Origin of the sequence: Helicobacter pylori oki112 (assembly GCF_000600085.1) — a bacterium.
GTDB lineage: Bacteria > Campylobacterota > Campylobacteria > Campylobacterales > Helicobacteraceae > Helicobacter > Helicobacter pylori_CY.
This window is the reverse complement of sequence record NZ_CP006821.1, coordinates 288,358-749,730: the sequence shown is the minus strand read 5'-3', so window position 1 is coordinate 749,730 and position 461,373 is coordinate 288,358. Positions and strand designations below refer to the sequence as shown.

Annotated in this window: 428 protein-coding genes, 6 tRNA genes, 1 other RNA gene and 14 pseudogenes (2 of these 449 cut by a window edge); 200 read left to right on the top strand and 249 right to left on the bottom strand. The window is 38.9% G+C overall.

All coding sequences use genetic code 11. The annotated features are described in order from the left end of the window. From gatB to xerH, 16 genes and pseudogenes are all read left to right on the top strand, one after another. On the top strand, positions 1-1,196 hold the 3' portion of the coding sequence (gene gatB, locus HPOKI112_RS03610) for an Asp-tRNA(Asn)/Glu-tRNA(Gln) amidotransferase subunit GatB (protein WP_025276878.1). It extends 229 nt beyond the left edge of the window; 1,196 of the gene's 1,425 nt are visible here — the last part of the coding sequence; its start codon lies off the left edge, out of view; it ends in the stop codon at positions 1,194-1,196. After that, positions 1,196-2,443 carry a SurA N-terminal domain-containing protein gene (locus HPOKI112_RS03605; protein WP_025276877.1) on the top strand — a complete coding sequence of 416 codons (1,248 nt, stop codon included), beginning with the start codon at positions 1,196-1,198 and terminating at the stop codon, positions 2,441-2,443. Before gatB ends, HPOKI112_RS03605 begins: the two co-directional genes overlap by 1 nt. Before the next feature lie 10 nt (positions 2,444-2,453). Then, positions 2,454-3,473, top strand: coding sequence for a tetratricopeptide repeat protein (locus tag HPOKI112_RS03600; protein ID WP_025309782.1), 1,020 nt, complete (start codon positions 2,454-2,456; stop codon positions 3,471-3,473). Then, positions 3,460-3,946: pseudogene (gene rnhA, locus HPOKI112_RS03595) on the top strand (ribonuclease HI). Before HPOKI112_RS03600 ends, rnhA begins: the two are co-directional and overlap by 14 nt. Next, a complete protein-coding gene (gene rnc / locus HPOKI112_RS03590) occupies positions 3,903-4,622 on the top strand; it encodes a ribonuclease III (RefSeq protein WP_025309781.1) in 720 nt (239 codons plus the stop codon). Before rnhA ends, rnc begins: the two are co-directional and overlap by 44 nt. After that, complete coding sequence (gene aroC / locus HPOKI112_RS03585; RefSeq protein WP_015427805.1) at positions 4,619-5,716, top strand: chorismate synthase; 1,098 nt, start codon at positions 4,619-4,621, stop codon at positions 5,714-5,716. Before rnc ends, aroC begins: the two co-directional genes overlap by 4 nt. Positions 5,717-5,752: 36 nt before the next feature. Continuing rightward, positions 5,753-6,268 carry a DUF2603 domain-containing protein gene (locus HPOKI112_RS03580; protein WP_000413482.1) on the top strand — a complete coding sequence of 172 codons (516 nt, stop codon included), beginning with the start codon at positions 5,753-5,755 and terminating at the stop codon, positions 6,266-6,268. After that, on the top strand, positions 6,268-7,641 hold the full coding sequence (gene hemN / locus HPOKI112_RS03575; RefSeq protein WP_025276873.1) for an oxygen-independent coproporphyrinogen III oxidase: 1,374 nt from the start codon (positions 6,268-6,270) through the stop codon (positions 7,639-7,641). The genes HPOKI112_RS03580 and hemN overlap by 1 nt, the downstream gene beginning before the upstream one ends. Beyond that, positions 7,638-8,928, top strand: a pseudogene (locus tag HPOKI112_RS03570) ((Fe-S)-binding protein). The gene hemN and the pseudogene HPOKI112_RS03570 overlap by 4 nt, the downstream one beginning before the upstream one ends. A 75-nt stretch (positions 8,929-9,003) precedes the next feature. Next, positions 9,004-13,769: pseudogene (locus HPOKI112_RS03560) on the top strand (type ISP restriction/modification enzyme). Continuing rightward, complete coding sequence (locus HPOKI112_RS03555) at positions 13,766-15,223, top strand: P-loop NTPase fold protein (RefSeq protein WP_025309780.1); 1,458 nt, start codon at positions 13,766-13,768, stop codon at positions 15,221-15,223. Before HPOKI112_RS03560 ends, HPOKI112_RS03555 begins: the two are co-directional and overlap by 4 nt. Before the next feature lie 226 nt (positions 15,224-15,449). Continuing rightward, the gene (locus HPOKI112_RS03550) at positions 15,450-16,262 is read left to right on the top strand and encodes an outer membrane protein (protein ID WP_025276871.1); all 813 of its coding nucleotides are present in this window, start codon (positions 15,450-15,452) and stop codon (positions 16,260-16,262) included. A gap of 158 nt (positions 16,263-16,420) precedes the next feature. Continuing rightward, positions 16,421-17,593, top strand: coding sequence for a pyridoxal phosphate-dependent aminotransferase (locus HPOKI112_RS03545; protein WP_025309779.1), 1,173 nt, complete (start codon positions 16,421-16,423; stop codon positions 17,591-17,593). A 178-nt stretch (positions 17,594-17,771) separates the two neighbouring features. After that, positions 17,772-18,863 (top strand): hypothetical protein, encoded by a 1,092-nt coding sequence (locus HPOKI112_RS03540; RefSeq protein ID WP_412127276.1) that lies wholly within the window; start codon positions 17,772-17,774, stop codon positions 18,861-18,863. Positions 18,864-19,036: 173 nt separating this feature from the next. Beyond that, on the top strand, positions 19,037-19,378 hold the full coding sequence (locus HPOKI112_RS08440; RefSeq protein WP_235169407.1) for a hypothetical protein: 342 nt from the start codon (positions 19,037-19,039) through the stop codon (positions 19,376-19,378). Positions 19,379-19,391: 13 nt separating this feature from the next. Further along, complete coding sequence (gene xerH, locus HPOKI112_RS03535; RefSeq protein WP_025309778.1) at positions 19,392-20,459, top strand: tyrosine recombinase XerH; 1,068 nt, start codon at positions 19,392-19,394, stop codon at positions 20,457-20,459. 62 nt (positions 20,460-20,521) lie between these two features. Here the strand turns inward: xerH and HPOKI112_RS03530 are convergent, their stop codons facing one another. The 9 genes from HPOKI112_RS03530 to glmU form a co-directional block, all read right to left on the bottom strand. Beyond that, positions 20,522-21,028 (bottom strand): methylated-DNA--[protein]-cysteine S-methyltransferase, encoded by a 507-nt coding sequence (locus HPOKI112_RS03530; protein ID WP_025309777.1) that lies wholly within the window; start codon positions 21,026-21,028, stop codon positions 20,522-20,524. Between the two features lie 3 nt (positions 21,029-21,031). Continuing rightward, positions 21,032-21,799 (bottom strand): sulfite exporter TauE/SafE family protein, encoded by a 768-nt coding sequence (locus HPOKI112_RS03525; protein ID WP_025276868.1) that lies wholly within the window; start codon positions 21,797-21,799, stop codon positions 21,032-21,034. 113 nt (positions 21,800-21,912) lie between these two features. Beyond that, on the bottom strand, positions 21,913-22,860 hold the full coding sequence (locus tag HPOKI112_RS03520; RefSeq protein ID WP_025309776.1) for a Gfo/Idh/MocA family protein: 948 nt from the start codon (positions 22,858-22,860) through the stop codon (positions 21,913-21,915). A gap of 60 nt (positions 22,861-22,920) precedes the next feature. After that, positions 22,921-25,287, bottom strand: coding sequence for a ribonucleoside-diphosphate reductase subunit alpha (locus tag HPOKI112_RS03515; protein WP_025309775.1), 2,367 nt, complete (start codon positions 25,285-25,287; stop codon positions 22,921-22,923). Between the two features lie 171 nt (positions 25,288-25,458). Then, entirely contained in the window at positions 25,459-25,968 is a 510-nt protein-coding gene (locus HPOKI112_RS03510) for a hypothetical protein (RefSeq protein WP_038418638.1), read from the bottom strand. Positions 25,969-26,006: 38 nt separating this feature from the next. Further along, on the bottom strand, positions 26,007-26,327 hold the full coding sequence (locus HPOKI112_RS03505; protein WP_000015761.1) for a hypothetical protein: 321 nt from the start codon (positions 26,325-26,327) through the stop codon (positions 26,007-26,009). A gap of 307 nt (positions 26,328-26,634) precedes the next feature. Continuing rightward, positions 26,635-27,132: a hypothetical protein gene (locus HPOKI112_RS03500; RefSeq protein ID WP_025309773.1), complete on the bottom strand. Its 498-nt coding sequence runs from the start codon at positions 27,130-27,132 to the stop codon at positions 26,635-26,637. 38 nt (positions 27,133-27,170) lie between these two features. After that, a complete protein-coding gene (locus tag HPOKI112_RS03495; RefSeq protein WP_000015761.1) occupies positions 27,171-27,491 on the bottom strand; it encodes a hypothetical protein in 321 nt (106 codons plus the stop codon). Positions 27,492-27,692: 201 nt separating this feature from the next. Next, positions 27,693-28,994, bottom strand: coding sequence for a bifunctional UDP-N-acetylglucosamine diphosphorylase/glucosamine-1-phosphate N-acetyltransferase GlmU (glmU, locus tag HPOKI112_RS03490; RefSeq protein WP_025309772.1), 1,302 nt, complete (start codon positions 28,992-28,994; stop codon positions 27,693-27,695). Between the two features lie 88 nt (positions 28,995-29,082). On the opposite strand from glmU, the gene fliP reads away from it, so the two are divergent. Continuing rightward, a complete protein-coding gene (fliP, locus tag HPOKI112_RS03485) occupies positions 29,083-29,829 on the top strand; it encodes a flagellar type III secretion system pore protein FliP (protein ID WP_025309771.1) in 747 nt (248 codons plus the stop codon). A gap of 38 nt (positions 29,830-29,867) precedes the next feature. Here fliP and HPOKI112_RS03480 read toward each other — a convergent pair whose 3' ends face one another. After that, complete coding sequence (locus HPOKI112_RS03480; protein ID WP_025309770.1) at positions 29,868-32,171, bottom strand: TonB-dependent receptor family protein; 2,304 nt, start codon at positions 32,169-32,171, stop codon at positions 29,868-29,870. Positions 32,172-32,429: 258 nt separating this feature from the next. Next, positions 32,430-34,358: a ferrous iron transport protein B gene (feoB, locus tag HPOKI112_RS03475; RefSeq protein ID WP_025309769.1), complete on the bottom strand. Its 1,929-nt coding sequence runs from the start codon at positions 34,356-34,358 to the stop codon at positions 32,430-32,432. Positions 34,359-34,479: 121 nt separating this feature from the next. On the opposite strand from feoB, the pseudogene HPOKI112_RS03470 reads away from it, so the two are divergent. The 19 genes and pseudogenes from HPOKI112_RS03470 to HPOKI112_RS03380 all read left to right on the top strand — a co-directional run. Further along, positions 34,480-35,307, top strand: a pseudogene (locus HPOKI112_RS03470) (3'-5' exonuclease); the annotation flags it as partial. Between the two features lie 53 nt (positions 35,308-35,360). Further along, positions 35,361-36,575 carry a DNA-methyltransferase gene (locus tag HPOKI112_RS03465; RefSeq protein WP_025222809.1) on the top strand — a complete coding sequence of 405 codons (1,215 nt, stop codon included), beginning with the start codon at positions 35,361-35,363 and terminating at the stop codon, positions 36,573-36,575. A gap of 2 nt (positions 36,576-36,577) precedes the next feature. Further along, positions 36,578-37,450, top strand: coding sequence for a CfrBI family restriction endonuclease (locus tag HPOKI112_RS03460; protein ID WP_025288140.1), 873 nt, complete (start codon positions 36,578-36,580; stop codon positions 37,448-37,450). A gap of 93 nt (positions 37,451-37,543) precedes the next feature. Next, positions 37,544-37,942 (top strand): annotated as a pseudogene (locus HPOKI112_RS03455) (3'-5' exonuclease); the annotation flags it as partial. A 274-nt stretch (positions 37,943-38,216) separates the two neighbouring features. Further along, complete coding sequence (locus tag HPOKI112_RS03450; RefSeq protein ID WP_025309767.1) at positions 38,217-39,392, top strand: acetyl-CoA C-acetyltransferase; 1,176 nt, start codon at positions 38,217-38,219, stop codon at positions 39,390-39,392. A gap of 10 nt (positions 39,393-39,402) precedes the next feature. Continuing rightward, positions 39,403-40,101, top strand: coding sequence for a CoA transferase subunit A (locus tag HPOKI112_RS03445; RefSeq protein ID WP_001045174.1), 699 nt, complete (start codon positions 39,403-39,405; stop codon positions 40,099-40,101). After that, the gene (locus HPOKI112_RS03440; protein WP_021177114.1) at positions 40,098-40,721 is read left to right on the top strand and encodes a 3-oxoacid CoA-transferase subunit B; all 624 of its coding nucleotides are present in this window, start codon (positions 40,098-40,100) and stop codon (positions 40,719-40,721) included. The genes HPOKI112_RS03445 and HPOKI112_RS03440 overlap by 4 nt, the downstream gene beginning before the upstream one ends. A gap of 18 nt (positions 40,722-40,739) precedes the next feature. After that, positions 40,740-42,104, top strand: coding sequence for a TIGR00366 family protein (locus HPOKI112_RS03435; RefSeq protein WP_025309766.1), 1,365 nt, complete (start codon positions 40,740-40,742; stop codon positions 42,102-42,104). A 124-nt stretch (positions 42,105-42,228) separates the two neighbouring features. Then, positions 42,229-43,230 (top strand): lipid A deacylase LpxR family protein, encoded by a 1,002-nt coding sequence (locus HPOKI112_RS03430; RefSeq protein ID WP_025309765.1) that lies wholly within the window; start codon positions 42,229-42,231, stop codon positions 43,228-43,230. A gap of 208 nt (positions 43,231-43,438) precedes the next feature. Then, entirely contained in the window at positions 43,439-45,580 is a 2,142-nt protein-coding gene (locus HPOKI112_RS03425) for a hydantoinase/oxoprolinase family protein (protein ID WP_025309764.1), read from the top strand. 11 nt (positions 45,581-45,591) lie between these two features. Next, a complete protein-coding gene (locus tag HPOKI112_RS03420) occupies positions 45,592-47,889 on the top strand; it encodes a hydantoinase B/oxoprolinase family protein (protein ID WP_025275922.1) in 2,298 nt (765 codons plus the stop codon). Between the two features lie 16 nt (positions 47,890-47,905). Then, complete coding sequence (locus HPOKI112_RS03415; RefSeq protein ID WP_025275921.1) at positions 47,906-48,406, top strand: acetone carboxylase subunit gamma; 501 nt, start codon at positions 47,906-47,908, stop codon at positions 48,404-48,406. A 198-nt stretch (positions 48,407-48,604) separates the two neighbouring features. Further along, a complete protein-coding gene (locus tag HPOKI112_RS03410; RefSeq protein WP_025275920.1) occupies positions 48,605-48,796 on the top strand; it encodes a hypothetical protein in 192 nt (63 codons plus the stop codon). A gap of 9 nt (positions 48,797-48,805) precedes the next feature. Beyond that, positions 48,806-49,834 carry a hypothetical protein gene (locus tag HPOKI112_RS03405; RefSeq protein ID WP_025309763.1) on the top strand — a complete coding sequence of 343 codons (1,029 nt, stop codon included), beginning with the start codon at positions 48,806-48,808 and terminating at the stop codon, positions 49,832-49,834. After that, the gene (locus HPOKI112_RS03400) at positions 49,827-50,213 is read left to right on the top strand and encodes a diacylglycerol kinase (RefSeq protein ID WP_025275918.1); all 387 of its coding nucleotides are present in this window, start codon (positions 49,827-49,829) and stop codon (positions 50,211-50,213) included. Before HPOKI112_RS03405 ends, HPOKI112_RS03400 begins: the two co-directional genes overlap by 8 nt. A 15-nt stretch (positions 50,214-50,228) precedes the next feature. Beyond that, positions 50,229-52,724, top strand: coding sequence for a DNA topoisomerase (ATP-hydrolyzing) subunit A (gene gyrA, locus HPOKI112_RS03395; protein WP_025275917.1), 2,496 nt, complete (start codon positions 50,229-50,231; stop codon positions 52,722-52,724). Further along, entirely contained in the window at positions 52,724-53,197 is a 474-nt protein-coding gene (locus HPOKI112_RS03390) for a hypothetical protein (RefSeq protein WP_025275916.1), read from the top strand. Before gyrA ends, HPOKI112_RS03390 begins: the two co-directional genes overlap by 1 nt. After that, positions 53,194-54,339: a transcriptional activator FlgR gene (flgR, locus tag HPOKI112_RS03385; protein WP_025309762.1), complete on the top strand. Its 1,146-nt coding sequence runs from the start codon at positions 53,194-53,196 to the stop codon at positions 54,337-54,339. The genes HPOKI112_RS03390 and flgR overlap by 4 nt, the downstream gene beginning before the upstream one ends. Before the next feature lie 171 nt (positions 54,340-54,510). After that, positions 54,511-55,333, top strand: a pseudogene (locus HPOKI112_RS03380) (hypothetical protein). 329 nt (positions 55,334-55,662) lie between these two features. Here HPOKI112_RS03380 and uvrA read toward each other — a convergent pair. Next, positions 55,663-58,488 carry an excinuclease ABC subunit UvrA gene (gene uvrA / locus HPOKI112_RS03375; RefSeq protein WP_025276857.1) on the bottom strand — a complete coding sequence of 942 codons (2,826 nt, stop codon included), beginning with the start codon at positions 58,486-58,488 and terminating at the stop codon, positions 55,663-55,665. A gap of 164 nt (positions 58,489-58,652) precedes the next feature. Here uvrA and hopE point away from each other — a divergent pair, with 164 nt between their 5' ends. From hopE to HPOKI112_RS03345, 6 genes and pseudogenes are all read left to right on the top strand, one after another. Continuing rightward, positions 58,653-59,474, top strand: a complete 822-nt coding sequence (gene hopE / locus HPOKI112_RS03370; protein WP_000395397.1) for a Hop family outer membrane protein HopE — start codon at positions 58,653-58,655, stop codon at positions 59,472-59,474. 178 nt (positions 59,475-59,652) lie between these two features. After that, positions 59,653-60,579 carry a 16S rRNA (cytosine(1402)-N(4))-methyltransferase RsmH gene (gene rsmH, locus HPOKI112_RS03365; protein WP_025275912.1) on the top strand — a complete coding sequence of 309 codons (927 nt, stop codon included), beginning with the start codon at positions 59,653-59,655 and terminating at the stop codon, positions 60,577-60,579. A gap of 20 nt (positions 60,580-60,599) precedes the next feature. Continuing rightward, positions 60,600-60,945 (top strand): annotated as a pseudogene (locus HPOKI112_RS03360) (hypothetical protein). 147 nt (positions 60,946-61,092) lie between these two features. Beyond that, entirely contained in the window at positions 61,093-61,995 is a 903-nt protein-coding gene (locus HPOKI112_RS03355) for an SAM hydrolase/SAM-dependent halogenase family protein (protein ID WP_025275911.1), read from the top strand. A 224-nt stretch (positions 61,996-62,219) separates the two neighbouring features. Continuing rightward, positions 62,220-64,181 carry a porin family protein gene (locus HPOKI112_RS03350; protein ID WP_025275910.1) on the top strand — a complete coding sequence of 654 codons (1,962 nt, stop codon included), beginning with the start codon at positions 62,220-62,222 and terminating at the stop codon, positions 64,179-64,181. Between the two features lie 206 nt (positions 64,182-64,387). Then, positions 64,388-65,608, top strand: a complete 1,221-nt coding sequence (locus tag HPOKI112_RS03345; RefSeq protein ID WP_025275909.1) for an HD domain-containing protein — start codon at positions 64,388-64,390, stop codon at positions 65,606-65,608. Between the two features lie 112 nt (positions 65,609-65,720). On the opposite strand, the gene HPOKI112_RS03340 is transcribed toward HPOKI112_RS03345, so the two are convergent. From HPOKI112_RS03340 to HPOKI112_RS03320, 5 genes are all read right to left on the bottom strand, one after another. Continuing rightward, the gene (locus HPOKI112_RS03340) at positions 65,721-66,965 is read right to left on the bottom strand and encodes an RNA polymerase factor sigma-54 (RefSeq protein WP_025309761.1); all 1,245 of its coding nucleotides are present in this window, start codon (positions 66,963-66,965) and stop codon (positions 65,721-65,723) included. Between the two features lie 2 nt (positions 66,966-66,967). Then, positions 66,968-67,690, bottom strand: a complete 723-nt coding sequence (lptB, locus tag HPOKI112_RS03335; protein ID WP_000353236.1) for an LPS export ABC transporter ATP-binding protein — start codon at positions 67,688-67,690, stop codon at positions 66,968-66,970. A gap of 12 nt (positions 67,691-67,702) precedes the next feature. Next, positions 67,703-68,104, bottom strand: a complete 402-nt coding sequence (tsaE, locus tag HPOKI112_RS03330) for a tRNA (adenosine(37)-N6)-threonylcarbamoyltransferase complex ATPase subunit type 1 TsaE (RefSeq protein WP_025275906.1) — start codon at positions 68,102-68,104, stop codon at positions 67,703-67,705. Then, positions 68,101-69,837: a DNA polymerase III subunit gamma/tau gene (locus HPOKI112_RS03325; RefSeq protein ID WP_025309760.1), complete on the bottom strand. Its 1,737-nt coding sequence runs from the start codon at positions 69,835-69,837 to the stop codon at positions 68,101-68,103. The genes tsaE and HPOKI112_RS03325 overlap by 4 nt, the downstream gene beginning before the upstream one ends. Before the next feature lie 68 nt (positions 69,838-69,905). After that, entirely contained in the window at positions 69,906-70,538 is a 633-nt protein-coding gene (locus HPOKI112_RS03320; RefSeq protein WP_025275904.1) for a LysE family transporter, read from the bottom strand. 269 nt (positions 70,539-70,807) lie between these two features. On the opposite strand from HPOKI112_RS03320, the gene HPOKI112_RS03315 reads away from it, so the two are divergent. The 3 genes from HPOKI112_RS03315 (at position 70,808) to hopQ (ending at position 73,964) form a co-directional block, all read left to right on the top strand. After that, complete coding sequence (locus HPOKI112_RS03315) at positions 70,808-71,230, top strand: DUF1104 domain-containing protein (RefSeq protein ID WP_001254635.1); 423 nt, start codon at positions 70,808-70,810, stop codon at positions 71,228-71,230. Positions 71,231-71,258: 28 nt separating this feature from the next. Next, complete coding sequence (locus tag HPOKI112_RS03310) at positions 71,259-71,711, top strand: sialic acid-binding protein (protein ID WP_025276850.1); 453 nt, start codon at positions 71,259-71,261, stop codon at positions 71,709-71,711. Between the two features lie 327 nt (positions 71,712-72,038). After that, positions 72,039-73,964: a Hop family adhesin HopQ gene (gene hopQ / locus HPOKI112_RS03305; protein ID WP_025309759.1), complete on the top strand. Its 1,926-nt coding sequence runs from the start codon at positions 72,039-72,041 to the stop codon at positions 73,962-73,964. Positions 73,965-74,103: 139 nt separating this feature from the next. On the opposite strand, the gene HPOKI112_RS03300 is transcribed toward hopQ, so the two are convergent. Next, positions 74,104-75,126 (bottom strand): type II asparaginase, encoded by a 1,023-nt coding sequence (locus HPOKI112_RS03300; protein WP_268744287.1) that lies wholly within the window; start codon positions 75,124-75,126, stop codon positions 74,104-74,106. 53 nt (positions 75,127-75,179) lie between these two features. Between HPOKI112_RS03300 and HPOKI112_RS03295 the strand changes: the two genes are divergently transcribed. After that, positions 75,180-76,511 (top strand): anaerobic C4-dicarboxylate transporter, encoded by a 1,332-nt coding sequence (locus HPOKI112_RS03295; RefSeq protein WP_025309758.1) that lies wholly within the window; start codon positions 75,180-75,182, stop codon positions 76,509-76,511. Between the two features lie 74 nt (positions 76,512-76,585). On the opposite strand, the gene sabA is transcribed toward HPOKI112_RS03295, so the two are convergent. The 12 genes from sabA to HPOKI112_RS03240 form a co-directional block, all read right to left on the bottom strand. Beyond that, positions 76,586-78,529, bottom strand: a complete 1,944-nt coding sequence (sabA, locus tag HPOKI112_RS03290; protein ID WP_025309757.1) for a Hop family adhesin SabA/HopD — start codon at positions 78,527-78,529, stop codon at positions 76,586-76,588. Positions 78,530-78,750: 221 nt separating this feature from the next. After that, complete coding sequence (locus HPOKI112_RS03285; RefSeq protein ID WP_025309756.1) at positions 78,751-79,668, bottom strand: outer membrane beta-barrel protein; 918 nt, start codon at positions 79,666-79,668, stop codon at positions 78,751-78,753. Next, positions 79,638-80,624: a tRNA dihydrouridine synthase gene (locus HPOKI112_RS03280; RefSeq protein ID WP_025275898.1), complete on the bottom strand. Its 987-nt coding sequence runs from the start codon at positions 80,622-80,624 to the stop codon at positions 79,638-79,640. Before HPOKI112_RS03280 ends, HPOKI112_RS03285 begins: the two co-directional genes overlap by 31 nt. A 92-nt stretch (positions 80,625-80,716) precedes the next feature. After that, positions 80,717-81,733 (bottom strand): tRNA lysidine(34) synthetase TilS, encoded by a 1,017-nt coding sequence (gene tilS, locus HPOKI112_RS03275; RefSeq protein ID WP_025276844.1) that lies wholly within the window; start codon positions 81,731-81,733, stop codon positions 80,717-80,719. 35 nt (positions 81,734-81,768) lie between these two features. Next, positions 81,769-82,836 (bottom strand): HP0729 family protein, encoded by a 1,068-nt coding sequence (locus HPOKI112_RS03270; protein WP_025275896.1) that lies wholly within the window; start codon positions 82,834-82,836, stop codon positions 81,769-81,771. 8 nt (positions 82,837-82,844) lie between these two features. Beyond that, complete coding sequence (locus HPOKI112_RS03265; RefSeq protein WP_025275895.1) at positions 82,845-83,150, bottom strand: hypothetical protein; 306 nt, start codon at positions 83,148-83,150, stop codon at positions 82,845-82,847. Positions 83,151-83,248: 98 nt separating this feature from the next. Continuing rightward, the gene (locus tag HPOKI112_RS03260; protein WP_025275894.1) at positions 83,249-84,964 is read right to left on the bottom strand and encodes a LeoA/HP0731 family dynamin-like GTPase; all 1,716 of its coding nucleotides are present in this window, start codon (positions 84,962-84,964) and stop codon (positions 83,249-83,251) included. Next, positions 84,961-85,656 carry an AAA family ATPase gene (locus HPOKI112_RS08435; protein ID WP_235180718.1) on the bottom strand — a complete coding sequence of 232 codons (696 nt, stop codon included), beginning with the start codon at positions 85,654-85,656 and terminating at the stop codon, positions 84,961-84,963. The genes HPOKI112_RS03260 and HPOKI112_RS08435 overlap by 4 nt, the downstream gene beginning before the upstream one ends. Before the next feature lie 9 nt (positions 85,657-85,665). Continuing rightward, entirely contained in the window at positions 85,666-86,793 is a 1,128-nt protein-coding gene (locus tag HPOKI112_RS08430; RefSeq protein ID WP_235181154.1) for a GTPase, read from the bottom strand. 110 nt (positions 86,794-86,903) lie between these two features. Beyond that, positions 86,904-88,223 (bottom strand): 30S ribosomal protein S12 methylthiotransferase RimO, encoded by a 1,320-nt coding sequence (rimO, locus tag HPOKI112_RS03250; protein ID WP_025276843.1) that lies wholly within the window; start codon positions 88,221-88,223, stop codon positions 86,904-86,906. Position 88,224: 1 nt separating this feature from the next. Continuing rightward, on the bottom strand, positions 88,225-88,686 hold the full coding sequence (locus tag HPOKI112_RS03245) for a phosphoribosyltransferase (RefSeq protein WP_015427860.1): 462 nt from the start codon (positions 88,684-88,686) through the stop codon (positions 88,225-88,227). 8 nt (positions 88,687-88,694) lie between these two features. Further along, positions 88,695-89,804 carry a pyridoxal-phosphate-dependent aminotransferase family protein gene (locus HPOKI112_RS03240; RefSeq protein WP_025276842.1) on the bottom strand — a complete coding sequence of 370 codons (1,110 nt, stop codon included), beginning with the start codon at positions 89,802-89,804 and terminating at the stop codon, positions 88,695-88,697. A 147-nt stretch (positions 89,805-89,951) separates the two neighbouring features. Between HPOKI112_RS03240 and HPOKI112_RS03235 the strand changes: the two genes are divergently transcribed. The 6 genes from HPOKI112_RS03235 (at position 89,952) to HPOKI112_RS03210 (ending at position 95,257) form a co-directional block, all read left to right on the top strand. Then, a complete protein-coding gene (locus HPOKI112_RS03235) occupies positions 89,952-90,428 on the top strand; it encodes a phosphatidylglycerophosphatase A family protein (protein WP_025309755.1) in 477 nt (158 codons plus the stop codon). Positions 90,429-90,504: 76 nt separating this feature from the next. Beyond that, positions 90,505-91,548 carry a D-alanine--D-alanine ligase gene (locus tag HPOKI112_RS03230; RefSeq protein ID WP_025309754.1) on the top strand — a complete coding sequence of 348 codons (1,044 nt, stop codon included), beginning with the start codon at positions 90,505-90,507 and terminating at the stop codon, positions 91,546-91,548. Next, positions 91,548-92,273 (top strand): lipase EstV, encoded by a 726-nt coding sequence (gene estV / locus HPOKI112_RS03225; RefSeq protein WP_025309753.1) that lies wholly within the window; start codon positions 91,548-91,550, stop codon positions 92,271-92,273. The genes HPOKI112_RS03230 and estV overlap by 1 nt, the downstream gene beginning before the upstream one ends. Next, a complete protein-coding gene (locus tag HPOKI112_RS03220) occupies positions 92,260-93,741 on the top strand; it encodes a Mur ligase family protein (protein ID WP_025309752.1) in 1,482 nt (493 codons plus the stop codon). The genes estV and HPOKI112_RS03220 overlap by 14 nt, the downstream gene beginning before the upstream one ends. 9 nt (positions 93,742-93,750) lie before the next feature. Further along, complete coding sequence (locus tag HPOKI112_RS03215) at positions 93,751-94,236, top strand: HIT family protein (protein ID WP_025275887.1); 486 nt, start codon at positions 93,751-93,753, stop codon at positions 94,234-94,236. A gap of 64 nt (positions 94,237-94,300) precedes the next feature. After that, a complete protein-coding gene (locus HPOKI112_RS03210; RefSeq protein WP_080275978.1) occupies positions 94,301-95,257 on the top strand; it encodes a ribose-phosphate pyrophosphokinase in 957 nt (318 codons plus the stop codon). A gap of 26 nt (positions 95,258-95,283) precedes the next feature. Here the strand turns inward: HPOKI112_RS03210 and HPOKI112_RS03205 are convergent. The 4 genes from HPOKI112_RS03205 to HPOKI112_RS03195 form a co-directional block, all read right to left on the bottom strand. After that, a tRNA-Ile gene (locus HPOKI112_RS03205) sits at positions 95,284-95,360 on the bottom strand. Then, positions 95,322-96,467: an FtsW/RodA/SpoVE family cell cycle protein gene (locus tag HPOKI112_RS08015; RefSeq protein WP_080276288.1), complete on the bottom strand. Its 1,146-nt coding sequence runs from the start codon at positions 96,465-96,467 to the stop codon at positions 95,322-95,324. The genes HPOKI112_RS03205 and HPOKI112_RS08015 overlap by 39 nt, the downstream gene beginning before the upstream one ends. A gap of 22 nt (positions 96,468-96,489) precedes the next feature. Beyond that, positions 96,490-97,317 (bottom strand): YcjF family protein, encoded by an 828-nt coding sequence (locus tag HPOKI112_RS03200; protein WP_025309751.1) that lies wholly within the window; start codon positions 97,315-97,317, stop codon positions 96,490-96,492. Next, positions 97,244-97,708, bottom strand: a complete 465-nt coding sequence (locus HPOKI112_RS03195) for a GTPase (RefSeq protein ID WP_025309750.1) — start codon at positions 97,706-97,708, stop codon at positions 97,244-97,246. The genes HPOKI112_RS03200 and HPOKI112_RS03195 overlap by 74 nt, the downstream gene beginning before the upstream one ends. Positions 97,709-97,842: 134 nt before the next feature. Between HPOKI112_RS03195 and HPOKI112_RS03190 the strand changes: the two genes are divergently transcribed. From HPOKI112_RS03190 to HPOKI112_RS03120, 15 genes and pseudogenes are all read left to right on the top strand, one after another. Then, positions 97,843-98,826, top strand: a complete 984-nt coding sequence (locus HPOKI112_RS03190) for an RluA family pseudouridine synthase (RefSeq protein WP_025276837.1) — start codon at positions 97,843-97,845, stop codon at positions 98,824-98,826. Further along, positions 98,789-100,036: a fibronectin type III domain-containing protein gene (locus tag HPOKI112_RS03185; RefSeq protein WP_025276836.1), complete on the top strand. Its 1,248-nt coding sequence runs from the start codon at positions 98,789-98,791 to the stop codon at positions 100,034-100,036. Before HPOKI112_RS03190 ends, HPOKI112_RS03185 begins: the two co-directional genes overlap by 38 nt. Positions 100,037-100,046: 10 nt before the next feature. Then, a complete protein-coding gene (gene trmB / locus HPOKI112_RS03180; protein ID WP_025275882.1) occupies positions 100,047-101,276 on the top strand; it encodes a tRNA (guanosine(46)-N7)-methyltransferase TrmB in 1,230 nt (409 codons plus the stop codon). Then, positions 101,224-101,895: an ABC transporter ATP-binding protein gene (locus tag HPOKI112_RS03175; RefSeq protein ID WP_000111063.1), complete on the top strand. Its 672-nt coding sequence runs from the start codon at positions 101,224-101,226 to the stop codon at positions 101,893-101,895. Before trmB ends, HPOKI112_RS03175 begins: the two co-directional genes overlap by 53 nt. Next, entirely contained in the window at positions 101,882-102,688 is an 807-nt protein-coding gene (locus HPOKI112_RS03170) for an FtsX-like permease family protein (protein WP_025275881.1), read from the top strand. The genes HPOKI112_RS03175 and HPOKI112_RS03170 overlap by 14 nt, the downstream gene beginning before the upstream one ends. Then, positions 102,681-103,883, top strand: a complete 1,203-nt coding sequence (locus tag HPOKI112_RS03165) for a murein hydrolase activator EnvC family protein (RefSeq protein WP_025275880.1) — start codon at positions 102,681-102,683, stop codon at positions 103,881-103,883. Before HPOKI112_RS03170 ends, HPOKI112_RS03165 begins: the two co-directional genes overlap by 8 nt. 98 nt (positions 103,884-103,981) lie before the next feature. Next, positions 103,982-104,341, top strand: a complete 360-nt coding sequence (locus tag HPOKI112_RS03160; RefSeq protein ID WP_000245951.1) for a FlaG family protein — start codon at positions 103,982-103,984, stop codon at positions 104,339-104,341. A 16-nt stretch (positions 104,342-104,357) separates the two neighbouring features. Next, on the top strand, positions 104,358-106,415 hold the full coding sequence (fliD, locus tag HPOKI112_RS03155) for a flagellar filament capping protein FliD (RefSeq protein WP_025309749.1): 2,058 nt from the start codon (positions 104,358-104,360) through the stop codon (positions 106,413-106,415). A gap of 41 nt (positions 106,416-106,456) precedes the next feature. After that, complete coding sequence (fliS, locus tag HPOKI112_RS03150; RefSeq protein ID WP_001199081.1) at positions 106,457-106,837, top strand: flagellar export chaperone FliS; 381 nt, start codon at positions 106,457-106,459, stop codon at positions 106,835-106,837. Then, entirely contained in the window at positions 106,824-107,063 is a 240-nt protein-coding gene (locus HPOKI112_RS03145) for a hypothetical protein (protein ID WP_025275877.1), read from the top strand. The genes fliS and HPOKI112_RS03145 overlap by 14 nt, the downstream gene beginning before the upstream one ends. 52 nt (positions 107,064-107,115) lie before the next feature. Continuing rightward, the gene (locus tag HPOKI112_RS03140; protein WP_162471554.1) at positions 107,116-107,775 is read left to right on the top strand and encodes a tRNA threonylcarbamoyladenosine dehydratase; all 660 of its coding nucleotides are present in this window, start codon (positions 107,116-107,118) and stop codon (positions 107,773-107,775) included. Between the two features lie 28 nt (positions 107,776-107,803). Further along, complete coding sequence (locus HPOKI112_RS08335) at positions 107,804-107,950, top strand: hypothetical protein (protein WP_000656201.1); 147 nt, start codon at positions 107,804-107,806, stop codon at positions 107,948-107,950. 3 nt (positions 107,951-107,953) lie between these two features. Further along, positions 107,954-108,833, top strand: a pseudogene (locus tag HPOKI112_RS03130) (carbon-nitrogen hydrolase). A 126-nt stretch (positions 108,834-108,959) separates the two neighbouring features. Continuing rightward, on the top strand, positions 108,960-110,273 hold the full coding sequence (locus tag HPOKI112_RS03125; RefSeq protein WP_025275874.1) for a Na+/H+ antiporter family protein: 1,314 nt from the start codon (positions 108,960-108,962) through the stop codon (positions 110,271-110,273). Next, positions 110,273-111,589, top strand: a complete 1,317-nt coding sequence (locus HPOKI112_RS03120; RefSeq protein WP_240444033.1) for an MATE family efflux transporter — start codon at positions 110,273-110,275, stop codon at positions 111,587-111,589. Before HPOKI112_RS03125 ends, HPOKI112_RS03120 begins: the two co-directional genes overlap by 1 nt. Positions 111,590-111,595: 6 nt before the next feature. On the opposite strand, the gene rny is transcribed toward HPOKI112_RS03120, so the two are convergent. Together rny and HPOKI112_RS03110 are read right to left on the bottom strand one after the other, a co-directional pair. Beyond that, the gene (gene rny / locus HPOKI112_RS03115; protein WP_025309747.1) at positions 111,596-113,107 is read right to left on the bottom strand and encodes a ribonuclease Y; all 1,512 of its coding nucleotides are present in this window, start codon (positions 113,105-113,107) and stop codon (positions 111,596-111,598) included. Then, entirely contained in the window at positions 113,085-113,759 is a 675-nt protein-coding gene (locus HPOKI112_RS03110) for a 5-formyltetrahydrofolate cyclo-ligase (RefSeq protein WP_080276194.1), read from the bottom strand. Before HPOKI112_RS03110 ends, rny begins: the two co-directional genes overlap by 23 nt. Positions 113,760-113,856: 97 nt before the next feature. Here HPOKI112_RS03110 and HPOKI112_RS03105 point away from each other — a divergent pair, with 97 nt between their 5' ends. Both HPOKI112_RS03105 and ftsY read left to right on the top strand, forming a co-directional pair. Beyond that, entirely contained in the window at positions 113,857-114,414 is a 558-nt protein-coding gene (locus HPOKI112_RS03105; protein ID WP_025309746.1) for a hypothetical protein, read from the top strand. Between the two features lie 6 nt (positions 114,415-114,420). Continuing rightward, positions 114,421-115,314, top strand: coding sequence for a signal recognition particle-docking protein FtsY (gene ftsY, locus HPOKI112_RS03100; RefSeq protein ID WP_025309745.1), 894 nt, complete (start codon positions 114,421-114,423; stop codon positions 115,312-115,314). An 8-nt stretch (positions 115,315-115,322) separates the two neighbouring features. Here the strand turns inward: ftsY and HPOKI112_RS03095 are convergent, their stop codons facing one another. The 6 genes and pseudogenes from HPOKI112_RS03095 to moaA form a co-directional block, all read right to left on the bottom strand. Beyond that, complete coding sequence (locus HPOKI112_RS03095) at positions 115,323-115,643, bottom strand: YkgJ family cysteine cluster protein (RefSeq protein ID WP_025276830.1); 321 nt, start codon at positions 115,641-115,643, stop codon at positions 115,323-115,325. A gap of 59 nt (positions 115,644-115,702) precedes the next feature. Next, positions 115,703-116,759 (bottom strand): annotated as a pseudogene (locus HPOKI112_RS03090) (glycine zipper family protein). Between the two features lie 10 nt (positions 116,760-116,769). After that, positions 116,770-117,078: a hypothetical protein gene (locus HPOKI112_RS03085; protein WP_025275867.1), complete on the bottom strand. Its 309-nt coding sequence runs from the start codon at positions 117,076-117,078 to the stop codon at positions 116,770-116,772. Between the two features lie 10 nt (positions 117,079-117,088). After that, on the bottom strand, positions 117,089-117,811 hold the full coding sequence (locus HPOKI112_RS03080; protein ID WP_229763328.1) for a hypothetical protein: 723 nt from the start codon (positions 117,809-117,811) through the stop codon (positions 117,089-117,091). Further along, positions 117,798-117,932 (bottom strand): hypothetical protein, encoded by a 135-nt coding sequence (locus tag HPOKI112_RS08560; RefSeq protein WP_267864687.1) that lies wholly within the window; start codon positions 117,930-117,932, stop codon positions 117,798-117,800. Before HPOKI112_RS08560 ends, HPOKI112_RS03080 begins: the two co-directional genes overlap by 14 nt. A 262-nt stretch (positions 117,933-118,194) precedes the next feature. Then, positions 118,195-119,160: a GTP 3',8-cyclase MoaA gene (moaA, locus tag HPOKI112_RS03075; RefSeq protein ID WP_038416811.1), complete on the bottom strand. Its 966-nt coding sequence runs from the start codon at positions 119,158-119,160 to the stop codon at positions 118,195-118,197. Positions 119,161-119,245: 85 nt separating this feature from the next. Here moaA and mobA point away from each other — a divergent pair, with 85 nt between their 5' ends. Continuing rightward, entirely contained in the window at positions 119,246-119,851 is a 606-nt protein-coding gene (mobA, locus tag HPOKI112_RS03070) for a molybdenum cofactor guanylyltransferase MobA (protein WP_025309744.1), read from the top strand. After that, a complete protein-coding gene (gene flhB, locus HPOKI112_RS03065) occupies positions 119,844-120,920 on the top strand; it encodes a flagellar biosynthesis protein FlhB (protein ID WP_025309743.1) in 1,077 nt (358 codons plus the stop codon). Before mobA ends, flhB begins: the two co-directional genes overlap by 8 nt. An 86-nt stretch (positions 120,921-121,006) precedes the next feature. On the opposite strand, the gene HPOKI112_RS03060 is transcribed toward flhB, so the two are convergent. The 8 genes from HPOKI112_RS03060 to HPOKI112_RS03025 form a co-directional block, all read right to left on the bottom strand. Then, entirely contained in the window at positions 121,007-121,744 is a 738-nt protein-coding gene (locus HPOKI112_RS03060) for a hypothetical protein (protein ID WP_025309742.1), read from the bottom strand. An 18-nt stretch (positions 121,745-121,762) separates the two neighbouring features. After that, positions 121,763-123,115 carry an N-acetylmuramoyl-L-alanine amidase family protein gene (locus HPOKI112_RS03055; protein WP_025309741.1) on the bottom strand — a complete coding sequence of 451 codons (1,353 nt, stop codon included), beginning with the start codon at positions 123,113-123,115 and terminating at the stop codon, positions 121,763-121,765. A 6-nt stretch (positions 123,116-123,121) separates the two neighbouring features. Next, complete coding sequence (gene fabX / locus HPOKI112_RS03050; protein ID WP_000255245.1) at positions 123,122-124,213, bottom strand: decanoate oxidase/trans-2-decenoyl-[acyl-carrier protein] isomerase FabX; 1,092 nt, start codon at positions 124,211-124,213, stop codon at positions 123,122-123,124. Positions 124,214-124,229: 16 nt separating this feature from the next. Beyond that, positions 124,230-125,438 carry a tyrosine--tRNA ligase gene (gene tyrS / locus HPOKI112_RS03045; RefSeq protein ID WP_025275861.1) on the bottom strand — a complete coding sequence of 403 codons (1,209 nt, stop codon included), beginning with the start codon at positions 125,436-125,438 and terminating at the stop codon, positions 124,230-124,232. Positions 125,439-125,461: 23 nt separating this feature from the next. Next, positions 125,462-127,789 carry a RelA/SpoT family protein gene (locus HPOKI112_RS03040; protein ID WP_025309740.1) on the bottom strand — a complete coding sequence of 776 codons (2,328 nt, stop codon included), beginning with the start codon at positions 127,787-127,789 and terminating at the stop codon, positions 125,462-125,464. Beyond that, positions 127,776-128,000 (bottom strand): DNA-directed RNA polymerase subunit omega, encoded by a 225-nt coding sequence (locus HPOKI112_RS03035; protein WP_000712202.1) that lies wholly within the window; start codon positions 127,998-128,000, stop codon positions 127,776-127,778. The genes HPOKI112_RS03040 and HPOKI112_RS03035 overlap by 14 nt, the downstream gene beginning before the upstream one ends. A gap of 41 nt (positions 128,001-128,041) precedes the next feature. Beyond that, on the bottom strand, positions 128,042-128,764 hold the full coding sequence (pyrH, locus tag HPOKI112_RS03030; RefSeq protein ID WP_025309739.1) for a UMP kinase: 723 nt from the start codon (positions 128,762-128,764) through the stop codon (positions 128,042-128,044). Between the two features lie 104 nt (positions 128,765-128,868). Beyond that, entirely contained in the window at positions 128,869-129,552 is a 684-nt protein-coding gene (locus HPOKI112_RS03025) for a menaquinone biosynthetic enzyme MqnA/MqnD family protein (RefSeq protein ID WP_025275859.1), read from the bottom strand. Between the two features lie 130 nt (positions 129,553-129,682). On the opposite strand from HPOKI112_RS03025, the gene acnB reads away from it, so the two are divergent. The 4 genes and pseudogenes from acnB to hofE all read left to right on the top strand — a co-directional run bounded on the left by acnB (position 129,683) and on the right by hofE (position 135,612). Next, the gene (acnB, locus tag HPOKI112_RS03020; RefSeq protein WP_025309738.1) at positions 129,683-132,241 is read left to right on the top strand and encodes a bifunctional aconitate hydratase 2/2-methylisocitrate dehydratase; all 2,559 of its coding nucleotides are present in this window, start codon (positions 129,683-129,685) and stop codon (positions 132,239-132,241) included. Between the two features lie 80 nt (positions 132,242-132,321). Continuing rightward, positions 132,322-132,588 (top strand): hypothetical protein, encoded by a 267-nt coding sequence (locus HPOKI112_RS03015; protein WP_025309737.1) that lies wholly within the window; start codon positions 132,322-132,324, stop codon positions 132,586-132,588. Positions 132,589-132,861: 273 nt separating this feature from the next. Then, positions 132,862-134,151 carry a DDE transposase gene (locus HPOKI112_RS03010; RefSeq protein ID WP_025309736.1) on the top strand — a complete coding sequence of 430 codons (1,290 nt, stop codon included), beginning with the start codon at positions 132,862-132,864 and terminating at the stop codon, positions 134,149-134,151. Between the two features lie 92 nt (positions 134,152-134,243). Then, positions 134,244-135,612: pseudogene (gene hofE / locus HPOKI112_RS03005) on the top strand (outer membrane beta-barrel protein HofE). 6 nt (positions 135,613-135,618) lie between these two features. On the opposite strand, the gene HPOKI112_RS03000 reads toward hofE, so the two are convergent. From HPOKI112_RS03000 to lolA, 3 genes are all read right to left on the bottom strand, one after another. Continuing rightward, positions 135,619-136,146 (bottom strand): hypothetical protein, encoded by a 528-nt coding sequence (locus HPOKI112_RS03000; protein WP_025309735.1) that lies wholly within the window; start codon positions 136,144-136,146, stop codon positions 135,619-135,621. Positions 136,147-136,188: 42 nt separating this feature from the next. After that, positions 136,189-136,574, bottom strand: a transfer-messenger RNA (tmRNA) gene (gene ssrA / locus HPOKI112_RS08000). Between the two features lie 65 nt (positions 136,575-136,639). Continuing rightward, a complete protein-coding gene (lolA, locus tag HPOKI112_RS02990; protein ID WP_025275853.1) occupies positions 136,640-137,194 on the bottom strand; it encodes a LolA-like outer membrane lipoprotein chaperone in 555 nt (184 codons plus the stop codon). A 145-nt stretch (positions 137,195-137,339) separates the two neighbouring features. Between lolA and secA the strand changes: the two genes are divergently transcribed. The 3 genes from secA to hofF all read left to right on the top strand — a co-directional run bounded on the left by secA (position 137,340) and on the right by hofF (position 142,936). Then, positions 137,340-139,937 carry a preprotein translocase subunit SecA gene (gene secA / locus HPOKI112_RS02985; RefSeq protein WP_025309734.1) on the top strand — a complete coding sequence of 866 codons (2,598 nt, stop codon included), beginning with the start codon at positions 137,340-137,342 and terminating at the stop codon, positions 139,935-139,937. Further along, the gene (locus HPOKI112_RS02980) at positions 139,927-141,159 is read left to right on the top strand and encodes an ABC transporter permease (RefSeq protein WP_025309733.1); all 1,233 of its coding nucleotides are present in this window, start codon (positions 139,927-139,929) and stop codon (positions 141,157-141,159) included. Before secA ends, HPOKI112_RS02980 begins: the two co-directional genes overlap by 11 nt. Positions 141,160-141,436: 277 nt before the next feature. Next, positions 141,437-142,936 (top strand): outer membrane beta-barrel protein HofF, encoded by a 1,500-nt coding sequence (gene hofF / locus HPOKI112_RS02975; RefSeq protein WP_025309732.1) that lies wholly within the window; start codon positions 141,437-141,439, stop codon positions 142,934-142,936. Between the two features lie 237 nt (positions 142,937-143,173). On the opposite strand, the gene HPOKI112_RS02970 is transcribed toward hofF, so the two are convergent. The 16 genes from HPOKI112_RS02970 to HPOKI112_RS02895 form a co-directional block, all read right to left on the bottom strand. Beyond that, entirely contained in the window at positions 143,174-144,490 is a 1,317-nt protein-coding gene (locus HPOKI112_RS02970) for a restriction endonuclease subunit S (protein WP_025309731.1), read from the bottom strand. 35 nt (positions 144,491-144,525) lie between these two features. Further along, complete coding sequence (locus HPOKI112_RS02965; protein ID WP_025309730.1) at positions 144,526-146,586, bottom strand: heavy metal translocating P-type ATPase; 2,061 nt, start codon at positions 146,584-146,586, stop codon at positions 144,526-144,528. Positions 146,587-146,610: 24 nt separating this feature from the next. Beyond that, positions 146,611-148,131, bottom strand: coding sequence for a YifB family Mg chelatase-like AAA ATPase (locus HPOKI112_RS02960; protein ID WP_025309729.1), 1,521 nt, complete (start codon positions 148,129-148,131; stop codon positions 146,611-146,613). Between the two features lie 5 nt (positions 148,132-148,136). After that, entirely contained in the window at positions 148,137-148,661 is a 525-nt protein-coding gene (def, locus tag HPOKI112_RS02955) for a peptide deformylase (RefSeq protein ID WP_015427911.1), read from the bottom strand. A gap of 4 nt (positions 148,662-148,665) precedes the next feature. Continuing rightward, a complete protein-coding gene (gene clpP, locus HPOKI112_RS02950) occupies positions 148,666-149,253 on the bottom strand; it encodes an ATP-dependent Clp endopeptidase proteolytic subunit ClpP (protein ID WP_000540573.1) in 588 nt (195 codons plus the stop codon). A gap of 20 nt (positions 149,254-149,273) precedes the next feature. Next, on the bottom strand, positions 149,274-150,629 hold the full coding sequence (gene tig, locus HPOKI112_RS02945) for a trigger factor (protein ID WP_025275846.1): 1,356 nt from the start codon (positions 150,627-150,629) through the stop codon (positions 149,274-149,276). A 111-nt stretch (positions 150,630-150,740) separates the two neighbouring features. Further along, positions 150,741-151,577: an outer membrane protein gene (locus tag HPOKI112_RS02940; RefSeq protein ID WP_025275845.1), complete on the bottom strand. Its 837-nt coding sequence runs from the start codon at positions 151,575-151,577 to the stop codon at positions 150,741-150,743. A 28-nt stretch (positions 151,578-151,605) separates the two neighbouring features. Beyond that, positions 151,606-152,388, bottom strand: coding sequence for a flagellar sheath lipoprotein HpaA (gene hpaA, locus HPOKI112_RS02935; protein ID WP_025276811.1), 783 nt, complete (start codon positions 152,386-152,388; stop codon positions 151,606-151,608). A gap of 118 nt (positions 152,389-152,506) precedes the next feature. Next, the gene (gene moaC / locus HPOKI112_RS02930) at positions 152,507-152,983 is read right to left on the bottom strand and encodes a cyclic pyranopterin monophosphate synthase MoaC (protein ID WP_025275843.1); all 477 of its coding nucleotides are present in this window, start codon (positions 152,981-152,983) and stop codon (positions 152,507-152,509) included. Between the two features lie 8 nt (positions 152,984-152,991). After that, positions 152,992-153,522, bottom strand: a complete 531-nt coding sequence (mog, locus tag HPOKI112_RS02925) for a molybdopterin adenylyltransferase (protein WP_001193314.1) — start codon at positions 153,520-153,522, stop codon at positions 152,992-152,994. Between the two features lie 12 nt (positions 153,523-153,534). Continuing rightward, positions 153,535-153,972, bottom strand: a complete 438-nt coding sequence (locus HPOKI112_RS02920; RefSeq protein ID WP_025275842.1) for a molybdopterin synthase catalytic subunit — start codon at positions 153,970-153,972, stop codon at positions 153,535-153,537. Beyond that, positions 153,973-154,194: a MoaD/ThiS family protein gene (locus HPOKI112_RS02915; protein WP_000230624.1), complete on the bottom strand. Its 222-nt coding sequence runs from the start codon at positions 154,192-154,194 to the stop codon at positions 153,973-153,975. Between the two features lie 48 nt (positions 154,195-154,242). Further along, positions 154,243-154,821, bottom strand: coding sequence for a GTP cyclohydrolase II (ribA, locus tag HPOKI112_RS02910; protein ID WP_025309728.1), 579 nt, complete (start codon positions 154,819-154,821; stop codon positions 154,243-154,245). A gap of 261 nt (positions 154,822-155,082) precedes the next feature. Beyond that, entirely contained in the window at positions 155,083-155,829 is a 747-nt protein-coding gene (locus tag HPOKI112_RS02905) for a DUF3943 domain-containing protein (RefSeq protein ID WP_235170056.1), read from the bottom strand. Between the two features lie 179 nt (positions 155,830-156,008). After that, positions 156,009-157,043, bottom strand: coding sequence for a bifunctional 3,4-dihydroxy-2-butanone 4-phosphate synthase/GTP cyclohydrolase II (locus tag HPOKI112_RS02900; RefSeq protein ID WP_003015215.1), 1,035 nt, complete (start codon positions 157,041-157,043; stop codon positions 156,009-156,011). Between the two features lie 203 nt (positions 157,044-157,246). Then, on the bottom strand, positions 157,247-158,098 hold the full coding sequence (locus HPOKI112_RS02895; protein ID WP_025309727.1) for a glycosyltransferase family 25 protein: 852 nt from the start codon (positions 158,096-158,098) through the stop codon (positions 157,247-157,249). Between the two features lie 81 nt (positions 158,099-158,179). Between HPOKI112_RS02895 and HPOKI112_RS02890 the strand changes: the two genes are divergently transcribed. Continuing rightward, the gene (locus tag HPOKI112_RS02890; protein WP_025275839.1) at positions 158,180-158,800 is read left to right on the top strand and encodes a M48 family metallopeptidase; all 621 of its coding nucleotides are present in this window, start codon (positions 158,180-158,182) and stop codon (positions 158,798-158,800) included. 10 nt (positions 158,801-158,810) lie between these two features. On the opposite strand, the gene HPOKI112_RS02885 is transcribed toward HPOKI112_RS02890, so the two are convergent. From HPOKI112_RS02885 to HPOKI112_RS02860, 6 genes are all read right to left on the bottom strand, one after another. Next, positions 158,811-161,189: a TonB-dependent receptor family protein gene (locus HPOKI112_RS02885; RefSeq protein WP_025276808.1), complete on the bottom strand. Its 2,379-nt coding sequence runs from the start codon at positions 161,187-161,189 to the stop codon at positions 158,811-158,813. A gap of 198 nt (positions 161,190-161,387) precedes the next feature. Continuing rightward, positions 161,388-161,744: a holo-ACP synthase gene (acpS, locus tag HPOKI112_RS02880; protein ID WP_025275837.1), complete on the bottom strand. Its 357-nt coding sequence runs from the start codon at positions 161,742-161,744 to the stop codon at positions 161,388-161,390. Between the two features lie 6 nt (positions 161,745-161,750). Then, positions 161,751-162,302, bottom strand: a complete 552-nt coding sequence (gene fliL / locus HPOKI112_RS02875) for a flagellar basal body-associated protein FliL (protein ID WP_000797032.1) — start codon at positions 162,300-162,302, stop codon at positions 161,751-161,753. 8 nt (positions 162,303-162,310) lie between these two features. Beyond that, positions 162,311-162,913, bottom strand: coding sequence for a 16S rRNA (guanine(966)-N(2))-methyltransferase RsmD (gene rsmD, locus HPOKI112_RS02870; RefSeq protein WP_025309726.1), 603 nt, complete (start codon positions 162,911-162,913; stop codon positions 162,311-162,313). Beyond that, positions 162,892-163,218, bottom strand: coding sequence for a hypothetical protein (locus HPOKI112_RS02865; RefSeq protein ID WP_025309725.1), 327 nt, complete (start codon positions 163,216-163,218; stop codon positions 162,892-162,894). Before HPOKI112_RS02865 ends, rsmD begins: the two co-directional genes overlap by 22 nt. A gap of 344 nt (positions 163,219-163,562) precedes the next feature. Next, on the bottom strand, positions 163,563-164,570 hold the full coding sequence (locus HPOKI112_RS02860; RefSeq protein WP_025309724.1) for a class I SAM-dependent methyltransferase: 1,008 nt from the start codon (positions 164,568-164,570) through the stop codon (positions 163,563-163,565). Positions 164,571-164,702: 132 nt separating this feature from the next. Between HPOKI112_RS02860 and HPOKI112_RS02855 the strand changes: the two genes are divergently transcribed. The 7 genes from HPOKI112_RS02855 to egtV all read left to right on the top strand — a co-directional run bounded on the left by HPOKI112_RS02855 (position 164,703) and on the right by egtV (position 170,471). Then, a complete protein-coding gene (locus tag HPOKI112_RS02855; RefSeq protein ID WP_025309723.1) occupies positions 164,703-165,320 on the top strand; it encodes an MBL fold metallo-hydrolase in 618 nt (205 codons plus the stop codon). Then, positions 165,321-166,088 (top strand): HesA/MoeB/ThiF family protein, encoded by a 768-nt coding sequence (locus HPOKI112_RS02850; RefSeq protein WP_025309722.1) that lies wholly within the window; start codon positions 165,321-165,323, stop codon positions 166,086-166,088. Between the two features lie 15 nt (positions 166,089-166,103). Continuing rightward, positions 166,104-166,877, top strand: coding sequence for a flagellar motor stator protein MotA (gene motA, locus HPOKI112_RS02845; protein WP_000366184.1), 774 nt, complete (start codon positions 166,104-166,106; stop codon positions 166,875-166,877). Positions 166,878-166,879: 2 nt separating this feature from the next. Further along, positions 166,880-167,653: a flagellar motor protein MotB gene (gene motB, locus HPOKI112_RS02840; RefSeq protein WP_025275831.1), complete on the top strand. Its 774-nt coding sequence runs from the start codon at positions 166,880-166,882 to the stop codon at positions 167,651-167,653. Continuing rightward, positions 167,650-168,096: a hypothetical protein gene (locus tag HPOKI112_RS02835; RefSeq protein ID WP_001081241.1), complete on the top strand. Its 447-nt coding sequence runs from the start codon at positions 167,650-167,652 to the stop codon at positions 168,094-168,096. The genes motB and HPOKI112_RS02835 overlap by 4 nt, the downstream gene beginning before the upstream one ends. 68 nt (positions 168,097-168,164) lie before the next feature. Further along, positions 168,165-169,826, top strand: a complete 1,662-nt coding sequence (gene egtU / locus HPOKI112_RS02830; protein ID WP_025309721.1) for an ergothioneine transport permease/ergothioneine binding protein EgtU — start codon at positions 168,165-168,167, stop codon at positions 169,824-169,826. A gap of 3 nt (positions 169,827-169,829) precedes the next feature. Then, positions 169,830-170,471 carry an ergothioneine transport ATP-binding protein EgtV gene (gene egtV, locus HPOKI112_RS02825; RefSeq protein WP_025276802.1) on the top strand — a complete coding sequence of 214 codons (642 nt, stop codon included), beginning with the start codon at positions 169,830-169,832 and terminating at the stop codon, positions 170,469-170,471. 11 nt (positions 170,472-170,482) lie between these two features. Here egtV and HPOKI112_RS02820 read toward each other — a convergent pair whose 3' ends face one another. Next, on the bottom strand, positions 170,483-170,662 hold the full coding sequence (locus HPOKI112_RS02820) for a hypothetical protein (RefSeq protein ID WP_000468792.1): 180 nt from the start codon (positions 170,660-170,662) through the stop codon (positions 170,483-170,485). Here HPOKI112_RS02820 and HPOKI112_RS02815 point away from each other — a divergent pair. The 7 genes from HPOKI112_RS02815 to HPOKI112_RS02785 all read left to right on the top strand — a co-directional run bounded on the left by HPOKI112_RS02815 (position 170,654) and on the right by HPOKI112_RS02785 (position 177,049). Further along, positions 170,654-171,115, top strand: coding sequence for a hypothetical protein (locus HPOKI112_RS02815; RefSeq protein WP_025275828.1), 462 nt, complete (start codon positions 170,654-170,656; stop codon positions 171,113-171,115). The genes HPOKI112_RS02820 and HPOKI112_RS02815 overlap by 9 nt on opposite strands. Next, on the top strand, positions 171,116-172,900 hold the full coding sequence (gene uvrC, locus HPOKI112_RS02810) for an excinuclease ABC subunit UvrC (RefSeq protein ID WP_025309720.1): 1,785 nt from the start codon (positions 171,116-171,118) through the stop codon (positions 172,898-172,900). Between the two features lie 10 nt (positions 172,901-172,910). Further along, complete coding sequence (locus tag HPOKI112_RS02805; protein WP_025275826.1) at positions 172,911-174,176, top strand: homoserine dehydrogenase; 1,266 nt, start codon at positions 172,911-172,913, stop codon at positions 174,174-174,176. After that, positions 174,177-174,521, top strand: coding sequence for a YraN family protein (locus tag HPOKI112_RS02800; protein WP_001211718.1), 345 nt, complete (start codon positions 174,177-174,179; stop codon positions 174,519-174,521). It begins immediately after the preceding gene. 88 nt (positions 174,522-174,609) lie between these two features. Next, on the top strand, positions 174,610-174,930 hold the full coding sequence (trxA, locus tag HPOKI112_RS02795) for a thioredoxin (RefSeq protein WP_000020201.1): 321 nt from the start codon (positions 174,610-174,612) through the stop codon (positions 174,928-174,930). 5 nt (positions 174,931-174,935) lie between these two features. Then, positions 174,936-175,871, top strand: coding sequence for a thioredoxin-disulfide reductase (gene trxB, locus HPOKI112_RS02790; RefSeq protein WP_000564419.1), 936 nt, complete (start codon positions 174,936-174,938; stop codon positions 175,869-175,871). A 356-nt stretch (positions 175,872-176,227) separates the two neighbouring features. Beyond that, positions 176,228-177,049 carry a glycosyltransferase family 25 protein gene (locus tag HPOKI112_RS02785; protein WP_025275825.1) on the top strand — a complete coding sequence of 274 codons (822 nt, stop codon included), beginning with the start codon at positions 176,228-176,230 and terminating at the stop codon, positions 177,047-177,049. A 196-nt stretch (positions 177,050-177,245) separates the two neighbouring features. Here the strand turns inward: HPOKI112_RS02785 and HPOKI112_RS02780 are convergent, their stop codons facing one another. The 7 genes from HPOKI112_RS02780 to HPOKI112_RS02750 all read right to left on the bottom strand — a co-directional run bounded on the left by HPOKI112_RS02780 (position 177,246) and on the right by HPOKI112_RS02750 (position 183,866). After that, a complete protein-coding gene (locus HPOKI112_RS02780; protein WP_000790557.1) occupies positions 177,246-177,494 on the bottom strand; it encodes an RNA-binding protein in 249 nt (82 codons plus the stop codon). Between the two features lie 321 nt (positions 177,495-177,815). Further along, a complete protein-coding gene (locus tag HPOKI112_RS02775; protein ID WP_000401204.1) occupies positions 177,816-178,496 on the bottom strand; it encodes a F0F1 ATP synthase subunit A in 681 nt (226 codons plus the stop codon). Positions 178,497-178,617: 121 nt separating this feature from the next. After that, positions 178,618-180,063 carry an IMP dehydrogenase gene (gene guaB / locus HPOKI112_RS02770; protein ID WP_025275823.1) on the bottom strand — a complete coding sequence of 482 codons (1,446 nt, stop codon included), beginning with the start codon at positions 180,061-180,063 and terminating at the stop codon, positions 178,618-178,620. Positions 180,064-180,072: 9 nt separating this feature from the next. Continuing rightward, the gene (gatA, locus tag HPOKI112_RS02765; RefSeq protein ID WP_025275822.1) at positions 180,073-181,434 is read right to left on the bottom strand and encodes an Asp-tRNA(Asn)/Glu-tRNA(Gln) amidotransferase subunit GatA; all 1,362 of its coding nucleotides are present in this window, start codon (positions 181,432-181,434) and stop codon (positions 180,073-180,075) included. Between the two features lie 59 nt (positions 181,435-181,493). Beyond that, positions 181,494-182,084 carry a dephospho-CoA kinase gene (gene coaE, locus HPOKI112_RS02760; RefSeq protein WP_025276797.1) on the bottom strand — a complete coding sequence of 197 codons (591 nt, stop codon included), beginning with the start codon at positions 182,082-182,084 and terminating at the stop codon, positions 181,494-181,496. A 1-nt stretch (position 182,085) separates the two neighbouring features. Further along, the gene (locus HPOKI112_RS02755; RefSeq protein ID WP_025276796.1) at positions 182,086-182,874 is read right to left on the bottom strand and encodes a spermidine synthase; all 789 of its coding nucleotides are present in this window, start codon (positions 182,872-182,874) and stop codon (positions 182,086-182,088) included. Positions 182,875-182,960: 86 nt separating this feature from the next. Further along, a complete protein-coding gene (locus tag HPOKI112_RS02750; protein ID WP_025276795.1) occupies positions 182,961-183,866 on the bottom strand; it encodes a hypothetical protein in 906 nt (301 codons plus the stop codon). Positions 183,867-183,942: 76 nt separating this feature from the next. Here HPOKI112_RS02750 and der point away from each other — a divergent pair, with 76 nt between their 5' ends. From der to HPOKI112_RS02705, 9 genes are all read left to right on the top strand, one after another. Continuing rightward, positions 183,943-185,328: a ribosome biogenesis GTPase Der gene (gene der, locus HPOKI112_RS02745; RefSeq protein ID WP_025276794.1), complete on the top strand. Its 1,386-nt coding sequence runs from the start codon at positions 183,943-183,945 to the stop codon at positions 185,326-185,328. A gap of 141 nt (positions 185,329-185,469) precedes the next feature. Further along, positions 185,470-185,754, top strand: coding sequence for an HU family DNA-binding protein (locus HPOKI112_RS02740; protein ID WP_001916395.1), 285 nt, complete (start codon positions 185,470-185,472; stop codon positions 185,752-185,754). Between the two features lie 57 nt (positions 185,755-185,811). Then, a tRNA-Arg gene (locus tag HPOKI112_RS02735) sits at positions 185,812-185,888 on the top strand. 451 nt (positions 185,889-186,339) lie between these two features. Then, positions 186,340-186,945, top strand: coding sequence for an LPP20 family lipoprotein (locus HPOKI112_RS02730; protein WP_001236594.1), 606 nt, complete (start codon positions 186,340-186,342; stop codon positions 186,943-186,945). A gap of 18 nt (positions 186,946-186,963) precedes the next feature. Next, the gene (locus HPOKI112_RS02725) at positions 186,964-187,581 is read left to right on the top strand and encodes an HP0838 family lipoprotein (RefSeq protein ID WP_025309719.1); all 618 of its coding nucleotides are present in this window, start codon (positions 186,964-186,966) and stop codon (positions 187,579-187,581) included. After that, entirely contained in the window at positions 187,578-189,341 is a 1,764-nt protein-coding gene (locus tag HPOKI112_RS02720) for an OmpP1/FadL family transporter (protein WP_015427947.1), read from the top strand. The genes HPOKI112_RS02725 and HPOKI112_RS02720 overlap by 4 nt, the downstream gene beginning before the upstream one ends. A 21-nt stretch (positions 189,342-189,362) precedes the next feature. Beyond that, positions 189,363-190,346 (top strand): UDP-N-acetylglucosamine 4,6-dehydratase (inverting), encoded by a 984-nt coding sequence (pseB, locus tag HPOKI112_RS02715; RefSeq protein ID WP_025275817.1) that lies wholly within the window; start codon positions 189,363-189,365, stop codon positions 190,344-190,346. Further along, positions 190,343-191,620 (top strand): bifunctional phosphopantothenoylcysteine decarboxylase/phosphopantothenate--cysteine ligase CoaBC, encoded by a 1,278-nt coding sequence (gene coaBC / locus HPOKI112_RS02710; RefSeq protein ID WP_015427949.1) that lies wholly within the window; start codon positions 190,343-190,345, stop codon positions 191,618-191,620. The genes pseB and coaBC overlap by 4 nt, the downstream gene beginning before the upstream one ends. After that, entirely contained in the window at positions 191,620-192,357 is a 738-nt protein-coding gene (locus tag HPOKI112_RS02705) for a hypothetical protein (RefSeq protein ID WP_025275816.1), read from the top strand. Before coaBC ends, HPOKI112_RS02705 begins: the two co-directional genes overlap by 1 nt. A 31-nt stretch (positions 192,358-192,388) precedes the next feature. Here the strand turns inward: HPOKI112_RS02705 and thiE are convergent, their stop codons facing one another. The 7 genes from thiE to HPOKI112_RS08605 all read right to left on the bottom strand — a co-directional run bounded on the left by thiE (position 192,389) and on the right by HPOKI112_RS08605 (position 200,146). After that, entirely contained in the window at positions 192,389-193,051 is a 663-nt protein-coding gene (thiE, locus tag HPOKI112_RS02700) for a thiamine phosphate synthase (protein ID WP_025275815.1), read from the bottom strand. Continuing rightward, entirely contained in the window at positions 193,044-193,853 is an 810-nt protein-coding gene (gene thiD / locus HPOKI112_RS02695; protein WP_025309718.1) for a bifunctional hydroxymethylpyrimidine kinase/phosphomethylpyrimidine kinase, read from the bottom strand. The genes thiE and thiD overlap by 8 nt, the downstream gene beginning before the upstream one ends. Next, positions 193,850-194,629 carry a hydroxyethylthiazole kinase gene (gene thiM / locus HPOKI112_RS02690; RefSeq protein WP_025309717.1) on the bottom strand — a complete coding sequence of 260 codons (780 nt, stop codon included), beginning with the start codon at positions 194,627-194,629 and terminating at the stop codon, positions 193,850-193,852. The genes thiD and thiM overlap by 4 nt, the downstream gene beginning before the upstream one ends. 92 nt (positions 194,630-194,721) lie before the next feature. Further along, on the bottom strand, positions 194,722-197,736 hold the full coding sequence (locus tag HPOKI112_RS02685; protein WP_025309716.1) for an HsdR family type I site-specific deoxyribonuclease: 3,015 nt from the start codon (positions 197,734-197,736) through the stop codon (positions 194,722-194,724). Positions 197,737-197,740: 4 nt separating this feature from the next. Beyond that, the gene (locus HPOKI112_RS02680; RefSeq protein WP_025309715.1) at positions 197,741-198,391 is read right to left on the bottom strand and encodes a restriction endonuclease subunit S; all 651 of its coding nucleotides are present in this window, start codon (positions 198,389-198,391) and stop codon (positions 197,741-197,743) included. After that, positions 198,384-199,991, bottom strand: a complete 1,608-nt coding sequence (locus HPOKI112_RS02675; RefSeq protein ID WP_025309714.1) for a type I restriction-modification system subunit M — start codon at positions 199,989-199,991, stop codon at positions 198,384-198,386. Before HPOKI112_RS02675 ends, HPOKI112_RS02680 begins: the two co-directional genes overlap by 8 nt. Then, complete coding sequence (locus HPOKI112_RS08605) at positions 199,931-200,146, bottom strand: type I restriction endonuclease (protein WP_080276191.1); 216 nt, start codon at positions 200,144-200,146, stop codon at positions 199,931-199,933. Before HPOKI112_RS08605 ends, HPOKI112_RS02675 begins: the two co-directional genes overlap by 61 nt. A 24-nt stretch (positions 200,147-200,170) precedes the next feature. Here HPOKI112_RS08605 and HPOKI112_RS02670 point away from each other — a divergent pair, with 24 nt between their 5' ends. Further along, positions 200,171-200,857: a phosphatase PAP2 family protein gene (locus HPOKI112_RS02670; protein ID WP_025309713.1), complete on the top strand. Its 687-nt coding sequence runs from the start codon at positions 200,171-200,173 to the stop codon at positions 200,855-200,857. 23 nt (positions 200,858-200,880) lie between these two features. Here the strand turns inward: HPOKI112_RS02670 and HPOKI112_RS02665 are convergent, their stop codons facing one another. Together HPOKI112_RS02665 and HPOKI112_RS02660 are read right to left on the bottom strand one after the other, a co-directional pair. Beyond that, positions 200,881-201,822, bottom strand: a complete 942-nt coding sequence (locus HPOKI112_RS02665; RefSeq protein ID WP_025309712.1) for a COG2958 family protein — start codon at positions 201,820-201,822, stop codon at positions 200,881-200,883. Continuing rightward, positions 201,819-203,420 carry an ABC-F family ATP-binding cassette domain-containing protein gene (locus HPOKI112_RS02660; protein ID WP_025275807.1) on the bottom strand — a complete coding sequence of 534 codons (1,602 nt, stop codon included), beginning with the start codon at positions 203,418-203,420 and terminating at the stop codon, positions 201,819-201,821. The genes HPOKI112_RS02665 and HPOKI112_RS02660 overlap by 4 nt, the downstream gene beginning before the upstream one ends. A 197-nt stretch (positions 203,421-203,617) precedes the next feature. Here HPOKI112_RS02660 and HPOKI112_RS02655 point away from each other — a divergent pair, with 197 nt between their 5' ends. Further along, on the top strand, positions 203,618-204,595 hold the full coding sequence (locus tag HPOKI112_RS02655) for a GMP reductase (RefSeq protein ID WP_025275806.1): 978 nt from the start codon (positions 203,618-203,620) through the stop codon (positions 204,593-204,595). A 161-nt stretch (positions 204,596-204,756) separates the two neighbouring features. On the opposite strand, the gene gmhA is transcribed toward HPOKI112_RS02655, so the two are convergent. From gmhA to cdh, 15 genes and pseudogenes are all read right to left on the bottom strand, one after another. Further along, entirely contained in the window at positions 204,757-205,335 is a 579-nt protein-coding gene (gene gmhA / locus HPOKI112_RS02645; protein WP_025275804.1) for a D-sedoheptulose 7-phosphate isomerase, read from the bottom strand. After that, positions 205,328-206,713 (bottom strand): D-glycero-beta-D-manno-heptose-7-phosphate kinase, encoded by a 1,386-nt coding sequence (rfaE1, locus tag HPOKI112_RS02640; protein WP_025275803.1) that lies wholly within the window; start codon positions 206,711-206,713, stop codon positions 205,328-205,330. The genes gmhA and rfaE1 overlap by 8 nt, the downstream gene beginning before the upstream one ends. After that, positions 206,710-207,702 carry an ADP-glyceromanno-heptose 6-epimerase gene (gene rfaD / locus HPOKI112_RS02635; protein ID WP_025275802.1) on the bottom strand — a complete coding sequence of 331 codons (993 nt, stop codon included), beginning with the start codon at positions 207,700-207,702 and terminating at the stop codon, positions 206,710-206,712. The genes rfaE1 and rfaD overlap by 4 nt, the downstream gene beginning before the upstream one ends. Positions 207,703-207,710: 8 nt before the next feature. Next, a complete protein-coding gene (gene gmhB / locus HPOKI112_RS02630; protein ID WP_025275801.1) occupies positions 207,711-208,232 on the bottom strand; it encodes a D-glycero-beta-D-manno-heptose 1,7-bisphosphate 7-phosphatase in 522 nt (173 codons plus the stop codon). Beyond that, positions 208,222-208,962 (bottom strand): sulfite exporter TauE/SafE family protein, encoded by a 741-nt coding sequence (locus HPOKI112_RS02625; RefSeq protein ID WP_025276782.1) that lies wholly within the window; start codon positions 208,960-208,962, stop codon positions 208,222-208,224. Before HPOKI112_RS02625 ends, gmhB begins: the two co-directional genes overlap by 11 nt. Continuing rightward, positions 208,953-209,624, bottom strand: coding sequence for a type III pantothenate kinase (locus HPOKI112_RS02620; RefSeq protein ID WP_025275799.1), 672 nt, complete (start codon positions 209,622-209,624; stop codon positions 208,953-208,955). The genes HPOKI112_RS02625 and HPOKI112_RS02620 overlap by 10 nt, the downstream gene beginning before the upstream one ends. Positions 209,625-209,628: 4 nt before the next feature. Continuing rightward, on the bottom strand, positions 209,629-211,242 hold the full coding sequence (gene pgbB, locus HPOKI112_RS02615) for a plasminogen-binding protein PgbB (protein WP_025275798.1): 1,614 nt from the start codon (positions 211,240-211,242) through the stop codon (positions 209,629-209,631). Positions 211,243-211,246: 4 nt separating this feature from the next. Then, the gene (locus HPOKI112_RS02610; RefSeq protein WP_025275797.1) at positions 211,247-211,903 is read right to left on the bottom strand and encodes a hypothetical protein; all 657 of its coding nucleotides are present in this window, start codon (positions 211,901-211,903) and stop codon (positions 211,247-211,249) included. Then, entirely contained in the window at positions 211,900-212,337 is a 438-nt protein-coding gene (gene dut / locus HPOKI112_RS02605) for a dUTP diphosphatase (RefSeq protein WP_025275796.1), read from the bottom strand. Before dut ends, HPOKI112_RS02610 begins: the two co-directional genes overlap by 4 nt. Further along, entirely contained in the window at positions 212,327-212,821 is a 495-nt protein-coding gene (gene greA, locus HPOKI112_RS02600) for a transcription elongation factor GreA (RefSeq protein ID WP_001031343.1), read from the bottom strand. Before greA ends, dut begins: the two co-directional genes overlap by 11 nt. 40 nt (positions 212,822-212,861) lie before the next feature. Next, positions 212,862-213,944 (bottom strand): lipid-A-disaccharide synthase, encoded by a 1,083-nt coding sequence (gene lpxB / locus HPOKI112_RS02595; protein ID WP_025275795.1) that lies wholly within the window; start codon positions 213,942-213,944, stop codon positions 212,862-212,864. Continuing rightward, positions 213,944-214,405, bottom strand: a complete 462-nt coding sequence (mua, locus tag HPOKI112_RS02590; RefSeq protein WP_025275794.1) for a nickel-binding protein Mua — start codon at positions 214,403-214,405, stop codon at positions 213,944-213,946. The genes lpxB and mua overlap by 1 nt, the downstream gene beginning before the upstream one ends. Positions 214,406-214,411: 6 nt before the next feature. Then, on the bottom strand, positions 214,412-214,765 hold the full coding sequence (gene hypA / locus HPOKI112_RS02585; RefSeq protein WP_000545282.1) for a hydrogenase/urease nickel incorporation protein HypA: 354 nt from the start codon (positions 214,763-214,765) through the stop codon (positions 214,412-214,414). A gap of 58 nt (positions 214,766-214,823) precedes the next feature. Further along, positions 214,824-216,980, bottom strand: a complete 2,157-nt coding sequence (flgE, locus tag HPOKI112_RS02580) for a flagellar hook protein FlgE (RefSeq protein ID WP_000946397.1) — start codon at positions 216,978-216,980, stop codon at positions 214,824-214,826. Positions 216,981-217,188: 208 nt separating this feature from the next. Further along, positions 217,189-218,054: pseudogene (gene cdh / locus HPOKI112_RS02575) on the bottom strand (CDP-diacylglycerol diphosphatase); the annotation flags it as partial. Between the two features lie 188 nt (positions 218,055-218,242). Between cdh and HPOKI112_RS02570 the strand changes: the two are divergent. Continuing rightward, positions 218,243-218,572, top strand: a complete 330-nt coding sequence (locus tag HPOKI112_RS02570) for a zinc ribbon domain-containing protein YjdM (protein WP_025309710.1) — start codon at positions 218,243-218,245, stop codon at positions 218,570-218,572. Between the two features lie 38 nt (positions 218,573-218,610). Here HPOKI112_RS02570 and HPOKI112_RS02565 read toward each other — a convergent pair whose 3' ends face one another. From HPOKI112_RS02565 to HPOKI112_RS02555, 3 genes are all read right to left on the bottom strand, one after another. Beyond that, positions 218,611-218,826, bottom strand: a complete 216-nt coding sequence (locus HPOKI112_RS02565; RefSeq protein WP_001206520.1) for a hypothetical protein — start codon at positions 218,824-218,826, stop codon at positions 218,611-218,613. Positions 218,827-218,910: 84 nt separating this feature from the next. Continuing rightward, positions 218,911-219,786: a twin-arginine translocation signal domain-containing protein gene (locus tag HPOKI112_RS02560; protein ID WP_025309709.1), complete on the bottom strand. Its 876-nt coding sequence runs from the start codon at positions 219,784-219,786 to the stop codon at positions 218,911-218,913. Between the two features lie 149 nt (positions 219,787-219,935). Then, the gene (locus HPOKI112_RS02555; protein WP_025309708.1) at positions 219,936-221,462 is read right to left on the bottom strand and encodes a catalase; all 1,527 of its coding nucleotides are present in this window, start codon (positions 221,460-221,462) and stop codon (positions 219,936-219,938) included. A 323-nt stretch (positions 221,463-221,785) separates the two neighbouring features. Here HPOKI112_RS02555 and HPOKI112_RS02550 point away from each other — a divergent pair, with 323 nt between their 5' ends. Continuing rightward, entirely contained in the window at positions 221,786-224,161 is a 2,376-nt protein-coding gene (locus tag HPOKI112_RS02550; RefSeq protein ID WP_025309707.1) for a TonB-dependent receptor, read from the top strand. Positions 224,162-224,172: 11 nt separating this feature from the next. On the opposite strand, the gene ruvC is transcribed toward HPOKI112_RS02550, so the two are convergent. Beyond that, positions 224,173-224,655: a crossover junction endodeoxyribonuclease RuvC gene (gene ruvC, locus HPOKI112_RS02545; protein WP_025309706.1), complete on the bottom strand. Its 483-nt coding sequence runs from the start codon at positions 224,653-224,655 to the stop codon at positions 224,173-224,175. 133 nt (positions 224,656-224,788) lie between these two features. On the opposite strand from ruvC, the gene HPOKI112_RS02540 reads away from it, so the two are divergent. Continuing rightward, positions 224,789-225,520 (top strand): NYN domain-containing protein, encoded by a 732-nt coding sequence (locus HPOKI112_RS02540; protein WP_000646752.1) that lies wholly within the window; start codon positions 224,789-224,791, stop codon positions 225,518-225,520. A gap of 147 nt (positions 225,521-225,667) precedes the next feature. Here the strand turns inward: HPOKI112_RS02540 and HPOKI112_RS02535 are convergent, their stop codons facing one another. The 4 genes from HPOKI112_RS02535 to hofC form a co-directional block, all read right to left on the bottom strand. Next, on the bottom strand, positions 225,668-225,856 hold the full coding sequence (locus HPOKI112_RS02535) for a hypothetical protein (protein WP_001885564.1): 189 nt from the start codon (positions 225,854-225,856) through the stop codon (positions 225,668-225,670). A gap of 123 nt (positions 225,857-225,979) precedes the next feature. Beyond that, the gene (locus HPOKI112_RS02530; RefSeq protein ID WP_229763330.1) at positions 225,980-226,378 is read right to left on the bottom strand and encodes a hypothetical protein; all 399 of its coding nucleotides are present in this window, start codon (positions 226,376-226,378) and stop codon (positions 225,980-225,982) included. 652 nt (positions 226,379-227,030) lie between these two features. Continuing rightward, complete coding sequence (gene hofD / locus HPOKI112_RS02520; protein WP_025276776.1) at positions 227,031-228,428, bottom strand: outer membrane beta-barrel protein HofD; 1,398 nt, start codon at positions 228,426-228,428, stop codon at positions 227,031-227,033. A 72-nt stretch (positions 228,429-228,500) separates the two neighbouring features. Then, positions 228,501-230,087: an outer membrane beta-barrel protein HofC gene (gene hofC, locus HPOKI112_RS02515; protein ID WP_025275786.1), complete on the bottom strand. Its 1,587-nt coding sequence runs from the start codon at positions 230,085-230,087 to the stop codon at positions 228,501-228,503. Between the two features lie 285 nt (positions 230,088-230,372). On the opposite strand from hofC, the gene HPOKI112_RS02510 reads away from it, so the two are divergent. Further along, positions 230,373-231,317: a catalase family peroxidase gene (locus HPOKI112_RS02510; RefSeq protein ID WP_025309705.1), complete on the top strand. Its 945-nt coding sequence runs from the start codon at positions 230,373-230,375 to the stop codon at positions 231,315-231,317. Between the two features lie 239 nt (positions 231,318-231,556). On the opposite strand, the gene HPOKI112_RS02505 is transcribed toward HPOKI112_RS02510, so the two are convergent. The 8 genes from HPOKI112_RS02505 to hopJ form a co-directional block, all read right to left on the bottom strand. After that, positions 231,557-232,309, bottom strand: coding sequence for a hypothetical protein (locus HPOKI112_RS02505; protein ID WP_025309704.1), 753 nt, complete (start codon positions 232,307-232,309; stop codon positions 231,557-231,559). Further along, positions 232,302-233,357: a DNA cytosine methyltransferase gene (locus HPOKI112_RS02500; protein WP_025309703.1), complete on the bottom strand. Its 1,056-nt coding sequence runs from the start codon at positions 233,355-233,357 to the stop codon at positions 232,302-232,304. The genes HPOKI112_RS02505 and HPOKI112_RS02500 overlap by 8 nt, the downstream gene beginning before the upstream one ends. Positions 233,358-233,451: 94 nt before the next feature. Then, positions 233,452-234,075 carry a GIY-YIG nuclease family protein gene (locus HPOKI112_RS02495; protein WP_025275781.1) on the bottom strand — a complete coding sequence of 208 codons (624 nt, stop codon included), beginning with the start codon at positions 234,073-234,075 and terminating at the stop codon, positions 233,452-233,454. Positions 234,076-234,077: 2 nt separating this feature from the next. Further along, complete coding sequence (locus HPOKI112_RS02490; RefSeq protein WP_025309702.1) at positions 234,078-235,007, bottom strand: DNA adenine methylase; 930 nt, start codon at positions 235,005-235,007, stop codon at positions 234,078-234,080. A gap of 15 nt (positions 235,008-235,022) precedes the next feature. Continuing rightward, positions 235,023-236,822 carry a translational GTPase TypA gene (gene typA / locus HPOKI112_RS02485; protein ID WP_025275779.1) on the bottom strand — a complete coding sequence of 600 codons (1,800 nt, stop codon included), beginning with the start codon at positions 236,820-236,822 and terminating at the stop codon, positions 235,023-235,025. A 45-nt stretch (positions 236,823-236,867) separates the two neighbouring features. Further along, entirely contained in the window at positions 236,868-237,713 is an 846-nt protein-coding gene (locus tag HPOKI112_RS02480; protein WP_025309701.1) for a glycosyltransferase family 9 protein, read from the bottom strand. After that, entirely contained in the window at positions 237,679-239,316 is a 1,638-nt protein-coding gene (locus HPOKI112_RS02475; protein ID WP_025309700.1) for a class I SAM-dependent methyltransferase, read from the bottom strand. Before HPOKI112_RS02475 ends, HPOKI112_RS02480 begins: the two co-directional genes overlap by 35 nt. An 8-nt stretch (positions 239,317-239,324) precedes the next feature. Beyond that, positions 239,325-240,428, bottom strand: a complete 1,104-nt coding sequence (gene hopJ, locus HPOKI112_RS02470; RefSeq protein WP_025309699.1) for a Hop family outer membrane protein HopJ/HopK — start codon at positions 240,426-240,428, stop codon at positions 239,325-239,327. Between the two features lie 118 nt (positions 240,429-240,546). Here hopJ and gltX point away from each other — a divergent pair, with 118 nt between their 5' ends. Beyond that, positions 240,547-241,938 carry a glutamate--tRNA ligase gene (gene gltX, locus HPOKI112_RS02465; RefSeq protein WP_025276768.1) on the top strand — a complete coding sequence of 464 codons (1,392 nt, stop codon included), beginning with the start codon at positions 240,547-240,549 and terminating at the stop codon, positions 241,936-241,938. Between the two features lie 162 nt (positions 241,939-242,100). Here gltX and HPOKI112_RS02460 read toward each other — a convergent pair whose 3' ends face one another. Genes HPOKI112_RS02460 through modA form a run of 3 tightly spaced genes read right to left on the bottom strand, consistent with a single transcriptional unit; the run spans position 242,101 to position 244,325 of the window. Continuing rightward, entirely contained in the window at positions 242,101-242,898 is a 798-nt protein-coding gene (locus tag HPOKI112_RS02460) for an ATP-binding cassette domain-containing protein (RefSeq protein ID WP_025275774.1), read from the bottom strand. Then, on the bottom strand, positions 242,895-243,563 hold the full coding sequence (gene modB, locus HPOKI112_RS02455) for a molybdate ABC transporter permease subunit (RefSeq protein ID WP_025309698.1): 669 nt from the start codon (positions 243,561-243,563) through the stop codon (positions 242,895-242,897). Before modB ends, HPOKI112_RS02460 begins: the two co-directional genes overlap by 4 nt. Before the next feature lie 21 nt (positions 243,564-243,584). Continuing rightward, the gene (gene modA, locus HPOKI112_RS02450) at positions 243,585-244,325 is read right to left on the bottom strand and encodes a molybdate ABC transporter substrate-binding protein (RefSeq protein WP_025309697.1); all 741 of its coding nucleotides are present in this window, start codon (positions 244,323-244,325) and stop codon (positions 243,585-243,587) included. Between the two features lie 219 nt (positions 244,326-244,544). On the opposite strand from modA, the gene HPOKI112_RS02445 reads away from it, so the two are divergent. From HPOKI112_RS02445 to HPOKI112_RS08315, 10 genes are all read left to right on the top strand, one after another. After that, entirely contained in the window at positions 244,545-245,105 is a 561-nt protein-coding gene (locus HPOKI112_RS02445) for an outer membrane beta-barrel protein (RefSeq protein ID WP_025309696.1), read from the top strand. Beyond that, positions 245,089-245,271 (top strand): hypothetical protein, encoded by a 183-nt coding sequence (locus HPOKI112_RS08425; RefSeq protein WP_080276259.1) that lies wholly within the window; start codon positions 245,089-245,091, stop codon positions 245,269-245,271. Before HPOKI112_RS02445 ends, HPOKI112_RS08425 begins: the two co-directional genes overlap by 17 nt. A gap of 152 nt (positions 245,272-245,423) precedes the next feature. Next, positions 245,424-246,674: a cation:proton antiporter gene (locus tag HPOKI112_RS02440; protein WP_025309695.1), complete on the top strand. Its 1,251-nt coding sequence runs from the start codon at positions 245,424-245,426 to the stop codon at positions 246,672-246,674. Positions 246,675-246,771: 97 nt separating this feature from the next. Then, positions 246,772-248,508: a M3 family oligoendopeptidase gene (locus HPOKI112_RS02435; protein ID WP_025276764.1), complete on the top strand. Its 1,737-nt coding sequence runs from the start codon at positions 246,772-246,774 to the stop codon at positions 248,506-248,508. Beyond that, a complete protein-coding gene (locus tag HPOKI112_RS02430) occupies positions 248,493-248,981 on the top strand; it encodes a hypothetical protein (protein ID WP_025276763.1) in 489 nt (162 codons plus the stop codon). Before HPOKI112_RS02435 ends, HPOKI112_RS02430 begins: the two co-directional genes overlap by 16 nt. A gap of 11 nt (positions 248,982-248,992) precedes the next feature. After that, positions 248,993-250,480, top strand: a complete 1,488-nt coding sequence (locus HPOKI112_RS02425) for a DUF5644 domain-containing protein (RefSeq protein WP_025309694.1) — start codon at positions 248,993-248,995, stop codon at positions 250,478-250,480. Position 250,481: 1 nt separating this feature from the next. Then, a complete protein-coding gene (locus HPOKI112_RS02420) occupies positions 250,482-250,796 on the top strand; it encodes a hypothetical protein (RefSeq protein ID WP_024117443.1) in 315 nt (104 codons plus the stop codon). Between the two features lie 9 nt (positions 250,797-250,805). Next, positions 250,806-251,573, top strand: a complete 768-nt coding sequence (locus HPOKI112_RS02415; protein WP_025275768.1) for a TerB family tellurite resistance protein — start codon at positions 250,806-250,808, stop codon at positions 251,571-251,573. Between the two features lie 24 nt (positions 251,574-251,597). Beyond that, on the top strand, positions 251,598-253,493 hold the full coding sequence (locus HPOKI112_RS02410; protein WP_025309693.1) for a motility associated factor glycosyltransferase family protein: 1,896 nt from the start codon (positions 251,598-251,600) through the stop codon (positions 253,491-253,493). Between the two features lie 47 nt (positions 253,494-253,540). Next, on the top strand, positions 253,541-254,170 hold the full coding sequence (locus HPOKI112_RS08315; protein ID WP_025309692.1) for a restriction endonuclease subunit R: 630 nt from the start codon (positions 253,541-253,543) through the stop codon (positions 254,168-254,170). Between the two features lie 45 nt (positions 254,171-254,215). On the opposite strand, the gene HPOKI112_RS08555 is transcribed toward HPOKI112_RS08315, so the two are convergent. Further along, positions 254,216-254,350, bottom strand: coding sequence for a hypothetical protein (locus HPOKI112_RS08555; protein WP_268744241.1), 135 nt, complete (start codon positions 254,348-254,350; stop codon positions 254,216-254,218). A gap of 55 nt (positions 254,351-254,405) precedes the next feature. Here HPOKI112_RS08555 and HPOKI112_RS02405 point away from each other — a divergent pair, with 55 nt between their 5' ends. From HPOKI112_RS02405 to HPOKI112_RS02330, 16 genes are all read left to right on the top strand, one after another. Further along, positions 254,406-256,697, top strand: a complete 2,292-nt coding sequence (locus tag HPOKI112_RS02405) for a DEAD/DEAH box helicase family protein (protein ID WP_025309691.1) — start codon at positions 254,406-254,408, stop codon at positions 256,695-256,697. Next, positions 256,690-258,321, top strand: coding sequence for an N-6 DNA methylase (locus tag HPOKI112_RS02400; RefSeq protein ID WP_025309690.1), 1,632 nt, complete (start codon positions 256,690-256,692; stop codon positions 258,319-258,321). The genes HPOKI112_RS02405 and HPOKI112_RS02400 overlap by 8 nt, the downstream gene beginning before the upstream one ends. Further along, positions 258,314-259,543, top strand: a complete 1,230-nt coding sequence (locus tag HPOKI112_RS02395) for a restriction endonuclease subunit S (RefSeq protein ID WP_025309689.1) — start codon at positions 258,314-258,316, stop codon at positions 259,541-259,543. Before HPOKI112_RS02400 ends, HPOKI112_RS02395 begins: the two co-directional genes overlap by 8 nt. A 492-nt stretch (positions 259,544-260,035) precedes the next feature. After that, positions 260,036-260,113, top strand: a tRNA-Pro gene (locus tag HPOKI112_RS02390). 93 nt (positions 260,114-260,206) lie between these two features. Further along, entirely contained in the window at positions 260,207-262,234 is a 2,028-nt protein-coding gene (locus HPOKI112_RS02385) for an RNA degradosome polyphosphate kinase (RefSeq protein WP_025309688.1), read from the top strand. A gap of 37 nt (positions 262,235-262,271) precedes the next feature. Then, positions 262,272-263,327, top strand: coding sequence for a quinone-dependent dihydroorotate dehydrogenase (locus HPOKI112_RS02380; protein WP_025275761.1), 1,056 nt, complete (start codon positions 262,272-262,274; stop codon positions 263,325-263,327). Next, complete coding sequence (pqqE, locus tag HPOKI112_RS02375; protein ID WP_025275760.1) at positions 263,324-264,658, top strand: zinc protease PqqE; 1,335 nt, start codon at positions 263,324-263,326, stop codon at positions 264,656-264,658. Before HPOKI112_RS02380 ends, pqqE begins: the two co-directional genes overlap by 4 nt. A gap of 14 nt (positions 264,659-264,672) precedes the next feature. Then, positions 264,673-265,575: a 4-hydroxy-tetrahydrodipicolinate synthase gene (gene dapA, locus HPOKI112_RS02370; RefSeq protein WP_025275759.1), complete on the top strand. Its 903-nt coding sequence runs from the start codon at positions 264,673-264,675 to the stop codon at positions 265,573-265,575. After that, positions 265,572-266,360, top strand: coding sequence for an enoyl-ACP reductase (locus tag HPOKI112_RS02365; protein ID WP_025275758.1), 789 nt, complete (start codon positions 265,572-265,574; stop codon positions 266,358-266,360). The genes dapA and HPOKI112_RS02365 overlap by 4 nt, the downstream gene beginning before the upstream one ends. 9 nt (positions 266,361-266,369) lie before the next feature. Further along, positions 266,370-266,978 (top strand): hypothetical protein, encoded by a 609-nt coding sequence (locus HPOKI112_RS02360; protein WP_025309687.1) that lies wholly within the window; start codon positions 266,370-266,372, stop codon positions 266,976-266,978. Then, the gene (pgsA, locus tag HPOKI112_RS02355) at positions 266,975-267,514 is read left to right on the top strand and encodes a CDP-diacylglycerol--glycerol-3-phosphate 3-phosphatidyltransferase (RefSeq protein WP_001875725.1); all 540 of its coding nucleotides are present in this window, start codon (positions 266,975-266,977) and stop codon (positions 267,512-267,514) included. The genes HPOKI112_RS02360 and pgsA overlap by 4 nt, the downstream gene beginning before the upstream one ends. A gap of 214 nt (positions 267,515-267,728) precedes the next feature. Next, positions 267,729-269,171, top strand: a complete 1,443-nt coding sequence (locus tag HPOKI112_RS02350) for an amino acid permease (RefSeq protein ID WP_025276756.1) — start codon at positions 267,729-267,731, stop codon at positions 269,169-269,171. A 44-nt stretch (positions 269,172-269,215) separates the two neighbouring features. Beyond that, the gene (locus HPOKI112_RS02345; protein WP_000976635.1) at positions 269,216-270,646 is read left to right on the top strand and encodes a Do family serine endopeptidase; all 1,431 of its coding nucleotides are present in this window, start codon (positions 269,216-269,218) and stop codon (positions 270,644-270,646) included. A gap of 21 nt (positions 270,647-270,667) precedes the next feature. After that, a complete protein-coding gene (locus tag HPOKI112_RS02340) occupies positions 270,668-271,888 on the top strand; it encodes a bifunctional 2-C-methyl-D-erythritol 4-phosphate cytidylyltransferase/2-C-methyl-D-erythritol 2,4-cyclodiphosphate synthase (RefSeq protein WP_025275755.1) in 1,221 nt (406 codons plus the stop codon). Between the two features lie 31 nt (positions 271,889-271,919). Continuing rightward, complete coding sequence (locus HPOKI112_RS02335; protein ID WP_025275754.1) at positions 271,920-272,816, top strand: OriC activity response regulator; 897 nt, start codon at positions 271,920-271,922, stop codon at positions 272,814-272,816. Between the two features lie 255 nt (positions 272,817-273,071). Beyond that, a complete protein-coding gene (locus tag HPOKI112_RS02330) occupies positions 273,072-273,908 on the top strand; it encodes a 5'-3' exonuclease (protein ID WP_080276258.1) in 837 nt (278 codons plus the stop codon). Positions 273,909-274,002: 94 nt separating this feature from the next. Here HPOKI112_RS02330 and HPOKI112_RS02325 read toward each other — a convergent pair whose 3' ends face one another. Continuing rightward, positions 274,003-275,253, bottom strand: a complete 1,251-nt coding sequence (locus HPOKI112_RS02325) for a hypothetical protein (RefSeq protein WP_025309685.1) — start codon at positions 275,251-275,253, stop codon at positions 274,003-274,005. Between the two features lie 167 nt (positions 275,254-275,420). Here HPOKI112_RS02325 and HPOKI112_RS02320 point away from each other — a divergent pair, with 167 nt between their 5' ends. From HPOKI112_RS02320 to fur, 4 genes are all read left to right on the top strand, one after another. After that, a complete protein-coding gene (locus tag HPOKI112_RS02320; RefSeq protein ID WP_025276753.1) occupies positions 275,421-276,287 on the top strand; it encodes a DnaJ family protein in 867 nt (288 codons plus the stop codon). 9 nt (positions 276,288-276,296) lie between these two features. Beyond that, on the top strand, positions 276,297-276,668 hold the full coding sequence (locus tag HPOKI112_RS02315; protein WP_025276752.1) for a heat shock protein transcriptional repressor HspR: 372 nt from the start codon (positions 276,297-276,299) through the stop codon (positions 276,666-276,668). Beyond that, on the top strand, positions 276,665-277,840 hold the full coding sequence (locus HPOKI112_RS02310) for a replication-associated recombination protein A (protein ID WP_025309684.1): 1,176 nt from the start codon (positions 276,665-276,667) through the stop codon (positions 277,838-277,840). Before HPOKI112_RS02315 ends, HPOKI112_RS02310 begins: the two co-directional genes overlap by 4 nt. 159 nt (positions 277,841-277,999) lie before the next feature. Next, positions 278,000-278,452 (top strand): ferric iron uptake transcriptional regulator, encoded by a 453-nt coding sequence (gene fur / locus HPOKI112_RS02305; protein WP_000825001.1) that lies wholly within the window; start codon positions 278,000-278,002, stop codon positions 278,450-278,452. A 19-nt stretch (positions 278,453-278,471) separates the two neighbouring features. Here fur and HPOKI112_RS02300 read toward each other — a convergent pair whose 3' ends face one another. The 13 genes from HPOKI112_RS02300 to rpsO form a co-directional block, all read right to left on the bottom strand. Beyond that, the gene (locus HPOKI112_RS02300; RefSeq protein WP_023526732.1) at positions 278,472-278,969 is read right to left on the bottom strand and encodes a DUF2147 domain-containing protein; all 498 of its coding nucleotides are present in this window, start codon (positions 278,967-278,969) and stop codon (positions 278,472-278,474) included. Further along, entirely contained in the window at positions 278,966-279,502 is a 537-nt protein-coding gene (locus HPOKI112_RS02295) for a YhcH/YjgK/YiaL family protein (RefSeq protein ID WP_025275748.1), read from the bottom strand. The genes HPOKI112_RS02300 and HPOKI112_RS02295 overlap by 4 nt, the downstream gene beginning before the upstream one ends. Positions 279,503-279,530: 28 nt before the next feature. Further along, positions 279,531-280,394, bottom strand: a complete 864-nt coding sequence (gene fliY, locus HPOKI112_RS02290; protein ID WP_025276749.1) for a flagellar motor switch protein FliY — start codon at positions 280,392-280,394, stop codon at positions 279,531-279,533. Positions 280,395-280,397: 3 nt separating this feature from the next. After that, the gene (gene fliM / locus HPOKI112_RS02285; RefSeq protein WP_025309683.1) at positions 280,398-281,462 is read right to left on the bottom strand and encodes a flagellar motor switch protein FliM; all 1,065 of its coding nucleotides are present in this window, start codon (positions 281,460-281,462) and stop codon (positions 280,398-280,400) included. Beyond that, positions 281,455-282,231 (bottom strand): RNA polymerase sigma factor FliA, encoded by a 777-nt coding sequence (locus HPOKI112_RS02280; protein ID WP_025309682.1) that lies wholly within the window; start codon positions 282,229-282,231, stop codon positions 281,455-281,457. The genes fliM and HPOKI112_RS02280 overlap by 8 nt, the downstream gene beginning before the upstream one ends. Then, positions 282,209-282,523 carry a hypothetical protein gene (locus HPOKI112_RS02275; protein WP_000867999.1) on the bottom strand — a complete coding sequence of 105 codons (315 nt, stop codon included), beginning with the start codon at positions 282,521-282,523 and terminating at the stop codon, positions 282,209-282,211. The genes HPOKI112_RS02280 and HPOKI112_RS02275 overlap by 23 nt, the downstream gene beginning before the upstream one ends. 6 nt (positions 282,524-282,529) lie before the next feature. Next, positions 282,530-283,414, bottom strand: coding sequence for a flagellum site-determining protein YlxH (ylxH, locus tag HPOKI112_RS02270; protein ID WP_024115935.1), 885 nt, complete (start codon positions 283,412-283,414; stop codon positions 282,530-282,532). Next, on the bottom strand, positions 283,411-284,787 hold the full coding sequence (flhF, locus tag HPOKI112_RS02265) for a flagellar biosynthesis protein FlhF (protein WP_025309681.1): 1,377 nt from the start codon (positions 284,785-284,787) through the stop codon (positions 283,411-283,413). Before flhF ends, ylxH begins: the two co-directional genes overlap by 4 nt. Continuing rightward, positions 284,784-285,272 (bottom strand): 2-amino-4-hydroxy-6-hydroxymethyldihydropteridine diphosphokinase, encoded by a 489-nt coding sequence (gene folK / locus HPOKI112_RS02260; protein WP_025309680.1) that lies wholly within the window; start codon positions 285,270-285,272, stop codon positions 284,784-284,786. The genes flhF and folK overlap by 4 nt, the downstream gene beginning before the upstream one ends. After that, the gene (locus tag HPOKI112_RS02255) at positions 285,272-286,345 is read right to left on the bottom strand and encodes an aminopeptidase (protein WP_025276744.1); all 1,074 of its coding nucleotides are present in this window, start codon (positions 286,343-286,345) and stop codon (positions 285,272-285,274) included. The genes folK and HPOKI112_RS02255 overlap by 1 nt, the downstream gene beginning before the upstream one ends. A gap of 13 nt (positions 286,346-286,358) precedes the next feature. After that, on the bottom strand, positions 286,359-286,862 hold the full coding sequence (gene aroQ, locus HPOKI112_RS02250) for a type II 3-dehydroquinate dehydratase (RefSeq protein WP_000699284.1): 504 nt from the start codon (positions 286,860-286,862) through the stop codon (positions 286,359-286,361). Positions 286,863-286,990: 128 nt separating this feature from the next. Then, on the bottom strand, positions 286,991-288,280 hold the full coding sequence (locus HPOKI112_RS02245; RefSeq protein ID WP_025309679.1) for an O-antigen ligase family protein: 1,290 nt from the start codon (positions 288,278-288,280) through the stop codon (positions 286,991-286,993). 30 nt (positions 288,281-288,310) lie between these two features. Continuing rightward, positions 288,311-288,583: a 30S ribosomal protein S15 gene (gene rpsO, locus HPOKI112_RS02240; protein ID WP_025276742.1), complete on the bottom strand. Its 273-nt coding sequence runs from the start codon at positions 288,581-288,583 to the stop codon at positions 288,311-288,313. Between the two features lie 134 nt (positions 288,584-288,717). On the opposite strand from rpsO, the gene flhA reads away from it, so the two are divergent. Together flhA and HPOKI112_RS02230 are read left to right on the top strand one after the other, a co-directional pair. Next, positions 288,718-290,919: a flagellar biosynthesis protein FlhA gene (gene flhA / locus HPOKI112_RS02235; RefSeq protein WP_025275741.1), complete on the top strand. Its 2,202-nt coding sequence runs from the start codon at positions 288,718-288,720 to the stop codon at positions 290,917-290,919. 30 nt (positions 290,920-290,949) lie between these two features. Next, entirely contained in the window at positions 290,950-291,993 is a 1,044-nt protein-coding gene (locus tag HPOKI112_RS02230; protein ID WP_025275740.1) for a 3',5'-cyclic-nucleotide phosphodiesterase, read from the top strand. Positions 291,994-292,786: 793 nt separating this feature from the next. On the opposite strand, the gene hsrA is transcribed toward HPOKI112_RS02230, so the two are convergent. Both hsrA and HPOKI112_RS02220 read right to left on the bottom strand, forming a co-directional pair. Next, on the bottom strand, positions 292,787-293,458 hold the full coding sequence (gene hsrA, locus HPOKI112_RS02225) for a response regulator-like transcription factor HsrA (RefSeq protein WP_001264984.1): 672 nt from the start codon (positions 293,456-293,458) through the stop codon (positions 292,787-292,789). 340 nt (positions 293,459-293,798) lie between these two features. Beyond that, positions 293,799-294,911 (bottom strand): metallophosphoesterase, encoded by a 1,113-nt coding sequence (locus tag HPOKI112_RS02220; protein ID WP_015427588.1) that lies wholly within the window; start codon positions 294,909-294,911, stop codon positions 293,799-293,801. A gap of 197 nt (positions 294,912-295,108) precedes the next feature. Between HPOKI112_RS02220 and acs the strand changes: the two genes are divergently transcribed. After that, positions 295,109-297,097, top strand: a complete 1,989-nt coding sequence (gene acs / locus HPOKI112_RS02215) for an acetate--CoA ligase (protein ID WP_015427587.1) — start codon at positions 295,109-295,111, stop codon at positions 297,095-297,097. A gap of 107 nt (positions 297,098-297,204) precedes the next feature. On the opposite strand, the gene HPOKI112_RS02210 is transcribed toward acs, so the two are convergent. Genes HPOKI112_RS02210 through HPOKI112_RS02155 form a run of 12 tightly spaced genes read right to left on the bottom strand, consistent with a single transcriptional unit; the run spans position 297,205 to position 307,833 of the window. Next, on the bottom strand, positions 297,205-297,645 hold the full coding sequence (locus tag HPOKI112_RS02210; RefSeq protein WP_015427586.1) for a ribosome maturation factor RimP: 441 nt from the start codon (positions 297,643-297,645) through the stop codon (positions 297,205-297,207). Next, complete coding sequence (rbfA, locus tag HPOKI112_RS02205) at positions 297,638-297,973, bottom strand: 30S ribosome-binding factor RbfA (RefSeq protein ID WP_015427585.1); 336 nt, start codon at positions 297,971-297,973, stop codon at positions 297,638-297,640. The genes HPOKI112_RS02210 and rbfA overlap by 8 nt, the downstream gene beginning before the upstream one ends. Then, entirely contained in the window at positions 297,973-300,843 is a 2,871-nt protein-coding gene (gene infB / locus HPOKI112_RS02200; protein WP_025309678.1) for a translation initiation factor IF-2, read from the bottom strand. Before infB ends, rbfA begins: the two co-directional genes overlap by 1 nt. Continuing rightward, positions 300,840-301,094: a DUF448 domain-containing protein gene (locus HPOKI112_RS02195; protein ID WP_001232499.1), complete on the bottom strand. Its 255-nt coding sequence runs from the start codon at positions 301,092-301,094 to the stop codon at positions 300,840-300,842. The genes infB and HPOKI112_RS02195 overlap by 4 nt, the downstream gene beginning before the upstream one ends. Then, entirely contained in the window at positions 301,081-301,962 is an 882-nt protein-coding gene (gene thrB, locus HPOKI112_RS02190) for a homoserine kinase (protein ID WP_025276740.1), read from the bottom strand. The genes HPOKI112_RS02195 and thrB overlap by 14 nt, the downstream gene beginning before the upstream one ends. Before the next feature lie 53 nt (positions 301,963-302,015). Then, positions 302,016-302,489, bottom strand: coding sequence for a tRNA threonylcarbamoyladenosine biosynthesis protein TsaB (locus HPOKI112_RS02185; RefSeq protein WP_025275736.1), 474 nt, complete (start codon positions 302,487-302,489; stop codon positions 302,016-302,018). Positions 302,490-302,510: 21 nt separating this feature from the next. Further along, positions 302,511-303,398 (bottom strand): UDP-3-O-acyl-N-acetylglucosamine deacetylase, encoded by an 888-nt coding sequence (lpxC, locus tag HPOKI112_RS02180; RefSeq protein ID WP_025275735.1) that lies wholly within the window; start codon positions 303,396-303,398, stop codon positions 302,511-302,513. Beyond that, positions 303,395-303,982: a septum site-determining protein MinC gene (gene minC, locus HPOKI112_RS02175; protein ID WP_025275734.1), complete on the bottom strand. Its 588-nt coding sequence runs from the start codon at positions 303,980-303,982 to the stop codon at positions 303,395-303,397. Before minC ends, lpxC begins: the two co-directional genes overlap by 4 nt. A 2-nt stretch (positions 303,983-303,984) precedes the next feature. Next, the gene (locus tag HPOKI112_RS02170) at positions 303,985-305,307 is read right to left on the bottom strand and encodes a M23 family metallopeptidase (protein ID WP_025275733.1); all 1,323 of its coding nucleotides are present in this window, start codon (positions 305,305-305,307) and stop codon (positions 303,985-303,987) included. Positions 305,308-305,316: 9 nt separating this feature from the next. Beyond that, on the bottom strand, positions 305,317-306,255 hold the full coding sequence (locus HPOKI112_RS02165) for an outer membrane beta-barrel protein (protein WP_038418622.1): 939 nt from the start codon (positions 306,253-306,255) through the stop codon (positions 305,317-305,319). 8 nt (positions 306,256-306,263) lie between these two features. Further along, complete coding sequence (locus tag HPOKI112_RS02160) at positions 306,264-307,121, bottom strand: outer membrane beta-barrel protein (RefSeq protein WP_025309676.1); 858 nt, start codon at positions 307,119-307,121, stop codon at positions 306,264-306,266. Further along, positions 307,111-307,833: a hypothetical protein gene (locus HPOKI112_RS02155; protein ID WP_000523306.1), complete on the bottom strand. Its 723-nt coding sequence runs from the start codon at positions 307,831-307,833 to the stop codon at positions 307,111-307,113. The genes HPOKI112_RS02160 and HPOKI112_RS02155 overlap by 11 nt, the downstream gene beginning before the upstream one ends. Before the next feature lie 148 nt (positions 307,834-307,981). Here HPOKI112_RS02155 and panB point away from each other — a divergent pair, with 148 nt between their 5' ends. The 9 genes from panB (at position 307,982) to HPOKI112_RS02110 (ending at position 313,443) form a co-directional block, all read left to right on the top strand. After that, complete coding sequence (panB, locus tag HPOKI112_RS08210) at positions 307,982-308,794, top strand: 3-methyl-2-oxobutanoate hydroxymethyltransferase (protein WP_025309675.1); 813 nt, start codon at positions 307,982-307,984, stop codon at positions 308,792-308,794. Further along, positions 308,795-309,805, top strand: coding sequence for a Holliday junction branch migration DNA helicase RuvB (gene ruvB / locus HPOKI112_RS08205; protein ID WP_000664528.1), 1,011 nt, complete (start codon positions 308,795-308,797; stop codon positions 309,803-309,805). A 66-nt stretch (positions 309,806-309,871) separates the two neighbouring features. Next, positions 309,872-310,354 carry a Sec-independent protein translocase protein TatB gene (gene tatB, locus HPOKI112_RS02140; RefSeq protein ID WP_025275728.1) on the top strand — a complete coding sequence of 161 codons (483 nt, stop codon included), beginning with the start codon at positions 309,872-309,874 and terminating at the stop codon, positions 310,352-310,354. Next, positions 310,347-311,096, top strand: coding sequence for a twin-arginine translocase subunit TatC (gene tatC, locus HPOKI112_RS02135; protein WP_025275727.1), 750 nt, complete (start codon positions 310,347-310,349; stop codon positions 311,094-311,096). The genes tatB and tatC overlap by 8 nt, the downstream gene beginning before the upstream one ends. Then, positions 311,097-312,134, top strand: a complete 1,038-nt coding sequence (queA, locus tag HPOKI112_RS02130) for a tRNA preQ1(34) S-adenosylmethionine ribosyltransferase-isomerase QueA (protein WP_025275726.1) — start codon at positions 311,097-311,099, stop codon at positions 312,132-312,134. After that, positions 312,131-312,667, top strand: a complete 537-nt coding sequence (gene rsmG, locus HPOKI112_RS02125; RefSeq protein WP_025309674.1) for a 16S rRNA (guanine(527)-N(7))-methyltransferase RsmG — start codon at positions 312,131-312,133, stop codon at positions 312,665-312,667. The genes queA and rsmG overlap by 4 nt, the downstream gene beginning before the upstream one ends. Beyond that, positions 312,661-312,903 carry a PP0621 family protein gene (locus HPOKI112_RS02120; protein WP_000944405.1) on the top strand — a complete coding sequence of 81 codons (243 nt, stop codon included), beginning with the start codon at positions 312,661-312,663 and terminating at the stop codon, positions 312,901-312,903. The genes rsmG and HPOKI112_RS02120 overlap by 7 nt, the downstream gene beginning before the upstream one ends. A 2-nt stretch (positions 312,904-312,905) precedes the next feature. Then, positions 312,906-313,313 (top strand): hypothetical protein, encoded by a 408-nt coding sequence (locus HPOKI112_RS02115; protein WP_025309673.1) that lies wholly within the window; start codon positions 312,906-312,908, stop codon positions 313,311-313,313. 42 nt (positions 313,314-313,355) lie between these two features. Continuing rightward, positions 313,356-313,443 (top strand) — tRNA-Ser (locus HPOKI112_RS02110). 1 nt (position 313,444) lies between these two features. Here HPOKI112_RS02110 and HPOKI112_RS02105 read toward each other — a convergent pair. Further along, on the bottom strand, positions 313,445-314,047 hold the full coding sequence (locus tag HPOKI112_RS02105) for an outer membrane protein (RefSeq protein ID WP_000291620.1): 603 nt from the start codon (positions 314,045-314,047) through the stop codon (positions 313,445-313,447). A 289-nt stretch (positions 314,048-314,336) separates the two neighbouring features. On the opposite strand from HPOKI112_RS02105, the gene HPOKI112_RS02100 reads away from it, so the two are divergent. From HPOKI112_RS02100 to copP, 7 genes are read left to right on the top strand one after another with little or no spacing between them, the layout of a single operon-like run. Next, positions 314,337-314,711, top strand: a complete 375-nt coding sequence (locus tag HPOKI112_RS02100; RefSeq protein ID WP_000772151.1) for a chemotaxis response regulator CheY — start codon at positions 314,337-314,339, stop codon at positions 314,709-314,711. A gap of 12 nt (positions 314,712-314,723) precedes the next feature. Beyond that, positions 314,724-315,701, top strand: a complete 978-nt coding sequence (gene prmA, locus HPOKI112_RS02095; RefSeq protein ID WP_025222594.1) for a 50S ribosomal protein L11 methyltransferase — start codon at positions 314,724-314,726, stop codon at positions 315,699-315,701. Between the two features lie 8 nt (positions 315,702-315,709). Further along, positions 315,710-317,608 (top strand): ATP-dependent zinc metalloprotease FtsH, encoded by a 1,899-nt coding sequence (ftsH, locus tag HPOKI112_RS02090; protein WP_000805279.1) that lies wholly within the window; start codon positions 315,710-315,712, stop codon positions 317,606-317,608. A gap of 2 nt (positions 317,609-317,610) precedes the next feature. Then, positions 317,611-317,865: a hypothetical protein gene (locus HPOKI112_RS02085; protein ID WP_025275724.1), complete on the top strand. Its 255-nt coding sequence runs from the start codon at positions 317,611-317,613 to the stop codon at positions 317,863-317,865. After that, positions 317,855-318,568 carry a CDP-diacylglycerol--serine O-phosphatidyltransferase gene (gene pssA / locus HPOKI112_RS02080; protein ID WP_001122183.1) on the top strand — a complete coding sequence of 238 codons (714 nt, stop codon included), beginning with the start codon at positions 317,855-317,857 and terminating at the stop codon, positions 318,566-318,568. Before HPOKI112_RS02085 ends, pssA begins: the two co-directional genes overlap by 11 nt. After that, the gene (gene copA / locus HPOKI112_RS02075) at positions 318,565-320,790 is read left to right on the top strand and encodes a copper-translocating P-type ATPase CopA (protein ID WP_025275723.1); all 2,226 of its coding nucleotides are present in this window, start codon (positions 318,565-318,567) and stop codon (positions 320,788-320,790) included. The genes pssA and copA overlap by 4 nt, the downstream gene beginning before the upstream one ends. After that, positions 320,791-320,991 (top strand): copper-binding metallochaperone CopP, encoded by a 201-nt coding sequence (gene copP, locus HPOKI112_RS02070; RefSeq protein WP_025275722.1) that lies wholly within the window; start codon positions 320,791-320,793, stop codon positions 320,989-320,991. It abuts the gene before it with no gap. Positions 320,992-321,127: 136 nt separating this feature from the next. Here the strand turns inward: copP and HPOKI112_RS02065 are convergent, their stop codons facing one another. Beyond that, the gene (locus HPOKI112_RS02065; RefSeq protein ID WP_025275721.1) at positions 321,128-321,409 is read right to left on the bottom strand and encodes a hypothetical protein; all 282 of its coding nucleotides are present in this window, start codon (positions 321,407-321,409) and stop codon (positions 321,128-321,130) included. Between the two features lie 216 nt (positions 321,410-321,625). After that, complete coding sequence (csd4, locus tag HPOKI112_RS02060; protein ID WP_025275720.1) at positions 321,626-322,942, bottom strand: DL-carboxypeptidase Csd4; 1,317 nt, start codon at positions 322,940-322,942, stop codon at positions 321,626-321,628. 135 nt (positions 322,943-323,077) lie between these two features. Here csd4 and HPOKI112_RS02055 point away from each other — a divergent pair, with 135 nt between their 5' ends. Continuing rightward, the gene (locus tag HPOKI112_RS02055; RefSeq protein WP_025275719.1) at positions 323,078-323,593 is read left to right on the top strand and encodes a flagellar FLiS export co-chaperone; all 516 of its coding nucleotides are present in this window, start codon (positions 323,078-323,080) and stop codon (positions 323,591-323,593) included. A 3-nt stretch (positions 323,594-323,596) separates the two neighbouring features. On the opposite strand, the gene HPOKI112_RS02050 is transcribed toward HPOKI112_RS02055, so the two are convergent. The 8 genes and pseudogenes from HPOKI112_RS02050 to pyrB form a co-directional block, all read right to left on the bottom strand. Next, the gene (locus HPOKI112_RS02050) at positions 323,597-324,592 is read right to left on the bottom strand and encodes a HoxN/HupN/NixA family nickel/cobalt transporter (RefSeq protein ID WP_025276732.1); all 996 of its coding nucleotides are present in this window, start codon (positions 324,590-324,592) and stop codon (positions 323,597-323,599) included. A 57-nt stretch (positions 324,593-324,649) separates the two neighbouring features. Beyond that, positions 324,650-325,355 (bottom strand): annotated as a pseudogene (locus HPOKI112_RS02045) (DUF3226 domain-containing protein). Further along, complete coding sequence (locus tag HPOKI112_RS02040; RefSeq protein WP_025309672.1) at positions 325,348-326,493, bottom strand: AAA family ATPase; 1,146 nt, start codon at positions 326,491-326,493, stop codon at positions 325,348-325,350. The pseudogene HPOKI112_RS02045 and the gene HPOKI112_RS02040 overlap by 8 nt, the downstream one beginning before the upstream one ends. 132 nt (positions 326,494-326,625) lie before the next feature. Continuing rightward, positions 326,626-327,195: a restriction endonuclease gene (locus HPOKI112_RS02035; protein WP_025275716.1), complete on the bottom strand. Its 570-nt coding sequence runs from the start codon at positions 327,193-327,195 to the stop codon at positions 326,626-326,628. 3 nt (positions 327,196-327,198) lie between these two features. Further along, positions 327,199-327,822, bottom strand: coding sequence for a neuraminyllactose-binding hemagglutinin family protein (locus HPOKI112_RS02030; RefSeq protein WP_025275715.1), 624 nt, complete (start codon positions 327,820-327,822; stop codon positions 327,199-327,201). Beyond that, positions 327,816-329,471 (bottom strand): ABC transporter ATP-binding protein, encoded by a 1,656-nt coding sequence (locus tag HPOKI112_RS02025; RefSeq protein WP_025275714.1) that lies wholly within the window; start codon positions 329,469-329,471, stop codon positions 327,816-327,818. Before HPOKI112_RS02025 ends, HPOKI112_RS02030 begins: the two co-directional genes overlap by 7 nt. Positions 329,472-329,562: 91 nt before the next feature. Next, positions 329,563-331,002, bottom strand: a complete 1,440-nt coding sequence (hofB, locus tag HPOKI112_RS02020) for an outer membrane beta-barrel protein HofB (protein WP_025309671.1) — start codon at positions 331,000-331,002, stop codon at positions 329,563-329,565. Between the two features lie 252 nt (positions 331,003-331,254). Beyond that, positions 331,255-332,178, bottom strand: a complete 924-nt coding sequence (pyrB, locus tag HPOKI112_RS02015; RefSeq protein WP_025309670.1) for an aspartate carbamoyltransferase — start codon at positions 332,176-332,178, stop codon at positions 331,255-331,257. A gap of 66 nt (positions 332,179-332,244) precedes the next feature. On the opposite strand from pyrB, the gene HPOKI112_RS02010 reads away from it, so the two are divergent. The 10 genes and pseudogenes from HPOKI112_RS02010 (at position 332,245) to HPOKI112_RS01970 (ending at position 344,949) form a co-directional block, all read left to right on the top strand. After that, the gene (locus HPOKI112_RS02010; RefSeq protein ID WP_000523527.1) at positions 332,245-332,760 is read left to right on the top strand and encodes a hypothetical protein; all 516 of its coding nucleotides are present in this window, start codon (positions 332,245-332,247) and stop codon (positions 332,758-332,760) included. Next, positions 332,760-333,467 carry a 23S rRNA (cytidine-2'-O)-methyltransferase TlyA gene (gene tlyA, locus HPOKI112_RS02005; RefSeq protein WP_025309669.1) on the top strand — a complete coding sequence of 236 codons (708 nt, stop codon included), beginning with the start codon at positions 332,760-332,762 and terminating at the stop codon, positions 333,465-333,467. The genes HPOKI112_RS02010 and tlyA overlap by 1 nt, the downstream gene beginning before the upstream one ends. Further along, on the top strand, positions 333,433-334,275 hold the full coding sequence (locus tag HPOKI112_RS02000; RefSeq protein ID WP_025275710.1) for a bifunctional riboflavin kinase/FAD synthetase: 843 nt from the start codon (positions 333,433-333,435) through the stop codon (positions 334,273-334,275). Before tlyA ends, HPOKI112_RS02000 begins: the two co-directional genes overlap by 35 nt. A gap of 46 nt (positions 334,276-334,321) precedes the next feature. After that, a complete protein-coding gene (tkt, locus tag HPOKI112_RS01995) occupies positions 334,322-336,247 on the top strand; it encodes a transketolase (protein ID WP_025275709.1) in 1,926 nt (641 codons plus the stop codon). Then, positions 336,244-338,580, top strand: a complete 2,337-nt coding sequence (addB, locus tag HPOKI112_RS01990; RefSeq protein ID WP_025275708.1) for an ATP-dependent deoxyribonuclease AddB — start codon at positions 336,244-336,246, stop codon at positions 338,578-338,580. The genes tkt and addB overlap by 4 nt, the downstream gene beginning before the upstream one ends. After that, complete coding sequence (locus HPOKI112_RS01985) at positions 338,577-341,171, top strand: DNA translocase FtsK (RefSeq protein ID WP_025275707.1); 2,595 nt, start codon at positions 338,577-338,579, stop codon at positions 341,169-341,171. The genes addB and HPOKI112_RS01985 overlap by 4 nt, the downstream gene beginning before the upstream one ends. Positions 341,172-341,300: 129 nt before the next feature. After that, positions 341,301-341,381: pseudogene (locus tag HPOKI112_RS08655) on the top strand (IS200/IS605 family transposase); the annotation flags it as partial. Further along, the gene (locus tag HPOKI112_RS01980) at positions 341,350-342,498 is read left to right on the top strand and encodes an RNA-guided endonuclease InsQ/TnpB family protein (protein WP_025275706.1); all 1,149 of its coding nucleotides are present in this window, start codon (positions 341,350-341,352) and stop codon (positions 342,496-342,498) included. The pseudogene HPOKI112_RS08655 and the gene HPOKI112_RS01980, both read left to right, overlap by 32 nt. Positions 342,499-342,804: 306 nt before the next feature. After that, positions 342,805-344,085, top strand: a complete 1,281-nt coding sequence (locus tag HPOKI112_RS01975) for an MFS transporter (RefSeq protein ID WP_025275705.1) — start codon at positions 342,805-342,807, stop codon at positions 344,083-344,085. A 54-nt stretch (positions 344,086-344,139) separates the two neighbouring features. Then, positions 344,140-344,949 carry a flagellar hook-basal body protein gene (locus tag HPOKI112_RS01970; RefSeq protein WP_025276723.1) on the top strand — a complete coding sequence of 270 codons (810 nt, stop codon included), beginning with the start codon at positions 344,140-344,142 and terminating at the stop codon, positions 344,947-344,949. A gap of 212 nt (positions 344,950-345,161) precedes the next feature. On the opposite strand, the pseudogene HPOKI112_RS08595 reads toward HPOKI112_RS01970, so the two are convergent. From HPOKI112_RS08595 to HPOKI112_RS01920, 9 genes and pseudogenes are all read right to left on the bottom strand, one after another. Then, positions 345,162-345,392, bottom strand: a pseudogene (locus HPOKI112_RS08595) (hypothetical protein). A 164-nt stretch (positions 345,393-345,556) separates the two neighbouring features. Continuing rightward, entirely contained in the window at positions 345,557-345,958 is a 402-nt protein-coding gene (locus HPOKI112_RS08305) for a group I intron-associated PD-(D/E)XK endonuclease (RefSeq protein WP_157819905.1), read from the bottom strand. 61 nt (positions 345,959-346,019) lie between these two features. After that, positions 346,020-346,949, bottom strand: coding sequence for a DNA cytosine methyltransferase (gene dcm / locus HPOKI112_RS01950; protein ID WP_025276721.1), 930 nt, complete (start codon positions 346,947-346,949; stop codon positions 346,020-346,022). 8 nt (positions 346,950-346,957) lie between these two features. Beyond that, positions 346,958-348,748 carry a translation elongation factor 4 gene (gene lepA / locus HPOKI112_RS01945; RefSeq protein ID WP_025309668.1) on the bottom strand — a complete coding sequence of 597 codons (1,791 nt, stop codon included), beginning with the start codon at positions 348,746-348,748 and terminating at the stop codon, positions 346,958-346,960. Positions 348,749-348,771: 23 nt separating this feature from the next. Continuing rightward, positions 348,772-350,613, bottom strand: a complete 1,842-nt coding sequence (dxs, locus tag HPOKI112_RS01940) for a 1-deoxy-D-xylulose-5-phosphate synthase (RefSeq protein WP_025275701.1) — start codon at positions 350,611-350,613, stop codon at positions 348,772-348,774. Positions 350,614-350,615: 2 nt separating this feature from the next. Continuing rightward, the gene (fliH, locus tag HPOKI112_RS01935; RefSeq protein ID WP_025275700.1) at positions 350,616-351,392 is read right to left on the bottom strand and encodes a flagellar assembly protein FliH; all 777 of its coding nucleotides are present in this window, start codon (positions 351,390-351,392) and stop codon (positions 350,616-350,618) included. Beyond that, a complete protein-coding gene (fliG, locus tag HPOKI112_RS01930; protein WP_000201859.1) occupies positions 351,379-352,410 on the bottom strand; it encodes a flagellar motor switch protein FliG in 1,032 nt (343 codons plus the stop codon). Before fliG ends, fliH begins: the two co-directional genes overlap by 14 nt. A gap of 12 nt (positions 352,411-352,422) precedes the next feature. Further along, a complete protein-coding gene (gene fliF, locus HPOKI112_RS01925; protein WP_025275699.1) occupies positions 352,423-354,126 on the bottom strand; it encodes a flagellar basal-body MS-ring/collar protein FliF in 1,704 nt (567 codons plus the stop codon). A gap of 43 nt (positions 354,127-354,169) precedes the next feature. Beyond that, positions 354,170-354,832: a phosphatase PAP2 family protein gene (locus HPOKI112_RS01920; RefSeq protein ID WP_025275698.1), complete on the bottom strand. Its 663-nt coding sequence runs from the start codon at positions 354,830-354,832 to the stop codon at positions 354,170-354,172. 255 nt (positions 354,833-355,087) lie between these two features. Between HPOKI112_RS01920 and pyrG the strand changes: the two genes are divergently transcribed. Genes pyrG through HPOKI112_RS01905 form a run of 3 tightly spaced genes read left to right on the top strand, consistent with a single transcriptional unit; the run spans position 355,088 to position 359,144 of the window. Further along, positions 355,088-356,704 (top strand): glutamine hydrolyzing CTP synthase, encoded by a 1,617-nt coding sequence (pyrG, locus tag HPOKI112_RS01915; RefSeq protein ID WP_025309667.1) that lies wholly within the window; start codon positions 355,088-355,090, stop codon positions 356,702-356,704. Between the two features lie 8 nt (positions 356,705-356,712). Further along, positions 356,713-358,263 carry a single-stranded-DNA-specific exonuclease RecJ gene (gene recJ, locus HPOKI112_RS01910; protein WP_025309666.1) on the top strand — a complete coding sequence of 517 codons (1,551 nt, stop codon included), beginning with the start codon at positions 356,713-356,715 and terminating at the stop codon, positions 358,261-358,263. Beyond that, complete coding sequence (locus HPOKI112_RS01905; RefSeq protein WP_025275695.1) at positions 358,263-359,144, top strand: RluA family pseudouridine synthase; 882 nt, start codon at positions 358,263-358,265, stop codon at positions 359,142-359,144. Before recJ ends, HPOKI112_RS01905 begins: the two co-directional genes overlap by 1 nt. A 101-nt stretch (positions 359,145-359,245) precedes the next feature. On the opposite strand, the gene HPOKI112_RS01900 is transcribed toward HPOKI112_RS01905, so the two are convergent. The 9 genes from HPOKI112_RS01900 to HPOKI112_RS01860 form a co-directional block, all read right to left on the bottom strand. Continuing rightward, a complete protein-coding gene (locus HPOKI112_RS01900; RefSeq protein ID WP_025275694.1) occupies positions 359,246-359,806 on the bottom strand; it encodes a hypothetical protein in 561 nt (186 codons plus the stop codon). Continuing rightward, positions 359,790-360,128 carry a hypothetical protein gene (locus HPOKI112_RS01895; RefSeq protein ID WP_025275693.1) on the bottom strand — a complete coding sequence of 113 codons (339 nt, stop codon included), beginning with the start codon at positions 360,126-360,128 and terminating at the stop codon, positions 359,790-359,792. Before HPOKI112_RS01895 ends, HPOKI112_RS01900 begins: the two co-directional genes overlap by 17 nt. Before the next feature lie 184 nt (positions 360,129-360,312). After that, positions 360,313-361,203, bottom strand: a complete 891-nt coding sequence (locus HPOKI112_RS01890; RefSeq protein WP_025309665.1) for an SEL1-like repeat protein — start codon at positions 361,201-361,203, stop codon at positions 360,313-360,315. A 130-nt stretch (positions 361,204-361,333) separates the two neighbouring features. Further along, positions 361,334-361,738 (bottom strand): Holliday junction resolvase RuvX, encoded by a 405-nt coding sequence (gene ruvX, locus HPOKI112_RS01885; RefSeq protein WP_025309664.1) that lies wholly within the window; start codon positions 361,736-361,738, stop codon positions 361,334-361,336. After that, positions 361,735-362,535 carry a DNA-processing protein DprA gene (dprA, locus tag HPOKI112_RS01880; RefSeq protein ID WP_025309663.1) on the bottom strand — a complete coding sequence of 267 codons (801 nt, stop codon included), beginning with the start codon at positions 362,533-362,535 and terminating at the stop codon, positions 361,735-361,737. Before dprA ends, ruvX begins: the two co-directional genes overlap by 4 nt. A 6-nt stretch (positions 362,536-362,541) precedes the next feature. Beyond that, on the bottom strand, positions 362,542-362,775 hold the full coding sequence (minE, locus tag HPOKI112_RS01875) for a cell division topological specificity factor MinE (RefSeq protein WP_000051414.1): 234 nt from the start codon (positions 362,773-362,775) through the stop codon (positions 362,542-362,544). Beyond that, positions 362,772-363,578, bottom strand: coding sequence for a septum site-determining protein MinD (gene minD, locus HPOKI112_RS01870; RefSeq protein WP_025309662.1), 807 nt, complete (start codon positions 363,576-363,578; stop codon positions 362,772-362,774). The genes minE and minD overlap by 4 nt, the downstream gene beginning before the upstream one ends. Positions 363,579-363,596: 18 nt before the next feature. After that, positions 363,597-364,589: a ketol-acid reductoisomerase gene (gene ilvC, locus HPOKI112_RS01865; RefSeq protein ID WP_025309661.1), complete on the bottom strand. Its 993-nt coding sequence runs from the start codon at positions 364,587-364,589 to the stop codon at positions 363,597-363,599. An 87-nt stretch (positions 364,590-364,676) separates the two neighbouring features. Beyond that, positions 364,677-364,753, bottom strand: a tRNA-Arg gene (locus HPOKI112_RS01860). Positions 364,754-364,837: 84 nt separating this feature from the next. Here HPOKI112_RS01860 and HPOKI112_RS01855 point away from each other — a divergent pair. Together HPOKI112_RS01855 and HPOKI112_RS01850 are read left to right on the top strand one after the other, a co-directional pair. Then, complete coding sequence (locus HPOKI112_RS01855) at positions 364,838-365,620, top strand: NAD+ synthase (RefSeq protein WP_025309660.1); 783 nt, start codon at positions 364,838-364,840, stop codon at positions 365,618-365,620. Next, complete coding sequence (locus HPOKI112_RS01850) at positions 365,617-366,555, top strand: tetraacyldisaccharide 4'-kinase (RefSeq protein WP_025309659.1); 939 nt, start codon at positions 365,617-365,619, stop codon at positions 366,553-366,555. The genes HPOKI112_RS01855 and HPOKI112_RS01850 overlap by 4 nt, the downstream gene beginning before the upstream one ends. On the opposite strand, the gene pseH is transcribed toward HPOKI112_RS01850, so the two are convergent. Genes pseH through flgH form a run of 4 tightly spaced genes read right to left on the bottom strand, consistent with a single transcriptional unit; the run spans position 366,488 to position 369,304 of the window. Continuing rightward, complete coding sequence (gene pseH, locus HPOKI112_RS01845) at positions 366,488-367,030, bottom strand: UDP-4-amino-4,6-dideoxy-N-acetyl-beta-L-altrosamine N-acetyltransferase (protein WP_025309658.1); 543 nt, start codon at positions 367,028-367,030, stop codon at positions 366,488-366,490. The two genes, HPOKI112_RS01850 and pseH, sit on opposite strands and share 68 nt — an antisense overlap. Then, complete coding sequence (locus tag HPOKI112_RS08550) at positions 367,027-367,899, bottom strand: hypothetical protein (protein ID WP_025309657.1); 873 nt, start codon at positions 367,897-367,899, stop codon at positions 367,027-367,029. Before HPOKI112_RS08550 ends, pseH begins: the two co-directional genes overlap by 4 nt. Further along, positions 367,890-368,573 (bottom strand): pseudaminic acid cytidylyltransferase, encoded by a 684-nt coding sequence (pseF, locus tag HPOKI112_RS08545; RefSeq protein WP_025309656.1) that lies wholly within the window; start codon positions 368,571-368,573, stop codon positions 367,890-367,892. The genes HPOKI112_RS08550 and pseF overlap by 10 nt, the downstream gene beginning before the upstream one ends. A gap of 17 nt (positions 368,574-368,590) precedes the next feature. After that, positions 368,591-369,304: a flagellar basal body L-ring protein FlgH gene (gene flgH, locus HPOKI112_RS01830; RefSeq protein WP_025309655.1), complete on the bottom strand. Its 714-nt coding sequence runs from the start codon at positions 369,302-369,304 to the stop codon at positions 368,591-368,593. A 140-nt stretch (positions 369,305-369,444) separates the two neighbouring features. Here flgH and HPOKI112_RS01825 point away from each other — a divergent pair, with 140 nt between their 5' ends. Further along, complete coding sequence (locus HPOKI112_RS01825; protein WP_001878238.1) at positions 369,445-370,182, top strand: outer membrane protein; 738 nt, start codon at positions 369,445-369,447, stop codon at positions 370,180-370,182. Between the two features lie 7 nt (positions 370,183-370,189). Here HPOKI112_RS01825 and HPOKI112_RS01820 read toward each other — a convergent pair whose 3' ends face one another. Continuing rightward, entirely contained in the window at positions 370,190-370,732 is a 543-nt protein-coding gene (locus HPOKI112_RS01820) for a phospholipase D-like domain-containing protein (RefSeq protein ID WP_025309654.1), read from the bottom strand. Positions 370,733-370,874: 142 nt separating this feature from the next. On the opposite strand from HPOKI112_RS01820, the gene HPOKI112_RS01815 reads away from it, so the two are divergent. From HPOKI112_RS01815 to HPOKI112_RS01795, 5 genes are all read left to right on the top strand, one after another. Further along, on the top strand, positions 370,875-372,332 hold the full coding sequence (locus tag HPOKI112_RS01815; RefSeq protein ID WP_025309653.1) for a hypothetical protein: 1,458 nt from the start codon (positions 370,875-370,877) through the stop codon (positions 372,330-372,332). Next, complete coding sequence (gene gmk, locus HPOKI112_RS01810) at positions 372,325-372,945, top strand: guanylate kinase (RefSeq protein WP_000551229.1); 621 nt, start codon at positions 372,325-372,327, stop codon at positions 372,943-372,945. Before HPOKI112_RS01815 ends, gmk begins: the two co-directional genes overlap by 8 nt. 70 nt (positions 372,946-373,015) lie before the next feature. After that, positions 373,016-373,255: a twin-arginine translocase TatA/TatE family subunit gene (tatA, locus tag HPOKI112_RS01805; protein WP_000508577.1), complete on the top strand. Its 240-nt coding sequence runs from the start codon at positions 373,016-373,018 to the stop codon at positions 373,253-373,255. Positions 373,256-373,257: 2 nt separating this feature from the next. After that, entirely contained in the window at positions 373,258-374,883 is a 1,626-nt protein-coding gene (gene argS / locus HPOKI112_RS01800; RefSeq protein WP_025222552.1) for an arginine--tRNA ligase, read from the top strand. A 59-nt stretch (positions 374,884-374,942) separates the two neighbouring features. After that, entirely contained in the window at positions 374,943-375,698 is a 756-nt protein-coding gene (locus HPOKI112_RS01795; RefSeq protein ID WP_025309652.1) for a HugZ family heme oxygenase, read from the top strand. A gap of 134 nt (positions 375,699-375,832) precedes the next feature. Here HPOKI112_RS01795 and HPOKI112_RS08200 read toward each other — a convergent pair whose 3' ends face one another. Next, on the bottom strand, positions 375,833-376,048 hold the full coding sequence (locus HPOKI112_RS08200; RefSeq protein ID WP_049800972.1) for a hypothetical protein: 216 nt from the start codon (positions 376,046-376,048) through the stop codon (positions 375,833-375,835). A gap of 145 nt (positions 376,049-376,193) precedes the next feature. Here HPOKI112_RS08200 and HPOKI112_RS01785 point away from each other — a divergent pair, with 145 nt between their 5' ends. Next, entirely contained in the window at positions 376,194-377,339 is a 1,146-nt protein-coding gene (locus HPOKI112_RS01785) for a YbfB/YjiJ family MFS transporter (protein WP_015427522.1), read from the top strand. A gap of 5 nt (positions 377,340-377,344) precedes the next feature. On the opposite strand, the gene HPOKI112_RS01780 is transcribed toward HPOKI112_RS01785, so the two are convergent. Both HPOKI112_RS01780 and HPOKI112_RS01775 read right to left on the bottom strand, forming a co-directional pair. Beyond that, the gene (locus tag HPOKI112_RS01780; RefSeq protein ID WP_025309651.1) at positions 377,345-378,307 is read right to left on the bottom strand and encodes a CobW family GTP-binding protein; all 963 of its coding nucleotides are present in this window, start codon (positions 378,305-378,307) and stop codon (positions 377,345-377,347) included. After that, the gene (locus HPOKI112_RS01775; RefSeq protein ID WP_025275679.1) at positions 378,307-378,675 is read right to left on the bottom strand and encodes a hypothetical protein; all 369 of its coding nucleotides are present in this window, start codon (positions 378,673-378,675) and stop codon (positions 378,307-378,309) included. Before HPOKI112_RS01775 ends, HPOKI112_RS01780 begins: the two co-directional genes overlap by 1 nt. Before the next feature lie 103 nt (positions 378,676-378,778). Here HPOKI112_RS01775 and HPOKI112_RS01770 point away from each other — a divergent pair, with 103 nt between their 5' ends. Further along, positions 378,779-379,888, top strand: a complete 1,110-nt coding sequence (locus HPOKI112_RS01770; protein WP_015427519.1) for a DNA-methyltransferase — start codon at positions 378,779-378,781, stop codon at positions 379,886-379,888. Positions 379,889-379,898: 10 nt separating this feature from the next. Further along, positions 379,899-380,591, top strand: a complete 693-nt coding sequence (locus tag HPOKI112_RS01765) for a hypothetical protein (RefSeq protein WP_025276711.1) — start codon at positions 379,899-379,901, stop codon at positions 380,589-380,591. 53 nt (positions 380,592-380,644) lie between these two features. Here the strand turns inward: HPOKI112_RS01765 and HPOKI112_RS01760 are convergent, their stop codons facing one another. The 15 genes from HPOKI112_RS01760 to rplU form a co-directional block, all read right to left on the bottom strand. Continuing rightward, positions 380,645-381,526 (bottom strand): polysaccharide deacetylase family protein, encoded by an 882-nt coding sequence (locus HPOKI112_RS01760; RefSeq protein WP_025276710.1) that lies wholly within the window; start codon positions 381,524-381,526, stop codon positions 380,645-380,647. A 12-nt stretch (positions 381,527-381,538) separates the two neighbouring features. Beyond that, on the bottom strand, positions 381,539-382,417 hold the full coding sequence (locus tag HPOKI112_RS01755) for a carbon-nitrogen hydrolase family protein (protein WP_025276709.1): 879 nt from the start codon (positions 382,415-382,417) through the stop codon (positions 381,539-381,541). An 83-nt stretch (positions 382,418-382,500) separates the two neighbouring features. Then, positions 382,501-382,902 (bottom strand): hypothetical protein, encoded by a 402-nt coding sequence (locus tag HPOKI112_RS01750; protein WP_025276708.1) that lies wholly within the window; start codon positions 382,900-382,902, stop codon positions 382,501-382,503. A 15-nt stretch (positions 382,903-382,917) separates the two neighbouring features. Continuing rightward, positions 382,918-383,181, bottom strand: a complete 264-nt coding sequence (locus tag HPOKI112_RS01745; protein WP_001885479.1) for an AtpZ/AtpI family protein — start codon at positions 383,179-383,181, stop codon at positions 382,918-382,920. A gap of 5 nt (positions 383,182-383,186) precedes the next feature. After that, on the bottom strand, positions 383,187-384,479 hold the full coding sequence (hemL, locus tag HPOKI112_RS01740; RefSeq protein ID WP_025276707.1) for a glutamate-1-semialdehyde 2,1-aminomutase: 1,293 nt from the start codon (positions 384,477-384,479) through the stop codon (positions 383,187-383,189). Between the two features lie 9 nt (positions 384,480-384,488). Beyond that, on the bottom strand, positions 384,489-385,043 hold the full coding sequence (locus tag HPOKI112_RS01735) for a YceI family protein (RefSeq protein ID WP_025276706.1): 555 nt from the start codon (positions 385,041-385,043) through the stop codon (positions 384,489-384,491). A gap of 239 nt (positions 385,044-385,282) precedes the next feature. Next, on the bottom strand, positions 385,283-386,278 hold the full coding sequence (locus tag HPOKI112_RS01730; RefSeq protein ID WP_025309650.1) for an alginate lyase family protein: 996 nt from the start codon (positions 386,276-386,278) through the stop codon (positions 385,283-385,285). Positions 386,279-386,319: 41 nt separating this feature from the next. Beyond that, positions 386,320-387,402: a GTPase ObgE gene (obgE, locus tag HPOKI112_RS01725; protein WP_025276704.1), complete on the bottom strand. Its 1,083-nt coding sequence runs from the start codon at positions 387,400-387,402 to the stop codon at positions 386,320-386,322. 19 nt (positions 387,403-387,421) lie between these two features. Further along, positions 387,422-388,228, bottom strand: a complete 807-nt coding sequence (locus tag HPOKI112_RS01720) for an ABC transporter ATP-binding protein (protein ID WP_025276703.1) — start codon at positions 388,226-388,228, stop codon at positions 387,422-387,424. Continuing rightward, positions 388,225-389,088, bottom strand: coding sequence for an ABC transporter ATP-binding protein (locus HPOKI112_RS01715; RefSeq protein WP_025275669.1), 864 nt, complete (start codon positions 389,086-389,088; stop codon positions 388,225-388,227). Before HPOKI112_RS01715 ends, HPOKI112_RS01720 begins: the two co-directional genes overlap by 4 nt. Positions 389,089-389,099: 11 nt before the next feature. Then, positions 389,100-389,957: an ABC transporter permease gene (locus HPOKI112_RS01710; protein WP_025276702.1), complete on the bottom strand. Its 858-nt coding sequence runs from the start codon at positions 389,955-389,957 to the stop codon at positions 389,100-389,102. Further along, positions 389,957-390,961, bottom strand: coding sequence for an ABC transporter permease (locus HPOKI112_RS01705; RefSeq protein WP_025275667.1), 1,005 nt, complete (start codon positions 390,959-390,961; stop codon positions 389,957-389,959). The genes HPOKI112_RS01710 and HPOKI112_RS01705 overlap by 1 nt, the downstream gene beginning before the upstream one ends. Before the next feature lie 10 nt (positions 390,962-390,971). Beyond that, positions 390,972-392,621, bottom strand: a complete 1,650-nt coding sequence (locus HPOKI112_RS01700; RefSeq protein ID WP_025309649.1) for an ABC transporter substrate-binding protein — start codon at positions 392,619-392,621, stop codon at positions 390,972-390,974. A gap of 116 nt (positions 392,622-392,737) precedes the next feature. Beyond that, positions 392,738-393,004 (bottom strand): 50S ribosomal protein L27, encoded by a 267-nt coding sequence (gene rpmA / locus HPOKI112_RS01695; protein ID WP_000940618.1) that lies wholly within the window; start codon positions 393,002-393,004, stop codon positions 392,738-392,740. 14 nt (positions 393,005-393,018) lie between these two features. Beyond that, positions 393,019-393,333 carry a 50S ribosomal protein L21 gene (rplU, locus tag HPOKI112_RS01690; protein ID WP_000119318.1) on the bottom strand — a complete coding sequence of 105 codons (315 nt, stop codon included), beginning with the start codon at positions 393,331-393,333 and terminating at the stop codon, positions 393,019-393,021. Between the two features lie 242 nt (positions 393,334-393,575). On the opposite strand from rplU, the gene flgL reads away from it, so the two are divergent. Continuing rightward, on the top strand, positions 393,576-396,062 hold the full coding sequence (flgL, locus tag HPOKI112_RS01685; protein ID WP_025275665.1) for a flagellar hook-associated protein FlgL: 2,487 nt from the start codon (positions 393,576-393,578) through the stop codon (positions 396,060-396,062). Between the two features lie 82 nt (positions 396,063-396,144). Here flgL and HPOKI112_RS01680 read toward each other — a convergent pair whose 3' ends face one another. The 13 genes from HPOKI112_RS01680 to HPOKI112_RS01620 form a co-directional block, all read right to left on the bottom strand. Next, a complete protein-coding gene (locus HPOKI112_RS01680; RefSeq protein WP_025309648.1) occupies positions 396,145-397,164 on the bottom strand; it encodes an aliphatic amidase in 1,020 nt (339 codons plus the stop codon). A 193-nt stretch (positions 397,165-397,357) separates the two neighbouring features. Continuing rightward, entirely contained in the window at positions 397,358-399,037 is a 1,680-nt protein-coding gene (locus HPOKI112_RS01675) for a bifunctional chorismate-binding protein/class IV aminotransferase (protein ID WP_025275664.1), read from the bottom strand. Further along, complete coding sequence (locus HPOKI112_RS01670; protein WP_025275663.1) at positions 399,038-399,910, bottom strand: DUF2156 domain-containing protein; 873 nt, start codon at positions 399,908-399,910, stop codon at positions 399,038-399,040. Between the two features lie 12 nt (positions 399,911-399,922). After that, on the bottom strand, positions 399,923-400,213 hold the full coding sequence (locus HPOKI112_RS01665) for a chorismate mutase (RefSeq protein WP_001171389.1): 291 nt from the start codon (positions 400,211-400,213) through the stop codon (positions 399,923-399,925). Positions 400,214-400,217: 4 nt separating this feature from the next. Next, on the bottom strand, positions 400,218-401,435 hold the full coding sequence (lysA, locus tag HPOKI112_RS01660) for a diaminopimelate decarboxylase (RefSeq protein WP_025309647.1): 1,218 nt from the start codon (positions 401,433-401,435) through the stop codon (positions 400,218-400,220). A gap of 47 nt (positions 401,436-401,482) precedes the next feature. Continuing rightward, positions 401,483-410,191: an immunomodulatory autotransporter protein ImaA gene (gene imaA, locus HPOKI112_RS01655; protein WP_025309646.1), complete on the bottom strand. Its 8,709-nt coding sequence runs from the start codon at positions 410,189-410,191 to the stop codon at positions 401,483-401,485. Positions 410,192-410,238: 47 nt separating this feature from the next. Next, positions 410,239-410,712, bottom strand: a complete 474-nt coding sequence (locus HPOKI112_RS01650) for a DUF4149 domain-containing protein (RefSeq protein ID WP_025309645.1) — start codon at positions 410,710-410,712, stop codon at positions 410,239-410,241. Between the two features lie 12 nt (positions 410,713-410,724). Further along, the gene (bioV, locus tag HPOKI112_RS01645) at positions 410,725-411,243 is read right to left on the bottom strand and encodes a pimelyl-ACP methyl ester esterase BioV (RefSeq protein ID WP_025309644.1); all 519 of its coding nucleotides are present in this window, start codon (positions 411,241-411,243) and stop codon (positions 410,725-410,727) included. A gap of 2 nt (positions 411,244-411,245) precedes the next feature. After that, entirely contained in the window at positions 411,246-412,898 is a 1,653-nt protein-coding gene (locus HPOKI112_RS01640) for an AAA family ATPase (RefSeq protein WP_025309643.1), read from the bottom strand. Further along, the gene (gene mtaB, locus HPOKI112_RS01635; protein ID WP_025309642.1) at positions 412,885-414,141 is read right to left on the bottom strand and encodes a tRNA (N(6)-L-threonylcarbamoyladenosine(37)-C(2))-methylthiotransferase MtaB; all 1,257 of its coding nucleotides are present in this window, start codon (positions 414,139-414,141) and stop codon (positions 412,885-412,887) included. The genes HPOKI112_RS01640 and mtaB overlap by 14 nt, the downstream gene beginning before the upstream one ends. Before the next feature lie 2 nt (positions 414,142-414,143). Beyond that, the gene (locus tag HPOKI112_RS01630; RefSeq protein ID WP_015427498.1) at positions 414,144-415,709 is read right to left on the bottom strand and encodes a mechanosensitive ion channel family protein; all 1,566 of its coding nucleotides are present in this window, start codon (positions 415,707-415,709) and stop codon (positions 414,144-414,146) included. Then, a complete protein-coding gene (gene aroB / locus HPOKI112_RS01625) occupies positions 415,700-416,731 on the bottom strand; it encodes a 3-dehydroquinate synthase (protein WP_025275656.1) in 1,032 nt (343 codons plus the stop codon). Before aroB ends, HPOKI112_RS01630 begins: the two co-directional genes overlap by 10 nt. 4 nt (positions 416,732-416,735) lie before the next feature. Then, a complete protein-coding gene (locus HPOKI112_RS01620) occupies positions 416,736-418,172 on the bottom strand; it encodes a COG3400 family protein (RefSeq protein WP_025275655.1) in 1,437 nt (478 codons plus the stop codon). A 56-nt stretch (positions 418,173-418,228) separates the two neighbouring features. Here HPOKI112_RS01620 and tgt point away from each other — a divergent pair, with 56 nt between their 5' ends. After that, the gene (tgt, locus tag HPOKI112_RS01615) at positions 418,229-419,344 is read left to right on the top strand and encodes a tRNA guanosine(34) transglycosylase Tgt (protein ID WP_025309641.1); all 1,116 of its coding nucleotides are present in this window, start codon (positions 418,229-418,231) and stop codon (positions 419,342-419,344) included. Between the two features lie 99 nt (positions 419,345-419,443). On the opposite strand, the gene HPOKI112_RS01610 is transcribed toward tgt, so the two are convergent. The 26 genes from HPOKI112_RS01610 to hopF all read right to left on the bottom strand — a co-directional run bounded on the left by HPOKI112_RS01610 (position 419,444) and on the right by hopF (position 444,960). Next, positions 419,444-420,430, bottom strand: a complete 987-nt coding sequence (locus HPOKI112_RS01610; protein ID WP_025275653.1) for a lipid A biosynthesis lauroyl acyltransferase — start codon at positions 420,428-420,430, stop codon at positions 419,444-419,446. Then, on the bottom strand, positions 420,420-421,436 hold the full coding sequence (gene waaC, locus HPOKI112_RS01605) for a lipopolysaccharide heptosyltransferase I (RefSeq protein WP_025275652.1): 1,017 nt from the start codon (positions 421,434-421,436) through the stop codon (positions 420,420-420,422). Before waaC ends, HPOKI112_RS01610 begins: the two co-directional genes overlap by 11 nt. After that, complete coding sequence (locus HPOKI112_RS01600) at positions 421,433-422,887, bottom strand: Ppx/GppA family phosphatase (RefSeq protein WP_025309640.1); 1,455 nt, start codon at positions 422,885-422,887, stop codon at positions 421,433-421,435. The genes waaC and HPOKI112_RS01600 overlap by 4 nt, the downstream gene beginning before the upstream one ends. Positions 422,888-422,896: 9 nt before the next feature. Next, positions 422,897-423,151 (bottom strand): YfhL family 4Fe-4S dicluster ferredoxin, encoded by a 255-nt coding sequence (locus HPOKI112_RS01595; protein ID WP_000055463.1) that lies wholly within the window; start codon positions 423,149-423,151, stop codon positions 422,897-422,899. A 56-nt stretch (positions 423,152-423,207) separates the two neighbouring features. After that, positions 423,208-423,765, bottom strand: a complete 558-nt coding sequence (locus tag HPOKI112_RS01590) for a beta/alpha barrel domain-containing protein (RefSeq protein WP_025309639.1) — start codon at positions 423,763-423,765, stop codon at positions 423,208-423,210. Beyond that, positions 423,753-425,045: a tetratricopeptide repeat protein gene (locus tag HPOKI112_RS01585; RefSeq protein ID WP_025309638.1), complete on the bottom strand. Its 1,293-nt coding sequence runs from the start codon at positions 425,043-425,045 to the stop codon at positions 423,753-423,755. The genes HPOKI112_RS01590 and HPOKI112_RS01585 overlap by 13 nt, the downstream gene beginning before the upstream one ends. A gap of 36 nt (positions 425,046-425,081) precedes the next feature. Continuing rightward, complete coding sequence (locus HPOKI112_RS01580; protein WP_001150533.1) at positions 425,082-425,480, bottom strand: YkgJ family cysteine cluster protein; 399 nt, start codon at positions 425,478-425,480, stop codon at positions 425,082-425,084. Between the two features lie 16 nt (positions 425,481-425,496). Beyond that, on the bottom strand, positions 425,497-426,036 hold the full coding sequence (locus HPOKI112_RS01575) for a hypothetical protein (protein WP_000803099.1): 540 nt from the start codon (positions 426,034-426,036) through the stop codon (positions 425,497-425,499). Next, a complete protein-coding gene (locus tag HPOKI112_RS01570) occupies positions 426,033-426,566 on the bottom strand; it encodes a hypothetical protein (protein ID WP_001883589.1) in 534 nt (177 codons plus the stop codon). The genes HPOKI112_RS01575 and HPOKI112_RS01570 overlap by 4 nt, the downstream gene beginning before the upstream one ends. Next, complete coding sequence (locus HPOKI112_RS01565; RefSeq protein WP_025309637.1) at positions 426,556-427,539, bottom strand: hypothetical protein; 984 nt, start codon at positions 427,537-427,539, stop codon at positions 426,556-426,558. The genes HPOKI112_RS01570 and HPOKI112_RS01565 overlap by 11 nt, the downstream gene beginning before the upstream one ends. Then, positions 427,532-428,185 carry a lysophospholipid acyltransferase family protein gene (locus HPOKI112_RS01560; RefSeq protein WP_025309636.1) on the bottom strand — a complete coding sequence of 218 codons (654 nt, stop codon included), beginning with the start codon at positions 428,183-428,185 and terminating at the stop codon, positions 427,532-427,534. The genes HPOKI112_RS01565 and HPOKI112_RS01560 overlap by 8 nt, the downstream gene beginning before the upstream one ends. A 38-nt stretch (positions 428,186-428,223) precedes the next feature. After that, positions 428,224-429,537 (bottom strand): tRNA (N6-isopentenyl adenosine(37)-C2)-methylthiotransferase MiaB, encoded by a 1,314-nt coding sequence (gene miaB / locus HPOKI112_RS01555; protein WP_025309635.1) that lies wholly within the window; start codon positions 429,535-429,537, stop codon positions 428,224-428,226. Positions 429,538-429,546: 9 nt separating this feature from the next. Next, positions 429,547-429,789 (bottom strand): nuclease, encoded by a 243-nt coding sequence (locus HPOKI112_RS01550; RefSeq protein WP_000780044.1) that lies wholly within the window; start codon positions 429,787-429,789, stop codon positions 429,547-429,549. A 60-nt stretch (positions 429,790-429,849) separates the two neighbouring features. Continuing rightward, positions 429,850-431,079 (bottom strand): aminofutalosine deaminase family hydrolase, encoded by a 1,230-nt coding sequence (mqnF, locus tag HPOKI112_RS01545; RefSeq protein ID WP_025276685.1) that lies wholly within the window; start codon positions 431,077-431,079, stop codon positions 429,850-429,852. Next, the gene (locus HPOKI112_RS01540) at positions 431,064-432,200 is read right to left on the bottom strand and encodes an amidohydrolase family protein (RefSeq protein WP_025276684.1); all 1,137 of its coding nucleotides are present in this window, start codon (positions 432,198-432,200) and stop codon (positions 431,064-431,066) included. Before HPOKI112_RS01540 ends, mqnF begins: the two co-directional genes overlap by 16 nt. A 9-nt stretch (positions 432,201-432,209) precedes the next feature. Beyond that, complete coding sequence (locus tag HPOKI112_RS01535) at positions 432,210-432,929, bottom strand: cytochrome c biogenesis protein CcdA (RefSeq protein WP_025276683.1); 720 nt, start codon at positions 432,927-432,929, stop codon at positions 432,210-432,212. 55 nt (positions 432,930-432,984) lie between these two features. Continuing rightward, a complete protein-coding gene (locus HPOKI112_RS01530) occupies positions 432,985-435,555 on the bottom strand; it encodes an ATP-dependent Clp protease ATP-binding subunit (protein ID WP_025309634.1) in 2,571 nt (856 codons plus the stop codon). Between the two features lie 72 nt (positions 435,556-435,627). Next, a complete protein-coding gene (locus HPOKI112_RS01525) occupies positions 435,628-436,386 on the bottom strand; it encodes a DNA-methyltransferase (protein WP_025309633.1) in 759 nt (252 codons plus the stop codon). Next, positions 436,383-437,078, bottom strand: a complete 696-nt coding sequence (locus HPOKI112_RS01520) for a BsaWI family type II restriction enzyme (RefSeq protein WP_025276680.1) — start codon at positions 437,076-437,078, stop codon at positions 436,383-436,385. The genes HPOKI112_RS01525 and HPOKI112_RS01520 overlap by 4 nt, the downstream gene beginning before the upstream one ends. Before the next feature lie 273 nt (positions 437,079-437,351). Next, the gene (gene xseA / locus HPOKI112_RS01515) at positions 437,352-438,614 is read right to left on the bottom strand and encodes an exodeoxyribonuclease VII large subunit (protein WP_025309632.1); all 1,263 of its coding nucleotides are present in this window, start codon (positions 438,612-438,614) and stop codon (positions 437,352-437,354) included. Positions 438,615-438,626: 12 nt separating this feature from the next. After that, positions 438,627-439,673, bottom strand: a complete 1,047-nt coding sequence (gene rseP / locus HPOKI112_RS01510; RefSeq protein WP_120916319.1) for an RIP metalloprotease RseP — start codon at positions 439,671-439,673, stop codon at positions 438,627-438,629. Further along, entirely contained in the window at positions 439,673-440,332 is a 660-nt protein-coding gene (locus tag HPOKI112_RS01505) for a MotE family protein (protein WP_025276677.1), read from the bottom strand. The genes rseP and HPOKI112_RS01505 overlap by 1 nt, the downstream gene beginning before the upstream one ends. Continuing rightward, positions 440,325-440,753 carry a flagellar FliJ family protein gene (locus HPOKI112_RS01500; RefSeq protein ID WP_025276676.1) on the bottom strand — a complete coding sequence of 143 codons (429 nt, stop codon included), beginning with the start codon at positions 440,751-440,753 and terminating at the stop codon, positions 440,325-440,327. The genes HPOKI112_RS01505 and HPOKI112_RS01500 overlap by 8 nt, the downstream gene beginning before the upstream one ends. Further along, on the bottom strand, positions 440,750-441,985 hold the full coding sequence (gene purA, locus HPOKI112_RS01495; RefSeq protein ID WP_025309631.1) for an adenylosuccinate synthase: 1,236 nt from the start codon (positions 441,983-441,985) through the stop codon (positions 440,750-440,752). The genes HPOKI112_RS01500 and purA overlap by 4 nt, the downstream gene beginning before the upstream one ends. A gap of 98 nt (positions 441,986-442,083) precedes the next feature. Further along, complete coding sequence (gene hopG / locus HPOKI112_RS01490; RefSeq protein ID WP_025309630.1) at positions 442,084-443,502, bottom strand: Hop family outer membrane protein HopG; 1,419 nt, start codon at positions 443,500-443,502, stop codon at positions 442,084-442,086. A gap of 12 nt (positions 443,503-443,514) precedes the next feature. Next, on the bottom strand, positions 443,515-444,960 hold the full coding sequence (hopF, locus tag HPOKI112_RS01485; protein ID WP_025309629.1) for a Hop family outer membrane protein HopF: 1,446 nt from the start codon (positions 444,958-444,960) through the stop codon (positions 443,515-443,517). 164 nt (positions 444,961-445,124) lie between these two features. Between hopF and HPOKI112_RS01480 the strand changes: the two genes are divergently transcribed. The 3 genes from HPOKI112_RS01480 to nikE all read left to right on the top strand — a co-directional run bounded on the left by HPOKI112_RS01480 (position 445,125) and on the right by nikE (position 447,887). Continuing rightward, positions 445,125-445,200: transfer RNA gene (locus tag HPOKI112_RS01480), tRNA-Ala, on the top strand. Between the two features lie 104 nt (positions 445,201-445,304). Beyond that, a complete protein-coding gene (locus HPOKI112_RS01475) occupies positions 445,305-446,327 on the top strand; it encodes an ABC transporter permease (protein WP_025309628.1) in 1,023 nt (340 codons plus the stop codon). A gap of 9 nt (positions 446,328-446,336) precedes the next feature. Beyond that, positions 446,337-447,887 carry a nickel ABC transporter ATP-binding protein NikE gene (gene nikE, locus HPOKI112_RS01470; RefSeq protein ID WP_025309627.1) on the top strand — a complete coding sequence of 517 codons (1,551 nt, stop codon included), beginning with the start codon at positions 446,337-446,339 and terminating at the stop codon, positions 447,885-447,887. A 48-nt stretch (positions 447,888-447,935) separates the two neighbouring features. Here the strand turns inward: nikE and HPOKI112_RS01465 are convergent, their stop codons facing one another. The 3 genes from HPOKI112_RS01465 to HPOKI112_RS01455 are packed head-to-tail and all read right to left on the bottom strand — an operon-like array spanning position 447,936 to position 451,069. Then, positions 447,936-448,475 carry a DUF2393 domain-containing protein gene (locus HPOKI112_RS01465; RefSeq protein WP_025276670.1) on the bottom strand — a complete coding sequence of 180 codons (540 nt, stop codon included), beginning with the start codon at positions 448,473-448,475 and terminating at the stop codon, positions 447,936-447,938. Positions 448,476-448,481: 6 nt separating this feature from the next. Then, a complete protein-coding gene (locus tag HPOKI112_RS01460) occupies positions 448,482-449,570 on the bottom strand; it encodes a prohibitin family protein (protein WP_025309626.1) in 1,089 nt (362 codons plus the stop codon). A 20-nt stretch (positions 449,571-449,590) separates the two neighbouring features. Then, positions 449,591-451,069 carry a DEAD/DEAH box helicase gene (locus HPOKI112_RS01455; RefSeq protein WP_025309625.1) on the bottom strand — a complete coding sequence of 493 codons (1,479 nt, stop codon included), beginning with the start codon at positions 451,067-451,069 and terminating at the stop codon, positions 449,591-449,593. 188 nt (positions 451,070-451,257) lie between these two features. Here HPOKI112_RS01455 and HPOKI112_RS01450 point away from each other — a divergent pair, with 188 nt between their 5' ends. The 12 genes from HPOKI112_RS01450 to hcpE form a co-directional block, all read left to right on the top strand. Further along, entirely contained in the window at positions 451,258-452,286 is a 1,029-nt protein-coding gene (locus HPOKI112_RS01450) for a flagellar basal body P-ring protein FlgI (protein WP_025275627.1), read from the top strand. Continuing rightward, entirely contained in the window at positions 452,283-452,600 is a 318-nt protein-coding gene (locus tag HPOKI112_RS01445; protein ID WP_000609406.1) for a hypothetical protein, read from the top strand. Before HPOKI112_RS01450 ends, HPOKI112_RS01445 begins: the two co-directional genes overlap by 4 nt. Next, on the top strand, positions 452,597-453,742 hold the full coding sequence (flgS, locus tag HPOKI112_RS01440; protein ID WP_000748796.1) for an acid survival sensor histidine kinase: 1,146 nt from the start codon (positions 452,597-452,599) through the stop codon (positions 453,740-453,742). The genes HPOKI112_RS01445 and flgS overlap by 4 nt, the downstream gene beginning before the upstream one ends. Before the next feature lie 206 nt (positions 453,743-453,948). Beyond that, the gene (gene dps, locus HPOKI112_RS01435) at positions 453,949-454,383 is read left to right on the top strand and encodes a DNA starvation/stationary phase protection protein (protein ID WP_000846455.1); all 435 of its coding nucleotides are present in this window, start codon (positions 453,949-453,951) and stop codon (positions 454,381-454,383) included. Between the two features lie 20 nt (positions 454,384-454,403). Next, positions 454,404-454,688: a DUF2018 family protein gene (locus tag HPOKI112_RS01430; protein WP_001206051.1), complete on the top strand. Its 285-nt coding sequence runs from the start codon at positions 454,404-454,406 to the stop codon at positions 454,686-454,688. Then, a complete protein-coding gene (locus tag HPOKI112_RS01425; protein ID WP_025309624.1) occupies positions 454,681-455,076 on the top strand; it encodes a hypothetical protein in 396 nt (131 codons plus the stop codon). Before HPOKI112_RS01430 ends, HPOKI112_RS01425 begins: the two co-directional genes overlap by 8 nt. Before the next feature lie 9 nt (positions 455,077-455,085). Then, positions 455,086-456,009: a polyprenyl synthetase family protein gene (locus tag HPOKI112_RS01420; RefSeq protein WP_025275625.1), complete on the top strand. Its 924-nt coding sequence runs from the start codon at positions 455,086-455,088 to the stop codon at positions 456,007-456,009. Further along, positions 456,009-457,358 carry a glutamyl-tRNA reductase gene (gene hemA, locus HPOKI112_RS01415; protein WP_025309623.1) on the top strand — a complete coding sequence of 450 codons (1,350 nt, stop codon included), beginning with the start codon at positions 456,009-456,011 and terminating at the stop codon, positions 457,356-457,358. Before HPOKI112_RS01420 ends, hemA begins: the two co-directional genes overlap by 1 nt. Before the next feature lie 3 nt (positions 457,359-457,361). Then, positions 457,362-459,095 carry a proline--tRNA ligase gene (gene proS, locus HPOKI112_RS01410; protein ID WP_025309622.1) on the top strand — a complete coding sequence of 578 codons (1,734 nt, stop codon included), beginning with the start codon at positions 457,362-457,364 and terminating at the stop codon, positions 459,093-459,095. 10 nt (positions 459,096-459,105) lie between these two features. Continuing rightward, entirely contained in the window at positions 459,106-460,026 is a 921-nt protein-coding gene (hemC, locus tag HPOKI112_RS01405) for a hydroxymethylbilane synthase (protein ID WP_025309621.1), read from the top strand. Next, positions 460,026-460,397 (top strand): c-type cytochrome, encoded by a 372-nt coding sequence (locus tag HPOKI112_RS01400; protein WP_025309620.1) that lies wholly within the window; start codon positions 460,026-460,028, stop codon positions 460,395-460,397. Before hemC ends, HPOKI112_RS01400 begins: the two co-directional genes overlap by 1 nt. A gap of 93 nt (positions 460,398-460,490) precedes the next feature. Beyond that, positions 460,491-461,373, top strand: partial view of a Sel1-like repeat protein HcpE gene (gene hcpE / locus HPOKI112_RS01395; protein ID WP_025309619.1) — the 5' portion only. The gene runs 185 nt beyond the window's last position; only the first 883 of its 1,068 coding nucleotides appear in the window; its start codon is at positions 460,491-460,493; the stop codon falls past the right edge of the window.

Sequence of the window (461,373 nt, the reverse complement as noted above, 5' to 3'; positions counted from 1 at the left end):
CGAGAAAAAATTATTTTTACCCTGATTTGCCTAAGGCTTATCAAATTTCGCAGTTTGAAGTCCCCATTGTGAGCGATGGGAAATTAGAGATTGACACCAAAGAGGGCGTAAAAATCGTGCGTATTGAAAGGGCCCACATGGAAGAAGACGCCGGTAAAAATATCCATGAGGGCAGCTATTCTTTGGTGGATTTGAACCGCGCTTGCACCCCTTTATTAGAAATTGTCAGCAAGCCGGACATGAAAAATAGTGAAGAAGCCATAGCGTATTTGAAAAAGCTCCATGCTATCGTGCGTTTTATAGGGATTTCTGATGCGAACATGCAAGAGGGGAATTTCAGGTGCGATGCGAATGTGTCCATCAGGCCCAAAGGCGATGAAAAGCTTTACACGAGGGTGGAGATTAAAAACCTAAACAGCTTTAGATTCATCGCTAAAGCGATTGAATACGAAATAGAGCGCCAAAGCGCAGCGTGGGAGAACGGGCGCTATAATGAAGAGGTGGTTCAAGAAACGCGCCTTTTTGACACCGCCAAAGGGATCACCCTTTCTATGCGCAATAAAGAAGAATCAGCGGATTACCGCTATTTTAAAGATCCGGATTTGTATCCTGTTTTTATTGATGAAAAACTTTTAAAAGAAGCTCAAAAGATCAATGAATTGCCTAGCGCGAAAAAAATCCGCTACATGAAAGATTTTAACCTTAAAGAAGACGATGCGAATTTATTGGTGAGCGATCCTTTATTGGCGGAGTATTTTGAAAGCATGCTCCATCTTGGGGTTAAGGCTAAAACGAGCGTGACATGGCTTTGCGTGGAATTATTAGGGCGTTTGAAAGCCGAAACCACTTTAGAAAATTGCGGAGTTAGCGCTCACATGTTAGGCGCTTTAGCCAAACGCATTGATGAGGGCAAGATTTCAGGCAAGAGCGCTAAAGATGTGTTAGACAGGCTTTTAGAAGAGCATGGGGGCGATGTGGATGCACTCATTGAGCAAATGGGCTTGTCTCAAGTCAATGACACGGAAGCGATTATTAAAGTCATAGAAGAAGTGCTTAAAAACAACGCTGATAAGGTGCTTGAATACAAAAGCGGTAAGGACAAGCTTTTTGGGTTTTTTGTAGGCCAAGCGATGAAAAATTTAAAAGGCGCTAATCCTAGCGTGGTGAATGCTATTTTGAAAGAGAAATTGGGTTGATGAGGAAAATTTTTTCTTATGTTTTGAGGGCTTTGTTGTTTATTGGGATCGTTTATGCAGAGCCGGAATCTAAAATGGAAGCCTTAGAAGGGAGGAAGCAAGAGTCTTCTTTGGATAAAAAAATCCGCCAAGAATTGAAGAATAAGGATTTGAAAAATAAAAAAGAAGAAAAGAAAAACACCGAAGAAAAGAAAGAAGTAAAAGCCAAAAGAAAGCCCAGAGCAGAAGTCCATCATGGGGATGCCAAAAATCCCACTCAAAAAATAACGCCTCCTAAAATCAAAGAGGGCGCTAAAGGGGTTCAAAATCAAGGCACGCAAAATCAAGGCGTTCAAAATAACGCGCCAAAACTTGAAGAAAAAGAGACAACCTCTCAAATTCTTGAAAAAAATAAGGGAACAAGCCCTAGCTCTCAATTCAATTCCATTTTTGGTAATCCTAATAACGCTACCAACAACACCCTTGAAGATAAGGTCGTAGGGGGCATTTCATTGCTTGTTAATGGCTCGCCTATCACGCTGTATCAAATCCAAGAAGAGCAAAAAAAATCTAAAGTGAGCAAAGCTCAAGCCAGGGATCGTTTGATCGCTGAGCGCATTAAAAACCAAGAAATTGAGCGCTTAAAAATCCATGTAGATGACGACAAATTAGACCAAGAAATGGCGATGATGGCGCAACAACAAGGCATGGATTTAGACCATTTCAAACAAATGCTTATGGCTGAGGGGCATTATAAACTCTATAGAGATCAGCTTAAGGAGCATTTAGAAATGCAAGAATTGTTGCGTAATATCTTACTCACGAATGTGGATACCAGCTCTGAAACCAAAATGCGCGAATATTACAACAAACACAAGGAGCAATTCAGTATCCCCACTGAAATAGAAACCGTGCGCTACACTTCCACCAATCAAGAAGATTTAGAAAGGGCTATGGCAGACCCTAATTTGGAAATTCCAGGGGTGAGTAAGGCTAATGAAAAAATAGAGATGAAAACCCTAAACCCTCAAATCGCTCAAGTCTTTATTTCGCATGAGCAAGGCTCTTTCACGCCCGTTATGAATGGGGGTGGGGGGCAGTTCATCACTTTTTATATCAAAGAAAAAAAGGGTAAAAACGAAGTGAGTTTCAGCCAGGCCAAGCAATTCATCGCTCAAAAATTAGTGGAAGAATCTAAAGATAAGATTTTAGAAGAGCATTTTGAAAAATTGCGCGTTAAGTCTAGGATTGTGATGATTAGAGAGTGATTTTTAGATTGTGCAACACTTCAATTTCCTCTATAAAGATTCTTTATTTTCTATCGCTTTATTCACTTTCATTATCGCTCTTGTCATTTTATTAGAACAGGCCAGGGTGTATTTCACCCGAAAGAGAAACAAAAAATTTTTGCAAAAATTCGCCCAAAATCAAAACGCTTATGCAGGCAGTGAGAATTTAGATGAGCTTTTAAAGCATGCCAAAATTTCTAGTTTGATGTTTTTAGCCAGGGCGTATTCTAAAATCGCTGACATAGAAATGAGTATTGAAATCTTAAAAGGGCTTTTGAATCGCTCCCTAAAAGATGAAGAAAAAATCGCTGTTTTAGATTTATTAGCTGAAAATTATTTTAGTGTGGGGTATTTGCAAAAAACAAAAGACACCGTGAAAGAAATTTTGCGCTTTTCCCCAAGGAATGTGGAAGCGTTGTTAAAACTTTTGCATGCATATGAATTAGAAAAAGACTATTCAAAGGCTTTAGAGACTTTGGAATGTTTGGAAGAATTAGAAGTGCCTGAAATTGAAACGATTAAAAATTACCTTTATCTCATGCATTTAATAGAGAATAAGGAAGATGCGGCTAAAATCTTGCATGTTTCAAAAGCGTCGTTAGATTTGAAAAAAATCGCTTTAAATCACTTAAAATCTTATGATGAAAATCTTTTTTGGCAAGAGATTGATACAACCGAACGGCTAGAAAATGTGATCGATCTTTTATGGGATATGAATATCCCTGCTTTTATTTTAGAAAAACACGCCCTTTTGCAAGACATTGCGCGATCTCAAGGGTTGCTTTTGGATAACAAACCTTGCCAAATTTTTGAATTAGAGGTTTTACGCGCTCTATTGAATAGCCCTATGAAAGCGAGTCTGACTTTTGAATACCGCTGCAAGCATTGCAAACAAATCTTTCCTTTTGAAAGCCATAGGTGTCCTGTGTGTTATCAGTTAGCGTTTATGGATATGGTGCTTAAAATCTCTAAAGAAAGCTATGGGAGTGGATTGAATGCAAGAAATTGAAATTTTTTGCGATGGCTCTTCTTTAGGTAATCCCGGGCCAGGTGGGTATGCGGCGATTTTACGCTATAAAGATAAAGAAAAAATCATCAGTGGAGGCGAATCATTCACCACGAATAACCGCATGGAATTAAGAGCGCTCAATGAAGCGTTAAAAATTTTGAAACGCCCATGCCATATCACGCTTTATAGCGATTCTCAATACGTGTGCCAAGCGATCAATGTGTGGCTAGCTAACTGGCAAAAAAAGAATTTTGCTAAAGTTAAAAATGTGGATTTATGGAAAGAATTTGTAAAAGTCTCTAAAGGGCATTTGATTGTGGCTGTTTGGATCAAGGGGCATAATGGGCATGCCGAGAATGAACGATGCGATAGCCTCGCTAAATTAGAGGCGCAAAAACGGGTCAAAACTACCACTTAAAGGGAAAAATGATGAAAAACAAACGCTCTCAAAACAGCCCTTATGTAACGCCTAATAACCCTTACACAACGCTAGAAAAAGCTTTAGGGTATTCTTTTAAAGACAAGCGTTTATTGGAGCAAGCCTTAACGCACAAATCATGCAAGCTCGCTTTAAACAATGAGCGCTTGGAATTTTTAGGCGATGCGGTGTTGGGTTTGGTGATAGGGGAGTTGCTATACCATAAATTCTATCAATATGATGAGGGGAAACTCTCTAAATTAAGGGCTTCTATTGTGAGCACGCATGGTTTTACTAAATTAGCGAAAGCGATTGCTTTGCAAGATTATTTGCGCGTTTCTTCTTCTGAAGAAATTTCTAATGGGAGGGAAAAACCCTCTATTCTGTCAAGCGCTTTTGAGGCTTTAATGGCCGGGGTGTATTTAGAAGCGGGGTTAGCTAAGGTGCGCAAAATCATGCAAAATTTACTCAATCGCGCTTACAAGCGTTTGGATTTGGAGCATTTGTTTATGGACTATAAAACCGCTTTACAGGAATTGACCCAAGCGCAATTTTGCGTGATCCCCACTTACCAATTGCTCCAAGAAAAAGGGCCAGACCATCATAAAGAATTTGAAATGGCTCTATACATTCAAGATAAAATGTATGCGACCGCTAAAGGCAAAAGTAAAAAAGAAGCCGAACAGCAATGCGCTTATTATGCGCTTCAAAAACTTAAGGAAGCCAAATGAACACTTTGGGGCGTTTTTTAAGACTCACGACTTTTGGGGAATCGCATGGGGATATGATAGGGGGGGTATTAGACGGCATGCCTAGTGGGATTAAAATAGACTATGAATTATTAGAAAAGGAAATGAAGCGCCGCCAAGGGGGGAGGAATGTTTTCATTACGCCACGAAAAGAAGACGATAAAGTGGAAATAACAAGCGGGGTTTTTGAAGGTTTTAGCACAGGGACGCCCATAGGGTTTTTAATCCACAACCAAAGGGCTAGGAGCAAGGATTACGATAACATTAAAAACCTTTTTAGGCCTAGCCATGCGGATTTCACTTATTTTCATAAATACGGCATCAGAGATTTTAGAGGTGGGGGGAGGAGTTCAGCCAGAGAGAGCGCTATAAGAGTGGCTGCTGGGGCGTTTGCTAAAATGCTTTTAAGAGAAATCGGTATTGTTTGTGAAAGCGGGATTATTAAAATTGGGGGCATTGAAGCCAAAAATTATGATTTTAATCACGCTTTAAAAAGCGAGATTTTTGCCCTGGATGAAGAACAAGAAGAAGCGCAAAAAACAGCCATTCAAAACGCTATCAAAAACCACGATAGCATTGGAGGCGTGGCTTTGATTAGAGCAAGGAGCGCAAAAACTAATCAAAAGCTCCCCATTGGATTAGGTCAAGGGCTATACGCTAAATTAGACGCTAAAATCGCTGAAGCGATGATGGGGCTTAACGGGGTGAAAGCGGTTGAAATAGGCAAGGGGGTAGAAAGCTCTTTATTAAAAGGCTCAGAGTATAATGATTTAATGGATCAGAAGGGGTTTTTGAGCAATCGTAGCGGAGGGATTTTAGGGGGCATGAGCAATGGGGAAGAAATTATTGTTAAAGTGCATTTCAAACCCACGCCAAGCATTTTCCAACCTCAACAAACCATAGACATTAACAATCATGAATGCGAATGCTTGTTAAAGGGCAGGCATGATCCTTGCATTGCGATTAGAGGGAGTGTGGTGTGCGAGAGTTTGCTTTCATTGGTGTTAGCCGATATGGTATTACTCAATTTGACTTCAAAAATAGAGTATTTAAAAACGATTTATAATGAGAATTAAACGAAATTGGATACAATCAGCTTAAAAAGGATACAAATGGAAAAATTACCTAAAAAACGAGTTTCTAAAACCAAATCGCAAAAACTTATCAATAGCCTAACCACCCAAAAAAACAGAGCCTTCCTCAAAAAAATCAGCGCTAGTGAAATGCTTTTAGAGTTAGAAAAAGGGGCGTTTAAAAAAAATGAAGCTTATTTTATTTCTGATGAAGAAGATAAAAATTATGTTTTAGTGCCAGATAATGTGATCTCTCTTTTAGCAGAAAACGCCAGAAAGGCTTTTGAAGCCAGGCTTAGGGCGGAATTAGAAAGGGATATTATCACCCAAGCACCGATTGATTTTGAAGATGTGCGTGAAGTTTCCTTGCAATTGTTAGAAAATTTACGCCAAAAAGACGGGAATTTGCCTAATATCAACACCTTAAACTTTGTCAAGCAAATCAAAAAAGAACACCCTAATTTATTTTTTAATTTTGACAACATGTTCAAACAACCCCCTTTTAATGAGAATAATTTTGAAAATTTTGACAATAGCGATGAGGAAAATTTTTAATGCAAACTATTGATTTTGAAAAATTTTCACAATACTCCAAGCCCGGCCCACGATACACCAGCTACCCCACAGCGGTGGAGTTTAAAGAAAATTTTAATGAAGAGAGCTTGAAAGCAGCGTTTTTTAACCATGACAACCTCAAAAACCCCATGCCTTTATCGCTTTATACGCATTTGCCCTTTTGCAGGAGCGCGTGTTATTTTTGCGCTTGTTCAGTCATTTACACCAGCTTAGAAGAGAAAAAAACCCGCTATATCAGCTACCTTAAAAAAGAACTCGCCCTTTTAAAAAACGCCATGGATACCAACAGAGAAGTGGCGCAATTCCACTATGGAGGTGGCACGCCGACCTTTTTTTCGCCCCATCAATTAGATGAGATCACGCAAAGCATTCAAGAAGTTTTCCCCAATTTCAGCCAAGATATTGAAATGAGTTGCGAGATTGATCCTAGGCATTTCACTAAAGAACACATGCAAACCTTGTTTGATAGGGGGTTTAACCGCTTGAGTTTTGGGGTGCAAGATTTTGATTTGGAAGTCCAAAAAGCCATTCATAGGATCCAACCTTTTGAAATGGTTCAAGAATCCGTGAAGCTCGCTAGAGATTACGGCATCAAATCTATTAATTTTGATTTGATTTATGGCTTACCCAACCAGACTAAAGAGGGTTTTTTAAAAACTTTGGAATGGGTTTTGAAATTAGATCCGGATCGATTAGCGGTGTTTAATTATGCGCATGTGCCTTGGGTGAAAAAAACGATGCGTAAAATTGATGAAACCCTATTGCCAAGCCCTAGAGACAAACTAGAGATTTTAGAAGCTCTTATCAGTTTTTTAGAAAAAGCCAATTACCAAATGATAGGCATGGATCATTTCGCTAAAAGCGATAATGAATTGTATCTGGCCCTTCAAAAAGCGCAATTGCGTCGTAATTTTCAAGGCTATACCACGAAAAAATTCACTCAAACCATTGGCATTGGCGTTACGAGCATTGGCGAAGGGAGCGATTATTACACGCAAAATTATAAAGACTTGCACCAGTATGAAAAAGCCCTTGATTTGGGGCATTTACCGGTAGAAAGGGGTGTAGTGCTCAGTCAAGAAGATGTTTTAAGAAAAGAAGTGATCATGCAGATGATGAGTAATTTAAAATTGGATTACTCTAAGATTGAAGAAAAATTTTCTATTGATTTTAAAGCACATTTTAAAAAAGAATTAGAAAAATTAAAGCCTTATGAAGAAGCGGGCTTGCTTTCTTTTAACCCTAAAGGCTTTGAGATGACTAGAACAGGGGGCATGCTCGTAAGAAACATGGCGATGGAGTTTGACGCGTATTTGCGTGGGGGCGAAAAACATTTCAGTAAAACACTATGAATGAAAATATTTTTGAAGAAGTAGGGGACGCTTGCGTTAAATGCGCTAAATGCGTGCCAGGTTGCACCATATACCGCATTCATAAAGACGAGGCGACTTCGCCTAGAGGCTTTTTAGATTTGATGTGCCTAAACGCTCAAAACAAGCTCCAATTAGACACGAATTTAAAACACCTTTTAGAAACTTGCTTTTTATGCACCGCTTGCGTGGAGATTTGCCCCTTTCATTTGCCCATAGACACTTTAATAGAAAAAGCCAGAGAAAAAATCGCTCAAAAGCATGGCATCGCTTGGTATAAAAAATCCTATTTTTCCCTTTTAAAAAACCGCAAAAAAATGGATAGAGTGTTTTCGGTGGCGCATTTTTTAGCCCCTTGTATCTTCAAGCAAGTAGGGGATAGCTTAGAGCCTAGAGTGGCGTTTAAAGGCTTATTCAAACGCTTTAAAAAAAGCACGCTGCCTCCCTTAAATCAAAAAAGTTTTTTACAAAAGCATGCAGAGGTTAAGCCTTTAGAAAACCCCATTCAAAAAGTGGCCATTTTTATAGGATGCTTGAGCAATTACCATTACCAGCAAGTGGGGGAAAGCTTGTTGTATATTTTAGAAAAACTCAACATTCAAGCGATCATCCCTAAGCAAGAATGCTGCTCAGCGCCGGCGTATTTTACCGGCGATAAAGACACCACGCTTTTTTTAGTGAAAAAAAACATAGAATGGTTTGAAAGCTATTTAGATGAAGTGGATGCGATCATTGTGCCTGAAGCCACATGTGCTAGCATGCTCATCAACGATTATTACAAGGTGTTTTTAGGCGAAAAAGATAGGGATTTGTATGTGAAGCGCTTGGAAAAAATCACGCCTAAAATCTATCTGGCGAGCGTGTTTTTAGAGAAACACACCCCTTTAAAACATCTTTTAGAAAAAATCCCTAAGGGAAAAAAAGAGACTATCACCTATCATAACCCTTGCCATGCCAAAAAAAACCCTAAACACTCATAAGGAAGTGCGTAACTTGCTCAATTTGCATTATGAAATTAAAGAAATGCCGGATAATTGTTGCGGTTTTGGGGGGATTACGATGCAAACACAAAAGGCGGGATTTTCTTTAAAAGTAGGGCTTCTTAGGGCTAAAGAAATCATAGACACCAAAGCTGAAATTGTAAGCGCAGAATGTGGGGCATGCCACATGCAATTAAACAACGCTTTAAAGTCTTTAGATAACCCTAACACCCCGCCATTTTCGCACCCTTTAGAACTCATCGCTAAAGCTTTAAAAAGCGCTGAATAAAAAGCCTTTTTAACCCCACTTTCTAACATCTTTTTATATAATACAGAACTTTAACGCCACTATAAGGAATGAAAAATGCAAGAAATCAGCACCTTTACACTCATCAAAGAAAAATTGCAAGCCATACCCGACAAACGCCTTAAAGGGAGCTGGTTTGAAAAAGTTTCTAGGCGTTTTTTAATAGAGCATGACAGCGCTGATGAATACGAGTCTATTGATCTTTGGAGCGATTGGGAATTAAGGGGGAATGAGGGCGATCATGGGATTGATATAGTGATCACAACGGCTTCAAAAGAATACATCGCCGTGCAATGCAAATTCCATCAAAATAGCATCTCATATCCCGACATTGCGACTTTTTTAGCTAAATTACAAGCTGGGGTAGGGGAGGTTAGGTTTAAAAAAGGGATCATCATCTCCACTTCTAATTTAACCCATGCCGCCCTTGAAGAAATTGAACAAATCAGAAAAAGCAAAGGGATTGATATTGTTGAAATCAGTGAAGAGGATTTTATCTATTCTCAGATTGATTGGGAAAAGTTCGATCCCACGAAAACTCAAGGCGAAATCCCCTTATGCGATAAGAAAAAGCCGCGCACCCACCAAACAGAAGCCATAAACGCCACCAAAGAGTATTTTTCTGACCCTAAAAACGCTAGAGGCAAGCTCATTATGGCATGCGGGACAGGCAAAACCTACACTTCTTTAAAAATCATGGAAGCTTTAGATCCCAAAATCACGCTTTTTCTAGCGCCAAGCATCGCCTTGCTTTCTCAAACTTTTAGAGAATACGCGCAAGAAAAAAGCGAGCCTTTTTACGCTTCTATCGTGTGCAGCGATGATAAAGTCGGGCAAAGTAAAGACGAAGACAATGATGATATTAAATTTTCTGAGCTCCCTTTAAAGCCCTCCACTCGCCTTGAAGACATTTTAAGCGTTCACAAAAAAGCGCAAAAAGAAAACAAGCGCTTCATTATTTTTTCAACCTATCAAAGCGCGTTGCGTATTAAAGAAGCGTAAGAAGCGGGTTTGGGTGAAATCGATTTAATGATTTGCGATGAAGCCCACAGAACGGTAGGGGCTATGTATTCTAGTAATGAAAGGGACGATAAAAACGCTTTCACGCTGTGCCATAGCGATAAAAATATCAAAGCGAAAAAACGCCTGTATATGACCGCCACGCCTAAAGTGTATAGCGAAAGTTCTAAAGCTAAAGCCAAAGAAAGCGATAATGTTATCTATTCTATGGACGATGAAGAGGTTTTTGGTGAAGAAATCTATACGCTCAATTTTTCAAAAGCGATCGCTTTGGATCTCTTAACCGATTATAAAGTCATCATTTTAGCGGTGCGAAAAGAAAATTTAAGCGGCGTTACTAACAGCGTGAATAAAAAAATCAGCCAGCTCAAAGCCGAAGGCACTAAACTGGATAAAAAGCTCATCAATAACGAATTTGTTTGTAAGATTGTCGGCACTCATAAAGGGTTGGCCAAGCAGGATCTAATCGTTTTAGATGAGAAAAACAAAGAAGATCACAACTTGCAAAACAAAACCGACACCGCTCCCTCTCAAAGAGCCATAAGCTTTTGCAAAAGCATTAACACGAGCAAGAACATTAAAGACTCCTTTGAAACGATTATGGAATGCTATGATGAAGAATTGAAGAAAAAGAGTTTTAAAAACCTAAAAATCAGCATCGATCACATTGATGGCACCATGAATTGTAAGGATAGGCTTGAAAAATTAGAAGAACTCAATGAATTCCAACCCAACACTTGCAAGGTTTTAAGTAATGCCAGGTGTTTGAGCGAAGGGGTGGATGTCCCGGCACTAGATAGCATTGTCTTTTTTGATGGCAAAAGCGCTATGGTGGATATTATCCAAGCGGTGGGTAGGGTGATGCGAAAAGCCAAACGCAAGCAAAGAGGCTATATCATTTTGCCTATCGCTTTAGAAGAGAGTGAAATCCAAAACCTGGATGAAGCCGTCAATAACACCAATTTCAAAAACATTTGGAAAGTGATAAAAGCCTTAAGAAGCCATGACCCAAGCCTGGTTGATGAAGCCACTTTTAAAGAAAAAATCAAAATCTTTGGAAGCGATGATGAAAAAAAGCAAAACGATGAAAAAACCCTTTTTGACGCTATCTTATTGCAAGATCTAGCGGATGCTGTGTATAATGTCATGCCCACTAAATTAGGGGACAGGAATTATTGGGAAAATTTCACTAAAAAAACGGGCAACATCGCAAGGACCTTGAACAACCGCTTGAAAATGATTTTTGAAAAAAACCCTGAATTTTTCCACGACTTTTTAGATTCCTTAAGGGAAAATATCCATCAAAACATCAAAGAAGATGAAGCCTTGGATATGATCACCTCTCACATCATCACTAAGCCCATTTTTGATGCGATTTTTGGGGACAATATTCAAAACCCTATCGCAAAAGCCTTGGATAAAATGGTAGAAAAACTCTCCACTCTGGGATTAGAGGGGGAAACTAAAGATCTTAAAAACCTCTATGAAAGCGTGAAAACAGAAGCCTTGCACGCCAAAAGCCAAAAAAGCCAACAAGAACTCATTAAAAACCTCTACAACACTTTCTTTAAAGTAGCCTTTAGAAAGCAAAGCGAAAAACTAGGGATCGTTTATACGCCCATAGAGGTGGTGGATTTCATTTTAAGAGCCACTAACGGCATTTTGAAAAAGCATTTCAACACGGATTTTAACGATAAAAACATCACGATTTTTGACCCATTCACTGGCACCGGGAGTTTTATCGCTCGTTTACTTTCTAAAGACAATAATCTCATTAGCGATGAAGCCTTAAAAGAGAAGTTTCAAAAAAATTTGTTCGCTTTTGACATCGTGCTTTTATCTTATTACATCGCTTTAATCAATATCACCCAAGCCGCGCAAAATAGGGACAGCTCGTTAAAAAATTTCAAAAACATCGCACTCACGGACAGCCTGGATTTTTATGAAGAAAAAAATGATAAGGGGGTGTTCGATTTCTTTAAGGATTTGGAAGAAAACAAAGAAATCAAAGACACTCTAGCCGACCAAAATATTAGAGTCATCATAGGCAACCCGCCTTATTCAGCCGGCGCAAAATCTCAAAACGATAATAACCAAAACCTTTCACACCCAAAGCTTGAAAAAAGGGTTTATGAAAAATACGGCAAAAATTCCACATCTATAAATGTGGGGGCAACCACACGAGACACGCTCATTCAAAGCATCTACATGGCAAGCGAACTTCTTAAAGATAGGGGGGTGCTAGGCTTTGTGGTGAACGGGGGTTTTATTGACTCTAAAAGCGTGGACGGGTTCAGAAAAAGCGTGGCACAAGAATTTGCGCATCTTTATGTGTTGAATTTAAGGGGGAATACCAGAACTTCGGGGGAAACTTGTAAAAAAGAGGGAGGGAAAATCTTTGATAGCGGATCCAGGGCGACGATAGCGATCGTCTTTTTTGTGAAAGATAAGAGTGTTCCCAATAATACGATTTTTTACTATGAAGTGGAAGACTATTTGAAAAGAGAAGCCAAACTCAACTTGCTTGCGGGTTTTGAAAATTTGGATTTGGTGCCTTTTAAGGAAATCACCCCCAATGATAAAGGCGATTGGATCAACCAGAGGGACGACGCTTTTGAAAAGCTCATCCCTTTAAAAAGAGACAAAAAACTCCAAAACAACAGCATTTTTGACATCAATTCTCTTGGCGTGATAACTGGGCGTGATCCTTGGGTGTATAACTTTTCTCCAAACATTTTAACCCAATCGGTACAAAACTGCATTGACACTTATAACGCTGATTTGAAGCGCTTCAATGCGCGTTTCAGGGAAGCTTTCAAACAACGCACCAAAGGCGTTAAATCAGCCGAACTTTACAAGCAGCTCAACGACAAAGAAATCACCACCGATAAAACGAAAATCGCTTGGACTGATGGTTTGAAAAACAAACTCATTAAAAATGAAAATCTGCAAGAAAGCAGTGAGAAGCGTGTAAGGTTGTCCTTGTATCGCCCTTTTAACAAACAATGGCTTTATTGGGATAAGGATTGGATAAACAGACAAAGACGATTTTCAAAAATTTTCCCGAATAAAAGCGCTCAGAATGTGGTGATTAATACCGGTGTGGGAAATGGTAAGGATTTTAGTGCTCTTGTAAGCGATTTTATTTCTGATAATAGTTTGATCTCGCCCAATCAAGCTTACCCCTTGTATTATTACGACGATTTGGGGAACCGCTATAACGCTATCAGCGGCTATGCGCTCAACCTCTTTAGGAGGCATTACCAAGATAATGCTATCGTTGAAGAAGAGATTTTTTACTACATTTATGCGATTTTCCACCATAAAGGCTATTTGGAAAAATACAAAAATTCCCTCGCCAAAGAAGCGCCGCGCATTGGTTTGAGCGAAGATTTTAAAGAACTTTCTATTCTTGGCAAAGAATTAGGAGAGTTGCATTTGAACTATGAGAATGGGAAATGCATGAGAGCGTTAAATACACCACACTAATGAACGCCGAAGTGGGAGGCTATTATGATGTGGTTAAAATGACCAAAAAAGGGGATCGCATCCATTATAACCACCATATCGCTATCACTAAAATCCCCAAAAAAGCCTTTGACTATGTAATTAATGGCAAGAGCGCGATTGACTGGGTGATCGAACGCTATCAAAAGACTACCGATAAAGACAGCTTGATTGAAAACAACCCGAACGATTACGCCGGCGGCCAATACGTTTTTGAACTCCTTTGTAGGGTCATCAAACTCTCTGAAAAAAGCGTGGATTTGATAGAAAAAATCAGCATGAAGAGGTTTGAGTGAGCGAAAATAGTATCATAGAAATTAAAGAGCGAGAGATCTTAAAAGAAAAGATTATTGAGCTTCTAAAAAAGAGCAAGGATCAAAATAAGCCTGTCGCTATTGCCATTAATGGGGAGTGGGGGATAGGAAAAACCTATTTATGGAAAAATGGATTAGCTCCACTCATTAGAGAAGAACTTAAAAAAAATCCCATTTACACCTCTGTTTTTGGGAAGAAAGATGAGCAAGCAATCATTGAAGATCTAGTCGCTCAATTTTTAAGCGCTGAAAAACAAAAAACTAATTCAATAAGAAACATCATTAATGGGATACTTTCATTTCTTAGTGTGCATTTTGGAGTAAAAATAAATGTTAATGTTGATTTTTTATTCAAAATGCTTAAAAAAGAGCATATGGAAAATACCATTGTGTGTATTGATGAGTTTGAAAGACTATCTGATAAGATCCCAGTGCAAGATATTTTGGGGTTGATTTCTGAACTCAAGGAACATAAGGGGTGTTGTGTTATTGTGATTTGCAATTACTTTAAGCTCTTTACTGATGAGACACAGAAAATATTTGATGCTTATTGTGAAAAAGTTTTTGACAGAATGTTTAACTTTTCTCCTTGTGCAAAAGAACAAATTGAAGTAATGGGCGGTCATCCAATTAAAACGGATTTTGAAGCTTATCCCTATATGAAAGATACTTTCAATATTGATGATAACACAACCAATCTTAGAACATTTCAAAAATTAAATAATATATATGATGAATTGCAACTAAAAAAGTATCCAGATGATGATGAGTTTAAAAAAATATACCAATACTTACTATATTCAATAGTTTATGCATGTTATTTTGATTTATATGATAAATATTATACTTCATTTAATTCATTTCCCATAAAACTTCCTATAGAATTAAAAGGAAATACAATAGATCTTCTCTCTCCAAACTCTACAATCTTTAAAGAAGTGATGGAGCAACAAGCACCAACAATAAAAAATGGTATAGAGAGTATAAAAACAAACGCTTCTTATAATCCAAAAGAACTCCAAAATTGCCTTAAAAACATGATAAATAAAATCATTCAAGATACAAAATACCACAATGATTTTTTAAAAAAGTGTCAAACAAGCAAAGACTTTGAAGAGGCATCAATTGAGTTTTTTCTTGAAAATAAAGACAATCTCAAAGCTTTCCCTTATATTTTTGGTTTTAGAATTCTTAATTATAACTCTAATTTTTCATTAAGGGCAGTTATGGAAAACCATAGAGATGAATGTTTGGAATTAATAGAAAAATGGCATAAAAGCACATCCCAATACCGCAATGAAAATCAGCAAGATTTGGGGGAATATTTTTGGATCAACGATTACACTTTTAGTTTGCCACTCAGCCACACATTTAAACAACTAAAAATTGATCTCCCAAAAGATTTTCTCTTGTATTCATGCAACCACCCACTTTAATTGATTTTCTCAAATTAAAAAACGCAATTTTCCAACTATCCTAAACGACTTAATATCCCAAAATCCCCCCAAAAACAGAAAAAATCACCGAGCCAAACCGCTAAAACCCCCTAGAAAATTTAAAATTTTAAGTTTTTAGGGGTGTTTTTCTTAAGAATTTAGGTTTTTTATAGATTATTATGTTATTATTATACGAAATGTAGACTTTTAGAAGGAAAAATGTTGTATGAAAAAGTTTGTAGTGTTTAAAACGCTCTGTTTATCGGTAGTGTTAGGTAATAGTCTTTTGGCAGCAGAAGGTAGCACAGAAGTGCAAAAGCAATTGGAAAAACCAAAAGATTATAAAGCAGTGAAAGGCGAGCAAAACGCTTGGTATTTGGGAATTAGCTATCAAGTCGGTCAGGCTTCACAAAGCGTTAAAAACCCCCCCAAAAGCAGTGAATTTAACTACCCTAAGTTCCCTGTGGGTAAAACCGACTATCTAGCCGTTATGCAAGGTTTGGGGCTTACTGTGGGTTATAAGCAGTTTTTTGGGGAGAAGAGATGGTTTGGTGCACGCTATTACGGCTTCATGGATTATGGGCATGCCGTGTTTGGAGCGAACGCTTTGACATCAGATAACGGTGGGGTGTGCGAGCTTCACCAACCATGTGCGACCAAAGTAGGGACAATGGGCAATCTGTCTGACATGTTCACTTATGGTGTGGGTATTGACACTTTATACAATGTCATCAATAAAGAAGATGCGAGTTTTGGTTTCTTTTTTGGGGCTCAAATCGCGGGCAACTCTTGGGGTAATACGACAGGGGCCTTTTTGGAAACTAAAAGCCCTTATAAGCACACCTCCTATAGCCTTGATCCGGCGATTTTCCAGTTCCTTTTTAATTTAGGGATCCGCACCCATATTGGCCAGCATCAAGAATTTGACTTTGGCGTGAAGATTCCTACTATCAATGTTTATTATTTTAACCATGGGAATTTGAGCTTCACTTACCGCCGTCAATACAGCCTTTATGTAGGGTATCGTTACAATTTCTGATTTAAAACGCTTGTTTTTCTCTAATTGGATTTTCAATTAGAGTTTTCTTGCATAAGCCACCGCTTTCTTTTGAAACATTTTTTAAAGTTTTTTGAAAATTAGAATTAAAATCTTTTTGATCATGTTATGATAGTTCAAAAATTTAACAAGGATTAAGCATGTTATATTCCTCTAAAATCCAATCCCTTTCAGAATCCAAAACGATCGCTATCAGCACACTCGCTAAAGAATTGAAATCGCAAGGAAAAGATATTTTAAGTTTTTCAGCGGGCGAGCCTGATTTTGACACCCCGCAAGCGATTAAAGATGCGGCTATAAAAGCCCTAAATGACGGCTTTACAAAATACACTCCAGTGGCTGGGATCCCTGAATTGTTAAAAGCGATCGCTTTTAAATTAAAAAAAGAAAACAACTTGGATTATGAGCCGAGTGAAATTCTGGTGAGTAATGGCGCTAAGCAAAGCCTGTTCAATGCGATTCAAGCCTTAATAGGGGAGGGCGATGAGGTGGTTATCCCTGTGCCTTTTTGGGTAACTTACCCTGAGCTTGTGAAATACAGCGGAGGGGTGAGTCAATTCATTCAAACCGATGAAAAAAGCCATTTTAAAATCACTCCCAAGCAACTTAAAGACGCCTTAAGCCCCAAAACGAAAGTGCTCATTCTCACCACCCCATCAAACCCTACCGGCATGCTTTATAGCAAGGCGGAATTAGAGGCTTTGGGCGAAGTTTTAAAAGACACTCCAATTTGGGTGCTTAGCGATGAAATTTATGAAAAGCTTGTTTATAAGGGGGAGTTTGTTTCTTGTGCGGCGGTGAGTGAAGAGATGAAAAAACGCACCGTTACCATTAATGGCTTGAGTAAGTCAGTGGCGATGACGGGTTGGCGTATGGGCTATGCGGCGAGCAAGGATAAAAAATTAGTCAAATTGATGAACAACTTGCAAAGCCAATGCACTTCCAATATCAATTCTATCACGCAAATGGCTTCTATTGTGGCGCTTGAGGGGTTGGTGGATAAAGAAATTGAAACGATGCGTCAGGCTTTTGAGAAGCGCTGTAATTTAGCCCATGTAAAAATCAATGCGATTGAAGGACTGAGTGCTTTAAAACCTGATGGGGCGTTTTATCTGTTTATCCATATTGGTAGCCTTTGTGGGGGGGATTCGATGCGATTTTGCCATGAGTTGTTAGAAAAGGAAGGCGTAGCGTTAGTGCCTGGAAAGGCTTTTGGATTGGAAGGTTATGTTCGTTTGTCTTTTGCATGTTCAGAAGAACAGATTGAAAAGGGGATTGAACGCATTGCTCGCTTTGTCAAATCAAAGGGGTAAAAGAATTTTTAAAGGGGGATTTTAATCTTGTTTGGAATTTGATATTGTAGTTAGTGGCATAGCATAGTATAATGGTTTGACTTAAAAGTTTGAAAAGTGCAGTTTTCATAACTAAAATAGATTTTAAGGAATAATTATAGCAATAAGATTTGATCACAACAACAATAACTCTGAATGGATGGAAGAAAAAATCAATAATCGCTCGCCTTTTGGGGTTATCGCTTTCATTGGACTAATTCTATCGCATTTTAAAAATGTGATGAGGAGTGGCTACCTTTCTTCTGAACCAACAAAGCAAGATCAGATAAGATCTTTCTTAATAAATAAGTGTGAATTTATAGGGTTTGTTGAGATTATTATTGGACCTAGCGAAAGCTTGTTTTTTGTATATGAAAACGAGCCAAGCACGACATTCAATTTAAAAAACTACTTGTTGGTGTTAGCCACAACACATTGTAATCCAACAGCGATTTGTTATTGCGAAAACAAGCAAGACACGCAAAACACCGACACAAAAGAGATAAAATTCCTAAGAACAAGAACGCATTTTTTTGGGAAAGAATTCGGATCTACAAAAGTTAAAATTGGAATTTCAAACCCCAAGACTTTTTGGGATTCTCTTTTGGAGTTGAGGAATGAGTTTTATTCTTTTGTATTAGATGAGAATCCAATTGAAGATTATAAAGATTTTTTAATAAAAAATAAAAAAATAATAAATGATCGTATCTCCATAACATTGTATCCTCATAATGATTGTTTTGTAGACAATAAATATTCAGGTAGTGATTTTCGCATAAACTCAACTTTTGAAAAACACATGGAAGATATTAAGTCGCACTATAAGCGGTTTCGTGAGACATTTTTGCTTGACTATTCTGAAACCCTACCAAGTGAAACAATAAATAAACTAAAGGCACGAGTGATTGAAGAAAGAGATCAGCAAAAAGAAAAGAATGAGACATATAAGCAAAGCTCTGCACAAAACTTTAAGATCAATGAAATCGCTGAGAATTTAAAAAGTGGTAAGATAGTCGGTGAAAAAATTATCAGCAATGCTTTATCTTATGCAAGCAAGGAATATACAGGTTCTAGCTGTTGTTTCATAGATCCTAAGGATTTAGAGACACAATTAGTGCAATATAAACAAGATCTATTAAACGATATTATCATTGAAATAAATCAAATTAAAATTGAATATAATTTGCTTGATGATGCATTCTATTTTATCTTCGATATTGAATCTTCGATATTGATAATTCTCATCAATTAATTGTCAATGTGCCTAGAAAAGAGTTGAGAGATATGAGATTACCTAAGATGAGAACAAGAGAATCACACTCATATTTGAAAATTCAATCCATACTGAAATCTTGTGTCCGCAAAGGTTTTTATATTATACAAAATAAAACCATTGTTAATATTTTAACTCCCAAGAGTCTAGAGATGCAATTGTTACAAAAATTATCACAAAATAAAGCAGATCTATCGAATCATATTATTGAGGTTTTAAATTATCAATTATCGTTTCAACCATATCAACCGCCAATTATCACCTATGCGTTAATAAGAAAAATTCGATATAATTTCAACTATAATATATTCCATTTTATCTTTGATATTGTTAACTTTTTAGATGAAAAATTAGAATTTATTATTGAAGTGCCTAGAGAAGCGTTGGATCTAGAGAATATTGATCGGCTTGTTGAAAAAAATCATAGCCACGGTTCTTTAGCGCGTCATGTTAGAGAAGGCTATTTTATTCTTGACACACACTTGAAAGAATAAAGTTAAACCCTAAATGAAGCACCCCCTAGAAGAATTAAAAGACCCTATAGAAAATCTTTTGCTATGGATTGGACGCTTTTTACGCTACAAATGCACAAGCCTGTCTAATTCCCAAGTGAAAGACCAAAACAAGGTTTTTGAATGCTTGAACGAACTAAATCAAGCGTGCAGTGCAAGCCACTTAGAAAAGATCTGCAAAAAAGCGCGTAACGCCGGATTACTCGGGATCAACACCTACGCATTGCCCCTACTCAAATTCCACGAATACACAAAAAAGATTTCTTTAAAATCGCTCAAAAGCATTGATGAAGTACTGCTCGCTGAATTTTTGAGCGTCTATACTGGGGGTTTGAGTTTAGCCACTAAGAAAAATTATAGAATCGCCCTGCTCGGGCTTTTTAGCTACATAGACAAGCAAAATCAAGATGAAAATGAAAAATCTTATATTTATAATATCACGCTTAAAAATATCAGCGGAGTCAATCAAAGCGCGGGTAGTAAGCTCCCTACTCATTTAAATAATGAAGAATTAGAAAAATTTTTAGAGGGCATTGATAAAATAGAAATGTCCGCTAAAGTGCGTGCCAGAAACCGCCTGCTCATTAAAATCATCGTTTTTACAGGCATGCGCTCTAACGAAGCCTTACAACTTAAAATAAAGGATTTTACTTTAGAAAATGGCTGTTACACGATTTTGATTAAAGGTAAGGGCGACAAATACAGAGCGGTGATGCTCAAAGCTTTCCACATTGAGAGCCTTTTAAAAGAATGGCTCATGGAAAGGGAATTATATCCCGTTAAAAATGATTTATTGTTTTGCAATCAAAAAGGCAATGCTTTAACGCAAGCGTATTTGTATAAGCAAGTGGAGCGCATCATCAATTTTGCAGGACTCAGGCGAGAAAAAAATGGGGCACACATGTTAAGGCATTCTTTTGCGACCTTGCTTTATCAAAAACGCCATGATTTGATTTTAGTTCAAGAAGCTCTAGGGCATGCGAGCTTGAATACCAGTAGGATTTACACGCATTTTGACAAGCAGCGTTTAGAAGAAGCGGCGAGTATTTGGGAAGAAGATTAAAAACACCCCCCTACCCCCTTAAAAAAATGATTTTTACCATAAAATAACCAAAACCCCATTTTTTAAGAAATTAAAGAGTTTTTAGCTTGCTGGTTTAAAATTTTGCTTTCAAATTCTAACAGCCACTTTTTGACTTCTATGCCCCCATTATACCCCCCTAAAGCGCCATTTTTACGCACCACTCTATGACAAGGCACGATCAAAGAAATAGGGTTATTGCGATTAGCATTGCCAATAGCTCTGCAAGATCTAGGGTTATTGATGAGTTTTGCGATTTCATCATAACTTTTTGTCTTGCCATAAGGGATAGTCATTAACGCAGACCAAACTTGTTTTTGAAAAGGAGTTCCTATCAAATCTAAAGGCACATCAAATTCAAAAAGTTGTCCCAAGAAATAACGCTCCAAGGCTTGAACGCTGAGTTTTAATGGGGTATTCATAGGGGTGTTATGAGAAAAATTAGCCGCATCAAAGTCCAACCTTAATAAATGACTCTCATTAGTGCACAAATGCAAATACTCTAAAGGGAAGCTCTTAGGGGTCTTAAAATAGTAGTGGTATAAAACCATCAATTAAAAAAAGAGTTTGTATAAAACAATCAATAGCGACAAACCATACACCCCCAAAATCAAAGCTTTATGCATTTTTTCATTCAAAAGCCCCATGATCCATTTAATCCCAATGCTCACGCCCATAACAGAGCCTAATCCCACAATCGCCCCTGCTAAGAGCACTTCTTTATTGATGATGTGATGATACATTAAAGAAAAAGCTCCTGAAATAGAAGAAAACAAGATGAAAAATAACCCTAACGCCACGCATTTTTTAGAATCATACCCTAAAAAATAATGCATCAAAGGCACCATGAGCATTCCCCCACCAATCCCTAAAGTGATGGCAAAAAACCCTGTGAGCGCGCCAATTAAAAATAATTTTAAACCTTGCAAATGGTAGCGTTTAGTATCCGCTATAAAATCTTTTTTTTTGGGTTTCAAAACAAATTGGATCATAGAATACACGACTAAAAGCGCGAAAATAACCATTAAAATTTTACTGGAAACGATTTTTAAAACAAATCCGCTAAAACTCGCCCCTATCAGCCCCCCTGCCCCTATCAACAAGCCTAAAGAAAAATCAAGCGATTTTTTTTTGAAATTCAAAACAGATCCCACGAACGATGAAAGAACCATTTGCAAAATGGAAATCCCAATGGATTCTTCAAAAGAATGCCCGGTTGCGAGCATGATAGGGACAATGATCAACCCTCCACCAATGCCAAAAATCCCTGATAGAATGCCAGTAAAAAGCCCTATCGCTATGTATAACGCATAAATATCCATAAAAACCCTTAAAAAAGTAAAACCCCCTCTTAAAAGAAAATTAAAAATAACCCTATTCTAATCAAATGCAAATAACCAAACCCCCCTAAACAACGCTTTTAAAAGTGGTGCTTTTATTGGTCTGTTTTGTTTTTGCAACACAAAACATGCGAATCTTCATTGGGTTCGCTGACTGAAAGATTTCTTAATTCATAAGCCAGTTTGATAGACGCCATAGCGTCATCTAAACCAAACCCCCCTTGAGCTAAAATCTGTTTGTAGCTTTCTATATACAGATTATCAAAGCCCTGCGTGAGATTGACTTCTTCGCCCTCTAGGATCATTTTATGATAAACTTTCTCTTTAGCCACTCCCATGTGTTCTGGATTGATGGAAAAAAACCACCTTATTTTGGCATGCTCTAAAAAGAGTGTCCCCCCTATGCAATCAGGCTCTTCTTTATTGATAACCTTATCTTTAACGCCTCCAAACAAATACAATAAAGTGTCAAAAATATTCACTCCCATTTGAGTGGCTAACCCCCCACTCCTATTCACATCCGCTCGCCATGAAGAAAAATACCATTTCCCTTGAACGCTGATATAAGTGAGCGTGATGTCAAACACCTTTTCAGGGTTTTTGTCTAATTCGCTCTTAATTTTTTCTTTCAAAGCCAGCGTGTCGCAATGCAAGCGTAAGGGCAAAAGACTAAACACCCTTTTTTGGTGTTTCACCTCTAAATCTTTCAATTCTTGTATTTCGCCAGGGTCTAAAACTAAGGGTTTTTCACAAATCACATGCATGCCGTTTCTTAACCCGAAACGGATGTGATCAAAATGCGTGTGCGTGGGCGTGCAAACACTCAAATAATTGATTTCTTTACCCATAGCCTTAGATTGCTCTAAATGATTTTCAAAATCTTCAATATTGGTAAAAAACTCTGATTGCGGGAAATACTCATCTAAAACCCCCACGCTATCATGAACATCAAAAGAGCAATCCAAAAAATGCCCTGTATCTCTAATCGCTTGCAAGTGCTTGGGAGCGATAAACCCCCCTGAACCAATCATAGCAAAAAGCATTCATCTTCCTTCAAGAATTTTAATCTTATGTTAGCAAAGATTAGCTTATTTAAGCTTATATTATTGGCAATTAAAACATTCCACCGATCGATCCAACACGCTTTTTTCATCTATGCTAGGGCTTTCGCTGCGCAAATAATAAGTGGATTTGAGTCCTAATTTCCAAGCGAGCGTGTAAATTTCATGCAAGGTTTTACCGCTAGCGTTTTCTATGCGTAAAAACACATTAATGCTTTGGCCTTGATCGATCCATTTTTGGCGCACGGCTGCTGCTTTAATCAAATCTTTAGCGTCAATATCATAGGCTGATGTGTAAAAATTCCAAGTTTCTACATTCAAATTAGGCACTACAACAGGAATTAGCCCGCTCAAATTTTCTTCAAACCATTTTTTCTTATAAATGGGTTCAATCGTTTGGGTTGTGCCTACTAAAATAGAAATAGAGCTTGTGGGAGCGATCGCCATCAAATAGCCATTACGCATGCCGTTGGCTTTGACTTTTTCCCTCAAACCTTGCCAATCGCAAGCGTGATTAAAAAGCCCTTTTTCGGTGAGTTTTAAGGCTTCATTATTGGCTTTATCAATGGGGAAAATCCCCTTACTCCATTCTGAATTTTCAAAATCCTTATAAACCCCTTTTTCTTTCGCTAGATTCGCGCTCGTGTCAATCGCATGGTAGCTGATTTGCTCCATTAAAGCGTCAATTTTTTCTAAATGCTCTTTAGACCCCCAAGCGATCTGATGTTCTGCGAGCATTTGCGCTTCACCCATAACCCCTAACCCTATGGCTCTATTTTTTAAATTAGTGGCTTTGACTTTGCGGTTGGGGTAGAAATTCAAATCAATCACATTGTCTAAAAGCCTAACCATGATCGGCACAACCCTTTTAATGTCTTCTTCGGTGTTGATCTTACTTAAATTAATGCTCGCTAGATTACACACCGCCGTTTGCCCGTCTTTAGCGACTTTAGTAGCGATATAGATTTGCTTGTCCTTAAGAATGTCGGTGCTAGTGAGCTTGTTGGCGCATTTAGTGATATGATTATCTGTCGTTACCAACTGCTTTTCTTCAAAAAACTCTATGGCACCATCGGTGTATTCTATTTGCATGTAATAGTGGTTAGGTGCGGTATTTTGAAAAATCTCCGTGCACAGATTGCTGGATCGAATAATGCCTGCATGAGCGTTTGGATTGCACCGATTGGCGTTATCTTTAAAGGCTAAGAAAGGCAAGCCGGCTTCAAAATAATTCATTAAGATTTTTTTCCATAAATCTTTAGCGTTAATGTATTCTTTAATGATTTTAGGATCTTTTTCATACTCTAAGTAGCGTTTTTCAAAATCCTGCCCATAAAGCTCAGTCAAATCCTTACACTCATAAGGGTCAAACAAAGTCCACATCGCATCTTCTAAAACCCTTTTCATAAACAGATCGCACACCCAAATAGCCGGGAATAAATCATGCGCTCTTCGCCTTTCATCGCCGCTATTTTTCCTTAAATCAATGAACTCCATCACATCAATGTGCCAAATTTCCAAATACACCGCAATCGCGCCCTTTCGTGTGCCTAATTGATCCACCGCAATCGCCACATCATTAGCGATTTTTAAAAAAGGGATCGTGCCAGCGCTTGCATTTTTATGCCCATCAATATAACTCCCAATAGAGCGCACCAAAGAAAAATCCCAGCCGATCCCTCCGCCGTATTTGGACAACAGCGCCATTTCCTTATAGCTGTCAAAAATCCCCTCAATATTATCCGGCGTGCTGCCAATATAGCATGAGCTTAGCTGGTGTTTGGTGGTGCGAGCGTTCGCTAGAGTGGGGGTCGCGCACATCGCTTCAAACTTGCTTAAAACTTCATAAAATTCTAAAGCGATTTTGTTGGGTTCTTGTTCGTTTTGCGCTAAAAACATCGCAATGCTCATAAACATGTGTTGGGGCAATTCAATAGGGTTGTTGTTAGAGTCTTTTAACAAATAGCGATCATACAAGGTTTTAATCCCTAAATAATTGAATTGGAAATCCCTTTCAGGCTTGATCTGGCCATTTAAAAACTCTAAATCAAATTTTTCCTTAAAGCCCTTAAGGATACGGCCCTTTTCTTCAGCGTTTTCAAAATACTCTTTCAAATGCCTATACCCTGTAAAACCACTTACTTTATGGTATAAATCATACAAAAAAAGCCTTGAGGCGACAAAGCTCCAATTAGGCGTGTCAATATCTATCTTATCCACAGCGGTTTTAATCAAAGTTTGTTGGATTTCTTCAGTAGTGATCTTGTCCCTAAATTGCAACCTCGCATCCACTTCCAGCTCACTTTGGCTCACGCCCTCTAAATTGTCCGTAGCGTCCTTAGTGTATTTTTGGATTTTTGTAATGTCCAAAGGCTCAATGCGCCCGTTTCGTTTAACCACCGTAATCAAAATTTTTCCTTAAATTTGAATTAAATCGTTTGTTTTTTAAATTTGGAATTGTATCAATAAAAAACTTAAGAAAAAGAAAAGTTCAAGTTGGATCTGTTCTATTAATGAGAATGAGTTTTAAAGTTTTTTAATTTTTTATACCCCCCTCCATTTAATGGCATTTGGGTTAAATCACCACCCTAATTTAGCACAAAGCCTAACACAAATCCCAAAAACACACACAAGGCCAAGAATGACCAAACCCTCTACAAGGAAGTTGCTAGGATGCCCGCAATACGCCGAAACCTCATGGATAGCGGCAATAAAGGGCATCGTTAAAAGCATCACATAAAAATCCCTTAGCCTTGATCCTAACACAGCGTTATAAAACGCGCCAAAAAACCTAGCCTTAAAAATGGCTTTGAGAAACCTAGGGTATCTTACTTGGAAAGATTTATAACAATCCCTACCTCGTGGGTCAAATAAAAGGTTAGACAACAAAGCCGCTATTAGACCCACTAGCCACATATAATAGCTGTATTTAGGGTCAAAAAGCGGATCGCTAGCTGAACCATTTATGTCATAAAAAATCCTAGCGTTTATGGAGATACATATCGTATAGACTAGAGCCACTGCCCATTGATATTCCCAGTCGCTCAAACGCTCTTTTGAACCATTCAAGTTCTCTTTTGTAGTATCCATGTTATTTCCTTCCCCCCATCACCTTGACTCATTTAAGATTACCAAGCATGCCCAAAACTATAGCCGTAATCATAAAAATCACGGATAGGTTCTCTTGGGGCTTGCGGTTCTCTAGTCTGAGGCTCTCTATCAACGCCACGGATATAATCTTCTACCCTATCGCCTACTTCAGACCCAATATATCCTCCTATTGCACCACCAACAAATCCGCCCATTTTATCACCAACAAAACCCCCAACACCACCCCCTATAAATTTGCCTAATTCACCCCTTGCCTCTATTTTAGGACCAGCTATAGCCGCATTAACCATTGCACCGCATAAAACCACTACACAACTAAATGCTTTTAATCCACTCATAACAAATCCTTTCATAAAATGGAGATTCAAGGCATGTTGGACACACCTTGATAAGAATATTTATACCACAACCCTATTAAAAGCATTGTTACAGATCAGCGAAATATCACAAAAATCTCAATAAGCGTTTTGTTTCTACTCAAATTACAGGATTAAAGTAAATGATTATAATATTTTAGGATTTTTCATTATTGAAGCAAATTAAGGTTTCTTAAAAAACTTAAAATACCCGTTTTCAATAATAAGAATGGGTTTTAAAGTTTTTTAATTTTTTATACCCCCTCCATTTAATGGCATTTGGGTTAAATCACCACCCTAATTTAGCACAAAGCTTAAGAAAACCTTGAAACCCCAAAATGACCAAACCCTCTACAAGGAGATTGCTAGGATGCCCGCAATACGCCGAAATTTCATGCATAGCGATAATAAAGGGTATCGTTAAAAGCATCACATAAAAATCCCTTAGCCTTGCTCCTAACACAGCGTTATAAAACGCGCCAAAAAACCTAGCCTTAAAAATGGCTTTGAGAAACCTAGGGTATCTTACTTGGAAAGATTTATAACAATCCCTACCTCGTGGGTCAAATAAAAGGTTAGACAACAAAGCCGCTATTAGACCCACTAGCCACATATAATAGCTGTATTTAGGGTCAAAAAGCGGATCGCTAGCTGAACCATTTATGTCATAAAAAATCCTAGCGTTTATGGAGATACATATCGTATAGACTAGAGCCACTGCCCATTGATATTCCCAGTCGCTCAAACGCTCTTTTGAACCATTCAAGTTCTCTTTTGTAGTATCCATGTTATTTCCTTCCCCCCATCACCTTGACTCATTTAAGATTACCAAGCATGCCCAAAACTATAGCCGTAATCATAAAAATCACGGATAGGTTCTCTTGGGGCTTGCGGTTCTCTAGTCTGAGGCTCTCTATCAACGCCACGGATATAATCTTCTACCCTATCGCCTACTTCAGACCCAATATATCCTCCTATTGCACCACCAACAAATCCGCCCATTTTATCACCAACAAAACCCCCAACACCACCCCCTATAAATTTGCCTAATTCACCCCTTGCCTCTATTTTAGGACCAGCTATAGCCGCATTAACCATTGCACCGCATAAAACCACTACACAACTAAATGCTTTTAATCCACTCATAACAAATCCTTTCATAAAATGGAGATTCAAGGCATGTTGGACACACCTTGATAAGAATATTTATACCACAACCCTATTAAAAGCATTGTTACAGATCAGCGAAATATCACAAAAATCTCAATAAGCGTTTTGTTTCTACTCAAATTACAGGATTAAAGTAAATGATTATAATATTTTAGGATTTTTCATTATTGAAGCAAATTAAGGTTTCTTAAAAAACTTAAAATACCCGTTTTCAATGTTGGTTTGAGGGGCGCGCGAAAGGCTCAACGAACCGCTAGGAATGTCTTTAGTGATGGTGGTGCCACTACCGATTAAGACATTAGAGCCGATATTTATGGGGGCGACTAGCTGGCTATCGCTCCCTATAAAGACATTTTCACCGATGATCGTTTGGTGTTTGTTTTTACCATCGTAATTGCAAGTGATCACGCCAGCCCCTACATTTGTGTTTTTCCCTATCTCACAATCCCCTAAATAGCTCAAATGCCCTGCTTTAGCACCTTGAAGTTTGGCGTTTTTAGTTTCTACAAAATTCCCCACACGGCTGTTACAAATCACGCTTTTAGGGCGTGCATGGGCAAACGGCCCCACACTGCTATTAACAATTTGGCTCTCTTCTATCACGCTATAGGCCTTAATATGCGCATTTTCTATCAAGCAATTCCCGCTCAAACGCACCCCTTGCTCTAAAACGCACTCCCCCTTAAAATTCACGCCTTTTTCTAAATAAATACTACCAGGCAATTGCATCACTACCCCCAAATCCATGGCGTTTTTCCGCAGTCTTTCTAGCATGATTTCTTCAGCCTTCGCCCTTTCTGTTTGGCTATTCACCCCTAAAAAGCACTCTTCTTCTAAAAAAATAGCGTCAATTGTTTCGTTTTCGTTGATTCCTAGGGCGATTAAATCCGTGAGGTAATATTCTTTTTGGGCGTTTTGGTCATGGAGCTTGGGTAAGTATTTTTCTAAAAACTCCCTTTCAAACCCATACACGCCAGCATTCACGCTTTTAATGGTTTTTTCTTTGGTATTAGCGTCCTTTTCTTCTACAATCTTTTTAACCTGATAATCTTCTAAAATAACGCGCCCATAACCTTTAGGGTCAGCCAAATGGAGTAAGCCTATAGCGTTATTATGGCTTTCTAATAAGGGGGCGAGAGCGTCTTTAGTGATTAAGGGCATGTCCGCATTCAAAATCAAAACCCGCTCATGTTTCGTGGGGATAGGCGTTTTATCTTCTTGCATGATGGCCCCACCTGTTCCTGAATATTTTTCCACGATTTGAGTGTGGAAAATTACGCCCTTAAAACGCTTCAATACCGCTTCTTTAATGCGTTCTTGTTGGTGGTGCAAGATAAGATGCACATCATCGCTGATTGAAAAAGCCGTTTCTAAAATGTAAAACAACATAGGCTCCCCGCAAATCGTGTGTAAAGTTTTAGGCAGGCTAGAATGCATGCGAGTGCCTTTACCAGCGGCCAGTATGATGACAGAAAGCATTAAAATCCTTAAACTTATTTTAGGGAATTTTAACATGCCTTATCTTATAATTTGGCTTCGTTTTTATCAAAGATTTAAGGCTAGAATTTTGCGTTTTTTCATTTTTTTAATCCTCATTTGCCCTTTAATATGCCCTTTAATGAGCGCTGATAGCGCATTGCCCAGCGTCAATCTCTCTTTAAACGCTCCTAATGATCCTAAACAGCTTGTAACCACCCTTAATGTCATCGCCCTGCTCACGCTGTTAGTTTTAGCCCCATCATTGATTTTAGTGATGACGAGTTTCACCCGTTTGATCGTGGTGTTTTCTTTTTTAAGGACCGCTTTAGGCACGCAACAAACCCCACCCACTCAAATTTTAGTCTCGCTCTCTTTGATATTGACTTTTTTCATCATGGAACCTAGCTTGAAAAAGGCTTATGATACAGGGATTAAGCCTTATATGGATAAAAAGATTTCTTACACCGAAGCGTTTGAAAAAAGCACTCTGCCTTTCAAAGAATTCATGCTTAAAAACACACGAGAAAAGGATCTAGCGCTTTTTTTTAGGATTAGAAACCTCCCCAACCCTAAAACCCCTAATGAGGTGAGTTTGAGCGTTTTAATCCCAGCATTTATGATAAGCGAGTTGAAAACAGCGTTTCAAATCGGCTTTTTACTCTACTTGCCTTTTTTGGTGATTGATATGGTGATCAGCTCTATTTTAATGGCGATGGGCATGATGATGCTCCCGCCTGTAATGATTTCTCTGCCTTTTAAAATTTTAGTGTTTATTCTGGTAGATGGGTTTAATTTATTGACCGAAAATTTAGTGGCGAGTTTTAAAATGGTTTAATATTAAAAGCATTCAAGCGATAAAAGCTTGAAGCTAGTTTAAAACTCATAATTCAAATACGCTGTAATGGATCTCCCTGGTGCTGGCTCTCTTCCTGTAGGGCTTGTGCCAATTCCCCTAAAGTAATACTTCATGTTGAAAAGGTTATTGATTTGCAAGCTCCCTGTAATTTTATGCCTACCGCTTTGCCATAAAACTGAGCTTACTTGAACATTCAACACAAAATACAAGGGCAATAACCCCACTGAATTACAACCATACTCTAGTCCCCCTGTGTATTCTGGGTTTAAAGGCAGGCACACGGTTTGGCTTTTGGCTTGATTGAGCATGGAACTATAGGCGCGACTATAGAAATAGCTACTAATACCAAAAGTCGTGTGCTTGTAAGTATACATCATGTCAAATATGAATTGGTTAGGACTCACATAAGGCAAACGCTTCCCTTTAATGTCAAAGGGTTTATTGACAATACCTGTAAAATAATAAGCAATATCATCAGCGTTAGAAGTGATGCGCGCATCAATGTAAGTGTAAGCCACATGAAATTGCAAACCCCTAATTGGCGCGTAATACAATTCCAATTCCACCCCTTGACTCCTAGCGTTGATAGGCTGTGGGCTATAGCCTCCCGCATAGTAACGATTGGCAAAAATCACAAAATAATTGGTATTAAAGCTCAATAGATTTTTATAACTATAGCGTTGCCCTACTTCAATTTCATTAAAAATTTGGTTGTAATTAGTCCTACTAATGCCTAGCATTGTATGTTGCGGGGGGATAAAACTGCGGCGGTAGTTCGCATACCATATCCAATTTTCCATAGGTTTATAGCCAATGTTAAGGCCGGGACTCCATTCGTTTTGACGCTTTTTGGTAATATTCCATACAGAAAAATCATGCTTTTCTGGCTCTTTGTTGGTATAGTTCAAAAAAGTGTATCTAATGCCTGGAGTTATCACCAATTTAGAATCAAAAAGCTCTATTTTATCGCTCAACCATACCGCTGTATAGTTGTTAAACAAGTCTTGATTGTTGCTGGGTGTTTTAGAAAGAACAAAAGGAGGCATGCGGCACACCCCATTAAAAATATCGGTTTTTTCGCATGTGCTTTGATCCAATCTAAAATACATATCCATTGTCATAAAACGCATGCCCACATTAAAGGTTTGCTTAACTTTATTGGTATTGACAACTAAATTCAAATTAGGCTCAAATGCGTTCATTATATAACGCCTTAAATGATCAAAGATAAAAAATCCTGCATAGTTTTGATCGGTATAAACAGGGCCTAATTTAGGATTGGTATTGACATTCAAAAAATTAGAATCAAATTGAAAATCCCTTGACATGTCATGCCCATAGTAGCTAAAAGTGAAATCCCCACCTATTTTATCCGTATCCCCAAAAAAGTTTTGATACACAGCTCCCCATCGCTTCGCTCTCCCGCTTTTATTGTTATTAGGGCGGTTGTTTTGAAAACGATTTTGATTATAAGCGGCTATGCCTAAAGTTCCGGGGTCTGCCATAAAGTAATTATAGTATTGGAAAAAAGCAGTGATCTTATTATTATCATTGATTTGATACAAGGAATCTAGCATGTAGTTTTGAATGTTCGTAGGGCTGTTGTATCTAAACCCTTGCCCTTTAAGCCAGTTGGCTTGAGCTTGGATTCCAAAATGCTTATTCATCATGCCTCCTGTTCTTAAATAAGTGTCAAAAAGCATGTTATTAGCTAAGCTCTTGTCAAGGTTTTTAGAATTTTGATTGAAAAAGCCCCCATTTTCAGATTTGCCCCAAAAAGTGGCCCTCTCGCTCACCTGACTCTCCCACTTGGTAGGAATGCCCTTAGTGATCACATTAATCACACCGCCAAAAACATTAGGGCCATAACGCACGCTCTCCCCACCCTTGGTTACGCTGATTCTATCAACAGATTGAAAGGTTACAGGGAAAATAGGAATGCTGATATCAACATAGGGCGCAACATAAATAGGGATCCCATTGACTAAAACCATAGCCGTATTGGAATGCCCTGAACTCCCCCCACCAAACCCCCTAACAGAAAAGCTAGGCACAGCTCCAATACCCGTAGCGTTTCTAATATGCACGCCTGGCACATTTTGCAAAGCTTCTTCAATGCTTTGATTCGCACTTTTAGTGAGTTGCTTGTTAGAAATCACCGTGCGAGAACCCATATAGTTTCTCACTTCCTTGCTCCTCCAGCTTAAAGGCGCTTCTTTATCGTTAGCCACCCCTGAAGCTTCTACCCTTTCCAAATTATGAGTTTTCATGCCATGCACACTATAACTCAAAACAACCAAAGAGACTAAAATTCTTTTCATTTACCACCTTTTATGAAAAATGTTCCTTTTTTTACAATAAGGCGAAATTTATAATAATTATTATTAGTTTTAGCTTAAATTTTGAGACAATTATTATTTAAATTAAATTTAATTGGCTTTTTTGTCAAAAATGCCGATTGATGCGAATGTTTATAGAAAAGATTGGGAGAAAAATAAAAATAAAATTTTTTTAATATTTCTAATGGGGTGAATTTTGAACAAATAAAGGGTTTTTAAACCCTTTTTTACGGCTAGCCATTAAATCAAAATTTGAGTCGCATAAAAAGCTATCAAGGAAAACGCATACGCTACAACGGTTGTGAAGATGAACAAATACGCTACAAACTTGATCCCCCCAGCTTCCCTACCAAAAGTAATGGTCGCTGCAAAACAAGGGATATAAAACATCACAAACACGATAAAAGCGATCCCGCTAGGCACGCTGACTTCTTTTCTTAAAATCTCTCTAAAAGCGTCAGATTTTTCATTTTGATCCCCTAAAGAAAACAACACCCCCAAAGTAGAAACCACCACCTCTTTAGCCATAAATCCGGTTACAAGCGAGACGCTCAAACGCCAATCAAAATCCATAGGGCTAAAGACTTTTTCTAAATACGCCCCACCTCTTCCTACAACGCTGTTTTTTAAATTCTTTTGATCCAATTTGGTTTTTAATTCTTTTAATTTTTCTTCTTTAGCTTCGCTTGAAAGAGTGGTGTCTTTATCCACTAATAAGCTTTCTTGTTTATAAGTTTTCATAGCCGCATCGCTTTTAGGGTATTGAGACATAAACCAGATTAAAATCGCTCCCACTAAAATATAAGTCCCAGCCTTTTTAAGGTAAGAAAGCGATTTGGTATAGATACTGAAATAGACCATTCTCCAACTGGGAAAGCGGTATTTGGGCATTTCCATAATAAAGGATTCGGTCTGTCCTTTAAACACGCTTAATTTGAGCAATTTGGCCATCACTAACGCCACAACCGCTCCCAAAATATAAATACAAAACAGCACAAACCCCGCGCTTGAAGAAGGGAAAAACGAGCCTACAAACAGCACATAAATAGGGAGTCTTGCCGAGCAGCTCATAAAACCGATCACAAAAAGCGTGATCAATCGTTCGTTATAGTTTTGTAAGGTTCTTGTCGCCATGTAAGCGGGCACAGAGCAGCCAAAACCGGTGATTAAAGGGATAAAACTCTTCCCATGCAAGCCAAATTTATGCAAGATCCCATCTAACAAAAACGCTACCCTACTCATATAGCCTGTCGTTTCTAGTAAAGAAATCCCAAAATACAACACCACAATTAAAGGCAAGAATGAAACCGTCGCTCCCACTCCCCCAATAATGCCATCGCCCACCAAAGACGCTAAATCTTCATTAGCCACATTTTCTTTAACGCTATCGCTCAAAAATTTAAACCCCTCTTCAAGCGCTTTTTGCACTCCCCCCCCTATTAAAAAGCTCAAGGAAAAAATGATAAACATAAACCCTAAAAAAATGAAAATCCCATAACGAGGGTGCATTAAGATCTTATCAATCTTATAAGTGTGTTCAAAGCTCGCATTTTGTTTGTCTTCACTGATCACTAATTGAGCGATTCTTTGAGCGCTCTGGCTGTATTTTAAAGACTCCTTAAAACTTTGAGATGGGACTTTTATACTTTCATTGTTTGTGGTGTTTTGAGAATAAAGCCTGACAATTTCATCTAATAAAAGCTCTGTATTCAAGCGATCTTCTTTGGATCTTGTGCTTGTAGGCACGCACACAACCCCTAATTCTTGAGAAAGCTTTTCTGTATTGATTTTAATGCCTTCTTTTTGCGCCTCATCCCACATGTTGAGCGCAAGAAGCATTTTTTTATTCGTGTCTAACAGCTGCACGCTTAAAGCTAAATTGCGTTCTAAATTGGTGGAATCCACCACATTAAGAATGAGATCGTATTGCCCTTTTTCTAAAAAATCTTTAGTAACCTTTTCTTCAGTGGTGAAGTCATTGAGTGCGTAAGTGCCAGGTAAATCAATGATAGTGATTTGACGCTCTTTATGAATCAAACTCACTTCCATTTTATCCACGGTAACCCCGGCAAAATTCCCCACTTTCAAATGGGCGTTGCTCAAAGCGTTGATAAGGGAGGATTTCCCCACATTAGGTTGGCCCACAAGAGCGACAATGATTTCTTCCACTTCCAATTCTCCAAATAAGTTTTTTAATTTTTGGTTATATAGTTTTGATATTAAAAATTGGCACTATAGCGCTATAAGACTAATTGTTATATAATAAAAGCGAAACAAGAATGTTAAAAGGCGAAAGGAGCGTGTAATGTTGTGCGTGTTTGATATAGAAACCATTCCTAGCGTGAGCTTGTGTAAAGAGCATTTTCAATTAGAAGAAAATGATGCGTTAAAAATCTGTGAACGGAGTTTTGAAAAGCAAAAAGAAAAAAGCGGGAGCGAGTTTTTGCCTCTTTATTTGCATGAAATTATCTCTATTGCAGCGGTCATAGGCGATGATTATGGGAAGTTTCTCAAAGTGGGGAATTTTGGTCAAAAACACGAAAACAGAGAAGATTTTGCGAGCGAAAAAGAGCTTTTAGAGGACTTTTTCAAATACTTTAATGAAAAGCAACCGCGCTTGATAAGCTTCAATGGCAGAGGTTTTGATATTCCCCTACTCACGCTCAAAGCCCTTAAATACAATTTAACTTTAGACGCTTTTTACAACCAAGAAAACAAATGGGAAAATTACCGCGCGCGCTATAGCGAGCAGTTTCATTTGGATTTAATGGATAGCTTGAGCCATTATGGATCCGTTAGGGGGTTGAATTTAAATGGCGTTTGCTCTATGATGAATATTCCTGGTAAATTTGATGTGAGCGGGGATTTGGTGCATGCGATTTATTACAACCCACAATTAAGCCAAAAGGAGAAAAAAGGCATTATTGATAGCTATTGCCAAAGCGATGCGCTTAACACTTACTGGCTTTTTTTAAAATACGAAGTGTTAAAAGGCGCTTTAAATAAGGAGCAATACCTTGGATTATTGAGCGATTTTTTAGAAAAATTCCCTAAAGAAAAATCCTATTCAAGCGTTTTTATTAACGCTTTAGAGAAAGAGATTAGGGAGTTTGCTTAAAACTCTATGATTATAGAAACAATCTATCTAATATTTTTAATAAAGAGTCTTTTATGCCTACAATATCAAAAAATAAACCATATAGTTTTATTAAAAACCTTGAGTTTTACACAATTAAACATATTAAGGATATGGGTTCTAACCCTAGCGAAGACCATTTAAATAAATTGCTAGAATTGTTTAAACAAGATTTAAGTATTGATCTAAAAAGAGAGATAGTAAGCTCTATTGGTAGGCAACTTGATGATGATATTATTTATAATTTTTTAAAGCAAGAAGCTTTTAAAGAACATTACATGGAAGTTGTTTATCAATTTTTACGCACTGCTTTATATAAATCTAAGGATATGCGATTCGCAAAATTATGCGATGACTTGTTGCAATACTATCAAAATGAAAACATGCAAAAAATGAAACAATACTATGACTATCGCCACACCAAAAAACCACCTTTAAAAATTATAGAAAATATTATTAAAAAACCTTCTTTATTAATTGGGGATAATGCACAAACGCTCAATAAAATCGCCCCTAATTCTATCAATCTTATTTTTACTTCACCACCTTACTATAATGCTAGAATTTATAGTGATTATAAAAATTACAAAGATTATCTAAATGCCATGTCTCAAAGTTTAAAGGCTTGTTTTAGAGTGTTAGAAGAGGGGCGTTTTATTATCATTAATGTTTCACCTGTGATCACCAAGAGAGCTGGGCGTGAGTTTGAAAGCGTGCGTTATCCTATTCATTTTGATTTCCATCAAATTTTAATTGACAATGGATTTTACTTTGTAGATGAAATCCTATGGATTAAACCTGATTTTAGTGTGCCTAATCGTATTGGAGGATATTTACAAAATAAAAAACCTTTAGGATACAAGCCTAATTGTGTGAGTGAAAGTTTGTTAGTTTATCGTAAAAAAGCCCCTTTTCTACTAGATAAAAATATTAAAATAGCTGAAAAACGATTAAAACCAAGCAAACAAAATAATACTTTATTTGGAAAAAAAGAATTGCCTATAGAAACTACCAATTGTTGGTATATTACTCCCAAGTCTAGTAAAGACCATCCGGCTGTATTCCCTGAAAGTCTTTGTGAAAGAGTGCTAAATTACTACTCTTTTGAAAATGAAGTTGTATGTGACCCTTTTGCCGGTAGTGGCACTTTTGGAATGGTTGCAAAATCTATGGGGCGTATTCCTTTATTATGTGAACAACATCCAAAATATGCTCAAAATCTAATCAAACTTGGTTTTAAGGAAATCTAAAAATGAATTTTAATGAATTAGCTTTAAATCATACGATTAATTTACTCTTAAAAGGAAAAGATTATAGAGAAGTAGTTCTAAACACTATTAACACAGAGTTTTTAGATTTTGCTATATCTTTTTTTAAAGATATTATTTACACAAAAATGCATGATAAATCTATAGATTTTAGTTGGTATCAGCAATATGTTATGAATAATAAAGATCCAAAAGATATAGCCATTCTGTGCGGAACCAATATCAAAACCATTTTTAATACTTATGGGACTTCTACTAAAGAAGTTGTTTTAGATATTGCACAAAATAATTTAAAATATCTATATGAAATATTGCAGAACTTAGAAAATAACAATATGGCAGATTTAGGTATCAATATTAAAATTACCTATAAGGATATTAGTGTTAATTTAGATTTAAAAGAAAGCTTGCTTGTTATTAATGCTTTAGCAACCAAGAAAATTGCTTTGAGAGGAAGTGCATATTCTATGATAGGTAAAAGAATTGAAAAGCCTTTAATGTTAGAATTGTGTAAGCGTTGCGGTATTTCAGAAAGTCATATTGATGCAACTAATTTTAAGAAAGACAAAAAATTGGAGTATGATAGAGAAGTAGATTTTAAACTTTATAATAAGGATAGGAGTAAAGTTTATAGGGTAGAAGTTAAATTAATGAGTAAAGGCAATCCCGAAAGTGCTGATGCGGTCATTGCAAGAGATACAGATATTTTTATAGCTTATACCCTAAGCGAACAGAATAAACAACAGCTTGAAAATTTAAATATTGTTTATTTAGAACTAAAAAATAATTCCAATATTCTATTAGATTTTAAAAAACTCTGTAAGCGTTTAGATATACCATTAATAAATCATGCATGAAACTTATATTCTATTTATTTAAGATGTTGTGAATTTTAGAGAAACTATCTATTGAAATTTTTCAAAAACCCCTAAAAATATTTTTTATGATTGTGGGAAAATTACCGCGCACGCTATAGCGAGCAGTTTCATTTGGATTTAATGGATAGCTTGAGCCATTATGGATCCGTTAGGGGGTTGAATTTAAATGGCGTTTGCTCTATGATGAATATTCCTGGTAAATTTGATGTGAGCGGGGATTTGGTGCATGCGATTTATTACAACCCACAATTAAGCCAAAAGGAGAAAAAAGGCATTATTGATAGCTATTGCCAAAGCGATGCGCTTAACACTTACTGGCTTTTTTTAAAATACGAAGTGTTAAAAGGCGCTTTAAATAAGGAGCAATACCTTGGATTATTGAGCGATTTTTTAGAAAAATTCCCTAAAGAAAAATCCTATTCAAGCGTTTTTATTAACGCTTTAGAGAAAGAGATTAGGGAGTTTGCTTAAAACTCTATAACTCCCTATTAAACTCCTATTGAAACCTTATTGGATAATCAAAACTAAAATATAGGTATTTATACCAACAAGATAGACTATAGCTTAAAATCTAATAATGATAGTTTTAAACCAATTTGTATTGAATGTAAATAATATTTTTGTGAAAAAAATAAACGGATCGCACTCAATCTAAAACAAAACCTAAAACAAAATCAAACCTGTTAGGGTGTCAATCACCTAAAAGTGATACTATGGATTAACAAATCAACTTAAAGGTAAAGACATGAATGAAGTGGTTGTAGTGGCGGCAAAACGAAGCGCAGTGGGGAGTTTTTTAGGCTCTCTAAAGAGCGTGGGTGCTAGAGAAATGGGCGCTGTCGTGCTTAAAGACGCTTTGAAGGCGAGCGGTCTTAAGCCTAGCGATGTGGATTCTGTCATTTTAGGCAATGTTTTATCCGCTGGTTTGGGTCAAAATATCGCCAGACAGATCCAACTGGACGCTGGCATACCGAATGATAGGAACGCTTTTAGCGTCAATATGGTTTGTGGATCGTCTATGAAAGCCATTCAATTAGCGCATGACAGCATCATGCTTGGGCGCGATGAGGTGGTGGTGTGCGGTGGCGTGGAGAATATGAGTGCAGCCCCCTATTTGTCGTTTGACATGCGAGATGGGAAAAGAATGGGGAATGCGAACATGATAGATTCCATGATCCATGACGGATTATGGGATGCGTTCAATGATTACCACATGGGGATCACCGCTGATAATGTCGCTCAAGCATACCACATCAGCCGAGAAGAGCAAGATGCTTTCGCGCTCCAATCGCAACGCAAAGCAAGAGTCGCCATTAATGCAGGGAAATTCCAAGAAGAGATCACGCCCATTGAAATAGCGAATAAAAAAGGCGTGGTTGTTTTTAAAGAAGACGAATACCCTAGAGAAACGACGCTAGAATCCCTTGCAAAGCTCAAACCCGCTTTCAAAAAAGACGGATCGGTAACGGCAGGAAATTCATCAGGGATCAATGATGGCGCGAGTATTATCATTTTATGCAGTGCTCAAAAAGCGCAAAAATTGGGCTTAAGAACAATGGCGGCTATCAAGGGGTTTGGTTTGGGTGGTTGCAGTCCGGATATAATGGGGATATGCCCTAGCATCGCTATTAAAAACAATCTTAAAAATGTCAAAATGAATCTCAATGACATCAATCTTTTTGAACTCAATGAAGCTTTCGCCGCGCAAAGCATAGCCGTATTAAAAGAGCTTGAATTAAACCCTAATATCGTGAATGTGAATGGAGGCGCGATAGCTATTGGCCACCCTATTGGTGCAAGCGGCGCTAGGATTTTAGTAACTTTATTGCATGAAATGAAAAGAAGCGCTCATAGCGTGGGTTGCGCGTCATTGTGTGTGGGTGGCGGACAAGGGCTATCAGTAGTAGTGGAACAAAAATAAGGAGAATGAGATGAACAAGGTTATAACCGATTTAGACAAAGCATTGAGCGGGTTAAAAGACGGGGACACTATTTTAGTGGGCGGTTTTGGGCTGTGCGGGATACCCGAATACGCCATTGATTACATTTATAAGAAAGGCATCAAGGATTTGATTGTCGTGAGCAATAATTGCGGCGTTGATGATTTTGGGCTTGGCATTCTTTTAGAAAAAAAGCAGATTAAAAAGATTATCGCTTCCTATGTGGGGGAGAATAAGATTTTTGAATCGCAAATGCTGAACGGAGAAATTGAAGTCGTTTTGACACCACAAGGCACGCTGGCTGAAAACTTGCGCGCTGGAGGGGCTGGGATACCCGCTTACTACACCCCAACCGGAGTTGGGACTCTGATCGCTCAAGGCAAGGAATCAAGGGAGTTTAACGGCAAGGAGTATATTTTAGAAAGAGCGATAACGGGCGATTACGGGCTTATCAAAGCCTATAAAAGCGACACTCTTGGGAACTTGGTGTTTAGAAAAACGGCTAGAAACTTTAATCCCTTGTGCGCGATGGCGGCAAAAATATGCGTCGCTGAAGTGGAAGAAATTGTCCCGGCCGGGGAATTAGACCCAGATGAAATACACTTGCCAGGAATCTATGTGCAACACATCTATAAGGGCGAGAAATTTGAAAAACGGATAGAAAAAATCACAACAAGGAGCGCGAAATGAGAGAGGCTATCATTAAAAGAGCGGCAAAGGAATTGAAAGAGGGCATGTATGTGAATTTAGGGATAGGCTTGCCCACGCTTGTGGCTAATGAAGTGAGCGGGATGAATATTGTTTTCCAAAGCGAGAACGGGCTATTAGGGATTGGCGCTTACCCTTTAGAGGGGGGCGTTGATGCGGATCTCATTAATGCAGGCAAGGAAACCGTGACCGTGGTGCCGGGCGCTTCGTTTTTCAACAGCGCGGATTCGTTTGCGATGATTCGTGGGGGGCATATTGATTTAGCGATTTTAGGAGGGATGGAAGTCTCACAAAATGGGGATTTGGCTAATTGGATGATCCCTAAAAAGCTCATAAAAGGCATGGGAGGGGCTATGGATCTGGTGCATGGCGCTAAAAAAGTGATTGTCATCATGGAGCATTGCAACAAATACGGGGAGTCTAAAGTGAAAAAAGAATGCTCATTGCCCTTAACAGGAAAAGGCGTGGTGCATCAATTGATAACGGATTTAGCGGTGTTTGAGTTTTCCAATAATGCCATGAAGTTAGTGGAATTGCAAGAAGGTGTCAGCCTTGATCAAGTGAAAGAAAAAACAGAAGCTGAATTTGAAGTGCGCTTATAGCTTATAAAAGGGGTGTTGATGTTTTTATTAAGGCATTTGACTTCAGCATGCGTGTTTTTGGCGTCTAAATGTTTGCCGGACTCTTTTGTCTTGGTCGCTCTTTTATCGTTTATCGTGTTTGTTCTTGTTTATGGTTTGACAGGGCAAGACGCTTTTTCTGTCATTTCTAGTTGGGGGAATGGCACTTGGACGCTTTTAGGTTTTTCTATGCAAATGGCTCTTATTTTGGTGTTGGGTCAGGCTCTGGCTAGCGCTAAATTAGTCCAAAAACTTTTAAAATATCTAGCGTCTTTACCTAAAGGGTATTATACGGCTTTATGGTTGGTTACCTTTTTGTCATTAATCGCTAATTGGATCAACTGGGGTTTTGGCTTAGTGATCAGTGCGATTTTTGCAAAAGAGATCGCCAAAAATGTTAAAGGGGTGGATTACAGGCTGCTTATTGCTAGCGCTTATTCGGGTTTTGTCATCTGGCATGGGGGCTTATCAGGCTCTATCCCTTTAAGCGTTGCCACCCAAAATGAAAATCTATCCAAAATAAGCGCTGGGGTGATTGAAAAAGCTATTCCCATCAGTCAGACGATTTTTTCTGCATATAATTTAATCATCATAGGGATCATTCTTGTAGGGTTACCCTTTTTAATGGCAATAATCCACCCTAAAAAGGAAGAAATCATTGGGATTGATGCAAAGCTTTTAAAAGACGAATACAAGGAAACAGAACTCATTGATCACCAACAAGACAAAACGATCGCGCATTTTTTGGAAAACAGCGCTTTGCTTTCTTATCTTTTGGTTTTTTTGGGTTTTGGGTATCTTGGTATTTATTTTTTTAAAGGAGGAGGGCTTAGTTTAAATATTGTCAATACGATTTTCCTTTTTTTAGGGATTTTGCTCCATAAAACCCCTTTAGCTTATGTGAAAGCGATCAATTATTCCGCTAGGAGCGTGGCTGGGATTTTATTGCAATTCCCTTTTTATGCTGGGATTATGGGAATGATGGCAAGCCATAGCGTGGGGGGTCATTCTTTAGCGCAAATGCTTTCTTTAGCCTTCACGCACATCGCTAATGAAAAAACTTTCGCGCTCATGACTTTTTTGAGCGCAGGGATTGTCAATATTTTCATCCCCTCTGGCGGAGGGCAATGGGCGATTCAAGCTCCTATCATGCTCCCTGCAGGGCAAAGCTTGGGGGTGGATCCGGGCGTGGTTTCTATGGCTATCGCTTGGGGAGACGCTTGGACGAATATGATACAGCCTTTTTGGGCTTTGCCCGCTTTAGCCATTGCAGGTTTGGGCGCTAAAGATATTATGGGCTATTGCGTTTTGACTTTAATTTTTGTAGGCTTAGTCGTGTGTGGGGTGTTTTATTTTTTAGTGTGAGTTTTTTATGCCTAAAACCACGCTCTTTTCAATGGGGTAGAATTTCTCTTTTACCCTTTAAACGCTCTTGCAATTAAGCCTTATTTCGTTACAATAACCCCATAATAACCTAAGAGGAAGTGTTTTGTTTTTCAAATTCATTTTATGTTTATTATTAGGAACGTTTGCATGGGCAAAAGAGGATATTCTTACCCCATTAACGCCCTCTAAACGCTATTCTATCAATTTGATGACTGAAAATGATGGTTATATCAACCCTTACATTGATGAGTATTATACCGCAGGCAACCAAATAGGCTTTTCTACTAAAGAGTTTGATTTTTCTAAAAATAAAGCGATGAAATGGACTTCGTATTTAGGGTTTTTCAATAAAAGCCCTAGGGTTACTCGTTTTGGCATTTCTCTCGCCCAAGACATGTATACCCCTTCACTTGAAAACAGAAAACTGGTGCATTTGCATGACAACCACCCTTATGGAGGGTATTTGAGGGTGAATTTGAATGTGTATAACCGCCATCAAACTTTTATGGAGTTATTCACGCTTTCTTTAGGCGCAACAGGGCAAGATTCTTTGGCCGCTCAAACGCAGCGTCTCATTCATAAATGGGGTCATGACCCCCAATTTTATGGCTGGAACACGCAGCTCAAAAACGAATTTATCTTTGAATTGCACTACCAATTGCTCAAAAAAGTCCCCCTTTTAAAGACTCGTTTTTTTTCTATGGAGTTAATGCCTGGGTTTAATGTGGAATTGGGTAATGCGAGGGATTATTTCCAACTCGGCTCGCTCTTTAGGGCTGGGTATAACCTAGACGCTGATTATGGGGTCAATAAGGTCAATACCGCTTTTGATGGAGGCATGCCTTATAGCGATAAATTTTCCGTCTATTTTTTTGTAGGGGCTTTTGGGCGCTTCCAACCCCTTAACATCTTCATTCAAGGCAATAGCCCTGAAACTAGGGGCATTGCTAATTTGGAATACTTTGTTTATGCCAGTGAAATAGGAGCGGCTATGATGTGGCGCAGCTTTAGGGTGGCTTTTACGATTACCGATATTAGTAAAACCTTTCAATCCCAGCCTAAACACCACCAAATCGGCACTTTAGAATTGAATTTTGCCTTTTGATTTAATAATAGGTTTAATATTTTTTATCCCTATATGATATTTTTTTGAATGAACTTATTACTATTATTCACTTCACACACTAAATTTTCACTGATTGGCTTAAAAAAAAAAAAAAAACGATTTCCATTTTAAAATCTGTCCTATAATTCAAACAGGTTACCTTGATAGGTTACCTTGAACAACACTTTAATACTAAGGAGTCTAAAAAATGAAAGACGCAAGAGTTCAGGTGATGGGTATTGATGCCGGCGGCACCATGACGGACACATTTTTTGTGAAAGAAAATGGCAGTTTCGTAGTTGGTAAAGCCCAAAGCAACCCAGAAGATGAGAGCTTAGCTATTTACAATAGCTCACAAGACGCTTTATCGCACTGGAAATCAGATGTGAATAAGGTTTATCCAGAGTTGGTCACTTGCGTGTACTCAGGCACGGCGATGCTCAATCGGGTTGTCCAAAGGCGTGGGATGGAAGTGGGCCTAATTTGCAATAAGGGTTTTGAACAAATGCATTCTATGGGCAGGGCGTTGCAATCCTACTTGGGGTATGCACTAGAAGAAAGATTGCACATCAACACGCACAAGTATGATGATCCGCTGATTCCTTTAAAAAGGATTAGAGGCGTTACAGAAAGAACCGATGTCAAGGGGCAAGTGGTTATCCCAGTGCGCCAAGAAGAGGTTAAAGTTGCTGTTAAGGAGCTTTTAGAAGCAGGTGCAAAGGCCATTGTGATTTGCTTGTTGCAATCTCATAAAAACGCTGAAAGCGAGCGGATCGTTAGAGATATAGCGTTAAAAGAGATTGAAAAGTTGGGTAAAAATATTCCCGTATTCGCTTCGGTGGATTACTACCCTCAAAGAAAAGAAAGCCACAGAATGAACACCACTATCTTAGAAGCTTATGCGGCTGAGCCAAGCAGACAAACTCTCTCTAAAGTCAGCAACCGCTTCAAAGAGCATGGCGCTAAATTCGATCTTCGTGTGATGGCAACGCATGGAGGCACCATTAGCTGGAAAGCTAAGGAGCTCGCTAGGACTATTGTGAGCGGCCCTATTGGAGGCGTGATCGGATCTAAATTGCTAGGCGAAACGCTTGGTTATGACAATATTGCATGCAGCGATATTGGTGGCACGAGCTTTGATATGGCGCTTATCGTTAAGAGCAATTTCAACATCGCTTCTGACCCTGATATGGCGCGCCTTGTTTTATCTCTACCGCTTGTGGCTATGGATTCCGTTGGTGCAGGTGCTGGGAGTTTTGTGCGCATTGATCCGCACAGCCGATCTGTCAAACTAGGGCCTGACAGTGCGGGGTATAGAGTTGGCACTTGTTGGAAAGACAGCGGATTAGACACGGTTTCAGTAACCGATTGCCATATTGTTTTAGGCTATTTGAACCCGGATAATTTCTTAGGCGGTTTGATTAAATTAGATGTGGATAGGGCTAAAAAACACATTAAAGAGCAAATCGCTGATCCGCTAGGCATTAGCGTAGAAGATGCAGCTGCTGGCGTGATTGAGCTACTTGATTTGGAGCTTAAAGAATACTTGCGATCCAACATTAGCGCTAAAGGGTATAGCCCATCTGATTTTGTGTGCTTTTCGTATGGTGGCGCGGGGCCTGTGCATACCTATGGCTATACAGAAGGTTTAGGGTTTAAGGATGTGGTAGTGCCTGCATGGGCGGCTGGATTTAGTGCTTTTGGTTGCGCTTGCGCTGATTTTGAATACAGATACGACAAGAGCGTGGATATTGCCATTCCGCAGTATTCTTCAGACAAGTCAAAAGTAGAAGCATGCAAAATCATTCAAGACGCATGGGATGAATTGACTCTCAAAGTGATTGAAGAGTTCAAGATCAATGGCTTTTCTCAAAAAGATGTGATCTTAAGACCTGGATACAGGATGCAGTATATGGGGCAATTGAATGACTTAGAGATCACTTCTCCTGTGTTAAAAGCTACAAGCGTGGCTGATTGGGAAGAGATTGTCAAAGAATATGAAAAAACCTACGCTCGTGTTTATTCTGAATCAGCGTGTTCTCCAGAGCTTGGTTTTAGCGTGACCGGTGTGATCATGCGTGGTGTTGTGGCTACGCAAAAACCTGTGATTCCGGTTGAAAAAGAGCATGGCGCTACGCCCCCAAAAGAAGCCAAAATAGGCGTTAGAAAATTCTATCGGCATAAAAAATGGGTGGATGCAGATGTGTGGCAAATGGAAAAATTATTGCCTGGAAATGAAGTCATAGGGCCTGCGATCGTGGAATCAGATGCGACCACTTTCGTGATACCCAAAGGCTTTGCGACAAAACTAGACAAACACCGATTGTTCCACTTGAAAGAAATTAAATAAAGGAGTTCAAAATGGCAAATTTATTGAAAAACGGCAAAACTTTAAAACAAGCTAGAGATGAAATTCTAGCCAGGACAGAAAAAACAGGGCATTATAATGGTCTCAAAAAACTAGAGTTTAAAGAAAGAGATCCGATCGGTTATGAGAAGATGTTCTCTAAACTAAGGGGCGGTATCGTGCATGCTAGAGAAACAGCTAAAAGGATTGCGGCTAGCCCTATTGTTGAGCAAGAGGGTGAGTTGTGCTTCACGCTTTATAACGCTGTGGGCGATAGCGTGCTGACTTCTACGGGTATCATTATCCATGTAGGCACTATGGGATCAGCTATCAAATACATGGTAGAGAATAATTGGGAAGATAACCCCGGTATCAATGACAAGGATATTTTCACCAATAACGACTGCGCGATTGGGAATGTGCACCCATGCGATATTATGACTCTTGTGCCTATTTTTCACGATGAAAAATTGATTGGGTGGGTAGGTGGCGTTACGCATGTGATTGATACCGGTTCGGTTACTCCAGGATCGATGAGCACTGGACAGGTTCAAAGATTTGGGGATGGATACATGATCACTTGCCGTAAAACAGGAGCGAACGATGAAAGCTTTAAAGATTGGTTGCATGAATCTCAAAGATCGGTTCGCACGCCTAAATATTGGATTTTGGATGAAAGGACTAGGATTGCAGGGTGCCATATGATTAGGGATTTAGTGATGGAAGTCATTAAAGAAGACGGCATTGATTCTTACATGCGATTTATTGATGAGGTGATTGAAGAAGGGAGGAGAGGCCTTATCTCTAGGATCAAATCCATGACCATACCAGGCAAGTATAGAAAGGTAGCGTTTGTGGATGTGCCTTATGCACATAAAGATATTGGCGTGTGCTCTGAATTTGCTAAGCTAGACACGATCATGCACTCTCCTGTGGAAATCACTATCAATAAAGACGCTACATGGAAATTGGATTTTGATGGTGCGTCTAGGTGGGGATGGCACTCTTTCAATTGCAACCAAGTGTCTTTCACTAGCGGTATTTGGGTGATGATGACTCAAACGCTGATACCCACTTCTCGCATCAACGATGGTGCTTATTTTGCGACTCAATTCAGACTCAAAAAAGGGACTTGGATGAATCCAGATGACAGGCGCACCGGGCATGCTTATGCGTGGCATTTCTTGGTATCAGGCTGGAGCGCTTTGTGGAGAGGCTTGTCTCAAGCGTATTACAGCCGAGGGTATTTAGAAGAGGTCAATTCTGGGAACGCTAACACTTCCAATTGGTTGCAAGGCGGTGGTATCAACCAGGATGGAGAAATCCATGCGGTGAATAGCTTTGAGACGAGTTCTTGTGGGACTGGGGCTTGTGCGATAAAGGACGGCTTGAATCACGCAGCAGCTATTTGGAACCCAGAAGGCGATATGGGCGATGTTGAAATTTGGGAAATGGCAGAGCCTCTTCTTTATCTAGGCAGGAATGTCAAAGCCAATACCGGTGGGTATGGGAAATATCGAGGCGGTAACGGGTTTGAAACCTTAAGAATGGTGTGGGGTGCGCATGATTGGACCATGTTCTTTATGGGTAATGGTTACATGAATAGCGATTGGGGTATGATGGGGGGCTATCCAGCGGCTAGTGGTTATAGGTTTGAAGCGCACAACACCGATTTAAAAAACAGGATTAAAAATAACGCCAGCTTGCCTTTGGGGGGCGATTTTAACCCAACGGATAGAGATTATGAAAAGCACATTTCTCATGCGTCTCAAGTCAAAAGGGATAAGCAATGCATCACCACCGAGAACTGCTTTGACAATTATGACTTGTATTTGAATTACATCAAAGGCGGTCCTGGATTTGGCGATCCGATTGAAAGGGATTTGAACGCGATTTTAGAAGACTTAAACAGCAAACAGCTATTGCCAGAATACGCTTACAAGGTTTATGGTGCGATTGTGAGCCAGAATAAAGACGGCATTTGGGTAGGAGATGAAGCCAAAACGAAAGCCAGAAGAAAAGAAATTCTTGAAAACAGAAAGGCTAGATCCATACCGGTAAAACAATGGATGGAGCAAGAAAGGAACGCTATTCTTGAAAAAGAGGCTTCCAAACAGGTTAAGCACATGTATGCGACTAGCTTTGATCTCTCGCCCAAGTTTTTAAACGATTTTAAAACATTTTGGAACTTGCCAAAGAGCTGGAGCGTGAAAGAAGATGAGCTTGGCGTATTCACCTATGGATCTAAATACAGGATGGATTTGAGCAAATTGCCTGATGTGCGCACAGTTCTGTTGGTTGATGAGAAATAAAGAAAGGAGAATGGTCATGTCAAAATACACACAAGAACAAATTAAAAATTTGGTAGAGGGGAACTTGGATTGGAACACTGTCTTAAAAATGCTGAGCATGCCTAAAGATCATGAAAGGTTCCAAATGTATCTGAAGGTGTTGCAAGATAAGGTAGATTTTGATGACAAAATCGTCTTACCCTTGGGACCGCATTTATTTGTGGTGCAAGATGCTCAAAAGAAGTGGGTGATTAAGTGTTCATGCGGTCATGCGTTTTGCGCTCCAGAGGAGAACTGGAAATTGCATGCAAACATCTATGTGCGCGATACAGCAGAAAAAATGGAAGAGGTGTATCCTAAACTCTTAGCCAGTGATACTCACTGGCAAGTGTATCGGGAGTATATTTGCCCGGATTGCGGCATCCTTTTAGATGTTGAAGCCCCAACTCCTTGGTATCCTGTGATCCATGATTTTGAGCCTGATATAGAGGCGTTTTATAAAGATTGGCTAGGCATACAGCCCCCAGAAAGACGCTAAGATTGCTCAATCCTTTTTATGAAGAGGCTTTATGCCTCTTGGTGCTAAAAGCTTTGGTTAATTCAACTCAAGCGAATTTTTCTTCAATCCTAACAAATTCAGCCACAAATTAGGACTTTTTCAAAATTTTAAGCTCTTTTTCTTTTTTTTTGATTTAATACTAGGTATAATTTTAATTCCACCTAACAAGGAAAAGCTATGAAAGTAACACAAGGCATTGCTAACGACTTTTTTGCCCTAACAAACACGATATTTTCTGTCCTTGTACACCAGCGAAACCACACTTGGGAAGAAGAAAATTGTGGAAAATTACTGCAAGATATTGTCAATATCTCTAAAAATAAGAAAATGTATTTTATGAGTTCTATCACTATGCTTTCAATAAAATAAAGGGTGTTTTTGACTAAAAAATTCATGTCTTGGATGGTGGTTATTGGGGCTTTAATTTGCGTGCTTTTAGGGGTGTTTATCTTCTTTACTAGCATGTCGGTTAAAAAATCTTTAACCGCTTATCTTAACGCTTATTTGGATCAACGCCCCCATATTAAGGGCATGGAGATTGTAGGTGCTCCTTTTGAATGCGAAGGGTTTTTTAAAATTGCATGCGTTTCTAAAGAGCTGAGTTTTTTAGACTCTCAAAACTCCCCTATTGTAGATTTTAAAAATTTGAGTATTAAGCTCCATTCTTTAGATAAAAGCTCTCTCACTCTTTCTGTCCATTCTCAAATCAAATCCCCTATTTTAGAACAAGATATTCAGCAAAAAATCAGCCAAATCCCCCTAAAAGATTTGAATACCTTATTAGAAAAAATGAAACCCACGCGCTTGAATTGCTCTTTAAAATTCAACGCTTTAGATGAAAAAACCTTAAACGACAATTTAAAATGCGATTTGACTAATGCAGAGAATATTCTTGCTTACACTTTTTTTCAAGAGGGTTTAATGGAGGCGCAAGAAAATCTCTCCCTTAAAAATATTTTTAAAACCTTGAGTTCTAAAGACGCTAAAGCCATAGAAGAGCTGCAAGACAAACTGCGTTTTTCAACGCCAAAGTTGGGCGTTTCTATCCAAGCGCGCCATCTTAAAAATGTTTTAGAATCCTTTTACCACCAACATAAAGAGAGTTTGGGCTTTTTTTTCCCTTATTTTAGCTTGCGTTCTCAAACCCCTAGCGTCTCTTATGAAAGCGCGTTAGCTTCTTTAGAAAACTATTTTATAGCCTTGTTCCAATCCCGTTTTAAAGACAATACAGTGCTCCAACAAGATTTTAAAGGATTGTTGCAAGCTTTTGTTTCTATGGCTAAAGACAAACGATCCCAGATCACTCTTAACGCCCAAGCTAAAGACAACGCCAAGCTGACTTTTAACGCCTTGTTGGATAGCCTTAGCGTGAATTTCTTTCAATCTTACCAAATAAGCCATGAGTGATTTCAAAGTCCCGCCCAAAGCTAAAGGGTTTAAACGCCTTTTTAAAGCCCTTTTTTATTCTAAAGACGGGCTTAAATGTGCATGGGCTGAAGAGAGTGCGTTCAGGCAAATTATTATCTTGGCTCTTTTTTGTATCGCTCTAGCGAGCTATCTAGCTAAAGATTTTTTAGAATGGGGGCTATTGATTGCGCCTTGTTTTTTATCGGTGGTGGTTGAACTAATTAATAGCTCTATTGAAAAGGCTGTGGATTTTACCAGCACAGAGTTCCACCCTTTAGCCAAAAAGGCTAAAGACATGGCCAGTGCAGCCCAACTGATAGGGCTTATTTTTTGGGCTTTTGTTTGGGGGCGTTATCTTTTAACGCTTTATTTTAATTAAATTTTAGGGAGACACATGCAAGATAATTCAGTCCAAGATAATTCAGTCAATGAAACAAAAAATATTGTAGAAGTGGGGATTGATTCTTCTATTGAAGAGAGCTATTTAGCCTATTCCATGAGCGTGATCATAGGGCGTGCTTTACCGGACGCTAGAGATGGCTTAAAGCCTGTGCATAGGCGTATTTTGTATGCGATGCATGAATTAGGCCTTACTTCCAAAGTCGCTTATAAAAAAAGCGCTAGGATCGTGGGTGATGTGATCGGTAAATACCACCCCCATGGCGATAACGCGGTTTATGATGCGCTAGTGAGAATGGCGCAAGATTTTTCTATGCGTTTGGAATTAGTGGATGGGCAGGGCAACTTTGGCTCTATTGATGGCGATAACGCTGCAGCGATGCGTTACACTGAAGCCAGAATGACTAAGGCGAGTGAAGAAATTTTAAGGGATATTGATAAAGACACCATTGATTTTGTGCCTAATTACGATGACACCTTAAAAGAACCAGATATTTTACCAAGCCGTCTGCCTAACCTTTTAGTCAATGGGGCTAATGGGATCGCTGTAGGGATGGCGACTTCTATCCCCCCTCACAGAATTGATGAAATCATAGACGCTTTAGCGCATGTCTTAGAAAACCCTAACGCTGAATTAGATGAAATTTTGGAATTTGTCAAAGGGCCTGACTTTCCCACTGGTGGGATCATTTATGGCAAGGCGGGCATTATTGAAGCCTATAAAACGGGGCGAGGGCGCGTGAAAGTGCGGGCCAAAGTGCATGTGGAAAAGACGAAAAATAAAGAAATCATCGTTTTAGATGAAATGCCTTTTCAAACCAATAAAGCCAAATTAGTGGAACAAATCAGCGATTTAGCGCGAGAAAAACAAATTGAAGGCATTAGCGAAGTGCGCGATGAAAGCGATAGAGAGGGCATTAGAGTGGTGATTGAATTAAAAAGAGATGCGATGAGTGAAATTGTCTTAAACCACCTTTACAAACTCACCACCATGGAGACCACTTTTAGCATCATTTTACTCGCTATTTACAATAAAGAGCCTAAGATTTTCACGCTTTTAGAGTTGTTGCGCCTTTTCTTAAACCACAGAAAAACCATTATTATAAGACGCACGATTTTTGAATTGGAAAAGGCTAAGGCTAGAGCGCATATTTTAGAGGGCTATTTGATCGCATTAGACAATATTGATGAAATCGTGCAGCTCATTAAAACAAGCCAAAGCCCAGAAACGGCTAAAAACGCCTTAATGGAGCGTTTCACTTTGAGCGAAATCCAAAGCAAAGCCATTTTAGAAATGCGTTTGCAACGCTTAACAGGCCTTGAAAGAGATAAAATCAAAGAAGAATACCAAAACTTGTTAGAGCTTATTGATGATCTCAATGGCATTTTAAAGAGCGAAGAACGCTTGAATGGAGTCGTCAAAACAGAGCTTTTAGAAGTCAAAGAGCAATTTTCTTCTCCAAGGCGCACTGAAATTCAAGAATCTTATGAAAATATTGACATAGAAGATTTGATCGCTAATGAGCCTATGGTGGTGAGCATGAGCTATAAAGGCTATGTGAAAAGAGTGGATTTAAAAGCTTATGAAAAGCAAAATCGTGGCGGTAAGGGCAAGCTTTCAGGCAGCACTTATGAAGACGACTTCATTGAAAACTTTTTTGTGGCTAACACGCATGATATTTTGCTCTTTATCACCAATAAGGGGCAATTGTATCATCTAAAAGTCTATAAAATCCCAGAAGCGAGCCGGATCGCTATGGGTAAAGCTATTGTGAATTTAATCTCGCTCGCTCCTGATGAAAAGATCATGGCAACCTTAAGCACCAAAGACTTTAGCGATGAACGCTCTTTAGCCTTCTTCACGAAAAATGGTGTGGTGAAGCGCACCAATTTGAGCGAATTTGGGAGCAACAGGAGTTGTGGTGTCAGAGCGATTGTTTTAGATGAAGGCGATGAATTAGTGAGTGCAAAAGTTGTGGATAAAAACGCTAAGCATTTGCTCATCGCATCGCATTTGGGTATTTTCATTAAATTCCCTTTAGAAGATGTGCGCGAGATGGGAAGAAATGCTCGTGGGGTTATAGGGATTAGGCTGAATGAAAACGATTTTGTTGTCGGTGCGGTCGTTATTAGCGATGATGGCAACAAGCTTTTGAGCGTGAGCGAAAACGGGCTTGGCAAGCAAACTTTAGCCGAAGCGTATAGAGAGCAATCTCGTGGAGGTAAGGGGATCATTGGCATGAAGCTCACTCAAAAAACCGGCAATCTAGTGGGCGTTATCAGCGTAGATGATGAGAACCTAGATTTGATGATCCTTACTGCAAGCGCAAAAATGATCAGAGTTTCTATTAAAGATATTAGAGAAACCGGAAGAAACGCTAGTGGGGTAAAGCTCATAAACACCGCCGATAAAGTCATGTATGTCAATTCTTGCCCTAAAGAAGAAGAGCCAGAAAATTTAGAAAACCCTCCTGCACAATTATTTGAGTGATGCGTTTCTTTTCATTCTTTTATTTTTTATTGTATTTTTTAGGGGTTTCTTTGCATGCTCTAAACCCCCTAGAAAATCAAGAATTTTTAATTTCGTATCGCTTGAAAATCGTTGATTCCAGAGTGATGGGCGAAGAGTATTCTGTTTCTAAACCTATCGTTAGCCGCATCAAAACAGCCCCCTATGTTTTAGACTATCGTTGCTCCATCATCACTCGTAACTTACCCAATTTGAAAGACCCCTTGCTCCAAATAAAGTTAGAACGCTTCCTTTTAGAAATAGCGTTAAAAAAAGAAAAAGAGCGAGTCATAGACTGCATTTTAAAAAGCCAAGTCGCTATCACGCATTATGATCATAGCTATAAAAACGGCACCACTACCACAAGCATTCTTGACCTCAAAGCCTTAAGCGTTAGAGCGAGTTTAGTGGGAGATGCGCTGTTTTTAGATATTTTTAGAAAGGAAGAAGAATGAAAATCGCCATTGTAGAAGATGATATTAACATGCGTAAAAGTCTGGAGCTTTTTTTTGAGCTTCAAGACGATTTAGAGATTGTGAGTTTTAAAAACCCTAAAGACGCTTTAGCCAAACTTGATGAAAGCTTTGATTTAGTCATCACGGATATTAACATGCCCCATATGGACGGCTTAGAATTTTTACGCCTTTTAGAGGGCAAGTATGAATCCATTGTGATTACCGGTAATGCGACCTTGAATAAAGCCATTGATTCCATTCGTTTGGGCGTGAAAGACTTTTTCCAAAAGCCTTTTAAACCAGAATTGCTTTTAGAGTCTATCTATCGCACCAAAAAAGTTTTAGAATTTCAAAAAAAACACCCTTTAGAAAAACCTTTAAAAAAACCACACAAACACAGCTTTTTAGCCACTTCAAAAGCTTTAGAAGAGAGCAAACGGCAGGCCTTAAAAGTCGCAAGCACGGACGCTAATGTCATGCTATTAGGCGAAAGCGGGGTGGGTAAGGAAGTTTTTGCTCATTTCATCCACCAGCATTCGCAACGCTCCAAGCACCCTTTTATCGCAATCAACATGTCCGCTATCCCAGAGCATTTATTAGAAAGCGAGCTTTTTGGGTATCAAAAAGGGGCGTTCACGGACGCCACAGCGCCTAAAATGGGGCTTTTTGAAAGCGCTAATAAAGGCACGATCTTTTTAGATGAAATCGCTGAAATGCCCTTTCAATTGCAAAGCAAACTTTTAAGAGTGGTTCAAGAAAAAGAAATCACGCGTCTTGGGGATAATAAGAGCGTTAAAATTGATGTTCGTTTTATTTCCGCTACCAACGCTAACATGAAAGAAAAAATCGCTGCGAAAGAATTTAGAGAAGATTTATTTTTCCGCTTGCAAATCGTGCCTATAACTATCGCGCCTTTAAGAGAGAGGGTTGAAGAGATTTTACCCATTGCTGAAATCAAGCTTAAAGAAGTGTGCGATGCGTATCATTTGGGGTCAAAATCTTTTTCAAAAAACGCCGCAAAACACCTTTTAGAATACTCTTGGCATGGGAATGTGCGAGAGCTTTTAGGCGTCGTGGAAAGAGCGGCGATTTTAAGCGAAGGAGCAGAAATCCAAGAAAAAGATTTGTTTTTGGAAAGGTAGTTTGTAAAACTTCTTTATAATTTATCCGCAACCAGATAAGTTTAATAGGTTTTAGTGATCACGCTATAATTTCATGGAGTTATTAAAAAAAGCATTTATCAGAAACGCTTAATTTGGGATTTTTGCTTAAAAGGGATTTAAAGATTGGGGTTCAATTAATGGGGAGTTTTTATGTTAGCGAATGATTTTATGGTTAAAAAATTAAAAAACAAGGAGTTGCATGGTTTGTTGTGTAACAAATTGAGTAAAAGAGTGGATAGATTTGGCTATAGAGCGATTGGTGTTGGAGTGGATAAAGAAACTAACGGAGTTATTGTTCAGTTGAATAAGGAAACGATTGTTAGATTGAATGGCAAAACCGCTTTAGCAAATGATGATGATTTCATGGCGGGTATTTTTGATGAATTTAATGAATTAAAGGCTAATAAAGAACCGCAGAAACCTAACGCAATCTATTATGGGTATGGTAGCTCTTATAAAATCATTGATGTTCTTAACGATAAGGATGGTGATTTTATCAGTTGCAGATTGCTTATCGTTAAGGAATTAGGGGTTGATGAGTGTTTAGGGTTTTATGTTCCCCCTATGATTGATAATAACAACACCACTCTTGCTGATTTGCTTGAAAATAGCGAGCCTGCAATATATTATGAAACCAATTCTGCAAATATCAGGCGTTTTTTGGACAAAGGGCCTTACAACATTGAGTGGTTGATGAGAAAGTATTTGGGGGTTGGGTTTAGGAGTTGCAAGGTAGAGCGGATACGAGGAACGGAATTTGCGATCAAGTTCCGCTATAAAAAGTGGGGGTCTATGATTGATAGAGAAGTTAAAATGCAATTCCCCAAATATCTTAAAGACTCAAAGAGAGAAGCCAGTTAAAATAACAAGCAGGGTGTTTTACGAGTTGCTGAAGGGGTCTTTGTTTGGCAACCTTCTCGGCAAAGATCCCATTCAAGCGATTATAATGCGGAAAGAAAACAATAATAAATAAAATCTTGTTGGGTTTTAATTAGTTTTTTAAATTAAAAGTCATTTTTTAACCCCTAATACCGTACTACAAAAATTATCATGCAATTAAAATCAAGCTCTTTACTATTGATTATAAAAAATGTTTTTTAGCATTTTTTATAATTTATGATTAACACTTAATGTAATAAAGCCGTTTCTGTAATGATTAGAGGGTGTCAGCTTGGTCTCTATTTTCATTAATATTTTCTCATTTTTCAAACTCTCATGCGATGGATTTTAAAGGCATGGCTTCTTTGCTAACTCTTGCATGATCAAGTGGCTATTATTGCCGCTAACCTTCCCCAATGCAAGCTATTCCAATTCCAAAGCTAAAAATTTTCCCGTATAGCTTTGGGTTTTTTCGCAATTTTTTGCCACCTCTAAAGGCGTGCCGCTCGCAATGACTTTCCCGCCCTTATCCCCCCCATCAGGCCCCATGTCTATAATGTAGTCAGCGTTTTTGATAATGTCTAAATTATGCTCAATCACTAGCATGGAATTGCCTAACACCACTAAAGAGTGCAAAACCTGTAAAAGGTGATTCACGTCTTCAAAATGCAAACCGGTAGTAGGCTCATCTAAAATATAAAGGGTTTTGCCTGTGTCTTTTTTACTCAATTCTTTAGCCAATTTGATCCTTTGAGCCTCCCCCCCGCTTAAAGTCGTAGCGTTTTGCCCTAAAGTGATATAGCCTAAGCCCACATCTATAAGCGTTTTTAACTTCACGGCGATTTTAGGGAATTTAGCAAAAAATTCATAAGCCTCTTCCACGCTCATGTTCAACACATCGGCAATGGATTTGCCTTTCACCTTGATTTCTAAAGTTTGGGGGTTGTATTTAGCGCCCTTACAGCTATCGCATTGGACTAACACATCAGGCAAAAAGTGCATTTCTATTTTAATGTCCCCATCGCCTTGGCATTTCTCGCACCGCCCCCCTTTAACATTAAAGCTAAAACGGCTCGCACTATAGCCTAAAATTTTAGCTTCTTTTTGCTCGGCAAATAAAATCCTGATTTCATCCATCACTCCCGTGTAAGTGGCAGGGTTGCTTCGTGGGGTTTTGCCTATGGGGGCTTGGTCTAAATAAATCACTTTATCCAAATGCTCCAACCCTACAATCTCCACCCCATTCAAGCTTTGAGTTTTTTTAGCGTGGTTTAAAAGGGTTTGAGCGGTGGGTAAAAGGGTTTGTAAAATCAGCGAGCTTTTACCGCTCCCGCTCACCCCAGTAATGCACACCAATTGTTTTAAGGGGATTTGAACGCTCAAATTCTTAATGTTATTGATATTGACATTTTTAATTTCTAAAAAATGCTTTTCTTTAGGGGGTTCAAATTTAGGACGCTCAATCTTTTTAGTGCCGTTGAGATACAAGGCGGTAGAATGGTTATTTTGCAATAATTCTTTCACGCTCCCGCTAAAAACCACTTCACCCCCATGCCTTCCAGCCTTTGGCCCAATATCCACAACAAAATCCGCATGCTTAATCGTCTCTTTGTCATGTTCTACGACAATGAGCGTGTTCCCCTTTTTTTGTAAATTCCTAAGGGTGTTGATGAGTTTGAGCGTGTCCTTTTCATGCAAGCCAATGCTAGGCTCGTCTAAAACATACAAAACCCCTGTCAAGCCACTCCCGATTTGACTAGCGATTCGTATCCTTTGGCTCTCCCCTCCGCTAATCGTTCGTGCATCCCTCCCTAAAGTCAAATACCCCAACCCCACATCGTATAAAAAAAACACCCTTTCTAAAATCTCTTTTAAAATGGGTTCAGCGATCTTTTTTTCTTGCTCGTTAAGATAGCTAAAATGCGTGGGATCATTAAAAAAGTGATAGACTTCTTCAATGGGCTTAGTTAAAAAATCCGCCATTTTCAAGCCAGCGACTTGAACGCTCAAACTGGAAGCTTTCAAACGATGCCCCTTGCATGAAGAACAGGTTTTTTCGCTCATGTAATCGCTCAAATCCTTTTGCTCTTTAAACATGTCATAAGCGATTTGAATGATGCCTTTCCAAGGGCGTTTTAAAGAGCTGTTTTTAAAATGAAAGCTGATTTCAGTGCCATTCCCATATAAAAGAGCGTCTTGCTGCTCTTTATTCAATTCGTTAAAACAAAGTGCGGTGTCAATGCCATTATACTCGCAAAAGCCTTCAAACATTTGAGCGTAATAACTGCGGTTATACCCAAAAATCACTTTAATCGCTCCTTGATTTAAAGGCGTGTTAGGATCTAAAATCTTACTAATATCTAAGCTAAATTTTGTCCCCAAACCCAAACAGCTCTCGCACGCCCCTTTAGGCGAATTGAATGAAAAACTCAAAGGCTCTAATTCTTCAAAACTCATCTTACACTTAAAACATGCCTTATGCTCGCTGTAATGCTTTCTTATGCTTGGCGCGTTGTCTTGCAAGATTTCCACTTCTAATTCTCCATAGCTTTCTTTAAGGGCTTTTTCTATTGCGCTAGCGATCCGTGAAGAATTTTCGCTATTGATAACCACTCTATCCACCACCGCTTCAATGGTGTGTTTTTTGGTTTTGTGCAAATGGATTTCTTCATCTAAACGCACCATCACCCCATCAACAAAAGCCCTCACATACCCCTTTAAACGCAAGCTCTCTAATTTATCGTTAAACGAACCTTTTTTATCTTTAATAATGGGGGTTAGAATAATGATTTTAGAATTTTCTTCTAAATGACAGATTTGAGAAATAATATCGCTCGCGCTCATAGAACTAATAGGCTCTAAACATGTGGGGCAAAATTGCTCCCCAACCCTTGCAAACAACAACCTTAAATAATCATAAATCTCAGTGATCGTCCCCACAGTGGATCTAGGGTTTTTAGAAGTGGTTTTTTGATCAATAGCAATCGCAGGGGTTAGGCCTTCAATCTTATCCACATTAGGCTTACCCACTTTGTCTAAAAATTGCCTAGCATAGCTAGACAAACTCTCTAAATAGCGCCTTTGGCCTTCAGCGTATAAAGTGTCAAACGCTAAAGTGGATTTACCCGAACCGCTTAATCCGGTAAAAACAACAAATTGGTTTTTAGGGATTTCTAAAAAAATATTTTTGAGATTATTTTCCCTAGCCCCTTGAATAATGATCTTATCCATAATGGTTTTATGTTGCAAGAGTTTCCTTAAAATAAGAAAATGGATTAAAAGGAGCTATTATACTTCAAAAAAGAATGGTTTTATTATCATTTCTTATTCATAAGAGTTAAAAATATTTGCTTGATTAAGGATAAACATGCTATTATTTTATGAGACAATTTTAAAGATAGGAATGTAAAGGAATGGAATTTATGAAAAAGTTTGTAGCTTTAGGGCTTCTATCCGCAGTTTTAAGCTCTTCGTTGTTAGCCGAAGGTGATGGTGTTTATATAGGGACTAATTATCAGCTTGGACAAGCCCGTTTGAATAGTAATATTTATAACACAGGGGATTGCACAGGGAGTGTTGTAGGTTGCCCCCCAGGTCTTACCGCTAATAAGTATAATCCAGGACATACCAATATCAATTGGCATGCTAAATACGCTAATGGGGCTTTGAATGGTTTTGGGTTGAATGTGGGTTATAAGAAGTTTTTCCAATTCAAGTCTTTTGATATGACAAGCAAGTGGTTTGGTTTTAGAGTGTATGGGCTTTTTGATTATGGGCATGCCACTTTAGGTAAGCAAGTTTATGCACCTAATAAAATCCAGTTGGATATGGTTTCTTGGGGTGTGGGGAGCGATTTGTTAGCTGATATTATTGATAACGATAACGCTTCTTTTGGTGTTTTTGGTGGGGTCGCTATCGGCGGTAACACTTGGAAAAGCTCAGCGGCAAACTATTGGAAAGAGCAAATCATTGAAGCTAAAGGTCCTGATGTTTGTACCCCCACTTATTGTAACCCTAACGCTCCTTATAGCACCAAAACTTCAACCGTCGCCTTTCAAGTATGGTTGAATTTTGGGGTGAGAGCCAATATCTACAAGCATAATGGCGTAGAGTTTGGCGTGAGAGTACCCCTACTCATCAACAAGTTTTTGAGTGCGGGTCCTAATGCTACTAATCTTTATTACCATTTGAAACGGGATTATTCGCTTTATTTAGGGTATAACTACACTTTTTAAACCCTTTAAAAGGGTGTCTTTAAGCCCTTTTTAGTCTTTATAAAAGGGATTTTAGTTTGGGTTTTTGCATCTTAAAAAGCTAAGATTGATTATAAAGAAACTTTTGAGCGTAACCAACAAAACCAACACCATTGAGTGAGCATTTGGAAAATTCATCTAGGGGTTTTAAGGGGATTGTTTGCAAGAAATAGAGAGTTTGCACCAAAGCGTTTTGTTGCAAGAAGTTTTGCAAGCGTTCACGCCTTTAGAAGAAGGGGTTTTGATTGATTGCACTTTAGGGTTAGGGGGGCATTCTAAAGCCCTTCTATCCCAAAAACCACACCTAAAACTCATTGGCATTGATAAGGATAAGTTCGCTCAAGAAATCGCTAAAGAACGATTGAAAGCCTTTGAAGGGCGTTATAATCTCTTAAGCGGAGGTTTTGCCAAACGCTTTAAAGAAGCCTTAGAAATTCATGGCGATCGAATCAAGGGGGTTTTAGTGGATTTAGGGGTGAGCTCCTTACAGCTTGATGATGATAACAGAGGGTTTAATTTCCACTCGCACGCTTTGGATATGCGCATGGATTTAGAGAGCGATTTAAACGCTCAAAAAGTCATCAACTCTTATTCTGTAGTGGCGTTAGAAAAAATCTTTAAAGACTATGGCGAAATCAAAGAATACAAAAAAATCGCCCATAAAATTGCAGAAAGGCGTGCTAAAAAACCCTTCAAAGACGCTAAGGATTTGAGCGAGTTTTTAAGCTCTTTTTCTAAAAATAAAAAAATCCATCCAGCGACTTTGGTGTTTCAAGCCGTTCGCATAGAAGTCAATAGCGAATTAGAAGAATTAAAAGAATTTTTACAATGCACTAGAAACCTTAAGGGAGCGATTTTGTGCGTGATTTCTTTTCATTCTTTAGAAGACGCGTTAGTGAAAAACGCTTTCAAAGATTACGCTAAAAATTGCATTTGCGATCCTTCAAGTTTCAAATGCGCTTGCTCTAACAATCACGCTTTAGGCGCAATTTTAACCAAAAAGCCCATCACTCCAAGCCCAGAAGAAATTAAAAACAACAGGCGTTCACGAAGCGCTAAAATGAGGGTTTTTCAATTCAAGCCATGAGTAAGTCATATGAGTAAGCCATGAATATCAAAACCCATTCTTCAAATGAAAAAGAACGCTTTGTACGCATAGAAGAGGACGAAAAGAAAGAATTATTCGCTGGAACTGCAAATGAAAATTCGCACGGCCTTTCTTTAATGGCTTTAATAGGGGTGTTGGTTTTTGGGGGCGCGTTTTTAGCCTTATTAGCGCCTAAAATCTATTTAAGCAATAATATTTATTATATTAGCCGTAAAATCAACACCCTAGAAGATCAAAAACGCCTGCTTTTAGAAGAACAACAAATCCTAAAAAACGAATTAGAAAAAGAGCGTTTTAAATACTATAATAGAAAATAGTGAAAATATTGGCGATATTGCATTTTAAAAAACCCCCTATCTTAAGAGAGCCTAATTAATGCTTTATTTCAATACGAAATGTAAAGCCCTTTTAAACCTTAATGTTTAGAAAAAACCCCCTTAAATGGTATAATAAAGGGGCTAAAAGCCCATAAAAGTTAATCAAGGAGTAACCATGAGAAAAACGATTTCAGCGTTGTTTTTATCAGCGTGCATAGGATTATCGTCTGTTTATGCAGATAACGCTTTGATTTTACAAACGGATTTTAGCCTAAAAGATGGGGCTGTCTCGGCGATGAAAGGCGTCGCTTTCAGCGTTAATTCCAATCTTAAAATCTTTGATTTAACGCATGAAATCCCTCCGTATAACATCTGGGAGGGTGCTTACCGCTTGTATCAGACCGCTAGTTATTGGCCAAAAGGTTCGGTCTTTGTGAGCGTGGTTGATCCGGGCGTAGGCACTAAGCGTAAATCGGTGGTATTGAAAACTAAAAACGGCCAGTATTTTGTTTCGCCGGATAACGGCACGCTGACTTTGGTGGTGCAAACTTTGGGGATTGATAGCGTGCGTGAAATTGATGAAAAAGCTAACCGCTTGAAAGGTTCTGAAAAATCCTATACTTTCCATGGCCGTGATGTGTATGCTTACACCGGTGCGCGCTTGGCTTCTGGGGCGATCACATTCGAGCAGGTTGGGCCAGAGCTTCCCCCAAAAGTCGTTGAAATTCCTTACCAAAAAGCGAAAGCCACAAAAGGGGAGGTGAAGGGTAATATCCCGATTTTGGATATCCAATATGGCAATGTTTGGAGCAATATCAGCGATAAACTACTCAATCAAGCAAAAATCAAACTCAATGACACGCTGTGTGTAACGATTTTTAAAGGTTCTAAGAAACAATACGAAGGGAAAATGCCGTATGTTGCGAGCTTTGGCGATGTTTTAGAAGGCCAGCCGTTGGTCTATCTAAACAGCTTGTTGAATGTTTCTGTGGCGCTGAATAGGGATAATTTCGCGCAAAAATATCAAATTAAATCCGGTGCTGACTGGAATATTGATATAAAAAAGTGCGCTAAGTAAAGCGCTTTTTAGAAAAATTAAGGGAGATTAAAGGTTTTAACTATCAAACTTTCATTAACACAGCTCAATTAACGCTAAATAAACCCCAAAACAAGTGCTTGTTGTTAAAATTTTGTTTCAATACGAAACACTAATCCCTTGTAAAAGCTTTAAATTCCAAAAAATAAACAAACAATCCCCTTAAATGGTATAATAAAGACACTATAAACTAAAAAGAGATAACTATGAGAAAACTATTCATCCCACTTTTATTATTCAGTGCTTTAGAAGCGAACCAAAAAAATGGATTTTTCATAGAAGCCGGGTTTGAAACCGGGCTGTTAGAAGGCACGCAAACGCAAGAAAAAAGACACACCACCACAAAAAACACTTACACGACTTACAATTATTTACCCACAGACACGATTTTAAAAAGAGCGGCTAATTTATTCACCAATGCCGAAGCGATTTCAAAATTAAAATTCTCATCTTTATCCCCTGTTAGAGTGTTGTATATGTATAATGGTCAATTAACTATAGAAAATTTCTTGCCTTATAATTTAAATAATGTTAAGCTTAGTTTCACAGACGCTCAAGGCAATGTGATCGATCTGGGCGTGATAGAGACTATCCCCAAACACTCTAAGATTGTTTTACCTGGGGAGGCGTTTGATAGTCTAAAAATTGACCCTTATACTTTATTTCTTCCAAAAATTGAAGCCACTAGCACTTCTGTTTCTGACGCTAACACGCAAAGGGTGTTTGAAACGCTCAATAAGATTAAGACAAATTTAATCGTAAATTACAGGAATGAAAACAAATTTAAAGATCACGAAAACCATTGGGAAGCCTTTACCCCACAAACCGCAGAAGAATTCACTAATTTGATGTTGAACATGATCGCTGTCTTAGACTCTCAATCTTGGGGCGATGCGATTTTAAACGCTCCTTTTGAATTCACTAATAAAGGCGGAGGAGGGGAATGCGATACCAACAAAGAGAATGATTGCGTAAATCCTGGGACAAACGGGCTTGTCAATTCTCAAAATAAAAGTTATGTGTTAAACAAACAAGACATTGTCAATAAATTTAGAAACAAAGCGGATCTTGATGTCGTTATTCTAAAGGATTCAGGGGTTGTAGGGCTTGGGAGTGATATTACCCCCAGCAACAATGATGATGGCAAGCATTATGGTCAGTTAGGGGTAGTGGCTTCTGCTTTAGATCCTAAAAAACTCTTTGGCAACAACCTTAAGACTATCAATTTAGAGGATTTAAGAACCATCTTGCATGAATTCAGCCACACTAAAGGCTACACCCATAACGGGAACATGACCTATCAAAGAGTGCCAACCGGTCAAAACGAAAACGGCAAGCCAAAAGATTCTGATGGCCTCCCCTATAATGTGTGCTCTCGCTTCAATGGTTCAGGTCAGCCCGCTTTCCCTAGCAACTACCCTAATTCCATCTACCACAATTGCGCGGATGTCCCAGCTGGCTTTTTGGGGGTAACAGCAGCGGTCTGGCAGCAGCTTATTAATCAAAACGCTTTACCGATCAACTACGCTAACTTGGGGAGTCAAACAAACTACAACCTAAACGCCAGTTTGAACACGCAAGATTTAGCCAATTCCATGCTTAGCACCATTCAAAAAACCTTTGTCACTTCTAGCGTTACTAACCACTATTCTTCAAGCACTTCGCAAAGTTTTAGAAGCCCTATTTTAGGGGTTAACGCTAAAATAGGCTATCAAAACTACTTTAATGATTTCATAGGGTTAGCTTATTATGGCATCATCAAATACAATTACGCTAAAGCTATTAACCAAAAAGTCCAGCAATTGAGCTATGGTGGGGGGATAGATTTGTTGTTGGATTTCATCACCACTTACTCCAATAAAAATAACCCTACAGACATTCAAACCAAAAGGAATTTTTCATCATCTTTTGGTATCTTTGGGGGGTTAAGGGGCTTGTATAACAGCTATTATGTGTTAAATAAAGTCAAAGGAAGCGGCAATTTAGATGTGGCTACTGGATTGAACTACCGCTATAAGCATTCTAAATATTCTGTAGGGATTAGCATTCCTTTAATCCAAAGAAAAGCTAGCGTCGTTTCTAGCGGTGGCGATTATACGAACTCTTTTGTTTTCAATGAAGGGGCTAGCCATTTTAAGGTGTTTTTTAATTACGGGTGGGTGTTTTAGAGTATAAAATCCATTAAGCGCGAAATCCATTGATAGAAATAATATTTTTTTAAATAAAAGCCTTATTTTTGTCTTTTTTTCGTATAATAAAATTTAGGTTAGTATTGGTAGTGGTGCGTTAAGGTTTTTCAATCTTGCGTGATCCAATCAGTATTTCTTAATAAGATCATAGCTTTAATATTCAAAATAGTATAAAAAGGAAAGTTATGTATGCGGCTCATCCTATTAAACCCCTAAAAGCCCCTAAACTCAAAACTAAATTTTTGAGGCGTGTGTTTGTGGGTGCGTCTATTAGGCGTTGGAATGACCAAGCATGCCCTTTGGAATTTGTGGAACTAGACAAGCAAGCCCATAAAGCGATGATTGCGTATTTGCTTGCTAAAGATTTAAAAGACAGGGGTAAAGATTTAGATTTAGATCTTTTAATCAAGTATTTTTGCTTTGAATTTTTGGAGCGCTTGGTTTTAACCGATATTAAACCCCCTATTTTTTACGCCCTCCAACAAACGCACAGCCAAGAATTAGCCTCCTATGTCGCGCAAAGTTTGCAAGATGAAATCAGCGCGTATTTTTCTTTAGAGGAACTCAAAGAGTATTTAAGCCACAGACCCCAAATTTTAGAAACTCAAATTTTAGAGAGCGCGCATTTTTATGCGTCTAAATGGGAGTTTGATATTATTTATCATTTTAACCCCAACATGTATGGCGTGAAAGAAATTAAAGATAAAATTGACAAGCAACTCCACAATAACGAGCATTTGTTTGAAGGGCTTTTTGGGGAAAAAGAGGATCTGAAAAAATTGGTGAGCATGTTTGGGCAGTTGCGTTTCCAAAAGCGCTGGAGTCAGACCCCAAGAGTGCCACAAACCAGTGTCTTAGGGCATACCTTATGCGTGGCGATTATGGGGTATTTATTGAGCTTTGATTTAAAAGCTTGTAAAAGCATGCGGATCAATCATTTTTTGGGCGGGCTTTTCCATGATTTACCCGAGATTTTAACCCGAGACATTATCACACCCATCAAACAAAGCGTTGCGGGGCTTGATAACTGCATTAAAGAGATTGAAAAAAAAGAAATGCAAAACAAAGTCTATTCTTTTGTCTCTTTGGGCGTTCAAGAAGATTTAAAATATTTCACCGAAAACGAGTTTAAAAACCGCTACAAAGACAAGTCTAACAAAATCATTTTCACTAAAGACGCTGAAGAATTGTTCACGCTTTATAACAGCGATGAATATTTTGGGGTTTGCGGGGAGCTTTTGAAGGTGTGCGATCATTTGAGTGCGTTTTTAGAAGCTCAAATCTCTCTTTCTCATGGTATTTCCAGTAACGATTTGATTAAAGGGGCTCAAAACCTTTTAGAATTGCGATCCCAAACGGAACTGCTTGACTTGGATTTAGGGAAATTGTTTAGGGATTTTAAGTGATTTATAGTTCTATTTAATAGCGTATTAGTTATAAAATCTAAAAAATGCAAAAAAAGTATTTTAATTTGATCATTCACGCTCAATGAGAGTAAAATCATTTGGTTGGTTATTTTCAAGCGCGCATCAAATAGAGCTTTTTCCTTTCGCTTGAAGAAGCGATGTTGAGCAATTGGCGGTATTTGGTGATCGTTCTTCTTACCATTTTCAAATGGAATTTTTCTTCAATGAGTTCTAAAATCTTAGCGTCGCTCAAAGGCTCTTTTTTGTCTTCGTTTTTGATCAATTCTAAAAGATAGTCTTTAATCACAGCGTTTGAAGTCTCGCTGTTGTCTAAGGCGGTGCTAAAGAAATGCTTAATAGGGAAAACCCCTCTTTCGCATGCCAAATATTTATTAGAAATGGCCCTTGAAATCGTGCTTACAGAGTGGTTAAACTCATTGGCTAAATCCAATAATTTTAAAGGGCGCAATTTTTTACCCTTAAAAAAATCGTATTGATACTCTAAAAGCATGAGACCGATTTTATAAATCGTGGCTTTTCTCAAATTTAGCGCATCAATCAAATCTTTAGCCTCTTTTAATTTTTCTTTTAAATAGCCGCTATCCTTAAAGCGATTTTCTTCTAAACTGATTGTCGGGTAGCTCTCATCATTCAAACGCACGATGATTTCATCATCCACTTCTACAATAAAAAGCTCAGGAATGACTTCTATTTCCTTTTCTAAAAACTCAATGGCTGGGGGGTTTTTAAAGGATTTTAAAATCTTTAAAGCCTTTTCATAATAAAAATCTTTAGAAAATTCGTGGTGTTTTTCTAAATTTAAAATGATTTTTCGCGCTTCTTCATAAAGCTCATTATTGTCTAATTCCCTACTCTCTAGCTGGAATAAAAAGCTCTCTTTCACATCTCTAGCACCAATGCCAGCAGGATTAAGGTAACTGAAACGCTGGTGCACTTTTTCATAAACTTCGCTCTCTACCCCTAAAATTCTAGCCCTTTCTTCAATGTTTTCTTCAAAATACCCTTCACTATCTAGCCCGTTGATAATATCCATAGCGATTTTTTGAGAGATTTCAGTAGGAAAGAGGGGGGGAATGATTTGAGCTTCTAAGGTTTCAAAAAGGCTTCTAGAAGCGATTGCGAAATTTTCTAAATGATCGTTGCTATTTTTAGCGCTAAAGCGATCGCTAAAATTTTTGATGCGTTTGTTTTCAATTTTGATTAAGGGGTTATCCAGGGCGTTTTGTTTCAACACTTCTTCTAAATCTTCAAGCTCGCTTTGTAAAATGGGGAGCCACCCTTTTAAGGTAGCGTTTAATTTATTTTTAGGGCTAAGGTTTGCGCGTAAGATCGCCATGTCTATACCTTAAAATTTTCCCCTAAATAATACTTACGCACCAGAGCGTTTTCATAAATTTCATTAGCGTTCCCGCTCGCTAAAAGCGTGCCGCTTTTAATCACATACGCCCTGTGGCATACGCTCAAAGTCTCTCGCACATTGTGATCAGTGATCAAGACGCCGATGTTTAATCCAATCAAGCTTTCAATGATTTTTTGAATGTCAATCACCGCAATCGGATCCACGCCCGCAAAAGGCTCATCTAATAGCACGAATTTAGGGTTTTTCATCAAAGCTCTAGCGATTTCTACGCGCCTTCTTTCTCCCCCACTCAAGCTCATGCCCTTGCGCTCTCTTATGGCTTGGATATTAAAAGCGTCTAGCAAGCTTTCCATTTTTTCTTCGCTCTCTTTAGAGTTTTTAAAAGTGCTCTCCCCTGCTAGGGCTAGATTATCTTCCACGCTCAATTCTTTAAAAATACTAGATTCTTGGGGCAAGTAGCCTATGCCTAAGTTAGAGCGCTTGTGTAAGGGGTATTTAGCTAAATTCACATCGTTTAAATAAACACTCCCCCCACTAGGCTCTAAAAGCCCGCATATCATATAAAAGGTGGTGGTTTTACCCGCCCCATTAGGCCCTAAAAGCCCCACCACTTCACCGCTTTTCACTTCTAAAGAAACGTCTGAAACGATTTTGGTTTTTTTAATCTGTTTGTTTAAATGCTCTGCTTTTAAAATATCCATTCAAACGACCCTTTAAACGATCTTTATTGTATAAAAACGGTTGGTTAATTCGGTTTCAATTTCCACAACCTTAATAGCTAAATCGTATTTTTTTAAAATTTTTTCTAATTTTTCATCGCCCCATTCCACAAAATGGATCCCCTTTTCCAACAAGCACTCCAACATGCCAAGCTCCAAGCAAGCCTCTAAATCGCGCATGTAAAAATCATAATGGAACACGCTCTCGCTATAAGCATGCATCACGCTAAAGGTGGGTGAAGTCGCTTGAATGTCTAACCCCAAGTGTTTCAAGCACGCTTGAACTAAAGTCGTTTTACCGCTCCCCACAACGCCTTTTAAAAGTACCACCCCCTTAAAATCATCTTTTAAAATTGCAGCCGCCACTTTATCTAACTCGTCTAAATGCGCTCTCATAACAATTCCACGCTTTTGATTTCAAACTCGCTCTTAATCTCTTCAATGAGATTAGAATGGTTAGCCATGAATTCTTGCAAGGCTGTAGGGGCTTCTTTGGGTTGGATTTCTTTAATCTCTTTTTCTTTAATCTCTTTTTCTTTAATCTCTTTTTCTTTAATCTCTTTTTCTTTAATTTCTTTTTCTTGAATCTCTTTTTCTTTAGTTTCTTTTTCTTTCATTTCAGCCGTCGTTTCGGTGGTTGGTTTAGGCTTTGAATAAGGGAATTTAAACTCTTTAATTTCTTCTAAAGCGCTTTTATTTTGATTTTTTAAAGCGATTTTGATATTTTCGCCCTTGCCAAAAACCCCATCAACGATACTTTTCACGATTTTAAATCGTTCTCTTAAAAGCTCTTTATCTTTATGGGTGGCTAAAGACTCCCAAGTCAAGGTTTTAGTCTGGCTGTCAAAATCAATGAAACGGATATTTTTTTCAAACACCGCCCCTAATTCGTAGTTGCGCTCATAAACCAATGTTTGAACTTGTTTGAAAAGGTTGTGAAAAATGCGATCTTTGGCTGAAAGCATGGGGGGGGTTTCTGCACTTTCTCTTTTTTCTGGCTTTTCTATTTTATCTGCGCTTTTGGATTCTTGTTTAAAAGCGTTAGCGTTTTGGTTTAAGGGCTTTAAAACGCTTTCTTTACTTTGCTCTAATTCCAAAATCGCATCGTCTAGGGCTTTGAGTTTTAAAGCTTCTTTGAATTTCATTTTCAATAACAACAGCACAAAACTGGCATTAGCCCCTTCTTTTAAAAGGCTCAAACCGCTCATAATGATTTTAAAAAAGCGCTCTATTAAAAGGATGGAATAAGCATCAGGGCTTAATAATTTCGCTTTCAAAAAAAGCATCATTTCTTCTAAAACGCTCTCGGTTTCATAATTTTCTAAAATGGCATAACGCTCTTGCAATCGCACTTCATCTTGGTTGATTAGGCTTTGAAAAAAATCCTCTAAAACGCTCCTGTCAATCGCTCCTAACATTTCAGCTACTTTGCTTTCTGTGATAGCGTTATCGCAATAATTGATGGCTTGTTCTAAAAGAGTGATCGTATCCCTCAAGCTCCCTTGCCCGCTGTGAGCCAATTTTTCTAACGCGCTTGTTTCATAACTCACTTGTTCTTTTTCTAAAATGGTTTTTAAATGAGAAATAACGGAATTTTCAGGGATTTTTTTAAACCGGAAATGCTGGGTGCGGCTGAGTATGGTAGCGGGCAATTTCAAGGCGTCTGTTGTCGCTAAAAGGAATTTCACATGGCTAGGAGGCTCTTCTAAAGTCTTTAAGAGTGCGTTAAACGCTTCGGTGGTGAACATATGCACTTCATCAATGATAAAGATTTTATAGCGCCCAAAGCTTGGTTTGTAACGCGTTTGCTCAATGAGATTACGGACATCATCAATCCCCCTATTAGACGCTCCGTCCATTTCTATAATATCTATATGGTGGTTGTTTAAAGCGCTCTGGCATTGGGTGCAAGTATCGCAAGGCACGGCTTTTGGCCCTTCTTCACACATTAAAGCCCTAGCAAAAATCCTAGAAGAGCTGGTTTTGCCTGAACCTCTTAACCCGCTGAATAAATAAGCGTTAGCCAAACGCTGGTTGTCTAGGGCTAAAGAAAGCGTTTTAGCCACGCTCTCTTGACCGACTAGCTCGCTAAAATGTTTGGGGCGGTATTTTAACGCTAAAACTTGCATATTGATTGTAATCCTTAAAACTCATTTAGGAGTATTGTAATGCAAAATGACTTAAAACTAGCCCCTTTTTAGGTTTTACTCAATAGCGCTAAAAAATCCCTAAATAAAGTAACGCTGAGCGTTCCCATGATAGCGGTTACAAAGAGATTCACGCCCATAAAGATTTTTTGGTTGTTTAAAAGTTTGGAGCCATAACGCAACGATAAAGCGCATAACAATAAAAGCCAAGAAAGAGCCGCTGATAAAGTGCCGGCTAGAAAGACAAATTTTTGCGCTAAATTAAAAGACAAAGCGCTCGCGCCAATCAAAAACACCATTTCCAAATACACTTGAGGGTTGAGTAAAGTAACGCCTAAAGTGAATAATAAGGTCTTTTTTAAAGATAGTTTTTTAGGGGTTTGGACTTGCTTTTTTTTAAAGGTTTGAAAAAGAGTTTTTAAAGCTAAAAAAGCGTAAAATCCGGTAAAAACCGCCCCAAATAAATTCAAAAACAAGCTCAAATAAAGGTTTTTAGCGAAATAAGCCCCCACGCCAAACACGCCCATGCTCATTAGCACAATATCGCACATAAAGCACAGAGCGCAAATCAAAAACACATAATTCCTAGCCATCCCCCTTTCCACAATAAACAAGGATTGTGCCCCCACAGCCGCGCACAAAGAAATCGCTAAACCAAAACCTTCTATAAAAACCACAAACATCTTGCTTAAATCCTTTCACTCAAAATAAGCCAAAAACTACCAACGCCATACAAACCAATCATTCTAAAATGGTATTTTAAAATTTTAGGGTTTAAAACGACCTTTATAAATAAAAATTAAATGATAATACGCAATGGCTTGCGCGAAATTTAAAAACCCCATTTTTTAGCGCTCTTAGTGGCGTTTGAGAATAAGTTAAGATTAACATGGTAAAATGCCAAAATTTGCTGTCGTCATGTGGCAAAAATTCAGACAACAAGGGATTGGGAATGAGAAGGAGTTTGGCTTTTTGCCTGTTAGCTTTGCTTGGATTACAGGTTTTAGGCGCTAGGGATTTTTCGCAACTCAAAAACGAGGAACTTTTAAAATTAGCAGGCACTCTGCCTTCTAATGAAGCGATTGATTATCGCATGGAAGTGTCTAAACGCCTTAAAGCTTTAAACGCTGAGGACGCTAAGAAATTCCGTGCGAATTTCAGCCGGATCGCTAGGAAGAATCTTTCCAAAATGAGTGAAGAGGATTTCAAAAAAATGCGTGAAGAAGTGCGTAAAGAATTAGAAGAAAAAACCAAAGGTCTAAGCGCTGAAGAAATTAAGGCAAAAGGGCTTAATGTGAGCGTTTGCAGTGGCGATACGAGAAAAGTTTGGTGTAGGGCTGTTAAGAAAAAAGACGAACATTGCTCTCCTAAGTGAGATAAAATTTAATTTAAAAGGATAAAAAATGAAAAAAGCGTTGAAAATACTTTCTGTTAGCGCGTTGTTATTTGTGGCTTTGAACGCCAAAGATTTCAGCAAAACAAGCGATGAAGATTTGGCTAAAATGGCTGGCGTTGTCGCTCCGCAAGATGTTGTGGATTACACAAAAGAGTTAAAAATGCGCATGGAAAAGATGCCTGAAGATAAGAGAAAGGCGTTCCATAAGCAGTTGCATGAATATGCGGTTAAAAACACAGACAACATGACCGTGGCGGATTTTGAAGCGCACCAAAAAGCCGTTAAAGAAGCGCTTAAAAAAAGCAACATGAAGGACATGGATGATGATTTGGGGTTGAGATCATGCAAGCATGGGAAAATGCATAAACACCACAAACACGGTGGTCATGGCAAAGGGCATGACAAAGAACAAGGCAAAAAAGACCACGATCACAATGATCATGGCGAAAATGAAAAATAAAGCTTAAATTACACCCCTTTCTCTATCAAAGCTTCAAATTCTTTAAGCAGGAATCCTAAACGCTTTGAGCGTTTGGGATAAATGCGTTCTGTTAAGCGTTATCAAAATTCTGTTCTTATTAAATATTGCTTATAAAATTCAAAAGATGATTTTATTGTTTCAAAAATCAACGCTTTAAAGATAAATAGACTAAAATACCCCAAAATCCTTTTTTTTTTTTTTTTTTTTTTGAAATCCAATAAATTTGTGGTAAAATTAAACGCATTGTAAATAAATTCTCATTTTGATACATTTTTTGCAATAAAACATTACTTTAAGGAACATCTTATGAAAAAAACGAAAAAAACGATTCTACTTTCTCTAACTCTTGCGGCATCACTCTTGCATGCTGAAGACAACGGCGTTTTTTTAAGCGTGGGTTATCAAATCGGTGAAGCGGTTCAAAAAGTGAAAAACGCCGACAAGGTGCAAAAACTTTCAGACGCTTATGAACAATTAAGCCGGCTTTTAACCAACGATAATGGCACAAACTCAAAGACAAGCGCGCAAGCGATCAACCAAGCGGTTAATAATTTGAACGAACGCGCAAAAACTTTAGCCGGTGGGACAACCAATTCCCCTGCCTATCAAGCCACGCTTTTAGCGTTGAGATCGGTGTTAGGGCTATGGAATAGCATGGGTTATGCGGTCATATGCGGAGGCTATACCAAAAGTCCAGGCGAAAACAATCAAAAAAATTTCCACTACACCGATGAGAATGGCAACGGCACTACAATCAATTGCGGTGGGAGCACAAATAGTAATGGCACTCATAGTTCTAATGGCACAAATACATTAAAAGCAGACAAAAATGTCTCTCTATCTATTGAGCAATATGAAAAAATCCATGAATCCTATCAGATTCTTTCAAAAGCTTTAAAACAAGCTGGGCTTGCTCCTTTAAATAGCAAAGGGGAAAAATTAGAAGCGCATGTAACCACATCAAAGTATCAACAAGATGATCAAACTAAAACGACAACTTCTGTTATTGATACGACTAATGATGCGCAAAATCTTTTGACTCAAGCGCAAACGATTGTCAATACCCTTAAAGATTATTGCCCCATGTTGATAGCGAAATCTAGTAGTGGAAGTAGTGGCGGAGCTACTACAAACACCCCTTCATGGCAAACAGCCGGTGGCGGCAAAAATTCATGTGCGACTTTTGGTGCGGAGTTTAGTGCCGCTTCAGACATGATTAATAATGCGCAAAAAATCGTTCAAGAAACCCAACAACTCAGCGCCAACCAACCAAAAAATATCACACAACCCCATAATCTCAACCTTAACACCCCTAGCAGTCTTACGGCTTTAGCTCAAAAAATGCTCAAAAACGCACAATCTCAAGCAGAAATTTTAAAACTAGCCAATCAAGTGGAGAGCGATTTTAACAAACTTTCTTCAGGCCATCTTAAAGACTACATAGGGAAATGCGATGCGAGCGCTATAAGCAGTGCGAATATGACAATGCAAAATCAAAAGAACAATTGGGGGAACGGGTGTGCTGGCGTGGAAGAAACTCAGTCTTTATTAAAAACAAGCACCGCTGATTTTAACAACCAAACGCCTCAAATCAATCAAGCGCAAAACCTAGCCAACACCCTTATTCAAGAACTTGGCAACAACCCTTTTAGGAATATGGGCATGATCGCTTCTTCAACCACGAATAACGGAGCGATGAATGGCCTTGGGGTGCAAGTGGGTTATAAGCAATTTTTTGGAGAAAAGAAAAGATGGGGGTTAAGGTATTATGGTTTCTTTGATTACAACCACGCCTATATCAAATCCAATTTCTTTAACTCGGCTTCTGATGTGTGGACTTATGGGGTGGGTAGCGATTTGTTGTTTAATTTCATCAATGATAAAAACACCAATTTCTTAGGCAAGAATAACCAGATTTCTTTTGGGCTTTTTGGAGGAATCGCCTTAGCAGGGACTTCATGGCTTAATTCTCAATTCGTGAATTTAAAAACCATCAGCAATGTCTATAGCACTAAAGTGAATACGGCTAACTTCCAATTTTTATTCAATTTGGGCTTGAGAACCAATCTCGCTAGACCTAAGAAAAAAGATAGTCATCATGCAGCTCAACATGGCATGGAATTGGGCGTGAAAATCCCTACCATTAACACGAATTACTATTCTTTTCTAGACACTAAACTAGAATATAGGAGGCTTTATAGTGTGTACCTCAATTATGTGTTTGCTTATTAAAAGCTCTCTTTTTTAAAAAAGGGGGAGCTTCATCAAATCTATTTTGATAGTTATCAATATTTGATGAAAATAAAGTCAAAAACAAAATAAACCAAATCACCCAATTATCTTTGATAATTGAGTGATTTAAGAGAATCGTTTAATACTCTTCAAACATTTCTTGGATTTTTGCCTTATCATTCGTTTTAGTTAGAGCGAGTTGTAAAAGCACTCTGGCTTTTTGGGGGTTTAAATTATCGCTTGTGATAAAGGCCCTATCATCAATCTCTCCTGAAGTAATCTCACCGCTACCTACCCTGCTAGAACGAACAATAACCACCCCCATTTGGCTCGATTCTTGCATCGCTTTTAAAAACCCAGCGCTCACATTCCCATTACCCACCCCAGCTATCACAACGCCTTTTGCATGCGAGTTTAGGCTCGCTTGGAATAAATCAGGGGTCATGCCGGCATGCGTGTAGATAATATCCACTTTAGGCAGGGGGGTTTTGAGTTGTGAAAGGGAAAATTCGCTCTCTGTGGTGTGTTTTCTCAAAGGCTGCATGTAATAACGCGTTTTGCCATAATACACGCTCCCTATCGCACCGCTATTTAAGGCTTTAAAGGTGGAAGTGTGGGTGGTGTGCGTTTTAGCCACTTCCCTAGCGCTAAAAATATTATCATCCATCACCACCAACACGCCTTTATTCGCGCTTTTTTCATTAGTCGCTACGCTCAGCGCGTTATACAAATTCAAAGCCCCATCCGTGCTCAAAGAAGCAGCATTACGCATCGCTCCCACTAGAACGACCGGTTTTGTGGAGCGTAAAACTAAGTTTAAAAAATACGCGCTCTCTTCTAAAGTGTCCGTGCCATGCGTGATCACCACGCCTTGAATATGGCTATTATCTAGCAATTCTTGGGCGCGTTTGGCGAGCTTGAACCATACCTCTTCAGTCATGTCTTGTGAGCCGATGTTAGAAATCTGCTCCCCTTGAATGCGAGCGATCTTATTGAGACTAGGGATAGCCTTAAGAAGCTCTTTGATGCCCAACTCACCACTCTTATAACTACCTAAATTCGCGCTCGCGCCACTCCCTGCAATCGTCCCCCCTGTCGCCAGTAAAGCAATCGTGGGTAAATTTTGAGCCATAACTTGCCCCTTCAAACAAAATAAAAGGATTTAAAGATTTGTAGTATAGTGAATCGTTGTTAAAATAAATTTAAAAAGGGTTAATGGTGGATGCCTTTTTTCAAATTATCGTGTTACTTTTTTCGCTTTTTTTAGGGGCAAGGCTAGGGGGCTTGGGAGTGGGCTATGCGGGGGGTTTGGGCGTGCTTGTTTTATGCTTATTTTTGGGGTTAAATCCGGGCAAAATCCCTTTTGATGTGATTTTAATCATCATGGCAGTCATTAGCGCTATAAGTGCCATGCAAAAAGCGGGGGGCTTGGATTACTTAGTCAAAATCGCTGAAAAAATTTTAAGGAAACACCCCAAGCAAATCAATTACCTCGCGCCAAGCGTGGCGTATTTTTTAACGATACTAGCCGGCACTGGGCATACGGTTTTTTCCTTGATCCCGGTGATTGTGGAAGTGAGCCAGAGCCAAAACATCAAACCCAAAGCGCCTTTAAGCTTAGCGGTAGTCTCTAGCCAAGTCGCTATTACTGCAAGCCCGGTGAGCGCAGCGGTGGTGTTTATGAGCGGTATTTTAGAGCCTTTAGGAGCAAATTACTTGACCCTTTTAATGGTTTGGATCCCTACAACTTTTTTAGCATGCATGATCACGGCGTTTGTTATGGGTTTTACTGATTTGAGATTAGACAGCGATCCGAATTATTTAGAGCGTTTGAAAGCAAGAAATTTTTCGCCCCCTATTATCAAAGAAGAAAAAGAAACCTCAAAAAGCGCGAAATTATCGTTATGGATTTTTATCGGTGGGGTTGTAGCGATCGTTTTTTATGCGAGCGCGATTTCTAAAAATATCGCTTTTGTTAGCCCGGTGGTTTTAGGCAGAGATCATGCGATTGTGTCTTTCATGTTGAGCGTGGCAACTTTAATTGCGCTTTTTTGCAAAATTAACGCCAATGAAATCGCTCATTCAAGCGTGTTTAAATCCGGCATGCAAGCGTGCGTGTGCGTGTTAGGCGTGGCGTGGTTGGGCGATACTTTTGTGAGCAATCATTTAGATGCAATCAAGCGATACGCTTCTTTTTTGATTACAGATTATCCGTTTTTATTAGCCGTAGCGCTCTTTTTGGCTTCCATGCTTTTGTATTCGCAAGCTGCCACCTCTAAAGCGCTCATCCCAAGCGTGATCACAGCTTTAGGCATTAGCGCTAACCACACGGAGCATTTGTATATTATCGTGGCTTCTTTTGCAAGCGTTTCGGCGTTGTTTGTGTTACCCACTTACCCCACTTTACTAGGAGCGATCGCTATGGATAACACCGGCACCACTAAAATGGGCCGTTATGTGTTTGATCATGCGTTTTTGATCCCTGGGGTTTTAGTCGTGTCTTTGAGCGTGGCGTTAGGGTTTGTTGTCGCGCCGTTGGTTTTGTAGATTTTATCATTTAATGATAAAAAGCTTGGCGTTGCGGTTTTTCTAAACCCCCTTAAAAAAGAGGGTTTAGACACTCAGTAAGCAAACACATAATTGAGATACACGCTATAGAGTCTTCTGTATTCTAGCTTAGTGCCTAGAAAAGAATAGTAATTCGTGTTGATGGTAGGGATTTTAACGCCCAATTCTATGCCATGCTGCGCGGAATGTTCGCTGTCTTTTTTCTTAGCTGTAGCGAGATTCGTCCTCAAGCCGAGATTGAACAAGAATTGGAAATTGGAAGTATTGACTTTCGCGCTGTAAGGATTATTGAACGCGGTTAAATTCACATATTGAGAATTAAGCCATGTAGTCCCTGCTAGTTGGATGCCTCCAAAAAGACCCACGGAGAGCTTGTTGTTCTTTTTAGTGGCTTTATCGTTAAGAAAGTTATATAACAAATCGCTCCCACCGCCATAAGTCCATATATCAGAAGAAGAATTAAAAAAGCTTGATTTGATATAGCCGTGGTTGTAATCAAAGAAGCCATAATACCTTAATCCCCATCTTTTGCTTTCGCCAAAGAATTGCTTATAGCCCACTTGCACGCCAAGCCCGTTCAATGCGCCGTTATTGTTTTGAGAGCTGATCATTCCTACATGTTTAAAGGGGTTGTTGCTCATCGCCGCTAAAGCTTGAGAAAGATTGGATGCTTGCTCGTGGTTGATTTGGTAGTTGTATTGGCCTGCTGCTGGAGCGTTTTTATCATAGGGTAGTGTGACAATGTCTTTTGTATTGACTTGATTGTATGGGAGTTGAGAAATCTCTTCGCTCAAATTCTTAGCATCGTTATAAGTGGTTACAATCTCTGTTTGATTGGATTTTAGGTTATAAACATCTTTGGCCACGCTTAAAGCCGAATCAATCCGATTGCCATAATAACTCACATTGCTTTGAATCGTCTGAACTTCTTGGTTTAAATTCACCACTTGTCTGTAAGGGTTAGTAGGAGTTTGACCCGCATTGGGTATTTTCAAATAAGCTTTCTCTAGATATTTATACTGCTCTGCAGGGATGGAATTAAAGAGGTTGAAAATATCTTTGGCGTAAGAGATGACTTGCTTTTGGTTTTGAGCGAGATTGTAGATGTCTTTAGCGAATTCAGGGTTTGTTTGAGATCCTGTAGCTTGAGCTTGCAAATTACTAGCTATGCTGTTGTTACTTTGAGAAAGCGTAACCGCTTGTTGCAAAATAGGTATCATCGCCTTGATATTGTTAAACACCGCATAGTGCGTTGGGTAATTAGTGGATGTGATAGCACCGGACGCGTTTGAAACACCACTGATGACGATATTTTTCCACATCATAGCCGTCTTAGTGTCTGCGATTAAATCCATAAGCTGTTGCGCCAAGTTAAGAGCGTTGCTTACGGTTGAGTTTGGGTTTTGGCCTTCTGTTGCAGTGCATCCGGATAAAGCGCAAAGATTGTTCGCTTTAGTAGTAGAGTTTGTTTGAGCTGCTTGGAGGCTTTCAGCAAGACTCTTCATCTTGTCGTAAGTGGTTTGTTCCATAGCGCAGTTTTCAATTCCTGAGCAGTTATTGATAACCGTTGAAAAAGGAGGGTTACCCTGGACATTATATAGAGTATTCTTATTGCCCACAAGAAAAGTGAAGTAGTTCCCCGCATAAAGACTCCAAAAACCCAATACCGAAGTGATAACAGCTTGCACGGCGTTAAAGATGGGCGATTGGGTGGTGCTGTTATAGTTGTTGTTGGTAAAGCTTTTTAAATAGTTTAAAGAGCTATTGACCAGCTCAATGTTGTTGGCGTTTTGAATGCTTTGCTTCAACGAAGCCACTTGATTTAAATACTGGTTTAATTGCTCGTATTTTTCGTTCAAGTTTTTCAATTCACCGGTGTTTTTGACCATTTGCACCGCTTCGCCGATTTGATAGCCCGCGCTCACAAAAAAGCCGTTGTCTTCAGCGTGCAAAAGCGATGAAGCGAGAGAGAGAGAGAGCAGAATTGTCTTTTTCATAAAAGTGTTCCTTAAAGTAATTTTTTGTTGCTAAAATATTCTAAAATGGTAATAGATTTACAACTGATTTGATTTTACCATAGACTTATTGTATTTCAAAAAAAAAAAAAAAAAAAGATTTTGGGGTATTTTAACTTATTTATCTTTAAAGCGTTGATTTTTGTAACGATAAAATGATCTTTTGAATTTTATCATCAGTATTTAATAAAAACGAAGCCAAACTAAAACAAAAACGCATAACTGACAAAAACTTCTTTATTCCTAAAAACGCTGAAGTTTTGTCGGATCGTTTGTTGCTGCCACACATTGCTAGAGCCAAAGTTTTTCCAACTTTGCGCGCTCAAGCTATAGTAAGGGATTTTTAACCCCACATTGAAGCGGTTGCGTTTGCCTATATACAAAGAACCCCCAAAATTCACAAAAAACCCCCCACCCGCTGCAAAAAATTTATCATCTTGATTCGTGTTTTGATTTTTATATTGAGAACTCCATAATATTGCGTATTCCACCCCACCCCCACCAAACACGCCTATTTTAAAAAACAGCATTTTTTCTGTTTTTAAAGCGAGTTTTAAAAGGGTGTCTATAGGGAGGTTAACAAACACATTCACATTCAAACCAAACGCCATGAAATGCCCGTTATTGAAAAGGAAGTTTTGGGGGTTTGGGGTTTTTTGCAAATTCAAAGAGCCTTGAGTGTTTGAAATAGGATCGTAGGTTTTAATCGCGCTTGGGTTATAATTGGCTTGGGATAAAAGGGTATTACCCCCCACTTTTTGACCTAATTGCGCTTTAGCGTATTCTATATCCCCCCACACCCTTAATCCTAAAATATGGTATTTATCAAAAGCTATTTCATCGCCTATTTGCCCGGTATAAGACAAGTTTTTACCCCCCTTATAATGGGCTTCTAATTTCTCGCCATAACACACGCTACTAGGGCAAGTGGGGTTGTCTTTATAGGCTTGTTGCCACATGCTTGTGTGCACATTAGCCCCTGTGCCTAGCCTAAAACCTAGATAAATGTGGTTTTTTGTTTTAAAAAAAGGCGTTTTTTCAGCGCTATTGCCCCACAAAACCCCCAAGCTGGCTAAAAAAACAAGTGCTTTCAAACGCTTTTTTGATTCAATTCTACCCATAATGGCACTTCACTTTGCAACATTTCTTGATTAAAAAATTCCTCTATGCTCTCTCGCATGCTCTTTATTTCTGTAAGGGTATTGACGCAGTTACGAAACGCGCTCGCTTGCATTTCGCCTTTAGCGTAAGCATGCAAGTTTTTCCTAAACATAACCACCCCCCTATCCCCATAAAACTCCACCATTTTATCAAAATGTTCTAAAACCAGATCTTTTTTCACGACTGCGGGCAATTTTGTGGTGTTGTTTCTGATTTGCCAAAATATCCATGGGGCTCTTAAGGCTGCTCGCCCTATCATCAGCCCATCAGCTTGCGTGATTTGCAAAACTTCAAAGGCTTTTTTCACGCTGTCAATTTCGCCATTGGCTATCACAGGCTTTTTTAAGATCCCTTTCATTAAAGCGATGCTTTCATAATCTATTTTATCTTTTTGGTATTTGTCGCTTCGTGTCCTCCCATGCACCACCACATAATCCACCGGCGCGTCATTTAGGGCATGAGCGATTTCTTTAGGGATTTTCTTTTCAAAGCCTAAACGCACTTTCACGCTTGTGATTTTTTTATTGGTGTTTTCTCTGATGATTTTTAAAAGCTTCACTAAGTGGTCTAAATCCTTCAATAGCCCGCTACCGTTACCATGATTAGCCACTTTAGGAGCGGGACAACCGCAATTAAAATCAATCCCACTCACATGATCTAAAGCGTTGATTTTCTCCACCGCTTCTTTGACTACGCTTTCTTTAGAGCCTGAAATTTGCGCCATGAAACGATCTTCTAAAGGGGATTTTTCCAACATTTTAGAAGTTTTATCAAACGCATACACTAACGAATGCGAGCTCACCATTTCGCTTGTGGTAACATCCACGCCAAATTTTTTCACCACGCTCCTAAAAGGCAAATCCGTATAGCCTGCTAGAGGGGCTAGAAAAAGCCATTTTTTATTTTTAAAGTCCATTCGCTCTCATATCAAAGTTTTTTGCTGTATTTTGACACAATCAAGGTTAAAAAGCGCTTTAAAACTTATCGCTTGATTAAAATGAAGCTCTTTTATAGATCCATTAAACTCTGTTTGAAACGGGTTAAAAAATCATGCGTTGGTTGTTTTAAAAATTCTGCGTATAAAACAGGCCTTAAGCGTTTAGGGATATTCAACCTCCTAGCTCTGTCTTTAAAATCCTTTGGCATGCTTAAAGTTTTTTGGGGTTTAAGAGCGATAAACACACACTCTTTGTCGCTTTCAATGATGAATTTTTGAGCGATTTCCAAGCTAAAAAAATGGCGCTTGATTTCTTCTTTTTGAGAAAAACTCAACACATACCCCTTTTGCTTTAAGATTTTATCCACCATAAAAAGCGCATTTTGCGAATACTTAAAAAAAGTGATCCCATGCATTTGTGAAACGGGAATCAAAGGATAAAGCCGCTCTTTTTCTTCATCCAAAAACTTAAAACTTTGGATAATGCCCTTAGAATAATCTTGCATCAAGGAGTTAGCGTAATTTTTCCTGAAAAAATTGCGTTTGAATTTTAAAGAAGAATTAGAATCGTCTTCAAAAAATTTCAAATCTTTAGCGAGCGTTTTAAGGGTGTCTTTAGGGGTGTAGAGCAAGGGGCGAACGATCGCATAAGATTCTCTTTTTTCATAGGCTTGAAAGCTTAAAAGCGTGTTTAATCCGGCACCTTTGCTTAATTGCATCAAAAACCATTCCAGCCTGTCATTCAAGTGGTGCGCCAAAATCAAATGCTTGTAAGAATGCTCTTTTGTTAGGGCTTCAAAAAAATCATAGCGAACTTTTCTCGCTTGCATTTCAAAATTGCGCGCGATTTTTGGGGCGTAATGGATATAGCATTTTTTATGGTGTGTTTTTGCGAGTTTTTGAGCGTGTTGGATGATTTCAAGGCGTTGTTTTTGCGTGTTATAATCCACTAAAGCGATGTCAAAAGCGATATTTTCTCCAACCAAAAGATGGAACAAACAAGTAGAATCCAACCCACCTGAAAAACCCAATAAATTTTGACTCTCTCTTAAAGGCTCTAAATAATTTTTAAAATCTCGCGCTGTCAAATCGGTGTTAAACGCATGCTGAATGGATTGCACTTTTATGAAGTTTCCTTGTGGGTTAAAACGCCTTTGAGTAAGCTCGCACCCTCTATGCCTAAAATTTCATTCCTGAGTTTTTCCACTTCATGCAAACTCGGAGCTTTTGCGTGAACGGCTTCGTTGCGGATGTTTTGAATGAGACTTAGGCTTTTTGAAAAAGGATAATTGATGAATCTTTTTAAGTTTTCTTCTAAATGGCATTGGACTTTTTCGTGTTTGAGTAAAAATTTAACGCTCCCAAGATTGGGCTTTTTAGTGAAAAAATCTTTAAGCGTAAGAGATTTTCCTTGGACTTTATAAACTAAATCATAAAGGCTGGGATCTTTTTTGCAAGCCTTTAAAAGAACTTGTTTAGCAAAAGTATAAATTTCGTATTCTAAGGTTTTGGAGTATTTGACGATGATACTGGTAAAATCATTCAAAAGATCGTTTTCGCTTTGTAAAAGCTCTAATTCGGCATGAATGATGTTATTGATGCTATCAGGGTGTAAGAGGTAAAAAAGCCTTTTGCCAAAAACAAAACGCATGAAATTTTCTTGCATGGTTAAATATTCTTTGCTTTTATATACGCTCAGATAATGCTTTTCATCGCCTAAAAAATAAGAACGCTCTTCTTTTAACTTTACCGGCAAAGGATAGACATAATTATTCCCATAAATGGCGTAAGTGTGGTTGTTTGGTGCGATGAAATTGGCTAAAAATTGATCCCTTAAAAGGCTAAAATCTTCCCTGACTAATTCCCTTAAATCGCTGATAATAAAAAAGTCTTCCACTTCCAAATTTTTTTCTTTATAATAGCTAGGGATCAAACCCTCATCAATCTCTTTAGAAACCTTTATTACCTTAGCGGCAAATAAATTAGCGTAATCGGTCAAAAAAAGCTGCAAAAAATTTTTTTCGTTGGTGGCTTTGTAAATCTCTTCTAAAGAGTCGTGCTTTTCTTGATCGTTGAGCTTTGATCGGATTTTACCAAAGCCCACTTGGGATTTTTCCTGTAAAACGCTTAAATGTTGTTGGATGACATCTTTTTGATAGTAAGGGTTATAAAGGATTAAAAGGTGGTTCATGCCTTGCCTTATTTTAGGATTTCTTTGAGGTTTTGTTTGATCTCGTCAGGATTTTGTTCGTATTCTTGGATGAGTTCTTTTAAAATTTCAAACAATTCGTCAAAATCTTGCGGGTGCTCTTTCTTAAATTTCACTACCAAATCCAAAGCTTCACAAGCGTTATTCAATGGATCTTTATCGTCATTGAAAGCGTCTTTGATACCCAAAACCATTGTGGTAATGCGAGCGCTTTGCATGGGGCTTGAAATGCGTTTGAATAAAAAACACTTAAGTGCGTTGGCGAGCTTAAAAGATGAGCAAATTTTAGAAAACATCGCCTTTCCTTATTGAAAGATTTAAAATACCGCTTACTAGCCAAAAACTAGCAAGCGTTCTAGCGTTGGCGCATTCGGTATTTTAACACAAATTCAGTTCATTCCTCTTCAGGCTCAACATCTATAAAATCTTCGCCCTTGATAAAATCTTCGCCAGTTTGAATCCATTTTTCCAAACCTTGAGCGCACTCTTGCGTTTTTTTAACGCTTTCTTCGCATGCTTGAATGCATTTTTCCAGTTCCAACGCCATTGGGAAACATGTTTGTTTGAATCTGGTTTCATCATTGATGAGATCCAAGATTTCTTGTTTTTGATTGTTAAAATCGGATTCCATTTCTCTTTTAGCTTTTTCAAGTTTTTCTATTTTTTGGCTTTCTTTCCAAGAATCCCACACTTCAAAAGCAAGACCGATAAGCGGTAAACCTTTGTTTATGCTGCCTGCCAAGTTTACAGCGCCCCAAGGTTTGAATTTTAAAGCCAAATCTATGCCTGTAAATTTTGCCACAGCCACTATCCCGTCTCTAGCCAGTTTGATGTTAGTCGCATTGATAAACTTGCTTTGTTCTAAAAGTTTGATTCCAATCCTTCCAAATGTTCCGGCATGTTTTTCAAAAAAACTCCTATCGGCATTAAAATCAGTTTCAATTTTAGCGATTTCATTTGAAATCCCTTGCGTTTGCCTTTCAAATTCATTTTGGACTTTTGTTTCTATATTGATGCCTTTATCGCCTATTTCTCTCATAGCGAAATCATTAAAGGTTTCTAGGCTAGTGCCAGAAACTTGACGGATGAGATCGCTAAAATACCTTATTATAAATTCTCTTAAATGAATGCGGGCTTGAGAAATTTCTTTATTTAAATCTTGAATATCCTTTCGCCTTTTTTCAAGCGTTTTATTCAAATATTCCATTTCTCTCTTAATCTCTTGTTGCTCTTTTTTTGCAAGCGGCATTTGCCTATGGACCACATCTTGAATGACGCTTTTTTTGGCTTCTTCTATGATGGTTAATTTCCCGCCATTTTCTTTAATCTTTTTTTGCGTCGCATCTTGCAGAGTTTTGATATGTGAAAGCTTTTGGAATTCTTCTTTATGCTTTAGCCAGTGTTCCACCCCCAAATCAAAAGGGTTTGCCGCAACAGCAACAATAATCAAACCCTCTTTTTCTTTTTCGCTTAAAGAAATGAGATCATTCAGTCGGTTTTGGATGTTTTCTTTTTTGATTTTAAATCTTTTGTTGTAATCTTCTTCATCTTCAATATCCGCTTCTTCATCAAAACGGCTGATGACAAATATCGTCCTGGATAAAAGATTGAGCGTCCTAAACAACCAGTTCAAATCGTCCTTATGGCTTTCTTTGATGGGGTTTGACGGGTTGAGTGCGTATAAAATGAGGTGGGCTTCGCTGATATATTTTTTTGTAATATCTTTATAGCGTTCTATTTTGCCGCTATCGTGTTCTTTTACTTTAAACCCGAATAGTCCCGGGGTGTCAACCAGCTCAATTTCATCATCTATGTCATAGATTTTAACTGCATCGCTGGATTCTTGATGATCTATATTCATGCTTTCATCTAGCCGATCGATCCAAGCTGCCGCTATGGATGTTTTCCCTTCAGAAAAACCTCCCACTAAAGCCACTTTAAGTTTTTGATCGGCAACATTTTCCATCGCATTATGGATTTTTTCTTTGAGAGACTCTTCAATATGGATTCCATATTTCTCTCCAGTATGGATAAAATCAAGCAATTTTTTAAGATTTTCTTGATTCCTCTTTTGATTTCTTTTAAATTGTTCTAGCGTTTCATTCTTCATTGCATGCTCCTTGTTTTGATGTTATGAGAGATGTATCCTAATTTTTCATGGGCTTCTTTCAATTGTCTTTTCATGCGTTTGTAATTATCAACAGGTCTAAGATTGGCTTTGAGTTTTTCAATCTTTTCCCGTATGTCTTTTTTGCGACTTTCAAGTCGGCTTTTCACATCCTCTGCAATTTTTTCACAAATTTGATGTAAATTCTTATCCACTTCTTTTTTTTGTTGGGATTTTTTATAGTCTGAATCAAAAAAACTCCAGATTGATCTAGCTATTCCAACTAATCCTGTAATAATCCCTGTAGTCAGAGCAAACCAACCCATAGGATTCCAAGCGTTAAATATCCCAAGCAAACCCAAACCTCCTATTGAAGTGGCTAATTTTGTTCCATCAATGCCGCTATCAGTATCAAAATTAAGATTAAAGCCTCTATCAATACTGATGTGCTCTAACATTGCTAGAGAATCTTTAATTCTGTATTCAAGTTGTTTAATAGCTTCTTTTATCTCTCCATCAAATCGTTTCTCACATTCTCTAAACCGCCATTTTATGTCTTCATGCAATGTTTCAATTCCTTGAATGAGTTCATTTTTAAAAATTTCTTTACATTCCTCATCTTCAATATTTTTGTTAATATGCACATACATTTTTTCTCTCAAGTCAGATTTGAATTGATCGATTTCGTAGAACACTGAATTGGTTCAATTTAATATAAATTTTTCTGTAGAACGATCTAAATTATAGCGGGCTTCTTGTTGGTGTTCTTGTGCTTCTTTAATCATTGGATCGATCCGTTTTTCAATCGTGGTTTTTATCGCTTTTTGCAATTGTTCTACCACTTTTAAGGCTTTATTGCAGTTGGATTCTATGATTTTTTTGCGTGAGTTTTCAAGAAGCGTTCTGGCTATAAATCCTCCTAATTGTTTAAAATGGCATTTATACAATAATAATTCTTCCGCTTTAAAATCTAAAAATTTTTGTTTGTTTTTATAAAAATCACTCTCTGGGATTAAAGCCGATGAAAGACCATAAAAAGCCATTTGGGCGCTGACTATTTGATGCCCCATGCAGTGTTTGCCTAAAATGTTTTTCATTTCTTTATTTAAAATTTTTAAGCTTTCTTTTTCGCTTCCATCAATAAGCCCATCTTTTAAGGCTCTTGGGTTGTTAATTGACTTATTGTATAGGGTATATATCTCTGTTTGCGAATCAAGTTGCTTTTGAATCTTTTCAATCGTCCCTTCTTTTTTCTCTTCTCCTTTTTGCGGAGGAGTGGGCTTTTTGGTAACATAAAAAATAGCATGGGCTTTTTGTGTAGCGTTAGAAATTTGCTGAATAACCTTTTTTTCGTCGCCTTCTATCCCTGGAATATCAAGCAAAGTAAAGGTTTTGTTGCCGTGCTTCAAGGTGTAAGATTTGGTTTCTGTAGTGAAATCGCTCCTCCCATCGCCTATGATCGCTCCATCTTGGAATTTTTCTAGCTCCAAAAGAGCATGCCCGCTACCTCTATGATTTTTCTCTGCATAGAGCCGCCTGAATCGCTCTTGTTGATCCATTTTGCTTCGTTCTTTAAAAAACAGCCTCAAACATTCAATAAGGGTTGATTTCCCCGCATTGGTTTCCCCATAAAAGGCGATGGTAAAATTTTCCCACTCTTCGTTATTTTTTAAACTTTCAAGCTCTTTTAAGCTTTCAAATTCTAATTTTTGAAATACCTCCAACGCTTCTTGGTTGGATTTTTTTAGTCTTTCATTTTCATTATTAGTGTTTCTAAAAATATTTTGGAGCTTTTCAATATTGGCTTTCACATCAAGATAAATGTTTTTCATTTTTGCCCTCATGCCGGATTTTTCTGACGCATTTTAACAAAAAAAAAAAAAACGCAAACCCCCACACTCCAGCCACGCTATAACCGCACTTTTAACCTTATGGCTAACTTTTAAAAAGGGCTTAAAACCTTAGCGAGTAAGATATTGTCTTTAAATTCGCTAGGCATAATCGTATAATGCCCGGGTTTTAAAGGGGTGGTTAGTTCGCTATCATTGATCAAAATTTCCCCATCCACTTCAGGCGCCCATCTCAAATCCCTTGCTTTGTAAAAATACTCGCCCTCTTTATTTTCCACTAACGCCTTAATGGGCTTATTCAACAAAGCCTTAAAGGAATGGTTTTGGTGCTTTAAAGCGATTTTATTCAAGGCTTTAATGCGAGCGTTGATGATTTTTTTAGGCACTTTCTCTAAAGAATAGGCATGCGTGTTTTCTTCAGCGCTGAAAGCAAAAATATTCAATCTATCAAACCGGAACTCGTCCAAAAACGCGCTCAATTCCTCAAATTCGCCCTCATTTTCTTCCGGATGCCCTACAATGATCGTGCTTCTTATAAAGCTTTCTTTAACCTGCTTCATGGCATTTAAAAGCTTTAAATGGTGCGCTTGGCTGGAATTGCGCCGCATCTTTTTGAGCATGGAGTCGCTGATGTGCTGGATGGGCATGTCAAAATAATTTTGAAAAATAAGCGAGTCTTCAATCGCACCAATCAGATCTAAAGTGGTGCTAGAAGGGTAGAGGTATAAGATTCGACCACTCTTTAAGGCTTGCTGTTTGTCAATCGCGCTAATAAGCTGGATCAAGCCGTCTTTTTGCCCTTTATCGTATAAAAAGGAGCTAGAATCTTGTGCGATAAAAGTCATATCCGTATAGCCTTTAAGCACGAGATTTTCCACTTCTTTTAAAATGGAGTCTAATTCCCTGCTTTGTAATTTCCCCTTAAAGCTAGGGATAGCGCAAAAAGAGCATTTTTGATTGCAACCCTCAGAAATTTTAACATACGCATGCACGCTCGATCCCGTGATGATGCGTGCGTTATAATGCTCGCTTAAAAACACTTGCTCGCTGAACTGGTTTTGTTTTTTAGCGATCATTATATCAATCTTGTCATAATCCCCCACGCCGGTAAAAATATCCACTTCAGGGATCAACTCTTTGATTTCATCTTTATAGCGCTCGCTCAAGCACCCGCTCGCAATCAAAATCGCTCCCTTTTTTTTGTCTTTAGCGGCGTTTAGAATGGTTTGGATGCTCTCTTGTTTGGCGCTTTCAATAAAACCGCAAGTGTTGATCAAAATCACATCGGCGCTCTTAGCGTCATTAGTGAGCGTGTAGTTATAAAGCTTGCCTAACATCACTTCTGAATCCACCAAATTTTTAGAGCAACCTAATGAAATTAAGCAGAGTTGTTTGTTTTCTTTAATTTGCATGTTAATGGCTTTTTAAGTTTTTCAAATCCACTTCCCAAAAGAAATCAATCCATTCAGGAGCGTCTTTTAAAAACGCATGGGCTTTGTATTTCGCGCTTGTTTTTTGGAACAAACTCGCGCTATAAAACTTTTTATCAGGGTGTTTTTCTTGCAACACTTTAAGCACCGCTTCTAAAGAATTACCGCTATCTACGATTTCATCTACCACAAGAATGGTTTTTAGACGCTCTTTGATCGTGGGGATATTTTCAATTTTTAGGGCGTTTTGTCGGTGGGTGGTGTCATAAGAAATCGCATTGATGCCATAAACTTCCCTTAAATTCCAGTGCAAACTCAAAAAATGCGCTAAAGTCATGCCCCCTCGCATCACGCACACAAGGGCTTCTGGGACATTGCAAATGCGCTCCACTTGTTTGACTAATTCCAGGCTGTCTTTCAAAAAGGTTTCATAAGAATAATGCATTATAATCCTTAAATTTCATAATATTGTTTCAAAAAGGTTGTATTCGCCACGCCGTCAAATCCCCTTAAATTCAAATCGTTTAAGGCTAATTCTAGGGTGTTTAAAGCGTAAGCGCTTTTATAAACAGGAATGATCCCCATGTGGTTGATACGAATGAGCGCGTCTTTGTAAGGCTCTTGACCGCCCGCAAATTGCACCTGGTATTTTTCTTTTAAAAGGTTTCTCAATTCTTTGGCATGCTCATTAACAATCGTTGTCATGCTCAAGCTCGGGCTTTTAGGGAAAATCTTTAAACCCAAAGCTAAAACGGCTTTTTGAGTGGCTAAAGCGGCTTTTTTAGTCTCTTTATAGAGTGCTTCAAAGCCCCCTAAATTTTGCACTAATTCAAAATAGCGTTGCAACCCTAAAGTGTGTAAAATAGGAGCGGTGTAGCTTGTGGTGTTATCCCTTTGGTTTTTCAATTCGCTCTTTAAATTGAAATAAAACCCTACATTGCGTTCTTCTATGCGCTCAATCGCCTTCTGGCTCAATGCGACTAAGCTCATCGCAGGAGGTAGCATGAACGCTTTTTGACTCCCTCCAATGAGCGCATCAATATGTGTTATTTCTAAAGGCTCAACCCCTAAAGCGGTGATCGCATCTACTATTACAAAAACATTCGGGTTAGTTTCTTTGATCGCTTGAGCGATTTTTTCTACAGGGTGTCGTAACCCCCCACTAGACTCGCATGCTTGAATGCAAAACGCATCAATATTAGGGTTGGCTTTAAGCGCATTTAATACTCCATCTACTTGAGCCGGCGTGTCCCATTCATAGACTAATTCATGGGCTTTGATAAAATGGGCTTTAGCGATCTTGCCAAACCTTTCGCCAAACTTACCCGCATTAACAAAAAGCAACTCTTTTTGACATAAGGAAAGCACGCTCGCTTCCATAGCCCCTGTCCCACTACTACTTAAAAGCAAAACTTCTTCTAAACCGGTCATTTTTTTTAAATTTTCTCGCACGCTTTGGAAAATCTTTTCAAAATCTTTGGTGCGGTGGTGGGGCATTGGCTGAGAAAAGCTTGTGCGCATCTCTTCATTAATGGCTACAGGGCCTGGAGTGAAAAGCAACATTTAAAATTAACCTTTAATTTTTGAGAGAATTTAAAAGGTATCATACTAAAACGCGCTTAAAATTAAGCCTTATTGTTTAAGAAAATCGCTTTTTAATGCAAATAAAATGCTAAAATGCCATGATTTAAAAAGAATTTAAGGCAATGATTGGATAAATTTAGTCTTCGCGCGTGTTTTTTAACCCTTTTTTTTAGCGGGTATTCTAAAAAAGCTCCTGGAACGATAGGGAGTTTAGTAGCGTTGTTACTAGGCTTACCCGTTTTAATTTTTTCGGCTAACACTTTGTTTTTAGGGGCTGTTTTCATTGGGCTTATCGCTATCGCTCAAATAGATAAAGAAGAAGAAGAGAGTAAGATCCATGACAGCTCTTACATTGTGATAGACGAATTAGTGGGCATGTGGCTGGCGATGGCGATTAGCGGGTTATCGTTAGCGGGTGTGGTTTTGAGTTTTATCTTTTTTAGGATCTATGATATTACTAAGCCCTCACTCATTGGCAAGATAGACAAAGAAGTTAAAGGGGGCTTAGGGGTTGTGGCTGATGACGCTTTAGCGGGTGTTTTAGCCGGATTGAGCGTGTTATTAATTATCAATATTTTAGGATTTTTTAACATTAAACTTTAATTTAAGAAAATTCAAAAGCCTTTTTTTAGGTAAATATAGATAGACTTTATTGCAATCGTTTTTAGGGAGTTTGATCGTGGAATTTTGCGTTTTATTTGGTGGGGCGAGTTTTGAGCATGAAATCAGTATTGTGAGCGCGATCGCGCTTAAAGAAGTGCTAAAGGATAGGATTAAATATTTTATTTTTTTAGATGAAAACCATCATTTTTACTTGATTGAAGAATCTAACATGCATTCAAAATACTTCGCTCAAATCAAAGAAAAAAAATTACCCCCCCTAATCCTCACACACAATGGCTTGCTTAAAAACTCGTTTTTAGGCGCTAAAATTATAGAATTGCCTTTAGTGATTAATCTTGTGCATGGGGGCGATGGCGAAGACGGGAAATTAGCGAGCTTGTTAGAATTTTATCGTATCGCTTTTATAGGCCCTAGGATTGAAGCGAGCGTGTTGAGTTATAACAAATATTTAACCAAGCTTTATGCCAAAGACTTAGGGGTAAAGACTTTAGATTATGTTCTTTTGAATGAAAAAAACCGTGCTAACGCTCTGAATTTGATTGGCTTTAATTTTCCTTTCATCATCAAGCCCAGTAATGCCGGTAGCTCTTTAGGGGTGAGCGTTGTGAAAGAAGAAAAAGAATTGATTTACGCTTTAGACGGCGCGTTTGAATATTCTAAAGAGGTCTTAATAGAGCCTTTCATTCAGGGAGTGAAAGAATACAATTTAGCCGGTTGCAAGATCAAAAAGGATTTTTGTTTTTCCTATATTGAAGAGCCTAACAAACAGGAATTTTTAGATTTCAAACAAAAATATTTGGATTTTTCACGCAATAAAGCCCCTAAAGCGAATCTTTCTAACGCCCTAGAAGAACAATTGAAAGAAAATTTTAAAAAACTCTATAACGATTTGTTTGATGGCGCGCTCATCCGTTGCGATTTTTTTGTCATAGAAAATGAAGTGTATCTTAATGAGATCAACCCCATTCCTGGCAGTTTAGCCAATTATTTGTTTGATGATTTTAAAACAACGCTAGAAAATTTAGCGCAATCATTACCCAAAACCCCTAAAATCCAAATCAAAAACTCTTATTTGTTGCAAATCCAAAAGAATAAATAATGGCCAAACGCAGTATCGCTTATTTGGATAGCGTTTTTGACATTTCCTACACTTTTATAGACCACCATAGCCCTTTAAACGCCTTGTTTTTGCATGGCTGGGGGAGCTCTAAAGAAATCATGCAACAAGCGTTTCAAGGCTGTTTTTTAAATTACAACCATTTGTATGTGGATTTGCCCGGCTTCAATCAAAGCCCTAACGATGAAAAAGTTTTAGAGACTAAAGATTATGCTAATATCATCAATCTGTTCTTAAAAAGCGTGGATAAAAAAGTGCATGTCGTTTTTGGGCATAGCTTTGGAGGGAAAGTAGCGATCTTGTGCGAAAACGAACGCATTGTTTTATTGAGCAGCGCAGGGATCTTAGAGCCAAAACCCTTAAAAGTGCGTTGTAAAATCCTTTTAGCTAAAATCTTTAAAAAATCAGGCTTGAATTTAGGGTTTTTGAGGAGTAAGGACGCTATGGGGCTTAATCAAGCGATGTATGAAACCTTTAAAAAAGTAATTAGCGAAGACTTTAGCGATCATTTCAAACGATGCGAGAAAGAAGTTTTATTATTTTGGGGTAAAGATGATAAAGCAACCCCCTTAAGCTCCGCTCAAAAAATGCAAACCTTATTGAAAAGAAGCGCGTTATTCGTTTTAGAAGGGGATCATTTCTTTTTTTTAAACCAGGCAAAAGAGATTGAAAAACTAGTGGAGAATTATCATCATGCAAAGTCTTAGTTGGCTGAATTTAGCGTTTCGTTGGCTCTTTATAACAGGGCTTGGCTATTATATAATGACTTTATTGCAATGGTATCATTACAGCGTGTTTAGGATCTTAACCAAGCACCACAAAATGCGTTGGCATGGGATTTATTTTTTATTGCCTTTGGGGGTGTTTATCCTATCGTATGCTTTCAAAATGCCGTTTGTTTTTGATTTCTTTTGCAGCGTTATTCAAATGCCCATGCTCATTGTTTGGGCCAAACGCAACGACAAACCTTTAGTTTTCACGCCAAGGGTGAAGCGCTTTTTTATCTTCTTATTATTATTTTTAATCTTGCATGAAATCTTAAATACAGAATTAGTCCCTTTGGATGGGATTTCGCTTGCGCTAGGCTATTTGTGTTTGTTTATATTCGTTTTAAGCGCTTCTTTAATCTCTGAAAAAGTCTTATCCAAACGGTATTTGCAAACCGCTAAAGATAAAATCACCTCTTTAAAGAATTTAAAAGTCATCGCCATTACCGGAAGCTTTGGGAAAACCAGCACCAAAAATTTCTTGCTTCAAATCTTACAAACCACATTCAACACGCATGCAAGCCCCAAAAGCGTCAATACCCTTTTAGGGCTTGCGAATGATATTAACCAGAATTTAGACGATAAGAGTGAAATTTATATCGCTGAAGCCGGGGCAAGGAATAAGGGCGATATTAAAGAAATCACCCGCCTTATTGAACCGCACATTGCCGTGGTCGCAGAAGTGGGCGAACAGCATTTAGAATACTTTAAAACTTTAGAAAATATTTGCGAGACTAAAGCGGAATTATTGGATTCCAAACGCTTAGAAAAAGCCTTTTGTTACTCTGCAGAAAAAATCAAGCCCTATGCCCCCAAAGACAGCCCTTTAATAGACTATTCTAGCCTGGTTAAAAACATCCAATCCACTTTAAAAGGCACTTCTTTTGAAATGCTTATAGATAGCGTTTGGGAAAGCTTTGAAACGAAGGTTTTAGGCAAATTTAACGCTTATAATATCGCTTCAGCCATTTTAATCGCTAAACATTTAGGATTAGAAACCGAAAGGATCAAACGGCTTGTTTTGGAACTCAACCCTATCGCCCATCGCTTGCAACTTTTGGAAGTGAATCGAAAAATCATCATAGACGATAGCTTTAATGGGAATTTAAAGGGCATGTTAGAGGGCATTCGTTTAGCGAGTTTGTATGAAGGGCGTAAGGTTATTGTAACACCGGGATTAGTGGAAAGCAATACAGAAAGTAATGAGATTTTAGTGCAAAAAATAGACGGGGTTTTTGATGTCGCCATCATCACAGGGGAGTTGAATTCCAAAACGATTGCTTCAAAATTGAAAACCCCCCAAAAAATCTTACTTAAGGATAAGACGCAATTGGAAAATATCTTACAAGCCACCACGATTCAAGGCGATTTGATTTTATTCGCTAATGACGCCCCTAATTACATTTAGGAAATGAACATGCAACATTTATACGCTCCTTGGCGCGAAAGTTATTTGAAAGAGAAAAATAAGAGTTGTGTCTTTTGTGAAATTTCTCAAAACCCTACAAAAGATCCAGAAAACAGAGTGCTTTATAGAAATAGCGATCTCTTTGTGGTGATGAACGCCTACCCTTATAACCCAGGGCATTTGTTGATCGTCCCTCATGTGCATCAAGCGAGCGTTGAACTTTTAGATCTGAATACTTGGCTGAACATGAATATATTAGCACCTAAAGCGTTAAAAGCGTTGTATGCTTATGGCGCTCAAGGGATCAATTTAGGTTTGAATTTGCACAGAAACGCCGGAGCAGGGATTCCTGAGCATTTGCACATGCATTTAGTGCCTAGGTTTTTAGGCGATAGCAATTTTATGAGCGTTATCGCTCAAACCAGGGTGTGCGGGATTGATTTAAATAAAACCTATCTTACCTTAAAAAACTTATTAGAAAAGGAGCTTGGTTGAAAACAAACGCTTTTAGTTTGGGTGCGCTACAATTGATTTTAATTCATTTTAGGGAGTGTAAGCGATGAAGGCGCGTGGGTTTAAGACAAAGATGCGTGGGTTTAAGATTTTTTCAGGGAGCGCTCACCCTACATTTGGCAAAGAAGTGTCAAAGCATTTAGGCTTTCCCTTATCCAAAGCGGTGATAGGCAAATTCAGCGATGGCGAAATCAATATCCAAATCAGCGAATCGGTGCGCGGTAAGGATATTTTTATTGTCCAGCCCACTTGCGTGCCGGTTAATGATAATTTAATGGAATTGTTAGTCATGGTAGATGCTTTAAGGCGCAGTTCGGCCAATTCTATCACAGCGGTGTTGCCGTATTTTGGCTATGCCAGACAGGACAGAAAAGCGGCTCCAAGAGTGCCTATCACGGCTAAAATGGTCGCTAATTTGATGCAAGAAGTGGGGATTGAAAGGATCATCACGATGGATTTGCATGCCGGGCAAATCCAAGGCTTTTTTGATGTGCCGGTGGATAATTTATACGGATCTATCGTTTTTAGAGACTATATCCGCTCTAAAGCGTTAAAAAACCCTGTGATCGCTAGCCCTGATGTGGGTGGGGTTACAAGGGCTAGGTATTTTGCCAATCAAATGGGGTTAGATTTAATCATCGTGGATAAGCGCCGTGAAAAAGCTAATGAAAGCGAAGTGATGAATATTATCGGCTCAGCCAAGGAGCGCGATGTGATTTTAGTGGATGACATGATTGATACCGCAGGCACGATCTGTAAAGCCGCTTTGGCCTTAAAAGAGCAAGGGGCAACTTCTGTCATGGCGTTAGGCACGCATGCGGTTTTGAGCGGGAATGCGATCAAGCGCATTAAAGAAAGCGCGTTAGATGAAGTGGTGGTAACTAACTCTATCCCTTTAGTTCAAAAATGCGATAAAATCACCACTTTAAGCGTAGCACCCTTATTTGCGGAAGTGATCAGAAGGATTTATCATAACGAAAGCGTCCAATCGCTTTTCACTTAAAAAAGGGGATAAAAGAAAAGTGGGAGTGGTGGATTCTGTAGGACTTGAACCTACGACCAATCGGTTATGAGCCGAGCGCTCTGACCAGCTGAGCTAAGAATCCAAAATTCCCAAAAGATGGTTTGCTATTGTATCCAAAAATATAGCGAAAAGCAAGCAGGTTTTCTAGGATTGCAAATAGGATCATAAAAGTGATAAAACTGCTCCCCCCATAGCTGAATAAGGGTAAGGGAATCCCCACCACAGGGGCTAACCCTAAAGTCATGGCGATATTCACGCTGGAATAAACAAAGATTAAAATAGAAATCCCAAGGGCTACAATCTTTAAAAACCAATCGCTGTTGCTCTCAAACATGTAAAAAAACAAATGCAAACTCAAGCCTATATAAATTGCAAAAAGCAACATAGCCCCCAAAAACCCAAAACGCTCCACGAAATAAGCGAAGATAAAATCGCTCGTTGCGATAGGCAAGAATTTGAATTTGGTTTGCGTGCAGGCTTCTTTAGATTTGCCTAAAAACCCGCCCGATCCTATAGCGATAATGGATTGCATGACATGGTAATTAGGCTTTTCAGAAAGGAAGTCTGCGATGCGCTTTTTTTGGTAATCATGCAAAAAGTGATAAGCGATAGGCGAAGCCACTAAAAGAGCGATAAAAAGAGGGAGCCACACCCTAGTCCTTAAACCCACGATCAATAAAATCCCAAAACCCATGATCAACACAATAAGAGCCGTGCCTAAATCAGGCTGTTTTAAAATCAAAGCCGCCGGTAAGCAAATGTAAAAACTGAGCTTTAAAAACATGCCCCAATCATAGCCCTTAAAAGGGGGTGGGTTTATTTTAATCAAATGCGCCAATAATAAAAGGATAGCGATTTTCACAGGTTCGCTAGGCTGTAAGGAAATAGAGGTAAAGGGAATGACTAGCCATCGCTGCGCTCCAAGCTTGCTTGATCCCATAAAATCCACTAACGCTAATAAAATAACGCACGCCCAATAAAACACAAAGAGCCAGCGATCGAGCTTCCTGAAAGGGATAAAAAACACGATCCAAAAGAGAAGAAACCCTATCGCATAATAAACCCCTTGCTTTAAGCTCAAAGCCGCGCTGCTCTCAAAAATCAATAAAAAAGAAACCACAAGCAAGGGGATGATAAACACAAAAGGCAAAAAATCAAAATGCATCCAGATTCTTTTGTCTAATGCCATGCGTTTTTCATAACCCCTAATCTTATGGTTTTAATGTTAATTTCTTGATTGTATCCAAGTTGAGATAATTCTCCTTAAAGAGAGAGGTTATCATGTCAACTTCACCAGGCAAATTGACTTCGCCCGTCTCATCATTGAAGCACCTTTCTAGCACTTTCAAATACGCAAACCCAATGCCTTCTGTGATAACAGCAGCGGTTGCACCCCCTGCAACACTCCCCACAACAGGAATGAATTTAAGGAAACCATTAACGAGCGTTCTCCCCACTTGCGCAACAGCGGTTACGCCTAACAATCCTGCGACCAAACTCGCACCCACAGATTTATCCAAATCCATTCCAAAAGCGTCATTCATTTTATAAATCATTCCTGCTTGAATGGGCGCGATAGCGAACGCATCGCTAAAGGGTATGGGGATAAGCCCAGCCGCTCCAGCCGCTCCTGATGCAACATGGATAATGGTTTTACATTTCTCTATCATGGCTTGTTTTCTTGCTTGGATATTAGCTTTTTGAATCAGTAAGAAATGGTTTTGTTTGTTTTTATTAGCTTCTATCAAGCATTTTTTCGTTTCATCTACCAATTCTTCTAAACCTTCAACAGGGACTTTCAACCCCCTAAATGAAAAGGCAACGGAATTGACTCTCACATAAGCTTTGACAAAACCTTTAAACCCCCATTCTTTATCTATGATTTCTTTAGTTTCTTTAACAAACGCATCGCCGGCTTTTTCTTGTGTGTTTGTGGAAACGACAATCGTTGGGATATTCCAATCTTTAGCGAAGCTTAATAACTCTCTCTCTCTCTTGAACCCTACTAGAAGTCTCCTTAACGCACAGATACGCCACATCAATAGCCTCTTTTTCATTAAGCGTTTTAAAAGAATCTTCCATTTCTTTTTTAATGCTTTGCATGGTGTCGTGGTAATCTGCAGCTTCAATGCATTTAGTGTCCCATAAAATCAAGCCTTTTTCTTCATCAATGTATTTTTCAAGGTGCTGAGTGATGGGTTTTCCTACACCTGCTTTAGCGATTTCTTTACCAAAGAGAGCGTTAATGAGCGAGCTTTTACCCACCCCAGTAGCTCCCATGAGCAAAATATTCATGATTGGTTTTTCTTTTTTGATGTGTTCAAGCATCTTGCTCATGTTCAATCCTCCCTCTTTCCCATCAAGCGTGAATGAGTCGCCTAAAAAGCCACGCAAAATGCCGTTCAGTTTATCATGCCCGTTATGTTCCATTAGAACCCCTTTAAAAATGATTTGAGTCACAAAATGTTGTCGCACCGATTATAGCGTATTCAAATAATGAAATAGGATTTTTTTAAGGTTTTGAGTAGAATAATGGTTTTTAAAAATGCAAAAAAAGAGTTTGAATGCAAAAAGTTTTCATCGCCCCTACCCATTACAAACGCATTGATGAATTTTTAGCCAAAGAATTGCAAATTTCTAAAAACCAGGTATTGAATTTGATTAAAGAAGGGTTAGTGTTTTGTCAAAAAAAGGAGGTCAAAAAAGGGGGGCTAGCCTTAAAAGAGGGCGATGAAATCACGCTTTTAACGCCCAAAATCGCGCCCAAACCCTTAAAAAAAGAGCTTGATTTAGAAATAGAAGTTATTTTTGAAGATGAAGACTTGTTAGTGTTGAATAAGCCCCCTAATCTAGTCGTCCATAAAGCCCCAAGCGTGAAAGAGCCTACTTTAGTGGATTGGTTGGAATCTAAAAATTACGAGCTTTCTAATCTGGGCTTAAAAGAGCGCTATGGGATTGTGCATCGTTTGGATAAGGATACGAGCGGAGGGATTGTCATCGCTAAAAACAATTTTACCCATGTTCATTTGAGCGAGCAACTCAAAACTAAAATGATGGGGCGCTATTATATCGCCTTGCTTTCAACGCCCTTAAAAGAAGAAAAAATGAGCGTGGAATGCTATTTGGCAAGAAACCCCAATAACCGCTTAAAAATGATAGCGCTCAAAGCGGCTAAAAAAGAAAAAAGCCGCTATTCTAAAAGCGAATTTACTAGCTTGCTGACTTCTCAAAATGGCATGGATTTGATAGGGGCTAAACTATTCACTGGGCGCACGCACCAGATCAGAGCGCATTTAGAATATTTGAACAGACACATCATAGGCGATAATCTTTACGGGCTTAATGGGGCGCTTTCTAAAGAAGAAATAAGAATCATGCTGCATGCCTATTTGATAGAGTTCAAACACCCTAGAAGCGAGCAAAAACTGCGCTTTAAAGTTCCCCTATTAAAGGATATGTTAGAATATCTTAAAAAAGTTTTTAACAAGGAGAATTTAGATGAGGTCTTGGATGAAGAAAAAATACTTCACGCTTTTATTGCAAAGTAGTGTGGTATTAGCGGTTTTTATAGGGTGTTCTTCTACCAGGAATCATACTTTTTCAGCCCTTAACAATCAAGAAAATATAGATACTAAGCTTCCGGTAGTTTATTCTATTAAAACCATTAACGATGTGAGTTCAGTGGGCTTTGAATGGCCTAAAATCGCTGATACTTATGACATTGATGGGTTTATTTTGTATCGTTTGAAAAAAGACTCCAAGCTTAAAAGAATCGCCACGATTAAAAACCCTTATGCGACCCATTATTATGATGAGGGGCTAGAAACAGAGAGTTCTTACACTTACCAACTCGCTACTTACAAGGGCGATAAAATCTCTAACCTTTCAGACCCCATTCTAGTAAAAACCTCTTTTATCAATCCTGTAGAAAGCGTTTTTGCAAGCCTTGAATACCCTAAAAGCGTGAAAGTCTTTTGGAGCCCGCACCCAAATCCCAGCGTTTCAAGATACATCATTCAAAGGCAGAATAAAGACGGCAAATTTTTAAATGTAGGGGCTGTAAAAAACCGCTTGTTTGTGGAGTTTTTTGATAAAGATTTAGAGGATGGGAAAAAATACCGCTACCAAGTCATCGCTGAAAATTTCATGGGGGATAAATCCAGGCCTAGCGTGATAGTGGAGGGGAAAACCAAAGACTTACCCAAAGAAATCACTAATGTTAGAGTGAGCCAAAACCTCACACGACACATTGAATTGAGTTGGGACAAATCCACCCAAGAAGATGTGATAGCTTATCGCATTTACGCTTCCAATAACCGCAACGATAAATACAAATTCATCGCTCAAACCACCAACACTTCCTATGTAGATAAAATAGAAAAAGACAACCTTACGCGCTATTATAAAGTCGTTGCCGTAGATAAAACGCATCTTGAAGGGGCATTACCCAAAGAGCCTGCAATGGGTGAGACCGCTGACAGGCCCGAAGCCCCTATCATCACTAAAGGGACTATTCAAGACTCTTCAGCCCTCATTCAATGGGAAAATAACCCAAGCGCCAAAATAGCCACTTATGCGGTGTATCGTTTTGAAGCCAACTCTAAAACCCCTTTGCGCTTTGGGAATATCACCAAAAACCAATTCGTGGATAAGGACATGAAAGTGGGCGTGGCTTATCGCTATCAAGTGGTGAGCGTGGATAAAGATGGTTTAGAGTCGCACCCAAGCAAAGAAGTGCGTTTGTTTTTAGAGCGCTAAAAGGGTTTTAATGCCCCATTTTTTAGCCAAGCTGGATTTTAAACCTTTAGAATACCCCTTAATTGAGGGGGATTTTTGTTTTCATAGGGAATTTTTAAGCTTAAAACACCCTACTAAAAGCTGTGTGTATGCGAGTTTTAAGGATCATATTTTTTTATTGCAAAAAATCCAACGAGCGAATGATTTTTTAATCAAAAGCGAAAAAGCAACGCCCTTAAAAAGAGAGGTTTTAAAACAAGCTTTAAGGATTTATTCGCAATCTTTTGAGGTCATTTCGCATAATTTGCAAGAAAATTCTAAACATGCGAGCGGAAAAAAAGCCCTTGATTTAGAGGCTTTTGAAGACTTTATTCAAAAAAATCAAGCCCCTATTTTAGCCGAAATTGGTTTTGGGAGCGGTAGGCATTTGATAGAATTAGCCAAAAACAACCCCACTAAAACATGCTTAGGGATAGAGATTCACACCCCCTCTATCGCGCAAGCGTTAAAGCAAATTGAATTGTTGGATTTAAAAAATCTGTACATCTTGCAAGGCGATGGCCGTTTGATTTTAGAGAGCATGCCAAATCACAAATGCGAGAAAATTTTTGTGCATTTCCCTGTGCCATGGAATGAGAAAAAACACCGCCGGGTGCTAAGCGAAAAGTTTTTAAACGAAGCTTTAAGGGTTTTAAAGCCTAGAGGGTTTTTGGAATTACGAACCGATGATAGCCTTTATTTTGAAGACAGCTTGAAATTAGCCCTAAAAAACCTTAAATGCGAGATAGAAATCAAAAAAAACGCTCAAATACCGGTTATCAGCAAGTATGAAGCGCGTTGGAATAAACTCAAAAAAGATATTTATGATTTAAGAATTTATTCTTTAGAATTAAATGAAACCCCTTTTGATAACCATGCATTTGATTTTTCTTTTGATACAATAACAATGAGTAAAAAGAGCGTTAAAACGATTTTAAAAACCAAAAAAATCATCCAAGAGGGGTATTTTGTGCATGTTTGTAATATTTATGAGGATAAGGGGGATTTTTTAGTGGAATTGAGTATGGGGGATTTTGATTGGCCTGTGCGTTTGTTTGTTTTATTAACAGAAAATCAGATTTTTTACCTCAATAAAAGCCCCTTAAAAACCTTAAACAACCACAAAGCGCATCTTTTACTTCAAAATATCCTAAGCCAAAAGGAATTGGATGAGTGTGATCATCGCAGCGAACAATCTATGCTTACAATACCAGCAAAATGAACCGGTCATCAAGCATGCTAATTTACGCATCAAACGCAAGGATTTTGTGTTCATTTCAGGGCCTAGCGGGAGCGGTAAAAGCACGCTTTTGCGATCGTTTTATGGGGATTTAAAACTTTTTAGCGGTAAATTAGAAGTTTGCAACATCAACATGAACAACGCTTCAAAAGCAACGATTTTGGATTTGCGTAAAAATATTGGCGTGGTTTTCCAAGATTATAAATTGATCCAAGATTACACGATTGAGCAAAACATCAAACTGCCCATGGTGATTTGTGGCGTTAAAAAAGAAGAATGCCATTTGCAGCTAGAAAAACTTTTAGGGCATATTGATTTACGCCATAAGGCTAACCGCTACCCCAAAGAGCTCAGCGGGGGCGAACAACAGCGAGTGGCTATGGCTAGGGCTATGGCGAACTGCCCTGAACTCATTTTAGCCGATGAGCCTACCGGGAATTTAGACGATTATTCTAGCGATAAAATCTGGAGCCTATTAAGGGGCATGAACACGCAATTAAACGCTACGATCGTGGTGGTTACGCACAAATTCCCTAAAAATTTTAGCGCTTATCACCGAAAATTTTACATAGAAGATGGGGAAGTTTATGAATACTCTTAAAAAGCATTTAGCCTTTATCATTCCCCTAGTAGCGTTATTGTTTAGCTTGGAGTGTGTGTTATTTATCAATCAAGCGATCGAACAGAAAGAAAAAAAATTGATTGAAGATTATTCGGTCGTGTTAGCCAGCACGCAAAAATTAAGCTTGGAATTGTTGCGTCAAAATTTTAACGAAATCATAGCGTTAAAAGAAATTGATCCTAATTATTCTTTAGAGCCTCTTCAAAAAACTTTAGGCACAGACGGGCTTAAGGAATTAAAAAAAAATTTACCCTTTTTTTATTCTTTACAACTTTCCACATTCCCCACTCAAGAGCGTTTAGAAAACATTAAAGAAAAATTGCTCAAAATCCCTGGCGTTCAAAAAGTTGAAGTCTTTGCCAAAACTTACATGCAAGTGTATGATCTCTTGAGTTTTATTAAAGCAGCGGTCTATATCTTTGCGTTAGTGGTCTTTGTTTTATCGGTTTTATTGATGTTTAAGCAAGTCCGCATCTGGATCTATCAATACCATGAGAGGTTAGAAATCATGGATTTATTAGGGGCTTCGGTGTCTTTTAAAAACGGGTTTTTGTATAAAATAGCTTTAATGGATTCTCTAATCGCTAGTTTTTTAGCCCCCATGCTCATGCTTTATATCACTTCGCAAAAAGGTTTTGAAAAAACGATGGATACTTTGGGTATTATAGGAGGCGCGTTTGTTTTAAACCATTTTTTATGGGGACTGCTTTTTAGCCTTGTAGTCTCATTTGTTTCTGTTTTACTTGTAGCTTGGAGGACTAGACATGTATAAATTAGGAATATTTTTATTAGCCACCTTACTATCAGCTAACACGCAAAAAGTGAGCGATATTGCTAAAGATATCCAGCACAAAGAAACCCTTTTGAAAAAAACCCATGAAGAAAAAAACCAATTGAACAGCCGTTTGAGTTCTTTGGGCGAAGCGATCCGCTCTAAAGAGCTTCAAAAAGCTGAGATGGAGCGCCAAATGATCGCTTTAAAAAAGAGTCTTGAAAAAAATCGTAACGAAAGTTTGGCGCAAGAAAAAGTCCTAACCAACTACCGCAAGTCTTTAGATCATTTGCAAAAACAACGATCATTTTTACAAAAGAGGGTCTTTGATACGCTTTTAGAGGATTTTCTTTTTTCACAAGCCTTAAAGGGGCAGAATTTAGCCTCTTCTAATGATGTGATTTTACAAGTAGCGTTTGAAAACTTGCACCAAAACACTCTGTCTAAAATGTCGCAACTAAGCCAAGAAGAAAAGGAACTCAATACGCAAGCCTTAAAAGTCAAAAGCAGCATTCAAAAAATCTCATCTGTCATAGACGAGCAAAAAAATCGTGAAGTAACCTTAAAATCCTTGAAAACCGAACAAGATAAGCTCATTTTAAGCATGCAAAAAGATTATGCGATCTATAACCAACGCCTAACCCTTTTAGAAAAAGAGCGCCAGAATTTAAACGCCCTTTTAAAACGCTTGAATATCATCAAACAAAACAGAGAAAATGAAGAAAAAGTCAGTTTGAAAAAATCTTCTCAAGCCTTAGAAGTCAAACAAGTAGCGAGCTCTTATCAAAATATCAACACCACGAGCTATAACGGGCCAAAAACGATCGCCCCTTTGAATGATTATGAAGTGGTGCAAAAATTTGGCCCCTATATTGACCCGGTTTATAATTTAAAAATTTTTAGCGAGTCTATTACGCTAGTGTCAAAAACCCCAAACGCTTTGGTGCGTAATGTTTTGGACGGGAAAATCGTGTTCGCTAAAGAAATCAACATGCTTAAAAAAGTCGTTATCATTGAGCATAAAAACGGCATCCGCACGATTTATTCTCAATTGGATAAAATCGCCCCCACCATTAAAAGCGGCATGCGGATCCAAAAAGGCTATGTTTTAGGGCGCATTGATCAACGCTTGGGCTTTGAAGTTACCATGAGAGAAAAACACATCAACCCCTTAGAACTCATCGCGCGCAATTAAGATTTAACAAATCATTTTTATTGCCGATATTGGCTAAAGAGTTTATGCAAACAAATAAATCACTATACTTGTAGGCATGGAAAAATTTGGAGGTTTTTATGGTCAATGAAGTTCAAGGGATTGGGATTCCCACATCTCACACAAGCGTTCAAACAACCCCCACAAAAGAGATCAGTCGCGCAAACACTATAAACACTATTGATGAATCCAAGACAACAATAGACCCTGATCAATACAAACCCAAACTAGAATTATTGAGCGAGCGTCTGAACGAAGAAATGAAACGCATTGGCACGGATATTAATTTTAGTTATAACGATACGATCAAAGGGTTAGTGGTTTCAGTCAAAGACGCTAATGGGGATAAGGTGATAAGAGAAATACCCTCTAAAGAAGCCGTGGAGCTTATGCAAAGAATGCGCGATGTGATAGGCATTATCTTTGATAAAAGAGGCTAAACATTAGAGGTAAAACATGGCAATAGGTTCATTAAGCTCATTAGGGCTTGGCAGTAAGGTTTTGAATTACGATGTGATTGACAAGCTTAAGGACGCTGATGAAAAAGCGTTAATCGCCCCCTTAGACAAGAAAATGGAGCAAAATGTTGAAAAGCAAAAAGCCCTTGTAGAAATTAAAACGCTCCTTTCATCTCTAAAAGGCCCGGTTAAAACGCTTTCAGATTATTCCACTTATATCAGCCGAAAAAGCAATGTTACAGGCGATGCGTTGAGCGCGAGCGTGGGGGCTGGCGTGCCTATCCAAGATATTAAGGTGGATGTGCAAAATTTAGCGCAAGGCGATATTAACGAATTAGGAGCGAAATTTTCTTCAAGAGATGATATTTTTAGCCAAGTGGATACCACGCTCAAATTTTACACGCAAAACAAGGACTACGCCGTTAATATTAAAGCAGGAATGACTTTAGGCGATGTGGCTCAAAGCATCACGGACGCTACCAACGGCGAAGTGATGGGCATTGTGATGAAAACAGGAGGGAATGACCCCTACCAATTAATGGTGAATACCAAAAACACCGGCGAAGACAACCGCATCTATTTTGGCTCACACCTCCAATCCACGCTCACTAACAAGAACGCCCTTTCTTTGGGGGTTGATGGAAGCGGAAAAAGTGAAGTGAGTTTGAATTTAAAGGGGGCTGATGGGAACATGCATGAAGTCCCCATCATGCTAGAACTCCCTGAAAGCGCTTCTATCAAACAAAAAAACACCGCGATCCAAAAAGCGATGGAGCAGGCTTTAGAAAATGACCCTAATTTTAAAGATTTGATCGCTAATGGGGATATTTCCATAGACACTCTTCATGGGGGGGAATCTTTAATCATTAATGACAGGCGTGGGGGAAACATTGAAATTAAAGGGAGCAAGGCTAAAGAGCTTGGGTTTTTGCAAACCACCACCCAAGAAAGCGATTTGTTAAAAAGCTCTCGCACCATAAAAGAGGGTAAATTAGAAGGGGTGATTAGCTTGAATGGCCAAAAACTGGATTTGAGCGCTTTAACCAAAGAGGGCAACACCAGCGAAGAAAACACAGACGCTATCATTCAAGCGATCAACGCTAAAGAAGGCTTGAATGCGTTTAAAAACGCCGAAGGCAAGCTTGTGATCAATTCTAAAACCGGAATGCTCACCATTAAGGGCGAGGACGCTTTAGGCAAGGCCAGTTTGAAGGATTTGGGTTTGAGCGCTGGTATGGTGCAATCTTATGAAGCTTCACAAGACACGCTTTTTATGTCTAAGAATTTGCAAAAAGCGAGCGATTCAGAATTCACTTATAATGGGGTGAGCATCACACGCCCCACTAATGAGGTCAATGATGTGATTAGCGGGGTTAATATCACTTTAGAGCAAACCACAGAGCCTAATAAACCTGCCATTATTAGCGTGAGCAGGGACAATCAAGCCATTATAGACAGCCTTAAAGAATTTGTCAAAGCCTATAATGAGCTTATCCCTAAACTAGATGAAGACACTCGTTATGATGCTGACACTAAAATCGCTGGGATTTTTAACGGCGTGGGCGATATTCGCGCGATTCGATCTTCTCTTAATAATGTGTTTTCTTATAGCGTGCATACGGACAATGGGGTAGAAAGCTTGATGAAATACGGGCTTAGTTTGGACGATAAGGGCGTGATGAGTTTAGATGAGGCTAAATTGAGTAGTGCCTTAAATTCTAATCCTAAAGCGACTCAAGATTTTTTCTATGGGAGCGATAGCAAGGATATGGGGGGCAGAGAAATCCACCAAGAGGGCATTTTTTCTAAATTCAATCAAGTCATCGCCAACCTCATAGATGGAGGGAACGCTAAATTAAAGATTTATGAAGATTCCCTAGACAGAGACGCTAAAAGCTTAACCAAAGACAAAGAAAGCGCTCAAGAGCTTTTAAAAACCCGCTACAACATCATGGCGGAACGCTTTGCGGCTTATGATAGCCAAATTTCTAAAGCCAATCAAAAATTCAATTCCGTGCAAATGATGATCGATCAAGCGGCGGCTAAAAAGAATTAAAAAAACCAAGAATTATCAATTTTAAAGGATAAAGGAACATTATGCAATACGCTAACGCTTATCAAGCCTACCAGCATAACCGAGTGAGTGTGGAGTCCCCGGCAAAACTCATTGAAATGCTTTATGAAGGGATTTTAAGATTTTCTTCGCAAGCCAAACGCTGTATTGAAAATGAAGACATTGAAAAAAAGATTTATTATATTAACAGGGTTACGGATATTTTCACAGAATTGTTGAATATTTTAGATTATGAAAAAGGGGGGGAAGTGGCGGTGTATCTTACAGGCTTATACACCCATCAAATCAAAGTTTTAACGCAGGCGAATGTGGAAAATGATGCGAGTAAGATTGATTTGGTGTTGAATGTGGCTAGGGGGTTGTTAGAAGCATGGAGGGAAATCCATTCAGATGAACTCGCCTAACATGTTATTAGATTCCTTTAAAATCGCTCTTGTTAAAAAAGATTCTAAACTCGCCTTTTCATTGATAGAGCGCCTTTCTTTAGAACAAATAAAAAGCTTGGATTTAGACACGCTTTTAAGCCTTAAGGAAATGATAGCCCAAAGCATTGAATTATTAGAAAAAGAAAAAGAAGAACTGCAATCACAAATGCATAAGGCTAAGAAGATTCAAAAATTTTTGTCTTAGATTTTTTAAACTACGATACAATAAAAGCACTATTTTTATTGAAGGCTAAAGATTGTCTGAACCCATAGATAGATTCACGCGCATAAGGTGGTTGTTTAAAAACGATTTTGAAAAAATCCGCCAACAAAGGGTTTTAATCTGTGGTGTGGGGGGCGTTGGGGGCTTTGCACTAGACGCTTTGTATCGTGTGGGGATAGGGCAAATCACTATCATTGACAAAGATGTGTTTGATGTTACCAATCAAAACCGCCAGATTGGCTCAGAAAGGATAGGAGAATCTAAAGTGTTGGTGTTGCAAGATCTCTATAAGGGCATTCAAGCTTTGAATTTGCATATAGATGAAGCGTTTTTAAATTCATTTAATTTTAGAGATTATGATTACATTTTAGATTGCATGGACGATTTGCCTATTAAAACAAGCTTAGCGATAAAGTGTCAAAATTTCGCTTACGGGAAATTTATCAGCTCTATGGGGAGCGCGAAACGCTTGAACCCTAAACACATCCAAGTAAGGAGCGTGTGGGAAAGCTATGGCGATAAATTCGGGCGTAAATTTAGGGATTTTTTAAAAAAACGCCGTTTTAAAGGGGATTTTAAAGTGGTTTTTAGCCCTGAAATTCCGCATTGCATAGAGCTTGGGAGTTTTAATGCGGTTACAGCGAGTTTTGGTTTGCAAATAGCGAGTGAAGTCGTGCAAGACATTATTAAATAAGATATTATCAACAATGAAAGGAAGTGGAATGAAAGATTACGAAGACGAATTGGAAGATTTTGAAGAAGAAGAATTAGAGGGCTTTGAAGAAGAAGATGAAGAGTATGGGGATTATAAGAATGTCTATGATGATGACGATTATGAAGACTATAACTCTGATTATGAAGAAGAGTGAAAAATGATTTGTGCGAGCGTCCTCCAGCATGCTTATTGCGGCTCTAGAAAAAAAAACCATAGAGCATACAGCGAACTTGCTTGAACAAGCGCTAAAAAAACACCCTAAGACCAATTTGGTGGTGTTGCAAGAATTGAACCCTTATAGTTATTTTTGCCAGAGCGAAAACCCTAAATTTTTTGATTTGGGCGAATATTTTGAAGAAGATAAGGCTTTTTTTAGCGCTTTAGCTCAAAAATTTCAAGTGGTGCTTATCGCTTCTTTGTTTGAAAAGCGCACTAAAGGGTTGTATCACAATAGCGCTGTTGTGTTTGAAAAAGATGGATCAATCGCTGGAGTGTATCGCAAAATGCACATTCCTGATGACCCAGGATTTTATGAAAAATTTTATTTCACGCCGGGGGATTTGGGCTTTGAGCCTATCACTACAAGCGTGGGGAAATTAGGGCTTATGGTGTGCTGGGATCAGTGGTATCCTGAAGCAGCAAGGATTATGGCTTTAAAAGGGGCAGAAATTTTAATCTATCCTAGCGCGATAGGGTTTTTAGAAGAAGACTCTAATGAAGAAAAAAAGCGTCAGCAAAACGCATGGGAGACGATCCAAAGAGGGCATGCGATCGCTAATGGCTTGCCTTTGATTGCGACTAACAGAGTGGGCGTGGAGTTAGATCCTAGCGGCACGATTAAGGGGGGCATTACTTTTTTTGGCTCTAGTTTTGTGGTGGGGGCTTTGGGCGAGTTTTTAGCTAAAGCGAGCGATAAAGAAGAGATTTTGTATGCGGAAATTGATTTAGAACGCACCGAAGAAGTGCGCCGAATGTGGCCGTTTCTAAGAGACAGGCGCATTGATTTTTATAACGATTTGTTAAAACGCTATATTTAATCAGTCAATCAGTTTAAAATTTAAGGTTAGAAAGGGTTAAACATGGTAAATGCAATTTTTTGCGCTAAACAAGCGCAAAAATTCTATCATTTTTGCACGGTATCTTTATTTTAACAAGGAGCAAAAATGCTAGAAAATAGCTCTGTATGGAGCAATCCTGCCTTTGTGGCCATCATTTGCATGTGCGTTCTTAGCCTTTTAAGGCTCAATGTCATGCTTTCTATGATTAGCGCGACTCTCATAGCAGGGCTTATGGGAGGGCTTGGAATCACAGAGAGTTTTAATGTGATGATAGACGGCATGAAAGGCAATTTAAACATCGCTTTAAGCTACATCCTTTTAGGGGCTTTAGCGGTAGCGATCGCTAAAAGCAATCTCATTAAAGTCGCTTTGAGTAAATTAATAGGCTTAATGGATTACAAGCGATCCACTTTTTGCTTTTTGATCGCTTTCATCGCATGTTTTTCGCAAAATTTAGTGCCAGTGCATATCGCTTTTATCCCTATTTTAATCCCTCCTCTTTTGCATTTAATGAACCGGCTAGAATTGGATAGAAGAGCGGTCGCTTGCGCTTTAACCTTTGGCTTGCAAGCCCCCTACTTAGTGCTTCCTGTAGGGTTTGGCTTGATCTTTCAAACCACCATTTTAGAGCAATTAAAAGCTAATGGCGTTAGCACCACCATAGCGCAAATCACAGGAGTGATGTGGATAGCGGGGTTAGCGATGGTTGTTGGGTTGCTTTTAGCGGTATTAACGCTATACAAAAAACCCAGGCACTACAAAGAAAAATCTTTTGATATAGAAAATTACGCCTCGCTTCAATTAAACTACCATGACTACTTGACTTTTATAGGGATTGTCGTGGCGTTTGTGATCCAATTGGCCACCGATTCGATGCCCTTAGCCGCCTTTTTAGCGTTAGCGATTATCTTACTAGGCCGTGGCATTAAGTTTAAAGAAACAGACTCTTTAATGGACGATAGCGTGAAGATGATGGCGTTTATCGCTTTTGTGATGTTAGTGGCTAGTGGGTTTGGAGAAGTGTTGCAAAAAGTGCATGCGATAGAGGGCTTAGTGAATGCGATCACAAGCGTAGTCCAAGGGAAGCTTTTAGGGGCTTTTTTAATGCTTGTTGTAGGGCTTTTTATCACTATGGGGATAGGGACTTCTTTTGGCACTATTCCTATCATCGCTGTGTTTTATGTCCCTTTATGCGCGAAATTAGGTTTTAGCATAGAATCTACGATTTTACTCATCGGCATAGCCGCAGCTTTAGGCGATGCAGGCTCACCGGCTAGCGATAGCACCATGGGGCCCACTTGCGGGCTTAACGCAGACAACCAACACAATCATATTTATGACACATGCGTGCCGACTTTTTTAGTCTATAACCTCCCTTTGATTGTTTTTGGAGTTCTTGGAGCGTTACTATTAGGCTAATCTATCAAGTTAAGAAAATCTTTTCTTTAGCCTTACCCTCTGGGGTCAATGCTTTTTTAGATGTGCTGGTGGTCGCACTCTCGGTTTTTTTTGTGGGCAAGATTTCGCACCATCACATTGTGGCTTTAGGGGTGGGCTTGCAATTTTTGATGCTTTTTTATGGCATCAACACGATTTTATACACCGGCACTAACGCCATTCTTTCTAGGCTTGTGGGGGCTAGGGATTTTACTCAAATCAACCACGCTTTTTCAAGTATTTTTATAGGGGCGTTTGTGATCTGTTTGGGCGTGCTGTTTGTTTCTTATTTTTTGATTGAGCCTTTTTTAAATTGGATGCAATTACAAGATCCTTCGCGCCAATTGACGCAAGATTATTTAGAAGTCTTAGTCATTGCGCTACCGAGTATTTTTTTAAAAAATGTTTTAGTTTCAGCGCTCGCTAGTTTTTCAGACACCCTAACCCCCTTTATTGTCAAAATCATCATGGTCATAGCATGTATTTTTTTAAATCAAGCCTTGATTTTTGGGGATTTTGGTTTTAAAGAAATGGGGATTGTAGGCTCTGCTTTAGCGAATGTGGTTGTTTCTTATTTGGAATTACTCGCGCTTGGCGTTTGGATACAAATCAAAAAAATCCCTTTAAAATTCAAAATAACCTTTCATTTTTCTTTTTTAAAAACCATGTTTAGAGTGGGTTGGCCGGCCGGGTTTGAGCGCTTATTGAGCTTATTTTCTTTAATTCTCTTATCCAAATTTGTAGCGAGCTATGGGGATAAGGTGTTAGCGGGCATGCAAATAGGCATTAGGGTTGAAACCTTTTCGTTCATGCCCGGATTTGGGTTTATGATCGCAGCGATGGTTTTAACAGGGCAAAATTTAGGAGCGAACAAGCCAAAGATCGCCACAGAATACGCGCATTTGATTTTAAAAATCTCTATGGGTTTAATGGGGGTTTTAGGGATTGTTTTAGTCTTATTCGCTAAAGAATTTGCGAGCCTTTTCTCTCAAGATGAAGAAGTCTTAGAAGTGGCGCGATCTTATTTGATCGCTGTGGGTCTCTCTCAAGCCCCCTTAATTGGGTATTTTGTGCTAGATGGAGTTTTTAGAGGGGCTGGCATTTCTAAAGTCTCACTATATATTAACACCCTAAGCTTATGGGGGTTAAGGATCATGCCCATTTACTTGCTTTTAATTCATCATTTTAAGGTGGAATTTATTTTTGTGGTGATCGCATCAGAAACTTTTTTGCGCTCATTCATCTATTATAAAGTTTTTTCTAAAGGCATATGGAAAAGGTGCGGGAAAAAGGCTTAAAAATACTTATTGCTTGAGTGTGGCTGTCGTTTTGAAACGATTTTCTCGCACCACTTGCACGCCCACTTCGCCCACATACTGAGCGCTCTCTTCTATCTTTTTAGCGATCTTTCTGGCAATAATAGGCACTTGATTGTCCCTAACTTGGTTGGATTTGACAATCACTCTTAATTCTCGCCCGCTCTCCATCGCATACGCCTTTTCCACCCCATCAAATTCTAGCGCGATCTCTTCTAAAGCTTGCATGCGTTTAGCGTATTCTTCATCGCTCTTTCTCCTAGCCCCAGGACGCCCTGCTGAAAGCGCATCAGCCGCGCACACGCTCGCGCACTCCACGCTCAAAATCTCTTCATGCCCATGGTGGGCATAAATCGCATTGATCACAACCGGATCTTCTTTATGGCGCTTGCACACCTCAACGCCTAAATTCACATGGTCTCTCCCAAGCTCTTGGGTGAGCGCTTTACCAATATCATGCAAAATACCGGCTCTTCTGGCGAGCTTTTTATCCCCCCCAAGCTGTTCTGCAATCAGGCCGGCTAAAAGAGCGACTTCTTTAGAATGCTGTAAGGCATTTTGCCCAAAACTGGAGCGGTAACGCATTTTGCCTATTAAAATTTTAAGCTCATCTTCCATAGCCCCAAGCTCCAATTCTAACACCACGCTCTCCCCTTCAGAAAGCAATTCTCTTTCCATGTTGTGCGCGACTCTATGATAAATCTCTTCAATCCTGTTAGGCTGGATACGGCCGTCTTCTATTAAAATTTTAAGCGTCTCGCTCGCTACTTCACGCCGATAAAGATTGAAACTAGACAAACACAATTCGCTGCTATCTTCGCTAAATTCTATATCCACCCCGCTGACCTTTTTAAACGCTTCAATGTTTTTCCCGTCTTTGCCTATCACACGACCGATATAATCTGAGCAAGGCAAAGCGATGCGAGTTGTTAAATTCTCTGTTGCATAATTACCCGCAAAACGGGCTGTCGCTTCCGCTAAAATAGCATACGATTTTTTCTTGCCCTCTTCTTTGGCTTCTTTTTCATAACGCCTGATTAACGCGCTTTTTTGGGCTTCTAATTCTTCTTCTAATTGCTCTAAAATCATGCTTTTAATTTCATCTTTAGTGTAAGCCATGTAATTGAGCATCGCATCTAGTGCTTTGGCTTGAGCTTCTTTACAAACAGCGTGCTGTTTTTTGAAATTTTCCCTCTCTTGTTCTAAAATTTGGCGTTCTTTTTCAAGCTCTTTTTTTTCCTTTTCCAAATAGCGTTTTTCATCTCTTACAAATTCTTTGTGCTGCGCTTCTAAATGCTTCAAATGCACTTCTTTTTTATCAAAATGGGTTTGGAGTTGCAAGTTCTTGTTTTCATATTGCTGTTGCAATTTGCATTCTTGGCTTTTCATGCGCATCTCTTCAGCTTCCACAAAAGATTTCGCTTGAAACTCCATTAATTTGGCTTTAGCTGAAGCGCTTTTTAAAGTGGCTTGCCCTCTAGCATAATAGATCTTTTTCATCACATAATACATGACTAGAGCGGTAATCAAACACGCTACTAAGACTTCTAATGAAATGTAAATTAACCCGTTGCTCATAATGTTTCCTTCTATTATTCTTCATAACGATACGAGCATTCATATAAAGATCCGCTTCAATGTCATAGGCGTCTGTAAGAACACCATTAGCTAGCGCTAACTCCCTACTCACAAACACGATTAAGGGGCGTTTTAGTCGCCTTTTGAATAATTGGGGCAAACTCCTATCATACATGCCTAGCCCAAAACCCACGCGCCTAAAGCTTGTATCCATTCCTAAAATCGGCACGACAATACAATCTAATTCCCGCTTATAATAGCACGACAAACTCGGCTCATCAAACCACCCCAAACGCTTTAAGGGCAACCTAAAGGGTGCGATAGTAAAACCCTCTTTAGAAAAATGAGTGCCTTTTTTGATGCTTTTAGGCAACCACACGCGCTTATTTTTTTGTCTTAACTTCAAAATCAAAGGCCTAATGTCAAGCTCATGCCCTAACGGGCTATACAATAAAATATTTTGATAATCTTTGAGTTTCCAAAACAAAAGCTTGCAAGCCAATTTATCCCTGACTGCTTTATCTTTGGTTGGTTTAGCCCTTTTCAAGCGTTCTTTACAAAAATCTCTAAAAATCGTTTTAATGGTTATAATCCTTAAATTTTAGACTTACATTATAGTATAATTTTAGGTTATTAGTTACCATTTTATTATTCTTAAGGATGTGTTTATAATGAGAATTAAGGCTTATTTTTTGCGTTTTATCGCGCTGGTTTTTATCGTTTTGTTGGGTTTTAGTGCTTGTAAAAATTCTCAAAAATCTCAAGATTCTCAAAACAATACCCCACAAGAAAATAGCCCTAAAACCTACACCGCTATGGATTTGAATAACCAAGAATACACGATTACAGGCGATTTAGATTCTCTCAATATCAGCCCGGATTCCAACACCCCTACTCTATTAGTTTTAAGCGCTTTAGACGATTTTTTAAAAGATTACGCCCCCAGCTTTAACATCTTAAAAAAAACTTTTAAAGATCGTTTGAGGGTGCTTATTTTACTCAATCAACCCTATTCAAGCGATGAAATCAAAGACTTTAGCGCACATTTTCAAGCTGATTTTATAATTTTAAACCCTAAAGATACCGCTCTTTTTGATCATTTAAAGCATGACTCTTTAAACCATTCTTTTAACATGCTCTTATATTACAAACACCAATTGATCAAAATGTATCAAGGGATCGTGCCAATAGAAATGCTCCAATTTGATATTTCCAATTTAAAGGATTAAAAAACCATGTTTAATTTTTTCAAAAAAATTGTCAATAAAATTAAGGGTGAAGAGATTAAAGAAGAGGCTAAAGAGAAAAAGCGCCAAAGCGTTCCTAAAGAGGAATTAGAAGAAATTTTGATTGGCTTTGACATCCAATACGATTTGATAGAGAGCTTGTTAAAGCATTTAGGCGATTTAATTACGCCCAAGCAACTAGAGGTCGCTTTGTTGCGTTTTGTGCGTGGGGAAAGCTATTATGATAAAACCCGCCTAAAGACCATCACCACAAAACCCTTAGTGCATTTGATCGTGGGGGTTAATGGGGCGGGTAAAACCACAACGATCGCTAAATTAGCCAAGCTTTCTTTAAAACAGCATAAAAAAGCGCTTTTAGGAGCAGGCGATACCTTTAGAGCGGCTGCAGTCAAACAGCTCCAATTGTGGGGTGAAAAGCTTAACATTCAAGTCATTAGCGCCAAAGAAGGGAGCGATCCAAGCTCTTTAGCTTATAACACCATAGAAAGCGCGATCGCTAAAAATATAGATGAAGTTTTTATAGACACCGCCGGGAGGCTGCACAATCAGACCAACCTTAAAAACGAGCTTTCTAAAATCGCGCGCACCTGCTCTAAAGTTTTAAAAGACGCCCCCTTTTATAAATTCCTTATTTTAGACGGCACGCAAGGGAGTTCTGGGCTCACGCAAGCCAAAATTTTCCATGAGACTTTGGCGCTAGATGGCGTGATTATGACTAAGCTTGATGGCACTTCTAAAGGCGGAGCGATTTTAAGCGTGCTGTATGAGTTGAAATTACCCATTCTTTATTTAGGAATGGGCGAAAAAGAAGACGATTTGATCGCTTTTGATGAAGAACGCTTTATAGCAGACTTGGTTGATGCGGTGTTTGTGGAACAATAAATTAAAAATTATTGATTAAGAATAACCCTAAAACTTATATCCATATGGTTTGTCTCTTGCAAAGCGTTACAAACCTCTGCGTTTTTGGTATAAAACTCCTTCAGCGGAATATGGGAATAAATCTTTTTGTGCACTTCATCAATCCTGCAAATTAACGGGCGCGATTCATAAATCTTGCACAGATTGGTTTCTAAATCCAAAAACTTGCACACCCCATTGCCCGCATCAAACCCAATAAGCTCAATAATCCCAGCGATATTTTTACAGCAAAGCCCACAAGAGGTGCAAGGGAAACGATTAAGAGTTGTTCGCTTTTTTGATTCTTCCATGCTCGCTTCTTTTACCCTCTCTTTCACACCCTCTTTTCCTCTTTTAAAGCCTTATAGCTTTAAGAAGTCTTATCGTCTCTTAGATCTTCAAGTTGCACTTGCCTAAATCTAATACCACGCAAGCTATAATTCCCATTTTCTAAGCTATCCGTCTGATCTCGCATGAGATTGAGCGCGTTTTTTGCTTTTTCAGTGAGCTTTTGGTGTTGTTTGTCCATGATAGAGACTTTCAAAAAAGCGCTCAAAGTCATAAGAGTTGAATAAGTAGTAGCTATCTGATCATTTTCTTTTTGATTGTAATGTGAAACATCATAGTTGTGCTTTTTCATCGTGGCGATGGCGTCTTGAGAAAGCGAGAAAAACAGTGCGTCAAATTTTGTGATCTGCCTAGTGAAAAGATCTACCACTTTCCTAACGGCTTGAAGATTATCAACTATTACATCTACTTTTTTGGCGAATGCTTTAACTTGAGAGTGGTAAGCTTTGGCATCGTCTCGCTTTTTTTCCATTTTAGAAGCACTCAAAGCCCCCAAGATAGCGATCACGGGTGCAGCACCAACCCCTCCAATCAACGCCATACTCCCAGCAGCCAACCCACCTCCCAAAGAAATCGCCCCACCACTCATCCAAGCAAGAGCGCCACCAATATGAGACAGCACCGTGCCACCAGCCGCCGCACTTATACCAGTGTATGCACCATAAGTGGCAAGAACTCCAACCGCAACGCCCACGCCACCCAAACTAGCAAGATCCGACAAACCCATCTCTTTACACTTATTGACAACACTTATCGCCTCTGAGACTTGCTCTTGAATGTTTTGCATACCCATATTGTTGATGACAAACTCATGACCCTTCAATTGGTGGAAATGATCCAAAAAGTTTGGAACGCTATGGCTTAAAACATGGAGTTTTTTCTCGCCAAACCTTGCAAAAGCATTCTTGCAACCAGACTCCGCAGACTCAGCCCTCTTCTTTATTGTCTTCTAGCCGTTCCTCTGCTTTTTTGAGTAGGTCTTTGGTTTTGTCGTTGGCACCCTTTGCATCAATCCCTTTTTTAACTCCGTATCCTGCTACCGCTAGGGCTAACCCTCCTAAAATGAATGGTAATGGCATATTTTATCCTTTATGTGTTTATGATATTTCTTAAAGCTTCTAGATTTTCATCAATGCTTTTTTGAAGCTCAGCACGCATGGTTTTCTTTTGTTCTCTTGATAAATCGCTTGCATCAATAAGATCTTCATGGCGGTAGATAAGGCTGAGCGTTTGACCAATATCAATAATTTCTTCAATAACGCCATCTTCAATCCCATGCGTTCTAGCGGCTTGTGCGAATTTCTCACGATCTCTTTGACTGAAAGAACCACCACTTTCTAACGACTTCAGCACTTTGGTTAAGATCACACTTTGACCCATATCTTTTTGTTCTTCCATGATTTCTCCTTTAAATTTCTATTTTTCCACCATTATTCATGAGTTCCAAAAATTCTTGGGTATTATTAAACAAGGGCTTTTGACCTAGTCTTTCTTGAATCTTATTATTGACTCCTATGGCCAAATCTGCATCTCCTGCATAAAGCACCCTCTCAAGATTATTAAAATTCTCATTAAAGAATTTTACATTCCCATGAAAATATTGCTTAAACACTTCCTTAAATTGATTGCGATAGATCTCTAACAGCCTAATACTTTCACAGCATTCTTTTTCAATCTCTATACGCCTTTGGCGTGCCAATTTAGCCTCTTTTAGAGCATCTCGCAAATTTTCACAGAGAGTTTTACTCAGTAATGCACCCACAAAATTTCCAATTATCGCTCCAACTCCAGGAATAGGGATGAATGTTTGACCAACAACTGCCATAGCTTTTGTGCCTAAAATTTTCGTGCCAGTGTGTAACAAACGACAAGAAAGCTCATCATCATCGATCTTTTGAGAACCATAGTCAACGAATATCTTATAACATTCTATGCCAGTTTTTTCTAAGTGCATCACACCTTCTAAGTCTCCATCAAAACTTTGGATTGTTTCGTTTGGACTATTTGAAACCATGTCTTTAAGAAAGGCTACTCTACCATAGCTAAGCACCACATCCTTTGCATCCTTCATGGCTTGATCGAACGCTTCTTTGGAATCCTTGCCATTTCCAACATGTTCATATAAATTCATCAATAATAATTAAATTCATCAATAATAATGGTGCAAATTTTATAAGCATTTTGCTCTCTGTAATATCCACCCCTGCTTCATGAGAGCTTTGTAACGAAATATTTTGCATGTTTTCTAACATGAATTACCCTCTCTTTAGCGGTGTTAATAGGTGAGATTTAAAAAAAGCGAGAAATTTGGGGGATTCTAAAAGGTTTAGGGTAGGCTTATAAGTAACCCCCCCCCCCCAAAAAAAGCCGGAAATAAAAAAGCTAAGGATAAAAAACGCTAGGACTTTTTCCATAAAGACACTCCTTATTGTTCAATCCTAGCCACTATAACCAAAAATCCTAAGCAAACCGCCTTATTTTTAATAAAAAGGTTTAAAATAATAAATATTTTCCTTACCCCCCTGTGTAGTAAAACGCCCTTGTGGGAGTTTCGCTGTTTTTATCATTCCACATGTTTTTTTCTGGTTTATTGATGACAGATTGCTTTAAAAGCCTTTTCATCATTTTTGTATCTTTATTTATGATCGCTTCTTTAGCGTCTATGGCGTCTTGATAGTATAAACATGGGCAAATCTTGCCATCAGAAGCCAAACGGATACGATTGCAAGATTGGCAAAAGTCATCGCTATGCGGAGCGATAATGCCAAATTGATAGCCATTTTCTAGCGTGTAGATTTTAGAAGACCCTTGTTTAGGTTTTTCCATGCCCATAATCTTATATTTTTGAGCGATCAAATCTAAAATTTCTTCCTCTTTCAAGCCTTTAACCAAACTTTTAGCATGCGTATTTTCCATAAATTCAATGTAGCGGATTTGTATACTTCTATTTTTTGCGTATTCCAAAAGCTCTAAGATTTCATCATCATTAACGCTTTTCATCACAACCGTGTTTAATTTGAGTTTTAAACCCGCTTTCAAGGACTCTTCAATCCCTTCTAGCGTATTTTTAAGAGCGTCTTTTTGAGAGATTTTTAAAACCCTATCGCTTTTTAAAGAATCTAATGAAACATTCACCCGTGATAACCCAGCATTTTTTAAATCCTTAGCCATTTTTTTGAGTAAAAAACCATTAGTGCTTAAAACTAACGCTACTTCCTTATTGTAAGCGTGCAGTTTAGCGATAAATTCGTCTAAACCCTTGCGTAATAGCGGCTCCCCACCCGTGATTCTAATTTTTTTAACGCCCTCATCAATAGCGATTTTAAGAAATTCTAAAACATTATCCAAAGGCAATAATTCTTCATCATCAAAAAAATTTAATGGCGTAGCAGGCATGCAATACTGACACCTGAAATTGCATTGCTTGGTTACAGACACCCTAATATAATCAATAACCCTATTAAAACTATCTACTAACACTCCCTTTTCCCTTATGCCCTTTATTTAAGCTTTTAGTGTAACATAATAAACAATGACTTAACAATACTAAACATGGATAGATCTTTTGAAAAACCCTATCATTGATAACATTCCTTGCGTTTTATTAGCTGGGGGCAAAAGCTCTCGTTTTATCATTAATAACATTCAAATCAATAAGGCTCTCATGCCTTTAAAATCGTATTCTAGCCTTTTAGAATACCAATACTCGCGCCTTTTAAAACTTTTCAAACAAGTCATTATCAGCGCTAAAAAATCTTACGAATTAAACGCTCCCTATCTTTTAGAAAAAGAGAGTGGCCTTTTTTCACCCCTTTTTGGCATTCATAACGCTTTTTTAACGCTGCAAACCCCTTATATTTTTTTTATCCCTATAGATACGCCTTTAGTGTCCTTTGAGAGCATCAAGGCTCTTTGTGGGATTAAAAATTTTAGCGTAGTCTATGCTAAAAGCCCTACAAAAGAGCATTATTTGATTTCTCTGTGGCATCAAAATACCCTTAACGCTCTTTTTTACGCTCTTAAAACACAAAATTATCGCCTTAGCGATCTTGTGAAAAATACCTCTTCTGTCGCTATCAGTTTTAATCAAGAAGAAGAATTTTTAAACCTCAACACCCTAAAAGACTATGAATTAGCCGTTCAAATTTTAAAAGAGAGGGCCAATGGCTGAAGAAGAAAAGACCGAACTCCCTAGCACGAAAAAAATCCAAAAAGCCAGAGAAGAAGGCAATGTGCCTAAAAGCATGGAAGTGGTGGGGTTTTTAGGGTTATTGGCCGGGCTAATGAGTATTTTTGTTTTTTTCATATGGTGGGTGGATGGCTTTAGCGAGATGTATCGCCATGTGTTGAAAGATTTTTCCCTAGATTTTAGTAAAGAAAGCGTTCAAGAGCTGTTTAACCAACTAGCTAAAGACACTTTTTTATTGCTTTTACCGATTTTAATCATTTTAATGGTGGTGGCGTTTTTATCCAATGTCTTGCAATTTGGCTGGCTCTTTGCCCCTAAAGTCATTGAGCCTAAATTTTCTAAAATCAACCCTATCAATGGCGTCAAAAACCTTTTTTCTTTAAAAAAGCTCCTTGATGGGAGTTTGATCACTTTAAAAGTTTTTTTAGCTTTTTTTCTGGGGTTTTTCATCTTTTCCTTGTTTTTAGGGGAATTAAACCATGCGGCTCTTTTGAATTTGCAAGGCCAGTTGTTGTGGTTTAAAAGCAAGGCGTTATTACTCATTTCTTCGCTTTTATTTTTATTTTTTGTCTTGGCTTTTGTGGATTTAGTGATCAAACGCCGCCAATACACCAACTCTTTAAAAATGACTAAACAAGAAGTTAAAGACGAATACAAACAGCAAGAAGGGAACCCAGAAATCAAAGCCAAAATCCGCCAAATGATGGTAAAAAACGCCACGAATAAAATGATGCAAGAAATCCCTAAAGCCAATGTCGTGGTTACTAACCCTACCCATTACGCCGTCGCTCTTCAATTTGATGAAGAACACCCTGTGCCTGTGGTGGTGGCTAAAGGCATGGATTATTTAGCCATTAGGATTAAGGGTATCGCTAGAGAGCATGACATAGAAATTATAGAAAATAAAACGCTCGCTAGAGAGCTTTATAGAGATGTGAAATTAAACGCTACCATACCAGAAGAATTGTTTGAAGCCGTGGCGATAGTCTTTGCTCAAGTGGCTAAATTAGAGCAAGAACGCCAGAAACAAAAGATCATTAAACCTCTTTAAGATTTTTTAAACCCGCTTTTAAGCCCCAAAAAGACACTCAATCAAGGACACTCAATCAAAAGGCTTTAGCTATCCCTACTTGAGCTTTAAATTTGATGCTCCAAGCGCCTTAAATTGTTATGCACATATTCTAAAAGCCACCCTAACAAGCCTAAAAAATAAAAACCCAATCGCATGCCATAGTATTCTTTAGTTTGAATGAACATGCTAGAGCATAGCACCACCACGCTAAGCCCCACGATCAAAATGAGCGTGTTAGCGTATTCATACAACCCAAAAAGGCGTTTGTGGTAGATTAAAACCAGTATCAATAAAATAAGAGCGAGTATAAAAAGGGAAAAATCCACGCAATCAGACACGCTTAAAAATCTAAAACTCTGTAAAGAAGAAGCAAAAATCCACACGATGCAAATATTCATAGAGGGCAAGAAAGATTGCTTCATGCTAGCCCCTAAAAAACGCCACAATAAAGTCGCTAACAGCGCAAAATAGAAAATATAAAGCGCTATTAAAGAATGTTTAACCGGAAAATTCCAAGCGTAGAAAGAAAGGCATAATATCCCTACGCAAGCGCATTTTTGGCGCGTGAGGGTGAAAGGCTTTAGAATAAGCACAAGCAGATAAATTAAAGAAACGCCTATTAACCCCAAGTAATCTAATTTGACAATGAAATCATAAACATGGTTTTCAAACAAAAAAAACAATTGCGAAAAATCATCGCTGAAATGCGAAAGCAACAAAGTTTCCGCATTGAACAAAAACAACAAAAAAAACAATGAAGAAAAAACGACTTTATGCGTGTATATTTTTTGATAAAAATTCATCTACAACCTAATCATTGCCTAATCATTCTTGCTGAAGAAACTATCAATGCCATCAGCAATGCCCTTAGCCAAGATCTTTTGATACGGTTTGCTTTGGATGCGTTTAGATTCTATCGCATGGGAATTATAACCAATTTCTATTAAAATTGAAGGCATTAAAGCCCCGGCTAATACCCAAAAAGGCCCCTCTCTCACGCCCCCATCCACCACATCAGGGTAATTTTTGCGGATACTTTGGAGCATGCCGTATTGCACGTCAATCGCTAATTTGTTAGAGACAATCAATCGCTGCGTGTTCAATGAATTTAAAAGCAAACTTTTAGAAAAATAATCCATCAAATTCACATCGTCTTTATTTTCTTGCTCAGCCACTTTCCTAGCCCTTTCGCTCCTTGCGGTGGATAAAAAATAAGTTTCTATGCCATGAGCGTTAGAGGTGGAGCGTTTAGGGATGGAATTGGCATGCACTGAGATGAATAAATCCGCGCTTTTTTTATTGGCTAATTCCGTGCGGGCCACTAAATCAATATAAATGTCCTTATCCCTTGTCAATAAAACGCTATAGCCTCTTTTTTTAAGCTCTTTATGCAAAAACTTCACCACTTCTAAAACAATGTCTTTTTCACACACTAAATTCGCGCTCATCGCCCCGCAATCTTTCCCCCCATGCCCGGCGTCTAAAACGATCTTTTTGTGTTTTTTGCGCTTGGTTTTGATGGAAGCATCATTTTTTTCTGTTATAAGAACTTGGTTCTTACCCTCATTTTCTGCTTCTTTTTTAGGAATTTCTTTTTTAGGAATTTCTTTTTTAGGAATTTCTTTTTTAGGAATTTCTTTTTTAGCGCTCCTTTCGTTCAATGGAGAATGCGCATGTTTTGAGCGCGCATGCTTAGTTGGCGTTTTCTCTTTAATCTCTTTAGCCTCTTTTTTAATAGATTTAGGGGCAGGTTTAGGTGTGGGGTGTTTTAGTGCATGGTGCTTGGGTGGTTTTGGCGCCATTTGATGCCTGGTTAAGGGCTTTTTCTCCACGATAGAAACATAGAGCTTGTCTTTAAGGATTTTAACTTCATAAGTCATCTTAGGGGCATGGCTAATGACCACTCGCACTAATTTAGGGCTAAATTGCGCGATCGTGATGGACGATTGTTTAGAAAATTGGTAATGCTTTTTAGGAATGGTTAAAATGGCTTCTAATTCCAAATAACTCTTGAAATTTTTGAGCGAAACTTCTTTGAGTTTTTTAATTTCTTGATTGAATGAGATTTTAACACTGCTAGAGCCAAAAGGCACAATGTTGGTAATTTTAAGGGTTGTCGCATAAGCAAAATGCAACCAAAAAAGACATGCAACAACCCCTAACCTCACAAGCACTACAAATTAACCCTCTGTAAGCTCTTTAATCAATTCATGCACGCTGATAATCTTATCCACTCTATAGCCATTAGCCCCGGTAAAATAAAGCCCCTCTTCTCTGTTTCCTAAATAACTGCGCCCCAAGCCATCAGCGATACAATAGCCCACCTTTTTAGCCTCTTCGCCCCTGTTACAAGGCGCTACACAATTGCTCACGCATGCGATTTTGGGCGCGTTACCCTCTTCAATGCGCTTGATCACCCCCGTATTGATAGCCCTAGCCGGATAGCCTACAGGCGATTTAATGAGTAAAATATCTTCTTTGTTGAGCGTGGGCAAAAGATCGGCATACACTTTAGCGTCGCATTCTTTCGTGCCTAAAAAACGAGTCGCCATTTGCACCCCACTCGCTCCAAGACTTAGCATGGTGTCTATATCCTTCCTATCCCAAATCCCCCCAGCAGCGATGATAGGGATATTCCCCCATTCTTTAGAAGCCTCCACAACTTTAGGCACTAAGTTTTCTAATCGGAATTCTTCTTTGAAACAATCTTCGTATTTAAAGCCCTGATGCCCCCCACTCAAAGGCCCTTCCACAATAAACGCGTCCGGGATTCTTTTATACCGATCGCTCCACCTTTTACAAAGGATTTTTAAAGCCTTCGCTGAAGAAATAATAGGGATGAGCGCCACATCGCTAAAATCCTTAGCGAATTCAGGCATGTTGGTGGGCAAACCAGCCCCTGTAATAATGATATTCGCTCCCGCTTCACAAGAGTCCCTTAAAACACGACCATAGTCATTGATAGCGTATAAAATATTCGCTCCTAAAGGGTTGTTCCCGCAAATTTTCCTAGCGTTTGCAAAAATCTCATTCAACGCTTTTTTGGAATAAAAATTCAAGGCTTCAAAGGGTTTTTTAGCCACAATCCTTTCTACAAAACGCATGTTTTTATAATAACCAGTCCCTACGGCTGAAATCACTCCTAAAGCCCCTTCTTTGGCAACATTTCCAGCTAGTTCATCCCAGCTAATCCCCACACCCATTCCCCCTTGAAAGATAGGGAATTTTATGGTGTGCTTACCGATTTTTAGCGGTTTGAGTGTTGATACCATAGCTCTTTCCTTAATATTAGTTAATATTTAATTTCATAAATCTTTTCTTACCAAGCTGTATAACATAATTTCCTTTAACAAAACGATAACTCTCATTTTTTATCACTTCTTGATTAATCTTTACCCCTCCCCCTTGAATATCGCGCCTGGCTTGTGAAGTGGATGGGCAAAAGCCAATCTGTTTTAAAACATCTAAAACCCCAACCCCCTCATCAAAATCGCTTTCTGATAAAATTTCGGGCAAAAGGTTTGCGCTAAACACTTTAGAAAATTGCTCTTTAGCCTTGAATGCTTGATCATTGTCGTAATAACGAGCCACGATTTCACCAGCGAGATCCTCTTTAACGGCTTTAGGGTGCAAGGTTTGGTTTAAAATACCATGTTTTAAGTCTTCAATTTCTTCTAAAGTCTTAGCGCTCAAAAGGGTGTAATAGCGCCACATGAGATCATCGCTCACGCTCATGATCTTCCCAAACATCGCATTAGGCTCTTCAGTGATCCCCACATAATTCCCCAAGCTTTTACTCATTTTTTGCACCCCATCAAGCCCCTCTAACAAAGGCATGGTAATGACAGACTGCTCTTTATTCAAGCCATAAGCCCGTTGCAAAAAACGCCCCACCAGCAAATTAAACTTTTGATCATTGCCCCCAAGCTCAATATCCGCATCCATCGCCACTGAATCATAGCCCTGCAACAAAGGGTATAAAAATTCCACGATACTAATGGGGCGGTTTTCTTTATAGCGTTTAGCAAAATCGTCCCTTTCTAGCATTCTAGCGACTGAAAACTTCGCGCACAATTCTATCATGCCCTTTGCACCTAAAGCATCCAACCAAGTGGAATTAAAGCACACTTCGGTGTGTTTTTGATCTAAAATTTTATAGATTTGCTCTTCATAAGTTTTAGCGTTTTCTAAGACTTGCTCCCGGTTTAAGGGCTTTCTGGTTTCATTTTTACCCGTAGGATCGCCTATCATAGCGGTAAAATCCCCAATCAAAAACTTAACCCTAGCCCCATATTGTTGCAATAAAGCCAGTTTTTGGATCAATACCGTATGCCCTAAATGCAAATCGGGAGCGGTAGGATCAAACCCGGCTTTAACGATAAAGCGTTCATTGGTTTCGTAATATTTTCTCACCAACTTTTCAATATATTCTAATCCAATGATTTCATTAGCGCCTCTTTTGATCTCTTTTAAGGCGATACTGACTTTTTGTTCCATGTTTATTCCTTAATTAGGGCTTATTATGATTCATAAGCATCATCCAGACTGGATAATTCTACAATCCTATCTTGATATTTGCGATTGATTAAGGCTCTGATCCAATCCGCCTTATCCGTAGCTATTTCAAAACTCACTTCGCAATGGCTAGAATACTTGTCTTTATAGCCTAAGTAAGACACGCCCACAATATTGCATTCATTCCTGTTTAAAAAAGTCAATAAACTCGCTAAAACCGACTTTTTTTCGCCTAAATAAAACATCATTTTATAAATCGTTCGATCCCGCTTGTGCCATTCTATATAAACCATCGGCACTTTAGCATCCACTTCCGCCATCGCTTTTTTGCAAAATTTATGGTGCGCGATCGCCTTTGGATCTTTTAAATCCGTTACAATCGCAATGATTTCATCGCCATATTTAGGATAACAACAATCATTCAACAACACCTGTTTGATTTCTAAAGCGTTGCTTGAACAAACGCTAAAATGTTCTAATTCCTTACACTGCCACTGCCGGTTTGGGGTTAAAAAATTCAAAACGCTGGTTTTAAAACCCAAATACCTTAAACCTCGAGTCCATAAACTCATCTCTTGGTATTCTAAAATCGCATCTTCTTTTAAAGAAAACACCTTATTTTCAATTTCTTCAGTGAGTTTGGCTAAATTTTCAAAGCTTTTCATCGCTTCTGTTAAGGTGGTTTCCACCCCACAATCTATCAATTTTTCTTCAAAGTTTTTATAATCTTTCAAACCCACATCTTCAAAAACAGAGCGCCCAAAAAAAGTCGCTAAGATATTGATCATGCTCTTAGTGTCAATTTCTTTCAAGCGGTTTCTTCTTTGGATGCGCAAATGGTTTTTAGCCTTAGAAGTTTTAAGCTGATCCATCCAAATGAAACGAGGTATTACTTTATCGCCTTTAACGATTTTAACCACATCCCCACTCCTTAATTCTTGATTGAGTAAGGCTTTTTTACTATTGATATAAGCGTCCGTGGCTTTATCGCCTAAATCGCTATGCACCATGTAAGCAAAATCTAAAGCAATCGCTCCCACCGGTAAGGTGTAAGTGTCCCCATGGGGCGAAAAAACGACAATATCTTCACGATACAAATCGTTCTTAGCGAGTTCGTAAAATTCCTTAGGGTCGTTTTTCAAATCGCTGTCATGGTATTTAAAATTTTGCAACCACCTCATGCCCTCATGATGATCGTCATTATCCACGCCCCCAGCTTTATACTTCCAGTGGGCTGAATTACCATACTCCGCCCCCATATGCATATCAAAGGTGCGAATCTGCACCTCATAAACAGAAGATTCATCAAAAATGGTCGTGTGTATCGTCTTATAACCATTTTCTTTGGGTAAAGCGATGTAATCTTTAAAACGAGAAACAATGGGTTTGAAATTTAAATGGATGATCCCTAAAACCTTATAGCAATCAATCGGGTTTTTCAATAAAATCCTAATGGCCAACAAGTCCAAAATTTCATCAATATTAACCGCGCCCTTTCGTTGCATCTTAAGATGGATAGAATAAGGGCGTTTCACCCTTGTAACGAGTTTAAAATCAGAATGGCTAAACCCGCTATCAAAAAGTTTTTTTTCTAACTTGCTTGCAAAAGCGTTGAGTTTTAAGAGTAAAGACTGCTTGTTTTTTTGCAAATATTCCTTGATATTTTTATACTCTTCTGGATAAATATAATAAAAGCTCTTATCTTCTAATTCATTTTTAATTGAAGACATGCCCAATCGGCTCGCTATGGGGGCATACACCGCTAGAGTTTCTTTAGAAATACGCACTTGCTTGTCATGGGGCAAGGCGTCTAAGGTGAGCATGTTGTGCAACCTGTCGCTAATCTTTACCACTAAGGCTCTTGGATCTTGTATCGCGCTAATTAGGATCTTTCTAAAAGTGAGTGCTGAAACCACCATTCTGGGATCTTGAGCGCTCACTCCTAATTCTTCTTTCCTGATTTCAGTGATTTTAGTGAGCGCATCCACTAAATTAGCCACATCTTGCCCAAATTCTTGCTCAATCGTTTCAATTTTACAGGGCGTGTCTTCTACCACATCATGCAAAAGTGCCGCGCACACCATCGCCTCATCGCCCCCACAAAACGCTACCAAGCTTGCCACACAAATAGGATGGACAATATAAGGCTCGCCGCTTTTTCTATACTGCCCCTTATGGCTTTTGGCCGCTAAATTTAGGGCGTTTTCAATTTTAGGCGTGAAATCAATTAAAGTCCTTAAGATTTCAATGCCACCCTTTGGGGTCGTAACTTTTTTAATAACATCCAAAATCCGTAAGAATCCGATATCAACGGATTTATCAATTTCGTTCATCTATCCTGTCTATATCAATTTTCCCTTCAGCGATTTCTCTAATGGCAATATCCACTAATTTATGACGCTTAGGGTCCATATTCACTAAAGTTTTGGCTCCGGCGTTTAATTGCTTCACACGAGCGAAAACTAAATTATCTAGCATGTAGCGGTCGTTCCCAATATTTTTTAAGGCTTGAGCGACTAAACTCTCTGTTCTCTCTTTTTTCAAATTGATCCTTTTATTTTGAACTCTATCCAATTTTAAAGGGCTTATTTTACCATAGAAAACACGCCTTGTTGGTTCTTGATCACTTGCAATAAATTCCCTTTTTTGAACATGTTACACACCACAATGGGGAGTTTATTGTCTTTAGCTAAAGAAATAGCGGTATCGTCCATCACTTCAATATCCCCTATCAAGGCATCGTTATAACTTAAAGTGTCTAATTTTTTAGCGTCTTTAAACTTGTTAGGGTCTTTGTCATAAATGCCATCCACTTTAGTCGCTTTAATGATTAAATCCGATCCAATTTCAATCGCTCTTAAAGTGGCAGCCGTATCCGTAGTGAAAAACGGGTTTCCCGTGCCTGCGCCAAAAATCACCACCCTACCCTTTTCTAAATGCCTGATCGCTTTTCTGTAAATGTAACTTTCACAAATTTCTTTGATTTCAATCGCACTCTGCACCCTTGTGTCTAAGCCGATATGCTCTAAAGCTTCTTGCATCGCTACCGCATTAATCACGGTGGCTAACATGCCCATATAATCCCCACTAGTGCGCCTGATAATCCCCCCTTGAGCCGCGCTAACCCCCCTAATGATATTGCCTCCACCAATCACAATACCCACTTCAATATCGTTTTCCACTAAACTTTTAATCTCTTTAGCGATGTGATCTAGCACATGAATGTCAATCCCAAACTGGTTGTCCCCAGCCAACGCTTCCCCAGAAAATTTCACCAAAACCCGCTTGTTTTTTATCTTTGCTTGCATGATCCCTTCTTAATTAATAAAATTTTAATAAAACTTGTGATTGTAACCTAATCTTGCTTAAAAACACCCTTTCTAAATTTTAAGCCTACATTCTCAGCGAATCACTAAAAACGCTTGGGTTTTTGAATGCGTTTGAATAACAATTCACGATAGAACGCTTTTAAGCCTGATTGTTCCTTTTTGCCTAAAGTGTAGTAAATTTTTTGCAAGTAGTTTAAAATATCTTGGCGTTTCAAGTTGGTTTTTAAAGCGGCTTCTTTAAGGATGTAGTAAGGGATTTTTGTTTTTTGATGTTTGAAAGCTAAAGACAAGCACTTATAAAAATCCTTGTTTTGGTAATAACATAAACGCCCAAAAACAAACGGTAAGCGTTTTTTTTCATACCACAGAGCGGCTAAATCTATAAAATCTTTTTTGGGGTTGGAATAATAAAACTGCAGCGCTTTATTGCCGATTAAAACTTCGCCCTTTAACCCTAGCGCTTGAGAGAGGGCGTTTGAAGAAGCGCTTTCTTTATCAAAAGCGTTTTTTGTATCCACAACCAGCACACTTAAAACTTCCTTATAAGCGACAATGCCTAGAGAATGGGAATGAAGAGCGAATGAATGGCCGGCGATAGAAGAAATAAACCCCGCATCAATACGCCTGAACAAAAAACTTTGATTGAGTTTGGAGGGGTAGGTTTTTTTAAGCCGTAAAAATTGTTTGAAATAACAAGGGGTGGGGTAGGATTTGATAAACACATCAAAAGGGAGCATGTTCAAATAATCAATTTTACCAAAACGCACTTAAAATCCTTTTTTGTATCGCATGGTAGCTAAAGTTTCTTACAACTTAACTAAAAGTAAAAAGAGTTTTGTTATCATGGGGCAAATGATTAGGGCATTAGCCAATAATGCTATTTAAAAAGGAGAAATGATGAAAGATTTTTTAGAAGATTACAAAAAAAGCGTTTCAGAAAGAGAAAGTGAGGGTATTCCGCCGCTCCCTTTAAGCGCTAAACAAGTTCAAGCCGTCGTTGAGATTTTAACAAAAGATCCCACAAACGCCGCTTTCGCTAAAGAATTACTCATTCACAGAGTGAGCCCTGGGGTTGATGAGGGGGCGAAAGTGAAAGCGGAATTTTTAGCCCAATTGTCTCAAAAAAAACTAGAATGCGCACACATTAGCGCTTTAGAAGCGACCACTCTTTTAGGCACGATGCTTGGGGGGTATAATGTAGAGCCTTTGATTATGGGCTTAGAAAGTCAAGACAAAAACATCGCTAAAGAGAGTGCGAAAGCTTTAAAAACCACTCTTTTAGTCTATGGATCGTTTGATAAAATCGCTACAATGAGTAAAACCAACGCTCTGGCTAAAGAGGTATTAGAATCTTGGGCGAACGCTGAATGGTTTTTGAATAAAGAGCCTTTGAATGAATGCATTGAAGCGTGCGTGTTTAAGATTGATGGCGAAACCAATACTGATGATTTAAGCCCAGCGAGCGATGCTTTCACACGAAGCGATATTCCTTTACACGCCAAAGCGATGCTCAAAAACAGGATTGAAAATTACGAACAACGCATCAAAGCCATTAAAGCTAAAGGCGTTCCTGTAGCGTATGTGGGCGATGTGGTCGGCACAGGAAGCTCTAGAAAAAGCGCGACTAACTCTATCATGTGGCATTTTGGTAAGGACATTCCTTTTGTGCCTAATAAAAGGAGTGGGGGCATTGTGATTGGGGGGGTGATCGCTCCGATTTTCTTTGCGACTTGTGAAGATAGCGGGGCGTTACCCATTGTGGCTGATGTTAAGGATTTAAAAGAGGGTGATTTGATTAAAATCTATCCTTATAAAGGCGAAATCACGCTGAACGATAAAGTGGTCAGTACCTTCAAACTAGAGCCTGAAACTTTGTTAGATGAAGTCAGGGCTTCTGGGCGTATCCCTTTAATCATTGGCAGGGGTTTGACGAATAAAGCGCGTAAATTTTTAGGGCTAGGCGAATCGGAAGCGTTTAAAAAGCCATCCGCTCCTAAAAGCGACGCCAAAGGCTACACTTTAGCCCAAAAAATTGTAGGCCATGCTTGTGGGGTAAAAGGGATCTTACCTGGTGCTTATTGTGAGCCAAAGGTTACCACCGTGGGCAGTCAAGACACCACAGGGGCGATGACTAGAGATGAGGTTAAAGAATTAGCGAGTTTGAAGTTTGATGCGCCTTTTGTGTTGCAGAGTTTTTGCCATACCGCCGCTTACCCAAAGCCTAGCGATGTGAGTTTGCATGCGAGCTTGCCTAGCTTTATCACCCAAAGAGGGGGCGTGGCGTTGCATCCGGGCGATGGCGTGATCCATACATGGCTGAATCGCATGGGATTGCCTGACACTTTAGGCACAGGGGGGGATAGCCACACTCGTTTCCCTTTAGGCATTAGTTTCCCGGCAGGGAGCGGGTTAGTCGCTTTTGCAGCGGTTACAGGCACGATGCCATTAAACATGCCAGAATCCGTATTAGTGCGTTTTAAAGGGGAAATGAATCCTGGGATCACCTTAAGGGATTTAGTGAATGCGATCCCTTATTATGCGATCAAAAAAGGGTTACTCACGGTGGAGAAAAAGGGTAAAATCAATGTCTTTAACGGGCGTATTTTAGAGATTGAAGGCTTGCCTGATATTAAAATGGAGCAGGCTTTTGAATTAAGCGATGCGAGCGCAGAAAGGAGTGCGGCAGCTTGCGTGGTGCGTTTGAATAAAGAGCCGATGATTGAATACTTGAAATCCAATATCAAGCTCATTGATGAGATGATTGCGAGCGGTTATGAAGATAAAGAGACTTTGAAAAAACGCCGAGATGCGATGCAAGCTTGGGTGGATAATCCGGTATTGTTAGAGCCAGATAGTAACGCTCAATACGCCGCTGTCATTGAAATTGATGTGGCAGAAATCACGGAGCCTATTTTGGCATGCCCTAATGACCCTGATGATGTCGCTACTTTGAGCGAAGTTTTAGCGGATACGACCGGCAAAAGACCGCACGCTATTGATGAAGTGTTTATTGGCTCTTGCATGACGAATATTGGGCATTTTAGAGCCTTTGGCGAAATCGTTAAAAACGCTCCTCCCAGTCAAGCACGCCTTTGGGTAGTGCCACCCAGTAAAATGGACGAACAAGAGCTTATTAATGAGGGCTATTATGCGATTTTTGGAGCTGCCGGGGCAAGGACTGAAGTCCCAGGCTGTAGCTTGTGCATGGGCAATCAAGCGAGGGTTAGGGATAATGCGGTCGTCTTTTCCACTTCCACGCGCAATTTTGATAATCGTATGGGTAGAGGGGCTAAAGTGTATTTAGGCAGTGCGGAGCTTGGGGCGGCGTGCGCTTTACTAGGGCGAATCCCCACTAAAGAAGAATACATGAATTTAGTGAGCGAAAAACTAGAGAGCCAAAAAGACAAGATCTATCGCTACATGAACTTTAACTTAATGGAGAATTTCAGGCTCTAGTTTTGTTTTCATTAAAAGGGGCGATCCTTTTTATTTAATTATGGCTGAATGTTGAGAGAGGATAAAAAAGGAGAGTGGCGATGAAAAAAATCGTTGTGAGTTGGTGTGTAGCGTTGGCTTTTTTAAGCGCGGATTCAACGCAAGCCAATAAAGCGATCAGTAATGCGGATTTGATTAAAGAAATAAGGGACTTGAAAAAAATAATCAGCGCGCAAAACACTGAGATTAACAATTTAAGAAAAGTGCAAGAAGTGTTGTCTGGGCAATTAGGGGATATGCGTAAGGATATATTAAGCACTAGAGATTATTGCATTAGCTTAAGGCCTTATATCTATAATTGGTGCTAGAGGACAATCAAAACATGAAAGCATGCGCCATTCAATGATGCAATCCTTTAATGGTTGAAAAATATGGTTGAAAAATTAAAGTTGGAGGGTTTGTTTCTCGCTTTGTGTCCTTATAATGGGGATTTTACAGAGTTTGAGTGTCCAAAGCGCGTTTAATCCCACACGCCTTAAAAAAAGTCCTCTTGTTGGGTTGTAGGGGTAAAATCAGTCTCCTTTTAGGGTTAAATATTCTATAATAAAATTTTAGGAAATTCAGTTTAAAGATATTAAAAAATGCCATACGCCTTAAGAAAAAGATTTTTCAAACGCCTTGCGCTGATTGTTTCCACTTTTTGCGCGATAAGTTTGAGTGCTAAAAGCTATCTGTTTTCCCCCTTGCCCCCAGCGCACCAGCAAATCATTAAGACAGAGCCTTGCTCTTTGGAATGCTTGAAAGACTTGATGTTGCAAAATCAAATCTTTTCTTTTGTATCTCAATACGATAGTAACAGCCAAGATGAGAGTCTTAAAACTTATTACAAAGACATACTCAATAAACTCAACCCTGCATTCATCGCTTCTCAAACTCCAGCTAAAGACAGCTATGAGCCTAAGATTGAATTAGCGATTTTACTGCCTAAAAAGGTGGTGGGGCGTTATGCCATTTCGGTGATGAACACCCTTTTAGCGTATTTGAACACTAGAAACAACGATTTCAATATCCAAGTCTTTGACAGCGATGAAGAAAGCCCTGAAAAATTAGAGCAAACCTATAAAGAAATTGAAAAAGAAAAATTCCCTTTTGTGATAGCCTTATTGACTAAAGAGGGCGTGGAAAATTTGCTCCAAAACACCACCATCAGCACCCCTACTTATGTGCCTACGGTGAATAAAACGCAATTAGCAAATCATACCGAGCCTTCTTTAAGCGAGTGCTTGTATTTTGGGGGGATTGACTATAAAGAGCAATTAGGCATGCTCACGGCTTTCATTAGCCCTAATTCACCCGTGATTGAATACGATGATGATGGCTTAATAGGCGAACGCTTGAGGCAAATCACGGAGTCTTTAAACATTGAAGTCAAACACCAAGAAAATATTTCTTACAAGCAAGCCACGAGTTTTTCTAAAAATTTTAGAAAAAACGATGCGTTTTTTAAAAATTCTATTTTGATTTTAAACACCCCTACCACTAAAAGTGGCCTGATCCTTTCTCAAATAGGGCTTTTAGAATATAAGCCCTTTAAAATCCTTTCCACGCAAATCAATTTCAACCCCTCTTTACTCTTACTCACCCAGCCTAAAGACAGAAAGGATTTATTCATTGTCAATGCCTTACAAAATAGCGATGAAACGCTTATAGAATACGCCTCCTTATTGGAGAGCGATTTAAGGCATGATTGGGTGAATTATTCCAGCACGATAGGGTTAGAGGTGTTTTTAAACACGCTAGATCCGCATTTTAAAAAGTCTTTTCAAGAAAGTTTAGAGGACAATCAAGTCCGCTACCACAATCAAATTTATCAGGCTTTAGGGTATTCTTTTGAGCCAATAAAAAATGAAAGCGGAACAAAAAAAGAATAATATTTAGATAATTATTTGAATACTTTTATTTTTAATCGGTTTTTAATAAAATTTGAATATGATACGAGCGAAAATTAAACAAAGGTTATTCTGTGTTAAAATTTCAAAAATTACCCTTATTGTTTGTTTCCATTCTTTACAATCAAAGCCCTTTGTTGGCTTTTGATTATAAGTTTAGCGGGGTAGCGGAATCCTTTTCTAAAGTGGGGCTTAACCATTCCAAACTCAATTCCAAAGAAGGGATTTTCCCTACAGCCACTTTTGTAACCGCCACAATCAAGCTTCAAGTGGATTCCAATCTGCTCCCTAAAAACATTGAAAAACACAGCTTAAAAATAGGCGTTGGCGGGATTTTAGGAGCACTCGCTTACGATTCTACCAAAACGCTCATCGACCAAGCCACGCATCAAGTCTATGGCTCAGAACTTTTTTTCTTCATAGGGCGTTGGTGGGGGTATTTAGGTAACGCTCCTTGGAAAGACTCCCGCATAGAATCTGACGCTCACACTCGTAATTATGTTTTGTATAATTCCTATTTGTTTTATTCTTATGGCGATAAATTCCACCTAAAGCTAGGGCGTTACCTTTCTAACATGGATTTTATGAGCGGTTATACGCAAGGCTTTGAAGTGGATTATCAAATCCATTCTAAAATAGCGTTAAAATGGTTTAGCTCTTTTGGGAGGGCTTTAGCTGCGGGGCAATGGATACGAGATTGGTATGCCCCTATTGTAACTGAAGATGGCAGAAAAGATGTTGATGATGGCATTCATGCGGTGCAACTCTATTTTTCTAGCAAACATGTTCAAGCCACGCCCTTTTTTTTATTTTTCACCTAAGACTTACGAAGCGCCCGGGATTAAAATCCATATTGATAGCAACCCGAAATTTAGAGGTTTAGGGTTACGATCTCAAACCCTTATCAATGTGATTTTCCCCGTTTATGCTAAAGATTTATACGATGTGGTTTGGCGTAACTCTAAGATTGGTGAATGGGGTTCATCGCTTTTAATCCACCAACGCTTTGACTGCAACGAATTTAACTTTGGCTTTGGTTATTACCAAAATTTTGGCAACGCTAACGCAAGGATTGGCTGGTATGGTAACCCGATCCCTTTTGACATAAGAAGTAACAGCATTTATGGTTTGGTTTTTAGTAACGCTGTTACCGCAGACTCTATTAGCGGATATGTCTTTGGTGGGGGCGTGTATAGAGGGTTTTTATGGGGGATTTTAGGCAGATACACTTACGCCACCAGAGCGAGCGAAAGATCCATTAACTTGCACTTGGGCTATAAATGGGGTTCTTTTGCTAGCGTTGATGTGAATTTACAATACTATGCGGTCAGCATGCACAACGGCTATAAGGTTAATGATCTCACTAGCCCTTTTAATAAAGCCTTTAAGGCGAACACACAAGACAGGAGCAACCTCATGGTTAGCGTGAAGTTCTTTTTTTAAACCCTATCAATTAGGCTTGGTAGAATTGAGCCATTGTTTTTGGAAATTAATGGCTTTTCTCAATTCGGCTTCTAGTTGGGCTAAAACATCTTTTAAAGGCTTAACATCAATCAAATTGTCTTGCTTGAAAGAATCCAGCTGTTTGTCAATTTGCAAAGCGGCGTCTAGCGCGTCTTGGGGGAATACCGGCTCGCCTAAAGCCTTTTTAATCGTTTCGCCGATTTCAATCGTTTCAGAGCCTTGATGATCTTTTAAGTTAGGATTATTTTCTTTGTCCTTAGGATTAGGCTCTAAGATCAAGCGCAAATGTTTGATTTTTTCATGCAAATCGTTAAGATCTTTTAAGTGATCGGTATTGCGTCCCCTATCAACCGCTTTTTCTAAAAGCTTATCGCTCAGGCTTACTAACTGATCGCTTAATTTCACGCTGTTGGCTTGAGCTTCTGTTACTTCATCAATATCAATCGCTGCTAAAGCGCTCACAAAATAAAAGGGCAACGCCCACCTTCTAAAACGAGAGAAAAACTTCTGCATTTACCTTCCTTAAATACGCTATAAAAATGATACTTTTTAATATGGTGGAGCTGTGGGGAATCGAACCCCAGTCCAAAAATCTTGTCCTAAACACAAACTTCTACAATGCTTAGAAAATTGGTTAGTTTTTTAGCCTTAAAACTAGCTCTGGTCCAATTTTCTAAAACCTTGAGATAGTTTCAAGAGTTCTTGTTTCTTAGTTTAAAAGGCGAACCACCTTTTAAAAGCGTCTAGCTTAAGGTTATGGAGTGATTAAAACGCTAGAAATTCTAATCAGTCCAGCTCCAAAAGGAGATTAACTCACGCAGCTTTAGCGTAAGCTGGAGCGTAATCTGTGTTGTTTACAGTTATTTTTGTTGCTGTTTTACAAGTAGCACTTGGCATGCTATCTGCGCGACAAGAAATCTGTCGAAATCCAAGTCAGCCCCATAATTTTAAAATTTTGTCTATTTTAGCTAACTTTTGCTAACAAAACGCAATGAATCATCAAAAATCATTGGCGCACAATATCAATATTTTCATCTTTAGGCTTAAAAACAAAGATCTCATTAGCAATGGTGGGGTTGATTTCTGCTTGAGAAAAAGTGATCGTTACAAGATTGTTCATTTCATCTTTAAATTCCAGCGAAAAAGGCTTGCCGTCTTTAAAAACCAAACGATAAGTGGTTTTGTTGATAGTCGTTTGAAAAGATCCGTCATCTTGCTTTTTCAAGCGCTTGAGAATGGTGAAAAAATCCGTCTTGTCTTTTAAGGGCGTGATGGTCGCTTGAAACAAATTAGGCTCATAAACCACCACTTCTTTATCGTTCATGTAAATTTCTTTTTTTAAAGGCTTTTCATAAACCCATAAAGCCCAATTAGGGGCTTTAGCCTTTAAAACCCCATAATAAACTAAAGGCTTTTCATTTTTTAAAACCTGCTTGAAATGCGCGCTAAAACTTTGCAAATGCTGCAAAACCTTTTCTTCTTTAGAAAGCGTTGAAGGATTTTTAGCATGAGCAACGCTCACAAAAATCAAAACCATTAAAATCTTTAAAAAAGCTTTCATTATTCAAACCTTAAAACAATCTCTCATCTTTAATAAAACCCCTTATTTTACAAGACTTTTATTTTATCCATGCTAAAATGGGATTAAAAACTGACGCTTTATTATATTAAAATATTGAAGCACTCTTAATAAGGTTATTACTACTATGATAAAAGCAATCATTGGAAAAATCATTGGCACCAGAAACGATCGCTGGATCAAACAATACAAAAAACAAGTCCTAACTATCAACGCCTTAGAGCCTACTTATGAAAAAATGAGCGATGTTGAGCTGCAAAACGCTTTTGAAGAATTAAAAAAACGAGTGCGATCCACAGAAAAAGATTTGCAAGAAAAAACCCTTTTAGAAGTCCTACCTGAAAGTTTTGCCATCACTAGAGAAGCGAGTAAAAGGATCTTAAAGATGCGCCATTTTGACGTGCAACTCATTGGGGGCATGGTCTTAAACGATGGCAAAATCGCTGAAATGAAAACTGGAGAGGGTAAGACTTTAGTCGCTACTTTAGCGGTGGCTTTGAACGCTTTAAAGGGCGAGAGCGTGTTCGTGGTAACCGTTAATGATTACCTAGCCCATAGGGATTCTAAAGAAATGGAGCCGTTGTATCAATTCTTAGGTTATAGCGTAGGCACGATCACTGCAAGCGTTCGAGATGATGATGAGCGTTTAGAAATTTATTCTAAAGACATTGTTTATGGCACTAATAATGAATTTGGCTTTGATTATCTAAGGGATAACATGAAATATTCTTTAGAGCATAAAGTGCAAAAATCCCATGCGTTCGCTATTGTTGATGAGGTGGATTCCATTTTAATTGATGAAGCGAGAACCCCTTTAATCATTTCAGGGCCTGTGGATAGGCGCATGGAAAATTACAACAAGGCTGATGAAGTCGCTAAAAGCATGCAAGCGGAAATAGATTTCACCATAGATGAAAAAAACCGCGCGATTTTAATCACTGAAGAGGGGATTAAAAAAGCCGAAAACCTCTTTGGCGTGGATAATTTATACAAGATTGAAAACGCCGCCCTATCGCACCATTTAGACCAGGCTTTGAAAGCGAATTATCTCTTTTTTATTGATAAAGATTATATTGTAGCCAATAATGAAGTGGTGATTGTAGATGAATTTACCGGCCGTTTGTCTGAGGGGAGGCGCTTTAGTGAAGGCTTGCACCAGGCTTTAGAGGCTAAAGAGGGCGTGAGCATTAAAGAAGAGAGCCAAACCTTAGCCGATATTACTTTCCAAAATTATTTCAGGATGTTTTCTAAACTCGCTGGCATGACAGGCACGGCTCAAACCGAAGCCACAGAATTTTTAGAAATCTACAATTTAGAAGTGGTGTCCATCCCTACTAATTTAGCGATCAAGCGCAAAGATTTGAACGATTTGATCTATAAGAGTGAAAAAGAAAAATTTGACGCTGTGATCCTTAAGATTAAAGAATTACACGATAAGGGACAGCCCGTTTTAGTCGGCACGGCCAGCATTGAAAAGAGTGAAACCTTGCATGCTTTACTCAAAAAAGAACGCATCCCTCACACCGTTTTAAACGCCAAGCAGCACACCAAAGAAGCTGAAATCATCAAAGATGCTGGGCTTAAAGGGGCGGTTACGATTGCGACTAACATGGCAGGCAGAGGCGTTGATATTAAACTCACTGATGAAATCAAAGAGCTTGGGGGGCTGTATATCATTGGCACTGAAAGGCATGAGAGTCGCAGGATTGACAACCAATTAAGGGGGCGAAGCGGGCGCCAAGGCGATCCGGGAACAAGCCAATTTTATTTGAGTTTAGAAGACAATCTGTTACGCATTTTTGGGAGCGATAGGATTAAGGGGGTGATGGAAAAATTAGGGCTTAAAGACGGCGAACACATTGAATCCAAGCTCGTAACAAGAGCGGTGGAAAACGCGCAAAAAAAAGTGGAGAATTTGCATTTTGAAAGCCGTAAGCATTTGTTAGAATACGATGATGTGGCTAATGAGCAACGAAAAAGCGTGTATAAATTTAGAGATGAATTATTAGATGCCAATTACGATATTGGTGCTAAAATCGCTGAAAACAGAGAATACGCGCTCCATCAAATCTTTTCCAAACTCAAAGCCTTTGACCATCAAAACCTGTCTAAAGAGGAACTTTTAGGGCTTAAAAACATCTTAAAAGAAGATTTTAACGCTCATGTTGGATTAGAAGATTTAGAAAAAGCCTCTCCTATTGAAAATTTTGTCGCAGAAAAATTAAAAAGTGATTATGAAAACAAAATGAAAGTTTTGGATAGCGAACAAAGAAGCCGGATTGAACGCATCGTGTATTTGCAGATTTTAGACAACGCATGGCGAGAGCACCTTTATACGATGGATAATCTCAAAACCGGTATTAATTTAAGAGGCTATAACCAAAAAGACCCCCTTGTAGAATACAAAAAAGAGAGTTACAACCTTTTCTTAGAACTCATTGAAGACATTAAAATGGAAGCGATCAAAACCTTTTCTAAGATCCAGTTTGAAAATGAGCAAGATTCTAGCGATGCGGAGCGTTATTTGGATAACTTTAGCGAAGAAAGAGAGCATGAGAGCGTAAATTACCGCCATGAAGAAGCCTTAGATGAAGATTTGAATGTGGCCATGAAAGCTTTTTCTAAAACCCCTAAAAGGAACGAGCCTTGCCCTTGTGGGAGCGGCAAAAAATATAAAGATTGTTGCGCTAAAAGCGGGCCTAAAAAGGGCTTATTTGCCAAATAGATCGTTGATTTTTTTCCTTATCAAGCGTTATTTGCGTTTTGATAAAAGCCAGCCATTTATTAGCATCACGGCCCTGTTGGCTTTTTTTGGCGTGGCGGTTGGCGTGATGGTTTTAATTGTGGCTATGGCGATCATGAACGGCATGAGTAAGGAATTTGAAAAAAAGCTTTTTGTGATGAACTACCCCTTAACGCTCTATACCACAAGCCCTTATGGGATCAGCGAAGAAGTGGTTCAAGCTTTAGAAAAAAAGTTCCCTAATTTGCTTTTTAGCCCCTATTTGCAAACTCAAAGCCTGATTAAAAGCGCGCATTCCATGAATGGTGGCGTGGTGTTTGGGGTTGATTTTTCTAAAGAAAGGCGCATCAATGAAGTTTTAAACGACGCTTTAAAAAACACTAATGAAAACGATCTTTTTAAAAACCCTTTTAATTTGATCGTGGGGAAAAGCTTGAGATACAGCTTGAATTTAGATCTCAATCAAAAAGCCGATTTGTTTTTCACCGAATTAGAGCCAACAGGTCTCACGCTCTCCCCTATCATGAAGCGTTTTACCATCAAAGGCGATTTTGATTCAGGGCTAAAATCTTATGACATGAGCTACATGTATTCTAGCCTTCAAGCCATAAGCGCGATCAGGAGATTGCCTTTAGGGCTTTATGATGGGGTGCATGTCTATTCTAAAACGCCCATGAAGGATATTGAAAATTTACGCAACGCTTTAAAAACCATCAACCACCATGGCATAGGCATTGAAGGGTGGTGGCAACAAAACGGGAATTTTTTCTCGGCTATGGAATTAGAAAAAAGAGCGTTATTCATTGTGCTCATGCTCATTATTTTAATGGCGTCTTTGAATATCATCAGCTCGCTTTTAATGGTGGTGATGAATAGGCGTAAAGAAATCGCCCTACTCTTTAGCATGGGGAGCAGTCAAAAAGAAATCCAAAAAACCTTTTTTTATTTGGGCAATATCATTGGTTTAGGCGGTGTGGCGCTTGGGGTGGTTTTAGCGTTTTTAAGCATGTATCTTTTAAGCGTGTTCCCTATCATCTCGCTCCCGGTGGATGTTTATGGCATTAACACCTTGCCTTTGGATCTGTCTTTAATGGATTTTATGCTCACTCTAATAGGCTCTATCATTATCGTAGCCCTTTCTTCTTATTACCCGTCTAAAAAAGCTTCTCGTATTGACGCTTTAAGCGTGTTAAGGAATGAATGAATTAAAAAATTAAATAATATTGAGATTAAATAAGGTTGAATATCTATATTTGATTAACAAAGAAAAATTTTATCCTCAAAATTAAAAAAAACAATAATATTATGCTAGTATTAGGGACGACTTAGTTAAGAATTAACTTTGTAAGTCGGACTTCGTAGAAAAAAGGACGAAAGATGAACAGACTGATTAGATGTTTAAGATCTGTAAGAAAAAATTTTCTTTGAAATGGTGTTGGCTTACTCTATTTAGAATTTTTTGTTTATACTAAGGGTTAAACATGAACTATAAAGTTGCATCTGCTAAAAATATCGCAACGCTTCTTTTTTTATTCTCTTCTCAAAGTCAAGCTTTTGATTTGGGTAAAATCGCTAAAATTAAAGCGGGTGCTGAAAGTTTCTCTAAAGTCGGTTTCAATAACAAACCCATCAACACTAATAAAGGGCTTTACCCTACCGAAACCTTTATGACGATCATGGCTTACATGCAAGTGGATTTTACGGAGCTCTTGCCCAAAAGCGCTACGGCTAACGGGCATCATTTAGACGGGAGTCTTGGGGGTTGGGGGGGTGCTGTTATTTTTGATAGCACTAAGGATTTCATTAACGAAGTTACAGGAAAACCCTATGGGGCTATGGCTTGGAACTATGTGGGCTATTGGGGCGGTCTTGTAGGGCAAAAACCATGGGCTAGTTGCGGGTTAGCCACAGGGAATTTGACCCAAGGCCAATACGATAAGATGACTCAAGCCCAAATGACACAGTTGTCTAACCAAGAAGCTTTAGAGGCTTCCACTTGCGCAAAAACTTATGCCGATCACACCAGAAACTATGTGATTTATAACGCTTACTTGCGCTACAACTACAAAGATATTTTTGAAATTAGGGGCGGAAGATACGAATCCCCAGCAGATTATATGAGTGGTTACAACCAAGGCTTGGACATGACCTTAAACTTAGGGAATTTCAAATTCTGGTGGTTTAGCTCTTTTGGTCGTGGTTTTGCCTATAATGAGTGGCTTTATAATTTCTATTCGCCTAAAACCTACACTCTTAAAAACGGGCAAACCATAAACCCTGGGGTGCATGCCTTTTATATCATTTGGAATTACAAGGGTTTCAGCATTCAGCCTTTTGTCTATTTTTCACCCTTTAACGAATACGACCCTAACTTTACGATCACTTATGATAGTAACCCCACTTTTACCGGATTGGGGTTTCGCTCTCAAACCGATATTACCGTGCTTAATCCCTTTTATGCTAAAAGATTTTGGGACACCTATCAATTTGGCATGCCAGCCGGTAAGAACGCGCACAGCTTGATGATCAAACAAAAGTTTGAATGGAATGAATACAATTTTGGTTTTGGGATTTATAAATCCTTTGGGAACGCTAACTGGATGATAGGCTACCATGGTAACCGCTTAGGCTTTGACTTTTGGACAAACACCGTTTATGCAAACACCCTTAACTCTTTGTCTTACATGATGGACGCGAACGCTTTTACCGTGTTTGCCTTTGGCGGTGGGGTGCATAGGAAACTCCTTTGGGGCTTATTGGGGCGTTTGACTTATGGGCCTAGGGCGAACGAACAAGTCATATCGCTCAACTTGGGCTACAAATTCACTAAAAATTTCTCGGCCGACATTAAGTTTGAATATTATAATGTGTTGATGCATCAAGGCTATAAAATGGGGTGGAATGGGCCAAAATTGGACAGCCAGCCTGCAACCGATCAAGACAGGAGCCATATTTTCACCGAGATAGTGTGGAAGCTTTAAACCCTCTTCAAATAACAACCCTTTTTAAAGGGCTTGTTAAAACCCTAGCAAGAAATTAGCCATTAAAAACGCTTTATCGCCTATTTTAAGGCTTGTTTTTAAAAAAGCGTTGGAATTTTAAATTTTTTTCATTACGCTATGGGCATTTTTGGCTCTGTGTTACTAAAACTTTTATTTTTAAAATGGGCTTTTTTTGCTTTGTCATTTTAAAACTCATTTTAAAGTTTTATTTAAAACTCATTTTTTAACTTCTTTATGGGGGGTTAGGGGTTTGAAGGTCAGTAGTTTTTCTCGGTAATATTCGTATTGCTTTTTCCTGGCTTCTATTTCAGCGGGGATACCGGCTAATAAATCGGTGGTTAGGATTGAAAATTGATCTAAAATCTTAACGATCTCTTGTTGGATTTCTAGGGGTGGGATGGGGAACTTATATTTTTTAAAAGCGGTCATATCCACAGAAGCAAAACCTGAAACATTAGTATTTTTTTTGCACCATTCCCCCAAAAGAAAACATTGATAAAAAAAGAATTTCATGTCTAAAGCAAGATCACAATTCGCTTTTTTGCTTAAAAAAGTGAATCGTTGATTCGCTAACGAATCAACGATTAAAAGGGCATGTTCGCCTATGGTTGCTGTTGTAGAAATCATAATAGAATTTTTAGGGAATAATTTCTTACCCTTTAAAGCCTTTGGGGTAATGTGTTGGATAGAGTCTTTTAAAATCCTCCCATTTTCTCTAATGTCTTCCATTCTAAACCAAGGGATAGTCCCTTTTTCCCAAAATTCAGGATTGTTTTTTGATGGGGTGTAACCATTTTTAATTTCAAAAACCTCTTCAAGCGTTTTAAACTCCACCCCCTTAGGCGCTAAAGTTTGGAGTAAGGTTTTCAAGCGTTTAGGGTAGGTTTTTGCGCCCATTTTTGCGTCTTTGTGGTTTAAATGGATGCCCTTAAAGTCTAAAAGCATGTTTTGGTAATATTGGTATTGCTTTTTTCGCGCTTTTAATTCTGTGTTTAATTCTGTGAAAGCGTCCAAAATCTTAACAATCTCTTGTTGGATTTCTAGGGGTGGGATGGGGAACTTATATTTTTTAAAAGCAGTCATATCCACAGAAGCAAAACCTGAAACATTAGTATTTTTTTTGCACCATTCCCCCAAAAGAAAACATTGATAAAAAAAGAATTTCATGTCTAAAGCAATATTACAATTCGCTTTTTTGCTTAAAAAAGTGAATTGTTGATTCGCTAACGAATCAACGATTAAAAGGGCATGTTCGCCTATGGTTGCTGTTGTAGAAATAATAATAGAATTTTTAGGGAATAATTTCTTACCCTTTAAAGCCTTTGGGGTAATGTGTTGGATAGAGTCTTTTAAAATCCTCCCATTTTCTCTAATGTCCTCCATTCTAAACCAAGGGATAGTCCCTTTTTCCCAAAATTCAGGATTGTTTTTTGATGGGGTGTAACCATTTTTAATTTCAAAAATCTCTTCAAGCGTCCTAAACTCCACCCCCTTAGGCGCTAAAGTTTGGAGTAAGCGCTCTATTTTATGCATTTTGCCCTTCTTCTAAATGGCTGATAATAAGATCATTAAGCCTTCATCGCGCGCATGGAGTTGGCTAAAGCTAAAAGCGTAACCCCCACATCGCCAAAGACCGCTTCCCACAAGCTCGCTACCCCCATAAGCCCCAGCACGATAAAAACCGCTTTAATCCCCAAAGCGAACAAGATATTTTGCCAAATGATGCTTTTAGTTTTTTTAGCGATCGCTAAAACTTTCACTAACGAATTTAAGGAGTCGTTGGTGATTACAATGTCTGCGCTTTGCTTGCTCAATTCTGAGCCTTTCCCCATGCCAATCCCCACATCAGCGCTCGCTAGAGTCGGAGCGTCATTGATGCCATCGCCTACAAAAATCGCCGGGGCTTTATAGCGTTCTTTAAAAGTTTTAAACACGCTCGTTTTTTCTTCAGGCAACAAGCTCGCATGATATTCACAGCCTAGAGTTTGAGCGATGCTCTCAGTCGCGCTTTTTCTGTCCCCGCTCAAAATGCAAAAATTTTCTATCCCTTGCACTTTTAAATCCCTTAAGCACTCTATGGCGTCATCTTTAATCTCATCGCTAATGACGATATAACCCACATAAGCCTGATTGAAAGCCACATGCACGATCGTGCCGTTTTCTTTGGAAGGGCTGTGCGCGATATTGAATTGATCGAGCATTTTTTCATTCCCTGCGATGATTAAATCCGCATGGCATTGCGCTTTAACCCCCATTCCGCTCACTTCTTCGTAATTTTTAATGTCATGCTGGTGCTTATCGTCCTTTAACATTTCTTCGCATGCTTTTTGAATGGATAAAGCGATCGGGTGCGTGGATAAAAGCTGCGAACAAGAAGCGTAATGCAAAACTTCTTCTTTAGAATGCCCGTTTTGCGGCACAATATCTGTTACTTTAAAAACGCCTTTAGTCAAAGTGCCGGTCTTGTCAAAAGCGATGCTTTTAGCTTGGGTAAGCACCTCTAAAACATGCACGCCTTTCATTAAAATGCCCTTTCGGCTCGCCGCTCCCACGCCCCCAAAATACCCTAAAGGCACAGAGATCACTAACGCGCAAGGACAGCTCACCATTAAAGCCACAAGCCCCCTATAAATCCACTCATCAAAGCTCCCCATAGAAAACAAGGGCGGTAATATAGCAATCATTAAAGCAATGAATAAAACGCTTGGGGTGTAGTAGCGTGAAAATTTAGTGATGAATTTCTCGGTTTCGCTCTTTTCATTCGTGGCTTGTTGGACCAAATCCACCACTTTAGCGATAGAAGAATCTCTATACATTTTTTCTACTTTAATTTCAAGGACCGCTTTTAAATTCAAGCTCCCCCCTAAAACTTTAGAGCGTTCGCTGACATTAACAGGCATAGACTCTCCGCTCAACGCCCTTTCATCTAGCAAACTTTCGCCCTTAACTACCACGCCATCCACAGGCACTTTTTCGCCAACTTTCACCACCACAATGTCATTGACTCTTAAATCTTCAGGCGCAACGCTCACTAGTGCATCGCCCTTTTTCAAATAAGCCAAATTAGGAGCGACATCCACTAAAGCCTTAAGGGATTTTTTAGAGCGAGAGACAGCGAGTTTTTGCAAAAATTCGCCCGCTGAATAAAACACCATAATAGACACGCTCTCTTCATAAGCCCCCACGCAAAAAGCCGCAATAGTTGCAATGAGCATCAAAGCGTTTTCATCAAAAAACTGCCCTTTTCTAATCCCACGAAACGCTCCTAAAATCACATCTTTACCGCTCACTAGATACACTAAAGCCAACACGAAAAACACCGCTTTTTCAATAAAAGGGCTAGGGTTTAGGTGTAAGATTAAAATCGCGCCCAAAAAGACCATGATCGTAACAATAAGTGGGGTAAAACTCAAGGGCTTTTCTGTGGCCTCTTTAAAAGACAGACTCAAATGCGGTTCATTCTGCTTGATGAAAGCCTTAACTTTTTCAAAATCGCTCGTGTCCAAAAACAACTTACTGGTGCTGAAATTGATTTGAGCTTTTTTCACATAGTCTAATTTGTTTAAATCCCTTTCTAATTTAGACGCGCAATCAGGGCAATCCAAATTATGAATGTGGTATTCTTGCATTTTCTCTCCCTTATAAAAATCCTTTTAAGAAATCTTTCTAAAACTCAGCGCTTTAAGCACATGAGTTTTTTCTATATCCTCGCAAGCGTTTAAATCCGCAATCGTCCTAGCGACCTTTTTGACCTTATTAATAGAGCGCATGGACAGATTAAACCTTTCAACCGCCTGTTCTAACAACTTTTTTGCTTCAGCGTTTAAAGGGCAAAATCTCTCTATCTGCTCTTCATTAAGCTTACCATTAAAAGCGCTCTGTTTCCTTAACTTTTGCTGTTTGAAAGCTAATAATACCAATTGATGCATCTCTTTTGAAGTCCAAGAATGCGACGGCGTGTCTTTATAATTCCTCTCTTCCATTTGCACAAACAAATCAATCCTGTCCAAAAAAGGCTCGCTCAAGCGGTTTTTATACTGCGTGATTTCTCTATCTTGGCAACGGCATGCTTTGGTTGAGCTGAGTAAATTCCCGCACAAGCAAGGGTTTTGAGCCCCTACAAATAAAAAGGAGGTTTCGTATTCAATCTTGCTATGCACTCGTGAGATCACCAATTTATTGTTTTCTAAAGGCTCTCTTAAAGCTTCCAAAATATCCTTTTTAAAATGGGGCAATTCATCAAAAAAAAGCATGCCGTTATGCGCTAACGCGATTTCGCCAGGTTTTGGCTCTTTTAAAGAGCTTGAGCCTAAAATGCTGGATTTTGAAGCGCTTTGGTGAGGGTTTCTAAAACTCCTTAAAGGGTAATAGGCGCTGTCTTGCTCGCTTAAAATGCGTAATTTTGTCGCTTCTAGGATTTCATTCAGGCTTAATGGAGGCAAGATATAACGCATGCGGTTAATGATCATGCTTTTCCCACACCCTGGACTTCCCTCTAAAATCAAGTTATGAAACCCAGCGCTAGCGATCAAAGCGGCCTCTTTAGCGACAGCTTGCCCCTTAACTTCTTTAAAATCTAAGGCATAGGCGTCTGAAAAATAATACTCTTTATCGTTTAATTCTATCGTTTTAAAGGGTAGTTTTTTCGTATGGGTGTCTGCTTTGGTTTCAGGGTTTTGCAAGATTTCTAAAGCTTCTTTAAAATGCCCCACAAAAAAGCATTGCAAATTAGGGATAAGCGAAAAAAGCTCCTCATTCGCCTTAGGCGCAATGACTTTAGCATGGGGGTGTTTAATGGCAATGTCTAAAAGCATGGGGAAAATGTTAGGATTGGGTTTGATCTTGCCATCAAGCCCTAACTCCCCAAAAGCAAACCACTCTTTAAAAGCCAACTCTTGTTTTTGCAAAGCGATTAAAAGAGCGATAGGCAAATCAAAATGGCTCCCGGATTTGGGCAAATCTGAAGGGGAAAGGTTGATGGTGATTTTTAAAGGCGGGAAAGTGAAATCGTTATTCTGTAAGGCTGACTGGACCCGCTGTTTGGCTTCTTGGATAGAGTTATTAGCCAAGCCTGAAATCACAAACGCCGGCAAAGCCCTTGTGAAAGTCGCCTCCACGGCCACGATTTCTGCCACTCCCCTTTGCATGGTCGTGCAAAATATCGTGTTAATCATGGTGGTTACTTGTGTTTTTGTTTTTTTTGCAGCTCTTTGAGTTCTTTTTCAAATTTCTTACGCTTCAAAATGGATAATTTATCCACGAATAACACGCCATTGAGGTGATCGATCTCATGCTGAATGGCTACCGCTAAAAGCTCGCTCGCTTCTAAAACTTTCACTTCAGCGAAGCGGTTTTGGTATTCTATCTTAACCTTTTCAAAACGCTCCACTTCTTCATAAAATCCCGGCACAGACAAGCACCCTTCTCTATACATTATTGAACCCCCAGTTTCTATAAATTTAGGGTTAATGATTTCCAAGCAGTCTTCCTTGTGTTGCACGCCGTCTTCTCGTGGGAGGTTGATAATGAGCATTCTTAAAGGCAAGCCCACTTGAATAGCGGCTAACCCTATCCCCTCACTAGCGATCATAGTCTCATGCATGTCATCTAGCTGTTGGTGGAGTTTTGCATCAAAAGAAACGACCTCTTTAGAAATCGTTCTTAAGATTTTAGAAGGGTAATGGATAATCTCTAATAACGCCATGCAATCACTTCACATTTTTCTGTAACACTTTATCAATCAAGCCATACTCTTTAGCTTCTTTAGCGCTCATATAAAAATCCCTGTCCGTGTCTTTAGCGATTTGCTCCAAACTCTGCCCTGAGTTTTGAGCCAAAATAGAATTCATCAAACCTTTAAGCCTAAGGATCTCGTTAGAAATGATTTCAATATCGCTCGCTTGCCCTTGAGCCCCCCCTAAAGGCTGGTGGATCATAATCCTTGAATGAGGCAATGAAAAGCGCTTGCCCTTAGCCCCACAGCTCAGTAAAAACGCCCCCATAGAAGCCGCTTGACCGATGCAAATCGTGGAGACATCAGGGCGGATAAAATTCATGGTGTCATAAATGCTAAGACCGCTTGTTATCACCCCACCGGGAGAATTGATATACAAGCCAATGTCTTTTTCAGGGTCTTCAGCTTCCAAAAACAAGAGTTGGGCCACGATAGAAGACGCCACGCTGTCATTAATTTCACCGCTCAATAAAACAATGCGATCCTTTAAAAGGCGCGAGTAAATATCATAGCTACGCTCCCCACGATCGGTATTCTCTATTACATAAGGAATGTATCCCATCATCTCTCCTTTTTAGCTGTTTAACCCGCTTGAATTTTTTGAGCGTTGGGCCTCATTTTTTCTAAAATTTCTTGCTGTTCTTTAGGCAGGTTTTTATCCAACAAATAAGCTAACACCCTATCTTCAATCATCGCCATTTTCACCGCCGCTAACATGTTATTTTTGCGGTATTGCTCAATGAGATTTTCTGGGTTTTGCCCTGTCATCATCGCTTCATAATACAAAGTTTGAAAGACTTCATTGTCATGCACGCCAATTTTTTCTTCTTTCGCTAAAGCGTCAATGATAAAAGTGATTTTCACGCTTTTTGTCGCATCGTTCCTAAAGCTCTCACGCTTTTCTTTGGCTTTTTCTTGACTTTCTTGTAAGGATTTGACTTCCGTAGCCTGCATGGAATAAAGAGCGTTCCTGAACAACAAATCCATTTCTTGCTCTATGATCGTTTTAGGCAAATCAAAAACGATTTTTTCATCTAAATTTTCAATCAATTTTTCTTTCAACTCTTCGTTATAGAGTCTGGCTTTATTTTCTAAAAACAACTGCCCTTCAACCCTTTCTTTTAAAAGCTTTAAAGTCGCATTTTCTTCATTAGCCAACACGATTTTAGCGAGTTCGTCATTGATTTCTAACGCTTCACGCGCTTGAATCTGGTGTAATTTCACTTTAAAAAGGGCTTCTTTGCCGGCTAAATGCTCTGCATGGTATCCGCTAGGGAAAGTCAAAGGGAATTCTTTTTCTTCGCCCGCTTGCATGCCTAAAAGAGCCTTTTCAAAATCTTCTAGCATTTGCTTACTGCCTAAAATCAAATTAAAATTCTCAGCCTTGCCCCCTTCAAAAGGTGCATTATCTATAAAACCTTCAAAATCAATCGTCAATTTATCGTCATTTTGAGCTTTTCTTTGAGCGTCAGTATCCACAAATTTCGCGTAATCTTTAGCGAGCTGTTTCAAACGCTCATCAATTTTTTCTTCATTTGGAATTTCCACTCCCACGCTAGGCACGCACTCTTTGATCTTGTCTAAAACAATCGTGGGTTTTAAGCCGATGTCCGCTTCTATTTCAAAATGCGTGCCTTTTTTTTCAAATTTAGTGAGATTGGGGCTGCCGATTAAATCCTTATTTTCAATCCCTAATTCCTTAAAAGCGTTTTTTAAAACCTCTTGAATCATTTCTTCTTGAGCGTCTTGTTCAATTTGGGCTTGATAACGGGTTTTCACTAAACTAAGGGGGACTTTACCTCTTCTAAAGCCATCAATTTTAACTTTTTGGGCGATTTTTTGAGCGATTTTATCATAACGCTTTTCTAAATTCTCAATGGAAGGTTTAGCGCTCAAACGGGCGTTAGCGGTGTCAATCTTTTTCACTTCAAGATTCATTTTTTTCCTTAATGGCTAAAAAATTAAATTTTTGTATCATTATAGCTTAATTTGTTTTAATTCCGGTTGATAAATAGCGGTTTTAATTCTAGTTTTCAAAAATTTAAAAAACTAAAAGTCATAAGTTGAAGTGAGATAGACAGAAATATTGCGCTTGAAATGAAGGGTGTATAAAGGGGTTTTAAAATAATCATTGGTTAAAAAGGGGATGCGCACGCCAAATTCTATCGCCCAATTCTTATACCTTGAAAAGCGGTAACGATACCCCACATTCAGCATCACTTGAAACATGTAAGGGTGATAAACGCTTGAAAGATCTTTAGCCCACTTTTTAAAAATCTTTGTTTCATAAAACCAGGTTTCGCCCACGAAATTCATCCCTAAAATCAGCGTCCCGAAAGCGCGTTTGTATAAAAAGTCAGCTCCCGTGCCATAAAAAATAGCGTTAATAAAAGTCTCTTTTCTTTGTAATTTTTCTCTATAGCTTTTAGGGATCTGCGAACTCTCCCTCAAACTATCGCCCAACACGCCCTTATTTTTAAGAAAAAACCCATAAGCATAGTCCAAAGAAATATAAAAGCGGAAACCATAGCGCTCTTTTTTAGGAAAAAATTGTTTATAGCCATAAATCAAACTGACTTCAGCAAAAGGAATATCTCGGTATTTTGAATGGTTTTCAAATTTTTCCCTGCTCTGTAGCCATGACATTTGCACCACGCTTGTGCCATAATAATGGGAGCTTTTGTCTATGTTAAAAAGTTTTTTTTTGGGCTTTTTAGGCTCAGCAAAACATGGAGGGTGGGCCTTGCCCCTTAAACACTTCTTTGCTAAAAACCGCTGGAATCCTAGATCTTCTTTTTTGAGAATTGTGTAAGTAACCAGATCATCAGCCCTTAAATACACGCTCAAAAAGAACGCTAAAAACCCCTTTTTAAGCAGTTTATTCAAGCGTTCTTTTCTTATGCGTTATTTGTCTTTATCGGTTTCTCTTGTTTTTCAATTCCTTGGCGTCTTTTTGATAAGATTCTAAATTCTTTTGAGTGAGTTTTTTGTCTATTTCTTGCATGATATTTGCAAAAATCTTGTTCAAAGCGCTCTTGATCGCGTCATTAGAATTATCCGTTCCCTTAACCATAGTGCTAACTAACCCCCCGCTATGGCTTGAATGGGTGGTTTTTAAGAATTTTTCTTGAATGTCCAACTCGCTCAAATCCATCGTAAAAGAATCCAAAGATTCCCCACTCATAGGCTCTAGTATGGTAACCTTGACAAACCCGGCCGGGATTAAAACCCCTTCCATTTTGTCCAAACCAGTGGAGAATAACAACCCAGGTTCTGATTTTTTCTGTATGGTCCTTTTAGGATCGGGGCGTAAAACAATTTCGCCGTTCATAGCAACAACCAAATACCCTTCTTTTTTTTGCGAAAAAGAAAGATCGTCTTTATCGCTGCTATCTACGTTAATAACCTTATAGCCCTGATTTTGCAAAATCTGTTCAACCTTGAGCGTGGTTTGATTCTTGAATTTGTTTTCATACTCTTTAGCAATATTATCGCTGTATTGAAAAGCTGGCCTTAAAAGTAAAATCTTTTCATCTAACGCTTGAACTTTCTCGCTAGCTGGATGGTAATTCAACTTCAAAGTGACTTCATTGGTTTCAATGATATGCGGGTTGCATCCCACTAACAAAGCCACCACGCTCACGCCTAAAAGGCATTTTTTCCATGCAAAATCTTTAAAATGATTATTTGCTTTCATCGTTCTATCCTTGATTGTAATATTTTAGACTTCTATAACAACAAACCCGAAGCAACCAACACGCTTTTGTTGTCAAAATGTTATTTTACCCTAACATCTTTAGATTATCAGTCTTTTTCTATTTTTTAGCGTTATAATCCCCGCTTTTGCCTCCACTTTTATGCTCCAACATCACACCGCTAATTGTCATGCTCTTATCAATGGCTTTCACCATGTCATAAATGGTTAAAAGCCCTATACTCACACTCATTAGCGCTTCCATTTCTACGCCCGTTTTAGCTTGAGTTTTGACTCTCGCATAGAGTTTAAAACTACAAGTCTCTTTTTCTTCTAAAATATCAATATCCACCCCATTGAGCATGATTGAATGGCACATGGGAATGAGCTCGCTTGTCTTTTTAGCCCCCATAATCCCAGCAATAATAGCAGTCTGTAACACCGGACCCTTTTTGACGCAATGATTAACAATAGCGTCATAAGCCTCTTTATTCATGCTGATGCGACCGCTTGCTAGAGCGATTCTTTCAGTGGTTTCTTTATCCCCTATATCCACCATTTTAGGCTGATTTTCTTCATTCAAATGAGCGAGTGGCATTTTTTACCTTATTGTTTGGGGCGAAACGCTTGAATGTTTTTTTCATTCACTTGCATATAATTCCCTAAAATCAAATCCACGCAATAAGGAATCGCTGGAAAAACCGCCTCTAAGCATTCTCTAATACTTTTTGGCTTACCAGGGAGATTAATAATCAAACTCTTATTCCTAATACCAGCACTCTGGCGCGATAGAATCGCTGTAGGCACATATTTTAAACTAGTCATTCGCATAAGCTCTCCAAAACCAGGAAGCATTTTTTGGCACACTTTTTCTGTGGCTTCTGGGGTTATGTCTCTTAAAGCAGGGCCTGTGCCTCCTGTAGTAACGACTAGATCGCATTGGTATTCATCGCACATTTTAATCAGCGATTTTTCAATCAAATCCCTTTCATCAGCGACAATTTCGTAATGGAATTCTAAAGGATTGAGCAGGTATTCGCTCAACACTTCTTGTATCGCCTTGCCGCTTAAATCTTCATAAATCCCTTTTGACGCTCTATCGCTCGCGCTCAAAACGCCTATATGAATCGTTTGCACTTTAACTCCTTTTTACGCTAAAAGCCCGCTCCCTTTTAAAGGGTGGCTTCTTTCTTTAGCGTAAATGCGTTTATTATCAATCAAATCGTATTTCCAAATAGGAGCGTTACGCTTAAAATCTTCAATAAAATCTTCGTATAGTTCTAAGGCATTTTTTCTATTCTTTCCCATTAAAACGCATAAAAATGAGCTTTGTCCTATCAAAACATCGCCCAGGCTGTGCGCCATCTTTAACACCACGCCCAAATCTTTGGCTTTATGGTGCCATTTTTCAAACCAAGTCTTTAATAGCGCTTCATAAATATCAAAACTCAAGCCTTGAATGTTACCCTCTTTTCTCACAATCCCCACAAACACACAAAACGCTCCAAAGTTTTTAATGCGAGCTTCCTCTTGGTAGGCTTTCAAAAGCTCACTAGTATCCAATGCCCCTTGAATGATTTTTAACACCTAGCCCCCACAAACCGGTGGCAACAAACTTACCACATCGCCATCTTTTAAAGGCGTGTTTAAATTGTCTATTAAGTGATCATTAAGGGCTATCGCGCAAACGCCCAACCACTCTTTTAAGCCCTCTTTTTCTTGTAAAATCGCTCTTAATTCTTTTAAATCACTCGCTTTGACGAAAAAATTTTCTTCTTTTATGGGTCCAAAAAATCGCACTTCTACCATTATCTTACCCCTATATTGTGCCTTTTAAAGCTTATTTTAAAAGAGTTTTCACAATAAATGCCCCATTTTGAGCTTTTTGACTTCCAAATACCCTTGATTGTGTTCATTAGCACACACGATCAAGCTCTCTCTTGTTACCTCAGCGTATTTTTCTAAAGTGGCGATTTTTTTAGGGTTGTTTGTGAGTAAGCGCATTTTTTTAATGCCGTAATATTCTAAAATTTCACCCGCAATACTATAATCCCTTTCATCGTCTTTAAACCCTATCATTTCATTGGCTTGAATGGTATCATAGCCCTTATCTTGCAAAGCGTAGGCATTGACTTTATTAAATAGCCCTATCCCACGCCCTTCTTGGCGCAAATAAATCACTAGCCCCCCTTCTTTAGAAATCCTTTCTAACGCCATTTGCAACGCCCCCCCGCAATCGCATTTTTGAGAGCCTAGAGCGTCGCCGGTCAAGCATTCTGAATGCAAACGCACTAAGGGGTTTTGAGAAAAATTAGGGGTGAAAACCACTAAATGATCTTTAGAGCCATTAGAACCCTTTTCTCTAAAGCACTGGATACAAAACTCCCCAAATTGAGTGGGTAATTTGGCTTGGTTAGAGACTTCTAATCGTTTCAAGGATACTCCTAAAATTAGTTTTAAAACGCATCTTTTAAAAAAGGTATTCTATCAAAACTCTTTATAATTTTCTTAAAAAGTTATTGAACGAACAACCCCATCTTTTAAAAACCTCTAACAAACTCACCGCCCTTAAAGCTAGTTGCTCCATTATAGATTTGGGAAGTCAATGCATTTTTGATTGGCCTTAAGGGGTTGGTGCGTTTAGAATGATTTGCACCGATGAAAATGTTTTTAAAATCGCTTGATGTGGGGTCTCCTTTAAAATTTGTAAGTCAAATTCAAACCATTGGGGCTTAAATTAGAACGGATTTCATGTTTATTATAAATCCCTAAAGCTTCCCCAAGCCCTAAATCTCTAATGATAAAACCGATAGGATCCATAAGAGCGATAACTAAACGCCCTAAAAATAAAGAGCCAAAAAGCTTGCCTTCATTGCGTTGGATATAGCGTGTGAGCTGATAAAACCCTTCCCCTAAAATAGATCCTAATAAAGGCGTGATCACTAGATCCTGCCAGCTAGGCACTTCCACAAACGCTTCCAAGCCATATTCCCAAAAAAGCGTGGAAGTGATAAAAGAAAAAAACGCTGAGGCCATCCAGCTAAACCCAGCCATGCGCGGTTGCATATAATACATAGCCCCAAAATAAGGGTGCAAAATTTCATTAAAAATAAAACTATCATTGTCTAGTTTTGGCCCCATGCGGACATTTTCAAACCAACTTTTGATCCCAAACTTTTCTTTATCCCAATTCGTTACGCTCTCTGGCATGAGATACAACCCTACAATCCCTATCACCAACGACACGCCCAAAATCCCTATACTTGTGCCTAAATATTTCCAACGGCTATTTGGGGCATAAGGGATCGTGTTGCTCTTTTTAAACTTCTTTTTAAAGTGTTGCCAAATAAGATTTTTAGGGCTTCGTCTGAGCGTTTCTTCTAATTGAATGCTGTTAGCGTTTAAAAAACTACAGCCTAACCCCCAAATAATAACGCAAACCATCCAAATCTTTTGGAAGGTTTTTAGGACTATTTTCAATAATATTTTTAGGAATGTTTTTAATGAAATCAGCATAAACTCTATTATTACTCTCATCAGGTTGCAAACTTTATTGCTTGACTTAAAAAGAGTTTATTATACTTTAAAAACATTACAACACATTCAATAAAACTTAACAGGCCTCAAAGGCTAATCGTTTCTACAAGCTTAAGCCCAAACCCGCTCAAAGCCTTATACTGCCTGTCTTCAGAAGAGCTTAAAAGCCTGAAATCCTTTATCCCTAAATTTTTTAACACCAACGCTCCGATCCCAAAATCTTTAACGATATTGTTTTCTTTAGAATGCGTGTTCATAAAGATCAAATAACCTCCTTCGCGCTTTAAATATTCTAACGCTTTAAAAAACACTTCAAACGCATCAGTCGTCAAGAAATCAAAATCCTCTTTGATAGGGTGGAAACGCACTAAAGGGGCTAAATCATGGGTTTTTGCGCCTTTAAACTTAAAAGCGTAATGGTTTTTTTGCTGGTGGTCTAAAAAAGTGTAGCATTGCGTTTGGTGTTTTAAAAATTCTCTTTCTTCTTGACAAAACATTTTCAGCAAACTTTCATTTTCCAAACGATAGCTAATCAAATCAGAGACATAGAGGGTTTTAAGGTTATGTTTAAGGGCAAAGTCGCTCAAAAATTTATCCCCTCTCCTCGCCATAGATCCATCTTCTTTCATGATTTCACAAATCACGCTCACGGGTTTTAATCCAGCTAATTTGCATAAATCCACGCTCGCTTCAGTATGGCCCGTGCGCGCTAACACGCCCCCGTCTTTTGCGATTAAAGGGAAAATATGCCCCGGTCGCACAAAATCGCTCGGTTTGGTGGTGTCTTTACATAATAATTCAATCGTTAAATGCCTTTCAAAAGCAGAAATCCCGGTTTTGGCTTCTTTAGCGTCAATAGAAACCGTGAAAGCGGTCTCATGGTTAGAATCATTCACGCTAACCATAGGGGGTAATTCAAATTTTTTCGCTAAATCTTTGGTCAAAGACACGCAAATCAACCCCCTAGCATGCGTGGCCATGAAATTGATTTTCTCAGGGGTAGAAAAAATCCCGGCTAAAACCAAATCCCCCTCATTTTCTCTGTCTTCATCGTCCATAACAATAAGCATTTCGCCATTTTTATACGCTTCTAAAGCTTCAGTAACTCTTCTTAAGATCATTCTAACTCCCTAGTTTTATTCAATGATATTGAGTTTTATAGAAAAAAGAAATATAGCATGTTTAATAACGATTATTACTTTATTGCTTTATTTAGCAAACCGCATTTAGCAAACCGCTAAGCCTTTAAATCAATTGAATGAAACTTCCCCTATCATGCAAGAAATGCTCAAAGACTTATTCTAATGTTTGCAAATTCTAATGATTAGTTTTTTCTAATGATTAATTTTGGGCTATACCTAAAAACTTTATCCAAGATTTTAACCGCGCTTTTATGCAAAAAACGGCCAATCCTGATGCTTAAAGGTAATTTTTTAGGCCTTTGTTTTTCTGTGTTGGAGTTTTGGGAATTCATTCTATCGCAAGTAATCGCAAATTCTTCTAACACATAGTTTTTGACCCCATGCCAATAATGCCTATCCATCACGCAATCTATGGGCATCACCCATTCTTTTGCGCTGTATTTCAATAATTTTTGCGCGGCTTTGGGGGCTAAAACATACCCTTGAGTGCCAATGCCATCTTTAAAATTTAAGATTTGAGAAACCCCTTTAATAAGAGTTTTTTGTTTAGCCACATTTTCTTCTAAATGCATCAAGCGGATATAGCCTAATTCGTTGATGTGTTTATGACAAAACTCTAGGCTCTCTTTAAAACGCTCTTTTACAATAATATCATCTTCTAAAATACAGATCGCTTCATTAAGCTCTATGCATTTTTGCCACAACGAATAATGGCTCGCATAGCACCCAAGCTCCCCAAACCCCATCCTCTTCCCGCAATGCTTGAGCGCATAAAAGAAATTTGTTAACGTGCAAGGGGGGTGTTTTTTATCTTTACAAAAAGCCAATAAATCTTCAATTATAAAAGAAGGGTGCAAATGCTCTAAGACCAAGGGGTGTAATTGCGTGGGAGAGATTTTAGAATAGATCGCATCAAAGATTTCATAAGAGATCCCTTGAAGTTTAAGGCTCTCTAAAATGGGGGTTATATGGGTTTCTTTTAAAGAAAAATTGTGACAGGTTTTGGGGCTTAAATGAATAATAAAAACACGCATGTTAGCCTTAATTCTTAATACAAATAAAATCAATATCAAACAGACTTACATTCTAGCGCAAATTTTAGTAAAATACGCACCATGTTAGATGATATTCCTATTACCATTCAAAAAAGTAAAAAAATCAAAACCCTGAGCTTGAATATCACGCCCTCTTTAGAAGTGATTCTAAAAATGCCCAATTCTTGCTCTCAAGCTAGAGCGAGCGCTTTTTTAAAAGAACAAGAAGCTTGGCTAAAAAAAACCCTTTCAGCCATGCAAGAAAAACACTCCCTTTTACACTCGCGCCTAGAAACCTATCAAAACAAAATCCTTGTGTTTGATGAGGTGAAAAACGCCAACGATTACACTCTAACAGAGCTTAAAAAAATCTTAAAAACTTATTTGGAGCAACAACTCCCTTTGATCGCTCAAAAAATGCAAACTTCATACACCCATTTCAGCATTAGAAACAACGCCAAAGTTTTAGGGAGTTGCTCTTATCATAACCGCTTGAGTTTTGCTCTTTTACTGGTTTGCGCTCAAAAAGAAGCGATTGATTATGTCATCATCCATGAACTCGCCCACACGATCCACAAAAACCATTCCAAAAATTTCTGGCGTTGCGTTCAAATCTTTTGCCCTAATTACCGCGCTCTAAGGGAGCATTTAAAACAAAGGGTTGTTTTTTATACCCAACTGCTCAAGCAACTACAGCCCTAAAGATTAAACCTTAAAAATGATAGCTCACATACGCTGTGATGCTTCTAGGAGGCGCGGCTTCTTTACCGTTAGGGCTAGTGCCTATCCCGCTAAACCAATATTTCATGTTAAAAATGTTATTGATTTGCAAGCTCGCATTAACGCTTTGATTTTTGCGTTCCCACAAAGCACTAGAAATTTGCAAATTCCACACCCAATACCATGGCGTCATTCCCGCTGTTTTGGTAGTGATAGCGCCGTTTTTGATCGTGGGCGCGTATTGAGTGAAAGGCACAGTGTTTAACACATCGCTATAAGCCGTACTATAAAAGAAAGAGCTCAACCCGATCGTGGTTTTAGCGTAAGTGTAGCTCGCGTCTAAAATAAACTGGTGCGGGCTGACAAAAGGGAGTTTTTTACCAAAAATATCTTTTTTAGGCCCTTTAGGATTAGCAGGGTTAGTAACCATTGTGTGGCTGGTGATATTAGCGTCTATAAAAGTGTAAGCCGCATGGAAATTAAGCCCCCTAATAGGCGTGTAGTAGAGTTCCAACTCCACGCCTTGCGATCTCGCATTGACCGGCTCTTTATTATCCCCATAGCGCCCGGTAAAATAATGATTCGCAAAAATCACAAAATAATTCGCGTTAAAACTCACTTGATTGTTAAAATAATATCTTGAGCCGCCCTCCATGACATTAAAGATTTGAAAATAATCCGTGCTTGTGCCTACAAAACTACCGATATTGCTGAATTGGGGCGGAATGTAGCTTCTTTGATAGTTGAAATAAAACAACCAATCTTTAATGGGTTTATAGCCGATATTCAGCGCCGGATTCCATTGGTTGTAACGATCTTTAATGGTTTTTCCTGTTTGGCCTGCTTTAAAAGGGGAAGCGTCTTTTTTTTCATAATTTAAAAAAGTGTATCTCAAGCCCGGCGTGATCGTTAGCATGCCGTTATTGAAATTGATTTCATCGCTGGCATACACAGCGGTATAATTGTTGAAATTATTGAGTGAAGTTCCTGCATCAAACCCACTGCCATTATTAGGCATGCTAGGGTTTTTCCTGGTAGTGGATCGGCGGTATAAATCTTCGGTTAAAAACCGCATTCCCATGTTAAAAGTTTGTTTGACTTTACCGGTATTGATGATGAGATTGAGTTTTGGCTCAAAGGCATTCACCACGAAGCGGCGGATATTGTCAAAAAATTGCCAACAAGGGCTATTCGTGTCGCTATAAGAATACAAACCGCAATTAGGGTTTTTTGCACTAATTTCTCCCTTGCCTTTAAAAGGTAAAATCTTGTTTTGACCGCTCATATACACGCTTTGGTATTGGTTGGAAAACCCAAAATCCCTACTCATGTCATGCGTGAAATAAGTGAATTTAAAATCTCCCCCCACTTTCCTATCCGGGTCGCCAAAATAATTTTGATACACGATCCCAAAGCGCTTGGCCCGCCCTCCATCTTGATTGTCAGGGCGCTCGTTGATGAAGCGGTTATAGGCGTAATCTTGAGCGCTCAAAGTGCCTGGATGGTAAGAATTGTATTGATAATATTGGTAATAAGCTTTAAAAGTGTTGGTCGCATTAATCTTATAGATCGCATCAAGCAAGTAGTTTTGCACCTTTGTGGGGCTGTTTTGCCTGAAACCTTGCCCATTAATCCAATTGCCTTGGGCGCTAATTCCTATATGCTTACCCAACATTCCAGCCGTTCGCCCGTAAGTGTTAAACAGCATCTGATTGCCTAAAGTTTGGGCTAAAGGCTTGCCTTTTTCTTTAGGATCTACAAAATTCCCATTAGAGGATCGCCCCCAAAAAGTGATCCTTTCAGCCGCTTGATTTTCCCACTCTTTAGGGATTTCTTTAGTGATGATATTCACCACGCCTCCAAAAGTGTTAGGGCCATATTGCACGCTCGTGCCCCCCTTAATCACATCAATCCTATCCACTGACTGGAAAGTAACAGGGAAAATCGCCAGTTCAATATTAGAATACGGCGCGCCATAAATGGGGATACCATTGACTAAAATCATGCCCGTATTGCTATGCCCGTTACCACCCCCACCAAAACCGCGCACCGAAATTTTAGGCAGCACGCCCGTGCCTGTAGCGTCTCTGATTTGAATCCCTGGCACATTTTGCAAAGCGTTTTCAATATTCAAATTACCCGTTTTTTTGAGTTCTTTGTTGGAAATCACCGTGCGAGAGCTTGTGGAATTACGCACTTCTTCGCTTTGATATGAAAGCGGGGCGCTGGAACTGAATTTTTGCTCAGTGGTTGTAACTTTTTTTAAAAAATGGTGCTTATCTTTCGCACTCATAAAAGAACTAAAAGTCCAAAAAGTCAAAGTGTATAACGCTAAAAAATACGGGGTTTTTACCCTCAAATAACCATTCATTATGATAACCTTTCTCATTTAATTCAAACTGATGCATATTATAAAAATAATTATTATAATTAACTTAAATTTTGAAATTTGATTTTATTTATTTAGAATTTGTTATCAAAACGATTTGAAAAAGGTTTTTTGCGTTTTTTTAAATGGCCGCTAAGCGCTTTTTAAAAACAGAATGTTAGTTTTAGAATGCGTTATTTATCAATTTGACGAAGAAACCATCACGACCGCTATCGCAAAACCAGCGTCATGGCTAATGCTCGCGCTCAAGCTTTGGATGTTGAAATAATCCATTTTTTCTTTAGAAAGGGTGATTAAGGGGGCGTTTTTAGGGCTTTTAGAAATGCGTATATCCAAAAAGCTCAATTCCTTACCAATGCCCACTTGAAGGGCTTTAGAGCAAGCCTCTTTAAGCGCGAAAAACCCGGCGATACTGCTAGATTTGTCCTTGCATAAAACAATCTCACTTGGCGATAAAAAACGCTCTAAAAACCTCATTTCAAAGCGTTTCACGCACTTTTCTACCCTAGCAATAGAGACAATATCTATGCCAATCATTTAAAATTATTGAATAATGAAATCAGTGAAAAAGACATTTTTAATAAAGCCATCAATCAAAAACGAATTCAAATGGCTCTTAATTTCATCTTTAAGCTTGTTTTTACCCTTATTGGTAACCACTTCTTCCACGCTTTTAGACGACAGAATCTCTATAATCGTGTCTTTAATCGCTGTGTCCTTAACCTTGACTTCATTTAAAAGCTTTTCATTACTCAATTCTAACGAAATAGAAGCCTTAAGGTAGCGTCTGCCATTTTGAGAGACCAGATTCACCGCAAAAGGCGCATCAATCGCATACAAAGGCCCAAGCACCAAATATTGCTGGATATTAGAGCCTTCTTTGGCCTCTTGATTTTTGTTCGCCATAGGATTAGCTTGAACTTCTTGGGTGTTTTTAGAAGCGTTTTCTTTAGATTCTTCCTTATTCCCCATAAGTAGCATGATAATCACCCCCACCAATAAAAGCATCACTAACACGCTTCCAATAATGACAAATAAAAGGGCTTTGCTTTTTTTTTGGGGTTGTTGCGCGGTATTTTCTTGTTCTTCTGCCATGCCTATTCCTACTGAAAATAAGTTAAAGTGGTTTTTCCAAATTTTTTCTGTTTGATTATAGCTAAAGTTGTAAGACTTTTAGGCATTTCATGCAGGCTTTCATGCTCAAAAACCACTAAAAGATTTTTTGAATGAGAGCGGTTTAATAACCTTTCTAAAGCGTGAAAACATTTTTCATAAATCCCTAAAAACCCGCTTGTTTCAAAAGGAGGATCCAAATAAAGGATATTCAAAACGCCATTTTTTAAACACAGCGTGGGCAAAAGCTTGAAAGCGTCATCTAAAAAGGTTTGAATTTCAATTTCCTTTTTCAAGCGGTTTTTAAAAAGAGAAATATTTTCTAAAAGCGTGGCATAAGCGCTTTTATTTTGCTCAAAAAACACCGCGCTTGTTGCCCCCCTGCTCAAAGCCTCTAAACCCATAGAAGCGCTACCTGAAAACACTTCTATAAAGTGCGCTCCATTAATTTCTGCTTGCAAAGTGTTAAAAAACGACTCTCTTACGATCGCTTTCGTGGGGCGCGTGCTAGAAACGTTAGGCAAATTCAAGCCTAATCCCTTACAAGCCCCCCCAATAATCTTAAATTTTTTTACTGGCTGATGATTTGGCATAATTTTTGGGTGTATTCTTCTAGTAATTGTTGAATCTTTTGCTCTTTAGAAAATTGGATTTCTTCGCAAGGTTTTTCGCTCGTCTTTAAAGCGCGATAAAAATTGTTTACATCTTCTTTCACGCTCTGTTTGGTGAAAGGCTTTCTTAAGCGCTCTTCTATAAAGCATAGAGACTTATTGGTTTCTAGCGTTTCATCATCGCTTAAAACAAAGTCGCAAACTTCCATAGGAGAGAGGCAATCGCTCAAATAAAATTCCAAACTCCTTTGAATCAACAAAGACTTGCAAGAAAGAAAAATTTTCAAAAAACCCCCTTTATCCCATCAATAGGCTTAAATTGTTTCAAAATTATAGCAATTCTTTCTTTTAAACACCAATATTAAATAAATAAATAAACTTAAAAAGTGTTTCATTTTATAAAAAAGAAAAACAGAATGTTAAAAATAAAGCTCAAATAACATCTTTTTTTTTTTTTTGGTATAATGCCGCTTAAGGTAAGAGCGAAAGGCGTATTATATTCCTTCCTTCTTTACTTTAGCATTTTAATCAACTTTTTCATTAAAATGTCCTGACGCTCTTACCTTTCCCCCTTTAAAAATACACAAACTCTTTATTATATTATTAATTATTATTAGATTGTCAAAATGCTTTATATTTTATTTTTTTTCACAAACTCTAACGCCTTGAAACGCTCCCCCAAACCCCCAGGGCTAATTAGGGGCTTGATTTTAGCCGCTTCTTTTAAATACCTTTCATAACCCACGCTCTTTGAAAATGTTTCTAACAATCCCATAAGCCCCATATCCAATAAAGCGTTAGCCTGCGATTTAAAGAATGAAAATTGCGCGTGGTGTTTTTCAAACAAAAAGCGCACCAGAGAAAAATTGACATCATAGGTCAAATCGCTCTTTTGATACAAAGAAGCCAGATGGTTTAAAATATCCTTAAAATCTAGCGCTTGGTGGTTTTTAAAAGCCCTTAAATGCATGTCTTTCCTCTCTATTTCATCGCCATAATCAAAGCTCAAAAACACCCAAGAAGGAGCCTCATCCAATTTCTCCAACAAATCCTTAATGAAAGCCTCTAAAAATAACGGCGCGCACCCTTGTTTTAAATCCAAATTTTTAAGAAGTTCTTTAGTGGGTTTATTAATAGCGCCCCAAACGCCCTTATGATCATGGGTAATAAAAAGCATTTTGTTATCTTTAATGATCTCGCAAGCGAATGCGTCAAACAATTCATTAGAGATAACAAACGTGCTTTTTTCTTTAAAATCAAGCTCTTCTAAATTGCAACTACTCAAATCCAATTGCGTGGCTTGTTTAAAAATAGTTCGTTGGAGTTTTTGCAATTCCTTTAAAGGCTCACAGCTGACAAACTCGCATTTTTCCATCACGCCCACGCTCAAAGCGTTTAAAAAATTCGCTATATCGCTCAAAAAATGCCCATGATGAGCGCCAATTTCTACAATTTTTAAAGGTAAAAATAATTTTTCTTCTTCTAAAAGCTTGATGATGTAAAACGCAACAGCGCCCCCAAAAAACTTACTCAAAGACACCGAAGTGTAAAAATCCCCTTTTTGACCGATTAACGCCTTTTTGTAATACCCCTTTTCGCCATAAAGCCACTCTTGCATGTAATTCCCAAACGAACGCATGATTTTCCTTTCATTAAACCCATCTCAACCAACAATAATAGAAGAGCTATTCTAGTCAAAATCGCCTTATTTTTGCGCTATAATATTCAATAATAATGACTTTTTAAGCTAAGTTTGAAGGGAGTTTAGAGTTTGGAAATTTTAAGGCGAGAATGCGGGGCGGTTGAAGAAAACGCTTATATTGTGAAGCTTTCTAGTGGGATAGATTTTATTATTGATCCCGGATTTTCTAGCAGCGAATGGGTGTTAGAAAACACTAAAAACCCTAAGGCGATTTTAATCACGCATGGGCATTATGATCATGTATGGGATAGCGCTCAATTGTCAAAACTCCTTAAAAACACCCCCATTTACGCCCCCAAAGACGATGTGTTCATGCTAGAAAATGATATTTTCCATTTAGGCATGCCGGTTTTTAGCCCCAATTTTAGCGTGCCTTGCAATAAGGGTTGCACCACTTTAGAGGTAACAAACACTACCATTAAATACTGGCATTTTCCCGGGCACACGCCCGGTTGTTCCATCATAGAAATAGAAGGGGTGATTTTTAGCGGGGATTTTATTTTCTATCGCAGCATTGGCCGTTATGATTTCCCTTATTCTAATGAAAAAGACATGAAAGAGTCCCTGTTAAGGTTTCAAAATTTAGATTTTTCTAAAGACATAGAGATTTATCCAGGGCATGGGGATAAAACGAGTTTTTTTGCTGAAAGAGAGCATTCTAAAATCTGGGTTTCAAGGATGGCTTAATTGTTAAGCCGGCTAGAAAAAGAGCGTTATTTGCGCCATATCATGCTAGAAGATGTGGGCGAAGAAGGCCAATTGAAGCTTTTAAAATCCAGCGTTTTAGTCATTGGGGCTGGGGGGCTTGGATCAGCGGTTTTGATGTATTTGTGCGCCGCTGGGATAGGAAAAATAGGCATTGTGGATTTTGATGTGGTGGATATGAGTAATTTGCAACGCCAAATCATCCATTCACAGGATTTTTTAAACCAACCTAAAGCCTCTAGCGCGAAAGTGCGCTTAAAACAACTCAATGCCGGTATTGAAATAGAGGCTTTTGAAGAACGCTTTAAGGCTCATAACGCTCTTTCTCTCATAGAGCCTTACGATTTCATCATAGACGCTACAGACAATTTCAACGCTAAATTTTTGATCAATGACGCTTGCGTGTTGGCCCAAAAACCCTATTCGCATGCCGGGGTTTTAAAATACAGGGGGCAAAGCATGAGCGTTTTACCTAATAGCGCATGCTTAGCGTGCGTTTTTGATAAGCCCCCTAAAAAGGGATTAAATCTTATTTCAGGGCTTTTTGGGGTCTTGCCTGGGGTTTTAGGGTGTATCCAAGCGAGCGAATGCCTTAAATATTTTTTAGGGTTTGAAACTTTACTTATAAATACTTTACTTATAGCCGATATTAAAACGATGGATTTTAAAAAAATTCAAGCACCCAAAAACCCTGAATGTAGGGTTTGTGGCACGCATAAAATCACGCATTTACAAGATTATGAAATTTAGATTAAGGGGTAAGTTTTGGATTTATCAACCATACTAGGCTTGGTATTGGCGGTCGCTTCTATTTCGCTAGGCGATATTTTAGAAGATGGCAACCCGTTGCACATTATCCATTTGAGTTCAGTCATCATCATCGTGCCCACTTCGCTTTTTGCCGCTATGACAGGCACGCATGCTCGTTACGTGAAAGCCGCTTACAAAGAGATAAAAATTGTTTTTTTAAACCCTAAAATCAATTTAAACGAAACCATTAAAAATTTAGTGGAATTAGCCACTTTAGCCCGAAAAGATGGGGTGTTGAGTTTGGAGGGGCGAGTGGCGCAAATTGAAGACGATTTCACCCGCAATGGCTTGTCTATGATCATAGATGGCAAGGATTTAAAATCCGTTAAGGAAAGCTTAGAAATCAGCATTGAAGAAATGGAAGAGTATTACCACGGCGCCGCTCATTATTGGGAGACGGCCGGTGAGACCGCTCCTACTATGGGGTTAGTGGGGGCGGTTATGGGGCTTATGCTAGCCTTGCAAAAACTAGACAACCCGGCTGAAATGGCAGCAGGGATCGCTGGGGCTTTTACGGCTACTGTTACAGGGATTATGTGCGCTTATGCGATTTTTGGCCCTTTTGGGCATAAGCTCAAAGCTAAATCTAAAGACATTATCAAAGAAAAAACCGTTCTTTTAGAGGGGATTTTAGGCATCGCTAATGGGGAAAACCCAAGGGATTTAGAAAACAAACTCTTAAACTACATCGCTCCCGGTGAGCCTAAAAAATCTCAATTTGAAGGTTAAAGATGGCTAAGAAAAACAAACCCACCGAATGCCCCGCTGGTGAAAAATGGGCGGTTCCTTATGCGGACTTTTTGTCGTTGTTGCTCGCGCTTTTTATCGCTCTTTATGCCATTTCAGCGGTCAATAAATCCAAAGTGGAAGCCTTAAAAACCGAATTTATTAAGATTTTTAATTACGCTCCCAAGCCAGAGGCGATGCAGCCGGTTGTAGTGATCCCCCCTGATTCAGGGAAAGAAGAAGAGCAAATGGCGAGCGAAAGCTCCAAACCGGCTTCGCAAAATACCGAAACAAAAGCCACTATCGCTCGCAAAGGCGAAGGCAGTGTTTTAGAGCAAATTGATCAAGGCTCTATCTTAAAGCTCCCCTCTAGTTTGCTGTTTGAAAACGCTGCATCAGATGCTATCAATCAAGACATGATGCTTTATATTGAACGGATCGCTAAAATCATTCAAAAACTCCCTAAAAGGGTGCATATCAATGTGAGAGGTTTTACGGATGATACGCCTTTAACTAAAACCCGTTTTAAAAGCCATTATGAATTAGCCGCCAATCGTGCTTATAGGGTGATGAAAGTCCTTATGCAATACGGCGTAAATCCTAACCAATTGTCTTTTTCTTCTTATGGCTCTACCAACCCTATCGCGCCTAATGACTCCCTAGAAAACAGAATGAAAAACAACCGTGTGGAAATCTTTTTTTCAACCGATGCGAACGATTTGAGTAAGATCCACTCTATTTTAGATGAAGAATTCAATCCCCACAAACAGCAAGAATGAATCGCATGAATAAAAATTATCTGTTAATCTTTTTGTTGTTAGCGAGTCTTGTTGCTAGAGAGAAGGACGCTTCTTCAAACCTTTTTGATTTGATTGATAAAGGGATCAACAGAGAACAAGAATTAAAAGAGCAGGAGCAAAAAACGCGCTTGAAACTGGCTCAAAGCCCTTTAGTGGCTTTAGAGATTGTCCCCCAAGAAACGCCCTATTTAGAATGGCAAGGGGCTAGGGAGTCGTATTATTTAAAGGTGAGCGCTGTAGTGGAGAGCGTGGTTATTTTAAAGATTGACATCAATCAGGGGCGTTCATGTTCGCTCTACCCCACGCCTAAAAGCGTTTCTTTAGTGAGGAATCAAAGCGTAGCCTATGAAATTTTATGCGAAAACCAGCCGCTATGGATAGAAGTTAGCACCAATTTAGGCAAACGCACCTTTCAGTTTTAACCTGCAACCAACATTAAAGAATGCCTTTAGCGTTTTAAAACCCCTTTATTCAAATAAGTTTGGTTATAATGCTAATCATGGGCGTTTTTAAACAATTGATCAAAGAATTGTATGAATGGTTGCTCCATTCTATAGATGTGGCTACGCAGCATTTAGTTGCCATAGTATTAAAAATAAGCGTGGTAAAATATTTGATAAAAGAATTTCATGATCGCTTCATTTATTTTATAGACTTGATCGCGCAGCATTTTATCATCGTTGCACTTTCTGGTTTTCTCGTGCTGGTGTTTGGGGTTTTGATTGGGGTTTTGGTGTTTTATAACTCAAAGGCTAGAACACTCTTGCTCCCTATAGTGAATTTCCTCTACACCATCCCATCGCTTGCGTTATTCGCGTTATTCATTCCTGTGATTGGGGTGGGGTTAAAAAACGCGCTTTTAGTGTTGGTCTTATACGGCTTATTGCCCATTGTCCATAGCACTTATAACGCTTTAAAAGATGTGCGAGAAGAGATGATTAAGGCCGCTATTGGGCTAGGGTGTAACCCCAAAGAGTTGTTTTTTAGGGTGCACTTCTTGCTCGCTATCCCCCAAATTTTAGTGGGCTTAAGGATTGCGGTGGTGATGTTAGTGGCGATGGCTGGGATTGGGGCGCTCATTGGGGCTGGGGGCTTAGGGCAGGCGATCTTTAGAGGGCTAAACACGCAAAACACCACGCTTTTAGTGGCGGGTAGTTTGATCATTGCTCTTTTTAGTGTTTTAGCGGATCAATTTGTGAGCGTCTTTCAGCATGAAAACGCCTTGCAACGCCTATTTTCTCAAAACGCCACCAAAAAACAAAAAAGAAGAGTTTATACCAATTTAGCGGTGTTTCTTTTTTTATTGCTAGCGAGCGCTTTATGGCTCATTCCTAGAAACGCTACAGAAGAAAAGCCCTTAGTCGTGGCTACAAAACCTAGCAGCGAGCAGTATATTTTGGGCGAGATTTTAAGCCTTTTGTTAGAAAAACACCACATTCCTATCAAGCGAGCGTTTGGCATTGGTGGGGGGACGATGAATATCCATCCGGCATTAATTAGGGGCGATTTTGATTTGTATGTGGAATATACCGGCACCGCTTGGGTGAACACGCTCAAAAACCCTTTGACTCAAAAAGTGGATTTTGAAACGATTAAAAAGCGTTATGAGAAGGAATTTAATCTTTTGTGGGTGGGGCTTTTGGGCTTTAATAACACCTATTCTTTAGCGATTTCTAAAGAAGACGCTCAAAAATACGCGATTGAAACTTTCAGCGATTTAGCCCTTCATAGCCAAAATTTTGATTTTGGTGCGGAGTTTGACTTTTTTGAAAGAGAGGACGCTTTTAAGGGCTTAGTGAAAGCTTACCGCTTTCATTTTAGAAGTTTGCATGAAATGGATATTAATTTGCGCTATAAAAGTTTTGAATCCTATAAAATCAACGCTTTAGATGTCTTCACCACAGACGCTCAAATCAAAGAGTTGGATTTAAAGGTGCTTAAGGACGATAAAGGGTTTTTCCCCAACTATCAGGCCGGTATCGTTATAAGAAAAGAAATAGTAAAAAAGTATCCTAAAGCCTTAGAAATCTTAGAAAAATTGGATTCAAAAATTAACGATGAGATAATGCAGGATTTAAACTATCAGGTGGAAGTGTTGAAAAAAAGCCCCCAAATCGTAGCTAAAGATTTTTTAGAAAGCTTAGGGTTATAAAGCATGAAAGAAATCGTTACAATAGAGAATGTGTCTTTTAGCTACCACAATCGCACTGTTTTTAAGGATTTTAATTTAAGCATTGAAAAAGGGGATTTTTTATGCGTTTTAGGGGAGAGCGGGAGCGGTAAAAGCACGCTTTTAGGCTTGATTTTAGGGCTTTTAAAACCCAGTTTGGGGAGCGTTAAAATCTTTAATGAGACCCTTTCAAACAACGCTTTTTTACGCCAAAAAATAGGCTATATCGCTCAAGGCAATTCCTTATTTTCTCATTTAAACGCTCTACAAAACATGACCTTTTGCCTTAATCTGCAAGGCATAAACAAAGAAGCCGCTCAAAAAGAAGCCAAAGCCTTAGCGTTAAAAATGGGGTTAGATGAGAGCCTTATGGATAAATTCCCCAATGAATTGAGCGGGGGGCAAGCCCAAAGAGTGGGCATTATTAGGGGGATTATCCACAGGCCAGAACTCATTTTATTAGACGAGCCTTTTAGCGCTTTAGATAGTTTTAATCGTAAGAATTTACAGGATCTCATCAAAGAAATACACCAAAATTCTTGCGCTACTTTCATTATGGTAACGCATGATGAGGAAGAGGCGCAAAAGTTAGCCACAAAAACCCTAGAAATCAAAGCCCTTAAATAAGAGCAATGATTTTAAGGCTCGTTTAAAAATTCTGGCGTGGTGTTGTTAGTGGGCGTTTGCATAGAAGAATTAGAGCTTTTTGAAGTTTTTTTAGCGGGTTTTTCATTGAATGGGGGGGCTTTATAGCCGCAAGCTTGAATCGTTATCGCTACAAGCGTTAAAAAGCATGTTAAGATCAGTTTATGGAACAAAATATTTTCTCCTTACTCATTCAAAAAAAGTCTTATAAAAAGCTTGAAACTCTTTTGAAACTCAAAAAGCTTAAGGTTTTTATGCCTTTAAGTTTACAAGAAAATTTGCTTTTTATCTTCATAAAAGACTCTAAATTGCTTTTTGCGTTTAAAGATCTTTGGGCTTCTAAGGAATTTAACCAGCGATTCGCTAAAGAAATCAGCCGTTTTTTAAACACGCAAGGGCATGCTTATGGGTTTGACGGATTGAATGGGTTAGAAATTTTAGGTTATGTGCCTAAAGATTCCTTAGAAAAAGCCAATTTTTATGCCCCCATTAAAAAACAAGCCCGTTTTTATCGCCCTAGCGCTTTAGGGTTGTTCCATAACCCCATTAAAGACGCTCGTTTGCATGAATGTTTTGAAAAAGCGCGCACTTTGATCCACTACCAACGAAGTTTTTTTGAGGAATGAATGGCTGATTTATTGTCCAGTTTGAAAAACCTTCCTAATAGCAGTGGCGTGTATCAATATTTTGATAAAAACCGCCAATTGCTCTATATCGGTAAAGCGAAAAATTTAAAAAAGCGCATCAAAAGCTATTTTTCTATCTGCAATAATGAAATCACGCCCAACCATCGCGCAAGCTTACGAATCCAAATGATGGTCAAACAAATCGCTTTTTTAGAAACGATTTTAGTGGAAAACGAGCAAGACGCTTTGATTTTGGAAAATTCTTTAATCAAGCAGCTCAAGCCTAAATACAATATTCTTTTAAGAGATGATAAAACTTACCCTTATATTTACATGGATTTTTCCACTGATTTCCCTATCCCTTTAATCACACGAAAAATTTTAAAACAGCCTGGCGTTAAATATTTTGGCCCTTTTACGAGCGGGGCTAAGGATATTTTGGACAGCTTGTATGAGTTGCTCCCTTTAGTTCAAAAGAAAAATTGCATCAAGGATAAAAAGGCATGCATGTTTTATCAAATAGAGCGTTGCAAAGCCCCATGCGAGAATAAAATCACCAAAGAAGAGTATTTAAAAATCGCTAAAGAATGTTTAGAAATGATTGAAAATAAAGACAGGCTCATCAAAGAGCTTGAATTGAAAATGGAGCGCCTTTCCAATAACTTGCGTTTTGAAGAAGCCCTAATTTACAGGGACAGGATTGCAAAAATCCAAAAAATCGCCCCTTTCACTTGCATGGATTTAGCCAAACTCTATGATTTGGACATTTTTGCTTTTTATGGCGCGAGCAATAAGGCGGTGTTAGTGAAAATGTTTATGCGTGGGGGTAAAATCATTTCTTCAGCGTTTGAAAAAATCCACTCCCTTAATGGGTTTGACACTGATGAGGCGATGAAACAAGCCATTATCAACCATTACCAATCGCATTTGCCTTTGATGCCTGAACAAATTCTATTAAACGCTTGTTCTAATGAAGCGCTTAAAGAATTGCAAGAGTTTATCTCTCATCAATACTCTAAAAAAATCGCTCTTAGCATTCCTAAAAAGGGCGATAAGCTCGCTTTAATAGAAATCGCTATGAAAAACGCTCAAGAGATTTTTAGCCAAGAAAAAACCTCTAATGAAGATCTGATTTTAGAAGAAGCGCGATCGCTTTTCAATTTAGAGTGCGTGCCTTATAGGGTGGAAATCTTTGACACAAGCCACCATTCAAACAGCCAATGCGTGGGGGGAATGGTCGTGTATGAAAACAATGCATTCCAAAAAAACTCTTACCGGCGCTACCATTTAAAAGGCTCTAACGAATACACTCAAATGAGCGAATTGCTCACCAGAAGAGCTTTAGACTTTGCCAAAGAGCCACCGCCTAATTTGTGGGTAATAGATGGAGGGAGGGCGCAATTAAACATCGCTTTAGAAATTTTAAAAAGCAGCGGGAGTTTTGTAGAAGTGATCGCTATTTCTAAAGAAAAAAGGGATTCTAAGGCTTATCGCTCTAAAGGGGGCGCTAAAGACATTATCCATACGCCTAGCGATACTTTTAAATTGCTCCCTAGCGACAAACGCTTGCAGTGGGTGCAAAAATTGCGCGATGAAAGCCACCGGTATGCGATAAACTTCCATAGATCCACTAAACTTAAAAACATGAAACAAATCGCTCTTTTAAAAGAAAAGGGTATAGGAGAAGCCAGCGTGAAAAAATTATTGGATTATTTTGGGAGTTTTGAAGCGATAGAAAAAGCGAGCGATCAGGAAAAAAACGCCGTTTTAAAAAAACGAATCTAAAGGAAAAGGCATGAAAAAAAGATTGAATATAGGGCTTGTGGGTTTAGGGTGTGTGGGGAGCGCGGTCGCTAAAATCTTACAAGAAAATCAAGAAATCATTAAAGACAGAGCCGGTGTGGGAATTGGCATTAAAAAAGCGGTGGTGCGAGACGTGAAAAAGCACAAAGGCTATCCTTTTGAAATCAGTAATGATTTAGAAAGCCTGATAGAAGATGAAGAAATTGATATTGTCGTGGAGCTTATGGGTGGGGTGGAAGCGCCTTATCTTTTAGCTAAAAAAACTTTAGCCAAACAAAAAGCCTTCGTTACAGCCAATAAAGCCATGTTAGCGTATCACCGCTATGAATTAGAACAAACCGCTAAAAACACCCCCATAGGCTTTGAAGCGAGCGTGTGTGGGGGTATCCCTATTATCAAGGCTTTAAAAGACGGCTTGAGCGCTAATCACATCCTTTCTTTTAAAGGGATTTTAAACGGCACGAGCAATTACATTTTAAGCCAGATGTTTAAAAATCAAGCGAGCTTTAAGGACGCTTTGAAAGACGCCCAACATTTAGGCTACGCGGAATTGAACCCTAAATTTGACATTAAGGGCATTGATGCGGCGCACAAATTATTGATTTTAGCGTCTTTAGCCTATGGCATTGATGCGAAATTAGAAGAAATTTTAATTGAAGGCATTGAAAAAATAGAGCCAGACGACATGGAGTTTGCTAAAGAATTTGGTTATAGTATCAAACTTTTAGGCATCGCTAAAAAACACCCAGATTGCATTGAATTAAGGGTGCATCCAAGCATGATTAAAAACGAATGCATGCTTTCTAAAGTGGATGGGGTGATGAACGCTATCAGCGTCATAGGGGATAAGGTGGGCGAAACTTTGTATTATGGGGCTGGGGCTGGGGGAGAGCCTACCGCAAGTGCGGTCATTAGCGATATTATAGAAATCGCAAGGAAAAAAAGCTCTCTAATGCTAGGCTTTGAAACCCCTCAAAAACTCCCCCTAAAACCTAAAGAAGAAATCCAATGCGCTTATTATGCGCGCTTGTTAGTGAGTGATGAAAAAGGGGTTTTTTCTCAAATCAGCGCGATTTTAGCCCAAAATGATATTTCGCTCAACAATGTTTTGCAAAAAGAAATCCCGCATTCCAATAAGGCTAAAATCTTATTTTCCACGCACACCACCAACGAAAAGTCTATGCTGAACGCCCTTAAAGAGCTTGAAAATTTACAAAGCGTGTTGGATACCCCTAAAATGATCCGTTTGGAAAATTGAATGCGTTTTTTAAACAACAAACACAGAGAAAAGGGCTTGAAGGCTGAAGAAGAAGCTTGCGGATTTTTAAAAACACTGGGTTTTGAAATGGTGGAGAGAAACTTTTTTTCACAATTTGGCGAAATTGATATTATCGCTTTGAAAAAAGGGGTTTTGCATTTCATTGAAGTCAAAAGCGGGGAAAATTTTGATCCCATTTATGCGATCACGCCGAGTAAATTAAAAAAGATGATTAAAACGATCCGCTGTTATTTGTCTCAAAAAGATCCCAATAGCGATTTTTGCATTGACGCTCTTATTGTGAAAAATGGTAAATTTGAGCTTTTAGAAAATATCACTTTTTAGATTTTTATCCAAAACCCATGCGTTTTCATTAACATTCTTAAGCTAATATAATTCTCGTTAATCAAAATCATATATTTAGGAGTAACTAATGAGTCACTATATTGAATTAACTGAAGAAAATTTTGAAAGCACCATTAAAAAAGGGGTTGCGTTAGTGGATTTTTGGGCGCCATGGTGTGGTCCTTGTAAGATGCTATCCCCTGTGATTGATGAATTAGCTAGCGAATATGAAGGTAAGGCTAAGATTTGTAAAGTCAATACCGATGAGCAAGAAGAATTGAGCACGAAATTTGGGATTAGAAGCATTCCTACGCTTTTATTCACAAAAGATGGCGAAGTCGTCCATCAGTTGGTGGGCGTGCAAACTAAAGTTGCTTTAAAAGAGCAATTGAACAAACTTCTAGGCTAGTAGCCATGATAGATTGCGCGATTATTGGAGGTGGTCCTGCGGGTTTGAGTGCGGGGCTTTATGCGACTAGAGGCGGTGTTAAAAACGCTGTTTTATTTGAAAAAGGAATGCCTGGAGGGCAAATCACTGGCAGTAGTGAGATTGAAAACTATCCGGGCGTTAAGGAAGTGGTGAGCGGGTTGGATTTCATGCAGCCATGGCAAGAGCAGTGTTTCCGCTTTGGCTTAAAGCATGAGATGACCGCTGTTCAAAGGGTTTCTAAAAAAGACTCTCATTTTGTTATTTTGGCAGAAGATGGCAAGACTTTTGAGGCTAAAAGCGTGATTATCGCTACCGGTGGTAGCCCTAAGCGCACAGGCATCAAGGGCGAGTCAGAATATTGGGGTAAAGGCGTGAGCACTTGCGCGACATGCGATGGCTTCTTTTACAAAAATAAGGAAGTAGCGGTGCTTGGTGGGGGCGATACCGCCGTAGAAGAGGCGATTTATCTAGCCAATATCTGCAAAAAAGTCTATCTCATCCACAGAAGAGATGGTTTTAGGTGTGCACCTATCACTTTAGAGCATGCTAAAAACAATGATAAGATTGAGTTTTTAACCCCTTATGTGGTAGAAGAAATCAAGGGCGATGCTTCTGGCGTGTCTTCTTTAAGCATTAAAAACACAGCCACTAACGAAAAAAGAGAATTAGTCGTGCCGGGGTTTTTTATTTTTGTGGGTTATGATGTGAATAACGCTGTGTTGAAACAAGAAGATAACTCCATGCTATGCAAATGCGATGAATACGGCTCTATAGTCGTGGATTTTTCCATGAAAACGGATGTTCAGGGCTTGTTTGCGGCAGGAGATATTCGCATTTTTGCCCCTAAACAAGTGGTTTGTGCTGCAAGCGATGGTGCTACGGCAGCCTTAAGTGTGATTTCTTATTTAGAACACCATTAAATCAAGCTTATAGCCCTAGATTTTAGGGTTATGAGTTCTCGCTTCAAACATTCATTGGATTTTCAAAGCTTGTAAGGTATTTTAGTTTTTTGTTTAGTTGCAATGCGATTTCGTTCTCTTGCTTTGTTTTAATTAAATATTGATCACAAAATTTAAAAACGCTCAAAACATTTTTTACAATCAATATAATAAAAGAACTTGTTTGATCAAAAAAGCGCTCCTTAGGGGGTTGTGGGGATTTAGTTGGGGGTTGTAGGGGGGAGAACTATTTTAATACCCCCTATTCTCTTAAGAGTTTTATTGTAAAACAAGGCCTAGAACGATATACTATATTAAAAATTATGGGAGTTTAAGCTTTGCGTGTTTTTATCATTTCTTTAAATCAAAAAGTGTGCGATACATTTGGTTTGGTTTTTAGAGACACCACGACTTTACTCAATAATATTAATGCCACCCACCACCAAGCGCAAATTTTTGATGCGATTTATTCTAAAACTTTTGAAGGCGGGTTGCACCCCTTAGTGAAAAAGCATTTATACCCTTATTTCATCACGCAAAACATCAAAGACATGGGGATTACAACCAATCTCATCAGTGAGGTTTCTAAGTTTTATTACGCTTTAAAATACCATGCGAAGTTTATGAGCTTGGGGGAGCTTGGGTGCTATGCGAGCCATTATTCCTTGTGGGAAAAATGCATAGAACTCAATGAAGCGATCTGTATTTTAGAAGACGATATAACCTTGAAAGAGGATTTTAAAGAGGGCTTGGATTTTTTAGAAAAACACATCCAAGAGTTAGGCTATGTTCGCTTGATGCATTTATTATATGACCCCAATGTTAAAAGTGGGCCATTGAGCCACAAAAACCACGAAATACAAGAGCGTGTGGGTATCATTAAAGCCTATAGTCATGGGGTGGGGACGCAAGGCTATGTGATCACGCCAAAGATTGCCAAAGTTTTTAAAAAATGCAGCCGAAAATGGGTTGTTCCCGTGGATACGATAATGGACGCTACTTTTATCCATGGCGTGAAAAATTTGGTGTTACAACCTTTTGTGATCGCTGATGATGAGCAAATCTCTACGATAGCGCGAAAAGAAGAACCCTATAGCCCTAAAATCGCCTTAATGAGAAAACTCCATTTTAAATATTTGAAATATTGGCAGTTTGTATAGCCAATAGTAAAAACACTAAAGAGCGTTTTAAAGCGTTAATTGTCCCTATTTGATTAGAACAAAACTTAATCGCCTTTTTAAAAATAGATTAAAATTTTAAATGGATTTTAAAAGGGTTTAACCCCTTTTAGATTCTATGCACAATTAAGACGCATTAAGAGAATGAAGCGCATTAGAAAATTATTTTCTAATGCTACTAAGACTTTTTAGGATTAGCTTCGGTTACCCTAATCGTTCTGCCCATAAAATCCGTATTGTCTAATTTAGCAATCGCTTCACTAACGCCCTCTTCTTGCATTTCCACAAAGCCAAAACCTTTAGGTTTCTTCGTTTCTCTGTCATAAATCAGCTTGACATTAAAAACTTTGCCAAATTGACTGAAAAGCTCCTTGACTTGCTCGCTGGTAGCACTATAAACCAAATTCCCTACATAAATGTTTTTCAAGATAAAATTCTCCGGTAAAAAAATGACAACATACCCATAAGAATATGAAAAAGTTATAAAAAAGTAACACTTCTAAAACCTAAACACATCCAAAACAGAAGTATGGTGGATTTTATCTAATGATTGCTTAAAAAATTATAAAAGCTATTAAAATTGGGTATTGATAATAAAATAGAACTTACACAAGCAAGCGGTAATTTTAAAAAGCGTTATTAAGGGATAAGGGGAGCATGGTTTCAAAACCACCCCCCTATCCTTTTAAGCTTTACCATAAAACAAAGTTTTAAAAAACAATATTAAAGCCAAACAAGAATGTTTCGCTTAATGCCCTTCATCGGTTAAAACAGCCCCCGCCAAATACACATAAGTGAGGATCATGAAAACAAAAGCTTGTAAAATCCCCATAAAAAACAAGACCATAAAGGGCGCTACAGGAACCGCCCAAGGCACTAATAAAAGCATGATGAGCAAGAACATGTCATCGCCCTTGATATTCCCAAACAAACGAAACGATAAAGACACGATCCTAGAAAAATGCGAGATGATCTCAATAGGGAACATGAAAGGAGCGAGCCATTTCACAGGGCCTGCAAAATGAGCGAAATACTTAAAAAAACCCTGCACTCTAATGCCTTCAAAATGGTAATAAAAAAACACAATCAGCGCTAAAACCAGCGTAAAGCTCCAGCTAGCCGTAGGGGATTCAAAACCAGGAATGATGCCTATCATGTTAGAAAAAAAGACATACAAAGCGATCGTGCCTGCTAGGGGGAAGTATTTGCGGGCTAATTCTTCGCCTATAATATCCTTAGCCACGCTCAAAATCGCGCTAATGATGCTCTCATACACATTCTGCAAACCCATAGGCACCATTTGCATTTTGTGCGACGCGCCAAGCGAAATGAAAAACATCAAAACCGCTGTCAAAACGACAAAAAACCCGGTGATAAAATCATGATTGGAGCTAAAAAAATTAGCAATAGTAAATACTCTGTGTTCCATGAAAAAGTTTCTCTAAGCCTTATTGAAAATTTCCTTAATTGTAGCAATTAAGTTTTAAAAACTCATTAAATCAAGCTTTTTAACGAGTTTTTTAACGATTTGTCTTGTTTTCTTTTACAATTCACCCATAATAATTAGGGGCTTCTTTAGTAATATCCACGCCATGCACATGGCTTTCTTTTAATCCTGCGCTAGTGATTTCTACAAATTCAGCGTTTTGATACAATTCCAAAATATTTTTCGCCCCCTGATACCCCATAGAAGAACGCACGCCCCCTACTAATTGGAAAATCATATCCGAAACCTTACCACGATAAGGCACACGCCCTTCAATGCCTTCTGGGACTAACTTTTCACTCGCCACGCCCTCTTGAAAATACCTATCAGAGCTCCCTTTTGTCATAGCCCCAATGCTACCCATGCCCCTATAGCTTTTATATTGCCTCCCTTGGTAAATCATAAAATCCCCTGGAGATTCTTCTGTGCCAGCGAGTAAAGAGCCTATCATCACGCTTGATGCCCCCAAAGCTAAAGCCTTAGCCACATCGCCTGAATAGCGGATCCCTCCATCTGCAATCACAGGAATATCAAATTTAGACGCCACTCCTACGCAATTATCAATTGCGCTCACTTGAGGCATTCCTACCCCAGCCACAATCCTAGTGGTGCAAATGCTTCCTGGCCCAATACCCACTTTAACAGCGTCCGCTCCCGCGTTAATCAAATCGCTTGTGGCTTCTTTAGTCACCACATTCCCCACAATCACATCCACTACCAAGCTTTTTTTAATCTCTTCTAAAGTGTGTAAAATATTAGCTGAATGCCCATGCGCGCTGTCTAACACCAACGCATCCACTCCGGCTTTAACCAGCATTTCAGCCCTATCCAACTGCCCCACTCCAATAGCCGCCCCCACTCTCAACCTCCCAAAATCATCTTTATTGGCTTCAGGGTATTCAATGCGTTTTTGAATGTCCTTAATCGTAATCAAGCCTTTTAAAACATTATCCTTATCCACAATGGGCAATTTTTCAATCTTATGCTTGTGCATCAAGTCCCTAGCCTCTTCCAAACTGATGCCCACATGAGCGGTAACTAAAGGCATTTTAGTCATCACATCGCCCACTTTTTTACTCAAATCGGTTTCAAAGCGCACATCTCTGTTGGTTAAAATCCCAATCAACAACCCCTTATCATCTACCACAGGCACGCCTGAGATCTTGTAATTATCCGTTATGACTTTAGCGTCCGCTAGCGTCCTGTGTGCATGGATAAAAATAGGATCATTAATCACCCCGCTCTCGCTTTTTTTAACTTTAGTGATTTCTTTAACTTGCGTTTGAATATCCATGTTTTTATGCACGATGCCAATACCCCCAAGGCGCGCCATAGCGATAGCGGTTTTATGCTCTGTAACCGTATCCATAGCCGCACTGATAAAGGGGATATTCAAACTAATGTTTTTGGTTAGGCGAGACTTTAAGCTCACATCTTTAGGTAAAACGCTAGATTTTCTAGGCACCATCAACACATCTTCAAAAGTCAAAGCCCTTTGTAAAATTCTCATTTTCTATCCTTAATCTAATTTTAAATCTAATTCTTGCTCTAAAGCGTAAGAAACATCTAAAAGGCTTTGCTCATCAAAAGCCTTAGCAATGAATTGCATCCCTATGGGCAAGCCTAAAGGATCTTTAGCGACCGGTAAAGAAAGGGCCGGCAAACCGCTCAAATTCGCCCCAATCGTGTAAATATCGCTCAAATACATTTCTAAAGGGCTTGCATGGTAATTGAATAAATGAGCGCTCGTGGGAGCTACAGGGGTGAAAATCAAATCCACTTCTTCAAAAATCTTGTTGTATTGCTCTTTAATCATCAAACGCATTTGCTGGGCTTTCAAATAATAAGCGTCATAATACCCGCTGCTTAAGACAAAATTCCCTAACATGATGCGCCGTTTCACCTCATCGCCAAAACCTTCACTACGGCTTTTGAGATACAATTCTTTCAAATCTTTAACATTTTGAGCTCTCCTCCCATAACGAACCCCATCAAATCTGGCCAGATTCGAACTCGCTTCAGCCATGCTGATAATGTAATAGATAGAGATTTGATAATGCGAATCCAGCATCTTTTTTTCCACAATCTCATGCCCCATTTCTTTCAAGGCTTTAAGGGTGTTTTCATAAGCGAGTTGCACTTCATGGCTCGCATCTTTAATGTGATCTCTTAAGATAGCGATTTTAAAGCGTTTTTCTCTGTTAAGGTTTTTAAAGGTTTGCGTGGGTTTGAGATTCGCGCTCGTGGAGTCCTTGCTATCATGCCCGCTAATGGCGTCAAATAAAATAGAAGCGTCTTCCACATTTTGCGTGATAGGCCCGATTTGATCAAAACTAGAACAATACGCAATCAAACCATAACGGCTCACTCTCCCATAAGTGGGCTTTAACCCCACGCACCCGCAATAGCTCGCCGGCTGCCTGATAGACCCGCCCGTATCGCTCCCTAAAGCCGCCACCGCTAAGCCACCCGCCACGGCTGCTGCACTCCCTCCGCTACTCCCTCCAGGCACTCTGTTTTTGTCTCGTGGGTTTTTAGTGATCCCATAGCAACTAGACTCTGTGGTGCTTCCCATCGCAAACTCGTCCATGTTAGAAAGCCCAAACCCTGCCATGCTGTTTTGGTGCAAGTTTTCCATCACGCTCGCATGATAAGGAGCGATATAGCCTTTTAAAATCTTACTGGAGCAAGTGATTTCCCACCCCTTAACGCTGATATTGTCTTTAATAAGGATTGGCACACCCTTAGCGCTAGCGCCATTAAGACTAGGGGCTTTAATATAAGCGTTCAAATCTGAAGCTCTAACCTTAGCGTCAATTTCGTTTTTAAGGGTTTCTAATTCATCTTGGGATAAAGAAAGGGCTTGTTTTAAAGTGATCATGTTTTTAGCCTTATTAAAAAATTTAATGGTAGTTTAACATGCTTAGAGACAAAACGAGCTTATAAGAGCGTTTTTAAAAAGCGTTCAACTTGCTTATTCAAATCTTTTAAACTGGAGCTGTTGTCTATAACATAATCGCTCATGGCGCGTTTTTGCTCTATATCCATTTGACAAGCTAAGCGCTGCAAGATTTCAGCTTCTTTGAGTTTGTCTCGCTCTAAAAGACGCTCAATCTGTAAAGCTCTTGGTGCATAGATTAAAACCACTTTACTCACAGGATAGCGTTTTTTACCCCCCACTTCAAAAAACAAAGGGATGTCTAAAAAATACGCTTGATGATTCTTTTCTAATTCATAGGCTTTTTTAAGCATGCACTCACGGATTAAGGGGTGTAAAAAATCCTCTAGCCATTTTAACTCATTAGCGTTTTGAAACACGATCGCGCCAAGTTTTTTGCGATTCAAAATATCCTTTTCTAAAATATCTGATCCAAAATGTTGGGCGATTTTAAACCGGTGCTCTTGCAATAATTGATGAGCGATCTTATCCGCATCTAAGATTGGATAACCTTGCGATTCTAATATTTTAATGGTGGTGCTTTTACCGGTGCCTATCCCCCCTGTCAGAGCGATAGCGTTTTTTAAAACCATTTTAAGATTTGATATTGTCTTTAAAGACTTCTTGTAAATTTTTAGGCAAAGCGAATGCAGCCCTATGAATGTCTTCGTTATAGTATCTCACGCTTGTTAGCGCTTCTATTTTTGGCGTCATTAAATCTTTTAAGGGGTGGGTTTTAAAAGAAGCGTAAATATAACCCTTGTTGCTCAAAATCCTTAAAGGCGCTACAAAAGGCATAGCAACAGAAAAAACTCCGCCCATGTTTTTAAGGGCGTTTTGCATGCTCACATGCTCTAATAATGGGTGTTTGGCTACAGAAATAAACACCCCATCTTCTTTAAGCATTCTTTTTAAACCATCCATTTTATGAATATCTGGCTCTTGCAAGCAAAGAATCAAATCGTATTTTTTAATGTCTAAATCTAAGAGTTGTTTAGCGTGCGCGAAATTCTTGTTGTTTTTCACTTCATGGAAATGGGGGAAAAAACTAATGAAGCTGTCTAAAATCTTTTCATCCGCTTGCACAAAATCTATACGCGTGTCGTATTTAAAAAGCTGGTGGGCTAATTCCAAATCAAACCCATCCACAATCAAAACTTCTTTAAGCTCTTTTTTAGTGCAACCCCCCATATGAGCGAGCAACTCGCTTTCAATGTGCAAAAAATTCTTGAACAATAATTGGCGGTTGAGCATCGCAATTTCACCAAAATCCTTAGATTTAAAAATCTCTAAGATATTATGCTCGCTTCTAACATCTAATAATTTCGCTTCTATGGTGTATTCTTTACGCAAATACGGCGTGATTTCTTGGGTGATCCACATAAACATTCCTTACTTTTTAACAATATCCATGCCTTTGAAACGCTAACATGCTACCCAAAAAAATCTAAATTGTCGTAATAAACGCCCTAACTTTCCTTAAGGCATTCTAAAAAAAGTTCCGTATCGCTCTTAAAGCGCTCTTTTTTGAAATCCAAATCAATACTGATGGCTTTATGCTGGCTGTCTAATTTATCGGTTGAATGCTTTTTTAACACCATTTGACACTTTGAAATCTCAATGGCATCTAAAGCCTTATCCCCTATCGCCCCTATCGTATAAAGATCATCGCTCTTTTTTTCTAAGAGAAAGGATTCATAAAAAGGCCTTAAACTCAAATCGCTGTTATTGGTGGTATAAACATACGAAGAAATTTTGCCCTTAAATTGCGCGATTTGCGTTTTAGTGTCATTAAAAGTGAAAGTTTGGATCTGGCGATCTTTATCGTTTTGATCTTTTAAAAAACGCTTCAAGGCTTTGGATTTGATTTCTATCAGCCATTGATCCCCTTCTTTACTCATCATAATATCCCCATCCTTTAGGGGGTAGAAATTTTGTTGGGAATATTCAATGAGTTTTGGATCTTTTGTTTTTCTTTTCGGTTTGTAAAGGAATGGGTTTTTTGTATCGTTATTGGCAGTGTTAGTATTAGACTCATTTTGGTATAAGGGCGGGTTTTTTGTATCGTTATCGCTTGGCTCATTCAATAAAATCACAGAAGTTTCGGGGTTAAAAAAGGGGTTAAAAGAATCGTCTTCATTTTTAGTCAGTTGAGCGAACGCATCTCTTTCTTTTATAGGCTGATGCACCATGTTTTGTAAAAAAATCGTTTCGCTAAAGACTTCATAATCCGAATCCACATAGCTAGGGCGTTTAGAGCCGTCATTTTCTTGCTCTTGGGCTTTTTTTTGCAACTGGATAAACCTCTCTTGCGAGCAAGCTAAAAAGCCTATTAAAACCACTACTACCACGCCTATTTTTTTGACTAAAAACAACGCTAGACCCTTATTTAAGCTTTAAATAACTATAATATTGTAATCTAATTTTGATTAAAGTGAAACTACAAGTAAAATGAATACAAGCCATAAAACTTTAAAAACCATTGCGATTTTAGGCCAGCCTAATGTGGGGAAAAGCTCGTTATTTAACCGCCTGGCTAGAGAAAGGATCGCTATCACTTCAGATTTTGCAGGCACTACACGAGACATTAACAAACGAAAAATCGCATTGAATGGCCATGAAGTGGAATTGCTAGATACAGGGGGCATGGCTAAAGACGCTCTTTTGTCTAAAGAAATCAAAGCCCTTAATTTAAAAGCCGCTCAAATGAGCGATTTGATTTTATATGTTGTGGATGGCAAGTCTATCCCTAGCGATGAAGATCTTAAACTTTTTAGAGAGATTTTTAAAACCAACCCTAACTGCTTTTTAGTGATCAATAAAATTGATAACGACAAAGAAAAAGAGCGAGCTTATGCGTTTTTTTCTTTTGGCATGCCAAAGAGTTTTAACATTTCCGTTTCGCACAATAGAGGCATTAGCGCCTTAATTGATGCGATATTGAGCGCGCTGGATTTGAATCAAATCATAGAGCAGGATCTGGATGCGGATATTTTAGAAAGCCTAGAAAATAACGCACCAAAAGAAGAAACTAAAGAAGAAGAGATCATTCAAGTAGGCATCATTGGGAGGGTGAATGTGGGCAAAAGCTCGCTCTTAAACGCGCTCACAAAAAAAGAAAGGAGTCTTGTTTCTAGCGTGGCTGGCACTACCATTGACCCCATAGATGAAACCATTCTAATAGGCGATCAAAAAATTTGCTTTGTGGATACCGCTGGCATCAGGCATAGGGGTAAAATTTTAGGCATTGAAAAATACGCGCTAGAACGCACGCAAAAAGCATTAGAAAAATCCCACATCGCGCTTTTAGTTTTAGACGTGAGTGCACCTTTTGTGGAATTGGACGAAAAGATCAGCTCTTTAGCGGATAAACACTCTTTAGGCATCATTCTTATTTTAAACAAATGGGACATCCGCTACGCCCCTTATGAAGAAATCATGGCGGCTTTAAAAAGGAAATTCCGCTTTTTAGAATACGCCCCCGTGATCACAACCAGCTGCTTAAAAACGCACCATATAGATGAGATCAAGCATAAAATCATAGAAGTCTATGAGTGTTTTTCAAAACGCATTCCCACAAGCTTGCTCAATAGCGTGATTTTTCAAGCCACCCAAAAACACCCCTTGCCAAGCGATGGAGGGAAATTAGTGAAAGTGTATTACGCCACGCAATTTGCCACCAAACCCCCTCAAATCTCTCTTATAATGAATCGCCCTAAAGCCTTGCATTTCAGTTACAAACGCTATTTGATTAACACCTTAAGGAAAGAATTTAATTTTTTAGGCACGCCTTTAATCCTTAACGCTAAAGATAAAAAAAGCACCCAACAAAATTAAATTTTTTATGCGTTAAACCCCCTTAAAAAAGCGTTCTTGCTTGATTTATCTTTAGGATTTGATTATAATTATCGCTCAATCAGTCAAGCTAAACGATTAAATCGCTTGGTTTTGGCATCTATTAGAAAAGGGGTTATCCACATGAACAAAGCAGAATTTATTGATTTGGTTAAAGAAGCAGGTAAATACAACAGCAAAAGAGAAGCCGAAGAAGCGATCAGTGCCTTTACTCTAGCGGTAGAGACAGCTTTAAGCAAGGGTGAAAGCGTGGAGTTGGTTGGTTTTGGCAAATTTGAAACCGCAGAGCAAAAAGGCAAAGAAGGTAAAGTGCCAGGAAGCGATAAAACTTATAAAACTGAAGACAAACGGGTGCCTAAATTCAAACCCGGCAAAATCCTTAAACAAAAAGTTGAAGAAGGCCAATAAATCTGATCCACTCAGCAAGGGGCTTACCAACAGATTGTGAGTTTCTTGCTTTTTTATGTCCTTGTAGCTCAGCTGGATAGAGCGTATGATTCCTAATCGTAAGGTCGTGGGTTCGAATCCCGCCAAGGACACCACTCGCATTATTTTTACTCTCATAGGAATTTAAAAAAATTTTATTTTATTTCTTATCTTATTTAAAAAATATTCAAAGCATTTTTTACAATTGAAAAGATCTTGCAAAAATCAAGCCACAACCTCTTAAAAAAGCGCTCTTTAGGGGGTTTTAAGGGTTGTAGGGGGGAATTTTCAAAATGCCTCCTACCCCCTTAAGAAAATGAATTTAAAAATCAAACTTAAAAAATGAGTTTTATCATCAAATAAAATCTTAAAACGATAAGCCATTAAAATCCCTTTTTTAAAAAATTGAGTGATCCCTATTAAAAATTTAAGAAAGCCAAAAACAGATCATAATCCCCTAGACTTTAAAACCCACTAGCCTTATAAGATTAGTGAGAATATCCGCATGACAAATCCCTTCAAAAATGATATAATAGACTTGATAAACTCATTTTAAGGAAAATGCCCATGCGTTTGCACACTGCCTTTTTTGGTATTAATTCATTGCTTGTTGCCGCTCTTTTGATAAGTGGTTGCAGTCTTTTTAAAAAGCGTAACACTAACGCTCAGCTAATCCCCCCTTCGGCTAACGGCTTGCAAGCCCCCATTTATCCCCCAACCAATTTCACCCCAAGAAAGAGCATTCAGCCTCTCCCAAGCCCTCGCCTTGAGAATAACGATCAGCCCATCATTAGCTCTAATCCCACTAACGCTATCCCTAACACCCCCATTCTCACGCCTAATAATGTCATTGAATTGAACGCAGTGGGCATGGGTGTGGCCCCAGAATCCACCATTTCGCCCTCTCAAGCCCTAGCTTTGGCCAAGCGAGCGGCTATTGTTGATGGCTACCGCCAATTGGGTGAAAAAATGTATGGTATTAGGGTGAACGCTCAAGACACCGTCAAAGACATGGTTTTACAAAATTCCGTGATTAAAACCAGAGTCAATGCCCTCATTCGTAATGCTGAAATCACTGAAACCATCTATAAAGACGGCTTGTGTCAAGTCAGCATGGAGCTTAAATTAGACGGCAGGATTTGGTATCGTATTTTGAGCGGAGCGAGAGGATAGACTCTCCTACTCTCAATCATGCGGTATTTTAGAAGCGCTTTTTTATTATTTTTCATGACGCTTTTTTTTACCTCTTGCTCCAAGCACCCTTTTTCTAAGCAAACCCCCAAAACTAGGGAGCAGATCAGACAAGAAGAAGCCCGTAAAAAAAGAGAAGAGACTTTGAATGCCTTGCGCCAATTCAGACTCATTTATATTAACACGCCGGTTTTTCGCTTTTATGATTACGGCACGATTAAAACCGATAAAGACCATAATATTGAAATAACCCTCTATAAGCTCAGCCAAAGAGTGGGCGATATTTATATGACTAAACGAAGCATTTGTTTTAGCCAAAAATGTTCGGCTAAATGGATTGCCGCAAGGGATTTGTTTGGTAAGGTGAGCTATGGGGATTTGTTTGATGATATTGTTTTAGGGAGAGATATTTTTAAAGGTTTAGGCAAGCGCCATTTAACCCCTGAATACGTGATCCAAAGGTTTCAAAAAAGCGGGGAAATTATCCTTTATGAAAGGAAAAATGGCCTGATTTCTTTCCAGAATTTGACGCAAAAAATTGCTATTAGGATTGAACCCTATGAGCCTTCTTTGCAAGATTTAGAAGATAATGAAAACGCTGACAGCGAGCTCCAATGAAAAACTTTTCCCCACTTTGTTGTTTTAAAAAGCTCAAAAAACGCCATTTAATCGCTTTGAGCCTGCCCTTGCTTTCTTATGCCAATGGTTTTAAAATCCAAGAGCAAAGCCTGAATGGCACGGCTTTAGGCTCGGCGTATGTCGCTGGGGCTAGGGGGGCTGACGCTTCCTTTTATAACCCGGCGAATATGGGCTTTACTAACGATTGGGGTGAAAACAGAAGCGAATTTGAAATGACCACCACCGTGATTAATATCCCGGCCTTTAGCTTTAGAGTCCCTACGACTAATCAAGGCTTGTATTCGGTTACGAGCTTAGAAATTGATAAAAGCCAACAAAATATTTTAGGCATCATCAACACTATAGGGCTTGGCAATATCCTTAAAGCGCTTGGCAATACGGCCGCTACCAATGGCTTATCACAAGCAATCAATCGGGTTCAAGGGCTTATGAATCTAACCAATCAAAAAGTCGTAACCCTCGCTTCATCGCCTGACACTCAAATCGTGAATGGCTGGACGGGAACGACTAATTTTGTTTTACCCAAATTCTTTTATAAAACGCGCACGCATAACGGCTTCACTTTTGGGGGGAGTTTTACCGCTCCTAGCGGACTAGGCATGAAATGGAATGGTAAAGGGGGGGAATTTTTGCATGATGTGTTTATCATGATGGTAGAGCTTGCCCCTAGCATGAGCTATACTATCAATAAGCGCTTTTCTGTGGGCGTGGGCTTAAGAGGGCTTTATGCGACCGGGAGCTTTAATAACACCGTTTATGTGCCTTTAGAGGGTGCTTCGGTTTTGAGCGTGGAACAGATTTTAAATTTACCCAACAATGTTTTTGCCGATCAAGTGCCAAGCAACATGATGACTTTATTAGGCAATATTGGCTACCAACCGGCGCTTAATTGCCAAAAAGCCGGTGGGGATATGAGCGATCAAAGCTGTCAAGAGTTTTATAACGGCTTGAAAAAAATCATGGGCTATAGCGGCTTGGTGAAAGCGAGCGCGAATCTTTATGGCACGACTCAAGTCGTGCAAAAATCTAACGGGCAAGGCGTATCGGGGGGCTATAGAGTGGGTTCGAGTTTGCGTATCTTTGATCATGGCATGTTTTCTGTGGTGTATAATTCCTCAGTTACATTCAATATGAAAGGCGGTCTAGTAGCTATCACAGAGCTTGGCCCTTCTTTAGGGAGCGTTTTGACTAAAGGCAGCTTGAATATCAATGTTTCACTCCCCCAAACCCTAAGCCTAGCCTACGCCCACCAATTTTTTAAAGACCATTTAAGAATAGAGGGGGTGTTTGAGCGCACCTTTTGGAGTCAAGGGAATAAATTTTTAGTAACCCCTGATTTTGCGAACGCCACTTACAAGGGCTTAAGCGGAACAGTGGCTTCACTAGACTCTGAGACGCTTAAAAAAATGGTAGGCTTAGCGAATTTTAAAAGCGTGATGAACATGGGGGCTGGCTGGAGGGACACCAACACCTTTAGATTAGGGGTAACTTACATGGGTAAAAGCTTGCGTTTGATGGGCGCTATTGATTATGATCAAGCCCCAAGCCCCCAAGATGCGATAGGCATTCCGGACTCTAATGGCTATACCGTGGCTTTTGGGACGAAATACAATTTTAGGGGATTTGATTTGGGCGTGGCGGGGAGTTTCACTTTTAAAAGCAACCGCTCCAGTTTGTATCAATCCCCAACCATTGGGCAATTGAGAATCTTTAGCGCTTCCTTAGGCTATCGCTGGTAAAACATGCCAAACCATCAAAACATGTTGGATAACCAAACGATTTTAATCACCGGAGGCACTGGGAGTTTTGGCAAATGCTTTATTCGTAAAGTTTTAGACACCACCAACGCTAAAAAAATCATCGTTTATAGCCGAGATGAATTGAAACAAAGCGAAATGGCCATGGAATTTAACGATCCTAGGATGCGTTTTTTTATCGGCGATGTCAGGGATTTAGAACGCTTGAATTACGCTTTAGAGGGCGTGGATATTTGTATCCATGCGGCCGCACTCAAGCATGTGCCTATCGCTGAATACAACCCCCTAGAATGCATTAAAACCAATATCATGGGCGCGAGCAATGTGATTAACGCATGCTTAAAAAATGAAGTGAGCCAGGTCATCGCCCTAAGTACCGATAAAGCCGCTAACCCCATTAACCTCTACGGCGCGACGAAATTGTGCAGCGATAAGCTCTTTGTGAGCGCGAATAACTTTAAAGGCTCTTCTCAAACGCAATTTGGCGTGGTGCGTTATGGTAATGTGGTGGGGAGTCGTGGGAGCGTGGTGCCGTTTTTTAAAAAATTAGTCCAAAACAAAGCGGGTGAAATCCCCATTACCGATATCCGCATGACACGATTTTGGATCACCTTAGATGAGGGGGTTTCTTTTGTGCTTAAAAGCTTGAAAAGAATGCATGGGGGTGAAATTTTTGTGCCTAAAATCCCTAGCATGAAAATGACTGATCTCGCTAAAGCCCTAGCCCCCAATACCCCTACTAAAATCATCGGCATTCGCCCGGGCGAAAAACTCCATGAAGTGATGATCCCTAAAGATGAAAGCCATTTAGCCCTAGAATTTGAAGATTTTTTCATCATTCAGCCCACTATAAGCTTCCAAACGCCTAAAGATTACACGCTCACCAAACTCCACGAAAAAGGCCAAAAAGTCGCCCCCGATTTTGAATACAGCAGCCATACTAACAGCAAATGGCTAGAGCCTGATGATTTATTGAAATTATTATGAATTTTTTAGAAGATTTGTTTTACCCCTTAAGATTGTTAGAAAACAAGCGCGTTTTATTGCTCGTGAGCGGCTCTATTGCAGCGTATAAATCCCTAGAATTAACGCGTTTGTTGTTTAAAAGCGGGGCTAGTATCCAAGTGGTGATGAGTAAGGGCGCAAAAAAATTCATCAAACCCTTAAGTTTTGAAGCTTTGAGCCACCATAAAGTCTTGCATGATCGTAATGAAAAATGGTATTACAACCACCAAAACGCCTTGCACCATAACCACATCGCATGCGCTGCTAGCGCTGATTTACTCATCTTTGCCCCTTTAAGCGCTAACAGCTTGTCTAAAATCGCTCACGCTTTAGCGGATAATACCATCAGCGCGACTTTTTTAGCTTGCACTTCCCCTAAAATCCTAGCCCCCAGCATGAACACCAACATGCTCAATTCCCCTATCACTCAAAGTAATTTAAAACGCTTGAAAGATTCCAACCACATTATTTTAGACACGCAAAACGGCCTTTTAGCATGCGACACTAAAGGCGATGGAGCGATGGCTGAGCCTTTAGAAATCCTTTTTAAAGCCGCTCAAACGCTCCTAAAAGACGCTTATTTTGAAAACAGAGAAGTCATAGTCATGGGCGGGGCGAGCGTGGAAAAGATTGACAGCGTTCGAACGATCAGTAATCTTTCTAGCGGGATTCAAGCGAGCGCTTTAGCTTTGGCGTTGTATTTTAAGGGAGCCAAAGTAACCTTGATTGCATCAAACTTCCCTACCCCCTTGCCTAAAGAAATCAAAAGCGTTTTAGTCAGCGACACCGCTTCTTATGAAAACGCCCTGAATAGCGCCGCTAACAACCTGCAAAAACATGCCTTAAAACCCCTGTTCTTCAATTTAGCTGCCATTAGCGATTATGTGCCTAAAACTTCTTTTAATTATAAGCTTAAAAAAAGCGAACTGGGCGAAACCTTAAACATTGAATGCGTTCAAAATAAGGATTTACTGGCTTCTGTCAATCCTAATCAATTCGTTAAAATCGGTTTTAAAGCTGAAGACGATCAACAAAACGCCATCAAAAACGCTCAAAATCTTTTAAAACTTTCTCAAGATAACGGCAAGGATTGCTCCATGGCCGCTTTGAATCTCATTAAAGATTCACGCCCTTTTGGCTCATTAGAGAATGAATTGTGGCTTTTTAGCCATCAAAAAACCCAAAAAATCCCTTCTATGAACAAATTAGAAGCGAGCTTTAAAATCCTTGATTTTATCAAAGACAACGCCCTTTAATGCTAGAAGCCCTAAACGCCCTAAACCAGCTTAACGCCCTTCATTCCAAAAACGCCTCGCACCATTTTAACGCCACTTTACCCATTCTTTTAAAGGTTTTAGAAAAACAAGATAAAGATCTTTTCCTTTTGCAAGTGGGTAATAGGATTATCCCCACCAAAAGCGAACAGGAATTGAAAATCAATCAGCCTTATTTTGCGACTATGCAAAGAAATCAGCTGGGCGATATTGTGCTTAAAAATTTAGTGCCTGCCCCAAAAATCTTAGACGCATTAGACGATTTGCCCACTATTGAAATGCATAAATTAAAAGAAATATTGAGTGCTAAAGACAATACCCCCTTAAAAGAATACAAAGAACTTTTGAGCGAAAAATTAGTCCATGCTAAAAGCTCTCAAGAGTTTTTGAATACGGCCAACATGCTTTTAAGCTTGCAATCGCAGGTTTTAAGCTTTGTAATTGAAAACGAACGCAAAAAAGCCTTTTTACAGACGAAAGCCAAAAAACAAAGCGTTGATTTTTACGCTCTGTATCCTAACTTGGGCGAAATTGGCGGCGTCATTTATTTGAAGGAAAAAGAGAAACAGCTTTTTTTAAAAACCACCCTCCAAAGGACTAAAGAGGTTTTAAAAGAGGCTCAAAACACCCTTTTAGGCTTTTCTTTTGTGGAAATCGTGTGCGAAAAAACCCCCATGCTTTTTGCTTTTGAAGAGCGCTTATTAGACACGATAGGGTAGAAAAATTTTCATTGCAAAATTTTAAAATCCCTCACGCATTGTTTAAAAGTTTTCCAACCGCTAAGGCTTTATCTTTGGCTTGCGTGATCGCACTAATGACGGCGATACCGCTGAATTTTTGCAATTTTGAAGCGTTATCTGTCGTGATGCCCCCAATCGCTACAAGGGGTTTTTTTACCCCGCTATCGTGTATTTTTTTTAAAAGCTCTACGCCTACAACTTCTTTAGCGTCTTTTTTAGATGGTGTGGGGAAAATAGGGCCTACCCCTAAATAGGCTACGCCATCTAAATGGCGCGCTTTTAGGGCTTGCTCTAAAGTATTGACGCTCAAACCTATAAATTGGTGCTTTTTGCATAAAGTTACTACCTCTTCTATAGCCATGTCTTCTTGCCCCACATGCACGCCATCAGCCTTTAATTCTAGCGCGAGTTGCACTTCATCATTGACAATAAAAGGCGCGCCGTATTTTTGGCATAATTTTTGACACTCTAGGGCTAATCGTTTGATTTCAACAGGATCTTGTAATGCTAAATCGCCTTTTTGGCGGAATTGAAACGCTGTGATTTTAGATTGTAAAGCTAATTCTAAAGTCTCTAAAAGCGCGTTTATCCTATCGTTTTTGCCGCCCTTTATGTGGTAGAAGTCTTGCGAACCAGCCACAAACATGAGTTTCAAACAATTCGCATCAAACAAGATTTTTAACGCTCCATAAATTCAAAGGCCCATGCCCATGCCCAATGTTTAAAGGGTTTTGAATGATGATGGTTAAAAGCTCTTTAGCCTTTGTGATAGCGTTTTTTAAATCCAGCCCTTGAGCGAGTAAGCCCACAATCAAGCTAGACAGAACACAGCCCGTGCCATGCGTGTTTTTCGTGTTAAAGCGCTTGGCGTTTAGGATAAATTCAGCGTCTTCTAAAAACACCCAATCGTTGCTAAATTCCCCTTGAAAACGCTCTGTATGCCCCCCTTTAATCACAGCGTTTTTAACGCCTAAATCCCTTAAAACGCCCATCGCTTTTGAAGCGCTTTTATCATCTCGCACTTGAACGCCTGTGAGCGCATAAACTTCAGGGAGGTTAGGGGTTAGTAAATGGGTTTTAGGTAAAAGGCGTTTTTTTAAGCTTAAAATCGCCTCTTCTTCTAAAAGCAAAGCCCCATTCTTTGCCACCATCACCGGATCTAAAACGCACCACCCAAAACCGCAAGTTTCTAAAGTGTCCGCTACGCATTCAATGATTTGATTATTGCATAACGCTCCCATTTTGAACGCTTTGATAGAAAAATCATCTCTAATGGCTAAAATTTGTGCTTCCACGCTCTCAACGCTCAACGGATAAACCCCATGCACGCCCTGTGTGTTTTGCGCGGTGATGCAAGTGATCACGCTTGTCCCAAACACGCCCAAAGTTTGGAATGCTTTCAAATCGGCTTGTATCCCAGCGCCCCCACCGCTATCGCTGCCAGCAATGCTTAGAACTTGCGGATAAATTTTCACAACTCCTCCTTAATAAGGCTATTTTCTAACTTTATGGGCAAACTTAGAGCGTCTAAAAAATAAAACAAAAACGAACCATTAGAGCCGTTATTTTCTAACACCTTTTTTTGCGCGTTAAAAGCGGCTTGTTTATAGAGCGTGCAAAATTGCGCCATAGAATCTAAGGGGTCTTTTTTCAAACTTAAAAAGCTCGCGCACGCTGCTGTGTGCAAACACCCAGCCCCAGTAATGAGCGCTAAATACTCGCTCCCCCCAGTAATGCTAAAAACTTTTTTCCCATCGCTCACATAATCTGTTTTACCCGTCATTACCGCTATCACAGAATATTTTTGAGCCGCTAGTTTGACTATTTCTATAGGTGTGGTGGCACAATGAGAATCTAGCCCCTTACTTTCGCACGAAATACCCACTAAAGAGCCTAATTCTGTAGCATTACCCCTAAGAACGCTAATCCCACCACTTTTCAAAAGCTCTAAACTTGTGTCATGGCGTAAAGCACTCGCACAGCACCCCACAGGATCTAACACAATGGGTTTATTCAAAGCCTTATAATGTTTGATAGCCTCTTTAGCGCATAAAATGGTGCGTTCATTGAGAGTGCCGATATTGATAGCGAGCGCGTCAGAAATTTTTGCCAAATCTTGCATTTCAGCAATCGCATCACTCATTAAAGGCGATGCCCCTAAAGCTAATAAACCATTAGCCACAAATTGCGCCACCACATAATTGGTGATATTATGCACTAAAGGGCGTTTTTGGCGTAATTCTTTTAACATTACAAACCTCCTCAAACTTTCTTTTATTTTACAAAAAAATCCATTAAGCGGCGCTATCTTTGAGTTTTAATGTGAAAGCGTTCAAAAATGAACTATTTTTCATTAATCTCATCTTTTTTAACCTCATCTTTTTTAACCCCATTTTTCTTAAATATAGAACTAGTGAGATCAAAAAAGCGGTGGAAAAAACGAGAAAGGCTTGCAGCGACTTTTTCTTTCACCTCTTGATAGCGCGAATTTTTGTCAAATCTGGAGGGTTTTTCTTCAATGATTTTAGGGAATTCCGTCCCACTGAAGCTGATTTCGCCCCCTTTAAAGGCATGCTGCATGAATAAATAGGCTTTTTCTTCATTCAAGCGGTTTTCTTCTATGATATTTTGGAATTCCTCTTCTCTTTTTTGGTGGATGTAATCTTGAAAATACGCATGGACTTCTTGATCTTTGTTGTATTTGTCAATGAAATCCATGATCAAATCTTTTTTATTCCTTAACTCTATGCTGGAGTTGATGATTGGCTCTATTTTGGTTTTAACGCCTTGAATTTCCACCCCATGCTCTTTAGCGAACTCTTCAATCAAATTCAAAATATAGTCAATATTGACTTCCACTTGCTTAATGAGTTCAATTTCAAAAATCAAATCGTCGTTAATCTCTTCTTTATCCCTCCCTTTTTCTGGCCTCATTTCATCGTAAAAATCAAGGTATTTGCTTTGATAGTCTTGAAAATCCCTTGGGTTGATGTAATCGTCTTTTTTAAAATTTTCAAAGCTGTTTAAAATATTTTCTAATTTCAAAATCTTGCCAAAAAGCTTAATGAAATCCTTTTTCTGGCTTTCTGAAATGATTGGCTCTTTTAAGGGAAATTCTCTTAAAAGCCTTCCAATCAAACCCTCATAGCCCTCGTATTCTCTATTATTGTCCGTGTAGCCTTTCAAATAATCTTCATATTTCCTTAATAACGCAATAGATTTAGCGTCCTTGTTGCCAAAAAGCATGAGAGCGTCATTTAAATCCTGCTCTAAATCCCTAAAACACACGATATTCCCATGCGTTTTAACGCTATTTAAAATGCGGTTTGCGCGTGAAAAAGCCTGAATTAGCCCATGGTATTTGAGGTTTTTATCCACCCAAAGGGTGTTGAGCCTTGTAGCGTCAAACCCGGTCAAAAACATGTTCACCACCATTAAAAGATCGATTTCACGATCCTTTACTTTTTGAGAAAGATCCTTATAATAGCTTTGGAATTTTTGATCCGAAGTGTCAAAAGAAGTGTTAAACATTCCATTATAATCCGCAATCGCGCCCTCTAAAAAATCCCTTGAGCTTTTGTCTAGCCGGCAAACGCTTTCATTGTTTTCATCTTCTAGCGCATCAAGTTCTTCATTAGCGCTATAGCTAAAAATGGTAGCGATTTTAAGGTCGTGTTTTTCTTCTTTAAAAGCCCGGTAGTATTTTTTCAGCGCTTCTATATTAGAGCATGCCAGAATGGAATTGAATTTTTTATTTTTAGTGGCTTGATTGAAACGCTCTAAAATGCATTTAGCGATTTCTTTGATCCTCCTGGTATCCAAAAGGGCGTTTTTTTCATCAACCGCTCTAACCTTATTGTTTATAATGCCCTCTTTAGCTTTAAAGGTGTTGTGGTATTCCACTCTAAAAGGCAAAACATTTTTATCCCTGATCGCATCAATAATGGTGTATTGGTGGAGGCAATTCCCAAATTTCTGCTCTGTCGTGCCTAAAGGGTTGTTTTTATCGCAATTTTGTGCAAAAATAGGCGTGCCTGTGAACCCAAAAAGGTGGTATTTTTTAAACGCTTTAGTGATAACTTGGTGCATGGAGCCTAACTGACTCCTATGGCATTCATCAAAAATCATCACAACCTCTTCATTAAAGATCGCATGCCCTTTAAGGTGGGATTTAACGAATTTGTCTAATTTTTGGATCGTGGTGATAATGATTTTAGCGTTAGAATCTTCAAGCTGTTCTTTTAAAATCTTGGTGCTTGTGTTGGAATTAGCGCAATCTTTTTGGAATTTATCGTATTCTTTCATGGTTTGATAGTCTAAATCCTTTCTATCCACCACAAACAAAACTTTTGAAATACTCTCTAATTCTTTAGCCAACGCCGCGCTTTTAAAGCTCGTTAAGGTTTTACCGCTCCCTGTCGTGTGCCAGATATAGCCTCCATTTTGACCTTTCCCATAAGTTTTACTATTTTGCGCGGCTTTGATTTTTTCTAAAATCCTTTCGGCCGCCACGATTTGATAAGGCCGCATCACCAATAAAACCTCTTCGCTTGTGAAAACGCAATAGCGCGTTAAAACATTCAAAAGGCTATGCTTTGCAAAAAACGATCGGGCAAAATCCATTAAATCTTCAATATTGTTATTCTTGCTGTCCGCCCAATAATTCGTGAATTCAAAAGTATCGGCTTTATTGTTTTTTTCCAACTGGGCTATTCTTGTGGTGTTTGAATAGTATTTACTACTCGTGCCGTTACTGATAACAAAAATCTGCACGAAATCAAAAAGCCCGTCTTCAGCGCTAAAACTATCCCTTTTATAGCGCTTGATTTGATTGAACGCCTCTCTAATCGCCACGCCTCTTCTTTTCAATTCCACATGCACTAAAGGCAAGCCATTCACAAGAATGCTCACATCATAGCGGTTCTCATATTTCCCTTTAGCGCTGTATTGGTGGATCACTTGCAAGGCGTTTTTATGGATATTTTTCTTATCAATGATTTTAATGTTTTTGGTTTTCCCATTCTCTAGCGTGAGATTAAAAATCGGATCTTCTTGGATTTTTCTCGTTTTAGCCTTATAGTCATCGTTTTTATTAGCGATGAATTGAGAATAAAGAATGTCCCATTCTTTAGGCGTGAAAGAATGATCATTAAGCTTTTCTAACTGCTCTTTTAAATTGTCTTTTAATTCTTCTTCTTTGTAGATTTTTTTAAATTCATAGCCTTGTTTTTGTAAAAGCTTAATAAACGCCCTTTCTAGCTCTGCTTCGCTCTCATAAGCGCTTTTTTTTTCATTATCGCTATGATACTCAGCCATCACGGTGCTTTCATTGCTTTCTGCGATAATCTCATAAATCATAAGTTTATGCCTTGTTTGGGAGTGGTTTGAAGGTTAATAGTTTTTCTCTGTAATATTCGTATTGCTTTTTCCTGGCTTCTATTTCAGCTGGGATACCGGCTAATAAATCGGTGGTTAGGATTGAAAATTGATCTAAAATCTTAACAATCTCTTGTTGGATTTCTAGGGGTGGGATGGGGAACTTATATTTTTTAAAAGCGGTCATATCCACAGAAGCAAAACCTGAAACATTAGTATTTTTTTTGCACCATTCCCCCAAAAGAAAACATTGATAAAAAAAGAATTTCATGTCTAAAGCAAGATCACAATTCGCTTTTTTGCTTAAAAAAGTGAATCGTTGATTCGCTAACGAATCAACGATTAAAAGGGCATGTTCGCCTATGGTTGCTGTTGTAGAAATCATAATAGAATTTTTAGGGAATAATTTCTTACCCTTTAAAGCCTTTGGGGTAATGTGTTGGATAGAGTCTTTTAAAATCCTCCCATTTTCTCTAATGTCTTCCATTCTAAACCAAGGGATAGTCCCTTTTTCCCAAAATTCAGGATTGTTTTTTGATGGGGTGTAACCATTTTTAATTTCAAAAACCTCTTCAAGCGTTTTAAACTCCACCCCCTTAGGCGCTAAAGTTTGGAGTAAGCGCTCTATTTTATGCATTTTGCCCTTCTTCTAACTCTTTGATAATGGATTCAAGGCTGTTTCTTAAAGCGCTTTGTTTTTCTACGATTTGAGAAATCTCAGCATTGAGCGCTTTAATGTCAATAATCTCTTTAGTGTCTTCTTGCTCCACATAGCGATTCACGGATAAATTGTAATCGTTTTCTTTGATTTGCTCAATACTCTCTAGGGCGCAAAAATGCTTGATTGCTTTCCTTTCCGTATAAGATTTTAAAATCTTTTCTCGGTTGTGTTCTTTGAGCTTGTTTTTCTTGCCTTCTTTGACAAATTCCTTACTCGCATCAATAAAAAGCGTGGTGTCGTCTTGTTTGTTTTTCTTAAGCACTAAAATACAAGTAGCGATACTCGTTCCAAAAAAGAGATTGTCTGGTAAAGCGATCACGCAGTCAATGAAATTTTCTTTAACTAAATATTCTCTGATTTTTGCTTCAGCGTTCCCTCTATAAAGCACCCCGGGGAATTCCACGATCGCAGCCGTGCCACTATTGGATAAATAAGAAAGCATGTGCATGGTGAAAGCGAGATCGGCAGCGTTTTTGGGTGCTAACACACCGGCCGGGCTAAAACGCTCATCGTTGATTAAAATGGGGTTGTTATCGCCCACCCATTTAGTGGAATAAGGAGGGTTGGAAACGATCGCATCAAAAGGCTCATCGTCTTGATGCTTTGGGTCTAAAAGCGTGTCCCCATGCGCAATGTGGAATTTAGAGTAATTGATGTCATGCAAAAACATATTGATTCGGCAAAGGTTGTAAGTGGTCAAATTGATTTCTTGCCCAAAATACCCTTTTGAAACATTTTTATCGCCTAACACTTTAGAAAATTGTAAGAGTAAGCTTCCGCTCCCACAGCATGGGTCATAAACTTTATTGACGCTCTCTTGGTTGTGCAGGGCGATTTTAGCGAGCAGTTCGCTCACTTCTTGGGGGGTGAAAAATTCCCCTCCGCTTTTGCCGGCATTGCTCGCATACATGGTCATTAAATATTCATAAGCGTCGCCAAAAACATCAATCCCGCTTTTTTGATAATCGCCTAATTGCATGCCCCCTATGGCTTCAAGGATTTTAGTCAGTTTTTCCACCCTATTTTTATGAGAACTCCCTAATTTATTGCTATTGACGTCTAAATCCGCAAACAAGCCTTTAACATTTTCTTCTGATTTAAACCCAAGGCTAGATTTTTCTATTTCGTTAAAAATATTTTGTAGGGTTACATTGAGATCTTCGTTACTAGGTGCGTTTTTTAGCGCGTTACAAAATAAAGCGCTTGGCGGGATGAAAAAGCCTTTTTCTTCAATCAGGTGTTCTCTTGCGCGTTCGGCCTCTTCATCGCTTAATAAAGCGTAATCAAAACTCGGATCGCGCTTTCGCTCTTCTTTATTGATGTAATCAGTCATGTTCTCTGAAATGTAGCGGTAAAAAAGAATGCCTAAAACGTATTGCTTAAAATCCCAGCCATCCACTGAGCCTCTCAATTCATTAGCCACTTTCCAAATGGTGTTGTGCAATTCGTTGCGCTCTAATGAAGAAGATGCATGCTCGTTGTTTTTCTCATTCGCTTGAGTGTTTTTATTTTCCATGATATAAGCCCCTTTTTTGTGTTTTGATTGGCGGATTTGTTTGGCGTTGGGCGCGCACCCTTTAAAGGCTTCATTATAGCAAAGAATATTATTTTTTTATTCCTTGCATTTTCTGTGCGTTTATGGGATAAATAAGCTATAATCCCATTTTTCAAAAAACATTTTTAAAAGGGGTTTGAATGGTATTTGACAGAACAATCAGCGTAAGAGAAAAAAAAGCGGCTAAAACGCTTGGGATTGTGGGGATCGTCTTTTTTATTTTGTTTGGAATCGTAATAAGCGGGGTGGCTTTTCAAAAAGAGTGGGTGCAACAATTGGATTTATTTTTTATAGACTTGATCCGCAACCCTGCCCCCATTCAAGGGAGCGCGTGGCTTTCTTTCGTGTTTTTTAGCACATGGTTTGCGCAAAGCAAGCTCACCACTCCTATAGCCTTACTCATTGGCTTGTGGTTTGGGTTTCAAAAACGCATCGCTTTGGGGGTGTGGTTTTTCTTTAGCATCTTATTAGGTGAATTCACCCTAAAATCCCTTAAGCTTTTAGTGGCACGCCCACGGCCTGTAACCAATGGCGAATTGGTTTTTGCACATGGCTTTAGTTTCCCTAGCGGGCATGCTTTGGCTTCAGCGCTTTTTTACGGCTCTTTGGCGTTGTTGTTATGCTATTCTAACGCAAATGCTCGCATTAAAACGATTATTGCTGTTATTTTACTTTTTTGGATTTTTTTAATGGCGTATGATAGGGTTTATTTAGGGGTGCATTACCCTAGCGATGTTTTGGGAGGGTTTTTATTAGGGATTGCTTGGTCGTGTTGCTCTTTAGCGCTTTATTTAGGGTTTTTGAAACGCCCTTATAAAGCCGCTTAAAGCGTTTTTTAAAATCTCGTTTTTTAAAAAGAAAGTGATGAGTTAGGGTATAACTCCTCTTTCTTTTTAATCTCATCAAACTCATCTTTATAGCGGTATGAGTGAGCCGGGTCATAATCCACAACGCTCTTTAAAAAACCGCTGAATTTTTTATTTTTGTCGCTAAGCTCCAAAGCCACGGTGTAATCAATCTTTTCTTTGTATTTAGCGTTCAATAAAATAGCGCTTTTATTCTCATCAGTTCTTAAATCAATCACGCCAATCCCAAAACTCGCATGCAAACGCTTCAACAAATCCATGAGTTGGGGATTATGCGTATCAATATGACGGCCCACTAAATACCCCTCATTAGCCCACGAGCTGTTAGAAATCGCTTGAAAATAACACTCCCTGCAATTATTCACGCTGATTTCTTTTTTCAATTCAAAGCTCACCAGTTTAACGGGTAAAGTGTCAAATTTCTTAGAAAAAGCGATTAAATTTTCATTAGACCATTCAGCGTGCAAAAACCTAACCCCCACCATGTCCGGATAAAGCCACCTGTCCATGCCTTTTGGCGATTTTGAACTCTCTTCATGAAAAATGGTTTTCGTGTAGCATTTCAAATTTTCATTATGAAAAGCCATGTAAGTTAAAAAGGAGTGCAAATCCCTTTCATGCACAATTTTAACGCTTGGAGCGCTTGGCTTTTGAGTATTCAAAACCGGCTCTTTAGCCACACCTTTTAAAGCGATTAAAACCGGCTTTTCTTGCGTTTTCAAAAAAGGCAGTTTTTCGCCCTTGCTTAAGGCGGTATAAATAAAGGTGCTAACGCTTCTATCTGGAGTGTTACCCCCATAATCAAACATTTTTGTAATCTCGCCTTTTTCAAAAAGCTCTTTGGCTTTATCATAAATCTCAGTAACCTTAATAGGCCCTGTAATTTCTAAAATGCTTTGAATGATTTCAATATCTCGTGGTTTCATTTTTTGCTCGCTAAATACTCTTCATAACTGCCTTTAAAATCAATGATTGAAGCGCCTTTAGGGCTTGGGACTAATTCAATGATCCGGTTAGCATACGCATCAATGAGTTCTCTGTCATGGCTTATGCAAATCACTGCCCCATCAAATTTAAAGAGTGCTTCGCCTAAAGCGATAATCGCTTCTAAATCCAAATGGTTAGTCGGCTCATCTAGGACTAAAAAATTCCCCCCCTCTAGCATGAGCTTGGATAAAACCATTCTATGCTTTTCGCCTCCGCTTAAAGCGTTCACGCACTTTTCTTGCTCTTCGCCATTAAAAAGCATCCTCCCTAAAGCGTTTCTCACCTCTGCGCTTTCAATCTTTTTATTGAAATTAAAAAGCCATTGATACAAGGTCTCTTCCCCGCTAATTTCTTCGCTCACGTTTTGAGGGAAATACCCTTTTAAAACCGTCGCTCCCCATTTCACCACGCCCTTATCCGGCTTTAACTCTTCTACTAAAATTTTACAAAGCGTGGATTTACCCACGCCATTTGGCCCTATGAGGGCGATTTTATCTTTAGGCATCACTTTCAAGCTCACTTGATTTAAAACGATTTGGTCGTCATAACTTTTAGAGATGTTTTCGCATTCTAAAGCTTCATTCCCAATGGTGCGTTTGGGTTTGAAAATAATGCTAGGATCCCTCCTGCTAGATACCGCTAAACTTTGAATGTCTAATTTATCCAGTTGTTTTTGGCGGCTGGTGGCTTGCTTGGCTTTAGAAGCGTTAGCGCTAAAACGAGCGATAAATTTTTCTAGCTCTTCTTTTTCTTTGAGTTTTTTATTGCGTTCGGCCTCTTGCTGTTTAATCATCAAAGTAGAAGCGATATACCAATCGTCATAATTCCCGCTAAATTCGCGCACGCTGTGAAAATCCAAATCCAAAATATGCGTGCATACCGCATTCAAAAAATGCCTGTCATGGCTGATGACGACCATCGTGCCTTCATGGCGTTTGAGGTTGTTTTCTAACCATTCAATGGCGTTTAAATCCAGGTTGTTCGTAGGCTCATCTAACAGCAAAATATCCGGTTTAGGGAATAAGACTTGAGCGAGAAGGATTTTAAATTTATCGCTACTTGGCAGGGTTTTCATCAAATCATTGTGCCTAGAGCTAGGAATGCCTAAATCTTCTAGGATTTTTTCAATCACCACTTCGCATTCATACATGGGATCTTCTTCCACGCAAATGGTTTCTAACTCCCCTAGTCTCGCATTCACTTTATCATCGCTCAAATCGCCTTCAGTGTATAAGCGCTCTTTTTCTTTGATAGCGTCATACAAACGCTTATTGCCTATCAAAACCGCATCTTTAAGGCTCAAATCTTCAAAAGCGTATTGATCCTGCCCTAAAACCCCCATCCTCATCCCGCTTGTAATAATGACTTCCCCACTGCTGCAATCAATACTCTTGCTTAAAATCTTTAAAAAAGTGGACTTCCCTGCACCATTAGCCCCAATCAGCCCGTAGCGTTTGTTTTTATCCAGCTTGATATTCACATTCTCAAACAATTTTTTAGTCGCATAGCGTTGCGTTAAGTTGATGGTTTGTAGCATCTTATGATTTCCTTATTTTTTGTGATTAGAGAAAGTTTATTGTAGCGTTTTCTTTGAAATATTGTAACCCTTGCTTATTATGGTTATTCATAAGGCCTTTGACGCCCAAAATTTGATCGAGCCTATATCATTTCCTCTTGATTTTTTATTCAATTTAAGGTAAAAATAATGTTTTAAAGCAAAAAAGGATCAAGTCATTGAAAGTATTTGATTACGAGGATGTCCAACTCATTCCTAATAAATGCATCGTTAATAGCCGTTCAGAGTGCGATACGACCGTTACCTTAGGCAAGCACGCATTTAAAATGCCCGTAGTCCCAGCAAACATGCAGACAATCATCAACGACTCAATCGCAGAATTCCTAGCAGAAAATGGCTATTTCTACATCATGCACCGTTTTGATGGAGCAGCAAGAATCCCGTTTGTCAAAAAAATGAAAAAACGCCAATGGATCAGTTCCATCAGTGTTGGGGTGAAAAAGGAAGAATATCTTTTGATAGAAGAGTTGGCCAAACAAAAATTAGCGTCAGATTATATCACGATCGATATTGCGCATGGCCATTCAAATTCTGTCATTGAAATGATCCAACACATCAAAACGCATTTGCCAGAAACTTTTGTGATTGCCGGGAATGTTGGCACGCCAGAAGCAGTCCGTGAATTAGAGAACGCCGGTGCTGACGCTACAAAAGTTGGCATTGGACCTGGGAAAGTGTGTATCACCAAAATCAAAACAGGCTTTGGTACGGGTGGTTGGCAACTAGCGGCTCTTAGATGGTGTGCTAAAGCAGCAAGAAAACCGATTATTGCAGATGGTGGCATTCGCACGCATGGCGATATTGCGAAATCAATACGCTTTGGCGCGACAATGGTAATGATTGGCTCGCTTTTTGCAGGGCATGAAGAATCATCTGGAGAGACAAAAATAGAAAATGGTATCGCATATAAAGAATATTTCGGTTCGGCATCAGAGTTCCAAAAAGGTGAAAAGAAAAATATTGAAGGCAAGAAAATTTGGATCCAACATAAAGGATTATTAAAAGATACGCTGGTTGAAATGCATCAAGATCTACAATCTTCAATCTCTTATGCAGGTGGGAGAGACCTTGAAGCGATCCGAAAAGTTGATTATGTCATTGTGAAAAATTCAATTTTCAATGGAGACGCAATCTAAAAAAGATCAATGGAACAAAAGCGAAGACAGAAAAAAGGGTTTTCAACCTCTTCTTCAAGCCATTTGTTTTGACTTGGGTTTTTGTTGTTTTTAATCCTTTCTTTATTCTCATTTCTTGTAGGATCATTTTCTTTTTAAATTCAAGCGCATAGCCTTTGAATTCAATTTTTATGAGCGAAATGCCTTTCAATGCAATCGCATAAGATGTGGATCATAAGAATGTGCATTTCTTGGATTCGTGGGGTATCATCGCTAGGGACAATCAAAGCCATATCGCTTAAAGGCTTCATTTTCCCCCCATCACGCCCCGCTAAACTAAGCGTTTTCATCCCTAAATCTTTAGCTTTTTCATAAGCTTTTAGGACATTTTTGGAATTACCGCTTGTAGAAATCCCTATCAAAACATCGTTTTTTACCCCCAACGCTTCCACTTGTCTGGCAAACACTTCTTCATAACCATAATCGTTCGCAATGGCGGTAAGGGCTGAGGTATCGGTATTAAGGCTTATCGCACTCAAGCCTTTCCTTTCTAATTTATAGCGCCCGGTCAATTCAGCGGCAAAATGCTGCGCGTCGCTCGCGCTCCCCCCGTTACCGCAAATAAGGATTTTCCCTTGATTTTCTAAAGTTTCTGTCAAAAGATGAACGCTTTGTTTTAACGCTTCTTGCAAACTTTCTAAACTTTTTTCTAACGCTTCCTTATGGGCTAAAAATTCTTTTTTTATTAAACCATCAATCATTGCATGTCCTTTTAATTTTTTCTATGATAGCGCTTGTGGAATAGCCTTCTTCAAACTCCATCAAACGGGTTTCTTTAGCAAACTCGCTCCCTATGACTTCTTTATTGAGGTAGTCCGCTCCCTTGACTAAAATATCAGGCTTTAGGGCTTGAATTAATTTGATTGGCGTGTCTTCTTCAAACACCACGACATAATCCACGCAAGACAAACTCGCTAAAAGAAACGCTCTGTCTTTTTCGCTCACTATGGGGCGTTTATCCCCCTTAAGCCTTTTGATGGAAGCGTCGCTATTTAACCCCACAATGAGAATATCCCCTAAAGCTTTAGCCTTTTGCAAATAACTCGCATGCCCTTTATGGAGGAGATCAAAACAGCCATTGGTGAAAACGATTTTTTGCTGATCTAAAGTTTCTAACAGCTTTTCTAAAGGGAGGATTTTGGGGTGCGTTTGGTTTAAAATCAAAGCGATTTCTTCTAAACTCGCTAACGCGCTCCCCATTTTACCCACCACCACCGCCGCAGCCGCATTGGCAAACTCGCAAGCATCTTTTAGGCTCATCAATTCTAATAAAGAGAGCGTTAAAGACGCGATCACCGTATCGCCTGCCCCAGTTACATCATAAACCTCTTTAGCGATAGTGGGGCAATTGACTAGCTCGCCTTTTTCTAAAAAAGCGATGCCTTGTTCGCTCAAAGTAACTAAAGGCATAGCGATTTGATAAGTTTCTTTTAAGATTTGGAGCGCTTTTGATAAATTCGCATGGCTGTCTAACTTCAAATGGAGCGCATGCTCTAATTCCGTGCGATTAGGCGTGATCAAACTCGCATGGGAATATTTGCTATAATCTTTCCCTTTAGGGTCGCATAAAATGAGCTTATGGTGTGTGTTGGCCAGAGTGATCATTTTTTGAGTGAGTTCAAAATCCAACACGCCCTTATTGTAATCTGAAAGGATAACGCCATCTATTTCTTGGATTTTTTCTGTGAAAAAATCTAAAAGTCTTTTTCTTAAATCAGCGTTTAAGGGGTCTTTGATTTCCTTATCCACGCGCGCGATTTGCTGGTTTTGTGCGATGATGCGCGTCTTAAGCGTGGTGCAACGGGTTTTATCTATTAAAATGCCTGAAGTGTCAATATTCCTAGCTTTGAGAGCGTTCAAAAAATGCTCGCCCTCTAAATCATAGCCCACGACCCCACATAAAAAGACTTTAGCCTTTAAAGAAATGAGGTTATTAGCCACATTAGCCGCTCCGCCTAAATTCTTGCTCTCCCTCTGGACTTCTAAAACAGGCACAGGGGCTTCAGGCGAAAGGCGTTCGCTCTTCCCCCACAAGTAATAATCAGCGATCAGATCGCCTACGACTAGGATTTTTTTCATGCGCATTGTCCTTTAAAAATCGCATGGATATGGGGCAAATAATCTTTAATACCGCTTTCTAAATCGTATAAAGGGGTGTAATCCAAATCCAAAATAGTAGGCTCAATATGCGCTTGGGTGTGCTTTTGGAAGAAAGCATAAGGGTTTTTGATATAACTCACTTTAAAATCCCCTAAATGCTCTTTTAAAATGCTAACGATTTCATTATAGCTTCTGGCTTGGGAATAACCCACATTATAAACCCCGCTTTTTTGAGCCTTCATCGCTTTCACATTCGCTTGGATCACATCTTCAATATAGACAAAATCCCTTAATTGCTCGCCAAATTCAAAAAGCTTGACTTCCTTAAACGCCATCGCGCCTAAGGCGAGCTGCAAAACCATAGAGGCGGTTTTTTCTTTATAAAATTCCCTAGGCCCATAGACATTAAAATACCTTAAGCCCACTTGAATATTGTCATTTGAATGAGAGAGGACAAATTCGTCCATGCAAAGCTTGGAAAAGCCATAGACATTTTCAGGGCTTTCGTTTTTGCCTACCACATTGGGGGCTTTGGTGTTGCCATAAACGCCCGCTGAAGAAGCATAAATCACTTTAGCTTTTTTTGAGCGAGCGATTTCTAAAAGGTTTAAAAAAGCCTGATAATTGGTTTTCATCACTAATTCTTGATCCAGCATGGTCGTATCAGAGACAGCGGCTTGGTGGAACAAATAATCAAAGTGCAATTTTTCTAAACGCCTTAAATCTAAGGGGTTATTAATATCAGCTGCAATCACTTCGCCCTTAAAACCGATTAAATTCTTAAAATGCCCTAAAGAACTGGGGCGGTTATTACTAGAGAGTGTGTTACTGCGAAACTTATCCAAAATGATTACTTTAGCTTTAGGGTGGTTCTCTTGAAAATAAAAGGCCAGATTACTGCCTACAAAGCCAGCCCCACCGGTGATTAAAATCGTTTGATTTTCTAATCCATCATCAATATAACGCATTCTTATCCTTATTTGATTAGTTCCATCATCTCTTTAAGATCTTTACATTGTATCCAAGAATGAGGAGTTTTTAAAAAATTTGTGGTCAATAAAAGGTTATTTTTAACTTTAGCGTTCAAGCCGGCTAACATGTCGCTCTCCTTATCGCCTATCATAAAAGATCGCTCCAAGCAAATTTGATGCTCTTTAGCGGCTTGTAAGATCAAAGAGGGTTTTGGCTTCCTGCAAGCGCAATTTTCTTCTGGGGCGTGCCTGCAAAAATAGACGCCATCCAAATTAAAACCTAATTCTTTGAGCAAGCTTTCTTGGAGGTATTCGGTGAGGTTTTCAAAATCTTTAAGGGTGTAATAGCCTCGGTTGATCCCGGATTGGTTGGTGATTAAAAGCAGTTTGTAGCCTAAAGATTTCGCATGCTTTAGCAATTCAAAAATCCCTTTTTGAAACTCAAAATCTTCTTTTTGACTCACATAGCCTTTATCAATATTGATAATGCCGTCTCTGTCCAAAAAAAGGGCTTTGTTAGTGTTCATGCGAATGCGTTTCTTTGTGATCATGCTGAGTGGTGCTGTTTTGATGATGCATCGCATGGGGCATTTTATGATTAATGAGCATGATCCCCATATAAAGGACATAAAGCCCAAAAACCCCCATTAAAATTTTAGACAAAAGATTGAAAAATTTCCTGTAAGAAATGGAAATTTTGCTTAAAAAAATCCCCATTAAAAACAACGGCATGCTAGTGCCAAGCCCAAAAGAAAGGCCTAGCATCGCTCCCATAAACGCGCTATGACTGAGAATCACGCTCGCTAAAAACGAATACACCATCATGCAAGGTAAAAACCCGTTCAACACGCCTAAGAAATACAGCCCTAGAATGTTTTGAGATTGCAAGGTTTTTTTCATCAAAAAAGAGATGAAAGGGATTTGAAAGCTTAATTTTTCCACTTTAGCTCCCAAGAGCGCTAAAAGGATTAAAACAATTCCCATGCTAATGAATAAAACACCCCTAAAACCCATGCTCACGCTAAGACTATGCCCTAAACCTGCCGTTATAGCCCCTAAGAGCATGTAGGTGCTGATCCTTCCTACATTATAAAGGGCATGGCAAGTGAGCTGGTAAGAAAAGCTTGTAACTTTAGAAAATCTTATTTGACTAAACGCGCTCACAATCCCCCCACACATGCCCACACAATGCCCTAAAGACATGCTCAAAGCGGCTAAAAACATGCCCAAAAAACTCAAATTCTGCATCATTTGCATTCTAGTATCCCTGCTTTTTTAAGAGCGATTTCCATCCCATCAAAAACCAAACGCTCCTTGCAAACAGAATGGGGTAAAAACGCGCTCAAATACTTCGCATCGCCCCCACAAAGATAGATTTTTTGATCTTTGGCTAAATGCTGGATGCAAGCAATGACACTCAAAACCATGCCGTAATTCACAGCGTCTCTGGTGTTTTTAGGTAAAACTTCTAAAGAATCTAAGGCTTTGAAAGGTTGCTCTAAGATTTTAGCGCTTTTTTTATACGCATGAATATATTGGGCTAAACCGGGTAAAATACACCCTCCTAAATGCTTGCCCTCTTTAATTAAATCAATCGTAATCGCGCTCCCAGCATCCACTATAACCCCATTAGCCACCGCTAAACACACCATTTGCCGGTCTATCCCAAGCCCTACATAGTCGGTTTCTAAATGAAAAAATCCTGCAATATTTTTAGCGTTAGGGTAACAATTTAAAAGGGCTTTTTCATTTTCTTCATTCACGCTAATGTAAAAAATTTCCTTTTGAATACCCAAACGCTTTAAATCTTCTTTAGCGCTTGAAAAGAGCTGGTAGTTTTGCGCGAAATGGATACGCGTGTTGCCTATATCGCATAAAACCAGGTTTTTCAAATCTGTAAAAGATTGCCTAGCTGGCATAGACTCACTTCTTATTCATTTCTAAAGCTTTTCTTCTTTCTTCAAGCTCTTTTTCATCTCTTTCTTGATGCTCTCTCGCTCTTTGTTCAAATTCTCTAGCCCTTTGTTCGGCTTTGGCTTTTTTCTTTTCTTCTTTCAAGCGGCGTTTTTCTTCTTTAGAATTTGGTTTATTCTCTTCTTTAGAAGCCTTGTTCTCTTTAGGAGCGTTTTGTTTTTCGCCTTGTTGGGTGGCGTTATTTTGATTCCTAATAGGCTCAGGCCTTCTGGTTTTAACTTCTTCTTCTTCAAACCCGCTATTCCCTTGAGTGGGTTTGATTTTTTCCTCTAAAGGCTGTTTATTTTCTTTAGCTTTATGCCTTTCTTGCAAATAAATAGGAGCGTTCCCTTTTTCGCCTTTTTGAGATTTTTTAGATACAGGTTTTTCCACAACGGGATAAAGCTTTGGTTTAAAATCATTATAATCTAAATAGTAGCGATCGTAATACACCCGATTTTTATCATAAAACACCCCTTTATCCAAACGATTAGATGAAAAAAACTTAAAACTGCCTATAGTTGGCGTTTTATAGACATTATACGAATCAAAATCATTCAAATCCACTTCTATCACATACCCGCGCTTTTCTAAAGAATACAATTTATTATGGTTTAACACAATGGTATTGAGCGAAGCAAAGGGCAGTTTCACGCTGTTTAATTCCCTCAAACTCTTATCCATTTGCAAAATCTGCCCGTCTAGCGTGAGCACATATAAAGTCCCCTTATCATAAAGCAAATCCACAATATCCCCATCATAGTTGAACTCTTGACCGCTCACCACTGAGAGTATCCTTTTCCCTGTAGAAGCGATCATGTTATTGCCATCCACAATAAGGTAGGTGATATTGTTAAAAAACTTATCGCTACTGATAACAATGTTTCTAATAGGCGTAGGGTTTCCATGCACATAATCCACGACTAACAAGCGCCCATCTAGCATGGGGAATACCACGACCGTATCCATAAAAATAGGCATCGCCATTAAAGAATTGATCGTGGTGCTTGGGGAACCTTTCTCGCTAAAAAGCAATTTTTGAGAAGTGATGTCGTATAAATTCGCTGAATTGTCCGCTAACACCACCGCTAAAAGATTCCCTTTAACGCTCGCACTCAAGGCAAAAGTCTCCAAAGGAATAACGATAGATTGTTGGCTGGCGTTAGGGTTATTGCTAATCAATTCCACTTGATGACAGACTTTATCTTGGACTTCCGCTTCAACGCCCTTTAATTTCAATTCCGTTTCTTCAGTCTTAGCCACCTTGCTTTTGCTTGTTTTTTTATCAATCTTGTTCAAACAATCTTGCGCAAGGATGAAAAACCCTTGACTCTCATTTAAAAAACTGCTTTCATAATTGAAATTCTTACCGATTCTTAATTGCGTTAAACCTTTATCGCCTATCACCGCTCCATTTTTCAAAATGGCTCCATAACGATTAGACGAAACGATACTTTCTTGCAAATGGTTAGGGAAATACGCTTCGCCTTTAATTTGGTGTTTAGCGGGTTTGAAATATTTTCTCATGTTACAGCCGCTAAAGACAATTAGGGCTATGAGTAAGATTAAAAATGGTTTATTCATCAAATCAATGCGTTCCTTGAATAGTTTCTTTTTTTAGATTAGTTGGCTTGGAAAGGTTTTGCTGAATATCTTCTAACATTCCATAGTGTTTTAAAACAGAGATTATAGCATAGAGTGAAGAACTTAGAGGGATAGTGGATAAACTTTGATGCGCTTTTTTGATTGCGTCTTTAGAATTTTCTTCATACAACAAGTTCACTTCTTGTAAAGCGCTCATTTCTTTAAGGATGGGGCTTTTTTCAAGCAAGTTTTTATCTCTAGAGAGCGATGCGTAAGAATACTCTGCAAAAGTTTTAACGATTTCATTAGAAGATTGCGAAAGTTTTTTAAACTCGTTTGCATCGTTTCTTTCACTCGCTCTGGCGAATTGATACAAATCATACAGCTCTGGGGCGACTTCTTTCAATCTTTTTTGCAAAGCTATATTATTAGGACTCTCTAGCACTTCATTATAAATTTGAGTGATCCGCTCTCTAGTTTGCTCATGCTTATAATCTTGCAATTTCGTATCCCCTAAATAAGCGATAAAAGCCACCACAATAAACAACAACACCCACTTGTAGCGTTTGAAAAACTTTTCTAATCTAAACGCCCCCTCTAAAAGCTTTTCATCGCTTTTGAATTCGTTTTTAACTTGCTCTAAATTTTCCTTAATATTCATGCCTTGCTCACTCCTGTGCTGCCAAACCCCCCACTACCCCTTGAAGTTTCATCTAATCGTTCGCATTCTATAAATTCGGCTTTATAAGTTTTTTGAACCACCCCTTGAGCGATCCTATCCCCTACTTGGACTTTAAAATCTTTATCGCTCAAATTCGCTAAAATGACCTTAATTTCGCCCCTATAATCATTATCCACCGTGCCAGGGGAATTTAACACCATCACCTGATGGTTCAAAGCCAAACCGCTACGGGTGCGCACTTGCAATTCATACCCCACTTCTAAAGACAAATAAATCCCTATTTTCACCAACCCCACGCTATGAGATTTGATCGTTACTTCTTCTACAGCATGCAAATCAAATCCTGAAGAACCCTCGGTTTGGTATTTAGGGATAAGGGCGTTTGGGTGGATTTTTTGGATTTTAATTTTCATCAAAACAAATCTCTTTATAATAAATGTCTAAAATTTCAAAATCGCTCTCGCCATTGGGTAATTGAATGCTCACCGCATCGCCCTTGCTCTTACCGATCAAACTCTTAGCGATTGGCGAACCAAAAGAGATCAACCCTTTAGCTGGATCGCTCTCCACGCTCCCTACTATCGTATAAGAAAACTCTTTATCGTTGTCTAAATTAAGGATTTTAATCGTGCTCCCAAAACTCACTTTATTATGGGCTAAAACGCTCGGATCAATCACTTGAGCGTTAGCGACAATTTCGCTTAAATCCACGATTCTCGCTTCAATGAAGCGTTGTTTTTCTTTAGCGGCATGGTATTCAGCGTTTTCTTTCAAGTCCCCATGCCCTCTAGCAATATCAATTTCTTTCACAATATTAGGCCGTTCCACCTCTTTTAATTGCTTCAATTCCGCACAAATTTTATTGTATCCATGCATACTCATAGGTTCTTTATTCATTTAATCTCCTAAGCTTATTCAGTAGAGATTATAGTAAAAATTAAGTTAAATTCAGCAAAAAAGCCATTTCATTAGCGATTTTTCTCGCGCTCCCAGTGGCTAAATATTCCCTTAATCTCAAACTTTCTTTAAAATAGCGTTCTCTATCCATTTCTTCATACGCTTTTAACAAACCCTCTACGCTCAAAAAATGCTGGATCAATTCCGGGTGCAATTGGCTCTTCCCAAGCCCTGGAGTCTCATTATTTAAGGCGTTATAAAAGATGTTCGCTAAACCTATATAATGCAAATTGACAAGCATTCTAGCGATCAAAAAATCCATCGTTTTAGCCCTATACGCTAACACAAAAGGCGTGCCAATCAAAGCGGCCTCTAAAGTCGCTGTGCCGCTGCAAATGAACGCAAATTCCGCTTCAAACAAACTTTTATGCGTATCATAAGAAATTTCAAATAGTTTAATGTCTTCTCCATAAAGGGCTTTCAAATCCAACCCCTTAAAGAAACTCGGCACCACCAACACACGCCTTTTAAACCCTTCGTTTTGTTCTAAAATTTGAGCCGCTTTGACAAACAAAGGGAACATTTTAGCGATTTCGCTTTTTCGGCTTCCTGGCATAAACACTAGAGTTTCGCCCTTAATATCTTTTTTATAATATTTAATCTCATCTAATAAAGGGTGTCCTACATATTGGGCTTTTTTTTGGTAATAACTCACTTCAAAAGGCAAAATCGCTCCCAAAAAATCGCAGTATTTTTCAAGACTTTTAGCGCGCCATTTTTTCCATGCCCAAACTTGCGGTAAAATATAATACATGATTTTTTTATGCGGATCTTGTTTTTTGATTTTTTTGGCTAGGGGGATATTGAAAGAAGAAGAATCCATTAAAAGCACCATATCCGCTTGTTTGGCTAATTGGACCATTTCTTTATGGGCTTTGAGTAAAAACCCCAAACGGCCTATCACATCTCTAAAACCCATGACAGAAAATTCCCTAGGGCTATAGAGCGCGTTTTTCCCTTCAAACACGCCAATAAAACGATAATCTTTAGGCAAATTGCGCCGTAACTCCTCTAAATGAATATTAGAGCTCGCTTCTAAAGCGCTCACTAAAATCGTGGGCATTATTTGTCTTTCAAAAGGTTTTGGACTTGATAGAGCTTGATTTCTTTATGCAAATCCCTTAATTCAATTTTAAGCAACGAATTTTCAAAATCTTTTTTAGAGAGATGGTTTTTTAAAAGCCTGTTTTCGCGCAAAACGCTGCGGTACTGCAAGTAAATCCCTTCATCAAACACGCGCTTACATGGTTTTGCCATGATAACCTGATTATCACTAGTGAAAACCTCCACCTCTTCAAGGGCTTTAGGGAAAATCCATTCTTCTCCTGTGTTTTGCGTTTCTTTGTTTGAGTGGGAGTTTTCTTTTTCTGATTTTTTTTGATAGATTTCTTGCTTCAAACCTTTTAAAACGCTCTTTTTCTTACGCAAGATTTCTTGGACTTGCTTCAATTCCAAACGGATTTTTTTTAAAACTTCCCTAGTGTCTTCAATTTCTTGCTGGTAAGCGTTCAATTCTTCTTGCATCGGTTTTTATTCCGCTAACATTTCCAAAGACAACAAACGCATTTCATTGCCTTGAGTGATGACTACATTCTTGCTGTGGCATTTCTCACACACCCCATAATCTAGGGCGTTAGGCTTAAAAACATGCGAACAATCCTTGCATTCTAATTCAACCTTTTCATCTACAATGTCTAAAATAGCGTCTTTACACACCAAAGATTCTTCTCTAAAAGTCTCAAACGCGCTCACAAACAAGCTCTTATCCATAGCGCTTCTTTCGCCAATACCGACTACGACTCTTTCAATCTTATGGGCTTGATTTTTCTTTGCATGCTCTTCGCAAAGAGCGATTAAAGAAGAAACGACCGAGTATTCATGCATACTAAACCTTAATCTTTAAATTAGTCTCTATTATATTGTATTAGAGTAATCCTTTAGTTTATTGCTTAAGATTCAATAGGGTGTTAAGGATTTGATCGGATGTGGTTACCGCTTTAGAGTTCGCTTGAAACCCCCTTTGAACCACAATCAAATTCGTTAAACTCCGGCTCAAATCCACATTACTAGACTCTAGTTTGGATCCTGAAATCGAACCCCTACGCCCCGTATTAGCCGCACCGATTAAGGCTTGCCCTGAGTTTCCGGTTTGAGAAAAGACATTGCCTCCCAAAGCCTGTAAGCCCGCATCGTTAGCGAAATTCGCTAAAGCCACTTGAGCGAGCGCTAAAGTCCTGCCATTACTGAACGCTCCTAAAAGCACCCCGTCTGAATCAAAGCGGACATCCATCAAATCGCCTGCTTGATAGCCGTTTTGCTCAATCGCATAAGTTTCAGAAATCTTATCCACGCTCGTTAGCCCATCAAAACTCCCTGAGGAACCAAAGGCTAAATTGATGCGTTGGGGGGCATCAGCGCCATTTTTAGGGTCAAATTGCAAAAGAGGCGGGTTCATGCCTGCAAGCGATCCATCGTTATTAAAATGCAAACGGCCTCCTTCAAACACATTAGGCCTAGCCGCTGACCCCCCTACTAATTCCCCAGGCTCAGGCACGATCACCCTAAAATTCCATTCCGCTCCCCCACTCCTATAAAACTCAATGCGCATGGCGTGTTTAGTGCCTAAGCTGTCTATCACATCAATGCTTGTCGCATGCGTAGCGTGGGTGAATTTAGAACTGCTCGCTGACGCTCCCCCCTCAATCAAAGAAGCGGTATTAAGCCCTTTCATCGCGTTTTTAAATAAAACATTGTTCGTTACGCTGTCTGAAGAATACCCGCTCACAAAGATATTAAGATTTTCTTTAATGACATTTTTATTGTCTTTATTGTTGATTTCAAACATGCCGTATTGATTGACGCTAACCCCTATAGAAGCCGCTGAGTCTTGGTAATTGTCCGCTAAACTAGGATCTTTAACGATATTAGCGTCATGCTGGATTAAGGCGCGCAAGTCTTCAGTGGTCCTAAACTGCCCAATATCCGCATTAGGGCTGATAGAATGCGTGTAGCTGTATTTGAAAGCCGTTACATCTTTATCGCCGTCTAAAAAGTTAGCGAACGCTCCGGTCCCGGCTTGAGTAACCACAATGTTTTTAAGCTTTTCATCGCCGTCTAATTCATTGGTGTTTTCCAAACGCAATTGCTTGCCGTCCAAATAAGCTTCAATGCCCGTTTGGCTTTTGACCGCATTGATCGCATTTTTCGCCGCTACTAAGCTTGAAGTCCTGCTCACCGCTGAATCGTTCGTGAAAGAAATCTTAACCCCATTCAACTCAAGCGTGCTGTTTTCTGCAGAAGGGAGAATGTCTTTGACCATTTTCGCGCTTTTATAACTCACCCAAATCCCTTGATTTTCATTCAATAAAAGAGCGTCGCCATCTTCATTGTATAAAGATCCCATGTCTTCGGCGACTTGAGCAAGATTCGTGCCTGAATCATACACCGGATTAATGCCATCTGAAGGGGTTTTGGCTGAAGAATCCAAAGCAAATATCGCCGCTGTTTGATCGGCATGCCTTCCAGCGTTTAAATTCGCCCTCATAGAAATGCGGTTGCTCGCTCTGGCTGGCATCACCATTCCCGGATCAATTCTAATGTTTTCTAAAGGGCCGGTGTTATCCACTTTTAAAGCGTCCGTATCGCTCCCTTTATTGCCGGTATCGCTCCCGTTTCTCACCCACCCTTGCACCACAAGCCCGCCGGTGGTAACCAAACTCCCTTGCGAGTCAAAAAGGAACTCCCCATCTCTAGTGAAATTGCGCGTGATCCCCCTATCAGGGCTAATGATAAAAAAGCCATCTCCTTGAATCGCTAGATCGGTTTTGACATCTGTGTTTTGGATATTGCCTTGTGAAAAGATTTTAGTCGTCGCATCCACGCCTACCCCAAGCCCCACAGAAAAGTCATTCTGCCCTGCTAACCCGTTTTTATAGGGTGCGGTAGCGATGAGCTTGACTTGAGAAAGCATATCCACAAAAGAAGCCCTAGAATATTTAAAACCAGTGGTATTCACATTCGCAATATTATTACTCTCAATATCCAAAGCGATTTGGTGGGCTTGCATCCCATTGACACCAGACCATAAAGACCTAAGCATGGTTATCCTTTAATTTAAAGAAATTCAATCTATGCAAAATAAAGCAAAAGTTGTTCCTAAATAGCTTTTTAGAATGATTGATTGCGGATTTTAAAGTTTTGTTAATCAAAAAGATCGGTCAAATTCACAAAGGGATAGGGGTTTTTGTAACACTACCCCCATAACGCTTTTTAAAAGTTATCGCTCAAACTTAAGAATCTAACTTACCTTAACGCAAAATCGCGCATTCATGATCTTGAATCTCTTCGGCTGAAGCGCGATTGGAAGTTAATGGGTTAAATCGTGTCGCTAACAAGACAAAGGAGTTATCGCTTTGTTGCACCACCGCCAAGCCATAGTCTCCCATGCGTTTGCGCGCGTTAGGCATTTCTTTGGCAAGCATGATAAAGGGGCTTTTTTGTGCCAATTCGCTTTCTGTTACCCGACGCGCCAAATATTTATGCCCGTTCAAGCCACCTGATAATGGCGACCAACGGCTGTTGATTTTTTTTAGATTATTATCCAGCTGTTTACGCGCTTCAAGGCTAATGCAAGAGATATGGATATGGAAATGGTTTTGCGATCGCCCCTTATGAGAGTTAATCGTCAAAGAGATCGCGCTATCAGGAATGGGTTTGCCGTATTTTTTACTCATAAAATCCCGTGCTTGCCAGGATAAATAAAAAAAGTTAGGCGTTGAAAGATCAAGCAACAAAGGGCTTTCAATACCGCTAATGTGAGTTGTTGGCATCAACAAATACTGCAACGGGCCGTTAATATCTTTTAAAACCACATAACCGGCATCGGGTTTGACTTCTATGCATGGCGAAGGATTCTGATTTTTCTCATAATTAGGCAAACATTTCTCAAAAACAATCTTACGCAACACGTTCGGATCTTTAGCGTTTAAACTCATAACAACGATAGTTATCATCGCTAAAAAAAGAAAGCCCGCTTTTTTCATCTTTTTTGCTCCTTGTTTTTAATGAGAGTTTTTACAAACCCTCTTGTTATTTTTCTACAATAGTGGTTAAAAGCTTTAATTATTATGATTATTTTAACGAATTTTAACTTATTAGTAACATTTAGTAACCTAAAAAATTTAAATTGATGGCATTAAAAAATGCTAAAAGAATTTTTTAAAATATTAAATAGCTTGCACTAAGCAGGTGATAATTTTTCATCAAGCGATCTTATGGGGTTGATACTTATCACAATAAAGCGTTTTATAACCTTGATTTAGGTAATATCATTATACTGATACCACAATAAGGACAACTATCGTGCAAGATTTACCCCCATGCCCTAAATGCAACGACGCCTACACCTATCATGACGGCACGCAACTGGTTTGCTCTAGCTGTTTGCATGAATGGGATGAAAATGAAGCTAATGATGAAGAATTGATCGTTAAAGATTGCCACAATAATCTTTTACAAAATGGGGACTCAGCCATTCTCATTAAGGATTTAAAGGTTAAAGGCTCATCTTTAGTGCTTAAAAAAGGCACCAAAATCAAAAATATCAAGCTCGTCAATGGCGATCACAATGTGGATTGTAAAATAGAAGGGCAGAGTTTGTCTTTAAAATCTGAATTCCTCAAAAAAGCTTAAAAATAAGAAAGCTTAAGGACTTTTTAGTCCTATAACAGCTACTTTTTAGAAAAAATCAACTTATCCAGCTTGAAAAAAATCACCGCTCCAATGGTTTGCCCCAAGAAAAGATTGAGCCACAACGGAAAATTGAAATAATAGAAAATCTCCATAAAAGGCAACATCACCAACGCACTCAACATCCACCTAAGCCAATAAACCAAAAACAGCTTAGAAGCGTATTCTGTGCCAAGTTTCTTAAAAAATTCTCGCATAAAGATAACCCTCTAAACCCTTTTTGCAAACTCTCCCTAAAAAGGAAAGCTCACTATCAAGGAATATTTCTAAATTTCATGCCCTTAGACAATTGTATAGGACACTCTTTTTTCAAAAAGTTTGCTCTCGTAATTGCCTAAATCCCTACCATCTACAAGGGCAAAGGCATCGCCAAAAGTCGCCAATAAGGCAGAATCTAACTGCATGTCTTTATGGCGATTCAACGGGATAAAAACTTCCTTGTGATTATTTTGAAAATCAAACGCTAAAAACGAATCCTTCAAATACACTTCTACCCTAGAAGCGTTCTTCACCACGCTGTTTTGAGCCAATTTCAAGCCTTGCACTTCAGCGCTTTTAATCCCACACGCATGGCATAAGGACACAAACATGCTCTCTTTGGAAATGGTTGCAAACCAAGGCAAACTCTCGCGTTTAGGCAAATTTTCTTTACCCTCTAAAGCCTTCTGTCTTTTAGGCATCTCATGCTTGATGAACGCATAAAAATTACGAACGCTTTCTTTAGGGGTTGTTCCCTTGAGCTGGTTGGCAATGTTAGCCACGCTCGCATCATCTCTTTCATAACGCCCCATTGCTACAAAATCGCTCGTTTCAAACAAACGCTCGTTCAATTGATAGCTAGCGATCTCATAAGACAAATGGGCTTGCTTTTTTTGAGCGCTTCTTGAAAAATCCACTTGCAAATAAGGCACGCCAAAAGCAAGCATGCTCTTATAACTGGCATGATTGCCTTGTAAATGCACATTGCTCGCTACAACACTCGGCATGGGAATGAAAAGTGAAGTGTGTTCTGCAGAATCAAAATCAATGCTGTATTGAGCTTCTATTTTATATTTTGCAACACTCCCTTTGCTTTCTTCTGCCTGCAAAATCTGCGCTCCTAAAACAGCACCTGTAGCGCCTAAAGCCGTCGTTTTAATAAAATCCCTTCGTTTCATAACTATAACTCTTTATTGTAATTTTTAAATCCGTTGAATGAATGAAAAAGTAGGACACACCACCAACCCTAAAGGGTTGATAAGTATCCAAAAACCTAAATTTTGAAAGACAAAGCATTCCTAAAAATAAGAACGCTCAAAGAAAAGGGTTACTTTTTCTTTTTCATGTGGTGCATGTCTTTTCCATGCATGTCATGCATGTCTTTCATCATTTTTTGGTGTTTTTCAAGAGCTTTTTTAACTCCCTCAGCGTATTTGGGGTCAGCTTTCTTGAAATGCTCCAATTGTTTATCCACAATTTCCTTATGGGTAACATGAGCTAAAGACTCTCCAATAGTGTCATACAACCTTTCTTTTTCATCAGCTGGCAATGAGCGGTAGTAATCACCTGGTTGGGTGTAGTAATCGCTATCATCAGCTCTGTAATCCCAATTCCACACTTCAAACTCTTTCTCAATATGAGCTAAGTTGAACTTAGGATCCCTTGCACTTTTATCTTCTTTATAGCCAGGCAATGAGCTAGGCGTATAGTTTTGTAAGGCACCATAATACCCATTTTGCATGTAACCATCTCTGCTAGAAGAGTGGAACGGGCATCTTGGTTTATTGACCGGTATTTGAGCGTAATTAACGCCTAAGCGGTAGCGGTGTGTGTCCCCATAAGAGAACAAGCGCCCTTGTAACATCCTATCAGGGCTATAGCCAATTCCAGGAACGACATTAGCCGGTGTGAATGCTGCTTGCTCCACTTCTGCGAAATAGTTCTCAGGATTTTTATTCAACTCTACAATGCCCACTTCCATCAATGGATAATCTTTGAGATACCAAATTTTAGTCACATCAAACGGATGGAATCGATACTTTTTAGCATCTTCTTCTGGCATCACTTGAATGCTCAATTTCCATTTTGGGAAATCCCCTCTAGCGATCGCATTGAATAAATCCCTTTGATTGGAATCAGGATCATGCTTTCTGATTTCTGCGGCTTCTTCATTAGTCAAGTGCTTAACGCCTTGCATGGTTTCAAAGTGGAATTTCACCCAAAAGCGTTCGCCTTTAGCGTTGATAAGGCTGAAAGTGTGGCTGCCAAAACCATCCATGTGGCGGAAAGATTTAGGAATACCCCTATCGCTCATAACCCATGTTACTTGATACAAACTTTCAGGAACATTACTCCAAAAATCCCACACCATGTCGGGGTTAGGCAAATTGGTTTGAGGATCTCGTTTTTGAGTGTGGATGAAATCAGGGAATTTGATCGCATCACGGATAAAGAAAACAGGCGTATTGTTCCCTACTAAATCCCAGTTACCTTCTTCAGTGTAATACTTCATCGCAAAACCTCTAGGGTCTCTCACCGCATCCGCAGCGCCTCTTTCCCCTGCCACAGTAGAAAATCTGAAAAAGCATTCGGTTTTTTTGCCCACTTTAGAGAAAATTTTCGCTTTAGTGTATTTAGTGATGTCTTTAGTCACGGTGAAAGTGCCATAAGCTCCGCTTCCTTTAGCATGCACCACCCTTTCAGGGATCCTTTCTCTGTCAAACGCCGCTAACTTTTCCAAAAACCAAGTGCTTTGTAATAAAACAGGACCTCTAGGGCCAGCCGTAATCACATTGTTGTCATCCCAAACGGGAGCGCCAAAAGCAGTGGTTTGTTTCACATCTTTATTAACCATCTTTTTTCCTTTATTTGATTTTAAATCTTCGTAATCTAACACTAAGCCGATTACTTGTGGTTATTATTACATAATTTGTTATGCAAAGATTAACAAGATTCAATTTCCTTAAAAAATCCTTTTTTTTAAGAATGAAAAACCCCCTTAAGTATTTCTATTTGTAACAATTAATGAAAATAAGAAAGATTAAAAACAAAATTTTATTTTTAATCTGGTTTTAATAATAATTATCATACTATTCTATCTCAATGCATTGACGGATTTTGTTTTTTTTTTTTTTTTGATTTTTATTTTTGAATTTTTAGATTAAGGAGAGTTGTTGGATGTTTTTAAGATCATACCCAAAGCTTAGATACGCTTTATGTTTCCCCCTACTCGCTGAGACTTGCTATAGCGAGGAGCGCACTTTAAATAAGGTTACCACCCAAGCTAAAAGGATTTTCACTTACAACAATGAGTTTAAAGTAACTTCTAAAGAATTGGATCAACGCCAAAGCAATGAAGTCAAGGACTTGTTTAGGACTAACCCTGATGTGAATGTGGGCGGAGGGAGCGTGATGGGGCAGAAAATCTATGTGAGAGGCATTGAAGACAGGCTTTTAAGGGTTACGGTGGATGGGGCTGCACAAAATGGCAATATCTACCACCACCAAGGCAACACCGTGATTGACCCTGGCATGCTCAAAAGCGTGGAAGTTACCAAAGGCGCGGCTAATGCGAGCGCGGGGCCAGGAGCGATTGCAGGAGTGATTAAAATGGAGACTAAAGGAGCGGCTGATTTTATCCCTAGGGGGAAAAATTATGCAGCTAGCGGGGCGGTGAGTTTTTATACCAATTTTGGCGATCGAGAGACTTTTAGATCGGCTTACAAAAGCGCGCATTTTGATATTATCGCTTACTACACGCACCAAAACATCTTCTATTATAGAAGCGGCGCTACAGCGACAAAAAACCTTTTCAAACCCACACAAGCCGATAAAGAGCCAGGAACTCCCAGCGAGCAAAACAACGCTTTAGTTAAAATGAATGGCTATTTGAGCGACAGAGACACGCTCACTTTCAGCTGGAACATGACACGAGATAACGCTACACGCCCTTTAAGGAGTAACGCTATAGGGTTAGCCTATCCTTGTGAAGCCCCTTTTAGCCCTGATAGTTCTCAAGGGTGTCCTAATGTGTTGGATAGTTTCACAAGATACTTGTATCACTCCGTCAATACCGCCAACAATCTTTCCTTACAATACAAAAGGGAAGCGGGAAATTCTTTTGGCGACCCACGATTAGATTTTACCCTTTATACAAGCATTAGAAACGCTCAGTTTGATCCCCTATTTGATCCTAATGGCGTTTATGCTAGATTCCCCACTTCTCAAGCGACCACTTGGGAAAAAGAAAATTACCCATGCGTGGAAGGCGCTTATTGCACCCCAAGCTTTTCAGATGTGGATAAGCCAAGCTCACAGCCTAGGGATTTGTTTTTAAACAACACCGGCTTAAACCTTAAAGTTGCGCATGTGATTGATGAAGCCACAGACAGCCTTTTTGAATACGGATTCAATTACCAAAATTTAAGCGTTTTTGACGCTCGCATCCCTAAATCAGAATTATACAGGCCTAATCAAGTTTATACTGATGATAAAGGGCAAAAACAAATCGCTTGCTCTCTTGTGGATAATAACCCCAATGACCCTACCTTGTGCCAAAGAGGGAAAGCGAACGGGAATATTTATGGAGGCTATGTGCAAGCGAATTACTCGCCTCATAAAATCATCACTTTTGGAGCTGGGGTAAGGTGGGACGCTTACACGCTTTATGATAAAGACTGGAACCACCGCTACACTCAAGGCTTTAGCCCTAGCGCAGCTCTTGTGCTAAGCCCCATTGAGCCTTTATCTTTAAAAATCACTTATTCTCAAGTTACAAGGGGGGTTATGCCAGGAGATGGCGTGTATATGCGCCAAAACGATTTGCGATACGCTAAAAATATCAAGCCTGAAGTGGGCTCTAACGCTGAATTTAATATTGATTATTCAAGCCAGTATTTTAGCGGGAGGGCTGCGGCGTTTTATCAAGCTTTGGATAATTTCATCTCACAATACGCACAAAGTTTGATTGTAACCAATTTAAATCAAGCGATTAGGATTTATGGCTATGAAGTGGGTGGGACTTTTAGATACAAGGGCGTGAGTTTGAATGTAGGGATCTCGCGCACTTGGCCCACCACCAGGGGGTATTTAATGGCGGATAGCTATGAGCTTGCCGCAAGCACCGGTAATGTTTTTATCATCAAATTGGATTACACCATTCCAAAAACAGGGATCAATCTTGCTTGGCTTAGCCGCTTTGTTACCGGTTTAGATTATTGCGGGTTTGATATTTACTTGCCTGATTACGGGACGGCTGAAAAACCCAAAACCCCTACCGATTTAGCCAAATGCGGATCCCAATTAGGGTTAGTGCATATGCATAAACCGGGCTATGGCGTGAGTAATTTTTATATCAATTGGAGTCCTAAAACCAAAAGCCACTGGAAAGGTTTGTTGCTTTCAGCCGTGTTTAATAATGTTTTCAACAAATTCTATGTGGATCAAACAAGCCCTTATGTCATGAGCCCGGATATGCCAGGCACTGACGCTATTAAAAGAGCGATCGCAGAGCCCGGGTTTAACGCGCGTTTTGAAGTGGCTTACAAATGGTAGTTAGTGGGGTTTTAATCGTTGCATTGCGCATGCGTGCGTTGCGCATGCGTGATAGCAACGGCTATCGCATCGCTAATATCCAAAGGCTTGATTTCGCTTGTGATGTTAAGCAAGCGTTTGACCATAAAGGCTACTTGCTCTTTAGCGGCTTTCCCGTTACCGGTTAGGGCTTTTTTGACTTGTAAGGGCGTGTATTCGCTAAAATTACCGATCCTTTCTAAAATCTTTAAGGACAACGCTCCCCTGAATTGCGCGAGCTTGATCACGCTTTTAGGGTTATACCCAAAGAAAATATCTTCAATCGCTACTTCATGGACTTCGTAACGATCCAATAAGCAATCTAAAGCTTCTATCAAATCTAAAATCTGTTCTTGCAAGCGTGTCGTGGTGATGTTAATGAACCCGGCCGTGATTAAAGAAAGCTTGTTAGAAGTGTGAGAGATGATAGCATACCCGCATTTCCTACTGCCCGGATCTATTCCTAAAATACGCATCAACCATTCCTGTTTATTTATCGCAAGGTTTAAAAAACGCTATTATTATATCCATGTTTCTTGTTAGCGCAAAATACAAGATTGCATTAAGAACTTTAAAAAAATTAGCCTATAAATAAGGGAGCAATAATAAATGAAAGCAAACACAATCATACTAGTGGATTGGGAGAATTTCAGGCGCGATATTAAACAAACAAAATGCGTTAATTATAATATCGCTTTAGATGTGATCGTTACTATCAGGGCTTTTTTACTAGATGATGAGAAGATCAGTCGTATTTACTTTTATACCACCCCACCCTTTGATTTTGAACATGCGTTATGGGATAAGAGGAATGACACTCTCCAAAATGAAAAAAATCCGGGAACAGAAATGAAAATCTTCACAAGCAACGACATTGAAGAGATCTTACAAAGCAGTGAAGCGACCAAATGGGAGAAGATTTATAGCGATGTGGAAAATTTCCAACACGATCTAGCTTCATTGGATCAAGTGGAATTGAGGTTGGGGAGGACTAAGTTAAACGCAATAAGAGTGGAGTTTGATGGGAGTTATAGGGCGTTATTAGAACAAAAGCAGGTGGATATGCTCATGGGTCTTGACATTCAAAGAATAGCCTTTAAAAAAATAGCCGATAGGATTCTTATCTTTTCAAAAGATACGGATTTAATCCCCGCGCTCAAATTAGCCAGAGATGAGGGGCTAAGAGTGGATATTGCCGATTTGTCTAACCGATTGTCTCTCCTTAGCCAGGATTTGAAATACAATTCGGATAAAGTGAGGAAATTGAGCAGTAACGAAGTCAAAGACAAGCTTTTTTCCATCAGAGAAAATCTCACTAAAACCAACTGGGCTTTAAACTAAAAATCAACAAAGTTCTAGTAACGATGCAAACAGAGTAACCAAAATTTCTTTTTTTAAAAAGTTAAAGAAATAAAACAAGGAGTCAATCCAATCCGATTGATTTAAAAATACCAAAGATCTAACCAATTAATAATCCTCTTCTTTGGGTTATGGGAGTTTAAAATGGAGAGTCTTACTACCTTTATCGGTTTGGATTTTAATCTCCATGAGATTCTTGCAATCGTATTCTATTATCAGAGATTCTCCAAATTTAAGCGTAAACATAGCGGTTTTTTTGTCTGTGAGTTCTTGGAGTTTTTTTTGCACTTGTGGGAGTTGTTCGTTTATATCATTCATTTCGACTAGAGCAGATTTGTTCTCATCTAAAAGCTCTTTAACCTTATTTTGCAATTCTTCAATTGATTGTTCAATAGAACTTAAAAGGCTTTTTTTAAGGGATTCAAAATTAAGATCATTATCTCAAGTATAAGAATCTTTATGTTCATTGAGCCAATGGATTAACGCCGAATAATCGTCAATATCTTTTACATCTTTATAGTATTTTTGAAAATTAGCAATTTCATTTTGATACTCTTGGATCGTTTTTTCATTGTCAGCGATGGACTCTTTATCACGATCAAGTTCCTCGAACAATTCAGGCACTCCTTCTTCAAGGTCTTCTAAATCTTTTAAATCCTTACTAGTGTGAGAACAATTCCCTCTATTAAACTGAATGTTTTGGATTTCTATGTTGTCTGTTTTAGAAATGATTGTCAGTTTGTTTTTATGGAGTCTTGTTTCAATGGGGATTGCATCATCTTTGCCACGCCAAGCTGATATGAGACTGATTAATCCCTTACCTAATGATATTACAATCAATAAAGTCAATAATACTTTAGCGCTTGTCTTCATTTTACAATTATCTTTCAATATCCATTGGTGGTTTTTTATCATTGGACATGGCAAAACCAAAAATTATCATTAATATTAAGCCCACTTTTTGCATTATACCAACATTAAAACCTTTTATTGTAAGTTTTATCTCAAATAGTTTGAGTATAGTAGACTTAGCTTAAGCGAGTTCTAAAAATTTTAGGGCTGTTGGAGATGGTTGGGCCTTAAAAAGCACATTAACCTTAGCAAATCCTTGGTAACAACTTGCGTTTTAGTCCTTGGCATGTTGAATACCAATAAAGATAAATTACTATCGCTTGCATTAGGGTGAGTGCTTTGGCTTAAATTTTTCGTTGTGGCTGGTTTTAGGCTTTCGGCGATCTTAGCGTCGTTTTTAAAAAGCTTATGAAATCCGCTCGCTATGTCAATGTATTCTTTAGCTTTGGGGGTGGTAAAGACATCATCTTTAAACTCGTTTAGCTTGTTGAAAAACTGCGTAGGTGTGGTGTTTTTTTTAGTGTATTAAATATTGAATAATAAATTTAAATAAGGCTTTTTGAGTATTAATATTTGATTGGAGCAGAGCCTTTCAATATTTTAAAAAGGCTAATCAAAAATATCCATTAAGGATAAAATGCTAGTAAATCCTAAAACCATAAGTGATATTAAACATTATATGGCTCCTGTCAGAATACACATTGTGTGTTAAAGGTTGCGTGCCAGGCCCGTTAGGATCGGTTGGAACATACATGCCACAATACCCAATACAATAGCCTTTTTTGGTGATATTGCCATAATACTCTAGTTTCAAATCCATTCTAATATTATACTTATTAGAAAAATAACTCAAAAAGAGCGCGAGACTCCTTTCATCAGCCCTTGGGCTATCCGTCCAACGGCCTAAAATTTTCCAACTAAACCCCCTATATTGTGAGCCTACATATAAAAACCCGTTAATAACATCAGCGCCAACGATATTATTGATTTCTGCATCATAAATACTATTCGTCCAAATGTTATACCCCAAAGGGTCGCCATAAATACCTATATCGCCATTAGCGTTACCGATATTTTTATAGACACTGCCCCCAAATTGCCACTTATTATAGTAAAAACGGGTGCGGAAGAAATAAGTTTGCCCGCTCTTTCCTAACGGCACTTGTTGGAAGAGGATAATATCATTTTGATTAGCCGGAGTGGCAAAAATGGGGAAAAACCCCACGAAAGTACCTACAAAACGAAAACCCTTATTGTTGAAATTAGGGTTGGTGTCATAAGTGATATTAATGCCTGGCGCATACATTCTTTGAAAAATCGCATAAAAATAAGGGTTGATTTTTAGGTTGTCTTTTTCATATTTCAAATCAGCTATCATTAGAGCCTTACCGCTTGTATAGTAACGCCCAAAATACCAAAACCAGTCGCTTGACGCTGAAGCCCTAGCGTCTGAATACATCACCCTTAACCTAGTGTCTTTATATTTGACAAAGCCTTCAACCCCTTGAGTGTAAGAAGTGAACCAATCATACTCTTCAGCATCATAGCGCCCCCCTTTCACGCCAAAACTGAATTTGTCTTTTTTGTAGTTGTAGCTCAAAAAAGCGTTATGCACCATGGCTAAACGAGGTTTTTGCACATTTAAACCGCTATGTCCCGCATACCAACCAATATATTGCCAAAAGATACCCGCCCCAAAAGGATCGGTCCTAGAGCCGGGCTGGCCGTTAGGGATATTGTTGCCTTGATAGGCGGTAGAGTCATAGGGGAGTGCTGCCATCATCGCCCCCACTTCCGCTCTCAAACCCTTGTATAAACCCATGCTCAAATTAAATTCGCCGAGCAAAGAAGTGTAGCTACCTGTAGGATAAATGTCTTTAGAAGGCTGGTATCTTTGGTTGTTAAAGCCAAACTTGGTATAGCTGCTCACCTTTCCAACAATGCTCATGTTGAATTTATAAGCTTGAAGTTTGGATAAAAAGAGACTAGAAAAAAGCAAAAAAAATAGAGAGTAAGAAAAATATTTCTTAATTTCCAAAACCCTAACTCCCAAAGATATTAAAATAAAAATACAAAAAAGGCATATATAAGAGATAGGGGGAGAACTCTCTTAGAAGCTGTAACTAATGTGTGTCATCAAATGGCTTCTATCTTGAGTAATACTCTTTTTAATGCCACCCATGTCTTGAGGACCTTGTGCAAACGCAGAAGATTCAAACAAACCATTATTCAAGTTAAGCGGCTGACCGTTTGGCCCAAGGAAACCGGTTCCAGGGTTGTAACCCGCACGAATTTGGAACTCTAACCATACGAGTTTGAGACCCGCTTTAACATGTTTGCTGAACTGATAGTCTAGATACATACCAATACCATATTCCAATGCCCTTGGAGCGGTAGTGAAGCGTTGGTAGAGACTCCAACTGAACTTACCATGCTTGCCTCCACCTTTAACATACTCAGTGAACGCGTCAGCATCGGTAATGTTGTCGATCCCTGCAAACCCTAAGCTGTAGATACTGCCAACCCATTGTTCGATACCATCCACAGCGATGATGTTACCCCAAGTACCTAAGTTCATGTTAGGGTTACCGATGTTGAGATAAGCACCACCAACCACAAAGTAGTTGTTAATGTCTATATGGTGGCGTAAAAAGAGCGTCGCACCACCAGGACCTTGCAAGCCACGCCACTTACCATTATCCAAGAACGGATCCCAAGTGTTATAACGAGCGGGTGCGTAACGGCCGTATTCAGCGTTATTCCAACGATAGTCATACAACACATAAAAAGTCGTTCTATTTCTCATGCCCATACCGTTAAACTCAGGATTGGTATCGTATTCTATTTTAGCACCAGGCAATGTGCCTACTTCTGGGATAAGATACACATAAGGGTGAATCATTAGATTCTTTGTAGGGCGATAAATAATACCCGCCTTATGAATACCCCAAGGCTTTTCACGATAGATAGGGAACAACCACTGACCGTCAGCGATACCACGACCCCAAGAGCTAAAGAGCAAGAATTTCATCTTATTCGTAAGCTTGAAAGTCCCATAAAAACCTTGGAACAATTGGTAAACCCAATCCATTTGCTCCTGCTCCGTAACGTCAAAGCGCCCCATGACCATATGGACTCTGTCGCTGTCATAGGTCAAATTCGCTTTATAAACTTCATAGCGCCTTGAGCCACCAGGCAAGTAGGCGTTAGCCGGGTAGTAGTTAGGGAACAAGCCGTTCCACTCACCCATATATTCCCAACCAATACCTCTAGGGTTAATGATACCACCTGGCCCTGATTGCTGCCACATTTTAGTGGCATTCATACAAAGACTCATAGAATCAGTGCCGCAAGAAGTTTTATCCCAATAGCTTGGGGGGGTAAAATCCTTTGCCCACCTGTCATACCTAGTGCTATCATAAACTTGTCCGCCCAAAACACCGCCTAAATTCACGGTCCATCCCCTACCTAAATGCACAGACCCCTCTAGCTTACCCGTAAGGTTAACAAAAGTCTCTGTAGGATAGATACCTTTAACAGGGTTAATGGGCGAATGGTTAAAACCCACTTTAGCAAAATTGATAAAATCTCCATGCACTTCATAAGTAACCGCCCCTAATGAACCCGTAGTGAGCAATAGTGGCAAGGTAAAACGCTTTAGCAATGCAGCCGCAACTTTTCGTTTCTTTAATTTCATTCCTCTTCCTTACTTTACCTGAGAATAGATAAATTACTCTGTAGAAATAATTGTAGCATAAAAGAATATAGATTTAGTTTAAAATCAAGCTAATTTTTCTTAAAAATCACAAAATTTAAAACACAAGTTTATCCTTAAAAGCTTGCTGATGAGCATGCAAATGGATAAGATGATCTTTTAAGATCCTAATAAGGTATCAAAAAAAGGCTTTTTTAAGGCTTAACAGGGAATTTACTGATACAATAAAAAGCGTTGTTTTATATAAAAAAATAATAAGGATCAAGAATGAAAAAAATTGGTTTGAGCTTGTGTTTGGTTTTGAGTTTGGGTTTTTTAAAAGCCCATGAAGTGAGCGCTGAAGAGATTGCGGATATTTTCTACAAACTCAACGCCAAAGAGCCTAAAATGAAAATCAACCACACTAAGGGGTTTTGCGCTAAAGGCGTGTTCCTCCCTAATGCACAAGCAAAAAAGGATTTAGATGTGCCATTACTCAATGAAAAAGAAATCCCTGCGTCTGTAAGGTATTCTTTAGGGGGCGTAGCGATGGACGATAAAAGCAAAGTTAGGGGAATGGCGTTAAAATTAGAAAATCAAAACGCTAGCTGGACAATGGTGATGCTCAATACAGAAATCAATTTTGCCAAAAACCCTAACGAATTCGCTCAATTTTTTGAAATGAGAATCCCTAAAAATGGCAAGGTGGATGAAGCAAGAATCAAAAAGCTTTATGAAGAAGTCCCCTCTTATAGGAATTTTGCCGCTTACACAAAAACGATAGGGATTAGCTCAAGCGTGGCTAACACGCCTTATTATAGCGTGCATGCGTTCAAGTTTAAAGATAAGAAAGAAAAATTATTGCCTGCGAGATGGAAATTTGTGCCTAAAGACGGCATCAAGTATCTTAACCCCCAAGAATTAAAGCAAAAAGATTCAAATTATCTGCTTTCTTCATTCCAACAACACCTTAAAACTAAACCCGTAGAATACCAAATGTATCTGGTGTTTGCAAATAAAAATGATGCCACCAACGACACGACCGCGCTTTGGAAAGGCAAACACAAGGAATTACTGGTAGGGACATTGAAAGTTGAAGAATACGAAGGAATGGGTTGCAATAAAGATGTGTATTTCCCAGCCGATCTCCCTAAAGGCGTGGAAGCCCCTACTGATCCCTTATTCCAAATCAGGAATGAAGTTTATGGGATCACTTTTAATAGGAGGCAGTAAAGAGGCTAAGGCAAATCAAAATATAAGTTGATTGAAAAAATGCGTTTTTATGGGTTTATGGGAATGGAATTTTTGTTTAAAGCTTTTAAGCGTGCCCACTAAAATCACTCGCTCTCTCATTTGAGGGACACACACTCGCACTGAATGTTGGGCAAAAAATAACAAACATTCAATCCACCTACCACATTTTTAATGCTATTATCTTGTATTTTATTTAGACCGTATTATACTATTAGTTTTTATAAAAGCGGCTTACTAGGTATTTCTGTAATTTTGTAATCAAAAAAGTTTTGCGAAATATTAAAAACGCTCTGCCCTTCCATTTGTTGGCGGGTTATCCAATTCAAATCATTGTCTTTGATTTTAGAAATTTCTACACACGCTACTTGCCCATTAAACAGATCAAAATGCACCACAATAGTAGGGATTTTATCCGTTATCAAACGCCTTTTAGCTTCTATAACTTTATGTTCTTTAATATCATTGATCCCTTGAAACCCGCTTTGAACTTCTAGTAATAAATGATTTTCTAACAAAAAATCGGCTTTAGGACTTCTTTTAAAGCTTTCTATGCTCTCAAAATTATCCCCACCAAAAAATTTAATGGTTTCTTTTTGTGTGCCAAAAAGACAAGCGATAAAACCCTTAAAAAACTCCGCTACTAAAAACCCACGCATCCAAGAAAAACACACTTCTTCAGGTCTTCTGCCTTGATTATTCAGCTTATAAATAATATGAGTATCCACTATCTTTGAAAACACTCGCTCTATGGAGTTTTTAAAAAAGCATTCCAATTCATACTCATTATATTTAAAACAATAAACACTATTGATAGCGCTAAAAATTTCAATAAGCCTTTTTTTGAGCGCGTTTAAATAATTGAAATCAACGCAAGGTTGTATGTCTTTAGCGCCTAAAAATTCCTTAAACGCATTTTGAGAATTAAAACCCAATAAATTTCTATAACCTTTAAAATCGTTATTATCAAACATTTTTATCCCTTAAAAAATCAAAGACAGCATGAGCGAGCGCTACACTCAATAAAGGCGGAACGGCATTGCCAATTTGCAATCTTTTAGCGCTAGAGCTCCCACAGAATTTATAATTATCAGGAAAGCTTTGCAATCTTGCTCCCTCTCTAATGCTTAACGCTCTAGAGTCTCTTGGATGGATACACCTAGAACTGCTTGGGGTAGAAAAATTTCTTGTAATAGTGGGGGCTGGTTTTTCCCACCACATTTTGGCATAGGTATTAGTATAACCACTTTTGGGGCGTAAATTTTTAGGCAAATCATCTTTACTCTGTCCGTCTTTTAGCGTTTGCATGATTTTTATAAGTTTCTCATTATTTTTAGGACTGCTATGCTCGCTTAATTCTTTAGAATTTCGCACAAATTCCAAAAAAACATTATCCGCATTTTTAAGATAACCTAAAGCATCACCATTTTCACCGCTTTGAATGGGTGGTAAATCTCCTAAAGCGTCTTTTAGAGAAAAATGCGTTTTTATGGGTTTGGGGAAGTGGAATTTTTGTTTAAAGCTTTTAAGCACGCCCACTAAAAACACTCGCTCCCTTATTTGAGGCACACCATAATCTAGGGCATTTAAAATGGCATGTTCTAAAATATAACCTCTCTCTTTAAAAGCGTTACAAATTTGTTTGAATAATTGCCCTTTTTGCATAGACATTAAACCCACCACATTTTCAAAGACAAACATTTTTGGTTTTACTAAATCTAAAAGCCGCAAATATTCTTTAAACAGATTCGCTTTTTCATCCATTTTTCTTTTGCCAAGAGTAGAATAGCTCTGGCATGGTGGTCCGCCTAGTAGAATATCAATTGAAACGCATGGCAAGTTGCGGCAATTAAGTTGCATAATATCGCATAAAATGGTTTGCGTCTTTTTATGATTGGCTTGATAGCTTAAAATGGCGTCCTTTTCTATATCGTTAGCCCATATTAATTCAAAATAAGGGTGCATAGAAAAGCCATAGCTCAATCCTCCAGCGCCACAAAAAATATCTGCTACCTTATACAAGTTTTATTTTTTCCTTTCATCTAAACCCACACTTTTAAAATAATGGAGTAAAAACTTAAAGTTCTTTTTTTTGAGGTTGGGTTAAGACTATTTCTTAATCTTTTAAAGTTCCACTAGGTTTGTCAATCGCTTTTCTATGGACGGCCTTTTCTCTGTTTTGAGCTTTTTGAGTGATATTGGCATGCTCATCTTTAATATCATTTGGCCAATCTTTGCCCTGCTCTTGCACATTCCATTCGGGTAACGCGTCATTGCTATTGTTTCTATAATCCGTCAGGCAAGCTTGCTCTAAAAGTTTATAGCTTATACTTGCATCTTTGATTGCATGAAAACCAAACAAGCCTTTCACTTGAGTTTCAAAATTAGGCTGATAAATCATGTAAAATTCTATTTTAGCCCCTGTGAGTATTGTGTGATAAAGAAAATACCACACGCCAAAACTTCTAATACTAGGCCTCCCTTTGACTCCCCCATCTTTATAAATATTGAGCGTGCTTTTAATCCCACCATCTGCTTGAGAACCACCGATTTTTTTAATCTCACCATTCACTACAATTAAATACACTCTAGCCACATTTTGAGTTAAAATATTTTGAGATAAAGATTGATTATTTTCATCTTTTAAATCCTTAAGATAGTTAAAATTTAACTTTGTGCTGTCTTTCACGTATTCTACATCAGCGATTTTAAAGGCAGTTTTGACTTCGCTAATATACATTTTTACTCCTTGATAATCAATAACTCATGAGATTGTTTGACATGGTTATTATCGCCTCTTTCTAAGCGATTTTTACCCATTCTGATCTCGCCTTGTCCCATAGTGTATTGCCAAGATGGTTCTAAAATTTTAAAATCTTTATAAGCATTCCTTACAAATTCGCAGTCATTATAACTTAAAATAAATGGCCCTTTATGCCTTTTTAGCATGTGAGCCAATACTTCATGTTTAAAACCATTATGGTGGATAGGAAAATTACGCATAGGATAAATCCCCTTAAACATTTTAGAATTTTCTAACACATAAGGGGGGTCAAGATAGAAAAAATCATTAGGATAAGCGAGCAACACTTCTTCAAAACTAGAGCATTCCACCTTTAAACTAGGGGCGTTAAAATCTTTAATTTTTAAAAGGGCGTTTAGATAGCGTTGTTTGTCAGTGTAAATTTTACTCATCCACCCTAAAAATCCTGGCCCATAGCTTAAATTAAAGTTAAAGTAATAATCTCTAGCCAAAATTAAAGGGTCTAAAACGCATTCTTTTCTATAATGGGCTTTTAACTCTTGTTTGATAATGTTGTAAGTTTCTTGCGTAGGTTCTAAAGAGAGCAAATTATTATAAAGAGCTTGTTTGTCTTTGAGCAACACTTGATAAAAATTCACTAAAATGTCAAAAATATCAAAACCCAACACTTCTAAACCCAACTCTGTTGCGCATGCAATTTCTACGCTCCCCCCACCTATAAAAGGGCTAATAATCCTACGCACACCATTAGGTATATACTCCACTATTAACCCTACAGCTAAAGACTTGCCCCCACCATATCTTAAAGGGGCTTTTATGTAGCGTTTGTAACGCCCATTATTGGAGCGTAAATTGTGCAAAAAAACATCTTTTTTACTAATGTTTTGGTTAAATAAATTGGCATGCATTCCAAAAAATTCTATTTATTTTTTCGCCCTTTTCCTCATGTTAGGGTCTAAAATCTTTTTTCTGATCCTTAAATTCAAGGGGGTAACTTCTAAAATCTCATCTTCTTCAATCCATTCTAACGCCCTTTCTAACACCATAGTCCTAGGCGGGGTGAGTTTGATCGCATCATCGCTCCCGCTCGCTCTCATGTTGGTTAAGTGCTTGGATTTGATAGGATTGACATCTAAATCATTATCCCGGCTGTGCTCGCCAATGACCATGCCCACATAAACCTTAGTTTGGGGGTTGATAAAAAGCGTGCCTCTCTCTTGGATATTAAAAAGGGAAAAAGCGGTCGCTTCGCCATTTTCCATGCTGATTAGCGCCCCATTTTTGCGCGATTCCACGCTCCCGCTGAAAGGGCGGAATTCCAAAAAGCTATGATTCATCACGCCTTCGCCCTTAGTGTCGGTTAAAAACTCGCTCCTATAACCGATAAGTCCTCTTGCAGGAATTTCAAATTCTAATCTTGTATAGCCATCACTCATGGGATTCATTGCTTTCATCTCGGCTTTTCTTTTGCCCAATCTTTCAATGATAGCCCCGCTAAAATCTTGAGGCGTGTCAATCACTAAATGCTCAAAAGGCTCGCATTTAACACCATTTTCTTCTTTAATAATGACTTCAGGGCGTGAAATGCTAAACTCAAACCCTTCACGGCGTAAATTTTCAGCTAAAATAGTGATTTGCAATTCCCCACGCCCGCTCACTTTAAACTTACCTTCGCCCATTTCTTCGCATTTCATAGCGATATTGGTTTGCATTTCTTTTAAGAGCCTGTCTTTCAATTTGTTAGCAGTAACATGCTTTCCTTCTAACCCAGCTAAGGGTGAATCATTGACGGCAAAATACACGCTCATTGTAGGCTCTTCTAAATGCATGGGGTCTAAAGGCATGGGGTTAGCAGGATCAACGACGCTATCGCCCACATCCATTGCGTTAAACCCAGCAATCGCTGCAATATCGCCCACATAAGCGTTTTCAATCTCCGTCCTAGCCAGCCCTAAAAAACCTATAAGCTTAGTGATACGGCCATTTTCTTTACTCCCATCGCTTTTCATCAACAGCACGCTTTCATTCTTTTTAACCGAGCCATTAAACACCCTAGCGATACCGATTTTGCCCACATAATTGTCATAATCAAGCGTGAAAATTTGCATTTGCAAAGGCTCATCAATGCTCCCGCTAGGGCTTGGCACATGCTCTAAAATCGTTTCAAACAAAGGCTCTAAATTTTTCTTTTCATCGTCTAAACTTTTCATCGCATAGCCATCTCGTGCGGCGGCATACACCACAGGGAAATCCAATTGCTTATCGCTAGCCCCCATCGCTACGAACAAGTCAAAAACTTCATCCACCACTCTATCCGGCTCAGCGGCGGGCTTATCAATTTTATTCACCACCACAATAGGGCAAATCCCAAAACTCAAAGCCTTTTTAACCACGAATTTAGTTTGAGGCATGACCCCTTCTTGCGCATCCACTAAAAGCAACACCCCATCCACCATTTTTAAAACGCGCTCCACTTCGCCCCCAAAATCAGCATGCCCGGGAGTGTCAATGATATTGATTTTAGTGTCTTTGTAATAAATAGCGGTGTTTTTAGACAGGATAGTAATGCCTCTTTCTCTTTCTAAATCATTGCTATCCATCACCCTTTCATCCACTTTTTCCCTCTCACTAAATGTGCCAGATTGAGAAAGTAAGCCATCTACTAAAGTGGTTTTCCCATGATCAACATGCGCGATTACAGCGATATTTCTAATATTTTTCATAAATGTCCTAACAAGCAAAATTGAAATTAGAAGTATAACACAATATTATAATAGCCCCAAATGGCGGAATTTTTTGGCTAAATCCTGTTCTATAGAATGGCTTTTGTGGGCTTTTAGAAAATTTTCATTCTTACCATTAGGCGGCATGAAATCGTCATTATCCCTATAAAAAAAGATAAAATAATTTTTCTTTAAATAGTAAGCCAAATGGATCAAAAACGAATCCCCCCCTATATACAAATCGCTTTCTAAAATCAGGTTTTTAACTTCTTCTAAACTGGTTTTAGCGCGATAGTGAGCGGCTTCATTTTGTAAAAAAGCGTATCGTTCTTCAAAATCTAAAAGCGTAACGCAAAAGGGCTTTAAGAGTTTTAAAACGATTTGCAAATGCTCTAAAGGGATACTTCGCTCTGTTGATCTTGTGAAAGGGTTGATCAAAATCTTTTTAGGGTTTTTTAAATTCATGGGGTATGGAGAATGATCAAAAACATGCCCATAAATTTGAGAAAACAACTCCTGGCGGTTTTGATAAACATTTTTAATCTCTTTATTGGGAGTGGTTATGGGAATGAATGTGGCTAAAGAAGCGCTTCTAAAATCCTGTTTTTCCAAAATCAAATGTTTAATTTGATGCTTTTTAATCGCTTTTAACAGCAATAAAAAATCCTTCATCGCCCAAAAAACGCCTTGTTTTTTAAGATCATAAAAAGCAGGGACATTTTCAAAAAGAGGAATGATTTCAAAATGTTTTTCGCATTCTAAAAGCCTGGCGATTTTTAAAGTCAAATGAGTGCCTAGGATTTTAAGGGGTTGTTGTTTGGAAGCGATTTCTTTTAAAAGGCTGAGCGTGATGAGGTTATCCCCTAAAGCCAAAAGGCAAGCAACATGCATGGTTTTTCCTGATTGCAAAATGTTTAGGGTCTTTTTTTTCTATCCCTAAATTTTTTAAATAAAATTTTTCATCAAAACTATTGTTGATAAATTGTGCAAATAGGGGCAAACATTCCAAATCTTTTCTTAAAATTTTATGCGTTTTAAAAAGCGATTCAAAAATAAATTGCATTAAATCGCTGTTTAATAATTCCTTTAGCGTATTAGCGTTGATAGGAAAATTTTCTTTTAAAACAAACATGTTCGCGCTATTTAAAAAAAGGCGTTGCTTGTTATCATAAAAAAAGACAAGCTTTGAAGAAATGAATTTATACACGATTTTTTCTCTAGACTGATAAAGGCTTAAGGGAGCGACTTGCTGGCAGTCTTTTAAATCAGCGTTAATGAATTGGCTAGGGGCTTTTAATCTGTCTTTTAAAATATCTGAACCTCTAAAAATAGGAATGGTATTTTTTTCTTGTTTGGAGTGTAATTTTTCTTTGTTGTTGCCTGTAACAATCCCTAAAGCAAAATGAGCGTTATTTTTTAAAGTTATATGAGGAAGGGAAAAAAGGTGGTCTAAAACTTTATTTTCTTTGCTAGAGCAATGGATATTAAAAATCTTTTTAGGGTTGTTTAAAAAAGAAGAGGGCGAGCGTTTGAACCCACTATTTTGATAAAAGCATGAGATTTTTTGATCCTTGTTAGGGGTTTTTTTAAGCGCCAAACCCACAGCCTTAGTCATTAGGGTTTTAAAGGGCTTGTTAAAATCAATAAGGCTTCTAATTTGAAACTTCAGAGCCATTTCTCGCATTTTGCTGAACGCATCAATATTCAAACAACTTTCGGGTAATAATAGCCCCAAATGAGCGTTTTCTTTTAAGCAATTCAAACTCGCTATAAAAAAGAGCGACGCACTATCTAGGCTTTGAGAGAGGTTGAATCGCTGTTTGAAATTTTCTTTTTGGTTTTGATTGTATTTCTTACCCCATGGCGGGTTAGTGAAAATGCAATCAAATTGTGGGGTGTGTTTTAAATTTAAAAAATCTTTTTGCACAATATTAGGGCAATCTAAATGATAACGCTCTTTAATACGCTTTTTAGTCAAAGCGATAGCAAAAGCGTCCGTATCATAGCCATAAATATTTTCAACCTTAAACCCCAGTTTTAAAGCATGCATGATAAAATTCCCGCTCCCCACAGCCGGATCGCAAAAAATCGCTTGAGAAGCATCAAAATCTTTAGGGAGAGTGAAAAGTTGTTCTACTATTTTATTAGGAGTGTAGTAAATGCCTTCTAAATTTCTGGTGGTGTTAGAAAGCTCTTCTTCATAATAAGATCCCAACTTTTCTAAATCAGAGCTATTTTCTAATATTTTTAGGTATTTTAAAATCAATTCTTGATGGTTATGCGCGCTTTTTAAGGATTTGTTAGCGTATTTGTTAAGCTTGTTTTTCCCTAAATAGTTGCGGCAAAAATCTAAAAAAGAGCTTATTTTCACATAAATTTTTGAATCAATCTCTAGTTTCTCTAAAAGATTGGTTTTGATCCAGTTATGCACGCTGTTATGAGAAACATTGATTAGGCGAGCGATTTCTTCAACAGAAAGAGCGTTTGAAGGCATTTACCCCCCTAAAAACTATAAACATAACTCACATTAAACACCACAAGGCGTTTAAAAAAGAGGGAAGTGTTTAGCCCTTTACCATGCGTTTCATAAAAGGAATTCACCGCTAAAGGGATTTTCAAGCCCATTTCAAAGCCGTTATGCCTATTGACATTCACACGAACCCCAAAATTCAAAGGGATCTGGAAAAAACTCGTGTGCATTTTAGCTTGATAATTGGTCAAGTAATTGTTGATAAAATCCGTTTCATTCACCCACATGCTCAAACCACTCCCTACCCACGAACTCCCCGCTAAAGCAAAGCCCGCATAAAAACCCACGCTAGAATGTTTTTGCGAATTATCAATGAAATTGAAAAGATAGTCTATCCCAAGCCCATAGAGGTGGTTATTCATTTTGCCTAAACCATCAAAGCCGTTGCCCACAAAACCAAAATTAGTGTAACCATAGTCATAGAACAAATAATAGCGAAACCCTTGATTTTTTTTCTTGGTGAAGAAATGCTTATAACCCACATTCAAAGTTACCCCATACATGCTTGAAATGTTTTTAGAATAAGAGTTAAGATCAAGCGCGTTTAGGGAATTTGAAATTGCAGCGATTTGAGAAGATAAAGAAGAAAGCATACGGTTTTGAGATTGAGAAAATTGCAATTCTAAATTTTTTAAGTTTTCTTCAAATTCTAAAGGGTTAGTGGTGGGTTCTTGTATTTTTTCTAACGCTTGGGCTAGTTTAGGGTTAGATGCAACGCCACCGCTAAGCGTGACGATTTTTTCAATGTTTTGAAGGGTGGATTGGAGGTAGTATTGTTCGGCTTGCATTTCAGTGGGGGTTAATTTAGCATGGTTTTTTAAAGCGTTGTTGATGTAATTAAAGGTGTTTTGCATGTTTGTGATTTCATTTTTAACTTGATTGAGTTTATAGATTTGGTTTTGAGCGTTAGAAATGATTTGGATGCGTTCTTGATTCAAAAAGGGGTTATTATGCTCAACGGCATGACTAATGGAATATTCAAAACCCACGCTCGCATACGCCCCATTTTCTTCAGCGATACAATAAGATAAAAATAAAGGTAAAAAGAATGATGAATGTAATAAGGCTTTTTGCATGGGTTGATCCTAATCAAAAATAATCTCAATCATACACTAATTTTAATAGAAAAAAGTGAAACCATTTTTAAGCCATTTTTGAATACAATAAGAGTATTTTATTTTTAAGGTTAGAATAATGAGTTTGATCGTTACGCGCTTCGCTCCATCGCCCACTGGCTATCTCCACATAGGAGGCTTAAGAACAGCCATTTTCAATTATCTTTTTGCACGAGCCAATCAAGGAAAATTTTTTTTACGCATTGAAGATACGGATTTGAGCCGTAACTCTATAGAAGCGGCTAACGCCATTATAGAGGCTTTCAAATGGGTAGGGCTAGAATACGATGGCGAAGTCCTCTACCAATCCAGACGCTTTGAAATTTATAAAGAATATATCCAAAAACTCTTAGATGAAGACAAAGCCTATTATTGCTACATGAGTAAAGATGAGTTGGACGCTTTGAGAGAAGAACAAAAGGCCAGGAAAGAAACCCCACGCTATGACAATCGTTATCGTGATTTTAAAGGCACGCCCCCTAAAGGCATAGATCCTGTGGTAAGGATCAAAGTCCCGCAAAATGAAATCATTGGTTTTAATGATGGGGTTAAAGGCGAAGTGAAAGTGAATACTAACGAATTAGACGATTTTATTATCGCCAGGAGCGATGGAGTCCCCACTTATAACTTTGTGGTTACTATTGATGACGCTTTAATGGGGATTACTGATGTGATTAGAGGCGATGATCACCTTTCTAACACCTCTAAACAAATCGTTCTCTATAAGGCTTTAAATTTTAAAATCCCTAATTTTTTCCATGTGCCGATGATTTTGAATGAAGAAGGGCAAAAATTAAGCAAACGCCATGGGGCCACTAATGTGATGGACTATCAAGAAAGGGGTTATCTTAAGGAAGCTTTAGTGAATTTTTTAGCGCGTTTGGGGTGGAGCTATCAAGATAAAGAGATTTTTAGCATGCAAGAATTATTGGAATGTTTTGACCCCAAAGATTTAAATTCTTCGCCCAGTTGCTTTAGCTGGCACAAGCTTAATTGGCTCAACGCTCATTATTTAAAAAACCAAAGCGCGCAAGAATTATTAAAACTTTTAAAGCCTTTTAGTTTTAGCGATCTCTCGCATTTAAACCCCACTCAATTAAATCGCTTGTTGGACGCCCTCAAAGAAAGATCTCAAACCCTAAAAGAATTAGCCCTTAAAATAGATGAGGTTTTAACCGCTCCTATAGAGTATGAAGAAAAGGTTTTTAAAAAACTCAATCAAGCGTTCGTTATGCCCTTGTTAGAAAAATTTAAATTGGAATTAAATACAACCAATTTCAACGATGAAAGCGCGCTAGAAAACGCCATGCACCAAATCATTGAAGAAGAAAAGATTAAAGCGGGTAGTTTTATGCAGCCTTTAAGATTGGCCCTTTTGGGTAAGGGGGGCGGGATAGGCCTTAAAGAAGCACTTTTTATTTTAGGCAAAACAGAGAGCGTCAAAAGAATAGAAAAGTTTTTGAAAAACTAAAAAATTGGCTCTGTTTTCATTGAACGCTAATCATAAAAGAGCTTGATTTTAGCGGTTGTTATGAGAGCGACTTCCTAAAACTTTAGCGTTATTCCTAACACTGAAATGGGTGTATAAAGTTTAAAAATAAGAGAGTTTTAAGAGGAAAATGAAAAAATATTTCTAAAATTTTTTGCCTTGATTGAAATCAAGCTTAAAAGTTGGATTCAGACAATCTTTGGGCAAACTAATCGTTTGAGGAATGACCTCATAATGGCAATAATTTTCATCTTCAAAGAGAGGTTTTATCAACAAGCGGTTTGAAAAAAGCCGATTTTCTTGATTAGAATCAATAATTCCATTGTTTAAAAAGAGGAAAGTTTGCGCGAGTTTGGTTATTTCGTTTGGGTTATGACTCACCAATAACACGCTTAAATTTTCACGCTTGATAAAATCAAGCAAACCTTGTTGCACTTCGTTTTTTAAGGCGCTATCTAGGGCGTTTAAAGGCTCATCTAAAAGCAATAAATTCTTGGCTGCAATTAAAGCTCTTGCTAAAGCGACTCGTTGGGCTTGCCCGCCAGAGAGTTGAAGAATTTTTTGCTGGCTTAGATTTTCTAAACGCATTAAGCGTAACACTTCGTGGATTTTATTTTTATCTTTAGGGTGAGCAAAGGCGATGTTTTGATACACATTTAAATGCGGAAATAGGGCGTAATCTTGAAACACAAAGCCGATTTTTCGTTGTTGTGGTTTTAAAAAAATCTTTTTTTGAGTGTCTAGCCATACTGAATGATTGACTTCAATATAGCCACTATCCACCGCTTCAAGCCCCGCTAAAATGCGTAAAATCGTGCTTTTACCCGCTCCCGATTCTCCTAATAAAGCGACAACTTCTGCTTCTTTAATTTCTAAGTCTATATTCAAATCAAACGCACCCCTAGATCCTAAAAGGTGTTTTTTAAATCGCACTTTTATCATAAAAACGAGCTTTGTTTTTTATTCAAAAACAGGGTAACAAACAAGAGACTAAAACTGATAATCGTGAGCGTTAAGGCGTATTGGTGGGCTTTAGAATAATTGAGCGCTTCAGTTTCGTTAAAAATCGCAATGCTAGCCACTCTTGTTTCCCCTAATATATCACCCCCAAGCATCATCACCACGCCAAATTCACCTATAGTGTGCGTAAAAGTTGTGATGATAGCCATCAATAAACTGGGTTTGATGTTAGGGAGCAGGACAAAAAAAAGGGTGTAATATTCCCCCTTACCCAAGCTATAACTGGCTTCTTTTAAAGAAGTGGGCAAGGAAATTAACGCACTTTTAATAGGGCTTACCATAAAGGGTAAGGAAAAAATCACGCTCCCTAAAATAAGCCCTTGAAAACTAAAAACAAGTTTCACATTTAACACATCTTGTAAAAACGCTCCCAAAAAAGAAGAAGGCGAAAAAATTAAAAGAAGATAAAACCCTAGCACGCTTGGGGGTAAAACTAAAGGCATATACACAAGCGTTTCTGTTAAGCTCGTTAAAAGATTGCGTTTAAGGCTTAAAAAATAGCCTAAAAAAATCCCTATAGGGAGTAAAATAAGGGTGGTAATCAAAGCTAAAGAAAAGCTCAAACGCATGGTAATCAAAAACTCCATTGTTCGCCTTTTTTATGCGTTTTAATCCACAATATAGCCGTATTCTTTAAAGACAGCTCTAGCTTTAGGGCTGAATAAAAAATCTTTAAAGACTTTGGCTAAAGGGTTATTAGCCCCATTTTTAGTGATGATCAAAGCTTGTTCAATAGGGTTATAAAGGGCTTTATCAATGATGAAATAAGAGAGGTTTTTATCTTTTTTATCAATCAAGGATAACGCTCCAAAGCCTATTTGAGCGTTTTTAGTAGCGACAAATTGATGGGCTTGAGAAATAGAAGCGCCATAAATGATTTTAGGTTTAAGACTAGAAGTGAGTTTTAAATTCTCTAAGACTTCCATACTGGCTTTTCCATAGGGGGCTAGTTTAGGATTAGCCATAGCGATACGCTTGATTTTAGGGTCTTTAAGAATTTCTAAAGAATCCATTTTTAGATTTTCGCTCCATAAAACCAACACGCCTTTAGCATAGACTTCTTCTTTAAAAGGGGTTATTTTTTCATCATAAAGCTTTTTAGGTCTAATCATATCCGCTGAAATGAATAAATCAAAAGGGGCGTTTTGAATGATTTGAGCGTAGAGTTTGCCTGAAGAATTAAAACTAATACTAATAGCGTCTTTTGAGTGTTCTTTTTGAAACTCTTTAACAAGGGCTTTTAAAGCGTGTGTGAGATTAGCAGCAGCAGCGATTTTTAAATCCTGTGCCAACAGAGCGCTTGAAAAAAATACGATTAAAAAGACAAACGCTTTGAAAGTATTTTTCATAGAACTCCCTTTTATTAAATTGAAGTTGGTGATTATACCTATTTGTATCTTAAAAATTTGTATTTTAAAAGTTTGAGGCGGTTTGGTGGGTGTATCCCACTTATCCATGATTTAATCAATATTTTCACTCTAAAACTCTCATCTTTGATAAAAAATTAAATCTTTTAGAAAAATAACCGATTTTAAGGTGTAACTTTAATTCAACAAGAAGGATTTATTATGATTAAAAAGATTGCTTGTATTTTAAGCTTGAGCGCGAGTTTAGCGCTTGCTGGCGAAGTGAATGGGTTTTTTATGGGTGCGGGTTATCAGCAAGGTCGTTATGGCCCTTATAACAGCAGTTACTCTGATTGGCGCCATGGCAATGATCTTTATGGTTTGAATTTCAAATTAGGTTTTGTAGGCTTTGCCGATAAATGGTTTGGGGCTAGGGTGTATGGCTTTTTAGATTGGTTTAACACTTCAGGGACTGAACACACCAAAACCAATTTGCTCACCTATGGTGGCGGTGGCGATTTGATTGTCAATCTCATTCCTTTAGATAAATTCGCTCTGGGTCTCATTGGTGGCGTTCAATTAGCCGGAAACACTTGGATGTTCCCTTATGATGTCAATCAAACGAGATTCCAGTTCTTATGGAATTTAGGCGGAAGAATGCGCGTTGGGGATCGCAGTGCGTTTGAAGCGGGCGTGAAATTCCCTATGGTTAATCAGGGCAGTAAAGATGTAGGGCTTATCCGCTACTATTCTTGGTATGTGGATTATGTCTTCACTTTCTAGTTTATTCTTTCGTTCGCTCTTCTTCATCAAATCAAACCCTGGCCAACTCTTAAAAGGTTGGGGTTCAAAAATCTTTTTCATAAATAGAAAGTTTGTTTTAGTGCAGTATAATCCTAGCGTTTTAATTTTTATTTTACTCAATAGAGTGTTTGGTGTTTGCGTTTGAATACGGGTTTAGTAAGATTTAAATAATAAAATACTTATATATATTTGATAGATATTATTTTATTCAATAGTGTTATTTAATGACTCAATTTAATAGGATAGTTTCGCTTTGATTTCTTTAAAACAAATCGATTCTACTGGGGAAAGATTTTTATGGAAAACAGCACACTTTATATTGTTATTGCTGGCTTATGGCTTGCTGTGGGCTTTGGGATCTTTTTAAAGAAATTAGACATGCCTGTTATTATTGGTTACATTTGCACAGGAACGGTTTTAGCGGCTTTTTTTAAAATTAATGATTTTAATTTGTTGTCTGATATTGGTGAATTTGGTATCGTCTTTTTAATGTTTATGATAGGCATTGAGTTTAATTTTGACAAGCTCAAATCCATCAAACAAGAAGTGCTGGTTTTTGGGCTTTTACAAGTAGTTTTATGCGCTTTAATCGCTTTTTTACTGGGGTATTTTGTTTTGGGTCTTTCGCCCATTTTTTCCCTTGTTTTAGGCATGGGGCTTTCGCTCTCTTCAACCGCTATTGTGCTGAAATTCTTTGAAGATTCCAAACAGCTTAGCACGCCCATGGGAAAGAGTGCGGTGGGGATTTTGATTTTCCAAGATATTGCAGCCATTCCCATGCTTTTAATCCTCACTATTCTAGGCAGTAAAGATTCTAATGTCAATTTACTCATTCTTAAAACCTTTATTTCAGCAGGGATTATTTTAGTTCTTTTGTTATTGCCTGGAAAAAAAGGGGCTAATCTCATCTTAGAGCAAGCAAAAGACACACGCTTGCCTGAAATTTTTATAGGCACGATTTTAGTGATTGTTTGCAGCGCGGCGGGGTTGAGCCATTTTTTTGGGTTTTCTATGTCTTTAGGAGCGTTCATTGTGGGCATGGCGATTTCTAAATCGCGCTATAAAATCAATGTCCAAGAAGAATTCGCGCAATTAAAAAACCTCTTCTTAGCCCTTTTTTTCATTACGATAGGGATGCAAATTAATGTGAGTTTCTTTATGGAGAAGTTCTTTGTTGTCATTTTTTTACTCATTTTAGTGATGGGTTTTAAGACGGCTATCATTTATGCGCTCTTGCGTTTTTTTAGAGACGCTAAAACTGCCATAAAAACCGCTCTTTCTTTAGCGCAAATCGGGGAGTTTTCTTTTGTTATCTTTTTAAATTCAGGCTCGTACCAGCTCTTTAATTTGCAAGAAAAAAAAGGGATTCTTGGTTTTTTGCACCAAAAAAATATCTTAAGTATCGCTCAAAATGACATCCACCAGCTCCTTATTCTTATGGTGGTCTTTTCTATGTTAGCAACCCCTTTTATTTTAAAATATCTGGAATCTATCGCTCAATTTATTTTGCACCAAAAGAGCCAAGAAAATGAGCCGGCTAAAAAATAATGGTGCAAAAACCAAATGATAAGTTTGCTTGTATTGTGAGTGTTATGTTAAAATACGAGCGTATTTTAACTCCAAATTAATATAAAAAGGGGATTTCATGAAAGAGCAAGAATGGGATTTAAGCGCTTTATTTGAAAATAAAGAAAGTGCAGAAGAATTTTTAAAAACCTTACAAACAGAAGCGCAAGAATTTGAGAGTGCTTATCAAAATAACCTTAAAAATTTAGACGCTACAAAATTTGCCAACACTCTTAAACATTACGAAAATTTGTCAGAAAAGATTTCTAGAGCGATGACTTACGCTCAATTGCTTTTTGCTAAAAATTCCAAAGAAACGAAGTTTTATTCGCAATGCGAAATGGCTTGCACGAATATCCAACAACACCTTTTATTCTTTGAAATTGAATTCAAGAATTTGGACGCTAAAAAACAACTCGCTTTCATTAAAAAATGCAAAGACCATGCTTTTTATCTAAACAATCTCATAGAAAAGAAAAAGCACACCTTAAATTTAGATGAAGAAAAGATCGCTCTAGCCCTTTCACCTGTGGGGGTGGGTGCGTTTAGCCGTCTTTTTGATGAACATTTTTCTTCTTTGAAAATCCCTTTTGAAGAGCAACATTTGAGCGAGGAAGAGATTTTAGCCCTCTTGCACAACCCCAAACGCAAGATCCGTAAAAAATCTCAAAAAGCTTTCAGTAAAGCGTTAGAAAAATCCCGCCCTTTACTCACTTACATTTTAAACATGGTTCGTAAGGATTTGCTCATTGAAACCAAACTGAGAAAATACGATAAAAAAGAGAGTTTCCGCCACATTGACAACCAGATCTCCCAAGAGAGCGTGGATAGCATGATAGAGATTGTGAACGCTAATTTTTCTTTAGTGCATCGTTACTACCATCAAAAAGCGCAAATTTTAGGGCATAAACTCAAAGATTACGATCGCTACGCCCCTTTAAGCGATGAAAATACCACCATGACTTACTCTCAAGCTTTAGAAGAAGTGCTTAACACCCTTAAAGCCTTTAGCCCAGAATTTTACAAAATCGCTTCTAAAGCGATTAAAGAAGGCTGGGTGGATTCACACCCTAAAGACTTTAAGCAAGGCGGGGCCTTTAGCCATGGCGGGGTGCCTAGCGCTCACCCTTATGTGTTGTTAAACTACACAGGAAATCGCCGAGACGCTTTCACTATCGCTCATGAATTTGGGCATATGATCCACCAAGAATTGTCCAAAAAACAAGGCATATTGAACATGGATACGCCCTTAACCACCGCAGAAACCGCTTCTGTCTTTTCTGAAATGCTGTTTTTTGAGCATTTAAAAAAAGGGTTAAAATCTGACGAGCTCCTTTTCATGCTAACCGGCAAATTAGAGGATATTTTTTCTACCCTTTTTAGGCAAGTGGTGATGACTAATTTTGAAAGAAGAATCCATGAAATTGATGAAGAATTAGACACCAAAGATTTTGATCGAATCTGGTTTGAAGAAAATCAAAGAATGTTTGAAAAGAGCGTGAAACTCACTAAAAACTACCATTTGTGGTGGAGCTATATCCCCCATTTTATCCATTCGCCTTTTTATTGCTACGCTTATAGTTACGGGCAGCTTTTAACTTTGGCGCTTTATGGGCTTTATAAAAAAAGCGACGCTAAAGAGTTTGTTAAAACTTACACGGAATTTTTGAGCTTAGGAGGGTCAAAAAGCCCTAAAGAATTAGTGTCCATGTTTGGCTTTGATATTGATAGCAAAGAATTTTGGGAAATTGGCATGCAAGAGGTGCGTCATTTGTTAGAAGAATTTGAAAGGTTGCTCGCATGCAAAGAGAATTAAGGCTTTTAAACAACAAGCATTGCGTTGAATACTTGCAATTTCTGTCCAAAAACCATTTGAGTTTCAACCTTTTGTGCGAAAGAGATGCGATTGATTTTTCCCCCAAGCTCCCTAAAGAAATTCATGAAAAATTCGGTGCGTTAGTGCTGTTTGTTTTAGCCGGATACACATTAGAAAGCTTGATGATTGACGCACAAAGCGTGCAGTTTGAAGCCGGGTTTGGCCCTAACAATATTGGCAGCGTGGTTCAAGTAAAACTTCCTGGAATCATTCAAATCCTTATCAAAGAAAAAAATGAAAATGTCGTTTTATTCAATCGTTGCGATTCGCTTGAAGTGTTCCACAAAGAAGAACCACCCCTTCAAGAGCCAAAAAAAGACGAGCGAGAGTCTAAAGAATGGCTGGATTCTAAAGAGGCTCTTTTTTCCAATTCCAAAAACCGTGCGATTTTAGAAAATTTACACAAAAGCTAAAGGACTGATTGATGAGCGTTTTGAAATTGCATGTAAGAGTCTTTCGTTTTGAAACCAACAAAGATTACAACCCTTCTTATGAGTCTTATTTTTTAGAATACCAAGAAGATCAATACCTTTTGGATCTTTTAAAACAACTCAAAGGCGTGAGCTATAATGAAAATATTGCACTTAAAATCAATCAAATTGCGGTGTTTGAAGACGCTAAAGTGAGCGATTTGGTGGCGTTTTTTTCTAAAGAGTGGGTGCTAGATCCCCTATCCAAACGATACGCTTTAAAAGACTTGGTGATTGATGAAAAGGCGGTTTTAAAAAACTATGAAGATTTTTTCAAACAAGTCCCCTACATCACTAAAGGCGAAAAAGAAGAATTAGAAAAGTTTATCCAAATCAATTTCATCAACCCTCAAACCAACCCTAAATATCTGGGCGATGGCTTTTTCTTGTATGTTAAATGGCTGATGAAGCGCTACCCCACAGAGCGGGATCGGTTGTTAGAGATGATTTCTCAACCTGAAAGCGGTGTGATGAATTTTTTAAGCGTGGCGCATTATCTCTATAAAAACGATGACAACATTGACCATGAAATCTATGAATTGCAAGAAATCCTAACCAATTCCAAAATCAAGCCATGGAAGGATTTTTCTAAAAACCTTTTAAGCCTTTTTCAATACAACTCTAACCCCCCTAAAACGCCCAACCCCCCTAAAACTTGTGCGCTCTTTAACGCTTATGCGAAGCATTTAGACGCGCAATCGCTCCTAAAAAGTGCTAAGCTTTATTTGGAAAAAATGGGGCAAAAAATCATTGATCTGCCTTTTTGTTATGATGGGGGCTATTATGGGAAGATTATAAGCACGCATGATTTCCTCACGGTCTCTGCGTATAATCTGGCTCTAGCCAAAGCCAATGGCGTTTCGCTCATTTTTTGCGAAGAAGACGCGTATTTGAATATCTTGCATGCTAAAGAAGTTTTAGACAATAACCCTGAAATCATCAACTCCGTCAATGAAAAATTGAAAAAATACCAGCTTGTTTATGAAAAAGGCGTTGAGATCGTCTATCTTAATGAATGGGTTAATGAATTTTTGGCATGGGAATTGAAAAGCCCTTTTGACGCATTTTTAGGGGCTGAATTTTCTCGCATTAAACGAAGCGATCATTTTTTCAATAAAATCCGTTTAAAAGCCCCCCATTTTTTAGAATCTTTTCAAAATTACGCCCCCCTTTTAGAAGTCAATGAAACAAGTGGCTTACTCCAGTGCGCGCATTTACGCTATTTGGGGATTGATTTGGGGGCGGATTTTTTAATCGTGCATTCTTTAGGGCTTTTTCACGCTTTTGAAAATTTAAGCTTAAAAGCTTCAAAAGTTTATAAAAGAGATAATGACAACACCCCCACTTTATTTTTACCTCAAATCGCGCTAATGGCTATGGGGGAAAAAAACACGCAAGCTTTAGGGCTTGATACGCATTATCATAAGGTTACTTTCATTTAAGATGAACGCTTTTTTAAAACTCGCGCTCGCTTCTTTGATGGGAGGGCTTTGGTATGCTTTCAATGGCGAAGGCTCTGAGATTATCGCTATAGGGATTTTTTTATTGATCTTGTTTGTTTTTTTCATCCGCCCTGTGAGTTTCCAAGACCCAGAAAAACGAGAAGAATACATAGAACGGCTTAAAAAAAACCATGAGAGGAAAATGATCTTACAAGACAAGCAAAAAGAAGAGCAAATGCGTCTTTATCAAGCCAAAAAAGAGCGAGAGAGCAGGCAAAAACAAGATCTTAAAGAACAAATGAAAAAATACTCATAAAGGAAAAAAATGGAAATCATTTTATTAATTGTTGCGGCGGTTGTGTTGTTTTATTTTTACAACACCCTCAAAGAATATTTGAAAAACCCCCTAAACCCTAAAACCAAAACCGAAGAATACGACTTGAAAAATGACCCCTATTTGTTAGCGCAATCTAGCCCCCTAGACAAATTCAAGCAAACCCAAATAGGAGCGTATATGCGTCTTTTAAAGTTTTTAGACATTCAAAAAAACGCTTTGGATAACGCTTTAAGGACGCTTTTTATCCATGAATTAGAGCAGTCCTTAAACAGCGAACAGCAAAATTTAGCCAAAGAGCTTCTCAATGAGCCTGTGGATCAAAAAGAAAGTTTTGAATCCTTATGCCAAGAAATCGCCGATCACACGCATGGGGAATACACCAAACGCCTGAAATTAGTGGAATTTCTTATGTTATTGGCCTATGCTGATGGGATACTAGATAGCAAAGAAAAAGAATTGTTTTTAGATGTGGGGGCGTTTTTGCAGATAGACAATCAAGATTTTAACGAGCTTTATGACAATTTTGAACGCTTCAATGCAATAGAAATCCCTATGTCTTTAGAAGAAGCAAAAAGTCTTTTTGAAATCCAAACTCACACCACCAAGCAAGATTTAGAAAAAAAAGCCCTGGATTTAAGCATCCCCTACTACCATAAAATGAATGACAACAAACGCTACAGCGAACAAGATTTTATCTCGTTGAAAAAAATCGCCCTCGCTTCCCAACTCTTAGAAAAAGATTTAAAAGACTCATAAGGGTGTGATGAAAAAGGCTATTGAATGCCCTTTTTAAAAGCCCTAGAATCTTTTGATGCACCCTTTTTAGAAAAAGAAATTTCAAAGCGTTTTAGGGATAATTTAGTTTTTTTCAAATCTTATAATCCCAATCTGTTTAACGCCCTCAATACGCCTTTTAAAAATTACCAATTGCTTTTTGAAAAAAACCACTTCAACCTCTTGCACACGCCTACAAACGCTTTAAGCTACCCTGAAAATCAAATGATAGAAACCGCTTTCAACATGGCTTCTAACCCCTTGAATAATCCCAGGTGGTCATTAGACAATAACCACCTCTCTTTACATTATTTAAAAACTCAAAATAACCACCAACTCCCCCTAACCCTTAAAGCCACGCATGCGATTTCAAACTTTTTAGATAATCATCAAACGCCTTGCTCTTTAAAGAAATTCTTACCCCCTACCATGATTTATGGCGTTTTAGACGGCTTGTTTTTGGCTATTTTACAGGCTCAAAATTACCGCTTCCATTCGCTTTATTTGTTTGAAGAAAATTTAGATTTGTTTAAAATCAGTTGTTATTTTGTGCGTTATGAAGATTTGATTACAAAAGGGGCTAAACTCTTTATTCAAGGGTTTTTTAACCCTAATGAATTGAAAATGGATTTTTTGAAACGCCCTGTTACGCATTCTTTTTTAAAATTAGAAATCATGCCCTATAAAAGCGCTTTTAATATGCGCATGCGAGAAAACATTCAAAGCTATTACAAACAAGCCTTAAGGGGTTGGGGGAGTTTTGAAGATGAATTGCTAGGGCTAAAGAACACGCTCAAAAATTTACCCTTATACAAAACTCTAAAGATTAAACCTAAAAAGATCAACGCCCCTATTTGCGTGGTGGGTAATGGGCCAAGCCTGGATTTATTGCTAGATTTTTTAAAAGAAAATGAAGATAATTTCATTATTTTTTCATGCGGAACCGCTTTAAAGCCTTTAAAAACGCATGGCATTAAAGTGGATTTTCAAATAGAAGTGGAGCGCATAGACTATCTTAAGGAAGTTTTAGAAAAAGCCCCCCTAGAAGACACCCCCTTAATGGGGGCTAACATGCTCAATCCTAACGCTTTTAATTTAGCCAAAGAAGCGTTCATGTTTATGCGTGGGGGGAGCGCTTGCGCGTATATAAGCCCTTTAAATATAGAATACGCAGCGCCTTTTGTGGGCAATGCAGGGGTGGCTTTAGCGGGTTTGATGAGCGATGAAATTTATTTGTGCGCTTTAGATTGTGCTTATATCAAAGGGTTTAAAAAGCACGCTCAAAATTCCTATTATGAAAATGAAAAAGAAATTGACACTTCGTCTTTAATCAGCGTAGAGGGTAATGTTGAAGGTTATGAAACTTTTAGCGACTCGCTTTTTTTGCTCTCTAAAGAAAGGATTGAAGAAGCCCTTCATCATTACCAGCCTAAAAAAGTCTATAATTTAAGCTATGGGGCAAAAATCAAGCATGCCGTTAGCCTTAATCACTCTCAAGTGAAATTGAAACAAATCAACAAACAAGACGCTATCGCTCGCATTAAAAGCATGTTTAGCCCTAAAAATAATCATGCTAAGGATTTAAACAATTTACAAAAAAATCTGATGAGTTTTAAAGAGGATTTTTTCATGCGTTTAAACACGCCTTGTAAAACCAAGCAAGAAATATTTGAATGGGTGGATAGCTTGAGTGGGTTTTGCCAAACAGCCAGCGCCAAAACCCCCACCATAGGCATTTTATTTGAAGGGAGTGTCGCTCATATCTTACAAAGCGTTTTAATCGTTTCATTGCATCTTAAAGAAAATGAGCTGACAAATTTTATCAACCACTCTCAAAACACCTTAAAACAATTCCTTAAAAAAGCTTGTTTGTTATTGCAAATGCAGCTCAAACAACCATGATTTTTGTTTTTACACTATAATAACAACCTTAAATCAAAGGGGTGTGCATGCCATACAATGAAATCACAAGGGTTCAAGTCCCTGCCTTAATGCATTTAGCCAAGTTGAGCTATAACTTTATTTCTCAAAAAAATAAGCCTAACCTAGACACCGCCACCAATATCTTAATAGATAGTTTCACTCAATCCTTTGAGCGATTAAACCCTAACCCCACTAAAAACGCAAAAGAAACGCTTGCTGAAATGAAAAAACGCTTGAATTATGATGATTTGGGCAAAAGCTTTTATGAATACTTGCTCAAAAGCGAAAATCAAATCATAGACTTTGATAACCCTAACAACAATCTTTATGAAATGATGACCGAATTACCCTACAAATCCTTTAGGCCTGACATCACTCTTTTTATCAATGGCTTGCCTTTGGTGATTATAGAAGTTAAGCAGCCTTTAGCCGGACAAGGCATTAGAGAGGAAAAAGATCGCCATATCAAACGCTATGAAAACCCCGAAAACAAAGTTTTTTATAACCTTGCACAAATTTGGCTCTTTAGCGATAACTTACCCTATGATGAAAACAACCTCGATCAAGGCGCGTTTTATAGCGCTTCTTATTCGCCTATTTTCCAACGCTTTGTTGAAGCCAATAAGCTAGATATTACCCCCCCCCCCCGAAAATGATCAAAGTCATCAAAACCATCAAAACCATCGATCGCTTGAAGAAATTCAAAAAAGAATCTTAAACGAATTTAACCTCAAAAGCACCGACTGCCCAAAAAGCCCTGAAGACACCCCCACAAACGCCCTTTTAACTTCGTTTTGCTCCCCAAAAAGGCTTTGCTTTATCCTAAAATACGGCATCAGTTTCTTAAAAGAAAAATCAGAGTTTAAAAAACACATTTGGCGTTATGCGCAGATGTTTGCGAGCTTGAATGTTTTAAAAGAATTGCAAAAGCATTATGGAACCAACCCAAACCCCAAAGATCCCCTAAAAGGCATCATTTGGCACACGCAAGGTAGCGGTAAAACCGCCTTAACCTATCATTTAACCAAACTCATAAGAGACTTTTTTAGCCCGCTAGGGAAAAAGACTAAATTTTATTTTATTGTGGATAGGTTGGATTTATTAGAGCAAGCCAAAAACGAGTTTTTAAAAAGAGGCCTTTGTGCGCATGAGGCAGAAAATAAAGAGGATTTGAGCCAAAAATTAAAAAGCTCTAGCGTGTTTGAAAACCCTCAAGGGAATGATGAAATCATCGTTGTGAATATCCAAAAATTCAAAGCCCCCAATGAAGAAAAAGCCCCCAACGAAGACCCCTCTAATAGCGCTCCTAAAGAAATTGTTTCTAAAACAGAATTACAAGAAGCGACAAAAGATAGCCACGATTTACAAAGGGTGTTTATCATAGATGAAGCCCACAGGAGCTATGATCCTAAAGGTTGCTTTTACGCCAATTTGATAGAATGCGACAAGACAGCCATCAAAATCGCCCTCACAGGCACGCCCCTATTAGAAGACAACGCTCAAGATAAAGCCACTAAAAAAACTTTTGGCAACTACTTGCACACCTATTCTTATGCAGAATCCATTAAAGACAGACACACCCTAAAACTCCAATTAGAAAGCATTGAAACGAGCTACAAAGAAAAACTACAAGAAATCTATCGCCTTTTACAAGAAAGCATCATTATTGAAGACATAGAAGTTAAAAAAGAAACGATTTTTAACGATGAAAAATACATTAACGCCATGCTCTTTTATATCATTAGAGATTTATTGGATTTCAGACAACTAAATGACAACAACGAACAATTAAAGGCTATGGTGGTTTGTTTTTCAAGCAATCAAGCCAGATTAGCTAATTTGCTTTTTAATGAAGTCCAAGAAGAAGTCTTACAAGAAAACCCCAACCTAAGGATTTTAAACAAACTCAAATCCAGCCTGATTTTGCATGACGAACAAGAAGTCAAAGAAAAGATTTATTCTTTTAAACATGAAGATACGGATATAGTCTTTGTGTTTAACATGCTTTTGACCGGCTTTGATTTACCCAGTCTCAAGCGCCTTTATATCCACAGAGAGTTAAAAGATCACAATTTACTCCAAGCCCTAGCCAGAGTGAATCGCTCCTATAACAACATGTCTTTTGGCTATCTTATAGATTTTGTAGGGATTCAAGAAAATTTTGACAAAACGACTGATGATTACTTGAAAGAATTAAACCGATTCAATCAAAGCGGTGCCAATAGCGATTCTAATATCAAAGACATCTTTGCGGATCGTAAGACTTTAGAAAAAGACATTAAAAACGCCTATGATGATCTTTTTAATTACCCCATTGACAATATAGAGGGCATGACTAGCACCATTGTCAGTATCAGCGAAATTAACGAGTTACAAAAAGTTTCACGCGCCATTAACACGCTCAAAGAGCGCTACAATTTAATCCGCACTTCTAATGATGAAAAAATCCTTTCATTAAAAGAAAAAATTGATATTGAAAAGATCCATAAAATCTCTTCAATGCTTCATCAAAAAGCCAAACACCTCCATGCGTTAAAAAATATCAATGAGCCTAAAAACCCAAACGATTTAATCATTTTAGAAGACCTCATCGCTCTTTTAGACTTTAAAATAGAGTTTAAAGAACGCAAAGAATTACGCTTTAAAGAACAAGAAGAGATTACCACCAAACAAAAGCAAGCTAAAGAGATTTTAGAAAAAATCCCGGATCAACAAGATAAAGAAATCCAAAAGTTTTACAAAGACTTTTCAAAACTACTCCAAACGCCCGTAACAAGCCAGAATTTTGAAGAAATTTCTCATTCCTATGATGCGATCATTTCACAACTCAAACAACACAAAGAACAAACCACCCACTTATTGAATAAATACGATAATGATTTATCTTATGCGATCACGCATCAGCACCTTCATAAGCGCCTTATGGAACAAAACATTTCTAACCCAACGGGAATTTTCACGCTTTTAAGCGCGCTAAAAAGCGCTATTGATGCGCGTATTTTTAAGCGTCAAGAAATCTTAAACGAAGAGTATTACCTAAAAAATGCCATAAAAGCAGAATTAAAGGACGCTTTCAAAAAAAACCCCTCCTTAAAAGATTTAGAAAAAGAAAAAGAACTTATCATTCAAACCCTTTTTAACGAACTCACACAAAACCACCATCAAGAAAATCCACATGCCTAATAACACTTTATTGCAAATCAAACAAGACACCCTAAGCCTCATTGATGATTTAAAAGTCATTTGCACGAGTTTTGGTTTAGGGAACGACGGCAACGAATACAAGATCATCACGCAATGCTTTTTGTATAAATTCTTATGCGATAAGTTTGAATTCCTTTTTGAACAAAAATTCCCCAACCAAACGATACAAGATTACAAAGACTTTAACAAGGAAGAAAAAGAAGATTTCTTTATTACCTTAATTGATAAAAGACTCCCCAAACTCGCCTATGATGATCTTTTAAGCTATCTTTTTGAAAAACATTTTAACGATAACGATTTACACCTAAAGCTAGACGCTATTTTTAATCGTATTTCTAGCAATAATGCCGAGCTTTTCAACACCACAAGCACGGATAAAACCACTATCGCCCTATTTGAAAGCATCTCACAATACATTAATGAAGAGTCTAAAAGGGCTAATTTCACCAAAGCTTTACTAGACAAGCTCAAAAATTTTGATTTCAAACAAGCTTTTTTAAACTTACAAAACCAACAAGGCTATGATTTTTTCGCCCCCATTTTTGAATACTTACTCAAAGATTACAATAACGCCGGCGGAGGCAAATACGCCGAATACTACACCCCTTTAAGCATCGCTAGCATCATTGCTAAGCTTTTAGTTAATGAGCCAACTCAAAGCGTCAAAATCTATGACCCAAGCGCTGGCACAGGAACGCTTTTAATGGCATTAGCCCACCAAATAGGCACGGATTCTTGCACCCTTTATGCCCAAGACATTTCGCAAAAATCCTTAAGAATGCTCAAACTCAACTTGATTTTAAACGACTTGACCCACTCTTTAAAAAACGCCATTGAGGGAAACACTTTAACCAACCCCTACCATTCTAAAGAATGTAAAGGGAAAATGGATTACATCGTGAGTAACCCCCCTTTCAAGCTAGATTTTTCCAACGAGCATGCCGAGATTTCGCAAAACAAAAACGATTTTTTCTTAGGCGTGCCTAATATCCCTAAAAACGATAAAAGCAAAATGCCCATTTACACGCTCTTTTTCCAGCATTGCTTGAACATGCTTATCGATAAAGGTAAGGGGGCTATCGTCGTGCCAACCGGATTCATTAGCGCTAAAAGCGGGGTAGAAAATAAGATTGTCAGGCATTTAGTGGATGAAAAGCTCGTTTATGGGGTGGTTTGCATGCCCAGTCAAGTTTTTGCCAACACCGGCACTAACGTGAGCATCATCTTTTTTCAAAAAACGCCAAGCGAAGATGAAGTAATTTTGATTGACGCTTCCAAACTCGGCGAAGAATACACCGAAAACAAAAACAAAAAAATGCGCTTAAGAACAAGCGATATTGATTTGATTTTAGAAACTTTTCAAAATAAAACCCCAAAAGCGGATTTTTGCGCTTTGGTTTCTTTTGATGAAATCACAGGAAAAAACTATTCTCTAAACCCCGGGCAGTATTTCACTATAGAGGACACAAGCGAGAAAATCAGCCAAGCGGAGTTTGAAAATTTAATGCAACAATATTCAAGCGAACTGACAAGCCTTTTTGATGAAAGCCAGAGCTTGCAACAAGAAATTTTAGAAACTTTAAAAGGGGTTAGGTTTGAGTGAGTGGCAAACATTTTGTTTAAAAGATTTAGTAAAAATATTTGGAGGCTCTACCCCATCTACCAATAACCCCAAAAATTATGGAAACAAAATTCGTTGGATAACAGCTAAAGATTTATCCACTTTACAAGGGCGTTACATTAAAAAAGGCAGCCGCAGCATTTCACGCTTAGGATTTAAATCATGCTCTACTTTCTTATTACCCAAACATGCTATTTTATTTTCCGTAAGAGCTCCCATAGGTTATACCGCTATTATTTCTAAAAGAAGTTGCACAGATAGAGGACTTATGGGGCTAGTCCCTAATAAAAAAATTTATTTTGAATTTTTATACTACTTACTCAAATACCATAAGGATAATATCTCTAACATGGGAGTTGGCACTACTTTTAAGGGTATTTCAAAGCCAGCGTTAGGTCTGTTTAAAGTTAAGATACCCCCTACTTATTACGAACAACAAAAAATAGCCCGCACGCTTTCTGTTTTAGATCAAAAAATAGAAAACAACCATAAAATCAATGAGCTTTTACACAAAATCCTAGAACTTCTTTATGAGCAATACTTCGTTCGTTTTGATTTTTTAGATGAAAACAACAAACCCTATCAAACTAGCGGCGGGAAAATGAAATTCTCTAAAGAATTAAACCGCCTTATCCCCAACGATTTTGAAGTTAAAACGCTAGGGGAGTTAATAACTTGGATTTCCGGAAGTCAGCCACCCAAAAGTTGTCATATATACGAGCATAAGGAGGGTTACATTCGTTTCATACAAAACAGAGATTATAGCTCTAATGATTATATTACATATATTCCTATATCAAAAAATAACAAGATTTGTTATCAATATGATATTATGATAGACAAATACGGAGAGGCCGGAGCCGTGCGTTTTGGACTTCAAGGGGCTTATAATGTTGCCTTAAGTAAAATTAGCGTATTAAATCAATCCATGCAGGAATATATACGCAGTTATCTAAATTCAAAACCTATAAAAAAATATCTTTCTAATGCTTGCATGGCATCTACAAGATCATCACTAAATGAAAATCATATTTATTCTTTAATGCTCCCCATACCACCTATTAATCTATTACAAAAATACGAAAAAATCGCAAAAAATATCATAACAGCTATTATTAAAAACATGCAATCAACCCAAACCCTAACCGTGCTCAGAGATTTCCTACTCCCCCTACTCTTAAAACAACAAGTCAAACCCCAATGAAAAATTTTAGAACAAAACTTTTTTAAGGGGTAGAGATAAAAACCCTTTAGTTACAAGAAAGAGAAGTTTTGTCATCAAAAGAAATTTTTTAAAGAAAAAGGAGTTTCAAAAAATTAAAAGTTTGAGTCAAATCCGCTAGTAAGATTTGACCCTAGCGCTCTTGCACCAGAGCCAAAATTTTAGTATAATGGCGTTGCGGTTACCATTAAAACTATGATTACTAATCTCATGTTAGGTTATCTCCTTTCGAGATAACTACCCACTGTTACCCCCAACCCTAACATACTCCAAATACCGCAACCAAAGAGAAAACCAAGAGATTACTACTCGCGTCCGTTTATTATAGAAACAATCAACCCAAAAAACGCTAAAAAAAATTTTAAGCGATCTTTTAGGGTTAAATGAAGTTTTATTCAAAAAATTAAGTTTTACAAAAAAGAGTTTTTAAACAACAACTAAGCAAACTCGCGCTACAATCTCCCTCTTTGATTGCGGAGTATGGCGCAGCCTGATTAGCGCGCACCCTTGGGGTGGGTGAGGTCGTGGGTTTGAATCCCGCTACTCCGACCATGACTTTTTAAAAAAGCTTCAATCATTATCATTTCATTATATAATCACACCAAACAAACTGATTTTTAAACATGATGATTTAAAGGATTTTTATTGAATCATTTCTTTAACCGAGAGCTTTCATGGTTAGCTTTTAACACAAGGGTTTTAAACGAAGCCAAAGATGAGAGCTTGCCTTTATTAGAGCGCTTGAAATTTTTAGCCATTTATGACACGAATTTAGACGAATTTTACATGATAAGAGTGGCCGGGCTTAAACAACTCTATGAGCATAAAATCGCCTCTAAAGGCATTGATGGTGCAAGCCCTGAAGAACAATTAGAAAAAATCAAGCATTATTTAGCGCATGAAATTGAAGAAAGGGAGTTGGAATTCCAAAAAATCCAAGCCCTACTCTTTAAAAAAGGGCTTTGTATCACCCCCTATAATGAATTGAATTTAGAGCAAAAAGCGAAGGCTAAAACCTATTTTAAAGAGCAACTTTATGCGTTAGTCTTGCCTTTTAAGTTGGATTCTTCGCACACTTTCCCGCCTTTAGCGAATTTGACTTTCGCGCTTTTTGCCCGCATTAAAGACAAAGAAACCCAAATTACCTCCTATGCACTCATCAAACTCCCCTCTTTTATCTTCCGTTTTGTAGAGCTAGAAAAAGGCTTGTTTGTGCTGGCTGAAGAAATCGTAGAAGCGCATTTAGAAGAATTGTTTTTAGAGCATGAGATTTTAGATTGCATGGCGTTTAGGGTAACTTGCGATGCGGATATTGCCATCACTGAAGACGAAGCGCATGATTATGCGGATTTGATGAGTAAGAGTTTGAGGAAACGCAATCAAGGCGAAATCGTGCGCTTGCAAACCCAAAAAGGGAGTCAAGAGCTTTTAAAAACCCTTTTAGCGTCTTTAAGGAGTTTTCAAACCCACTCTTATAAAAAGCACAAGCTCACCGGCATGCATGTCTATAAAAGCGCGATCATGCTCAATTTAGGGGATTTGTGGGAATTAGTCAATCATAGCGATTTTAAAGCGTTTAAATCGCCCAATTTCACGCCCAAAATCCACCCTCATTTCAATGAAAACGATCTTTTCAAATCCATAGAAAAACAAGATCTGTTGCTGTTTCACCCGTATGAAAGTTTTGAGCCTGTAATCGATTTAATAGAGCAAGCCGCTAGCGATCCCGCCACCCTTTCTATCAAAATGACGCTTTATCGTGTGGGCAAGCATTCCCCCATTGTCAAAGCCTTAATTGAAGCGGCGAGTAAGATTCAAGTGAGCGTTTTAGTGGAATTAAAAGCGCGCTTTGATGAAGAGAGCAATTTGCATTGGGCAAAAGCTTTAGAAAGGGCGGGCGCGTTAGTCGTTTATGGCGTTTTCAAACTCAAAGTGCATGCCAAAATGCTAGTGATCACTAAAAAAACAGACAACCAATTACGCCATTTCACCCATTTAAGCACGGGCAATTACAACCCTTTGAGCGCTAAAATCTATACCGATGTGAGTTTTTTTAGCGCTAAAAATGAAATCGCTAACGACATTATCAAGCTTTTCCATTCCTTGCTCACTAGCAGTGCGACTAATAGCGCCCTAGAAACGCTTTTTATGGCGCCCAAACAGATCAAACCTAAAATCATTGCACTCATTCAAAATGAAATGAATCATAAGCAAGAAGGCCATATCATTTTAAAAGCCAACGCCCTAGTGGATAGAGAAATCATTGAATGGCTCTATCAAGCCTCTCAAAAAGGGGTTAAAATTGATCTCATTATTAGAGGGATTTGCTGTTTAAAGCCCCAAGTCAAGGGATTAAGCGAAAATATCAGGGTGTATTCTATTGTGGGGAAATATTTAGAACATGCGCGCATTTATTATTTTAAACATGAGAATATCTATTTTTCTAGCGCGGATTTAATGCCCAGAAATTTAGAAAGGCGCGTGGAATTGCTCATTCCCGCCACAAACCCCAAGATCGCTCATAAATTGTTGCATATTTTAGAAATCCAATTGAAAGACACCTTAAAACGCTACGAGTTGAATTCTAAAGGCCGTTACACTAAAGTTTCAAACCCTAACGATCCTTTAAATTCGCAGGATTATTTTGAAAAACAAGCCCTTAAAACCTTTTAAGGGTTATCCGTTCAAATCATAAAAGATAAGGATTTAAATGCTTTATTCGTTATTAAAAAAATATCTTTTTAGCCTAGACGCTGAAGACGCGCATGAAAAAGTTTGCAAGATTTTAAGAATGCTTTCTAGATCGCCCTTTTTGTGTAGTTTAATCCATTCTCAATGGGGTTATCAAAACCCAAAGCTTGAAAATGAAATTTTAGGCTTGCATTTCCCTAACCCTTTAGGATTAGCCGCCGGTTTTGATAAAAACGCTTCCATGCTTAGGGCGTTAACCGCTTTTGGGTTTGGCTATTTAGAAGCAGGCACTCTCACCAATGAAGCGCAAGTGGGAAATGAAAGACCAAGGCTTTTCAGGCACATTGAAGAAGAGTCCTTACAAAATGCGATGGGGTTTAATAATCATGGAGCCATTTTAGCAGCGAGATCGTTCAATCGCTTCGCCCCTTATAAAACCCCTATTGGCATCAATTTAGGCAAAAACAAACACATAGAGCAAGCGCATGCCCTAGAAGATTACAAAGCGGTTTTAAATAAATGTTTAAACATTGGCGATTATTACACCTTCAACCTTTCTTCGCCCAACACCCCTAATTTAAGGGATTTACAAAACAAAGCGTTTGTGAATGAGCTTTTTTGCATGGCGAAAGAAATGACCCATAAGCCTTTATTTTTAAAAATCGCCCCGGATTTAGAAACAGACGGCATGCTAGAAATTGTCAATAGCGCTATTGAAGCAGGAGCGCATGGGATTATTGCGACTAACACCACGATTGATAAAAGCCTGGTGTTCGCTCCTAAAGAAATGGGGGGCTTGAGCGGGAAATGCTTGACTAAAAAAAGCCGTGAAATCTTTAAAGAATTGGCTAAAGCTTTTTTTAACAAGACTATTCTTGTTTCTGTGGGGGGGATTAGCGGTGCCAAAGATGCTTATGAAAGGATTAAAATGGGAGCGAGTCTGTTACAAATTTATAGCGCTTTTATTTACAATGGGCCAAATTTATGCCAAAATATTCTTAAAGATTTGGTAAAATTACTCCAAAAAGATGGATTTTTGAGCGTCAAAGAGGCTATAGGAGCGGATTTAAGATGAGATATTTTTCTGTTAAAAGACTTTTGAGGCTTAGTTCTGTCTTGTTAGTCACTTTAGGAGCGAGCATGCACGCACAATCTTACTTACCCAAACATGAGAGTATTACCTTAAAGAATGGGTTGCAAGTCGTAAGCGTCCCCCTAGAAAATAAAACCGGGGTTATAGAAGTGGATGTGCTTTATAAAGTCGGCTCTAGAAACGAAACCATGGGCAAGAGCGGGATCGCTCACATGTTAGAGCATTTGAATTTTAAAAGCACTAAAAACCTTAAAGCCGGCGAATTTGATAAAATCGTTAAGCGTTTTGGGGGCGTGAGTAACGCTTCTACGAGCTTTGATATTACACGCTACTTCATTAAAACCAGTCAGGCTAACTTGGATAAATCTTTAGAATTGTTCGCTGAAACCATGGGTTCTTTGAACTTAAAAGAAGATGAGTTTTTGCCTGAGCGTCAAGTGGTCGCTGAAGAAAGGCGATGGCGCACCGATAATTCCCCTATCGGCATGCTTTATTTCCGCTTTTTTAACACCGCTTATGTCTATCACCCTTACCATTGGACGCCCATCGGTTTTATGGACGATATTCAAAACTGGACTTTAAAAGACATTAAAAAATTCCATTCGCTCTACTATCAGCCTAAAAACGCTATTATCTTGGTGGTAGGCGATGTCAATTCCCAAAAGGTTTTTGAATTGAGTAAAAAACATTTTGAATCCTTAAAAAACCTTGATGGAAAAACTATCCCCACCCCCTACATGAAAGAGCCTAAGCAAGATGGAGCCAGAACGGCAGTCGTGCATAAAGATGGGGTTCATTTAGAATGGGTGGCCCTTGGGTATAAAGTGCCTGCTTTCAAGCATAAAGATCAAGTCGCTTTAGACGCACTAAGCAAGCTTTTAGGCGAAGGTAAAAGCTCGTGGTTGCAAAGCGAATTGGTGGATAAAAAACGCCTAGCCTCTCAAGCTTTCTCGCACAACATGCAATTACAAGATGAAAGCGTGTTTTTATTCATTGCGGGGGGTAATCCTAATGTCAAAGCCGAAGCTTTACAAAAAGAAATCGTAGCACTTTTAGAAAAGCTTAAAAAAGGCGAAATCACTCAAGCTGAATTAGACAAGCTCAAAATCAATCAAAAAGCCGACTTCATTTCCAATTTAGAAAGTTCTAGCGATGTTGCGGGGCTTTTTGCGGACTATTTAGTGCAAAACGATATTCAAGGCTTGACGGATTATCAGCAACAATTTTTGGATTTAAAAGTGAGCGATTTGGTGCGTGTGGCCAATGAATATTTTAAAGACACCCAATCAACCACCGTGTTTTTGAAACCTTAAAAGAGCCTTATCACATGCAATTCCATTCATCTAGTGCGTTAATTACGCCTTTTAAAAAAGATTTGAGCGTTGATGAGGCCGCTTATGAAGCCTTGATCAAGCGCCAAATTTTTCAGGGCATGGACGCATGCGTGCCTGTTGGCACGACAGGAGAATCCGCCACGCTCACCCACAAAGAGCACATGCGTTGCATTGAAATCGCCATAGAGACTTGCAAAAACACTAAAACGCCCTCAAATTCGCGCATGAAAGTGTTAGCCGGCGTGGGCAGTAACGCCACAAGCGAGTCCCTTTCTTTAGCAAAGTTCGCTCAAAAAATCGGCGCGGATGCGATTTTATGCGTAAGCCCTTATTATAACCGCCCCACCCAACAAGGCTTGTTTGAGCATTATAAAACGATCGCTCAATCGGTGGAAATCCCTGTCATGCTTTATGATGTGCCAAGTAGAACAGGCGTGTCTATTGAAGTTTTAACCGCTCTCAAACTTTTTAGAGAAATCCCTAACATTAAAGCCATTAAAGAAGCGTCTGGCTCTTTGAAAAGGGTAACAGAATTGCATTATTATGAAAAAGATTTTAAAATTTTTAGCGGGGAAGATTCACTCAACCACTCTATCATGTTTTCAGGGGGGTGTGGCGTGGTTTCAGTGACCGGTAATTTAATGCCTAATCTGATTTCACAAATGGTCAATTGCACGCTCAAACAAAAATACCAACAAGCCCTAGAAATCCAAAATAAGCTTTTTCATTTACACCAAGCCCTTTTTGTAGAAACGAATCCCATCCCTATTAAAATGGCTATGCATTTAGCCGGCTTGATTGAAAACCCAAGCTACAGACTGCCTTTAGTGGCCCCAAGCAAAGAAACGATTCAACTTTTAGAAAAAACTTTACAACAATATGAGGTAATTGCATGAATGGTTCCAATCACATGAAAAATAAAACCCTAGTGATCAGCGGTGCGACGAGAGGGATTGGCAAGGCGATATTGTATCGATTCGCTCAAAGCGGCGTGAATATCGCTTTCACTTACAATAAAAATGTTGAAGAAGCCAACAAAATCATAGAAGATGTGGAGCAAAAATATTCCATTAAAGCCAAAGCCTACCCTCTTAATGTTTTAGAGCCTGAGCAATACACAGAGCTTTTTAAACAAATTGACGCTGATTTTGACAGAGTGGATTTTTTTATTTCTAACGCTATTATTTATGGGCGCCCTGTTGTGGGGGGATTTGCACCGTTTATGCGATTAAAACCTAAGGGGTTAAACAACATTTACACAGCCACCGTGTTAGCGTTTGTGGTAGGGGCTCAAGAAGCGGCAAAACGCATGCAAAAAATAGGCGGCGGGGCGATCGTGAGCTTAAGCTCTACCGGGAATTTGGTCTATATGCCTAATTACGCTGGGCATGGCAATTCTAAAAACGCCGTAGAAACCATGGTCAAATACGCTGCTGTGGATTTAGGCGAATTTAATATTAGAGTGAATGCGGTTAGCGGCGGGCCTATTGATACGGACGCTTTGAAAGCCTTCCCTGATTATGTGGAGATTAAAGAAAAAGTAGAAGAGCAATCGCCCCTAAAACGCATGGGCAATCCTAACGATCTAGCCGGAGCGGCTTATTTTTTATGCGATGAAACCCAAAGCGGTTGGCTTACAGGGCAAACGATCGTTGTAGATGGCGGGACCACTTTTAAATAAAGATTTTTTTTGAAAAACATTATCCACATCCACCAAAACAAAGAGTTGCAATTCATTAAAAAATGCTTGTTGGGCTATTTTTTCGCCCCTTTGTGTGGGGCTGTTTTGTTAGTGCTTTTTATTGTTTCAAGCGGGGCGAAATCGTTTCACATTTCTAACCTCTTCAGTCATCAACTAGCTTATATCGTGTTATTGTCTCTTTTTTTGTGCACGCTTGGGTTTATTGCCGGAGCGATTGGTTTTTACAGGCTTTCTAAAATCACGCGCCATCTGAGTTTTTTTGAAAATTTCGCTTTCAGTTTTTTAGCGGTGATTTTATGCGCTCTTTTAAGCTATCTTGTCCCTAACGCCAGTAACGCTCTTTCGCTAATCGGTAATGGTGTTTCTATTTTTTATTTGCACAAACTCTATAGAGAATTGAGCCTTTACACGCAAGAAAGGTTTTTTTTAAGCGGGTTTAGGTTATTGCTTTTTAGTTTCATGCTGGCTCTTTTAGGGGTTTTAGCACAAGCGTTGATTATATTCTTTTTAACGATTGCTGTGATTTTGATGTGTGTGGCGCTTGGCTTTTTAGGGCGCGCGTTTTTGAATTTTTCACAAGTCTTTTTGAAAGCATGAAAGTTTTAAAACTCCTGCCTAATTTTTTAACGATTTTACGCATCGTCTTATCCTTGTTTTTATTATTTTTATTGTTAAACACCCATACTTATTTTAGTTTTTTAACCCCCTTTCACATTAACATGATCTCTTCATTGGTTTTTTTATTTGCTGCGCTCACGGATTTATTGGACGGCTACATCGCTAGAAGCTATAAAGCCAAATCGCGCTTTGGGGAAATCTTTGACCCTTTAGCGGATAAAATCCTTATTTTGAGCGCGTTTTTAGGGTTAGTCCATTTGGATCGTGTGAATGCGTGGATCCCGTTTGTGATTTTAGGGCGCGAATTTTTTATTTCAGGGCTTAGGGTTTTAGCTGCTAATGAAAAAAAGGATATTCCTGTCAATGCGTTAGGCAAGTATAAAACCGTTTCTCAAGTCGTGGCGATTGGCGCTTTATTAGCCAATTTAACTTACTCTTATGTGCTTGTGGCTATAGCGGTTTTTTTAACTCTTTATTCGGGGATAGATTACACCATTAAATATTATAAATCTTAATTTTTTAAAAGGAGTTTTTAGCGTTCTTTAAAAAATACCTTAAAACACTTAAAAAGCTATCGCTTGATCAAGCTCTTTTACTATTTAATCTTTAAAAAATGCTTTTGATCGTTTTTTTTAAATTTTATTTTCAATATTCAATTAAAAAAAATCATTTTATTTTATTTTTGTTATAATTCAAGCTATTTTTATTTTCAATCTAAGGAGGTGTCGCATGGACAATCAAAAGATAACGCATCAAAATACCACGCAAAAACAAGGCGAGCTTAAAAGAGACATGAAAATGCGCCATCTCTTAATGATTGCATTTGGGGGAGCGATTGGCACAGGGCTTTTTGTAGGCACTGGGGGTAATATTGCGAACGCTGGCCCTTTAGGGACATTGATCGCTTATGGTTTTGGAGGGCTTGTGGTTTATTGCATCATGCTCTCTTTAGGCGAATTGGCTAGCGTTTATCCCACTACGGGAAGTTTTGGGGATTATGCGGCTAAATTCATAGGCCCTGGCACGGGCTATATGGTTTTTTGGATGTATTGGCTTGGCTGGGTGATCACGGTGGCGTTAGAATACATCGCTATAGGCATGCTCATGCAACGCTGGTTTGCGGATATTCCTATCCATTATTGGGTTATTTTATGCATTGCGTTAGTTTTTTTATTGAACTTTTTTTCGGTTAAAATTTTTGCCGAGGGCGAGTTTTTCTTTAGCCTGATTAAAGTTTTAGCAGTGATCGCTTTTATAGGCATTGGCGTAATTGGGATCATTTATCAAATCTATTCGCATGGGTTTAGTTCTATTTTTAACAATTTCCATTTTGGCGATAAGGGGTTTTTCCCTAACGGGAGCACGGCGGTTTTTAGCGCGATGCTCGCTGTCATTTTTGCTTTCACTGGCACAGAGGTGATTGGGGTGGCTGTAGGAGAGACTAAAAACGCTAGCGAGGTGATGCCCAAAGCGATTAAGGCGACTTTGTGGCGGATTGTCTTTTTCTTTTTAGGCTCTGTGTTTGTCATTTCTGTTTTTTTACCCATGAATGATTCTTCTATCACGCAAAGCCCTTTTGTGAGCGTTTTAGAACGCATTAATTTGCCCTTTATTGGCATGGGTATCCCTTATGTGGCTGATATAATGAACGCTGTTATCATTACGGCGATGTTTTCTACCGCTAATTCAGGGCTTTATGGAGCGAGCCGCATGATTTATGGGCTGTCCAAACAAAAGATGTTTTTTAAGGTTTTTTCCAAACTCAACCGACAAGGCACGCCCACTTATGCGATGTTTTTTTCCCTTTCTTTTTCTCTCATAGGGCTTTTAGTCCAAATTTATGCCAAAGAAAATGTCGTGGAAGCTTTGATTAATGTGATCAGTTTCACAGTGATTATTGTGTGGGTTAGCGTGTCCGTTTCGCAATATTCTTTCCGTAAGCAATACTTAAAGGCCGGGCATTCTTTAGAGGATTTGCCTTATAAAGCCCCTTTTCTACCCTTTTTGCAACTCATAGGGATCACTGGGTGTGCCATCGGCGTGATTGGTTCGGCTATGGATAAGGATCAACGCATTGGGATGATTTTAACGATTGTTTTTGCTGTTATTTGTTACATTGGATACTATTTTACACAAAAAGCTAATGAAAATAACAAAAAAGATTTGATATAATCTTTTCTTAATTTTGAAGTTTAGCACATTTTAAGGAAGTAACCATGATGAAAAAAACCCTTTTTATCTCTTTGGCTTTAGCGTTAAGCTTGAATGCGGGCAATATCCAAATCCAAAACATGCCCAAAGTTAAAGAGCGAGTGAGTGTCCCCTCTAAAGACGATACGATCTATTCTTACCACGATTCTATTAAGGATTCGATTAAGGCGGTGGTGAATATCTCCACTGAAAAGAAGATTAAAAACAATTTTATAGGTGGCGGTGTGTTTAATGACCCCTTTTTCCAACAATTTTTTGGGGATTTGGGCGGCATGATCCCTAAAGAAAGAATGGAAAGGGCTTTAGGCAGCGGTGTCATCATTTCTAAAGATGGCTATATCGTTACGAATAACCATGTGATTGATGGCGCAGATAAGATTAAAGTTACCATTCCAGGGAGCAATAAAGAATATTCCGCTACTTTAGTAGGCACCGATTCTGAAAGCGATTTAGCGGTGATTCGCATCACTAAAGACAATCTGCCCACCATCAAATTCTCTGATTCTAACGATATTTCAGTGGGCGATTTGGTTTTTGCGATTGGTAACCCTTTTGGCGTGGGCGAAAGCGTTACGCAAGGCATTGTTTCAGCGCTCAATAAAAGCGGAATCGGAATCAACAGCTATGAGAATTTCATTCAAACAGACGCTTCCATTAATCCTGGAAATTCCGGCGGCGCTTTGATTGACAGCCGTGGAGGGTTAGTGGGGATCAATACCGCTATCATTTCTAAAACCGGGGGCAACCACGGCATTGGCTTTGCCATCCCTTCTAACATGGTTAAGGATATTGTAACCCAACTCATCAAAACCGGTAAGATTGAAAGAGGTTACTTGGGCGTGGGCTTGCAAGATTTGAGCGGCGATTTGCAAAATTCTTATGACAATAAAGAAGGAGCGGTGGTCATTAGCGTAGAAAAAGACTCTCCGGCTAAAAAAGCAGGGATTTTGGTGTGGGATTTGATCACTGAAGTCAATGGGAAAAAGGTTAAAAACACGAATGAATTAAGAAATCTAATCGGCTCTATGCTACCCAATCAAAGAGTAACCTTAAAAGTCATTAGAGACAAAAAAGAACGCACCTTCACTCTCACTCTTGCCGAAAGGAAAAACCCTAACAAAAAAGAAACCATTTCTGCTCAAAACGGTGCACAAGGCCAATTGAACGGGCTTCAAGTAGAAGATTTAACTCAAAAAACCAAAAGGTCTATGCGTTTGAGCGATGATGTTCAAGGGGTTTTAGTCTCTCAAGTGAATGAAAATTCCCCAGCAGAGCAAGCCGGCTTCAGACAAGGTAATATCATCACAAAAATTGAAGAGATTGAAGTGAAAAGCGTTGCGGATTTTAACCATGCTTTAGAAAAGTATAAAGGCAAACCCAAACGATTCTTAGTTTTAGATTTGAATCAAGGTTATAGGATCATTTTGGTGAAATGATAGGGGTGGGTCGTTAGTCGCATGTCTTTGATTAGAGTGAATGGAGAAGATTTTAAACTCTCTTTAGAAAGTTTAGAAGAAGACCCTTTTGAAACTAAAGAAACGCTAGAAACGCTTATCAAACAAACGAGCGTTGTTTTATTGGCCGCTGGGGAGTCTAAGCGTTTTTCTCAAACCATCAAAAAACAATGGTTGCGCTCTAATCATACCCCCTTATGGCTCAGCGTTTATGAGAGCTTTAAAGAAGCCCTAGACTTTAAAGAAATCATTCTGGTTGTAAGCGGATTGGATTATATTTATATCCAACGCCATTACCCTGAAATCAAGCTTGTAAAAGGCGGGACATCAAGGCAAGAATCCGTCCGTAACGCTTTAAAAATAATTGATAGCGCTTACACGCTCACCAGTGATGTGGCTAGGGGTTTAGCCAATATGGAAACGCTTAAAAGTTTGTTTTTAACCCTCCAACAAACGAGCCATTATTGCATCGCTCCTTACTTGCCTTGCTATGACACAGCGATCTATTATAACGAGGCTTTAGATAGAGAGGCGATCAAACTCATTCAAACCCCGCAATTAAGCCACACCAAAGCGCTCCAATCAGCCCTAAACCAAGGGGATTTTAAAGATGAAAGCAGCGCGATTTTACAAGCTTTCCCTGATCGTGTGAGTTATATTGAAGGCAGTAAAAATTTGCACAAACTCACCACAAGCGGCGATTTGAAACATTTCGCGCTCTTTTTCAACCCAGCAAAAGACACTTTTATCGGCATGGGTTTTGATACGCATGCGTTCATTAAAGATAAGCCTATGGTTTTAGGGGGGGTTGTTTTGGATTGCGAGTTTGGGTTAAAGGCTCATAGCGATGGCGATGCTTTGTTGCATGCGGTTATTGATGCGATTTTAGGAGCGATTAAAGGGGGGGATATTGGCGAATGGTTCCCTGATAATGACCCCAAATACAAAAACGCCTCTTCTAAAGAGCTTTTAAAAATCGTGTTGGATTTTTCTCAAAGCATTGGGTTTGAATTGTTTGAAATGGGGGCGACCATCTTTAGCGAAATCCCTAAAATCACTCCTTACAAACCGGCGATTTTAGAGAATTTGAGCCAACTTTTAGGTTTAGAAAAATCTCAAATCAGCTTGAAAGCCACTACAATGGAAAAAATGGGGTTCATTGGCAAACAAGAAGGGCTGTTAGTCCAAGCACATGTGAGCATGCGTTATAAACAAAAACTTTAAATGTGATAAAATGTGATAAAAGGAAGAATTGATGAAAATCTTAATCATTGAAGACGATTTAGCGCTAGCCAGGAGTATTTCGCATAATTTGCATGATTTAGGGCATTTTTGCGAGATCATCTCTAGCATTTCAGAAGAAAATAAAGAGCCTTATGATGTGATTTTGGTTTCTTCTAAGGTTTGCACTCAAGGGCGTTGCGAACACTTTGTGCGTTATAATTCCAAGCAAATCATTATCATGATGGCTTCGCATGTCAATGAAGATGGCGTGAATAAACCCATTCAAGCGGGAGCGAGAGATTATATTCTAAAACCTTTTAAAATGGATGAATTGTTGCGTAAGATCCAATACCACAAAGCCTACCAAGAAATGACCGCTCGCTTGGGATTTTATGAAAATTACTTAGACTTTATCCATGCGGAATTGCCCTTGCCTAAAGATTTTTCTTACCGGCCGCCCTTTATCATCCACACGCCCTCTCAAGAGCTTGCGAACGCTTATTTGTTGCAATACGCTAAAGAAAGGCAAACGGATTTTTCTTTTTTCTCTTTAAAGGATACCACTTGGAAAGATCTATACAAGAATAAAGACAAACTGGAACGCCCTTTTTACATCATGCATTTAGAAGAGCTTAAAAAAGATGAGCAATTGAAATTGTTAGAATTGGCCCGTTCATGCCCTATTGTTTTGTCCTACACCCATAAAGAACCCCTAGAATTTCCTAAAATTGTGAGGATTGAATGCGGCAATAACCCCCTATCTTTGTTCAGCAACCACACGACTTTCCTTTCCATTCAAGAATACGAAAAAGAAGCGATTAGGCATTTTTCTTCTACTTGCACCGATACGGAATTGGCCAACAAGCTTGGCATTAGCCGCAAAAGCCTTTGGGAAAAACGCCGGAAATATAACTTACCGCGCAAATAAAAGAAAACCCTTAAGCTCCGTTTTCATTGGGCGTTTGATCATCAAATGCAAGAATGCCCAAAGCGTTTTTACAATCAAAAGAGCTAGAGCAAGCGATAACCTCTCAAAATTTAGCGTATTTAATGAGAATAGAGTTAATTATTATTAAAATAACTTATTATTTGCTATATATTTACTATAATAGTTTAACTTTTAAAAAAGAGAAATTCAACTTAAGGATTAACCATTAGACAAGCGTTTAACAAAACAAGATTCATGCATTCAAGAACTCTTTTACTAGACATTGATTGCGTTATCCCTAATATTGTTAGGCGTTTGCTTTCTAATAAAACGCTCCCTAAAAGATTCGCCGCTTACAGCTTGCAAGAAGTGGGCGTTATTTTTCTTACCACTCAAATTTTATCCATCATGCACAAAACCCGTTGCTCTAAAACGCTCTTTTTTATCACTAGGGGCAGAGAGAGTTTCCGCTACCAGCTGTGCGATCATTACAAACAAAAACGCCACCAATTTGATGAAGATTTTAAAGCCCTTCTAAGAACCCTAAAAATCGCCATCGTGGAAAAATACCCCCTAAAAAAAGGGGCTAAAATCCAGGGCGAACATTGTTTTGAATATGAAGCCGATGATATTATCTCTTTTTACAAAAAGAAAGACCCCAACAATTATGTGATAGCCAGCATGGATAAGGATATTTTGTATTCCAATAGAGGCTCTCATTTCAATCTCAAAACCAACGCTTTTTTTAATGTGAGCCAAAAAGAGGCTCATTTTTTTGCTTATTACCAGTGCGTTGTGGGGGATAAGGGGGATAATATTAAAGGGGTCAAAGGGATTGGTGGCTTCAACTATAAAGATTTTTTAAACGAAGACGCTAAAGAACATGAGCTGTGGGAGCAGATCATTCAAGCGTTCAAAATTAAAGAAGATTTGAGCGACAGCGAAGCTAAAGAAAAGGCTCTTTTAAACATGCGTTTAGTCAATATGCACCAGATGACCCGCCATGGCGTGATCAAACTATGGGAGCCTGAGTTTAAAAAAACTTTTTTCCCTAAAAAACCCCAAAGACCTGATTTTAAAAGAATTTCTTAAAACAAAAACTTCTTTTAATGTTGATTTTTTAAAAAAGAAATTACCGCTTGCTTTATGGCAAACTCTTCACTATTGATTGTAAAAATGGTATTTTTTAAAACAAAAACTTCCCAAAAAAGACAAAAGAACTATTTCCAAGACTTTTTCTCGTGGCTTTAGAATTATAAGCATACACATACCCCCCACCCATATCAAAAGACAAACTCCTATGAGTCCAAACCCTAAAACTGCTCATTAAAGAATATTCTTGGTAATCCCCAAAAGCCACCATCGCGTCTAAACGCACCCTTTTAGTCTTAAGCCCTAAAAAAACATAGCCTGAAATGCTAGAGTTTGCAAAATAAATCGCTGGCACACCGGGCGCGTTGATCCCACGGCCATAGAATTTAGTCCTGTCGTTAAAAGTCCATAGATAGCCCTTATTGTTCCTTGCCGGAACGATATAAAAACCCGTTCCAAAATTAAAAATTTTGTATTTAAAAGTTTGATCGATCAAAAACAAGCCGGCATTTTTAGCGCTCGTAGCACTATCAGTGTTGCCGTATTGATACATGCCATGCACTAGAGTGTGCGAAGTGAAACCCTTAGCTAAAGAAGCGTCATACTCCAACTTACCCCCCACTTGCACTAAAACGTTTTGGGTGGGCAAAGGCAAGCGGGTGTCCGTTAAAATAAAAGGCACCACTTTAAGATTTTCATGCCTGTATTCTGTGCCTAAAACAAACACTTCCCCCCCTACATACAAGCGTTTAGACACAGGATCATAAGACGCTAGAGCGTTTAGGGAAGTAGCGATCCGATTCCCTTGCTCTTTGTTGATTTGATGCCCGTTATAAAGCATGCTATCCATAAAAATCCCAAAATAACGCATGGAATTTTGCTTAAAAGCCACAGAAACCCCTTGAATATTGCCCCCTATCCAATCAAAATCCACAAAATCGGTATTGAAACGCCCTAAAGCGATTTTAAAACGCTGGTTAGTGTATTGAAGATACGCATCAGAAACATCGCCAGCGCTCAAATAAGGTTTAATGTTGTTAGGGTTACCAAAAAAATTCCCTAGACTGATGTAAAGGTTAGCCAAACGCTGTTTGTTATAAATATTCCAAGCCCCAATCGCTCCAATACCAAAGGACCACCCGTTGCTATAAGAAAAATCCACCCCAAGACGCGCTAAAGCCCCTACATAGCTGTGAGGGTTTTTTTGCGCCCCTTGATTATACAATAGCCCCAAATAGCCAAAAGGTTTGACTGCGATTTCTAAAGCTTTCAAAGACAGACCATTTAAAAAAAGGATCCATAACGCTAAATAATAATATCTTTTCTTATTTTTCTTATACTGCATTAAAAACTCATCGTGGATTTAAACTCAATATTTTAGTTAAAATTCCTTTTAATTGCGCTGAAACGGGTTTAAAATCTCCATTACCTAAAAGCATTATCAATAAACTTGATTGACTAACACTAAAGATTTATGATAGTATTCTAATAAAACTATTTTAAAGGTGATTCATGAGCAAGAGTTTATACCAAACTTTAAACGTGAGCGAAAACGCCAGCCAAGACGAAATCAAAAAATCCTACCGCCGTTTAGCCAGACAATACCACCCGGATTTGAATAAAACCAAAGAAGCCGAAGAAAAATTCAAAGAAATCAACGCCGCTTATGAAATTTTAAGCGACGAAGAAAAACGCCGCCAATACGATCAGTTTGGCGATAACATGTTTGGCGGGCAGAATTTCAGCGATTTTGCTAAAAGCCGTAGCGCCAGTGAAGATTTGGACGATATTTTAAGCTCTATTTTTGGGAAAGGAGGCTTTTCGCAAAGATTTTCTCAAAACTCGCAAGGCTTTTCTGGCTTTAATTTTTCCAATTTCGCCCCTGAAAATTTAGACATGACCGCCACTTTAAATGTCTCTGTTTTAGACACCCTTTTAGGCAATAAAAAACAAGTGAGCATCAATAATGAGACTTTTAGCCTTAAAATCCCTATCGGCGTAGAAGAGGGCGAAAAAATCAGGGTTCGCAACAAGGGGAAAATGGGGCGAACGGGTAGGGGCGATTTGCTCTTGCAGATCCATATTGAAGAAGATGAAATTTATAGGCGCGAAAAAGACGATATTATCCAAATCTTTGATTTACCCTTAAAGACGGCTCTTTTTGGAGGGAAAATTGAAATCGCTACTTGGCATAAAACCTTAACCCTAACCATTCCCCCTAACACCAAAGCGATGCAAAAATTCCGCATTAAAGAAAAAGGGATCAAAAACAGAAAAACTTCGCATGTGGGGGATTTGTATTTGCAAGCTCGTTTGATCTTGCCTAAAACGGAAACGCTTTCTAATGAGTTGAAAGCGTTATTAGAAAAAGAATTGTAAGGAGGAATCGTGTGCGATTATGATGAACCGCTTTATTTGATAAGCGTCGTGGCTAAAATCTTAGGCGTGCACCCTCAAACCTTGCGCCAATACGAAAAAGAGGGTTTGATAGAGCCTAGCAGGACTGATGGGAAAATGCGCTTGTATTCCCAACGAGACATGGACAAAATCAAAACGATTTTACGCCTTACAAGGGATATGGGGGTTAATCTAGCGGGCGTGGATATTATCTTGCGTTTAAAAGAAAAGCTCGATGAATTAGACAATCTCAATAAAGAACTGCAAGACGCTCTGCAAAAACACTCTAAAAACACCAAAACCCCAATGAAAAATTTAAACACCCCTATGAATTTTTACGAATTGATTTTATTTAAAAAATGAGCCTGACTTCGCTTTTAAACCCCACAAGCCTAGAAGATTTTTTAGGCCAAGAGCATCTAATAGGGAAAGACGCCCCCTTATTTAAAGCCCTACAATCCAAACACTTCCCCCATGCCTTTTTCTATGGCCCTCCTGGCGTGGGCAAAACAAGCCTGGCTCAAATCATCGCCCGCATGCTAGGGCGCCCCATTCTTTTATTCAATGCGACGGATTTCAAGCTAGAGGATTTGCGCCTTAAGCTTAAAAATTACCAAAACACCCTTTTAAAACCCGTTGTTTTTATTGATGAAACCCACAGATTGAATAAAACCCAACAAGAATTTTTACTCCCCATTATGGAAAAAGATCACGCTTTAATCTTAGGGGCTAGCACGCAAGATCCTAATTACAGCCTAAGCCATGCGATCCGCTCAAGAAGTTTTATTTTTGAATTAACCCCCCTAAACAAGAGCGATTTAGACAAGCTTTGCGTTAAAGCTTTAACATTGCTCAAAAAACAAATAGAGCCTAGCGCTAAAACCTATCTTTTAAACAACAGCGCTGGCGATGCTAGAGCGTTATTAAACCTTTTAGATTTGAGCGCCAAAATAGAAAATCCTATCACTTTAGAAACCCTACAATCCTTACGGCCTCATAGCCTGAATGACGGATCTTATAGCGATGATACGCATTATAACCTTACTAGCGCGTTAATCAAATCTTTAAGAGGGAGCGATGAAAACGCTTCCATCTATTATCTGGCGCGCTTGATTGCTGGCGGGGAAAACCCGGAATTTATCGCCAGAAGGTTGGTGGTTTTTGCGAGCGAAGATATTGGTAACGCTAACCCAAACGCCCTTAATTTAGCCTCTTCTTGCTTGTTTGCAGTCAAACAAATCGGCTACCCTGAAGCGCGCATTATTTTAAGCCAGTGCGTGATTTATCTGGCTTGTTCGCCTAAATCCAACACGGCTTATAGAGCGATCAATCAGGCTTTGGATTGCGTTCAAAAAGGCTCACTCTACCCTATTCCTAAACACCTTCTGCCTAACGCTAAAGACTACCTTTACCCGCACAATTATAACGGCTATGTCAAACAAGATTATTTAGAAAAACCCCTAAATCTGGTTTCTTCTCAAGGCATAGGGTTTGAAAAAACCCTTTTAGAATGGCTTGATAAAATAAGAAATTGATCTTATCAGTTACATTAAAATGCGACAATGGTAATAAAAAATCAATATTTTTTGATTAAATTAAAATAATAATGAGTTTTATCTATGTTTCATCGCATTATTATTGTATAATAATATTCTAGTTATAAAAATCATTTTACGGATAAGGGAAATATCAGCATGAAAAGATTAGAAACTTTAGAATCCATTTTAGAGCGCTTGAGGATGTCTATCAAAAAAAACGGACTCAAAAATTCAAAACAAAGGGAAGAAGTGGTGAGCGTTTTGTATCGCAGCGGCACACACCTAAGCCCTGAAGAAATCACGCATTCTATCCGTCAAAAGGACAAAAACACCAGCATTTCTTCAGTCTATCGCATTTTGAATTTCTTAGAAAAAGAAAATTTTATCTGTGTTTTAGAGACTTCAAAAAGCGGTCGGCGCTATGAAATTGCGGCTAAAGAACACCATGATCACATCATTTGTTTGCATTGCGGTAAGATCATTGAATTTGCAGACCCTGAAATCGAACAACGCCAGAATGAAGTCGTTAAAAAATATCAAGCCAAACTGATTAGTCATGACATGAAAATGTTTGTGTGGTGTAAAGAATGCCAAGAGAGTGAATGTTAAAAAATTTTAAAGAAGAAGCTTAGATAGGGCTATCTTTAATGGTTTTAAGGACTTCATTCAAGTCAAAACGCTTGAGTTTTAGATTTTTGATTTCTTCATCGCTCAAGCGTTTCCAAGTGAAAGTCTTGCCGACATACCCCCATTTGTCATAGCTTGAAGTGAATTCTAAATCCCCGTTTGAATTTTGAGTAACCCTTACATAGTAGGTCTTGCCGTCATAAAAATTATACGCTTTACCGCCTTTATAAGATCGTTTTCCAACCTTAATCAAATCGCTTAAAAACACCACGCCTTTATCGCTGCGATTCCTCAGTTTTGGGTTAGGATTAAGCTTGTCTTTTCTGGCTTTAGAGCCATCCACATCAGAAATACCATAGGCATAGAACTTCCCATTATGCTCAAAAAACTCCACAAAAGAGCTTTTCATGTATAAAAATTCTTGAGTTTGATAAATTCCAGGCAACTCTACAGCCCCTAAAAAACAACAAAAAACTATAACAAGACTCACCAATTTCATAATTTTAATTTGATCAACCCTTTGGGCACTTTAACGACCGCTTTAAAAATCGGCTCTTCCCTATATTTTTCAAAAGACTCTCCATAAAACCTCAACGCATGCGCATCGTTTTCAAAAAAAATAGCCAGCATGCCCACATCTAAACGCAAAAAAGAAGTCTCTTGAACCGGCTCATAAACGATCAAATCTTTTTTTTCATCGTAAGGGTTTTTAATGACAGCTTGATTGATACCCACCGCTTTAGCCCCCTCAACGCCTTTGACAATCAGCTGGAAATCCACATATTTTTTGTGGCTTTCAAAAAAGCCTTTCTCGCTTTCTTTGGCATGCTCTAAACAATAACTCTGCTCTATGCTAAAGATGCCATGCCCTAAAGGCGTTTGAAATTCTGTATTAGGAGCAAGGTTCAAAACCCTTTGATTCGCTCCACTGCCCTTTTGCATGACCTCTTTTAAATACGCATGCAAAATTTCTAATTCTTGCGTTTTTTTAAACAAATGCCCAAGCGAGCCTAATTCCCCAAAAATAGCCATAATCCTTCCTTTTTTACTCTAAAATGGTTTAATTTTTCAGTTGCTCTAAGCGTTCCTTTTTAGTGCCAATATCCGTGATCTGAATACCAAAATTCCCATCCACGATCACCACTTCGCCCTTAGCGATCACCTTATCATCTACAAGAATTTCCAAAGGGTCATTCACCAATTGATCCAACTCCACCACGCTCCCTATATCCATAGAGACCACATCTTTTAAAATCATCTTTTTTTGCCCGATGCGCACCTTAACATTCAATTTCACATCTAAAAGCATGCTAATATTGCGGATTTCTATGTTTTCTAAAGACGCATCATGGGTTTTAACCTCTTCAGCAGCGCCCTCTGTCGTTTCTTCTTTTTCTTCTTGATGCGTTTTTTCAAATTGGCGTTCAAAAGCCGCCGTAGTCAATAAAACGATTTGGCTTTCTTTGATGGCTTCCATTTTAAAAGAAAACACCACCGCTTTAGCGTAATCTTCTTTTTTAGGAAGCTCTTTAGCGATTTCAGCGTTCGTGGTAGTGAAATTGAGTTTGGGGAGCAATTCTTGAGACTTCAAGCTTGTAGCGATCGCACCAAAAATATTAGAAGCCATTTCTTTAAAAGCATCTAAATCGTCATTATCCATTTCTTCCTTACTCGCCCCCTCACCTCCTAGCATCAAATCGCTTAAAGCGGTAACTAAAACTACCGGAGCCAGTAATTCAATAGAGCTCTCTTCTTTTTCAATCGCGCTAATTTTAACTCTTGCATAAGGCGCGCTGATTAATTTCAAAAAAGATTCGTCGCTACTAGAAATTTCTTTTTCTAATCCCACGCTTGGAGCCTTACCCACCAACCCTTCTAAAGTAGAAACAACCTCTTGAATAAAAATTTTAATAAAATCTTGCATTTCTCACTCTTCTTCTATTTTCATAATATCGCCCACTTTGCCTCTGCGCTGTTCTTCTAGCATTTCTAAAATTTCTTTAGTGCGTTCTTTTTCGCTATAGATCACTTCTTTAATTTGAATGGTTTTCCTATACCCTTGAAACCCCACGCTCGCTAAATAACGCTTTTTTTTATGCACATACACGCTCACTTCATCATTAGCGATCTTATTCAACCGGATAGTATCCCCCACATCTAAATCTAACATTTCTTTCAAACTCAATTCCACCGCACCCAAAAACACCATCATATCCACGCTCACCCCGCTCAATAACGCTTGCAATTCCTTATTACGGCTCTTTTTGGAATTCGTTTCTGAAAGCATCAAATCCCTACTCCCCATTTTAGAAAGAATGCTCTCAATGGAAATCACCGGGTAACAAATATTCATCATCCCACGACTATGCCCAATAATAATCTCTAAAACCACCATGATAGAAATTTCATTTTGAGCGACTATCTGAACCACATTCGCGCTGGATTCTTTAGCGTCAATGGTAGGAAACATCTCCACCACGGGCGACCACACTTCTTTTAAAATTTGCATCACTTGGCGTAAAATCGTATCCAATAAATTCAATTCAATATCGCTAAACTCCCTACTTTGATCATACGCGCTCCCCTTACCCCCTAATAGTCTGTCAATCATAGGGAAAGCGATGCTGGGATTGATTTCTAAAACCCCTGTTCCTCCAATAGGCTTCATAGAAAAAACATTAAAACTCGTAGGGCTAGGCAAACTCATCAAAAACTCGCCATAAGTCATTTGATCCACGCTATGGAGCTGAATTTCCACAATAGAACGCATGATAGAAGAAACTTGACTGGAAAGATTCCTAGCCATTTTATCATGGATGCTCCTAAAAGAGCGCAGTTGCTCCTTACTCACACGATTAGGGCGTTTGAAATCATAGAGGGTTACGCTGCGTTGCGGGATAATATCTTTTTTTTGGACATTTTGAATATCCACATTTTCATCAACGACTTCTAAAAGCGCATCAATTTCTTCTTGGCTTAAAATATCAGCCATGATCCACTCCTAAGGATTTACGCACCTTTTTAATCACTTCTTTAATGATTTGAGAAATGCGCGATTCAGTAATGCCTAAAATCTCTTTAATCTCGCTCAGATTCAACTCTTCAAAGTAATAAAGCTGGATAAGGATTTGCTCTCTTTCGCTCATTTGATTCAGCGCTTTTTGGACATGCTCTAACAATTCTTCTGCTTCAATTTTTTTAGTGATTTCATCTTGCTCAATCGCATTGAATTGTTCGTCTATTGGCACTAACGCATAAATATCTGAAGCCGTTTTGGCTTCTTTAATTTTTTCAATATTTTCGCCTAAAGTTTGCGCTAAATACGCATCGCTAGGCTCTTTCCCATGCTCATTAAGGTGTTTGGTGATTTCAATATCAATGCTTTTAATCAGCTTTCTGTTGGAGCGAGAAATCACATCTAAAGAGCGCAAATAATCTAGCATCGCCCCATTGACACGAGTTTTAGCATACCCCCAAAAAGAATCGTTTAACGCGCTCTCATAACGCCTGGCTAATTTAATCAATTCTTCAGTGCCAATAGAAACCAGATCGTTAAAATCAATAGAGCTGGGCAAGCGTTCTTTCAAACGAAACGCCATAGCGCGCACGGCCGGTAAATACTGGATAGCGAGCGCGTCTTGATAGTGGTGTTGCTGCTTATCATAGGCGTTCAAAACCTTTTCTATATTTTTTTCGCTTGTTTCGCTTGTTTGAGTTTTTTGAATTTCTTTGGGCATTCTATTTTCCATCATCAAAATCATAACTTCTAATGTATTCTAAAATATTAGCCACTTCTTTTTCCCTGTTCTTAAACTCATGGTTGAAACGAAGCAAGCTCTCTTCAGTGCCTTTTTTGTCAAAAAGACAAATATCTAAATCCGTGCAAGCGATAAAAATAGACGCGAACAACAACGCAATCAAGTATCCCCCAAGCGTGGATAACACCGTCCATAATAAAATGCTCTCTGGCTCATTGAATTTCAACACCGAAAACACTAACCCCAAAAAAAACCCTACCACAACAGAAAAATGGATAAAATTTTGCACTTTCATTCAAGCCTACCCCAAATAACTCAAAAGCCTTTTAAAAAAGCTTTTAAAACCTTCTTTTGGTATTTCTAAAGCACCGGTTTCTAATTTAGAAACTAAAAGACCCGCTATCTGATCAATGGATTGCGAAAACAAATCGTTAGGGGCTATTTTTCTCAAAATTTTCCGCTCCCTCACATAGCGTTTCAATAAGGAGCTGTTTTCAATCGCCCCTAAGTAATGCAATTCTAATGAAGCGATATTGTTTTTAGCCACTTTAAACAACCTTTCATAAGTCGCCCTACCCTCTTTAGGTTGGGCTACCATGTTAGCGATAAGAAACAATTCATCTTTATTCTTGGAGTTGATTTTAATGCATGCATACGCATCGGTAATCGCTGAAGGATCGGGGGTGGTAACAATCACCACGCAATCGCTCGCATTCAAAAACGCTTGCGTAGTGGCTCCAATCCCAGCTCCCGTATCAACCACAATATAATCCAAAGAGCTTAAAACCCCCTCTTCATCCACGAATTGATCTAAAGCTTCCGCGCCGCTAATGTATTTTAAAATTTCTTCGCCGCTATCCCCGGGAATTAAGCAAAGCCCGGGTTCAATCTCGCAAATGATTTCTTGCAATTTGGCTTCACCCTTTAAGGCGTGCAAGATATTTTTATGGGTTTTCACCCCAAAAATCACGTCTAAATTCGCTAAACCAATATCCGCATCAAACACCCCTACCTTATAACCTTTCTTGTATAAAGCATAAGCTAAATTAGCGCTAATGTTGGATTTCCCCACGCCTCCCTTACCGCTTGTGATAGCGATGAATTTGGTATTCCCTTTATTGTCAAAAAAACTTTTGGGGTTTTTAATATTTATCAAATTATCTAAGCGACTCGCTTGATTGTTCATGCTTGTTCCTTATTAGGGTTACTAAAGCCATCTAGCATGCAATCCACTAAATATTCATTAGTAGCCACTTTCAAATCCATAGGCACTTCTTGCCCAACAGAAAGATAGCTGATAGGCTTTTGGCTTTCATGCACTAAAGAAAACAAATTCCCTAACCCCCTACTCTCATCTAATTTCGTAAAGATTAAAGTGTCAATCCCTAACACCCCAAAAGAATCATAAATATCTTTCATGTCTTCATACTTAGTGGTAACTGAAAGCACTAAGGACACATCAATATTATAACCCCCATCTATAAATTCTTTCAAACCGGCAATTTTTTCTTTATCGTATTGCGAATGCCCTGTCGTATCCACTAAAATAAAATCGCAGTATTCCAACGCTTCAATTTCTTTAGCAAAATCTTTAGTGTCAATCACCGCTTCTATACTCATTTTCATTTTATTAGCATACCAGCTTAATTGCTCCAAAGCCCCAATGCGATAATTGTCTAAAGTGATAATGCCCACCTTGTATTTTTTAGCTAGCATCCTAGAATAGCGTGCGGCTAATTTAGCTAAAGTCGTCGTTTTCCCCACGCCTGTTGGCCCTACAAGCATTAAAATGCGTTTTTGCCTTAAATTCAAATCTTCAGGGCGGCACAAGATCATTTTGCGCAACACTTCTCTAAAATAACGCTTAATCGTTACGGAATTTTCCCGCATGCGTAAAGGCATCAATTCCAAGCTCAATTGCATGATTTCATCTAAATGGCTGGGTTTCATCCCGCTTTGTTTGGCCAGTTTGTAAATTTCTGCAAATTCTTGAGGGATATTGATAGAATTGGGGTTTTTCTCATCCCAAAACATGTTTTGAATGAGTTTCAGGCTGTCTCTGATTTTACTTAATTGCAAATTGATGTCTTTAATTTCTTCTTCTTGTTTGACTTCTCTTTTTTCTCTTTCTTTTTTATGGTTGGCTTCATCTTTTAAAGCTTGCAATAAAGCGTCTTGTTTATTAGCCTCTAAAGGCGCATCCTCTAATGGAGCGTCTTTTTCTAAAAGGGTCTTATTTTTTGAAAAACTATAGTTGTGCTGACTGGATGAAACCCCGGCGAGTTTGCGCATTTCTTCTACAGTGCTTGAAAGCTGCATGACCACATCTTCTTCATTCAATTCTTCATCATACAAACTTTCTGGAATAAGGGGGGCTTTAGAGGGTTTGTTTTCATTTTCTTCTTCAACCGCCACAACGATTTCATAAAGCCCAGAAGAAGTGAGCGTTTTTTTACGGATTTCTTGGGTTTTAAACACCAGCGTATCCACCCCATGGTGGCTTTGAGCGATCTTTAAAGCTTCAGCGGCCGTCTCCCCACTATAGGTATAGAATTTCACCACTCCCCTTTTTTAAAAAGAATTTGTTGCAAAGCCAACGGCACTAACACCGAATCCCTTTCACTCCATTTAGGATGAGGTAAAGTCAAATCATTCTGCCTTAAAATGACTTGATTAAAAGCGATAATATCAATGTCTAAAGTTCTTGGAGCGTCTTTAAAATCGCGCTTCCTTTGGCGATCAAAACGCCTTTCTATATAAAACACTAGAGCAAAAAAATGGCGCAAACTTAAAGATGTTTTAAGGATAATCGTAGCGTTATAAAAGTTAGGTTGCTTCGTGTAACCAAAAGGCGGGTTGATATAAATGGGCGAAGAAAAAATTTTCCCGATTTTACTATGATTTTTAAAATACAAAAAACAATTTTTTAATATTTTTAAAGGATTTTTAAGATTAGATCCCAACCCTAAAACCACCCTGTTAGAAAAATCAAGCCTTTTTTTAAAAAGGCTAGGGAAAAAGCGGCTAGTAAGGATCTCTCGCATCACAAAAGCTCAGCCCTAGAATTTTTGATCACCACTAAATCTTCAATGCGCACCCCAAAAAATCCAGGGATATAAATCCCAGGCTCTACAGAAAACACCATGCCCTCTTCTAAAATGGTTCCACTGCGCGATGAAATATAAGGAAGCTCATGGATGTCTAAGCCAATGCCATGCCCGGTGCTGTGAGTGAAATATTGCCCATAACCATAATCGCTAATCACTCCCCTAGCCAAGCCGTCCGCTTCTTTACCGGTCATACCCGCTCTAATGCCTGAAATAGCCTTTTCTTGTGCTTCTTTCACAATGTCATAAATCTTTTGACGCTCTTTATCCTTGAAACTCTGCTCTCTTTTGAAGACAAAATCTTTAGGGTCAAAAAAAGCCGTGCGAGTCCTATCAGAGCAATAGCGTTCGTATTTGATCCCCATATCCAAAAGAATGCTATGCTCCGCTTTTAAAAAATCCTTCGCGCTAGGCAAAGCATGGGGCTTGCTCGCATTCGCATTCAAGGCTAAAATAGGCTCAAAACTCAGATCATAAACCCCCTCTTTAGTCAAAAAGTCCTTAACCTTATGCTGCAAATACCGCTCGCTCAAGGATTCTTTTTCATCAAAAATCTTTTTCACATACTCAGCAAAATTTTCAAAAGCTTCAACATTCAACGCTTGAGATTTTTTGAGGAGTTGGATTTCATGCTCGTTTTTAATGATGCGTTTTTGGCGGTGGTAACTAGGCACGCCCTCTAAAGTAACCCTATCCCCAAGTGCTGAATCTAAACGCTTGTAGGTTTGTAAATTCACTTGATTGGGGTCAAAAAAGAGTTTTTTAACCGAACTTTTTGCGATCAAATCAATCGCGCTTTGTGCTAAATCGCTAGATTCTACCACTTCCGCTAAAACGCCATTTTTAGGCTGAATGCTTTCTTTAGCTTCTTGAGTGTAGCGAGAATCAGTGATAAAAAACGAGCGATCGTCTAATTGCAAAAACAAAGCGTTATCGCAACTATAAGCGCATTCAAAAAACATCGCGTTCTCATTGAGCGTGAAATGCGATTCTCTTTCTAATCCTTTCATGGGTAGCCCCCTTTTATTTTTGATTGTTAATGGGGTTATTAGGATTGTTTTTTTGGGCCTCTTGGAACGCTTTCATTTCGGCTAAAATATTGACCATCGCCATTAAAGCCATGTTGTAGCCAAGCGGGCCAAATCCCATGATCACGCCTCCACAAGCCGCTCCAGTGTAAGAATTTTTCCTGAATTCCTCTCTGGCTTGAATGTTAGTGAGATGCACTTCAATAACGGGTTTGCCCGCTAGCATGATCGCATCTGCAATCGCAATAGAAGTGTGCGAAAACGCTCCAGGGTTAATGATGATCCCTTCATAATCGCTGCCCACGCTCTCTTGGATTTTATCAATGATTTCGCCCTCAAAATTGGTTTGAAAAAACTCTAATTCCACATCTAAATTGCCTTGTTTCACGAAAGTTTGCATGATTTCATGGATTTGGTCTAAAGTTACCATGCCATAAAGTCTTGGGTCTCTGTGTCCTAACATGTTTAAATTAGGCCCTTGAATCACTAAAATTTTCATCATTTATTTCTCCTTGTTTAATATGGAATGAGACCACATTATAGCATAAGTTTTTATCTTACCCCTTAAATCCCCCTAAGAACGCATCACGAGAAACTACCGCTTGACTAACATCAAACCCTTTGATGCTAAAAAACGCTTTTATCCTTTTTTAAAAAAACAGCCATCATGATCATTCCTACAAAAAAACTTCCCGTAATGAAGAAATCAAAGGGGTCAAACCCGATGCCAAAAATGAGGTAAAAAGCGAGTGTCGTTAATATAAAAAACGATATTAAAGAGTTTTGCTTGATCCCGCTCCAAAAAATCTTTACAATTACTAGTAAAAAAAAGAGCCAGATTAAAAAGCCTATGATCCCCCTAGTGGCTAGAACATGAATGATTTGATTGTCGTATCTTTCATAACAAAGAATCAAATCTTTGGCTCTATAAGACTTTGATAAGGATAAAATCTCTTCTAACCTCTGGCATTTCTCGCTAGCGGCCATACCAAAAAAGGGCCTTAAACGCAAAACCGTTAGGGCTTCTTTCCAGCGCTCCAAACGCCACCCGATACTGCTATCAGCGTCCTTTTTAGCGTAGCGTTTCAAATCTTCTTCAAAGCTTTGGTTTTGAACCCTAGATTGCTCTATTGCCCCCTTTTTTTCTAAAGCGTTACTCCCCATATACAAAGCGCTCAAAACAAGACTCACAACCACCATATAACCCAATGGTTTGAGCGATTTTTTGGCGTATAAAATAAAGCAAGAAAGGATCAAAAAAGTAGCTACAAAAGCGATTGTTGCGCTCCTTGTGGCGCTTAAAATAACGACTAAAAACCCCACGAAAACAGAAAGGGTGAAAAAAAGTTTCTCTTTTTGACTTTGCGAATAGAGTGCGTAAATGTAACAGCCTAAAATGGAAACGCTCACTAAAACCACATACTCCTTAACCGTGCTAAACCCTTGTGCTCTGGGCATGTTAAAATAAATTTTTTGTGCCAATGAAAGCAAGCCGTTGATGAAATTTGCAACAGCCATGCTATAAAAAAGGATTTTTTGATTCAATTTGATTCTTAAACGGCTCGCAAAAAGCAAGCATAACGCCCCACAAGCGTAAGTTAAGGACATGTTTAGAGCGAATAAATTGTAGCGGAAAGTTTGGCTATTATACATGTTAAACATGTTAGGGAAGATGCTTAAAAACACGCCTAAAAAAGCCAGAGTAAGCCATTTAAAAGGCATGGTTTTTAAATGATTAATTGCGAAGGTTTCTTTCAAAGACGCTTGGAAATAACACCTAAAAAACAAAAAAACCATTAAAACAATCAATAAGACTTGAGTTAAAGGCTTTTTAAACGAAGTGAGAAAAAAAAGGGCAAAAATGAAAGTGAAAACAGAGTCCGCACTAAAAAAGGCCTTCAAACGCTCTTTCAACACAAACTCGCCACACCCTAAAACCGATAAAAATTATCTGTCTTTAATGCCTAACTTTTCAATCAAAACCACATAACGCGCATGAGCGGTGCGTTTGATGTATTTCAACAAGTTGCGTCTTTGAGCGACTAATTTTAAAAGCCCTAAACGACTGGAATGATCTTTGGGGTTAGCATTTAAATGCTCGGTTAAAAGCTTGATCCTTTCATTCAACAACGCCACTTGCACTTCACAAGAACCCGTATCGTTTTCCTTAGTAGCAAACGCCTTAATGATTTCTTGTTTTTTCTCCAGATTCAAAGCCATAACGACCTCCTAATTGGTAATTTAATAAAGATCGCATTATAGCGTAAAATAAGCTTTTTTGTATCATACGCTTAAACTTTATATTATAATAAGAGGCAAACACACCTACCAAATTAAGGCATTGATTTTAGATTATGGCAAACGAACGCTCCAAATTAGCTTTTAAAAAGACTTTCCCTGTCTTTAAACGCTTCTTGCAATCCAAAGACTTAGCCCTTGTGGTCTTTGTGATAGCTATTTTAGCGATCATTATCGTGCCGTTACCGCCTTTTGTATTGGATTTTTTACTCACGATTTCTATCGCGCTATCGGTGTTGATTATTTTAATCGGGCTTTATATTGACAAACCGACTGATTTTAGCGCTTTCCCCACTTTATTGCTCATTGTAACCTTGTACCGCTTGGCTTTAAATGTCGCCACCACCAGAATGATTTTAACGCAAGGCTATAAAGGGCCTAGTGCGGTGAGCGATATTATCACGGCGTTTGGGGAATTTAGCGTGAGCGGGAATTATGTGATTGGGGCTATTATCTTTAGTATTTTAGTGCTGGTGAATTTATTGGTGGTTACTAATGGCTCTACTAGGGTTACTGAAGTGAGGGCACGATTCGCTCTAGACGCTATGCCAGGAAAGCAAATGGCGATTGATGCGGATTTAAACTCAGGGCTTATTGATGATAAGGAAGCTAAAAAACGCCGTGCCGCTCTAAGCCAAGAAGCGGATTTTTATGGCGCGATGGATGGCGCGTCTAAATTTGTCAAAGGCGATGCGATCGCTTCTATCATTATCACGCTTATCAATATCATTGGGGGTTTTTTAGTGGGCGTGTTTCAAAGGGATATGAGCTTGAGCTTTAGCGCTAGCACTTTCACTATCCTAACCATTGGCGATGGGCTTGTAGGGCAAATCCCTGCTTTAATCATTGCGACAGCGACCGGTATTGTCGCCACTCGCACCACGCAAAACGAAGAAGAGGACTTTGCTTCCAAACTCATCACACAGCTCACCAATAAAAGCAAAACTTTAGTGATTGTGGGAGCGATTCTATTGCTTTTTGCCACCATTCCTGGACTCCCTACCTTTTCTTTAGCGTTTGTAGGGACTCTCTTTTTATTCATCGCATGGCTGATTAGCAGGGAGGGAAAAGACGGGTTGCTCACTAAATTAGAAAATTATTTGAGTCAAAAATTCGGCTTGGATTTGAGCGAAAAACCCCACAGCTCCAAAATCAAACCCCACACCCCCACCACAAGGGCTAAAACCCAAGAAGAGCTCAAAAGAGAAGAAGAACAAGCGATTGATGAAGTGTTAAAAATTGAATTTTTAGAATTGGCTTTAGGCTATCAGCTCATCAGCTTAGCGGACATGAAACAAGGGGGCGATTTGTTAGAAAGGATTAGGGGTATTAGAAAAAAGATAGCGAGCGATTATGGCTTTTTGATGCCGCAAATTAGGATTAGGGATAATTTACAGCTCCCCCCAACGCATTATGAAATCAAGCTTAAAGGCATTGTGATTGGTGAGGGCATGGTGATGCCAGACAAGTTTTTAGCCATGAATACCGGCTTTGTGAATAAAGAAATTGAAGGCATTCCTACTAAAGAGCCGGCTTTTGGAATGGACGCTTTATGGATTGAAACTAAAAATAAAGAAGAAGCCATCATTCAAGGCTATACCATTATTGATCCAAGCACCGTTATTGCGACACACACCAGCGAATTAGTGAAAAAATACGCTGAAGATTTTATCACTAAAGATGAAGTGAAATCCCTTTTAGAGCGCTTGGCTAAAGACTACCCTACGATTGTAGAAGAGAGTAAAAAAATCCCCACCGGTGCGATCCGATCAGTCTTGCAAGCCTTGTTGCATGAAAAAATCCCCATTAAAGACATGCTCACTATTTTAGAAACGATTACCGATATTGCCCCATTGGTTCAAAACGATGTGAATATCTTAACCGAACAAGTGAGGGCGAGGCTTTCTAGGGTGATCACTAACACTTTTAAATCTGAAGACGGGCGTTTGAAATTTTTAACCTTTTCTACCGATAGCGAACAATTTTTGCTTAATAAATTGCGAGAAAATGGCACTTCTAAGAGCCTGCTGCTCAATGTGGGCGAATTGCAAAAACTCATTGAAGTGGTCTCTGAAGAGGCCATGAAAGTCTTGCAAAAAGGGATCGCTCCGGTGATTTTGATCGTAGAGCCTAATTTAAGAAAAGCCCTTTCCAATCAAATGGAGCAGGCCAGGATTGATGTGGTCGTGCTAAGCCATGCTGAATTAGATCCTAACTCTAATTTTGAAGCCTTAGGCACGATCCATATTAACTTTTAATGGATAAATAATTGATAAAAAAGGAGAATGATGCAAGTTTACCACCTTTCACACATTGATTTAGACGGCTATGCATGCCAGCTTGTTTCAAAACAATTTTTTAAGAATATCCAATGCTATAACGCTAATTACGGGCGTGAAGTTTCAGCGAGAATTTATGAGATTCTAAACGCGATCGCTCAATCTAAAGAGAGTGAATTCCTTATTTTGATTAGCGATTTGAATTTGAATTTAAACGAAGCAGAGTATTTGCAGGATAAAATCCAAGAACACCGCTTGCAAAATAAAAACATTCAAATCCAGCTTTTAGATCACCATATCAGCGGTAAGGAAGTGGCTGAGAGTTTCCATTGGTATTGTTTAGACACGAACCGTTGCGCGACTAAAATCGTGTATGAGTTTTTGAAAAAGCATTACGCTCTTTTAGAGCCAAAAAACACAACATGGCTAGAGCCTTTAGTGGAAATGGTCAATTCTGTGGATATTTGGGACACGCAAGGTTATGGCTTTGAATTAGGCAAGGTGTGTATGCGCATGATTAACCAAAGCTCTGAATTGAATCGTTTCATGTTTGATGATGAGAACCGCGATTATAAATTAAAGCTTTTAGAAGAAGTTAAAAACTATTTGTTTTTAGAAAATGCCCCTGTAGCCTATGATAACGATTTGTTCAGGCTTAAAAAAATCGCTTTAGGGGGCGACCCTGATACAGAAACGATGGACAATATTTCTTCAAACGCGCAAACGCATTTGCTCTCTTTAAAAAAGCATGATTGCAGCGTTTATTACCAGGATAAAAAAGGGTTTTTAAGTTATTCTATGGGGGGTATTAGCGTGTTGGCTAACCTTTTTTTAACGCAAAATCCGGATTTTGATTTTTATATAGATGTGAACGCTAAAGGGAATGTGAGCTTAAGGGCGAATGGGAATTGCGATGTGTGCGAACTCAGTCAAATGTGTTTTAATGGGGGCGGGCATAGGAATGCGAGCGGAGGCAAGATTGATGGTTTTAGAGAGAGTTTCAATTATAGGGATATTAAAGAACAAATTGAAGAAATCTTTAATAACGCTTAAAACCAAGCTGTTTGTAACAAGCTAACAAAAGCTAAAAAGAGTTTAAAAGCTCTTTTTGATAAGGTTTAAAAATTTTCATTCTATCATTTTGTATAAACTCATTTCTTTAAGGATAGAAGATATTTTAAAATAATTCTCCCCCTATCAAACCCCAACTAAATCCCCCTAACCCCCAAAAGGTCGCTTAAAAAATTCATCGCTTGCTTTTCGCAAGCTCTCTTAATAATTTGATTGTAAAAAACGCTTTTTTAGTATTTTTAGGTTTTTTTAATCCGTAATCACAGCCAATAGTGGTTTAAGTTATCTCTCTATTTTATTGTTTTTTTGTTGCGGGTATTTGGAGCATGTTAGGGTTTGGGGTAATAGTGAGCGGCTATCTTAAAAAGGAAATAACCAACCATGAAACTACTATTAGTAATCATAGTTTTAATGGTTCTCACAACGCCACTATACTAAAATTTTAGTGCAAGCTAGGGTTTAGCTAGCGTTTTCTTTGTGTATTTTTCTTGTATCCCATAAAAATCCCACAAAAATAAGACTTTTTCAATATCCAATGAAAACGGAGCCAAAGTTTGTATTTTGATAAATATTTAAATCCATGAATTGATACAAACTTATTTGAGTGTTTTTTTAACCAAAACACCCTACTGATCGCAGATAAAACGATTATGCCCCTAGCTAAACACCACATGATATGAGTGCCTCTATTTGCCTCTATTATCGTCATTAAAATATTTGATTTTACCCGCTCCACACCCTCATTCTAATCTATTTTTAGTAAAAACCACGGAATTTATTCTTCACACGCCGGTTTTGGGTAACAAAAACGATAACCTCTGCGCCTTACGGTTTCAACCGTGGAAATCCCCAAGGGTTTATCCATTTTTTGGCGGATTTGATTGATAGCCACTTCAATGACATTAGGGGTAACCATTTCAGGCTCTTCCCAAATAGCGTCTAAAAGCTGTTCTTTGGAGACGATTTGATCCCTATGTCTGGCAAGATGGGTAAGCACTTCAAAAGGCTTCCCTTTAACCTCAACTTCACGCCCCTTGTAAATAATCTTTTCTTCATCAGGGCTAATGGTCAAATCCCCAATTTCAATCACATTAGAGCCCCAAAACCTCAAACGAGCCTCAATCCTTGCGACTAAAGCCTTAATGCTGCGATAAGGTTTAGCGATGTAATCGTCCGCACCTTGTTCAAACGCATGGACTTCTTCCTCGCTTGTAGGGTTATCCGAAGAAACTAAAACAACAATAGAAGAATGCTTTTCTTTGATTCTAGAAACAAAACTTAAAGCATTTTTATCGCTAACCATAACCAAGTCATAATTCCTAATATCCATAAGATATTCCCCATCCTCCAAACTCTCTGTTACATCAGCCATAAAGCCTTTAACATTTAAGCCCTTTTCAATTTCTCCGCCCAAAACAGAATTTTTTTCAATCAGTAGAACGCGCATGGTGTATGACTCCTGCATTTAAGAGTAATTCAAGCACTGATTATATCATAATTTTAAATTAGTTTAAGAAAATATTAATAAAAGTTATCGCTTGATTAAAATCAAGCCCTTGATTATTGGTTGTAAAAATGCCTTTGAGCGTTTTTATGGATAATTTTTAAAATCATTTGCTAAAAATCACCATTTTATTGTATAATTGCAAATCCAACCATTCCTTATGGTTTGGTTGGCACCGCTAAAGATTGAAGGGTCACCTCCCCCTCCTTTCCCTTTGTCTTGGCGGTTGTTTTTTAACTCCTTGTTTTTAACCGCTTGATTACGATTTTAAGATTTTGTTCAACTAATCTTGATTTTTAGGTAAAAGCCTAAGGTATGCGATCTCGCTAGGGGCTAAAAACCTTAAAGGAATCCCCCAATACCCTGCCCCACTGCTCACATAAATTTGAGTGGTGGGGCTGTGCTTGTATAAACCATGTAAATAGGTTTGCGCCAACTTGACTAAAAGGCTAAAGGGAAAGATTTGCCCTGCATGGGTATGCCCTGAAAGCACTAAATCTACAGAGTGGCTTTCTTTGAGGCTTCTAATTTGTTTGGGCTGGTGGGCTAAAAGGATCGTGGGCTTACTCTCATTGCGCTTTTTTAAAGCTTTGTCAATATCAGGGGCAAAATTTTGATGCTTTCGCGCAAAATAATCATACACACCGCACAAATTGATCCCCCCTAAATGCACGCACTCATTCCCTAAAATCGTCAAATTAAGCGTGTCAAGAAACGATAAAATCGGCTCTATGCCATGATAATACTCATGATTTCCTGGCACATAAAAAGTGCCATGCGTGCTTTTAAGGTTATTTAAGGGCAGTAAAAAAGATTTGACTTTTTCAATGTTTTCATCCACTAAATCCCCTCCAATCAGCACCATATCCACTTCTTTTTGATTGACTTCTTCTACAATGTAATCAACAAAATCTTTTTGCAACAAACTCCCCACATGCATGTCTGTGAGTAAAATAATCTTTAATTCTTTATCCAGCTTATCCAAATAAATAGGGGTTTCTTTGATTTTAGGGCGGGCCAACCCTTCATAAAAGCCGCGCCAAAAATACCCTAATAACGCCAGATAAAACCCTAATTTTAAAAAGTTTTTTAAACTTTTACGCCTTGAATGCAAAAAATCTATTTTTTCTATGGAGTAGGAAAACCCGTAAAAACTTAAAGAAAGGATAAAAATAATAAAAGATACAAACGAACACGCCGAAGTCAAAACAAACAAATGGCTAGGCATAGCATTTCTATAAAAAACAAAAGCCGCCTCGCCTATGCTCAAAAGGACAAAAAACCCCAAATAAGCGTATTGAGAGATTTTTTTTAAGGTTAAAAACGATTTCAACATCCTAAAAGAACTATAATTCAAAAGACATAAAACCAATAAAAACGCTATGGAGATCAGCATATCACCCTTTTATTATCATAAAGTGTTCTGTCATTCTAGCATGTTAACGCTAATGCGCCCTTTAGGTTTCATCGTGCTATTTCCTTTTTTATCAGTCTCAATCCACACAGAAAGAGAAAAGTATCCCTCCCTTTAAAAGAGTGTGAGTTTGGATATAATAATAAAAAATGCGCTTAAAGCCATAGAAAGGAGATATAATGCAATTAGACGAAGATTTAGAATTTGCTAAAAAAATCTTTAACCCTAACAGAGCGTTTGCCAAGCAAGCCAGGATTAAAAACATGTGCGAATATAAAGATTTAGTACATGAAGCCAATGAAGATTATGAACATTTTTGGGGCGAGTTAGCCAAGCAAAAACTCACATGGTTTAAACCTTTTGATAAGGTTTTAAACAGCGATAACGCCCCTTTTTTCAAATGGTTTGAAAACGGCAAAATCAATGTTTCTTACAATTGCATAGACAGGCATTTAAAAGACAAAAAAAATAAAGTGGCGATCATTTTTGAAGGGGAAATGGGGGATTATAATGTCATCACTTACAGAAAACTCCACTCTGAAGTCAATAAAACAGCCAACCTTTTAAAAAACGAATTCAATGTCAAAAAAGGCGACAGAGTCATTATCTATATGCCCATGATTGTAGAAAGCGTTTATATGATGCTCGCATGCGCTAGGATTGGAGCGATCCATAGCATCGTTTTTGCTGGGTTTAGCCCTGAAGCCTTAAGGGATAGGATCAACGACGCTCAAGCCAAATTAGTTATCACAGCGGACGGGACTTTTAGAAAAGGCAAACCTTACATGCTCAAGCCAGCCCTTGACAAGGCTCTAGAAAATAACGCCTGCCCTAGTGTGGAAAAAGCGCTCATTGTGATACGAAACGCCAAAGAGATTGACTATGTGAGAGGGCGCGATTTTGTCTATAATGAAATGGTCAATTACCAATCCGATAAATGCGAACCTGAAATGATGGACTCTGAAGATCCTTTATTCTTGCTCTATACAAGCGGATCAACCGGGAAACCTAAAGGCGTTCAACACAGCAGTGCAGGGTATTTGCTATGGGCGCAAATGACGATGGAGTGGGTTTTTGATATTAGAGATAACGATAATTTTTGGTGCACCGCCGATATTGGTTGGATCACAGGGCACACTTATGTGGTTTATGGACCTTTAGCTTGTGGGGCGACGACTTTGATACTAGAAGGCACGATGTCTTATCCGGATTATGGGAGATGGTGGAGGATGATAGAAGAATACCGCGTGGATAAATTCTACACTTCCCCCACCGCTATAAGAATGCTGCATGCTAAAGGCGAAAACGAACCCTTAAAGTATAATTTAGAATCGCTCAAAGTTTTAGGAACGGTGGGAGAGCCCATTAACCCTACGGCATGGAAATGGTTTTATGAAAAAATCGGCAATTCAAAATGCAGTATCGTGGATACTTGGTGGCAAACAGAAACAGGCGGGCATATCATCAGCCCTTTACCGGGAGCTACGCCTATAAGGGCCAGTTGCGCGACTTTACCTTTGCCTGGAATCCATGCAGAAGTTTTAAACGAAGACGGCACCCAAACAAAGCCCGGAGAGCAAGGGTTTTTATGCATCACTAAGCCATGGCCTTCTATGGTAAGAAACATTTGGGGCGATGAAAAACGATACATTGATAGCTATTTTTCTCAGATCAAGTTGAATGGGGAATATGTCTACCTCTCTGGAGATGGCGCTATCGTGGATGAAAACGGATACATCACTATTATTGGGCGCACAGATGATATTGTGAATGTGAGTGGGCATAGGATTGGCACGGCTGAAGTGGAGAGCGCTATTTCTAAACATGAAATGGTGGCTGAATGTGCTGTGGTGGGTATCCCTGATGCGATTAAAGGAGAGGGCTTATTTGCGTTTGTGGTGCTGTGCGATGGGGCTAAATGCAATCTTGGCGAGAGTTTAGAATTGTTAAAAGAAATGAATCATATCTTATCCGTTGAAATTGGAAAGATCGCTAAATTAGACAATGTCATGTATGTGCCGGGTTTGCCTAAAACCAGGAGCGGGAAAATCATGAGAAGGCTTTTGAAATCTATCGCCAAAAAAGAGCCTATCACTCAAGATTTAAGCACGCTAGAAGATGTGAATGTGGTTAAAGAAATAATGAGTATCGCTCAAATGGAGGAGTAAAATCTAAAAAATGCTTTTTAGCGTTTTTTAGCCAAATAATAAGAGTCCGATTTCAATCAAGCGATAATCTCTTACAAGGTGTAAAAACGCTACCGCTTAGCGTTATTTCACCATTCAAAAAGCGTTTTAACTTTCTTTAAATCTTTATATTCCACGCTTTTGATAGCGTGATTCTCTAATTCAAAATCCGCGCTCAAATCGTTAGCGTCTTTAAGGACGGCTTGAAAGCTTTCTTTATTGATGAGTTTGACTTCCACTTTTTCGCCTAAAGAAAGCTTGAAGTGTTTAGGGGTTTTAAGCGTTCTTTCTAACCCCATGGAGCTCACTTCCAAAATATAAGCGTCTTGGATAAAATCGCACACATCTAATAAGGGCGAAATCACCTCGCTCACTTGTTGGCAAATGTCCAAACTAACCGCTCCATTAGGGTTTTTAAGGCTCACCCTTAAAATATGCTGTTCATTTTCTTTAACCAAACTCACATCATAAAGCAAGTATCCCAAACTTTCAATCACGCCCTCTATTTTCTCTTCTATTTTTTTAGTCATTATCTTTCCCTTTAGCGATTTCATTGAATATGGCGTCTAGGCGGAGCTGCTTTTCTAAGCTATTGTCTAAAACAAAACTGAGTTTTGGGCATTTAAACCACCCGCTCGCCTGCAAAACAAACTGCCTGATCAAGCCCTCAGCTTTTTTTAATTTAGAAAGGATTTTATGATCTGATGAAAGCACAAACACCAAAGCGTGGTGCTTCCCTTTAGAGCATTCCACTTTAGTAACGCTTAAAGAATTCAACTCGCTGTCGTTCAAGCTCGCTAAAGCCTCTTGCAATAATTCTAAAAGATTGGATTCTAAGCGTTCTTTATGAGCGTTCATTAGAGGGTTCTTTTTTTATGAATTTCTTTATAGGTTTCAAACACATCGCCCACTTTAATCTCGTTATAATTGTCTAGCATGATCCCGCACTCATAGCCCTTAGAAACTTCTTTCACATCATCTTTAAAGCGTTTCAAAGAAAGGATTTCGCCGGTATGAACCACCACGCCATCTCTAATCAAACGCGCCTTAATGCCACGAGCGATCACCCCATCGCTCACCACACACCCGGCTATCGTGCCTACTTTAGGGATATTAAAGGTTTCTCTCACTTCCGCTTGCCCGGTATGCTCTTCTTCAATGATAGGGCTCATCAAGCCTAATAGTAGCGATCGCATTTCTTCAATCAAAGCATAAATCACCGTGTAAGTTTTGATGCTCACATTGTATTCTTTAGCCTTATTTTTCACATTACCGGTAGGGCGGATATTAAAGCCTAAAATCACCGCATGCTCACTGCTAGAAACCAGGCTCAAATCATTCTCAGTAATGCCCCCCACCCCTGAGTGGATCACTTGGATCGCTACTTCTTCGTTATTAAGCTCCAACAAGCTGTTTTTAATGGCTTCTAAGCTTCCTTGCGTATCCGCTTTAATGACTACAGGAATGTTTTTTAATTCCTTATTAGCGACCATTTCTGAAAGCTCATCAAAAGACACTTTAGTGCTTTTACTCAAGGCTTTTTGGCGTAAATAAGTCGCCCTCTTTTGAGCTTGCAAGCGCGCGATAGAATCGTTTTCTACCCCTATTAAAACAGATCCCGCAGGCGGCACTTCGCTCAAGCCCGTGATGAGAGCCACCATAGAGGGTTTTAAATTTTGAATGCTCTTGCCTTGATCATCAGTCATCGTTCTTACTTTACCAAACGCCGTTTCGGCAAAAAAACTATCCCCCACGCTCAAAGTCCCGCTTTGGACAATCACAGTGGCTACTGCCCCACGCCCTTTTTCCACGCTCCCTTCTAAAACAACCGCTCTAGCGCTGCCCTCTTCTATGGCTTTTAATTCCATAATATCCGCTTGGATAAGAATGGTTTCTAATAAATTGTCAATGCCATCGCCCGTTTTAGCTGAAACAGGGATAAACTCATGCTCTCCGCCCCAATCCACAGGGTTATAACCAAGCTCAGCGCATTCGGCTTTGAGTTTGTCCGGATTCACATTAGGCTTATCCATTTTATTCATCGCAAAAATCACAGGCACATTAGCCGCTTTTGCATGCTCTAAAGCTTCAATAGTCTGTTGCTTCACGCCATCATCAGCCGCTATCACAATCACTGCAATATCTGTTACTTGAGCCCCACGATTACGCATCTGGCTAAAGGCTTCATGCCCTGGGGTGTCAATGAAAGACACCCATTTGTCATTCTTTTCTACCATGTAAGCGCCAATGTGCTGAGTGATCCCCCCAGCTTCCGTGTGAGCGACTCTTTTATCACGGATTTTATCCAGTAGTGAAGTTTTACCATGATCAACATGCCCCATGATAGTCACCACAGGCGGGCGCTCTTTTTTCACCCCCTCTAGCACTTCTTCTACTTCAAATTCTTCTAAGGTGTTTTGAACAGAAATTTCTAAATGGAACTCTTCGGCTAAAATTTCTATGCTATCCTTATCCAAAAAGTCGTTTTTAGTTACCATAAGCCCTAAATTAAAGAGGGTTTTAATCACATCAGCCAGATTCAAATTCGCTTTTTGCGCGAATTCATAGACGCGCACTTCTTCAGGGATTGCAATCGCGCTTTGGATCACTTTTTGACTGTTATCGTTACGGAATGCGCGTTTTTTCTTGGATTGTCGTTTGATCCCGCTTTCATTCATCCAAGGGTTTTTTCTTTGGACGCGCACCCTGTCGTTAATATTTTGGCGGATTTCTTTTTCTTCTTCTTCCTTATTAAAATTATCTTGTTCATGCAAATCAAACAATAAGATTTCATCGGTTTCATCATCATAAATATCATTGCCCTTAAAATCCCTCGCATCGCTCAAATCAATTTTATGGGATTTGTTGTTTTTGGCTGTGGGGGTGGCTTTGGGCTTACTGGGTTTTTTGACTTTTTTAGCCTCTTGTTTGTCTTTTTCTTGCCATTCTTTTTTAATGTCTTCAAAAATAGCCGCCGCGCTTTGAGTGGGTTTTTTGCTTTCTGTTACGCTGTTTTCAGTTTCATTTTCTGTTTCATCGTTGCGTTTAATGACTCTAAAACCGGTGCGTCTTTTAATGTTTTCATGGCGTTTGATCTCTTGCTCTTGCTTTTTAACTTCGCTGATTTCTTTTTTAGCGTTATTAGCGTTATTAGCGTTATTAGCGTTATTAGCGTTATTGGTGCTGTTAGCGTTGTTAGCGTTGCTTTGGGTGAGCTTGTTTAGGGCTTCTCGGCTTTTTTGGATTTCTTGGAGTTTTTGCTTGGCTTTTTCTATTTGAGAGTGGCTAACCACTTTAGGGGTGTTTTCTGTAGGGGGCGTTTGGTTTTCAAAAGTATTGACAATCTCTATCCCTCCTTTTTTTTTGGCAATGGGTGTGGGAGCTTCTTTTTTCTTTTCTTTAGTTTTTTTGGGCTTTGGCTGGCTTTTTGTTTCTTCTTTTTTAGGCGTTTTGGAAACCTTTTTGTTAAGGGGTTTGGGCGTAGCGGCCATATTCAAATCATCTTTATTGTCTTGTTCAGGATTTTTAGTGGGTTGATTGGCTTGTATTTGTTCTTTAATGCCATCCACAATATATTTGTATAGCTTGTTTGCTTCCTCTGGGGTCATTTTAGAATTTGTCTTAAGCTCTAAACCAATGTCTTTGGCTTGCTCGATCACATTTTTAAGCTCTTTTTGGGTCTTACCAAGCTCGGCTAAAAATTCTTTTAAATCAACCATACCACTCATGCTATGCTTCTCTCCTTAATCCAAGTAATGATATTTTTAACATCTTTTGGAGCATTCTTCATTTTTGAAACCGCTTTCAACAACTTTTTTTCTCCATTTTTCAAACAATTTTCACACACATAAAAACTACGACCTTTGCCATCAAATTCCATGATTTGATTTTCAAAGCTTTTCAAACGCAACAAATCCTTTTGAGGTTGGCGCATTCTGCACGCCACACACATGCGGATTTTAATTTCAGTCTTTCTCAATAAGGACTCCATCATTGTCAAAATCTAAAACCGCTACCCTAAATTTAGGGAATTTCTTGCTCAAAACCTGCTTTAATTTAGGGGCGTCCTCTTCATAACACATGTTAAAAAACGACGAACCGCTCCCTGAAAGCGTGCTCATTAAGGCGTTATTTTCTAAAGCGAGCTTTTGGATCGCAAACAACACGGGATAAGTTTGCATGCGCTTGTATTGATGCATCCTATCTTTAGCACAACAACGCAATAAATCCCACTTCCCCTGCACAATCGCCATCGTCATCAAACTCGCATGCGAAAGGTTAAACACGCTTTCTTGCACGCTGTAACGCTTGGGCAAGAGATGGCGCGATTGCTTGGTGGAAATGACCCTATTAGGGATCACCATCACCGCTTTTAAAAAAGAGGGGATTTTGGTTTTTAAACTTATCACTTTCTTTTTTTCCACAAACGCTGCATTATACCCCCCAAACACCGCTGGGGTGATATTATCCGGGTGGTTTTCATAAATTAGAGCGGTATTGACAATGTTTTCTCTATCAAAAGCAAACCCTAAAAACGCAAACGCTGAAGCGACCGCCCCCACAATCATCGCCGAGCTAGACCCCATGCCCCTTGTAATAGGGACTTTATTATGCAATAAAAATTTAAATGATCCGTCATTCCCATGCTTTTTTAAAATCTCATAAAACACTTTAGTGAAAATATTGTTGGTTAAAAACTTAGGGATCCCCTCACCCTCCCCAACCAATTTCACCGCATGGAAGCTGCTAGGCTCAATAAAAAAACGATTGCGTAAATTTAAGCTCAAACCCAAGCAATCAAAACCGGGGCCTAAATTCGCACTTGTTGCAGGAACACTCACTACCAAATTTTAAACCCCTATTGTTGATACCCTTTCATTTTTAAAACTAGCATTATACACTAAATAGGAGACAAAATGTAAAACGGCGTGTTCAATTGGGTGAATTTGTCTTTCTCTAAAAAGGGGGGCAGCATGAAATCTTTTGGCACAATTTTCAAATCTTTAAAATCGCTCAAGCTTTCCGTTTCTTTTGAAACAAAGTATTTATTGGCATACGCCAAAATGGGCGTGTTGTCGTTAAAATCAAAGCCTGTAGTTGAATAGAGTTCAAAGTCATGGATTAAAGCCAAAGTGTGTAAGAAAACATGCGTGAGCTTTAGACTAGTGAAACTCCCTGGCCCTTTAGCGTAATAAACCCCTTTAATCGCCGGTAAAGTAGGGTTTTTAAAATCTTTGAATAATTGTGAAAAAACTTCCACTAAAGCTTCACTTGTTTTTGACTTGGAAGTGTAAGAAGTGCATAAAAAATTGTCTTGATACACCCCAAGCAAAACCCCCTCGCCTAAAGAGATAAGTGCTAAATCCAATTCCAAAGAATAAACCCTAATTTAGGATTAAGCGAAAGCCTTTTGCAACGCAAATTCTTTAGCCGGATCTGTAGCGATCAAAACTTCGTAATTTTTAGCGTCCGCTAAAATGGCTTTAACCAACATAGAATTGAGCTTATGACTCCCTGAAAAAGAAGTGTATTTGCCCATCACAGGCATGCCTAAAACCATTAGATCCCCCATAGCGTCTAAAATCTTGTGGCACACAAATTCCTTTTCGCACCTCAAGCCCTCTTTATTCAAAATGCTGTTTTCATCCAGCACGATACAATTATTCAAGCTCCCCCCTTTCGCCAAACCAATGGATCGCAAGTAATTCACTTCTTGCAAAAACCCAAAGGTGCGGGCTTTAGCGACTTGCTCTTTGTAAGCGGTTTTACTAAAGACAAAATGATGGGCTTGTTTGGCGATAACCGGATGGTTAAAATCAATCGTGAAATTCAAAGAAAGTTGGCTGTCTGGCTCAATTTTAACGAATTTATCGCCCTCTCTAACCTCAACGACTCGCTTGATTTCCATCACCTTTTTAGGAGCGTCTAATTCTTTAATCCCTGCTTCGTCTAAAAGCATGCAGTAAGTCAAAGCACTCCCATCCATGATAGGGATCTCTTCGTTATCCACAGAGATCTTAAGATTGTCAATACCATACGCATGGACAGCCGAAAGCAAATGCTCAATCGTAGAAATTCTAGCGTTATCCTTACCCAACACGGTTGCCATTTTGGTATCCACGATGTTTTCAGGTTTTAAGGGGAGCTTCACGCCCAAATCAGAGCGGTAAAAAACAATGCCTTGATTTTCTCCTAAAGGCTCTAAAACAAGCTTCACAGGAACGCCCTTGTGCAAGCCTATCCCTACTAATTCCACAGAGTGGTTAATGGTTGTTTGTTTCATAATACTTCCTTTATGTCTAGTATATCGTCATTTTTAGTGATTATTTTAATATTTTTATTTACCAAAAGCCGTTCAATCTCTTTTAAAGACAAAATTTGATTTTGAAAAACGATTTGAGCGCTCTTGACTTCTTTTAAAATCAAGCACTCTCCAAAGCACACAATCGCCCCTTCGCAAACCCCATAAACCGACACACAGCCCTCTGAAATAATCTTCGCTCCATTGTGGATATTACCCAAAAAAATAAGATGATTAGCGCTATAAATCTCTTCCCCACTCCTGATATGGCGCTCATAAATCGTTGTTTTAGGTTCTGTTTTAGAATGATTGGGTTTTGAATGGTTGGTTTCTTCTTTTAAAGGCATGGTTTTGATATGGCGTCCGTTTAAAACGCGATTCGTTTCTAAAAACAAAAGCTGGTGTTTGTGCAAAATGGCTTTGACTTCTGGTTCAATATCATATTTAAAAATAATAAGAAAATATTGCAAAAGGGCATGGTTTTTTTCTAAAAATTCCATGACCGCTTCAGGATCTTGCTTTTCAATTTCAAACGCATGCACATTTTTTTGATTCGTTTTTAACATGACTATCCTTTCATTAAAAGCCACTTGGCTTGCTCTATGGGGGTGATGATATTGGTTTTTATCCATTGCTCATTAAGCCATTCATTGGGCCGGACAAAAACCCCTTGCAAAAGCATCCCTAAATGCAACCCATTCCCTAATTTCAAACCACTACTCCCCACGCTTTCATCATCTTTTAAATGGGCTAAAAAAACGCACAAACCCAGCCCATAGCAATGGATTAAACTATTGCCATAAAAATCTAACTCCCCCTTAAAAACCCTTTTCATAGATGGATCAAACGCTAAAGATAAATCCTTACTAGGCATCAAATCCACCCCTAAATGCAAGAATTGGAACAACACCTGATTATCCCTTAAGATACGCCGATTTTCTAAAAAATTGCTTGCCATTTTAAAAGGCCCATTCAAGGGTTTTAGCGCTTGAAAATGGGAAAAATCCTTATAAAAATCCCCTTGATCTAAAACAATCTTTTGGATTTTTTCTAAATCTTTTAAGCGCGCGTTGGAAAACATTTCTAATAAAGTTTGCTCAGTGTGATTTTGAAATTTTTCTTGCTTTGCAATCTTGTCTTTTAAGGCGCTTAAGTCTATATCTTTTTCCCTCACATGATGGGTTTTTCGCTTGAGTAATAAAGGGGTGGTATTAGAGTTATAGGCTTTATCTTTAGCGACAATGAACGCCTTAAAATCCTTATTTTTATAAGACCAAGGCACTAGAGCGATAAAAACATTACGCTGTTTGAATTCTACAAGCCTGAAAGCTTTAAAATCCTTTTTTTTGACGCGCACAAACGCTTGAGACAAATTCTTATCCAAAGCTTCAAAGACAACTACAGCGCTCCCTCCATAAGCGATGCTTGGGGAACGAGATAAAATCGTGATTGAGGGTTTTATCGTATCAACACACACTTCTTGTTTGAAAGACGCCTTATTGCCATTGAAAAAATTAGCATAGCTCCAATCATTAGCTTGAATTTCATACAAAAGGCACTTGTCTTCTAACCCCATGATTTCAGGCCTAATTAAAGGCACTTCTAAAGACTTGGGTTTATCCAATACCAGATTTTCTTTTTCGTATAAGATCAAACCATCTTGTGTGGTTACTTTTAAATCATAGCGTTTGATGCCCTTTGGGGCTATTATTTTAATCTTAATGGGTTTTTTTAAATCCCAAAAAAGCGTTTCATCATTGTCATTAAGCGCACCCTCTTTGCTGCTTAAACTAAAACTTAAAGCTTTAGGTTTTGTGATTAAAGCGTTAAAAATCAAATAACCCCCTAAAATTAAAACGACTAACGCTAAAATTTTAAACCTTAACTCCAAGATCAAGCCTTAAAAAATAAACGCATAATTCACTAATAAAAAGCTGGATCGCTTGAACTGGTTGTTAGCCGAAATCAATAAACGCTCATCACCTTCTTTATTTTGATAAACCGCTCCCTCTTCCACTCCCATTCTCAAATAGCTAATCGGTAATTTTGTGCCAATCTCTAAGCGGTGTTTCCTATAAAGCGTCAAACTCACGCCCACATTAAAAGTGTAATCCACTTCAATCAAAGATTTCCATAAAAAATTAGGGCTTGAATAGCCCCCCACTACCAAATTCCTCCCGTTTTGATTAGGCTTGTCTTGATAGAGCATAAGCCCTATCCCAAAACCCGCATAAACGCCTAAATAATGCTTTTTAGTCTTAAAATCTAAAGGCATATCAAACAATAAATCCGTATTCATAGCCCCTAAAACATAAATAAACGAGCCTTGCTTGAGTGCATTCTCTTTTAACGCCCCACCCCCAAGCAATAAATCCCCATAAAATCGTGTCCCAAAATAAGGCACAAAGTATTTTTGATATCCGAATTTAACGCTAATCATAGAAACAGGAGCGTTAATATTGATATTGTTTTTAAACGCGCTAGGGGCATTCGCACCATATCTGTCTAACATTTCCCCTTGATAAGACAAGTTAAGTTCCCCATAAGCATACCCACCCCCTAAAAAAACCCCACTCTTATCATCGGCTATGGAAAAAGATTTGAGCAATTTCTCTTTTTTCTTGGAGGAAATTTTAGGATAAGATCGATCAATATATTCTTCTTCAAACTTATCCTTATTTATCTCTTGGGGCGAAACCCCTTTTTCGGTGAGCTGTTGCTTTAAATGGTTTATTTTTTCGTCTAATTGTTGGTTTTCTTCTTCTAAATTGTCATAATCTGTCGCTTGAAGTCCCAGTATGAGCGCGATATAAATCAAACAATATTTAAACTTCAACATTTTAGCCTTTACAATAAATAGTTGTAACTAATATAATAAATATTAGTGCTTTTAAAATAATATAAAAAGGTTTGCGAAGTTTCTTTTAAGGGAGGCATTTTTAAGGCTAATTCAAAGCGGTGTTTGAGGTTAAGCGTCATGCTCACCCCTAAATTTAACACTAATCCAAAAGCGTTAGGCTGTGAATACCCTCTAATCTCTTTTAAATTTTGATACATCCCATTCCACCCCACTCCAACGCCTCCAAATATCCCTAACGCAAACCTTTTTTCTTTGTCAATAGGCTTATCCATCAACAGATCAATATTCAAGCTTGCGGTTTGATAAGAGGCTAAAGAATCGCTTTTAAACCCTTTCATCGCCCCCCCTAAATATTCCCCATAAAAGCGTAAGGCGCTAATCCCATTAGCAAAATACTTTTGATACCCGCTCCTTAATCCATACAACAAAGGAGAAGCTTGAATATTGCTTAAAAGTTCAAACTTCTCATAAGAATGAGCGCTAACCCCTATATCGCCAAGGATTACGCCTATAAAAAAACCGCTCTTATTTTTAGCCATTTGTTGGAATAAGATGGCTTCATTTTTTTCATGCAATTCCCCTTTGAGCATGTAAAGCTGGCGTTTTTTCTTATGGATTTCTTCAAGTAGACTTTTTTCATCAATATTCTTTTTAACTTCCTTGTTTTCTTCAAACTCTAGCGTTTGGGCGCGTTTTTCTTCCAAAAGAATGGGAGCGTCTTTAGGGGGATTTTCTTTAATCATGTTTTCTTCAGTCGTATTCTCTTGAGTCGTATTCTCTTCAGCGTGCAAGCTTAAAATAAAACCAAAGCATAAAATGAAATTTCTTATTTTTTTAGAACACATATTGATACCCAATGCTTGCTATAGCTCCCCACCAAGTCTCTTTTGAAGAATTGGATTGCAAAAAAGGGAAATTATTCAAAATTTTAAATTCAAATTCAATGCGGTTTTTTTCTAATACCGTTAGAGCCAATCCTGCGTTAAAAGACATCCCCCATTCCGCCGTATAATTCACCCCATGCGCTACAACCCCCAAGCCTAAACCCATATACCCCCCCATATAAAGGTATTTCCCCACGAAAGGCAAAGGAAAATCCAATAAAAAATCCCCATTCAGCATAACCGATTGAAACCCCACGCTCCCAAAGCCCGCTTTTTTAGGAGCCCCTCCATAATATTGGATATAGATGCGCCTGCCAATAATATTGGGCTTAACCAAGCGTGCAAAAAACGACGGCCTGAAAGTTTGATAGCCAAATCGCAAGCCATAAGCGAACAAATAATTTAAAATATTGCCCGTGATGCTGGAACTATTGGTTCTAACCATGATTTCATGATTGTAAAAAAACCCGGTATTGATCCCTAAAATAAGCCCGCTTTTAGCGTTCGCCCTTTTTAAGTCTCTGATCAATTCTTCAACTTCTTTATCTTCATAAGCTTTATAATACTTGATATACTTGTAGTATTTTGGGTCTAGGGTATCATAATCAAGCGCACTCAATCCCGTATAAAACCCCATTAAAGACCATAAAATAACATGTTTTTTAAGACCCAAAATCGCTAAATCCCTTGAATTGTTTGTTAAAAGTTTCTTTCAATTATACTAAAATAATTAAAATGACCGGTTAAAATGGAGTAAAATTTTTACCCACCCCAATAAAGTCATGCTACAATGCCACTATATTTAACACTTAGGATTTTTAATGAGCATGCAAACCGCCCCAATTAAAAAAATCACTCTCAACCACCTCCAAGCTAAAAAAAATCAAGAAAAAATCATCGCCATTACCGCTTATGACGCGCTGTTCGCTCAAATATTTGATCCGCTAGTGGATGTGATTTTAGTGGGCGATAGTTTGAATATGAGTTTTTTCAATCAAAACGACACTTTAAGCGCGAGTGTGGAAATGATGCTCTATCACACCAAAGCCGTGTGCGCGGGCGCTAAGACTCCTTTTATCATCACAGACATGCCCTTTGGAAGCTATAAAGATGAAAAAACAGCCCTAAAAAACGCCATTAGAGTTTATAAAGAAACCCAAGCGAGCGCGATCAAACTAGAGGGGGGGAAAGAAAAAGCGAAATTGGTTAAAACGCTCACTGATGAGGGCGTTATTGTGGTAGGGCATATTGGCTTGATGCCCCAATTCGTGCGTCTTGATGGAGGTTATAAGATTAAAGGCAAAAACGAAGAGCAACAAAAAAAGCTTTTAGAAGACGCTTTGAGTTTAGAAGAAGCCGGGGCGGGTTTGTTGGTTTTAGAGGGTATAACCACCCCTATCGCTCAAAAAATCATGCAAACAATCAAAATCCCCACGATCGGCATAGGGAGCGGTAAAGATTGCGACGGGCAGATTTTAGTGTGGAGCGATATGTTAGGCTTTTTTGATAGCTTTAAGCCTAAATTCGTGCGAGAATACCTTAAAGGGAAAGAATTGGTTCAAAACGCTATCAAGCAATACGCTGATGATGTGAAAAAGGGAAACTTCCCTAACGAGCTAGAAAGTTATCATTAAATGAAAGAACGGATAGTCAATTTAGAAACTTTGGATTTTGAAACTTCTCAAGAAGTGAGTTTGCGCCCTAGTCTTTGGGAAGATTTTATCGGTCAAGAAAAGATTAAAAGCAACTTGCAAATTTCTATTTGCGCGGCTAAAAAACGCCAAGAAAGTTTGGATCACATGCTCTTTTTTGGCCCGCCCGGTTTGGGTAAAACTTCAATCAGCCATATCATCGCTAAAGAAATGGAAACCAATATCAAAATCACCGCCGCTCCCATGATAGAAAAAAGCGGTGATTTAGCCGCCATTTTGACGAATTTGCAAGCTAAAGACATTCTTTTTATTGATGAAATCCACCGGCTTAGCCCGGCGATTGAAGAGGTTTTATACCCGGCTATGGAAGATTTCAGGCTGGATATTATCATAGGCTCAGGCCCAGCCGCTCAAACCATTAAAATTGATTTACCCCCTTTCACCCTCATCGGCGCTACCACTAGAGCCGGAATGCTCTCTAACCCCTTAAGAGACAGATTTGGCATGAGTTTTAGAATGCAATTTTATAGCCCTAGCGAACTAGCTCTCATCATCAAAAAAGCCGCCATTAAACTCAACCAAGACATCAAAGAAGAAAGCGCTGATGAAATCGCTAAAAGGAGCAGAGGCACGCCAAGGATCGCTTTAAGGCTTTTGAAAAGGGTGCGCGATTTTGCGCTAGTCAAAAATTCAAGCTTGATGGATTTAAACATCACTTTGCATGCTTTGAATGAATTAGGCGTGAATGAATTGGGCTTTGATGAAGCGGATTTGGCGTATTTATCTTTGTTGGCTAACGCTCAAGGAAAGCCGGTGGGTTTGAACACGATTGCAGCGTCTATGAGAGAAGATGAAGGCACGATTGAAGACGTGATTGAGCCTTTTTTACTCGCTAATGGGTATTTAGAGCGCACCGCTAAAGGCAGAATCGCCACGCCTAAAACCCATGCGCTTTTAAAAATCCCCACTTTAAAGTCTCAAACTTTATTTTAATCTTGTTTAGAAAGAAAATTACACTACAATAACGATAAAATTTTAAGGGTGTAAAAGTAGATTATTATGTTTGGCATGGGCTTTTTTGAAATCCTTGTGGTGTTGGTTGTAGCGATTATTTTTTTAGGGCCAGAAAAATTCCCCCAGGCTGTCGTGGATATGGTGAAGTTTTTTCGTGCGGTTAAAAAAACGCTCAATGACGCTAAGGACACTTTAGATAAAGAAATCAATATTGAAGAAATCAAAAAAGAAACCCTAGAGTATCAAAAACTCTTTGAAAACAAAGTGGAGAGTCTTAAGGGCGTTAAGATTGAAGAATTAGAAGACGCTAAAATAACTGCAGAAAATGAGATTAAAAGCATTCAGGATTTGATGCAAGATTACCAAAAAAGCCTAGAAAACAACGCACCCCCTAACCATTTAAATGAAGAAGTTTCCAATGAAGAAGCCTTAAATAAAGAAGTTTCAAGCGATGAATCTCCTAAAGAGGTCCAATTAGCAACCGATAACAACGCTAAAGAACACGACAAAGAAAAAGAGCATGTTTGAAGATTTAAAACCGCATTTACAGGAATTAAGAAAGCGTTTGATGGTTTCTGTAGGAACGATTTTAGTGGCGTTTTTGGGATGCTTTCATTTTTGGAAAAATATTTTTGAATTTGTTAAAAATTCTTATAAAGGCACGCTCATTCAGCTCTCCCCTATTGAAGGGGTTATGGTAGCGGTTAAAATCAGTTTTTCAGCCGCTATCGTCATTTCCATGCCCATTATTTTTTGGCAATTGTGGCTCTTTATCGCTCCAGGGCTTTATAAGAATGAAAAAAAAGTGATTTTGCCTTTTGTGTTTTTTGGGAGCGGCATGTTTTTAATGGGGGCGGCGTTTTCTTATTATGTGGTGTTCCCTTTCATTATTGAATACTTGGCCACTTTTGGGAGCGATGTCTTTGCGGCCAATATTTCTGCGTCCAGTTACGTGAGCTTTTTCACACGCTTGATTTTAGGCTTTGGCGTGGCGTTTGAATTGCCTGTTTTGGCGTATTTTTTAGCTAAAGTGGGCTTGATTACTGATGCGAGTTTGAAAGCGTATTTCAAATACGCTATTGTAGTGATTTTTATTGTAGCAGCGATTATCACTCCTCCTGATGTGGTGAGTCAAATCTTTATGGCGTTACCCTTAGTGGGGCTTTATGGGCTTTCTATTTTAATCGCCAAAATGGTCAATCCGGCTCCCAAAGACAACGAAGAAGATAGCAAAAATAATGCCAAAGAGAATACAAAGAGCGAGTCGTAGTTGAAAGAATTTGATTTAGAAAGCTATGATTATGATTTGCCTAAGGAATTGATCGCAAACTACCCCATTTTGCCCAAAGAAAAGGCTAAATTGCTCGTCTATGAAAGGCGTTCGCAAACAATCACGCACACCACTTTTGAGCATGTTTTAGATTTTTTCCCTAAAAACGCCCTTATTGTGTTGAATGACACTAAAGTGATTAAGGCTAGGCTTTTTGGATCTAAGCATGCCTTTTTGCCATCAAAAACGACCGAAGTGTTTTTCCACCGCTTTTTTAAAAATAATACCGCTTTAACTCAAATCAAGGGCAAGATCAAAGTGGGGGATAAAATCTTTTTTGATGAAAATTATTACGCTGAAGTTTTGGAATTACTCCATAACGGCCAACGCTTGATCGCTTTTTATGACCATAAAACTCCTTTAAATCAAGAAAATATCTTAAAGCTTTTAGAGCAATACGGGCATATGCCCTTACCCCCTTATATTAAAAGAGCCGATGAAAGTTTGGATGCGCATGAATACCAGAGCGTGTTCGCTAAACACATCGGTGCGGTGGCTGCCCCTACGGCGTCATTGCATTTTTCTCAAAATACCTTAGAAAAATTATTGAAAGATTTCAAGCACGCTTTTTTAACCTTGCATGTGGGGGCCGGGACTTTTCTTGGCGTAGAAACTAAGGACATTAGAGAGCATCAAATCCATACAGAAGTTTTACGCATTCCTAAAAAGAGCCAAGAAATTTTGCGAGAATCCCAAGAGGTTTTATGCATCGGCACGACCGCTTTAAGGAGCGTGGAATATTTCAAACGCTTAAAAAACCCTAATCAAGAATCGTTTGAATGCGATATATTCTTGCATCTTGCTAATCCTATTTTGCATGTTAATTATTTGCTCACTAATTTCCATTTGCCCAAATCAAGCCTTTTAATGCTTGTAAGCACGATGATAGGCTTAGAAAAAACCAAAGAGATCTACAAAATAGCCATAGAAAAGAAGTATCGTTTTTATTCTTATGGCGATGGGATGCTGATTTTATGAACCCCTTATTGCAAGACTATGCGCGCATCCTTTTAGAATGGAATCAAACGCACAACTTGAGTGGCACAAAAAATTTAAACGAATTAGAACCCCAGATCACAGACGCTCTAAAACCTTTAGAATTTGTCAAAGATTTTAAAAGCTGCTTGGATATTGGGAGCGGGGCGGGTCTTCCTGCTATCCCTTTAGCCCTTGAAAAACCGGAAACAAAATTCATTCTTTTAGAGCCAAGAATAAAAAGAGCGGCTTTTTTAAATTACCTTAAAAGCGTTTTGCCTTTAAAAAACATTGAAATCATTAAAAAGCGTTTAGAAGATTATCAAAATCTTTTACAAGTGGATTTAATCACTTCTAGAGCGGTCGCTAGCTCTTCTTTTTTGATAGAAAAAAGCCAACGCTTCCTAAAAGATAAGGGGTATTTTTTATTCTATAAAGGCGAGCAGTTAAAAGATGAAATCGCTTGTAAAGACACTGAATGCTTTATGCATCAAAAACGAGTTTATTTTTACAAATCAAAGGAAAGTTTATGTTAAGAATTTTAATCCCCTTACTCATTATCGTGTGGGTTTTATGGCGTTTGTTTTTGAGACAAAAACCCCACAAAGACGACCCCAAAGACAACCACTCTTATGCGCAACAAACCCCCAAAGAATTAGAAGATCACATGATTGTATGCTCTAAATGCCAAACCTATGTCTCTAGCAAAGACGCTATTTACAGCGGAGCGGTAGCCTATTGCAGTGAAACCTGTTTGAAGGATAAGAGGTAAATATGCTTATTTTAGGACACCCTTTAATCCCTAGCGATCGTTTTATTTTCATTAAAAACACCGATGGCATTCATTCCAGCACCAATAACGATATAGTGTGTTTTGAAGCGCACCCAAAAAATTTGGAATTAGCTAAGTATTGCTGTGAAAATAGCGTCAATTTTAGCGTGATCTTTTTATCGCACAAGATAGAAACGGACGCCTTTTTTTTATTCAACGCTTTCAAACCGCTCTATTGTATTTTTAAGGATATTAAACAAGCGATACTCGCCCAACAACACGCCACGAATTACTTATTAGATAGCAAAATCTTGTTTTTTATGGATTTAAACGATACAGAGTCGTGGGAAATTTGCGCTAAAAGTCAGATTGATGGCGTGATTTCTAAAGACTCACTCCTTTTAAAATAAGCCCTTTTTAAACAAATCTTAGTTATAATAGTCCCCTTTTAAGGGGAGATGTCCGAGTGGTTGAAGGAGCACGCCTGGAACGCGTGTAAGGTGCAAGCCTTCGAGGGTTCGAATCCCTCTCTCTCCGCCATTTAAAAATGCCACGAATGCGAAATAAAAAACAAAAAGCTCCTTTCAAACAAACTGCGTCTTTCAGGGGTTAGAAAGATTTTCATGCCAATTTCTACATCCACCTTATGATACAAAACGATCGTGCGAAACTGCACCCCAAATTTCCCAATAGCCCTGAAATAAGTGTTGTGAAAATTGAAATCTTTTAATGAATCCCAAGTATTCACCACCAAATCTTTGACTTTATTGTTGAGTATCCATGTGTTGGCGGCCAGTTGCAAGCCAAAGAAAAAAGCCCAGCGGTTGATAGGGTTTTTAGCGTAGGCGACCATAAAATCCCCTCCCACCCCATAAGTGAACATGTTCGCTTGCAAAGTAGAGTCATTATTAAAAAGCACATTGCCATAATCTATAAAGAAATAATACCTAGAATAAGCCCAATCGTTTTTAGGATTCACTTCATAGCCTTGAAGGATTGAAGCCCCTTGTAAAAGCTTATTGGTGTTTAAAGGGCGCATAAACACCGTGCCTATTTGATAAGAAGAAGACATGTAACTCAAATTTTCAGCATTTAAAATATTTAAAAAACTTATACCCAGTATTAAAATTCTTAAATAATACACTTACTTGTAAAATCCTTGTCTTTCTTTTTTCAAACCATCCAATGACCCTTTATCGCACTCAAAAGTTATTTTATTACTTTTAAACGATTATGATAGCAAACAAACTGAATTTTTTTACAAACAAGAACGCTCATTAAACGCTCCATTTAGCCAATGATTATTGTTGGTCAAGGTAATTTTAATCAAAACATGCTATTATTTGGAACGATTTATTATTATAAAGCGTTAGAGACGCTTTGGCTGTTTAAAAAGAGCCTAATTTAAATGCAATCTTAAAAGGAGAAGCACTTTGAAACTACTGGTAGTAGATGATAGCTCAACTATGAGGAGAATTATTAAAAACACACTTTCACGCTTAGGCTATGAAGATGTTTTAGAAGCTGAGCATGGGGTGGAAGCTTGGGAGAAACTAGACGCTAATGCGGACACTAAGGTGCTTATCACAGATTGGAACATGCCTGAAATGAACGGCTTGGATCTCGTTAAAAAGGTACGCTCCGATAGCCGTTTTAAAGAGATCCCTATTATTATGATCACCACAGAAGGCGGTAAGGCTGAAGTCATTACGGCTTTGAAAGCGGGCGTGAATAACTACATTGTGAAACCTTTTACCCCCCAAGTTTTGAAGGAAAAATTAGAGGTTGTTTTAGGGACAAACGATTGAGTGTTAAAGCCAATGTATTATGAGTTTTTCTTTATCTTCCCTAAGGAGCGAGAGCTTTTTGAGGGCTTTCTTTTAGACACTACGCACCTAGCCTTAGAAGAATCTAGCTTAGAGAATTTAAAAGCGTTTGACGATAAAGAAACCATTGAATTTATAAGCCGATCCAGTTGGCATTATTTCACCACTCATGATCTTTTAAAAGAACATTTAAAAGAAAAACCTCCGCATCTCAAAAATTTCGTTATTTTACGCTCTGAAGAGAATTTGAATCACTCGCTCATTCTAGCATTAGAAGCGTTTTGTTTGAATTTAAAACAAAACTTGCAAAGTGAGTTTGATTTTTTCTGTCTTTCACGCAATCTGGCTTCAAAAGACTGGCTAGAAGCCTACAAACAAGCTATTTTGCCGGTGCAATGCGCCAAATTTTACATACACCCTAGCTGGCATCAAAAGCCAAGCCATGTTGTTACAAATGATTGCATAATGATTGATCCGGCTTTGGCCTTTGGATCAGGCCATCATGAAAGCACTTCTATGTGTTTGGAACTGCTCTCTGACCTTGATTTAAAACGCAAAAACGCTTTAGATGTGGGCTGTGGGAGCGGGATTTTAAGCATAGCCTTAAAAAAACAAGGCGTTAGCGCTTTAGTAGCTTGCGATACGGATAGTTTAGCCGTTGAAGAAACCCTAAAAAATTTTAGCTTGAATCAAATACCCCTATTAGCGCAAGATAAGGTCGTTTATGGCTCTACGCAAAAAATTGAAGGGCGTTTTGATATTATTGTGGCGAACCTTGTCGCTGATGTGATTAAGAGTTTGTATAGTGAATTTGTGCGGCTTTGTAACCACACTCTTATTTTATCAGGGATTTTAGAAACCCATTTAAACTCTGTTTTACAGATCTATTATAATGGATTTGAGGTTTTAGAACAGCGACAGCGTAACGAATGGGTCGCTCTAAAATTGCTTAAAAAACAACCAATAAATTAAGGATTATAATGAAACCAACGAACGAACCTAAAAAACCTTTTTTTCAAAGTCCCATTATCCTTGCGGTTCTTGGAGGGATTTTACTCATTTTTTTTCTGCGCTCTTTCAATTCTGATGGCAGTTTTTCGGACAATTTCTTAGCTTCTAGCACTAAAAATGTGAGCTACCATGAAATCAAACAGCTCATCAGCAATAATGAAGTGGAAAATGTGAGTATCGGTCAAACTTTGATCAAAGCCAGCCATAAAGAGGGCAACAATCGTGTGATCTATATCGCTAAACGAGTGCCTGATTTGACCTTAGTGCCTTTGTTAGACGAGAAAAAAATCAATTATTCTGGTTTTAGCGAGTCTAACTTTTTTACGGACATGTTGGGGTGGCTCATGCCTATTTTAGTGATTTTAGGGCTATGGATGTTTATGGCAAACCGCATGCAAAAAAATATGGGTGGGGGTATTTTTGGCATGGGGAGCGCGAAAAAACTCATTAACGCTGAAAAACCCAATGTGCGTTTTAATGACATGGCAGGCAATGAAGAAGCCAAAGAAGAAGTGGTAGAAATCGTAGATTTCTTAAAATACCCTGAACGATACGCCAATTTAGGGGCTAAAATCCCTAAAGGCGTGTTATTAGTAGGGCCTCCAGGAACCGGTAAAACCCTTTTAGCCAAAGCGGTAGCCGGCGAAGCGCATGTGCCGTTTTTCTCTATGGGAGGGAGCAGTTTTATTGAAATGTTTGTGGGCTTAGGGGCAAGCAGGGTTAGGGATTTATTTGAAACCGCTAAAAAACAAGCCCCTAGCATCATTTTTATTGATGAAATTGATGCCATAGGTAAAAGCCGAGCGGCTGGAGGCGTGGTGAGCGGGAACGATGAAAGAGAGCAAACCTTAAACCAGCTCTTAGCCGAAATGGATGGCTTTGGGAGCGAAAACGCGCCTGTGATTGTCTTAGCTGCAACGAACCGCCCTGAAATCTTGGATCCGGCGTTAATGCGTCCAGGGCGTTTTGACAGGCAGGTTTTAGTGGATAAGCCTGATTTTAATGGCAGGGTAGAAATCTTAAAAGTGCATATTAAAGGCGTGAAACTCGCTAATGATGTGAATTTGCAAGAAGTCGCCAAACTCACCGCAGGGCTTGCAGGAGCGGATTTAGCGAATATCATCAATGAAGCCGCACTTTTAGCAGGAAGAAACAACCAAAAAGAAGTCAGGCAACAGCATTTAAAAGAAGCGGTTGAAAGAGGGATTGCAGGGCTAGAAAAGAAAAGCAGGCGCATCAGTCCTAAGGAAAAGAAAATCGTCGCCTACCATGAAAGCGGGCATGCCGTGATTTCTGAAATGACTAAAGGGAGTGCTAGGGTGAATAAAGTCTCTATCATTCCAAGGGGCATGGCGGCTTTAGGCTACACCCTTAACACGCCTGAAGAAAACAAATACTTGATGCAAAAACACGAACTCATCGCTGAAATTGATGTGCTTTTAGGCGGGAGAGCGGCTGAAGATGTCTTTTTGGAAGAAATTTCTACCGGTGCGAGCAACGATTTAGAAAGAGCGACTGATATTATTAAAGGCATGGTGAGTTACTACGGCATGAGCAGTGTCAGTGGGCTTATGGTGTTAGAAAAACAGCGGAACGCCTTTTTGGGAGGTGGTTATGGAAGCAGTAGGGAATTTAGCGAAAAGACCGCAGAAGAAATGGATCTTTTCATTAAAAACCTGTTAGAAGAGCGCTATAAGCATGTCAAACAAACCTTAAGCGACTACAGAGAAGCGATTGAAATCATGGTCAAGGAGTTGTTTGACAAAGAAGTCATTACAGGCGAAAGGGTGCGTGAAATCATCAGCGAATACGAGGCCGCCAATAATTTAGAAAGCCGTTTGATCCCTTTAGAAGAGCAAGCGAGTTAAAAGTGCGAGATTGCAAACAGATTTTTGATAAGGGTTTAAAGCCTTATGATAAACATTCTGTTTGTTTAAAGCTTTTTTTTAGATTTTGTTTTCTAAAAACCCGCACTTATCAACAGCGTTATAAAGCGTTTGCTCTGACGCTCTTTTCTTGTGAGTTTTTTAACGCTTGTAAAATTTTTATTCCCATAATTGATTTTAAAATCGTTTTTATTCCTATTCTAAAAGCCAAGTTACAAAGAATCTCTAATGCCTATTAACCCTCTCTATCTTTTCCCCAATCTTTTTACCGCTAGCAGTATTTTTTTAGGCATGATGAGTATTTTTTACGCTTCCAGTTACCAATTTGTCATGGCGTGTTGGTTAGTGGTAGCGAGCCTTATTTTAGACGGGCTTGATGGGCGTGTCGCAAGGCTTACCAACACCACCAGCAAGTTTGGTATAGAATTTGACTCACTGGCTGATGTAATCGCTTTTGGAGTAGCCCCAAGCTTAATCGCTTACTTTTATGTGGGGTATAACTTTGGGCGCATAGGCATGGCGGTGAGTGCGTTGTTTGTGATTTTTGGAGCGATACGATTAGCGCGATTCAATATCAGCACCAACACAAGCGACCCCTATTCTTTTATCGGTATCCCCATTCCTGCGGCAGCGGTATTGGTGGTGCTTTGTGTGTTATTGGATAACAAATACCATTTTTTAGAAGGCAATACCGAAAAGTTATTTTTAAGCTTTATTGTTTTATTGGGGGTGCTTATGGTGAGCAATATCCGCTACCCTAATTTTAAAAAAGTCAAATGGAATCTCAAGCTTTTCATCTTAGTGTTGATTTTTTTATCGTTAGTGTTTGTGCGCCCTTTAGAGGCTTTAAGCGTGTTTATGGGGCTGTATTTGATTTATGGCATCATTCGGTGGCTCTTTTTAATGGTAAAAATTATTTTTAATAAAAATAAGAGCGCATGAAAGAATCTTTTTACATAGAGGGAATGACTTGCACGGCGTGTTCTAGCGGGATTGAACGCTCTTTAGGGCGTAAAAGTTTTGTAAAAAAAATAGAAGTGAGCCTTTTAAATAAGAGTGCTAACATTGAATTTAACGAAAATGAAACCAATTTAGACGAAATTTTTAAACTCATTGAAAAACTGGGCTATAGCCCTAAAAAAACTTTGGCGAAAGAAAAAAAAGAATTTTTTAGCCCTAATGTTAAATTAGCGTTGGCGGTTATTTTCACGCTTTTTGTGGTGTATCTTTCTATGGGGGCGATGCTTAGTCCTAGCCTTTTACCTGAAAGCTTGCTTACGATTAACAACCATAGTAATTTTTTAAACGCATGCTTACAGCTTATAGGCACGCTCATTGTCATGCATTTAGGGAGGGATTTTTACATTCAAGGGTTTAAAGCCTTATGGCACAGACAACCCAACATGAGTAGCCTTATCGCCATAGGCACAAGCGCTGCCTTAATCTCAAGCTTGTGGCAATTGTATTTCGTTTATACAAGCCAGTGGTCTTATGGGCATTATTATTTTGAAAGCGTGTGCGTGATTTTAATGTTTGTAATGGTAGGCAAACGCATTGAAAATGTTTCTAAAGACAAAGCTTTAGACGCTATGCAGGCCTTGATGAAAAACGCCCCAAAAACCGCCCTTAAAATGCACAATAACCAACAGATTGAAGTTTTAGTGGATAGCATTGTGGTGGGGGATATTCTAAAGGTTCTCCCTGGAAGTGCGATTGCGGTGGATGGCGAAATCATAGAGGGCGAAGGGGAATTAGATGAGAGCATGTTAAGCGGCGAAGCGTTGCCGGTTTATAAAAAAGTCGGCGATAAAGTCTTTTCAGGGACATTCAATAGCCACACGAGTTTTTTAATGAAAGCCACGCAAGATAACAAAAACAGCACCTTGTCTCAAATTGTAGAAATGATCCATAACGCTCAAAGCTCAAAGGCAGAGATTTCTCGCTTAGCGGATAAGGTTTCAAGCGTGTTTGTGCCAAGCGTGATCGCTATCGCTATTTTAGCGTTTGTGGTGTGGCTCATCATCGCGCCTAAACCCGATTTTTGGTGGAATTTTGGAATCGCTTTAGAAGTGTTTGTATCGGTTTTAGTGATTTCTTGCCCTTGCGCTTTAGGATTGGCTACACCTATGAGTATTTTAGTAGCGAACCAAAAAGCGAGTTCTTTAGGTTTATTTTTTAAAGACGCTAAAAGTTTAGAAAAAGCAAGGCTAGTCAATACGATCGTTTTTGATAAAACCGGCACGCTCACTAACGGCAAGCCTGTCGTTAAAAGCGTTCATTCTAACATAGAATTATTAGAGTTATTGAGTTTAGCGGGCAGTATTGAAAAGAGCAGCGAACATGTCATTGCTAAAGGGATTGTAGAATACGCCAAAGAGCATAACGCTCCCTTAAAAGAAATGAGTGAAGTTAAAGTGAAAACGGGTTTTGGCATCAGCGCTAAAACAGATTATCAAGGCGCTAAAGAGGTTATCAAAGTCGGTAATAGCGAATTTTTTAACCCTATTAACGCACTAGAAATTCAAGAAAACGGGATTTTAGTGTTTGTGGGTAGAGTGATCAGTGAAAAAGAAGACGAGCTTTTAGGGGCGTTTGTTTTAGAAGATTTGCCCAAAAAAGGCGTGAAAGAGCATATCGCTCAAATCAAAAAATTAGGCATTAACACTTTTCTTTTAAGCGGGGACAATAGAGAGAATGTCAAAAAATGCGCGCTTGAATTAGGGATTGATGGTTATATCAGCAACGCTAAACCACAAGACAAGCTCAACAAGATCAAAGAGCTTAAGGAAAAAGGGCAGATTGTTATGATGGTGGGCGATGGCTTGAATGACGCTCCTAGCCTTGCTATGAGCGATGTGGCGGTGGTGATGGCTAAAGGGAGCGATGTGAGCGTGCAAGCAGCGGATATTGTGAGCTTTAATAACGACATTAAATCGGTTTATAGCGCGATTAAATTAAGCCAGGCGACCATTAAAAATATCAAAGAAAATTTGTTTTGGGCTTTTTGTTATAATAGCGTGTTTATCCCTTTAGCTTGTGGGGTTCTTTATAAGGCTAATATCATGTTAAGCCCGGCGATTGCGGGTTTAGCGATGAGCTTAAGCTCTGTGAGTGTGGTCTTAAACTCCCAAAGGCTAAGGAATTTTAAAATTAAGGATCATTGAATGAAAGCAACTTTTCAAGTGCCAAGCATTACTTGCAACCATTGCGTGGATAAAATTGAAAAATTTGTGGGCGAAATTGAAGGCGTGAGCTTTATTGATGCGAGCGTGGAAAAAAAGAGCGTGGTTGTAGAGTTTGAAGCTCCAGCGACACAGGATTTGATTAAGGAAGCCTTATTGGATGCGGGGCAAGAAGTGGTGTGATATAGAGGTAGTAGTTTAAAGACCGCAATGTTCAAAAGGGTTGTTGTCTTTTAATGCTTTGTTTGGGTTTTTTCACGCCCTTCAATGGTGATTTATCATAACCATAAGGGAAAGAAATTATCGCATTTTCCTTTTCTCATTTCCATTTTTGATACAAACGAATCTGCCTGTTCAAGCTGCTAATTACACCACCAATAAAAGAAAGAGAGCTGCGAGATAAATGGCTTTTGAATGATGAGCGAATAAGTTCAAAGATTTTAATAAACAACATGCATAACTCGTCAGGTTTCATGTTGTCAACAAGGCTTAAGCCACTTATACATTCAATAGGGACAAGAACGCGAGAGCAATCATCTTTTAAGTCATTGTCTAATCGCTGTGTTAGGCTATCCATGCCCTTTTGAATTACCTCATGCATTCTTTCTAAAACACGATGTCCCCTTGTTGAAAAAGAATGAGATGAACGCATGATGTAAAGTCTGTTGCTTATTTTACATAGCCTCTTTGTTAAGTCAGGTAATGATAAGTAAAGATTTCTAATGTATGGCATGACTATCCTTTATTGGCGGTTGTCATGTTATATCATGCGTTGCCTTAAAACGCTATGAGATCTTTTGGCAAGATTCACCCATTCCTACACAAATTTCACTAAGATCATCCCGCTAAACGCGTTGTTTTTATAAAATTCTATGCGATAGATCCTTTCTTGCTTGTCTAGTGAAAAGCATTTTTGAAAATCTTTAAATCTAATCGTATAACCCGCTTCATTAGGCTTACTCTCATTAGAAACGCTAAAGCCAATCACATTCGCGCGGATATTATCCATGCCATGAATATAAAAACTCTCTTTCACTTCAACCACGCTCCCTATTTTAACCATTTGATCCTTATTGTCAATTTGCATTTTCACTTCTTCTAAAGAAGGATCAAACTCTATGTAAAAAGGCGATAATCGTGTCATGAGCTTGTTACCATATTTTAAAAACACTTCTTGCTTATTTTTGACTAGCCCCACAATGTAAGCATTGCTCTCTATAGGGATTTGTGGGATTTTAGTGTTATTAGGTAAAGGGAAATGATTGAGTTTAGAGCGTAAGTTAAAAAGGGGCATTTTAGGCAGAGAACTGATTTTTGCCCATAAGTTTTTATCGTTGATTAGGGCATGCACGCTGCTAGGGTTAAGCTCAAAATCGCGCTTAAAAGGGATATTGAGTTGATTGAGTAAGCCCTCAATGGCTTGCAAATGGTAAAACACCCTTGATGCTAAAGGGAGTTCTTTGCTGGCTTCATTGGCAAAAGCACTCTTTTTTTGGTTGATTGCATAAAAAGTTAGGGCTTTTTGCATTTCTGTATCGCCTTGCACAGTGCGCGTGTTTTTTAAATGATACTCCTCAATGGGGTGCAATAAATGGGCGTTGATGCTCTCAATCGTATTGTTGGCGAAAGCAAGCAAGTTAGGGAATTTCGCCCCTTTAACTTCATCTTGATCAATAATAAAGCAATTCCCCCAACGCTTGGGATTGAGCGTCGCATCAATATAAATAGGGCGATAATACCCACCGCCATCATGCAAATGCAAGACAGCATCTATATTGGGTTTTGCAATCAAGGATTTGATTTCCTGGATAGTGGAGTATTCAGGGTCATTCTTGTCTAAAGTGGCAAATTTGCGGTTCATATCCCCATACAAGCCCCTATGATTTCTTAACATGGAAGGCTTATTCAATACGGGAACCACTTCCACCAAGCCTTTTAAAACGCTATAGTGCATTAAAAACAAATTAGTTGCATTAAACCCCCCAGGCTCATCGCCTTGAATCCCTGCTAAAAGCAACAAATGGGGGGCTTTGTCCCTATCCTCTACATTTGTAGGGGCTTTTTCTATCGTTTCTATCGCATGCACAAACACCAAAGAACACAAGCCCCACACTAAAAACCATATTTTTTTCATCCCATCTCTCTACTATTTGAAACTAAAAGATCGCTAATTATACCTAAAAACCTTTTTAAGGGGGTTTTTTGAAGTTTCCATAAAAAAGGAATGAAAAATGCTTGTGAATGATCAATTCTATTTAAAAGGTTTTTTATGGATATTTTAAAAACTCTTCAAAAGCATTTGGGCGATGTTGAAACAAGCGATTTTAAAACCAATGCGATAGAAAAATCCCAACAAATCGCCCAATTCAGTAGGGACATGAAAAATATAAACGAGAGCGTTGGAGCGTTACAAGTCTTGCAAATCGCTTGCAAAAAGCTTTTCAATAAGAGCATGGGTTTAGAAGATAAAGACGCTTTGCAAGCTTCTATCATCAAACAAGAATTGCGAGAAATTGTAGAAAATTGCCAGTTTTTAGCCTCCCCTTTGTTTGACACCCAGCTCAACATTGCTATTAACGATGAAGTTTTTTCCATGACTGTGGCTAATCCTTTGAATTTATTGGAAAATATTGGTGGGTTTCAAGCTTATTTGGAAGAAAAATTAAACGAAATTAAAGAATTATTAGGTTATTTGAGCGAAAGCCTTTCAAACCCTAAAGCCTTTATGCCAAGTTTTTCAAATAAAAGCCTTAAAGATTTGTTGAGCGATAACTTGAGGGCTTAAAATCTAGCCCTCTAATTTAGAAAATTTGATTTTCCATAAAAAGAATGAGCCTGAAAACGCTATTACAAATAAGCCCACCAAGTAATAGCCCAAGTCTGTAAATTCCAGGCTTTGTAAGGCGTTTAAAAGGCGGTTTTCAAATTTTAAGTGGAGTTTCTCGCTAACGACTTGAAAAAGCTCAATCAAGCCGATAAAGAGCGCGATAAACACGCTTAAGGCCGTGATAGAGATATTGTAATAGATTTTTCTTAAAGGGGTTTTGAACGCCCAATCATACGCCTTGAGCATGAACGCCCCATCTAAAGTGTCAAACAAACTCATGCCAGCGGCAAAAAGAATGGGTAAAGAGAGCATGCCCACCACACTCACTTTAATCGCGCTGCTAGAGAGAGCTAAAAGTGCGATTTCACTAGCGGTATCAAAGCCTAGCCCAAAAAGAAACCCGATAGGATAAATATGCCACGACTTGGAGATGAAATTAAACAAGGGTTTAAAAAAGCGGTTGAGTAAGCCCCTACTCGTTAAGAGCCGCTCGATCTCTTCATTTTGTTGCTGGCTCAGGCTTTCATTAGAGTGCGATTTTTTGAATATTTTTAGTAAATCCACTAGAATGATCGCATTCAATAGCCCTATAATGAGCAAAAAAAGCCCAGAAACTAAAGTCCCCACTACCCCCCCTATTTCTTCTAGCATCGGCGTGTGCTCTTTAGCCCAAGCGATCGCAAACGCGCTGATGATGGTCATTAAAATCACCACGCTTGAATGCCCCATAGAAAAGTAAAACCCCACACCATAGGCATTTTTGCCTTGTTGGGTGAGCTTTCTAATGGTGTTGTCTATGCAAGCGATGTGATCTGCATCAAAGGCATGCTTTGCCCCTAGCATGTAAGCCATAGACGCTGCTGCATAAAACGAAGCGTTATTGGCCATAAAGAGCAACGCTAAGCCTAATGCATGCAAGAACACAATCGCTAAAAAATAAGGAAACCACAATTTCACAGCACGCCTTTTTGTAAAAATAATATTTTTTTGATAATTTTAATATATTTTGTTAAATTAGAAAATCTTAAAATTTGTTTTTTGATTATTTTGCGAATTGCCCTAGAAAATCTTTAAGGGGAATGAGAGAATTTGAGTTAAAATCAATCATTTCTTTTAGTTTTTCATATTCTTCTTTGTGTTTTTCCTTTATTTTACCTTTACTATCAAAAACATCTATATTGGTCTTGGTCAAATTCTCTAATCCAAGCGCTTCTAAATAGGCATACAGCATATTTTTTCTTATGTTTTTAATCGGTTTATAATGTTCTTTGCTTTTAATGCATTCTAAGTATCCTTCAAAGCATTTAAGAAATTCATCGTGTTTAGCAATTTCTAATAATAGGGTTTCTAAATCGCCATCATCTTGATTGTTGGGGAATAAAAAAATTTGTTCTTTTGGAAAATCAGTCCCTTTTTCTTTGAATTCTTTACGAATATGCTTAAGCTTGTTATCAAAACCTGCATCGCTTTCTTGGTTCTCTTCTTTTATGTCTGCATCAAAAATAATGCACACTTGTTTATACCTGTGGTCTTCATTATTTAAAATACGCTTAATATCCTTACACAATCCATCTGAGAATAAGTTATTTTTACCTTCTACATGGATTATATCAAAATGAGCTTGATCAAAATGATCTTCATTTTTCCAAACATCAAGACACCAACTTAGAAAATTTTTATCGCTTTTTCCTTCTGTATAAATGAGTGTCTTTTTACTCATAATTATTTTCCTTAAACCTTTCTTTACCTCCAAAAAGATTGGCACCATTCTTGAAATAAAGAGATAAATTTTCTCCATAATAAGGCTCTGCAACGATTAAATCATCGTATTGTTCTAAGCAAAACAACTTAGTTTGATGCGCAAAATCCTTTTCTCTGATAACTTGATCTAAGATTTCTATAAATTCTTGGTTGTGGGTAGTCATAAACACTTGCAAATTACCATCTTTGTTGTCGTTGATAAAATCAATAACACACCTTAATAATAATTTCATGCGAGAAAAGTGCAAGCCATTCTCCACTTCATCAATATAAATCGTTTTTGCGTTATCAGCCATAAAAGCGCTTACAATATGCAAATATTTAATCAAACCATCACCAAATACAGATAGTGGGACTTTTTCTTTGATATTTTTCACTTTTAATTTGAGTTGGTTGTTAGTATTAAAGCTAATAGATTGGATATTGTTATCAAATTGATTAAGATGTTTATTTAATTCTTCTTCTAATTGGTTGTTACTGCAAATTTTACTCACCGCTTGAATCATATGAGCTTGCCTGTAAGCAGCATCGCTAGGTATTATGACAGCGCTTTCAAAGGGTGAAAGTTTTTGCAATTGACTGGGTTCAAAATTCTTAAATTGCCTGTTGTAGCTTGACTGATTAGGAATTGGTGGGAAATTGGGAACTTTAGCAATATTTAAGTGATCGTTATAGATTTCTTCATTATTTTTTTTAAGAGTGAAATTGAGCTGAGAGGACATTTGAGTTTGTTCTGCTGTGGGTATTATTTGCGACTCTATTACCTTTTGGTTTTCACTGGCTATGAATTTTATTTGCAAGTCTAAGGTCTGATTGTTGTCTAAAGTTGTAACAATCTGTATTTCTTTCTCAGTGTCTAAACCATAAAACATTAAGTTTTTTGATTCTGTTGTTAAAGGCTCTTTGCGTATATTGTCATAAATTTCTGTTAGATTAGCGCATGGGTGCATGAATTTTCCCACTAAACAATACAACGCTTCTAACAAATTGGATTTACCCACATTGTTCCCACCAGTAATAATGTTGAGTTTGGTAAAACCATCAATTTGAGTGTCCTTAAAAGTCTTAAAATTTTTAATGCGAACAGACTGAATCATTGAACCCCTTTATCCAAACAAAAATTGATGCTAAATTTTCATATTATAACGCATACAATTACGAAAAAATTTAATAGGAAATAAATAAGAAATCATAAAAATAAAAGCATTATATAAATTGTCCTATTTGGATTAGTTTTTCCCACCCAAAAATTTGATCCATTCGTCTCTATCAATCAAAAGCACTTCGTTAGCTTGAGCCAATTTTTGAGCGGCCTGCGTGAAGTAGCTGTTGGTGATCACGCAAGCTTTTTCGCAAGCGTAGTAAGCTTTAGAAGAGACCACCTCTTGAATGGCTTTGGGTGAAACTTTGTGCGAGTAGCGTTTGGCTTGAACCGCCCATTTGACGCCGTCTTTTTCTACAATCAAATCCGCTCCATAATCGCCGCTTTTTTGAGTGATTGTAACTTCAAAACCCTTTGAAGTGAAAAAGATTTTGGAATATTCTTCAAATTCAAAGCCGTTCATGGCGTCTATTTTTTGCAAAATGCGTTTGAGTTGGCGCTTCTTATACGAAGAAATAACGCCTTGAAAAAGCACTAATATGGAAAAAACGCCAAGAAGCGCGAACAATTTTAAAAGCAAATCATTAGCTGAAGTAGCTAATTTCAATTCTAAGGCTTTTTCCAATACAACATGCCAAATTAAATAAATCCCTACCGAAAACAAAATGACAAAAATAAAAAATACAATCTTTTTCATGCCTTAAAGCCACTCTGCATTTTCTATAGCGTTCAAACGCTTTTCTAAACCCTCCATAAGAGAATAGTAAGCCTTATTAAGGGCCTTGATTAAAGCGTTATGATAGGATTTGTCCTCTTGGGAAAAAAGAGAGGGGTTATCGCCCAAACGATTAGCGTAATAAACAGGCACGCTGAAAGCGGTGGGGATTAAAAGGGTGTCAAACGGGCAAGTGGTTTGCGGAGTGCATTCTAAAATCAAGCTCGCTTGAAGGTTTAAAAAACGCATGACGGATTTTGGATCAGCGTTAGGCTCAATCGTCTTTTTAAGCCTTTCTTTAATGGCTTTTAAATCTTTAGGACTCTCTTCAAAAGAAAAAAAAACATTGCCTGAAACATTGAAAGTGAAAGCGCTTTTATCTTTTAAAAAATAAGCGATTTGCTGGGTGAGTGCTTTTTTAAATTCTTTTTGGTAAAAGTGCGGCACAAAATGAGCGTTAAAAAAGATTTTAGGGGGGGTTAAAGTAAAAGCGGTTTTTAAAGGGCTGTTTTTGGGGTAATTTTTATATTTTAAATGCAGAGTCGTGTTGTTGAAAAACTGACACCCTAGTAAAATAAAAATAACACCAACGCTTAAAACCCTTAGCATTCTATCAAACGCCCATGCTCTAATTTCACATGCTTAGTGGCTAATTTAAGCGTGCTTGGGTTGTGCGAGATGAGAATGATCAAGCGGTTTTGTTTCAATTCTAAAATGCTTTGTTTAACGCTCTCTTCTGTGTGATTGTCTAAAGCGGAAGTGGCTTCATCAAAGATTAAAACTTGAGCGTCTTTATACAAAGCTCTTGCAATGGCGATTCTTTGGCGTTGGCCGCCGCTAAGATTAGCGCCAAATTCATCTAAAACGCTCTCTATCCCATGAGGCATTTTTTCCACAAAATCTAAGGCTTGAGCTTTTTTTAGGCATTCTTTGATTTTCACCTCATCAATCTCTAAACCATACGCCACATTTTCAGCCACGCTCCCGTTAAAAATAAACACCCTTTGAGTGACAACGCTAATCTTTTCCCTCAAGGATTTTTGAGTGATGCTCTCTATTTTTTGATCATTGATGAAAATTTCGCCCCTGCTTGGCTCATAAAGGCGTAAAATCAGATTCACTAATGAGCTTTTACCGCTCCCGCTTTCGCCTTTTAGAGCGATGATTTCATTTTGTTGGAATTTCAAACTAATATCGCTTAAAACATAACGCTCTTGATTGTCTAGTGCATAAGCGAGCCATACCTTTTTAAATTCTATGGTGTGTATAGCGTCATCTAGCGTCAATTCCCCATCAACAATAGCCGGCTCTCTTTCTAAAATCTCATGGATCCTGTCGCTAGCGACTAAGGCTTCTTGAAAATTAGAAACAATCCTGGTTAAGCGTTTGATCGGCGTATAGAGCATAAAAAGGGCCGTGATGAAAGAAAAAAACGCCCCCACGCTAATATGGCCCCTAATCACTTCATTCCCCCCTAAATAAATCACTAGCGCTATAGCGATAGAGCCTAAAAACTCCATTAAAGGCGAAGAAATTTCAGCCACGGCGATGTTTTTGATACCGATTTTAAAAAACGCTTCATTTTCTTTCACAAAAGCCTTATGCTCTAATTTTTCGCCATTAGAGATTTTAATCGCTTCCACATTGTTAAAGACTTCGCTCAAACGAGCGGTGATTTTGGCGTTACTCTCTTGGTGGGATTTAGCGAGTTTTTTAACCTTACGAATGATTTTGCTGATAGGAATAGCAGCTAGCGGCATGATCACTAGCCCCACTAATGCTAATTTAGGGCTTTGATAGATCACCACCCCCACTAACCCCACAATCGTTAGCCCCTCTCTTAGGCTCTCTGAAAGGTAATTGGACAAACTCGCTCTAATCAAACCTATGTCATTGGTGATCCTTGCGATCAATTCGCCCTTTTTAGTCCTGTTAAAAAAATCCATTTCCATTTTTAGAAGGCTTTCTAACATGGTGTTGCGTATTTTTTTGACAATATCAAGCCCAATAAAGTTAGTGAAATAAGTGCCTAAATACATGCCCCCACTCTTACCCAAATACGCCAAAATCACTAAAAAAGGCAGGATTTTGAGCATGTGAGTGTCTTTATTGATAAAAATTTCATCTAAAGTGGGCTTGACTAAATAAGTCCCCCAAGCCGTGCTTAAAGCCACCACTAAAGAAGAAAATAAAACCACTATAAAACTTTTATAATGCTCTTTAAGGTATTTAGAATAACGCCTGAAAAAGAGTTTCAAATGTTTAACCTTATGGATTTGATTAAACTCGTATTATAGTGTTTTTATTAAGGGATTTTTAACGCTTTAATAAACAGCTTAAAGCGATTAATTAGAATTTAGCGCTAAGAGTTGTCATCAAATGACTCCTGTCTGAATAAAGCGCTTTAGAGCCGGGCGTGGGCCTGTAACTCCCTACCATAAAGCCTGCATGCGTCATCACGCCCAAATATTCTAATTTCACGCTCGCTGTCAAACTCTTACTGATCTTATAGCCCACATTAACAGCCGCGCTCGCTTCATTGGCTAAAGCACCGCTAGTCCAACGCCATAAAGTCCCCCACAGCCACTTTTTATGCACGCCCCCACCAAAAACCCAGCCAGAGACGGCATCAGCGGTTACCACATGGCTTAAGGCTTGCCCTATATCATAAACGCTATTGGTCCAAAAATCAATGCCTAAAGGGTTTCCTGTCGTGCCGATGTAAGCGTTTGCGTTTTTCCACACTTTATAAAACGCTCCCCCGAAATTAAATTCATTGTAATCAAATCGTTGCCTAATGAGCAAGCTTTGCCCAGCAGTGCCAGCTTTCACAGCGTAACGATAAGTATCTCTTCTTAAGGGGGCATGGACAGGGAGCAAAATATAAGCTTTTGTTTCGGATCTAAAGCCCACGCCATCAAAATTAGGATTACTATCATAGCCTACAACCACCCCAGGGCTATAATAAGTCCCAGGCGAAAATTGGAAAAAAGGGCTGACGCTAACCCCTTTTCTTTCATAGGTGTAGTTCACTAAATGGATACCATAATTCAAAGTGCGCCCGTTTTTAATCACGGTTCTTGGAGAGTAAAAATCATAAATCCACTCCCCATAAGCGAACGCCCTACCCCATGAGCTAAACCACCATAATTTGTGGCTTCCCTCATTTTTATCCTTAACTTTAGCGCTGATTTCAAAGCCTTGCGTGTAACCGCTCATGTAAGGAGCATTGGATTGATAACGCCCTCCTTTAGCCGTAAAAATATCCTTATAGCGGTATTCTAAAAAAGCGTTATTCATCAAGTAATTACGGCGGATTTTATTGGCCCTAGCGTTCCCGCACGCTATAGAATCAATCACCTTGCCATCAGATCCAAGCGCGCACTCATGGATACTCGTGCCATCCAGCAAGGCTCTTTTACCCCCTAAATAGCCATCCCAATAACCGATGTAGTTATAAATAACCGATCCGCCTTGATTGAATTTCGTGCTATCATAAGCGACCCCTCCTAGCGTGCCACCGACTTTTCCCTCTAAAACATGCCCTTGATCTTTAAGGCCTTTGGATAAAAAATCCGCATAGATATTGCCCTGCCCTACAGCGGTTACAAAAGTCTCTGTAGGATAAATCCCCCTAGAAATATCAATCTTTTTTTTATTAAAGCCAACTTTAGAAAAGGACTCCGCTAAAACTTCAATTTTATAATCAAACGCTTGCAAAGAAGCGCTTAAACTTAAAACATATAACCCGCAAAAAACTTTATTCTTTAAAGGCGTGCTATTTTTCATTTTTTTCCTTTTAATAGCCAATATATCTTAAAGACTACAATTCTTAACTGATCTAAAAACAAAGAAGTATAATCAAGCTATTTATTTACTTTTAATTAACTCAACTATTTTGGATTATAACGAAATTTTTTTAGTTTCATCATAAAATGAGATAAAGTAAATCAAAACTTAATCAAAGTAGGATTTTTGCACCGTTTTACAACCAAACCCATTTTTTAAAAAAATGCCAAAAAGCATTTTTAAGTTTGATAATCAATCTAATAGCAAAAACTCCAACACCGCCATGCGCATTGCTACGCCATTTTTGACTTGCTCTAAGACTTTGGATCGCTTGTCTTCTAACACCGCACTTTCTATATCAATATCCCTATGCACCGGGCCTGGGTGTAAAATAATGATCTCTTTATTTTTAGCATGAGCCTCTAGGCGTTGTTGGGTGATGCAATAAGCGTTGCCATAATCTTTCAAGCTCGCAAAAATGGGCGCGTTGTGCCGTTCGGTTTGGGTTCTCAAACTCATTAAGATGTCAGCAAATCCTATCGCTTCTTCAATGTTATGCGTCGTTTTTAAAGGAGTGATAGGGAGCATGGAGCTTGGAGCGCACAGCATGATCTCAAGCCCTAGCCTTTGGAGCAATTTAATGTTGCTATTAGCCACTCTTGAATTTTTCACATCGCCTATGAAAGCGATTTTCTTCCCTTTTAGATTTTCTAAACTGCCAAAATGCTGATAAAGGGTGAGCAAGTCTAATAACGCTTGGGTAGGATGAGCGCTTGTGCCGCTTCCTGCGTTAATCAAGGGGCATTGTGAAAATTCGGCTAATTTAAAAGGCGCGCTTGAAAAAGCATGCCGTGTGATGATAGCGTCAGGCTGCATGGCATGGATATTTTTAAAAGTGTCTATCAAAGTTTCACCCTTTGAAGTGGAGCTTGTTTGCATGTTTAATTTCACTATTTTTGCCCCCAATCTTAGGCTTGCGATTTCAAAACTAGACACCGTTCGGGTGGAATTTTCAAAAAATAAAGCCACGATGATTTTATTTTGCATTTTTTCTTTTGTTTCTAAAGATACGGCGTTAAAATCGTTCGCATAAACGCTCGCTTTTTCTAATAAAAGCTTGATTTCATCTAGGCTTAAATCGCTGGTTTGGAGCAAGTGTCGGCATTTTTTTGGCATAAAACCCCCTTTTAGTTATAATATAGGTTTTATTTTAGCTAAAAATGGCATGGGTTTTAGCAAGGAATGGGTTTGAAAAATCTCTCAACACTTCTGGTGTTTTTATTCTTTTGTTTGGGGTGTGTGAGCAATTTTAATGAAGACACTTACACGCTAGACTTAGTTTTGGAAAAAAAGATCCAAGCCAGCAGGAAAGGCGAAATCACCCAAGATAATGTGCCTATCATCACGGCTATCGCTACGCATTTAAACGATGTGGATAGCGGCACTTACTATGATCATGAGTATTTTTTAGTGGAGATTTTCACGCAAAATAACGACTGGATAGATGATGGCTATATTTCTTATGAACTTTTTGGCACAAAACCTATAGGCTCAGAGCCATTATGGGTGCGAGAAATCACAAAAGACGAATTTGATGGCATTTTAGAAACCACGAACCGGTGGAGCCGAGCTTTTTTGCTCGCTTTTAACAAATTGGATTATTTAGCGGTGCAAGAAGCCAAACTAGAGCTTGATGCCTATAGTTTAGGCAAGATTGTTTTTAATTTCGCTTATCAAGTCCCCTTACCTCAATTTTAATGCGCTTAGATTACGCCTTATTCAACCAGCATTTAGTAAATAGCAGAGAAAAAGCTAAAGCGTTGGTTTTAAAAAATCAGGTTTTAGTCAATAAAATGGTGGTTTCTAAACCCTCTTTTATCGTTAGAGAGGGTGATCAAATTGAACTCATCGCTCCAAATCTATTCGTTAGCAGGGCTGGGGAAAAATTAGGGGCTTTTTTAGAAACCCATTTCGTGGATTTTAAGGGAAAGGTGGTTTTAGATGTGGGAGCGAGCAAGGGGGGCTTTAGTCAAGTGGCTCTTTTAAAAGGGGCCAAAAAGGTGCTTTGCGTGGATGTGGGGAAAATGCAATTAGATGAGGGTTTGAAAAACGACCAGCGCATAGAATGTTATGAAGAATGCGATATTAGAGGGTTTAAAACGCCAGAAACAATTGATTTAGTGCTTTGTGATGTGAGCTTTATTTCTTTATATTGTATTTTAGAAGCGATTGTGCCTTTAAGCGATGAATTTTTGGCGCTTTTCAAACCGCAATTTGAAGTGGATAGAAAAATAAAACGCAATAAAAAGGGGGTGGTAATGGATAAAGAAGCCATTTTGAACGCTTTAGAAAACTTTAAAAACCATTTAAAAACAAAGGATTTTCAAATCTTAAAGATCCAAGAAAGCTTAATGAAAGGGAAAAACGGGAATGTTGAATTTTTTATCCATTTCAAGCGAGCCTGAGATTAAAAGCTTAGCTATCGGTAAATTTGACGGCCTGCATTTAGGGCATCAAGCCCTTTTTAAAGAATTAAAAGATCCCAAAGCCCTTTTAATCATAGAAAAAAAACATTACACTAAAGGCTATTTAACCCCCCTAAAATACCGCGCTAAACTCGTGGGCATGCCTTTATTTTTTGTGTATTTAGAAGAGATCTCACAATTAAACGCCCTAGATTTTTTAGAGCTTTTAAAAAAGAAATTCCCCAATTTAGAACGCCTAGTGGTGGGCTATGATTTCAGGTTTGGGCATGGGAGGCAAAATGACGCTTTATTTTTAAAAGAGCGTTTTGAAAAAACCATTATTGTGCCTGAAGTGAAAATAAAAGAGATTAGCGTGCATTCTAAAACCATCAAACTAGCCCTAAGTCATGGCGACTTATCTTTAGCTAACAAGCTCTTAGGCAGGCCTTATGAAGTGTGCGGGGAAGTCATTAGCGATCAAGGCTTAGGGCATAAAGAATTAGTGCCTACTTTAAATATCAAAACTAAAGATTTTATCCTCCCTAGTTTTGGAGTGTATGCGAGTTTAGTGAAAATAAAAGATCCAATTTATCAAAAAAGCGTGAGTTTTATAGGCAATCGCTTAAGCACCGATCACAATTTCGCCATAGAATGCCATGTTCTTGATACCATCATAGAAAACCCACCCAAAGAAATCGCTTTGCGTTGGGTTCAAAAAATACGAGACAACATGCGTTTTAATTCATTAAAAGAGCTTAAAAATCAGATCCAACAAGACATCTTAAGAGCCAAAGAGATTTTGAGATAATTTGTGTTAAAATGACTCTCAAAAACCTTAAAAATGGAAAAATTTGATGCGATTGAGTAACGCTGACTTAGAACGATTAAAAAGCATGGCGAATGTGCTTCGCTTTTTGTGTGCGGACATGATAGATAAGGCTAATAGCGGGCATCCAGGCGTATGCTTGGGGCTAGCTGATGTGATGGTGGTTTTAAGCTTGCACCTAAACCTTAACCCCACTAACCCTAAATGGCTCAATAGGGATAGGCTGGTTTTTAGCGGAGGGCATGCGAGCGCGTTAGCGTATAGTTTGTTGCATTTGTGGGGCTTTGATTTGAGTTTAGAAGATTTAAAGCGTTTCAGGCAATTACACTCTAAAACCCCAGGACATCCCGAATTGCACCACACCGAAGGCATTGAGATTACGACAGGCCCTTTGGGGCAAGGTTTTGCTAACGCTGTGGGTTTTAGCATGGCGAGCCAATACGCTCAAAACCTTTTAGATAAAGAAGCCATTTCTCATAAAGTCTATTGCTTGTGTGGGGATGGGGATTTGCAAGAAGGCATTAGCTATGAGAGTGCTTCTTTAGCCGGGCACCTCAACCTGAACAATCTCATTGTGATTTATGACAGCAACCAGATCAGCATTGAAGGCGCTATCAATATTAGTTTTAGCGAACAGGTTAAGATGCGGTTTGTGGCGCAAAATTGGGAAGTGCTAGAATGCGATGGGCATGACTATCAAGCGATTTATGATGCTTTAGAAGAAGCCAAAAAATCCCATAAACCCACGCTTTTAATCGCTCATACGATTATTGGTAAGGGGGCTATTGGCTTAGAGGGGAGTGAAAAAACGCATGGTTCGCCTTTAAACAAAGAAGTGTTAAAACAATCCAAAGAAAACGCTCAAATCAATCCTAATGAAAGCTTTATCATTAGCCCAAAAAACAAAATGCATTTTGAAGAAGTGAAAGTTAGGGGCGTTAGTTTAGAAGCCTTATGGGAAAAATCCTTAAGCCCTAAAACAAAAGAAAAAATCCATGCGTTAAAGGATTTTGATTTTAACGCCATCCATTACCCCGCCTTTAAAAAAGGCGAATCTCTAGCCACGAGAGTGAGTAACGGCATGATTTTAAACGCTATCGCTAAAGAATGCGAGAGCTTTTTAGGGGGAAGTGCGGATTTAGCCCCCTCTAATAACACGCATTTAAAACACTCTGGCGATTTCCCTTTGGGGCAAAACCTGCATTTTGGGATCAGAGAGCATGCCATGGGGGCTATCACTAACGCTTTAGCGGCGTATGGCTTGTTTGTGCCTTTTTGCGCGACCTTTTTTGTGTTTAGCGATTATTTAATGCCAAGCATTCGTTTGAGTGCTTTAATGAAATTAAAAGCCCTTTTCATCTTTACGCATGACAGCATTGGCGTGGGCGAAGACGGGGCGACGCACCAACCCATAGAGCAATTGAGCCATTTACGCGCTTTGCCCAATTTCTATGCTTTCAGACCCAGCGACGCTTTTGAAAATACGGCTTGCATGCAAGTAGCGTTAAGTTTGAACGCCCCTAGCGCTCTTATTTTATCGCGCCAGAATTTGCCCGTGCTTGATGAGGTTTCTAAAGAGCAGGTTTTAAAAGGGGCGTATGTTAAACACCACTCTAGAGATCCCATTATCACGCTCGTTGCGAGCGGGAGCGAGGTCTCTTTGGCTTTAGAGAGCGCTAAAATTTTAGAGCGAGAAAATATTCCCACTCAAGTGGTGAGCACGCCTTGCTTTGATCTATTGATAGAGCAAGATGAAAGCTATCTTAAAGAACTCTTTAAGGGTAAAGTCTTAGTCATTGAAGCGAGCCGTGCGATAGAGTGGTATCGTTTTGCGGATAAAATCATTGGCATGGATTCTTTTGGGAGCTCAGCAAAGGGCGATAAACTCTTTGAAAAATTTGGCTTTAGCATTGAAAACATTACCATTCAAGCCAAAAGGTTACTCAACGCATGAATTTAGAAAAACTTTTTTTAGAAAAAACCCCCCTATTTGTTTTTAGCTCCACCAGGCGTTTAAAACATTTCTATTTAGAGCAAGGCGAAGGGTTTTTGCCTAGCGCAATGAGCATGGGGAATTTTTTTGAACAGGCTTTTTACATCCCCAATAAAAAGAAAATCCCTAACAGCGCGCGCCAAATCTTAATGATAGACACCATTAAAGCCATCGCTAAAGAAAAAAAATCCATTCTTGAAGGGCTTTTGCTTTTTGAAAACAGCTTTTTAGGGTATTTGGAAAGCACTTCTTTTTTGTTTGATTTGTTTGATGAGTTAAGTTCTGCTTGTATCAAGCTCAATGAACTTTCTTTTAAAGACATTTACTTGGATTATGAAAAGCATTTAGAAGTCTTAGAAATGATTTATAATCGTTACATTAAAAAGCTAGAAAAATTAGGCTTTTATGACAAAATCATGCAAAAAAAGCCCACGATTTTAAAAGAATTTTTTGAGCATTTTTCCTCCATTGAATGGCATCTAGACGGCTTTATGAGCGTTTTTGAAAGGCAATGCTTATTAGAAGTGGCCGAATTAGTGCCTATCACTTTACACCTATCTTGCGATAAATACAATCAAAAATTTTTGGAATTTTTGAATCTCAAATTAGAAACAGATTGCGATTATTCCATTGATTTTAAAACCCAAAAGATCCTTTCTCAAACTTTTAATGATCAAAAAATAGAACCAAAGCTTTATGCTAACTCCAGTTATTTAAAACAAGGCGCTTTAGTTTTACAAACCATAGAAGAGTATTTGCAAAAAGATAACGATCCTAATAAAATGGCGATCATCACGCCCAATGCGGATTTTTTGCCTTTTTTAAAACTCTTAGACCAAAACAACAATTTGAATTTTGCGATGGGATTAGGGGCTAAAAACAGCCCTTATTATACAGAGCTTGTAAAAATCTTAGAAGATTTACAAACAAGCGATTTTAATTTAAGCGGGTCTGCGTTATTGGATTTAGAAAATATTACGCTCCCGCTTTTAGAACAACAAAGCTCTAAAGAAAAAGCGCCCTTAAAAGAAGCGCATTCTCAAATCATGCACCAGTATTATCTTCTAAAAGACGCGCTTAAAAACTACAGCCTTAAAGATTTATTGCATTTGTATTTGCAAGAATTTGAAGCCAACTTCCGCTTAGACGATTCTAGTGGGGGCAAAATACGAGTCATGGACACTTTAGAGACAAGGGGCATGCAATTTGATAAAATCGTTATTGTAGATTTTAATGAAACTTGCGTGCCAAGCCTTAAAGACTGCGATTTGTTTTTAAACTCTGCTTTAAGAAAATCGCTCAACCTCCCCACTTTATTCGATAAGAAAAATTTGCAAAAACACTATTACTACCAGCTCTTTAAAAACTCTAAAGAAATAGCGCTTTCTTATATAGAGAGCGAAACTTCAAAAGTCTCTAATATGCTTTTGGAATTAAATTTGCATATAGAGCCTATCAAAGACGCTTACACGCTTTTTGCACCAAGTCCTTTAAAAGACTACCAAGAAGAAGAAATCAAAGCCGCTATCCCTAAAGATTTTAGCTTTAGCGCTAGCTCATTAAACGCTTTTTTAACTTGCAAGCGCCGTTTTTACTACCACTACATGAAGCGATTCAAAGAAAGCCCTAAAGACGAAAGTAATAGCGCTGTGGGCAGTTTGCTCCATGAACTTTTAAAAGAAGCTTATGAAAAAGACAAAAACCCTTATGCGTTAGAAGAGAGGCTCATTTGGCTCTTGGAAACAAGAGAAAACATTACCCCTAAAGAGCGTTTAGACACTCTTGTAGCGCTCAAAAAAATCCAGGCTTTTTATCTTAAAGAAAAAGAACGCTTTAATGCAAAAATCAAAATCCTTGATCTTGAAAAAAGCTTTGAAACAACCATTCAAGGCGTTATTTTTAAAGGGCGTATAGACAGGATTGACAAAACGGCTGACAATGAGATTATTTTATTGGATTACAAATTCAAAAACGATTTGAAATTAGACAACATGAGTAAAACACAAAGAGGAGGCTTAAGCCCCATAGAAATCGCTCAAATCAGCACCGATTATCAAATGGCTATCTATGCGTTTGCCATTAAAAATCTGGGCTACAAAGATCCTATAAAAGCCTTTTTTTATGATTTGAGAAAGGGCGAATTACTAGAAGAAGATGAGCTTATTTTACAGGCTAAAATGGATCATTTTGAATTTTCTCTTATCCCCAAACTCAAGCAAGAAATTGATTTTGAAAAAACTTCAGAGGCTAAAGATTGTGAATATTGCTCTTTTAAAGACATGTGCAACCGATGAAATCTAAAAAACTTTATTTAGCTTTAATCATAGGGGTTTTATTAGCGTTTTTAACCCTATCTTCATGGCTGGGTAATAGCGGTTTAGTGGGGCGTTTTGGGGTGTGGTTTGCCGCACTCAATAAAAAATATTTTGGGTATCTTTCATTCATTAATTTACCCTATTTAGCGTGGGTTTTATTCCTTTTATACAAGACTAAAAACCCTTTTACAGAAATCGTTTTAGAAAAAACTTTAGGGCATCTATTAGGCATTTTATCTTTGCTCTTTTTACAATCTAGCCTATTGAATCAAGGGGAAATCGGCAACAGCACGCGTTTGTTTTTACACCCTTTTATAGGGGACTTTGGGCTTTATGCACTGATAACGCTTATGGTAGTTATTTCTTATTTGATTTTATTCAAACTGCCCCCTAAAAGCGTTTTTTATCCTTATATAAACAAAACACAAAGCCTTTTAAAAGAGATTTATCAACAATGCTTACAAGCCTTTATCCCTAATTTTAGCCTGAAAAAAGAGGGTTTTGAAAACACCCCACCAGATATTCAAAAAAAAGAAACCAACAACGACAAAGAAAAAGAAAACCTCAAAGAAAACCCCATTGATGAAAACCACAAAACCCCTAACGAAGAACCGTTTTTAGCGATCCCTACCCCCTATAACACGACTTTAAACGATTCAGAGCCACAAGAAGGCTTGGTTCAAATTTCCTCCCACCCCCCTACCCATTACACCATTTACCCTAAAAAAAACCGATTTGATGACTTATCAAACCCCACTAACCCCACTTTAAAAGAAACTAAACAAGAAACTAAAGAAAGAGAACCCACGCCTAAACAAGAAACTCTTACGCCCACCACGCCCAAATCTATCATGCCCGCACCTGTGCCCAACACAGAAAATGACAACAAAACAGAAAACCACAAAGCCCCAAACCACCCCATAAAAGAAGATGATTTACAAGAAAGCCCACAGGAAAACCCACAAAAAGAAAATCAAAAAGAAAATCAAAAAGAAAATATAGAAGAAAATATAGAAGAAAAAGAAAATCTTAAAGAAGAAAAAGAGGCACAAAACGCTCCAAACTTTAGTATAATAACCCCCACAAGTGCTAAAAAACCCATTATGGTTAAAGAATTGAGCGAAAATAAAGAGATATTAGACGGATTGGATTATGGCGAAGTGCAAAAACCCAAAGATTATGAGCTTCCCACCACGCAATTATTGAATGCGGTTTGTTTGAAGGACACTTCTTTAGACGAAAACGAGATTGACCAAAAAATCCAGGATCTATTGAGCAAGCTGCGCACCTTTAAAATTGATGGCGATATTATCCGCACTTATTCAGGCCCTATTGTAACCACTTTTGAATTCCGCCCAGCCCCTAGCGTTAAGGTGAGCCGTATTTTAGGCTTGAGCGATGATTTAGCGATGACTTTATGCGCTGAATCCATCCGCATTCAAGCCCCTATTAAGGGTAAAGATGTCGTTGGCATTGAAATCCCTAACAGCCAAAGCCAAATTATTTATTTAAGAGAAATTTTAGAGAGCGAATTGTTTCAAAAATCCAGCTCGCCCTTAACTCTAGCTTTAGGCAAAGACATTGTGGGTAACCCTTTCATCACGGATTTAAAAAAGCTCCCCCATTTGCTCATCGCCGGCACAACAGGAAGCGGTAAGAGCGTGGGCGTGAATGCGATGATTTTATCCTTACTTTATAAAAACCCCCCCGATCAGCTCAAATTAGTGATGATCGATCCCAAAATGGTAGAATTTAGCATTTATGCGGACATCCCTCATTTACTCACGCCCATTATCACCGACCCTAAAAAAGCTATCGGGGCTTTGCAAAGCGTGGCTAAAGAAATGGAACGCCGATATTCTTTAATGAGCGAATACAAGGTTAAAACCATTGATTCTTATAATGAGCAGGCGGAAAATAACGGCGTTGAAGCGTTCCCCTATTTGATTGTGGTGATTGATGAATTAGCGGATTTAATGATGACAGGGGGCAAGGAAGCGGAGTTTCCTATCGCTAGAATCGCTCAAATGGGGCGTGCGAGCGGTTTGCACCTCATTGTAGCGACCCAACGCCCAAGCGTGGATGTCGTAACCGGCTTGATTAAAACCAATTTGCCTTCAAGGGTGAGTTTTAGGGTAGGCACTAAAATTGATTCTAAAGTGATTTTAGACACCGATGGGGCGCAAAGCTTGTTAGGAAGGGGCGATATGCTCTTTACCCCCCCAGGAACAAACGGGTTAGTGCGCTTGCATGCCCCCTTTGCCACTGAAGATGAGATCAAAAAAATCGTGGATTTTATTAAAGCCCAAAAAGAAGTGGAATATGATAAAGATTTCTTGCTAGAAGAATCGCGCATGCCTTTAGACACCCCTAACTATCAAGGCGATGACATTCTAGAAAGGGCTAAAGCGGTGATCTTAGAAAAAAAGATCACTTCTACGAGTTTTTTACAACGCCAATTAAAAATCGGCTACAACCAAGCCGCCACCATTACGGACGAATTAGAAGCTCAAGGCTTTCTATCCCCAAGAAACGCCAAAGGCAACAGAGAGATTTTGCAAAATTTTTAGGCTTTGTTTTCATTGGATATTGGCCTTTAGGCGTGCCAATGTGAAATAGTCGTATCAGCGTTAATATGATATAAAAATGATAGTAATACTATGAATATCTTGTATTAGTTATTTTTTTATGTATAATAAAACCAACAAAACAGCAACCGCCCTAAGCAAAAAGAAAAATGGAAAAGTTATGTTGATAACCTACAAACAAAAGCTCTATAAGAACGATAAGAATAGGCGTATAGACACACTATTAAGGCGTTATGGCGTGTTTTATAACCATTGCATTGCCTTGCACAAACGCTATTATAGACTTTTCAAAAAGTATTTAAAGCTTAACGATTTGCAAAAACACACCACCAAATTGAAAAAGACCCATCGTTATGCTTTTTTAAAAACACTAGGCTCACAAGCCCTGCAAGATTTAACTGAAAGGATAGATAAAGCGTTTAAAAAATTCTTTAAGAAACAAGCCAAATTGCCACGATTTAAAAAAGTAGCCAACTACAAATCTTTCACTTTCAAAAGCCAAGTTGATAAAAAGACAGGGTTGAATAAGGGAGTGGGGTTTGAGATAAAAGACAATGTTGTTTCTTTTAATGGTTATAGCTATAAGTTCATTAAAACTTATGCTTTGATAGGGAAAGTAAAAACTCTAACCATTAAAAGAGATAATATGGGCGATTATTTCTTGTGTCTAGTCTGTGAATTAGAAAATAACCCTAACAAGCAAACCGCATGCGATAAAAGCGTGGGCTTTGACTTTGGGTTAAGGACTTTTTTAACCGGATCTGACAATACTAAGATAGAATCGCCTTTATTTTTCTCTAAATATTTGCCTTTGATTCGTGCTTGCAACCGCTCTCTATCCAAAAAGAAAAGAGGTAGCCATAACCGCCTAAAAGCTAGACTAAGACTTGCTAGATTGCATAGAAAAATCAAAAACCTAAGAACGGACTTTTTCTACAAACTCGCCAATAGTCTAGCCAAACAATACAGCCATATTTTCATTGAAGACTTGAACATGAAATCTATGCAAAAACTTTGGGGCAGAAAAGTGAGCGATCTAGCTTTTAGCGAGTTTGTGAAAATCCTTGAAAACAATGCTCATGTCGTTAAGATTGATAGATTTTATCCTAGCTCTAAGACTTGTTCTAATTGCTTATCTGTTGATGAAAACTTTAATAAAGACATTAAAAAATTAGGCAAAACAGATAAAGAAAGAGAATACCACTGCAAATATTGTGGATTGGAACTAGACAGGGATTTAAATGCGTCTATTAATATTCATAGAGTGGGGGCATCCACTCTTGGAGTAGAGGCTGTAAGACATGCCTAGCATGCAAGCCTTGTTGATACCAGAATCCCCTAACTTTAGTTATGGGGAGTATGTCAATTTTCATTTACTTTGAAGTGTCGAAATTCTTTTAACCTTTTAAAAAGGGTTGAAAGCGTTTTTTAAAACAAATAAAACAATCTTAAAGAGCTTGCGAAAATCAAGCGATAATCTCTTAAAAAAACGGTATTAGAATGATTTCCTTAATCACACAAACACCATAATCCTTTAACCTATTAATCAAATATTATCTGTGGTTTCCCTAACTCTTAGTAAAATTACCTAAAAATTTCATATTCAAGGATAGCCATGAGCCCCCAACCCGCCACCAAAAAACCCTTAAAATCCCTTTTAGCCGCTAGTTCAGGTAATTTAGTGGAATGGTATGACTTTTACGCTTACGCGTTCTTAGCGCCTTATTTCGCTAAGGAATTTACCCACACGAACGACCCCACTCTAGCACTCATCTCAGCTTTTTTGGTTTTTATGCTAGGGTTTTTCATGCGCCCTTTGGGGAGTTTGTTTTTTGGTAAATTGGGGGATAAAAAGGGGCGTAAAACTTCTATGGTGTATTCCATTATCCTTATGGCACTAGGCTCTTTCATGCTCGCATTGCTCCCCACTAAAGAAATCGTAGGGGAATGGGCGTTCTTGTTTTTATTATTAGCCAGGCTTTTACAAGGCTTTAGCGTGGGAGGAGAATACGGCGTGGTCGCTACTTACCTCTCTGAATTAGGCAAGAATGGTAAAAAAGGTTTTTACGGCTCTTTTCAATATGTAACTTTAGTTGGAGGGCAGCTCTTAGCGATTTTTTCACTCTTTATCGTTGAAAATATTTACACGCATGAGCAAATCAGCGCGTTTGCTTGGCGTTATTTATTCGCTTTAGGGGGCATATTAGCCCTACTCTCGCTCTTTTTAAGAAATATCATGGAAGAAACCATGGATAGCAAAACAACTTCCAAAACCACTATTAAAGAAGAAACCCAAAGAGGCAGTTTAAAGGAATTGCTCAACCATAAAAAAGCCTTAATAATAGTCTTTGGGCTAACTATGGGAGGGAGTTTGTGTTTTTATACTTTTACGGTGTATTTAAAAATCTTTTTAACCAACAGCTCATCATTCAGCCCTAAAGAAAGCAGTTTCATCATGCTTTTAGCGCTCTCTTATTTCATCTTCTTACAGCCCTTATGTGGGATGCTGGCTGACAAAATCAAACGCACCCAAATGCTGATGGTTTTTGCTATCACAGGGCTTATTGTAACGCCTGTTGTCTTTTATGGTATCAAGCATGCCACTAGCGTGTATGAAGCCCTATTTTATGAAATACTCGCATTGAGCAGCATGAGTTTTTACACTTGCATTGCTGGGGTCATTAAAGCGGAATTATTCCCTGAACATGTGCGAGCGCTTGGCGTGGGTTTGGCCTATGCGATCGCCAATGCGCTTTTTGGAGGGAGCGCGAGTTATGTAGCGTTAGAGTTCAAACAGCATGGTTTTGAAGTGGGGTTTGTGGGCTATGTCATGTTGAGTATTGTTATCTTTATGGTTATGGTTATCATATTCCCTAAAAAAACCTATTTGGAATGAATCTGTTTTTATTTAATTTTTGCTATAATTTTTCCTTTTAAAAGGATTATTCGCATGCAAAATGGGTATTATGCGGCCACTGGGGCTATGGCGACACAATTTAACCGCTTGGATTTAACCTCTAATAATTTAGCTAATTTAAACACCAATGGCTTTAAAAGAGACGATGCGATTACAGGCGATTTTTTAAGGCTTTACCAACAATACCGAGAGCAACTGCCCTTAGAGGATCAAACCAAAGCGAGCGCGAAGTATTTAAACCGCAATCTCAATCGTGTGCCTATTTTATCAGAAATCTATACGGATAGGAGTCTTGGCGCGTTTGAAGGGACGAATAACCCCCTAGATTTTGCCCTAACAAGCCCTAACCTCTATTTTGCGATACAAACTGATGAGGGCGTCGCTTATACCAGAGACGGGCATTTTAGCGTGGATAAAGACGGCTCTTTAGTTACTCTTAATGGCTTTAGGGTGCTTTCACGCTCTGGCTTGAACGAAAAAGGAGGGATCATGCTCATGCCTGACGCTGAAATTGAAGTGGATCAAAATGGCGGAATCACTTTTAGGGATAATGAAGCCCAAATTCAAGCGGGTGCGTTAGCTTTAGTGAGTTTTAGCGAACCTAAAAACCTTAAAAAAATAGGGCAAAACCTTTATACTTATCAGGGCGAAGGCGTCCATCAAGTCTCTGACTCTGGCGCGTTAAGGCAATACATGCTAGAAAAAAGCAATGTCAATGCGGTGCGTGAAATGAGTGCTTTGATTGAAATCAACCGCTTTTTGGACATGTATTCTAAAGTGTTAAAAACCCACCAAGACGACATGAACGCCGAAGCGATCAACAAACTCGCTACAAAAGCTTAGACTTTTGGCGATTTTAAAATCCATAGGAGGGTTTTTACGATACCTTAACTCCCTAATGATGCTTTTTAAAAGCCTTGTTAATCTTTTTTATATAGGATTAGTTTTAAAAGAGTTTAAAGAATTAAATGCCTTTTCTTTTGTAATCGCTTGCAAAGTAGACGGTAACGCAAGCTTCTCTTTATAGTTGCTAACTATTCAACAATAATTCAATTTTAATTATTTCGTTTGTTGTTTAAAAACGCTCTTTATTGTGGTATTCTGTAAGCAACGCCCCCATTTTTCTTGTTATGGCTCTTGCGTTTTAAGCTCGTTTGTAGTAGGATATTCCCATTAAGGTTTGAGACGCTATAGTTGGTGCCGTCTCTGTAATGGTTAAAGAGTATCGCAATGATCTCTAATTCCCTTCCCCAATCAAGCTTTTTGATTACCCACTTGATTATCAGCGTTCATTTTAAGATAGAGCCATTTTAAAAGCTTGTAAAAATTTTCTTTCTGCTTCCACTAAATTAGGGTTTAAGAGCAAGTCATTCTTTTCTAATTTGATTGTGCCTTTTTAGCATATCTAAAGGGATCTTTTTTTCTTATTTATAAATGTGATTTTATATTTTTACTCCAACGCCAAGTCAATCAAAATTTGCCAATTCTCTTTATAGTGTTGGAGTTGCGACAAACTCTTTGTATTGCCCCATTCTTGTATGTCTTCAATAGGGATAATATAGCATTCGCTCGTGCGAGTGTCTATCCCTAAAATCAAATCGCAATCTTTTTTGGTGTATTTGTAAGTGCGTTTGGGGGCATTCCTATCAATTTGAACCCCACTCCTATAGCCCCCTGTAAAATTCAAAGTATCTCCCCCTGTGCCTTTAATCTGTATCCTCAATAATTTCTGCTTTCCCCCTAGATCCACAATAGCATCGTATTTAGCGTTTGTAACATCCACTCTACTGCAAGGAAATCCTGCTTTAATCACCCTTCCTATAGCAATGAGTTCATCAGCGTTGCCATTCATTGTGCGAAAAATCCCCTTGTCAATACCGGTTAAATTGATGACACAAGTTTGATGCGTATGATTATCCATAAACAACCTTTTTAATTTCTAATGCTAAAGCTTTAATCACAGGCACACTCACAGAATTACCAATTTGCTTATAAAGTTTGCTTTTAGTGGTATTAGGTAAAACATAATCTTTAGCGAAACCTTGAAAATTCAGACATTCTTTAGGCGTGAGTTTTCTTATGCCTTGCTCATCTAAAACTAAAGGCACATTATGCCCTCCTGTCCCCATGTTGGCTGTAAGAGTGGGGCAAAGATTGTTTTTATTTTCTCTCACATAATGCCTACGCCATTGGTAGCAAGTGTCTCTTTTGGTGATTTCTTTTTTTAAAGTCTCATAAAAACGATATTGCTTGTAATAAAATTCCTCACCCACTTTTATTTCTAACAAATCCTTAATGCTTTGCGTGTGATTGATTTTTAAAGGAAAATGAAAGCGCTTGTAATGGTTTTTATCTAAAAATCCTATAATATAAACCCGCTCTCTATTTTGTGGTATAGTAGAATATTCATAAGTGTTTAGTATTTTATAATGGACAAAATAGCCTAAGTTTTTTAAAGTTTCTAAAATAAACTTTAAGGTTTCCCCCTTATTATGGCTCACTAAATTTTTTACATTTTCTAATAACAAAACTTGAGGTTTTTTGGCTTGAATGATGCGAAACATTTCCATAACAATCGCTCCTCTTTCATCATTAAGCCCTTTTTGCAACCCGGCAATGCTGAACGCTTGACAAGGAAACCCCGCACTTATCAACCCAACATCTTCTAATTCATTGGGGTTTAAATCTTTAATATCTTGTTCTAAAAGCTTGTGTTTGAAATTAGCCCTATAAGTGTTGCATGCGTCTTTGTCCAATTCATTCGCCCAACCAATTTCAAAGCCCGCTTGCAAAAACGCGCATTCAAACCCTCCAATCCCAGCAAAAAGTGAGCCTACTTTCATCAAACGCTCTAATCAATCTTTAATATCGCTAAAAACGCTTCTTGGGGAAGCTCCACCTTACCGATAGCTTTCATGCGTTTCTTGCCCTCTTTTTGCTTTTCTAAGAGTTTTCTTTTTCGTGTAATATCGCCCCCATAGCACTTAGCCGTTACATTCTTACCGACAGATTTAATCGTCTCTCTGGCGATGATTTTATTCCCCACGCTCGCTTGGATAGCGACTTCAAAAAGCTGTCTTGGGATAAGCTCTTTCATCGTTTCCACTAAGGCTCGCCCCTTTTCATACGCCTTGTTTTTATCTATAATGATAGAAAGCGCATCCACCACATCGCCTGCCACCCTCACATCTAACTTCACTAAATGGGCTTCTCTGTTTTCTATCGGCTCATAATCAAAGCTCGCATACCCTTTAGTGCAAGATTTGAGCTTGTCATAAAAATCCATCACAATTTCGTTGCTCGGCAAGGAATAAGTGAGCATGACACGAGATTGGTTCAAATATTCCATTTTTTCTTGAATGCCTCTTTTATTGTTCAATAGCTGCATTAAATTACCCAAAAATTCACTCGGCGTGATGATTGTCGCCCTCACAAAAGGCTCTTTGATGCAAGCGATATGGTTTTCAGGGGGCAATTCGCTAGGGTTTTGGACATATTTGATGCTATTATCCGTTAAATGCACTTCATACACCACCGTGGGAGCGGTAGCGATGAGGTTAAGGCCAAATTCCCTTTCTAGCCTTTCTTTAATCACTTCCATGTGCAATAGCCCTAAAAAGCCCACCCTAAAGCCAAAGCCAAGCGCCACAGAGCTTTCAGGCTCAAAATTTAAAGCGCAATCGTTAAGCTGGAGTTTCAATAACGCTTCTCTTAAATCTTCAAACCTGTCCGTTTCTATAGGGTAAAGCCCCGCAAAAACAAAGGGTTTAGCCGGCATAAAGCCTTCAATGGGTTTAGGGGTAGGGTTTTTAGCGTCTGTGAGCGTGTCGCCTACCGCAATATCCGTAACGCTTTTTAGCCCTAAACTCACAATGCCAATCTCACCGCATTCTAAACTTTTAGTAGGGATTTTTTTCAAAGGGTTAGGGTAGTATAGCCCTAAAACGCCGTGTTTTTTACCCGTCCCCATCACTAAAATTTCTTGCTCGGTGTTGATGCTCCCATCCATGATACGCACTAACGCTAGCGCCCCCAAATAATTGTCAAACCATGAATCATAAATGAGCGCTTTTAAGGGAGCGTTAAAATCACCGCTAGGGGCAGGAATGGTCGTAATGATTTTTTCTAACAAATCTTTAATGCCAAGCTTAGCTTTAGCGCTCACTTCATTAGCGTTAAAACAATCAATCCCTATCGTGTCTTCTATATCCTGTTTGACTTCTAAAACATTCGCATTAGGCAAATCAATTTTATTGATCACCGGTAAAATTTCTAAATTGTTATCTAAAGCGATATAAGTGTTGGCGATGGTTTGTGCTTCCACGCCTTGAGTGGCATCTACCACTAATAACGCCCCTTCGCATGAACACAAAGAGCGAGACACTTCATAGCTAAAATCCACATGCCCTGGGGTGTCAATGAGGTTTAAAACATAATCCTCCCCCTTAAAAGTGTAATTCAGGCGCACGCTTTGAGCCTTAATCGTAATGCCCCTTTCTTTTTCAATATCCATAGTGTCCATCACTTGGCTCTTCATTTCTCTGTTACTGATAGCGTTGCATTCAGAAATCAAACAATCCGCTAAAGTGCTTTTACCATGGTCAATGTGAGCGATAATGGAAAAATTGCGGATATTTTTCATTGGCACTTTTGTTTTCATCTCTCTTATCCTAAATCTTTTAAAATAGCGTCAGTCAAACTCTCTGTGTCTAAGCCTAAGGATTTTTCCACTAAAGCGGTGTTCCCATGCATGATAAATTCATCCATGATTTCAAAGCTTTTAACAGGCTTTAAAATATTTTGTTCGCTCAAAAACTCTAAAATCGCGCTAGCCACCCCCCCAAGCTTGTAATTATCGCTAAAAACATAGAGCTTTTGATAAGGGGCAATGATCGCGCTTAAATTTTGATCTAAGGGCTTTAAAAACCTGAGATCCAAAAGCGCGCATTCTATGTTTTTTTCTTTTAAAGCCAGTTGGACTAAATGCGCCCGCCCCACGCCATTACCATAGCCTATGAGTAAAATTTCACCCTCTTTTTTCAATAATTCGCTTTGGCCTAAAACAAAACCACTAGGCTCAAAAACCCCCTCTTTTAGCGCAAACGACCCCCTAGGGTAGCGGAACGCGCAAGGGCTTGAATCATGCTCATTAGCAAAACGCACGGCGTTTTTTAAAGTCTCATTATCTCGTGGGGCAAAAATGACCATGTTAGGGATAGAGCGCAAATACGACACGTCTAAAAGCCCTTGGTGCGTCTCGCCATCTTCGCCCACAATCCCGGCCCTATCAATGGCCAATTTAATCGGCAAGCTAGAAATGCAAGCGTCATGCACAATGGAATCATAAGCCCTTTGCAAAAAAGTAGAATAGATACTCACAAAAGGTTTAAACCCCTCTTTAGCCATAGCGCTGCTAGAAGTTAAGGCGTGTTGTTCAGCGATAGCGACATCAAAAAAGCGCAAAGGGTAAGCGTCAATGAGTTTGTCTAATCCTGTGCCGCTAGGCATCGCTGCGGTTACGCCTACGATTTTTTCATCTTTCTTGGCCAATTCTAAAAGGGTGTTAGAATACGCTTCAGTGGGCGATAAAATCGCGCTTTTGGATTTTTTAGACAAGCCGGTATCCAAATCAAAAGGCCCCACCCCATGCCATTTTTCATACCGCCCTTCAGCGATTTTATAGCCTTTGCCCTTTAAGGTTTGCGCATGGATTAACACCGGCTCTTTAAGCTCTTTGGCGAGTTTTAAGGTTTCAATAATCGCGCTCAAATCATGCCCATTAATAGGCCCTATATAGTTAATGCCTAATTCTTCAAAAAACACGCCCGGGGTGATGAGTTTAAAAGATTCTTCAAAACGGCTCGCTAAGTAATTCACGCTTTCAGGTAAGGTGCTTAAGATTTTTTTAACTTTAGAGCGGAAAGACTGGTAAAACGGGCCTTTCATCAGCTGGCTAAGGGCTTTGGATAAGGCTCCAATAGGCGTGCTGATACTCATTTCATTATCGTTCAAAATCATGATCATGGGGTATTTCCTATCGCCCAGTTCGTTTAAGGCTTCATAAAAAATCCCTGCGCTAATGCTCCCATCGCCTAGTAAAGCGATAGGCATGCCTAGCACTTGTTTCAAACAAAAAGCTTTAGCCACCCCCACGCCTATAGACACCGAAGTGGAACTATGCCCGGCGATGAAATAATCGTATGCGCTCTCGCTGGGTTTAGTAAAACCGCTCAAACCTTGAAACTGCCTTAAAGTGCTAAAGCTTTCAAAACGCCCGGTTAAAAGCTTATGGGCGTAAGCTTGGTGCGAAGTGTCAAAAATAAAAGGGTTTTTTTGGCAATCAAATAGGGCATGCATGCCCACAATCAGCTCCACAGCCCCTAAAGAAGAGCTTAAATGCCCCCCATTAGCGCTCACCACTTCTAAAATACGATTCCGTAGCGTTTGGCACACCAACTCCAAGCCTGCAATATCGTTAGGGTTTAAATCAAAAGTTTTATTTTGCAAAATCACACCTTAAAATTTTCCAACACGCTTTCTTTGAGCGTTTTAAAGCGCTCCATCAAATTCCCATCAAGACTCCCATTAGAGCTAGTGATCATAACGCCTCCTTTAGAAATAGCCTCATTGCTCTCTAATTTGATTTTGGAAGCGTTTTGCAAACGCTCGTTTAAATAAGGGTAATCCAAAGGATTGACTTTTAAATGAATATCCGTTGCGTCTAAAACGTTTTTTAAAAGCTCTTCAGCTAAAGCAAGGGCTACTTTTTGGCTGTTGTCTTCCACTTCCTTAAGGATCACTTCTTTAGCTATATCTATCGCAATCGCGCTCAACTCCTTTTCTAAAGCCATTAAATGATCTTGTGATTTTTTCATTTTTTCATCTAAAGCCGTGATCGCATGCAAAAGCTGGTTCTTTTCTTCATTCACGCTGTGAGTGAGCTCGTTACGCATTTTTTCTTCGCCCTCTTTAAAGCCGATTTTATAGCCGTCGTTTTTAGCGTTTTCAATCAAAGCTTTGCTCTCTTCTTGGGCTTTTTCAAATTGCATTTGCAATTTCACTAAATGGCTTGAAAGCTCATCGGTTTTTTTCAACAAGCAATCAATCAAATCGTTTTCTATCGCTTTTTTTTCCAAAGGCTCTTGTGGGTTAGGCGTTTCTAAAGACGCGCCATTAGGATTGGTTTTAGGGGGTAAGTTTACCATGCTCTTAAATTCGTATTTTTGAATGTCATGCTTATTTAAATGGTCTTTTTGGATCAAGTTTTTACGGCTATTCAATGACATCTTCCTCTTCACCGGTTTGGATCACGCCTTTTTCTTGCAAGCTCTGCACGATTTCAATGATTTTCCTTTGGGCCACATCCACATCTTTGATTTTGACTGCCCCTAAATATTGCATTTCTTCTACAAACTGCTCTGCAGCCCTGCTGCTCATGTTGTTTAAGAATTTATCGGTTAAATCTTGGGTGGAGGTTTTTAGTGCCAAAGACAAGTCTTTTTTATCCGCTACTTTCAAAATCTCTCTGATAGCGAAATTGTCTAGTTTGGCTATGTCTTCAAAAGTGAACATCATTTCTTTAATCGCGCCGGCGAGCTTGTTATCCACGCTTTCAATGCGAGCGAGCGTGGTTTTAGCGCTCTTTTGACCTAAGCGGTTAAAGATTTCAGCCACCGCTCTCAAACCGCCCACTTCAATTTTATAACTGGTGAGCGATTCTAGTTTGTTTTCCAACACCGTGGAAACCCTTTTAACCACTTGGGGCGATATTTCGCCTAAATTCGCCATTCTAATGGAGATTTCCGCTTTCATTTCATCAGGGAAATAGCTCAAAGTCTCAGCCGCATTAGGGGCTTCCATGTGGGCTAAAATCAAGGCAATGGTTTGAGGGTGTTCGTTAATGATGAAATCAGCGAGTTGTTGGGGCTTGATTTTGCCTAAATAAGCGAAGTTTTTTTGCGTTTGCAAGCTTTTAGTGAGTTTGTCCATCACTTTTCTGGCTTCTTCGCTCCCTAAAGTCCTGGTTAAAAGCTCTCTAGCGTATTCTAAACCGCCGGTATTGATGTATTGGTTAGACTGAAAAATCGCAAAAAATTCCTCTAAAACCGCCGCACCGATTTGCTTGTCTGTGCCGTTTAATTGCACGATTTGCTTAGAAATCTCTGTAATGGAGTCAATGTCTAAATGCCTTAAAATCTCGCCTGTGGTGTCTTCGCCCACTTGAATGAGTAAAATAGCGATTTTTTCACTCATGGAAAGTTCGTCTAATTGAGCCTTTTGTTTGGGGGTAAGCTTGGTTGCCATTTTTAACCTTTTTTAACCTTTCGCGCTGTCTGAAGAGATTTCATCTTTGATTAAGAGTTTAAAGAGCGTGGCGATTTCATCAGGGCGCTCTTTAAGGGTCCCTCTAATCTTTTCTAAAATGATTTCGTATCTTACTTCTTCTTCGCTAAAGGTTGCATTAAGCCCTAATTGATCTTCTACTTTTTTCCTCAAATCGCCGAGTTTGTTCAATTCATCTTCTTCTTCATCCATCTCTTCAAACATGGATTTCACTTCCTTATCTTCATCAGGCACTACTTCCAGCATGCGTTCGCTGAAAGGCACAATCACTTTTTTATAGAAAATAAATAGCACTATAAACACTAAAATATACTTGATTAAAGGCGTGAATGAACCTAAGATTTTTTGAGTTTTGTGCATGATTTTTTCGCTCAAAGTAGCGTTATCAAGCAGGGGTGCCATAGGGTTAAACTCAAAATTACTCACCGCCACATCATCGCCTCTATTTTGGTTATAGCCAATGGCCTGTTTCACTAGAGCGTTGATTTTTTTAAGCGATTCATCGCTCAAAGGCTCGTATTCTAAAGCGTTTGCCCCGTCTTTAAGCGCGATTTTATACCTGCCATCCACCACAACCGCCGCATTCAAACGCACTAAAGTGCCAAACTCGCCCTTAATCTCGCTAATGGTTTTACCCACTTCATAATTGGTCGTGTTTTGAGACTTTTCGTATTTTTCTGGCTCTTTATTGTCTTTCAATCCTTGCACAGGCCCAATATTGCTCACAACCCCAGGCACGCCGCCGACTTGTTTTTTAGGAGCGCCTTCTTTTTTTTCTTCTAAATTCTGCTCGCTCCTTACGACATTATTGGGATCAAAAGTCTCTTTAGTGCTTTTCTTTTGGCTGAAATCAAACTCCGCATTGACCCTTGCAACCACCTTGTTTTTACCCCCCACAATAGGGGCTAAGATATTGACAATCTTATTTTCTAAAATGTTTTCAAAATTTTGTTTGTAATGCAATTGCTCTAGGGCTAATTCTTTGGAGTTTTCTAGTATATCGCCCTCGCCTATTGATTCGCCGTTTTCATTCACGATTTTCACATTTTCTATCGTGAGTTTAGGCACAGCTGCAGCGATTAAATTTTTAATCCCTAAAATTTGAGTGGGTGAAAGCTTCATGTCAGGCTTGAGTTTGAGCATTACCGAAGCACTAGGAGGGACTTCTTTAGCCACAAACACGCTGTCTTTAGGGATTGCAATATGCACATTGGCTTTAAGAATGGGGTTTAAACTTTCAATCGTGCGCGACAATTCGCCCTCAATGGCACGAATGAGTTTGATATTTTGATCAAAATCAGTCGCCCCAAAGTCTTTAGTGTCAAAGATTTCAAAGCCCACTTTACTCGTTTTAGGGATTCCTTGAGAAGCTAGAGTGATCCTTTCTTCATACACTTTATCTTTAGGGATAAGAATGGTGTCGTCTTTGGAGACTTTATAAGGGATTTGGTTTTGCTGGAGGTGTTGTAAGATTAAAGCGTTATCGCTAGAGTCTAAGCCTTCAAATAAAACCCCATAACCCCCTTGCGCGTAGTCTTTTTCTTTAAAGGGATAGAGCAATAAAAACACAAGCAAAGCGGTGATTAAAACCCCGGCTGCGATTAGGGCGATTTTTTGCTTTTTATTGAGTTTGATGAAAAAATCAACAATCCGTTGCAATAATACCTTTAAATCCAATATTAAAACCTTGATAAAATTTTCATTCTTTTAAGCCGTTCGCTTAGATCTTTTGGAACACGCTCAAATAAATCCCTATGGAAAAACAAGCCCCTAACGCCCCTAAACAAACCCCTCCTAAAACACTGCTAAAAGACACCCCTAAAACAATCAGCACTAAGCTTATTAAAAGAATCAAACCAAGCAAACTACAAGAAAGAATGTTTTGAAATATTTGATGCGTGATCAAATGGGGTAACAATAAAACAAGCAACCCATAAAAAAGGGCTAAAGAAAGCGCGATAGCGCTAGGGAAATTAGCGCTGTGCGAAAGCCATTGAATGGAGTGTGCCAAAAGATGTTTTAAAGATTCTAAAAGGGCTTCAAATAAGATCACGCTTAACACAAACCACACCCCAAGCGCTAAGTTTCTGCGATAAAGGCTTAAAAACACCCCCACTAACAAGCTCAAAGGCAACACGAATTGAGAAGAGCCTAAAAAAACAACGCGTTGGAGTGCTTGATCTAAAATGGGGTTAGAAGAATTTGAACGCATCAAGCTAAAAATGGCATGGTCCATTGAGTTGGTGTAACCAAAAAGGACTAAACCAGCAATCATAATAAAAAACGCGCTAAAAACGCCTCCTAAAAGAAACAGGGTTTTCACTGGTAATAAGAAAAATGGTTTGGGTTGTGTGGAAACATTTTTGAAAGAATTTTCAGCCATTATTTAAAACCCTTCTAGTAGTTAATTCAAAACTTATATTATACGCCAACGAACTTTAAAATCGCTCTTAAAAAATTTAAGACAATGAAGTTTAAACACATAAAAGCTTTTCATTTTAATCAAACCTAGCTAATAAGAAACTGAAATTGTTTTTTTTTTTTTTTTGAAATCGCTTTAATTTTTACCCTCTTTTAAAGCTTTTTAACCCTTTTTAGACTACAATGTGAGAAGTAAAAATCAAAGGAACACGACATAATGGATAGAGCCAAATTTATATTCGTTACAGGGGGCGTGTTAAGCTCTCTAGGGAAAGGGATTTCATCTTCTTCAATCGCTACGCTTTTGCAGCATTGCAATTACCAGGTTTCTATTTTGAAGATTGATCCTTATATCAATATTGATCCAGGCACCATGAGTCCTTTAGAGCATGGGGAAGTGTTTGTAACTAGCGATGGCGCTGAAACGGATTTAGACATAGGGCATTATGAACGCTTTTTGAACAGGAATTTAACAAGGTTGAATAATTTCACTACCGGGCAGATTTTTTCAAGCGTGATAGAAAATGAAAGGAAAGGGGAATATTTAGGCAAAACCATTCAAATCGTCCCCCATGTAACCGATGAAATCAAAAGGCGCATTAAAAGCACGGCTAAGGGGTTGGATTTTTTAATCGTGGAAGTGGGCGGAACCGTGGGCGATATGGAGGGCATGTTTTATTTGGAAGCGATCCGCCAGCTCAAATTGGAATTAGGGAATGAAAAAGTCATCAATGTGCATGTAACTTTGATCCCCTATATCCAAACCACTAACGAACTAAAAACCAAACCCACGCAACACTCCGTCCAAGAATTACGGCGTCTTGGCGTAACCCCTCAAATCATTTTGGCGCGATCGCCTAAGCCTTTGGATAAAGAATTGAAAAAAAAGATCGCTTTGAGTTGCGATGTGGAGCAAGACAGCGTGATTGTCGCCACAGACACTAAAAGCATTTACGCATGCCCTATTCTTTTCTTGCAAGAAGGCATTTTAACCCCCATTGCCAGACGCTTTAATTTGAATAAACTACACCCCAAAATGGCGGCTTGGAACACTTTAGTAGAAAAGATTATCGCTCCTAAACACAAAGTCAAAATTGGTTTTGTAGGCAAGTATTTAAGCTTAAAAGAATCTTATAAATCCTTGATTGAAGCCTTAATCCATGCGGGCGCGCATCTGGATACGCAAGTCAATATTGAATGGCTAGATAGCGAGAATTTTAATGAAAAGACGGATTTAGAGGGCGTTGATGCGATTTTAGTGCCGGGGGGCTTTGGAGAAAGGGGGATTGAGGGCAAAATTTGCGCCATTCAAAGAGCTAGGTTAGAAAAACTCCCCTTTTTAGGGATTTGTTTGGGCATGCAATTAGCGATCGTTGAATTTTGCCGCAATGTTTTGGGTTTAAAAGGGGCTAACTCTACGGAGTTTAACCAACGCTGCGAATACCCTGTGGTGTATTTGATTGAAGATTTTATGGATCAAAACCACCAAAAACAGGTGCGCACCTATAATTCGCCATTGGGTGGCACCATGCGATTAGGCGAATATGAATGTGAAATCGTGCCAAATAGCTTGTTAGAAAAAGCTTATAAAAAGCCTAGCATTAAAGAAAGGCACCGCCATCGTTATGAAATCAACCCCAAATACCGCCAAGAGTGGGAAAATAAGGGCTTGAAAGTGGTGGGTTTTGGAGCGAATCATTTGATAGAAGCGATTGAATTAGAAGATCACCCGTTCTTTGTGGGGGTGCAATTCCATCCGGAATTCACCTCCAGGTTGCAAAGCCCTAACCCTATTATTTTGGATTTCATTAAGAGCGCTCTTCATAAATCCTAATCTAAAAAATGAAACAAAAGCTTAAAGCTCAAATCAAAGAGCGAGTGGCTTCTATCACTTATAAGGAAAAAGGGTTTCCTAGCCCCTTTTTATTTAAAGACTTGAAAAAAGCCGCACTCAAAATCATAGAAGCCATGCGTACAAACACAGAAATTTTAGTGGTGGGCGATTATGACGCTGACGGCGTGATTAGCTCTACTATCATGGCAAAATTCTTTGAAAGCCTGAATTATAAGCATGTTCGCATTATAATCCCTAATCGCTTCATTGATGGCTATGGGATTTCTAAAAAATTTTTAGAAAAACACCACGCCCCTTTAATCATCACGGTGGATAATGGGATTAGCGCCTTTGAAGCCGCGCGATTTTGCAAAGAAAAAAATTACACCCTTATCATCACAGATCACCATTGCTTACACCATGATGAAGTCCCAGACGCTTATGCGGTGATCAACCCCAAGCAACCGGATTGTGATTTTATCCAAAAGGAAGTGTGCGGGGCGTTGGTGGCGTTTTATTTGTGCTATGGCATCCACCAACTTCTAGGAAAAGAAAAAAGCCATTCTAGCGAGTTGCTATGCTTGGCGGGCGTGGCGACTATTGCTGACATGATGCCTTTGACTTTTTTTAACCGCTTTTTAGTTTCTAAAGCCTTGTATTTTTTGCAAAAAGAATCTTTAGGGGCGATGGGGTTTTTGCGCCAAAGAGAAGTTTTTAGAAAACGCTCTTTAAAAGCGAGCGATATTTCTTTCAGTATCGCCCCCTTAATCAACTCCGCAGGGCGCATGCAAGATGCGAAAATGGCTTTAGATTTTTTAAGCGCGAATAATTTTCAAGATGGCTATTTTTTGTATGAACGCTTGAAAGCATGCAATATGAAGCGTAAAATGATCCAACAGCAGGTTTTTGAAGAGGCTTTTAAGCATGCGATGGTTGGAGAAAAAATTATCGTCGCTTTTAAGGAGGATTGGCATGAGGGCGTGTTAGGGATTGTGGCTTCAAAATTAGTGGAAGCCACTCAAAAGCCAAGCCTGGTTTTTACCTTTAAAGAAGGGGTGTATAAAGGGAGCGCTCGTAGCTCTCCAAATATTGACTTGATTGACGCTTTGAATGGGGTTTCTTCTTTATTGCTCGGCTATGGAGGGCATAGGCAAGCTTGCGGATTGAGCGTTGAAAAAAACAATATCGTCTCGCTCTTTGAAACTTTAGAAAATTTTGATTTTAAAGTCTTACCTTTTTGTGAAAAAGAACCCCCTTTAACGCTCAAATTAAAAGACATTGACAGAGAGCTTTTAGAGATTATAGAGATGGGCGAACCTTATGGGCAAGAAAACCCTGAGCCTTTATTCCAGGCACAAAATTTAGAAATCGTAGAAGAAAAAATCATTAAAGAAAGCCACCAGGTTTTGCGTTTTAAGGATAAAGAATGCGTCAAAGAGGCGATTTATTTTAACGCTGATCGGTTTTTGAAAGCGGGCGAAAAGGTGAGCGTGCTTTTTAGCGTGGAATTAGATGAGTGTTCTAATGAGCCTAAAATGTTTGTTAAAAGTTTGTTGTAGTGCCTTTTGTTGAAGAAGAATTTGAAATTTTAAAACCCACCAAAGCCTTGTTTTTGGTACGCGATGTTTTAAAATGCTCTCTAAAAGAAGCCCAACGGCACCTTGACAAGCAACGCTTAAAACAAAACCAACAAGCCGTGCGTAAATCTCAAATCATTCAAGGGGTCGTTCGCTTGATTTATTTCAAGCCTAATGAAAAACAAGAAAAGCTTGTTTTTGAGACTAAGGATTTTGGCGCATTTGACAAACCCGCTCAAGTCTATACCCACCCTAAAGGCTATTTTTACCATGAAAGCTTATTAGATTGCATCCAATCGCATTTGGGTAAAAACGCCCACCCAGCCCACAGACTAGACTATGAAACGAGCGGGTTAGTTTTAGCGGGCAAAACCTTACAGAGCGCTAAGGATTTAAAAGCGCTTTTCATGCAAAAAAAAGTAAAAAAAACTTATTTAGCGCTAGTGCATGGGTTGGTTGAAAAAAATATGAAAATAGACAAACCCATTCTAACGCCACAAAACATTCAAGAAGACTTGCGCATTCGATCTCAAATTTCTCCTTTAGGCAAGCCTTCAATCACCCTTGTTGAGCCTTTAAGCTATAACCCTTTTTTGGATATAAGCTTGCTTAAAATAACCCCACTCACTGGGCGCACGCACCAGATCCGCTTGCATTTAAGCAGTATAAATCACAGGATCGTGGGCGAGGGACTTTATGGGGTGGCAGATGAAAACGCTAGAGAATACCTTCAATTAAAGCGCGAAAATAACGCCCCTTTACTCATGCTCCATGCCGCTAGTTTAGAGTTTGAATTTAAAGGGGCGATCTATCAAATCGCTTCCCCAATGCCCGAACGCTTCATGCCTTTTTTAAAAGATTGACCCTTTTTTTATTGATTATCCCCTGATTGCTTTTATTGATTATTTTATTGATTATTTTCTTTTTTGGGGGGTTTTTTGATTAAGGTTTTCTATATGCTTTTTTAATCCCCCTTATCCTTTCTAGATTTCAATTCCTCTTGTTTTTTAAGAATCATTTCTTCGGTAATGTTAGAAAGCTTGTCTTTATGGTTTTCGTTATTAGAATCTTCTTTGTGGCGGGACTCTCCTTGTTTTTTTGAAATGATTTCTTCAGCGATGCTAGAGAGTTTTCCCGCATTTTTGGTGTCTTTGTAGTTGGAGCGGTTTTTTAAATTCTCTCTGATTTGCCTTTTTCTTTGGATTAACGCAAACATTTTTTGGCTGAATTGGTAGCATTTGCGCGTGCTTATGACAATCACGCCCCACTTGATTAGTAAAGCGATTAAAAGCCAAATAAAAGAGCTAGAAGTGTCCAATAAAAACTGGCGCACATCGCTATAAACCCAAATATCCACTAAAATAACCAACAGAGTGATGAAAATAGAAAACGCAATGCTTTTAAACCTAAAAAGCCACGCCACTATCACAAACCCTCTCGTGTGCCTATGGGCTAACAGCCAGCGTTCATTCTTTTCGCTAAAAAAATTCATCAAACCAGAAATTACGCTATTTTTCTTGCTCATTCTCGCCCTTTTCCCAAACTTCTTTAAAATGCTTGGTGGTTTTTTCTTGTTTTTCTTTCAATTCTTTAGCGTGGATTTGCTCTAACAATCTTTTTTCTTCCGCTTCAAACATGATTTTCAATTCTTCTTCGTTAAAATCGCTCAATTTCATGCCCTCTTTTTTCAAGCATTTTTCCACGATTTTAACCGCTTGCTCTCTGATTTTTTGAGATTCTTCTTTAAAAAACGCTCGTTTGGTTTTTTGAAAGACTTCATTAGAATTTTTTTGGATCGTTTGTTTGCAAGAATCTAAAAAATCCCTAACTTGATGCATGATTTTCATTATTATCCGTTTTTAAAGAGTTTTTAAAACTAATGATCCTTAAAAGAATACCAAAAAAAGATTAAAACTCTCTAGTAAATATCTTCTTAAAAGAATAGGGGGCATTTTGGCGATGCTCTAACCCCATAAAATAGGGCTTTTGTGGGATAGTTTCTAGGTGAGGCTATCGCATGTTTTTTGTCCCTTATTTTTCTTTGAGCGCCTCGCATGCCAGCTGTTCTCCTAATTTGCAGGCCTTAGAATAAAAGTAAGCGGTTTTTATTAAGTCTTTTTCCACCCCTTGACCATATTCATATAGAAAACCTAAATAACCACACCCCCAACTATTATTCAAATTGCATGCTTTAGAACAGAATTGAGCGGCTTTTGTTGAGTCCTTTTCTACGCCTAGACCAGTAGCATATAACACCCCTAAATTCTTACACCCATCACCAATATTCAAATCGCATGCTTTAGAATAAAGATAAGCGGTTTTTATTAAGTCTTTTTCCACCCCTTGACCATATTCATATAGAACCCCTAAATTATTACACCCCCTACCATTATTCAAATCGCAAGCTTTAGAATAAAATTGAGCGGCTTTTGTTAAGTCCTCTCCTACCCCTTGACCATATTCATATAGAAAACCTAAATAACCACACCCCCAACTATTATTCAAATTGCATGCTTTAGAACAGAATTGAGCGGCTTTTGTTAAGTCTTTTTCCACTCCCTGACCATTTTGATATAACACCCCCAAATTACCACACCCCCCACCATCTTTCAAATCGCATGCTTTAGAGAAGTATTGAGTGGCTTTTGTTAAGTTTTTTTCTACGCCTCGACCATAATAATATAATGACCATAATCTCTTACACCCCACACCTTCTTTTAACTCACACGCTTTAGTGTAAAGTTGAGCGGCTTTTATTAAGTTTTTTTCTACATCATCATACAGATCCCCTAAAGCACCACACCCCCCACTATTATTCAAACCACACGCTCTTTCAAAATACTTCCTAGCTTTAGAAAAATCTTGCTTGTCATAACTCAGCATACCCAAATCAACAAGCTCTTCAGGGTTTGGCTCTGCCATTAACCCCCCCCCCAATAAACACACAACACAAACACAAAGCCCTAAAAACGGCTTTTTTGAAATTTTCCAGCATGACGCTTCTCTCTTTATTGAAAAATTAGACTTTATTATAATCAAATTGCAATCAAATCTAGTGCTTTTTTAAAACCTGCTGGCAATAGCGCTCCAAGATCCTACAAGCGCTCAAAGAGTCTAGCCGGCCGTCTTTAATAGCGAGCCGCTTGTTTTTCTTACCCAAATGCCCTAAATTTTCATAGGCTTCTATGCTGGATCTGTCTTCATTAATAAAAACGATTTCGCCCTTAAAATCCAAAAGCTTGATGAAATGTTCAATGCGCGCGTTCGTGTCCGCATAGCTTTCATTGGGCTTGCCCACCACCAGCACCTGAATGTTTTTTTCCCTCAATAAATCGCTCAAATCCCTAGAGGCCTGATTCCTGTTGTGGCGTAAAATCGCTTCTAAAGGCAAGATAACGCCGTTTAAAAGCGCAGCAATCCCAATGCGCTTCAGCCCCACATCGCATGCCAAAATCACGCTAACACCACGATATGATTGATGCGCTTGATCTTACCCAACAGCTCGTATTCTAAAAGCTTATCCCCAAATTTGAGATACGCCTCTTCATAGCTAGGGTTTTTGGCGCAATATTCTAAAAATTCGTCTTTGATTTCAGGCATTTCTTTTAAATGGTGGTCTTTTAAAAGGGTGTTTATAAAATTTTGAATATTAAATATCCCTTGAGCCTGCCCTTTTTCTAAAAGCTCATTAGTGCCATCGCTCTCATTCAGGCGCTGGGGCAAAACAAATAAGGGTTTTTGATACTTTTGGGCTAATCTCGCGCTGCTCATAGAGCCGCTTTTTAAATCCGCTTGGGGGATAATTACCGCATCGCTTAAAGCGATCACCAGGCGGTTTCTCGCTAAAAAAGAGCCTTTAACGGGCATAAAATCCTTTTCATATTCGCTTAAAATCAAGCCGTTTTGCGCGATTTCTTGGATCACTTTATGATTGTTCGTGGGATAGATTAAATCCAAACTGCAAGGCGAAAGCATGATGGTTTTTGGTAAGGCGTTTTCTTGAGCGATAATATCCACGCCCAACGCTCCTCCGCTCACAATAACCGCGCCATTTTTAGCAAGCTCTCTGGCTAGAGTGATGGTGTGTTGCTTGCTGTAAGGGGTGGGTCTTCTTGTGCCTATGATAGCCACTTTTAAAGGTGCTCTCAAAAGCTTTATATCGCCCACACAATAGAGTTTTTTAGGGGGGTCTTTGAGAATGTCAAAGGCTTTAGGGATATTCTCTAGCGTGCTGTATTGGAAATTACTTTTCATTTCAAACTATTTAGGCAGTATAATTTCCACTTCAATCGTTTCCACGCTCTGGTTGCTATCGAGAGTTTTGAAATGGATGTCTGAAGATTTAGTGTATTTTTGAATAACGGCAATGATTTCTTTACGCATCTCTTCCATGTAGGGTAAATTTAAGGTGCGCTCTTTGGCTAGAATCAATTTCAATCTATCGGTTGCGGTGGCCGCGCTCCCTTTGTTTTTAAAAAAATCAAACAAACTCATGAAAATATCCCTTTTAACGCGCTAAAAAAGCCTTTTTTAGCCTTAAATTCCACATATTCCACTTCTTCGCCTAAAATCCTTCTGGTGATGCGCTGGTAAGCTTTCGCACTCTCGCAATCCGTGCGAATCACCGGCTCGCCCTTATTGGTCGCTGAAATAATATGGTGATCTTCTGGAATGATCCCAATTAAAGGCAGGCATAAAATCTTAAGCACTTCTTCTATGGAAATCATCTCACCATTTGCCACTAATTCAGGTTTTAAGCGATTGATTATCAAATGCTTATGCACCTCCATGCCCTTTTTGGCCCGATTAGACTTCGCGTCAATAATGCCAATCACTCTGTCGCTATCCCTTAAGGAACTCACTTCGGGCGTTACCACCACTAACGCCATGTCCGCATGCAAAATCGCATGCTCAAAGCCGCTTTCAATCCCAGCCGGTGAGTCAATTAAAATATAGTCAAAATCCGCCCTTAAAGCGTTGATTAAAATCGCTACTTTTTCCTTATCTAAAATATTTTTATCCTTGCTTTGTGAAGCCGCTAAAAAAGAAAGGTTTTTAGTCTTTTTATCCGTGATCAAAGCCTGCGAAAGGTTGCAATTTTTTTCCATCACATCCACCACATCATAAACAATGCGATTTTCTAAGCCTAAAATCATATCCAAGTTCCTAAGGCCTATGTCAAAATCAACCGCTACGACTTTTTTACCGCTCTCAGCCAAGCCGATCGCTAAATTAGCCGTGGTGGTGCTTTTGCCCACGCCCCCCTTACCTGAAGTGGTAGTAACTACTATTGCCATATGATTCCTTTTAATGATTTATTTTTTATGATTGAATGGTGCGCGTAAAATTTCCCCAATTTGTTCTATTTTAGTCTCTTTAAGGGCTTTCCTCTCTGTGTTTAACCTGGGGTAATTCAAGCTCTTTTCTAGTAAAAAATCCTTAGCGAATGAGCCGTTTTGAATCTTTTTTAAGATTTTTTGCATGCGTTTTTCTAACAGATTTCCCATAGGCTCTCTATGTTTAATCGCTCCAAATTCAGCGGTGTTAGAAATGTGTTTCCTTAAGCCCTCCACCCCCTTATAATGCAATAAATCCGCCACCAATTTCACTTCATGCACGCATTCAAAATAGGCTAATTCTTCATGGTATCCTGCCTTAATTAAAGTTTCAAACCCCATTCTCACAACCGCTTCTAACCCCCCGCACAAAACCGCTTGCTCGCCGAATAAATCGCTCTCGCATTCTTCTTTAAAGCTCGTTTCTAAAACCCCCATTCTCCCTCCGCCCATCGCTTTAGCGTAGCTTAAAGCCACCGCTTTAGCGTTATTTTTTGAATTTTCTTGCTCTATGGCGATCAAATGGTATAAGCCCCTATTTTTAAGATATTCTTCTCTTAAAGCGCTCCCGGGCCCTTTTGGCGCGACTAAAATTACGCCCACGCCTTTTGGAAGAACAACCTGATTGAAATGCACGCTAAAACCATGAGCAAAGCCCACAATTTGGCCTTCTTTTAAAAAAGGGATCACTTCTTTTTCTAACACTTCCTTATGCAATTCGTCCGGAAGAAGCGCCATAATCAGATCAGATTGTTGGACTAATTCCTTGACTTCTAGCACCTCAAAGCCCTCTGCTTTTGCTTTTGAAACGCTCAAACTCCCTTGATACAAGCCAATACGCACTTTTACTTTAGAGTCCCTCAAATTGAGTGCTTGGGCTTCTCCTTGCGCGCCATAGCCAATAATGCCCACTTGTAAGGATTGGATAACGCCTAAATCAATGTCTTTATCATAATAAACGGGTAATGCCAAAATCAAATCTCCTAGCGTGTTTAAGCAAGTATTTATTTTACCATAATGAGAGCGATAATGTTTAAAAACATGCAGAATGTTAAAAAATGGTGTGCTCGGAGGGATTCAAACCCACGACCTACAGGACCGCAACCTGTTGCTCTATTCAGCTGAGCTACGAGCACTTTTAAAGAAGTGAAACGATGATTATAGCAAGAAAAGCTAATTTTTCACTTAAACGATGCGTTTTTTCTATTATAATTTAAGGCATGCAAAAAGATTACCAAAAACTCATCGCTTATTTATGCGATTTTTTAGAAAAAGAAGCACAAAAACGAGGCTTTAAAAAAGTCGTTTACGGGCTGAGCGGGGGGCTAGATAGCGCGGTCGTTGGGGTGCTGTGTCAAAAAGTTTTTAAAGAAAACGCTCATGCCCTTTTAATGCCCTCTTTGGTTTCTATGCCAGAAAGTAAAACAGACGCTTTAGATTTGTGCGAAACATTTTCTATCCCTTATACAGAATATTCTATCGCTCCCTATGACGCCATCTTTAGCTCTCATTTTAAAGACGCAAGCCTTACCAGGAAGGGGAATTTTTGTGCAAGATTGCGCATGGCTTTTTTATACGATTATTCTTTAAAAAGCGATTCTTTAGTCATTGGCACGAGCAATAAAAGCGAAAGAATGCTAGGCTATGGCACTTTATTTGGGGATTTGGCGTGCGCGATTAACCCGATTGGGGAATTATTTAAAACCGAAGTTTATGAACTCGCTTGCCATTTGAATATCCCTAAAAAGATTTTAAACAAGCCCCCTAGCGCGGATTTATTTGTAGGGCAAAGCGATGAAAAAGATTTGGGCTATCCTTATAGCGTGATCGATCCTTTATTGAAGGATATTGAAGCGTTGTTCAAAAACAAGCCCATTGATGCAGAAGCGCTCACCCAATTAGGCCATGATGAAATTTTAGTGAAAAACATCACAAGCCGTATCCAAAAAAACGCTTTTAAATTAGAATTACCCACCATCGCTCAAAAATTTAACCCTAAATGAAAAGCGATAAACCCTTTTTAGAACGCTATTTTTATGACCCCACTCTTTTGCAAAAGGGGTTGATTTTTGCGCTCTATCCTTTTTCTTTAATCTATCAAGGCATCGCCACCTTAAAAAGAAAAACCGCTAAAAAGCATGATTTTAAAATCCCCCTTATCAGCGTAGGCAATTTGATCGCTGGGGGAAGCGGTAAAACGCCCTTTATTTTAGAAACCGCTCCAAGATACCAAGAAGTGGCGGTTGTCTCTAGAGGGTATCAACGAGATTCTAAAGGCTTAGTGGTGGTGAGCGTTAAAGGAAACATTTTAGTTTCCCAACAAACAGCGGGCGATGAAGCCTATCTTTTAGCCTTAAATTTAAAACAAGCGAGCGTGATTGTGAGCGAAAAAAGAGAGCTAGGCGTTTTAAAAGCCCTTGAATTAGGATCAAAGATCGTGTTTTTAGACGATGGTTTCAGGTTTAATTTCAACCAATTCAATTTGCTTTTAAAGCCTAAAGTCCCCCCCTACTACCCCTTTTGTTTGCCTAGCGGGTTGTATAGAGAAAGCATCAAAAGCTATAAAGAAGCCCATTTAGTCGTTACAGAAGATAAGGATTATAAAAGAATCACCTCTATTTCCCACCCCACCAAACGCATGCTTTTAGTAACGGCTATCGCTAATCCTAGCAGGCTTGATGCGTTTTTACCTAAAGAAGTGGTTAAAAAATTGTATTTTAGAGATCATGCCCCTTTTGATTTGAAGCTTTTAGAAAAAGAGTTTTATCAAAATAACGCCACTTCCTTATTGGTTACTTCAAAAGATCTCGTCAAATTACAAGATTGCAACTTGCCCTTAAGCGTATTGGATTTAAAGCTAGAAATTTGCCCTAAAATTTTAGAGCGGATTGATCGTTATATCTTTTCTTATCCTTGCAATACAAAAGAACATCTATAAATTCCTTTTCTTTAGAGATAAAGCCTTTCAAACGCCCCTCTAACTCATAATGGTTTTTTTCATAAAAAGCGATCGCTTTGAAATTGTTTTCCATCACTTCTAAGTGCAAAGAATTTAATTGGAATTCTTCAAAAGCGATGCGTTCTAAAGCTTTTAAAATAGTTTCTCCCCTATTTTTCAAAAAAGGGTTTTTATAAATCCCCAAATACCCATGCTTATGAAAAAAATTGATTTTAGTGATAGAGCCAACCCCTAAATAAACGCCCTCTTCTTTAAACAAAAAATAGCGGTGGTTAGGCGAGTTTTTTAAATCTTCTATGAATTGCAAATGCGTTTTTAAAGAAATAAAAGCGCTATACATCCATAAGGCAGTGTTTGGGTGGTTACGAAATTCTAAAACCAACAACTTTTCTTCATCGTTTAAATGTGCAAAATCAATCGCTTGGATATTTTTATAAGAATAATTTTTTTTCAAATTTCTAAAAACTCCCTTAATGCGCCCTCTAACTCACTCCCAAAGGCCAGGTTTTTTGTCCAGGCTTGATTTTTTTGAATCTGTAATTTTTCAAAATCTTTCGCTAAAGTTTTCAAACTCGTTTGTTTGAAAATACCCAAGCTTTCAAATTCTTGGCTTTGAATGATTTGATTAGAAGCAACGGGAATGATAAGAGAGGGCGTTTGAGAAAGGGCTAATTCATAGAGGGTTTGACCAGCAGCGCTAATGGCGCAAGTGCAAAATTTCATCAAAGAACTGAACTCCAAAGGGCTTAAAGGGCTGTAATAATGCGTGTTTTTGGGAGGATTTTTGGGGATATAAGGTGAAATGATATGCAAATGCATGCCCTTATTTTCTAAAATTTTGACTATCTCTTTAAGCGTTTTTTGTTCGCTCCCCCCTAGAGTGATCAGCACTTCTTTATTTTCTGTATTGATAGGGCGCTCATAGACAAAACGCATATCAACAGGGTAAAACCCCACCCCCAAATAATACTGATAATCTTTTGATAAATAATGGTAGTGTTTTAAAGCGTTCAGCGTGAAATTTAGGATCTTGGTGTTTTTGGGGTAAAACCCCTTAGCATGCTCTTTATCTTCTATGACCATAAGGCTTTTGGCTTTTTCTTTTAAAAGATAAAAATCCTTTGAATTTAAACAATAGCTATCTATAATCAAAAAATCATCATTGCCAACGCCCTCTAAAAAAGCGCTTATATCATTGCGCTTATATAAATAAAGATCCGCTTTAACCCCTAATTTTTCTATAAAAGAAAGGATTTTTTCACAACGCCTCACATGCCCCAAACCGCTTGTTAAAAAACAATCGCACAAAATTTTTACTGGCATGCGTTTTTCAAACGGCTGTATTTGAGCTTGGCTAATTCTAAATCTTCTAAAGTGTCAATGTCTTGGACTTCTAAGGGCGATAATTCTAAAGCGATAGAATTTTGACTAAAAATAGGCCGCATTTCTTTAAAGGCTTGAGCCTTCCCCATATAAAGTAATCCTGCGTCATGATAGAGCGTTTTTAAATCTTGCGTGCACGTGTTTAAATGCTCTTTAAAAGCCATTTGAACGCCGTTTTCAAGGCTAAAAGAACGATAGGGCGAAGCGCTAAATGGAGAGCATGTGAAAACATAATCTGTATTTTCTTTTAACATTTCAAAAGCGTTTTTTAAATGCTTTTCTTGTAAAAGTGCTGAAGTGCCATACAAACAACACGCAACATCTTCATCTTTTAACTCTAATTCTTTCATGTGATAGGCCATCACCTCTAAAGTCGTGGCTCTATCGTGCGCTAAAACTTTAGGGCGTAAATTCAAAAAACTCGCCCCATAATTTTTAGCTAAATGAACATACTCCATGCTATCGCTAGAGATAAACACCTTTTCAAAAAGCTTGGAATTTAGCGCCGTTTCAATAGGGTAAGCGAGCATGGGTTTATTGAAAAAATCAATAATATTTTTATTCTTGATCCTTTTACTGGAACTTCTGGCTAAAACAATAGCGATCGCTTTCATGCTAGGCTTTGCTCTTTTTAATAAGGCATTTGGGTTTCCATCGCATCAGCAGCGAATTTCTTCTTATTGGAATCGCTCAAATGCCCTAAATTCGTGTATTCAATCTTAGCGTCAGCCAAAAACTTGGATTGGATGGTGTTATTCCTTTCAATATCATAAGGGCGGATCACCCCACTCACCTTAAGGATTTGCTTTTCCCCATCCACTAGCACTTCCTTATTCCCATAGATGAAATAATTCCCGTTTTCTAGCACTTTAATGATTCGAGCGCTCAATACGATCTCTAAATCTTCGCTCTTTTTTTGCGAGCCACCGCCTTTAAAATTCGTGTTATTGCTGGATTTGGTGAAATTGTAATTATTCTTATCGTCTAAATACTGCGCTTCTTGTTTCTTTCTTTCATCTAGCCCGTTATAAGTGAGTCTTGGGGGCGTGGAATTACCCCCTGAAGCGCTTTTATAATCTTTAGAGCTGGAATAATTCGCGCTCGCTTTTTCAGAAACAATGATTGTGATCAAATCGTTAGGCTTCATCGCTCTCCTGTCCGCAAATAAAGGGCGCTCGCCCTGCCCAAACAAACTCCCCAACTTGTTCAATTCAGGGATAAATTCTTTAGAGGGGGTTTCTTCTACATAATTGGGAGGGTTAAAATCAATTTTTGGCTCATTGGCTGATGCCATGCTGAATACAACGCTAAACGCAACAGCCCCTAAATAAAGCGCCTTTTTCATCCACTAGCCTTACTTTTGAGTTATTTTAAGCCTTGAATTATACTCTCTTATAAAGAATAAATGCTTAATTTTGAGCAAGTTGTTGTAAAATTTAGATCTTTAAGATCTTTATAATGAAACTTACTATGCAGGAGATAAAATTGAGAACCTTGTTAAAAATGTTAGTTGGTGCGAGCTTGCTAACACACGCCTTAGTAGCTAAAGAAGAAAGCGCAGCACCTTCTTGGACAAAAAATTTGTATATGGGATTCAATTACCAAACAGGTTCTATCAATTTAATGACTAATATCCATGAAGTTAGAGAAGTGACTAACTATCAAACCGGTTACACCAATATCATAACTAGCGTTAATAGCGTTAAAAAGCTCACCAACATGGGATCTAATGGGATTGGATTAGTCATGGGCTATAACCACTTTTTCCATCCGGATAAAATCTTGGGCTTGCGCTATTTCGCTTTTTTAGACTGGCAAGGCTATGGCATGAGATACCCTAAAGGCTATTATGGCGGCAATAACATGATCACTTATGGCGTGGGCGTGGATGCGGTGTGGAATTTCTTCCAAGGGAGTTTCTATCAAGATGATATTAGCGTGGATATTGGCGTTTTTGGGGGGATTGCGATTGCGGGGAATAGCTGGTATATTGGCAGTAAAGGGCAGGAATTGTTAGGCATCACTAATAGTAGCGCGGTTGATAACACCTCTTTTCAATTCCTCTTTAACTTTGGCCTCAAGGCTTTATTTGTAGATGAGCATGAATTTGAAATCGGTTTTAAATTCCCCACCATTAATAACAAATACTACACCACTGATGCGCTCAAGGTTCAAATGCGTAGGGTCTTTGCCTTTTATGTGGGGTATAATTACCACTTCTAAAAGGGCTTTAAAACCCAAAGCAACTCCCTAACATCTTTTGATAGTAACTCTTGGCTTTAAGGATTGTTTCTGTGTCATCAGTTTTTAAAAGCACTTCGTAATTGTTTTCAAAAGCGTTTTTGCTCCAATTCGCTGAGCCTAAAAACACGATCTTATCATCAATGATCGCTACTTTTTGGTGCATGATGCCGTAATAATTCCCGTTTTTAGCCTTAAGCCCTTTCAATAAGCACACTTTCGTGTTAGGGTATTTGTCTAAATAGCCAATAGTGGATTGCTTGTTATTATGATTGCTTTCATAATCATAAATGATTTGCACCTTAATCCCCCTACTCGCTACGCTTTTAATCGCTCTTGCAATATCTCTGTGCGTGAAACTATAGATAGCGATTTTCACGCTCTCTCTGGCGTTGCTAATGCCAGAAACTAAAGAATTGAGAGCGTCTTTTTGCTCATAAGGTAAGACAAATAAGCTGTTTTTAGCTTGCAAAACCCCTAAACAGCCTACTAACACGCCCACGCCAACGATTTTTTTAAACTTGTTGAACATCAAATGATCCTTATTTTAAATTACACTCATGATAAAAACAACCAACCAAGTGGATTTTTGATTATAATAAAAGATTTAAAAAAAGCGATAAAAATTGATAGGCTTAAAGAAGCGTTTCTTAATAAAATAAGGAGTCCCTAAAATGAAAATGATTCTATTCAACCAAAACCCCATGATCGCAAAACTGCTTGAGAGTGTCTCTAAGAAATTAGAATTATCTATGGAAAATTTTAACCACTATCAAGAGCTATCCGCACACCTTAAAAAAGATCCAGAATGGCTTTTGATAGCCGATGATGAATGTTTGGAAAAACTAGATCAAGTGGATTGGCTAGAATTAAAAGAAACCATCTCTCAAAATAAAAACAGCGTGTGCATGTATAAAAAAGGCAATGAAGCACAGCCCTTTTTAGAGGGCTTTGAGGTGAAAATCAAAAAACCTTTTTTACCCACTGAAATGTTGAAAGTCCTTCAAAAAAAGCTTGGTTCTAACATAAGCGAGCTAGAGCCTAGCCAGAATTTAGACCCAACTCAAGAAGTTTTAGAAACCAATTGGGACGAGTTAGAAAGTTTAGGCGATTTAGAGGCCCTAGCGCAAGAAGAGCCTAACAATGAAGAGCAACTACTCCCCACTTTAAACGATCAAGAAGAAAAAGAAGAGGTTAAAGAAGAAGAGATTAAAGAAACTCCCCAAAAAGAAGAAAAGCCTAAAGATGATGAAACGCAAGAGGGTGAAACCCTCAAAGATAAAGAAGTTTCTAAAGAGTTGGAAACGCAAGAAGAAGTTAAAGAAGAAGAGCAAGAAGAAGTTAAAGAAGAAGAGCAAGAAGAAGTTAAAGAAGAAGAGCAAGAAGAAGTTAAAGAAGAAGAGCAAGAAGAAGTTAAAGAAGAAGAGCAAGAAGAAGTTAAAGAAGAAGAGCAAGAAGAAGTTAAAGAAGAAGAGCAAGAAGAAGTTAAAGAAGAAGAGCAAGAAGAAGTTAAAGAACAAGAGCCAATCAAAGAACAAGAGCCAATCAAAGAAGAAACGCAAGAAATTAAAGAAGAAAAACAAGAAAAAACACAAGATTCCCCAAGCGCGCAAGAATTAGAGGCCATGCAAGAATTGGTCAAAGAAATCCAAGAAAACTCTAACGGCCAAGAGGATAAAAAAGAAGCCCAAGAAAGCGCAGAAACCCCGCAAGAAAAAGAAACGCAAGAATTAGAAATCCCTAAAGAAGAAACCCAAGAAAAAGAAACCCAAGAAAAAGAAACCCAAGAAAAAGAAACCCAAGAAAAAGAAACCCAAGAAGACCATTACGAAAGCATTGAAGACATTCCTGAGCCGGTGATGGCTAAAGCGATGGGGGAAGAATTGCCCTTTTTGAATGAAGCCGTTGCAAAAACCCCTAATAATGAGAACGACACAGAAACCCCTAAAGAGAGCGATATAAAAACCCCACAAGAAAAAGAAGAAAGCGATAAAACTTCCAGCCCCCTAGAATTGCGCTTGAATTTGCAGGATTTATTAAAAAGCCTCAATCAAGAGTCCTTAAAAAGCCTTTTAGAAAACAAGACCTTAAGCATTAAAATCACTTTAGAGGATAAAAAACCTAATGCATAATGATTTTAATTTACTCATCCTTTCAGGCCCTAGCGGAGCGGGTAAAAGCACCCTTACAAAGTATTTGCAAGAAAAAATCCCAAAAACCCATTTTTCCCTTTCCACCACCACGAGGAAGCCTAGAGAGGGCGAAGTTGATGGCTTGCATTACAATTTTGTCAGCGAAGAAGAGTTCAAACAAGGCATAGAAAAAGGGCAGTTTTTAGAATGGGCGATCGTGCATAACCACTACTATGGCACTTCTAAAATCCCTGTAGAAAAAGCCTTAAAAGAGGGCAAAATCGTTATTTTTGATATTGATGTGCAAGGGCATGAAATCCTTAAAAAACATTACCCCAACGCATGTTCAGTCTTTATTAGCACCAAAAACCAAGAGATTTTAAAAGAGCGCTTGCTTTTAAGGGGGACGGATTCTAAAGAGACGATAGAAAAACGCTTGATCAACGCTTATAAAGAAATGCAGTGCTTGGAGAGCTTTGATTACCTCATCATCAATGAAGATTTAGAAAAATCCAAAGAAATCATCTTAAGCATCGCAAAAACTTTAGTCCATCGCTTAAAAGCGTTTAATTTTGAAAAAATATGCAAGGCTTGGAAAAACGAATCCTTATAAAACCTACCAATTATTTTTTAAAAAAGCTATAATTCAGGAAAAAACCAACCAATAGTTTAAGGAGTAAAATATGGGCGGATTCACAAGCATATGGCATTGGGTCATTGTTTTATTAGTGATTGTATTGTTATTTGGGGCTAAAAAGATCCCAGAGTTGGCTAAAGGTTTAGGCAGTGGGATTAAAAATTTCAAAAAAGCCGTGAAGGACGATGAAGAAGAGGCTAAAAACGAGCCAAAAACCCTAGACGCTCAAGCAGCGCAAACCAAGGTGCATGAAACTAGCGAGATTAAAAGCAAACAAGAAAGTTAAACATGCACACTCTCATTAAGGGCGTTTTAGAAGAGATTTTAGAAGCTGAAGCCATTATTGAATACCCTAAAGACAGAGAACATGGGCATTACGCTACGCCCATTGCTTTCAATCTCGCCAAAGTTTTTAAAAAATCGCCCTTAGTTATTGCTGAAGAGTTAGCCCTTAAAATCAGCACGCATGAAAAAACTCAAGGGTTTTTTGACGGCGTAGTGGCTTGTAAGGGCTATATCAATTTCACGCTTTCTTTAGATTTTTTAGAGCGTTTCACCCAAAAGGCTTTGGAATTAAAAGAAAAATTTGGCTCTCAACCCAAAAGCGAGCGTTCTCAAAAAATCTTTTTAGAATTTGTGAGCGCTAACCCCACAGGGCCTTTACACATAGGGCATGCTAGAGGGGCGGTGTTTGGCGATAGTCTGGCTAAAATCGCTCGCTTTTTAGGGCATGAAGTTTTGTGCGAATATTATGTTAATGACATGGGATCTCAAATCCGCTTGTTAGGGCTTTCTGTATGGCTCGCTTACAGAGAGCATGTTTTACAAGAAAGCGTAACTTACCCAGAAGTCTTTTACAAAGGCGAATACATCATTGAAATCGCTAAACAGGCGAACAACGATTTAGAGCCAAGCCTTTTTAAAGAAAACAAAGAAACTATTATTGAAGTTTTAAGCGGCTATGCTAAAGATCTAATGCTTTTAGAAATTAAAGATAACTTAGACGCTTTAGGCATTCATTTTGATTCCTATGCGAGCGAAAGAGAAGTTTTTAAACATAAAGATGCGGTGTTTGAACGACTAGAAAAAGCGAACGCCCTTTATGAAAAAGATTCTAAAATCTGGCTCAAATCTTCACTCTACCAAGATGAAAGCGATCGGGTGCTCATTAAAGAAGATAAGAGCTACACTTATTTAGCCGGCGATATTGTCTATCATGATGAAAAATTCAAGCAAAATTACACCAAATATATCAACATTTGGGGGGCAGACCACCACGGCTATATCGCTAGAGTGAAAGCCAGCCTTGAGTTTTTGGGCTATGATTCCAACAAGCTTGAAGTCTTGCTCGCTCAAATGGTGCGCTTGCTCAAAGATAACGAGCCTTACAAGATGAGTAAAAGAGCGGGTAATTTCATTTTGATTAAAGATGTGATTGATGATGTGGGTAAAGACGCTTTAAGGTTTATTTTTTTAAGCAAACGGCTTGACACGCATTTAGAATTTGATGTCAATACTTTAAAAAAGCAAGACAGCTCAAACCCTATTTACTATATCCATTACGCTAATTCGCGCATCCACACCATGCTAGAAAAATCGCCCTTTTCTAAAGAAGAAATTTTACAAACCCCTTTAACCAATTTAAACGCTGAAGAAAAATACCTGCTTTTTAGCGCTTTAAGCTTGCCTAAAATCATTGAATCTTCTTTTGAAGAATACGGCTTGCAAAAAATGTGCGAATACGCAAAAACCCTCGCCTCAGAATTCCACCGCTTCTATAACGCTGGCAAGATTTTAAACACCCCTAAAGCTAAAGAGCTTTTAAAAATTTGTTTAATGGTGAGCTTGAGTTTGAGCAACGCTTTCAAACTTTTAGGCATAGAGATAAAAACCAAAATTTCCGCTAAAGATTAAGCTAATATTTAATTTTTTGTTATAACATTCCCTTATTTTTTGAAACTAAGGAGAATATTATGCTTAATCGTATTATAGAACACATGAACGCTCACCATGTAGAAGACATGAAAGGTTTGTTGAAAAAATTCGGGCAAGTCCATCACGCTGAAAATGTCGCCTTTAAAAGCGTGGATTCTCAAGGCATTGTGATTGGTTATAACCACAATCAAACCTTAAGGATTGAATTTAACCACGAAGTCAAAGATCCTAAAGACTATAAAAACGCTATCATTGAATTGTGTCAAAGCGTAGAAAAAACCCATGATTTAAAAGGCGTGGAAGAAGAAATTAAAGCCTTTAAAGAGAGCTTTGATTCTGTTTGTTTAGCGACCTTGCACCCTAATGGGCATGTGGTATGCTCTTATGCGCCTTTAATGAGCGATGGCAAACAATACTATATTTATGTGAGCGAAGTGGCTGAACATTTTGCGGGCCTTAAAAACAACCCCCACAATGTGGAAGTGATGTTTTTAGAAGACGAGAGCAAGGCTAAATCAGCTATTTTGAGAAAACGCTTGCGTTATAAAACCCACGCTCGTTTTATTGAAAGAGGGGCGGAGTTTGACAAAGCGTTTGATTCTTTCATTGAAAAAACCGGCGGTGCTGGGGGCATTAAAACCATTCGCACCATGCAAGATTTCCATTTGATCGCATTGGATTTCAAAGAAGGGCGTTTTGTGAAAGGCTTTGGTCAAGCTTATGACATTTTAGGCGACAAAATCGCTTATGTTGGGGATAAAGGCAACCCGCACAATTTCGCTCACAAGAAATAAACTTTCTCACTAATAAGGGGCAAACGCCCCAAAAGACCGCTTTTTAAAGAGGTTACGGCAAAATCAAGCTCTTTATTATTTAACCTTAAAAAATACTAAAAGCCTTTTTATGGGCTAACACCACACAAAAAGCATCAAAAACAAAAAAATGACAAAATTTTTCCAAAATGACAAAAAAACGCTTTTATGCTATTCAGTGATGCTCTTTTTAAGCCTAGCCCATAGTTAAATCTCTGTTTCATCAATTGATCACCACCGCAAAAAAGCCTTATTCTAGTAAAAGCCTTGTTTTTATGAAGCGCTTTTGAAGCAAGCTCTATAACACCGATAACCAACTCTTTTTTATTCAATCGTGGGGTCTCTTTAGCGATACGGGTATTGATAAAGGACGCTCCTTAAATTTATTCTTATCTTTCTTCCATTATGCACCATCAATTAACAAGTTTCAATATAATATAAGATCTTTTTATAACTTGTCATGTGTTAAGGATCAAAATGCGCGTGTTTGTTTGTTTTTTAGGGGTTTTTGTGTCTAACGGCTTGGCTCGTTTTGGCTATGTGGTTTTAATCCCCCTACTCATTTTATCAGGGAGTTTAACCCCACACCAAAGCTTCCAACTGGGTATTGCGGTGTTAATGGGCTATGTTTTTGGGAGTTTTTTAATCCAATTTTTAAGCCCGTTAATGTCATTAGAAAGCATCGCTAAAATCAGTTTTGGTTTGATCGCTTTGAGTTTTTTAGTCTGTTATTTTGATAGTATCCCTTTCTTTTGGCTTTGGATCTGGCGTTTTATCGCCGGTGTGGCTAGCAGCGCGTTAATGATTTTAGTCGCCCCTCTCTCTTTACCCTATGTCAAAGAAAATAAAAGAGCCTTAGTGGGGGGGTTTATTTTCAGCGCTGTAGGCATTGGATCTGTCTTTAGCGGGTTTGTTCTGCCATGGATTAGCTCTTATAATATCAAATGGGCTTGGATTTTTTTAGGGGGCAGTTGTTTGATAGCCTTTATCCTTTCCTTAGTGGGGTTAAAAACCCGCTCTTTAAGGAAAAGATCCGTTAAAAAAGAAGAAAGCGCGTTTAAAATCCCCTTTCATTTGTGGTTATTGCTCATTTCTTGCGCGCTCAATGCGATTGGTTTTTTACCGCACACGCTTTTTTGGGTGGATTATTTGATCCGTCATTTAAATATCTCCCCCACTATCGCTGGAACTTCGTGGGCATTTTTTGGCTTTGGCGCTACGCTTGGCTCTTTAATCAGCGGCCCCATGGCTCAAAAGCTAGGGGCTAAAAACGCCAATATCTTTATCCTTATTTTAAAATCTATCGCATGCTTTTTGCCCATTTTTTTCCACCAAATCTCTTTACTCAATTTAAGCATCTTTGTAATGGGAGCGGCTACAACTGCCAATATCAATTTATTCAGCATGATGGCTTTAAAAATTGCAGGCGCAAAGCATTTCGCTAAAGCGTCTTCGTGGGTGGTGTTTTCTTTTGGCATTTTCCAAGCGCTTTTTTCGTATCTTTTTACGATTTTTTTAGGGGATTTGGGCTATCTTTTGATTTTTGTCATTTGTGGGGTGTGTTTGGTTTTAAGCTTCATCGTTCTTTTCCCCATTAAAATGCAAACAGCTACCAATAAATAGAAAAATTATGGGGTTTCAAAACCCTTGATGCCGAGAAAATCCTTAAAACCCTTTAAGGAATTTAAGATTTTTTCACGCTCTAAATGGTGCATGATAAAAACGAGATTAGAGCCGTTTTGATCCTTTAAAATATGTTTAGGCGGGTAAATGATATGCATCACGCCGTTAACACTCACCAAAAGATCGCTTCCAATATCAATAATCCCCTTGATGCGTAAAATCTGCGTGCCGTATTGATGCAATAACAAACTCAGCCAAATCCCAAACGCGCTCCATTCCATCGCCCCTTCAAAATTAATGCTTAAAGTTTCAAAGCCTTGCGAGTGCGAATCTTTTGCTGGCAAGATCACACGATGCACCCTATTTTTGCGTGAAAAGAGACTCTCATAGTCTATCGCCCTCTTGTCAAAAATTTCCGTGCTAGGGTTAATGGCCCACAAGCGCTCTTTTAATTTGATTAAAGCCGTGCTGTCGTTTTGCAAATCCGTTTTGGTCAACAAAACGCTATCAGCAAAAACGATTTGCTCTCTAGCTTCATTGTTGGTTAAATGCACTCTAGCATTCAATGCATCCACGCAAACCACCACGCTTTGAATCTCAAAATGCGCCCCTAAAAAAGTGTCGCTCAAAATCGTCCATAAAATCGGCGCCGGGTTGGCTAAACCGGTGGTTTCAATGATGATGTGCTTTAAAATTTCGCCACGCCATTCATAGTCATTGAGTGCGGCTTTTAGAGACTCCACTAAATCCATGCGTTTGTTGCAACACACGCACCCTGCGTTAAGATAGAGCATTTTTTCACCGCAATACTGAACGCTTAAGATGCGTTGATCCAAGGCGGCTTGACCGATTTCATTGATGATAAGAGCGACGCCTTGGTGATCTATTTGGTTTAAATACTCGCTTAAAAAACTCGTTTTACCGCTGCCTAAAAAACCGGTGATGAGCGTGATAGGGATTTTAGGCATCAGTGAGTGGCGTTTGTATTTTGATTTAAAAACGCTAACAGATTAGAATCCAGCGCGTCCATCTCTTTTTTGGTTAAGTTTTGTGCCTTATCCCACAAATCGCCTAAATCATTCACCATCACGCTCTGCCCTTTTTTATCGTGCAACACAAACTTCGCACCTTGCCAATCGTCCATTTTTAGCCCATAAAACGCCAGGATTTGATTGAGCAATCTTACTCGTTTGAGTCGTGCTCTTTTGCGTTCTCTGGCGTTTTCATTGGCGCTAATAAGCGCATTTTGCCCTTTCAAATTTTCATCAATCTCATAACTATCGCTCCCATCGGTCCAATGAAAAGAACTGATAAGCTCCCCGCATAAAACGCACATCTTCCAACCTTTTAAATCTAAATCATGCTACAATTTTACTGAAAAAACAAGAATAAATCTCGTGCTGTTTAATTATTTATTTATTTATTGATTAGGAAATTTAATGCAGGATTATAGAACTCTCACGCTAGAAAATATTTATGCACCAGATGAGATAACAGACGCACTTTCATTGTTACAATCTTGCGGTATTGAATCGATTGTTAATCCTTCAAATATCACGCTTAATTTTGACATTGTGGATTTAAAAATGCTTGAATCTACTACACAAAATACGCTGGTTCAAAAGACATTAGAGGAGTTATATAAAATTCGCTCATTTTCTAGTCAAAATGGCAAAATCGTGTTTAAGAGCTTCAACAAAGCCAAAAAAGTCGCCAACAAAAAGCAAAACGCAAAGGCAAGATTGGCTTACGAATCTTACAAAAAAGAGTTTAGCAAGGAGACAAATGAGATTCAAAGCTGTCTTAATCAAATTTACTGCGAAGATAGCTTGGAGTTTTTAAAAAAGCTCCCAAATAATTGCATAGATATAGTGCTAACTTCGCCACCTTACAACTTTGGCATCAATTACAGCACAACGCAGGATGCAAATCTTTGGCAAGAGTATTTCAACACGCTTTTTGCCATTTTTAAAGAGTGTATTCGTGTATTAAAAAGCGGAGGGCGAATCATTGTCAATATCCAACCTATGTTTAGCGATTATATCCCTACACACCATTTTATCAGCAAATTTTTCATTGATGAAGGGCTTATTTGGAAAGGCGAGATTTTATGGGAAAAGAACAACTACAACTGCAAATACTGTACTTGGGGAAGCTGGAAAAGCCCTGCTGCACCATATTTAAAATATTCGTGGGAGTTTATTGAAATTTTTTGCAAAAATAACCTTAAAAAAGAGGGCGATAAAGACAGCATTGACATAACCGATGATGAATTTAAAAAGTGGGTTTATGCAAAGTGGAACTTTGCCCCAGAACGCAACATGAAACAATATGGGCATGATGCAATGTTCCCAGAAGAATTAGTAAAGCGGTGTTTAAAACTATTTTCCTATCAAAATGATATTGTATTAGATCCATTTAATGGTGCAGGAACAACGACAAAAGTCGCCAAACAATTAGGGCGCAGTTTTATAGGCATAGACATTAGCGAAAAGTATTGTGAAGTAGCAAGAGCAAGACTAAAAGAAGTAACAAATTTATTTAATTGAGAGATGTGATTTGAATTCTATAGAAGATATTATACAAGTTTATAATAGCGTGGTTAAAGATATTGATAAAGATGCTCAAGGGCAAGATAGCAGGGCATATGGCGGAGTTATAAGAAGTACCAAAGGCAAATTACTAGAAGACATCAGCGAAGAGATTATAAAAATAGCGTGGCAAAATATTGGTGGCAAAACTGATAGACTTGAAATAAATTCCAAGAAAATAAAGATTCCTATCAAAGACAGCTACATAGAAAATATAGCTAACAAACAAGTAAGGGCATATATATTAGAGCGTAAGAAAGATTATTATTACGGATTGAGCGTTGATAAACATATATTTGTGGATAATCAATTGGTTATGGGGATAGAGTGTAAAGCCTATACGGAAAATGCTATGCTAAAGCGAATATTAGTAGATTTTCATCTCCTTAAAACTTTATATCCAAATATATCTTGTTATTTATTTCAGCTAGAAAGTCAATTAGGAGGTGATTATTCAGCTTTGCCAGAAACCCTATTGGGATCAAAACCCACGCATTCTATAATGAGCTACTTTGAAAGCGTGAATCTAAATATAGTAACCTTACTCAAAGGCGAAAGAGACATAAACCAACCCATACACAAAAATTTCAAACCTTTAGAAAAACAAATTCTCAATAAAACAATCAAACTAATGGAAAATGAATTGAAAGTTTATTTGTAGCAGTCAGTGCGAATCCCACTAAATCCACACCAACTTAGATACAATCTCAACCGCTATTTTTTTCTGGGGTTTCGTTTTAAGAAATCGTCAGCGATTTCATTGAATGTTACCCAACGCACGCCCTCATGCTTGTTGATATGCTCAATGATTTTTTCATGCATGAGCAACACTTGCGGGCGTCCGCTCACATCAGGGTGGATTGTCATGCTAAACACCGCATAATCCATCTCACGATAAACCCAATCAAATTGATCGATCCACATTTGCCCTATATCGTGTGGGCTTACAAAACCAAAGCTATTGGGGGATTTTTTGATAAACATCATCGGCGGTAAATCGTCCAAATACCAATTCGCAGGGATTTCCACTAAATTTGTTTCCACCCCACGGATTAAAGGCTTCATCCAATCCTTGGCTTCCAAACTATAATCAATCTTGCTCCAACTATCCCCCACGCGCACATAATAGGGCGTGAAATCATTGTGCATGAGCGAGTGGTCGTATTTGAAGCCGTGTTTTAAAAGCAATTCATTAGTGATATTAGAAAACTCCCACCACGGCGCCACATAGCCTGTGGGGGCTTTGCCGGTGAGATCTTTAATCAATTCAACGCTTTTTAACAAAACATCTTCTTCTTGCTTAGCGCTCATAGCGATAGGGTTTTCATGCGAATACCCATGCGCGCCCACTTCATGCCCTGCATCCACGATCATTTTCATTTGCTCTGGAAAAGTTTCAATAGAATGCCCCGGCGCAAACCAAGTCGCAGGGAGATGGTATTTTTTAAACAATTTCAAAAGCCGTGGGATCCCCACTTCACCCGCAAAAAGCCCGCGCGAAATATCATCAGGCGAATCCTCCCCACCATAGCTCCCTAGCCAACCAGCCACCGCATCAATATCCACGCCATAAGCCACTAAAATTTCTTTTGCCATAATTGCTCCTTTTTAAGTGAGTTTTCCAAACCCCTTTTTGGTGAGTTTGGTGTCAAAATCTTGTAAATAAGGGATTTTTTGGCGTTGCAGTGCCACTTCGTTCAAATCCATTTCAGCGATAATGACCTCATTGAGTTTAGTGGCTTGCGCGATGATTTTCCCATTGGGCGCGATGATTCTTGAATCGCCGGCAAATTCTAGCGTTTGTTTTAATTGAGCGTTAGTTTCTTCCCCACTATGATTGCACGCACACACAAAGCAGCCATTTTCTAACGCTCTAGCCCTGCTCAATAAATCCCAATTATAAGCCCTAGCTTTGCCAAACGCGCTAGGGTAAATTAAAACCTCCGCTCCTTGTAACGCTAACAGGTTCGCGCCTACGCCAAAGCCGATTTCATAGCAAATTTGCAAACCCACTTTCGCGCTAAAATCCCCAAAATCCAGCGTAAAAACCTCGTATTTTTTACCCCTTTTGAAGCGCGATTTTTCATCGCCCCACAAATAAATCTTGCGGTGTTTTCCAACGATTTTTCCTTTTGGTGGAATGATATAAGCGCTGTCGTAGAGTTTTTGATTGGTTTTTTCAATGCTACATGCCACTAGATGCACTTTATTAGATTTTGCAAAATTACTTAACGCACTCAACGACTCGTTTTTTAGCTTTCCATGCTCTATCGCTTTAAGATTTATCCCAAACTCTGCATCCTTATCATTCGTGCAATAACCACTATCAAACAATTCCGGTAAAACAATGAGATTCGCACCTTTGTCGTGGGCTTCTTTGGCCAAGTTGAGTGCTAATTGCAGGTTTTCATTTAAGGCGTAGGGTTTGGATTGCATTTGAATCACGGCGGTTTTTAGGATTCTTTTAGCGGGATTTTTTATTTTCAAGATCCACTCCCATTTTTGTTTTTATTGTATAGGATTAAAAATTAAAAGAGGATTAAAGGGGTTAAAATCCATATGCGTTTGTGTCAAAACTTACCATTATTGTTTAAGAATCGTAATAACGCGCTAGAGAGCGAGCTCACAAACACGCCGATAAGAAAGATTAACCCATTAAAAAGATGCAAGAATAAAAGCGCTCCTAAAATGCCTAATAAAACCCCATACCCCCCTAAACGCCACACATTGAAAGACATTTCCAAACCCAGAGCAAATTTTTGGAATTTTTGCTTTTCTTCTTTTTCTCCATTTTGTTTCCTTAAATCCAAACGCTTTTTAACGCCATGATACGAAGACAGCGCCACGATAAAAAACCCTAAAAACCCCCCTTCAAAATTCAAAACCCCTTGAAATGCTTGGAAAAAATAAACGATAATCGCGCTAACTATATTGATAAAAAGTAAAATAAGCAAGCATTGGATTTGGCACATGGGCTTTTATGGTATTTATTTTGTTTTGTTTTGTGTGTATTTAGGGTCTTTGGCTAGTTCTTCATAGTCTTTTTGCATGTTTTTATAAGCCTTATAGACATTAAGAAAGCTCGCTAACACGCCCCAAATAACCCCAAGCCAAAAAAGCCACGAAACATGAGTGAGTTTTTTAAGCCCATAGCCTATAGCCACGCCCATAAGGATCGCTACCACCATAGAAAGCCCCAAGCTCAAATAATTCGCCCCCTCTATGAATTTATAATACTTTGGCTTTTTCAAAAAATTCACACACCTTTTATGATTTCATCAAAACTTTCATCGGCTTTTGCAACCGCTAAATCAATCATCTCTTCAGTCATAGGCTCACAAATAAAGCCGGTTTCAAAGCTTGAACATGCCAAATACACGCCCTTAAAGAGCATTTTTTGGTGGAATTTTGCAAACATTTCTGTATCGCTTTTTAAAGCGTCATCAAAATCGTGCACCGCATTTTCGTTAAAGAAAAAGCCAAACATGCTCCCCATGTTGAGCGTTTCTAAAGCGATGTTATAGCTTTGAGCACTCTTTTTTAAACCTTGAGTCAAACGAACGGCTAAAGCGTTTAAACGGGTATAAAGGGTTTTGTCTCTTTTGATTTTATAAAGTGCACTCAACCCTGCGCACACCGCTAGGGGGTTACCGCTCAATGTGCCTGCTTGATACACGCCTCCAATGGGTGAGAGCAAGTCCATAATTTCCGCACGCCCCCCAAAACACGCCAAAGGAAGCCCCGCGCCTATCACCTTACCAAAGGTTACCAAATCCGGCACCACGCCATAAAATTCTTGCGAACTGCTCAAACTCGCTCTAAACCCGCTCATCACTTCATCTAAAATCAGCACCGCTTGGTATTTTTCACACAAAGCCTTTAAGCCCAATAAAAACTCTTTTTGAGCCGGCACTAACCCCATATTCCCGGCAATGGGTTCAATGATGACGCACCCCACATCGCCTTTTTTAAAGCATTCTTCTGTAGAGTTTAAATCGTTATAACGAGCCACTAGAGTGTGTTTGCTAAAATCGTTCGGCACGCCTAAAGAAGAAGGAGAGCCAAAAGTAGCACACCCGCTACCCGCTTTCACCAACAAGGAGTCGCTATGCCCATGATAGCACCCTTCAAACTTGATCAAATCGTCTTTTTGGCTATAAGCTCTAGCGAGTCGTATCGCGCTCATGGTCGCTTCTGTGCCGCTATTCACTAAACGCACCTTATCTAAGCCTTCATAACAAGAAATGATTTCCTTAGCTAAAGTGGTTTCTAATTCTGTGGGAGCGCCAAAAGAAGTGCCTTTTTTTAATGTATTAATAATATTTTTTTCAATCTCTTCATCAGCATGCCCAAAAATCAAAGGCCCCCAGCTTTGCACAAAATCTATATAATGGTTGTTATCCACATCATAAAGATACGCTCCCTTACCTTTCAAAATAAAGGGGGGAGTGCCTTTAACGCTCTTAAACGCCCTCACAGGTGAATTGACCCCCCCAGCGATCACCTGCTTAGCTTCATTAAAATCATTAATGCTGTGCAATAACTCCATGGTTTTAAATTATCCCTTAATCATGCTTTCAAATTGGATTTCCACTTGCGACCAAGTCAAGCCCTCATGAAAACTCTCGCATCGTTTAGCCAAGCTCGCTAATTCGTTTTTCAAGCCAAAACTCAATAGATCCAAGACCCCTTTAACCACGAGCTTATCCTCAGCAATCGTGTATTGCATAGGCACTTTCACCAGCTTTTCATTCATCCTCACATAAGCCGTAAGAGAACCTGCATGATCGCCTTCTATCACATTCCTGAAAGTTACTTTGATGTTAGTGTTTTTAAAAAGAGCGAAAAAAGCTTCTTTAACATTTTTGTTTTTAGTGTCATCGCCTAAATTGACTTTCAAGCTATCCATGCTCGCAGTTGCCCCTTCTAAAAGGGTTTTTAAACTATCTTGAGATTTACCCAATTTATAGGTGATGCTTTCAAAACTCCCATTTACTGGTGTTTTAGCCTTAGATTTAAAGGCTGTCCATGTTAGCTTAGCCGAAGATAAATCCAAATTCACCGCTTGCAAAAACCCTGCCAGTAAAACCGATACCAAAACCATTTTTTTCATTCATTATCCTTTAATGTGGTCTTATCAATAACGCTTATTATTTTAGTGTAAACAAGCACGCTTACAACTAAAACGATTCATTTTGATAATCATTTGCACTCTAAAGACGACTCAAGAGATACAATTGCGTTTATTTTAAACTCTTTTTGTAAATAATGCTAACTGAAACAAACTTTCTAAACCATTCATAAAAAGGTTATAGCGCATGGCTATCGCTATAACCTTGAATACAGAAAAATTCACAGCGATCGGAGTTTAAGCCTGAAACCATCTTCGTGTAGATCGCCTTGCTTTAAAAGCTCATCCGCACTAGGGCTAGAATAATGCTTGGCTAAAATAATGAAATAGGCGTTGTTATGCACTCCGATAAGGTTAGGCTGGAAATAAGGGAAAGTTTCAGGGTTTAAAATCCATGTTGCAACTTTGTTATACGCCACAGAGAGCCTTTTCCCGGCCTCACTACCCCACAAATCATACCCGTTCTCAAAAAGCAATTCGCCTGATATGGTTAGCGCAAGAAGCGCAAAATTGGTATAAGCTATCCCCTTAATGCCCTTTGTAGGGCCGCCATGATAATCACTCGTATCGCTCCTAGTGATCGCGCTAGCAATAACCCCATTCTCATCTATGGCTTTAAATATCCAATCCTGCCACCGATTAGCGCTATTGTGCAAAAGAGCATGATTATCTAGTGCTAGTGCAGAGCTCACATCAAAAAGAATGCCCCACGCCCCATGGTTAGTGTTAAGAGCTGATTGAGAATACTGGCACATCCGCTTAATAAAATCTTCATATTCTGGGCTAGGAAACGCCTTTTTGACAAACCAATAAGCCATGTTCATATAAGGCATGTAAAAATTGATATTATCCTCGCTCTGATAAGTGTCTACGCTTTGAAGCTCTTTAGCCCAAGCGTTTAAAATTTCTATAGCTTTTAAGCCGTATGGTTTGTTTTGGCTCACTAAATAACCTAGCGCTAAGTCATAGGACATGATAGCGGATTTTTTAAAACTCTTTGTGCATTTATCAGGCTCTCTAACCCCGGTAGAAGTGTAGTGTTTTGATGCGTTAAGTTGCGCGCATGGCTGTATTGTTTGGGAGAGCTTTTTATCAAGATGGAGTTTTTTGGGCAAATCTGTGGATTTAAAATCCCTAAAAAAGTAATCTTGCTCGGCGTAAGCTTGAACGCAAACGCAAACGCACATGAATGATAAAAACAAAACAAATCTTTTCATTCCTCGCCTTTATTTTAATGGATTGGTTTAAAAATAGCGTTTTATGGTAACGCTTCCAACAACACAAATTTAAGCGCATGCGTATTAAGAGCGCTAACCGCTGAAAGGGGTAAGACAAAGAGCGCTGATTTTTCATTAGGGTGTTTTTCAAAATCGTTGGTTAAATTGGGGTGTAAAAACCCTAAATACGGCTCTAGATCAAACGCCTCTAATTTTTGTGCTTCTAAGTTTAAAAAGGTGCAAAAATCCTTAGCCATCTTATCAATGTTTTCTACAACATCGCATTTATTGAGCAACACCCCAAAAGGCTTATTGGCCAAAGCGGGTGAAAATTTTTCCAACTCCAATCTCAAGCGTTGGTATTGCTCTTTAATGCCCAAATCCAGCCTAGAAGCGTCTAAAACAAAGGCTAAAACTTTGGTGCGTTCAATATGCTTTAAAAAGCTAATCCCTAAGCCTTTTCCCTGACTAGCCCCTTCAATAATGCCAGGAATATCAGCCATTAGAAATTCGCTTTTCTCATCTACCCTCACAACCCCTAAATTAGGCACTAGAGTCGTGAATTCATAATTAGCGATTTTAGGCTTAGCGTTAGAGATGGTGGAGATGAGCGTGGATTTACCCGCATTAGGGAAGCCCACTAACCCTATATCAGCGATGAGCTTTAATTCCAAACGCACGCATTTTTCAACCCCCTCTAGGCCTTTTTGCGCGTAAGTGGGTTGTTGTTTAGTCGCACTTTTAAAATGCGCATTCCCTAACCCCCCCTTGCCTCCTTTTAAGGCTAACACTCTTTCTTTAGGTTCCACTAAATCAAGCCACAACTTATCATCTACAAAAACTTGCGTTCCTGGCGGCACGACAATAATCTTGTCTTCGCCCTTTTTGCCCGTGCAATTTCGTGTGCCTCCTGGAGCCCCGTTTTTAGCCTTATGGTGTTTAGTGCCTCTAAAACTCGCTAGAGTGTCGGTATTGTTATCCACTTCAAAATACACATCGCCCCCATCGCCTCCATCGCCCCCATCAGGGCCTCCCTTGATAACAAACTTTTCTCGCCTAAAACTCACCATTCCAGGCCCCCCCTTACCCGAAGCGATGATAATTTCCACGCTATCTACAAACACAGCTTAAAAATCCTTTCTTTTATTTGGCAAATCTTTGCATGGATTTTTCCAAATGCGGCACCGCATTGAGTAATTTCTGCGTATAAGGGTGCTTTGGAGCGCTTATCACGCTATCCACATCCCCCGTTTCTACGATTTGCCCCTGATTCATTACGATGATTTTATCGCTTATATGCTCCACCACCCCTAAATCATGGCTGATAAAAATATAAGTCAGCCCCATTTCTTTTTGCAAATCCAAGAGCAAATTCAACACTTGCGCTTGAATGGACACATCTAGCGCAGACACAGGCTCATCGCAAATCACCACGCTGGGATGCAAAATGAGCGCCCTAGCAATGCCGATTCGTTGCCTTTGACCGCCTGAAAACTGGTGGGGGTAACGATCGATCCATTCTAATTTCAAGCCCACTTTTTGCATGATCTCTAGCACTTTTGTTTTGATTTCTTTTTTTGAAAAATGAGAATTTAAAAGCAAGGGTTCAGCGATGATCTCGCCCACTTTCCACCGAGGGTTTAGGCTAGAATAAGGGTCTTGAAAAATCATTTGCACCTTTTTGCGGTAATCAAACCAATCCTGTTTGCTAAAATGCAAATGGCGCTTACCATTGAAATAAATCGCCCCGCTATCTTGCCTTTCAATCCCAGCTAAAATTTTAGCTGTCGTGCTTTTCCCGCAACCGCTCTCCCCCACGATGCTTAAAACTTCATTTTGTTCCACTTCAAAACTAATCCCGTTGAGCGCATAGATGATCCTTTTGGGTTTGAATAACCCCCTGTCTATCGCATAGGATTTTTTCAATTCTTTAATTTCTAAGAGCTTCATCGCAACTCCTTTTGAAAACTCAAATAATCTATATTCTCATCCACGGTTTCTAAGCGTTTTTTGCGGTATTCTTTGCCCGGTTTAGGGATCGCGCTTAAAAGAGCTTTCGTATAAGGGTGTCTTGGATCAGCAAAAAGCTCTTTGGCGCTCGCTTGCTCCACCACATGCCCTTTATACATCACCACCACTTCATCAGCGATTTGCGCCACCACGCCTAAATCATGGGTGATAAACAAAATAGAAGTGCCTTTTTTTTGTTGCAATTCTTTCATCAATTCTAAAATCTGCGCTTGAATGGTTACATCTAACGCTGTCGTCGGCTCATCAGCGATCAAGATTTCAGGCTCACACACCATAGCCATAGCGATCATCACCCTTTGGCGCTGCCCTCCACTGAGATTGAAAGGGTATTCGTGGTATTTGTCCCCTGCATGGGGAATGCCTACGCGCTCTAACTCATAGACCACCCTTTCTAAGCGTTCTTTTTTATTAAGGTTAGGGTGGTGGATTTTCAACACTTCATTGATTTGAAAACCCACGGTGTAGGAAGGGTTTAGGCTCGTCATAGGCTCTTGAAAGATCATGCCAATCTTTTTACCTCTGATTTCTTTTTGCATCTGCTTTTCTTTGAGTTGCAACAAATCCTGCCCTAAAAATTGAATGCTCCCCCCTACAATTTTCCCGGGCTTTTCAATCAACCCTAGAATAGAAAGCGAAGTGATGCTTTTCCCGCTCCCGCTCTCCCCTACAATGCAAAGCGTTTGAGACTTTTTCAAGCTAAAACTCACGCCATCTACCGCTTTATTCACGCCCTTATCGGTGAAAAAATAAGTTTTTAAATCTTTAACTTCTAAAATCATGCAAGCTCCTTTTAAGAGGCCCGTTTAGGATCTAAAGCGTCCATGATACCATCGCCTACCAGATTAAAACTCATGACCGTTAAAAAAATCATCACCCCAGGGAAAACAAGCATCCAAGGAGCGGTAGCGATGTATTGCATGGAGTTCATCAGCATCGCTCCCCATTCGGGTTTGGGAGGTTGGGCCCCAAGACCTAAGAAGCTCAGCGCAGCCGCTTCTAAAACCGTGGAAGCAAAACCCATTGTCGTTTGCACGATTAAAGGGATGATGCAATTAGGGAAAATCACCTTACACATCAAACGAAGATGCGAAGAGCCATTGATTTTAGAAGCGATCACATATTCTTTTTCTTTTTCGCCCAGCACAGAACTGCGCACCAATCTTGCAAACCCAGGAATCCCCACAAACCCAATAGCGAGCATGGCGTTAGTGAGTGAAGGCCCTAACACCGCAACCACAATCACGATCAATAAAATGGAGGGCAAAGCGAACATAATATCCATGATACGCATGATAATCGCATCGGTTTTCCCCCCAAAATACCCCGCTATTAGCCCTAATATCGTGCCAAAAAACACCGCAATCCCCATAGAAACAATCCCTATGGTTAAAGAAATCCTAGCCCCATAGATCAAGCGGCTCAAAATATCGCGCCCCAAATCATCGGTGCCTAAAAGGTATTTAGCATTCCCCCCATGTTCCCATATAGGCTTTAAAAGGCGATCTTGCGCGTTTTGCACATAAGGATCATGCGGAGCCAAAAGGGGCGCAAAAATCGCGCAAACCACCAATAAAAGCACAATCCATGTGCCAACTACTGCCGCCTTATTTTTTTTGAATTGTTGGATAAACTCTCTAAAAGACTCCATTATGACAACCTTATTCTAGGATCAATAAAAGCGTATAAAATATCCACTAAGAGATTAGCCCCAATATACATCATGGCGATAATCAAAGACATGGACTGGATAATCGGGAAATCGCGCTGGTTGAGCGCATTAACGATCCACTTACCAATCCCAGGCCATGAGAAAACCGTTTCAGTTATCATGCTCCCCCCTAAAAGCCCGGCCAGCATCAAGCCTGCGATAGTCGTTACAGGGATTAAAGCGTTACGCAAAGTGTGCACAAAAATCACCCTAAAGGAGCTGCACCCCTTAGCTTTAGCGGTGCGCACATAATCTTCTTTAGACACTTCTGCCATGCTCGCGCGAGTCATCCTCGCAATGACAGCGGTAGAAACCGTGGCTAACACAATGCTAGGCAAAATCAAGTGCTTGATCGTATCCACAAACGCCCCATAATCTCCTGCGATCAGGCTGTCTATCAAATAAAGACCTGTGGGGCCATCTAAATAATACACATCGCTCAAACGCCCAAAAACAGGCAACCACCCCAATTGCACGCTAAAGATATAAATCAGCATAAGCCCTAACCAAAACACCGGCATAGAAATCCCGGCTAAAGCGAAAGTCATGCTGGAATAATCAAACACGCTATAGCGTTTGATCGCGGCTAACACGCCAACGCTAATGCCCAAAGCAAGAGCCATAAATAAAGCGATCAAAGCTAATTCCACCGTAGCCGGGAAGCGTTGCCAAAACTCATGCATCACAGGCTCACCAGTCATGATAGAAGTGCCAAAATTGCCATGCAACACATTATTGATAAAGAAAAAATACTGCTCTATCAAGGGCTTATTCAATCCAAATTGCTCTCTTAAAGCGTCAATAGCGGCTTGATTGGCCTTTTCGCCTAAAATCACTAACGCCGGATCTCCTGGCACTAAATGCACCATCATAAACACAATGACGCTCACTCCAAACAGCGTGGGGATCGCCCACAAAATACGCTTAATGATAAAACTCAGCATACAACCCCTTTTATTTTTCTAAATACACCTTAAAGAAGCGATTCACGCTCACCCCTGTCGTTTTATAGCCTTTGACTTTAGACAAGTGCGGCACCACTGAATAAGGGTAGGCTAAAGGCACATAGGGCGCGTCTTTATGGATAATTTCTTGAGCCTTTAAATAAAGGGCTTCCCTCTCCTTTTGATCCGAAACCCGTTTAGCCTTTATGAGCAGATCGGAAAAGGCGTCGCTCTTATAAAAGGAACCATTTTGAGTGGGTATGGCTGAGGCGGCTTGCTTGCTCCATAAGGTGTATAAGAAATTATCCGGATCCGCAATGTCTGCCATCCAGCCTGCAAACGCCATTTCATGTTCGCCTAATCCCGTTCTTTTCAAATAAGCCCCCCACTCATACACTTCAATTTTCACATCAATGCCAATTTTAGCCAGGCTCGCTTGTATGAACACCGCTCCTTTTGGGTTACGAGTGGAAGTGGTAAAAATGGTGGTTTTAAAGCCGTTAGGATACCCCGCTTGCTTCAATAATTCCTTAGCCTTTTTCAAATCGTATTCATAGGGTTTGATGTTGTAGTTATAACCCCATATAGTGGGCGGGAAAGGATTGACCATTTTTTGGGCAAAGCCTTCATAAATCACCTTAATGTAATCATCCACATTAATCGCATGATTGATAGCCAAACGCACCAAAGGGTTGTTAAAATACTTTTTTTGCGTGTTCAATGAAAGCCAATTAGCGATCAGCCCGGGGCTTTTATCCACCACGATATTAGGAAGTTTTTCTAACTGCTCCACTTCATTAAGGTTAGGCCCAGTCATGAGCATGATTTCGCCAGTTCTTAACGCCAAGGCGCGAGTGGAAGAATTAGGAATGGTGCGCACCACCACTTTGTCTAAATAAGCTTTAGGCCCCCAATAATCTTGATTTTTTAAAAGAATGATTTTCTCATCTTTATTCCACAAAAAGAATTTGAAAGGCCCTGTCCCAACAGGCTTTTTAGCCAACTCGTCTTTTTTATTATTTTGAGCCAAGTAATCAGCGTAATCTTTGCTCAAAATACTCAAAAAGTCCATGCCTAAATTCGCTAGGAAAGGGGCTTCTGGCTCATTAAGCGTGAATTTGATCGTGTAGTCATCTAAAGCTTCAATGCTCTTGATAATATGAGACATGCCCATGCCTTCCCAATACTTATAGCTTTTAGCCCCTGGGCTATAGTATCGTTTAGCCTTATCCATCTGGCGCTCAAAAGAAAACAGCACATCTTTAGCGCTAAACTCTACTTTTTTATTCCAATACTTCGTCTGGTGGAAATAAACCCCTTTGCGTAAATGAAAGGTATATACAAGACCATCTGGGGATATTTCCCAGCTTGTCGCTAAAGCGGGTTCAATTTCTGTGGTGCCGTATTTGAATTGCACGAGCGTGTCATAAATATTGCCCGTTGCCACATAGCTTTCGCTATCAGTTACTAAGGCGGGATCCATGCTTGAGCCATCAGCGCCTCTAGCAAAAACCAAAACGCCTCCAAAACGCTTTCGCTCTTCAACAGAAACATTTTCTTTAGATGGATTAAGAGTAGCGTTTGGGTTTTCTGAAGCTTTCAAAAAGAACCCAAACAACAAAAGAAAAAAAAACAAACCCTTAACAAAAACATTATTCATAAGCCAGTCTCCACAACAAATTCTATAAAGGATAGAGATCTAAATTATAAATATTTTATAGCGTTTATAGGCGTTTCACAAACACCTAAAGGTTTAATTGACCTTCAAAGGTTACCCTATTCCCCAAAATTTTGACTAACCACAGAAACCTTCTTGCGGTTTCTGTCTTTATGCTCAAACTTCACAACGCCATCTATGAGCGCGTATAAGGTATGGTCTTTCCCCATGCCCACATTATTACCGGGGTGCATTTTAGTGCCTCTTTGGCGCACGATAATATTCCCTGCTCTCACAAATTCTGAGCCAAATTTTTTCACGCCTAAGCGTCTTCCTGCAGAATCTCTGTTATTCTGCGTGCTCCCTTGACCTTTCTTGTGTGCCATTGTTTAATACTCCTTTAGGCTACAATTTTAGTGATTCTCACACGAGTGAAATCTCTTCTAAAACCACGCTTGGTTTTGCTGTCTTTTCGGCGGCGTTTTTTGAAAGTGATGACTTTTTTGCCGCGCCCTTCATTGATCACTTCCGCTTCAATTTTAGCCCCATTCACAAAGGGTTTCCCACAAGAGAGTTTGCCCTCTTTGGACACGGCTAACACTTCCACTAATTCCACTAAAGCCTTAGGCTCTTTATCCATTTTGTCCAGTAAAACAATATCGCCTTCAACGACTTTATATTGCTTACCGCCATGCTTGAATATTGCGTATGACATTTCTATTCCTTAAAAATTGAACGCTCTTTTTAAAATAAACGCTTATTATAGTGAGTATTTGCTAAAATGTAACTTTAAATTGAGATTAAATTCATATTAAAAGAATTTTTTTACTCAAAAACACCCCATTTAACCCGCCATTATTACCCCGCATTGCCCCACTCAAACCACTCGCAATTGTTATTAAGCTTATTTTGGAATACTTTTAGCTTGTTTGTTAAAAAACCAATAAGGATTTGATCATGCGCGTTACCTTTGGCTCAAAATACAACCAAATGAATAATTATCAAAACGCTTTACAAAATAAAATCAACGACGCTAACACGCAGATCGCTTCAGGGCTAAAAATCCGTTATGGTTATCAAAACAGCGACATTAACAACCAGAATTTAAAATTCCAATACGAAGAAAACACCTTGGATCAAGGCATTGATGTGGCCAAAAACGCTTACACTTCAACGCTCAATACCGACAAAGCCTTGCAAGAATTTTCTAAAACGATGGAGGCATTTAAAACCAAGCTCATCCAATCCGCTAACGATGTGCATTCAGAAACTTCTCGCGCCGCTATCGCTAACGATTTAGAACGCTTGAGGGAGCATATGATGAATGTTGCTAACACCTCTATAGGGGGGGAATTTTTATTTGGGGGCAGTAAGGTGGATAGACCTCCCATTGATAGTAATGGGAAATACCATGGCAATGGCGAAGATTTAAACGCGCTTATTAGCTCTGATAACCTTGTGCCTTATAATATCAGCGGGCAAGATTTGTTTTTAGGCACAGATAAAGACAAACACAAACTCATCACCACCAACATTAAATTATTCAATCAAAACAAGCTCCACCCTGATGTGATGGACGCTTTAGAGCATTCTTCATTACCTGAAGAAGTTTTTATTAAACCCAATGATACCTTGCGAGAACTCATCGGCGATAACGACAAAGACCCCACTAATGACCCTAAAGAGTTTTTTTATTTGCAAGGCGTTAGGCCTGATGGCTCTAGTTTTAAAGAAAAATTCGTGCTCTCTAAAGCCTACCAGAACAAAGAAAGCGCGACTAAAGTGAGCGATTTGTTGGATAAAATCGCTCACGCTTACGGGAACACTTCGCAAAATAAAGTCGTGGATGTGAGCTTGAATAATTGGGGGCAAATTGAGATCAAAAACCTAACGCCTGGCAGTAAAAATTTGGATTTTCATTTGATTTCTAGCGATGGGGATTTTGATGATTTAGACGCCTTGCGTTCGAGCGCTAAAAGGGTTACTGAATACGTCAAAAGCGCGTTTGTAACGGATAGGAGTTTGAGCCAAGTTAAAGCGGTGCCTAACATGTATAATCCTAAAGTGCTTGAAATCCCTAGCGTGTTTGTCACTAAAGACAATGTTTTAGCTAACAAAAACACCAAATTGAGCGAGATTTTTGGCGATAAGGTGGAAACTTTAAAAATCAACGCCAGCCGCTTGGACAATTCAAGCGCTATTCAAATCCCAAACCTCCCTGTTTATTTGGATATTCCCATTCTTTTAGATGTGAAAAATTCTACGATTAAAGATTTGAAAGACGCGATTAAAGAACGCTTCAATAATGAAGTGGATGTGGAAATTGCAACAAACGGGCGTTTGAGAATCATTGATAATTCTTCTAAAGAATCGCCTATTTCTTTGGCTTTAAGCACCCTAGATCAAAAAGGGCTAGAAGTGGCCGGTATCCCCACTAATAACGCAAGCGAATACCAAAAAACCTACTTCAATAAAGAAGGGGCAAAATTAGAAAGCAATGTCGCTCAAACCGCTCAAAATGGCGCAGCTAATGGCTCTACTAAACTGAGTGAAGTCTCTAAGGGGAGTTTAGAAAATAGCGTTTTTAACATGAAATTAAACGATGTGAATGGCTTATTTTTAGAAGCGCAAATGAATTTGGATCCTAATGGGGCTTTTTTGAGTTTGCCTAATGGCGTTAAAATCCCACTTTATGACCCCACAACCGCTGATATTCAAGCGTCTAAACCCAATGAAGTCACTTACAGGCAGCTCATGGATGCGATGAGTATTGCGCTCAATTACAGCAATACTGATCCTGCAATCTACCAACAAATCAGCGATAACCCTACTTCCAAAGAAAGCAAGGAGCGCTTTATTGAATTGTTAAAACAAGCTAAAGACAACCTTTCTGTTAATTTGAATGAAGAGGGAAAAGTCATTATCCAAGACAACATGCATTCAAACACCAAAATGCAGTTCATGCTTTTTGATAAAGACGCGAATGATTTTTCTCAAAACGCCTTACACAGCGACAAACCAAGCCTTAAATTAAACGCTAATAACGCTCTCATTATTGACAAGCCCAGCGTGAATTTTTTTGATCAATTAGAAAATACCATCACTTCGGTAAGAAAAGGGATTTATCGCCCGGACGCTTTAGGGGATACTTATTCTAGTGATATGCGTAATTTAGGCATTCAAAACGGCATCACCCTTATAGATCACTTGAGCGATCACATAGAAAAAATGATCGCTAAAAACGGCGCTCATGGTAAGGCGTTTGAGAACATTATCAGGCGTAATGAAGTTTTAAAAACGCAAGTTCAAAGCATTCGTGGGGAAACGACCGGCACGGATATGGCAGAAACTTATAACAAGTTTTCCAATCTCACTAACAACTATAACGCTGTTTTGGCTTCCACGAACAAAATCAATAATTTGTCTTTAACGAAGTATTTGTAGTCTTTTGGTGGTTTTTAAGCGTTCTAAAAAGAGATATTAACATTGCTTTCAAGCTTCTATGAAGCCCCCCTCCTTTTGCCCTTTATTTCGTGGGCAAATCGCCTACAGGACAAGTGGCCACACCCACGCTTGGGCGAGTGATTTTTTCTACATTTTCTTGAGCTTTTTTGGGGTCATTAACCCAAGTTTTATAGAACTCAAAAGGGCATTCCGCCACACCCTTATCCCCATCGCCACTAGCAAAAACCCCACTATAACCTCTGTGCAAGAGTTTGAAGAGTTGGTTTTGGCTTTGGTCGTATTTTCTCGCATCACGGATTTGTTGCACGGAAAGTTGAGCGTATTGAAGACCATTTTCTTCTTCCCCGCATTCGCCCAAAGTATGCCCATCAAAACCAATAATGCTAGAATGCCCAAAATAGGAATACACCCCATCAAAGCCGGTCGCATTCGCTACCGCTACATAGCATTGATTAGCCCACGCCATAGCTTTCACTATCGCAATTTGTTGCTCTTTAGCCGGATACATGTAACCTTGACAGCGCACAATGAGTTCTGCCCCACGCATCGCGCAATCGCGCCAAATTTCAGGGTAGTTTCCATCATCGCAAATAATCAAAGAAACTTTCAAACCCTTAGGCCCATCAACCACATAAGTTTTATCCCCAGGATACCAACATTCAATAGGGCACCAAGGCAAGATTTTGCGGTATTTTTGCACGATCTCACCCTTATCATTGACAAGAATCAAAGTATTATAGGGATTCTTTTTAGCTTGTTCGTGTTTTTCCCCCGTCAAAGAGAACACTCCCCAAACCTTGTTTTTCTTACAAGCCTCAGCAAAGATTGCGGTTTCTTCTCCGGGAACGCTGGCGACTGTGTCAAACATTTCTTGTCTGTCATACATAATCCCATGCGTGCTGTATTCGGGGAAAATAATCAGATCCAACCCGGGCAAACCTTGTTTGACCCCACCAATCACCTTAGCGATATTGCGACAATTTTCCAACACCTCATTCTTAGTGTGGAGTCTAGGCATCTTATAATTAACTACCGCTACACCCACAGTATCTGGGCTGCTACTAATATCTCCATGTCTCATATTATGTTCCTTATTTTTTTGATGAGAGTTCCTACAAACCCTCTACTTGAACTTATAAAATAATTGTGTAAACGGATTTATAATGAATATGAAAACTTTAATTATTATGATTATTGTGGGCGAGTTTTAACTTTTTTGCTCCATTTGGTAACCTATTTCTAAAAATGAGGTTTTAGGCACTCTATCTTTATGGTTATTTGATTTTCACTTCCACTAAGCCATATAAAGCATTAATGCAATAAATTTTAGCCGCTCTTTGCAGATCGTGTAATTTTAAAGGGGCATGCTCAACAAGACCCTTTTTTAACAACCCCACAACACCCGTCCCGTTTAACGCGCCCGCGCTAAAATAAGGGGTTAAAAGCCTGTTATGGATTTCTAAAACAAGATTGCTCCTAGCGCCCTCAGTGAGTTCTAGATCCTGGTTATAAAAGATTTCATCAAAAATAACGCCTTTTTTAATGAGCGCTCGAGCGTTTTGATAAAAAGGGGCATAAGTGGTCTTGTGGTATAAAAAATCATTGCGCTTATCAATGGGGGCTTCACTCAAACGGATTTCTAGGCTTTTTAAAGGCTCTAAATTTTTGTATTCTTTAATGAGCTTGCCCTTTTTGTTGAGTAAAACCCTTAAAACCCCTTCTTTTTCCAATTCAAAGTCTAAAAGATTTTCATCGTATTTAAAGTTAAAATATCGAGCGCTATGCATTAAGCGTTCTTTATGGGCGTTTTTATTATTGATCTCTAATTTTTGATCCTTTTTGATAATTTTCATCGTCTCTACAATCTCAAATTCTATTTTGGGCATCACAAAAAAGGATTTTAAAAAGCTCTCTTCATATTCCTTTGGCGCTTTACTTTTATAAGTTACCCCACTCCCTACCCCTAAATGCAAAAAATCTTCATGCACTCTTTTTTCTAAAGTGCGGATAGGCACGCTAAAAAGGGCTTTTTTTTCTCCAACCATGCCTATCGCCCCGCAATACACCCCCCTAGGGCGTTTTTCTAAACTTTCAATGATTTGCATGGTTTTTATTTTAGGGCATCCGGTCACAGAGCCGCAAGGGAACAACGCCTTAAAAATCTCAAACAAGCTGGTTTTTAGGGGCAATTTCGCTTCAATCTCGCTTATCATTTGATGCACGCTAGGCAAGCTGATGATTTCAAACAATTGATTGACTTTCACGCTATTTTTTAAGGCTAAACGGCTCAAATCGTTACGCAGTAAATCCACAATCATCACATTTTCACTTCTATTTTTGTCATCATTTTGCAAAAACAATCGGTTTTTTTCATCTATTAAGGGGTTTTTTGAGCGCACGATCGTGCCTTTCATGGGTTTTGTAATAATCTTAATCGCTGTGTCTAAAAACTCTAATTCAAAAAACAATTCCGGCGAAAAGCTTAAAACGCTCCTAAACTCATTTTCTATAAAAGCCTTAAAAGGCGTGTTTTGGTTGTGTGCCACTTCCTTAAAAACACGCTCTAGCTTGGCTTTAGTGTCTAAAAACAAATCCATCGTGAGATTCACTTGATAGGTATCGCCGTTTTTGAGATATTCTTTAACGGCTTTAAACTGCTTGAAATAAGTTTTTTGATCTAAAGAGCTGTGGATTTTAGGGTAAAACGCATGCTCTTTTAAAGGCTCTAAAGAGTATCTTTTTCTTTCTAAAAATTGTTCAAAATACAAAAAAGGGGTTTGGCTTTGAAATTTTTCATCTAAAAACGCTAAGCGCGCTTCGTATAAAAGATACCCCACAAAATACCCATTCCCCCTATTTTGAGAGATGAAATCCAGGGCGTTTTTAAGCTCATTAAGATTGGTGGCGGTGAGTTTTTTAACCCTTTTTTGATACTTAAAATCCCCAAAAATCATTTAATTTCTAGCAACGGCTTCGTATTTGTCTATCAAAAACACTGGGTTATAGCTCATTTTAGACCTTCTCAAACCCTCTAATCCTAGATCTTCTTCTCTGTTAGCGTAAGTTAAATGGCTAAATTCATTCAAAAGCAATTGCTGGTTGATGATCTGATACGCGCCCGCAATATCTGCACGGGCTTTTTCAATGTGAATGAGCGCGCTCTCTTCGTTTAAAACTTCTCCAAAACTAAACGAGACTATTTCTCCATTAACCCTAACAAGCCCCCCCTTTAAATCCAAGCTTTCATAATTTTCTAAAACGCTTTGAATGCCCTTATTTTCGTTGATTAACCCTATATCATCAGTTTGGCTTTCTAAAAACCATTCTTTGGAGGCTTCTAGAACTTCCTTTTTATTTTGAGGAGAAATCTTTTCATAAACAAAATTCGCGCAATTGGTTAAAAACTGGTTTAAGTGGTTTTTTTTCTTATGGTATTTTTTCCCTTTTAAAGCGATCAGTTCTTCAATAGAATAAACGTAATCGCTCCTGTCTCTGTTGTAAGTGAAATCAAACACCCCTACAAAATTGTCTTTCAAATCATCTTTTTGCTCTAAAGTCAAAGAGTGGAATCTTAAATTTTTTTCTCGCTTTAAAAGCTCTTTCACGCATTCAAACGCATTCTTACCGATAGGATAGAAATAAAAGGGTTTTTGATTTTCATAAGTGGTTTGAATCACCAAACAATCCCTAATCACCGCCACTTGAATGAGCCTTGCGTGCTGCCATAAAAAGCAATTGGTAAAACTCACATCCGATAAAACGATTTTTTGAGTTTGTAAAAACCTTGAAAACAAGTCCTTATGCGCTAGGGTAATTTTTTCAAACATGGCAACTCTCTTTTATTTCTTTAACTCTTTTAGGGCGTTTTCTTGAAATTTTCTAGAAATCTTAAAAACCTCTGCATAAAAACCCGTAAGAATTTCTCCATTCAAATGCTTGAAATCCCTTTGGCTGAGTCGTTTTAAAATTTCTCGCTCTCTTTTAGGGCAATAAATGGGGCTTTCTTGTTTGATGAGAGCGATTTTTAAAGCGATTTCTAAGCGTTTGTCTAAAAGATCGCTCAATTCATTATCCAACGCATCAATTTCAGCCCTTAAATTTTCTAAAAGACTATCCAAATTCTTTTGCATCTAATCAAACCCCTTTTAAGACTTCTTCTTCTAGCCGCCATAAATCTTCTAAAGCCTCTCTTTTTCTAATCACTCTGATTTTGTGATCTTCTAGGGCTAATTCTAAGAGTTTAGGGCGCGAATTGTATTGACTGGCCATGCTAGAGCCATAAGCCCCAACCTTCTCAATCGCTATTTTATCGCCTGGCTCTAATTCTGGCAAATGGACATCTTTTAAAAAAGTGTCGCTGCTCTCACACACAGGCCCTACCACATCGCAAGGCGAGATCTTACGCCCCTTAGAGGGCGTTATGACCCTTGTGGCATGCTTAGCATGATACAAACTGGGGCGCAAGAAATCATTCATGCCCGCATCCACAACCACAAAGCGCTTGTTTTGAGCCTTTTTTTCATACAAAACCTGCGTGATCAATTCCCCACTCTCAGCCACGATGGATCGACCCGGCTCACAAATAATAGTCAAATCCAAGCCTTGAAGCGCGTTTAAAATCCCTTGCGCGTAATCATAAAGCTTGATCGTTTCTTCATTTTCATAGCTCACGCCAATGCCTCCTCCCACATCAAAAAAACGCAAATCTATCCCTAGCGCGATCAAAGATTTAGCGATTTTAGCCACCTTTTGGCTCGCTTCTATAATCGGCTCTAAATCTAATAGCTGTGAGCCGATATGAAAATGCACGCTAACAGGCTCTAAAAACGCGCTTTTTTTAGCCCAAAGAAACATTTCTAAAGCTTCTTTTTCTCCCACGCCAAATTTATTTTCTTTCAAACCGGTAGAAATATAGGGGTGCGTTTTAGCGTCAATGTTAGGGTTGATTCTAATGGAAATCCTGGCCTTTATCCCTAAAGATTGAGCGATTGTTTCAATCGTTTTTAATTCCATAAAACTTTCTACATTCAAAAATAAAATGTTGAGTTTTAGGGCTTGTTCTATTTCAAATCCGCTCTTACCCACCCCGCTAAACACGATCCTATAAGGCTTGATCCCGGCTTTTAAAGCCCTATATATCTCGCCTATGGAAACGCAATCCGCCCCACTCTCTAAATGGGCTAATAAAGAGAGGATACTCAAATTGGAATTCGCCTTTAAAGCGTAGCAAATCAAAGACTTACGCCCCTTAAACGCTTCTTTATAATTCAAAAAAGCCTGTTTGATTTTGTCAAAATCATAGAGGTAAAAAGGGGTTTTATAAGTTTGAAACAGCTCTTCATAATTAAACATAGAAAAACCTAACCATAAAATTTGAACGAAGCATTATAGCAAAAAAGCTAAAACGCCACTCGCATGCCCACATTCCCAGTTATATTAATGTCTTGGTATTGTAAGCCCATCTTAAGCCCCACCCCCGCATTCACATACATCAAACGCCACAAATGCATTTCGCCTCCTGTGATCACGCTCGCAAAAGTGTTGAAAACTTCCCCCTTGCGATACAATAAAGTGTTTTCGCCCACAAAACGCACCGTATTGCCGCCTTTAGATTTGACCAAAAGATCCCTACCCAATCTCGCCGTTACAAAATAATAGGAATTTTGACCAAAATATTTACGGCTCTCTAACCCCATGTTGAGCGTTAAAACCGATTCGTTAGAGGGGTTTGAATGCATGAGAAACTGTTTGTAAGCGGCATCATTCATTTTGCCTTTCATCCCGCTCAAGCCTATAAAATGATAGCTCAAGCCCACTTGAGGTTTTAGCACCACGCTTTTTTGTTTGAACATGAAATCATAGCCGTAATTCCCATTCACGCTCGTTGTCCAGGTGTTGTAGCTGTAGCGTTGGTTCAACACAGAAAGCAAAGAATTAGAAGAATTGATACTAGTTGCATTGCCTCCATAAGTTTCATTCGCGCTCAAAGTGAATTCGTTTCTTTTTAAAAAAGCCCTCGCATACATCCCCACATCCACATTATTACCCAAAGAATGCATGATGTTCCCATTAAAGTCGCTATAGCCATAAGCCACATAACCCCCAAGGATCACATTTTTAACCAACCTGTCATAGCCCACATTCAAGCCATAAAGCGTGCCATTGCCCCCAGAAATAAAGCTCGCTCCCCCCACCCCTTGAACCCAAAGGTTATTGGGGTGTTTGCTAAGTTGAGAGTGTTTGACAAAAACCTCTCCAGGGTTAGGATCGCTAAAACGCTTGTTTTTAAGCTCTAACAAGCGCTCAGAAAAAGCAGACTCTCCCTCTCTAGCCCTAAAATCAGAGAGTTTTGTTAAACGGCTGGTTTGTTGGGTGTAACTCGCCAATTCTAAAAGGTTGGTAGCGTTATCCCTAAAATTAGGGTTAGAAATCAAGCTTGCGGTGTTTTGAAGATCTTTTGTTACGCCTAAGATTTCATTCAAAGAGTGGTTTTTTAAATAAATCGGTGCAAAAAGCGGGTTTTCTTTCGTTTCCATCATCAATGTTGAAAGCCACTTGATAGCGTTATTCCCCCCTATAGCTTCAATTTGATTGAGCGCGCTTTGCCCTTGAATGCCCACAATGTAATCTTGTAAGGTAGGGGGGGTAAAGTCCATGATCTTGTTGCCATAAGACATTTTAATCTGGTCATGAAGGACAGAAAGGCTTAAAATGTTGTTTTGATGGGCGTTGTTTGAGCCAGGCAGCGCTACGCTTAACAATAACCCCTTATCTTGCAACAAAACCCGTTGGCCCAAATAAGTCAATACGCCGTTTTTTTCCTCTATGTGGTTTCCGTTGATATTGATTAAGGTATAGAGCTTCAAATACGATTGCAAGCTGTTAGGGTTGATATTGTAATCAATGTAACGGCTGCTTTTTAATAAAGTGTAAGTCGTATTATTGGCCATGCTGTTATTGACATTGATAAAAGGCGTTTGGGTGGTGTTGAGATTGATGATCCCCTCTGCTTGAATGAGCGGCGTTGGCGTTTGAATGTTTTCTAAATTAAAATGTATCGTTCCAAAATTATTCAAAGACCCCCCTACTTCTAACCCGTAAATCCCGGTGCTTAAGGAAGCGTTTGAAGCGATCGTTAAATTTTGAAGCACCTCTATTTTTTGCGTGGCGTTGTTGTTAAACGCTCCTTGAATGTTTAAATTATTGGCTGTAAAGCTGGCGTTTTTCTCTAACACCGCTTGATTGGAAATAATGAGGTTGTTGGCTTGGAATTGAGCGTTATTGTAAAGATACAGGTTTTTAATGTTTGCAGAGCCTTTAATTTTTGAAAAATCAACCACCCCATTAGCGTAAATATTGCCTGAAAAATTGAAATCATTCGCCGTAACCATCAAGCTTTCATCGTTATTATTCAAGGCGATTTGCATGTTATTTGACGCATTAGAAGCACCATTCGTGCTTTGGGCGCTAAGCGCGCAAGGGTTTGTAGCGTCAGCTGCAGTTGGATCGCTTTGTTGCGTGCAACTAGCGTTGATAAACAGATCGCCTTGAGACACAGAAATATTGTTACTACCGGCATTAATCTTAAGGCCGTTGCTGGCATCAAGCGTAGTGATATTAATGTTAGAAACTTGATTAGACAATAATTGAAGCGTTCCAGAATGGTTAGTGAAAGCGATATGATTGTTTCCGGCAAAAATGAGCGAATTTCCTGCGTTAAAAGAGAGCGTGCCTCCATTGGCGTTAGAGAAAGTGGAATTTTGCACAAAAACATTGCCTTGCGCGTTGAAATTAAAATCCCCTTTTTGCCACACTTGACTCAAACCATAGGGAGCGAAAAGCCCCTTTTTACCAAAATTAGGGATCAAATCCCCCAAACCTTGTTCATAAATAGGCCCTAAGCCTTTAGCCGCTAGGACTTTGTCTAAAACGCTTTTAATCTGCTGGTTTTGCAGCAAGCTTTCTAAAGAATTGAGCGTGTCTTGGCCTAAAAATTCGCCAATCATTTGTTTGCCTAAAGCCATTACATCGTTTTTTAAAGCGTTGCTCGGTTTGACAATATCTTGCAACATTACGCTTATCACTTGCCCTATATCGTTAGCGGAAATAAAGCCGGTGATCTGATTGAACAACCCTTTTTTACTCAATAAATCATTGATTGACATGCTGCCTATAAGCTTTTCAGGGTTTTGCAAATCAATGCCCCATAGTCCGGCTAATCCCCCCACTAGCCCGGTCCAAAAGCCTAATTTTTGTCTGATCAAATCCTTAATCGCTGTATTCAAACCGCTATCGTTCATGAGGTTATCAAAATTATTCTGCCCCAAAAGCTGGCTTAGGGTTTGATTTTTTTGTTCAGGCGTTAAATACCCCCCAATCACACTACCACTCCCTAGCGTATTTACTATCAAATTCCCTAATCCCCCGGCTTTATTAATGGATTGCACCGCCACTTCGCCCAAAATATTAGCAAGCCCGGCTTGATTGAAAACCTTATTAATACCCTCTTGCCCTAGCATGCTAAAGATCCCATCAGTTTGCGAGCTTACGATATTAGCCTGGTTGAGAATGAGCGAAGTTTGGCTGTTAAAAGTTACGCTAGCGCTCCCCCCAGTCCCCCATGCGTTCCCGCTCCCTAAAGTGCCGGTAAGATAAATTTCTTTAGCGTTAAAAGTCGTGTCAATATAGCCCAAATCAGCCGAGCTAGACTCCAAAAGCTGCCCTAAATAAGTGCCTCTAAATTTTTGGCACACAATATCAGTATAATCACAAGGTGTTTGATAGCCCAAGCCCCCAAAAACCACCGCGCTATTGGTGTCTGTTTGCCCTATTTTAGTCGCTCCTATAATCAAAGTGCCGTTATTGAAATTTTGCACCACCGAATTGTTTGCGTTATCAATCAACTCGTTAATGTTTTTCCAATCGTTAGGCGTGATGAGTTTGGTGAGCTGGTTTAGGGCATTAGGGTTTAGATCGCTCAAACTTGAGAGCGAAAAATCATTCCCCAATACCTTTTTGATTTCAGGGTAGAGTTTGAGAGCCATTTGCCCTAACGCTTTGATATTATTGAAATTATAGCCCTTGTTATAGATGTGTAATGCGCTAATAGGGTTGCCTTGCGCGTTATAGGTTTGCGAGATGATAGAAGATTCAGAGGTTAGATTATTATTTTTCGTGGTGTTATTGCTGCCGTTAGCTTGATAGGATTGGTTAGGGTTGTAATAGCCTTTCACATTGCTAGTGAGGTAAAACACGCCTTCTGCATCATCGCTATAAGAATACACGCCATTAGCGTTGTTATAAACTTTTTGGTAGTTAAAGACTTCAGAGCCAATGTTATAAAGCGTGTTCTTAATACCCGGGATTTGAGAGAGCGTAACGCTTAGCTGGTTGTCTTTAAAGCTCTCGGTGATTTTTAGAGCGTTATTAAGGGGGTTAGTGAAACTATAAGTTTGGTTAATAGCGTCATAGATCCCATCACTGATGTGCATGCCAAAGAAGTTGATGCGCTCATACCAATTATTATTCATACCCGCTTGAATGATGTTATACACACGATTTTTATTATCGTTTAGATCGCTTAGTAAATCAATGTTAGCGATATTCAAACTCCCTTGATCGCTAAAAACAAGCTGGCTGTTTTTCAAATTCAGCACGCTGCTGTTGTTAGGGTTTAAGAGGTTGCCTCCCAAACTCAAGGGTGCTTTAATGTCAAGGGCTTGATGGAAAGTGATGGGGCTTTGAGAAAAAGCGTTATCGTAGAAATTAAACGCCGTGTTAGAGATAATAGCGCTAGAGCCTTGAAAATCTAAAGAAGAGTTATTGCTTAAATTAAACTGCCCTCCTAAAGAGATCGCTCCCTTAAACACGATAGAAGAATCATTCAAACTCGTAGTGATATTCGCTGAATTGAAATTGACCGCTCCGTTAAAATTAATATGAGCGTTATTGCTCGCAATCAAGCTCGCATAATCGTTGATCGTGGCGTTATTGGAAACATTGATGGCGCTTTGGTTGAGGTTGAGCGAGCTGGTGTCGTTCAAATTCAAATCGCCTTGAAGCTCTAGGGTTGAATGGTTGCTCGCATTGATAGAGGCGTTTTGAGAAAGATTGATCGCATTGGCTTTAATACTGCTTGTCCCCACTGAAACGCTTAAATTGGAATTGTCAAACAACACGCTTTTAGCTTGCATTTGATACAAACCAGAGCTTAAATTCGTGCTGTTGGTGAAACTGATCGCATTAACGGCATTGAATTTAAAAACAGATTGCGTTTTCCCCACATAGCCTCTAAAAGAGCTGTTAGAAAAATCCAGATTCAAAGCGTTGAAACTGAAATTAGGGTTACCGCCATTTTGCGCGGTATCGTCTATAAAATAGGAGTTTTGAACCTGAATGTTCGCGCTGTTAGAGACAAAATTCATAGACGAGCTTTGCGTGCCAGCGACGCGGTTATACAAAGTCGCGTTCGTTAAAAGAATGCCTTGAAGCCCGTTAAAATTAAGGCTCGCGCCCCCACCACTAGAAATGCGATTCCCGCTTTCAATACTGCCGGTGATGTAAATCTTTTGCGCTTCATAATGCCCTGTAATAAAGCCTATGCATTGCAAGTTCCAGCAATGCCCGCTCGCATCATTACTCCCTGCTCCCTTATTGTCCCCAAAGCGAATGATTGCATTAGATTGCGGCGCATCGCTCGCATCCGTCCATATGCTTTTAGCCCCAAAAACGATCGCGCTGTTTTGCCCAGTGAATATTTGAGAAAATTCCGCCTTAGTGAATAGAGTTTTCCCGCTCGCATAAAAATCAATGCTCTTGTCGTAATAGTAAATGGTGTTGTTTGAATTCCCTAAATTATTGTTATAGCTATTAGGCATGTAGGTCATAAAACCGACAACATCTTTATAATACAAATGATCCGATTTTTCCATATCCATATAATCAAACACCATGCCAACACCCAAACGCCGGATAGAAATGCTGTTTGGTGAAAAAACCTCTTGGAAATTGTAGGTTTGGTTATTGAAAAAATACACCACATCATAGACGCCATTACCCACGCTAGAGACGAGCTTTTCACTGCTTGCCCCATGCCCTTGGTAGTTGATGAGCTGCCATAGATTTTTACTGAAAGCGTTGTTGTATTCAATTTCTTTAGAAGAGCTTACAAGGGTGATAGGGTTGCCATTAGTGATAGCTTCACCAATATTAATCACCGAATGAGCGTTAAAAACAATTGTCCCATCGCCAAAAGACAAAGGAGCGTTCAAGTTTTTTAAAGTGATGTTATTTAAAGTAACTTGCCCTTTCACGCTCGTATTCGTAGGGCCATTAAACACCACATTATAAAAGGTTGCATTCCCTAAAATATTAACAGAGCCGGTATTATTAAAATTAGCGTTATTTTGAGAGCCATTAGTAGAGTTCCCAAAAACAGCGTTCCCGGCGATTTGCAAATTTGAATGAGCGTTAGTGAAATCCCCCATAAACGAAGTGGTTGCGTTAGAATTATTGAAATTAAAAGAAGTGCTGTTGTTGAAGTGAGCGTTATTGAACGAAGCGTTTTTTGCACTAATTTCAAACGAACCGCTATTGAACTGGTTGTTATTTGAAAAATTCAAGCTATCACCGCTGAATTGGTAACTCCCTCCATTAAAGCTGGTGTTTTCAAAAGTCGCTTGCCCTGCATTGAAAATGAATTTCCCGTATTTAGCTTGGTTAGTGAAAGTGGTGCCATACACCGAAAGCGTGCCGTTAGAATTTAAACCCTTCAAATTCTGCGAATTGTCCATGTTTTGCGTGGAAAAAGTCATAGAGCTTGAATAAGTTCCGGCGTTATGTTGCGTGATGGTAGCGTTAGCGATATTGATACTATCTACCCCATTAAAGATTAGATTGGCTGCCCCACCGGTGCCTATACGATTGCCAGAACGCAGATTCGCTGTGATATACACATGATAAGCGCTATAAGTGCCATTAGTCGTGCCTGTGCATTGGTAATAGGGCCAAGGCCCGCAATGCCCATTAAGAACGCTCCCTGAAGTGTCCCCAAAAGACACCGTGTCGCTAGAAGAAACGCTATTTCCAGTCCATGTTGAGTTATACCCGATCACCAGATTACTATTACTCGCGCTAAAGGTTTGTTTAAACGAGTTGGTGTAGCTCCCCCATATTTGAACGCTCGGCAAGTAATAAGTCCCGCTCTCTGTAAAATTTTGGGATTTAGGAATATAATATTTATGATCATACCAAGGCATGTCAGCATTAATATAATTTGAAGCGGATAAATCAAATTGTGATCCGCTGATTGTAGGGGGTGGCGTGTAAGTCCCGCTCTCTAAAGCTTGGATGATAATGGAATTAGTGCTAAAAGTTTCTTGCAGTTTGTAGATAGTATCCCCTATTTTGTAGCCCACTTGATAGACTTGCGTAGGGTTTGAAGAGGATTTAGAGGGCGAAGAGTCAGTATTTTTAGATGTTGCAGCGTTTTTATTCAAAAGCTGCCCGGTAACCCCATTGTAAGTGATCATGCCCCATAAACCTTGAGCGAAACTTTGCGGCAATGAAGAGCTTTCGTTCGTTTTTAGGGCGTTTGTCAAGCTATTGAGCGCATGGTTTAAAAGATTGTTATAAGTGATCCCACCGCTAGAATTTAAAATCGTTACGCTCTTCTCACTGCTTAAACTTGTGAGATTGAAAGTCGTCCCTTGAGTGAGAGTGATTTTAGAACTCCCAAAATCAAGGGTTGAGCCATTTTTCAAGTCATTCTTACCGCTTAAAGTAACGCTACCGGTAACACTCATGTTGTTTGTATCAACAGAAGTGTTGAATGTCGTGTCGTTAAAACTCGCACTCTCATTAATGGTGATTTTACCGGTATTGTTAAAATTAGCGTTATTGAAAGAGGCGTTTTGTATCGTCAATTGGTGGTTTGAATTGTTAAAGGCTTGCTGGAAAATTACAGAACCCTTAAGAATGGTAGCATTACCACTAAAAGAGCTGTTTTGAATTTGGGGGTGCTGAGCGCTTTGATTGGTCTGGTTATTAAAAGTAAAAGTCCCCCCATTAAAGGAGCTGTTTTGAAAGGTGGCTTGATTGTTAAAAGTATAGGAAGCGTTACTAAACGAAGCGCCATTAAAGGAACTTGTGCCTTTAAAATTAAAACTACCGCTATTAAAGGCGGTATTATTGGTAGCGTTAAACTCTTTATTAAAAGTATAAGTCCCCCCATTCCATTTTGCCCCACTAAAAGTGGCGTTCTCTTCAAAAGTGAAACTGCCGCTTGCATTACTAAAAGCCGTATTCGTAGCGTTAGTCGTCCCTTTAAAAGAATAGCTAGGCCCAGAAGTGGAGCAGTTAGCCCCTACGCCCACACTAGCTAAAGAACTGCAAGTATCCCCACTTAAAGAAACCGAACCGATAGTAATAGTGCTGTTAGTATTACCCACATTCACTTGCGAAGTTTTAAACGCGCTGATATTAGAATTGATATTGACCTTATTAGCGTTCAAGTTTAAAGTGGCTGTGCCGGTGTGCGTGCCAGCTCCCGATCCCACACGATTGCCCACTTCTACGCTGTTATTCACAGTGATAGTCCCAGCGCTAAAAGTAACATTAGTATGCCCATTAGGATACCAAGAAGTGAAGCTATTCCCACTACTCGCACCTAGATTAAAAGTAGCGTTACTGCCTAATTCAATGTCTAAATTCCCCCCATTATATTCCCCTCCGGTGTAGTTATACAGACCGCTTAAAAAATAAGTGCCGTTATCATTTTTTAAATTGGCTGTAATATTTTGGTTGTTTTGAGTGTGGTAGTAATTAGCCGCATTACCCCCTGCCCAAGTTTTTGTGATGAGTTGGTTTCCTGTGTATTGTTGTGTTTTTTCCTCCCATTTATCGCAACTCCATATAGCATACCATGGATGATGCACGCATACCTTTTGGCTTTTTTCCCCCCAGCTAAGCCCCAAAATATCTGTTCCATCTGCATACACCCCACTAGCAAACCCACCGATGAGTAAAGGCACAAACCATAAAGGACGCTTTAAGATGATTTTTTGATGCGATCGTTTGATACTTTTTGGTTTCTTTTTAAACTTTTTCATTAAATGCTACTCTCTCATTTCCTAGATAGTAAAACATCCCCTTTAAATCAAAGCACATTTTTTCCAAGCAAACGCCAAAAAAACAAAGTGCACACCAGCACAAACAATTCCTTAAACAGCCATTCGCTTTGAGCGTGCGAGCGGGCAAATTCAGCGCTTTGAAGTGCGACTTCGCCTGCTTTTTGAGCGTTTAAAATATAAGGCGTGTAATAAAAAACAAAGAGAAAACACAACGCCCCTATCGCCACGCCAAGGATCAAATACACTAACGATCTTTTATAGTAAATAAACGAAACGATTTCATAAAGTAACACCACAAAACCGATCGCACCTAAAAGATAATTGAAACGCACAAAGATTTGCGCCATGAGTTTCCCGCTCTCAAAGGGAGTTAGATTCAATTCAGGTAAAATGCTTGACGCTTTGAAAACAATGGGTGCGACTATCGCTCCTAGAATGATCAAAGAGCCGCCCAAAATACCTAAAAGAAGCAAATACACCCCTAAACCAAATTTTTTCATCTTCCACCTTTTTTAAGATTTTTGCAACAAATGGTTGCAATCCTTAAACTGCCACACTTGAACTAAAGGCATAAAAAATTCTAAAAGGGCTTGAATGTCAGTGATCCTGTCTTTTAACCCGATAAACACTTCAATCTTCACGCCTTTTTCTAATAAAAATCTAATTATAGAATCACTATACTTGTAATTCAATAAAAATTCTAATTCTTCTAAAGAACCCATTTTTTTAAAACGCTCCAATTGAGCGCTCAAGCCCACTTCTTCATAAAAGTTATCCATGTAGCTTTGCGGGTCTTTTTGAAACGAAGAAAGTTGCAAGCGTTTGAACGCCAAACTCTTATGCACTAGCATGCAAGGCGAAAACAATAACAAAGAATTGATGCGGCGCTGTTGTGAGATTTCATTATAAGCGTATTCTATCGCTTTAATCGCTCCCATAGAAAAGCCTGACACATCATAAGCCCCTTTTAAAAGCCACTCTTCAAACAAAACGCTTTCATTAACGAACCCAAAACCACTAAAAAAACGCATTTTCATCCGTTCAATAAATCATACAAATTAGAATGTTCTAAATATTCTTGCTCCAATAATAGAACGCTTAATCGCTTGCAAGCTGCAATTTGCGGCTTTAAAAACTCCAATTGCTCTTCATAAAGAACGCTTAAAGACTCTTTTGTAGGGGCTAAAAGAAGCTCACTGGCCATAAATTCATTCAAAAATTTCGCTTTTTGCAAGTCTTGTTTAGACAGACTATAACGCTCCTTATAGAGCAACTCTAAAACAATCGTCCCACTCAAATACACTTTAATGTAATTTTTAATCTCGCTCTCGCTATGGATTTTATTCTCATTAAAAGCGATAAATTCCCCCAATAAAGGCGCTTTATCAAATTCAATTTCTAGCCAATACGCGCTCAAGGCTTTCGCGCTTTGATACAAAGCGACTAATTCCTTTTGGTTTTCGTCTAAGGTTTGGGGCTTTTTCTTGCCGTAAGCGATCTTGTCTTTCACTTCTAAAATGTCGCTCTCAGTGATTTCGTTTCGTTGGTGTTTGAGGGCGTTTAGAGCACTTTCATTGATTAAAGTCGCTAACATCGCCCCGCTAAAACCCACGCAAATTTTAGCGATCTTAAGATAATTGAGCGTGTGCTTTTTGTTTTCTAACAGCTTTTCTAAAATGCTCTGCCTTTCTAGTAAATCCGGTAAAGAAATGAAAATACGCCGATCAAAACGCTTGCTCCTTAATAGCGCTTCATCCATCACTTCCATTTGGTTAGTCGCTCCTATCACCACCACCTCATCGTTTTGCAAAAACCCATCCATTTCGGTTAAAAGCTGATTGAGCGTGGCTTCTCTCTCATCGCTCCTATGCCCTCCCCTAGCCTTACCCAGAGCGTCAATTTCATCAATAAAAATAATAGAGGGGGCATGCCTTTTAGCGTGCATGAAAAGTTCATGCACTTTTTTAGCCCCAGCCCCCACATAAATTTGAGAAAACGCGCTCCCACTTTCATAAAAAAACGGCACTTTAGCCTCACTCGCCAAGGCTTTAGCGATCATGGTTTTCCCCACTCCAGGAGGCCCGATTAACAGCACGCCTTTAGGGAGAAAAATCCCTAAATCCTGGTATTTTTTAGGGTTTTTTAAATAATCTATCACTTCTAATAATTCTTCTTTAACTTCATCCACCCCTGCAATATCTTCAAAACGCACCCCTAACGCATCGTATCGTTGGAATGCATTTTCTAATTCGTTTTTGTGCACGCTTTCTAAATTCATTTTAGTGTCCAATCGTTTAGGCAAACGCCAAAAGATCCCAAAAAGCATGCTAGAAATGAAAAAAAGCAACGCTAAAAAGATTTTAGAAACCTTGTTTAAATTTTCTCGTTTTTCTATGGGCATGCTTTCTGGGATTTTATAGACTCTTAAAAAGGCTTCTTTGTTGGTTTTATAAAGACCCTTGTTAGCATAAAAATAATTTTCATCTTCTGTTAGAGTTTGCTTAGGGTGAGATTGGATCACATAGAAAAAGTCCTTACCCGATATGAGCCTAGAAACATCGCTTAAAATTAAAAAAAGAAGCAAGCAAAAAGTAAGGATCAAAAACCCTAACGCCAAAACAAGCGACCGGTTTTTAATGCGTTTAAAGGGAGCGGTGAGGTTTTCTAAAAATTTAGAAAACGGCATGATTTTCCCTCTCCTTAATTTCATACTCTTTGATTTCTAAAAAACTAGCCCTTAAAGGCTTATCGCTTTTGATTTTAATGGGGTTAAAAAATTGATCTAAGGCTTTAAATTCGCCGTCTTTTTGCGCTTCCACTAAGGCTTTTAGGGGCGTGTTGAGCTTGAGTTGCAATAGCCTGAACGCCTTATTTTTATGTGAAATCAAATCTTTAATCGCATTCAAACGCTTTTTAGAATCTTCCAAGCTCACGCTATCAGTCATCAAACTAGAGGGGGTGTCTTTTCGTTTGCTGTAAATAAAAGGGTGGATGTGCGTTAAAGGCAAGCTTTCTAAATTTTTAAACGCTTTTTCAAAAACGCTTCCGCTCTCGCCCGGATGCCCTACAATAAAATCCGTGCCGATAGCAAAATTCTTAGAAGCGATGACCTCTAATAATTCCCTATCGCTTTTAGTGCGGTTTCTTCTGTTCATCCTCTCTAACATGAAATCATGGCTGTGCTGTAAAGCGATATGCAAATGTTTTTCTAAAAAATCCTCTTCTAAAAGCTCTAAAAATTCATCGTTGATTTGATTAGGCTCTAAGCTCCCAATCCTTATGCGTTTTAATCCAGCAATCTGGCTTAATTTTTTAATCAATCTTGCGATATTGCTTCCTCTATCTTTCCCATAACTCCCCACATTGGTGCCGGTTAAAACCACTTCTTGAACCCCTTTAGAACATAAAAGGCCCACTTGCTCTAAAATTTTCCTTTCTTCAAAGCTCCTAGCCCTCCCTCTCACGCTTGGGATAATGCAATAATTGCAGTCAAAATCACAGCCTTCTTGGATCTTGATAAACGCTCTAGTCTTACCCACAAACTCGCTCACCATCGTGGTGTCTAAGTGCTTGTTTTCTAAATTGTCGTCTATAAAAAAACGCTTTTTTTCTTGTAAAAGCGCATTAATCTTTTCTTTATTGTCATGCCCAAAAACGCCCTTTAAAAACCCTTTTTCAAAAAGCTCCTTGCCTTGGGTTTTCACCCCACAGCCAGTAAATAGCACTTCCTTATTTAATCGCGCCATTTTTTTAGCGTAACTCCTTACTGCGCTATCGGCCCCATTGGTCACGGTGCAAGAATTGATAATAATAATGTCGGCTTCTTGTTCTTCTAAGGTCGCGCTAAAATCCTTCAAATTCTCGCCCATCACTTGCGTGTCAAAAAGATTCGTCCTGCACCCAAAAGTTTTGAAATAGACTTTTTTCATTTTTATTCCCTTTTATTCCCAAAGCCATCACCTAAAAAATCAGCATCCACTTTAAGCAACTTGCTGGTCGTATAAGCGATATGGATATTTTCTTCTTTCAAAAAAGCTTCAACGATTTCAGCCACAATCTTGCTCCTTAAAGACAAGGTCGCATACGAATTGGTTTGATACCACACCGAGATTTTTATCCCGTTATTTTCAGGCATCAAAAAGCACCGAGGCTTCACGCTCAAACTCCTTAAAGAATACCGGTCGCGCATTTTATTGAGCTGCTTATAGGTAATATCCGTGTATTCTTTAGACAATTCTGTAGCGATGTTGAGCGCAATTTTAGAAGCTTTTTTAAAATCAGAATCAAATGTAACGCAAAAATCCACGCCATCCCAAACCGTTTTCATCCCAAAATGGCTGTAATTAGCGAACATGGTGGTGAAAATATAATTATTAGGCACAAAAATAATCCGGCCCGCTCTCCTGTTATTCGTGTAGGTGGTAAAGGTTACATCTTCTAAAATCGTAATGTGCAACATAGAAATATCCAACACATCGCCAATAAAAATATCCGTCCCCTTAGCGATACGCACCCTATCGCCCACATGCACGCTCCCCCCAATCAAAATAATAAACCACCCGAGCAAGCTCATGAACAAATCTTTCATCGCAATCGCTAAACCCGCGCTCGCAAAGCCTAAAACCGTGACCAAATAAGTAACGTTTTCTAAATAAGAAAAAAGAAAGATTAAAATGATCACGCTCACATTCACGAAGTTAATGGCTTTATTCACGGTATAGACGCGCTCATTATTTTCAATGTATTTACTGGAAATGATTTTTAAAATCCACGCAAACACCACGCTCAAAAGGGCCGCTAAAAACACATAAACCAATTTAAAAAGCTGGTTTTTAACTTGAGATTTGACAATGCTTATAGCTTCATCGCTGTCTTTTTGGAAAATCCCAATCGTGGTTTTTAGAATGTTTTGAGCCCCTTGCAATTCCAAGCGTTTGGCTTGAGTTTGATAAATTTCATCGCTCAATTTCGCGCTTTTATCCAAAGCGTGCCACTGATTTAAAAGCTGATGTTTTTGATCTAAAAGCCTTAAAACTTCTTCTAAAGCGGTCTGGTTTCTTTTAAGATTTTCATGCTTTAAATGCATGCTTTTAATGAAAGAAATGCCATCAATGATCGCAATAGGGTTAGCGATATTAGGGATATTGGGGATATTAGGGCGCTCTATCAAGTCCTTAAAAGGATTGACCCCATAACTTTCAAACATTTTTTGTTGGGATTCTAAAGCCTTTAAGGTGTGCTCTAAGGTGCTAATCTTTAATAAATCCTTGCTTTTTTTGTTTTTTAAACGCCTTAATTCCTGCCTCACGCTCTCTTTTTCGGTATAAATTTGGTTGTAAATCTTATAGTTTTCAAATTTTTTCAACCACACGTTATCGTCTTTAGCGAGTTTTTTATCCACCAAAGCCATTTGTTTTTGTATGGATGATAATTCTTGGCTTTTATCTTCTGCTTGTAAAAACAAAAAACAAAAGAATAACAATACCCTTAATGCCATTTTTCTAACACCTTTAAAATCGTTTCTTTAGGGATATGAGAGACAATCTCAAACGCTCCAATGCCTTTGGGCAGAATGAATTTTATTGTCTTATCCTCGCTTTTTTTGTCTAAAAACAAGCGTTCGTAAAATTTTTGAATATCTGTGATTTTGTAATGGAATATCAAATCAAATTTTTTCAATAAATTTTCTATGCGTTCGTATTCTTTTAAAGTGAGCATGCCTAAAGAAAAGGCTAAATCATTAGCCATGCGCATGCCAATAGCGATCGCTTCGCCATGCAAAAATCGCTCATAATTGGTCTCTTTTTCTATCGCATGCCCAAAGGTATGCCCGTAATTCAACCCAGCCCTGATGTTTTGCTCTTTTTCATCTTGCATAATAACTTGAGCTTTGATACTGACGCTTTGAAAGATTACTTCTTCTAAACAATCTTTTAAATCCTTTGTTTCCAATCTTTCTACCAAGTTTTTATCAAAACACACCGCCATTTTAATGATTTCAGCAACCCCTGCTTGAAATTCCCTTTTTTCAAGGGTTTTTAAAAAAGACAAATCAATATAAACCGCTTTAGGCTGGTGGAACGATCCGATTAAATTCTTACCATAAGGCGTATTGATCCCTGTTTTCCCCCCCACGCTCGCATCCACTTGAGCGAGTAAAGTCGTAGGGATATTAATAAAATCAATCCCCCTAAAATAAATACTGCTCGCAAACCCCACCATATCGCTTATGACTCCCCCACCAAGGGCTATCATTAAAGAATGGCGGTTTAATTGCATTTCAAAGGCGTTGTTTAAAATGCGCTCTAATGAATGAAAATTCTTGTATTTTTCTCCGGACTCTATCACGCACACTCTGACTTCTAAGGCTTTCAAGCGCTCTAATAAATACGATAAATGCAACCCGACCACGATGCTATCGCTAATGATGAGGGCTTTTTGTTTCAATTTTATTTCAGGCAGTTCCCCCAAAAACACTTTATAGCTTTTTTCTTTTAAAGGGATTACAATTTCTTGCATTCTTTCACTCCGCTACAGGGATAAAAATTTGAGGGTTATCATCGTTTAAAAACGCTAATTTTTCCACTTTAGTGGATAAAAACCACCAAAAGCGCGTGTGTGTGATGCACTCTTCAAAAGGCATGAAATGCAAAATGGGATTTCTTAAAGAATTGAGATACATGATAGGATTTCTAATATCGGTTTGGAAAATCTCAATCTTGCGGTTGAGCGTGTTGGCTAAATTTTCATAATGATTGACAATCTCGTTTTTATAGCGTTTGTTAGGGTCAAAATCATAGAGCAACAAGCCCAAATCCATTTGCATAGACACATCAAAGATCACTGAAGACATGTCCTCATTAATATCCAAGCTTTCATTCAATACCACCACGCTTTGAGAGGTTTTAGACAAGCCGGAAATGTTGGTTTTATAAACCGGGGTGGCTGTTTTATACAAGGCCTTTCGGTGTTTTTTAGATAAAAAAAGCTCTCTGCCTACCACGATTAGACCCATTTTTTTCTGGTGATCTTCATGGAGTTTTTGGATAAAACTTTTCCCGTAAAAATCAAAATTCACTTCAATGCTTTCGGTTTCTAGCGCTAAAAATTTATGGTAAAACTTAGGGCTAGTGGGGTGTAAAACCTGGATATAGAGCTTGTAGCTCTTTAAATGTTTGTGCAAAAACAAGGCTTGATACACATCGCGCATCATCGCTTTTCTGCTCTGCAAGCACATATCAATATATAAATAAATGCTCTTGCCAAAGGGGGCTGGGAACTGCCCCACATTGCTTTTGACTTGATGATACACCACATTCAAAATTTCAGGATTACCCGCTACTAAGAGAATGTCTCGTGGTTGGATAACCAAAGATTTAGTGGAGAGCAACAAAACATCGTTACGATAAAGCCCTACAATCCTGTATTCTTTTTGCCTGATAGAGCCAATATGCCTGTAAGCAAAAATGCTCCCAAAAGGCACATCAATCTCCATGATCTCGCCCTTGCCTAACCCAAACTCTCTAGGGGTGCTAGGGATATTAGGCAAACGAGAAATGAATTTATTGGCTAAAACTTCAAATTCATCAATCAAAATAAGCTTTTCATCTTTATTTTCTTCATTATTTTCTAAAGTTTTTTCATCATCTTTTTTCACGCTCAAAACCACGCGCATGCGTTTGAAATGGGTCTGAATGATTTTATGAATGATGCGCTGTTCTTTAAAATCTTGTATGATTAAAAACGCATCGCTCACCTCATCGTTTAACACTTGCAAAAGCCTGAAACTAGAAGTCGCATCAAAACAATAAAAAGCGAAAGTGCTCGGATAATTTTTAGGGATAAGGCTCTCATTTTTGACGACCACTATATAAAAATTATGATTAGAATAATGCCTTAGCACCAAGTCTAAAAAATTTTTTGCTACAATGCCATCTAAAATAAGGGCGATTTTTTTCAATTCCAAACTTCCTAAAAAATGATTACGCCATTATATCCAAGATTAAGGCTTAAACGATGGATTTTCAACTCCAAGCGACTGACAAACACGCACGAGCTGGTCTTTTAAATTTAGCCCATTCTCAAGTGGCAACGCCTGTTTTTATGCCAGTAGGCACGCAAGGCTGCATCAAATCTTTAGACGCTACAGATGCACAAGAAATTTTAGGCACTAAACTCATTTTAGCCAACACCTATCACATGTATTTAAGGCCGGGTGAGAAAGTGGTTGAACAATTAGGAGGCTTGCATCGTTTCACTCAATTTCATGGGAGTTTTTTAACCGATAGCGGAGGGTTTCAAGCCTTTAGCTTGAGCGATAACGTCAAATTGCAAGAAGACGGGATCGTTTTTAAATCCCATATTGATGGGAGCAAACATTTATTCACGCCCGCTAAAGTTTTAGACATTCAATACGCCTTAAATAGCGATATTATGATGGTTTTAGACGATTTAGTGGGCTTGCCCGCTCCCTTAAAACGCCTTGAAGAATCCATTAAAAGAAGTGCTAAATGGGCGAATATGAGCCTAGAATACCACAAAGAAAATAACCGCCCCAACAACAACCTTTTTGCCATTATCCAGGGCGGCACGCATTTGAAAATGCGCAGCCTTAGCGTGGGATTAACGCATGAGGGTTTTGATGGCTACGCTATAGGCGGTTTAGCGGTGGGGGAAAGTGCAGATGAAATGCTAGAAACCATCGCGCACACCGCCCCCTTGCTCCCCAAAGACAAGCCTCGCTACTTAATGGGCGTAGGCACGCCTGAAAATATCCTAGACGCTATCAGTTTAGGGGTGGATATGTTTGATTGCGTGATGCCCACCAGAAACGCCAGAAACGCCACCCTTTTCACGCATTCTGGCAAAATTTCTATCAAAAACGCACCCTATAAATTGGATGATACCCCTATTGAAGAAAATTGCGCTTGTTATGCTTGCAAACGCTATTCTAAAGCCTATTTGCACCATCTCTTTAGGGCTAAAGAACTCACTTACGCTCGTTTAGCCAGCTTGCACAATTTGCATTTTTATTTAGAGCTGGTTAAAAACGCCAGAAACGCCATTTTAGAAAAGCGGTTTTTGAGTTTTAAAAAAGAATTTTTGGAGAAATACCACTCCCGCTCTCATTGAATGATGGAATGCAAAAATACTAAAAAGCGTTTTTTACCATCAATAAAAGTTTTTCTTCAAATAAGGCTTTAGTTTTTAATTTTTCATTAAAACAAAACCCTATCTTTGATAAATCTCAGGGTGGGTGCTTTTAAAACGCCTGTGGAACCAAAAATAACTTTCTGGGTGGTTTCTAATCACTTCTTCGCACAAACTCGCTTGCGCTTGCGTGCATTCTAAAATATCGTTTTCAGCGTTATCGGTGATTTGAGAGCGGATACTTTCGTAATAAGTCGCTGTATAATGCGAATAATCGTCATTAAAATCAATGAATACCGGCTGGATGTCAATATTGTAGCGGCGCGATAAAATAGAAGCGATCGTGGTGTGCGTAGCGTCTTTATTGAAAAATTTCACCACCACCCCATCTTTAGGCGCAACATTTTGATCCACTAAAATCCCCACAAGGCCATTGCCTTGATTATACATTTTAATGAGTTCTTTCATCGCTCCCACTTTATTGACAAAACGCACCCCAAACGCTTCTCGCCTGCTCATAATCATGTGATTGATGGGGGCGAATTTAGTCAAACGCCCCAAACACCCCCTACCATAATCCTTATAATATTGCGCTAAAGTCGTGCCTACCGCTTCCCAATAGCCAAAATGCATGCATAAAGTGATCGCTTGGCCTTCCTTGTTTAAAGACTTCCACACGTTTTCTTCATTGATGAGCGTGAAACGAGCGTCGTATTCATCTTTAGGGATAAAAATCACTCTAATGGTTTCTAAAATAATGAAGGCAAAATTTTCATAACCCTTTTTAATAATCCTTTTTTTCTCTTCTTCGCTTTTAGAATCTCCAAACACAAAATCCAAATTGGCTTTAGCGTCAAAATAACGATGTCTATCAAAAGTTTTCATCAGCCACGCCACAGCTTTAATACACCTTAAAAACCACGAATGGGGCATTTTAGCTAAAATAAACCCTAAAATATTCACTAAAAATTCCACGATAAAAATACTCAAAATGCGTAATTCCGTTTTCAAACCCCTGTCGTCTTTATTCAATATTTTTTCGTGTATGAGTCGTTCTTTATAAGTCATTCTTTTCCTTTAAAATGTTTAAAACGCATTCTTTAATTTTTTTAGGATCTATGTTTTGGATAGAAAAATCCTTTTTATGGTAGTTGGCGTTTGAATTACCGGTGAGCGAAACATTGATCGGGCTTTCTAATTTAAAACGCTCCATGGGCGTGTTGCCATAAAGGGTGATGCTAGCTTTTTGCAACGCCCATGCTAAATGCGTAATACCCGTATCGCCCCCAATAATCAAATCCATTTTAAAGAGCAACGCCTTAACTTCGTTTAAAGTGAGTTTAGGGAGCAATAATGTATCGCACTGGTTTTTTAAAGAATGATAAAGCGTAGTGGCCTTCTTTTCATCAGCATGCCATAACAAGCAAATTTGAAAATTTTCTAGCATCAAAGCCAGATCTTTAAAACGCTCTATAGGGTAAGTTTTATTGGTTTTAGAAGTTTCTAAAACAAAAAGGATTTTTGGTTTATTTTGATTCAAATTTAACGCATTGATTTTTGGGGAATCTTGGTAAGAAAACACTTTAAATCTAGAGCTTAAGCCCTCTGAAATTTCGTTTTTGGGCAAGTTTAGGGCATGGAATAGGAGCGTGAAATTGCGCTTTAAAATAGGCTCATCATAAGCGATAGAAACTTTTTGCGAGTAAAAAAACGCGCTCAAACCCTCTCTAGCCGAAGCGTAATCAAAGCCGACTTTTTTAGGGGCTTTCAACATTTGCGTGATGAGAGCGGATTTGATTAGACCCTGCATGTCAATGACTATATCGTATTCATAAGCCCTTAAAGATTTAAAAAGTTTGAAAATCTTCAAAGGGTTCAAGGTTGTAAGCGTGCTTTTTAAAGCGATGGGGTGTAATTTATCAATATAAGGGGAATGCTCTAAAATCGCGCCAAATCTTTCATCCACGAACCATTCTATTTGAGCGTTAGCAAAACGCTCTTTAATAGCCGCTAAAAATACCGCACTCACGATAATATCTCCGAGCGCTGAAAGCCTGACAATCGCTATTTTCAAGCAAACTCTATCGTCAAAGGAATGGGCTTAACGAGTTTAGGGAGCATCTCTTTAGCCAAGTAAAGCGTGTCATTAGAATGGATCACAAGCTTGTTTTTTTCTAGCGTGTATTTTAAATGGTGGCTGTCTGTTAGGCACAAATTTTCGGCTAAAGAAAGGATAAAACTCAGCCATTGTAAGGTTAAAAGGCTTGGCATCATCGCACTCATGTGGGCGATAGCGTTGTCTTTAGGGATTTTTTTATGGCTGAATTGCGCCAATAAGCAAATGATCGCTCTATCCTGGTGGCTAAAGCCATAACTCAAAGCGTTTAAAATAAAATACGCGCTGTGCTTGTGGGCTAAATAAACGCTTAAAATCTTACCCATGCTCGCTAATTCCCCCGCAATCTTTAAATGGAAAAGGTATTTTTCATCTATTTTATGCAAAGGCGATAAGGCTTCAAACAATTTCACGCATTCTTTTTTGACCTTTTGGCTGTGCTTTTCATGGGGCAAAAAGCGATCTTTTAAAGAGATTAGAGAGGGGTTGATATTAGGGGGGAATTTATGGTAATGGTGGCGCAATAAATCGCTTAAAAACACGCCTTCTCTCACCCCCACCCCACTAGTGATCATTAAAGAAGTTTTTAAATGCTCCAAAACGACTGATAGAATCAACGCTCCGCTCCTGATGCTATCCAAACGCTCTTCATTCACCCCCAAAAGCCGTAATTGATCTTCTTTAAGCATGACGATTTTTTCAATGAACGCTAAATTTTTATGCACATCTATTTCATAGCCATGCAAAGAATCAATAGGGTAACAAAAGCGTTTCATCAATACCTTACTCAACGCTCTGATCGTCCCACCTACCCCAAAGGCATTTTTGTGCTTAAAGGGCAGTTTAGAGACTTCTTTTTGGATAAAGGCTTTAGCCAATTTGACATCTAAGTCTTTGTCTAAAAACATTTCTTTAATGCGAATCGTCCCAACATCAAGCGAGATTAAGTCCTTAATCTTGCCTTTTTCAATCAACGCGCACTCCGTGCTACCCCCTCCAATATCTATCGTGATCCCTGAATTTTTATGCAACAAATTCGCGCACGCGATCCCGCCATAGAGTGCTTCTTTTTGCCCATCAATGATTTTGATTTGCAAACCGCAAGCCTTTTTCACTCTCGCTACAAATTCCAACCGATTAGGGGCATCGCGCACCGCTGAGGTCGCCACGCACAAGATTTTTTTGCTTTTGTATTTGAGGGCGATTTCTTTAAATTCGCTCAAGGCTTTAATGGCTCTTTGCATGGGGATTTCTTGTAAGATTCCATTAAACGCATAACAACCCTCTGAAATCCTAACCCTAGACTTAGTCTCAAAAAGCAAGTAAAACCCAAACTGGCTCGTCTTTTTAAAGACTGCCAAACGCACTGAATTAGAGCCTATATCAATCACGGTTGTGATTTTAGCCATTGCTAGCCTTTAATCTTGCTCTTTTAAGCTTTCGTATTTGTATTTCAATTCCTCTTTGCTCTCTGCATTGTTAGGATCCGGTAAAATCGCATCTACAGGGCATACGCTCACGCAACGAGGCTCATCATCATCATACCCGTAACACTCTGTACATCTGTCTGGATCAATATTATAAATGGGATCGCCCTCTTCAATCGCCTCACTAGGGCATTCTTCTCTGCAAGCATCGCACGCAATGCATTCATCATTCACCAATAATGACATGACTAACTCCTTTTAAAAAGTTTGAATACGATTTTTACTCTAAATTAGCTTAAAATTCAATCTAAAAAGACTATTTTTTTTTGATTATAAGAATGGGGGCTATTTTCCAACACGCCTAAAACCCCTAAATCTTTTAAATGAGTGTAGTCTTGCTTGTGGGTTTCTACAAACACGCTCAAGCCCAAACGCCAAGCGAATTCTACCATGCCTTTTAGATCTTCTTTCAAAAGCTCTTCATCTAAAATGACCCCATCAGATCCTTGAACAAGCGATTCTAAAAGCTGGTAGTGGCTGATGAAAAAATCCTCATGGACAATCAAAGAGCTCGCATGGCGGCGCAATAATCCTAAAACTTCTAAATCAAACACGCTTGGAACGCCTATTTCGTATAATCCTTTGAAATTGACAATGACGCAATCGGTGTGGGTGTTTTCTTTCAAAAGCTTTTCTAAAACCTCATCAGGGGTTACAGAAACACAATCTTTGGTTTGAGGAATAACTCTAGGCAAGTAAGGGTTATACGACAGGCTTTTACCCAGCATTTCATAAGAAAGCATGCCCTCTTTTAAGGCTAAGCTTTTTTGTAAATTTTCTAAAATCCCTATTTCTTGCATTCTTGAATGATCTTATTGTGCTCTTTTAATTCGGGTTCGGCTTGGATAGACTCTTTAGCGATGCTAGAAAAAATTTTTTTAGCCTCCAAGCAATTCCCCAATTTGTAATAACCCCATGCTAAAGAATCCAAATAAAGCACTGATCCAGAATCCAACGCTAAGGCTTTCCTCACAAAATCCATGCCCCTTTTAATATCCATGTCATAATCTATTAAGGAATACCCTAAAAAATTATAAAAGAAAGCGTCTTGCGCGTCTTCTTTATCTTTGGTTTTAGCGAGTATTTGTTGGCGCTCTTTGGTGGCTTGCTCTAATTTTTGAATGATAGGCAGCATCTCTTCTTTGGTGAGTTTTTTCTTATTCGCACTCAAGCTTTCATAATGATAAATCGCCTCTAACCCTAAGAATTTAGGATCTTTTTTTTCTTGATAGATCAAAGAAGCTTGTTTGGAAGCTTGATCGAATTTTTTTTGTGCGGTGTATAAGTCTAACAACAAACGCCTATCAAAAGGGAATAATTCTGCGATTTTCTGGGCCTTATCAAACTCTTTTAACAAGATTAATACCCCTATGTAAAATTGGGCGTTTTGAACGATAGGGTTTTTTTCATACAAACGAGAGAAAGTCGTTTTAGCCAAATCAAGCTCGTTAAATTGCGTGAAAGTGTTGAGCGCTTTTTGGCACAATTGCTCTGAGCAACCATACCTGTCTATATGAGATTGCAACAAATCCAAACCCTCTTTTTTACGATTTTGCAAAAAATAGATCGTAATGAGTTTTTCTAGGCTGTCTTCATCATGCACTTGGTTATAAAACTTATTCAATAGCGGGAAAGCCTTATCCAAACGCTTTTGAGTCAAATACAAAGTCCCTAACACATTGTCTGTGGCTATGGTCTTTTCTTCTTTACGGATTTTGTGCAGCAATTCAATCGCCTTATCAATCTGCCCCATTTGCGCATAGCCATCCACTAAAATCTTATTGATAGAAACATCATTACGATTATTGGTGATTTTTTGATAGAGCATGGCTAAATGCATAGCGGTTTTAATATCCCCTAAACTCGCCGCTGAAATGGCCGCTTCTTTAGCATACACCACCTTATTGGTTTGCTTATAGAGATTCATATAGCCTTTTTGAGCGCTAGCAAAATCCCCTCTATGGAAAGCGTCTGAACTCAATAGGATTTGATGATCTTCTGAAAGGGTTTCAGCCTTAAGGCAAAACATGCTAAAAAGCAATAAACTTGCTAAAAATTTTTTCTTTATTTGAATATCCATTATTTTATTTCCTTTTTTGTATCACTGAAGTGAATTTTAGCGCACTTTAGTTTCTTTGGTTTTTTGTGTAATGCCCGGACAGCTTTGACAAAAAGCTTCTTTTTGCTCTTTAGAGAAAGTTTTCACGCTCTCCCAAAAAGGAAAAGTTTGGCATTGTTTAGGGCGCACGCTATAAATCTGGCATTTTTTGGTTTCTAAATCCAAAAACACGCATGCCAAACCCAACTCTTTAGCGTCTTTTTCTAGTAAAGAGAACTTATACCCCACCTTTTTAACATATTTTTGACTGAATTCTTCTAATTCTAATTTTAAAAAAGCGCTAATTTGTTGCATTTCTTGGATATTCAAAAAAATATACCCGCTTTCCCCCACGCAACACTTTGCCCCACAACCCTCGCATGCCTTAGGATTAAAACTGAAATCAAAATCTTGCATTAAACTACCCCTAATCCTATTGGAGATCAATACTCACGCTAAATTGCACCAACAGCCCTTCATCATCTTTAGAAATTTTTAAGGGCAATTGGCTTTGAGCGCTCGGTAAATATTTGTTGATTAGGGTGAAAAAAAGATAGGTTTTTTCTAATTCGCTCGCTCTGGCCATGATGAAAAATTGGGTTTTTTGAAGAGGGTTTTGAGAGAGCAAGGGTTTGATTTTATAAGCATCAAAACATTTTTTTAAGATCTTTTCTAAAATCCGCCTGGACTCTTCATCATTAAAAATCTTTAATAAGGATTCGCTGGTTTCTTTTTGATTACGATAGTTTGTTAGGGCTGTTTCAAAATGCCTTTGCGCGTATTCTAAAACGCTTTTTTTACGATTTTCTTCTAAAAGGATTTTTTTTAATTCCAGCATGCTAGGCCATAGAAAATACTCAGTATTGAGCCAACCCAATAAGGAAAAAACCCCTAAAAAAATAAGGTTTTTAATGATAAACCCTACATCGCCTGATTGCTCTCTGTCCAGGTGTGAAAAATGCAATGGCTTCATTTAATAGACTCCGGATTTTTTATCAGTAAGGAATTAGAAAAGTTGGTGGAGACAAAATTAAACCACCCGTCGCTTAAAGGGAAAAATTCCGCCCTAGAATAATCAAACATGGGGTTTAGTTTGTTTTGAAACAAAAAATAAAAGGCTTCTTTAGAAGGGGTTTTACCACTAACCACCACGCTTTGCTGGTCTATTTCAATGCTATTAATAGTGATGGAATCCGGCACAATATTTAAAAGCCCTTGCAAAACATCTCGTATATCATCATTGTAATTCAAACGCTTTTTGGCTTCTTTAATGAGTTTTAAGGTTTCATCAGTCTTAACCTGCAAGCGGCTGATTTCATGGCGGTAAAGCTTTTCTTGGATCGTCAAACTAGACGCATTATCTTGAGTGTTTTTAATAGCGTTATGCATAAACCCCACTAACCCCCCTATCACCACAAAAGATAAAAAAATGTAAAAAACCCAAATTTTAGAAAGCTTGCTGATAAGGTATTTCGCTCTTGGCTCAATGTAACTAAAACGCATGCTTTTCATTCTCCATGCGCGCTAAAATGTTCAAGCACTCCACTAAAGAAAAATCAAGCCTATCCACTTCTATCATCAAAGTTTCTTGCAAATGCATTAACGCTTTGTGGTGGATTTGACAGCTGTCTAAAACAACCACTTTTTCTACAAAGTCTATCTCTCTAGAATGATAGACGCTGCGCAATCCCTCTTGCAAAACATCTGCAATTAAGGGGATATTCGTCATGCCTTCAATCAAACTATAAGCGTCCTCTGTTATTTTTTCGCTATTATCCTTACTGCTGTCTAGGCCTATCGCTTCTTCAAGGCTGTCAATATCTTCTTGGATTTCACTCAAAAACAAATCCACAGCCTCATTATCCATTCCCATAAAATCTTCTTCTTTGCTCTCTATAAACTCTTCAGGTTGTTCTTCTAAAAACACGGATTTGGCTAAAAAAATCTCTTTTTTATCCGCAATCAAAAAATAAAATCTTGAACGCTCCAAAAGCAAATACAACAACGGCTTATTTTCTAAATGATCACGCACAAAATCATAAATAAGGCTAAAAGGCGAAAACAAAAAATCCACATCCTGGATTTTAAAACGCTTGAAATCCTTTAAAAAATCCTTAGATTCCACATAAACGCAATACTTTTGATTGACTTCACAAGCATGATAATCTTGATTTTCTTGTTTGATTTGTTCAAACGCCTGCTTTTCGCATAAAACCTCTTTAGCTTTACTCATCGCGCTGAAATAAGTGTAGGGGTATTTTTGGCTATAAGTTCTGGCGATTTTTAAGGCTTGAATAGGGACTTCACCATTTTTAGTCTCCACTTTAGTCTCAAAAGTTTTAAAAAATTTCTCTTTAATGCGATCGTTTTTGATCCTTATGACTTGAGTGGATAAAAGATTGTGATCCACATTAAAAGAGATATACACTTGAGAGCAAAACCTCTCCTTAAACGCTTTTTTTAACCCCTTAAGCACCCAAACCCCTTTGAGGTTCTTCAAACCCAACAGAATCCATGCGCGTCTTTAAATATTCTTTAGCCCTTGAAAGTTCCCATTCTTTAGGGATGATTACCGATTCTAGCATGTAATAATGCACTTCGCTAAAAGGCTTAGGGATTTCAAATTGATCCCAAGTGTTCAACCGCCATGCGTTTTTACAAACCACCCGACAAGTGCTAATCCCCACGCCTGATTTTTGAGCTAAAGCGATCACCCCATCCGCTATGCTGTGTCGTGGGCCTTTAGGGCCATCAGGAGTGATGGCGACATCGCAACCTTCTTTCAATCGTTTAAGCCCCTCTATCAAAACCTTAACCCCCCCTTTTTTGCTAGAACCTCTAATGTTTTTAAAACCAAAGCTTTCAAACAAACCCGCCGCAATAGAGCCGTCAAAATGCTGGCTTGCGATCACATAAACAGAAGGTTTTTCAAGCCTTAAATACGCAAACCCAATCATGCCAAGCTCCCCATGCCAACAGCTCACAATAAAGGGCTTTTCTTTTAAATTTTGAGCTAAAAAATAGCGGTTTTTACAAGTTTTATGCAACAACCAAAGGACTCCAAACGCCAAGCGTGGGACAACCTTCAAAACAATATTTTTCCTGAAAAATTTTAAGCTCAATTCTCGCCTTTAAACCCGCTCTTCATTGGTTATTTTGATTAGTTGCCTTTGATGGCCGCTATCAAGTGCCCTTTGGAATGAGAAACAATCTCCACTTTTACAAGCTCGCCCGGATTTCTTTTTTCTTTACACGCTACTTCAATGAATTTCCCCGTATCGTTGCGCCCTTCAAAACCCACGATTTGATTATCCATTTCACGCCTGTTTTCCACCAACACCACATGCGTTTTGCCCACTTCTAGCTTGGCTTTTTCTTCTAAAATTTCTTTGTGCCTGTTTTGCAATCTCTCTAACCTTGAAGATGAAACCTCTAATGGCACTCTTTCTTTCCAAGCTCCCGCTTCAGTGAAAGGGCGTGGGGAGTAAATGAAACTATAGAGCGTGTCAAAGCGCACTTTTTCTAGCACCTCCATCGTGTCTTCAAAATCCTTATCGCTCTCATTAGGAAAGCCCACGATAATATCCGTGCTAATGCCCACTTCAGGCACTAAAGCTTTTAACCTCTCCACCCGATTTAAAAACCACTCTTTACTATAACCCCTTCGCATCATCTTTAACACCGCGCTAGATCCGCTCTGTAAGGGCATGTGGATACTCTTGCACACTTTAGGATTTTTGGCAAAGCGTTCTAAAAATCCATCATTCATGTGCAAGGGGTGAGGCGAAGTGAATCGTATCCTTTCAATGCCTGAAATTTCGCTCAATTTATCCAACAAATCGCTAAAATCCACTTTCGCATGATCGCTACTGAAACGCGCACCATAATTATTCACATTCTGCCCTAAAAGCATGAGCTCTTTAGTGCCGTTATTCGCCAATTTCTCAGCTTCTTTTAAAATCAAATCCATAGGGATAGAAATTTCTTTCCCCCTAGTGTGCGGGACAATGCAATAAGCGCATTTTTTATCGCAACCTATAGAGATGTTTAGTAACGATCGGATTTGAGCCTTTTTTTCAAAAAATTCAAACGCATACGCGCTTTCATCGTAATCAATCGCCACTTCAACCGCTTTTTCTCTATGGATCACCTGAGAGATTTTAGACACATTCCTAGCCCCTAACACAAAGCTCACGCTTGGGGCTTTTTTCAAAATGTCCGCTCCCATGTGGCTTGCGGTGCACCCGCAAACCCCGATTTTGGCGTTGGGTTTTTTGATTTTAGCGAATTGCCCGATCTCTGAAAACAATTTCCTTTCAGGCTTTTCGCGCACGCTGCAAGTGTTGATTAAGATCAAATCCGCTGTTTTAGGGTCATTGGTCTCTTTATAGTCTAGTTTGGAAAGCTCGCTTAGTAGATGCTCGCTATCCCTAGAATTCATGGCACAACCCATGGTTTCAATATAAACTTTCAATACAAGCCTTTAAATAATGTGCAATTCATAAAGAAAATCTTTTTCATCAGTGCTGACCCTCACCTCATCTAAATAAGCCGTATGGCCTTTTTCTTTGAAAAAATCCACCGCTTTGAGCATGTCTTTATGGGCGTTTGTGGGGGCAAAATAGAAAATAGAACGCTTGTCTTCACTGAATTTGTGATACAAATCCTCTAATTCCACGCTCTTAGCGTCTGATTTTCTTGTATTCTTGGCTAAAACTAATTTCATTGACTCTTTCCTTAATTGATTTGGATTTCTCATTTTAACGCATTCTGTCTTTAAAACAAATTAGATTACCCTTTTCCCCCCTAAAAACAAGCGTTCCACTTCTTTAGCATGCAATAAAAATTGCAAAATCGCCTGCTCTTTAGTGAATTTTTCATTGAAACCAAACACGCTCAAATCCGCCCTTTTGTTGGCTTCTATCTCGCCATTATTTAAAGCTAAAGCTTTAGCCCCATGCCTAGTCGCTCCTAAAAGGGCTATTTTGGCTAATTCTAATAACGGCATGTTATGGGTGAGCAAGAACGCCCTTAATTCGTCTAAAAGGCTCAGTGAAATGTTAGAACTCAAGCCATCAGTGGCGACGCTCACGCTCAAACCGGCTTCTTTGGTTCTTTCTAAATCCAACGCTTTCCCGCTCAATAGGCGGTTAGAAAAGGGGCATGTGATTAAAAAAGCGTTTTTGACTTGAGATTTAATCCTTTTTAACGCTTCCAAAGAAGCGAACTGGTTATGCACGAATAAAGTGTGCGTGTCTTTAAACATGTCAATGTAATCGTTCGCGCCTTTATAGAGCGATTTGGAATGAGACTCCTTTAAAAAATGCTGGTAAAAATTTTCAAACCACCCTTTAGAATTTTCTACCCATTCTAATTCTTCAAACGATTCTAAAAAATGCGTAGAAAGCAGGCTTTGTGAATCTTTGGCCAATTGGATGACGCTCAAAGCCATGTCTTTTTGAACCGAATAAGGGGCATGCACAGCGAGAGCGGCTTTAAGCTTTTTGTCTTCCAAATCTTTTAGCTCTTTAAATTTTGCCTCAAACGCTTTTAATTTTTCTAAAGAATAGCTGCTCCCTAAAAACTCTAAAAACACGACAGCACTCAAGGGGCTTTCTTTTAACAAATCAACTTCTATCAGGTGGTTAGAAATCGCTCCCACGCTCCCCACCCCGCTTTTTAATTGCACAGCGATGGCGTTTTGAATAGCCCCTTGGCAATTTTCTAAAATCGCTCCCCCATTGTTTAACACGCTCCCTAACCAGCCAGAAAAACTCCCGTAATCAAAACTCGCCTTGTTGTTGGAAAATTCAAAATGGGTGTGCGCGTTGATAAAAGCGGGCAACAGAACGGAATTTTCAAAAAACTGCGCCTTTAAGTGGGGGTATTTGAGCGTTAAACTTTGATAATCGCCCACTTCAACAATCTTTTCATCAAAGACTACGCCATAATCTTCTAACACTTCGCATTTTTCATTACACAAAAAAACTAAAGACGCTCCTATGATTTCTTGCATGCATTCTCCTTAATAAATGTGGTTTGCCCATTTAAAATCATTCTTTGAACTTCGCCGTATAATTCCAAACCATAAAAGGGCGAATTTTGATTACTCACTCTTGTTTGAGCGTTTAAATCCACGATCATCAAATTGGCTAATTGGTTTTCTTTAACCTCGCCTGCATTGAGTTTTAAAAACTTCGCTTGATTGATCGCCATGACTTTAATGAGCTGTTGGAAACTGATAACCTTTTTTTGAACTAAAAAAGTGTAAGCCACGCTAAAAGCGTCCTCTATGCTCTCACACCCAAAAGCGCTTTCTTCAAAAAGCTGTGCGTTAGAGTTTTTAAAAACATGAAGGCTTGTGAGCATGGCGATTTCGTTATTTTTTAGGGCTTCTTTTAGGGCGTTTTGGCTTTCTTTATCCCTTAAAGGAGGAGCGATTTTAAATCGTGGCTCATAATCTTCATACACGCTCTCATCTAAGATCAAATGACTTAAGGGTGTTTGGGCTTGTAATTTCGCTCCTAAATCATTAAAGGCTTTGATGAGTTTGAGCGTGGTGATGCTATTCACTTTATCTAAAAGCATGGGGATTTGTAACGCTCTAGAAACTTCCATGAAACGCACCAAGCGCGTGTTTTCAAACGCATTGTCTACAAAATTTTGCCCCAATTCATAGGCTAATTCCCCACTATTTAGGGCTTCAAAAGAATTTTCTAAAGAGACTAAAAAAGGCAAGTTGTAGGATTTGGCGTAGTGGCTGATGAGTTCTAAAAAAGCATCAGATGGCGCGATTAAAATTTCCCCTCCTTTATTTTTAAGCGTAGCGATGTCGGCTAGTTGGTTGTTTTTAATTGCCATAATATTTTTAATGCCGCTTTGATCGCAATTAAAAACATTGAGTAACCCTACCCCCCCTTTAAAAGCCTTTTGTTTTAAATTTTCATAACCCTCCAAACCAGTAACGCTCAAATCAATGAAGCTTGGCAGCACGAATAAATCCCTGCACTCAACCACTTCTTCATTTTTGGTAGGGCTTAAGTTTTCTTTAATCTCTGTAATGAGAGAATCTTTTAAGCGGATATCCGCTCTTTTTAAAACCCCATCATCATAAAACGAAGCGTTTTTTAACAGCATCAAACTCTCCTATTTTTGCAAAAAATTCGTCAGGCTTTCTAAAGAATTTGTCATGATCAATATCCCCATTAAAATAAGCACCAACCCTGAAACAATTTCAATCGCACGGTTGTATTTCTTTAAGGATTTTAAAAATAAAAGCGCTCTTTCTAGCATTAAAGCCACCAATAAAAAAGGGATCGCCAAGCCCATTACAAACACCACCATAAGCATTAAGCCATAAGCGTCCTTGCTCGCGCTCATGATCACTATAGAAGTGAATATCGGCCCGATGCATGGCGTCCAACCTAAAGCGAAACTCATGCCCAAAAGAAAGGGGTAAAAGCGCTGCATGCTATTAGACTTGCTCGCTAAACCAACGCTTTGAGTTTTATACAAAAACGAAAAACGAAACACGCCTAAAAAATGCAAACCAAAAAGGATCACAATCCCCCCGGCGATATAATTCACCCAGGAAAACGAAAAGCTATGGATAAGCTTGGCCATAGACATGCCCACGCCTAAAAACACGAGCGAAAACCCCACCACAAACATCAAGGATTTTAAAAAAACCGAAACCCTTTTAGCCTTACCATCTTTAATGTCCTCTAAAGAAATTTGAGAAATATAAGACATATACGCCGGGATTAAAGGCAACACGCAAGGGCTTAAAAAAGTTAAAATCCCGGCTAAAAGCGAAGTTAAAAGAGGTGCTGTGTCAAAGAGATTAACAAGCGTGTTATCAAACATCATTCAATCCTTTTTTCAAAATAACCATCTCTTGTATTTTTAGGATAACAAAACCTCACTTAATCTTAGGCACAATCTCGTTATTTTCTACCACAAATGCCACGCTGCCATTCTCTTTAACTTTATCCTCTAAAATGAGTTCAGCGAGCTTGTCTTCTACCATTTCATAGAGCGCGCGCTTTAGGGGTCTAGCGCCATAAAATCTGTCAAATCCCGCTTTAGCGATCAATTTTTTTGCCTTTTCGTCTAGGGTTATATTAATGCCCCTTTCAAGTGCTTTTTTTTGAATGTTTTCAAAGAGTATCCCCACGATATTTATGATAGCATAACTATCTAGAGCGTTAAAGGAGATGATTTCATCTAAGCGGTTTAAAAATTCCGGCTTGAAAAATTGCCTCAAGCTCTCTTTAATCGCTTTTTGTTTATCAGCTTCACTCAAACTTTCTTCCAAAAGCGCGTCGCTAGCCACATTGCTGGTTAAAATCAAAATCGTGTTTTTGAAATCCACCCTCACGCCCTTACTATCGGTTAAATGCCCCTCATCTAAAACCTGCAACAAGAGATTAAACACATCCGGATGGGCTTTTTCCACTTCATCTAACAGCACCACGCTATAAGGCTTTCTGCGCACCGCTTCGGTCAATTGCCCGCCTTCTTCATAGCCCACATACCCAGGAGCGGCTCCAATAAGACGGCTTATAGAGTGCTTTTCCAAATATTCGCTCATGTCAATTCGTATAAGGTTTTTATCGCTATCAAACAAGAATTGTGCCAAAGCTTTAGCGCTCTCGGTTTTACCCACCCCTGTTGGCCCTAAAAAGAGGAAACTCCCTATGGGTTTATTGCTATCGCTAAGCCCGGCCTTATTCCTTTTAATCGCTTTAGCGATCGCTTTGATCGCTTTTTCTTGCCCCACCACTCTTTTTTGCAATTCGCTTTCAATGTTTAAAACCCTATTTTTTTCGCTTTGGAGCATTTTTTGGACCGGGATGTGCGTCCATTGGCTCACGATCTCAGCGATGTTGTTTTCGGTTAAAGCGTTTTGCAACAACGCCCCGTTTTGTTGCATCGCTTCCCATTTGTGCTGCAATTCTTCTTCTTTCTTTTTGTTTTCAGGGATTTTAGAGTATTCAATTTCACCCGCTTGCTGGTAATCCCCATTGCGCTTAAACCTCTCAGCCTCTTTTTTCAAGCTTTCCATTTCCATTTTCAAGCGTGAAATTTCTTTGAATACTTCTTTTTCGTTTTCAAATTGCGCTTCTAATTGGATTTTTTCTTCTTTCAAATCGCTCAATTCTTTAAGGATTTCTTGCATGCGTTTGGCATTGCTCTCTTTTTTTTCCATTTCAAGGGCTTGTTTTTCCATTTCCAGTCTTTGGATGGAGCGCTTAACGCTGGAGAGTTTTGCCGGCTCTGATTCCATTTGCATTTTTAATTGAGCCGCCCCCTCATCAATCAAATCAATCGCTTTATCGGGTAAAAACCTATCGGTGATATAACGGCTAGAGAGTTTAGCGCTCGCTACGAGCGCGGAGTCATTGATGGTGATATTATGGTGCGTTTCTAAAGTTTCTTTTAACCCCCTTAAGATCTGTAAAGCTTCATTGATGCTAGGCTCATTGAGTAAAATGGGTTGGAAACGCCTTTGCAATGCCATGTCTTTTTCAAAATACTTGCGGTATTCTTTCAGGGTGGTCGCTCCAATCGTGTGCAATTCCCCCCTAGCGAGCGCGGGTTTTAAAATATTAGCCGCATCCATGCCCCCCTCACTAGCCCCAGCCCCCACGATCGTATGGATTTCATCAATGAATAAAATCACATTTGTGCTTTTTTTAACTTCTTCAATCACCTTTTTCAAGCGCTCTTCAAACTCGCCTCTGTATTTGGCTCCAGCCACCAATAAGCTTAGATCTAAAGCGACGACTCGTTTGTTTAAAAGCGTTTTAGGCACTTCTTTATTCACAATGCGTTGGGCCAAACCTTCCACAACCGCCGTTTTCCCCACTCCAGGCTCGCCCAGTAAAATAGGGTTATTTTTTGTTTTTCTTATCAAAATTTGCATCATGCGAATGATTTCTTCATCTCTTCCGATCACGGGATCCAGCTTATTTTCTAGGGCTTTTTGCGTCAAATCAATGCCAAATTTTTCCAAACTTTCCAAATTGGAATCATCGTTTTTACCTTGAATAGTCGCGCCTTTTCTTAAAGATTCTAAAGTTTTTTGCAATTCCTTAGTGTCTAAATAAGGTTTCAAAACGCTTTCAAAAAGGCTCATATTCGCCAAAAGATACACGTCTGTAGCAATGAAAGAATCGCCCCTTTTAGCCATCAAGCCTTGAGCGTTTTCCAAACTTTGGATTAGAGCTTGGTTTAATTGGATATTTTGCTTGCTGATTTGTGAAACTTTAGCAAACTTATTCAACTCGCTTTGAACGCTAAGCTTTAAAGCTTCAATATCCACAGGCATTTTTTGTAAGGCCTGAATGAGAATGCCTTGGGAGTTATTAAGCATGGCAAAAAGCATGTGCATGGGCGTTACTTCAGCGTTTTTATGGTGTAAAGCTAAAGCGAGCGCACTGTCTAAAGTCTCATGCAATTGGTCAGTCATTTTTTCAAATAAATTCATTATCAATCCTTTTTGAGTTTTAAAATCTTTACTATTTTACACTATTTTAACCCTCAAAGGTTTTTAAAACGCTCACACTAACGACAAACTCTCCAAAATACGCTTTTTAGACAATTCGCAATATTCTTTTTCAATCTCTAAACCCACGCTAGAACGCCCTAAAGCGTTGGCCTCTAAAATAGTCGTGCCAGATCCGCTAAAAGGATCAAAAATCGTGTCTTCTAGAAAAGAAAACAATTTAATGCAACGCCTGGGTAATTCCCTTGGGAATGGGGCTGGGTGTTTTAAGCGTTTTTTAGACTCTCCGCTAAAACTCCAAAGTCCGTTCGTATAGAGCAAAAATTCCTCTTTACTCATTGTAGAAGTTTGTTTTTGGCGTTTGTATTCGTTTTTATAAAAAACAACGATCAACTCCACAGGAGCGATCGCATAGGGTGCACTAGCTTGCAACCAACTCCCCCAAGCGGTGCGTCTTGAGATATTGCTTTCATTCCAAATAATCGTATTTTGGTATTTCCAACCGCATTCTTTAGCTATTGCAATCATATCTGCCCCCAAACTTTGCTTGCCATGTTTATTCGTATCCAAAGGGACATTCAAACACAACCTCGCTTGCTCCTTACCCCAAAAATAACAATTTTTAAGCCAATTTTTGCACCAATTCAAATAATCATCATAAGCCCTAAAATCATTACTCCCCTGATATTCAATGCTCAAATTATAGGGCGGTGAAGTAACGCACAAATCATAAAAACCTTTTTCAAAAGTCTCTAAAACGCTCGCATCGCCATGGTATAAATCCAATTTCTCCAAACTGAAATAAGGTTTCATAAAAGCCTTTTTAAATCTTCTAACAAATTTTCTATGCCCTTAATTTTAGAGCTTTGATCAAAATGGCTTTTGGCTAAATAAAGGCCGTCTAATTCATGCTCCATAACAATCCTGGCTTTTTTAGGCTTGTTTTTAAAACTGATTTCATCATCGTTATCCGGCGTTATCATAAAGACTTTAATGTGAGAAGTTATAGGCGATTGTAAAAGTTTTAATTTCCAGTAAGGCGTTTCTGTGAAACGCTCTCTAAACGAATTTTTTACCGACAAGATCGCTAGGATTTTGACATTATCCTTGTTGGTTTGATAAAGAATAATATCTCCATCAGGTAACACGCTATATTCTCCAAAATGCACCAATAAAGCCCGTTTGACTCTATCCAACTCGCCATTAATGCGTTTAGCCCTTAAGACTTTATCGTTCGTCATTTTGACATTGTTTTTAATACAAAAATCTTTCAATAAAAGTTCTATGATTTTTTCTAACGCTCTTCCAACCGCGCTGACAAAGCCTTGTCTGGCCAAAATACTAGCCTCTTCTTTGCTTTTATTTTGCTTAATATAATCGTTCATTTTATGATTCAAAAAGCGTTCTTTTTCTTGTGCATAAAAAACCTGTAAAAACTTGTAAGGCTCAGGTTGTCCTCTCATAAAATCTTTAAAACGCTCTAAAATAATATCCGCTAAACCCAATTCAAACACCTTAATCAACAGGAATCAATCAAATTATAATACAAAACCTTTTTATAATGGCTGGTGTTTTAAAATCCCTTTGGCTCTATATAAGGGATTAAAGAGAAGAGTTATTTCAAAATACCCTCTATCCTCTTAAGAGTTTTGCCATAGAATAAGTCTAAAACGATAAAACAAAGTTTTAAGAAGCAAATTTTTTAAAAACAAACACCAATATTCACTAACCGCACTAATCGCTTAAAGTCATAAGTCTTGATAGTGATTTTCAAACCCCTACACCCTATCCACGCTCAAAATTTCAGCGCTCGCTCTGGCTTTTTCATTACTCAATTCAATTTTATCGCCCCTTTTTAATGCCTCTAATTCTACCGCTTGATTATTTTTACTCACCAACGCCCCAAATTGGGGCAATTTCAAATGTGCATGAGCGAGTTTAAGGGCGTTTTCTAGCCTGTTTAAGCGCTCTGTTTTAGTGTGTAAAAAAGGGTTTGTAAAGAACTGGGTAGAAATCTTTTCTAAAAGCGTTTTTTTAAAGCGTAAAAATTCTAGGGTTTTATTTTCTAGAGCGATTGTTAGTTTTTCTAGTTTTAAAGCGTTTAAATGGTGCTTGTTTTCAAAACTCAATCGTTTTAAAAAATCCGCTAAATGCTCTAAATGCGCCTTTTTTTGATGGAGCAAAATTTTAAAAGAGCGGTGCAATTTCACATTAAACCCATCAAGTTTTTGCAACCATTCATCGCTATTAGGGAGCAAAATCTCCATCGCGTTTGAAGGCGTAGAAGCCCTTAAATCCGCCACTAAATCGCTCAATAAAAAATCGCTCTCATGCCCAATAGCTGACATGCTGAAAGTTTTAGCCAAATACAGAGCATCAGCGATTTTCTCATCATTGAAAGAATACAAATCCTCCATGCTCCCCCCACCCCTAGCCACTACAATCGCATCAAAAGCGTTTTTTGTGTCATGAAAACTATCCGCATAAGCGATGCTCTCCACCACGCTTTGAACGCACCCCTCCCCTTGCATTAAGGTATTGATACAGACTAATTCACATATCGGCCATCGTTTGGAAGCGATCTTTTGCATGTCCGCCCAAGCGGCTGAATTTTGAGAAGTGATGACTGCCACTCGTTTAGGAAAATGTGGTTTGGGCAATTTATTGGCTTCATCAAAATAGCCTTTAAGGCGTAATTTTTCTTTCAATTGCTCTAAAGCTAAAGTTAATGAACCTATCTCTTTAGGCTCTATTTCAAAGCAATTGATTTGATAATCCCCCCTTGGAACATACACGCTAATGCCCCCAAAAACAACCACTTCCTGCCCTTCTTTTAAAGCGAACTTGAGCCTGTTAGCGTTCCCTTTAAACAGCACGCATCTGATGACTGACTGGCTGTCTTTGAGCGAAAAATACGCATGGCCGCTCACCTTATGGATAGTCAAATTACTCACTTCCCCTTGAACCCTAACTTGCAAAAAAGTCGCTTCTAAAAGGGCTTTGATTTGCGCATTGATTTCGCTCACGCTCAATACATGCACCAACTCCCCCTTTTATAGCAAACGAGTGATGTCATTGAAAAGCCCTAAAAACATGACAAAAACCAAAAACCCCACCCCCGCTAGCCACAACGCATTTTGCATGGGTGTTGGCAAAGCGATATGAAAAATATTTTTAAAAACGACCCCTAGCATTTGCGCCCCATCTAGCACTGGAATGGGTAATAAATTTAAAATCCCTAAATTGATAGATAAAAACGCCCCAAACAACAAAAGCATGCTCACACTACTCGCATGGCTTAACGCTCCCACAATGCCTATTACCCCACTCAGTTCTTTAACTGAAGAGCTCCCCATAATCAAACGCCTTAAAGAATCCACGATCAAAACAACGCCCTCTTTAAACCGACTCAAGGCTTGCTTGAACGCCTGAATTAAGGAATAAGAAACAACGCCTGTTTTTTGCATGTCCGGCTTGATGCCTATTACTTTATATTTGATGATTTCATTAGGATCGTTAGAATCGCTTATTACCGCTACGATTTTAGGGGTCAGTCGTTTTTCTAAAATCTGATGGTTTCGCTCTATTTCTAAAACCAACTCGCCTCTAGAATGCACTACTACGCTTCTAATCTCTCTAAAACTCGCTATTTTTTCGTGGTTGATAGAAAGGATTTTATCCCCCTTTAATAGCCCGGCTTCTAGCGCGTTTTTGTCTAAATCGCCAATGATTGGCAGTAAGACTTTTTCCCCGCTCAATGCCAGAAAAAAATACACTAAAATCGCAAAAAGAAAATTAAAAAACACCCCCCCAAATAGTATCCATAGCTTTTGGAAAGGGCTTTTTTGCGCATAACTATCATTCGCACTTTCATTCGTTTCATTTTCTTCTTTATCCATGCCCTTTAATTTCACATAGCCCCCAAGCGGGATCAAAGACAAAGCGAATTGCGTGCCAAAAAGCTTAAAAAAACAGAGTTTTTTACCAAAACCAATACTAAACACTTCTACTTTCACCCCACAAATCCTAGCGATAGTGAAATGCCCTAATTCATGGACAAAGATTAAAAACGCCAGCATTAAAACCGCTACAATGAACATCATATCCCTAAAGGCTCTTTGGTGTTAGGATCTTTTATCATCGGCTCTTTTAAAGGCGTGCCCACTATAGGGGGCGTGGGTGCTGTGGTTTTTTGGTTTTCTTTATTTTCTTTTGGGGGTTTTTGCCACAACTCTGTCAAAGCCGCCGCTTTTTTAGGATCCATTTTGGCTAAAATTTTACCGAGTTCTTGGGGTTTTAGCGCCATTAAAATTTCTAAGGCGTTTTGAGTGGGTAAATTCTCTAAAATCAGAGCCGATTTAGAATCTTTCATTTTAGAATAAGTCTCGCCAATCTTGCTGTCTTTAGCCTGCTTGATTCCTCTTAAAATTTCTTCATTTTCTTCTATCAAATTTTTAAGGCGTTTCTTTTCTTCCGTTTGTAAGGTTTTAAAGGCTTCTTCTTTAGCCGCTAAATTTTTCAGTTTTTCTTCCACTTCTTTTTCTTTTTGGTTCAACAGATCGGTTTTTTCATCTAAAAGGCGGGCGTTTTCGGTTTGCAAGATCCTTAAAGACTGCTCTTTTTCGCTCAATTGGCGCAAATCGTCTTTCAATTCGGCTTTTTTAGATTCAAAAATCGCAGAACATTGCAACAATTCTTGCGCGGCTTCTTCGCTAAAGAGCGCTTGTAAAATCAAGCCCATTAACAAGATTTTACGCATGCAAGCCCTCTTTTTGCCAGTGTAAAATCATGGCGTTTTCGTCCAAAAGAGCCTGCTCTTTTTTTTCCAAAATTTCCTTTTCTTTTCGCTTTTCATTTTCTAAAATGATTTTAGCTTTTTCTAATTCCTGGTTAGCCAAAAGACACTCTTTTTCTAAAATTTTTAAATCCTTGTTTAAATTCTCGCCCTCTTGTTGGCAATATTCTATCTCCATTCTTAGAGCGCTTTTTAATTGCTGGATTTGTAAAAAAAGGCTCATTCCCCCCAACTCAGGGTTTTTAAACGTGCTCAATTGGGCTTGTTTATCCAAAACTTCTCGCTCGTTTTGTTGCAATTCTAAACGCTTGCTTTCAAGTTTTTGCTCTATTTTTTCTAACGCAAGGGTTTTTAATTGCACCAACACAGAAGCGAATTTTTTCATAGAAAAATCGTGTCTTCTCTTTCAGGGCTTGTAGAAATAAGGCCAATTTTTACCCCCACTTCTTTTTCAATAAAACGGATATACTCTCTAGCGTTTGGCTCTAAATCCTCTAATTTTCTCACGCCCACGCTTTTTTCCCAGCCTTTAAAAGTTTGATAAATCGGCATGCAATCTTTCAAATCGCTAGGGAAAGCCTCTAATCTTTCGCCCTTTCTTTCATAAGCCACGCACACCTTAATCGCATCAATCCCATCCAAAACATCTAATTTCATTAAAGCTAATTGCGTGCAACCATTCAAAGCGCAAGCGTATTTTAAAGCCACCAAATCCAACCACCCGCAACGCCTTGGGCGCTTGGTTGTCGTGCCAAACTCCGCACCTTTAGTCCTTAAATGATCGCCCATGGGTGTAGTGTCTTCGCTAGGGAAAGGCCCATTACCCACACGAGTGGAGTAGGCTTTCGTGATGCCTATCACTTCATTGATCGCTTTAGGGTTTAAGCCGGTGCTCACGCATGCGCTAGCGCTCGTGGTGTTAGAGCTTGTTACAAAAGGGTAAGTCCCTAAATCAATGTCTAAAAGCGTGCCTTGCGCCCCTTCTAGCAGGATTTTTTCACCCTTTTGGTTCGCTTCTATCAGCATGCTTGTCGTGTCTTTGATAAAGGGGCGGATTTTTTTAGCATAAGTTTTAAAATACTCCCTCAAATCTTTTTCGTAATCCTCGCCCAAATCATACGCTTCTTTAAAAGGCTCAATGGCTTTGAAATGCGCTTTTAGTTTCTCTTCTAATATGCTATCGTCTAATAAATCCCCCATTCTTATCCCGCTCCTGGCCATTTTATCCTCATAACAAGGGCCTATGCCTTTTTTAGTCGTGCCGATGTTTTGAGATTTTTCTTTAAAAGCGTCTTTTTTGGCATGATAAGGCAAGATCACATGGGCTCTATCGCTGATGAACAAACGATTTTCTAAATCCTCAAACGCGCTGATTTCTTCGCACAAATCCTTAATGCTCACGACCACTGCGCTAGAAATGATGTTCTTGCATTGGGGGTATAAAACCCCTGAGGGCATTAAATGCAAAGAATGCTTAACCCCCTTATGCACAATGGTATGCCCGGCATTATGCCCGCCTTGATAGCGCACCACAAAGTCGTAATCTTTAGCGATCCTATCAACAATTTTTCCCTTCCCCTCATCCCCCCACTGGATCCCCACAACAACATCTGCCATAAAATATTATCCTTAAAACAAAGTAGATTGGATTGTTTAAAAGCTTGTTAGAATACCAAAAAAAAGTAAAGAGCCTCTTTATAAGCCCTAAAAAGAGCTTAAAAACCTATCGTGTAATTGATATAGAACGCATACAAACGCCTGTAATCCACATCAGCCCCATTCGCTCTCAAATACCTTTGATTGATAACCGGGATTTTCACGCCAAATTCCATACCATGCTGAATGCTTTGAGACGCGCTCAAAAACCGGCGGTGCATGGTGCTGGCAAAATGAGCCCTTAAGCCCAAATTAAATAAAAATTGGAAATTCGTGGGAGTGGGGTATTCTTTAAACGAATTTTCAATTTGACCTCTTAAAGAGCTATCCCAAGTGTTGCCCGCTATTTGAATGCCCCCAAACACCCCCACATTCAAGGACTGATCGCTAAAAACCCTCCTGAAGATATTCCATAAAAAGTCTGTGCCGGCGCCATAAGTAAAGATATTCGCCTTAACAGCGCTACTAAGACTGCCCAATTGCGTAAAGCCATAATCAAAGAAAGCGTAATATCGTAAGCCTATATTCCTCTTGTTCCCAAAAAATTGCTTATAGCCCATTTGAATGCCAAAGCCATTAATAACCCCATGCTGAGAGCTTTTGCCTGGCCCAAATTGGGGCAAGTAGGGCTCATCGTAATGATTCAGCATCCCTCCTAGCTGTTTTAGATTCTCTTGGTAAGTAGCGATTCGATCCGAGATGGTTTTCACATCCTTTTGGAGCATTGATCCTGCACCACCGCTCTTATTCAAGCTTTCTGCGATCTGGCCTAGCTTTGCTGAAGAAGTGTCATTAAAAAGCTGCATTTGGGCTAAGAGCCCTTTTAAAAACACCGAATTACTATCCAGATTCACCCTTGTAAGCGCGTTTAAAAGCGCCACGCTCTCCGTGGCTAAGAGACTGAATTCATTTTGAGAACCATAGAGAACTTTTATAATCCCTACATATTCAGGAACTACTCCATTAATACTGCCATTATTACTATTATTAACCAAGTTATAAAGCACATTACTCAAATACACTTGCAAGGCTTGAACGCTATAAGCGTTTTTATTCGTCTCAAAGCGTTGCTCGATTTGGGGGAGTATTTTTTTAAACTGGGTTAATTCTAGGTTGTTGTTGCCAACAGCTGTATTAGTATTGACAATTTGATTGCCTATCCCTAAAAGAGCGTCCATGGTCGTGTTTGTCGCTAAGGCTAAAAGCCCATTACTCCCTGCCATACCCACTCCCACTTGGCGGAAATCATCAATGACATTATTCCTTAAAGTGCTGCCTTTGTTATTGATGTTTTGTTGCGCGCCGCCGATTTGATAGCCCACTCCCATATAAAAGCCATTATCTTCAGCTAACGCCATGCTTAAAGGAAGGCTAAAAAGCAGAGCGGTTTTTAAAAGCCCTTTTTTGAGCGCGTGGTATTGACCATAACCTTTTTTCATTCTTGTATTCTTTATCTCTTTTGTATTGGTGTTTTTCATCAAGAGCCTTCCTTAAAAACCGACTGAATAGCCCACATAGAAGCTAAAATTCCTCATATAGCTCGCGCTTGAGCCTTGGGTTGCGAAATATTTATGAGCGATAACAGGGATTTTCACCCCAAATTCTATCCCTTGGTCTAGCTTGTGCTTATTGAAATTGGTTTTTGCAAAGTTGGTACGCACGCCCAAATCAAACAAGAATTGGAACGAACTAGACTTGACATCAGGCCTTTGCCCGCTCAATAAATTCGTTACATTAGTGCTCCAAGTTTGCCCTGCGATTTGAGCACCAAAGAAAAGACCGATTGTAGTCCTTTCCCTCCTTCTAGAGCGTTCATACACATTGTATAAAAAATCCGTTCCTACCCCATAAGTAACAAGATTCGCTCCCACTTTTAAATTCGTATCGCCAAAATTCGCATAACCATAATCCAAAAACCCGTAATACCTTAAACCAATATTTTTCTTATGGGTGAAAAATTGTTTATAACCCATCTTAGCCCCAAAGCCGTTCATGCTCGCTGACTGGTAATCTCTGAGCGAAAAGAGGTTAGGGATATAAGAAATCTTATAAAGAGAACTAGCCGAAGATTCAAACTGGTTTAAGGTCGTATTGATGATGCCTATGACTCTGTCTAGCCCTTTTCTATAGATAAGCTGGTTCCCGCTAAAACAAGACGATGCGCTGCTACAAATATTTTTTTCAATAAAACTCCCTAACCCCAAAGTCTCACGATCTAAAGAAATCCCGCTCTTAATCAAAGCGTTGATCTCGCTCACCGTAGAATTAGCCCCTATCAAGCCCGTTTGCGAAGAAAAATTTTGCATGCCTGTGGCAATATCGCCCACACTCACGCCATTATACGCTCCATTAGTCCCGCCTGCGCCTAAAAGCATGACTTTCACAATGTTTTCGTATAGCTGTTGGTTATTATTATTTTGTTGGATTTTGCTCAAATCCACCTGCCCTAAAGCTAAAACGATGTTTTGAGCCACTGAGAGCATGCTGTCAGTGATACCGATTTGTTCTTTCCCTACATCCACCACCAAAGGCTTAATGACATTCTGACTGGCGTATTGTTGGGATAGATCCAATAGTTTTCCTAAAATCCCTAGAGATTGCTCTAAATTGACTAAGGCTTGGTATGATTGTCCGTTTGGTTGTGATGGTTGTGCATTGCCTTTCATGCTTTCACTCAAAAGAGTTTTTGTTTTATTCCCTAAAATATCCAAGTAATAGGATAAGGGAATGGCAGAAGTTTGCAACCTCACAGCCCCATCTCTAATCAACTGCTTTAATTCTTGCGCTTGAGTGAAGCCTGGATTTTTCAATTCCTGTCTGGCCAAACTCGTTTGATAATCTATGACAAAAAACGCCCCATCTTCTTCAGCGTTACACAAAGACATGCTCGTTAGCAAGGAAAGAGCGATCGTTTTTTTAAAGGAGTGGTTTTTCAAAAATATCCTTTTTGCTTTGGCTTTGATAAGTGATTTTACTTAATCCATAAAAAGAAACTTCCTAATTTTAAGATAATCATTCTTAATTTGCTATTAAGCGTTTCAAAAAAGCATCAAATTGACATCTTTTAAGCAAAATGTTATAATGCTCGCTTAATTTTAGTGGGGTGTTAGCTCAGTTGGGAGAGTGCAACGCTGGCAGCGTTGAGGTCAGGGGTTCGAACCCCCTACACTCCACCATTATTATTACGCCTATTCTCTTTCTTTATAGATCAAACCCATTTTCTTGCTAGTATTACCCATAATTAATTATAATCTTAGGAATTGTTTTTCATCAAGGGAGTTTGAGCGTGAGCAGTTTGTTTAAAATGCGCATTCTTAGTTTTAAAAAGAATAAGTGGGCAGTGTTTTCGCTCTATCTTTTTATCGCTTTATTAGCGCTTTCTCTTTTAGCCCCCTTATGGGTGAATGATCGCCCCTTATTCATCTATAAAGACAATAAGGCGTATTTCCCCATGTTCAAAAACTATGCGGAAGTGGAGTTTGGAGGCGATTTTTTCACCCCTACGGATTATAACGATCCTTATGTGCAAAACACGCTTTTAAAAGACGCTTTCATCATCCATGCACTCATCCCTTATAGCTACGATACAATCATTATGGATTTAGACTCGCCTGCCCCCACCCCCCCAAGCTTCAAACACCTTTTAGGCACAGACGATCAAGCCAGAGACGTGTTAGCCAGACTGGTTTATGGCTATCGTGTTTCGTTAGTGTTTGGGATTTTACTCACCCTTTTTAGCGTTCTTATTGGCGTGAGTTTGGGAGCGTTTCAAGGGTATTATGGAGGGTTAATAGATTTAGTGGGGCAAAGGTTGAGCGAGATTTGGAGCGCGATCCCCATGCTTTTTTTACTCATTGTGATTTCTAGCGCGTTCAATTCTAATTTTTGGATCATTTTATTTTTAGTCTTGCTCTTTAGCTGGATGGGGCTTTCTCAAGTCGTGCGCACGGAGTTTTTAAAAGCAAGGAATATGGACTACACCAAAGCCGCTAGAGCGCTTGGGGTGAATGATTTAAAAATCATTTTCTACCATGTTTTACCCAACGCTTTAGTAGCGACAATCACTTATGTGCCGTTTTTAATGGCGGCCAGTATTTCTACTTTAGTGTCTTTGGATTTTTTGGGTTTTGGCATGCCTATAGGGAGCGCGAGTTTGGGCGAATTGGTCAATCAAGGCAAGGATAACCTCACCACGCCCCATTTAGCCATCGTTGCGTTTGTAGCCATTAGCTTGTTGCTTTCTGTTTTGGTGTTCATTGGCGAAGGGGTGCGCGATGCTTTCAACGCTAACATGCTCAAATAAGGGGGTTACATGCTAGAAATCAAAAACTTGAACTGCGTTTTAAACGCGCATTTTTCGCTCCAAAACATCAATATTTCGTTAAATCCTAACGAAAGGGTGGCGATCGTGGGCGGGAGCGGGAGCGGGAAAAGCTCTATCGCTAATATCATCATGCGTTTAAACCCCAGATTCAAGCCCCATAATGGGGAGGTGTTGTTTGAAACAACCAACCTTTTAAAAGAAAGCGAAGAATTTATGCAGCATTTAAGGGGTAATGCGATAGCCTACATCGCTCAAGACCCCCTATCCAGCCTGAACCCCTTGCATAAAATCGGCAAGCAAATGAGTGAAGCCTATTTTTTACACCATAAAAACGCTTCTAAAACGCTCCTTAAAGAACAAGTTTTAAACGCCATGAAACAAGTCCAATTAGACGAAAAATTTTTGGATCGTTACCCTTATGAGTTGAGCGGAGGGCAACGCCAAAGGGTGTGTATCGCTATGGGCATTATTAATGTGCCCAAACTGCTCATTTGCGATGAGCCTACCACCGCATTAGATGCACAAATCCAAAACCAGATTTTAGACTTGCTCAAGCAATTGAGCGCGGAAAAAAACATCGCCCTTTTATTCATTAGCCATGATTTAAAGGCGGTCAAACGCTTGGCTGATAGGGTTTATGTGTTAAAAAAAGGCGAGATAGTAGAAACCAATTCCACTAAAGAGCTTTTTAATGACCCCAAGCACGAATATTCAAAACTCTTGATTCAAGCTTCAAACTTGCCCGCTAAAAATTTAAAAGCCCTAGATGAAACGCTTTTAGAAGTGAAGGATTTTAGCGTTTATTACTTGCAAAAACGCTTTTTTAGGCCTTCTCTAAAAAAGCCCCTTATCGCATCAGTGAATTTTTCCCTCAAAGCTAAGGAAAACATCGGCATCATTGGCGAAAGCGGGAGCGGGAAAAGCTCTCTAGCGTTAGGGCTTTTAAAACTCGCTTTAAATAGTGGGGAAGAAAAGATTTTAGGCCAAAGCGTGGGGCCTTTAAATTCTAAGGCGTTCAAACCCTACCGCAAGATCTTGCAAATGGTGTTTCAAGACCCTTACGCATCATTAAACCCTCGCTTAAGCATTCAAAGCATTTTAACAGAGGCTTTGCGCTTTGCTTACCCTAAAGCTTCCAAAGAAGAATGGCACCATTTAGCTGAACTTTGTTTAGAAGAAGTGTGTTTAAACCATGAATTGCTTAACTTTTACGCTTATGAGCTCAGCGGTGGGGAGCGCCAAAGAGTAGCGATCGCTAGAGCGATTGCCTTAAAACCTAAAATCATTCTTTTAGATGAGCCAACCTCTGCTTTAGACAAAAGCATTCAAAAAAGCGTGTTGGAATTGCTGTTGGATTTACAAGAAAAGCAGGATTTGAGCTATTTGTTTATCAGCCATGATTTAGATGTGATCAAAGCGTTTTGCGATAAGGTGTTAGTGATAAGTGAGGGGAAAGTCGTAGAAATGGGCACTATTAAAGAGGTGTTTGATAACCCCAAACACGCTTATACGAAGCGTTTGTTGGAGTCCAGGCTTTAAAGCTTTATTTTAAAATTCATGCCTTTAAGCGTTTTTAATCGCTTTTTTCTACAAACAAAACAAAGAAACTTGATAGGGGGCCGTTTTTGAATAAGGGTAGTTGTCAATAAAGAATGAAAAAACCTTGGATTCTTCAGGCAAAATCCTTTCTTTAAAGGTTTTTTCATAGCTTTTTTTGACAAACCATTTAAAAGCATGCTCTTCTACAAAATTGTGAGGGTTTTTAAGCACTTCTAGGCGTAAAACGCATTTGTTTAGACTGAATTTGGAATGGTTTTTGACTCCCACTTGCAAAGAAAAGGCGTTGCTATAACTTAAAGGGTTAGCGTGTAAGATGCGTGTTTCTATGGGGTAAATCGCTTGAGTGAGTAAAACCTTCAAAACAAAAGGCATGCTCAAAAACGCGCCCAAAAAAGCTGTTGTTGCTATATAGCTAGCTACACGGTTTCTTAAAAGCAGAGCCAAAAGGAGCAAAACTGTGCAAAAAAGGATTAAAACGCTCGCTATCAAAACGCTAATTAAAGTCGCTTGGCTTAAAAATCCCTTAAAAGACTCCAAAAAAGCTTGGATAAAGGCGAGAGATGCCATGCGTTTTTAAGGTTCTTTAGTCTCGGCAATACTAGATTTAACCTTGCTTTTAGTGTCAATCCAAATATTAGGCACAACCCCGCCTGGAGTGAGCATGATTTGAGCGTTATTATTCGTTTTTAACGCTTCATTAAACTGGCCTTGAACTTCAATTTGGCGCAGCCTTAAAAGCTTGTCGCTCAAGCTTTGTGAAATGCTTAAATTGGCTTGAGATTTCGCCTTAGCCTCAATCACGATCGCATCCGCCACGCCCTGAGCCTTAATCCTGTTAGCGTCCGCTTCCCCTTTAGCCAGAGCGACTTGTTTTTGAGCTTCTTGCTTATAGCGCTCCACCTCGTATTTCACCCTTTCTGATTCTTGGCGTGCGATTTGGACTTTTTCAATTTGCTCTTTAATCTTAGCGGGTAAGACGATTTCTCTCAATTGGATAGAGCTTAATTCCACAGGGGTGTTGGGGAGCTTAGAAACTTCTTTATTGATACCGCTATTAATAAGAGCGGCGATTTCATTGCGCTTAATGGGTAAATCTTCAGCCGGATAGCGCCCCACGACAGAGCGCACCACATCGCGCACCACAGGGTTGATGATCTTTTGCTCCCAAGACAAGCCATAAGTAGCGATCGTTTGGGGGGTGGTTTGGGGGTTTAGGCGGTATTGCACGGTGAGTTCAATAGAAACGGTCAAACCCCTACTATCCATCACATTAATAGCGTCGTTTCTAAAAATCCCTTGGTTTTTACCCGCCACGCCCATGTCTTCGGTGCGTGAAAAATTGATATTTCTGATCCTTGTATCCACAATGAGAATGTCTTGAATGATAGGCACAAAAAAGTGGATTCCTGGCTGTAAGGGGGTGGGTTCGTATTTCCCGGCGGTGATCTTAATGCCAATTTCTCCTGATCTAATCACTTCAAAAGGCTTGGCCAAAAAAGCGATAACGCCTAAAAGAACAATGACGATTAAAACCGATAGTTTTTTAGAATTAAAAGAGTTAGACGGCGGAATGAAACGCCCCCCATTATTAGGCGTATTAGGCGTGGGGTTTTCTCTTTGAGGATTTTTCTTTTTTAAATGTTCGTTCAAATCAATGGGCATGAATTTCCTTTTTAAATATTTTAACGGCGTTTGGGTTTTTTAGAATAATGATTCGTTTTAGGGTGTCTGTCTCTGTGCTGACCCTTTTTGAAAGAACGCGCTTGCTCATGTTGGTGCGTTTTTTTGTTAGAGGGTTTTGGTGTTTTTTCTTTAGGGTTTTGAATCGCATCAATTTCTTGCTGGTTCAAGCCGATTTTGCTGGTTTCAAACTGCAAACTCAAAAGTTTTAAAACCAATTGAGACGGCTCAAAAATTTCGGTAAGCTGTTCATAAAGACTGATAGTCCCTTCAGACACTTTAGCGTCATGCAAGGTTTTGATGATCTGATTTTCGTTAATGGTGGGGATTTCAAAAAGTTCAATCTCTGAATCAATTTCTTTTTGCATGCGTAAAAGCTCTTTGTATTCTAAGGGGGTTACTAAAGTGATCGCCATGCCTTTTTTGCCCGCTCGCCCGGTTCTCCCGATGCGATGGATATAGCTCTCGGTGTTTAGGGGCAAGTGGTAATTAAACACATGGCTTACACCGCTAATATCAAGCCCTCGGCTCGCCACATCCGTAGCCACCAACACATCAGCGTCATTTTTTTTAAACGCCATGATAGAAGCGCGCCGATCCCTTTGATCCATATCCCCATGCAAGGCGGTGCTTTTGTAATTTTTAGAAGCAAGGAATTGGTGCAATTCATCGGCCTCTTTTTTGGTGCGCGTGAAAACGATGCTCTTTTTGGGCGCTTGGGTGTCTAAAAGGCGCATGATCGCTTCAGCCCTCTCATGCTCATTGATCACATAAAAGCGTTGGGTGATGTCAGTGTTAGTGATATTAGAAGGAGCGATATGGATTTTAATAGGGTTTTCTAAAATCTTATCCGCTAGCCTTTTGATCGGCTCTGGTATCGTGGCTGAAAAAAGCAAAATCTGCACTTCGCTAGGGAGATAGTCAAAAATCTCTTCAATATCGTCTAAAAACCCCATATCCAGCATTTCATCGCTTTCATCTAAAACGACCACTTTAGGCACAAATTTATGGATGCGCTCGTTCTTTAAATGATCCAACAACCTTCCTGGTGTAGCGATCATCACTTGGGGGTTTTTCTTAATGAATTCGCATTGTTTTTTAACGCTCTGGCCTCCATACACGCACACGGTTTTAGTCCTGGTGTGTTTGCCCAATTTAAAAATCTCATCGCTAATTTGCATGGCTAATTCTCTAGTGGGCGTGATCACTAAGGCCTCTATGGTGTGGTTGTTTTTAAGGTTGTTGATAATGGGCAGAGCGAAAGCGGCGGTTTTTCCTGTGCCTGTTTGGGCTTGCGCGATGACATCTCGGCCTTGCAAAACAGCCGGAATGGCCTTTTCTTGAATGGGGCTTGGGGAAGTGAAGCCGGCTTCATAAACGGATTTTAAAACCGATTCTTTTAAGCCCAAATCATTAAAACTAGGCTTATGATAAGCGTCATCATCAATTTCTGTAGGGAGTGGTGGTTGATTCAATTCCATGGGAGATTCATACCTCAATTTAATTTGAAACTTTATAAAAAGCTAATAAAAGGCTAAAATTAAAATCTTTGATTTAAAGTTTATAAGATTTTTGAGTATAGCATAAAAATGCGCCCAATTAAGTTTAAAGTTTTTATAAAAGGCTTGTGCTAAAATAATTAGAATTAAGGAATAAAGAAAGGGTTTGATTGAAACGGGTGTTTTTGTGGCTTATTTTTGTATTAGCCTTCCACAAGCTTTTGGCCGAAAAAATAGGCGATATAGCGAGCGTGGTGGGCGTAAGGGATAACCAGCTGATTGGCTATGGGCTTGTGATTGGCTTGAATGGCACAGGGGATAAATCCGGCTCAAAATTCACCATGCAATCCATTTCTAACATGCTAGAGAGCGTGAATGTCAAAATCTCTGCAGATGATATTAAATCTAAAAATGTCGCTGCGGTGATGATTACAGCCTCCTTACCCCCCTTTGCAAGACAGGGCGATAAAATTGATATTCAAATTTCTTCTATTGGGGATGCAAAATCCATTCAAGGAGGGACTTTGGTGATGACCCCTTTAAATGCGGTAGATGGGAATATTTACGCTCTCGCTCAAGGGGCTATCACTTCGGGTAATTCCAGTAACTTGCTCTCAGCCACTATCATCAATGGAGCGACTATTGAAAGGGAAGTTTCGTATGATTTGTTCCATAAAAACGCCATGGTTTTAAGCCTAAAAAACCCTAATTTTAAAAACGCTATCCAAGTGCAAAACACTTTAAATAAGGTATTTGGCAATAAAGTAGCCATAGCACTAGATCCAAAAACCATTCAAATCACTCGCCCAGAGCGTTTTTCTATGGTGGAGTTTTTAGCCTTAGTGCAAGAAATCCCTATTAATTACAGCACGAAAAATAAGATCATTGTAGATGAAAAATCAGGCACGATCGTTTCAGGAGTGGATATAATGGTGCATCCTGTAGTGGTTACAAGCCAAGACATCACGCTGAAAATCACTAAAGAGCCTTTAAATGATTCTAAAAACACGCAGGATTTAGACAACAACATGTCCTTAGACACCGCTCATAACACGCTGAGTTCTAACGGGAAAAACATCACCATTGCTGGGGTGGTAAAAGCCTTACAAAAAATTGGCGTGAGCGCTAAGGGGATGGTTTCAATCTTGCAAGCCCTAAAAAAAAGCGGCGCGATTAGCGCTGAAATGGAGATACTATGATAAACAACAATAAAGCCATGTTAGAGCAATACAACGTTTCTAAATTAGCGAGCGAAGAGAAATTAAAAGCGCTAGCTCAAAATAAAAACGACAAGCTCCTCAAAGAACAAACCGATTCTTTTGAAGCACTGCTTTTAAAATTCATGCTGGATAGCGCTATGAAAATGGATAACCCTTTGTATCCTAAAGCCCCAGGCGATGAGATTTACACTTCCATGTATAAGGACACCCTCTCTAAAGAATTGAGCGGGAATTTTGGCTATAGCGAAATGCTGTTTAATTTCTTAAAAGAGCAAGAAAAACAAAAACCATGAAAAAATCCAAGCGTTTAAAACGCCCTTATTTAAAAAACTCCCCTTTGAAACGCTCTGATAAGGCTTCTTCTTTCAAGGGGTTGTTAAAAAAAGAGGATAATGTGATTTCATTAGAAAATTTTAAACCCAAAGAGAGCGAAGATTTATTAGAGAATTTTTCCAATAAAAAAGACATGCAAGAATTGCTAGGGCTTTTAAACCAATTTATTTTACAAAGCTACAAGGTGGAAAAGGAGTTTAAGGATTATAAAGCCCTCTATGAATGGGTCATAGAGATTTTACCGCAAGCCATTTGGGTAATGAATGAAAACGGGAGCTTTTTTTATAAAAATTCTTTAGCCAATCAAAGCCATGAGGTGTTCAATAAGGCTAAATTAGAAAATTTTAACACCGAAATTGAACATGAAAATAAAAGCTATTTAGTCCAACAAAACAGCATTCAAGGCAAGCAAATCATCACCGCAACCGATATTAGCGCTCAAAAACGCCAAGAGCGGCTCGCTTCTATGGGGAAAATTTCAGCGCATTTAGCCCATGAGATCAGAAACCCTGTAGGCTCTATCTCTCTTTTAGCTTCGGTGTTATTAAAGCATGCGAACGAAAAGACTAAGCCCATTGTTGTAGAATTGCAAAAAGCTTTATGGCGCGTGGAAAGAATCATTAAAGCCACCTTGCTTTTTTCTAAAGGCATTCAAGCCAACCGCACCAAGCAAAGTTTGAAAACGCTAGAGAGCGATCTCAAAGAAGCCCTAAATTGCTACACTTACTCTAAAGACATTGATTTTCTTTTTAATTTTAGCGACGAAGAAGGGTTTTTTGACTTTGATTTAATGGGGATTGTGTTACAAAATTTCTTGTATAACGCTATTGATGCGATTGAAGCCTTAGAAGAGAGCGAACAGGGTCAAGTGAAGATTGAAGCGTTCATTCAAAACGAATTTATTGTCTTCACTATTATTGATAACGGCAAGGAAGTGGAAAACAAAAGCGCTTTATTTGAGCCTTTTGAAACCACTAAATTGAAGGGTAACGGCCTAGGGTTAGCCCTGTCTTTACAAGTGGTTAAAGCCCATGAAGGGAGCATTGCGCTATTAGAAAATCAAGAAAAAACCTTTGAAATTAAGATTCTTAACGCTTCTTAATTTGGATAACTATCCCCCTTAAAAATGAGTTTTACTATAAAACAAAATTTTAAAAAGATTAAATAATATTAAATTGAATAGGGTTTATCAGTTTTTGACAAAAATAAGATCAAAACAATTTTTCATTAACTCTTTTGGTGTAGGATAGCGATCAAGGTTTTTATGAAAATAAAAGCCTAAAACAATTTTAAAAAAAAGGACTTTTGATGAAAACATTTGAAATTTTAAAACATTTGCAAGCGGATGCGATCGTGTTATTTATGAAAGTGCATAACTTCCATTGGAATGTGAAAGGCACCGATTTTTTCAATGTGCATAAAGCCACTGAAGAAATTTATGAAGAATTTGCGGACATGTTTGATGATCTCGCTGAAAGAATCGCTCAATTAGGACACCACCCCTTAGTCACTTTATCCGAAGCACTCAAACTCACTCGTGTTAAAGAAGAAACTAAAACAAGCTTCCACTCTAAAGACATCTTTAAAGAAATTCTAGGCGATTACAAACACCTAGAAAAAGAATTTAAAGAGCTTTCTAACACCGCTGAAAAAGAAGGCGATAAAGTTACCGTAACTTATGCAGACGATCAATTAGCCAAGTTGCAAAAATCCATTTGGATGCTAGAAGCCCATTTGGCTTAAGCTATCAAAAAGAAGCCAGCATGAGAGATTACAGCGAGCTTGAAATTTTTGAGGGAAACCCCTTAGACAAGTGGAATGACATTATTTTTCATGCGAGTAAAAAGCTTTCTAAAAAAGAGCTAGAAAGGCTTTTAGAGCTTTTGGCTCTTTTGGAAACTTTTATAGAAAAAGAAGACTTGGAAGAAAAGTTTGAATCTTTCGCTAAAGCTTTGAGAATGGATGAAGAGTTGCAGCAAAAAATAGAAAGCAGAAAAACAGACATTGTGATCCAATCCATGGCGAATATTCTCAGTGGGAATGAATGAGCTTATCCGCTATGGCTTGATATTTCTCTTTTTTTTAAAAGCGTTTGGGCTTGATTATGGGATAGATAAAACGCTAGAATTAAAAAAAGATGAAGTGTTTAAAGCGATCATCAAAGACACTTCAAATGAACAAACCAAAGAAATCATGTTCTATTGGACGCTATATGCAAATAAAGGTTTAGTCATCAACATGCGTTTTAACCATTTCCCTTACCAGTTTATTTTATACACCGATCATGCGAGAAACACCTATAACCTCAAAGTTTTTGAAGAAAAATTTTCTTCTAACAGCACTCTGTCGCTTGTGTTTAAAGATTTCAAAGAAGATAAAGCCACTTTAAGGCTTTTGGCCCTTATGCCCCTTGTTTTTTCTCCTAAAGAGCCTTAAGGAATTTGCATGCAAGAAAAACAACTTAAAACCATTCAAAATAAAATCGCTTCTTGGATCAAAGAAATAGAAAGCGGCTTTATAGATGCATTGTTTTCTAAGATTGGCCCTTCAAAAATGCTGCGCTCCAAACTCATGCTCGCTTTGTTAGACGAAAAAACAGACACTATTTTATTAGATAAAGCCTTCAATTTGTGTGCGATTGTAGAAATGATACAGACCGCTTCTTTATTGCATGATGATGTGATTGACAAAGCGACCATGCGCCGAAAGCTCCCCAGCATTAACGCTCTTTTTGGGAATTTTAACGCCGTGATGCTTGGGGATGTGTTTTATTCTAAAGCCTTTTTTGAATTGTCTAAAATGGGTGAAGTAATCGCTCAAATCCTCTCTAATGCGGTTTTAAGGCTCTCTAGGGGCGAGATTGAAGATGTGTTTGTGGGGGGAAGTTTTAATAGCGACAAACAAAAATACTGGCGCATTTTAGAAGACAAGACCGCTCATTTCATGGAAGCGAGCCTAAAGAGCATGGCGATTCTTTTAAATAAAGACGCCAAAATGTATGCGGATTTTGGACTGCATTTTGGCATGGCGTTTCAAATCATTGATGATTTATTAGACATCACTCAAGACGCCAAAACTCTAGGTAAGCCCAATTTTAGCGATTTTAAAGAGGGCAAGACCACTTTACCTTACTTGCTTTTATATGAAAAATTGAATCCGCATGAGCAAGGGCTTTTAATTTCTTATTTTAAACAAGATAGTCATGAAATCATAGAATGGACTAAGGAAAAATTCAAGCAATATGGTATCATAGAAGAAACCCTTAAAACCGCTCAAGTTTATTCTAAAAAGGCCCTTGAAGCCATTAAAGGGGAAAACAATTTGGTTTTAGAAAAACTAGCGCAAGATGTCATTTATAGGACTTTTTAATGGAGTTAGAAACTCATTTGTCAAAATATTTCACCCTAGCCTTTACGCATAAAAGCATGAGCTTAGAAATGCGAGAAAAACTCGCTATCAATTCGAGTGCAACGCTTAAAGAATTTTTACAAACCATTAAAAACCATTGCCCTAACATCAAAGAGTGCATGGTGTTATCCACATGCAATCGCTTTGAAATCTATGCGAGCCTAAAACACGGCGCTAATACTAATGAACAAAAAAACGCGTTATTAAAAATCCTGGCTCAAAATAAAAAAATGAGCGTGTCTGATTTAGAAAAATGCGTTTTAATCAATACTGATGAAAGCGCCGTCCATCATGTCTTTAGCGTGTGCAGCAGTTTGGATAGCCTAGTGGTGGGAGAAACTCAAATCACAGGGCAGATGAAAAACGCCTATAAATTCGCTTTTGAAGAGAAATTTTGCTCTAAAGATTTAACCCGATTGCTCCATTTTGCTTTCAAATGCGCCGCTAAAGTGCGCAATCTAACCGGCATTTCCAAGCAAGGGGTCTCCATCTCTTCAGTGGCGGTCAAAGAAGCGCTTAATATTTTTGAAAAAGAAAGGATTAAGGATAAAAAAGCCCTTGTGATAGGGCTTGGCGAGATGGCTCAATTGGTCATCAAACACCTTTTGAACAAGCAATTTGAAGTGCTTATTTTAGGGCGTAATGCGGCTAAATTTGAAGATTTCATCAAAGAATTAGAAGAACCTAAAAAAGTGAGCTTTCAAAATATAGAAAATTTAAACGCTCATATCAATGAATACGAACTGCTTTTTTGCGCCACTTCTTCGCCGCATTTTATCGTGCAAAATGGCATGTTAAAAGAAACGATTTTCAGGCGTTTTTGGTTTGATTTAGCCGTGCCACGAAACATTGAAAAGCCGGTATTGGATAATATTTTCCTATACAGCGTTGATGATTTAGAGCCTATGGTGAGAGAAAATGTGGAAAACAGGCAAGAGAGCAGGACGAAAGCTTATGAGATTGTAGGGCTTGCCACAATGGAGTTTTACCAATGGATCCAAAGTTTGGAAGTAGAGCCTGTGATTAAGGATTTAAGGGAATTGGCTAGGATTTCAGCCCAAAGGGAATTGCAAAAAGCGCTTAAAAAACGCTATGTGCCTAAAGAATACGAAAACAACATTGAGAAGATCTTGCACAACGCTTTCAATACCTTTTTACACCACCCCACCATCGCCTTAAAGAAGAACGCTCAAAAAGAAGAATCCGATGTGCTTGTGGGCGCAATTAAAAACTTATTTAATTTAGACAAATCTAACGCTAATCATGCCCAGAATTTAAATCTCTATAAATGCGAATATTACGAGGAATAATGCATGCTATTTTCAAAACTCTTTGCCCCAACTCTCAAAGAACCCCCTAAAGATGCCGTGTTAAAAAGCCATAAACACTTAGCTCAAGCAGGATATATTTATCAAGTAGGCAGCGGAATTTATAATTTTTTGCCTTTAGCTAAAAAAGTGCTAGACAAAATAGAAAACATCACGCACAAACGCATGCAAGAGCATGGGGCACAAAATATTTTAATGAGTTTTGTGGTTTTGGCGAGTTTGTGGGAAAAATCAGGCCGTTTGGATAAATACGGCAAGGAATTATTGGTTTTTAAAGACCGAAAGGACAATGATTTTGTTTTAAGCCCCACTTTAGAAGAAAATATCACCGAAATTGTCGCTAATTTCATTAAAAGTTACAAGCAATTGCCCGTCCATCTCTATCAAATCCACACGAAATTCCGTGATGAAATCCGCCCGCGATTCGGGCTAGTGAGAGCGAGGGAATTTATCATGAAAGATGGTTATAGCTTTCATGAAGACGCTGAGAGCTTGGATAAGGAATTTTTAAACACGCAAAACGCTTATAAAGAGATTTTAAGCGATTTGGGTTTGGATTTTCGCATTGTGGAAGCGGATAGCGGGGCGATCGGGGGGAGTAAAAGCAGGGAATTTGTCGTTTTAACAGAATGCGGGGAAGACACGATCGTGGTGTGTAAAAATTGCGATTATGCAGCCAACATTGAAATCGCTAAACGCTCTAAAAGGCCTGAGCCTTTAAATGTCCCAAAAGCGCAATTAGCGAAATTCCCTACCCCTAATACCACCAGCGCACAAAGCGTGGCGGAGTTTTTTAAAACAGAGCCTTATTTTGTCTTAAAAGCGCTTGTCAGGAAAGTGATCCATAAAGATAAAGAAACCCTAGCGTGCTTTTTTGTTAGGGGCGATGATAATTTAGAGGAAGTTAAAGCCCTAAACGCCTTGAACATTATAGGAGCGAACGCTTTAGAATTGAGAGAGGCGAGTCAAAAAGATTTGGATAATGCGGGGTTAATAGCGGGTTTTATAGGGCCTTATGGCTTGAAAAAGCATGTTTCTTACATTGTTTTTGATGAAGATTTAAAAGAGAGTGATTGTTTGATCGCTGGGGCTAATGAAAAGGATTTTCATGCGGTGGGCGTGGATTTAAAAGGGTTTGAAAATCTTGTTTATGCGGATATTGTCCAGGTTAAAGAGAGCGATCATTGCCCTAATTGTCAAGGAGCGTTGAAATACCATAAGAGTTTGGAAGTGGGGCATATTTTCAAACTCGGACAAGGCTATGCTAAAAGCTTGAAAGCGAGTTTCTTGGATAAGAATGGTAAGGAGAGGTTTTTTGAAATGGGGTGCTATGGGATAGGCATTAGCCGGTTGCTCAGCGCGATTTTAGAGCAAAAAAGCGATGATTTAGGCTGTGTGTGGACGAAAAATACCGCTCCCTTTGATGTGGTGATCGTGGTTTCTAACCTGAAAGATGAAGTGCAAAAAAAACTCGCTTTTGAAGTGTATGAAAGGCTGCTCCAAAAGGGCGTTGATGCGCTGTTAGATGACAGAGACGCGCGTTTTGGGGCGAAGATGAGGGATTTTGAATTGATTGGGGAACGATTGGCGCTCATTATTGGGAAACAAACTTTAGAGAGTAAAGAATTTGAATGCATCAAACGCGCTAATTTAGAAAAACAAACGCTTAAAGACACCGAATTAGAAGAAAAAATTTTAGAAATGTTAGCGAGCGAATAAGGGGGAGTGAGTGGGAAATTTAGTGATTGGCTCTAGGGGGAGCGAATTAGCCTTATGGCAAGCGAATCACATTAAAGAACGCCTGAAAAAAGAATGCTTGATAGAAAGCGAGATTCAAATCGTTAAGACTAAGGGCGATAAAATCTTAGACACCCCTTTAAATAAGATTGGCGGTAAGGGGCTATTCACTAAGGAATTAGAAGAATTGCTTTTAAAAGGCGAAATTGATTTGGCGGTGCATTCTTTAAAAGATGTGCCGGTCGTGTTTGAAAAGGGGTTAGACTTGGCATGCATCACTAAAAGGGCTGATGCGAGGGACACTTTTTTGAGCGTGAAATTCCCTGATTTGATGAGCTTGCCTAAAGGAGCCAAGGTTGGCACGACTTCTTTAAGGCGCTCTATGCAGCTCAAATTAAAGCGCCAGGATCTAGACACAGAAAGCTTAAGGGGGAATGTCCAAACCCGTTTGAAAAAGCTTGAATGCGGAGAATTTGATGCTATCATTTTAGCTGAAGCCGGGTTGTGCCGCCTAGAAATTCAAGGAGCGAAATACCGCAAGGCTTTTAGCGTGGAAGAAATGATTCCTAGCATGGGTCAGGGGGCTTTAGGGGTAGAAATGCTCAAAAACCACAAGCATTTTGCCACGCTTCAAAAACTCAATGATGAAGAAAGCGCGTTTTGCTGCCATTTAGAAAGGGAGTTTATCAAGGGGCTTAATGGGGGGTGTCAGATCCCTATAGGCGTGCATGCGAGTTTAATGGGCGATAGGGTTAAAATCCAAGCGGTTTTAGGCTTGCCTAACGGGAAAGAAGCCATTACTAAAGAAAAGCAAGGGGATAAAGCTAAGGCGTTTGATTTAGTGCAAGAGCTTTTAGAAGAATTTTTGCAAAGCGGGGCTAAAGAGATTTTAGAAAAGGCGCAGTTGTTTTAATGCGTTTGTTTATCGCGCTGGTTTTGTTTGGGTGGTGGTTAATTTTAGGCGCTAAAGAAGCGGATTTCATCTCTGATTTGGAATACGGGATGGCTCTTTATAAAAACCCTAGGGGTGTTGTGTGCGCGAAATGCCATGGCATTAAAGGCGAAAAACAAGAAATCACCTTTTATTATGAAAAAGGCGAGAAAAAAATCCTCTACGCCCCTAAAATCAACCATTTAGATTTTAAAACCTTTAAAGACGCCTTGAGTTTAGGCAAAGGCATGATGCCTAAATACAATCTCAATTTAGAAGAAATCCAAGCGATTTACCTTTATATCACCTCTTTAGAGCATAAAGAAGAGCGTAAGGATTCTCCTAAGCCTTAATCAAAGCGCTTGATTTATGTTAAAATGGAGCGTTGCATTTTTTGTTTTGATTGAAGAGGGTTCTAAAAATCAGAATTTATAAAGAAGGTAAAAATGAGTGTCAAATTTTTAAAAATATTAGTTTGTGGGTTATTTTTTTGGAGCTTGAATGCCCATTTATGGGGGAAACAAGACAATAGCTTTTTAGGGATTGGCGAAAAAGCCTATAAAAGCGGGAACTATTCTAAAGCTACATCTTATTTTAAAAAAGCATGCAACGATGGGGTGAGTGAAGGTTGCACGCAATTAGGAATCATTTATGAAAACGGGCAAGGCACTAGAATAGATTATAAAAAAGCCCTAGAATATTACCAAAGCGCATGCCAGGCTGATGATAGGGAAGGGTGTTTTGGTTTAGGGGGGCTTTATGATGAGGGGTTAGGCACGACTCAAAATTATCAAGAGGCCATTGACGCTTATGCTAAGGCGTGCGTTTTAAAACACCCTGAGAGTTGCTACAATTTAGGCATTATTTATGACCGAAAAATCAAAGGCAATGCCGCTCAAGCGGTTACCTACTACCAAAAAAGCTGTAATTTTGATATGGCTAATGGGTGTTATGTTTTGGGCGTGGCTTATGAAAAAGGCTTTTTAGGAGTCAAACAAAGCAACCATAAAGCCGTCATCTATTATTTGAAAGCGTGCCGATTGAATGATGGGCAGGCTTGTCGCGCGTTAGGGAGTTTATTTGAAAATGGCGATGCAGGGCTTGATGAAGATTTTGAAGTGGCGTTTGATTATTTGCAAAAAGCTTGCGGATTAAACAATTCTGATGGTTGCGCGAGTTTGGGCTCTATGTATATGTTAGGCAGGTATGTCAAAAAAGATCCCCAAAATGCTTTTAATTATTTCAAAAAAGCATGCGATATGGGGAGCGCGGTGAGTTGCTCCAGGATGGGATTTATGTATTCCCAAGGGGATGCTGTTCCAAAAGACT

Bases quoted from the DNA above. Each gene is read 5' to 3' on its own strand.
- hopQ (WP_025309759.1), top strand. From the start codon at position 72,039: ATGAAAAAAACGAAAAAAACGATTCTACTTTCTCTAACTCTTGCGGCA.
- HPOKI112_RS03450 (WP_025309767.1), top strand. From the start codon at position 38,217: ATGAATGAAGTGGTTGTAGTGGCGGCAAAACGAAGCGCAGTGGGGAGT.
- minD (WP_025309662.1), bottom strand. From the start codon at position 363,578: ATGGCAATAGTAGTTACTACCACTTCAGGTAAGGGGGGCGTGGGCAAA.
- HPOKI112_RS01710 (WP_025276702.1), bottom strand. From the start codon at position 389,957: ATGGAGTCTTTTAGAGAGTTTATCCAACAATTCAAAAAAAATAAGGCG.
- flgH (WP_025309655.1), bottom strand. From the start codon at position 369,304: ATGAAAAAGGCGCTTTATTTAGGGGCTGTTGCGTTTAGCGTTGTATTC.
- HPOKI112_RS02210 (WP_015427586.1), bottom strand. From the start codon at position 297,645: ATGACTAAAAAAATAGAAGAGAAAATAGAGGGCGTGATTGAAAGTTTG.
- HPOKI112_RS01720 (WP_025276703.1), bottom strand. From the start codon at position 388,228: ATGAAGCTCTTAGAAATTAAAGAATTGAAAAAATCCTATGCGATAGAC.
- HPOKI112_RS02680 (WP_025309715.1), bottom strand. From the start codon at position 198,391: ATGCATAAAATAGAGCGCTTACTCCAAACTTTAGCGCCTAAGGGGGTG.
- HPOKI112_RS02340 (WP_025275755.1), top strand. From the start codon at position 270,668: ATGTCTTTGATTAGAGTGAATGGAGAAGATTTTAAACTCTCTTTAGAA.
- hpaA (WP_025276811.1), bottom strand. From the start codon at position 152,388: ATGAAAGCAAATAATCATTTTAAAGATTTTGCATGGAAAAAATGCCTT.
- HPOKI112_RS02160 (WP_025309676.1), bottom strand. From the start codon at position 307,121: ATGTGTTCTAAAAAAATAAGAAATTTCATTTTATGCTTTGGTTTTATT.
- HPOKI112_RS03210 (WP_080275978.1), top strand. From the start codon at position 94,301: ATGAAGGCGCGTGGGTTTAAGACAAAGATGCGTGGGTTTAAGATTTTT.
- HPOKI112_RS02445 (WP_025309696.1), top strand. From the start codon at position 244,545: ATGATTAAAAAGATTGCTTGTATTTTAAGCTTGAGCGCGAGTTTAGCG.
- guaB (WP_025275823.1), bottom strand. From the start codon at position 180,063: ATGAGAATTTTACAAAGGGCTTTGACTTTTGAAGATGTGTTGATGGTG.
- HPOKI112_RS03040 (WP_025309740.1), bottom strand. From the start codon at position 127,789: ATGAACGAAATTGATAAATCCGTTGATATCGGATTCTTACGGATTTTG.
- HPOKI112_RS02860 (WP_025309724.1), bottom strand. From the start codon at position 164,570: ATGCGTTCGTTTGGGAATTACATGCAAGAGTGGCTTTATGGCGAAAAG.
- HPOKI112_RS01650 (WP_025309645.1), bottom strand. From the start codon at position 410,712: ATGAAAAAATTTGGTTTAGGGGTGTATTTGCTTCTTTTAGGTATTTTG.
- HPOKI112_RS01550 (WP_000780044.1), bottom strand. From the start codon at position 429,789: ATGAAATTAGTTTTAGCCAAGAATACAAGAAAATCAGACGCTAAGAGC.
- tyrS (WP_025275861.1), bottom strand. From the start codon at position 125,438: ATGGAACAAAAAGTCAGTATCGCCTTAAAAGAGATCAAAAGAGGCGCT.
- HPOKI112_RS02115 (WP_025309673.1), top strand. From the start codon at position 312,906: ATGCTTATTTTAGGACACCCTTTAATCCCTAGCGATCGTTTTATTTTC.
- HPOKI112_RS03270 (WP_025275896.1), bottom strand. From the start codon at position 82,836: ATGAACCACCTTTTAATCCTTTATAACCCTTACTATCAAAAAGATGTC.
- HPOKI112_RS02460 (WP_025275774.1), bottom strand. From the start codon at position 242,898: ATGATAAAAGTGCGATTTAAAAAACACCTTTTAGGATCTAGGGGTGCG.
- HPOKI112_RS03105 (WP_025309746.1), top strand. From the start codon at position 113,857: ATGAGAATTAAGGCTTATTTTTTGCGTTTTATCGCGCTGGTTTTTATC.
- HPOKI112_RS03080 (WP_229763328.1), bottom strand. From the start codon at position 117,811: ATGAATTTATATGAACATGTTGGAAATGGCAAGGATTCCAAAGAAGCG.
- HPOKI112_RS01630 (WP_015427498.1), bottom strand. From the start codon at position 415,709: ATGGCATTAAGGGTATTGTTATTCTTTTGTTTTTTGTTTTTACAAGCA.
- dps (WP_000846455.1), top strand. From the start codon at position 453,949: ATGAAAACATTTGAAATTTTAAAACATTTGCAAGCGGATGCGATCGTG.
- HPOKI112_RS08440 (WP_235169407.1), top strand. From the start codon at position 19,037: ATGCAATTGTTACAAAAATTATCACAAAATAAAGCAGATCTATCGAAT.
- rpsO (WP_025276742.1), bottom strand. From the start codon at position 288,583: ATGGCTTTGAATCTGGAGAAAAAACAAGAAATCATTAAGGCGTTTGCT.
- HPOKI112_RS02420 (WP_024117443.1), top strand. From the start codon at position 250,482: ATGAACGCTTTTTTAAAACTCGCGCTCGCTTCTTTGATGGGAGGGCTT.
- HPOKI112_RS01580 (WP_001150533.1), bottom strand. From the start codon at position 425,480: ATGCAAGATTTTGATTTCAGTTTTAATCCTAAGGCATGCGAGGGTTGT.
- HPOKI112_RS02800 (WP_001211718.1), top strand. From the start codon at position 174,177: ATGCGTTTTTTAAACAACAAACACAGAGAAAAGGGCTTGAAGGCTGAA.
- mtaB (WP_025309642.1), bottom strand. From the start codon at position 414,141: ATGAAAAAAGTCTATTTCAAAACTTTTGGGTGCAGGACGAATCTTTTT.
- HPOKI112_RS02030 (WP_025275715.1), bottom strand. From the start codon at position 327,822: ATGCTAAGGGTTTTAAGCGTTGGTGTTATTTTTATTTTACTAGGGTGT.
- HPOKI112_RS03390 (WP_025275916.1), top strand. From the start codon at position 52,724: ATGCGTTTCTTTTCATTCTTTTATTTTTTATTGTATTTTTTAGGGGTT.
- flgE (WP_000946397.1), bottom strand. From the start codon at position 216,980: ATGCTTAGGTCTTTATGGTCTGGTGTCAATGGGATGCAAGCCCACCAA.
- lpxB (WP_025275795.1), bottom strand. From the start codon at position 213,944: ATGCCCACGATTTTAGTGAGCGCTTTAGAAGCGAGCTCTAATATTCAT.
- modB (WP_025309698.1), bottom strand. From the start codon at position 243,563: ATGGAGTTTTTGATTACCATGCGTTTGAGCTTTTCTTTAGCTTTGATT.
- HPOKI112_RS01595 (WP_000055463.1), bottom strand. From the start codon at position 423,151: ATGTCATTATTGGTGAATGATGAATGCATTGCGTGCGATGCTTGCAGA.
- HPOKI112_RS01575 (WP_000803099.1), bottom strand. From the start codon at position 426,036: ATGAAGCCATTGCATTTTTCACACCTGGACAGAGAGCAATCAGGCGAT.
- HPOKI112_RS01465 (WP_025276670.1), bottom strand. From the start codon at position 448,475: ATGGCATCTCTCGCCTTTATCCAAGCTTTTTTGGAGTCTTTTAAGGGA.
- HPOKI112_RS03260 (WP_025275894.1), bottom strand. From the start codon at position 84,964: ATGAAGAATGAAACGCTAGAACAATTTAAAAGAAATCAAAAGAGGAAT.
- HPOKI112_RS03510 (WP_038418638.1), bottom strand. From the start codon at position 25,968: ATGGATACTACAAAAGAGAACTTGAATGGTTCAAAAGAGCGTTTGAGC.
- HPOKI112_RS01640 (WP_025309643.1), bottom strand. From the start codon at position 412,898: ATGCCGTTTTCTAAATTTTTAGAAAACCTCACCGCTCCCTTTAAACGC.
- HPOKI112_RS01750 (WP_025276708.1), bottom strand. From the start codon at position 382,902: ATGTGCCAAATCCAATGCTTGCTTATTTTACTTTTTATCAATATAGTT.
- HPOKI112_RS02230 (WP_025275740.1), top strand. From the start codon at position 290,950: ATGCAAGTTTACCACCTTTCACACATTGATTTAGACGGCTATGCATGC.
- HPOKI112_RS01500 (WP_025276676.1), bottom strand. From the start codon at position 440,753: ATGAAAAAATTCGCTTCTGTGTTGGTGCAATTAAAAACCCTTGCGTTA.
- HPOKI112_RS02010 (WP_000523527.1), top strand. From the start codon at position 332,245: ATGGGTTTGAAAAATCTCTCAACACTTCTGGTGTTTTTATTCTTTTGT.
- HPOKI112_RS02725 (WP_025309719.1), top strand. From the start codon at position 186,964: ATGCGGTATTTTAGAAGCGCTTTTTTATTATTTTTCATGACGCTTTTT.
- mqnF (WP_025276685.1), bottom strand. From the start codon at position 431,079: ATGCAAGAAATCATAGGAGCGTCTTTAGTTTTTTTGTGTAATGAAAAA.
- rseP (WP_120916319.1), bottom strand. From the start codon at position 439,673: ATGTTCATTGTAGCGGTTTTAATGCTGGCGTTTTTAATCTTTGTCCAT.
- coaE (WP_025276797.1), bottom strand. From the start codon at position 182,084: ATGGTTTTAAAAAACGCTATCGCTCTGACAGGGGGGATAGGCACCGGT.
- flhB (WP_025309743.1), top strand. From the start codon at position 119,844: ATGGCTGAAGAAGAAAAGACCGAACTCCCTAGCACGAAAAAAATCCAA.
- HPOKI112_RS01455 (WP_025309625.1), bottom strand. From the start codon at position 451,069: ATGGAATTGAATCAACCACCACTCCCTACAGAAATTGATGATGACGCT.
- HPOKI112_RS02675 (WP_025309714.1), bottom strand. From the start codon at position 199,991: ATGGAAAATAAAAACACTCAAGCGAATGAGAAAAACAACGAGCATGCA.
- HPOKI112_RS02815 (WP_025275828.1), top strand. From the start codon at position 170,654: ATGGAACAAAATATTTTCTCCTTACTCATTCAAAAAAAGTCTTATAAA.
- HPOKI112_RS02475 (WP_025309700.1), bottom strand. From the start codon at position 239,316: ATGCCTTCAAACGCTCTTTCTGTTGAAGAAATCGCTCGCCTAATCAAT.
- HPOKI112_RS02900 (WP_003015215.1), bottom strand. From the start codon at position 157,043: ATGATCTTAAGAAGAGTTACTGAAGCTTTAGAAGCGTATAAAAATGGC.
- def (WP_015427911.1), bottom strand. From the start codon at position 148,661: ATGGCGTTATTAGAGATTATCCATTACCCTTCTAAAATCTTAAGAACG.
- HPOKI112_RS03085 (WP_025275867.1), bottom strand. From the start codon at position 117,078: ATGGAAGAACAAAAAGATATGGGTCAAAGTGTGATCTTAACCAAAGTG.
- acpS (WP_025275837.1), bottom strand. From the start codon at position 161,744: ATGATTGGCATAGATATTGTCTCTATTGCTAGGGTAGAAAAGTGCGTG.
- HPOKI112_RS02620 (WP_025275799.1), bottom strand. From the start codon at position 209,624: ATGCCAGCTAGGCAATCTTTTACAGATTTGAAAAACCTGGTTTTATGC.
- HPOKI112_RS03295 (WP_025309758.1), top strand. From the start codon at position 75,180: ATGGTGGATGCCTTTTTTCAAATTATCGTGTTACTTTTTTCGCTTTTT.
- HPOKI112_RS01680 (WP_025309648.1), bottom strand. From the start codon at position 397,164: ATGAGACATGGAGATATTAGTAGCAGCCCAGATACTGTGGGTGTAGCG.
- HPOKI112_RS03425 (WP_025309764.1), top strand. From the start codon at position 43,439: ATGAAAGACGCAAGAGTTCAGGTGATGGGTATTGATGCCGGCGGCACC.
- HPOKI112_RS02065 (WP_025275721.1), bottom strand. From the start codon at position 321,409: ATGCATGAGGTAATTCAAAAGGGCATGGATAGCCTAACACAGCGATTA.
- trxA (WP_000020201.1), top strand. From the start codon at position 174,610: ATGAGTCACTATATTGAATTAACTGAAGAAAATTTTGAAAGCACCATT.
- tig (WP_025275846.1), bottom strand. From the start codon at position 150,629: ATGAATCTTGAAGTGAAAAAGATTGACACCGCTAACGCCCGTTTGAGC.
- HPOKI112_RS02660 (WP_025275807.1), bottom strand. From the start codon at position 203,420: ATGCTACAAACCATCAACTTAACGCAACGCTATGCGACTAAAAAATTG.
- HPOKI112_RS02490 (WP_025309702.1), bottom strand. From the start codon at position 235,007: ATGCATGCCAATTTATTTAACCAAAACATTAGTAAAAAAGATGTTTTT.
- HPOKI112_RS03285 (WP_025309756.1), bottom strand. From the start codon at position 79,668: ATGGGTAGAATTGAATCAAAAAAGCGTTTGAAAGCACTTGTTTTTTTA.
- pseB (WP_025275817.1), top strand. From the start codon at position 189,363: ATGTTGGATAACCAAACGATTTTAATCACCGGAGGCACTGGGAGTTTT.
- HPOKI112_RS02220 (WP_015427588.1), bottom strand. From the start codon at position 294,911: ATGCTGATCTCCATAGCGTTTTTATTGGTTTTATGTCTTTTGAATTAT.
- HPOKI112_RS01820 (WP_025309654.1), bottom strand. From the start codon at position 370,732: ATGTTCAACAAGTTTAAAAAAATCGTTGGCGTGGGCGTGTTAGTAGGC.
- lysA (WP_025309647.1), bottom strand. From the start codon at position 401,435: ATGTTTAATTATGAAGAGCTGTTTCAAACTTATAAAACCCCTTTTTAC.
- HPOKI112_RS01400 (WP_025309620.1), top strand. From the start codon at position 460,026: ATGCGTTTGTTTATCGCGCTGGTTTTGTTTGGGTGGTGGTTAATTTTA.
- egtV (WP_025276802.1), top strand. From the start codon at position 169,830: ATGAAAGAAATCGTTACAATAGAGAATGTGTCTTTTAGCTACCACAAT.
- hofF (WP_025309732.1), top strand. From the start codon at position 141,437: ATGAACTATAAAGTTGCATCTGCTAAAAATATCGCAACGCTTCTTTTT.
- HPOKI112_RS02560 (WP_025309709.1), bottom strand. From the start codon at position 219,786: ATGAAACGAAGGGATTTTATTAAAACGACGGCTTTAGGCGCTACAGGT.
- bioV (WP_025309644.1), bottom strand. From the start codon at position 411,243: ATGCGTTTTTTTAGTGGTTTTGGGTTCGTTAATGAAAGCGTTTTGTTT.
- infB (WP_025309678.1), bottom strand. From the start codon at position 300,843: ATGAGTGGTATGGTTGATTTAAAAGAATTTTTAGCCGAGCTTGGTAAG.
- proS (WP_025309622.1), top strand. From the start codon at position 457,362: ATGCTATTTTCAAAACTCTTTGCCCCAACTCTCAAAGAACCCCCTAAA.
- HPOKI112_RS03550 (WP_025276871.1), top strand. From the start codon at position 15,450: ATGAAAAAGTTTGTAGTGTTTAAAACGCTCTGTTTATCGGTAGTGTTA.
- tlyA (WP_025309669.1), top strand. From the start codon at position 332,760: ATGCGCTTAGATTACGCCTTATTCAACCAGCATTTAGTAAATAGCAGA.
- HPOKI112_RS01460 (WP_025309626.1), bottom strand. From the start codon at position 449,570: ATGCCCATTGATTTGAACGAACATTTAAAAAAGAAAAATCCTCAAAGA.
- HPOKI112_RS01920 (WP_025275698.1), bottom strand. From the start codon at position 354,832: ATGGCTGAAAATTCTTTCAAAAATGTTTCCACACAACCCAAACCATTT.
- HPOKI112_RS03340 (WP_025309761.1), bottom strand. From the start codon at position 66,965: ATGGCGATCTTACGCGCAAACCTTAGCCCTAAAAATAAATTAAACGCT.
- panB (WP_025309675.1), top strand. From the start codon at position 307,982: ATGAGCATGCAAACCGCCCCAATTAAAAAAATCACTCTCAACCACCTC.
- HPOKI112_RS03410 (WP_025275920.1), top strand. From the start codon at position 48,605: ATGAAAGTAACACAAGGCATTGCTAACGACTTTTTTGCCCTAACAAAC.
- HPOKI112_RS02890 (WP_025275839.1), top strand. From the start codon at position 158,180: ATGTTAGATGATATTCCTATTACCATTCAAAAAAGTAAAAAAATCAAA.
- HPOKI112_RS03265 (WP_025275895.1), bottom strand. From the start codon at position 83,150: ATGTTTTCTAAAATTTGCTCATCTTTTAAGCTCGCCAACGCACTTAAG.
- HPOKI112_RS01980 (WP_025275706.1), top strand. From the start codon at position 341,350: ATGTTGATAACCTACAAACAAAAGCTCTATAAGAACGATAAGAATAGG.
- xerH (WP_025309778.1), top strand. From the start codon at position 19,392: ATGAAGCACCCCCTAGAAGAATTAAAAGACCCTATAGAAAATCTTTTG.
- HPOKI112_RS01530 (WP_025309634.1), bottom strand. From the start codon at position 435,555: ATGAATTTATTTGAAAAAATGACTGACCAATTGCATGAGACTTTAGAC.
- HPOKI112_RS08315 (WP_025309692.1), top strand. From the start codon at position 253,541: ATGCCATACAATGAAATCACAAGGGTTCAAGTCCCTGCCTTAATGCAT.
- HPOKI112_RS03440 (WP_021177114.1), top strand. From the start codon at position 40,098: ATGAGAGAGGCTATCATTAAAAGAGCGGCAAAGGAATTGAAAGAGGGC.
- hsrA (WP_001264984.1), bottom strand. From the start codon at position 293,458: ATGCGCGTTCTACTGATTGAAAAAAATTCTGTTTTGGGCGGAGAAATT.
- rsmD (WP_025309726.1), bottom strand. From the start codon at position 162,913: ATGCCAAATCATCAGCCAGTAAAAAAATTTAAGATTATTGGGGGGGCT.
- addB (WP_025275708.1), top strand. From the start codon at position 336,244: ATGAATTTAGAAAAACTTTTTTTAGAAAAAACCCCCCTATTTGTTTTT.
- HPOKI112_RS03320 (WP_025275904.1), bottom strand. From the start codon at position 70,538: ATGTTTGTGGTTTTTATAGAAGGTTTTGGTTTAGCGATTTCTTTGTGC.
- HPOKI112_RS01985 (WP_025275707.1), top strand. From the start codon at position 338,577: ATGAAATCTAAAAAACTTTATTTAGCTTTAATCATAGGGGTTTTATTA.
- fliY (WP_025276749.1), bottom strand. From the start codon at position 280,394: ATGCAAGATTTTATTAAAATTTTTATTCAAGAGGTTGTTTCTACTTTA.
- HPOKI112_RS03420 (WP_025275922.1), top strand. From the start codon at position 45,592: ATGGCAAATTTATTGAAAAACGGCAAAACTTTAAAACAAGCTAGAGAT.
- HPOKI112_RS02120 (WP_000944405.1), top strand. From the start codon at position 312,661: ATGTTAAGAATTTTAATCCCCTTACTCATTATCGTGTGGGTTTTATGG.
- HPOKI112_RS01735 (WP_025276706.1), bottom strand. From the start codon at position 385,043: ATGAAAAAAATGGTTTTGGTATCGGTTTTACTGGCAGGGTTTTTGCAA.
- HPOKI112_RS01430 (WP_001206051.1), top strand. From the start codon at position 454,404: ATGAGAGATTACAGCGAGCTTGAAATTTTTGAGGGAAACCCCTTAGAC.
- HPOKI112_RS02775 (WP_000401204.1), bottom strand. From the start codon at position 178,496: ATGGAACACAGAGTATTTACTATTGCTAATTTTTTTAGCTCCAATCAT.
- hopG (WP_025309630.1), bottom strand. From the start codon at position 443,502: ATGAAAAACACCAATACAAAAGAGATAAAGAATACAAGAATGAAAAAA.
- HPOKI112_RS02905 (WP_235170056.1), bottom strand. From the start codon at position 155,829: ATGGTTTGCGTTATTATTTGGGGGTTAGGCTGTAGTTTTTTAAACGCT.
- HPOKI112_RS02435 (WP_025276764.1), top strand. From the start codon at position 246,772: ATGAAAGAGCAAGAATGGGATTTAAGCGCTTTATTTGAAAATAAAGAA.
- HPOKI112_RS02415 (WP_025275768.1), top strand. From the start codon at position 250,806: ATGGAAATCATTTTATTAATTGTTGCGGCGGTTGTGTTGTTTTATTTT.
- HPOKI112_RS03185 (WP_025276836.1), top strand. From the start codon at position 98,789: ATGAAGAAAAAATACTTCACGCTTTTATTGCAAAGTAGTGTGGTATTA.
- HPOKI112_RS02510 (WP_025309705.1), top strand. From the start codon at position 230,373: ATGAAAAAAATTGGTTTGAGCTTGTGTTTGGTTTTGAGTTTGGGTTTT.
- HPOKI112_RS02670 (WP_025309713.1), top strand. From the start codon at position 200,171: ATGGTATTTGACAGAACAATCAGCGTAAGAGAAAAAAAAGCGGCTAAA.
- HPOKI112_RS02320 (WP_025276753.1), top strand. From the start codon at position 275,421: ATGAGCAAGAGTTTATACCAAACTTTAAACGTGAGCGAAAACGCCAGC.
- HPOKI112_RS03160 (WP_000245951.1), top strand. From the start codon at position 103,982: ATGGTCAATGAAGTTCAAGGGATTGGGATTCCCACATCTCACACAAGC.
- pssA (WP_001122183.1), top strand. From the start codon at position 317,855: ATGCCTATTAACCCTCTCTATCTTTTCCCCAATCTTTTTACCGCTAGC.
- der (WP_025276794.1), top strand. From the start codon at position 183,943: ATGAATACAAGCCATAAAACTTTAAAAACCATTGCGATTTTAGGCCAG.
- nikE (WP_025309627.1), top strand. From the start codon at position 446,337: ATGCTAGAAATCAAAAACTTGAACTGCGTTTTAAACGCGCATTTTTCG.
- aroQ (WP_000699284.1), bottom strand. From the start codon at position 286,862: ATGAAAATTTTAGTGATTCAAGGGCCTAATTTAAACATGTTAGGACAC.
- HPOKI112_RS02540 (WP_000646752.1), top strand. From the start codon at position 224,789: ATGAAAGCAAACACAATCATACTAGTGGATTGGGAGAATTTCAGGCGC.
- HPOKI112_RS03245 (WP_015427860.1), bottom strand. From the start codon at position 88,686: ATGCATTATTCTTATGAAACCTTTTTGAAAGACAGCCTGGAATTAGTC.
- gyrA (WP_025275917.1), top strand. From the start codon at position 50,229: ATGCAAGATAATTCAGTCCAAGATAATTCAGTCAATGAAACAAAAAAT.
- HPOKI112_RS01900 (WP_025275694.1), bottom strand. From the start codon at position 359,806: ATGAGCAAGAAAAATAGCGTAATTTCTGGTTTGATGAATTTTTTTAGC.
- flgS (WP_000748796.1), top strand. From the start codon at position 452,597: ATGAAAAAATCCAAGCGTTTAAAACGCCCTTATTTAAAAAACTCCCCT.
- rsmG (WP_025309674.1), top strand. From the start codon at position 312,131: ATGAACCCCTTATTGCAAGACTATGCGCGCATCCTTTTAGAATGGAAT.
- HPOKI112_RS01600 (WP_025309640.1), bottom strand. From the start codon at position 422,887: ATGGCTAAAATCACAACCGTGATTGATATAGGCTCTAATTCAGTGCGT.
- HPOKI112_RS03415 (WP_025275921.1), top strand. From the start codon at position 47,906: ATGTCAAAATACACACAAGAACAAATTAAAAATTTGGTAGAGGGGAAC.
- argS (WP_025222552.1), top strand. From the start codon at position 373,258: ATGCACACTCTCATTAAGGGCGTTTTAGAAGAGATTTTAGAAGCTGAA.
- HPOKI112_RS03165 (WP_025275880.1), top strand. From the start codon at position 102,681: ATGTATAAATTAGGAATATTTTTATTAGCCACCTTACTATCAGCTAAC.
- HPOKI112_RS08550 (WP_025309657.1), bottom strand. From the start codon at position 367,899: ATGCCAGTAAAAATTTTGTGCGATTGTTTTTTAACAAGCGGTTTGGGG.
- HPOKI112_RS02755 (WP_025276796.1), bottom strand. From the start codon at position 182,874: ATGTGGATCACCCAAGAAATCACGCCGTATTTGCGTAAAGAATACACC.
- clpP (WP_000540573.1), bottom strand. From the start codon at position 149,253: ATGGGATACATTCCTTATGTAATAGAGAATACCGATCGTGGGGAGCGT.
- csd4 (WP_025275720.1), bottom strand. From the start codon at position 322,942: ATGAAAAAAATATGGTTTTTAGTGTGGGGCTTGTGTTCTTTGGTGTTT.
- HPOKI112_RS03520 (WP_025309776.1), bottom strand. From the start codon at position 22,860: ATGCTTTTTGCTATGATTGGTTCAGGGGGGTTTATCGCTCCCAAGCAC.
- HPOKI112_RS03125 (WP_025275874.1), top strand. From the start codon at position 108,960: ATGCTAGAAAATAGCTCTGTATGGAGCAATCCTGCCTTTGTGGCCATC.
- HPOKI112_RS03495 (WP_000015761.1), bottom strand. From the start codon at position 27,491: ATGAGTGGATTAAAAGCATTTAGTTGTGTAGTGGTTTTATGCGGTGCA.
- typA (WP_025275779.1), bottom strand. From the start codon at position 236,822: ATGAAAAATATTAGAAATATCGCTGTAATCGCGCATGTTGATCATGGG.
- HPOKI112_RS01760 (WP_025276710.1), bottom strand. From the start codon at position 381,526: ATGGCAAAAGAAATTTTAGTGGCTTATGGCGTGGATATTGATGCGGTG.
- rpmA (WP_000940618.1), bottom strand. From the start codon at position 393,004: ATGGCACACAAGAAAGGTCAAGGGAGCACGCAGAATAACAGAGATTCT.
- HPOKI112_RS03350 (WP_025275910.1), top strand. From the start codon at position 62,220: ATGAGAAAACTATTCATCCCACTTTTATTATTCAGTGCTTTAGAAGCG.
- HPOKI112_RS03400 (WP_025275918.1), top strand. From the start codon at position 49,827: ATGAGTGATTTCAAAGTCCCGCCCAAAGCTAAAGGGTTTAAACGCCTT.
- HPOKI112_RS03060 (WP_025309742.1), bottom strand. From the start codon at position 121,744: ATGAATTTTTATCAAAAAATATACACGCATAAAGTCGTTTTTTCTTCA.
- HPOKI112_RS02325 (WP_025309685.1), bottom strand. From the start codon at position 275,253: ATGCAGTATAAGAAAAATAAGAAAAGATATTATTATTTAGCGTTATGG.
- HPOKI112_RS03280 (WP_025275898.1), bottom strand. From the start codon at position 80,624: ATGGACTTTAAAAATAAAAAATGGCTTTTTCTAGCCCCTCTAGCAGGC.
- HPOKI112_RS08560 (WP_267864687.1), bottom strand. From the start codon at position 117,932: ATGTTAGAAAACATGCAAAATATTTCGTTACAAAGCTCTCATGAAGCA.
- HPOKI112_RS02335 (WP_025275754.1), top strand. From the start codon at position 271,920: ATGAAAATCTTAATCATTGAAGACGATTTAGCGCTAGCCAGGAGTATT.
- HPOKI112_RS02165 (WP_038418622.1), bottom strand. From the start codon at position 306,255: ATGTTGAAGTTTAAATATTGTTTGATTTATATCGCGCTCATACTGGGA.
- ruvC (WP_025309706.1), bottom strand. From the start codon at position 224,655: ATGCGTATTTTAGGAATAGATCCGGGCAGTAGGAAATGCGGGTATGCT.
- HPOKI112_RS02565 (WP_001206520.1), bottom strand. From the start codon at position 218,826: ATGCGAGAATTTTTTAAGAAACTTGGCACAGAATACGCTTCTAAGCTG.
- HPOKI112_RS02035 (WP_025275716.1), bottom strand. From the start codon at position 327,195: ATGAAAAAGATTGTATTTTTTATTTTTGTCATTTTGTTTTCGGTAGGG.
- HPOKI112_RS02040 (WP_025309672.1), bottom strand. From the start codon at position 326,493: ATGATTCAGTCTGTTCGCATTAAAAATTTTAAGACTTTTAAGGACACT.
- rbfA (WP_015427585.1), bottom strand. From the start codon at position 297,973: ATGAACGCTCATAAAGAACGCTTAGAATCCAATCTTTTAGAATTATTG.
- tatC (WP_025275727.1), top strand. From the start codon at position 310,347: ATGTTTGAAGATTTAAAACCGCATTTACAGGAATTAAGAAAGCGTTTG.
- HPOKI112_RS03215 (WP_025275887.1), top strand. From the start codon at position 93,751: ATGCAACATTTATACGCTCCTTGGCGCGAAAGTTATTTGAAAGAGAAA.
- hofC (WP_025275786.1), bottom strand. From the start codon at position 230,087: ATGAAATTAAAGAAACGAAAAGTTGCGGCTGCATTGCTAAAGCGTTTT.
- HPOKI112_RS02410 (WP_025309693.1), top strand. From the start codon at position 251,598: ATGCCCTTTTTAAAAGCCCTAGAATCTTTTGATGCACCCTTTTTAGAA.
- moaC (WP_025275843.1), bottom strand. From the start codon at position 152,983: ATGCCACTCGCTCATTTGAATGAAGAAAATCAGCCTAAAATGGTGGAT.
- ylxH (WP_024115935.1), bottom strand. From the start codon at position 283,414: ATGAACAATCAAGCGAGTCGCTTAGATAATTTGATAAATATTAAAAAC.
- HPOKI112_RS01585 (WP_025309638.1), bottom strand. From the start codon at position 425,045: ATGGATATTCAAATAAAGAAAAAATTTTTAGCAAGTTTATTGCTTTTT.
- HPOKI112_RS03460 (WP_025288140.1), top strand. From the start codon at position 36,578: ATGAATTTTAATGAATTAGCTTTAAATCATACGATTAATTTACTCTTA.
- pqqE (WP_025275760.1), top strand. From the start codon at position 263,324: ATGAGATATTTTTCTGTTAAAAGACTTTTGAGGCTTAGTTCTGTCTTG.
- HPOKI112_RS03195 (WP_025309750.1), bottom strand. From the start codon at position 97,708: ATGGAACATAACGGGCATGATAAACTGAACGGCATTTTGCGTGGCTTT.
- hypA (WP_000545282.1), bottom strand. From the start codon at position 214,765: ATGCATGAATACTCGGTCGTTTCTTCTTTAATCGCTCTTTGCGAAGAG.
- hemN (WP_025276873.1), top strand. From the start codon at position 6,268: ATGCAAACTATTGATTTTGAAAAATTTTCACAATACTCCAAGCCCGGC.
- fliM (WP_025309683.1), bottom strand. From the start codon at position 281,462: ATGGCTGATATTTTAAGCCAAGAAGAAATTGATGCGCTTTTAGAAGTC.
- HPOKI112_RS01610 (WP_025275653.1), bottom strand. From the start codon at position 420,430: ATGACTTATAAAGAACGACTCATACACGAAAAAATATTGAATAAAGAC.
- HPOKI112_RS03445 (WP_001045174.1), top strand. From the start codon at position 39,403: ATGAACAAGGTTATAACCGATTTAGACAAAGCATTGAGCGGGTTAAAA.
- HPOKI112_RS08425 (WP_080276259.1), top strand. From the start codon at position 245,089: ATGTCTTCACTTTCTAGTTTATTCTTTCGTTCGCTCTTCTTCATCAAA.
- sabA (WP_025309757.1), bottom strand. From the start codon at position 78,529: ATGAAAAAGACAATTCTGCTCTCTCTCTCTCTCGCTTCATCGCTTTTG.
- HPOKI112_RS01535 (WP_025276683.1), bottom strand. From the start codon at position 432,929: ATGTTTGATAACACGCTTGTTAATCTCTTTGACACAGCACCTCTTTTA.
- HPOKI112_RS03500 (WP_025309773.1), bottom strand. From the start codon at position 27,132: ATGGATACTACAAAAGAGAACTTGAATGGTTCAAAAGAGCGTTTGAGC.
- HPOKI112_RS03200 (WP_025309751.1), bottom strand. From the start codon at position 97,317: ATGTGGCGTATCTGTGCGTTAAGGAGACTTCTAGTAGGGTTCAAGAGA.
- purA (WP_025309631.1), bottom strand. From the start codon at position 441,985: ATGGCAGATGTTGTTGTGGGGATCCAGTGGGGGGATGAGGGGAAGGGA.
- flgR (WP_025309762.1), top strand. From the start codon at position 53,194: ATGAAAATCGCCATTGTAGAAGATGATATTAACATGCGTAAAAGTCTG.
- HPOKI112_RS02970 (WP_025309731.1), bottom strand. From the start codon at position 144,490: ATGCATAAAATAGAGCGCTTACTCCAAACTTTAGCGCCTAAGGGGGTG.
- recJ (WP_025309666.1), top strand. From the start codon at position 356,713: ATGAAACAAAAGCTTAAAGCTCAAATCAAAGAGCGAGTGGCTTCTATC.
- HPOKI112_RS03465 (WP_025222809.1), top strand. From the start codon at position 35,361: ATGCCTACAATATCAAAAAATAAACCATATAGTTTTATTAAAAACCTT.
- HPOKI112_RS03525 (WP_025276868.1), bottom strand. From the start codon at position 21,799: ATGGATATTTATGCGTTATACATAGCGATAGGGCTTTTTACTGGCATT.
- greA (WP_001031343.1), bottom strand. From the start codon at position 212,821: ATGAATAAAGAACCTATGAGTATGCATGGATACAATAAAATTTGTGCG.
- hofB (WP_025309671.1), bottom strand. From the start codon at position 331,002: ATGAAAAATAGCACGCCTTTAAAGAATAAAGTTTTTTGCGGGTTATAT.
- HPOKI112_RS01785 (WP_015427522.1), top strand. From the start codon at position 376,194: ATGCGCGTGTTTGTTTGTTTTTTAGGGGTTTTTGTGTCTAACGGCTTG.
- lpxC (WP_025275735.1), bottom strand. From the start codon at position 303,398: ATGAAACAAACAACCATTAACCACTCTGTGGAATTAGTAGGGATAGGC.
- dcm (WP_025276721.1), bottom strand. From the start codon at position 346,949: ATGAAAGTAGGCTCACTTTTTGCTGGGATTGGAGGGTTTGAATGCGCG.
- HPOKI112_RS01795 (WP_025309652.1), top strand. From the start codon at position 374,943: ATGCTTAATCGTATTATAGAACACATGAACGCTCACCATGTAGAAGAC.
- HPOKI112_RS01715 (WP_025275669.1), bottom strand. From the start codon at position 389,088: ATGATTTTAGAAGTTAAAGATTTAAAAACTTATTTTTTCACCGATAAG.
- ftsY (WP_025309745.1), top strand. From the start codon at position 114,421: ATGTTTAATTTTTTCAAAAAAATTGTCAATAAAATTAAGGGTGAAGAG.
- HPOKI112_RS02885 (WP_025276808.1), bottom strand. From the start codon at position 161,189: ATGAATGGTTATTTGAGGGTAAAAACCCCGTATTTTTTAGCGTTATAC.
- minC (WP_025275734.1), bottom strand. From the start codon at position 303,982: ATGTTAAAAACGAATCAAAAAAATGTGCATGCGTTTGAAATTGAAAAG.
- gltX (WP_025276768.1), top strand. From the start codon at position 240,547: ATGAGTTTGATCGTTACGCGCTTCGCTCCATCGCCCACTGGCTATCTC.
- lepA (WP_025309668.1), bottom strand. From the start codon at position 348,748: ATGAAAAATATCCGCAATTTTTCCATTATCGCTCACATTGACCATGGT.
- pyrH (WP_025309739.1), bottom strand. From the start codon at position 128,764: ATGCAAGCAAAGATAAAAAACAAGCGGGTTTTGGTGAAATTTTCTGGG.
- gmhA (WP_025275804.1), bottom strand. From the start codon at position 205,335: ATGATTGATGGTTTAATAAAAAAAGAATTTTTAGCCCATAAGGAAGCG.
- motB (WP_025275831.1), top strand. From the start codon at position 166,880: ATGGCTAAGAAAAACAAACCCACCGAATGCCCCGCTGGTGAAAAATGG.
- HPOKI112_RS03545 (WP_025309779.1), top strand. From the start codon at position 16,421: ATGTTATATTCCTCTAAAATCCAATCCCTTTCAGAATCCAAAACGATC.
- HPOKI112_RS02440 (WP_025309695.1), top strand. From the start codon at position 245,424: ATGGAAAACAGCACACTTTATATTGTTATTGCTGGCTTATGGCTTGCT.
- HPOKI112_RS02275 (WP_000867999.1), bottom strand. From the start codon at position 282,523: ATGAAAGTGCAAAATTTTATCCATTTTTCTGTTGTGGTAGGGTTTTTT.
- HPOKI112_RS03000 (WP_025309735.1), bottom strand. From the start codon at position 136,146: ATGCAGAAGTTTTTCTCTCGTTTTAGAAGGTGGGCGTTGCCCTTTTAT.
- HPOKI112_RS03540 (WP_412127276.1), top strand. From the start codon at position 17,772: ATGGAAGAAAAAATCAATAATCGCTCGCCTTTTGGGGTTATCGCTTTC.
- trxB (WP_000564419.1), top strand. From the start codon at position 174,936: ATGATAGATTGCGCGATTATTGGAGGTGGTCCTGCGGGTTTGAGTGCG.
- fabX (WP_000255245.1), bottom strand. From the start codon at position 124,213: ATGGTATCAACACTCAAACCGCTAAAAATCGGTAAGCACACCATAAAA.
- HPOKI112_RS03095 (WP_025276830.1), bottom strand. From the start codon at position 115,643: ATGGAAGAATCAAAAAAGCGAACAACTCTTAATCGTTTCCCTTGCACC.
- coaBC (WP_015427949.1), top strand. From the start codon at position 190,343: ATGAATTTTTTAGAAGATTTGTTTTACCCCTTAAGATTGTTAGAAAAC.
- HPOKI112_RS02835 (WP_001081241.1), top strand. From the start codon at position 167,650: ATGAATCGCATGAATAAAAATTATCTGTTAATCTTTTTGTTGTTAGCG.
- HPOKI112_RS02915 (WP_000230624.1), bottom strand. From the start codon at position 154,194: ATGGTAGAAGTGCGATTTTTTGGACCCATAAAAGAAGAAAATTTTTTC.
- trmB (WP_025275882.1), top strand. From the start codon at position 100,047: ATGCCCCATTTTTTAGCCAAGCTGGATTTTAAACCTTTAGAATACCCC.
- HPOKI112_RS08015 (WP_080276288.1), bottom strand. From the start codon at position 96,467: ATGGCATTAGACAAAAGAATCTGGATGCATTTTGATTTTTTGCCTTTT.
- HPOKI112_RS01975 (WP_025275705.1), top strand. From the start codon at position 342,805: ATGAGCCCCCAACCCGCCACCAAAAAACCCTTAAAATCCCTTTTAGCC.
- HPOKI112_RS01425 (WP_025309624.1), top strand. From the start codon at position 454,681: ATGAATGAGCTTATCCGCTATGGCTTGATATTTCTCTTTTTTTTAAAA.
- hopJ (WP_025309699.1), bottom strand. From the start codon at position 240,428: ATGCAAAAAGCCTTATTACATTCATCATTCTTTTTACCTTTATTTTTA.
- pgsA (WP_001875725.1), top strand. From the start codon at position 266,975: ATGAAAGTTTTAAAACTCCTGCCTAATTTTTTAACGATTTTACGCATC.
- thiM (WP_025309717.1), bottom strand. From the start codon at position 194,629: ATGTTAAAAGAATTACGCCAAAAACGCCCTTTAGTGCATAATATCACC.
- tatA (WP_000508577.1), top strand. From the start codon at position 373,016: ATGGGCGGATTCACAAGCATATGGCATTGGGTCATTGTTTTATTAGTG.
- HPOKI112_RS02965 (WP_025309730.1), bottom strand. From the start codon at position 146,586: ATGCAAGAATACCACATTCATAATTTGGATTGCCCTGATTGCGCGTCT.
- aroB (WP_025275656.1), bottom strand. From the start codon at position 416,731: ATGCAAGAAATTGTAATCCCTTTAAAAGAAAAAAGCTATAAAGTGTTT.
- modA (WP_025309697.1), bottom strand. From the start codon at position 244,325: ATGAAAAATACTTTCAAAGCGTTTGTCTTTTTAATCGTATTTTTTTCA.
- dprA (WP_025309663.1), bottom strand. From the start codon at position 362,535: ATGAAAAGTAATTTCCAATACAGCACGCTAGAGAATATCCCTAAAGCC.
- HPOKI112_RS02960 (WP_025309729.1), bottom strand. From the start codon at position 148,131: ATGATTAACACGATATTTTGCACGACCATGCAAAGGGGAGTGGCAGAA.
- pseF (WP_025309656.1), bottom strand. From the start codon at position 368,573: ATGAAAGCGATCGCTATTGTTTTAGCCAGAAGTTCCAGTAAAAGGATC.
- HPOKI112_RS02535 (WP_001885564.1), bottom strand. From the start codon at position 225,856: ATGAATGATATAAACGAACAACTCCCACAAGTGCAAAAAAAACTCCAA.
- HPOKI112_RS02345 (WP_000976635.1), top strand. From the start codon at position 269,216: ATGATGAAAAAAACCCTTTTTATCTCTTTGGCTTTAGCGTTAAGCTTG.
- tatB (WP_025275728.1), top strand. From the start codon at position 309,872: ATGTTTGGCATGGGCTTTTTTGAAATCCTTGTGGTGTTGGTTGTAGCG.
- gmhB (WP_025275801.1), bottom strand. From the start codon at position 208,232: ATGAACACTAACAAAGCCCTTTTTTTGGACAGAGACGGCATTATCAAT.
- aroC (WP_015427805.1), top strand. From the start codon at position 4,619: ATGAACACTTTGGGGCGTTTTTTAAGACTCACGACTTTTGGGGAATCG.
- dut (WP_025275796.1), bottom strand. From the start codon at position 212,337: ATGAAAATTAAAATCCAAAAAATCCACCCAAACGCCCTTATCCCTAAA.
- HPOKI112_RS02480 (WP_025309701.1), bottom strand. From the start codon at position 237,713: ATGCATGTTGCTTGCCTTTTGGCTTTAGGGGATAACCTCATCACGCTC.
- HPOKI112_RS02405 (WP_025309691.1), top strand. From the start codon at position 254,406: ATGTTTGCGAGCTTGAATGTTTTAAAAGAATTGCAAAAGCATTATGGA.
- glmU (WP_025309772.1), bottom strand. From the start codon at position 28,994: ATGCTTTCTGTCATCATACTGGCCGCTGGTAAAGGCACTCGCATGCAT.
- fliD (WP_025309749.1), top strand. From the start codon at position 104,358: ATGGCAATAGGTTCATTAAGCTCATTAGGGCTTGGCAGTAAGGTTTTG.
- rfaE1 (WP_025275803.1), bottom strand. From the start codon at position 206,713: ATGAAAAAAATCCTAGTCGTAGGCGATCTGATCGCTGATTATTACTTG.
- HPOKI112_RS02425 (WP_025309694.1), top strand. From the start codon at position 248,993: ATGAGCGTTTTGAAATTGCATGTAAGAGTCTTTCGTTTTGAAACCAAC.
- tsaE (WP_025275906.1), bottom strand. From the start codon at position 68,104: ATGAGAGCGCATTTAGACGAGTTAGATAAAGTGGCGGCTGCAATTTTA.
- HPOKI112_RS03325 (WP_025309760.1), bottom strand. From the start codon at position 69,837: ATGCAAGTTTTAGCGTTAAAATACCGCCCCAAACATTTTAGCGAGCTA.
- HPOKI112_RS02330 (WP_080276258.1), top strand. From the start codon at position 273,072: ATGCATTCAAGAACTCTTTTACTAGACATTGATTGCGTTATCCCTAAT.
- HPOKI112_RS02550 (WP_025309707.1), top strand. From the start codon at position 221,786: ATGTTTTTAAGATCATACCCAAAGCTTAGATACGCTTTATGTTTCCCC.
- HPOKI112_RS02730 (WP_001236594.1), top strand. From the start codon at position 186,340: ATGCGTTTGCACACTGCCTTTTTTGGTATTAATTCATTGCTTGTTGCC.
- HPOKI112_RS02665 (WP_025309712.1), bottom strand. From the start codon at position 201,822: ATGAAACCACGAGATATTGAAATCATTCAAAGCATTTTAGAAATTACA.
- dapA (WP_025275759.1), top strand. From the start codon at position 264,673: ATGCAATTCCATTCATCTAGTGCGTTAATTACGCCTTTTAAAAAAGAT.
- rny (WP_025309747.1), bottom strand. From the start codon at position 113,107: ATGAAAAAGATCTATTATGCTAGAGGGCAAGCCACTTTAAAAAGCGCT.
- pyrG (WP_025309667.1), top strand. From the start codon at position 355,088: ATGGATAGAGCCAAATTTATATTCGTTACAGGGGGCGTGTTAAGCTCT.
- HPOKI112_RS01540 (WP_025276684.1), bottom strand. From the start codon at position 432,200: ATGCTGTTAAAAAACGCTTCGTTTTATGATGATGGGGTTTTAAAAAGA.
- secA (WP_025309734.1), top strand. From the start codon at position 137,340: ATGATAAAAGCAATCATTGGAAAAATCATTGGCACCAGAAACGATCGC.
- mua (WP_025275794.1), bottom strand. From the start codon at position 214,405: ATGCAAGAAGAATTGAACGCTTACCAGCAAGAAATTGAAGACACTAGG.
- HPOKI112_RS03170 (WP_025275881.1), top strand. From the start codon at position 101,882: ATGAATACTCTTAAAAAGCATTTAGCCTTTATCATTCCCCTAGTAGCG.
- prmA (WP_025222594.1), top strand. From the start codon at position 314,724: ATGTATTATGAGTTTTTCTTTATCTTCCCTAAGGAGCGAGAGCTTTTT.
- uvrC (WP_025309720.1), top strand. From the start codon at position 171,116: ATGGCTGATTTATTGTCCAGTTTGAAAAACCTTCCTAATAGCAGTGGC.
- pgbB (WP_025275798.1), bottom strand. From the start codon at position 211,242: ATGAATAAACCATTTTTAATCTTACTCATAGCCCTAATTGTCTTTAGC.
- HPOKI112_RS03505 (WP_000015761.1), bottom strand. From the start codon at position 26,327: ATGAGTGGATTAAAAGCATTTAGTTGTGTAGTGGTTTTATGCGGTGCA.
- HPOKI112_RS01780 (WP_025309651.1), bottom strand. From the start codon at position 378,307: ATGCCTAAAATCCCTATCACGCTCATCACCGGTTTTTTAGGCAGCGGT.
- HPOKI112_RS02300 (WP_023526732.1), bottom strand. From the start codon at position 278,969: ATGAAATTGGTGAGTCTTGTTATAGTTTTTTGTTGTTTTTTAGGGGCT.
- HPOKI112_RS01590 (WP_025309639.1), bottom strand. From the start codon at position 423,765: ATGCAAGAAATAGGGATTTTAGAAAATTTACAAAAAAGCTTAGCCTTA.
- HPOKI112_RS01855 (WP_025309660.1), top strand. From the start codon at position 364,838: ATGCAAAAAGATTACCAAAAACTCATCGCTTATTTATGCGATTTTTTA.
- HPOKI112_RS01665 (WP_001171389.1), bottom strand. From the start codon at position 400,213: ATGCAAAAGAATTTGGATAGTCTTTTAGAAAATTTAAGGGCTGAAATT.
- HPOKI112_RS03530 (WP_025309777.1), bottom strand. From the start codon at position 21,028: ATGGTTTTATACCACTACTATTTTAAGACCCCTAAGAGCTTCCCTTTA.
- ftsH (WP_000805279.1), top strand. From the start codon at position 315,710: ATGAAACCAACGAACGAACCTAAAAAACCTTTTTTTCAAAGTCCCATT.
- copP (WP_025275722.1), top strand. From the start codon at position 320,791: ATGAAAGCAACTTTTCAAGTGCCAAGCATTACTTGCAACCATTGCGTG.
- flhA (WP_025275741.1), top strand. From the start codon at position 288,718: ATGGCAAACGAACGCTCCAAATTAGCTTTTAAAAAGACTTTCCCTGTC.
- folK (WP_025309680.1), bottom strand. From the start codon at position 285,272: ATGCGAGAGATCCTTACTAGCCGCTTTTTCCCTAGCCTTTTTAAAAAA.
- HPOKI112_RS03240 (WP_025276842.1), bottom strand. From the start codon at position 89,804: ATGTTGCTTTTCACTCCAGGCCCTGTAGCCATTAATGAAGAGATGCGC.
- HPOKI112_RS01890 (WP_025309665.1), bottom strand. From the start codon at position 361,203: ATGGCAGAGCCAAACCCTGAAGAGCTTGTTGATTTGGGTATGCTGAGT.
- HPOKI112_RS03310 (WP_025276850.1), top strand. From the start codon at position 71,259: ATGAAAAAAGCGTTGAAAATACTTTCTGTTAGCGCGTTGTTATTTGTG.
- HPOKI112_RS03435 (WP_025309766.1), top strand. From the start codon at position 40,740: ATGTTTTTATTAAGGCATTTGACTTCAGCATGCGTGTTTTTGGCGTCT.
- HPOKI112_RS03315 (WP_001254635.1), top strand. From the start codon at position 70,808: ATGAGAAGGAGTTTGGCTTTTTGCCTGTTAGCTTTGCTTGGATTACAG.
- HPOKI112_RS01445 (WP_000609406.1), top strand. From the start codon at position 452,283: ATGATAAACAACAATAAAGCCATGTTAGAGCAATACAACGTTTCTAAA.
- HPOKI112_RS02280 (WP_025309682.1), bottom strand. From the start codon at position 282,231: ATGATTTTGATGATGGAAAATAGAATGCCCAAAGAAATTCAAAAAACT.
- HPOKI112_RS02400 (WP_025309690.1), top strand. From the start codon at position 256,690: ATGCCTAATAACACTTTATTGCAAATCAAACAAGACACCCTAAGCCTC.
- HPOKI112_RS03015 (WP_025309737.1), top strand. From the start codon at position 132,322: ATGAAAAAAATCGTTGTGAGTTGGTGTGTAGCGTTGGCTTTTTTAAGC.
- HPOKI112_RS03010 (WP_025309736.1), top strand. From the start codon at position 132,862: ATGCCATACGCCTTAAGAAAAAGATTTTTCAAACGCCTTGCGCTGATT.
- HPOKI112_RS08305 (WP_157819905.1), bottom strand. From the start codon at position 345,958: ATGAATGGCAACGCTGATGAACTCATTGCTATAGGAAGGGTGATTAAA.
- HPOKI112_RS02310 (WP_025309684.1), top strand. From the start codon at position 276,665: ATGAGCCTGACTTCGCTTTTAAACCCCACAAGCCTAGAAGATTTTTTA.
- rplU (WP_000119318.1), bottom strand. From the start codon at position 393,333: ATGTCATACGCAATATTCAAGCATGGCGGTAAGCAATATAAAGTCGTT.
- HPOKI112_RS01675 (WP_025275664.1), bottom strand. From the start codon at position 399,037: ATGATTTTTGGGGATTTTAAGTATCAAAAAAGGGTTAAAAAACTCACC.
- HPOKI112_RS02505 (WP_025309704.1), bottom strand. From the start codon at position 232,309: ATGTTTGATAATAACGATTTTAAAGGTTATAGAAATTTATTGGGTTTT.
- HPOKI112_RS03480 (WP_025309770.1), bottom strand. From the start codon at position 32,171: ATGAAAAGAATTTTAGTCTCTTTGGTTGTTTTGAGTTATAGTGTGCAT.
- HPOKI112_RS02000 (WP_025275710.1), top strand. From the start codon at position 333,433: ATGTTGAATTTTTTATCCATTTCAAGCGAGCCTGAGATTAAAAGCTTA.
- HPOKI112_RS01730 (WP_025309650.1), bottom strand. From the start codon at position 386,278: ATGAAAAGATTTGTTTTGTTTTTATCATTCATGTGCGTTTGCGTTTGC.
- HPOKI112_RS02295 (WP_025275748.1), bottom strand. From the start codon at position 279,502: ATGGCTATTTTTGGGGAATTAGGCTCGCTTGGGCATTTGTTTAAAAAA.
- HPOKI112_RS02805 (WP_025275826.1), top strand. From the start codon at position 172,911: ATGAAAAAAAGATTGAATATAGGGCTTGTGGGTTTAGGGTGTGTGGGG.
- lolA (WP_025275853.1), bottom strand. From the start codon at position 137,194: ATGAAAGCTTTTTTAAAGATTTTAATGGTTTTGATTTTTGTGAGCGTT.
- HPOKI112_RS01505 (WP_025276677.1), bottom strand. From the start codon at position 440,332: ATGCGTAAAATCTTGTTAATGGGCTTGATTTTACAAGCGCTCTTTAGC.
- HPOKI112_RS02705 (WP_025275816.1), top strand. From the start codon at position 191,620: ATGCTAGAAGCCCTAAACGCCCTAAACCAGCTTAACGCCCTTCATTCC.
- HPOKI112_RS08555 (WP_268744241.1), bottom strand. From the start codon at position 254,350: ATGCCGTATTTTAGGATAAAGCAAAGCCTTTTTGGGGAGCAAAACGAA.
- HPOKI112_RS01895 (WP_025275693.1), bottom strand. From the start codon at position 360,128: ATGAAAATCATGCATCAAGTTAGGGATTTTTTAGATTCTTGCAAACAA.
- HPOKI112_RS02625 (WP_025276782.1), bottom strand. From the start codon at position 208,962: ATGCAAATGATGCAGAATTTGAGTTTTTTGGGCATGTTTTTAGCCGCT.
- HPOKI112_RS02740 (WP_001916395.1), top strand. From the start codon at position 185,470: ATGAACAAAGCAGAATTTATTGATTTGGTTAAAGAAGCAGGTAAATAC.
- gmk (WP_000551229.1), top strand. From the start codon at position 372,325: ATGCATAATGATTTTAATTTACTCATCCTTTCAGGCCCTAGCGGAGCG.
- HPOKI112_RS02610 (WP_025275797.1), bottom strand. From the start codon at position 211,903: ATGAATATTAAGGAAAATTTAGAGCAAGTTAAAAACGAATTCAAAAGC.
- hemA (WP_025309623.1), top strand. From the start codon at position 456,009: ATGGAGTTAGAAACTCATTTGTCAAAATATTTCACCCTAGCCTTTACG.
- HPOKI112_RS03220 (WP_025309752.1), top strand. From the start codon at position 92,260: ATGCAAAGTCTTAGTTGGCTGAATTTAGCGTTTCGTTGGCTCTTTATA.
- imaA (WP_025309646.1), bottom strand. From the start codon at position 410,191: ATGAAAAAGTTTAAAAAGAAACCAAAAAGTATCAAACGATCGCATCAA.
- HPOKI112_RS03145 (WP_025275877.1), top strand. From the start codon at position 106,824: ATGAACTCGCCTAACATGTTATTAGATTCCTTTAAAATCGCTCTTGTT.
- estV (WP_025309753.1), top strand. From the start codon at position 91,548: ATGGCCAAACGCAGTATCGCTTATTTGGATAGCGTTTTTGACATTTCC.
- copA (WP_025275723.1), top strand. From the start codon at position 318,565: ATGAAAGAATCTTTTTACATAGAGGGAATGACTTGCACGGCGTGTTCT.
- HPOKI112_RS01420 (WP_025275625.1), top strand. From the start codon at position 455,086: ATGCAAGAAAAACAACTTAAAACCATTCAAAATAAAATCGCTTCTTGG.
- HPOKI112_RS02055 (WP_025275719.1), top strand. From the start codon at position 323,078: ATGGATATTTTAAAAACTCTTCAAAAGCATTTGGGCGATGTTGAAACA.
- rfaD (WP_025275802.1), bottom strand. From the start codon at position 207,702: ATGCGTTATATTGATGATGGATTAGAAAATCAAACGATTTTAATCACC.
- tkt (WP_025275709.1), top strand. From the start codon at position 334,322: ATGCGATTGAGTAACGCTGACTTAGAACGATTAAAAAGCATGGCGAAT.
- HPOKI112_RS02255 (WP_025276744.1), bottom strand. From the start codon at position 286,345: ATGAAAGGATTAGAAAGAGAATCGCATTTCACGCTCAATGAGAACGCG.
- HPOKI112_RS02430 (WP_025276763.1), top strand. From the start codon at position 248,493: ATGCAAAGAGAATTAAGGCTTTTAAACAACAAGCATTGCGTTGAATAC.
- flgL (WP_025275665.1), top strand. From the start codon at position 393,576: ATGCGCGTTACCTTTGGCTCAAAATACAACCAAATGAATAATTATCAA.
- HPOKI112_RS01770 (WP_015427519.1), top strand. From the start codon at position 378,779: ATGCAGGATTATAGAACTCTCACGCTAGAAAATATTTATGCACCAGAT.
- pyrB (WP_025309670.1), bottom strand. From the start codon at position 332,178: ATGCCAAAAAAATGCCGACACTTGCTCCAAACCAGCGATTTAAGCCTA.
- HPOKI112_RS02895 (WP_025309727.1), bottom strand. From the start codon at position 158,098: ATGCGTGTTTTTATTATTCATTTAAGCCCCAAAACCTGTCACAATTTT.
- hopE (WP_000395397.1), top strand. From the start codon at position 58,653: ATGGAATTTATGAAAAAGTTTGTAGCTTTAGGGCTTCTATCCGCAGTT.
- HPOKI112_RS03355 (WP_025275911.1), top strand. From the start codon at position 61,093: ATGAGAAAAACGATTTCAGCGTTGTTTTTATCAGCGTGCATAGGATTA.
- rnc (WP_025309781.1), top strand. From the start codon at position 3,903: ATGAAAAACAAACGCTCTCAAAACAGCCCTTATGTAACGCCTAATAAC.
- HPOKI112_RS01970 (WP_025276723.1), top strand. From the start codon at position 344,140: ATGCAAAATGGGTATTATGCGGCCACTGGGGCTATGGCGACACAATTT.
- lptB (WP_000353236.1), bottom strand. From the start codon at position 67,690: ATGGATATTTTAAAAGCAGAGCATTTAAACAAACAGATTAAAAAAACC.
- HPOKI112_RS03190 (WP_025276837.1), top strand. From the start codon at position 97,843: ATGCAAAAAGTTTTCATCGCCCCTACCCATTACAAACGCATTGATGAA.
- acnB (WP_025309738.1), top strand. From the start codon at position 129,683: ATGAAAGATTTTTTAGAAGATTACAAAAAAAGCGTTTCAGAAAGAGAA.
- fliH (WP_025275700.1), bottom strand. From the start codon at position 351,392: ATGTCATTGAATAGCCGTAAAAACTTGATCCAAAAAGACCATTTAAAT.
- HPOKI112_RS01570 (WP_001883589.1), bottom strand. From the start codon at position 426,566: ATGCGTTTTAGTTACATTGAGCCAAGAGCGAAATACCTTATCAGCAAG.
- ruvB (WP_000664528.1), top strand. From the start codon at position 308,795: ATGAAAGAACGGATAGTCAATTTAGAAACTTTGGATTTTGAAACTTCT.
- HPOKI112_RS03580 (WP_000413482.1), top strand. From the start codon at position 5,753: ATGGAAAAATTACCTAAAAAACGAGTTTCTAAAACCAAATCGCAAAAA.
- hemL (WP_025276707.1), bottom strand. From the start codon at position 384,479: ATGGAGTTATTGCACAGCATTAATGATTTTAATGAAGCTAAGCAGGTG.
- minE (WP_000051414.1), bottom strand. From the start codon at position 362,775: ATGAGTTTGTTTGATTTTTTTAAAAACAAAGGGAGCGCGGCCACCGCA.
- HPOKI112_RS03605 (WP_025276877.1), top strand. From the start codon at position 1,196: ATGAGGAAAATTTTTTCTTATGTTTTGAGGGCTTTGTTGTTTATTGGG.
- HPOKI112_RS02380 (WP_025275761.1), top strand. From the start codon at position 262,272: ATGCTTTATTCGTTATTAAAAAAATATCTTTTTAGCCTAGACGCTGAA.
- HPOKI112_RS01700 (WP_025309649.1), bottom strand. From the start codon at position 392,621: ATGAATAATGTTTTTGTTAAGGGTTTGTTTTTTTTTCTTTTGTTGTTT.
- HPOKI112_RS01775 (WP_025275679.1), bottom strand. From the start codon at position 378,675: ATGTGCGTTTTATGCGGGGAGCTTATCAGTTCTTTTCATTGGACCGAT.
- HPOKI112_RS01525 (WP_025309633.1), bottom strand. From the start codon at position 436,386: ATGAAACCTTATTTCAGTTTGGAGAAATTGGATTTATACCATGGCGAT.
- rimO (WP_025276843.1), bottom strand. From the start codon at position 88,223: ATGCAAATTAAAGAAAACAAACAACTCTGCTTAATTTCATTAGGTTGC.
- HPOKI112_RS02555 (WP_025309708.1), bottom strand. From the start codon at position 221,462: ATGGTTAATAAAGATGTGAAACAAACCACTGCTTTTGGCGCTCCCGTT.
- fliL (WP_000797032.1), bottom strand. From the start codon at position 162,302: ATGGCAGAAGAACAAGAAAATACCGCGCAACAACCCCAAAAAAAAAGC.
- fliS (WP_001199081.1), top strand. From the start codon at position 106,457: ATGCAATACGCTAACGCTTATCAAGCCTACCAGCATAACCGAGTGAGT.
- HPOKI112_RS01815 (WP_025309653.1), top strand. From the start codon at position 370,875: ATGAAAATGATTCTATTCAACCAAAACCCCATGATCGCAAAACTGCTT.
- tgt (WP_025309641.1), top strand. From the start codon at position 418,229: ATGGATTTTCAACTCCAAGCGACTGACAAACACGCACGAGCTGGTCTT.
- HPOKI112_RS03345 (WP_025275909.1), top strand. From the start codon at position 64,388: ATGTATGCGGCTCATCCTATTAAACCCCTAAAAGCCCCTAAACTCAAA.
- HPOKI112_RS01670 (WP_025275663.1), bottom strand. From the start codon at position 399,910: ATGTTTGAAAAAATTACCCTAGCGCATAAGGACTTGTTTTCAAGGTTT.
- HPOKI112_RS02350 (WP_025276756.1), top strand. From the start codon at position 267,729: ATGGACAATCAAAAGATAACGCATCAAAATACCACGCAAAAACAAGGC.
- HPOKI112_RS02720 (WP_015427947.1), top strand. From the start codon at position 187,578: ATGAAAAACTTTTCCCCACTTTGTTGTTTTAAAAAGCTCAAAAAACGC.
- egtU (WP_025309721.1), top strand. From the start codon at position 168,165: ATGCTAATCATGGGCGTTTTTAAACAATTGATCAAAGAATTGTATGAA.
- acs (WP_015427587.1), top strand. From the start codon at position 295,109: ATGCAATTAGACGAAGATTTAGAATTTGCTAAAAAAATCTTTAACCCT.
- HPOKI112_RS01850 (WP_025309659.1), top strand. From the start codon at position 365,617: ATGAAAAGCGATAAACCCTTTTTAGAACGCTATTTTTATGACCCCACT.
- HPOKI112_RS08335 (WP_000656201.1), top strand. From the start codon at position 107,804: ATGAAAGATTACGAAGACGAATTGGAAGATTTTGAAGAAGAAGAATTA.
- HPOKI112_RS01705 (WP_025275667.1), bottom strand. From the start codon at position 390,961: ATGCTGAGTTTTATCATTAAGCGTATTTTGTGGGCGATCCCCACGCTG.
- HPOKI112_RS02685 (WP_025309716.1), bottom strand. From the start codon at position 197,736: ATGATTTATGAGATTATCGCAGAAAGCAATGAAAGCACCGTGATGGCT.
- fur (WP_000825001.1), top strand. From the start codon at position 278,000: ATGAAAAGATTAGAAACTTTAGAATCCATTTTAGAGCGCTTGAGGATG.
- HPOKI112_RS02365 (WP_025275758.1), top strand. From the start codon at position 265,572: ATGAATGGTTCCAATCACATGAAAAATAAAACCCTAGTGATCAGCGGT.
- HPOKI112_RS08430 (WP_235181154.1), bottom strand. From the start codon at position 86,793: ATGAAAAACATTTATCTTGATGTGAAAGCCAATATTGAAAAGCTCCAA.
- fliG (WP_000201859.1), bottom strand. From the start codon at position 352,410: ATGGCAACCAAGCTTACCCCCAAACAAAAGGCTCAATTAGACGAACTT.
- gatA (WP_025275822.1), bottom strand. From the start codon at position 181,434: ATGATCACTTTAAAACAAGCCCTTTCTTTATCCCAAGATGAATTAGAA.
- HPOKI112_RS02495 (WP_025275781.1), bottom strand. From the start codon at position 234,075: ATGTATATTAGCGAAGTCAAAACTGCCTTTAAAATCGCTGATGTAGAA.
- HPOKI112_RS03175 (WP_000111063.1), top strand. From the start codon at position 101,224: ATGAGTGTGATCATCGCAGCGAACAATCTATGCTTACAATACCAGCAA.